Below are 358,892 nucleotides of genomic sequence, written 5' to 3' on the forward strand. Positions count from 1 at the left end.
GGCACGCCTCCGCCGGCGAACGGCCAGCGCGCACGAACGAACGAACCCGTTCCCGAAACTCCTCGGAATATTTCGGCACCAATCAGCCCTCCCTAATCAGTGCCCAAGTTTTCCACCGCACCCCCATTGCACATGACAGAGGTGAATGACGATTTGATTGTCTTTTTTGCTAGCTGGCACACAATCAGATGTCGAGCTCTTCGACGGCGGGTTGCTGCTGAGTCTGGGTGAGTGCGGCAATGAGTTCGCTCGGCATGTGGCCTTTCATGCTGTCCAGATTGGGGAAGACCTGCAGCGAGCGTTCTTTGGAATGCCGCCAGTCGCCTTGCCAGGTTTCCGCATCTTCCCAGCCCGGGCCGGTTCCTTCGGTGTTGGAGAGCGTGCCCCAATCAGGATCGTTGCGCTGATAGATGGCGTATTGGTTCTTCGCGGTGAGATAGACGCGGAACGTCGTAGTACGCAGCCCTGAACGCTCCTCATAACGCAGAATCTTTCTGCCAACGAACCGTTTGACGCTTACCACCGGTCCGTCATTCACCTCGACTTCGATAGTCTGCATCGCCATTTTCCTAGTCTCCCTTTCGCACTGAGCGACATACAGCCGCAATCCGGCCGCAACCGCAGTCGACAGTGCCCCGGCCAGTTCGGCGGCCTTCTCGAACAACGGCAAATCAGCATCGGATACATACACATTCTTTGTAGGCATATACATAAGTATACACATACTATATTCATTGAGAATCGAGAACAAAGAAGAAGATTCGGGCAGCGAGAATAACCGGTGCCTTAACCGCCTGACAGATTATATTTAGCATAATTATGCTAATCTTTTCATGGAGGCGGTTGACATGACTATGCATCAGGGAAAGATCAGGCCGGTTTCGGATCTGCGCAATAATTTCGCGGATATCTCAAAAACGGTTCATGACACGGGCGAGCCGGTGTTTCTGACCAAAAACGGATTTGGTGACATGGTCGTGCTGAGCATGGAAGCCTACGAGAATCTGCAGTTCGACGGTCAGGTGTATTCGCATCTGCTTGAGGCGGAGCGCCAGGCCAAAGTGGACAAGCGCCGGTTCAGCACCAAGGACACATTGAAAATGCTCAAGGATGCTATCGCCGGAGACTCAAGTGTATGACGTCGTCGTGCTTCCCACGGCTTTGGCTGATATGAGCGATGCGGTTCGCTATATCGCGACTGAGCTTGGCGAACCGAGAACTGCCGAGCGTCTCGCGGATGCCTTCATGGCTGCTGCTGACTCCTTGGGTGAGTACCCGTACTCACACCGCGTGTACGCTCCGATTCGCCCGCTTGCGCAGGAGTATCGCAGAGTAGCGGTCGGCAACTATTTGATGTTCTATCGTGTTGACGAACCTTCCCAGACTGTCACAGTGGCGGCGGTGATGTACGCGCGCCGCGACATCGCCAAACATCTTGAAAGCGAACGATAGGACGATAGATATGAGTTCCGCGCCTTTGGGAAGAAAATAGTTGGGTTAGGCGTAATCGCAAACGAAACGATTGTGGGCCTGACGATTCAATGAATCGTCAGGCCCACAATCATGTGCGAAACCTGAGTTATCGCGGCATATTGCCTATCGCAACGCGTTATCTACGGCAATGAAACCGTCAGCATGAACAGGAAAGCTCTGAAACACTGACGATTTCACTGTAATAAACTCCGTAGCGCTACGATCTCACAGATCTTCCGGCTTCACGTAGCCTTTGCGCACGGCGGCTGCGAGCGTCTGCGGCACCTGCACGGTTTCGCCTTCAGGCGTGCGCACGGTAGCGAGCTGCGGAACTTCGGCCTTCCACTGCGAACGACGCGCATGGGTGTTGGCTCGTGATGTCTTATACTTTGGCAGTGCCATCAGCCTTGCCTCGCTTTCCAACGCGGATTTTTCTTATTGATGACGTACAGGTGGCCCCTGCGTCGCACGATGGACGAGCCGTCCTTGTGCGCCAGGGAGCGAATCGACGCTTTGACTTTCATGGGGTGATTCCTTTCGGATTGATATTGCTACATCGACAGGGGGAGCGCAGCCAGCGGCCAGCGCTCAGGCCTGCGACTTGGTGCGCTTGCCGTAGCGGGCGTTGAACTTCTGCACCTGGCCGGCCGTGTCGAGCACGACGTTCTTGCCGGTGTAGAAGGGGTGGCTGTACGAGGAGACCTCCACGTTCACCAGCGGATAGGTGTTGCCGTCCTCCCATTCGATGGTCGGCAGCTGCGAAGCCTTGGCTACCAGCGTCGACTTGGTGAGGAAGGAGCGGTTCGCCGAGCGGTCGTGGAAGACGACGTAGCCGTATGCGGGATGGATATCGGTTTTCATATGATTCCTTATCTGTCAGTGTTGATTGCTGGGCGCGCTTATAAGGCAGCGCCCGAACCGCGAAAAGTCACCAGCTGGACTTGGTGACTCCCGGCAGCTCGCCGCGATGGGCCTTCTCGCGCAGGTTGATGCGGGAGAGGCCGAATTTGCGGTTGAACGCGCGCGGGCGCCCGTCGATGCTGTCGCGGTTGCGCAGCCGCACCGGGCTGGCGTTGCGGGGCAGCGCATGCAGCTTGCGCATGGCCTCCTCGCGCTCCTCGGCACTCAGATGCGGGTTGACGCTGTCGCGCTTGTATTCGGCGCGGCGCTCGGCGTACTTGGCGACGGTTTCTTCCCGCTGCCGTTCTCGATATATCTTGCTGGTTTTAGCCATGCTTGATTCCTTAGGATTGCTTGATGATGTGAGATTGCTGATGCGTTATGCGTTGATACGCTCACGCGCGAACGCACTGCGAGACTCGCGCGAAAGACGCGAATCAGCGCGTTTCGCGGAAGATCACGCGCTTGCGCACGACGGGGTCGAACTTGAGCAGTTCGAGACGGTCCGGCGTGTTCCTGCGGTTCTTCGTGGTGGTGTAGGTCGATCCGGTTCCTGCGGTCGAACGCATGGTGATGATGGGGCGAACCACTGATGCTTTGCTGGCCATGAACAATCCTTTCTGATGCTGTGTGTACGTGCCGTGTGGCGCTTTATGGGCTGAGGCTGCTGATCTGCGATGCAGGCGTATGCCAGTCTCCGCTAGCATCCTGAAACGCTAGAGAAAACCGGCACGCGAAAGCATGACTTCGTCAGTGTTCGCTGTGAGCGAATTAACGAAGGAACTGCCGCTTATCGCGCCTGGTTGAGATCGATGAAGCCCTTGGCCTGCGCCTGGGCGAGTGCTGCCTCGATGCCGACGCGGCTGATGGTCTTGATGCCCTTGGTGCTTACTGTCAGCGTGATGTGGCGCTGCAGCGAAGGCACCCAATAGCGCTTGCTTTGCAGGTTCGGCTTGAAGGTACGACGGGTTTTGCGATGCGAGTGGGATACGTTGTTGCCGGTTGAGACATGCGCGCCCAGAATTTGACATTGTTTGGTCATATCTGCCAATATAACAAACGAGAATCGTTATCACAAGTTGAAGGGATGTCATGTCTGATTCCTTGATATCGCGCCCAGAGGCATCGCGCAACCGCAATGCCGCTCCGGCAACGTCCTTGGACGTCGTGCTGCTCACAGGAGCGGACCGGCTGTCGATGGATTCCGTGGCGTTTTCGCTGATGGACACCTGCGAGGCCGCGTATGGCATCACATACGATGTGCGCGTCAGCGCCGACGCCCTCGACGCGTTCAAAAGCCTCGACCCCGAGCAGCCGGCTGCCGATATGGAAGTGCTGCGCATCGTGAGTATGCCGGGAGCCGACATCGGCCTGCTCAGCTCGGACACGGAAGTGTGCCCGATGAGCGATTGCTGCCTGACCTGCACCGTCAAGCATGATGCGGCCAAAATGCTCGAGCGCTTGAGCGGTCGCACCGGCATCGTGCTCATCTCCCTGCCGCTAGGTGTCGAGGGCACGCCCGTCGCGCAGTATCTCGATGATGTGTTCAGCCTCAACGAGTGGGGCGCAGACATGCGTATCGCCACCATCGCCAATGCCGTTGGCCTTGATGAATTCGAGGAGCGTTTCTTCGACGACGAACCGCTGTGCCTGTCCGGCACCAGCGAAGAGGATGGGGTGTTCGACGCCCGGTCCACCGGTGCTGTGGTCTCGCGTCTGATCTGCGAAGCCGGGCAGGTGCTTGAGCTTCCGGTGGTTGGCGCTGGCTGCCTGGCGCGGCACGTCGACGCCGATGGCGATTGCCGCTGCCGCGACATCATCCGCGCCATCGCCGACCCGAATGCCACAGTCTGCGAGGATGTGCACGAGGTCACGCTGCGCGGCCTGGTCGAGCAGGGACGGAAACAAGAGCAGGAGCAGAAGGAAAAGCAGGAGCTTAGCGTATCTCCGCAGTGAGCTTGGTGATTTCAGTGACCTCAGCGAACAGCCGACTTCAGCGGGCGGCCGTGAGTGCCTGATTGAGATTCTGCGGCGGGTATCGCATGTCATGAATCGTATGCGATAAGCCGCAAGAAATGAGCCGTGCTGGTGGCACGACTGGCTGAAGGCGCGGACAGACGTAGGCTAAGCCGTATGCGCAGTCGTTTCGAACTGTTCGTCCAGATTCCTTGCGGGCTTGAGCTGCATACCGTGACCGCCTTCGGCGGCATCGCCATGAACGCTACCATGAGCGGCACCGGACCGTGCAGCATCGCTGAATCCGGTCTCGCGCAGCACGCCGAGCAATTGGCGCATATCGGCAAGCGCGGAGCGTCCGCGTGAGCCAATATCCTCGAACGCCGAAGCTAGGTCCTGCGGCGAGGGCTGCTCGCCGCGCGATTCGAGGTCATCCAGCATTCGCAGCCCTGCGACCGCCTGATCGATCACGCCGGTCAGCGTGTGCGTGACCTCGGCCTGAATGGACGCGCTGATGCGATCGCGTTCGAGATTGGCTGCAAGAATCTTCTGCTGCTCGCGTTCGGCACGCAATGCCTCTTCGCGCGAGCGCAGCACCAAGGCGTTCGAGCCGCTGGCGCGCACCCAGAGGCCTAGCGCAATGGTTCCCGCGCACAGCATGGCCAAGACGATGGCGAAGCCGCCACCGGAGGCCAGCGCCTCCCATTGCGATCTATCGTAGGTGTAATGGTTGCCATTGCTGGTGCCGAGCATTGCAATGAAAATCGAATCGTAGCCGCTGGGAAGGGCCACTTTCACGCCAAGCAGCACCACATTGACAAGAACCGCAGCCCATACCCATCGGCGGGCGCGAGCGCGGCCGTAGACGATGACCGAGTACAGCGAAAGCAGCGCGAATATATTCGAGGTCAGCATGGGCGAGTAGAACACCAGCTGCAGCGCTGAGAAGATTGCCACGCAGGCGGCGCTGAATTCCGGGGCCTGCCGTCGTAGGGCGAGCGGCAGAAGACTCACGATGCTCAGCATCCAGACGACTATCATGCTTTCGTGGGGATAGCGGAAGAGATCAACGTAATCGATTGCGCAGGAGAACACGATGAGGCACAGCATGATGAGAATATCAATCAGCAAGTAGTGCCGCTCGCTCCATTGCGACAGCCGCTCGACCCAGTTGAAGCGACCCTCGCTTTGGGGCAACGCCTGGTCTAACGGTTTGGCGCGCAGCATCTGCATGATGTCGCTGAGCCTTGTTTTGAGCACAATCGAGAAATCAAGTTCGTGGGATATATCGTCGTGAGGTACGTCGTTATGAGAAAGTTCGTCGTGTGACAACGCCGCATGCGGCGGCTCGTTGCCGGATATGGCGCTGTTTACGCCGCTGGCTTCGGTGTTTGCGTTGAGGCGAGTGCTGCTGGCTGAGCTGTCGATAATGCGCGATGCGGCAGCGCCTGTCTCGTTGCCATTGCCGGTTTCGGCGTTGCACGTTGCCTCGTAGTGTGCGCTTTGGGCTTCGGAGCGTGGAGCGCTGCCGAATTCGGTGTCGTTACTGTCGAAAGCGATGCTTGAAGATTCGTTTGCTTCTGCGGCATCGTATAAGTGCCCTGCATCGTCTCGATTTCGATTATCTGTGTCGCTGTCGTCCACAACGCTCTGAGCCGCAGTCTGGCCGCTATATGGCACGAATGCGTGCACGGCAAAACCGCCGCTGAGCTGAGGCCCTGCGGAAAGCGTGCCACGCGCCGCCTCGATGCGCTCGCGCATGCCAATCAACCCATAGCCGCTCGCGTGCCCGTCGAGCGTGGCTCCCGCGCCGCGTCCGTCATCACTGATAGCCAGTTCCATGCCTGATTCGCCCCATGTCTCGCTGATGAGGACCTTGACCTTAGGCCCGGCGTATTTGCGGATATTCGTCAGCGATTCCTGCACGACATGGTATAGCGCGGCGCTCGCCTTGGCGTCGAGCTGGTCGGGCGCTGGCGTTCCTGCAACCCGACGCGCGAAACGGCAATCTGGCGATGCCGCACTCGCCTGTGCCAGCAGCGTGTCGATGTCGTGGTAATCGGCGTGCGTGGAGCCGCCGAGCGCCCCGAGCACCCGCCGCATGTCATGCAGCGCATGCTCCGATTCATGGCGTATCGTCTCCATGGTCGAGCGCGCAACAGCCGGGTCATGGGTGCCGGCGTAGCGCCCGCCGTCAGATTGCACGATGATGATTGAAAGCGTGTGTGCCACCACGTCGTGCATGTCTCGGGCGATGCGGGCGCGCTCAGCCAGTGCGGCGATGCGTCGTTCTTCGCCCTCCCGCGCTTCGATGGAGGCGTTGCGCTCCTGCAGCAGGCGCACTGTGGCGAGCCGCGCCCGTGTCCAATAGGCGATGATGACGGTCGACGCCAGACATACGCCAATCGCCACGCCGAACGAGCCTGCCGACACGGCGAATTGGCCGAAGCAGCCGCTGAAGCTTCCGAAGATATCTCCATAGCTACCCGTCTTCCCAGCCACGCATTGCGACTTGGGAAACGCTGAGGCGGGGCCGATAACAGATGCCCATGCCATGATGAGCGCGGCCATTGCGCCTACGCAGCAAGCCAGCACGACGAAGCGTCGCGTAAGCGCAGGTTTGCCGTAGACGATCACCGAATACAGCATGACCAAGGCGAGACAGTCAGTGAGCACAATGGACGGTCCTGCGATGAGCTGCACGACCGACAGCATGGCAAAAGCCCCAGCGGCTGGCTCGGGCTTCCAACGTCGCAGTGGCACCGGAAGGGTCAGCGCAATGCTCCACAGCACCTGCGAGTACGCACCGTGATAGGCCAGCAGCCCCTCGGTTTTGGGAACTCCCGTATTGATGGCGAGCAGCAGTAGAATGCCCAAGGCAAGCAGCACGTCAGAAGGGAGGATGCATCTGCGGCACCATGCGATAAACCCTCTCAGTCTGCTCATTCCTCAAGGCTAACGCAATGGAACACCTAGGGCCATCATGCTGCGGGATGATGCACATGTCCGCGCGTATGGGTGATATGGACAGCACTGATGGACGCACAATAACGAACGCGCAATAGCGCAAGACGACAAGAGGCGACGGAAGACGCCGCAAAGTAACGCACAGTACCGCAGAAAGGGCGCGACGCATGACATTGCTGCACGAATACTACATTCCGGGGCTGCATATCGAGGAGCATTCGATTCCGGTGCCGCTCGACTGGTCCGGCAAGGTGCCCGGAGACTATAGCCGGGCGTCCGGCGATTCGCTCAGCCTGTTCTACCGCGTGCTCAGCGCGCCCGAGCATGCGCATGATACCAAGCTTCCGCTGCTGGTGTATCTGCAGGGCGGGCCTGGGGGAGCGGGGCCGCGGCCGATCGATCCGTCAGATGATGGCTGGATAGCCGAGGCGATCAAGCATTTTCGCGTCATCCTGCCCGATCAGCGCGGCACCGGCCGCTCCTCGCATGTCAATGCGCAGATCATGGCCCGTTTCGAGCGGCCCGAAGATCAGGCGGCGCATCTCAAGCATTTCCTGGCTGACTCGATCGTGCGCGACTTCGAGCATCTGCGCCGCACCGAATTCGACGCTGCCCCTTGGGTGACGCTCGGGCAGAGCTATGGCGGATTTCTGACGCTGACCTATCTTTCCCTGTTCCCCCAAGGGCTTGTGGCGAGCTTCACCTGCGGCGGCATCCCGCATGTGCCGGCTGACGCCCGTGAGGTCTACGAGCATACCTTCCCGCGCATGGCCGCCAAGACACGGCAATACTATGCTCGCTATCCGCAGGATCGCGCGCGGGTTGCGGCCGTTGCCGACCGGCTCGAACATGCCGGCGGCGATGACGCAACGTTGCTCACGCAGCCCATGTTGCCAGTGCTGCCCATGCTCCCCAATGGCGACCCGCTGAGCGTCGAGCGTTTGCAGACTCTCGGCGGCAGCTTCGGCATGAAGCCGAGCTTCGAGCGCGTGCATTGGATCTTCGACGGTGCCTTCCTCGACAGCGACGGCGAGCCAAGCAACGAGTCTGCGCCGTCGAGCGAGTTCCTGACTGCTGTCGAATCGGCCACAGCGTCGAACCCGCTGTACTGGCCGCTGCAGGAGTTCATCTATGCCGATGGCGAATTGGAGCAGCCGATTGGCTGGGCCGCGCAGCAGGTGCGCGACGAGCATCCCGAGTTCGGCACCGAGCAACGGCCGTTGCTGTTCACCGGCGAGGCGATGTTCCCGTGGATGTTCGAGCAGGAACGCGCGTTGCGGCCTTTCCGTGCCGCGATGGATGTGCTCATGGCCGACACACATTTCGGCACGATATATGACGCGGCGCAGTTGGCGCGCAACGAAGTGCCGCTGCAGTCGGCGGTGTACTTCGACGATATGTATGTCGACTCCGGCCTGCAGCTCGACACCCTGTCGCGCATCGGGCGTTCGCATTACTGGGTCACCAACGAGTTCGAACATGACGGACTGCATGGTGACACGGTGTTCCGACGGCTCTATGGCGAAGCGCTTGATCGCGGCGACCTGGCCGGCGTGTTTCTGTGATTATCGGTAATTAGCATGTCCCATTACCATGGTCAGATAAGACGCCACAACAACCACAACAATCACACCAACTAGAAAATGGCACCGCACGCAGATGCGGACGAAAGGAATGTTCATGGACAAGCCGGTTATAGGATTCATCGGATACGGCAACATGGCTCAGGCCATCGCTCAAGGCCTGGTCAATGCTGGCGTGGTGCCAGGGGAGCGGATTGTGGCCTGCGCCGGCCATTTCGACAAACTTGAGCGCAACACGGCGACTATCGGCGCACAGGCCAAGCATGATGCCGCCGAAGTCGTGGAAGCCGCCGATATCGTGGTTATCGCCGTCAAGCCCTATCAGATCGAGGGCGTACTCGGCCCAGTGTCCGAAGAACTCAAAAGCGGCAAGCCGGTCATCGTCTCCATTGCCGGTGGCTGGGGCTTGGAGCAGTACCGCGAGCTGCTGGGCGACGGAGCGCATGTGCAGTGCGCGATTCCGAACACGCCCATCGCCGTGGGCAAGGGCATTCTGGTCACCGAAGAGTCGAACGCGCTCAGCGACGAGGAAGCCAAGATTTTCGAGGAGATTTTCTCGCCGATTGCGCAGATCGAGCGCGTCGATAGCGAGCACTTGGGCATCGCCACCGATATCGCAGGCTGCGCTCCGGCGTTCACCGCCATGTACATCGAGGCGCTCGGTGACGCCGGCGTGCAGCACGGACTGCAGCGTGCGACCGCCTACCGCCTGGCCGCTGCGATGGCCGAAGGCGTCGGCGCGCTGTATCTGGCCACCGGAACCCATCCCGGCGCGATGAAGGACGCTGTCTGCTCGCCTGGCGGTTCGACCATCCGCGGCGTCGTGCAATTGGAAAAGGATGGCTTCCGTGGCAGCGTCATTGACGCCATTAATGCCATAGAGGCGTAGTGCGCACATAACGAACATGCGTAGGGGCAACGAAATCATTGATTTCGTTGCCCCTACGCATGTTCACGTCAGCTGGCCAGCCAGCGCAATGTTAGGTTCGTGCGCACTACTCGCAACGCATCATGAGTAGTGCGCACCATCTGCCAGCTTCTAGCCAATAATCACATCCTGCGGCTTGATGTCGCTGGTGAAGGAAGGCGCGAGCTCCTGCTCATAGGTCGTGCGGAAGAAGCCATTGGCGGTGAGCTGCTTGATCCTCGTGTTGACCCAGTTCAGCAGGCTGGCGTTGCCCTTCTTCACGGCAGGCGCAATGGTCGACTCGTCGCCGAGCTTCTTGATGCCCACGGTGTAGCCAGGATTGTCTTTGGCCCAAGCATAGAGATACGTGTTATCGTCCGCCAGAGCGGCTACGCGACCATCCTTGAAGGCTTGGAACTGCTGGGTTTTGGAATCGAACTTCTGCAGGTTCACATCCGGGTACTGCTGGGTGAAGAAGGTTTCTGCCGTCGTGCCTTTGGTCACCGCCAGATCCTTGCCTTTGAGCTGGTCAGGGCTGGTGATCTTGGCCTTGTCGGGGGAGACCACGCCGATGGAGACCTTCATGTATGGTTCGGCAAAATCGACGACCTGCTTGCGTTCATCAGTGACGGTGAAGTTGGCGAGCACCAGATCCACCTTGTCGGATTTGAGCGAATCCACGCGGCCGTCGGCGTTGACCTGCACCCATTTGACCTTGACGCCCAGATCCTTGGCGAGTTGGTTGCCGAGCGCGACATCGTAGCCGGCCCGCGTGCCGTCATTCTTCACGTAGCCGTACGGCGGCAGATCGCCGAAGGTGGCGATGCGAATCGTGCCATCCTTCTTGATCTGCTCGACCGTTCGCCCTTGCTGGGACGAGCCATTGCCTGATGCATTGCCGCCATTGGATCCGTTGCCCGAACCGCATGCGGCCACGGCGAGCAGCATTGCCCCGGCGAGAAGCGCGGCGGATGTTTTTTTGAAGATGGACATCATATTCCCTTCGTTGTGTTGGATACCATCAAATTTTTCTGGCCGGAGGCGGAGCATGCGACCGCGACTAGCATATAAGAGGCGCTGCGGAATCCGTGAGGGATCGCCGTAGCGCCAGCGCATCGTTCCTGCCGTATCATTCCGCGGCCACCGGAGACATGCTTTCCAAAAAGCGCTTCGCCCGATCAGTCTGCGGAGACGAGAAGAAGTCGCCGCCGGGCTGACGTTCGAGAATCACGCCGTCTTCGAGGAACATGACCGTATCGGCTACACGCCGGGCGAATTCCATTTCGTGCGTGACCACGATCATCGTCATGCGGCGTTTGGCGAGCCGAAGCATAAGTTCGAGCACTTCGCGCACCATCTCCGGGTCGAGTGAGGCAGTCACCTCATCGAACAGCATAAGCTCCGGGTTCATCGCCAGCGCCCGCACGATGGCGATGCGCTGCTTCTGACCCCCCGAAAGCTCTCTCGGGTAGGAGTCCTTGTATTGCGAAAGCTGCACATCGGCCAGCAGCCGGTCCATCTGCTCGTCGACTTCGGCTTTGGCCCGCTTCTGCACGGCGGTGGGACCCAGCTCGATGTTCTTGGCGACGCTGAGATTCGGAAACAGGTCGTAGCTTTGGAACACCATGCCGATGCGCGTGCGCAGCTTGCGCCACGCCTTCTCGCTGTTGCGCGACACGGGCCGGCCGTTGAAGCTGATTTCGCCATCCTGGATGTCTTCGAGGCCGTTCAGGCACCGAATCAGCGTGGACTTGCCCGAACCGGAAGGGCCGACGAGCACGACGACCTCGCCCGGCATTACATCGAAGCTGATGTCCTTGAGCACCTCGTGGCTGCCATAGGACTTTCTCAAGTGTCGTACGGAAAGCAGCGGCGCAGCGTCTGTGGCTGCGGCGTCCGCGGTGCCGACAGTTGTGCCGACATGCGCAGTGCCGGCGGTCGTATTGAGAGCTGCGTTGACGTTGACGGTGGAATCACTCATGATTGCGCTCCTTGGCACGACGTTCCAACGCCTTGGCAGCCATCGACAGCGGCCAGCAGACGAGGAAATACAAGAGGAAGATGAAGCCGTAGACCCAGAATGCGGCGTCGGGGTGAGCCGTGCGATTGGCCTCCATGATCTGCTGGCCGACGGTGACCACGTCGATGACGCTGATAAGCAGCAGCAGCGACGTGGTTTTGATCACGCGGGTCGCGAGATTGATGGTGGCAGGAATCATCATGCCGATTGACTGCGGAATGCGTACGAACCACAGAAGCTGCAGCCCGCCCATGCCGAGTGCCTTGCCTGCGTCGACCTGATGATCCGGCACGGAAATCAGTGCGCCGCGCACGATGTCGCTGATTTCCGCAGAAACCCATAGGCCGAAGGCGACCACCGCCACGGTCGTGCCATCGACTTGCACGCCAAGTTCGCGGGGCAGAATGTAATATGCGAGGAACAGAATCACCAGCGTCGGTATGATGCGGAAGAATTCGAGGTAGACGCGCAGTATGGCGCGCAATGCCGGGTTGCGCAGAATGCGCAGCGCCCCGATCAGCACGCCCAGAGGGATGCCGACAAGCAGCGCCAATCCTGCGATGGATGCGGAAGTCCACAGCCCGGACATCAGCCGGGCGAAATTGTCTCCAGTGAACAGCACGCTCGCGCCGCCGCTCAGGCTCAGATTCATGCTTAGTCCCATACTCATGCTCTCAGTTATCGCCGAAAGTGCCACGGCGGACCCTCCTTTCCAGCAAGGTCAGGATGACCGACAGCGGTATGAGGATGATTGCGTAGGCGATGACCAGTTGGAGCAGGTATTCGTCGGTGCGGTAGTACATGCCGATGAGATCTCTGGCGGTATTTGTCAGCTCCGGCACGGCGATGACAGTGAATACGGAGGTTTCCTTGACTATGAAGATCGCGTTCGCGGCGACCGCCGGCACGCTGCGCGTCAGCCCTTGTGGCAGCGTCACATGCCGAATCATCTGCATAGGAGAGAGCCCCAAGGCGCGCGCCGATTCGGTCTGCACGCTGGGAATCGCGTCGAATCCGCCTTGGAACGCGCCCGACATATACGCTGCGCCGAGGATGGACATGCCGATGATCGCGCAGGTTTCAGCGTTCCATTTGATGCCGATGGTCGGGAACGCATAATACAGAAAGAACAGCTGGATGAGCAGGGGAGTGTTGCGAAACAGCTCTTCGATGGTCGCGCTGGCCTGAGAGAACACAGGGACACGGTATTCGCGCACGAGCGCAAGGACGAGACCCAGCAGCGAGGCGAAGACGATGCTGACGGCTGAGAGTCTGAGCGTCAGCAGGAACGCCCGCGCGAACAGCGGCAGGCTCGCCGATATGATGGTCCAGCTCACGCTCTCTCCTTCCCGTGTTCAGCTATGCGTTGCGTCTCTCTGGCAGCTCTTGCAGATGCCGCCGATATTTCGGCCATTTGTTTCGAATATGTTTACAACATGTTTCCGATAGCCAAGCATAACGCTCTCGTAGATGGCCCTGGCGACGGCGATCTTCCATCGGGCATGCGCAAGGAGAGGCTTGTGCGATCATCTTGCCGACTGTTTGCGTTGCGGATTGCGCTATTTACCGTTGCTGATGTCGTTTGCGGCCATTGGGCGGTATGAATTGCTCTTATATCCCGTCATCGAATAGAGCGATGTACAAGTCCGCATAGTGGACATATGGGATGGTATGTGGTGTCTTTCTGGCCATGAGGTATAGCGACTTGAGTAATGCGCACTACTTGCCAAGCGTTTTGCGTAGTGCACGCATAACGAACATGCATATGGGCGCGAGAATAGATGGTCTCGTTGCCATTATGAGGATTCACGTCAGTCGCTCACCCGCATGCATGTTAGGTTCATGCGCACTACTCGCAACGCATCATGAGTAGTGCGCGCTGGTATGTCAGCGTTTCCCCTAGACTGGGGAGCATGTCTTTAACTATCGGAATCGTCGGCCTGCCCAACGTCGGCAAGTCGACTCTTTTTAATGCCTTGACCCGCAACAACGTACTTGCGGAGAATTATCCCTTCGCCACCATCGAGCCGAATACCGGCATCGTGCCGCTGCCCGACAAGCGTCTGCCGGTGCTCGCCAAGCTGGTGCACACCGAGAAGATCATCCCGGCGACCGTGACTTTTGTTGATATCGCAGGCATCGTCAAAGGCGCGTCGCAAGGCGAGGGCTTGGGCAACAAGTTCCTGGCCAACATCCGCGAGGCGGACGCGATCTGCGAGGTCGTGCGCACCTTCGTGGATGACGACATCGTGCATGTCAACGGCAAGGTCGACCCTACGGACGATATTGACACCATCAACACCGAGCTGATCCTTGCCGACCTGCAGACCATCGAGAACGCGCTGCCGAGGCTCGAAAAGGATCTGCGTGGCAAGAAGGTCAGCGGCGAGTACGTCGCCGCCGTCAATGAGGCGAAGACGATTCTCGAAGCCGGCGAAACCATCGATCACGCGGCCGCCGCGGGCAAAATCGATAAGGATACCATCTACGACCTGCATTTGATGACCGCCAAGCCCTTCATCTACGTGTTCAATGTGGACGACAACGAGCTGCAGGATGATGCCGCCAAGCAGAAGCTCGCTGACTCCGTGGCCCCGGCCAAGGCTATCTTCCTCAACGCGCAGTTCGAAGCCGACCTGACCGAATTGGACGAGGGCGACGCCCGCGAGATGCTTGCCGACGCCGGACTGGACGAATCTGGCCTCGATCAGCTCGCCCGCGTCGGCTTCGACGTGCTCGGTCTGCAGACCTTCCTGACCGCAGGCGAAAAGGAAGTCCGCGCTTGGCAGATCCATCAAGGTTGGACCGCTCCGCAAGCCGCCGGTGTCATCCACACCGACTTCGAAAAAGGCTTCATCAAGGCTGAAATCGTCTCCTACGACGACTTCGTAGCCGCTGAAGGCGCCATGACCAAGATCAAGGACGCCGGCAAGCTCCGCCTCGAAGGCCGCGACTACGTCATGCAAGACGGCGACATCGTAGAGTTTAAATTTAACGTTTCGAAGTGAGTAAGTAGTTTTCAATCTATTGCTGAACCATGAACCGACTTTCCAACGGCTTTGAGCCACTTGAAGAAAGTCGGTTCTTGTCGGAGTCTCACTGTAATTTCGAAGCTCATACTCATAGGCGAGTGGGAGAGCAATCGTCAGGTGCGGCGCGAAGTCACGATGTACAACCTGGACATGATTTTAGCGGTCAGGTATCAATCCACTTCTTCTCGTGCTGTTCAGTTTCGGCAGTGGGCAACCAGTGTCCTCTCTGAGTATTAGGACGTTACCGTGCGAATGCAGGCTCAGGGTCGTCCTCGCGGGTCCACGCGATGGCGATGAGTTTGCGGAGCACGGCTAGGTTGATGTCGTTGAGCTTTTTCACGTAGACGCAGCCCGCGCCCTCGGTGTATGTGCCGAGCGTCGGCAGCAGTTCGACTCCGGCGGGCAAATCCTTGAGGTCGTAGAGCGAAAGCTGTGCCTTGCGCGGCGAGAACCCGACTTTGGGCCATATGCCGCGATTGCGAGGATTCGCGGGCGAAACATAGCGGTAGCTTCCGTACCCCACAATCGATGGTCCCCACATCACCGGGTCGACGCCAGTGATCTCACGAAAGATTTCGGCGAGTGCTTTTCCATCTTCCCGGCGACGTGCAGGGGTCGTAGCGTCAAGGAATTCATCGACGTTTGCGTTGGTCGGTTGCGTTTTCTGAGCTGCCATGTGACCAGCTTATAGCATGACTGTGCGAGTGAATCTGCACATAATTGCGAGACCTCCAGATCTCTAGATCTACAGAGTATGAGACGTGTCTTACAACGATTGCTGAGTTATAGCTGACGATTATCGCATGTGACTTTGGGAGGAAAGCCCACCCGCATTCGTTATTCATGAATATTCGCTCGTGACAGGAACGGTCTGTTGCCTGGGCTCTCTGTTCCTGTTTTTGTTCTCATCGGTGAAGGTCTGCCGGTTTGCCATCGCCCTGCGATAAATGATTCGGCCTTGGCGGCATCATCGCGATATGCCTTGCCGAACTCGTCAATGAGCCCGTGGAACTCTTGGAGCTGCGCGGTCGACAATCCTGTGGCGAGCACGACTGGCGCCAATGCCTTATGGAACGCGGGATAGCCGGCAGGGAGCTTGCAGCCAAGAAAAGCGAACAGTCTGCGAGCGTATGCGTCGGCGACGAATGACCGGCGGTCGAATACGTATAGCATCAGCACGTCGGCGGTTTCGCCTCCAATGCCGAACAATCCCAGCAGCTCGTGCCGGAGTTCCTCGTCCGGCACGCCCAGCGCGTTCGTCGGCTCGCAGTCGAATTGTTGCCGATACCATTGAGCCAGTGATTGCAGGGCGCGCGCCTTGTTGCGATAGAATCCAGACGGTCGAATCAGCCCTTGCAGATCGGCGCTACGCATTGTGGCGATTGCGTCCGGCGAGAACGCTTCGGCCTCTTTGAGACAGGCCAGCGAACGCTCTACGTTGGTAAACGCTGTGTTCTGCACGAGCACGGCACCGACCATGATCTCGAATATAGTGTCGGCAGGCCACCAGCCGGTCGGCCCCATCTCGCGCAGCATAAGCCGGAACAGCGATTCAATCTCTGCTGGCGACGGGCTGTTTAGGGCTGCTGGCTGATGTCTTGACAGGGAATTGTCCAAGTGTCTGATTCGATGGGAGAGCCGCTTTGGATCGCTCATGCTAAGGCTTCCATTCCCCTGTTGAACCGCTCGGCCATCACATTGATTGAGTGCGCGTCGAGGCGTCGCAGGGAGGCTCTCGCAAGAGTTTGTGCCAGCCCTGAGCGCAGGGTTGCCAGCCATTGGTCCGCATAGCTTCGGGTCGCTCCGAAGAGTTTAAGGCTGTCAGCTGACAGCAGTTTGCCCGTGGTTATCGCTGCGTCTCCGAACAATGAGAGCTGATGCATATCTGGCGAATCGGCCTCGTAGGGTTCCGGATTCATGTCGAATGCAGGGGCGAGCTGCCATGCACGCCCTATACGCAGGTATCCGTGATTGCGCAGATGATCGTCGAGATTGCCGATGGCCGCACCGAACATGGCTCTGCGCCACAGTTCGACAGTGTCTGCGCCGATCCTGCGGGTGAATTCCGCCAGATCGAGCCAGTCGCCGCCTTCGCCGTCGGTACTATCGAGCGCGGTCATCGCCGACATGTACGGGATTCGTTCCATTTCCTCAATGCTCGGCGCAGATTTGCGGTCAAAGCGTTTGATCAGCAGCACGGTTCGATGCTGTTCATTGGCATCTTTCACAGTGATGGTCCGGTGCTCAGGCACATTGATGCCTATGAGCCGCGCGATTTCGAGAGTTACCGCCTCCCAACCGATAACATCCCACGCGTCGCCATTCGGCTTGGGAAACTTCGCTAGCCACAGCGCGTTGCGGTCGAACACGGAAGCCTTTGGTCGGGCGCCGCCTAGGGATCCGGTCGCACGATAGAGCCGACGCAGCGAAATGTCACTTACATCGCGATTCTGCTCCACCGCGTCTGCGGTGTTCAGCAGCTCTGGCATATTGGCCAGCACCGGCACCCCTTCGTCGCCGGCCACCGGTTTGCCATCGATGATGAAGCGCACGGCACCCTGTCGGGTCAAATCGTTCACACCGAAAAGATATTCCGATTCGCTCACGCGCGTGCGGTTGAGACTGCGTGCGAACACTTTTCGGCCCCACCTATCCGGTGCCGAATCTGAGAACTGGCCTAATCCGGAGAAATAGAACGGTGCCAACGAGCGGGGCATTGAGGGGAACATGTCGAAGGCTTGCGGGTTCGTGACATAATCCGCTGCGTAGCGGAACGACAAATCATTACCAGTGGCATACAGCGTCCCGGCGGGCGCTTCCTTGCCTGAATCCAAGGTGACCAGCACTGTCGCTTCAATGGTTTTCTTAGCCATATCCCTTACCTCCGGACGCGCTTGGGGAGCTGCTCGTTGGCTCGGAGCCGGCCGAGGTCGGTTCGGTAGGGGTCGCTTGCCGTCACGATGGCATCGGCGAGCTGCAGCACGCGTGCGATGGCGAGCATCGAATCCGAACGCACAGCCTTGCCTTGTTCGAGGTTCGCCACTGTGGTCGGGCTTACTCCGGCGCGCTGCGCCACGTCGGCGATAGTCAGCAGCAGCAGTTTGCGCTGCTGCGAAAACCGTTCGCCTATGATACGCAGATCGCGTTTCACCGTAGTGGGCACGTATCGCATTGCATCCTCGCTTATCGTTGGTACTTAATAGCTAAACGCTAATAACCATTAGTATACTAGATATTAAAACTATATATCTTCGATATCAAGTACCTGTCATATTTCTAAAAGATGCAACGAATAAGGCAGGTAGATGCCAACAGACCTTGGAACCTACCACAGATAGGCGCGATGGGTGTATGTGGGATCACATGGATTGCGCGAGGCGGATTTCGAAAGCTGCCCGCGTCACGCCGCCGTGCGTTGCTCCTTGGTGACGGCGGTGACGGTCTTTGCGGCTGATAGGCGTTCGCGGGCCTGGCAATCGGCGCACAGCCCGTGCAGCACGAGGTCGCCAGAATCGACCTGGAATCCCTGATTCGCCGCGGCAGCGACGTCGGCGTCGTTGACCGGGAGAATGTCGAGGTCGAAGATGCGGCCGCATTGGCGGCACACCATATGCGCGTGCGGATAGCGCTGCCCCGTGTCGTAGATCACGGGGCCTTCGGCCAGTGCTATTTTGCGTACGATGCCCAGTTCGGCGAACAGATCCAGCGTGGCGTACACGGTCGGCAGCGAGATGCCGGGCATTGTGTCTTCGAGCCGCTGCTGCACAGCTACGGCGCTCAGATGCTGGGGGGAGGAGGCGACGATGCGGTAGATAAGCTGGCGCTGCGGGGTGTTGCGCAGCCCGCGATCGTGCAGCAGGCTATCGAGATCGCGCGCCCCGCGCCGTTCCTTCAGTTCCGTGTTCATATTGCCTAAGGGTACCAGCGTGTCTCCTTTATTTCCAGTGTTTCTTTTCTTTAATTTGCATCTTATTAAAAAAGACTTAAGATAAAAATGAATAAAGATCGGAGGACCGACATGGTCACGGAAAACGGGATAGCTGTGGGCGCGCTCGAAATGGGCGGCGTCTCGCAGGCGCAAGGCAAGAGAATCAACGGAATGACGAACGATACTGCATCGGCTGCACATGTTGAATCTGATGGTGCGATAAACGCTGCGGACGAAGAGAGCACGGCGGCTTGCGCCGAGAAAAGTTCGGTGTATGGGGCCGAAACGGGAGATGGGCGTGCAGTTTCGCGGAACACACGTTTTCCGCACGGCATAAGCCATGATGCCTTCGTGCTGCAATACGTTCAGCCCGGCTTAGTGGGGCTTATCGATGGCACCGTCAGTTCGTTGGCGCCGATTTTCGCCGCCGCCATCTCGTCCAGCTCGAGAACGGCATTCCTTGTCGGCATGGCCACTGCACTTGGCGCGGGTGTGAGCATGGGCTGGTCCGAGGCGCTTTCCGATACCGGCAAAACCACGGGACGCGGCTCGGCCATCGTGCGCGGCGTCATAACCGGTGGAATGACGACCATCGGCGGCATCTTCCATACCCTGCCGTTCCTCATTCCCAGTCTGCGTCTGTCATTGCTCATCGCGCTCATCGTGGTCGCCATTGAGCTCTTCGTGATTGCCTGGGTCCGCAACCGCTTCCTGCATGTGCCCATGAAGAACTCCCTCCTCGTGGTGACTTTGGGCGGTGCCATCGTGCTCGCCATAGGAATGCTGCTCGGCGTGAGCTGACTCGGCTTCGTATACTTAGGGCGTGCGTTGAGATTACGTAGGGATGCTGTAGCGGCAAACGCCGTAGCCCCCAATGCCGCGACCTTACACGTCACAGCCTTAAATGTCATAGCGGCGACGAAGATGGAGGCATGAGTATTGCAATCAAGCGCATTTATGATGCTGTAGATGACTCTGCTGACAGTGACGACGGCTATCGGGTTCTTGTTGACCGGCTTTGGCCTCGGGGCATATCGAAGGTCAAGGCTGGCCTCGATCTGTGGCTTAAGGAGGCCGGGCCATCGACGGAGCTGCGTAAATGGTTCGGGCACGATCCTGAGCGTTTCGAGGAATTCCGCGCTCGGTATGTTCAGGAATTGGATGACAATCCGGCGGTCGGCGATCTGTTGGACATATGCAGAACGCACGACGTGGTGACCTTGCTGTATGGGGCGAAGGACCCGGAGCATAATCAGGCCGTGGTGCTGCGCGACTATCTTAATGCGGCGCTGGGGCAGACGGAAGGGGAGTAGCGCAATGGTTCCGGATGTATGCAGCTCGGGCAGCAACTACGACGCCGGCAGTCTGGACGCTCGGCCACACGCCGCCCGATTCCGCATAACCGGCGAAGTTGGCACAACTGACGCGACTGATGCCGTTGGCGCAACCGACACCGCTGACGGTACTGCAACAACCGATGTCAAGACTGCACAGAACGCGCGCGAGCAATCGGTCAGGCGGTATTTCGCGATGTGGAAGACCCGCGATTTCAGCGATCTTGACAAGCTGTTCGCACGCGATTGCCGCTATGAGGAGTGCTATGGACCGGTCTATCGGGGATTGGAGCAAATGCATCGATGGATCAGCGATATGCTCGCCAAGCAGATAGTCGATTCGTGGGATATTCATGAGATGAGGCATGGTATGAATCCGTTGGGGCTGCCGATGTTGACGGTGACGTGGACGTTCAGCGGGCGTGAAAAGGAATCGTATATATTCGACGGCGTATCCATCATCGAGTTCAATGACAAAGGATACATGAGCCGAGTACGTGAGTTCGAAGCCCAGCACGACCGGGTGTTCCCTTACGACGACAAGTGACAGATGGCGGGCATTTGCCAATAGGATCATCTGCACAATGCATGTTTTCCAAAACTTGAGTCTTAAGCACTCAAGTTTTGTTCACTCAAGGTAAAACTCGGGAAGATGCTTACTCCTGACTCGGTTGAACACAGTGAAAGGAACACACGGGAGCTCCCCTGAAGGGACTCCGGAAGCGGCGGTGAAGGTGGCCGGCAGCGATGTCGGGCGTTTGACCAGCTGTTTCCCTCGTAATGCAAGGAGTATTGATTATGGCTATGTTTCCGTCACTGATGAATGACTCGATGTTCACGGATCTCTTCGACGATCCCTTCTTCTCGCAATGGCGCGAACTGCCGTCTCGCGTGAGCGGCGCGGCCGCGTCCGGCGACATGATGAAGACCGACGTGCGCGAAAGCGACAAGTCCTATGACGTCGACATCGACATGCCCGGCTTCAACAAGGACGATATCGCAATCGAGCTGCATGAGGGATATCTCACCGTGTCCGCGCACAAGGATGAGAACCACGAGGACAAGGATGAGAAGAGCGGCAAGTGGCTGCGCCGCGAGCGTTATGTCGGCTCGTGCTCGCGCAGCTTCTATGTCGGCGATGCGGTCAAGGAATCCGACATCCATGCCAGTTACAAGGACGGCACGCTGAGCCTCGCGATTGCGAAGGTCGAGCCGAAGCCGCAGGTCGAAGCCAAGCATCAGATCGCCATTGAGAGCTGATGCGTGAGCCGCAGCTTTCGGGCTGCACATGATAAGGCCGTGTTAGCACGGGTTTCCTGTACCGACACGGCCTTCTGTTTGTGTCACGAAAGGGGCACCGTTGAGTGCGGTTATGCCCCTTTCGTGACGCTTATTTGAGCTAAGAGGCGCAAAAGGGGCATAGCTGCCCGGATAATGCCCTTTTCGTGACGCTAAGTTGGGTCTATGCCCAAACGTGGTGGCAGTCCAGGGACTCTGTCTCGTTTACGACATTAACTGGGGCTAGATGTCACGAACGAGACAGAGTCCGCTGAACTATGCCTCGTTTACGACAATTAACTCGGATAAATTTCACAAACGAGACAGAGTGCGGAGGACTGGTAGAATCCGCAGGATACAGACACTACAGACGCTACTTACGCAGCTTCTGGTATTCGGGCACGCCCATGTAGCTGAACGACACGTTCTTGACGTTTTTGCCGGCGGCCGCGTTGACATTCGCGTACCAGAGCGGAATCACCGGCAGATCCTTGAACAGCAGCTCCTGGGCCTGATGGTAGTAGCCGATTGCACCACCCAGCGTGGTCTGCCGGGCGGCCTGGGCGAGCAAGCCATCGAAGGCTGCGCTCTTGTAATCCCCGTTGTTCAGGCCCTTGCCATCTGCTGCCGTGGAAGAATAGGCCTGCACCAAATAGCCTTCGGGATGCGGATAGTCGGATTGCAGGCCTTGCAGGAAGGCTGCGCCGATGGTGCGATTCTGAATCGCGCCGGTCAGCTCCTTCTGCGTGGGGAAGGCGTAGGGCTCGCTCTTGATTCCCAGTGCATTCCCGATGGAATTGGCGATTGCCTCGACCCACGGCTTAGTGCCGCTGTCGGCGCTGTAGGCCAGCCGGAATGTGCCGTCCCACGGGGCTATCGCATCAGCCTGCTTCCAGAGCTCCTTCGCCTTGGCGGCATCGTGATTGAGCACGTCGGCTCCGGCGAGGCTCGTGCTGTGTCCAACGATGGTCGGCGCGGTGAAATCGGTCGCCTGGGTGGCTGTGTTGTGCAGCACCTTCGTGATGATGGTGGCGCGGTCAACGGCCAAGGAGATTGCGGCACGGCGCATACGGCCTTCCTCGCCGGTGAAATGCTTGAGATTCTGGGGGATGGTGAAGGATTTGAATCCGGGGCCGGGCTTGTTGAAGGCCTGCACCGAACCGTCCTTGGCATAGGTGGATAGCGCGGAGTTAGGAATCGTGTCGAGCACGTCGAGGTTGCCGCCCTGCAAATCGGCGTAGGCACTGTCCAAGTCGGTGTAGAGCCGGAAGGTCAGCCCGCCGTTCTGGGCTTTGCGCGGCCCGGTGTAGGTCTTGTTGGGTACGAGCTCGATCTGCCGGTCGTGCGTCCATGACTTGAAACTGTAAGGTCCGTTGCCGATGGGCTTCTGCCCGAAGGCCTTGATGTCGCTGTATGCCTCTGATGGCAGCGGCAGGAACGCCACATCGCCGACCTTGTAGGCGAAGGACGAGTCCGGGGCGGCGAGCGTCACCTTGAGCGTGGAATCATCGAGAGGGTCAAGACCGGAAAGCTGCGCATTCTTGTCGATGCCTTTATTCTGCAGTGCATCGTAGCCTGCGATATCCGACAGGATGGAGGCTCCCATCTGCCCGTTTGCCGCATTAGCCGCGAAGGACCACGATTTGGCGTAGGTCTTCGCAGTGATCGCCTCACCGTTGGAGAATTTCAGCCCCGGGCGCAGCTTGATCGTGTATTGCGAGGCGTCCGCGTTCGGCGTGATGGATTGGGCGTCCGCGTAGATCAGCTTGCCGCTGTTGCTGAAGGTGACCAGCCCTTCGAAAAGCTGGGTGACTACCTTCCATCCGGCCAGATCGTTGGTGTCGCTGGGCACCAGACCTGCTGCAGGCTCGGCATCGTTGACAGTGATGACTGCCGGTCCTGATGAGGCGCTGCCGCCGCCCGAGGCCCCGCAGCCACCGAGCACCAATGCGATGCCGAGCGCTATTGCAAGCGCGGCGAATGTCTTGCCTTTTCGGACTGAAATGGTCATATGATGCTCCTTACGCGGTTGCTCCTATGCTACCTGAGGGGTCTTCCCGTCAGTTGTCTTGCGCTATCGGCGCTGCTTATGACGGGCTGTCTGCGATGGGCTGCCTATGGGAAAATCGCCTATGCGAATTGACCGAGAGCGAGTTCCTGCGCGCCCGAATCTCCATGCTGCCTTTCCGAATGGCCTCTTTGAGTGGCCGAATGCGGGCGGATGACGGTACAGTATGGAGTGGATAATATGAATGAATGGACGGATGGCCGCGGGGCGCGGTTTCAAGGAGGAATAGGGCATGGGTATGCCATTGGATCTGTATGTGATACGACACGGGGAGTCGGAGGCGAATGTCATCGTCAAAGCGGGGGAGGCCGGCGACAATTCCCTGTTCACGCAGGATAACGTCACGGTTCCCGATCGCTCGTGGCGGCTGACTGCCACCGGGCGCAAACAGGCCGACTGCATCGGGCGCTGGCTGGTCTCCAAACAGCAGCTTTTCGATCGCTACTTGGTCTCGCCGTATGTGCGCACGCGCGAGACGGCGGCGACGATGGCGCTGCCGAAGGCCAAATGGGAGGAGACGCGCGTGCTGCGCGAGCGCTCTTGGGGCGAGATCAGCACAGTCACGCAGGACGAGTTTCGCACCAATTACCAGCGCAACTGGATTTTCAAGCGCACCGACCCGCTGTATTGGCGGCCGCCGGCAGGCGAATCCATCGCCGATGTGGCCGAGAACCGTGTGCATAATCTGCTGACTTCGCTCGATCGGCGGGCCGAGGCGCAGTCGGTGGTGGTGGTCAGCCACGGCGATTTCATGCAGGCGCTTATGCTCACGCTCGAAGACCTCTCCGACGAGGAGTTCCTCAAGCGCGCCGACGCGCCCGAATGGCGCATCACGAACTGCACCTGCCTGCATTATTCGCGCCGCGACCCACAGACCGGGCGCACCACGCATCGCGTGCGCTGGGAGCAGACCGCGCGGCCAGTGTTCGACCGGCAGACCGGGCGCTGGGAGGTCGAGGTCGAGCCGTGGCGCGAATTCCAACGCCCGCTGCTTTCCAACGGCGACCTGGTGGATGTGGTGCATTCGGTCGATCCGCATCTCTCCGGCTTGGCGCGCTGAGTGCTTGTTGCCTAGGGTGCCTAGGTATAGCTGCGCCGTGCTTGAGGTGTTTAGGGCTGTTGCCTCGCATTGTTAGGCTGATGCACCCCTCCTTACGAAGCTGCGCTTTGCTGTGCCCTCCCGCATACGCTCGGAAATAAGCCAATTGCGCCTTCATGCAAGCGATTGGAAATATGTCAGAAACGCCGATTGGCTATGGCACGGCTACAATGGCACACGATGCGCGGGCCGATTCGGGGCCTTGCGCGTAATTTCCAAATGAGAGACAGAAGAGAACAAGGAGAGGGATAGCCATGAGCAATATCTTCACATGGAAACTGCATGGGGACGGCAAAACACTGAAACCGGGCGAGGTCATCGCCCCTGACGAGCGTCTGACGTGGGGACGCACGGCGGGCATCGGAGCACAGCACGTGGTCGCCATGTTCGGCGCGACCTTCCTGGTCCCGATTCTCACCCATTTCGACCCCTCGACCACGCTGTTCTTCACGGCGCTGTCGACGGCGTTGTTCCTGCTGATCAATATGAACAAGCTACCCAGTTATTTGGGTAGCTCGTTTGGTTTTATAGCCCCTATCGCGGCGGTAGCCTCGGCGCATAAAGGCATCGCGGTCGCCAGCTTCGGCATCATGATGACCGGCCTGCTGCTGGGACTGGTCGGCCTGCTGGTGCATTTCGCCGGAGCCAAGTGGATTGACATCATCATGCCGCCAGTGGTCAATGGCGCAATCGTCGCGATCATCGGCTTCAATCTGGCGCCGAACGTCTGGACGAACTTCAAGGCGGCACCCGACACGGCCGCAGTCACGCTGGTCGCCGTGCTGCTGGTCGCCGTGCTGTTCCGTGGGCTGCTCGGCCGCCTCAACATTCTGCTCGGCGTGCTGATCGGCTACATCTACGCCTGCGTGCGTGGCCAGGTCGATTTCAAGCCCGTGCAGCAGGCCGCTTGGATTGGCTTGCCGCAGTTCCACCTTCCGCAGGCCGACTTCTCGATTCTGCCGATGTTCCTGCCCGTTGTGCTCGTGCTCGTCGCTGAGAACGTGGGGCATGTCAAATCGGTGGCGCAGATGACCGGCCGCGACTACGACGACCAGATCGGCACCGCGCTGGCGGCCGACGGCCTGGGCACCATGATCGCAGGCTTCGGCGGCGGCTCCGGCACCACGACCTACGGCGAGAACATCGGCGTGATGGCCGCGACCAAGGTCTACTCGACCGCCGCATACTGGTGCGCAGCCGGCTTCGCGCTTATCCTGAGCCTGTGCCCGAAGTTCGGCGCGGTCATCAACACGATTCCCGTCGGCGTGCTCGGTGGCGTCACCACGCTGCTCTACGGCATGATTGGCATGATGGGCGTGCGCATCTGGGTCGACAACCATGTCGACTTCAACAAGCCGCTCAACATCATGACCGCCGCAGTCACCATGATCATCGGCATCGCCAACTTCGCCTTCGCGGTCTCCGGCGTGCAGTTCAACGGCATCGCCATCGCCACCATCGCGGTGCTGGTCATGTATCACGGCCTCAAGGCCATCGGCCATGCGACCGGAGCGGTGCCCAAGGACGAGTAAGCTAATCGGGTGCTCCCGCGCTTCTGCGCTTCTAGGGGAAAGGAGCACCCAATCGAAACTGCGTTTCTAGTAGAAACGTCACGGAAAATGCTCGGTTGTCGTGATGAAAGTCCGAGTAAGTCGGTCTTCTAGTACTTTCGTCACGCTAACTGCTATATTTGCGGGACGAAAGTACTAGAAGACCGAAAAGGTTCGGTTGCGCCGGTGCGTCGCCGCGGATGCCGTGCCTACTGCGCCAGCCCCATGCGGTATTTCAGGGTCATGACACGCGTTGCTGACTGTTTGACCTTCTGCGCGAAGGCCGGGTCGCTGGCGGCCTGCTGGTTCAGCCCGTCGAGAATCGGCTGCATGTATTGGTTTGCACCGATGCAAGCCAAATCGCCTCCGGCTTCGACGAATCTCACTCCGAGCTGGTTGGGCGCGATGCCACTCACCGCAGTTGCAGACAGCGAGTCCGAGGTGACGACGCCTTTGTATCCGTTCTGGGCGCGCAGATGCCCGTCGATTAGCGCGCTGGAAAATGCCGCAGGATTCGCGGGGTCGATCGCCTGATAGGTGGCCAGCGACATCATCACCATGCCCGGATTGGCTTGCAGCGCGGTGGTGAATGCGCCTATTTCATCGCCGTCCAGCGTCGTGGTCGTGTCGAGAATGCCGTTGGCGGTGAAATCCGTATTGCCGCTGACGGCGCCGAGTCCGGGGTAGTGCTTGATTGTCGTTTCGACCCCCGCCTGCCGCATGCCGTTGATGAATGCGGCCGCATGCTGCGCGTTGCCGGGCGCGTCCAGCCCGAAGTCGCGGTCGAGCGCCCCGATGGGCGCGTTGCCAACGCGATTGGTCTGCACCGTATCGGTGACCGGAGCCAAGTCGACGTTGATGCCGGCTGATTTGAGCTGCCTGCCCCATTGAGACGCGGAGCTGACGAGCTGATCCGGGCTCAGCTGGCCTTGCTCGACGCCGGAAGGCATGGCATCGAAACCAGGGCCACGCACATGCTGCACTTGCCCGCCTTCCTGATCGGTCGCCACGATGAGCTGATTGCGCTGGGGCGCGTACGCCTGCAAGGCGTCGGTGGCCTGTCTCACGCCGGAGGTCCCGATATTCCAATTGCCGATGATGAGCACCGAGCCGACATGCTGATTGGCGATGAGATCACGCAGGCTCGATGGGTCACTGCCAGCGGACAGCGGCGTCATCACCAGCTGGCCGACCTGATCCTCGAGCGGCATCGCGTTCACGGTCTTCGCTGCCTTCGCTTCCGGTGTGTCGGTGGCAGCATCGGGACCTGGCGAAGACGGGGTCGCCGACGCCTTCGAGCGGTGCATGGCCGAGGATGTGGATATGGCTGAAGAAGAGTCCGAAGGGGTCGCAGCGCGCTCGCTCGTCCTCCACCACACGCCCGCCACCACAAGCCCTGCGGCGATAAGCGCGACTGCGAGCACGGCGATGATCGCGGCGCGAACGTGGGTGGGGTGCCTTCCGGAATCATGCTGCATGTGTCGTGGGGCCATCCCTCGATTATTCCACTACCGGGATGCCCGTCCAAGCTGATTGGCGATCAGCGATACGCGGGCAGGGCACGACGATGCGTACGCGAGCAATGCGCAGCGATAACCATTCGGCAATGCAATGAGACGCCGACGCGGTACCGACGGTTCCGGCCGCGTGGCAGACGGTCGGTATACGATATGGCGCGCTTATCGAAACATGGGTGAAATCTGAAGGGTTATACGCTGATTTCGCCCGAGAATGATTCATATGATTAATAAGGGGAGTACATGGCTACAGAAGAAGCATCGCGGGAAGCGCTTGCCGTGCCCGAGTCCGCGCCTGAACCTGTCGCGGCAGATGTGAAGGATGCGGCCGATAAGGGGTATGCCCAGGAGCTCAAGCCGCGGCATATCCAGATGATTGCCATCGGCGGGTCCATCGGCACCGGGCTATTTCTGGGAGCAGGCGGCCGCCTGTCGCAGGGCGGGGCCGGACTGACCATAGCCTACGCGATATGCGGCGTGTTCGCGTTCCTTATGGTTCGCGCGTTGGGAGAGCTGGCGATCAGGCGCCCATCATCCGGGGCGTTCGTCTCGTACGCGCGCGAATTCCTCGGCGAGCGCGGCGCCTATGTGACCGGCTGGCTCTTCTTCCTCGACTGGTCTACGACGGTCATGGCCGATATCACCGCAGTCGCCGTCTACTTCCACTATTGGCAGGCCATGCAGTCCATCCCGCAGTGGGTGCTCGCGCTGGGTGCCCTAGCCTTGGTGTTCATCATGAATCTCATGAGCGTCAAGCTCTTCGGCGAGGCTGAGTTCTGGTTCGCCGCCATCAAGGTGACCACCATCGTGGTCTTCATGGTCGTCGCGATATGGTCCATCGTGACCGGCGGCTCTGTTGGACATGATCATGCAGGCTTCGCCAATATCACGCAGCATGGCGGGTTCTTCCCGCAAGGCCTGCCTATCGTGTTCGCTCTGACGCTCGGCGTGGTCTTCGCCTTCGGCGGCACTGAGATGGTCGGGGTCGCAGCAGGCGAGGCGAAGGATGCGAAGACGGTGCTTCCCAAGGCCATCAACTCGATGATCATCCGCATTGCCATCTTCTATGTCGGCTCCGTCGTGCTCATGGCGCTGGTGCTGCCATACAACGCGTATTCCCCGAATGAGTCCCCCTTCGTCACGTTCTTCTCCGGCATCGGCGTGCCGTATGCCGGCGATGTCATCCAGGTCGTCGTGCTGACCGCGGCCTTGTCCTCGCTGAACGCCGGGCTGTATGCTACCGGACGCACGCTTCGTTCCATGGCAATCGCCGGTTCCGCGCCCAAGGTCGCCAAATTCATGAATCGGCAGCACGTGCCTGCCGGCGGTATCGCGATCACTGCGGCCCTCGGCCTTCTCGGCGTGCTGCTCAACATCGTGCTGCCGACGGACGCCTTTGAGATCATCATGAACCTCGCAGGAATCGGCATCGCCGGCACATGGTCCGCCATCCTGCTGACGCATCTCGCCTTCCTCAAGAAGGTTCGGCAGGGCAAGGCGACTAGGCCGGCCTACAGGATGCCTGGAGCGCCGTGGACCAATTACCTGAGTCTGGCGTTCTTCGTCATCGTGGTGGTCTCGAACATCACCAGCGCATCGGGCCGGTGGACGCTGGTGCTGTTCTCGCTCGTAGTCGTGGTGATGGTCGCCGGATGGTTCGCGATACGAGGCCGGGTCAACAGCGGCCTGCTGGAGAAGGTCAACCTGACCGATCCAACCGACGACGCCGCACAAGAGGCTGAAGGCGCGCAGGCATGATGCGCCTCCATGTGACCTACACCGGAGGGACCATCGGCATGGTGGAATCCCCCGACGGACTAGTGCCCGGCGCCGACCTGCGGGGGTGGCTGTTTCAACTGCTCAGGCAGGGCTCCGATCTTGACTCGTCCAAGGTCAGCCTAACCGCGCTGGATCCGCTGATCGATTCGTCGAACGCGACGCCGGGAAGCTGGCAGTCGATCATCGACGATCTATGGCGCTTCCACGACAGCGCCGATGCGTTCATCGTGCTGCATGGCACCGATACGATGAGCTACACGACATCGGCGCTGTCATACGCCTTGACGGATTTCGGCAAGCCCGTGGTCTTCACCGGCTCCCAGCATCCGCTGGGCAAAATTGAATCCGATGCTACGGCCAATGTCACCGGTGCGTTCAATGCTGTCCTAAGCGGCCATGCGCAGGGCGTCGAGCTGTTCTTCGGGCATCACCTGTTCGCGGGCAACCGCGTGACGAAAGCCTCCTCCTGGGCGTTCGAGGGCTTCGCTTCGCCCATCACCGGCCCAGTCGCCCAGTCAGGCACGCCATGGCATTGGAATGACGCTGGCAGCGAAGGATGCGGATGGAGGAATCCCGCGCCATATCGGCAGCATGATATCGCTGTGGTTACCATGGTGCCGGGAATCAGCGCCGACCGGCTTGCGTCGATGCTGGCTCCGCACCCGCAGGCGGTGCTGATCAGGGCGTATGGCGTGGGCAACATGCCGGATGCCGTTCCGGGACTGACTGATGCGATCCGGGCGGTCGCCGACGGCGGCGCGCCGGTGATCGTCGCCTCGCAGTGCCAGCAGGCCGAGGTCATGCTCGGGCGTTACCAAGCGGGCGCTGGTCTGGCCGAGGTGGGGGCGTGCTCAGCCGTTGACATGACATTCGAGGCGGTGTACACCAAAATCATGTTCCTGCTGTCCCAGGGACTGGGTGCCGCAGACTTCACTGACTGGGTAGGCAGACCGATCGCCGGAGAGGTGTCTTCGCCGCAGCAATGAGAGCATATTGTGCCGGCTGAGACCGTCTGCCGCCTGACACCGCATGACGGCCGGTCCGGGCAACAGGCCTTTGCGCGCTGGATGATCAGATAACCTGCACAATATGGGCACAGCATGAGTATGGTACCTTGATTCATTCGGCGATCGTGGTTCGCCTTGGTTTTCCGACGATGATTCCGTGATTGCGACCACACGGCCGACCCCCTCCTGCTCCCGGGTCATAGTAGGGTGGAAGACATGTCATTTTTCGATGTATTCGGCCAGATGTTCGATCCTGACGACAACGGCCCAGACCAGTCAGGCCGCAAGGCGCGCCGCAGCTCCAACGGGGACGATCCTGTGATAATCGATGTGCAGGTCGATGGCGACGATGCGCAAGGCGATGCAAGCTCCCGCGAATCCGCTGGGAATGCTGGCAGCTCCGGAGGCAACGGCACGCGCCCGCCGCGCGGACGCTCGAGCAAGCGCGCCAAGGGCTCCGGGCTGCCGTCCTCGCGTGGCTCGAAGATTCTCATCGGCGCCGTCGTGGCGCTGGCGGTTGTCATCGGCCTGTTCTTCGCGCTGGATCGATTCATCACCGATGTGATGTGGTTTGATCAGCTCGGGTTCCAAAGCGTGGTGTGGACGCAGCTAGGGACCAAGGTGGGTCTGTGGGTGGCCTATGCCGTGCTCATGGCCGCAGTGGGTTTGGCGTCCGCCGTATTGGCTATCAGAGCGCGGCCTGATTCCGCGGATGGCTCCACCATCAGAATCAATGGAGATGTGGTCGAGATTGGCAAAAGCGTCAGCTCCAAAACCGCGCGCCGTGTGGCGGCTGTCGTTTCGCTCGTCGTCGGCATTGTGTTCGGCTCGCAATTCAACGCCAATTGGGCCGATATTCTGCTGATGTTCAACGCGCAGCCATTCGGCACGCGCGATCCGCAGTTCGGCCTCGACAACGGCTTCTATGTCTTCGTGCTTCCCGGTCTGCGATTGATCTTGTCCGCCGTCTCGATGCTGCTGCTCATGGGGCTGATCTTTTCGCTGGTCACGCACGTGCTGATGGCGGGCATCCGCATCACCATGCCTACCAATGGGCGCGGGCTTTTCACTATGACACGGCACGCGCGCATGCAGTTGGCGATATGGCTGGTGCTCAATATGTTTGCATGGTCCGCACGGCAGGTGCTAGGGGTGTTCAGCAGCTTGACCCAGCAGGGCGACCGCTTCACCGGCGCTGATTACACCGCAGTGCACGCCACCATTCCGGTGACTTTTATCATGGCTGCGCTCACGGCCGCATTGGGCGTGCTGCTTGGCGTATGGCTTATGCGCTCCAAGGCGCTCGCCGAGCCAGCTTCAGCGGAAGTGCGCGTGTCGGCTGCCTTGCGCGCGTGGCGTGTGCCGGTGACCGCTATCGCCATCACCGTGATTCTTTCCATGTTGTTGGGCGGTCTATGGCCGATGCTGCTGCAGCAGTTCCAGGTCAACCCGAATGCGCAGGAGGTGGAGTCCACCTACATTCAGCGCAACATCCAGGCCACGCAGCAGGCATACGGCCTCAACGCGTTGAAAACCGAGCAGTACGCCGCCACGACGCAAGGCACAGCTGGCGCCCTTTCCTCGCAGACCGAGACGACCGCGCAGATACGTCTGCTCGACCCGCAGGTGGTGTCGCCCACCTTCCAGCAGTTGCAGCAGTCCAAGCAGTACTATTCCTTCCCGGATACGCTCACCATCGACAAGTACGACATCAACGGTGCCAGCCAGGATACGGTTATCGGGGCGCGCGAGCTCAACCTCGCCGGTCTGGACAGCCAGAACTGGGTGAATGACCACACCGTCTACACGCACGGTTATGGCGTCGTCGCCGCGTACGGCAACAAGGTGACGTCCGACGGCCAGCCTCAGTTCTTCGAATCCGGCATACCGACGCAGGGGGCGCTGACTGACGCCCAGCATTATCAGCCGCGCATATACTTCTCGCCCAACGTCTCCGACTATTCGATTGTCGGCGCTCCGGCAGGCACCCAGCCGTGGGAGTTCGACTACCCGACCGGTTCGTCGGGGGCGACCAATACTTTCAATGGCAACGGTGGCCCGAGCATCGGCAATTTCTTCTCCCGGCTGCTCTATGCGATTCGTTTCGGCTCCTCGCAGATTCTCTTCTCCGACCGCGTGACTTCCGCTTCGCAGATTCTCTATGACCGCAGCCCGGCCGAACGCGTGGCGAAGGTAGCGCCGTATCTGACGCTCGACGGACGCGTGTACCCGGCGGTGGTCAATGGTCGCGTGAAATGGATTGTCGACGGCTACACCACTTCCGACGCCTACCCCTATTCGCAGACGACCAATCTGGGCACCGCTTCAAGCGATTCCTCGACGGCGTCCGGCGCGATGCCTGGTCTGGGGCCGCAGCAGGCGAACTATATGCGCAACTCGGTGAAGGCGACCGTCGACGCCTACGACGGCTCGGTGACCCTGTATGCATGGGATGCCAACGATCCGGTGATCAAGGCGTGGCAGAAGATATTCCCCGGACAATACCATCCGCTTTCCCAGATATCGGGTAGCCTGATGAGCCATCTGCGCTATCCTGAGGATTTGTTCAAGGTCCAGCGCGGGCTGCTGGCGCAATATCATGTGACCAGCGCCGGACAGTTCTTCTCCGGCGAGGATTTCTGGCAGACCCCGGTCGATCCGACGGCTTCGGCCGCAGCCCAGCAGCAGAACCAGCTGCAGCCACCGTATTACCTGACGCTGCAAACCGGCGGTTCGAAGCATCCGGTGTTCTCGCTGACCTCCACCTATATTCCAGCGGGGTCGTCGACGCGCGAGATTCTGACCGGATTCCTGTCGGTGGATTCTGATGCGGGCAATGAAAAGGGTGTGATCGGGCCGAATTACGGCACGCTGCGACTGCAGGAGCTGCCAAAGAACTCGAATGTGCCAGGGCCTGGGCAGGCGCAGAATAACTTCAACGCCGACGCCACGGTCTCCCAGCAGCTCAACCTTCTGCAATCCGGGTCTACGAACGTCAAGCGCGGCAACCTGCTGACATTGCCGTTGGGCGGCGGACTGGTGTATGTGCAGCCGGTGTATGTGCAGTCCAGCGGCGCGACGAGCTTCCCGCTGCTGAAAAAGGTGCTGGTTGCTTTTGGACAGCAGGTCGGCTTCGCCAATACGCTCAATGAGGCGTTGAACCAGGTGTTCGGCGGCAATTCAGGAGCGGCGGCCGGCGACGCTGCGAATGCGTCCGGAAACGGAGAATCAGATGGATCGGCAAATGGTCAATCCGGTCAGTCTGGTCAATCCGGCGGTCAATCCAACGCGCAAGGCGGTTCTGCGCCAGGTGCTTCCAGCTCGGGCAGCTCCGCGGGCATGAGCGCTGCGCTCAAGTCGGCGTTGCAGCAGGCTTCGCAGGCTATGAAGGATAGCGATGCGGCCATGAAATCAGGCGATTGGGGTGCGTATGGCAAGGCTCAGCAGCAGCTCAATGACGCTCTGACCAAGGCATTGGAGCTCGAAAAGTGACGGGTGGGGCAATCATCCGCGACGCCACGGACGACGACCTGCAGGCGATAACCGACATCTACAATCAGGCTGTTCTCGCCGGCGGGTCTACGGCTGACCTTGAGCCGCGCACGCTTGAGCAACGGCGCGAGTGGGTCGCATCGCATACGCCGCGCGCCGACTACCCGGTGGTTGTGCTCGAGGACGAATCGGGCCGCGTGGCCGGCTTCGGCTCGCTCTCGCACTTCCATCCGCGCGAAGCCTACGATGGCGTGGTCGAGCTGAGCTACTACATCGCCACCAGCGCCCAGCATCATGGCTACGGCACCGCTATGGTCGAGTGGCTGCTCGACGCCGCCAAGCAGCGCTCCTGCCGCATGGCCACCGCGCTGATCTTCGCCGACAACGCCGGCTCGGTCGCCCTCATGCGCCGCTTCGGCTTCACCCGCTTCGGCTTCCTGCCAAAGGCCTGCTACGACGGCAGTCGCTACATCGATATGTCGTACTGGTATAAGGAGCTGTGAGTCAGCGGTAGAGCAACGCCACGTTGCTGAAAGCTACGCTAACGTGGCGCTGCCGTACAAAATGCAACGAAATCGCTCCTGAGAACGTTACATTTTGTACGGCAGCATCGAGTTAGCGTGCACAAGGTGCTTGCCCAGCGAGCAGATGGCGTAGCATCATGTCAAGCTGGACGAGGTTCATACTTTCGTCTGCACCGTTAGCCCAAAGACGGATCAACGACGATTCAGCAGCTTCAACGTGAATCCAGAGCTGACTGCTGTCCGCCTGTATGGCAGCCAATGCGGCGGCATCGTGCAGCATAGCGGAGTCACTCCGTGCTGCGGCACCGCCGAGCGGTTCCGGTGCGAACCGGAATTCGTCGATAGCCGATATGACTGGCAGCGAAAAACGCTGGCAGAGCCGGGCGAAGGCAGTAATATTTGCAAGCGCCCTCGCATCGACTAGCATGCGATCGCGCGGGCCATGCGGCGTGATAACGCCGACGGAATGGCCATACACTCGCGCGAATCCCAATGCGATCGAGGCATCGCTTGGACTGCCCAGATACAGCGACGTGTCATCATCGGTGATGGCGTCGAACAGCTCGGCAATGTCAATATGGCGCTGCGCAGAGGTTGTGAGTTCGTGCGCCGGGGCATCGAACACCGGTGCGGCTGTGCCTATCACTGAAGGCAGGAAGGAGAGCAGGAATCGTGCGAAATCTGCAGCATCGTTGAGACTCTGCGCGACATAGCTGAAATCGGACTGTCGGGATTCAGCGGTCGCCTCGCATGTGATACCGGTGGCTTGCAGAATAGTCGTGGGTGAGTTGACGGCAAATGAAGCGTTTAGATCGGCAGCGATGATGAAATCCGAGAGTGCCAGGCAGCTGGCGAGCGGACCGGTCACCGAACCTTGCACAATCGACACAATTGGCGAGCTGTGGGAATACCGTGCCAACGCCATGCGCAACGCATCGCAACGCAGCGTCGCGGAGCGCACATTGTCATCTTCGTCTCCGCCCTCACAACCATTCCAGCAGATGACGAGCGGCAGTCGCATGGACGAGATCATGCCAAGCCGCGGGAACGAGCACGTCTCCTGCTTCGGCAAGCCTTTATCCTGGGAGCATTGGTCTTGTACGCACTGTGCAACATCAATGGTCGCCGCTACGACGTCCCTGCCGAAGATGTGCAGCACCGACCAGGACCAGACCGAGTCGTGCGAAGAGACGGGATAGTGGTCTGTATCAACATCGTCGGCCAGATTTGCGAAAAAATCAGCGGAATGCTGTGTCATATGGGTTTCCTCTCCGAGCGAATCGTCGATCAGAACGCTTGACGTCATTTGATGGTGAGCAACGGTTGCCCTGTGGCGAAGGTGTCGCCGAATTTGACCAGCATCGCCGTGACCGTGCCGGCATGCGGGGCGCGGACGATCTGCTCCATCTTCATGCTTTCGATGACCAGCAGCGAATCACCTTCATGAACGACATCCGAGACATGCACGCTTTCCTTGACGACGGTGCCGCCCATAGGAGCGAGCACATCGCCGGGATTATGCGCCAGCGCCGCAGGCCCGCCGGAATTGTTCGCGCTCTGCTGACGATAACGGGTGGGCGCAGGTGAAGCGGCGCTTGCAACGGTTTGCATGCCGCTGGTGATGGCGTTGTCGAGAAACCCCTCGGGGAAGCGCAGAGATACGCGACGACCGTTCAACTCGATGATCGCAGTGTGCAGTTCAGTCGATTGCTTGGCTGGCTGAGCAAGCTGAACAGTGGCATCGTCGGGGGACTTCAGAGTATTCGCGAAGTCATTCTCAATCCATCGCGTATACACAGAGAAGCCTTGCTCGCTGCCGATGAACGCCGGTTCATTGACGATCGCGCGGTGGAAGGGGAGCACGGTGGTTATGCCATCGATGGTGTACTCGGCCAGCGCGCGTCGCGCTCTGGCAAGCGCCACGGCTCGCGTGGGGCCGGTGACGACCAGCTTCGCCAGCAGCGAGTCGAAGGCCGGAGCGACGCTATCGCCTTCCTCGACTCCGGAATCCACGCGCACGCCCGGCCCTCCGGGTTCGTGATACCGCGTGATCGTCCCAGTCTGGGGCATGAAGTCATGTGCCGGGTCTTCGGCATTGATACGGAACTCGAAGGCATGGCCGTGGGCGGTCGCGTCCGTATCAGGGACATGCCCGCCGGCTGCGATGCGGAACTGCTCGCAGACCAGGTCGATGCCGGTGACCTCCTCGGATACGGTATGTTCCACCTGCAGCCGTGTGTTGACCTCAAGGAACGATATGGTGCCATCCGTGCTGAGCAGAAACTCGCAGGTTCCGGCCCCGACATACCCTGCTTCGTGCAGCAGCGCCTTGGAGGACTCCACCAGCAGGCGATGCTGCTCGTCGCTCAGGAACGGGGCAGGAGCTTCTTCCACGAGTTTCTGATTGCGCCGCTGCAAGGAACAGTCTCTGGTGCTGATGATCGTGACGTCGCCGTACATATCGGCAAGGCATTGCGTTTCGACATGGCGAGGATGGTCAAGATACTTTTCGACGAAGCATTCGCCGCGCCCAAAGGAGGCGATGGCTTCGCGGGTCGCCGATTCAAAGGCCTCGGGTATCTCGTCGAAGCGGTGGGCGATTTTCAGCCCTTTGCCGCCCCCGCCGAATGCGGCTTTGATGGCGATGGGCATTCCCGCCGTGCGGGCGAAGTCTTCGATCTCCTCGACGCTAGTGACCGGGTCGACTGTGCCGGGGGCCAATGGCGCGCCAACGAGCGTAGCGATATGACGTGCGGCGACCTTGTTGCCGAGCGTCGCAATCGCCTGGGGGCTGGGCCCTATCCAGACCAGACCGGCGTCGATGACGCGCTGGGCGAATTCATCGCTTTCGGACAAGAAGCCGTATCCGGGGTGAATCGCCTCGGCGTGGCACTGCTTGGCGATGTCAAGAATGCGGTCGATATTCAGATAGGTGTCTTTGGCACTGGAACCATTGAGGGAGTAGGCCTCATCGGCTAAGGAAACGAACAGGCTGTCGCGGTCCTGCTCGGCATAGATCGCGATGCCAGTCAGATCGGCATCATGCGCGGCCCGCAGCACGCGGACGGCGATTTCGCCGCGATTGGCGACCAGCACCCGGTGGAAGGGTCGTGCGGCTTGGGTTGTGGCCATTGCCATTGCATTGGGTGATTCGGGTGATATTGAATTTTCAGACACTGTGTTTTCAGACATCTATAAGGTCCATTCGTTCTCGGGGACGACGCGCCACGAGGCGTGCAGCAGCGCGTTGACTCGTGTGGCTATATCCGATATTGTGCGCTGCTGCTGGCGTGCGGCTGCCGATGCGCTCGTGATATCGCATAGGCTGAATCGCAGCTGCTGACCCGGCCTTGCCTGTGCGACCCGGCTTTGCCCGCAGGAGCTGACCACGGCAAGCACTGGGTATCCGGCAGTGATGCCGCGTCCGCGTTGCAGGGCCAGCAGGGCATTGTCCGCTGGTACTTCGATGGCGCCGACCGGCACTGCGCGGGAGAGTACTTCGCCGCGGTTCTCGCTTCGTTGAGGAGTTGTGCCGGAAAGCCTGATTCCTACATGATTGCTGCGTGGGTCCACGATGTAGCGTTCCGTGGTCAGAATCTCGCCTGCATCGGTGAATTCGCTCCAGTCTGGCCCTTTGAGCACTGGCACGAGGATATCGTCGTCAAAGCGTGGCGAGGGGACGTGCAGGTTGATATAGGGGATGCCTTCGAACAGGTCGGACAGCGGAGGGGAGGGCAGGAGCGTTTCAATCGTGTCGCCGTCGTGCAGGCGCAATCCGAAGCCGAGCATGGTGTCCGGGGCGCAGCTGCCGAGCAGGCGCGGGGCGGCGAGGCTGCCGCGTATGGCGAGATAGGTGCGCAGCCCGCCGACTGCATTACCAAGCACGACTTGCTGCCCGGCTTTGACGCTGATGGGCGTGTTCATGTCAAGCGGCTCGTCGTCCACGCTCGCGTGATCCATAGGGCTGCCGGTCACTGCGATAAGGACGTCATCGTTGTCAACGGTAAACGTCAGTCCGTCGGCCAAGCATTCCAGCAGCGGGGCATTCGGCGCGTTGCCAACGAGTGCATTGGCTGTCCGAGCCGATGCCTGGTCGAGCGCACCATATACGGACAGTCCGCGCACTGGTCCTTTGCTGCGGCCCAAATCCGTGACGACGGCGTGGCCGGCGTAATTCACCGTTATCGTCATCGTTGCACCTCCATATCGCGCATGGCGCGTCCGTTGTATTGATCCCATTGCGATTCTTCGATGGCGCGGAATCGAATGTGATCGCCGGGCCGATACGGCACCAGATCGGGGTCGTCCAGATCCATCAATTGAATCGGGGTAATGCCGATGGCTCTCCACCCGCTCGGTGCCTTTACCGGCCCGATAACGCCTTGCCGTCCGGCCAGTGAAACCGATTGGGCAGGCACCGAGAGCCGAGGGTCGTCCAAGCGCGGAATGGGTTTGGCGAACTCCGGACCGTCGGTCATGCACGATGCTGCAGGGCCTCCCAAGCATCGCACGATAAGATCCTGTGCGCCATGCAGCCGAATCACCTCAGACTGGGAGAGCTCAAGATAGTCCGCCACAAATGGCAGATCGGGGCCATACTCGCTGCCGTACACTACGGGAACATCGAAGATGCGGGCCTGGGGCAGCGGGGCCGTGAGATCATGTGCTTGCTCAAGCAGTCTCACGAACGCCGTGACGGTGTCCGCATCGGTGAGCACTGGATCGAATTCCAGCAAGGTCGAGTTGTAGGTCGGTACGGCATTATAGAGCCCCGGCAGCTGCGTCATGCCCAGCAGTCGCGACAGATTGTGCACGGTGCGCCAGTCCTCGTCGTCCTCGCTGCTCGTGGATTCCACGCGCAACCCGCACTCGCCGCAGGGCGATATCAGCAATGGGTTCGTCATCAGATGCTCGCAAACCGGTGGATGGTGATGCCGGCCTCTGCAACGCGCTGACGCACGACTTTGGCGATGCCAAGCCCGTTCGCTCCATCGCTGTGTAGCAGAATGGTGTCGACGTGCCGTTGCAGCTCCTTGCCATTGCGACTGACCAGAATGCCGTCCTTGACCAAGCGAATGGTGCGCGCTGCGATTTCCTCGGGGTCGCTGAGTACTGCTCCCGGCAGTCCTCGGGGTGTTAGCGTGCCGTCGTCCTCATAGCTGCGGTCGATGTTGCCGACCATGGCGATCTTGAGGCCGCGCTCGCGTGCGAGGTCCGCCGTCTGCCCCGGCTGCGTGTAGAGCACGATGGACGGGTCGACCGAGTAGATGGCGTCGACCATTGCTTTCGCATAGTCCGGCCTCGTGATGACGCTGTTGCCCAGCTTGCCGTGCGGGCACAGATGCGTGACCTTGGTGCCGTGCGCGGCGGCGAAGGCCTGCAGCGCGCCGAGCTGGTAGATGATGTCCGTGCGCACTTCCGTCTCGCTCAGCTCCATCATGCGCCTGCCGAATCCCACGCGGTCGGGGAAGGAGGGGTGCGCGCCGATGCCGATGCCGCGCTGCGCGCACAGACTCACAATCCTGTCCATGGTCCGCGGGTCCCCGGCGTGGTAGCCGCACGCGATGTTGGCCGAGGTGATGATTTCCAGGAACGCATCATCGTCTCCCATGCGCCACTGGCCATAGCTTTCGCCCATATCGGCGACCAGATCGATCGTCGCTGTTGTGCCACTGCCTTGCATAATGCCACCCTTTCCTTGAAGTCGTTTCCTTGCCGGGTTCGTTACACCCGCACGGGTCTGTGTCCTGTGTGGGCTTTGATATTCACATCATGGGTGTGTCAATGTATCGGCTATGTTTCCTAAGTAGTAATATATGATTTACTTATATATTAAAACTTCTTGAAAGTCTGGAACATTCCCTATCGATTGGGGTACGTATGGAGACTCGTCGGCTGCACCAGTTCATTGTCATCGTCGATTCCGCCTCGATGACCCGCGCCGCGCAGCTGCTGCATGTCGCGCAACCGGCGCTGAGCCAAAGCATTGCGATACTCGAACGCGATATGAACCAGCAGCTGCTCACGCGGCGGCATGTCGGCGTGGTGCCGACGGCTGCGGGGTGGTCGCTGTATCGATATGCCAAAGACATCGTGCGACTCGAGGAAACCGCGCGCCAGCAGGTGCAAGAGGGGTATGAGTCCCCGCAGGAGACCGTGACCTTCGGCGTGGCCCCGTTCAGCATCACGCCTGCGTTCATGGTCCGATTGGTTGCGGAGATCAAGCGGCAGTACCCGCGCATAACCCTGCGCATTGTCGAGGCGCTATCGGTCGTGCACAGCCAGGCGGTGAAGCTGGGGCAGCTGGATGTCGCGCTGATCTACCATCCCGGGCCGGTCAAGGGTGTCAAGCTGCAGACGGTGCTGCATGACCGCTTGTGTTTCGTAGCCCCACGAGATGACGCAGCTTTCATAGGAGCAGCGGGTAGGGAAGCAGACGCTGGCTTGGGCACAACGGCGTTGAATACGACAGGGAACATAACGACGCTGGGTCATAACAGGCAACAAAGCCACAGTCAGAATGCGCCGGCAACCAAACCGCGTGGCGTGCGCTGGGCGGATATCACGGACCGAGACCTCATTCTCCCGCGATCCACGCATACGCTCAGGGCCTTGGTCGAGCAGGCCTACAGCGTGAATATGAGCATACCGCAGGTGTCGTTGGAGCTTGAGCATACCGCGCCGCTGCCCGAGGCGGTGAGCCGGGGGATAGGAGATACGATTCTTCCCTCGCATGTGGCACAGGCCGTATTCGACAGCGAGAAGTTCGCCATCATGCCCTTGCGCGAACCTTCGGTCGAAGTGCGCTTCGCTCTGGCGACATCCGCCGAGGCAACGCATTCGCGCGGCACCGAAGTGGTCACTCAGGTGCTGCGCGACACCATAAGCGACCAGGAAATCAGCGACAACGGCTTCTGAGGCTCTGCACATAGGCGAACCCAGGAATGAATGAGCCGACGCAGCACCGTGCGTCGGCTCAAGAGTCGTCGGATATTCAGCTCAGAAGCCAAAGTCTGGGCCGTCGCGGGCGCTATTGCAGCACGGCGATGGCCTGCTCGATACTGTCGAAGGCATCGCCTAGCACCTGGATGGAGGTGGCGAAGGAGATGCGGAAGTAGGGCGAGAGGCCATAGGCCGTGCCTGGAACCGTACCCACCGAGGCTTGGGACAGGAAGTAGTCGCTTACGGCCGCGTCGTCGCCAAGTACCGTTCCGTCGGGGCAGTGGCGTCCGATCAGTCCGGCGCAGTTCACGTAGATATAGAACGCACCGTCCGGCGACAGGCAGGACAGTCCGTCGATCTGGTTGATCCGTTCGACGGCGAAATCCCTGCGTTCGTGGTAGGCCTGCACCATGTCGCCCACGGCGCTCTGATCTCCGGTCAGCGCTGCGGCGGCCGCAGCCTGGCTAACTGACGAGGCGCAGGATGATATCTGCGAGACGAGCTTGTTCATGGCACCGATCAGTGCCTTTGGTCCGATGCCGAATCCGATGCGCCACCCGGTCATGGCGTAGGTCTTCGACACACCGTTGACCGTCAGAATCCTGTTGGCGAGATCGGGCGCGATGCTGACCAGCCCTTTCGGCTTGGCGTCGGAGAATACGATTTCGTTGTAGATGTCGTCGCACAGCACCAGCACGTCGCTGTGCTTGCGCAGCACATCGGCCAGCGCCTGCAACTCGGATGTGGAATATACCGCGCCGGAAGGATTGCTGGGCGAGTTGAGAATCAGCCAGCGCGTGGAGTCGCTGATAGCCTGCTCAAGCTCATCCGCAGTCATCTTGAAGCCGTCGGCTTCCGTGGTCTCGACGACCACGGGGGTTCCTGAATTCATGATGGCCATATCGGTGTACGACACCCAGTAGGGCGCGGGCACGATCACCTCGTCGCCAGGGCACAGCGTCGCCATCAATGCCAGCGCGATCACCTGCTTGCCGCCCACGCCCACGCATATCTCGTCGTCCTCGCAGGGCCGGCCATACCGGCGCAGGTAGTACTGCCTGATGGCGTTGCGCAGCTCGGGCGTGCCGTTGGCCGAAGTGTAGCGCGTCTCGCCGTGTTTGATGGCCTCAACAGCAGCCTCGCAGATGGATTCGGGCGTGTCGAAGTCCGGCTGGCCCACCGTCAGCGAGAGGATGTTGCGCCCTTGGGCGCGCAGGTCGCGGACATGATCCGCTGCCACGGCGCTCGGCGACTCCTTGATGGATGTGACGCGTTCGCTCAAACGTATGCTGGGCATGATGATCCTTTCGATAAGCATGGATTATAGATATTCGTGGGGAATGTCCCGTCACTGTTCTGGAGTCATCACGACAGCAGGAAGGCGATGACGACGATAACCGGCACCGAAACCAGCGTAGTGATCAGCGTGCCGTCGCGGGCCAGCTCCTTGCCGGTGCCGAAGCGCGTGGCATAGGTGTACACGTTCTGGGCAGCCGGCAGCGCCGCCATCACCACGCAGGCCATCACGTTGGCCGGGGTGAGATCGAACAGCCTGCTGGCGAGGAAGAAGGCGATAACCGGCTGCACGATGTTCTTGAGCACGACGGCGGTTGCCACCGGCCCCGTTGAACCGCTGGAGAGCAGCGTGCGATCGGCGGCGAAGGACATGCCGAAGGTCAGCAGCATGCCAGGCACGGAGATGCCGGACAGCAGCTGAATAGGCTCCATGATGACATTCGGGACATGCCAATGGGTGACCATGACGATCACCCCGGCGAAACTCGCCAGCAAAATCGGATTGGCGAAGGCATGCAGCAGCGACTTGCCGATGTTGGCCTTGCGCTGCGATGTGAGTTCCAGCAGCAGCATGACGACCGGCGTGTAGATGGCGAGCTGGAACAGCAGGATCGGCGCGATCTGAGCCGCATTGCCCAGCACATAGGCGGCCAGCGGTATGCCGAGGTTGCCGGCATTGACGTATGACGACGACATGGAGCCGACGACGGTCTGCGCCCAGGATTGCTTCCATATCAGGATGCTGAACAGCGCGTAGGCGATGACGGCCGCCACCACGCTGATCACCTGCACGGCCATAGCAGGACCGAAGACATCAGCCGGCTTGGATTTGCCGACAGTGGTGAACAGCAGCGCCGGGGAGGCGACGAAGAACACCAGCCGTGTGATGATGAGCTCGGCGTTATTGCCGAGGATGTGATTCCTTTGCAGCAAGTACCCCAGCACGATGATCGAGCCGACGACCAGGAAACTCGAGAGAACAGCGGTCATAGCCGTCGAATCCTTTGCAGATGCGTGGATGAGTTCATAAGCGCTCGCTCGCCCTCAGCCGCGGCGATTGAAGGTCAGCCCGCCCGGCACCTGGAAGGTCGGCATGATTTCCATCAGACCAACGTTCATGCGGCGAGGCGAATCAATGGCGAAGTCGATGGCGTTAACGATATCGTCGGTGGTCAGCGACTCATAGCCGTCGAAATACTCCTTGCGCGCCGCCTCGATGGCTTGTGGCGAACCGCCCACATTGCGCGCGAATATCTCGGTCTCCACGCGGCCGGGGCAGATTTCGGTGACGCGGATGCGCTTGCCGACCGTATCGTTGCGCAGCTGCCGGGAGAGCTGGTGCACAGCGGCCTTCGTCGCATGGTAGCCGGTGTGGCCGAAGAAATTGTAGAGTCCTGCGATGCTGCTGGTATTCACGATATGGCCCAGATCGCGCTCCACCATTCCGGGCAGCAGTATGCGGACAAGCTGCAGAATAGCGCCGAGATTGATATTCACCATGTTCTCGAGGTCCTGCCGGGTGGCGTCGAGAATGTTGCCGGGCCGGCTCACTCCTGCATGGTTGACCAGGATGTCGATTTGCATCCCCGTGAACTCGCGTTCGATGGCGTCCGTGTCGGCCAGATCCAGCACATGGGGGATTGCGCCGGTCTCCTCGGCCAGCTGTCCCAGACGTTTCGCGTCGCGTGCGACCGCGTGGACGGTGAGTCCGCGTTCGGTGAATCTGCGTACGGTGGCGTTGCCCATGCCGCTGGAAGCGCCGGTAACGAGCGCAGTTGTGTAATCGCTGTATGTCATGGATGTCGCCTTACGTAACGTTGGTTGTGACGGATGGGGCACACCATATGCTGGCCGGTATTACCGAGATGTAACACACAGCGGCATTTGCCAGATTTATGCAGTGAGGGTTATACGCTGATGGGGATTGCCAGATTACCCGGCTGAAAATTGTCACAGAAATTGCCATAGGCACGTTTTGTGACACCGGATTGCCATGCGCAACTATGCGCAGCTGCCTTGCGGCAAGAGGAGAGGGGGACCATGACCATCCCGCAGCGGAGGAACGACCGGCGAGTGACGCTCACCGACATCGCCCAGGCATGCCATCTCGCTCCCTCGACCGTGTCCCGGGCGCTGCATGACCCCGGGCGCGTGAACTCGCATACTTACGAGCGGATTGTGCGTGCGGCCCAAGAGCTTGGGTACCACGATGATTTCGGAGCATCATCTACTCCGAGCTTTATTCGAGGGACTGTGGCGCTTGTCGTGCCAAGCCTGACCAATCCTGTCACGCTCGATCTCATCCGCGGCTGCCATGCCCGTGTGCAGTCCCTGGGGTATCTGTTCATGCTGGTGAGCACCGACGAGTCGAGCGAGCAGGAGGCCAGCTGGATCAGCGAGCTTTCGGGAACCGTGGACGGGATGATTCTGGCCTCGCCGCGTCTGAGCGACGAGGAGCTGCGGCACAAGGGAGCCAACACGCCGATAGTCGTGGTGAACCGCGAGCTGGAAGGCATGTCCTCTGTGATCGCCGACACATCCAGCGCCATGAAGCAGGCGCTGCGCTATCTGGCATCGCTGGGCCATCAGGAAATCGCCTACGTCCACGGCCCCTCGGATTCGCGGCTGGACCGCGCCCGGTACCGCGCCGTCATGAACGAGGCGGCCGATCTGCCGGGCGTGTCAGTGAAGGAGCTGGGGCCGTACCGACCTTCGCTCGTTGCGGGGGAGGCGGCGGCGGATGCGCTCGCCATCAGCGGGGTGACCGGCGTGATGTTCTTTGACGATCTGCTCGCCTTGGGTGCCATGCGGCGTTTTGCCCACATCGGCATGCGCGTGCCGGAGGATATCAGCGTGATTGGCTGCGACGATTGCTTCGCCGCGCAGATGGTGCAGCCGCAGCTCACCACGGTGTCTGCTTCTGCCGATGAGCTAGGCCGGTCGGCGGCCCAGATGCTGGTCACGCAGCTCGGTTCTGCGAACATCGAACCTCAGTCGCAGTGCCTGCCAGCTCAGCTGGCCATACGCCATTCGACGGCTGGTGCGGCTACCTGAGCATTTGTATGGGCTAGGGTGGCGAGACGTGCCTGCTGCCTTGTTGCTCCGCTGCCTTACCGCTTGTGCGTCGCCTCGGAAGTCTTGCGGCTTTTCGCGTTGCGCCCGGTTCCTCGCTGCTTGTCGACGGCGTTGCGGATAAGCTCGACCACGACATCCGCCGCACTTGACCTGAATTGCGTGTCGGGCGTGCACAGCGCGAATGAGGCGATGAGAGCGGGCGACTCGATGCGCAGCTTCTGGAATTCGCGCCCGGGGAATATCTCTTCCGCTGAGGATTGGGGCAGGCATGTGCAGCCCAGCCCTTTTTCGACGACCTGACGCAGCACCAGCGGCGATTCGATTTCCGCGCGGATGAAGAGTTCGAGATTGTGCTTGCGGAACGCCGATTCGACGATTTGGCGCAGGATGTTGTCTGATTCCGGGAGGAAAAGCTCAAGGCCTCCCATGGCTTCAAGACCGATGCTGTTCGTCCCCGGCTCCGTGACGCGCAGATCCCTGCGTGCGACCACGTAAAGGTCTTCGGTGCTGATTACCTCGCAGTGAATGCCGGGTATGAAACCGGGATCGTAGATGATGGCGGCATCGAGCACGCCCATCTTGACGGCCTGGCTGAAGGTGGTCGACAGCGCCTCCACGCAGTGGACAGAGATGCCCGGGTAGGTCCTCAGCACGGTTTCCAGCACGGACGAGGCGATGTCGTTGGCGCAGTTGTATGCGCCCAAGCCCAGCGACACCAGCCCGGAAGGCCCGGAGCCTATCCGGCCCATCTGGCGCAGCGTGCCGCGCTCCATGCGCAGGATCATCTGGGAGGAGCGGTACAGCGATTCGCCGGCGGGGGTCAGCGCGATGCCGTGCTGGCTGCGGGTCAGAAGCTGGTGACCGAACTCCTTCTCCAATGAGGCGACGTGCCTGCTGAGAGCCGGCTGGGAGATCTTGAGAATTTCGGCGGTCCGCCCGATGCTGCCGTAATCGGCCAATTGAGTGAAATAAAACAGTTTTTTCGTATCCATGCAAGCCTCCATACCCCGTTGAAACGAATTCCATTGGAGCGTGTCCCGGTTCCGTCTGCATTACTGACGTGTTTCGAAAATGTGAAATGGCGCGGCTCATGGTGCGTCCGCCGCAGTACGGGACTTTACGCTACTTCGTGTCTCGATGCTGCGCGAATAGGCGTTTTCCAAGGCATTTGTCGCTTGAAAATGCGTATGGGTGAGGACATCCGGCCGCAATCCTAGCGAAAACACCCGTGCTATGGGCTGATAACAAAAGCGCATGGCATTTCATCGCCAGAGGAAACAAAGCTCCTTTACGGTGTGGTTAACGCATCCACAATGCCGATGCTTAACCTGCCGCTCGCAACGGCACCTATCGCGTAAGGCATGCGCAAGGGCAATCCAGCAATGGACGGTTCGTTCAGCCAAGCAACACGCTGCGGCACGCAGCGCAACAAACACCAGCCAAAAGCAATGAGCAATGAAAGGTTTGCGCAATGGAGGAGAATATGACACACGCTTCACCGGACGCACCACCGGTTCGCGAAGCCGTAACGGTGCAGGGTATGTCCATTGCCTACGTGAGCGATGATCGCTATAACGCCGTGGTCAACGACGTGAGCTTCAGCCTGCAGCAATCGGATCGCCTCGCCATCGTCGGGGAATCAGGATCGGGCAAGACGACGCTCGCCATGGCGGTCGCTGGTCTGCTGCCGTCGAGAATCGCGAAAATCGACTGCTCAGCGGCTTCGATAGCTGGCAAAAACGTGGATATGAGCGCGAGCGCCGCAGTCATACCCACGCGGCGTCAAGGCGTGTCGATGATCTTTCAGGACGCGATGACCTCCCTCGACCCAGTCGCCTCGATCGGTCACCAGTTCAGGACAGTGCTTGGCTCGCTCACCTCCCAGTCCCGTTCGCAGATTCGCAAGGAGGCTGTGCAGTGGCTCGACAAGGTAGGCATTCATGAGCCGGAGCGCGTGATAAAGCTGCACTCCTATGAGATGTCCGGCGGCATGCGCCAACGCGTGATGATCGCCTTGGCGCTGTGCTCCAAGCCGCTGCTGCTCATTGCAGACGAACCCACGTCGGCGCTGGACGCCTCGGTGAGCAGAAGGGTTATGGACCTCATCCTCGAACTGACCGCAGAGCTGGGGACCGCGCTGATCATCATCACGCATGACATCGATCTGGCGAGGGAGTACACCAACAAGTCGTTGGTGCTCTACCACGGGCATGTGCAGGATTTCTGCGACACCGCGCAGTTCGGCGACGAGAATCGCTCGCCGTACACCCGCTCGCTGCTCGCCTGCGTGCCGCGGCTGAATTCCTACGATCTGGACGCGCTGCCGACGTTGGATCACAACGCGGCCCTGACTAAGGAGGCATGAGCGATGATTGGCAATAGCAATGACGATTTCACGCTATCGGTCAAAGACGTCACGAAACGCTTCGGGCGCGGCAAACAGCAGTTCACCGCCGTCAATAAGATCAGCCTCGAAGCCACTACGGACTCGGCCATAGGAGTCATTGGCGAGTCCGGATCAGGCAAGTCGACGCTGGCGAGAATGATCGTGGGCTTCGAAAAACCCACGGAAGGCACGATCACCATCAACGGGCTGCCCTTGGAGCAATGGATGGCGAATCCCACCGATCTGCTCGAATACCGCCGCATCGTGCAATACGTCGCGCAGGATACCTCCTCGTCTTTTGACCCGAAAAAGAAGATGGGCGAATCGATCGCCGCTCCGATTCGCAAGCTGCTTAAGATCCACGACAAGGACGAGATTGTGCAGCGAACGGAGACGATCGTCAGTGAGCTTGGCTTGGATGTCGCTCTATGTTCGCGCTACCCCCGCCAGCTTTCGGGCGGGCAGCGCCAGCGTTTCGCGCTCGCCAGATCGCTGGTCGTGAGTCCCAAACTGCTCATCTGCGACGAGGTGGTTTCGGCGCTGGATGTCTCTGTGCAAGGCGCGGTGCTCAATCTGATCAAGAAGGAGTCGGCGAAGCGCGGGATAGGACTGGTGTTCATCTCCCACGGCCTGCCCGCCACGGCGTTCATCAGCTCCGATCTGATGGTGATGAAGCAGGGCGATGTGGTCGAGGCCGGCTCGGTGCAGGAGGTCATCGAGCATCCGCGCCACGAGTACACCAGGGCGCTGCTGCACGCCTACTCGTATGGGCAATCATCGTCTGAGCAGGTGTTGTCTGAACAATCACAGGGGAGCAACCCGTCGTCGAAGGAGCTGGGCAATGAATTGGTTTAAGAAAAACATGTGGTGGCTGCGGCGCATCGTCGAACTGCCTATCGACATCGCGGCATTCTCCATCATCGCCTTCTTTCTGGTCCGGCTGCTGCCCGGCGACCCGGTGCAGCTCTCCCTGGCCTCGCGCGGCGAGGGCTACACGCACGCGCAGTATGAGGCGCAGGCTGAATCCATGGGCCTTGGCGGCTCGATATGGCATCAGTTCGCGAATTTTGTCAAAGGGGCGCTCGTCGGCAATCTGGGCACTTCGACGGTCAGCGGCAAGCCAGTGACGCAGGAGGTCCTGAGCAGACTGCCTTCCACGATCGAGCTGGTGACCTTGGGTCTTGGTGCGGCGCTGATATTTGCTCTGCTGCTGGGATTCCTCTACATTCGGTCCTCGAATCGCACGCTGCGCAGCGCCATCCGCACGTATGCATCGTTTGCGACCAGCATTCCCGTATTCGTTGTCGCCGTGTTCAGCATCATGCTGTTCTACGTCATTCTCAAATGGCTGCCGGCCCCGCTCGGCAGAGTTTCCTCCGGCACGCTTCCAGTGGTGACAGGCTTCCCGATCCTCGACGAGATGCTCACCGGCAACTGGGCGCAGCTGGGAGAGACGCTGGTGCTGTACATCCTGCCGGTCGGTTCGATGATGCTCACGTACACGCCGAATTTGCTCACGCAGCTGATTGGTGGTCTCGACCGTGAGCTCGCCGAAACCACCACCCAGTTCCAGGTCGCTGCAGGCGTGGGCAGGAAGTGGATCTACATCAGCATATTCCGCCGCTCGCTTTCCAGCGTCGTCGTGGTGTTCGGCCTGATCTTCGGCGGTCTTATCGGCGGCGCGGTCACGGTGGAAAGTCTGTTCGGCTTCGGCGGCATCGGCGCGCTGGCGGTACGCTCCGTCGCGTCGGTAGACTTCCCCGCACTGCAAGGCTTCCTCATCCTCAGCGTCGCGTTCTGCATGTTCGTGTTCTTCCTCGTGGATCTGGTGAATATGTGGCTTGACCCGCGCAGACGCCCCGGCGTAGCAAATCAGGAGGATTAATCATGGAAATCTCGATGACTCAAGGCTCAGTGGCATTGTCTTCGGCCACGCCGATTCCCGCAAAGCCAACCCATGCTCAGTTGAAACACAATCAGTTGAAACACACGGCGCAGCCCCCAGCGGCGCAACCGGGTGCAACAATCCGCGGCAGCGGCACGGCGCGCAAGATGCTGACGATCATCGGGGCGTTCCTGCCGGTGATCATCATTGTGGCCATCTGCTTGTTCGCTCCTGCACTCTCGCATTTCTCGCCGACGACGACTGTGGGCGCGGCGCGCCTCAGCCCGAATGCCAAATTCTGGTTCGGCACTGACTCCGTGGGCATGGATGTGTATTCGCGCACCTTGTACGGCACTCGCATCGCCATCCAGTTCGCCATTGTGGTCGCCGTGCTCAGCACGGTGCTCGGCGTGCTGATTGGCACGTTCATCGGCCTCACCGAAAGCTCGAAAGGAGTAATCAGCAACGTCGGCCGCGTGCTCAACAAGATCAGCGAGTACATCATCGCGATACCTGGCATCATCTTGGCCATCGTCGTTGTGGGCCTTATGGGCTCCTCCAATTTCGCGCTGATCACCTCGCTGACCTTGGTGCTGGTGCAGGCCCCCATCAAGCTCACCCGCGTCGAGATACTGCAAGTGAAACGGGAGAATTATCTTGAGGCAGCGCAGATGGCCGGCGAATCCTCATTCGAATCCGCGTTCGTCCATGTCATCCCGAACTCCATCGGGCCGGCGTTGCGCAATCTGCCGCTCATCTTCGGCAATTGCGTGATCAATCTGGCAGCCTTGGGATTCATCGGCATCGGCGTGAACGCCCCGACTCCTGAATGGGGATACATGATCTCCAAGGGCATCTCATCCATGATGCTCGGACGCTGGTGGGAGGCGGTATTCCCGTCCCTGTTCCTCTTCGCATCGGTTTTGGGCATCTCCTATTCCTCCAAAGCCATACCAAAAGCCATCCCCCTCATCCGCCAGCTGGCGGGCCGTCGGGGAAACCAATAACCAACAACCACACAACAGAGAAGTAAGGAAACGCATATGCATATGCACAGTAGACTTCGTAGAAAGATATCGGCGGCATTCCTTGCCCTCGCTACTGTCTTCGCGATGGCCGCCTGCTCCAATTCGGTGCCGGACGCGGACGGAAGCTCCGCTTCGGGCGGCTCCTCCTCAAGCAGCTCGCTGACTGCGGCCATTGCGGCGATGCCGACAAGCTACGATCTTGAAGGCACGTGGGCTGCATCCAACGAGAACTACACCATATGGTCGCAGACCATGGTGAACCTTATCCGGTACAAGTATGTCGAGAAGAACGGCGTGCAAGTGCAGGACTTCACCAAGTACGAGGGCGTCCTGGCTGACAAGGACAACCCCTTCACTGTGAGCGACGGCGGCAAAACCTATACCTTCCATCTGCGCAAGGGCGTCAAATCGCAGGCGCGCAATCCCTTCACCGCGCAGGACGTGTACTGGTCACTGCAGCGCAAGCTGAATGTATCCGGCGGCAGGCTGCCGCAGATCGCGAACCTCTTAGACAACATCAATCAGGTTCAGATAGTCGACGACCACACGATCGCCATCCACCTGCATGACGTGGATAAGGGTGAACTGCTCCTGCCCAACCTCACCGGTCAGATGGGAAGGATCTGGGACAAAACCGAGATGCTCAAGCATGTGACGCCGGACGACCCTTGGGCGACGAAGTGGGCGGCTCAGAACACGGGAGCCGGCTACGGTCCCTATACCGTCTCGTCGGTGACCGAGGGTCAGCAGCTGGTGCTGAAAGCGAATCCGAACTACCCGCTGGACAAGCCGAAGTTCACCACGATCGCCATGAAGGTCGTCGCTGATTCCGGCACCCGTGCACAGATGCTGGCAAGCGGCGATGTGGATGTCTCCGAGGCGCTGAGCCCGAGCGATGCTACTTCCATTGCCGACAAAGTGCAGCTTCCGAAGGTCGACAACCCGACGGAGTTCATCGGCCTGACCTTGGTGGAGAACAAGGCCCCATTCAATGATCAGCGTGTGCGTCAGGCGTTCCGCTATGCCGTTCCTTACGATGACATCATCAAGCAAATCTACCAGGGCAAGGCGAAGGCAAGCAGCGGTTGGATCACGCCGGCCATGGGCGTGCCCGGGCTTTCAGCGAAGCCTGCATACACCTATAACCCGTCCAAGGCGAAGGCTCTGCTGAAGGAAGCGGGCAAGACGAGTGTCCCCGTCACGCTGAGTGTGTCGAGCCTTGTGCCCGACATCATCGACTCGGCGGTGATGATCTCCTCGTCCGCCAAGCAGGCCGGCTTCGATGTCACGGTGAAGCAGCTTTCCGCGGCGGACTTCGCCAGCGGTCGCGCCAACAAGACCTTCCAGGCGCTGATGGTGGCGAATCGTTCTCAGGCGCAGGCACCTGCGGGCCTCGACAACTTCTTCTCCACAAAGGGCGACAACAACAGCGCCTTTGCTCCTACCGACGAATACACCGGCCTGCTCGATGCGGCCAAGAACGCCGGCAAATCCACGAGCAAGGAAGCGGCTCCCCATTGGCAGAAGTTCAGCAACTTCCTGAACGATGAGGCAAGCAACCTTCCCATGCTCTACCGCCAGCCGAATCAGGCGTACAGCACCAAGCTGCAGAACATGTCATATCGCTACGACAGCACCGTCGACTACAGCATTCTGGCGCCGAAGTCCTGACATCAGAGTGTGAGCGTTGAAAGCGCTAGCGGCCCCAATATATAGGTCGCTATCGTAAACGATGTACGCAAGGCCGGTTCCCACGCCTGAGGCAATACGCTTCGGGCGTGGGAACCGGCCTTTTGCACGTTGTCTTGCAGTGAATCCGGTCATTATGCCCGTATGGCGAAGGTGACTCCGATGCCAAGTCATGCGATTTGCCTCACGGCATGACGAGGATGGTTTTAGTGCCGGGATCGACGTGGCTGGCATGTTCAAGCGCATCTGCGTAGTCATCGAACGGATATTCGACTGCGCGAGGAGCTGCAAGAGAACCGATTGCGAGGCCTTTGAATATTGAGGCAAGCGCGCTGCGGTAGGCTGCGCGGCGGGCCATGACAATGAGAGGAACCGAGCACACGCGTTCGCTTGGGCGAGAGCATCGGCGCAGACCTGCGGTGAGAAAGCCCGTTGCCGTCGAAAGACGCTGATACCTGGATGTGTCGTCGAAGGCGATGCGGACGATGCGCCCATGGGGAGCTACGGCATGGCGCAAAGAGCGACTTCCGGTGTGATCAATGGCACCGGTGACGCCGCCATGCGTTGCGGCAACAAGCCTGTCCATCCAATCCGGGTCGTGGTAATCAAACACTGTCGCGCCTAGTCGTTCCGCCAATCCACGCGTTCGTTGCGACGCGGTGCCGAATACGCAGTATCCAAGCGCCGTGGCGAATTGCACCGCCCAGCTGCCGACGGCCCCTCCGGCACCTTGAATGAGCAGCGAACCGCCTTCGAATCCCAAGGCGCTGATGGCGAAGCGGGCGGTCACGGCGTCCAACGGTGTCGCGGCTGCGACTGCGGAATCGAGTTCATCGGGAACCGGCACCACAAGCGACGGGGCAACTGCGATATGCGTGGCGTGCGTTCCCATGCGAGGAAGTACGCCTGCCACTCGTTGCCCAACCTGTAGATTGGAATGCTGTGACGAGCCCAGACTCTCGATGACGCCTACGAAATCGTAGCCCGGAGTGAAACCCGGGAACGGCTGTAGCAGATAATCGCCCCGAATCGCCGCGATATCCGTGCTGCCGACCGACGCGTGCGTTATGCGGACTAACGCGCGCCCGTGAGTTGGTCGAACCGTCTGTGAATGGGTATGAACGCCTGCGGAAGGCTCTCCGAAACGTTCCACGCGCATTGCTTGTGTCATGAGCTCTCTCCAGTTGGGTGATTGAGGCCGAAGTTGCCAGTATATCTGCGCTGATTGAGATATCGGAAGCTTATGCAGTCCTATCTCGCTTATGTGTAGTGCTAATCGGGTGCGGCGGAGGTTTATCTACGTTATGTGTAGTGCTATTTCGCAGAGACCCGAGTATCGGGCAGCCCAGAACCGCCATTTTCAGCCAGCGCTACTCGGGGTGTCAGGGTATTAGCGCCTCACGTAACGCAGATAGACCTCCGCAAGGGTGAATTAACGCTACACATAACGTAGATACCTTGTTTTGGATGCTGCGTCGGTTGAGAAAGTCGATGGGATTCGCATTTCCAAGCATGGTGAGCAACCGTGTGGGAACCGAATAACTCAACACACCTCCGATACGCTTTCAGCCGAGGACTTGCGGCTCTCGTCTCTCGCCACCGGTACCATGAATCGGCTGATATGCGCGATTATGACGCGCAATGAATGCGGCCGGTTTGCGGCGCGCGATGGTGACGGTTCATGTAGGTGAACTGTGCGGGTGGAAAGAGAGAATGGTATGGCTTCGGCGTTTTGGCTGGTTGTGGGATTGGGCAATCCCGGGAGCAAATACGAGGGCACGCGCCACAACATGGGCTTCATGACGGCCGATGTGCTCGCTGAGCGCTGGTCACTCTCCCTCTCCGACCATAAGGGACTTGCCAAGTTGGGCAAGGGCGTGATGAATCTCGAAGGGCACTCGGTCAAATTCTTCCTCGCCAAGCCGCTGACCTATATGAACGACTCCGGCAACGCCGTGGCATCCATCAGCGCGTACTACGGCATCGAGGCCGAGCACATCGTGGTCATTCATGATGATATGGATTTGGAATTCGGCCGCATCAAGGTCAAGGCGGGCGGCTCGGCAGGCGGTCACAACGGCATCAAATCCATTGACCGGTCCTTAAGTACGAACCAGTATGCGCGCGTGCGCATGGGGGTGGGCCATGCCCAGCGCGGACCGCGCGCCCACGACAACACTGTGGACTGGGTGCTGGGCGGATTCAATCCTGACCAGCGCAAGCAGCTGCTGGAATTCCTGGCCGACGGCGCCGATGCCACGGAAACGGTGATTTTTGATGGGCTGAACGCTGCGCAGGAGCGCTTTAATGGTAGGTGAAACAGCGGTTATGGATAGGGTAGTGGCGGATAGCACAACGAAGAATGCGGCAGCAAGCGCAGCAGCACCAGCAGGAAGAAGGAACAAGGCTGCTGCAGTTCTTTCCGACCATCAGTCACTGATTGGCGTCCTCGAATCGCTCGAACGCGACCCATCGTTCAAAGCGCTGGTCAACGGCGACATCGAGCAGCCCGAGTCGAAAACCGACCCCAGCATCGTCGTCGGCGCGCCCAGCGGATTGCGCCCGGCGATTGCAGCGGCTGCTGCTGCGCGACATACTGCGGTTGTGCTAGTCGTGGCATCCAGCCGCGAAGCCGAGGAAACCGTGGAATCGCTGCGTTCCTGGTATGAGGGCGACTCCAATGCCATCGCGCAATTTGAAGCTTGGGAAACGCTGCCGCACGAGCGGCTTTCCCCGCGCGCCGACACCGTGGCCAGCCGCATGGCCGTCATGCGCCGGCTGAAGCACCCGCAGCCCGGCAGCGACATGTTCGGGCCGATTCAGATACTCGTGATGCCGGTGCGCTCGCTGATTCAGCCGGTGGTGGCCGGCCTTGGCGACGTGGAGCCGCTGGTCTTCGAGCAGAGCAGGGAACTGCCGCTTGACGAAGCCGCAGGCAGACTGGTCGAAAACGCATACACGCGCGTCGACTTGGTGATGGATCGTGGTGAATTCGCGGTGCGCGGCGGCATCCTCGACGTGTTCCCGCCCACCGCGCCGCACCCGGTGCGCATCGAATTCTTCGGCGACGAAATCGACTCCATCCGCGAGTTCCATGCCTCCGACCAGCGCACTTATGGCGACGATGTGCCGCGCATATGGGCCACGCCCTGCCGCGAGCTACAGCTTAACGACGCGGTGCGCGAACGGGCGAAGTCGCTCATCGGCCGGATTCCCAACGCCGACGACATGCTCGAATCGATCGCCAACGCGATACCGGTAGAAGGTATGGAATCGCTCATGCCCGCGCTGATCGACGATATGGAGCCGGTCGCCGGGCTGCTGCCCGACAATGCGCTTATGCTGCTTTCCGACCCGGAGAAGCTGCGCCGCGCCGCCGAGGATCTGACGAAAACGGCGAACGAATTCCTCGCCGCCAGCTGGCATGTGGCTGCTGCCGGGCATGGTGCGGGTGCGCCGATCAGCTTCGAACAGGCAAGTTTCCTCGACTATGACGAGACCATCAGCGCGCTGGAATTCTCCCGTCATGAAGTCGTTCAGCTTACGTCCTTCGGTGTGGATGCAAGCAGGCCGGGGCATGTGCAGCTCGATGCTCAGGATCCCGCGCAGTTCCGCGGCGACGAAGCCAAGGCCTCGCATGGCATCGAGTCGCTGATTGCCGACGGCTATGCGGTGACGGTCACCTCGCCGGCGCAAGGCACGCTGTCGCGCTTGAAGCGCGTGATCAACGAAACCGGTATCACGAAGTTCGAGTGTGTCCGCTCGCATGCCATCGATGGTTTTGTCGACAACGTCGCCAAAGTCGCGCTGCTCACTGAGCGTGACATCACCGGACGCACGAGCGCGGGAACGCAGGCCAAGACGCCCAAGCGCCGTCGCAAGGCCATCGACTTGGTGGAGCTGAAAACCGGCGACTACATCGTGCACGAGCAGCACGGCATCGGGCGCTTCATCGAGATGAAGCAGCGCACGATTGGTGTCGGTGCGAACAAAACCACGCGCGAATACCTCGTCATCGAGTATGCGCCTTCGAAGCGCAACGCCCCGCCCGACAAGCTGTTCATCCCCACCGACCAGCTCGACCAGGTCAGCAAATACATTGGTGCCGAAGCCCCGAAGCTCAACAAGCTGGGCGGCTCGGACTGGGCGGCGACCAAGGCCAAGGCGCGCAAGCATGTGCATGAGATTGCCGAGGACTTGGTCAAGCTCTATTCGGCGCGGCAGAGCACGGCCGGATTCGCTTTCAGCCCCGATACCCCGTGGCAGAAGGAGCTTGAGGACGCCTTTCCCTATCAGGAGACCGCCGACCAGCTCACGACCATTGACGAGGTCAAGGCCGACATGGAGAAATCCGTGCCGATGGACCGGCTCATCTGCGGCGACGTGGGCTTCGGCAAAACCGAAATCGCGGTGCGGGCGGCTTTCAAGGCGATTCAGGACGGCAAGCAGGTGGCCGTGCTGGTGCCGACAACCCTGCTGGTGCAGCAGCATTACGAGACTTTTACCGAGCGCTACGAGGGCTTCCCGGTCAAGGTGGCGGCGTTGAGCCGTTTCCAAAGCACCAAGGAGATCAACGAGACGCTCAAGGGCCTGGCGGACGGCACGGTTGACCTGGTGATTGGCACGCATAAGCTGCTCAACCCCAAAATCAAGTTCAAGGATCTCGGGCTGCTCGTCATCGACGAGGAGCAGCGCTTCGGCGTCGAGCACAAGGAGACGCTCAAGGCTCTGCGCACCAACGTCGACGTGCTGTCGCTGTCGGCCACGCCTATCCCGCGTACCTTGGAGATGGCCGTCACCGGCATCCGCGAAATGTCGACGCTGGCGACTCCGCCCGAGGACCGTCTTCCGGTGCTCACCTACGTCGGGGCATACGAGGACGCGCAGGTGAAGGCGTCCATCAACCGCGAGCTGCTGCGCGGTGGGCAGGTATTCTACGTGCACAATCGCGTGGAGGATATTGGCCGTGTCTCTGCGAAGATTCACGAGCTGGTGCCCGAAGCGCGCATCGGCGTCGCACACGGCAAGATGGGGGAGAAGCAGCTCGACGGGGTCATCCGCGACTTCTGGCATCGTGACGTCGACGTGCTGCTGTGCACAACCATCATCGAAACCGGCCTCGATATCTCAAACGCCAACACGCTGCTTGTCGACCATGCTGACCGCTTTGGACTCAGCCAGTTGCACCAGCTGCGCGGGCGCGTCGGGCGTGGCCGCGAACGCGCGTATGCGTATTTCCTCTACGATCCGGCCAAGCCCATGACCCAGCAGTCACACGACCGCTTGGAAACCATCGCGCAGAACACTGCGCTGGGTTCGGGCTTCGACGTGGCGATGAAGGATCTGGAGCTGCGTGGCACCGGCAATCTGCTCGGCGGCGAGCAGAGCGGGCATATCGAGGGCGTCGGCTTCGACCTGTACGTGCGCATGGTCTCTGAGGCCGTGGAACAGTACAAGGAGCCGGAGCGCCACGAGCCGGTCGCCGTCACCATCGACCTGCCCATCGAGGCGTCGATTCCGGTGGATTATATTGACTCTGACAAGCTGCGTCTTGAGGCTTACCGCAAGCTGGCTGCCGCACGCAGCGAACAGGATCTCGCCGATCTGCGCGAGGAGCTGGCTGACCGCTATGGCGTGCTGCCGCAGGAGTTCGAGACGCTCTTCGACGTGGCGCGGCTGCGGGCCAAGGCGCGCGAGCTGGGCATCAGCGAAATCGTGACGCAGGGCAGCCGCGTGCGCGTGGGCAAGATCGACCCGCCCGAATCGCTGCAAATGCGCATGTCGCGCATCTACCGCGGCATGCAATACCGCCCCGTCACCCACACCATGCTCATCCCCGCGCCCTTCGCTGGCTCGCTCGGCTCCGCGCCGATGAGCAGCGAGCAGATCATGCACTGGACCGAGCAACTGCTCGAAGATCTGGCGTGGAAGGGGACGCCTCGGGGGTGAATTCGGCTGGATGCGCTCGCGCTTTTTCGAAGCTGCCCGAAAGGTGCGAGCCAATCCATTGAAGAATCACTCATGCACGCGGTGTACTGCGCAATAGCGCATCAATCAGAATATGCAAATTCATCAGTTGAAGTTATGTTAATTCATCAGTAGAGTGTTCAAACCGTGCAAGCAGGCGGAAATTCTCTTATTGCATCACGATTTATTGCATCGCGATTAATTTAATCGTGATGCAATAAGGAAGTGTTTTGTGATACGATATAGGTATGGCATTCATTGGACGCAAAGACGACTTAGCGCAGCTCGAAGACTGCTTCAAGGCGAGAAAAGGCCAGCTAGTGTTCGTTTATGGGCGCAGACGTGTGGGCAAGACCGAGACGCTGACGCAATTCTCCAAAGCTAAGATGACGCTGTTCTTTGCGGCGCAGAACGCGACGAAAGAGGATCAGCTGGCCTCGTTCTCCCGTCTTATGTTTGAGGCCGGCGCGCCGGGGAAGGAGTACCTGCGTCAGTATCCGTCTTGGGAGAGCGCCTTGTCAGAGCTGGTGCGGCTTCCTGAACCGGCTGACGGCGGTCGCAGGCTTATCATCTTCGACGAGTTTCCTTATCTGGTCAAATCCGATCCGTCATTGCCGTCGGTGCTGCAAAACCTATGGGACCACACCTTGCGCAACGCCAATCTTATGATAGTGATTTGCGGCAGCGCCATGAGTTTTATCGAAAAAGAATTGTTGTCCCAGAAGTCGCCGCTATACGGCCGCGCGACGGGCATACTCAAAATGAAGCCACTTCCATACTGGGATGCGGTGAAATTCTTCCCAGACTACAGCGATGAGGACAAGGCGCTGTCTTATGCGATTCTTGGCGGAATTCCACGGTATCTAGAGGAATTCGATCCCGACGAGCCTGTGGAATCCAATATCAGGCGCCACATCCTGAGGAGAATCGCGCCGCTGTACAGCGAAGTGGAATTCCTGCTGCACGAAGAGCTGCGGGAAACCGCCAAATACAATAGCGTGATACGGGCGATAGCGCTCGGCGGCACGTCGCTCAACGAAATCGCCACGCGCACGATGATGCCGAACGCAACGGTGGCATCCTACCTGACGAATCTCATGGAATTGGGCATTGTGGAGCGCGAGTTTCCTGTCACGGCCAAGGTCAAGGAGCAAGCTAAGGGTGCAAGAGGCCTGTACCAGTTGAGCGATAACTTCTTCCGCTTCTGGTATTCCTTCGTATTTCCGTATCGTTCCGAATTGGAAAGAGATGATGTAGGGGATGTGTATGAACGCCACATCAAACCAGCGTTGCATGATTTCGCGGGCAAACCGTTCGAGGAGCTGTGCCGCGAATGGCTGTGGCGGGAGAGCATATCGAGGAATCTCCCGTTCCACGCGCGTCAGATCGGGCGCTGGTGGGACCGGACGCACGAAATAGATGTGATGGCGCTCAACGACGGCGGCAACGAATCCATCGTCGGTGAATGCAAATTCCGCAGCGCGCCGATGGATGTGCCTATGCTCAACCTTCTGCGTGACAGGGCTGCCCATACTGGTATCAGGCAAAAGTCATATTTTCTGTTTTCGCTCGGCGGGTTCACGCGGCCACTGATCGACATTGCGGCTGCTGAGCAATCCGATGTGAGACTTGTCGGTCTGGAAGAGCTGTTCGCGGCTGATGCATCCTAAGGGTCGCCGATGTTTGCCAATACGCTCATCCGCAGTATTCGCCCAACGCAAACGCCATTCTTCCGCCGTCGGATGTGAACGCTCCCAGCGGGCGGTGCCGTCAAGGCGCGCTGTCGTCCAACAAGCACACTATTCTTGACGGTGTCATACAACCAACGCTTGAAGGAGTAGTTGTGGCAGCAATTGAAAGCGTATATGCGCGCGAAATTCTTGATTCCCGTGGCAATCCGACTGTTGAAGTGGTTCTCGACACCGATGATGGTGCGCAGGGCCTCGGCCTCGTCCCCTCCGGTGCTTCCACCGGTGAGGCAGAAGCTTGGGAGCGTCGCGATGGCGACAAGTCCCGTTATCAGGGCAAGGGTGTCCTCGATGCGGTCAAGGCTGTCAACGAGGTCATCGCGCCGAAGGTCATCGGCATGGATGCCGCCGATCAGCGCGCGCTCGACGAAACGATGATCGAACTCGACGGCACCCCGAACAAGGGCAAGCTGGGCGCCAACGCCATCCTCGGCGTTTCCCTGGCCGCGCTCTATTCCTCGGCCGAGTCCGCGGGTCTGCCGCTGTACCGCTACATCGGCGGCACCAACGGTCACATCCTGCCGGTTCCGAACATGAACATCATGAATGGCGGCGCGCATGCTGATTTCGCGACCGACATCCAGGAATACATGATCTCCCCCTACGGCTTCGACACCTACAGGGAAGCTCTGCGCGCAGGCGTCGAGGTCTATCACACCCTCAAGGGCATCCTGAAGAAGGACGGCCACGACACTGGCCTCGGCGACGAGGGCGGTTTCGCGCCGAAGATGAAGTCCAACGAGGACTCTTTGAAGTACATCGTCAAGGCCATCGAAGCTGCCGGCTATGAGCCCGGCAAGCAGATCGGCCTGTGCCTCGATGTGGCGTCCTCCGAGTTCTACAGCAAGGAGAGCAACACCTACCACTTTGACGGTGCTGACCGCGATGCGGCCTACATGCTGGACTACTACAAGGAGCTCGTCTCCAAGTACCCGCTGGTCTCCATCGAGGATCCCTACGCCGAAGAGGATTGGGATGCATGGCAGAAGATCACCGCCGAGCTGGGCGACCAGCTGCAGTTCGTCGGCGACGATCTGCTCGTGACCAACCCGAAGCGTCTGCAGAAGGGCATCGACCTCAAGGCCGCCAACTCGCTGCTCGTCAAGCTCAACCAGATCGGCTCCGTCACCGAGACCCTCGATGCAATCGAGCTGGCCACTGAGAACGGCTTCACCTCGATGGTTTCCCACCGCTCCGGCGAGACCCCGGACACCACGATCTCCGACTTGGCCGTTGCGAAGAACACTCGCCAGATCAAGACCGGCGCCCCGGCCCGTGGCGAGCGTATCGCCAAGTACAACCGCCTGCTTGAGATCGAGGAGGAGCTTGGCTCCACCGCGCTCTACGCTGGCTACAGCGCCTTCAAGGCCTGCAAGCAGTACATCAAGTAAGGTGTGATTCGCCTGGTGCGGTGTGGCGCGTGACGCTGCACCGCACCACGCGGGTTTTCAGTGCCCGTCGCATTCGGCCAAGTCGAATGCGACGGGTATTTTCATGTCTATGAGCAAATCGACCCGTCCTGCAAGACCTTCCTCGCCCAGACGCGGAAGCGGACCGGTCGCGTTTTTCATTGCACTGTTCATCGTTGCTCTAGGGTCGATTCAGCTGGTATCCACATTTCATTCGTATGCGCTGAATCTGGCCGAACTCAACAATCTCAAGCGTCAGGAAGCTTCGCTTGTGGCCCAGAAGCAGGAGCTGGAGAACAATATCGCCCGGTGGAACGACAAGGCTTACATTACCGCACAGGCGCGCGAACGTCTGGGCTTCGTCTTCCCCGGTGAGCAGGCGATTCGCGTCGAACATCCTGAGGCTGTCACGGGCAATTCCAAGGACTCCGAAGCCAACGGGTCTTCCTCGCAGGATGGGCATAAGGCGTTGCCGTGGTACGGCGAGCTGTCCTATGCTTTCAAGCAGGCCGATGCGCCGCTTCCTAAAACCGCCAACGAGCAGGGCGCGAAAAGTCCTGCTGGCGACTCTGGCGGTGCTAGTGGCACAGGTAGCGCTGGCGGCGCGCAAGGGAATGGTGCAGCATCAAATGGCGGCACAGCGGGTAAGTAGCTTCTGCTTGTTCATGGAAAATATCGGCGAATGGCGATAGCAGTGATTATGACAATAACGACGATTATGGCGACCATCACAACATCAACGGCAATGACAATGGAGCGCAGATGACTCAACCCCAGGCCCAGTCTCATACCCAACCGCAGGGCGCAATCGACGCTGATATGCGTGCGCAGGCCGTCGCGCTGGTTGACCGATGCCTCGCCGACCCGGCCAATGAGCACGATATCGCTATGGTGCGCAAGCAGTTGGGGCGTTTTCCTCGGGGCATGGTCGCCGTCGGCGCGCGGTGCGTCTGCGGCCGGCCGCTGGCGGTCGTCACCCGGCCGGAACTGGATGATGGCACCCCATTCCCCACGACTTGCTACCTCACCAGTCCCGAGGCCGTCAAGGCGATCTCGCATTTGGAAGCGAATGGCGTGATGCGCGAATACAACGAGCTGCTCAATACGGATGACGCGGTGCATGAGGCCTATGAACGTGCCCATGCGTTGTATCTGGCATTCCGGCACGAGCTTGCCACGCGTCTTGGGGACAGCGAGGAGCACATCGCGGGCACCAGCGCGGGCGGCATGCCGGCGCGCGTCAAATGCCTGCACGCGCTGCTGGCGCAGACGCTGGTCATGGGGTCTGGGGCTAATCCCATAGGCGACTTGGCTTTGGAGCGGGTTCACGAGGAGTTCAGCCCGACCGTGTGCCGATGCACGACGCAGGTTGAGGACTGAATCGGGCAGCGAGACGGCGCAGCGGCGTATACTCGGGCGAGTTGTTATTGAGGACTGTTGTTGAGGATTGTGTTTGCACGGACAATCGGCACGGACAATCTGCACGAAGAAGGAGCAGCGAGGGCTATGGAAGGTTCACAACGGGATGCAGTGACGGTCGCAGGCATCGATTGCGGCACGAACTCGATTCGTCTCAAAATCGCGCGCGTCGATGCTGATGGCACGCATGACATTGTGCCCCGCATGCTCCGGGTGATTCGGCTCGGGCAGGATGTGGACAAAACCCACCGTTTCGCCGACGAGGCGCTAGAACGCGCCGATGCCGCAGTGCGTGAATTCGCCGATGTGCTGGCCGAGCACCCGGTTGACGGCATCCGTTTCGTAGCCACGTCGGCCACGCGCGACGCCGAGAACCGCGAGGTGTTCGAATCCTCGATGGAGCGCATTCTTGGCGTGCGCCCGGAGGTCATCCCCGGCAGCGAGGAGGCCGCACTGAGCTTTCTTGGCGCCACATGCGTCGCGCCGAGGCATGACCTCGCAGCGCCCTATCTCGTCGTGGACCTTGGCGGGGGCTCGACGGAGCTGGTGCTCGGCGGCGATGGAGTGAGTGCGCCGGACACGCAGGTGCAGGCGGCCTTCTCGATGAACATCGGGTCGGTGCGCATGACCGAGCGGCATCTGCGCTCCGATCCGCCGACGATCGAGGAGATTCGCGAGGCTGCCACGGATATCGACGAGCATATCGACGAGGCATTCCAGCAGGTTCCTGCGGGCAAAACTCGTACCATTATCGGCGTGTCGGGCACCGTGACCACGATGACCGCGCTGGCGCTGGGCTTGAAGGAATACGATCACAAGGCCGTGGACGGCGTGCGCATCCCATTTTCTCAGGCCTTCGACGTTGACAACCAGTTCCTCAACATGACCCGCGCCGAGCGCAGTGAATACAAGACGATTCATCCCGGTCGCATCGATGTGGTCGGCGGGGGAGCGCTGGTCTGGAACCGCGTGCTCGCCAGGGTCTCCGAGGCAGCCGCGCAGGACCATACCGAACCACTGGATTCCTTCGTCGCCAGCGAGCACGGGCTGCTCGACGGCATCGTGCTTGACTACGGCCGTCGGCTGCTAAAAGAGCGCTTTGCGAGGCGAACGGCATAGCCCGTGGCATAATAACTACGGTCGGCCTGCGTGATGCAGGCCAGACTATGCCCCCGTGGCGGAATCGGTAGACGCAACTGACTTAAAATCAGTCGCCTTTGGCTTGTGGGTTCGAGTCCCACCGGGGGTACCGGAAAAAACGGCCGTGAACCGTTGGGAACACTAGGGTCGTAAAAGTCACGCAGCCTCGGCAGGCCGTTTTGAGCACGGAATGAGCGCGGACCTGAGCAGAATCGCGTTCATCGCCTCGCCCACCGCATCGAGATCATCATCGAACAGATCCGCGTAGATGTCCAGGGTCATCGCCGCGCTCTTATGCCCGAGCTGCGCCTGCACCGCCTTCACATTCGCGCCGGACCGCACCATCAGCGATGCGGCAGTATGACGCAGGTCATGCACCGTCATAGGCTTCAGGCCCGCCCTCTTGACAGCGCCAGCATACCATGAGCCATCCTTGGGCTTCGGCTGGCGCATATGCCCGTCCAACGGCCCCGCGAACAGCAGATCATCCGCGCCCCTGCCCTCCCCAAGCCGTCTCAAAGGCTCGTCAAGCGCCTCGGGAAACACAACCGTCCGCGCCTCCCAGCTCTTCGGCAGACCCACCACGATGCCATTGCCGACCTGAGTCGCCGACACGCGCACGCTGATCCGATGACGATCGAAATCAACATCCCGCCACCGCAGGCCGATCGCCTCGCCCCAACGCAAGCCGACCGTGCCCAGCAGCAGCACCAGCACCGACCGCTGGAAATCATCCCCACTATGACGATGCCCCTTCCCATCCACGCACGCCGCAGACAACGCATACAACTCATCAACAGACAGATACGCATGCGCTCGCACGCTCTTGCGAGGCAATGCGAGGCCTCGGGCAGGATTGCGCGCCAGACGCTGGTCACGCACCGCATCATCGAGGATGCCCGCGAGGATCCTGACGGAGCGCAGCACCACGCTGGCACTCCTGCGCTCGCTGAGGTCGGATATCCATTCCTGGATCTCGGAGGGCTTCAGGTCCTTGATCTGCCGTGCCGCCCATGTTGGCCTGACGTGCGTCTTCCATGTGGTTTCGAGGCTGCGCATGTAGCTGGGCTTGCATGAGGTCTTCTGCTTGGCCATCCATGCCGGCTCCAGCCTGCCTATGCTGATGGCTCCCGCCGATTCGGTCACGAACGCGCCGTGGTTCTTGCTTGATTCCTTCTCGACAGCCCACCGGCTGGCGTCCAGCTTGCGCCGGAACCCGCGCTTGGTGGTGGTGCCGCCGTCGGGCTTTCTGTAGCGCACCATGTACCTGATGCCCTTATCGGTCTCGTATGATTTGATGCTGGCCATATGCACGCCTTTCCGATTCACTCGCTCCGGCCGACATTTCCTTGCTCGTTTGCATAAATACAAGCACAGATGAAACGGATTCGAGATCCTATTCATGTTTTTCTTTTTCGAAATAATCCCGTTTGAGATCATCGAATGGCATTATCCTGATTAGATCAGAACGGTTCATTGGAGCAACCACTTCCTGCTCGGCCTGGACATTGCCCCGTGCCGGCACTGAACTGATATCCACTGCATTCCGGGCTTTTATCTCTATGACGAGTCCCCTGAGGGACTTCGACGCATAATACGAATCCATGAAATGCTCCGGGGCTTTGGTGAACGAAACCCAGTGCCCGTCGAATCGGATACTAGAAGGATCCCGCTGCTCCTCCCACCTTTTATGACGTTTATTGAATAGTTCTTTTTGGGATGCTGCATCGTATGCTTCCCAGTCGGGAAAATCGCCGAATTCAGGTTCGGGGTCGCCTCCCTGAAGAATTCTGTACAACAGCCGGCCTTCCGGATAGCGCAATTCCGGATGATTTTCGAATACACACTTCCAAAATAGATCCGTCTTAGCGAGGTTGTCACGTCCCGACGAGCCCAAGGGTATGCTCTGCCATTTGTTGATTTCACTTATTAGTTCTTTATCCATATAAATCCCACTTTTCTTGTAGTCAATGCTATCCGAATCATGTCGTCGAGAAAAGGACCCAGCCGAAGCGGGGCCAATTGACTCGTCATGAGGACGTCGCTTATTCCGTGGCCCGGGGAAACTCCGCCCGCGAGCTCTCCGGAAAGACATCGAACGATCCCTCGCCGTTCTCCATGAACACCGTGATGCTAAGCTCCCGACACAGTTCCAGCATGGCTGGTACCGGCTCTCCGGGAAGCAGTATTCCGGCTGTGACGTCGCCGTAGTCGTCGCTGGTGTTCATGCAGTGCCTGTAGTCCAGGACCTGTCCGATGGCGGTCCTCACGTATTCACGTGCCGTTGAGACTTTCGCCTCCATGACCATGTTCTCGGTCGCGTCGAAAAGATCGGGGGTCAGATGCACGTCTCCATGCCCGAACGTCACGTCATGGACATCATGCCCTGCGTCCTCAAGCCACCGTCCGAACCGATTCTGCAGCGACATCTCACGTCGGTGCAGGCTTCTGCGCTCCTGTCCGGGCTCATACTCACGCGAGTCCTCGGTGTTCTTCTCCTGCCATTTCCGGTCGTAGACGGGCCATCCATGATCGGGCGTCCGGGCGCCCGTCGGACCCGTTGTCCCGGCAGCGGGATCCGTCGACATCTCGCCAAACAGGGATGTGTCGGCCTGGCCTATCGGAATGAGATTGAAGACGATGAATCTTCCCTTGTTCGTGTCGGACCCGTCCGGGACCTGAAACGTATAGGGGACGTCCGCGAGGGCGAACGCGCCGACATACGTCGCCTTGCTCGGTTCGGTGAGGAAAACGCGCAGCGTCGCAGTGTTATCCCGGGAATCGATGATGTGTTTGTTCTGGTAGTTTCCCAGAAGCTTCTCATCATGGTCTTGCCCGCCCATGCCCACATATCTGAACGTCCCGTCTTCGCGCATCCCCTCCAATGAAGCGACGCCCGCGTGCAGGTGCTTCTTGGACGAGAACAGGAGGATATCGTCCCGTTTCTTCAGGGGAACAATGCCGGCCTGTATCCTCCCCTCGCCGAAACGCTTGCCGATGACCTTCCTGCTGGTCAGTTCGCCCGGCTCATACGGCCACGGGTCGCTCTCCAAATACTTTTCGTACCAGCGCAAGGATGTCTCCAGATGAGTAGCGTTTGTTTTTACGGGCCCATTATCCGATGGAGACCTTCTGTAGTTAATTCCCGATCCCCTAAGAAAATCGATTAGCGTCCGTACATCGGCAGGGTCTTTGATCTCGGTAAGTATCTTCTTGTCCAGAAGAGGCTTGATTCCGAAGGCGTTCATTGTTCTGGAGGTCGTTCGGTCAACGAATTCGAGCGACTTCAGGTCCTCGTCCTTGCCTAGGTCGGGGGATCCGCCTGATGTATTCCGGTCGTCCGTAATGAACGCTTCGATGCGGTTTCGTACGGAAACCGCATCATTGCCGACGAACAGCATCGACATGTACTTATTGACGGTATTGTTCTTGAGGTTTTTCTGCAGCCAGTTCCTGAAGCCGTCCGCCGCTGCCTTTTCCTCATCCGAAATAGACATTTCGCAATCTCCCTGTCCCGCATGGTTCGCTGATGCTAGACCGAGACCTCACTTGTCTCGGCGTCAGCTCCAATCATACCTTCGTTGAACAATGAATGTGGTAGGCGCAGGCCGCAGCAAGATAGTAGTGCCTCGGTCAATGGAATACGACGGCAGTAACGAAAGTGGAAGCGCTTTTGTCAGAAGACGGTACGGCGGTCCTAATGGTGTCACTGGGGACGGTTCCGACTCGGAAAGGTTCGAAGGCGAAGCCTCATGTGGCATTGGTTGATGCAGACTACACACTGTTCGAGTTCAGTGCCAGAAGCCAGTCATATGGCTATCTGGCATGTCATGTCGGAATGAAAGCCAGGGCGCTTATCGAAAAACGGACAGGCGACTTCAATGATGGCTTCTACTATTCGGTCGCGTTAGTGTTCTGAACCTGCTCAATACTAGCCTTTGGTAATCCTCGACGACTTGCCTCGTCACATCCAACTCGGAGGCGATCCTAGATGCCTAGAGCCTTTGCTTTCGCCGCAGAGAACTCCTCATCGGTGAGTATTCCCTTGTCATGGAGGGAAGCCAACTGCTCGAGTTCGGACGGGCTCTCCCTACCCGTGCCATTCGGAGCTGAAGTGGTCATATGCTTGGCGGCGTTGTTCACGTTGTTGACAAAAACCATAGCCTTGCCAACCTTCTTGGGGGCAACCTCAACCATCCATGAGAAGTCAGGTCCTTCGACGACTAGGTATTTCTCTCCGCCGATCCTCTTCTTCATACCGAAGGCGAGAACCCCAGTTGCCAGCAGGCGAGTCAAGGTGGTTCTTGATTGTGAGTCCGAACCGTCCTCGAGGCTCGCCTTCACGCCGGACAATGGTTTCCTGTCGTCGTTGTAGATGATCGCACTATCGTCCAACTTCATGATTCCATTGGTTCCGATGAATATGTTCGGACTATGAAGGTCCCGGAGCGTTGGCGTTTTCTTGGGATGTATGGCGTATCGTTCTGGCAGTGGCGATGGAGAAGCGCTGATATCTTTCAATAGCTCTTCGTAGATATCGTGTGCGCCTTTCGACTGATGTCGCATGAAGACCATGGAATAGGGGTCCTCGCCGCCATCCGTCGTTTTGGTTATCTTCTTGCTTGTGCTTCCGTCCGGTAGCATCACCTGCACGGTAAGACAGGGATTCCAAACCATGTTGCCCGGTATCCAGCCTACGGACACGATGGATGCCACCGGGACCGATGCCTCGTCTACGCCGTTTGTAATTCCGCCCAGCCAATTGTGGTGGAAGACAAGTAGCCCGTTGTCGAAATCTATGGATCCGCCGGTTCCTTTTTGATGCAACATCGTTCAGACTTCTTTCTTGATTACTGCCTCTGGGGAAATCATAGTTCCATCGTGGCAGTGCGTCATCAATCACTTCTCGAGTAGACGAGTCTCCAGTAGTCTTCGAGCACCCCGACCGTTACGTTCAGCTCGTTGGCGATCAATGCCGGTTCGCCGTCGTACTCGCTGCCCAGCATGTCGAGGTATTTACCGGGCACGAGCGTCCGTGCGGTCAGCCTCCTCGTGCGAGTTTCGGCTTTCGTTGATGCGAGGCCGACACAGGATGAATCGAAATAGCTCCAGTGGACAAGCTCGTGCACAAGTGTGCACCGTTTCTGGGTATACCGTAGCGATCTATCAATGACGATAGTCTTCGTCTGCTCGTCATATACTCCATTAACACCTGCGGGCAGTCGATCGCTGCATACGGTTACGTCGAGCGTATCTGCATACCGCCGTAGATCACCGTAAGTCATTCTGCGGTCGATTCGGAGGTCACGCTCCGGCATCAGGGTCGGCCTCCCTTTCCGATTCTTTGTTTTCGTCGTGGTAGGCCGCGAGATTCATATCACCCTGGCGGACCTTCTCCATAACGATGCGCTTCTTATCCTCGTCGCTAAGCGCTTCAAGGTTAATTTCGATAGGCGGCCACGGGCCGACTTCATTTATGACATCCTGTTCGGCACGCGCCACGATCGTCTGTATATTCATTCCGACGTGGCCGCATATCTGATACGCGACATCCATCGGTATCTGTCGTTCTCCACTTAACCACTGGGAGAGATTCTTCGGCTGGCGTTTGATCTCCCTAGCCACTTGACGTTGACTGTATCCCTTAGCCGCTATGGCCCCTCTGATCTCCTCGCTTACTCGTTTGGAGAAAAGGACAGCACGGTCTTTCAATAATTGATTCACATGGACATCATACCACTTCTTATGAACTCTAATGTAGTCCATACAGACAGACACGCCGTTTGACGTAGGTCCACAAGAACGGTATTGTAGTTCATATGAACTACACAACTCAGCAAGTCAGGACGGACGCCGCTAAACGCCTTGACGATGCTATCAAAGAAAGCGGTATGAGAATTGACGCCATAGTGAACAAGAGTGGAATGCCTGCTTCCACGCTCAATTCAAAACGGAGAGGCTTCAGCCCCATCAACTTCGATGATGTCGCTCTGCTGGCCCCGATAATCGGGTGTTCCATTGTCAAGCTCCTTCCTCCACAATTCGCTCAGGCGGTGGCGGCATGAAAGGAATTCAGGAAACCACAGCTGCGCGAATGCAGGGGTCGTATAGGAATCCCTGCATTCGGAAGGCTGATTATGTGAGCGATCGGATCATGGCACGATTTAACGCCGGACTTGCCTCAGCTGTGAAGCGATCTCATCGTTCTGTCTATCAATCTCGACGATCGCCCACGCAAGCTGCTTGAGCCTCTCTGCCATTGCCTGCTGTGATGGATCGGTTGTCGATGCCGATGCCTGACCGAAATAGTTGACGGCCCCGCCGGCCCACCCTGATGCATTACCTATAATTCTTCTCCTAACTGTGTCGGTCCACACACTGCCATGTGTGGATGGAATCCACTTTAGGAGGGGCCGCGCCGCTCTCCTAACCGACGCGGCAATTACGTCAATAAACGAAAAATGCCCCCGATGTAACCGGGGGCGGATGTCAGGAGAAAGGGCATTCAGATGACTAGCACCATTCTAGCGCCGCAGCAGGAATTGTGGTCGCCCAAGCGCACGGCCGATTATTTGGGGCTGAGCACGGGCACGCTGGCGAACTGGCGTTACCAGGGCAAATACCTGCGCTACGTGAAGGTCGGCGCTGCGATCCGCTACGAGCCGAATGTGGTCATGCGCTTCAAGCGCGAGGGGATCCGGCATGGGACGGGAGAGGAATCATGAAGCGCGGCGAATTGCTGTGGCTGCTGATTCCGGCGGTCCTCCTGCTGGCGGGCGCATGGTCGGGAATCTGGTGGGTGTACGGCCTGCTGCATGGCGTGTTCTCGTGGCTGCCTTTCGGTCTCGGGATGCTGTGTCTGACGGGGCTGCTGATTATCGGGGACGACTGGTGAGCGCCGAAGCGCCATTATGGCGGCTGGGCTGCCCCTCGTGGCCATTGACCGATGAGGGCAAGGGCATGGACGTGGCGGAGCTTTTCGGCGAACTGACGCGGACGATCAGTGAACTGAACAGCCGTGACGACTACCCGTATGTGATCATGCAGCCGCGATTGCAGGACGTGAGCATGGCGGATGGTCGGCTGACTGCGGTCACGCCGATGGCCGACAAGAAAGATTTAAGGAGATAAGACAGATGGATGCCAATAGCTACACGATCGTGGGGACACTGACGGCGGACCCGGAGCTGCACGACACGAGCGGCGGTTCGGTGTGCTCGTTCACGGTCGCTCGCAACGATCGCAAGTACGACAAGCAGTCCGGGCAGTGGGTGGATGGGGATGCGCTGTTCATGCGCTGCTCGTGCTGGCGCGATCTGGCCGAGCACGTGTCCCAGTCACTGGGCAAGGGGCAAAGGGTCATCGCTACCGGGAGTTTGAAGCAGCGCTCCTATCAGGCGCAGGACGGGCCGAACCGGACGGTGGTGGAAATGCTGGTGGAGGCGATAGGCCCGGACCTGCGGTTCACGACCGCGCAGGTGTTCCGCATACCCAAGGGCACCGGGCGAGGAGGTTTTAACGGACGCAATGCGAGCAGGGAGGCAGGAAATGTGGATGATTCAGGAGCGGCCCCGATACCGGCGGTCGGCAGCGACCCGTTCAGCCAGTCGGCGGCCAGCGATGAGTTCGGGGGCAATGATGGGCAGTGGTGACATCGCGAGCATCGCGTTCGCGCTGACCAGGGCGCAGCTCATCAAGGACAACGGGAGCCGTGGCATCAGCTTCCGCTCCGGCCGGAGCTACCACGACGCCGAGAAGAAGGCGCTCGCGGGCGAGGGGCTGGAATCGTGAGAACGCTGTCCCACGTCCTAGCCGATACGCTGCTCTCGATCTATCGGCGCGAGCAGTATCCGGCCGAGAGCAACAATACCAATTCATTCCAGGGCTTGCAGGAATTAGGTCTCATCCAGCCCGACTACACGGGCGTATGGCAGTTGACCGAGACCGGCCGGCAGACCGCCAGCAGACTACTCAAGAGGTGAGTGAGAATGAGTGCGATATTGTATGGCAAGGCGAAGCGCACGGTGGTGGGCGACAGGAGCGCGAAGCTGATCCTGCTGATCCTGTGCGATTACGCGGATGACAACAATCGCGCGTGGCCGGGCATCGACCGGCTGCGAGCAGAGGGCGAGGCGTCAGCCAGCACGGTTCAGCGCGCCCTGCGCCACCTGGAGGCGATAGGGCTTATCGAGCGGGACATGGAGTACGGGACGCGCTTCCGCGCCGATCAGGCCCCGTGGGTGTACCGGATAACGCTCGATGGGGCGCAGAAGGTGACCTACAGCAGCCGCAAGGCCGAACAGAAAGCCCGAAGGGATGCCAAGCGGGGTAGCGCAGGTGACACCCCGTCAGATGCCAAGCGGGGTAGCGCAGGTGACACCCCGATACGGCATGACGGGGTGTCACCCATGACGCAGCGGGGTGTCATGGGTGACTACAGCGGGGTAGCACCCATGACGCAGCGGGGTGTCATGGGTGCTACCCAATCTCTTAAAGAACCATCATTAGAACCATCAGAGAGAGTCACGCGCGCAAGGAATCCAATCCAAGAGTTCAAGCCCGACGACCAGCATCGTGCGCTCGCCGCCGTGCTGCGTCTGGACGTGGACGACGAGCTGGCCAAGTTCGTCGACTCGTGCCTGGCCAACGGGAAAACGCCACGCGATATCCCGGCGGCATTCCGCAACTGGCTGCGCCGAGGCCACGAGCTGGGCATCACCCGGGCGCAGACCCACGTGGACAGCCCCGAACGGCACGTCACTGCCCCGCATCGGCATTCGCCGGCCTGCGAGCATGTTGAGGCGATCATCCAGCCGTACAAGGGCCTGCTTTCCACCCGCAATGCGGACGGCTTCGGCACCAGCCCCATGCTCAGGGCCAGGCAGGCGTTGGCCGAGAGCCTGAACCATGGGCTGAGCGGGCCGCAGGCGCTCAAGGCGTTGCATCTTCCGGTGGATGATTTGGAGGCGATCGCATGACCCGCATGACCCGCATGACCCATCGGGGAGCTGCGCAGGGCGAGCGGCGCATGGACGAGACTCCCGCGGCCCGGCATATCAGCCGCAGCCACTACCCCGAGGACCTGCTGCAGCTTGCAATGGCCGATTCGGACGTGATCGAGGCGATGCGCGACAACCGGTACGACATCCAGCAGGATGCTCCAGACAGCGATCCGGCGTCACGGTACGGCGGCCGACTGGGATTCGGATATTTCGAGATCCCCACGCCCGAGGATCTCAAGGCGGAGCGTTCGAGGGCCGCGCACTATCGCGAATACCGGCGTCTGTATCGTGCCACGCATCAGGAGCGGTGCCATGAATGGGATCGGCGCGCCCATCAGCGCAGGAAGGCGGAATCATGACGAACGTATCCGAATCAGTGGATTGGGAGCATATGACGCCTTCGAGGCTTGACGGGCACCGATTCGTGGGACAGCTCAAGAGCGGGGCGATGCTGGACAGCCACCTGTGCCAGCGCAAGAACAATCTCCTGTGCGACGAGGACGACATCGTGACGGTCATGTACCGGCGCAGCGATGGGCGCATGAGGCTCAACAGGGGCTTTATGTCAATCAACGTATTGGAGGAGACGAGATGATCACAGCGACCGAGATGGCGGCGCGCGTCTATCCGTATTGTGCTCTGCCGGCCGATATGCAGAGCGCTGATTTCCAGCAGCGCCACTATGAGGCGAACGCGGACAACCTGCGCCGCAGCATGCTGCGCCTGGCGTTCGAGCGGGGAGCCGCATGGCAGGCCGGACAGCCGCCCACAATCGAACCCACAGGCGACGAGATAGGCGCCGCGGCCAAGCTCCTGTACGCCACGAAAGCATGGAGCCGATTGAAAGAGAAGCAAAAGCCATGGGAAAGCACGACGCAGAAGATCCGTGACCGGTATCTGATGAATGCCCGATCCGTGCTGCAGACCGCCCGCAAGGCGGGAATGGAGGAATCATGATAGCAATCGATGAGGCGAGGAAGCTGTATTCCCACCCGGATGCGCGAGCTGTCGCCCATAGCCGCACGTTCGATCTCGACGAGCTGCGCGCATACCAGCGGGCGGCGTACTTCATCGGCCGCACCGCAGCGCCCACGGAAGCCGAGATCGAGGCCGCCGCCATCGAGATGTACCGGCAGGAACTGTGCACGATCCGCGATTGCGAGGCGACCACAGACGAAGCGATCGAAGCGCTGTACGAGATGATCGGCGACAACGCCATCGCCGATGACACGCGCCGGATGGTGCACGAGCGCGCCGCCCTGGTGCTCGAATCCGGAAGAAAGAAAGTGATGGAATAACCATGCAGATCATCAGCATATCCCGGCTCGACGCGATCGACTTCGCCCGCAATCTGCTGAACGCGGCCTTCGACGGGGACAACGACATCGTGGACAGAAAGCACGAGTTCATCTACCACATCACCAGTGAAACGGAGCAATCATGACCGTCAACAAGAACATTTGGGACGTCGACCGCGAGCAATACCACCAACTCAAGGAACAAGCCACAACACCGACACTGGAAGGAATGGAATCATGAGCGCAGTGGAGGATGAATCGGCACGACGCTACCCGGCCAAGTACTGGCCTCGCCATGAGCCTGACGGTGATCACCCCGGCAAGCTCGCGTATCTGGACGGCATCACGACCGACGATCTGCAAGCAGCATTCGAATCAGGTGCGCAATGGCAGGCCACGCAGCCGTTCACGGCAGTGCAAGTCGAAGAAGCGGCCAAGCAGATTTATCTGGCTGTGAGTGCTGCTGTGGATGAGTATGACCATTGGATGGGCACGTTCAAGGCTCTTGCAGTCTGGGATGATCTTGCCGAAGAAGGCAGGAAATTCTACCGAAAGTCCGCTCGGGATGCGCTCGAAGCGGTACGCAAGACGGTGCTGGAATGAGCGACTACGTGCCGGGCATTGCTGATTTCACGACATGTCGATTGCCGAAAATCGGACGACTGGATGGCGGAAAGCTGGCCCGCTGCCCGTATTGCGGGCTGTGGTGGCGCGTGAAGTTCCACGGCTCGCGTGATTGGGATGACTGCTATTCCAGCTGGGAGCATGTCGGCTGGCTCAGACTGCACACGCAATACCGCAACGAATACAAACACTGGAAATCACTAGGAAGGAAGAAATCATGACAGTAATGGAGCTACTGGAACTGCTGAATAATGCGAAGAGAGATGGATACGGGGATTACCCCGTCCATATCACGTTAGGGGCGTTAAGCGCACCGGCGCATACCATCCGCATAACCGTTGGCGACAAGGTAGAAATCATCAGGGAACCCGCCGAATGAGCCGGCCCACACGAAAAACCTGCAACCTCGTGGATGAGCGGGACGGCTGCTGCTGCGTGCGATGTGGCAAAAGTCTCTATAGCACGCTCACCTTCAGCCGCCACCATCGCCGCATGCGCTCGCATTCGTTCCCCGGCCTGCATAATCCCGGCAATGTCATCGACGTGTGCGGATCCGGGGACACGGGATGCCACGGGTATATCCACGCCCACCCGGCCGAATCCTATGAGAAGGGATGGCTGGTGAGAGGCAACACCAATCTGCTTCCTGTCGACGTGCCCATCCTGACTGCCCGCCATGGCTGGGTGCTCCTGGACGACGACGGCCACTGGACGCCAATAGAAGAACCAACTGAATCGGAGGAATCATGAAAGTGCACGAGCTGGCAGAAAAGCTGGAGGAGCTGGAGGTACGGGGCTTCGGGGATTATCCCGTCATATTCAGCACTGAGTACGGGGACGAGCAGATACACAACACCAGCCTCGTGCAGAACCGCTATATCGAGCTCTCATCGGAGGAACTGCAATGAAAACCACCATCACCGTCACTGGGGGCGAGGGAGAGAACGCGAACACGATCATCGTCGTGCACCCCATGCCCGACACGCGCAGCAGGCAGGAGCAGTCCACGCCGCGAGAGGGCACGTACGGCCCCGTCGAGACGAAGAGCGAGACGGACGACGAGATGCTGCAACGACTGCAGTCCAAAGCATGGGAAGAAGGCGCGGGCGCGGTATTGGCCCAGCTCGGATATTCCAAGAGCGCCTATCGATTCATACCACAGGCGAACAACCTGTACCGGGAGCAGAAGCAATGACCGCCACCATGACCAGAACCGACAGCGTGCTGCCCGCATCAGTGCGCGGCGCATTCGCCGAGTCATCGCGATACCTGGAAAATCTCATAGACCGATATAAGAAGGAATTAGGAGACATTATGACTGATACCAAGACCGCCAAGGATTACCTGCTGTGGATGGATGTGGAGACCACTGGGCTGGACCTCGAAGCGAACTCGATTTTGGAGATCGAGCTGCGCCTGACCGATATGTCAGGTAAGCTGCAGAACCGTTTCCATGACATCGTCACGCCTCCTGAAAGCGTCAGATTCGACCGCAGCGCGCTCGAGATGCACGCGTTCAACGACCTCATACTGGCAGCGTGCGGCAAGGGAATGACGATGTGGCATTCGGCGGCGCGACTGCGCGACTGGCTCCGCGACACCATGGACAAGCAGGACGCCATAAAAGATACTTGGCATCCGGCAGGAAGCTCGGTGCATTTCGACATCGCGTGGCTCAAACGCAATGGCGTCGACATCGACTACTACACGCCGATCAGCCACCAGCGTCTCGACCTGACCAGCATTCGGCTCCTGCTCAACGCGATAGACCCCAGCCTATGGCACGACATCACCGAAGACATACCCCAGACCGACCACAGGACCAGCAGCTGCCTCGACCGCGATATCGCAACCTACAAGCAACTGCTCGACCTCGCATACAACCACCCGCTAGGACCCGTCAGAAACAAGGACGCGCAATGAGCCAGGAAACCAAACAGGCACAGGCCGAGGCGCTCGCCGCCAGCGCATGCGCCCTCTGCGGACGGATACAAGACAAGCTCGACCGGATAGCCGCATTGAAAATCGACCAATGGATGATCGAAGGGTTTACGAAGATCAGTATCGCCGATGCCAGTGGATTATCCACAACCCTGCTCGCGCTGCACAAAATCACCAAGGAGATGTCATGAAGACCACCACTATCATCACCGCGAAGATCAAGCCGTATATCTACGACATGATAGTGCACGGACAGAAGCAGTTCGAGGTCAGGAACGAATCATTCTGCGATGCCGCTTTCATCCGCTACGTGGAGCCGGAGAGCGGTCGTGAATTCCCGGATCCCGTTTGCCCATGCACGAGGCGCTCATCGATCTACCGCCTCGGCCCCGAATATGATTTCGATCGCAGCTCGGACGGATTCGTGCAAGCCCTGTCAGGTCTCAGCGAAGCCGCGTTTGCTGAGATGTTCCCCAATCCGGGGCACTTCTTCGCTGCTTACACTGGATCGATAAATACACTCTATGCGGCGCCGATCGGCGCACGGATCAGCACCCTGCCCCAGATATTCGAGGAAGAGCAATGAGGCAGAAAATAATCAAATGCATCAAGGACTCTATGGACGACATTCACGCTGACACTTTTTACGCTATGGAGGCTATCCTCGTCGGCATCCTCTTACCGCTGTCATTGCTCGCTGGCTGCGATGCCGCGCCCAGCGACCAAGGCGGCCAGTTGAGAGCTTACAACGTGGACGTCGGACATAACCGGCGCGTGCTGTGCATCGCCGACGATATATCGAATAGCGCTGCAGTCTCCTGCGATTGGGGGCATGCCGAATGAGCGCACTGCACATCGATATGTCGGACCCGCGCCAGAGCCTGTCGCTCAAGATCGGCGCGGGAATCGCGGCGGCGATCAGCTCGTTTCCCGATGGCGCGAAAGCCGATGCCGAGGAAGTGCTCATGGCCGCCGCTGCGACTGGCTGGGCGCTGGGCCGCTGCTCCGATATGACGATTAAGGAGAAAGCGCACATCGAGGAGATGTGGAACACCGTGAAGCCCTACTACGATGCCGCGCTCTGCAGCGCGCAGGAAGGAATCGTGGAGCGATGAGCCAGGCGAGAATCGACATGATCCGGCACTGGCACGATCTCGGCTATACGGCCGAATACATCGCCACTCTGCTGGGCGAGCCATTGTGGAGCATCCAAGCCATCATCAACAGCCAGTAGCAAAAGAAACGCCCCATCCGGAGACGGGGCATTGGTCGTGAGAAGCCATTAGTCATTCTACCGGATGGAGCGGAACTTGAACACGTGCAATAATTGCGGAAACGAATCAGACCAGCCATTGTGCCAGCCATGCGCCACGAGGCTCGCCAATGACCTGAATACGCTGCGCTCAAATCTTCCAGCATTGCGCGAGGAGGCGTCCAGGCGCAGCACGGTCGTGCGCCGCGAGCACGGCGGAGGCTCCAGAAGCGTCGCCCCCATCCCATTGAACATGGGAGCATTCCAGCTTGTGCATGATATCGATGAGTTCGCCGGCATGCTCGGCCGGGCGTTGAATCTGAATTACAACCGGCACATGCCAAGCGAGTCGCTGCTCAAAGCGGCATCGCAGCGGATCCCCGCATTGGCGTCGCGAAAGGATATCGCGCACCTCATGCACGTGGCCCGACGGTACGCGCACCAGTCGGTCATGACGCTCACGCCTCCCGAGGACCGGCGCATGGTCGGCCTGTGCCCGACATGCGAGCGGGAGCTGTGGTGCACCGACACCGAGATCGCCGGCCAGTGGATCGTGTGCAGATGCGGCGAGACGCTCAAGGTGACGGACGTACAGGAGCAGCACCTGCTCACCTGCGCGCTGGCCGAGAACGAGAACACCCAGGGCACCGCATCCGCCGTTTCCAAGCTCCTGCTCGCCAACGGTATCAAGGTGCGACGGCAGACAATAGCACAGTGGAAGAACCGGGGAATACTCGTGCCATGCGGCTGGGATTCCGGCAAACCGGTCTATCGGGTGTGGGCCGTATGGAAGTGTATAGTGCGGAATTCCTGAACAGTCCGGACGGTCTTGGCGAGATGGCTGAGCACCTTCGCCTGTTGTTAACATAGTCCTTATGGATCAGCTATGGGCGACTGTCATAATTGCCGCGATTACCGGGCTTACAGGCATACTTGCCCCTATTGCCCCCAAACTCGCAGAACGAAGGATGGCAAGAAAGGAGGAGAGTAAAAAAACTTCTTGCCAGTCTTGCTAAAGATTTGGATAATCAGAGTAGACAGATATGGGAAACTAGCTTAAGTCTCTTCATCGCCTATAAGCATGACACCGAATATAGGAATGAACGTGAAAATGAAGGCCCGATGGGAGAAGAAGAATGGTTCGCCGTGGGGGCTCAGAGGGCATCTGAGATTGACGATGACATAGAATCTGCGGAGAAGACAATGAAGGAGCTGATCGCATTGTCCGATGCACGTCTTTTTACGATTAATACAACATTCCCAGATCTTTCACAACCAGCTAAGCAACTGCTGAAAACGTCTCAGCCCTGCCAGATTCAGTATGAGTTCCCCCAGCTGGATGATGAGAGAGCGTTCGTATCAACATACGCCGGTTCATTCGATACTACGGGTTTCACAGGTGATCTCAAAACCCGAAGAGATGCGGCCAGAAAAAGCTTTGAAACCGCAGTCGCGAAAAAACTACAATCGTTGTGAGGTAATGATTGGAGCATACTGTAATCGTTTTTTGCATATTGCCCCTGTAATCGCCATACTTCATATAGTTGGTCTTTTCCATAGATGGGATACCAGCACTGACAGCAAGAGCCCGGCAGACTTCGCCGGGCTCGAACGAAGCCGTGTCAGCCCAGCTGAATGCAGATCTTGCACTTTGGCCAGTTGTTGGTTCCGTAGCGCTTGTCGGATTCCTTTATCTGTTTGCCGTTCGGGCAGTTGTCGTGATCGTGGTAGACATACGGCGGCCGTGGGACGGTCGAATAGTAAGCGGATACCTTCATTGAATATCACCCCCAATCCACATCGATTGAACAGTTACAGCAGTCATGATAGTCCGAAAGCTGGTGGCGTGATGCTAAAGGAAAAATTCTATGAATCAGATGTCGAACACCCCCGCACGGAGTCAGACGAACCGGATCTCGTCGTCCAATGGGGCGAGGAGCCGCCGCGCATATCCGGTACGCTCACACTCAACAGCCGGTCCGGTGTGAACCGGATCATCTGCAGCCTTCGCCGCGCCCGCAATAGGACCTTCGGCAAAGACGAATGAGTAGACACGCTCCGGTGCGCTGGAGCGTTTCGGGTGTTGGTCCGAGCCTATGATTCGGACCGTCAATACTTGCCCGGCTTCTTGGCCGTGTGTACCGGCGTACTTCCCGGGCAACATAAGCCGGACGGCTACCTTTCAACGTCCGGCCCATGCTTCACAAATCAGGAGCGACCGGGTCGTCTTCTGCCGATAAACACTTGCCCGCCCCCACCACAATCCACAAGCCCCCAATCCAGGCGGATGGGAGCGGGCAACCCACGTAACCCGAGAGGGGGATGGCAATGCCGCAGGAATATAATCCCACACTCGTACCCGACGAGCAGGAACCGGCCACCCTGGCGGACGCCGTGCACCAGCTCACCCGCATAGCGGACAACCTCACCCCGGACGGGACCATGGAGGTCACCCGGGAGCGTGTTGCCGCGGCCTGGGAGCAGACGGGCATGCGCATCTACCAAGACCGGTTCATGGATGCGCTCGGCCACCTTGGCGTCACGATCGTCTAATGCCCACGCGACCGAGCGGACGCTGCACGTTCCCCGGGTGCACAAGCAAGGCGACGTATCGCGGACGCTGCGACGAACATCAGGAACTGTGGCAGCGCCAATCCAAGCACACGGCCGTCATCAACCGCGCGCTTTGGGAACGCGTCAGACGGCAGGCGCTGCGACGCGACCACAACACGTGCGTCATCTGTGGCGAACCCGGCAACGAAGTCGACCACATTCGCGAAGTCGCCGACGGCGGCGCGCTTTACGACCTCGCCAACACGCAGACGCTGTGCCATCAATGCCACTTGAAGAAGACCTACGCGATGGCCCGCAAACGCAGACTCGACCGCGAGCGCAGGAACGCCTCTGAGGAGTCTTCCGGCGTGGATGTGATGGATGTGTGGCGGCGTCTGGGGTTCGGTTCCTAGCGGCCATTCTCGATCGTCTCGTGGCACCCCTGGGGTAGGGGGCGTTCGCGAATTGGGATGGCGACCCTCCGTCCGCGCGCGCCGAGGGCTCCTTTTTTGCGTCTCAGGTTTTTAGAAAAAATGGAGTTTTTCGGCCCTCCCGCCCTGGATGGTCGTTTCCACGTCGTTTTCGCCTGTTTTCCGCGTATTTTACGTCGTTTTCGGTCGTTGTAGCTGTTCTGGGGAGGTTTTCATGGGTGCTCGTGGTCCCCAGAAGGCTCCGTTGCGGCTGCGCGTTATCAATGGGCGTGCGGATGGTCGTGATTCGGGCGGCCGGCGGTTGGAGAAGCCGCTTGAGGTGGCCCGTGAGGCTCCGAAGATGCCCTCCTGGCTGCCGCATTACGCGAAATTGGAGTGGAAGCGGGTCGTTCCGCCGCTTGCGGCGAAGGGCCTGCTCAAGGAGGGCGATCTGGGGTCGCTCGCGGCCTACTGTCTGGCGGTCTGGCAGATGAAGGAGGCCATGTCGGAGCTTACGGAGAACGGTTCGCTGACCACGCCGGGCAAGGAGTCGCTGAAGGCGCATCCGGCGGTGGCCGCGTTGCGCAACGCGCAGTCGACGATCCGCTCGTTCGCCCATGAGTTCGGCCTGACCCCGGCTTCGGAGGCGAATGTGGCCGGGAAGGACGATGAGGAGGATGACGGCAACCCGTTCGCAGCGCAGTTTGGATGATGTGGAGCTGCCGTCCGCCTCAGAGCTCGAGCGGCTGAAGCTGAGTCCCGAGGTGGCGGCGTATATGCTGTCGCGGGGCCTGGAGCTGCCGGAGGAGTGGCAGGCGCCGAAGATCAAGGTGCCGGAGCCGCGTGACGTCGAGGGAGCCGTGTTCTCGCCGGACCGCGTCGACCGGGTGCTGGCCGCCTTCCACATGCTCAGGCATACGCAGGGCAAGTGGGCGGGCAAGCCGTTGGATCCGGCCGCATGGCAGGTCGCGTGGATCCTCGCGCCGGCGTTCGGCTGGCTGCATCCCGACGAGGACGGGAACTACGTGCGCATCGTCAACGACCTGTACGTGGATGTGCCCCGCAAGAACGGCAAATCCACCCTGTCCGGCGGCATCGCGGTGTACATGCTGGGCGCGGACGGGGAGCGTGGAGCGCAGGTGGTATGCGCGGCCTCCACCGAGCACCAGGCGGGCTTCGTCTTCCAGCCGGTCAAGCAATTGGTCGAGAAGACGCCGGCGCTCGAGGGCGTCATGAAGGCTCACCAGAAGCGCATCGTGCACCCCGCGTCCGGCTCCTACATGGAGGTCATCAGCTCGGCGGCCGACGCGGCGCACGGCATGAACCTGCACTGCTTCATCTGCGACGAGCTGCACGTGTACAAGTCCGGCGACCTGGTGCACACGCTGCAGACGGGCCGCGGATCACGCACGCAGCCGCTCGGCGTGTACATCACCACCCCGGACGCCGGCAAGACGCACACGATCTACGACGAGACCCGCCGCTACGTGGAGCAGCTCGCCGAGGGAACCATCCACGACGAATCCTGGTACGGGGTCGTGTGGGGCGCGTCCGAGACGGACGACCCATTCGCGGTCGAGACACAGATGAAGGCGAACCCCGGCTATGGAGTCTCACCGGCAGCAGAATACCTCGCCAAACAGGCGTTGCACGCGAAGAACAGCCCATCCAACCTCGCCAGCTACCTCAGACTGCACCTCGGCATCCGCACCAAACAGGAGACCCGCTTCATCACCCTCACGTCATGGGACCGCAACAAGGGCCCGATCGCCGCACAGGACATGACCGAACGGTTCAAGGGACTGCCATGCTTCGGCGGCTGGGACCTCGCGGCCGTATCCGATCTCACGGCGTGGAGCCTCGTGTTCCCCCATGACGACGGCACGTACGACTGCATGCTCCGCTTCTGGACGCCCGAAGGCAACCTGCCGAACCTCGACAAACGCACCAGCGGATCCGCCTCCACATGGGTGTCCGACGGATACCTCACGCTCACGCCCGGCGACGTCACCGACTACGGGTACGTGGAACGCCGCATCCTCGACGACCTGCGCGACTACGACGTGCAGACCATCGGATACGACCCCTGGAACGCCACCCAGGTCGTCAACGACCTCGAGGAGCAGGGCGTCGCGGAATCACGTCTCACCGTCGTCCGCCAGGGCTCCAAAACCCTCTCCCCGGTGCTCAAGGAACTGCAACGACTCCTCCTGACCGGCACCACGGAGCACCCCACGTTCCGCCACGGCGGCAACCCCGTCCTGCGCTGGAACGTCGACAACCTCGCCGTCAAATCCGACGCCAACGGCAACGTACAACCCTCCAAAGCCGACGCCAGGGACAAGATCGACGGCGTCGCCGCCACCCTCAACGCCCTATCCGAAGCCATGACGCGGCCAGTAAGGCCCAGCGCATACGAGGCGCACGGACTCATGACCATCTAACACATACCGACGATTGGAGTGCCCATGTGGTTCCTTCCCGGACGCAGGATCACCGTATCCCTCACCGACGGGAGCGCGCTTTCCGGAGTGACGCGTCTGACATGGCCCGGCCGCGTAAAGCTGGGACAGGTGTCGGTCTCACAGGGCGACGTGCCCGGAACCGTGTTCGTCTACTCGCGCGCCGTGCTCACGATCCAGGTGGTGGGCTGATGGTCGCGTTCTCCGATTCGCATGGACTGATTCTCAAGGGCGCCGGTTCGCCGGAAACCGTCACAGGGCAGGTGCAGGGCACTGCGACGACGCTATACACCGACGTCGAGGACAGCTATGTCGGCACCCTTTCGGCGCAGGAGGTATGGCGCACGCAGCCATCCGTGCGCAAGGTAGTCGGATTCATCGCCCGATCGGTCGCCGCACTGCCATGGAAGGTATATGTGCGCGCCGACGACAACGACCGTCCACGCATCTCCGACAGCCCCGCGGAGCAGCTGCTCCGACAGCCGCAGCCATGGGTCAACGGGTACGAGCTGGTACGCAATCTCGTCATAGACAAGCTCCTGTACGACCGGTTCTGCGCCATCTGGGTGCCCGGCGGCTTCGGTCTGCACCGCATCCCGCCCCGACTCGTGGTCACGCGTTCCGACATGGGCATCGACGAGCCTACCGAGATCCAGATCAACCTCGACGGACGCCTCCTCGACCTGTCTCAGAACCCCGAGGTCGCCGTCGCCATGGGCATCGGGTGGAGCGAGTTCGACGCCATGGGCATCAGCCCGCTCGTCACATTGAGCCAGATACTCCAGGAGCAGCGCCGTTCCGTCGCCTGGAGGTCAGCCCAGTGGGAGCGCACGCCGAAGTTCTCGGGCGTACTCACTCGGCCCATCGACGCCAAATGGTCGAACGATTCTCGCGCCAGATTCAAGGAGGACTGGAAGGAGTTCTCCGCCGGCAAGGCTGGCGCCACCCCGATCCTCGAGGACGGGATGACGTACGCGAAGATCGGCGACACCATCAGCCCCAAGGACGCGCTCGACATCGAGGGCAGACGGCTGTCCGACGTCGAGGTGTGCAGCTTCTTCCACATCGCACCCGAACTGGTCGGGGCCCGTGCCGGCAGCTATGCAAGCGTGGCCGCGTTTCGCGAGATGCTCTACGGCCCCGGCGTCGGTCCGATCATCACCGAACTCGAATCGGCCTTCAACGCCCACATCGTGCCGGCCATGGACCCACGTCCCGGCGTGTACGCATCACTGGACCGCGAGGAGGCCATCAACGGCTCGTTCATCGAGCAGGCGGACTTCCTCCAGACATCCACCGGCGGCCCCTGGATGACGCGAAACGAGGCCCGAGGACGCATGGACATGCCGTCGATGCCGGGCGGAGACGAACTCATCACGCCGCTCAACGTCACCGCCGGAGGCCAGGCGTCACCCACCGACTCCGGATCCCAGAACATCAAACCCGGCGCTCCGGCACACGCGCCGCGCCCTTCGGAGAATTGAGGAAAACACATGGACATGAAGCATCTGACCTTCAAGACCGACTTCAAGACCGCCGACGCCAATGACGACAAAGGCGAGTTCGACGCGCTCGTATCGGTCTTCGGCGTGACGGATTCGCAGAGCGAGGTAGTTGACAAGGGCGCGTTCGACGGCGCGCTCAACCGGCTGCAGGCCAAAGGCGGCGCCATGCCGATCCTCTGGTCGCACCAGTGGAACGACATGAAGAGCGTGCTCGGGTCCGCTCAGGCCGAACAGACCGATACGGGACTGCTCGTGCACGCGACCCTCGACATGACGAACCCGGAATCCGTACGAGCCCTGCACCTCATGAAATCCGGTCTCGTCAACGAGTTCTCGATCGGCGGGATGGTGCCCCGAGGCACCGCTGTGACGAAATCGGAGGGTGGACGGATCGTCCGGCACCTCAAGGAATTCGACCTCGTCGAGGTGTCCCTCGTGCTGAAGGGAGCAAACCCAGCCACCCGGCTCATCGACGTGAAAAGCGCCGCCGATGACGAGGACGCCTCCCACAGCCTGGCCGAGAACCTGAAATCCATCCACCAACAGCTTGGCGACGCCATCGAGGAAGCGGAAGCGCACCCCGCGGGCGGAACCGAAACCCCGCCGCCATCCGACGACGGGAACACAGACGAGGCGACCCGCAAGACGGCCGCCGCAACCATTTCCAGGCGGCGCGCCACTGCGCTCCTGGCGTTACAGGCCGAGCTTGCCCGGCCAGAGGGGAGTCGGGCATGAACCCGGACGAAAAACTCAAGTCGCTCCTGACCGAGGCCACCACCTTGCAGGCCAAGATCAAGGACAACAAGGCCGACGACGCCGACTACACGCGCGTCGACGAGCTCACCGGCGAAATCAAGGACGTGCGCGGCAAGATCGACTCCGCCAATCGCTTCGCCGCCGAATTCAAGGCGGCCGGCGCGCTCCAGGCCGGCAAGGACACCAAAGGGAACCAGGACCCTGCGCCCGACGTCACCCAGGCGGCGACGCTCGGCGAATTCGTCGTCAAGAGCCTTGGTGAGGACGGATTCAAGCGCCTCAAGGGTGGCTCCACAGTCACCGCCCCGGTATTCAAGGCCGCATCCGACGCGCACACCACCCCGCAGGAGCTGGTGTCCGGATTCCTCACCACCTACGACCCGAACATCGTCCACGGATACCGCCGACCGCTCGTCACCAGCCTGCTCGGAACCGGAGCGGTGAGCGGAACCTCGATCACCTACTTCGTGGAATCCGCCACGGTCGAAGGAGGATTCGCCAACGTCAAGGAAGGAGCCCAGAAGCCTCAACTGCACATCGCGGACCCCACACCCGTGACCGACAACGTCCACAAGATCGCCGCATGGTTCGCCGTCTCCGACGAAATGACCACCGACCTGCCCTTCTGGCAGTCCGAAATCGACCAGCGCGGACTCTACCTGCTCGGCCTGTACGAGGAGGACCAGCTACTCAACGGCGACGGCACCGGCGACAACATCCTCGGCCTGCTCAAACGGCCGGGAATCCAGACCGAAGCAGTCGACACCACCAGCGGATCCAAGGATACGCCAGCCGACGCGATCTTCCGCGCAGGAACCGACATCCGCACCGCCCGCGGCCTCGAACCAGACGGACTCATCCTCAACCCGGCCGACTATCAGGCCATCCGCCTCGCCAAGGACGCCAACGGCCAGTACTTCGCCGGCGGACCATGGTCAGGCGCCTACGGCATGGGATCCGTCACCGCACCCCAATCAGCCGCCACCTACCCGTCCACCATCCCCAACTCGCCCAGCCTGTGGGGCATCCCCACCATCGTCAGCCCCGCCGTCGCCAAAGGCACCGCAGTGGTTGGAGCGTTCCGCGTGGCCGCCACCGTATACCGCAAGAACGGCCTGCAGACCAAACTTGACCCCTACACCCTCATGACGGCCAACCAGATCCGCACCGTCATCGAGGAACGTCTCGCCCTCGCCGTACGACTCCCCGCCGCCATCGTGACGGTCGACCTCGGCACCGCCGGAACCACAACCCCCGGCAAGTGAGATGACCAATGACGGGAGATGACCAGACCGAGCAGAAATACGAGGGGATGACGCCTCTGGCCCTTCCCGCCCTACTCGCCCAGAAACTCGACGTCACCGAGGACGACGCGCCGATGCTGCTCGCACTAGACCTCGCCAGCGCCAGATTCCGAGGCCAGACCAACAACCCGATCTCCCTGACCACCGAAACGGTCACGCTCGACGCCCACGGCACACGCACCCTGCTCCTGCCCTTCACACCCCTCGTGGACGTGCAGGCGCTCGCCGTCGGCGGAGTGACGTACGGGCCGGGAGGCTTCGAGTGGAGCGCGGCGGGAATCCTGCGCTTTCCTGATCCCATCGCCGACCGCTGGCGCACTGTCGAACTGACGTGCACGCACGGATACGCGGAGATCCCGCAGGACGTGCAGGAGGCGGTCCTCGACCAGGCGACGGCCATGTACCCGGTGCTTTCGGGCAACGCGTACACGTCGTACACCACCGGCACCGAGTCGCGCTCTTTCAACACGCAGCTGCAGGTCGGCTACTCGGCACAGTGGAGCGCGTGCGTGCAGAAATACCGGGTGACGGGCTCATGGTGACGGACATCCTGCACCGCGAGACGGTCACGTTCACGGTCCCCGGCAGGCCCGTCATGGGCCCCGACGGGGAACCCGTTCCCACTGCGAACACCGTCAGCCTCACCGGATGCAACATCCAGCCGGTTGTGGCGATGGGCGACGACACGTACCTCGGCCAGGTCACGCAAGAGCGCTGGCGGCTCAACTCGCCGAACGGCGTGCATCTGACGGACCTCGGGGTGACTCCCGACAGCATCGTCTCGTGGCGCGGACAGACCCTGTCCATCAGTGGCGTGATCGGCGAGTGGTACCCCGGCGACCGCATGCTCGCGCATTCCGAGATCTATCTGGTCAAAGGCGGTGGATGATGCCCATTCCGTACGTTCCCGACGGTTCCATCATTGAGCAGGCCGCCCAGTCGGACGAGGTGCGCCGCGTATTGTACGAGGAGGCCCAGCGTCTTCTTCCCATAGCCCAGCGCATCGCCTACCAAGAGAACGCCACCCAATTCGGCGACAGCCTGCACATCGAGACCGGCACCCGCCCCGGTATCAAGGCCAAGCAGGGCCTGAAACGTCCCTACGCAAGGGTCATCGCCGACAGCGAGGACGCCGAAGCGCAGGAGTACGGCACCTCGCAGAAACAGAAGACCATGATACTCGGCCGGGCCGTCGCCCAACTGGGGGACTGATGCTCACCTACACTCACCCATTCCCCATCCACGTGCAGCTGGTGCGCCACTGGCTCATGGACCAGCTGCACATGGACGTGTGGACACGCACGCCCAATGACATGACGGCGATTCTGCCGGTCGTCAAGGTCGGCGGCTCCCCATCCGGCTGGGCCGACGGCTACACGCGCTCGGCCAGCATCGACATCGACCTGTTCACAGCTAGTCAGGGCGACATGGACCGGCTCTCGCAGCAGGCCGACATGGCGATGCTGCGCCTCGCCGGCAACGGCAACTCATACGGGTACGTGGACGACGTGACCGGGGGATCATTCGCCGCCGTCGACTACGGCGACCCCGACCTGCTGCGCTATGTCGCCACCTACTCGCTCACCATGCGGCCAACAGCCAACTAGACAACAAACAAACAATCCAATCAAGGAGACACCATGACAGACCCAGCACCCACCTTCGCCCCGGTAAGCAGCCAGCTCGCCGACAATTCCAGCTACGTGCGCAAGCACGGCACATCACTGCTCGCAGTCGCCGACTATTCGACTCCAATGCCCACAAGCTTCTTCGACGCCACTACCGGCAATCCAATCGTACTGCCCACTGGATTCATGAACCTCGGATACGTGAGCACCAAGGGATTCACGCTCAAGAAGGACATGAAGTCCGACGACACGACCATGCTGCAGGACCTCGACCCGGTGCGAAGCGACCTGTCCAGCAGCACGCGCACGCTCGCCGCCGAATTCGGCGAGTCGAGCGCATGGGTCAAAAGCCTCACGGCCGGCATCCCCGTATCCGCATGGCCCGCACAGAATAGCGCCAAGTGGAGCATCGACGAGCAGGGCACGAAGGAATACCCCTACCTGCGGCTCCTGCTCCTGTCCCAGGACGGCGTAAGCGACCAGGCAGTCTATCGCGTCGAAGCCGCATACCGGGCCAAGATCACCGACGTCGCTGACCGCACCATGAACCGCAGCGACCCAGAGGTCGAAGCCGTCACGTTCACCTGCTACAAGGACCCACTGCTCTTAGGCAAGTCCTACCACGAGGAATCCGCGCCGGCAGTCCACGCCTGAGCCGCACAGCAAGCAATCATCTAAGGAGCATCAATGACCGCAATCTCAATGAGCCAGATCATCGGCAAATACAAGGAGACCCACCCCGAGGTCCGCGAATACACGGAGATCCTCGTGGGCGAAGGCAAAAACGCCAAGAAGTTCAAAATCAAGCATCCGGTCTACCGGACGAACGAGGAGAACCGGCGCATCAAACGCTCCGCCGACGCGGGCGGCGACGACCTCGTGAAAGCCATCCTCGGCGACGACGAGTACGAAGCATTCATCGCCGCCGGCGGGCAGGACAACGCGATCCTCATGCTCCTGCAGCTCATGAGCGAAAACGACCTGCCCGCCATGGTCGCCCCGGACTCCGAGGGAAAAGACCAAGACGACTAGCCCTACTCGACATGGCATTCCAGCTGCTCGACAACCACGGCAAGCCCGAGGAGCTGGAAGCACGCCTATGCAAGGAATACGCGCCGCGCGACCCCATCCGCGAATTCTGGGAGGGTCGGCTCACCCTCAGAGGACTGAACGCCCTGATCGGCGGACTGTCCGCATGGTCGGACCGCGAATGGCTCCTATGGAACGTGGAAAGCCGACTGCGCGAGCGCATACTCCAAGCGCACAACGCCATCTACGAGGATCCCATCAGCCAGGACGACATCAACTACCTGCCCAACCCCGATAAGACCGACGACGAGCCGGAGCCGGAAGACACCCAATCCACCATGCTGCTCGACAAGGCGGCCGCAATCATGTTCGGAGGCTAGCCATGGCAGGAAGAGCAGCATGGGTCGACGTCATGCCCAACATGAGCCTGTTCGCCAAGACGCTCATGGCCGGCACCAACCAGGCAGCCACCCAAGCCGGCCAGACGGCCGGCAAGAGCTTCGCCGCCAGCATGAACAGCGCATCCAAAAGCGACCTGCTCAAAACACAGGTCGACGCCATGACCGCCGCCGTCAGCAAAGCCGAACGCGCCACCCTCGACGCTACCCGCAACATCGTCCGAGCCAGAGACCGGCAGAAAGCCGCCGACCAGCAGGTAGCAGCAGCAGAAGCCCGACTCGCCGAACAAACTCAGAAACACGGAACGGCCAGCAGCCAGGCACTCAAAGCCCAAAGCCAGCTCACCCAAGCCCAATCCAAAGCCACCACCGCCGCCAACCAGGTCGCCGACGCCGAAAAACAAGTCAGCGCAGCCCACAAAGCCACCACCCAAGCCACCCAGGCGCTCGCCGGCAAGCAAGCCGAACTCAACGCCGAGGAAGCCAAGACCCCCGGAATCCTCGACAGGTTCGGCGGATCAAGCGAAAAAGCCGGACGAAGCGCCGGCATATTCGGCAAAGCCGTCAGCGGCGCTCGCAGCATGGTCGGCGCATTGGGCGTGACGATGGGCGCTGTCTCACTGGTGTCGTGGGTGTCGTCCGGAGTCAAATCGGCCGAGGATTTCCAGAAGCAGATGAATCTGCTGGTGACCGCCGGCGGCGAGGAGGAGTCCGCGCTGGGCGGCGTGGTCAATGGCATCAAGGGCATCGCGGTGCAGACCGGCATCAGCACCTCGCAGCTCGCCGAGGGCATGTACACGATGGAGAAGGCCCAATTTCGTGGCGCGGATGGCTTGAAGGTCCTGAAGGCTGCGGCGCAGGGCGCGACGGATGAGCAGGTCGATCTGGGCGTCATGACCAATGCCTTGACCAGCATCATGCGCTCCTACAACATCCCCGCCTCGCAGGCGTCGAGCGTCACCAACCAATTGGTGGCCGCGTCCGGCGAGGCGAAGACCACGATGCAGCTTTTCGCCGGCAGCCTGTCCACCGTGCTCCCCGTCGCATCCGCCGCAGGACTCTCATTCGCGCAGGTGGCCGGCGCCATCGCCACGCTCACCAGCCATGGCACGTCGGCCGACGAGGCTACGCAGGAGCTTTCGAACACCATCCGCGCATTGCAGGCGCCGAACAACGTGGCCATCAGGGAGATGCAGCAGTTCGGCATCAATTCGCTGGACGTGGCGAAGAACCTCGGCAAGAACGGGCTGACCGGCACCATCGGCTACCTCACCCAGACGATCCTGAAGAACATGGGGCCATCCGGCGTCATCATGCTCAACACGTTCAACCAGTCCAAGAACGCCGCCAACGACGCAGCCACCATGTTCTCCAAGCTCACGGGCAGCGCCAGGGACCTCGCCAAGGGCGTCATGGACGGGTCGGTGAGCTCCAAATCCTACCGCAAGGACCTGCAGTCGCTCACCCCCACGCAGGCGACCCTCGTCGGCCAGTGGAACACCATGTACCAGAAGTCCAAGGGCTTCAACGACCAGCTGAAATCCGGCTCGCCCACGGCACAGACCTACACGGACGCATTGAAGAAAATCATGGGCGGAGCCACCGGCATGAACACTGCGCTCATGCTCTCCGGCGGCAGCACCAAGACATTCGCCAATAATGTGGCCGGCATCAGCAAATCCGCCAAACAGAACGGCACGGACATCAGCACATGGGCCGAAACCCAGAAGACCGCCCAAGTGCAAACCGCCCGATTCAACCAGGAGCTCAACGTCTCCCGCATCACCATGGCCTCCAAATTCCTGCCCGCCATTACCGGAATCATGCGCGTCACGACCAACGCCGCCACCGGCATCGGAGACTTCGCCAGCAAGCACACGACCCTCATCAAGGCCCTCGCCATCACCACCGCAGCAGTCGGCGGCATGATCATCGGCTACAAGGCGTTGCGCGGAGCCATACTGCTCGGCCAGTTCGCGCAGATAATATTCGCGACAGCAACCGGAGGCGCTGCGCTCGCCCAGGATTCGGCGGCCATCAGCGCCGGAGCGTACGCGACCGCGCAGGGCATCGGCGCGGCGGCATCCACGCTGGCTGCGGGAGCGGCCACCGCGTTCGGTGCGGCGCTCGACTTCGCCACCGGGCCCATCGGACTCGTGATAGGCGCGATAGCGCTGCTCGCCGGAGGATTCATCCTCGCCTACAAGCATTCCACCGCATTCCGCAACATCGTCAACGGCGCATTGGACGGCGTGAAGAATGCGGCCATCGGCGTCGGCCACTTCTTCGCCGGCCCATTCACTGACTTCTTCAAGCGGAGCTGGGGAAAGGTAACCGGATTCTTCTCCGGAGCATTCAACTGGGTGAAAAGCAATTTCAAACTCATATTGGAGACCATCGGCGGACTGCTCATAGGCGGCCCCATAGGCGCGGCGTTCGTGGTGCTGTGGAACAAGAACAAGCAGTTCCGCGACACTATGGCCAATCTGTGGAACGGTTTCGTGAACGTCGTCAAGACCATCGGCAACGGGATAGTGACCACGTTCAAGTTCATCATCACGATGATCGCGACTGTGCTCATCACTCCATGGGTGCTGGCATGGCATCAGATGGAGCAGCCGGTCACATGGCTCTGGCACAACGTCATCGAACCAGCATTCAACGGCATAAAGAATACGATAAGCGCAGCATGGAGCATCGTCAAGACCACGGTCATCGACGCATGGAACAACGAGCTGCGAATATGGGGCGCCGTATTCACATGGCTCAATGCGAGCATCGTGCAGCCGGTCTGGAACGCCATCCGAACCGCGTTCAGCACAAGCTGGAATTGGATACGCGACAATGTCATCACTCCATGGGACAACGCGGTGTCCGTCATGGGCAATGTTCTCAGATGGCTGTGGAACGGCATCGTCGTACCCGCATGGAACGGTATGACGGGAGCGTTCGGCGCGGGCTGGAACTGGATCAGGACCAATGTCGTCAACGCATGGAACAACGCGATGACCGGCATGGGCAACATGTTCAACTGGCTGAACAGCAACGTCATACAGCCTGTCTGGGGATCCATCAGCGGCGCTTTCAGCAATGGCTGGAACTGGATCAGCCAGCACGTCGTCACCCCGATGGAGGGCGGCATCCACGCCATCGGCCAGACTTTCAGCGACACGGCAAGCTGGATCGGCACGTCATGGGACAAGGTCAAGGATGCGGCCGCCAGCCCGGTGCGCTGGGTCGTCAACACCGTGTACACCAACGGCATCGAGCAGGTGTGGAACTCGGTGGCGAAGGCCGTAGGACTCGACCTGAAGCTGCCCGACGCGCCCAAGTTTGCGGAGGGCGGCATCAACCCGGGGTATGCGCCCGGACATGACACCATACTGGCCATGACCTCGCCCGGCGAGGCATGGATGGTGCCCGAATGGACGCGCGCCGTAGGAGCCGGCAACATCCAGCGATGGAACCGTCTCGCCCGGCACAGCGGGCCGGACGCGGTGCGCCGCGACATGCTCGGCTACGCGGGCGGCGGCGTCGTGCCGCGATTCGGCATCGGCGGCGTCGCATCCAAGGCCATCGACTGGACCAAGGACAAGGCTGGATGGGTCAAGGACAAGGCGGTGGGAGCGGCCAGCGCGGTCAGCAACGCCATCAGCGGGGTCGCCGGAACGGTCACCGACTTTATCGCGGATCCCAGCGGCTCGATTCGCAAATGGATCGTAGACCCAGTCAAAAGCATGCTCGGCAATGTGGGCGGCGGAGATTGGGGGCATATGCTCGGCCAGTTCCCGCTCAAGATCGCGAACGGCTTGGTCGACAAGGCCAAGAGCCTCATGTCCAATGTGGGCGGCGGACCGTCGGGTACGAGCGTCAATTTCCAGCCGGGCGCTGGCGTGGCACAATGGTCCAGCCAGGTATTGCAGGCGCTCTCGATGCTCGGACAGCCCGCAAGCTGGCTCAACACCGTAATGCGGCGCATGAACCAGGAGTCCGGCGGCAATCCCGATGCGATCAACAACTGGGATTCCAATGCGGCCGCAGGCATGCCCTCGCAGGGCCTCATGCAGACCATCCCCGGAACGTTCCACGCCTATGCAGGGCCGTTCGCAGGCCGGCCGATCACCGACCCGCTCGCCAACATCTACGCGGGACTCAACTACGCCATCCACCGCTACGGCAGCCTGTCCGCGCTGGACCAGCCGGGAGGATACGCGGAGGGCGGCATCGTGCCGCGCCGCCTCTACGACACCGGCGGAGTGCTCGGCCAGGGCATGACGCTGGTCGAAAACCGGTCCGGCTCGCCCGAACTGGTCCTCAACCAGCGCCAGCAGGATCTTCTCTTCTCCAAACGCGACCAAAACCATGAGCCTACGGCTTCCAGCACCCCCACGGTCAACCAGAAGTTCGAAATCAACGTGCATGCAGCCAATCCGCATTCAGACGGGACGATCTTCGGACGCTCCGCAGCCAGGCATGCGCTCGCATCATTGCAAGGGAGGGGCTAGATGCTCCCATACTATGCGATCTTGTATTACGGGCAGACCCAGATAAGGCTTTCAGGCAGCGTCGAGCAGGGAATTCCGGACGGCCTGGGGATAGCCAAGGCCGGCATCGAGGGCTGGCTTTCCGCGCCTGATCTGAAAGTGGATTTGACGCAGCGTGCGAATGGCGATGGAGCGCATGACATCGCTTCCAGCGACATACAGTACGCGGAGCGCACCGTCACCGTCCACTGGATCGCGATGGGCGACAGCAGGGACGAAACGCTCGCTGCCGCCATGAAGCTATCCGCCGCAGCGCATCAGACTGTCCGTCTTCGCGTGGTCGACTCGCTGAGCGATACATACGTCACCGGGTACGTGCGTCCGGAGATCGATGCGGCATGGCATGACGGCATCATGACCGGCACGCTCACCATCGTGTGCTACCGGCCGGAGCGACTCTCCTGGCAGAACCGCGAGACCCAGCTGTACCCGGTCAGCAGCGTTTCAGGCGGCCTGTCCTATGGGCCTGCAGGCAAGGGACTGGACTACGGACTGAACGGACTCGGGCTGTCATACGGCGTCACGGCAGGAGACCAGCGCAACATCGGGATGCTCCGCAACGAGGGAACGAGCCGCGCATACCCAGTGCTCACCGTCAACGGCGAATTCCCGGATGGTCTGATGCTCATCGTCGACGGGCAGCAGCTCGGATACGACAGCCATATCAATGCCACGCCGCTGGTGATCGACTCGCGGTCCGGCGGCGCATACATGGGAGGCGTCGATGTGGGCCGCTGGATCACAGGAGGGAATTTCCCGATTATCCCGCCGAAGGGGAGCGTGAGCGTCATGCTCGCCTCGTCTGGGTCCGGGTGGGTGACGTGCGATGTGCGCGATACCTACATGTGAGACATCATCGACGGCGCTCAATGCGCGCGAAACTGAAGGAGAACAAACATGACGACGGCGCTTGGAGTGGCGTATGACAGCAACGGCGTGGGGCTGGATCCGCTGACCCACCGGAAGATAATCCAAAGCGAATGGAGCAACACGGGGATAATGTCGGGACTCGTCGTGACAGGCGGGAGCGGATTGCAGTACCCCGTGTCAGCAGGAACGGCAGTATGCTCGATGGGAGACGCGGACGGATACACAGAGGCCTACTGGCCCGGCGGCCTCACCGAGAATGCTGTAGCCGCCGGAGACCTCGTATACGACCGGATCGACATAGTGTGCATGACGGCCAACACCGGGCCGACGGACAATCGCGTCCACATCACCGCAGTACAAGGAACGCCTGCGGCAAGCCCCACGGACCCAACGCTGTCACCAGGAGCTCAGCCGCTTCGCAGGATGCGGATGCCGGCGGGAGCCACGAGCACCGCATCAGCGATACCGGACGACAACATCAATTTCGCGATACGCTCCGGAGCGCAGACCGGACGCCTCGTCCACATGGAGGAGAACTACGAAGGCCCAGCGAATTTCAACGACAAGGGCAAGAACTACATCAGCATGACGAAGCAGTTCTATCTGCCCACCGACCGCCTGTTGGAATTCCGCTTCAGCGCCATCGCCTGCGCCTGCATGCACACCAATATCAAACAACCTACGCAGGATGCGACGCAGATGGCCTGCTGGTACGCAGGCATCCAGCTCGACGGCAATGACCTGCCCGGCGGCGGGCAGCAGTTCCAGGTGAGTCGCGCATGGGAGCCATGCCATCTCAACGCGCTCGCCGTAGTCCCCAGAGGTACCCGCACCGTAGCCCTGCGGAACTTCCGTGTGCAATGGGGCGAAAACGTCTATTTTATCTGCCATTCGGACACGCAGGAAACATATCCGGGCCGCATCCTCGAAGTCTGGGACCGCGGCGCAGCGCAATGACATGGCACCATTACCTCACCGAAGCGCGCACCGGACTCATCACCAAAGAGATCGACATACCATCATTCAGCGGATCCATGACCGTCAGCAGCTTCGGATTCTCCACCACCGAAAAAGGAACAGGAACAGACGGCGAAAACAGTCTCACGCTCCCATTCAGCCAATTCGACCAGCATGACGAATACGGAAACATCATCAGCCGCGCCACGCCCAGCGAAATTAACGCCCTGATCGGCATGGGACGCGCAGGACAAGCCACCACATGGTCATACGACGGCTGCGCCAACCCGCTCGGCATACCAATCCTATGGGGAGCGCTCGCCGACCGCGAGGATCACTGGCTCGACACCACGTTTTCTCTCTCCTGCACCATGGACCTGCTCGACAGCCGCCTGGCAGTGCGCGACGGCGCATACCACGACGGCACCAGCACCGACACGCTCTCATGGCAGGGACTCAGCCTGCGCGGACTGGCAGCGGAACTCGGCAGCCTCGCCACCGAACAGAAGAACTACGGTCAGCTCCCTATCCGATGGAACTACCGAGGCGAACAAGGGAACCACCAGCGCAACAGCTACTCCGCATGGAACATCCAAAACCTCAACATCAAAACACTGCTCACCAACCTCAGCAACACCGAAAACGGCCCAGACATGGGATTCCGCCCAACCTGGGCAGACAACACGCACATCATCAATGACTTCATCGCCGCCAGCGACGGCGACATCTATCTAGCAGCATCCAAAACACCGCCAACATTCACGGTCTCGCCATACGGCGGAACACTGGAAGTCACCAGCCTCTCATGGCTCCCGCCCATACAACGCTGGTACGGCACAGGAGCAGGAACAGACGCAAGCACCATCACCGCGCTCGCCGAGGACATCAGCCAACTATCCAGCAAAAACGACCCGCCGATTCTGTACGAAGCCACCTACAGCGACACCGACATCACCGACCAGCAACTACTCAAAAGCAAGCTCCTAGCGCGCCTCGCCGCACGCAAGCAGCCCATCGCCCAGCTCACCGGCACCGTCAACCTCGATGACCAGATGCCCAACGGGCAGCCCATCCACCCGCTCGGCTCATTCTGGCCCGGAGAACGCATCAACGCCGACATCAACGGATTCCGCACGCTGTCTGACGACAGATACCCACTGCGGCTCATGGAAATCGACTTCAACCAAAGCCATAACGTCACGCTCAAAACCGACGTATTCATGCCAGACATCTAAGGGGGACGCATGGCCTACCACCCAGACATCACCCGCAAAGACGATATCGCGCTCGCGCTCGATGCGGCGAATATGGCGATAGTGGTGGCGAGCCGTCAGCAGACTGGCCCTGCGGGTACGATCACGACGCATAACGCTGACGGCTCGCTCACGGTGTCGGGCCCGGGCGCGGGGTCGGCGGGCGTGGCGAAGTGGGTGGGCAAGACCACTGCCCCGGGCAGGCCGACTGGGGTCACGGCGGAGTCGCATATGGGGTGCGTGTTCGTGTCGTGGGACGGGTCGCTGGAGGATGGCCCGGACCCGTCGCTGGGGTTCGTACGCCTGTCAATCCAATACCTTGGTCCTGTCGGCGACCCGATAACGGTCGACCTGGCTGACCTGCCGTCGGCTGGTAGTACGTCATCCGTGTCGCTGCCCGTGGGCACGACGGTCACCGTCACTGCGGTCTCCTATGACGACGCGCACGACATCAACGGCACCCCAGCGCCGAACAGCTCCATGCCGAGCGACCCGATCACAGTGACCGTGGTGGATGAGAGCGTGGACATGCTCGCCCGGGAGCAGTCGGATATCGCGGCTGTGCAGGGACAGGTCGCGACGATCGACGGGAAGGCGGCTGCGGCGTTCTCGGCGGCGGACGCGGCCAGCGCGAAGGCCGACTTGGTGCGCAGCGATGCGGCGGCGGACACGCAGTCGGTGCGCGATGCCGCCGCGAAGGCCCAGTCGGATGCCACGGCGTTCGGCGCGGTCGCCGACAAGGCCGCCGCCGATATCAACACGGCCAACACGCGGATCACGACGGTCAGCAGCAAGGTCGATGGTCTGAGCACGACCATCAGCAACACGACCGATACGGCGAACAGCGCGCTCACGCTAAGCACGCAGAACGAGCAGGATCTAACAGGCGTCTCGACGACCGCGAGCAGCGCGTATTCGGACGCGCAGCAGTCATTGACGCGGGTCGCTGCAGTGGAGCAGACCGCCGACAGCCTCACGTCGAGCATTAACGGCGTGTCCACGACCGCGAGTTCCGCGTTGTCGAAGGCGACGACGGCGCAGCAGAATCTGGACGGGTTCAAGACCTCGGTCGCGTCCACGTATATCGACAAGCAGACCGCCGCGAACACGTACGCGACCCAATCCGCTTTGTCGCAGACCTCCACGAGCCTCACTTCGAGCATCAATGCGACGACGAGTACGGCGAATAGCGCGTTGTCGAAGGCGAACACGCTGAGCCAGACGGTGGACGCGCTCACGTCCACCGTGAGCGCGCAGGCCACCACGCTGGGCGGCGCCGTCTCGAACATCAGCTCGTTGCAGCAGACCGCGACGAGCCTGTCCAGCTCGATCGGCCAGACCACGAACATGGCCGCGCAGGCATTGGCGAACGCGACGGAACTCGTCATCGACGGCGGGTTCGCCAACGGCCTGGACTCGTGGACGCCGGGCGTAGGCAATCCGCAAATCTACACTGCGGACGCCACATATCCGCATGCCGTGAGAATCGACTTCGTCACCGGCAACGACAACAGCAACCGCTACCTGTCGCAGAGCCTGACGCCTCGCATGGGGCGCGCGGGGACGGACCGCGTGCTGCGCGTCCAATTCGACCTGCGGGTCATCAGCTGGAACACCAACAACGCGGGCGGCATGCAGATCGGGTTCACGTTCCAGACCACGCAGGCAGGCGGGTGGAAGGAATTCACTAACAATTATCTGACCGGTTTGGATGGTGCGTGGCGGCACTGCTCGGCTGATTTCACGCTGCCCGCCAGCGCCGACCGATTGGGAATGGCTATGATGAGCCGGTCGGCGAACGCTAACGTGTCCGCATCGTTCCTCGTCGCGAATGTGAGCGTCAGGGACATCAGCGAGGCCGCAGCCGCCCAGAGCACGGCCGGCACGGCGCTATCGACGGCGGTGACCGCGCAGCAGAATCTGGACGGGTTCAAGGCCACGGTGCAGCAGACGTACGACACGACGGCGGATGCGACCAGCCGCGAAAGCGTGCTCACGCAGAATCTCAACGGCTTCAAGACCACCGTCTCGCAGACCTACTTGGACAAGACGACCGCGACTAACACGTATCCGACGAAAAGCGACGTGAGCAGCCAGGTCAGCCAGACGGCGTCGGATATCACGAGCCAGGTGGCGGCGAAATACCAGACCTTGAGCGCGATGGGCGGCTATCCGACCACGTCCAGCATGACGTCGGCCATCAGCCAGTCGAAGAGCGATATCCTCTCGCAGGTGTCGGGAACGTATCAGACGGTGAGCGCGATGAGCGGCTATCCGACATTGAGCGCCATGAACAGCGCTATCCAGCAGTCCGCGACCGGCGTCAAATCCGACGTGAGCAACATGTACGTCACCACTGCGGCGGCCGACGGCAAGTACGCGACACAAGCGGCGCTGCAAACGACGGACGGCAAGGCGGTCGCGTCGAATGCGGCGGCCCAACTGGCGCTGGCGAACGCGCGCGAGCTGGTGCCGGACGGGAGCTTCGCCAACGGACTCGCGAACTGGACCGCCGTCAAGAGCGCGAACATCAACACGTTCCTGACCACGCTCAACAGCGTCCCGTATCTGGCGCTCGACCCCGCGCCGGCCGCCGGTCAATGGGCGCTGTTGTGCAGCACGCCGATTCCCGATACCGGCGTGTCCTCGACGCCGCGCACGCTGCGCCTGAGCTTCGACGCATACAGCCCGTGGGGAGGCGCGGACACCGTGTTCTACGCGTCATTCCGCAGCGGCATCAACATGATGATTCCGATGAGCGCGTTCGGCGCGAAGAACACTGTGCAGCATTTCAGCCAGGACATGACGCTGCCCGCGAACACGAGACTGGACGCCGCCCTGAGGTTCGGCATCTACACGCCGGGCGACGCGGGAATCGCCATCGGCGCGGTGAGCCTGAGGGACGTGACCGAGATAACCGCGCTGGGCGATTCGATCGCGGCCACGTACGTGTCCAATTCGAGCTTCCAGCAGAAGAGCGATAGTTTGCTTGGCACGGTGAACGGCAAGTACGCGAACAATCAGAGCGTCACCCAGCGGTTCGGCGCGCTGGAGCTGAACGACTCCAGCTTCAGCGTGACGCTCGGCTCGAAGGTCGACAAGAGCACCGCCGACAGCACGTATCTGAGCCAGTCCGCCGCCAGCGGCACGTACCTCAAGCAGACGGACGCCAGCGGCAAGTACGCGACCCAAGCCGCCTTGGCGACCACGAGCACGACCGCCAGCACGGCGTCGTCGAACGCGTCGAACGCGCAGAACCGGGTCGGCGCCCTCGAGACGTGCATGATGATGACCGCGAACGGCGTGCAGGTCGGCAAGATCAGCAACGGCCAGTTCACCGGATACTCCGCGCTCGTCAACGCCAACGGCTCGTTCGACATACTCGACGCGTCCAGCAGTCTCACCGCCCGCGTCGACAGCAACGGCCTAAGCATCTACGATGCTGGCTCGAACAGCATGCGCCCCATCAACAGGTCGGTTTTCAATCATGACCCGATCTTCATGGCCGCGACCGGCTCGTGGAACGGGGGCGTGAACAGCGGCAACAATCACGGGTTCACGGTCAACGATTTCGATTCGGCGTGCGTGCGCATCATGTTCTCCACGAATTGGAGCACGTCGGTTCGCGTGGACATCGGCGCGTACCTCGCGGCCTACGTGGGCACCACGGGCGTGACCAACGGGACCACGAGCCTGGTCATCGGCTACGGATTCCAGGTATGGCGCAGGAACGCGGACGGGTCGAACACGCTCATACAGGACGTGACGCCCCCCAAGTGCGTGAAATGCACGAACGCGGTCTGGGAGGACACCACCCAAAGCACGGTCGGCGGCTCCATGAGCCTGTCCGTGCCCGTGACCAGCCTGCAATCCTACACGACGTACTACATCGAGACCCGGCACGTGCTCATGAGCTCGGTCGCGCAGAACGGCAGCTGGAACCTGAACACGAGCGGCCACTGGGCATGCGTCACACCCCTCGCCTAGCAATATTTGTCCAATAAACCCCCTAACAGAAATGAGGAACAGATAATGAACACCATCGACCTGCGCCCCCAAGCCGGCAGCATCATCTACGAGCTCGCGCGCCTGGGCTTCCAATTCGACCACAGCGACGACGGGACCGCCCAGACATGGGTCAACTACGCGATCCAGGCCCGCGCCGACTTCACCAGCCCCAGCGCCACGGAGATCATGCTGGGCGACATGGCCACCCGCCTGTCCGCCACCATCCAGGCGTCCGAACTGGCCGGCGTGGACCATATCAGCACATGGACGTCCGACAATCCCACCACGCCCGAAACGCCAGCCGAGACCCCGGCCGACGGGACCGGAGAGCCGACCGCGTGAACCCCGTAAGCTGGCTGGCAAGCCTGGACAAGGACGTGACCATAGCCCTCATCGGCCTGCTCGGCGCGCTGGTAGGAGGATTGGCGACCGGATTGTTCAACGCCATCGCCAGCCGCCGGCCCAACTTGGCGCACGCGTACAACGAGCTGGCTGCAGCCCAGTCGGAGATGCAAAGGGAGATCGACGCGCAGGACCGCAAGCTACGCAAGCTGTTCGACGACAACGAGCGTTTGCGCGCCGAGAGCCACGAGTTCGAGGACCGCGACGTGGAACGCACCCGCTACCTGCGCGAACTGTTCCACTGGCTCGACGGATTGTGCGAGTCCGGCGAGGTCGCATGGACGAAAAGCCATCCAAAGCCTCACCTGCCCGAGAGCATGCGCCCCGACTTTCCCAAGCTCCACTAGAAAGGAACCATGACATGAATCGAATGCTAAACCCGTCGAATCCGACGGGTTTGAATCACGCGAGCCGAGGCCGCGCATGGTCATGAACGGCATCGACATATCGAACTACCAGACCGGCATCGATCTCGCTGCCGTGCCGTGCGATTTCGTCATCATCCTCGTGAGCGAGGACGGCGGCGTGGTCAACCCGGACTGGCGACGGCAGTGCGAGCAAGCGCTCTCGCTCGGCAAGCCGACCATGCTCTACCACTATGTCGGAGGGCACGGCGCAGTCATGGAGGCAGACGTATTCGCCAGCGCGACGAAGGACTACCGTGGCCGGGCCGCCTTCGCGGTCGACTGGGAGACCGGCAGCAACGCGGCTTGGGGCAACGAAGGGTACTGCGAGCAGCTCGTGGCCCGGCTCAAGGCCGACATCGGCAGAACCGTCGTACTCTACGGCATGGCGTCCGCCTATCCAAGGGGCGTCGCCAATAGGCAGCAGTGCCCCACATGGGTCGCCCAGTATGCAGACAAGAACCCTACGGGCTATCAGGATTCGCCATGGAATCAGGGAACGTATCAGGCCGATATCCGCCAGTACGCCTCCACCGGCCGCCTCAACGGCTGGGCGGGCAATCTCGACCTGAACAAATCATACGCGACACGAGAGCAATGGGCCCAATGGGCCGGAAACGAGGAAGAAGTGGTGAACCAGAACGACATCAACGCCATCGCCGAAGCGGTGTGGGACTTCAACCAGAACGGAGTGCTCATGCGCGACCGCGTGCAGGGCATCGACCAGGCGGCGAACCATGTGGCCGACAGCGTGTGGAACGCCGACATCAACAAGGTGAAAGCGCGCGACCGGCTCTACGGCATGGACTCGATGCAGCTGCCCGCGCTGCGCGCGCAGGTCGCCGCCCAGGACGCCACCATCCAAGCGCTATCCAAGGCCAACGGCATTGATCCCAAAGCCGTCACTGATACGGTGACCAAGGCCGTGGCCGAGAAGCTCGCAAGCCTGAAAGTGAGCGTGGCATGATGAGCGCAACGGAACAGTACGCGCCCCTGACGCAGCCCGCAGCCACGCCTACGACGCCCAGCCCGAGCGACGATCCGACCGACGACTACCTGACCACGCTCACGCCCGCCGCCGTCCCCACGGGCAACGCCACGGCAATGCCCGCAACCGGCAGCCAGAGCACGGAGCCGTCCACGATCGCGCTCAATGCCACGCCGGTGATCGAGACGACAACCGTGGCCAGTGGCTCGCTGCCCGCGGCGGATGATACGACGACAGGTTACACGCCGACGTTCGGCGCGGCGACACGCACCGTCGTGTACGTCGCGTGCGCGGTCATCGGCCTGTTCGGCCTGCTCGCCGCCATCGCATCCCTCTCCACGGGCGCCCCCGCATGGCTCACCATCGCGTCAAGCGCTCTGAGCTTCACCGCCCCCTACATCGCCAACATGTTCGGCGTGGCCTACAACCCGCTCAAAATGAGCGGCAAACAGTGAAAACATCAACTCTGAGTTGATAGTTCAGAATACAGAATCGCCCTCGTCTCCATGTGGAGGCGAGGGCGATTTTCCGCGTTCTAAGCAATATGTAAGAAAGCATCACGTCAGACAGACCCATCTCGAAGGTTTGTCTATTCGACGTTGGAAGATTGAGGCCTGTCTTTGGTTACATACCCATCTCTAAATGCTTCGACTAGTAGGACCGCTACATAGAACGCCGCTTTTGCCTTCTTCTCATTGATTGGTTCATATCTCCCCTCATCGCCATGCCTACTTGAGTGATTGTTCATCAGCGCGTGCATAAGAGGTCTTAGCATTCCGCCCTGGACCTGAAATCTTGATTCTGTCGGCTCAATAACATAGTGCCAATTCTGATCAAACATATCGTTAGCATCACGGGACAAGGTCTGCCGAGTGCTTCTAGGTCCTATTAACGGATTGGCCAACGCTTCTACCGCTTTGATAAGATCGGCATACCCATTGTCGTAGTCTTTCTCGCGACCAAAAATCTCCGAGTATGCTTTGGCGAGCTGTTTGGACGCGAGATCACGGTGAGATAGTGAGGTTTTTACCATTTTTTGTTGATTCGGGTCCATGCGTTCAATCAATCCCGGACGCTCAGGGTTAATACTGACTCTCCATTTCGAGCTTCCTCTATCAAGGATGTCCTCAAGATCTTGTACACAAATATCCAATCGTTGAAGATAGGTAACAGAAGAGGAAGGCTGGAGAGATTGTGGCTGATGAGGATCCTCATTCACTCTGTATTCGCCCCATTCGCTTACGGATAGAATCCGTATTATCTTCTCGAGAAGAAATGCAACATATTCAACGAGTAAAGGATCCCAATCTTCTTTGTGGTTTAGCAGATAGTTGCAAGTGTCTTCGATACCGCGTAAAGGCGAGAATGGGACAGTCTTCTTTACGGTTTCCTGAAATTCCAGAATCATCTCCTCTTTCTTATGGGTATCGAAGTTTTCAGGAACTAGGAACGCCGTATCCGGATCGATGCAGAGCATCATCTCTGATCGACGAATCCATGTGCACAGCGGTTGGGCAATATACTCGGGGATTTCATCCGTGAGGACGGCGTCGGTGTTAGAATTTCCAGATTTGGCTCTTGATTTCTTCCAAAGCATAAGAGATCTCTTTTCTCTTTAACTTGTCAGACGGCGAGAAGCCGTCTCTCATCAACTATTACCTGTTTATTTCACAAGCCATTATGTTGGTTAACATGTGAAGAGTTGGAACTCTTCAATCTTTGAGGCGAAGAATCGGCATATGCACATGGTCTAAGTGCATCCATGGCGTGCGCGTCTGGAGATTTCTCAACGGGAAGTTCCAATCTCGTATCTCATCGCCTAGGCAAATAGGGGCGAATTCCGCGTTCTCGGATTACGCATGGATTCCATTTCTGTAATACTCAAAGGCAGAATCGAATGATTCGGTGAATAGTAGCTTGATTATTTCCATCGCCCGAACGAATTCGGTTTTGGAGACGCTTCTGGCGGTACTCCAGAACAAAGTTCTGTAAAGAGGAGCTCGTCGTTTCAGGAAGTCTTCCTCGTTCGACGTGTATTCATCGGAGAAGTATTTGGCAAAGGACACCGGGTCGGATTCACTTGAGTTGAATGCCGCCAGCTTAGCTGACAGATCACACAGCTGCTGTGCCCTTGACAAGGCGTTGACCGAGAAGTACTCCGGGGAATGCAACGCCATGCCGAACAGAAGTTTAACCATCCGCTTGCTTATCCTGGTCTTCTGTATCGCCGTTGGCATCTCCGCTATCTGGACGATGCCCTGATCCAGGTTGTTGATGACCTGTATCTGCTCATCAGAGAGGCCATCGGCGTTGGCAACGAAATCGATCACCTTCTGGTCGGCTGAATTGAGTTGGATCTTGTCGAACCACATGCCCAGCACCGAGTAGTAGATCTTCTCCAGTTCGGCTCGTTTGAACGACTGGCAGTTCACGTTCTCAAGGAACTGCTGTGCCGGCAGCCCGGAGAAGTAGACACTCATGGGGTTGTCCGGCAGCGAGTTGATTATCTCACCGGCTCTGAGTTTCTCCTGATTCTGCAATACCTTAAAGTAATCCCGGATCTGTGCAGGATCGGCCGCCTGCATCGTATATACGGGGATGCTGTAGGCGTTGATGTTCATCTGGATACTTGCGGGCAGGTCTTTGTAGGAAAGACGTCGGGCCCTTTCCATCTTCGCGATCCCCGCCGGATCGGAATCGCCGACGATGCCCCTGATGACGTCCTTGGCCTGGTCGGAGATCTTGGAACTGAGTTTGAACCATCGGTCGCTGTCGGCGATATACTGCTCGACATTGCCACACTCGACGAAGCGGAGGATGGTGGTCAGTCGCTGTTTCCCGTCCACGAGCTCTTGCCTGGCGTTCTTCGCGTTCGGTTCGTTGAGGTTGTTGATGACGATATTGCCGATTGGATAGTTGAGGATGATGCTGAAGATCAACTGGTCCTTATACTGATCGGTCCAGATGTACCCACGTTGGTAGTCCGGCGATATGTCCAGACCGTTCGTCCGCGCGTTCTTGATGGATGACAGTATCGACAGCATCGGCAGAGCCGATGGCGTGATGTTGAGGCGGGCGAATACCATGATGACCTTAGATTCTACGAGTTGTGTCCGATTACTTCGCTAACTATACCACAACTTATAGAATATACGGGATTGTTCGAGTATTTCGAGAATATTCGTCTAATTTAGTTAGATTCTAAATATATTTACATAAAGTAGGAAGTCTCTCATATTGCAGAAACGCCTATTCGATTTCTCCCTTCGACCCATTCATATAATAGATTCACCGCCTAGTTTGTATCCATCCATGTGACGTGCCAGCGCAGCGCCAGGGCGCTACAGGGTCTCGCCGATCGACGTGTCTCATCCCATGTATTTCCCGTACCCGCTCGGTCTTGATAAGCCGCGCTGACTCAACGTGCAACGCCATCCATATTTTGCCGTACGTTTCTGGAGTCAGCAGCCCCTCGCGCACCAGTCTCTGCGATCCCTGACGTTTTCAACCCCAAAAGCTATACCGGCGTCCTAATCGTCATCGCGCATCAGCCGTACGATCCGCGAAAGCTGCTCATGTTCCAACGCTCCCTGCGTCCACAGGTCGAGCGCGAACCGCTCCAGGGGCCAACGCGGGTCAGGACGCGGGCCAGCCTCGTCGAATGCGTCACGCAGCAGCTTGTGAATATCCTCGGCCATGGAACCAGCGTATCCGATGGCGTCCGAATCCGGTAATCACTGTAAATAACTGGCAATCATCGTGAGCACATTTTGAGCGCAGGATTAAATTATAAACAGTGATTTTCAGTGATTAGGAGTGATGACGAAAAGAGCAGTAGACCGCCCGAAAGCACAAGCGCGAGTAGGCATATGCCAACTTACGCAACTGTTGTCGACGACGGTCAAAAACACCCACGGTGGGTTCGAGTCCCACCGGGGGTACTTTTCCAATACAATGTCCGCACCTACTGATGCCGCAGGGCGTCAACTGGGTCGAGGCGGGCGGCTCGGCGGGCGGGGTAGTAGCCGAAAAGGACGCCGACGGCGATGCAGATGCCGACTGCGAGCATGACCGACTGCGCGGAAGCCGAGGGGGCAATGGCCATGCCGCCCACCATGCCACCGACTAGGCCGGACAGTGACATCGATAGGCCGTAGCCGAGCACAGTGCCGATGAGGCCGCCCATCACGGTGATGGCGATGGCCTCGGCGAGGAACTGGGCGGTCACGTCATGGCGGGTTGCGCCTAGAGCGCGGCGCAGTCCGATTTCGCGGATGCGTTCAGTCACATTGGTCAGCATCATGTTCATGATGTCGATGCCGCCCACGAGCAGCGAGATACCGGCCACGGCTCCTGCGAGTAGCTGGAAGGCACCCATGAAGCTGCTCATCTGGTCGATCACGGACTGCGCGCTGGACACCGACAGCTCCTGATCGATCTGGTCGGCAGGTATCCGAAGGATTCTCGCGGCGGTGGTCTTGCTCTGCTCAGTGAGCTTCGCAACGTCGACGCCTTACTTGGCCAGCCCGAAAATCTGCTGATAGCCGGTGCCGGAGCTCGCGAACCGCAGCGACACGGCGGAGACAGGCATATAGATGTTCAGACTGCCGTTGCCGCCTCCGCCACCCATCAGCGCCGAGTTTTCGACGACGCCCACTACGGTCGCTTCGGTGCCGTCCAAGGTCACGATCTTGCCCACCGGATTCGCATCCGCGCTGCTGAAAAGCTTCTGTACAGCCTGACTGTCGAGAATCACCGACATCGAGCCCTCGGCGGACTCGCCTTGGGTGAATGCCCGTCCTTGCGCTATTTTCAGGCCTGAGACATCGAAGTAGTGCTCATCGACGCCGGTTATGGACGCTGAAAGCTTCTCGGTCGTGGTCGGCGTCGCGATTTCCTGCGCTGAGCCGTAGTTCGATGGGGAGAGGTACTCGTAGTCGGGCAGCTGCTCACGCATCGCAGCCAGCTGATCATCGCTGACGCCAGCGCCGTTATAGGGATAGATGCTGATTGCGCGCGCCGCATTCATGTCCATTTCGCTCACCAGCGCATCGCGGATTCCGCCGACCAGCGAGGTCATGGTGATGACTGCGGTGATGCCGATGACGATGCCGAGTATCGTCAGGGCGCTTTTGCCCTTGTTGGCTTTGAGCGCGGAGCCGGTCTCCGCTATAAGATCACGAGCCTTCATCGGTACACCCCTTCACGCAGCACGCCGTCACGCATATGCAGGCAGCGGTCGGTGCGGGCGGCGACCTCGGGGCTATGCGTGATGAGCACGATGGTTTTGCCCGCATCGTGCAGCCGTTCGAAGGTGCGCATCACGGCCTCGCCCGTTTTGGAATCGAGGTTGCCAGTCGGCTCGTCGCCCAGAATGAGCGGCGGATTGCGCACCAGCGCCCTGGCGATGGCCACGCGCTGCATCTGGCCGCCGGAGAGTTCATTGGTTTTGCGGTCGAAGAGCATCGGGCTCAACGCCACCGAGCGCAGCGCCTCGATGGCACGCGCCTCGCGCTGGCGCACCGGGCAGTCGGAGTAGGCCAGCGGCAGCATCACATTGCGCAGCACGCTGGTGCGCGGCAGCAGATTGAAGGACTGGAATACGAAGCCGATGAGCCGCCCGCGCAGGTCGGAGCGCTCGTCGTCGCTCAAGTCGTGCACGTCCATGCCGCAGAGCCGGTAGCTGCCCGAGGATGGCTGGTCGAGCAGCCCCAACGTGTTCATCAGCGTGGACTTTCCCGAGCCGCTTGGCCCCATGATTGCCAGAAATTCGCCTTCGCGCACGTTTAGCGACACGCCTTTGAGCACATGCGTGAAGGTCTCTCCGGTTTCGAAGATGCGGTTGATGCTATGGGTCTCGATGATTGCAGCGCTGGTCGATGGGCGCTGCGAGGTGGCAGTCGGGTCGGCACTAACAGGCTCTGTCTTGGCACGGGATCGAATATGAAGCAGTGACATGGCTACCGCACCTTCTCGAGCGGAGCTTCGGACGCGCTGCTTACGGTCGCAGACCCATCAGTACCGGACGAGCCTTCTGCAGCGCTCGCGCTGCCGGACGCGACGACCTTATCGCCTTTCTTGAGGTCGCCATCGACCGCGGCCTTGGTGCTGTTCTTGTCTTTGACCTTGACGTTCACCCGTTTCGACTCGTGGGTGTCGGCATTGGTTTCGAGCATCACGTAGCTTTCACCCTTGCCATCGTCCGTGATGGCGGAAATCGGCACCATTAGCGTGTCGTCAATGCGCTTCGTGGTGATTTTCACGTTGGCGGTCATGCCCGGTTTCAGCCGTGGGTCGGGGGAGGGTATCACCAAGCGCACTGCATACCCGGTGCTGCCCGAGCCTTGGGAGCCTGCGCCCGTCGCCAAATTTGCAGAATCGCCTTGGGAAGCGGAAGTGGTGCTGGCTATGGTGTCGACCGTCGCATCGAGCGTGAGGCCAGGGACGGCGGAGAAAGTGACTTTGGCTGCCTGGTCCTTGGCGATTTTGGTGATGTCAAGCTCGTTGACGTTGACATTGACCTTCATGCGTGACAGGTCGGATATCTGGCATAGCGGCTTGCCGCTTCCCGAGGCCGATGCGGTGCCGGCGGCGGAAACGGCCGTGCCTGGGACCGCGCTCATGGTCAGAATCGTGCCGGCGACAGGAGCCGTCACCGTGCGTTTGCCAAGCTGGGCAGCCGCCTGATCATAGGTGGCCTGCGCCTGCTGCACGGCGATTTGCGCGCTGTTCACTCCGCTCTGTGCGGCGGGCAGCTGCTCGCCGCACAGCCGAAGCCGCAGCATCACCCTGAGCGCCGCCCTGCCGTCGCGCGTTCGCGATGCTGGTGTTGATCTGATTGACCTGAGCTTGTGCACCGTTGAGACTCGATTGTGCGGCGCGCAGCGCGAGGTCGGCTTGGTTCGCATCCTGATCGAGCTTGTCGTTGTTGATGGTGAACAGCACGTCCCCGGCGTTGACATTCGCGCCTTCCTGCACTTTCACCTCGCCGATGGTGCCGTCGACTTCCGGCGCGACGACGGTCGAGGAAATGGGCTCGATGGATCCGGTGGAGTTGACCTGATCGATGAAGAGTCCCTGCTCGACCGCTGCCGTGGGAGCGGCAGATGCTCCGCTTCCTGCTGCTGGCCGCAATGCGTTGTAGACGATGAAGCTGAGCACCAGCGCCGCGATGACGACGGCTATGATGATGCGGCGGATCAGGCGCTTTTTCTTGCGTGCCTTGCGCTCCTGCATGAGCCTGCCGAATTCGGCGCTTTCAGTGCCCTCAAGGTTTTCTGAGGATTCGGACAGCACGCCGGTGACATCGGATTGCGCGCCAGCGTTGCCCGATTCAAGTCCAACCACTGGTTGCATCTGGCGTGTCGTTTCCCCGGGTTCCTGCTCCTGAGCATCCTGCTTCTGAACACCCTGCTCCTGAACAAAATCGATGAGCTGCATCTCTTCCGACTGAACTCTTTGGAATCGTGCGTTTGACGATTGCGCCCCCTGCTGCTGTGCTCCTTGAGATTCCGTCTCCGCCCCCTGCGACTGCGCGGCATCCTCGCCGTCAGCCTGTGGAACCGGCGTCCATTCGTGGTCAGGCCTTGCATCTTGCATTGATATGTTCCTTTCCCTAGCGGGCACGGCGCGGGAGGCATCCTTGGCTTCTCCAAGCGCTCTGCCGTCGTCTGACACTCAACACATCTGTGTGCCAGAAAACCGCAAAACGCCAGAACGCCCCATTGACTGTGCAGGCGCATGCCGAATATCCGTTCACCATTCATTCCAGTACATCGCCCGCTGTCATGGTATCGGGGAACACCCTGAATTTCCCCTGAATGTCCCCATAAGTGGGGACAGCTGCGCATGGGAATGCGCATTTTCATGTGGGCATAGGCTCTGATCAGTGGAAACCGGATCGTGAGCGCTGCCTGAGATGTTACAGTTATGAGAGATGTTTCGTGGATATCACAGCCCGAATCCTGTCGCGATTCGCTTCGCCGCGTTTGCCGAAATACTGTGCGGTCAGTGCATAGAGGCAATCGTTGATTGCTAACTGCGAGGTAAAGGATTCCAAAGCTTCCAAATGTGTTTTTGAATCTTTCGAAATCGAATAAAAGACCACGTCGCCGTATTCAGTCAGGGGTGAATCGGCGAAGCTGGTGATGACGATAATTGGAACACCGTTGTTGCGTAAAGATTCGGCAAGCACCAGCGTATCGGTATCATTCCCTGTGTGCGATATGACGATGGCGCAATCTTGTTTGTCCATCAGCGCGGTTTGCATAAGAGCCATGTGATATTCGATGTCATGAATCACGGTGATGGGCATTCGCATGAATTTGTGGTAAGCGTCTAAGGCGACGATATTCGAGCCGCCCAACCCGTAGAATCCGAGTTTGCGCGCATGCACAATGTAGTCGCGTGCCTGAACCAGATCCTGTTCGTTAATCAGAGCGAAGGTTCCTGTCAGGGTTTCGATGTTAGCCGTGAGCGTTTTTCGCGCTACCGTTTTGGGCGAGTCCGCGATGTCGATATCTTCCACTGATTCGGTTTGCGTGTTGATTTCGCTGGCGAGAGCCCAGCGCAGCTGGGAGAAAGTGGAGTAGCCCAGCGTCCGAGCGAAGCGCGAAAGCGTAGCAGTGGAAACGCCGCATTCCTCGGAAATGTCGGTTATGGTCTTCGATGCGGCGTTGGTGCTGTTGTTGATGATGTAGTCGGCGACTTTGCGACTGCTTGCGCCTAACCGCTGATAGCGAGCCTTGATTCGCTCGATGATGCTCAAATCCATGCGTCTGCCCCCTAATGCTGCCGTAGTATCCCATCCTAAAGGAAGAACCAGTATTTTTGCATGTGATTCGCGCGCTCGCGTGCGGATTCGCGCCGCTACTGCACAGAGTTGCCTTATTTCTTGCAGTGATGTAAAATACAATCATAAAAATTAAATGATCGCTGACGATTATTTACTTCAAGGAGGATGAACTCATGGCTGATGATCCTATGGTGAAGGCGCGTCATGTGCAGCTGCAAATCCATGCTGATGATTGGCAGGACGCACTCGCACAGACAGCTAAGCCTTTGCTTGACGATAGAAGCATTGAATCCCAGTATGTGGCTGATATGATCCAGGCGGTTCATGAGCTTGGGCCGTATATCGTGCTGGCTCCCGGATTTGCCTTAGGACATGCGCGCCCGAGTGATGCGGTGCACCGCCCGTGTCTGGCTATTGCAACTCTCGACGAGCCCGTCGAATTCGGCAGCGAGCAGAACGATCCAGTTGATATCGTCATCGTCGTGGCTTCTACGAGCAACGACGCCCATCTTGCGATGTTGCAAAAAGTAGTCACGTTCCTCAATGAAAAGAACGGTTTTGGCATGCTACGCGAAGCCCGCACCAGTGATGATGCCCAGGCCATCGTGAGCACTATGAATAAAGGAGAATAACATGAAGATATTCGATTTTATCGTATATCAGTTTCTGAGCAATCAGACCATATTCCTCGGCCTGATCGCTTTGGTCGGCTTACTGTTGCAAAAAAAGAAGTTTCCTCAAATCGTTGATGGAGTCGTGAAAACGATCATCGGTCTGACCGTACTTTCGGCCGGTGCAGGCATCCTGATGAATTCGCTGTCGCCAGTGGTCAAATCGTTGAATGATACCCTCAACGTCGAAGGTGTTCTGCCCACCAATGATGCAGTGTTCGGCGTCGTGCTCAAATTTCAGGATGCAGCGAAGAACACTGTGATTATATTCCTGCTGGCGTTCTTCCTGCATCTGCTGCTGGTGCGAATCACTCCGGGCAAGGATTTCAAGAACGTGTATCTGACGGCGCATCTTGCGCTTTATCATTCCGCGTTCATGGCGGTGACACTGCCCGTCGTTTTGCAGACCTCGAATCCGGCCGCAATCATAGTGGTGGGAACAGTGCTGAATGCCTTGTACTACACCTATTCGCCTGCCATCACGCGTAGACTCGCACGTCCTTGGACCCACGACGTATCGACGCTGGGATTCATGGATCAGGTGGGTTCCATAGTTGCGCATTTCGTCGGCAAGTGGTGCGGCAGCTCGGATCCCGAGCAGGATGCCGACAAAATGAAACTGCCCAAGTGGGCTTCGATGTTCCGTGACAATACAGTGGTCATGTTCTTCCTTATGCCGATTATCTTCGTAGGAATTGGGCTTGCTGTTGGTCGTCAGGGCATCGAGGTTCTATCGGGTACAGGAAGCAACGACACTAATTGGATCTTGTGGCTCGTGCTTCAGGGATTCGCCTTCACCGCAGGCATTGTCATCTTGCTGCAGGGAGTGCGCATGTTTGTCGGCTCGATCGTCCCCGCTTTCAAAGGCATATCCGATAAGTTCCTTCCCGGAGCTGTCCCAGCACTTGATGCGCCCACTTTCTTTCCTTATTCGCCGATGGGTGGTATGTTCGGTTTCCTTGGCTCCACGGTCGCTTGCATCCTTGTGACGATAGGCACTATCGTGTTCCGCTCGCCGGTGATTGTGTTCCCCAGCCCAATCATCATGTACTTCGACGGCAACGTCATGGGAGTCTTCGGCAACAAGGCTGGCGGATGGCGAGGTGCCATCGCCGCAGGCTTCGTGACTGGTGCGCTTTCCTCGGTTGCAGTCATCGCGCTGTATCCGTTGACAGGCGCAGTGTACGGGTCGGGACTTACTTGGTCCAACATCGACTATGCCTTGGTTTGGACGCCAATCATGTATCTGCTCAAGCTCGTCAGAGGCCTGTTCATGGGCTTCTGATCAAGGATGTAACCATACATATCAACCAATACAACAACTCACTCAAGGAGAATCATCATGAAGATCGTATGCGTTTGCGGTTTCGGCGTCGGATCGAGCGTTATCGCGAAAATGAACATCGAAAGCATCCTTGCCGATGAAGGCAGAGATGATATTTCAGTCGATACCGTCGACCTAGGCAGTATCCAGGGTGCCCCAGCCGATATTTACATCACCACCACAGAGTTGGCTGATCAATTCCCGGATGACTGTAAAGAAAAGACCATTGTGCTGACCAATTTTGTTGACCGGGACGATATCAAAAAGCATCTCGATGCGCGTATTGAGACGCTTGGAGAGTAAGTAAACGACCGCTTTTACGCCTAAGGCAGTATATGGAAGAAGGTAATAGCATGCCAGCACGCAATATCAGCGAGGTCACTCGGGAAACGTGGATGAATGAGGCGTTCCCAGACTGGGGAACTTGGCTTAACGAAGAGATAGATGGTACCGAGGTGCCGCATGGCAAATTCACCATGTGGTGGCTTGGAAACATGGGCGTGTGGATTAAGACCGACCGTCAGACAAATATCGCCGTTGACTTGTGGTGCGGCACTGGCAAAACCACGCATAACAAGCCGGATATGTCTGCGCGGCACCAGTGGTCGCGGCTGACTGGCGGCCGGAAAATCCAGCCCAATCTGCGCACCACGCCCATGGTAATCGATCCCTTCGCGATTCGGACTCTGGACGCTTTACTGGTCACTCACTTCCATCATGACCATATTGATATGAATGTTGCGGCCGCCATCGTTCACAATGTCGAAAGGCCCATCCCGCTTATCGGGCCTCAGTGCGTGGTTGATCAATGGTTGGCGTGGGGCGTTCCTGCCGAACGATGCCAAGTAGTGCATCCGGGTGATGAAGTTCGAATCAAGGATGTGACGATTCATGTCGTTGAATCCTTCGACCGAACCGTGCTTATCACTGATCCAGTCAAGGTTGAGACAAATTCGGGGTCGACAGACATACCCGATATGGATGAACGTGCCGTCAACTACGTCATCGAGACAACCGCTGGAACTATCTACCATGCGGGCGATTCACACTATTGTACGTATTACGCGGAGCATGGCGCAAGTTTCGACATTGATGTGGCGCTCCTCGCCTATGGTGAGAACCCAGTATCGGTGCAGGACAAGATGACGTCAGTTGACGTGCTGCGTGCCAGCGAGGCGTTGAACACCAACGTGGTGATACCGCTGCATTGGGATGTGTGGAGCAATATGCTTGCTGATCCGCACGAGGTCGAAACGCTATGGAAGATGCGACGCGAGCGATTCGGTTACCGCTTCCATCCGCTGTGCTGGCTTCCGGGCGGGCGTTTCGTCTACCCGGATGACCGGAACAAGTTGGAGTACTACCACGATCGCGGCTTTGACGATAGGTATACGCATCCCATTGATTTGCCTTATACATCCTTCCTGTAAGGCGATTAAGGCGTGGGCACTGGCGCGAAAGGTCATGCATGGATATCCAATGGAATATCCATGCATGGAGACTGTGACATGTAAAGACGTGATATAAGGAGCACATATGGATATTGGAATGATAGGACTTGGACGCATGGGCGGGCACATGGCTCAGCGGCTTCGCGAAAGAGGCCATACGGTTGTTGGCTACGATAGTTCACCGCAGTCATCTCGCGATGTTGACAGCATGGAAGCTCTCGTCAAAGCATTGTCTTCGCCACGCGTGGTGTGGGTGATGGTTCCGGCAGGTGAGCCGACTGATTCGGTAATCGAGACTCTGGCACAGTTGCTCGATACCGAAGATCTCGTCGTCGATGGCGGAAACACACGCTATGCCGACGATACCCGTCACGCGCGGTATCTTGACCAGCGCGGCATCCATTTTATGGATTGCGGGGTATCGGGCGGAGTATGGGGCGCCGAGCGCGGTTATGCCGTGATGGCGGGAGGCTCGCTTGAGGATTTCGAAAGAGTGAAGCCCGTGCTTGATACGCTGAAGCCGAGCGGTCCCGACGGTCTTGTGCTTGCCGGCGGCGTTGGCGCCGGACATTATGCGAAGATGGTGCACAACGGCATCGAATATGGCATGATGCAGGCTCTAGGCGAAGGATTCGCCACTATGGCGAAAAGTCCCTGCATCACCAACCCGGCAGCCGTGATGACATCGTGGAGGTCCGGTTCGGTCGTATCCTCGTGGCTGCTTGATTTGCTCGCCAACGCTTTCGAAGACAATCCGACGCTCAGCGACATGCCTCCGGTCGCCAACGAATCCGGAGAGGCAAAGTGGATGGTTGAATCCGCTTTGGAACTCGGCGTGCCTACGCCGGTCACGGCAGCAGCCCTGCATGTGCGGCAAATGTCTCGCGGGGGCGCCGACGATATTCTGCGCGCGATTTCCACTATGCGCGCGCAGTTTGGAGGTCATGTCACCAAGGCCTAAAGCGCTGCGAATATTAAAGGCAAAATAGCTGCGGCACGGCCCGGTATCCGCGAATCATATAATCTATGTATTCTGCGAATACCGGGCCATGCTTATGCCAGGGAGCAACTGAACGAGCGCAGGTTGTGTGCCTTCTGAAGACTTAGGCATATGGGCATATAGCATGGGGTGAGCAATCAGTACGGCAGCACAGGCAAAGCACACACAGCAAAGGAACGTCATGGCTCGACAATGGACGAATATCACACGCGACGAGGAATCCGGCCTGCCGACCATGCTTGTGCAGGCGATTGCCGCCGCAGGGGTTTTGTGCGTGGGCGAGATCATCTGCGCGCCGATGTTTGCAGGCATGGCGCAGAACCGGTTCGCGCTCGCTCCTTGGGCGGCGGTGGCATGTCTGCTGGCGGTGGCGTTCACCTACACCGTGGGTTTCGCGCTGCTGTGGTGCGTCGAGTCGCTGGGCAATAGGCTGCGGCCTTCCCTGATGCCGGTCGCCTATGGCGTCGCCGGGCTGCTCGGCTTCACGATTTGGGGATGCGCGGTGTTCACGGCGTTCATCAACTCGATGCTCACGCCGCTGGGACTTGCTGAGCTGAGTAATAGCCAGGTAATCCTCATCGGCGTAAACTGCGCCGCATTGGGATTCGCCGCCTTTTTCCTCGGCTCGATTGCGCCCAGAATGTTGTCCCGCCGCAAGGGCGCGGTCATTGCCATCGGCGTGTTGACGCTGGTGCTTACAATATTCGGAGCTTTCGCCCTCGCCAAAGTGTACGGGGCGCTGTACTGAGCACAATACTTTGGCGATTATGTCAAGGCGGCATCGCGCATTTGAATAACACTGTAGCAAGAATTGCGGAAGCTACGTAGTGCCAGTGCGCTGACGGCTTGAGCGGCGTGGCGCGGCTACAGTGTGCCTATATAATGCCATCCGTGGGTTTATGACGCACGCCTCTGTCCGAAACAGATGCGACATATGCAGCCGCACACAAACCGGTGCGAGTAAAAGTCTCGCACGCACAACAGGCACAGCAAGTCGAATGCGCAGACGTAAATAGAGAATGGTCGTGATATGTTCAGTGTCCTTGAGATGTTCACCGTCGGCGTCGGGCCGAGCTCGTCGCACACGGTAGGGCCGATGTGCGCAGCCAACGCCTTCGTCTCTTCGCTGCGCAAGTCCGGCGTGCTGGGCCAGGTGGTTCGGGTGCGCGCGGTGTTGTATGGCTCGTTGTCGATGACCGGTATGGGCCACGGCACCGACCGCGCGGTGGTCGCCGGCTTGGAAGGCAACATGCCGGAGGATGTCGATATCGAGCACCTTTTGAATATTCGGCAGGAGTGCGAGCAGCGGGGGACGCTCACTCTGGGAGGCGAGCAGGAGATTGCGTTCGATTACGCGCATGATGTCGTCTTCGAGATGTGGCAGCGGCTCGCGGCACATCCCAATGGCATGCGCTTTCAGGTATTTGATGCCGTCGGCGACGTGCTCGACGAGCAGGTGTGGTACTCCATCGGCGGCGGGTTCATCCGGCGCGGCGACAAAGACGACCCGATGATCGGCATCCACGAGCGGCCGGCGAAAGGCATGACCTTCGCGGAGCAGGAAACCGGCGGACAGGTGGATTTCGGCCCCGAGGTGCCCTATCACTTCTCGTCCTGCGGCGAGCTTATGGCCCTATGCGAGCGCACGGGTCTGCGTGTGAGCGAAATCGTCTGGGCCAATGAGACCGCGATGCGCCCGGCCGATGAGGTGCGCGAGCGGCTGCTGCACATCTGGCATATGATGCACGGCTGTATTCTCGCGGGGTGCACCAGCACCGAGGAGATTCTGGCTAGTGGCCTTGAAGTCCGCCGTCGCGCGCCGCGCATGTACCAGCGGCTCTCTCCGGGCAGCGATGCGTTGCGGCGCGATCACCACCGTGGCGAGGCGGCGCTGGACGCGTTGGAATCCTCGGACGCCGCATGGGTGAACCTGTTCGCGCTGGCGGTCAGCGAGGAGAACGCTGGGGGAGGGCGCATCGTCACCGCGCCAACGAATGGTGCGGCCGGTATCATCCCGGCGGTGCTGCAATACTATTGGAGCTTCGTCGACGGCGCGGATGAGGACGGCGTGGTGCGCTTCCTGCTTACGGCCGGGGCCATCGGCTACCTGTTCAAGCGCAACGGTTCGATTTCCGGAGCCGAAGTCGGCTGCCAGGGCGAGGTCGGGTCGGCCTGCTCGATGGCGGCCGGCGGACTGTGCGAAGTGATGGGCGGCACGCCGCGGCAGATCGAGAACGCGGCGGAAATCGGCATCGAGCATCATTTGGGCCTCACCTGCGATCCGGTGGGCGGCTTGGTGCAGATTCCGTGCATCGAGCGCAATGCGATGGCGGCGAACACGGCGATCAACGCGGTGCGCATGGCGATGTTCGGCGACGGCTCGCATCTGGTCAGTCTCGATCAGGCGATCAAGACGATGATGGACACCGGCGCGGACATGATGTCGAAATACAAGGAGACCTCCAAGGGCGGTCTCGCGGTCAACGTCGTGGAATGCTAAGTTTCGGAATTGTTTTGCAATTGATGTGCAGTTGAGTTGCAGCTAAGCCACAGCTGAGTTCCAAAATGACGCGCTGCGATATCGCTATCAACTCACAAGTGCTAGTCTGGGTCACATTGTGCGTAAGGAGGCCAATATGACAGCAAGCATGCCGCAAGTCAACGCTGAGTTCGGCGCCGCGCCGGAGATAACATTCCCCGCGCCCGAACCGCCGGCCGGCTTGAAGGTCGAAGAGGTCGTCGAAGGCAACGGTCCGATGGTCCGCCGCGGCGACACCGTCACGGTCAACTACCACGGCGTGGTCTGGGGCGGCGAGACGCCCTTCGATTCGAGCTTCAACCGCCATCAGCCGGCCAGCTTCGGCATCGGCGTCGGGCAGGTCATCAAGGGCTGGGATCAGACGGTGCCGGGCCACAACATCGGCTCGCGTCTCGTGGTCTCGATTCCCCCGGAATACGGCTACGGCTCGCAGGGTATGCCGCAGGCGGGCATCGGCGGCGAGGACACGCTGGTCTTCGTCATCGACATCATCTCGACCCGCTGAGCCGGGCGGGCTTAGAGAACGACACATATAGCGCTGGCGAGGTTCGGTACGCAGACATAGTGCACCGGGCTTGGCCAGCGCAGTCATATATAACAAGGATTAAGGTCAGGAGGAGGCACTATGGCCGAGGAAAAGACGATTCTGCTCACGCAGGAAGCCTACGACAAGCTCAAGCAGGAGCTCACCTATCGCGAAGGCGAATACCGCGACGAGATCACCGAGCGCATCGCGACGGCGCGCGCCGAAGGCGATCTTTCGGAGAACGGCGGCTACCAGGCCGCGCGCGAGGAGCAGGGCAAGAACGAAGGCCGCATCAACGAGCTCATCGTCAAGCTGCGCAATACCAAGATACTTGAGGCCCCCGAGGCCGGCACCGTGGGCAACGGATCCGTGGTGACGCTGGACCTGGCCGGCAACGAGATGGTCTATGTGCTGGGGTCGCGCGACATCGCCGTGGCCACCGAATACGACGTCATCAGCCCGGAATCGCCGATCGGAGCCGCCATTATCGGTGCCAAGAAGGGCGACACCGTCAGCTACAAGACGCCGAACGGTCGCGAGATATCGGTGACGGTCAAGGATTCTCAGCCGCTATCGTGACGCTACGAAGGCGGCGACAGCAAACATTAAACATTGTTCCCCTATGCCAGAGTGCCTGGCATAGGGGAACAATGTTTAATGGCGCAAGACGCGCAAGGAGGCAGATAATAGGCTGCGCGACGCTCACCACAGATTGACGATGACCATGTAGATGGCGACCATGTGGCAGGCGAACCCGGCGACGGTGCCGAGATGGAAGATCTCGTGGAAGCCGAAGATGCGCGGCCATGGATCGGGCTTGCGCAGGGCGTAGACGATGGCTCCGGCGATGTAGCAGGCTCCGCCGGCGGCGATGAGTATCACGACGACTGGGCCGGCGGCGGGGGAGAGCCAGAACAGCCGCATGAACGCGAGGCCCGACACGCCGAACACGATGTAGACGATGACATAGAGCCAGCGCGGCGCGTTGATCCAGATCACATGGATGATCATGGCCACGAAGGTGCAGCTCCACATGCCCACGATGATAGCGGTGCGCCAGAAGGAATCGAGCGCGAAGGAGACTGGCGTGTAGGTGCCAGCGATCAGCAGAAAGATGTTGAGATGGTCGATGCGGCGCAGCACGTCGGTGACGCGCGGCGACCAGTCGCCCAGATGATAGGCCGCCGAGTTAATAAACAGGAACGCCGAGCAGGACATGAAAATCGCGCAGGCCCATTTCAGCCCCGTGCCGTGCGCCAGGCAGATCAGCACGATGCCGGCCGCCAGTGCAAGAGGCGCGGATACCGCATGAATCCAGCCGCGCAGGAGCGGCTTGGGCCGGCCGTGCACGTCGAGGCGCACCCGGCGCGTCGTTACCGGCACGCCTTCGATGCGTGCGGCATGGGCCTCGCCGCGCGCGATGATGGCTGCGGCCCGCCGTTCGGCCATACGACGCACGGAATCGGCTCTGTTGCGGGCCTTTGCCCGCGCCGCTTCGGCCTTGGCATGCGTGGCCTGCTCGCGGGCTGCTATGACGGCGGCGCGCTTGCTCTCATCCTCGGTTTCGAGTTGATTCGGGCTGTTCATAATCCTCCGTTGCCATATGTTACGCAAACGTAACTTACGATACCGTAACCAGTGTCAATGTCAAGCTGGGTGATGCCATCGTACAGCTCCGCGCATGTTTCATGCAGGTCTCGCTTTGCGTGCTGGTCTTGCCTTGCGTGCCCTCGTATGCCACGGCTTGTGGCCTAATTTGCTGGCCCTGAGCGCGTTGCTCTCCCGCTGCGGTTTACGCGTTGCGTATGATAGAGTGCATGGCTGATTTCACTCACATTCTCGCAACGCGCCCTGATTTCGATGACAGCGACCGCGAATGGCTGCATCATCTTGTCGCAGACTGGCAGGTGATCGCCGACCTGAGCTTCGCCGACCTGCTGCTTGTCTTGCAGCGGGGCGATGGGCGTTATGTCGTCGCCGAGCAGTGCCGCCCTTCCACGGTGATGACCCTGCGCATCGACGACGTGGTGGGCAATGAGGTCAAGGACGATCTGATCGGTGAGCTGGATACGACGATGCGCTCGAACGACATCGTCCGCTCCACCGTGCTGCGCGATGTGGAGCGTTCGACGGTGTGCAATGTCTATGCGCCGGTGCGCCACAATGGCAAAACGCTTGGCGTGGTCATCCGCGAGACGAATATGTTGACGCGAGAGTCCAACGGCCGCTACGAATCCGAGAGCATCAACGCCGGCAAGCAGCTCTTCGAGATGATTCCGCGCGAGCAGTTCCCCTACCATGATCCGGTGATGAACCAGCGCCACAACGCCCGCGTCTCCGACGGCTTCATCCTGCTGACCGTGGACGGAGTGGTGCGCTACTCATCGCCCAACGCCATCAGTTGTTTCCGTCGCCTCGGCGCGGTGACCACGATGCAGGGGCAGTATCTGAGCGAAATCGGCACGCAGCTGCTGCACACGAAGGATCCCGTCCCTGAGACCCTGCCTCTGGTGCTCTCGGGCAAGGCCGCCGTGGATTCCGAGCTGAACGCAAACCACTCTGTGGTTTCGATTCGCTCCCTGCCACTGTTTGACGTGAATGGGCGGTCCGGAGCGCTGGTGCTGTGCCGCGATGTGACTGAGCTGCGTCGGCGCGACCAAGAGCTGCAGACGAAGGACGCCACGATTTCGGAGATCCATCATAGGGTCAAGAACAACTTGCAGGCCGTCTCGGCTCTGCTGCGGCTGCAGGCGCGCAAAACCAAGTCCGATGAGGTCAAGAAGGAGCTTGCGGAGGCCCAGCGCCGCGTGCAGACGATAGCCATGGTGCATGAAGGGCTGAGCCAGACCGCCGACGAGATGGTGGATTACGACAAGGTCATCTCGAATCTGCTCAGGATGACCGTGGACCTCGCCACCATGCGCGACCAGCACATCCATATCAGTTACATCGGCTCCTTCGGCATGATGCCAGCTCAGGACGCCACGCCGCTCTCGCTGGTGCTTACCGAGCTGATCACCAACGCCGTCGAGCACGGCTTCGAGGGGCGCAAGGAGGGTCATATCACCATTTCCGTGGGCCGAGGCGGTAACAATCTCAACGTGGTCGTCGAGGATGACGGGTCCGGCCTGGACACTGAGGAGGACAACGGCATGGCGCGGTCCTCGGGCTCAGGGCTGGGTACGCAGATCATCAACACCTTCGTCACAAACGATTTCGGCGGCACCGTCCATTGGGAGCCGCGTCGCGAAGGCGGCACCAAGGTCATCCTCGACATGCGTCTGCGTGCGGCCCAGGACCCGCAGGAGGGCGACAGCGTGGCAGGCCTGTGAAGGGTCCTGGAACGGCCTATGCAAGCGTAGCGTTGGCATGCGTTGAAACCCAATATCTTGCCTGATTCGCCATGCGACAACGCAATTGGGGGCTTCCGGAAGATTCCGGAAGCCCCCAATTATGACCGATTCTTGAACCGGCGGCTATGATAGCCGCTGTACTCAGATCTGCATCTGCATGTTCTGCGAACGGCGGGCGCGCATGGCGCGACGCTTCAGAGCGCGGCGTTCGTCCTCGCTCAGGCCGCCCCACACGCCATAGTCCTGATTGGTGTCCAGCGCGCACTTCAGGCAGGCATCGATCACCTTGCAGGTGCGGCACACGGCCTTGGCCTCTTCGATCTGCTGGTACGCTGCCCCGGTGTTGCCCACGGGGAAGAACAGCTCCGGATCCTTGTCGCGGCATGCCGCCTTCGCGCGCCAGTCAAAAGCACTGCTCATCAAATTTGCCTTCCTGTTGAAACCATGTGTTGAGTTCATGACGCATATGTGCCGTCATGATGTCAACGCTGTAAGTTCCCTACTAGATAACCACGAACGCATCGAATTTTCAAGGGTTTTCGCCCAACTTATCCAACTTATCCGGTTGTTCCTGTATTCGAGGGCCGAGGCACTGGACGAGCGTTGCGGTGCCATCGCGCAGGAGCGCTGCTCGCCCGGGGGTCTGCACGGCCGCAGCGTCGAATGTGGCGAGCAGATTCGCCGGTATGCCGTTCATGAGGTCGACGGCGCGTTCGCCGGTGGGCATGACGACACGGGTCGTGCAGTGCTCGGGGATGCGGATATGCCGCGAGGTGCGCACGGCGAAGATCACAGTGATTGCATCATCGGCCAACGCTGACCTGAGCTTGCTTGCAGCAGGGTCCGCACACAGCGGCTCGAACCATGCGTCGGCGTCGTCGACAAGCCAGATGGCGTGCGGGGAAGGTGTGTGAGCATGGGGGCTGTCCGTAGAACGATCCCCAGCGACTGACTCGGCAGATAGCTCTGCAGCAACGGAGACTTTCCGGGCAGATGCTTCCGCAGCCCCACCGAGCCAAACCGCGTCCAGCCCATCCACGGCGCATACCTGATTGTATATCGTCCGCAGCAGCGTGGTTTTGCCCCGCCCCTGCATGCCGATGACAGCGATATTGCCACGCCCGATGGGCAGCATCGCCGCATCGAGCGCCACGCCGGTATCGCCGAGCGCGAACGGCACGGCTGAGCGCGAGGCCGTGGGGGAGCGGCCCAGATGCTTGGCGATGCTGTGCACCATGCGAGGCAGCGGCGCAGTAAATAACGGAACAGCAATGCGCCCGCCGCAAAACCGGTGAGCCAGTTGCATCGCCCGAACAAGACGCTCGATGCTGTGCGTCTGAGCGCAGCGGATGGCGGTCAGCTCCCCGCCATCGGCACAGTAGGCACCGCCGGGAAGCTCAGGGGGAATCGTGGCCGCCCTCGTATCGCCCAGCAGCTCGCTGGACTGGACCCCGTCGCGCACGCGCAGGCATATGTTCAGGCTCATATTCGCCTTCATAGTGGCGCTGACCTGGCCCAAGGGGTTCTGCGTGCAGGCGATGACGTGCATATCCAGCGAACGCCCCAGCGAGGCGATGCGGGTGAGCCTGTCGACATAATCGGGGAGTTGATTGCTCAGGGCGTGGAATTCGTCAACGACAATCACCATCGCCGCAGGCCGGTCAGGCAGCGCTCGCAGGTCGCCCACTCGCTGCCGAGCAACCAGTCGTTCACGGCGTTCGAGCTCCTGCTCAACGGCGAGCAGCGCGCGCGTGGCATGGTGCAGATCGAGGTCACACACGCTGCCGACCGCATGCGGCAGCGTTTCGAGCCGATTGAACGCGGAACCGCCTTTGAAATCCAGAAAGACGAAATGCAGCCGCTCCGGCGGGTTGGCGAAGGCCATCGACAGGCACCAGCTTTGCAGCAGCACCGATTTGCCCGATCCGGTAGTGCCGGCGACCAGAGCATGCGGTCCTTGGCCGGCGAGGTCGAGCATGTAGACGCCGTCACTCGACACGGCCACGGGTACCCGCAGGCTTCCCGGCTGCAGCCAGCGGCGCACCACGCTGCGCCACATCAGCGGTTCCTCATCCACGCCGAGCAGCGATTCCAGCGTCCGCAGAGCCAACGTGCGCATGTCGTCACGGGGCGTTTGCGTCTCCTGATTCGTGATGCTGGATGGTGACGGCATACCTGCTGGCGACGATGCCGTATCGGTGCGCGCGGCGAGCAGCATTGCTATCAGCGTGGTCACCAGCCCGGGCGCGACCATCAGAGCGAACAGCCAGCGCCGCTCGACAAGCATCAGCACTGCCATCATGATTTGCGTGAGGGCCGGCGCGCCATAGCGCAGCATGAGCATGCTCCGCTCGCGCTTATGCCGCTGATGTTGGCGGACTGTCTTGCGGCTCAGCCGTCGGCTCGGTTCATGCCCCGGTCTGCGGCTCAGCTTGTGACCCGGCTGGTGATGGCGTGCGTTCATGCTTCCAGTGTGAAGGTGGTCGCAGCTGGTCCGCAAGCGATTCCGGGTTATGTGGTCGAAGGCTTGGGATATCGGCGTGTCGCGCGATATTCCGCCAGTTACGCGATGCCGGTATGGGCAATCATGGGCAAGTCACTAAGGAATCAAAAGCGAATCTGGGAGCTGCCGAGCAGCATAGCGATATTCCCAATACAAGCACCAGCGCTGCATACGGTGATAGCTGTGTTGACAGATATGGCACCGATGTCGGGAAGGCCTGCTGCCGAACGGACCTACTGCTGAGCGGCCTCTTCCAGCGTGCCCACGATGCCGGGCGCATGCGTACCCTGGGCGAGTTCGCTGAACAGCGCATGGTTCTTGGCGTCGTCAAGCAGCACCGAGGAACCCACGCCGTCGACGTAGTAGCCCGGGTCAGTCCAGTATAGGGTGCCGTTGATGCCCTTCGCGCCGGTGGCCGCGCGGAAAGCCATCGCCATCTGTGCCAGCGTGTACGGATTGGTGGCCTGATCCACGGTGATGGACTTGAGCGCTGCAGTGGCGACCTTGTTCAGCTTTCCAGGATTGGCGAGGGTAGAGCTTTTCGCTGCTGTGCTGATGATCGCCCCGATGACCTGACGCTGGCGGGCGGCCCGCCCGAAGTCGCTTTGGGGATCCGAGTAGCGCATGCGCGAGAACGCCAAAGCGGTGTCGCCGTTGGCAAGGTGGCAGCCGGCCTGCCATTTCATCCCGGAGTCCACGTCGTCGACCGTATGGTCGTAGCATAGCTGCACCCCGCCCAGAGCATCAACAATCCCTTTGAGACCGCCGAATTGAATCAGCGCCACATGATCGATATGCTGCCCGGTGATATTTTCAACCTGCGCGACAAGCTGCTTCTGGCCATCGGCCTGCGCGACTGCATTGATCTTCATGTACTCGCCGTTGACGTTGACCAGGGAATCCCGGGGGACGGAGATCAGCGAGCTGGGCCCGGAATTGGGCTTGGTGAGCACGAGGATGGTATCGGTGCGGTATCCGGTGGTGCCATCATCGCCGGTGGTGCCATCGCGTTTGTCGGAGCCGAGAATCAGCCAGCTCGTGCCCGCGGTGTCGGCGTGGTTGGTGACCCAGTCGGATTTATTGAGTCGGCCATCGACCCAGTTCCACGTGCCGAACATCGCCAGAATCAGCACAGCGATGATTATTGCCACGGCGATGAGCAGACGACGCAGACCGCGATGCCGAGTGCGGGTCGCGCCAGACTGTGCCGGGCCTACTACTCCGGATTTCCCGGAGCCACGCGGCGCGGCATTGCGCAGCGCAGCATTATTCCGCTGTCCAGCACGATGCTGCTCGGCACGGTAGGGTTCGGCGCTGCGTGATTGCGAGCCGAAGGACGCCGGCTGCACTGCCGATCCGGTCCGGCTCGTCGAACCGGTGGAACGGCGTGCCGGGCGTGCGGCGCGCGGTGCCGAAGCCTGTGGTTCTGCGGCGTGCGAGGAGTGCGTCGGCTGAAAACTGGGCGCTGACGAAGCGGCGTTCGCGGTATGAGCATCATGAGCGGCATACTGTCTCGCCGACGGCTGAGCGGATGCCTGATAAGACGCTTGGGAAGACGACTGATGCGCCGGCGATTGGGAGGAAGAGCGCGGCGACGGCTGGTGCGAGAAGGCTGCGCGGCGTTTGGCCTGGGGAGTGAAGCGGGCAGGCTCACCGTGCGAAGGATCCAAGCCTGCCGATTCCATCGCATCGGCGGCAGGGGTTGCGTCCTGAGGTGAACGGCGTTTGCGCATGCTGGCAGGAACGAAGCTCGGCGGTGTCGCCGGTGTGTTCGTTCCATCCGTTTCCAGGCTCATATACCCTCCAATGCACGAGTCCGTTCCACTTCTACTCGGATGGTTCGTCCGCTCGTGCGGCTCGGCTCACTTCTGCGCAGGAACGGCACATACCGTGGAGTTGAGATAACGGTCTGCGATGCCGATATACTCGCCGGTATTCGGATCGGTTATCGAGCCATCCGCGGGGTTGACGGTGCCGCCGGTGTTCGGGTCGATCAGCGTGCCGTCTGCCTGGGTGATCAGTCCGGTTTTTGGATCAGGGGTCGGCGCAGGGCTTTGCGATGCACCGGTCGGCGCGCTTGGCTGGTCGGCCTGCGGAGTGGGAGATGCAGTGCTGCTCGCGGTGGGGGTTGCATCCGTCAGCGGCTTGTTCGTGCGTAGCTTGGCCCACACTGCGTCCGCGCCGGGGGCCCATACCCTGCGATTGGGGTCGCTTGGGGCTTCAATGACAGGTATGGTCTGGGCGTAGAAATGCGTGGGATTCATATTCTTCAGGCTCACGGCCAGCCCGGTGAGCGTCGGGATACTGGCTAGCCCTTCGCTGATGCTCAGGGAATGCAGCGCGGCCTTGGACAGCTGGTAGAGCTGGCCTGTCTGCGTGAAGAGGTTCTTGCCCAGCGCCTCGCTCATAAGCTGCTTGACCAGATACTGCTGCCGCGTCGTGCGCATGACATCGGTGCCATCGGTTCCGGTGCCGTGCCGCATGCGCGCGTACATCGTGGCGTGCATGCCGTCGAGATGCTGCAAGCCCTTTTTCAAGTCCAGTTCGGTGTAGGTGTCCTGAGTGTCGACAGGTACGCACACGTTGACGCCGCCAACCGCGTCGATCATGTCCTTCAGCCCTTGGAAATCGACGACGACGAACTGCTGCAAGTCCAGCCCGGTAAGCGCGTTGACCGCGTTGAGCGTGCAATTCGCCGCCGACGAGAGGCCGTCGCCTTGATCCCAGGCGGTGGAGAAGATCGAGTTGAACATCACGCCGTACTGGGCCGGAATCGTGCCCTTCGGAGTCTGGCAGCTGGGCACGTCCACCAGCGAATCGCGCGGAATCGAGACCAGATTGATGAAGGAACGGTCGGCGCTTATCTGCACCACCATCGTGGTGTCGGCATTATGGCTGCCCGCGTCGGCTGCGGTGCCGCCGCTCAAGGCCTCATTGCCCGAGCCGTCGCGCGTGTCCTGTCCGAGCAGCAGGAAGGAGATCGGCTTGCCCGCATTCGGGTCAATCGGTTCGGCGGCTTTGCCGTTTCTCGGCCCGAAGACTGGGACTATAGTAGTCGCGTGCATCAGATCGAGGGCCGTAGCGGAGGCGACGGTCGCAAAGAGGACAAGCACCGCTACGAGCACGGAAGCGACCACGGTGCGTGCCGTATGCCGCACACGGTAGCCGGGGCTGTGACGCGGCCGTGTGTCGCGCCAGCCGTGCAGATTGGGGAGCCGGTCATCGCTGCGATGAGAAGTCACGCTGTAGCCTTCCTGCCGTCCGGCGTATGCATTGCGCATGTTCCTGCCGAGTGCCTGATAAGTAGTTGAACCCCTAGATTGTATGCCACCAGCTTGTGAAAAACTGGGAACGCGAGTCTTCAAAGGCCATACGTTTACGAAATCCGCCCCTGGACCCTTGAATTCCCCTCGTGAAAAGGCGGTCTTCGTGCAATATCACAAAGTCTGGGAAAATGCGGCATTGACACGCATGGAATTTGACAAAGACTAAGTGGCACGTGTGTAATTTAGCGTAGCTGGCATGAATCCAAACGTAGGCAGGATACGACATGTGGGGTGTCATTGATGATTCCGAGGAGGGAACACAGGCCGAGGGCGCGCTATGGGGATTGTTCCGCCCGGACGACGATCTGTCATGGCAGCATCAGGCGTTGTGCTCGCAGACCGATCCCGAGGCTTTCTTCCCCGAGAAAGGCGGCTCCACACGGGATGCCAAGCGCGTATGCGCGCAATGCGAGGTGCGCGAGCAATGCCTGCAATGGGCGCTGGAACACGACGAACGGTTCGGCATATGGGGCGGCATGAGCGAGCGGGAGCGTCGGCGCTACAAAAGGGAGCGCAGGGAGCAGGCCTGAGCCTCGATCGAACTCCTGCGTACACTGGACGTATGAATGCAACAGGCAGCGTCGATATCCAGCAGGTATTGGCTCGGATCATAGCGGCTCGTCCCTATTCGCATCGTCAGGATGTGGAATGCGGCGTGGCGGCGGTTATTACGCTCGCAGAGGACATGCGCTTTTTCGAAGCCACGTTGGGGGCGGTGCTGACCCAGAGCGTATTGCCGGAGTTCATCGTGGTCGCCGACTGCGCAGGCCGGGTAGGCCTCCCTGTGCAGTCGCAATTCGAGGTCATTCCCACTCCTGCAGGGCCAGCTAGCCAGGTACCCGAGACGAAGACGGTCAGCGTGCGGCTTGTCGGGATCGAGGACGCCGCCTCCTTCGGCGACGCGGTGTCCAAGGCTTTGGACGCCGTGCATCTTGACAATGGCCTGCGCGGCGTATGGATGCTGCACGACGATTCGCGCCCTGCCGACGAACGCTGCCTTGAGCATCTGCTTGAGACATGGCGCAACGCGCCGACTGCGGCGCTGCTTGGTGCCAAGCAGTTGGATTGGCAGGCCGAAAATCTGCATGACGTGGGCTTCTATGCCGGCAGGCATCGCCTCGAAAGCCTCGTCGTGGACGGCGAGCCGGATCAGGAGCAGTACGACGGCAGACAGGATGTGTTCGCGGTTTCCCTGGCCGGTGCCCTGGTGCCGATGCGGACGCTGCACGCGCTGGATGGCGTGAACCCGTGGTTCGGCACCTATGGCGAAGCCGCCGACTTCTCGCGGCGCGTCTGCCTTGGCGGCGCGCGCGTGGTGGTGGTTCCTGCCGCGCGCATCGCCCATCGGCGCGCCCGCTTCGAGGGAGTCCGCACGCGGGACGGCGAGCCCGTCGACGAGCGCTATCCGCAGGATCCCGCCATGTCGGTGCTGCGTGCCGAGCAGCGCTATCACTACACGGACGTGCATCGGACATGGTGGCCGCTGCTGTGGCTGTGGAGCCTGATTCAGGTGCTGGGGCTCGCCGTGCGTCACTTCTTCGCTAAAAGGCCATACGCGGCGTGGTGCGTGCTGCGGCTGCCCTGGTATGCGCTGGTGGATATGCCGGCAGCCTTCAAGGCGCGGGGCACCGTACGGCGGCAAAGCTCCACGACGCTCAAGAAGCTGCCGACCCTGGTGGCGGATCGCCATCAGCTCGCGCAATGGCGGCAACGGCGCGATGCGCTGGAAAGCCAGCAGCACACGGTGCTGCTCAATCCGTTGGCCAAAGCCCATCTGCGCCGGCGCGCCCTGACAAGATTCGGCGCAGCCGGGGCGATGGCCCTTGCGGCATGCGCTGTGGTCGTCGTGCTGTATTGGGATCTTCTGCGTTCCGCGCTGTCCGGAGGTTCGCTGCTCTCGCCGCGGCTCATACCCACACAGGCCAGCTTCCTCCAGCTTGTTCAGTCCGCTACCACGCCGTGGGTATTCGGCGTCTCGGCCGGGGTGCCGGCACCGCCCGCACCGTGGCTGCTGGTCTGGCTGCTGACCTCGCTGCTCACGCTGGGGCACGCCGCAGCGGCGCTTTCCTTGCTGTTCTTCGCCTCCGCTCCGGTATGCGCCTTGTCGTTCTGGGCCCTGGCCGGCATCTTCACGCGCTCCGATGCGGTCCGCGTAGTTTCTGGACTGCTGTGGTTCGCCGCCGCGCTGGCCTTGGGCTTCTACGGCAGCGCCGACCTTGCCATGCTCACGGTGATGATGTTCCTGCCTGCGGCCTTCGCCTTCGTATTCCGGGCCGTGGGCATCTACCGCACCGAGGACCCAGTGCAGCCGCGCTCCTCGGTGCAGGCTGCCGCATGCTCGGCGCTGTGCTTCATCCCGGTGGTGGCTGCCGAACCGCAGCTGCTGCTGGCGCTGGTGATGGCGTTCCTCGTATTTCTGATGCTGATGCCGAGGCATCGCGCCATGCTGCTGCTCATTCCGCTGCCAGCGGCGTTCATGGTGGCCCCGACGCTGCTCAATGCGATGCGCTACGCCGGGCAGGGCTTCTGGCGTCAGCTATTCGGCGACATCACGATGCCGTCCGTTGCGCTCAATGGGCATCCTCGTGCGATGAGTTTCATGGATATGGCGGCTTCGGCCTTCGGCGTGCCACTGCATGGCGTATCCGTGACCGGCGGAGCCACAGGCGGCTGGGAGTACTGGCTGGGCATCGGCGCGATCATCGTGCTGGCCGTGCTGGTGGCGCTGGCGGTTATCGCACTGTTTCTGCCCTTCGCGCTGCGCGTCTCGCGCATGATGTGGGTTCTCGCCGTGTTCGGCATCGCGCTTGGCTTGGTTTCGACGCGAATCGTGATTGCGGCGGATACTGACGGCCCTGTGGCCGGTTCGGTGGCGCCTGGATTCGTGCTGGCGCTGTTCGCAGTACTGTGCTGCTCATGCCAGGTGGCAGGCGGTGCCGTCAAGCGCTATGAGCCGTTGTCGTCGCCAGCTTCGCCTGCTTTACCACTGTCTTCATCGGCTTCGCCGGCTTTGCCAGCGTCGGTATCAGCGACATCGCCAACGTCGTCGTCAACACCAGCACCTGAGCTTCATCGCACCGCTGGCGGCGTATCTGCCACAGCGCTGCCCATACGCGCAGGCCGGGCCTTGCTTGTCGTCCTGCTCGCCCTTGGCTCAGCGTTGTGGCTCGCGCTGGGCATCACGAGCTCGAACGCACATCAGGTGAGTGTGAGCAATGGGGGGCTTCCTGCGGTCGCCGTCGATTACCTGAGCAACGGTGCCGGGCATCGCATTCTCGCGCTGCGGGTCGATTCCGCAGCCGGCGTGTCGTATGGCGTTCTGCGAACCGGCCGGGGCGATCTGCTCGATTCCTCTGCCGCGCAGCGGGCGCAAGTCGTCTCGGGGGTGAGCAACGCCGATGATGCCACGCTCAGCGAGGCGAGCGCGAGGCTGCTGACCGATATGGACAATGATGCCGTCGCAAGCATCGTGCGGCTCGGCTTCGGCGGCATTTACGTCGCGACCGGGGGAGACACTGTCCAAAGCCGACTCAGTGAGGCGCTTATCACCCATATCACCGCCTCCGACGGCGTGCAGTCCGTCGTTTCCAACGCTTCGGGTACGTATTACCGGCTTACTGCGCTGGGACCGCAAGCCCAGGGCATCAGCATGACCCGGCAGCAGGCGATTGAGGGCAGCGTGTGGAGACGAGCTTGGCTATGGAGCGCCGGGCTGCTGCTGGTGCTGTATGGCCTGGTTGCCATGCCGCGGCCCGGTCGTCGTTTCAGGGAGGAATCATGAGCGAAACACCTCGACGCAAATCGCGTGGCGCAGGCCGGATCTGCCGCATCATACTCGCCGTGATCACTACGGTGCTGCTGGTCGCGCTGTTCGCCGCGCTGAGCGTATTACGGCTTGCGCCGCAGTGGACGGACGCCACTGGCGTGTCCGCATCGGCGCGCGGCTATGACGTGTCGCAACGGCAGGTCACCGCGTACTGCCCTGCGCGCATGGCGCTTTCGGACGACGCATCATATGGCGACAGCCAATACCATGTCTCGCAAGGCAATATTGCCTCGTCGGCGCGGTATGCCGCTTTCGGCTCGGTCTACCAGTCGAGTGTCGGAGCGTTGGACGGCAACGGCACGCAGACGCTGCTCAAAGATGTCGACTCTCAGGACCAGACGGATGTGAAAGTCGCCGCAGGGGACGCCGATCACGGTGCCCGGCTCGTGGACACACGGCTGCTGCAGGCGCAGTCAGGCACTGGCAGCGCAGCGTCGATTGCCGCGTGGGCCACGAGTGGAGATCTCAAGGGCATGTCCGCCGCGTCCTGTGTGCCCACTGGTCTGCAGCAGTCCTTCCTCTTGCCCGATACCTCCACAGGCACTACGCAGCAGCTGGTCGTGGCTAATCCCTCAGCCAAGGCGACTTCGCTGCGCGTTGACGTCTGGGGATCCAAGCAGACCGGCACCATGACGCTGTCGACCGGCAGAACGCTCAACGTCGCGGCCTACGGCGAGTCGACCCTCGATCTGGCTGCTGGAGCGAGCGATCAGGACGCTCTGTTCGTCACGGTGTCGAGTCAGGAGGCACCCATCGCCGCAGTAGTGCGAATCGTGCATATGGATGGGCTGACCTCCAAGGGGTCGGACTTCGCCATGCCGTTGAATTCCTCGACGAAATCGACGACGTTGAACGGCTTCAACAAGGGTGACTCGGTCACTTTGCTTGGCTTCAGCGAGGCGAATGCAGCGGTCGAGACTTCATGGGTGGGCGGCTCGGAAGGCGGCAAGCCGCGCACCGCCCAGCTGACAGGCGGCAAGGTCTCGGCAATCGACTTGGGGCAGGCCCCCAAAGATGCTTCGGCGCTGCGGGTCACCTCGGATTCGGCATTGTATGTTGCAGCGAAGGTCACCGACTCCGGCCATGACGGCATCGAGGACTTCGGATTGGTTGATTCCTCGCCAGCCGTCGCATCCTCGGCCATTGCACTGCCGGACAAGGTGGGGGGCGACGTCATCGTGGGCAATCCCTCCGATGGGATGCGCAAGGCGACGCTCACCGCCTACGACGCCGATGGCCGGCAGGTGAGCGACAATGCGCTGAAAGTCGGTGCGCACGGCGTGTCGCGGCTGAGCTCCAAGGATTTCTCAGACAAGGCCAAGCTGTTTGTGCTCAGCGGCAACGCCGGCCTGCAGTGGGGCATCAGGCTTTCGCAGGATGATGTGAGCAACGCCAATCTGCCCAGCGTGGCCTGGCTGGGCCCGCAGCCGCTTGAACCACGGCACGCGCATGTGCGCGCCGCTGTGAGCCAGCAGATCGCGCACTAGACGGGTTCATGCGAGTTACGAATACCAGTCAGCGAATACTAGTCGGTGCGTGCTGGGATTGCGACTGTAATGCACCTGTCTCCTACATGCCCCAGTCGGGGTCGATCTCCTCAGGGCGACGACCATAAAGTTCGGCGATGCGCGACACCAGCTCGTCGCGAATCGCCCATTGCAGCTCCATGCGGGTCGTCACCTGCATCTGCAACGCCATGCGGTACAGCACGATTCTGGCGGGCACGCCATGCTGGGCGGGGAAGCTGCGCGATGTCGTGCTCGACGTATCCTGCCACACATCGTCCTGTACGGGCGGCACATCCTCGACGGCGAACTGCACGGGCTTGACCAGCTGCGGCCACGCCGAGGACAGCCGTCTGATCTGCGAGGCCACGATATCATCGAAAAGCCCGCTTTTGGTGCGGTACTGGGGTAGGCGAACGCCGAACATAGGGGTGCGAACGCCCCGACCGTGACGGTTTCGGTAGACATGGGTTTGCCAAGGTACGCGCGACATGCCATCCACGATAGGACGAGGCGGGGGCATTGCGATAGGATTATGAACCAGGTAAACGGACAATGGGGAGGAAGACATGGCTGTCAACCGCGTACCGGCATGGACCGAACTCGATATGAATGGGGTGGGGGCCAGGGCCAAAGTCGTCGCCTTCGACCTCGACAACACGCTGGCGCGCTCCAAGCGGCCGATGAGCGAGGAGATGGCCCAGCGCATCAGCGCGCTGACCTGCCTCATACCCGTGGCCATCATCACAGGAGGGCGTTTCGAGCTTGTCGACATCCAGGTGCTTTCCATGCTCGATGCCGACGCATGCAGAGGCAACATGCATCTGATGCCCACCAGCGGCACGCGGTACTACCGCTGGAACGGCAGCGAATGGCATCGCGAATATGCCTATGACCTCAGCACGGACGAGCGGCAGGCCGTGATCGCCGCATTCGAACGGCATGCCCGCGAACTGGGTCTGTGGGCCGAGCACACATGGGGAGAGCGCATCGAGGATCGCGGCAGTCAGATCACCTTCTCCGCGCTTGGGCAGGAGGCGCCCATCGAGGAAAAGGAGGCCTGGGACCCTGACAATGCGAAGAAGAACGCGCTGGCCGCTGCAGTGGGCGCTGAATTCCCTGAGCTCGCCGTGCATTCGGGAGGAGCCACCAGCGTCGATGTATCGCGGCGCGGCGTCGACAAGGCCTATGCCATCGACCGTCTTTCCACGATGCTCGATGTGCCGGTCGACTCCATCGTCTACATCGGTGACCGCATGGACCCGGATGGCAATGACTATCCGGCCGCTGTGGCCGGAACGATCGCGATTCGCGTCACCGGCCCGCACGACACGCTCAAGGTGTGCGACGAGCTGATCGCGCGGCTGTCGTAGGGCTCGCGGCATGGATGAGGGCATCGACGGCGGATTCGCGCGGACAGCAGTTGCGACGAGGCAGCGCATAACGCGCGGCGTGCTTGGCGCGGTGCTCAATGCCGTGCTGCCACGCGGCTGCGCCGGCTGCGACATGCCCGATATGGTGCTATGCCCTTCGTGCGAGGATATCTTCGCTCGGTCTCAGTGCTATGCGCTTGGGGGAGTGGAGATGGGTTTCGGCTACGTTTGCGCAGCATACCGGGGTGCGGCGCGGCAGGCGTTTCTGGCGTGGAAGGACCACGGCGACGAGGAATGCACGCCGGCCTTCGCGCAGGCGCTCGCAGCATTGGCGCTGCGCGTCGACATAGAACAGGCTGCTCACGGCCGGGAAATTCTTATCGTGCCCGCACCTTCTTCGTCGCGTTCCGTGCGGCGTCGCGGGCGATGGCATATGCTTCCGCTCGTGCGAAGGCTGGCGCGGCTATTGCGCGAAGGCGGCGTCAATGCGCGTGTCGCGCCGGTGCTGACGATGCGCGGCGTGGCACGCAAATCGGTGGAGATGCGCGGCTCGTCGCAGCGTGCGGGCAGGATCGGTGGGCATATCGTCATGCGGCGCGGCGCTGATATCGAAGGTTCGCTGGTGATGCTGATTGATGATATCGTCACCACTGGCTCCACGATGCGTCAATGCGTCGGCGTGCTGGGCAGCAGCGGTGCCATTGTCCTCACCGCACTCGCGCTGGCGCAAGCGGGCGAATCGCAGCGCAGCCCTGATCGGCAACGTGCAGTCAGATGAGGCGACGGCCTTCCTGCGGATGAAAGCTGCCTGTGACCACGCCCCAAACCGTCAGGTCTTCAAGAGGCTCCGGCTGAAAATCTGGATAGGCCGGATTCTCGGCGTGCAGCACGGGGCTGCCGCCGTGCAGCCACAGTCGTTTCACGGTGAGCTCGCCATCGAGCATCGCGACGACCACATCGCCGTGACGAGCCTCAAGTGAGCGATCGACCACGAGCAGATCGCCATCCCAGATGCCCGCGCCCTGCATCGAATCGCCCGCCACGGTGACGATATAGGTTGCATTGGGATGTGCGGTCACCTGTTCATCGAAGCTGAAGCCGCCAGCGAAATCGGTCTGGGCAGTCGAAGGGAAACCGGCATGAACCGATTCCAAGGCCATCGGCAGGCGCGTGGGGTAGCAGCGACGCCTATGCGCCTGCACTAGCACCGCCGCGCAGCGGTAAGATTGCTCGGCAGCAGCGGGCCAACGAGGGTGAGTGGATTCAATGCGCGTAGGCCGAGTTGGTACAGACCGAGCTTGTGCAGGCCGGGTATGGGCGACCCGCTTGACATGCACAGATGCTGGCGCGCGGGTGAGAGCTACGGTGCTCATGATCACTCCTTCACAATCGAACGTATGTTCGAATTATTATGAAGGACAGCTTGGACAGCACGCCCATCCGCTATTCCACGGTGTGGTATTTCGGCAGGGTGATTTCGAAGTTGGCGCCGCGCGTGTCGTCCACGACCTTGACGGTGCCGCCGTGCAGCTGTGCGGCCCAGCGTGCGATGGAAAGTCCTAGTCCGGTGCCGCCCGATTCGGTGCCGGGGCCTGTTTTCCCCTTGACGAATCTGCGGAAGATGTCGGAGCGGGCCTCGTAGGGTATCTGCGAGCCGAAATTCACCACATTGGTTACCACAGTGCCCAATTCGTCGTTTTCGTGGGCCTCGATCAACACGGTGGTGTCATCGGCGGAATGCTTGAGCGCATTCGAGATGATGTTGGTGAACAACTGCTGCAGCCGGTCCTGATCGCCTTCGATCATGATGTCGGGCGCGATGCGCACCTCGATGTCGTGCGCGTGCCCCGCGTCCGCGATTTCCAGCGGTTCCACGGTCTCGTCGATGAATTCCGCGAAGTCGAACTGTTCGATCTGCAGGCTTGCCGCGCCCGCCTCCATGCGCGAGAGGTCGAGCAGGAAGGCGATGAGATCGGAAAGCCGATGCGTCTGGTTGAGGATGGCCTCAAGATTTGCCGGCGTCGCCTCGGTTACGCCGTCCGCGAGATTCTCAAGCATCGCCTGCAATGCGGAAACTGGCGTGCGCAGCTCGTGGCTGACGTTGGCGATCATATCGGAGCGCATCTGGTCGGCGTGCTGCAGCTCCTCGGCCATCTCGTTGAAGGAACGCGCCAATTGGCCGATTTCATCGTTGCTGTCCGTACCGATGCTGATGCGTACGGAGTAGTCGCCGTCGGCCATGCCTTCCGCTGCGTCGCGCATCTGGCGCAAGGGGACGATCATGCCGCGCGAGAAGAAATACGTGATGCCCAGCGCCACGGCCAAGGTGATCGGCATGGCGATCCAGCCGCTCAAGCCCACCTTGAGCAGGAACCATGCCATGATGAAGGCGATGGCTGTGGCGATGACGATCAGCGCGCTCAGTTCGAGCTTGAGCGAGGAGAACAGGCCGATGGGCCTGGTCGTCGTTCTGAGCGAGTTTGCGCGCCGGCGCAGCGCTACAGGGTCGAACGATTTGGACTTGGCGTCAAAGGACTTGGAATCGTGCGGTTTACGTGGCATGAATGAGGCGCTCGGCTTATCGTTCGCTGCTGGCTTCGCCATCCTGCGGGGGTTCGAAGGCGTAACCAACGCCATGCGCCGTGCGAATCATGTCGGAGCCGAGCTTGTGGCGCAGCGCCTTGACATGCGAATCGACGGTGCGTGTGCCCGAAGCGTCCGGCCAGTCCCACACCTCTTCGAGCAGCTTCTCACGCTTGAACACCGACTTCGGCTTGCGCGCCAGCGTGGCCAGCAAGTCGAATTCCGTGGGCGTCAGGTGCACCTGCTCTCCGTCCATAGTGACGATGCGCTGCCTCGGGTCGATGACCAGCGACCCGAAGTCGAGCACCTTTTCGTTTTCCAGATTCTTGGCGATGATGGTGGCACGCTCCACGCGGCGCAGCAGCGCCTCGCACCGGGCGATCAGCTCGCGCGGGGAGAAGGGCTTGGTCATATAGTCGTCGGCGCCTGCGCCAAGGCCCATCACCTTGTCGGACTCCGCATCGCGGGCGGTGAGCATGAGCACGGGCACCGGGCGCTCGGCCACGATGCGCTTGGTCGCTTCGACACCATCCATCACTGGCAGCATGATATCCATGATGACCAGATCAGGTTTCAGCTGGCTGGCTGCGCGTACCGCGCTTGCGCCGTCAGAGGCCACGCGCGCGGTCCACCCTTTCGCAGTGATGCGCTGTGCGATGGCCGTAGCCAGATCCGGCTCGTCCTCGACGACCAAAATCGTGCGAGGACTCGTCTGATGTGCCGAAGTGTTGAGCATGCAGGTTCCGCCTTTCTACAGTTCCGGTTCCAAGAATACCGCGCCCAGTGCCGGAATGGTGAGCCTGGTCGACCAGTCGCGTGAATGATACGCTTCCGGCTCCGCCTCGAAGTCGGCGTTGGCGATGCCCGATCCGCCATACTGCTCGGCGTCGGTGTTCAGCGCCTCATGCCAGCGGCCGCCCTTCGGCAGCGCGACCTGGTAGTTCTGCCATGCCTCGCCGGAGAAGTTCACGACGACCACTATCTGCTCGCCCTGCGAGCCGACGCGCACGAAGCTGAGCACGTTGTGGTCGGCGTCGTCGCTGGTGAGCCACTGGAACCCATCGGGGGTGAAATCCTGGCTCCACAGCGCGGGGGAGCGCTTGTACAGCGCGTTCAGGTCGGCGACCAGCCGCTGCACGCCGCGGTGCCCGTCCCAGTCGAGCGAACCCCAATCGAGCGAGCCTTCATGGTCCCATTCGCCGATCTGCGCGATTTCGTTGCCCATGAAGGTCAGGTTCTTGCCCGGATGCGCCCACTGGTAGGCGAACAGGGCGCGCACGCCCGCGTAGCGCTGCCAGTCGTCGCCCGGCATCTTGCCGAAGACCGAGCCTTTGCCGTACACGACCTCGTCATGGCTGATCGGTAGCACGTAGTGCTCCGAATAGGCATAGACCATCGAGAAGGTGATCTCGCCATGATGCCAGCGGCGGTTGATCGGTTCCTCGTGCAGATACTGCAGCGTGTCGTGCATCCAGCCCATATTCCATTTCAGCCCGAAGCCAAGCCCGCCGGCGTCGGTCGGCGCGGTGATGCCCGGATAGGCGGTGGACTCCTCGGCGATCATCATGATGCCGGGGTTGTTCTTGTACGCCGTCGCATTGGCTTCCTTGAGGAAGTCGATGGCTTCGAGGTTCTCGCGCCCGCCGTAGATGTTCGGCCGCCACTGGCCGTCCTTGCGGCTGTAGTCGAGGTAGAGCATCGAGGAGACGGCATCCACGCGCAGGGCGTCGATGTGGTACTCGTCCAGCCAGAAGCAGGCGTTGGCAACCAGGAAGTTGCGCACTTCGCGGCGGCCGAAGTCGAACACGTAGGTGCCCCAGTCGGGGTGCTCGCCGCGCAGCGGGTCCGGATCCTCGTACAGCGGCGCGCCGTCGAAGCGGCCCAGGGCGAAACCGTCCTTGGGGAAGTGCGCCGGCACCCAGTCCATGATGACGCCGATACCGGCCTCATGCAGCCGGTCGACGAGGTATTTGAAGTCGTCGGGGTTGCCCATGCGCGAATCGACCGAGTAGTATCCCGTGACCTGGTAGCCCCAGGAGCCGGCGAAGGGATGCTCGGCCAGCGGCATGAACTCCACATGCGTGAAGCCCTCCTGGCTGACGTAGTCGACCAGCTTGTCGGCCAGTTCGCGGTAGGTCTTCAGCTCGCGGTTCCAGCTCATCGCATGCACTTCGTAGATGCTCACCGGGCCGTCGTGCGGATTGGTCGTGCGGCGATGCTCCATCCACTGCCCGTCGTTCCAGTCATGCGAGGAGTCGACGACGACCGAAGCGGTGCTCGGCGGAATCTCATGCGAGCGCTCCATCGGGTCGGCCTTCATGATCCAGCCGCCGTGGTTGGTGAGAATCTCGTATTTGTACACGTCGCCGGCCTGGATGCCGGGGATGAAGATCTCCCAGACGCCGGAGGAGCCGAGTTCGCGCATGGCGTGGCGGCGGCCGTCCCAGGCGTTGAAGTCGCCTACGACCCGCACTGCGCGGGCATTGGGCGCCCAGACGGTGAACGCGGTGCCGACGAGCGGCTCTCCTGCGGTGCCGTCGGCGGCTCCCATCGGATCGTCGAAGTGGAACACATGCGCGCCCAGCGCTTCCCAGAGCCGCTCATGGCGCCCTTCGCCGAACAGGTAGGTGTCCATTTCGCCGATCATCGGCAGGTAGCGGTACGGGTCGTCTTCGACCAGAGACCGGCCGTCGGCCCACACGGTGCGCACGCGATAGTCCGGCACGGCCAAGTGGCCGTTGACTTCGCTGGCGGGTGCGAGCGCGACGAACACGCCATTATGCTCGTGACTGGCCTCGTATTCGCCGTTTTGCGTGAGGATGGTGACGGATTTCGCCAGCGGGCGCAGCAGCCGGAACGTAACCGTGCCGGCCTTCTGGTCGATATGGGCGCCGAGCACCTCGTGCGGGTTGTAGTACTGCGCATTGCTCACGCTATCGAGTTTGCCCGGGTCGACGGCGAGAGCTGCGGGATCGTCATTGATTATTGGTTCTGTAGCCATGCTAAAAGCATAGACACGGTTTTCACGAAAATGCGGACGTGTCGCATGAAATCGCTTGAAATTGCACAGAGAATTTCAAGTCCCGCCCACATGGCATCATTGTTCAGGTTTATTGCTGTTTTCACGGAGGTTTCATGGGGTATAAGGTCGGCGATATGGTCGTCTATCCGCGTCACGGCGCGGCGAAGGTCGAAGCCATCAGTGAGCGCACGGTCAAGGGCGTGACTCGCGAATACCTGCAGCTGTCCGTGCTGTCGTCCGACGGGCTGGTTATCAACGTCCCGGTCGAGAACGCGAAGAAGGTTGGCGTACGTGACATTGTCGACGCCGATGAGGTCGCGAAGGTGTTTGAGATTCTGCGCACGCCCATCATCGAGAAGGAGATGAACTGGTCACGGCGCTACAAGCTGAATGTCGAGAAGATTGCCACTGGCGACGTGAACAAGATCGCCGAAGTGGTGCGCGATCTCGCCCAGCGTGATGTGGATGAGCACGGGCTGTCGGCTGGCGAGAAGCGCATGCTGACACGTGCGCGCAATATTCTCACTTCTGAGATTGCGCTCTCCGAGGAACTCGAAGAGGAAGAGGCGCAGCGGCTGCTCGATGTGAACCTGGGCTATGCCGATCCGGAGCCGGGCGACAAGAAGCATCACACCGAAGCGCCCAAGGAGCCGGCCTTCCAGACGCTGGCCCGTTTGGAAAGCGAAAGCAAGAAGACGAAGAAGAAGTAGTACAAGTAGCGCAAGGCACGCTGAGCCACTGACGCGGCGCGTGCCTGCTCGTACTTGCTTCTTACTTTCTCACTTTTCCGACGGCGTAGAACTCTGCGAGCCCTGCAGTGAACTGGATGCGGCGGGGGAGGGGCTTAGTCGGAGCCTGGCGACTGTGCTGCCGACGCTGGCGACGACGGTGAAGAGTCTGGGCTATGTGAGTTACCTGTGTTAGCTGGATTACCTGTGCCGTCTTGCGCATTGCCGGATGCATCACCCGCGCACACTGCTGCGATGACGGGCGATGCCAGAGCGCTGACCCAGTCGACAAGCGCCGAAGCACCAGCGGGCATCTGCTCAGGGACATCAACAATGGGAACCTTGCCGGTTTTGGCCGAGGCGAGCAGCGCGGCGGCAGTTTCATCGGGCTTGAGCCCGTTGCCGATCAGCACGTCGACCTGTTTGTCTTCCAGCAGCTTGCGAAAATCCTTGACTCCGCTGGGCGAATCGACGGAAGGCGCAGCATCTGACTGCGGCTGCGTGCCGGCTGCTGCCAGAGCCGATTGCGCATAGCTCTGCGGCGTGCGGTCCTTGAGTCCCAGATCGGCCATGAGATAGAAGGCCGAGGCATCGAGCGAGGCATACGTTGAGTTCTTATGCGCCTTGGCGAATGCGGCGAACTCATCGTCGAGCTTGCCCTCCGCGCCGCGCCATGTCTTGAGGCGGGCGGCGAAGGCCTTCTTCTTCGCGGGGCGGGCCTTGCTGAAGGCCTCGGCCAGCTCCGAAGCCATGCCGGCGCGCGCATCCTTGGAGAACCACAGGTAGGGGTTGTCGCCGTCCATCGCGCCCACGGTTTCCGCGGCGGAGACGATCGCGCCGCCCTTGGACAGATTCTTCGCCGCCCAGTCGTCGTATCCGGCCCCGTTCGCAACGATGATATCGGCGTGCCGCAGCGCATCGATATTTGCCGAGCTCGGCGCGAAGCCTTGTGCAGCGGGCGTGTCGGGCGGCAGGATGGACACGACCTTGACATCCGCGCCGCCGATCTGCCTGGCGAGCGAGGCCCACTGATTCAGCGAGGCGACGACGGCGATGGGGCCTGCGGGTGTGGGCGTCGCAGCCGAATGCCTGGCATCCGGGGAAGCTGCGTCGCAGGCTGCCAGCGACAGCGCCGCAATCGCCGCGAGCGCGAGCATGGCAGCATGTCGCAGCGCCTTCATTCGTAACGTCATGCAAGCCCTCCTTGCACATGTCGTTGCCGCCACAGTCGGTGTAGCGTGGATATCGCACCTGCGTCCGATGCATCGGCGACGAAAAGGAATCGATACCCCTAACGATAATCTACAAGGTGCCGTATGCGCGGTGCCATATGCGCGAGAAGGAATCAACGAAGGCAAGGAGAGCGAATGACGATGCCCGTGAAGCTTGACGGAAAGCAGGTAGCCAGCGAGATCAAAGCCGATCTGGCGCGGCGCGTACGTGCGCTTGCCCAGCGTGGCGTGCAGCCAGGCCTGGGCACGCTGCTGGTCGGGGAGGACCCGGCCTCGGCCAAATACGTATCCGGCAAGCATACGGACTGCGCCGAAGTGGGCATTCGCTCCATCCGTCGCGAGCTGCCCGCCGACGCCGGGCGGGAGGCGATACTCGAAGCCGTGCGTTCGCTCAACGAGGATCCGGACTGCACGGGCTTCATCGTGCAGCTGCCGCTGCCGCAAGGCGTCGATCAGGGCGCGATCATCGATGCGATCGATCCGGCCAGGGACGCCGACGGCATGCACCCATACAACCTCGGCGAGCTGGTGCTGCATGTCGCCGGGGATATCGCCACGCCGCTGCCGTGCACGCCGCGCGGCATCCTGGAACTGCTTGCCCGCTACGACATCGAGCTGGGCGGCAAGAATGTGTGCGTGCTCGGGCGCGGCATCACCATCGGGCGCACGATACCGCTGCTGCTCACGCGCCGCGGCGTCGATGCGACCGTTACGCTGTGCCATACCGGCACCCAGGATGTGCGCAGCTACTTGCGGCGTGCTGATGTGATCGTCTCCGCGACTGGTCATCCGGGCTTTGTGCAGCCTGACGACGTCAAGCCCGGCGCCGTGCTCGTTGATGTGGGCATTGCGCGGGTGTTCGATGAGGAATCGGGCCGGTACCGCATCAAAGGCGACATCGACAAGGTCTGCTACGAAGTGGCCGGGGCCTACACACCGAATCCGGGGGGAGTCGGCCCGATGACGCGTGCGATGCTGCTGACCAATGTCGTGGAGATGGCCGAGCGCCGGGTCTGATGTCATGGTGCGTGACATGCCGTGCGACATAGTGCGTGACATAGCGCTCGACACGCCCGGAATACTCATGATTCTTTGGATATGGCTCCTTGTATTCTGTTATCCGTATGTGCCTGCAAAGGCACGCGATAACTGAAAATCGGTAATATCCACATAACCTAGTAAACAGAAACCACTTAATTAATGGCAGAGAACAATACGGAAGTCACCAAGGTCGCGATCAACGACATCGGCACCGAAGAGGACTTCATCAAGGCAGTCGATTCCACCATCAAGAACTTCGATGATGGCGATCTGGTCGAGGGAACCGTCGTCAAGGTCGATCATGACGAGGTCCTGCTCGACATCGGCTACAAGACCGAGGGCGTCATTCCCTCCCGCGAACTTTCCATCAAGAAAGATGTCAAGCCCGAAGAGGTCGTCGAGGTCGGCGATTCGATCGAGGCTCTCGTCGTCACCAAAGAGGACAAGGAAGGCCGTCTGATCCTGTCCAAGAAGCGTGCGCAGTACGAGCGCGCCTGGGGCGACATCGAGTCCATCAAGGACGCCGACGGCGTTGTTGAAGGCACCGTCATTGAAGCTGTCAAGGGCGGCCTGATCGTCGATATCGGTCTGCGTGGCTTCCTGCCTGCGTCGCTGGTCGAAATGCGCCGCGTACGCGATCTGACGCCGTTCATCGGCCAGAAGATAAAGGCCAAGATCCTTGAGCTCGACAAGAACCGCAACAATGTGGTGCTCTCCCGTCGCCAGTACCTTGAGGAGACTCAGTCCGAGGTGCGCGAGACCTTCCTCTCCCAGCTCAAGAAGGGCCAGATTCGCGAGGGCGTCGTGTCCTCCATCGTCAACTTCGGCGCGTTCGTCGATCTTGGCGGCGTCGACGGCCTGATTCACGTCTCCGAGCTGTCCTGGAAGCACATCGACCACCCGTCGGAAGTCGTCAAGGTCGGTGACAAGGTCACCGTCGAGGTGCTTGACGTCGATCTCGACCGCGAGCGTATTTCCCTGTCGCTCAAGGCGACCCAGGAGGATCCGTGGCAGCGCTTCGCACGCACCCACGTTCCCGGCCAGATCGTCAAGGGCAAGGTCACCAAGATCGTGCAGTTCGGCGTGTTCGTGTCCGTCGAAGACGGCATCGAGGGCCTGGTGCACATCTCTGAGCTGGCCAACCGTCACGTGGACAACCCCGAGACGGTCGTCAAGCCGAACGAAGAGGTATTCGTCAAGGTGATCGACGTCGATCTCGATCGTCGCCGCATCTCCCTGTCCCTCAAGCAGGCCAACGACTCCGTCGACGCGACTTCCGAGGACTTCGATCCCGCGCTCTACGGCATGCCCGCCGAGTACGACGACGAGGGCAACTACAAGTACCCCGAAGGCTTCGACCCGACGACCAACGAGTGGATCGCCGGCTTCGAGCAGCAGCGCGAGGAGTGGGAGTCGCAGTACGCGGCCGCCCACGACCTGTGGGAGCAGCACAAGGAGTTCGTCGCCAAGGAGAACGAGAACGCGGCCGCTTCAGCTGCCGAGGATGGCCAGGGCCAGAACGAGCATCACGAACGCTCTGCCGCTGCCGCCACTGGTTCGTCGGAAGCTTCGAACTACTCCTCTGACGCTTCGAACGAAGGAACCCTCGCCGGTTCCGATCAGCTTGCCGCGCTTCGCGAGCAGCTGCTGAGCGAAAAGAAGTGAGCTTGAGAGGCTAGGCGGTCTTGTGACTCGCTAGCCTCACGAGTTCGTTGCAGCCCGGTACCCGAAAGGGGCCGGGCTGCACTTGTATCCGCCCCCTTCCTGCGCTGTTGGCTTGCTGTTTGATTGGCGGCGGGCGGGGCTGTCTTACATCGCCTTCGATCTTCTTCGCGATACGATGGAAGGCATGATGAGAATCGGACTGACCGGCGGTATTGCGGCCGGCAAGAGCACTGTGGCGCAGCATCTCAACAATCTGGGATTAACCGTCATCGACTATGACGCTTTGGCGCGGCAGGTCGTCGCACCCGGCAGCGAAGGACTGCGCCAGATTGTGCAGGAGTTCGGGAACGGGGCCGTCACAGCCGATGGGCAATTGAATCGGGCGTGGATGGCCGAGCATGTGTTCGGCGAGCATGCGGCACCCGGCGCGCGCGAACGACTTGACGCCATCGAACACCCGCTGATTTACGAGGCTGCTAGGCGCATTGAGCGCTCGATAGTAGGCAACGCCTCGATACCATGCAATGACACGAGCCCGCAACCACCCGCTATCGTCGTGCACGACGTACCGCTGCTCGCCGAAGTGATTGGCTCCATGCCGTTCTCCTTCGCGCATATCGTCTCGGTCGAAGCACCAGCGGAAACGCGTGTTGCGCGAATGATGAGCACACGGGGCATGAGCCGCGAGCAGGCGCTGGCGCGCATCCGGCACCAGTCCAGTGAGGCAGAGCGCAGGGCGCTGGCTGATGAGGTCATCGACGCCACGCAGCCTATCGAACGAATGTTCGAACGTGTTGATACGCTGGTTGCACAATGGCGAAGCGAACTTCGCCACTCGCCGTATCGTTGATGACGCCGTTCGGTGTGCGGCAGGGAGTCGCATGCGGCAGGGAATTGCGTGCAGCAGAGAATACAGACAGACGGCCAAGGATCGGATGGATATGGGATTCAATATCGAGCGTGCGAACAAGCCCTTCGTCGTCAAATCGCCCTACCATCCTTCGGGCGACCAGCCGCAGGCCATTGACGAGCTGGCGGCGCGCATCGAGAACGGCGAGAACGACGTGGTGCTCATGGGCGCGACGGGAACCGGCAAGACGGCGACCACCGCATGGCTTATCGAGAAGCTGCAGCGCCCCACGTTGATTCTGGAGCCGAACAAGACCCTTGCCGCGCAGCTATGCGCCGAATTCCGCGAGCTCATGCCCGACAATGCCGTGAGCTATTTCGTGTCATATTACGACTACTACCAGCCCGAGGCCTACATTCCGCAGACGGATACCTACATCGAGAAGGATTCGAACATCAACGACGATGTGGAGCGGCTGCGCCATGCGGCCACTGCCAACCTGCTCACCCGGCGCGACTGCGTCGTTGTGGCCACGGTTTCCTGCATCTACGGTCTGGGCACGCCCGAGGAGTACGCCGGCCGCATGCTCTTCCTGGAAGAGGGCCAGCAGATAGACCGCGATACGCTGCTGCGCAAATTCGTCGACATGCAGTACAAGCGCAACGATATCGCCTTCACGCGCGGCACTTTCCGCGTGCGCGGCGACACCGTCGAGATCATCCCGGTCTACGAGGAGCTTGCTGTGCGCATCGAGTTCTTCGGCGACGAGATCGACCGCATCTCGACGCTGCATCCGCTCACCGGCGACGTGATCGACCACGAGCAATCCGTCCATATCTTCCCGGCCTCGCACTACGTGGCTGGCCCGGAGCGCATGGAGCGGGCGCTGAAAGACATCAAAGCCGAGCTCGACGTCCGCGTTGCGGAGCTGCGCAAACAGGGCAAGGAGCTGGAAGCCCAACGCCTGACAATGCGCACTACGTATGATTTGGAGATGCTCACGCAGGTGGGCGTGTGCTCCGGCATCGAGAACTACTCGCGGCATTTCGACGGTCGCGACCCCGGTACCGCGCCGCACACGCTGCTTGACTTCTTCCCGGACGACTTCCTGCTGGTCATCGACGAATCGCATGTCACCGTGCCCCAGATCGGCGCGATGTACGAGGGCGACGCCAGCCGCAAGCGCACGCTGGTCGAGCACGGCTTCCGCTTGCCTTCGGCGATGGACAACCGGCCGCTCAAATGGCCGGAATTCCTGCAGCGTGTCGGCCAGACCATCTACCTGTCCGCCACGCCAGGCGACTACGAGATGGGGCTTTCCGACGGCGTGGTGGAGCAGATCATTCGCCCGACCGGCCTGCTTGACCCCCAGATCGAAGTGCGTCCGGTCGAAGGGCAGATCGACGATCTGCTTGCCGAGATCAAGGATCGCGTCGCCAAGCATGAGCGCACCCTGGTGACGACGCTGACCAAGAAGATGGCCGAGGATCTGACGGATTATCTGCTGGAACGCGGCATCAAGGTCGAGTACCTGCATTCCGACGTCGATACGCTCCGTCGCGTGGAGCTGCTGCGTGAGCTGCGCGAGGGCAAAATCGACGTCATCGTGGGCATCAATCTGCTGCGCGAGGGCCTGGACCTGCCCGAAGTGTCGTTGGTGGCAATCCTCGACGCCGACAAGGAGGGCTTCCTGCGTTCCTATCGCTCGCTTATCCAGACGATCGGCCGTGCAGCCCGCAACGTGTCGGGCACTGTGCTCATGTATGCCGATGAGATCACCGACGCGATGCACAAGGCCATCGACGAGACGAATCGCCGCCGCGACAAGCAGATCGCCTACAACACCGAGCACGGCGTTGATCCGCAGCCGCTTATCAAAAAAATCAGCGATGTCAACGATATGCTCGCCAAAGAGGATATCGACACCCAGACCTTGCTTGAAGGCGGCTACCGCAATGCCGGCAAGGCGGGCAACACGCATTTGGGCCTGCCAAACTTCAACCAGGACGAGGCCGACAAGCGCCATGAGGAGATTCTTAAGGCCGGACTGCCCGCGCAGGATCTCGCGGATTTGATTCGTCAGATGAGCGAGCAGATGCACACCGCTGCCGAGCAGCTGCAATTCGAGCTCGCGGCTCGCCTGCGCGACGAGATCCATGACTTGAAGAAGGAGCTGCGTCAAATAACCGAGGCGCAGAAGTAATCGAGTCGCCTGGCAGAAGTCCAGTGGACTCCTGCCAGGCGCGACGAGCGTCTGTTCAAGGCGCGAAGTACAGTGCTGCGGCCCCGTCACCGGCCGTCCGTATGCTTGCTTTCATGTCTGAAACCCCCCTTGCCTTCATGATCGCCACCTTTGTCGTGCTCGCGGTGTTCTTCGCCGTCGATCTGTTCGTCATCGGCCGCAAGCCGCATGTGCCTACGACCAAGGAGAGCCTGCAGCATATCGCGTTCTTCATTGTCATGGCGCTGATTTTCGGCGCGCTGCTCTGGCTCATCGTCGGCGCGAAGCCCGCCGTCGAGTTCTACTCTGGCTGGCTCACCGAATACTCCCTGAGCATCGACAACCTGTTCGTCTTCGTCATCATCATGGCGAATTTCGCAGTGCCGCGCGAGCTGCAGAAATACGTGCTGAGCGTGGGCATCACCGTGGCGCTTGTGTTGCGCGGCGTGTTTATTCTGATTGGTGCCGCGATCATCTCCCGCTTCACCTGGGTGTTCTTCCTCTTCGGCGCTTTTCTGATTGTTACCGCCATAAAGCTGGCAATGGGCGGAGACGACGATGAGGAATATCACGAGAACGCCGTCATCCGGGCCTTGCGCAAGGTGGTGAGCATCACCGACGAGTACGATGGCGAGAAGCTGCGGACCGAAAAGAACGGCGTGCGGCTCTGGACGCCGATGCTCATCGTGTTCCTCACCATCGGCACCACCGACGTGATGTTCGCCTTCGACTCCATACCGGCTATCTTCGGCCTGACCAAGGATCCCTTCATCGTGTTCACCGCCAACGTCTTCGCCCTGCTCGGCCTGCAGCAGCTCTACTTCCTGCTGGGAGCTTTGCTCGACAAGCTCGTGTACCTGCCGGTGGGGCTCTCCGTGGTGCTTGGTTTCATCGGCATCAAGCTCGTCATGGAGGCGCTGAGCGGCAACTCCCTGCCCTTCATCAACGGCGGACACCCTGTCGAGCAAGTGCCCGAAGTGCCTACCTGGCTTTCGCTGGCGGTTATCGTCGTGGCGATCGGCGGCTCCGCGCTGGCCAGCGTGCTCAAGATGCGGCAGGAACCGAGTGCGCAGCAGCAGGGGCAGCAGTAGCTTAAAGGCGTGCAATGCCGCCGAATCGGTGACGATGTGAACGTTCACAACACGCCAAGGCCATCTCATGGACTTCGTCGGGAGCTTACTAGTAGACTTGCTGTAAGTGAGTTGGGTTATACGACGACCCACATGACTGATTGATTGCATTTGACCAACATCACCGTTGACAAATATGGAAGAACAGGTAGGAATTCATGCGTAAAGCCAAGATTGTAGATACCATCGGACCCGCCACCGAATCGTTGGAGAACCTCACGAAGCTCGTTGAAGCGGGCATGGATGTCGCGCGCCTCAACCGCTCGCATGGCACTCCTGAGGACCATCTCAAGGTATACAACAACGTGCGCGAGGCCTCCAAGACGACCGGCCGCAACGTCGCTGCGCTCGTCGACCTGCAAGGCCCGAAGATTCGCTGCGGATGGTTCAAGAAGAACGCCGAGGGCGAGGACAAGGTCCAGCTTGAGACCGGTCAGGAATTCATCATCACGACCGATGACATCGAGGGCGACGAGCACATCACCTCCACCACGTTCAAGGGCCTTCCCGGCGATTGCCACGCAGGCGACCCGATTCTGATCGACGACGGCAAGGTGCGCCTTGAGGTCACCAAGGTCGAGGGCAGCAACGTCTACACCAAGGTCATCGTGGCCGGCCCGGTATCCAGCCATAAGGGCATCAATCTGCCCGGCGTGGCCGTGAGCCTTCCGGCGCTTACCGAGAAGGATGAGTCCGACCTGCGTTGGGCCATTCAGACCGGCGCCGATATCATCGCCATGTCCTTCGTGCGCTTCGCGACCGACATCGACCGCGCCCACGAGATCATGGACGAGGAAGGCCGCCGCATCCCGATCGTCGCCAAGATCGAGAAGCCGCAGGCTGTGGAAAACCTCGAGGAGATCGTCAAGGCCTTCGACGGCATCATGGTCGCCCGTGGTGACATGGCTGTGGAAATGCCCTTCGAAGAGGTCCCGCTGGTCACCAAGCGCTGCATCGAGCTGGCCCGTCAGTACGCCAAGCCGGTTATCGTCGCGACCGAGGTCCTCGGCTCGATGGTCAACTCCCCGGTGCCTTCGCGCGCCGAGGCTTCCGACTGCGCCAACGCGATTCTTGACGGCTCCGATGCCACGATGACGTCGAATGAGACGGCTGTGGGCAACTATCCCACCGAGACGGTGGATACCATGAGCCGCATCTCGAGCTACGCCACCGAGCACGGATACGACCGCATCCCCAAGCTCAAGATCATCGACATGTCGAGCACGGGCGCCGTCTCCTCAGCCGCCGTCGATCTGGCCGACAAGCTCAACGCCAAGGCCATCGTGGCTTACACCCAGACCGGCCACACCGTGCAGCGCGTCTCGCGTGAGCGCCCTGTCGCACCGATCTATGGCCTGACCAACAGCGAGCACACCTATCACTGGCTTGCGCTGAGCTGGGGCACTGAGGCGTTCCTGCTGCCGGGCGACTACCACGACATGAGCCGCAACGATCTCATGGTCTTCACCGACAAGACGCTGCGCGATGCTGGCAAGGTCGTCAACGGCGACAAGATCGTCGTGCTCAGCTCCGCCCAGGGCGTGCACCAGTCGGGCAGCACCGATTCCATCTATGTGCACACCGTCGGCGCCTGCGATTGATTCCATCGCGGCCTGCGGGTCTTGCGCATGATGCTGATGCCGCGCAGCCGATATTCTTCCCAACAGAGGGATATCAGGCTGCGCGGCATCAGTCGTCTTCGCAGCAGGAACCTGTGCCGCTGATTGCGCAGCTCGTTCGCTGACGGCCTAGAGCATGGCTGACGGACGCTGTGAACAACCGGCAAATAGCTGCTGCGCACATGCCGCACATGCAAGTTTGCGACACACGACTTGCGCGGTCTCATGAGTATGGTAAATTGCCATGTGGCAGTGAGACGCGGCAAGCGTCGCGCTCAACGATGCAACGCCCTTGTATCCCAATTGGTAGAGGAAACAGCCTCAAAATCTGTGCAGTGTGGGTTCGAGTCCCACCAAGGGCACGCCAGGCCGGTCGAGCCGTATTCGATGCAGTGAATCATGGACGGATTCCGGGTGACAACGTGATTGTGGAAAGAGGCTTCAGATGACTACAACGAAGAAGGAAACAGAAGTGCCTGATGTCACCGAACCCGTGCTCACCGATGAGGAGCTCAAGGCCGTGGCGCAAGGTGAAGCGGAGACGGTGAGCGAACAGCCCGCCGCAGCCGAGCATAAGCCGCACAAGCCTACTGTCGTAGTGGCCGAAGACGAGTCCGTGAACCGCATGGATCTGGTCGCGATGCTTGAAGATAATGGTTACGATGTGCTGGGCGAGGCTGCGAATGGCGAGGAGGCCATCGAGCTCACCCGCAAGTTCCGTCCCGATGTCGTGTGCATGGATGTCAAGATGCCGCGCGTGGATGGCATCGTCGCGGCGGGCACCATCTGCGATGAGAACATCGCCCCGGTGGTGATGCTGACGGCGTATTCGCAGCCTGATCTCGTCAAGCAGGCGACCGGCGCGGGCGCGATGGCCTATGTCACCAAGCCCTATGAGGAGTCCAAGCTGCTGCCGGCCCTTGAGGTCGCGATGGGGCGCTTCGCGGAGATTAACGATCTGCTCGACAGCGTGGAACGCAGCGAGGGGAAGCTTCAAGAAGCGCAGGACGTGCTCAAGAAGACCGAGGAGAAGCTCAAGAAGGCTGAGGATACCCTCGAAGAGCGCAAGTTCGTCGACCGGGCCAAGGGCCTGTTGATGGACAAGGCTGACTTCTCCGAGCAGGGCGCTTTCCGCTGGATTCAGAAGACCTCGATGGATCAGCGCATTCCGAAGAAGCGTCTGGCCATGGCCATCATCGCCAAATACGGCGACGAGAAGCCTGAAACTACTGAGTGAATGCACTGAGAGGCGGGATGCACTGAGCAGAGTGCACTAAGTAAAAGGCACTGAGTAAAAGGCGCTGAGTACAGTGCATGGTGCAGTGAGCGGTGCAGCGTGAACGGATACAGGGTGTCAATCCTCGCGTGATAGCGTTATACCGTGATAATAGCCAAGAGTCTGGCAGGCAAGCGATAGGCAGGATATGAGCGAAGAACAAGGCCCTGAGGAAACACTGCTGGTTGTCGACGGGCATTCGCTTGCGTTCCGCGCGTATTTCGCGCTGCCGGTCGAGAATTTCTCGACGTCCGCAGGGCAAGCCACCAATGCAGTGTGGGGCTTCGCCACCATGCTCGCTCAGGTGATCGAGGCGGAGAAGCCCAATCACCTGGCCGTCGCCTTCGATGTTGCGGGCGGCACCTTCCGCAACACGATGCTGCCGCAGTACAAGGGCACACGCGATGCGGCTCCTGAGGAGCTGCTCAGCCAGCTTCCGCTCATCCAGGACATGCTTACCGCGCTGGGCGTCACCTATATCGAGATGCCTGGATACGAGGGCGACGATGTGATCGGCACGCTGGCGACGATGGGGGAGGACCGCGGCTACCGCACGCTGGTGCTCTCCGGCGACAGGGATGCCTTCCAGCTGGTCGATGATGCGATCACCGTGCTGTATCCGGGGCATCACTTCAAAGACCTCAAGCATATGACTCCTGACGCGATCGAGGAGAAATACCGTGTCACGCCGCAGCAGTACCCGGATCTGGCGGCATTGCGCGGGGAGACCGCGGACAATATCCCCGGCGTGCCCGGCGTGGGCGACGGGTACGCCGCCAAATGGATCAGCCAGTTCGGCTCCCTCGAAGGCATCATCGATCATGCCGAGGATATCTCCGGCAAGAAGGGCGAGTCGCTGCGCGCCAATCTGGATCAGGTCAGGCTCAACCGCAAGGTCAACGCGCTGGTGCGCGACCTCGATCTTGGCGTGAAGATCGAGGACTGCACCTTCGGCCAGGTCGATGCGCCTCGACTCGACAAACTGTTCACCCAGCTCGAATTCGGCGCACGCACTAAACAGCGCGTATTGAAGACCTTCGGCACTGTTGGCACACTCGATGCCGCAGCTAGCTCTGCGATCGAAGAGGATGCGCCGCAGGCCCTCGTACAACCACAGACGGAGCGCATCGAGCATGCCGAGGCGTTGCAGCTCTGGGTGCAGCAGTACCTTCCGGCAGCTGCCGACGATGCCCAGCAGCACGATGAGGCCGCGGCGCAACAAGAGGCGCAAGATCAGCAGCCGCAGACTCCGACTGGCGCATTGGATAGTGCGGCAAACGCTGCACCGGCTGAATCCGCTGAAGATTTCCAGCATATCGTTGACGGAACCGCGCAGTGCGGTCCGGGCATGGCTGCGACCTGGGTGCTGCACGCCCTGGGGTCGCCGAAGCCAGGCCACGCCTCGCTTGACATGGTGGTATTGCTGGCCGGCGACCATGCGGCGGTATTGCCCGGCGACATGGACGGCGGGCTTCATGACGCTATCCAAACGCTGCTCAATGAGCGTCACGGCTCGCTTGTCGTGCATGGGTACAAGGAGCATAAGCATATTCTGGGCGCGGCCGGCCTGAAACTGGGCGCCCCCTACTTCGATACGAAACTGGCCGGATACCTCGTCCATCCGGATTTCCACGCGGACTCGCTTGAGCAGGCAGCCGAGCATTTCCTCGATATTCGTGTGGAGACCTCCGACGCCGTGACTCAGGGCCAGCTTGACCTGGATGACGATCAGCCGGAGCATGGTGAATTCGACAGCGCGGTAGAGCAGTCGGCCATTGTGCGGCTGCTCGCCGATACGTTGGCGCCGCAGCTGGATGAGCGTCGGCAGTTCGGGCTGCTGCACTCCATCGAAATGCCTGTTTCCGATGTGCTGCACGGCATGGAGCGCACCGGCGCCTATGTGAATGTGCAGCGGCTGGTCGATATGCGCGACCAGTTCTCCGCCGAGGCCAGCCAGGCCCAGGAGATCGCATGGCATGCCGCGGGCACCGAGGTCAACCTGCAAAGCCCCAAGCAGCTGCAGAAGGTGCTTTTTGATGACATGGGGCTCAAGCCCACGCGCCGCACCAAATCCGGCTCCTACACCACCAACGCCTCATCCTTGCAGGATCTGTACGTCAAATCGGTCAATAATGAGCAGGCCAATGCCTTCCTTGGCGCACTGCTGCGTCACCGAGAGACCAACAAGCTCAAGCAGATCGTGCAGACGCTTATCGACGCCTCGAATAAGCGCGATATGCGAGTGCATACGACCTTCGAGCAGACTGTGGCCGCTACAGGGCGACTGAGCTCCGTGGACCCGAATCTGCAGAACATTCCCAACCGCAATGCCGCCGGGCGTGAGATTCGCTCCGCCTTCGTGCCGGGGGAGGGCTACGAATCGCTGCTCAGCTGCGACTACTCGCAGGTCGAGCTGCGCATCATGGCCGACCTGTCCGGCGACGAGGCGCTTATCGAAGCCTTCCGCTCCGGCACGGATTTCCACAAATATGTGGCAAGCCTGGTCTACGACCTGCCCGTGGCTGATATCTCCTCGGACCAGCGCAGCCACGTAAAGGCCATGAGCTACGGTCTGGCCTACGGACTGAGCACCTATGGACTGGCCCACCAGCTCAAGATCAGCCCTGCGGCCGCCGACGTACTCAAGGAGAAGTACTTCGCGACCTTCGGCAAGGTCCATGACTATCTCGAATCGCTGGTTCAGACCGCGAAACGCAAGGGATACACCGAAACCATCTTCGGACGTCGGCGCTACTTCCCGGCGCTCAAATCAACCAGCCGGGTGGCTAGGGATGCCGCTGAACGCGGCGCGCTGAACGCACCGATTCAGGGCTCCGCCGCCGATATCATGAAGCTGGCGATGATACGCGCCGAACGGCTCCTGCGCGAGGCCGGGGCGGCCAGCCGCATCATTCTGCAGATTCATGACGAACTGGTCATCGAAGTCGCGCCGGGCGAGGCCGAACAGGTGAGCGAACTCGTCAGGGACGCCATGGAGCACGCCGTGAACCTCGCCGTGCCGTTGGATGTCTCCATCGGCATCGGCGCGGACTGGCAGCTCGCCGCACACTGATCGCCATGCACTGATTGCTAATTGACACCGGCCAGCCACCACCATCAAGTCTCGAGAAAGGACGTCCCATTGCCTACGCTCAAGCAAGTCGTTGATGTGCTGGAAGAGCTGTACCCGCTGCGGTACGCCGAGGAATGGGACGCTCCTGGGCTGATCGTTGGCGATTTGCACGCGCCGGTGCTCCGCATCGCCTTCGCGGTCGACCCGACGATGGAAGTCGTGCGCGAGGCTCTGGCCATGTCTGCTGATCTACTGATCTGCCATCACCCGTTGTTCTTCCGCCCGGTGCATGCCGTCTCCGGACTTGATTTCCGCGGCGCAATCGTCGGCGAGCTCTATGCCGGCCATTGCGCGCTCTGGGTCGGGCATACCAACGCCGACTGCGCATATCGCGGCGTCGCGCAAGCCGCTGCTGACGCCTTCGGCCTGATCGAGCAGCGCCCCCTGACGCCGATAGCTGATCCCAAAGCTGAGCTTCCGGTAGGACTGGGCCGTGTCGGTCGCTTGGAACGCCCGATGAGTCTGGAAGCATTCGCGCGGCGGGTCGCTGCGGCGCTGCCGCCAACCAGGCTCGGCGTGCAGGTGGGCGGCGAACTGACCTCGCAAATCAGCAGCGTCGCCGTGCTGCCCGGATCCGGCGATTCCATGTTCGACGACGTGCGCGCATGCGCCGCCGACGTGTATGTGACCAGTGATCTGCGCCATCATCCCGCGACTGACGCGCTGCAGCAGATGCGCTACGAGGCCTCCTTGCGCGCCAGCGGGATTGCAGTGGGGCAAGGGAGCGTTTCGGGCCGGCCAGCGCTGATCAACACCGCCCATAGTGCCATCGAGTCGCTGTGGCTGCGTTATGCCATCGAGGATGTGCCGCGGGCTCTCAAACGCAGCGGTGTGCAGGAGCCGGTCGAGATGCGGCGCATCGAGCGCAGCACCGACCCTTGGACGCTGTCGATACAGTACGACAATCAGGCGGGAGCCGATTCCCAGAAGAATGCTGGCGCTCAGGTGGGTTCCGATTCTCAGGAGAGTTCCGGCGTTCAGACGGCTTTCAGCAGTGGGGTGCAGGATGGCATGCGGCTTGCGGCTCTGCGCAGCGGCAACGGACCGGATGATGCAACCGGTGAAACGACCAGCAATGGCGACGCAGCCGGTGAAACGACCAGCGACGGCGACGCAATCAGTGATACAACTGGCAACGGCGGCACAATCAGTGACGCGACTGGTGACGCGACCAGTGACACAACGAATACGAGGCATGGCGCGATGAATCACAGCAGAATGGCGAAGGGACGGCATATGCCCTTGGGGGCCGCTCGGGATGAGGCGGAGATTCAGGGCACGCGCATCGATATGGACAAGTCGTCGCAGATCACCGGCTCGAAGAAGGTCTATCAGGGGTTCGTGTTTTCAGTCGAGGACCGCGGCGTGCTGCTGCCCGCGCATGAAGGCGAGCCGGTGGCCATACGCCGGCAGGTGGTGTGCCGCGCCCCCAGCGTCGTGCTGCTAGTGCATGACACCGTAAATGACCGGTACCTGGCCGAACGCGAGTACCGCGCCGGCTCGAACGGCTTCGCCTACGGCATCCCCGCCGGACTGATCGACCTGGGCGAGGACCCGGAGCAGGCCGCGTTGCGCGAGTTGCGCGAGGAGACCGGCGTGGAGCCCGAGGCAGGTATGATGACGATCGACCGGGTCGGCACCTTCTATTCCTCTGAAGGTATGAGCGACGAGATCGCGCACGTCATGGTGATGCATCTGGACCGCTGGCATGGCGCGGACCGCCATTTCGATGCCGACGAATACGTGGAATCGGCCTGGGTGAGTTGGGGCGAACTGCTGCATCTGCCCATCGTCTCCTCGAACTCGGTCATTGCCGTCCAGCATGAGACGCTGCGCCGCCTGCGCGAGGAATCCTCACGCAAAAGCTGAGCTCATATGGCTGCCAGTGCCGCTCATAGCACACCCAGGCGGCGCGCGCGACCCTTTTCACAGAGCGAAGAGCGCTGCCGCCCTCGTCTGCATCGCCACACGTAATGGCGGAATTCCGGCGATTCTCAGGCAGCCTCAAACGTAGAACACCGGCTTGTGCCATACTAGTGTCTATGCAAATCAGACCAGGTTCCATGTATCCGCTGGGCGCAAGCTTTGACGGTGCCGGCGTAAACTTCGCATTATTCTCTGAGGTGGCCGAGAAGGTCGAGTTGTGTCTCTTCGATGAGAACAACAACGAGACTCGCATTGAGATGACAGAACAGAACTCCTACATCTGGCATAACTATATTCCCAGCATCCAGCCAGGGCAGCGTTATGGCTATCGCGTCTACGGTCCGTACGACCCGGCCAACGGACTGCGCTGCAACCCGCACAAGCTGCTGCTTGACCCGTATGCGAAGGCGATCGAAGGCAATATCGACGGCGACGAAAGCCTGTATTCGTATCGTTTCGACCAATCCGACGACGTGACGACGATGAACACGCTCGATTCGGCCGACCACACGATGAAGGCGGCCGTGATCAACCCGTACTTCGATTGGGGCAGCGACCAGCTGCCGGACATCCCGTATCACGATTCGGTCATCTACGAGGCGCATGTGCGCGGCATGACCAATCTCAACCCCAACGTTCCCCCGGACTTGCGCGGCACCTATGCGGGGATGGCGTATCCCAGCGTCGTCGAATACCTCAAAAAGCTCGGCGTCACGGCCATCGAGCTCATGCCGATCCACCAGTTCATCAACGATCCCTTCCTGCAGCAGAAGGGCCTGAGCAACTACTGGGGCTACAACACCATCGGCTTCTTCGCGCCGCAGAACTCCTATTCCAGCTCCGGACAGCGCGGCGAGCAGGTTAACGAGTTCAAATCAATGGTCAAGGCCTACCATCGCGCCGGCATGGAGGTCATCCTCGACGTGGTCTACAACCACACGGCGGAAGGCAACGACAAAGGCCCTACGCTGAGCTTCAGGGGCATCGACAACGAGTCCTATTACCGCCTGGTCGACCATGACAAGCGGCATTACTTCGATACGACCGGCACCGGCAATTCACTGCTCATGCGCTCGCCGCACGCCCTGCAGCTCATCACGGATTCGCTGCGCTACTGGGTCACCGAAATGCACGTCGACGGTTTCCGCTTCGATCTGGCCGCCACGCTTGCCCGCCAGTTCCAGGAGGTCGACAAGCTTTCCGCATTCTTCGACATCGTGGAGCAGGATCCGGTCATCTCCCGCGTCAAACTGATCGCCGAACCTTGGGACTTGGGCTCCGGCGGCTACCAGATCGGCGGATTCCCTTCCAGCTGGTCCGAATGGAATGGCCGATACCGCGATTGCGTGCGCGATTTCTGGCGCTCGCAGCCCTCCACACTGCCTGAATTCACGAGCAGGCTGATGGGCAGCTCCGACCTCTACCAGGTGAACGGGCGTCGCCCGGTGGCTTCGGTGAACTTCATCACCGCGCACGACGGCTTCACCATGAACGACTTGGTGAGCTACGACTCCAAGCACAACGAGGCCAACGGCGAGGACAACCGCGATGGCGAGAGCAACAACCGCTCGTGGAACTGCGGGGTCGAAGGGCCGACCAACATCAATGATGTCAACGAGCTGCGCCAGCGGCAGATGCGCAATCTGTTCTCCACGCTGCTGGTGAGCCAGGGCATTCCGATGATCAGCGGCGGCGACGAGGTGGCGCGCACCCAGCAGGGCAACAACAACGCCTACTGCCAGGACAACGAGATCTCCTGGACGGACTGGGATCTTGACGAATCTCGGCAGGATCTGTGCAAATTCGTTTCCAAGCTCATTCACCTGCGGCTTGAGCACCCGGTGCTGCACCGGCGTCGCTTCTTCACCGGGCGCGGACCCAACGACGACAGCTCCACGATTCCGCAGGCGGAGTGGTTCGACCACACCGGTTCGATCATGGACATCGACGATTGGTCGAACACGCACGCCTTCTCCGTGATGCTCTTCCTCAACGGGTCGGACATCCCGGAAACCGACTGGTATGGCAACCAGATGGTCGACAACGATTTCATCCTGATCTTCAATGCCCACTACGAGCCGATCATGTTCACGCTGCCTGACGAGCAGTACGGCAGCAAATGGCAGCTCATCGTGGACACGCATAACCCCAATGGGCCGGAGCTAAGCTATGAGGCGGGCTTCTCCATCACCGCGCAGTCGCGCAGCTTCCTGCTGCTCATGAGCGCCAAGAAGCCCAAGCTGCCGCTTAACTTCTGAAGGCTTTCGTAGGAGGTTTTTGACAGGTGCCGAGGGAGGTAGCGTCTGCTGGGCGCTGTTTTTAGCGCTTTAGTGCCTTAGCGTTCCGCCGCGATGCGCGAGTTGAGCTGCTCCGGCGGAACGCTGCTGTCTGCGCTGGCGAGGTCGGTGGTGTCGGTGTTATCAGGATTGTCGGTGTTGTCACTGGCGCTATCGGTGTTGCTGATGCTGTCATTAGCGTTGGTGTCGCTGGTGTCGCCGAATGGGGCAGGCGGGTCGTTTGACGGCAGTATATCGCTGGCTTGGGTGTGCAGCAGCTGCGTCTGGATGCGGTCGGCCTCAATGGCGGCGATCTGACGCGAGAAGACGATGAACCAGCCCAGAAATAGCAGTCCTGCCAGCGCCTCCACATTCGTCAGCGTGTTATCCGCCCGCAGCCATTCGATTGCCGCGCCGGCGCATACGGCGATTGCCAGATCGGAAAGCAGATACATGGCGCGCGACAGCTGTGGCGCAATCCACGGCAGCCCGATGAGCAGCACCGTCATAATGCCCGGGAGACCGCGCGCGAAGACATTGTGGACAATAGGGTACGGCGTATAGCGAAACAGGCCGACTCCTATGAAGTCGATGCCGGAGAGCGTGAGCAGCGCGGCGAGACATGCGACGCGCGTTCTGAAGTGGGGGATGGCGTCGGTATGCCCGGGGGCATGCCCGTCAGACCATAGGCTGCGCATACGATAAGTGGTCACCAGTTCGGAGATCGAGAAGTAGCTGATGATAATGATGCAGATGCCAGCTAGAATCAGCGTGGAGTTGAACATGCGGGCGGCGAAGGTCGTGCGGTCGCCCAGCTGCGAGAAGTTGTTGTTGTACCAGTAAGGGTCGTCGCTGGTCAACCCTGCCGTGCTCACGCCGGACACCACGAAGAAAGGCAGCAGCGAGGCGAGTGTCTTCGCGTCCATCAGCGAAGCCTGCACGAAGGTCACATAGCCCGACACGCCGGCGAATCCGGCGCACAGCGCTGAAATATAGCCGATGAAAGAGCGTCCCATCAGCTCGTTGATGACGCCGAGCACCATGAACGTGACCAGAAACAGCGTGGCGGCGTAGACGACTGATAGTGCCAGGATCTCGATAAGTCTGCGCGTAACGACAAGCCAGCTGCGTCGACCTTTCAACGAGCGTGACTTGCCGGCATACGCTACGATGAACGACACCACGCCGCACGCGGCCACGATGCCCGAGAACACGGTGAAGAGTCTGCGGCTCACTTGCCAGATCGGCGGTGCCAACTGCAAGTACATCATCATGGCGATGCCGCCAATCAAGGCGCAGCACAGGAAGGACATGAGTCCCGCCGATTCCGCATGCTGATGCCGCCCCATAGCCGTTCTTTCCGTGCCCTTCCTACGTTTGCGCTGTTGCTTGCGTGTCGTGGTTACGCCGTGGTCTGTGCTCTGCTCCATATTCTGTCGTCTGCGTTGCAAGGCACACATTGGCGTAATGCGCCGCGCTGCCCGTGCGTCGCGTGCCCATTGTATCCGCCCGGTATGTACGAAGACAGGACGCGATGCCTATGCGTCCGACTCGTCAGGCTAACACGGGGGGTCATGCCCGGTCCAAGGCTACGATACAATAGAGAGCTGTGCCCGTTGGGCATTCGGGATGTAGCGCAGCTTGGTAGCGCGCCTGCTTTGGGAGCAGGATGTCGCAGGTTCAAATCCTGTCATCCCGACAAATCATCCTGTGGATGATTTGTAGCAGTGCGCGATGTACGAGCGCACGTCGCTGAGCACAGCGGCAGCCGCGGGCTGTCTCCATATTTTTTGAAAGCCCAGTGCGTTGTCCGTTATGAGAAGCGTAAGGATCCCATATCAGGATTCGACGTAATCAGATAAAACAAGCCGTTAGATTATTGAAGAATGCCCCGTCCCAATCCGTTTGGTGAGAATACGGCAGCAATACCGCCGGCATCTTGCGTCATCCAGTGCGCGGCGAGCCATAGAGTGCCGCAATCCAGCGCGAGCCACAGCAGTATCCACAGTGTCGCCGGAATGCCGGTATCCTGCGCCAGCATATCGGCGTCGGAATCGCGGGCACCACGCGCTGCCCTCTGACGATACAGCTCGAACAATGGGCGAATTGCCCCGAAACATAGAAACCAGACCAGCGTACAACCTGCATAGCTGCGCAGAATAGCGGCACCCCACCACGATATGACGATGGTCAGCGCCAGCGCGACGATAATGGCAGCGAAGCCGTACCCGTTACGAATACGCACAAGCATGAAGGCCAGCAGTACTACGAGCAGCCATAGCGCCGCAGTCGCGAATCCGTTCGCAACCAGCGCCGCGCAGCCCAATCCCCAGAGCGCAGGGGCGATATAGCCTGCGAAGGTCGTCAGAATCAGGCCGAGACCGCGGTCTCGGCCTGCGCTGACGGTGACGCCTGAGGTGTCGGCGTGCAAACGAATCGATTCGAGCTTGCGGCCGGTTAGTACGGCGATAAGCTCGTGCCCGCCTTCATGCGCGATGGTGATGGCGTTTCTCGTCACGCGCCACGCCGGGCCGATCAACACCGCGGCAAGCGCAATAAGCACGCACAACAGGGTTCCGTGCGCGTCGAGCGGCGGCAATCGAGTCGTTGAGGAGACCCATATCGATTGCAGCGCGCCGCCCAGCTTGGAGCCTTCGTTTTGGAAAAGAGCGAACATCATAGGGCCATTGTGTCATGCGAAATTGGGATTAGCTGTGTGCGACCGCCTGAAAGAGCCTGCCTGCAGATGCGCGCAGCTGGCGGAGAGCGGAATCTCAAGCTCGCCGAGAGTTATGGCCGTTTACTGTCCGTCCGAAACGGTCACAAACTCCCGCAGAATCGTTTCGACGATGGGAAGCTTTGTGTAGCCCTGTTCCCAGTTCAGATGCTTGCCTTCGGGCAGCAGCATGAAGGGCGCGTGCAGGTGGCGAGCGAGCGTTTGCGAGTAGACGAACGGCACCACGTCGTCATCCATGGCGCTGACCACCGCTGCATGGGCGATTTTCGGCAGCACCTTGGCATAATCGATGGGCGTTTTGGTGAAATCGTCGAGGGTCGGAATGGTACTTAGCGGCTCATCGAAGCCCGACACCAGAATAAGGTTGACGTCATGCAAATCATGCTGTTCCACGAATCGCACGGTTTGGATGCATCCGAGGCTGTGACCGACGATGGTGAACCCGGATGCCTGCTGAATCTGTGCGTCACACGCCACATCCCATGCCTGCGGCGTCGGATGGGACGGATCGGGCAGATTCAGCACTTCGACATCAAGTCCCAATGCTGTGCCGACATCCTGCTTGAGCCAAGGGAACCAGTTGGCCTGTGGATTCGATTCGAAGCCGTGAACCACGTAGACGTCCGCCATGCAATGTCGCCTTTCCTTAAGTGGGCATACTCCAACGTATCAGCCTCAAGCATACCGCCATGTTGTTGCTGAATCAGGGAGTGCCTTGACATGTTCGTCTCGCAGCGGATTTAAGTATATCGGCTGTGGGCCGGCTGCGGATCGTCGGCATCGATATCAAGAAGTCCTGGTAATTACGGCTATTTCGCTTGAGTGAGTCCGAAATTCCGAATTTTTCCTCGTGATATAGACAGACGGGCCGTTCGTCTCGGCATATCACCGAGCGGTTGCAGCCGAGCGCAGCACAGCTGGCTTCGGGAATGGCAGTGTCCATGCGGTGGATGGCGCGTCGATGGCACCGTAGTCCTCGGATTTGACCTCGATGGAGCTGGGGGAGGCATTGACGATGCGAACGGGAACCCATTCGCCTGCCTCGGTCAGCATGTCATATGGCTCAAACAGATACGACAGGCCAAGTTCGTCAAGACACCGCTCGGCTTCCATCCAGTCCACGGGCCCGGTTCGGCGCTCGCCCAGCAGATCGATGGCGACGAAGCCATCGCCTTCTGGCACAATCCAGCCCAAGCGTTCATGGTCGCCTTCGCGTCGGTATTCGATCCAATCGGTGCCTATGCCTGCATTCATGCCGATAAGCTATCACATCCATCTGGATCAGAACCATCAATCCTCTTGTGCGCACCATCAATCAAAAAAAGTTTTACCAGTAGACTGATAAAACCTCTCTAATTGGGAAAGTCCTATCAGTAGACTGATAAAACTTTTTGGATTCAAGACCATCGCTATGCTGAATGCCGGAGCTAATGTACAACAATGCTCGAGAAAGGAAGCCGACCATGAACCGCAGCAATATCGTCAGCGTGCTTGCACGCGTGTATGTGGATGACATCGAGAAGGCGCTGCCATTGTATGAGCGATTGTCTGATGGGGAGATTCCGCAGCGTCTCGATTTTGGCGAGGTTCGGCTGGCGAAGGTGGGCGCTTTCCTGCTTGTTCAAGGCGCGTCGGATGAGGTGCGCTCTCATGCGGCCACGGTGAATGTCCGTGATATCCGGCAGGTTGTTGAGGCCATTCGGGCCGCGGGCGGCGAGCTGCTGGAAGGGCCGGCTTCCGGGCCTAATGGCGCACGGCTGATCGCCCGGCATCCTGACGGCACGGTGCTCGAATACATCGAGACCGGGGAACTCTAAAGCATACATATGTTCGGCGTTGTAGCGATGACATGACGCGACACATGTAGCGAATAAGTGCCGCTACACAGACAAAGACGCCTGTGCGCTCGTAATCGCGTTTTTACATTGGGTCTGTATCGTGCGTATTCGTGCAGGTGACTCGTGGGCAGACAAGGCTGCGGACGACCTCATGAAGGAGGTGGACGTGAGCAGTACGATGCGCGATGCGTTGTTCCTGGCGGTGCTGTTTGCTACGAATGTCATCCAGGCGATCACGGGATTCGCGGGAACAGTGCTGGCCATGCCCGCCTCGATGCTGTTGATAGGCACGGGCGAGGCCCGCGTGATACTCAACGCAATGGCGTTCGCGTCCTGCTTGTGGATCGGCATACAGGATCGTCGGCACATCCGGTGGCGTGAGCTCGCTCGCATTGTCGGTTTCATGGCGATTGGTATGGCTGTTGGCATCCTGCTATATGGAGTGCTGCCCCTCGCTCCCATGCAGAAGGCATATGGGATTTTCATCATTCTCGTGGCGGTGCGCGGTCTGTTCTTCTCCGAGCGCGCCAATCCACGCCGGTGGGTTCTTATCGCGATTCTGTTGCTGGCCGGAGTCGTGCATGGGCTGTTCGTATCCGGGGGAGCACTGCTAGTGATGTATGCCGTGGTCGTGCTGCGCGACAAAAACGAATTTCGGGCGACCGTCTCCTGCGTGTGGGTGGTGCTCAACGCTTTCATGGGTGCGCAACAAGTTGTGGCCGGCGAATGGAATGAGCATGCGCTGATGCTGGCGGCCCTGGGGCTGCCATTGCTTGCAGTGTCGATAGTCGTGGGCAATCGGCTGCAGCAGCGCATCAGTCAGCATGCGTTTCTGCTGCTGACCTATGTGCTGCTTATTATCTCCGGCATCTCGATTGTGCTGTGAGCGTCTTGCGCCGGCAAGGTGGCGCCGGACGGAGGGCAGACGAGAGTCTCGAAAAGAGCAGAAAAGGAGCATCTGGCTATGACGGTTCGATTGAAGGAATTGTACGAGCAGGCGCTGGCGCAGGGCCATGACATCGTGCTGGTGACCGGCTCGAAAGGGCTGGAGCGCCCGGTGCGATGGGTGCATATGGTGGAGAACGAGGAGATCGCCGGCTTCCTGGAGGGCCAGGAGATTGCCTTTACCACGGGCATCGGCCTGGAATCGCAGGCGGACCTCAAGGAGCTGGTCGCCAGCGCCTACCACTGCGGGGCCAGCGGCATCGTCATTAACCTCGGCCCGTTCATCCACTCGATCGGCCCCGACGTCATCCAATTCTGCAAGGAGCGCGACTTCCCGCTGTTCCGGGTCCCGTGGAGCGAGCATATGGCGCAGATCATGCACCAGTTCAGCCTCGACATCACCATGAGCGAAAAGCACAGCATCGAGCTCGCCGCGGCTTTGGAGAACGCCATCTTCTGGCCCGCGCGCGAGGAGATGTACATGGAGTACATGGAGCAGGACGGCTTCGGCAAGGACTGGAACTACTGCGTCGCCGTGTTCGATGTATGCTCCGTGGCACGAGGCGTCGCGACCGGGGCCCACGTACCCGATTCGCGGCTCGATGCCTTTGTGCGCCAGATCGAATCCCTGATGACAATGCGGCAATGGCGCTCGGTGGTGCTCACAATCGAGCACCGCATCGTGTTGGTGTTTGCGCGATACGCGATTGACGCTGTCGCCGCGATGGTGCATGAGATACTTGCGCTTTGCGTCGAATCGCTTGCGGAGAACGAGCAGATCTTCGCAGGGGTCGGCAAGGTCACGCATTCCGCGCGGTGCATCGGCAAAAGCTACCATCAGGGGCTTATGCTCGACAGGCTGCAGCGGCACCGTGGTAAGCCACGCGACCCGCTGTTTTATGACGAGGCAGGCGTCGACAGGCTGCTGCTCTCAATCGATGACCAGGAAATCCTCGAGGACTACTACATCAACAGCATCGGCCCGCTCATCGAGTATGACCGGGTGAATGACGGCGACCTGACGCAGGTGCTGAATAACTATCTGAGTTCGAGCGGCAGCATCAAGGAAACCAGCGAACGCATGTTCGTGCATAGGAACACCGTGAACTACAAGATCAGCAAGATACAGGACCTTCTGGGCGTGAACCTCTCCGATTTCTCGGTGCGAATGGAGCTGCTCATCGGGCTGCACGTCAAGGAGCTGCTCGACTGCTGAGAGCAGACACGAACGGCTGAAATGAGCCAAAAAGCCTGAGAGCAAGCTGTAAATGACCGTTGAACAGAGCTGCCGCAAGCCTTCTCGTTCCTTTCTTTCCAGACCCGCACAAACCGCCTTCAGGCCGCAGCCAAAGCCGCAATCAGAGCGGCAGCCATGACCACCGTCAGCACTGCGGCACCATTTGTTTCTTTATGCTGGAGCACAAAGAGTCTCGTGCGCTGGCGCATTGCTGGCTGAGTATCACCTCCATAGACTGCTAGATAAGACCCACGGAGATAAGCAATACAAGCTCCTCACGGTCAGATGACAACCGCTTCGCACGGACTGTATTCGTGCATCAGCAACGTATTCGTTGATGGCGCGGCCCGCTCTCACAAAGGAAGGAACGCAATGGAGGAACTGACAGGAGAACAGGTGGTCCAGATGCACCGCGAGCATGTGATGCAGCCCTGGCATAAGCAGGGAGGCGACGTCACGGCGATTTCCAAGGCCGACGGCATCTACTTCTGGGATTATGCGGGAAAGCGCTACGCCGACATGTCCTCGCTGCTGGTGTGTTCGAATCTGGGCCATGAGCTGCCCGAGATCGTCAATGCCATAAAGACACAGGCCGACCGGATATGCTTCATGTCGCCTGCGTACGCTACCGAGCCGAAATCCCGCCTGGCCGAAAAGCTGGTCGAAGTGGCGGGAGCCGACTTCTACCAGCGCGTGTTCTTCACCAATGGCGGCGCGGACGCGAATGAGAACGCCATCAAAATGGCCCGCATGGTCACCGGCCGTGCGAAGATCCTGAGCTGCTATCGCAGCTACCACGGCGCCACATACGCCGCTTCGAACGCCTCGGGCGACTGGCGCCGCTTCGCCGCCGAAACCGGCGGATCGCTGCCGGGATTCGTGCACTTCATGAACGCGAACATGTACGAGAACGGCTACACGCGCGGCGTTGATGACGCGGCGGTGACCGCCGATTATCTGCAGCGTCTCGACGAGCAGCTGCAGTACGAAGGCCCGACGAGCGTCGCCGCGATCATCCTGGAAAGCGTGGTGGGTGCCAACGGCGTGATTCCGCCGCCGAAGGGATATCTGGAAGGCATCCGCGCGCTGTGCGACAAGTACGGCATCATGATGATCTGCGATGAGGTCATGTCTGGCTTTGCCCGCACGGGCAAGATGTTCGCCTGGCAGAACTTCGACATCAAGCCTGACATGTTCAGCTTCGCCAAAGGCGTGACTTGCGGCTATGTGCCGCTGGGCGGAGTGGTGGTCTCCAAGGCCATCTCCGACTACTTCTGCGACAACGTGCTGCAATGCGGCCTGACCTACTCCGGCCATACGCTGGCCTGCGCCGCCGGCGTCGCCACGATGGACTACTACGCCGAACATGATGTGTGCGCGCATGTCATGGAGATGGAAGCCATCTTGAAGCCCTACCTCGAAAGCATGCAGGCCAAGCACCGCTGCGTAGGCGAGGCGCGCTGCATCGGCCTGTTCGCCGCGCTCACTATCGTGAAGAACAAGGAGACCCGCGAGCTGATGTCGCCGTATCACGACGCGCATTCGGTGATGCCCACCATCATGGGCAAGCTCATGGAGAAGGGATTCGCCACCTTCGGGCGCGAAAGCAACATCAACGTCTGCCCGCCGCTGACCATCACCGAGGAGCAGCTACGCGAGGAGCTTCCCAAGCTCGACGAAGTGCTCACATGGGTCGATGAGAACCTGTGCGACTGACGGCCAATAGCAACGACAACGTTGAGATCTACAACGTTGAAATCACCACAACTAAGGAGGTGAGACGATGAACTGGGACTATGCACAGCCGGTGGCCATCCGCTTCGGCAAAGGCCGCGCCACGGAAGTCAACGACGTGGCCGCCTCGATGGAGCTGCATAATGGTCTGCTGGTGACCACGCCATCCTTCGTGCGCAACGGACAGGCGCAGCGCTTGGTCGATGCCAGCAATGGCATGCTGACCACGGTGTTCTCGCAGTTCTCGCCCAACCCCGATGTCACGGAAGTCGACGCCTGCGCCACGGCGATCAAGGCCAACGGCTGCGAATTCGTGGTCGCCTTGGGCGGCGGCAGCGCGATGGACCTCGCCAAAGCGGCGGCCAGCATCTGCATGGTCGATGAATCCATCGCGCAATACCACGGCACCGACAAGACCTTGCCGGGCGAGCACTTGCCCTTGATTGCCCTGCCTACCACGGCGGGAACGGGAAGCGAAGTCACCTGCGTATCCGTGCTCACCAACCGCGCGCTGGGCAAGAAAGCGCCGATCGTCTCAGACGGGTTCTACCCCAGCGTGGCGATCGTCGACCCCGAGCTCACCTATTCCGTGCCGCCATATGTCACGGCGTGCACCGGCATGGATGTGCTCAGCCAGGCAATCGAAGGATTCTGGAGCAAGGGCCACCAGCCGATATGCGACGCCTGCGCGCTGCATGCGGCCAAACTCGTGTTCCAGTATCTGCTCATCGCCGCCGCTCATCACGACGACGAGGCTACATACATAGAGGCGCGGGAGAAGATGTGCGAGGCCTCGATCATCGCCGGCCTGGCATTCACCCTGCCCAAGACCACCTCTTCGCACGCCTGCTCCTTCCCGCTCACGAACCTCTACGGCATCCCGCACGGCGAGGCATGCGCACTGACGCTAGATTATTTCGCCAGAATTAATCAGGACGCCCAAGGCGGCCGAGTACAGGAATTCGCCCGGGCGCTTGGCTTTGCAAATGCCAGTGCCATGGCGGATGCAATTTACAAGCTCAAAGCGAGTCTGGGCTTGCGCACCGATTTGAGGGACCTGTCCCTTGGCGACGAGCAGATAGCCGAGTTGGTGCGCATCAGCAGACATCCTAACTTGTACAACAATCCGGTTGAAATCAGCGATGACATGCTTGACGCAATGTATCGTAGCTTGGCCGGCATCGGTTAACTCCGATTGCCGGGATAGGAAACAAGCGGCCCGGCGATCTTACAGGAAGCAATCCAATGAGAAAGACGGGAACGATGAAACAGCGAATGCTATCAACAATTGCCAATGGTTCACGTAGACTTCAGTCGATTATCTCGCTGATTCTGCTTATTGTCGTCTGGTGGGCGGTCACTGCCGCCAAGCTGGTCAACCCTCTGTATCTGCCAAGTCCAGGCGCTGTGTGGGGTGCACTAGTCGAATCAAACAACTGCCACCCCATCACGCAGGGGTCAAGCAAAATCGTATGCGGCGAGCAGGAATACTTCCTCTGGCAGCATCTGCTGGCCAGTCTGCAGCGCATCGGCGTTGGCATGGGATTCGCGATTCTCGCCGGCGTGCTGCTGGGATTCGTGCTCGCATCGGTGATTTGGCTCAATCGCATCGTCATGCCTTATGTCAATTTCATTCGCGCGCTGCCGCCACTGGGCTATATCGGCTTGCTTATCGTCTGGTTCGGCATCGGTGACACTTCGAAGATATGGCTGCTGTTCCTCGCAGCATGCCCGCCCATCGTCTTGGCAACGGTGGAGGGAATCTCCGGGGTGAGCACAGATCGCGTCAATTCAGCGAAATCATTGGGTGCCGGCACGCTGCAGACCTTCATTCATGTGGTATTTCCCAGCACGCTGCCGTCGATCATGAGCGGCATCAGGCTGGCCGTCGGATTCACATGGACCACAGTCGTCGCGGCCGAGCTGAACAACGGCATCCCCGGCATCGGCGCACTTGCCTACCTGTCTGGCACGCAGCTCAACACTCCGCTAACCATCGCCTGCATCATCGTCATCGGCGTTGCGGCCTTCGCCCTTGATGGGCTGATCGTACTGCTCACGCGGATGGTCACCCCATGGGTCGGCAGGGAATGAGAGACAAGTCAGCACAGGCCAAATCAGTCAAATCAGCACAACCGGTTATGTATTCATCGATTCAAAAAAGGACATGATTATGAAACGCAAGACAACGGTATTCGTAAATTCACGAAGCGCATGGGCCAAGGGCATCTCGGTCGCGGTGAGCGCCATGCTCGTTAGTACACTTGGAGCATGCGGGGCGATGCAGAAGGCCGACCAGCTTTCCGGCGCATCCGGGGCATCAGCTGAGAAATGCCCCGTTGCAGTCAATAAGGACGTCAAAGGCACCATTCGCATCGCTTGGCAGGCCATCGCGAATGCCGATCTCATCGTCAAGGATCGTAAAATGCTCGAAACCTGCATGCCGAATGCGACCATCCAATGGAATCAGTTCAACTCCGGCGGCGATGTCGTCCAGGCGTTCGGCTCGCGTTCGGTCGATCTGGGACTGGCCGGCTCAAGCCCGGCCGTGAAGTCGGTGTCGGCTCCGTTGAATCTCAATGTCAAGGTCCTGTGGATTCATGACATCATTGGCGAGGCGGAGTCCTTGGTAACTCGCGACTCGTCAGCCAAGTCGATCAAGGATCTCGCCGGCAAGAACATCGCTGTGCCCTTTGGCTCGACTTCGCATTTCAGCCTGCTGTCCGCGCTCAGCCAGGCAGGCATGGACTCGTCAAGCGTCCACCTCATCAACCTCGACCCCGATAAAATGGCTGCGGCTTGGAGCCGTGGCGAGATAGACGCGGCATGGGTGTGGGACCCAGTGCTGTCCAAGCTCAAGGCAGACAAGGGCTCTATGGTGACGTCGAGTGCGGTAACAGCTAAGAACGGTGCCGCGACCTTCGATATGGAACTGGTTTCAGGTGACTTCATCAAGGCCAATCCCAGCGCTGTCAAGACCTGGACCGCAGTCGAAAACTATGCGGTTGGCATGATTGCCAGCAACCCCTCCAGCGCTGCGGACTCGATATCGGCGCAGCTTGGCAATAGCCCTGAGGAAGTCAAAACTCAGTTCAAAGGTTATTCCTACCCGAACGCCTCCGAACAGTCCAAGATATTCTCCGACCAGCTTCCCGGCATCTTCAAGGCAACTGCGCAATTCCTCAAAGGTCAAGGCGACCTTGACGCTGTGAACGACGACTATGCGCCAGCGCTCTACACAACGGCGATTGATGCGGTGGCGAAGCAGTAGCGGCTGCATCGGCACGATACGAAAGGAGCATCACGATGAGTGAACAGACGATGGCTTGGGACGAGCTGACCGAGCGCACTGCGATGAGCAAGCAGGGGATTGCTGCCGATATTCGAGGACTCCAACAGCGATTCACCACACAGGAAGGAGATGAGGTCATTGCGCTGCACGACATCAATCTGCAGATCAAGGAGCATGACTTCATCTGCGTCGTCGGCCGCTCCGGATGCGGCAAAACCACATTGCTCAATGCCTTGGCGGGTTTCGAGAAACCGACTGAGGGAGAAATCATCTTCCGCGGCGCCAAGGTCGAAGGGCCGAGTCCCCGTCGTGGCGTGGTATTCCAGAAGCCGCCGCTCTATCCGTGGCTTACCGTGCGCGACAACGTGGAGTTCGGCATGAAGATGCAGAATGTGAAGAAGGACGAACGGAAGGAGCGGGCCGAACAGTATCTAGAGTTGGTCGGTCTCAAGGATGCCGCCGATCGTCGACCTTACGAGCTCTCCGGAGGTATGCAGCAACGTGCGCAAATCGCCAGAGTACTCGCCACCGACCCGGATCTCATCCTGATGGACGAGCCGTACGGGGCGCTGGATGCCTTGACGCGCGAGCGGCTGCAGAATGAATTGCTGCGCATCTGGGAGGACCATAAGAACACGGTGTTCTTCATCACCCACAGCGTTGACGAGGCGATTTTCCTCGCCACGCGGGTCATCGTCATGACTGCGCACCCTGGAACCATCAAAATGGATATCCCCATCGACATTCCTCGTGATACTGCGAATCCCGAGGATATGGAGAAGGTGCGTTCCGACCCGCGCTTCGTGGAGCTGCGGGAGCGTATCACCGAAGCCATCTACGAACAGGATGACCAGCAGTAGTCAAGATTGGTGTGGATGCTCGTTTCAGATTGTGCCGCGAGCATCACACTAATTGCTCCGAGAGCATTATAGACAGCAGCCCAATCCCCAGCGGTGGCGTACCAACTTTCTGGTGCGTCATCGCGCTGCGTTTCAATGCATTGCCGCTGGTCGTCCATGTAGCGTTCTGCCGATACGATGGCTGACATGACAAGTTCTGCAACGTCTTTTCCTGATCCCTGGCCTGCGCCGCGTGCGCTGCATCCGCTCGACGCCGTTGTCGAGGTGCCGGGCAGCAAATCGCTGTCGAACCGCTATCTGGTGCTGGCGGCGTTGGGGACCCGGCCGGTCACGCTGAAGGGCCTGCTGCGCTCGCGCGATACAGAGTTGATGATGGCGGCTTTGGAGCGGCTCGGAACCAAGTGCGAGTCACTGAACGATGACGGTACGACAGTGCGGGTCACGCCGCCAGTTAGCGGTGCTTTTCATGGCAATGTGACGGTCAATTGCGGGCTGGCTGGCACGGTGATGCGCTTCGTCCCGTGCCTAATACTGTTCGCGGATGGGCCGGTTCGCTTCGACGGTGATGAACAGGCGTACGCACGGCCTATGCAGCCGGTGCTCGACGGGCTTGAGCAGCTGGGCGCTCGCATCGAGTACCACGGCGAGCGTGGATTCCTGCCGTTTACAATCACTCCGCCACTGTGGGACGGCGAAGATTCTGCCAGTAGTGCAGGTGACAGCGAGAGTCGCATGGCGCATATCGCCATTGATTCCTCGGCTTCCTCTCAGTTCATCTCGGGTCTGTTGCTCGTTGCTTCGCGTCTGCCGCATGGTTGCGAACTCGTGCATACTGGCGAAAAACTGCCCAGTATGCCGCATATCCGCATGACCATGGAAGACGTGAACCGTGCCGGAGGGCATATCGAGATGCCGCAACCGGGCCATTGGATTATCGGGCCTGCGGGACTCGCGCTGCCTCATGAAGTCGTCGTGGAGCCCGATCTGTCCAATGCGGCGCCGTTCCTGGGCGCGGCGATGATTGCCGGTGGCTCGGTCAGCGTGCCGCGCTGGCCGAAGGAGACCGCACAGCCGGGCGGACTGCTGCCCGCGCTGCTGCAGCGCATGGGCGCATCCGTGAGCTGGGACGGGAAGCCATGGCCTGCCGGCAGCCTAGTCGATAGCGACAGCAACAGCCCCAACAGCACTGGTTTCGCCGACGACGCTCCGGCTGCCGCACTGCTGCGTGTCACTGGCACTGGTACGATTCATGGACTCGGCCAGTACGACTTGAGCGCGGCGGGGGAGATTGCGCCGAGTATCGCGGCGCTGTGTGCGCTGGCGGATGCGCCGACCGCTCTGGTGGGCATCGGCCATCTGCGCGGTCATGAGACGAACCGGCTGCAGGCGCTCGTCACCGAGATTGAGCGTATAGGCGGCACGGCCCATGAATTGGCTGACGGCATCGAAATCACCCCGGTGGCGAAAAACCAGCTTCAAGGTACGATAATCCAGACCTACGCCGACCATCGCATGGCGACTTTCGCAGCCATGCTCGGACTGGCTATTGACGGCATCGATATCGTGAACATCGCCACCACACGTAAAACTCTGCCCGATTTCACCGGCATGTGGACGAGCATGCTCCAGGCCAGAGGCTAGACGCGCCTTAGCTTTGGGATGCAACGGAGCACGGTGTCACAAACCCCGCACTAAGTCGCACCTACTGCGGTCGCTGCGTCGTGTGAACGCCGTCATACGTCACAATCCCCGCATTACCTTGACTCTTATGCGGGCCTTGTGTCATATAACCGCCGGAATACGTCACAAGGCCCGCACCACATTCGTGATAGTGCGGGCCTTGTGACGTATGATGGGCTCTCCGAGTTATAAGGCTTATAAGCTAACCCGTGCGTATACGTGCATATATGAATGAGGGGCCACACAATGTGAGACCCCTCATTCATCAATCATATATACAGCTCACATGCATGCAGCTCAGCCGAGCTGTATCAGCAAACGTTCACAGTGCGTCAGCGTGTGAACACGTTGCCGTAGGAATCCTTGCCGGCTTGGGCAAGAGCTGCGGACTTGCGTGCGATGGCGAGCTCTTCGTTCGTCGGGATGACGGCGACGATAACCGAGCTGTCAGGCGTTGAGATGATGCGCGGATCCTTGGAGCGGGTGGCGTTCTTCTCAGCGTCGAGCTTGACGCCGAAGGGCGCGAGCTTGTCGCATACGGCAGCGCGGACGATATCATCGTTCTCTCCGACGCCGGCGGTGAAGGTCAGCACGTCGAGGCCGCCCAGTTGCGCGGTGTAGTTGCCGATGTAGCCGACGATACGGTGGATGTAAACGTCGAGCGCCAGCTTGGCGTTCTCGTCGCCCTCGGCAATGAGACGGTGGACTTCACGCAGATCGCCGAAGCCGGTCATGCCCATCATGCCGGAGCGCTTGTTGAACAGCGTGTCCAGCTCGTCGACGTTCATATGGGCGTTGCGAATCAGATGGAAGACCACAGCCGGGTCGATGTCGCCGGTGCGGCCGCCCATGACCAGGCCCTCAAGCGGGGTCAGACCCATTGAGGTGTCGATCGGACGGCCGGAGATCTGCGCAGAGGCAGAAGCACCGTTGCCGACGTGCAGCACGATCTGCTTCAAGCCTTCGGCGGGCTTGCCGACGACTTCGGGAACCACGGAGCCGATGTACTCGTGTGACGTGCCGTGCGCGCCGTAGCGACGGATATGGTATTTGTCGGCAATGTCCTTGTTCAGCGCGTAGGTGCTGGCTTCCTTGGGCAGCTGGAAGAAGAAGGAGGAATCGAAGACGAAGACCTGCGGCACGTCGGGCAGCAGTGCGCGCATGACTTCGGCGCCGATTGCCTCGGGGCCGTTGTGCAGCGGCGCGAGTACGGCGAGGTCCTTGACCTTGCCAATGGTCTTGTCATTGACAAGTGCGGGCTGCGGGAAGACCGAGCCACCCTGGACCACGCGGTGGCCGACGGCGACGATGCCGGCTTCCTCCAGCTTGGGGCCGTACTCGCCGAAGAGATCGAGGACGCGCTTGAGACCCTGCTCGTGATCGTGGATGGGCTCTTCCAGCTCATGCTTTTCGCCATTGAATTCATGCTTGTAGTGACCGTCGATCGGCTCGCCGATCTTTTCGACCAGGCCCGAGGCCAGGCCTTCGCCGGTTTCCAGATCCACCAGCTGATACTTGATCGAGCTGGAACCGGAATTGATGACAAGGACGGTTTTCGCCATTGTGGGCTTCCTCCATGTTGTTGGTATGCTGTGTTGCGTGCGCTCCGTGCGGATGCGCATCTACCGCGCTTGATATTACTCGGCAGCGGCTACAAAATGCTTACAAAGTGGCCGCAAAGCGACTATGCAATAGCTACACATGACGCGGTCCGTCTATTGCTGCGCTTCAACGGCCGTCAGAGCCACGGTGTTGACGATATCCTCGACCAAAGCGCCGCGTGACAGGTCGTTGACCGGCTTGTTCAACCCCTGTAGCACCGGCCCGATGGCGATGGCGCCAGACGTGCGCTGCACGGCCTTGTAGGCGATGTTGCCTGCGGCGAGGGACGGGAAGACGAAGACGTTGACGTGCCCGGCGACTTCGTTGCCTTTGGCTTTCGACGCAGCCACGGTGGGGGACCATGCGGCGTCGAATTGAATCGAGCCGACGACCGGGAGCTCAGGAGCCTTCGCCTTGACGAGGGCCGTGGCCTGCTCGACCAGATCGACGTCCGGGCCTTTGCCTGAGCCGAGCGTCGAATAGCACAGCATACCCACCTTGGGGTCGATGCCGAAGGCTTTGGCGGTTGCGGCGGATTGGATGGCGATGTCGGCCAGTTGGTCGGCGCCCGGGTTGGTGTTGATGGCGCAGTCGGCGAAGAGCGCGACGTGATCCTTGAAGCACATGAGGAACGCGCCGGATACCAGCGAGGTGCCGGGCTTGGTCTTGATGACCTGCAAAGCGGGGCGCACGGTGTTGGCGGTGGAATTGATGGAGCCGGAAACCAGCCCATCGGCCTTGCCGAGCACCACGAGCATCGTGCCGAAGTAGCTCGCATCACGCAGCTGCTCGCGTGCCTGTTCCTCGCACATGCCCTTCTTGGCGCGCAGCTCGCACAGTTTGTCAACCATCGGCTTCAGGACCGTCTCATCGTCCATAGCCTGGTACGCAGCCTTGTCGAGCGATGTAAGGCCAAGTTCCTCGCCTCTGGCAAGGATGGATTCTTTATCGCCCACGATGATGAGATTGACGATATCGCGTTCCAGCAGATAGTCGGCCGCCTTGAGAATGCGGTCTTCGGAGCCTTCGGGCAGCACGATGGTCTTCTTGGCCATCTTGGCTTTGGCGAGCAGTTCGTTCTGGAAGGCGTACGGCGTGGTCGGCGCTGCGAACGGAGCAGCCAATGCGGCCAGAATCTCATCGGCCGGCGCATTGCGTGCGAAAGCCTGCTCGACCTTGGCTGCGGCCTGCGGGTCGTCATCGTCCGGGAAGCTCATTTTCGGCAGCGTCCACACGGGCACAGGGCAATTCACCAGCGCCGCCTTGGCGTCAGCGGCCTTGTCGCCGGTGCAGCCGGTCACGAATACGCCGGCGACCTGTGAGCCGGCCTGTTCCACGGTCTGCGTGCAGGCTTCTATGGTCTGCCTTACCTGCTTGCCATTGCGTGGAATCGTGCAGATCGCCAGAAACACCGGGGACTTCAAGTCGGCTGCGATCTGAGCGTTGAGCACGAAGCCCTCCGGATCGAAGACCTCGGACTTGTCGGATCCGACAACGACCATGGCTTCGGCCTGCGCAGCCTGTGCGGCGCGGCCGTAAGCGGCTACGATATCGCCACGTGCCCCGGCCTTGTCTCGACATGCCTGGCATGGGCATACGCCTCGCACGTCTTCAATGCGTTGTTCGGCATTCGCGCCGTCAAGCAAGGCCTGTGTGAATGTTTCTTTTCTGCATGCTACAGGGCGGAATATGCCAGTGCGGCAATGCGAGGCAAGAGCTCTGACTACGCCGTAGGCCGCGACATTGCGGCCATTGGCCCCCTCGGGGCTGGCGATGGTGATGATGGTGTGGGACACGATGAATACTCCTTGGTGTGCATCGGACGAGGCGCCATGACACATTCGCCGCATTCATTGCAATCATGCGGATGCGTATGTCGCTCGCACCTATTGTAGATGGGGGAGAAGGCATCAGTGTTCCATAGCCGTCGTGTTGGCGTGTCTGCTTGGAAACGCGTGCAACGCAAGGGGTAGCACCACGCCACGAAGGAGACAAGGAAATACAAAAGTGGGGCACCAGGTTTCCCTGATGCCCCACTTACGAATCAGCAATCGCTTGCAATAAGCGTCATGCTGTCATTCGCATTGACTACTCGTTGTCGCCCGCAGTCGCAGCGGTCGCGGTAACCGCGCCCGGCTTCTCGGTCTTGACGCCCGACCACACCCAGTCGGTGTAATCCGGGTGATCGTAGCCCTTGTCGACGGCGAACTGGAAGGCTTCGTCGCGGAAGGCCTCCAGCTTGTCGATGTCGGCAGCGTACTTGTCGGCGTCGACCATGCGCAGCGCCTCGGCGGTGAGCTCATAGCGGTCGATGTCGTTGACGCGCACCATGTCGTACGGCGTGGTGGTCGAGCCCTGCTCCTTGTAGCCGTGAACGTTGAAGCTATCGTGGTTCGGGCGATCGAAGATCAGGCCGCGCACGTCATGCGCATAGGAGTGGTAAGCGAACAGCACAGGCTTGTCAGCGGTGAACAGGTCGGCGAACTCCTCGTCGGAGAGGGCCTCGTTGTTCTCCTTGGCGGACTGCAGCTTGAGCAGATCCACCACGTTGACGATCTTGTACTTGATGCCGAACTCGTTGAGCTTGTCGGCAGCAGCCATGATCTCCTGTGCGGGGACGTCGCCTGCGGAAGCAAGGACGATTTGCGCTTCGTCATTGCTCTTGGCGGTCGAAGCCCAATCCCACTCGGCAGCGCCCTTTTCGAGCTCTGCACGAGCTTCGTCAAGGGACAGCCAGGTTGCGGCTGGCTGCTTGCCGGCGATGATCGCGTTGATCGCGTTGGTCGACTTGTACACGCGCTCGCCCACAGCCAGCAGCATGTTGGAATCGACGGGGAAGTAGATGTTCACAACGTGATCGTTGTTGAACGTCTTGTTCAGCAGCACCGAGGTGACGCCCGGATCCTGATGCGAGAAGCCGTTGTGGTCCTGACGCCAGACGTGCGAGGAGACCAGCAGGTTCATCGAGGAGATCGGCTTGCGCCACGGAATCTCGCGCACGGTGGCCTCAAGCCACTTCGCATGCTGGTTGAGCATGGAATCGATCACGTGCACGAAGGACTCGTAGGAGCTCCAGATGCCGTGGCGACCGGTGAGCAGGTAAGCCTCGAGGAAGCCTTCCATCTGATGCTCGGAAAGCTGCTCGGTGACCTGGCCGGTGACAGCCATATGCTCATCGACCTGGCTCGACAGGTAGCCGGCATCCCACTGCTTGTTGGTCACTTCATAAGCGGCCTGCAGACGGTTCGACGCGGTCTCGTCCGGTCCGAAGATACGGAACGAATCCGGGTTGAGCTTGATGATGTCACGGGTGTAGGTGCCGAGCTTGCGGGTGGCCTCAAGCTGGCCCCAGCCATGGCCGAACTCCTTGACTTCCTTGACTTCGTAGTCTTCGAGCCTGGGCAGAACGAGTTCCTTGCGGATGCGTCCGCCGTTGGCGTTCGGGTTCTCGCCGATGCGCAGTTCGCCTTCGGGCATGAACGCAGTGACGTCATCCTTCAGAGCGCCCTTCTCGTCGAAGAGCTCTTCCGGCTTGTAGGTCTTCAGCCAGTTCTTGAGAACCTCGAAGTGCTCCTCGGTGTCGCGGGCCGAAGCCAGCGGAACCTGGTGAGCGCGCCAGGAACCCTCGGTCTTCTTGCCGTCGATGAACTTCGGGCAGGTCCAGCCCTTGGGAGTGCGGAAAATGATCATCGGGTAGAACGGACGAGTCATATCGTCGGTCTGCGCCGTGGCCTTGATGTCGCAGATCTCGTCGAAGATGGACTCGAACAGATCAGCGAAGCGACGGTGGATCGAGAGATGGTCCTCGTTGTCGAAGCCGGCAACGAACTCGTAGGGCTCGTAGCCCATGCCGTGGAAGAAGTCGTGCAGCTCTTCATCGGAGATGCGCGAGAGGATGGTCGGGTTGGCAATCTTGTAACCGTTGAGGTGCAGGATCGGCAGCACGATGCCGTCGGTGCGCGGGTTGACGAGCTTGTTGGACTGCCAGCCGGTGGCCAGCGGGCCGGTCTCGGCCTCGCCATCACCGACGATGGCAGGCACGAACAGGCTCGGGTTGTTCATCACGGCGCCGTAGGCGTGGCTCAGCGCGTAGCCCAGCTCGCCACCTTCGTGGATCGAGCCCGGGGTCTCAGGCGCGTAGTGGGAGGGGATGCCACCAGGATAGGAGAACTGGCGGAAGAACTTCTGCAGACCTTCCTCATCCTTGGTGATATTCGGGAAGTACTCGGTATAGGTGCCGTCGATGTAGGACTGCGCTGTTCCTGCAGGGCCGCCGTGGCCGGGTCCCATGATGATCACGGTGTTCTGCTGGTGATCAGCGATGAGGCGGTTGATGTGGCCGATGAGGAAGTTCAGACCCGGGGTGGTTCCCCAGTGACCCACCAGGCGGTGCTTCACATCTTCACGAGTGAAGGGCTCCTTCATCAAGGGATTGCTGCGAAGATAAATCTGGCCAATGGACAGATAATTGGCTGCACGCCAATACTTGTCGATGCCTTCGAGGGCGTCCTCGGAAACTGGAGCGTCAAGCTTCTTCCAAGGGGTGCCAATAACAGGACTCGTCATATGTACTCCTGTACTCCTGCACAATGCTGTGCGATTGGTTATTGTTTCAGGAAAGGATTCCGCCAAACCTTGCGATTACAGTGGTTTCCAATCCCAATCGAGTCCTATCGTATGTGATGTGGGCGACTTTTGGACGTTTTTTTGCAGGTATGTTTGAAATTGTTTCCTTTAATTCATCTTTTGTTTATTGCCATCGATTGTTTGTGCATCTCGGGAATCAACAAAGAAAGTTATAGATTGGCTTTATAGCAACGTTGTGAGCGTTTCGCACGAATTTCCCTGCGTTCGTTTCGCTATTGCTTCATCGTTATGGTCGGCGGCGTGTTGTTTCGTTTCTGTTAGCTTTCGTTCGCATAGATTGTTGCGATGTTCAGCGTGTCGTGGAGCGACCGGTGCTAGGTTGCCTGTGCTAAGTCGGCGGCAGGGCACACGGCACCGCATCGCCGCATCCTCGTGGCTTCATCGCATTGGCATTGTCGTCTCGAAACGCCACAATGGAGCCGTTCCCATATAATGAGGTCGTTCATACAACCCGTCTTGACCAATTCATGTATCGATAGGAAGTTTCCATGGCAACAGGTCCTGTGCTCGTCGTTGATTTCGGTGCCCAGTACGCGCAGCTTATCGCTCGGCGCGTGCGCGAGGCTCGCGTGTATTCGGAGCTTGTGCCCCATTCGATGCCGGTCGACGAGATGCTGGCCAAGGATCCCAAGGCCATCATCCTTTCCGGCGGACCGGCCTCGGTCTATGAGCCGGGGGCACCGGGCATCGATGCGAAGATATTCTCCGCAGGCGTTCCCGTGCTCGGCATCTGCTATGGCTTCCAGGTCATGGCCCACGAGCTTGGCGGCACGGTTGACAAGGCCGCGCAGGGCGAATACGGCAAAACCGAGGCGAGCATCGATCGCGCTGATGGCGTGCTTGCCGGCTCTCCGGCCGATCAGAGCACGTGGATGAGCCACGGCGTCGCCGTCGAAAGCGCACCGGAGGGCTTCGAGGTGCTCGCGCATACGCAGGGCGCGCCGGTAGCCGCGATGCAGGACGCTTCGCGCGGGCTGTACGGCGTGCAGTGGCATCCGGAGGTCAAGCACACGCCGCTGGGGCAGAATCTCATCGAAACTTTCCTGCATCGCTGCGCGGGCCTTCCCGACGACTGGGATGCCTCGGGCATCATCGAGGATCAGGTCGCCAAAATCCGCGCCAAGGTGGGCGATGCGCAGGTTATCTGCGGTCTGTCCGGCGGTGTTGATTCCGCAGTGGCTGCGGCGCTGGTGCACAAGGCTATCGGCGAGCAGCTCACCTGCGTGTTCGTGGATCACGGCCTGCTGCGCAAGGGCGAGGTCGAGCAGGTCAAGCATGACTTCGTCGCCGCGACCGGCATCAAGCTCATCGCCGTCGATGCCGCCGACGATTTCCTTGAGGCGCTCAAAGGCGCGAAGGAACCCGAGCGCAAGCGCAAGATCATCGGCGAGAAGTTCATCCGCACCTTCGAGAAGGCGCAGGCCCAGGTCATCGAAGAGGCCGGCGCGCAGGGCAAAGAGGTCAAGTTCCTCGTGCAGGGGACGCTGTATCCGGACGTCGTGGAGTCCGGCGGCGGCGACGGCGCGGCGAACATCAAATCGCACCATAATGTTGGCGGCCTGCCCAAGGACATCACCTTCGAATTGATCGAGCCGCTGCGCACTCTGTTCAAGGACGAGGTGCGGGCCATCGGCACCGAGCTGGGCCTGCCCGATGAGATCGTGTGGCGCCAGCCGTTCCCCGGCCCCGGCTTGGGCATCCGCATCATCGGCGAAATCACCAAGGAACGGCTCGAGCTGCTGCGCGAGGCCGACGCCATCGCTCGCGAAGAGCTTTCCAAGGCCGGTCTCGACCGCGACATCTGGCAGTGCCCGGTCGTGCTGCTCGCCGATGTGCATTCGGTCGGCGTCCAAGGCGACGAGCGCACCTATGGCTCGCCCATCGTCCTGCGCCCGGTCAGCTCCGAAGATGCGATGACGGCCGACTGGTCGCGCGTCCCGTACGATGTGCTGGCCACGATCTCCACGCGCATCACCAACGAATGCCCCGGCATCAACCGCGTGGCGCTCGACTGCACCTCCAAGCCGCCGGCCACCATTGAGTGGGAGTGAGCGCCTAGGCGCACTGTCGCTGTGCTGGATGTCGCTAGTCGCGGCAAGCTGTCAGCGGCGTTGCACGTCAATCCATGCCACGGCCAGCTGGGTGCGGTTGGCCATGCCAAGCTTGTCGAGGATGCCGCTGATGCGGTTGCGCACCGTGCCTTCGCTGAGGAACAGCTGATGGGCAATATCGCGGTTGTCCAAACCCTGCGAAACCAGCTCGGCGATGTCTCGTTCCCGCTCGCTGAGCGCATCAGAGAGCCGCTGTTGGCCGGATTCCGCTTCGTTGCCGGGGAGCTGCAGCGTATCCAGCACTTGCGAGCCCAGCACAACCTGACCGGCCATGACCGCCAGTATCGCCGGGGCCACCGATTTCACGTCCTGCTTGATGAGATAGCCTTTCGCGCCCAAGGAAAGCGCCTGTGCGATGTAGCTTTTGTCGGCAAAGGTCGTGAGAAACAGAATACGGGCTGCTTTGTCCCGCTGCAGAATGCGCCGGGCCGCCTCCAAGCCGTCGGTGCCGGGCATCTGGATATCGAGCAGCAGCACATCGGGGCGGTTCGCCGGGTCCTGTTCGTAAAGGCGCACGGCGTCATCGCCGTTGTCGGCGGTCCAGAGCACTTCAGCGGTGCCGCTCGCCGTTACGATGGTGTACAGCGATGAGCAGACAATGGGGTCGTCGTCGACGATGGCTGTTTTCATGATGATGCATCCTTTGGCGTGATTAGCGTGCTGTGATTATCGTATTGCTCTTACTGCGTTGTGACTGCTGTGGGGGCCGCTAGCGTGGAGATCGCTGCGCTTGCGCGATTCGCAACTCCGTGTTGTATATCGTTGTCAGTTCCTGCGTGGCCGCTACTGTCTGCATCGCCCATGCCTGCGGTTGCGCCGCTACGTTCGTGCTTGGTCCACGGCGCCTTGGGAATCGAGACGAAAACCCGCCAGCCAGTGCCGTAATGGCCGCACAACGAGGTGCCGCCAAGCGTGCGCACCCGCGTCTCGATATCGGCCAGCCCCATGCCGCGCGCATTGCCGGAAATGCCGTCGCCGCTTGGCTGCAGGCTGGAATGGTCGCCGGCGCTGCCGATGCCGCTGGTGCCGATGTCACTGGCGTCGCCGATACCGCTGGTGCGACTGATGCCACCGATGTCAGCGGAGGATGCAGCCGAAGCGCCTGCACCGCGTCCGGTCTCACCTGAATCGAATACCACCAGCTGCCATAGCGCTGGGTAATCCCGCAGCGTCACCGTGGCTGTGCGGGCTGCGCTGTGCCGCACCACATTGGTCAGGGCCTCGCGAATCACGCTGATCAGGCAGCGGGCCACCGGCGCGGGGACCTGTGCGATGCCGTTGTCCACGGTAACAGCGAAGCCGGGAGAGACTTCGTCGAAGGAGCGGATGGTCTCGTCGAGCTGCCTGCCGAAATCGGTTCCATGGTCATCAAGGTCGTGGACTGATTTGCGAATCATCGTCATCGCCTCGTCAAGTGTCGTGCAGATTGCAGCGAGATGCTGCGCGGACTCAGCATCGCCCCGGGCTTCGGCCACGACCGTGGACGCCTGCGCCTGCATGATGCCACGCGTGAGCAGATGACCGACATTGTCATGGATTTCGCGGGCTATGCGCGTGCGTTCATCCAAGGTGGCGGCACGCACCGATCGGCCGCGTTCCTGCTCGCTGTCGGCCATGGTTATGCGCCAGCGACGCCGCATGGCGCGGAATCGGTCTTTTTCGTCTCGGACCACGGACTCCATCATGGCGTTGCGCAGCCCCAGTGCACCTGCTGCGAAGCCTAGAATCGCTAGGGCGATCATGCTGACGGCATGCATCCGATCCATGTCGGAAACGAACAGCAGCGAGCAGGCCAGCGGCACAGTCCATAGCCAACGCTGGGCCTTGCACAGCCGCGTGAACAGGGGCGTGCGAGCCACGGATATGGAGGACTGGCCAGGCGAACGCGCCGCATCGTAGGCGATGATGGGGATGAATAGGGTGAAATGCGGGATGGCGATTGCCAACGCTGAGAAAACCGCAGCGGGCAGTCCTGAGCGCGACGGGCGCACCAGCAGCAGCCACTGCGCCAATGCGGAGCAGGAAATCGCGAGCAGGGCACCGACAAGTCGAGAAACGGGAATGTCATTGGTGACCGGTAGGAATGCGGCGAGCAGGCACACCGCCACAAGCGCTGCCTTGCAGGCAATCTCATGCGTTTTGTGTCCGCTTTCCACACTCTGAGCGTAGCAGCTTAAGCGGCGCAGCGGAAAGGGATGCAACTGGCCGAGTCACGCAAAAAGCCATGAAGAAAGCCATGGAAAAGCCATGGCAATGCGCCCATGACGACAGTCGTGACAAATGTCATCGTCATGGGATGGTTTCGTGACGACACTCATCATGCCCGGTCTCGTGCCGTAGGGGAATATGGAGTCATCAGGCACATATCATCGGGAAAGGAACGTCATGGGTAACACTGTGAACCTCATGGATGGCACTGCTGCCGAGTCCGCCTCGTCGGCGGTGCTCGTGAACGGGCTGGTCAAGCGCTATGGCGATATGGTCGCGTTGGACTACCTCGATCTTGACGTGCACGAGGGCGAGATCTTCGGCCTGCTCGGGCCGAATGGGTCGGGCAAATCCACCGCGATCAACTGCATTCTGGCGCTGCTCACCTACGATGCGGGGTCGGTGCGCGTGCTTGGCGATGCGATGACGCCGACCTCGTACGCGCTCAAGCGCCGCATTGGCGTCGTGCCGCAGAATGTGGCGGTGTTCAACGAACTGAGCGTTGAGCAGAACATCGACTACTTTTGCTCGCTGTATGTCAAGGAGAAGCCTCGCCGCAAGGCGCTCGTCGAAGAGGCGCTGGACTTCGTGGGGCTACGCGAATTCCGCCGATTCCGCCCAGGCAAACTCTCCGGAGGGTTGCTGCGGCGGCTAAACATCGCCTGCGGCATCGCGCACCAGCCCGATCTGATCATCTTCGACGAGCCGACCGTCGCCGTCGACCCGCAGAGCCGCAATGCGATTCTCGAAGGCATCCAACGGCTTAACGCCGCTGGCACCACGGTGATCTACACCAGCCACTACATGGAGGAGGTCGAGCAGATATGCGACCGCATTCTCATCATGGACCACGGCAGGCAGATCGCGCTGGGAACCGCGCAGGAGCTCAAAGACATGATTTCGATCGGCGAGCAAATCAGCGTGGGAACCCTCGATCTTAGCGAACGGGCGCTGGGCGATGTGCGCCAGCTGGCTGCCGTCATCGACGCGCATTACGACGGCAAGGAACTCGTGGTCCGCTGCGGCAGAGGCGAGCACAATCTCATCGATGTGCTGGGACTGCTCGAGCGCGAACATGCCACCATCGGCCATATCGCCTCACGGGCTCCGACACTCAACGACGTCTTTCTCGAAATAACCGGCAAAGGCCTGAGGGATTAGGAGGAGCCATGTGGACGACATTCCTGGTGCAGATCAAAACGCTGGCGCGACAGCGCGGCACCATCTTCTGGGTGATGGTCTTCCCGATACTGCTGGCCGGGCTTCTCTACGGCATGTTCAGTTCGCTGGACAAGGCCTACGTCACCGAGACTCAGTCAGTCGCCGTGGTGCAGGATTCGGCATGGAACACGAATGAGCAGGCGGATGCGCTCGTCGACGCTCTGGCCCGCGGCGGGAAGAACACCGCGCTTATCGCCAGACATGATGTGGAGAGCACCGCGCAGGCGATCGACTTGGTGAACTCCGGCGAGGCTATAGGCTATCTGAGCATCGACAGCGCAGGTGAATTCTCGCTGGCGATTTCGGATAATGCGGCCAACACAAGCGATTACGCCCGCGAGCTGACGATCAGCGTGCTGAACAATGCGATAACGCGCGCCAACGAGTCGCGCTCGCTGAGCTCTTCGATTGGCGAAAGCCGCCCACAGGCTTTTACCAACCCCAAAGTCATCGCCAGTATCGCGTCGAACGACGCATTCACGCGCGAGACGACGCTGACCCACACCAAGCCGGACCCTGCAGCGCGGTACTATTACGCTCTGCTGGGCATGGCATGCCTCATGTCGATGTCGCTCGCCATCACATCCATCGCGAGCTCCCAAGCCAATCTTTCGCCGCTCGGAGCCCGCCGGGCGCTCGCCCCGCTGCCCAAGCACAGGCTTGTGCTCTCAGCGTTCCTCGCAGCATGGCTTATGGCGTTCGCATGCATGTCAATCGCTTTCTTCGTCATCAGAGTCCCGTTCGGCGTGCGCGTGGGAGGGCGCGAAACTGCGGCATTCGCAGGCCTTGCCGTCGCCACATTCATGTCGTCGGCGCTTGGCTCCATGTTCGGCGCCATTCCGCGCATACCGTTAGGACAGAAGCTGAGCATCTGCAGCGCCTTCAGCTCCATAGCCGCCCTGTTCGCCGGGCTGTACGGGGAGCCGGCCATGAAGCTGGGCGACTTCGTGCAGCGCGAGGCGCCTGTGCTTTCCGGCCTCAACCCGGCGAGGCAGGTCTCCCTGCTGTTCTACGACATCCTCTACTACGACAGCTACGCGCCCTACCTGCGCACGGTAGGCATGCTTGCCGCTATGGGGCTGTTCTTCCTTGCCATCGCCATCATCCTGCTCAGGAGGCAACGCTATGAGTACCTTTAACACCGCAATGCGCATCGTCTGGCGGCACAAGTCCTATCTGCTCATCTACTTGGTGGGATTGAGCGTCATGATGGTCGCGATGCTGCTCGGGACTGTCGGCGGCGGTGCCAGAACCGCTGACGGGACGCCCTCATATGCTCCGAGACGAGCACAGGTCGCGGTGGTGGATCGTGACGGCAACCGGGGAGGAGTGGCACAAGGTCTGCGTGAATATCTGTCCGCCAGCGCCGATCTCATCGATGTCGACGATACGACGCAAAGCCTGCAGGATGCGGTGACGACCAATCGCGTGGACTATGTGCTCATCATCCCGAATGGGTACGTGCGCAATTTCGCGGACAAGGCCGCGCAGGGCGAGGCTATTGAACCGCTTGACACCGTGACGAGCTACACCTCGGCCGTGGGAGCAATGGCCAATATGCGGGTGCAGGGCTTCTTCGCCTCATTGCGCACGGCATACCTCGCGCAGATTGCCGGCGCAAATGGCGTTGTTGCCGGTGATATTGCCACAGCCAATGCGCCGGCTGCCGTGACCGACATGGCGAAAGCCGTCGCGCAGGTCGTACGCACTGCCAAAGGGCCGCAGGCACGCACGCAGGTGAAGGTGGTGCAAGCCGAAGGCGAGGCTTCGCGCTATGCCAAGCGGGTATACGCCTCCGGGCTGAAATTCGGGGGATACCCGATTGTGGCCTCCATGATTATGGTGATCTCGCTGGTGGTTGGCATATTCGGGCTTCCCGAGACACGCCGACGGGCAAGCGCCTCGCCGCTAAAGCCCTTGGAAAGCAGCGTGTCGCTGCTTTCCGCCTGCGCTGTCGTCGGAATCGGAACTGCGTTGTACTATCTGGCGCTGTGTTTGGGGCCGGTTGGCTATCTTGGCGGCGACCTTGCCGCGATTGGCGCTGGTCCTGTGCTCATGGGCGCGGGAACGATGCTGGCCTATATCGTCGTTGCCATTTCGATCGGCTTCGTGCTCGGGCAGTTCGGCGTTTCCGAGGGGTCGGCGAACGGCTTCGCGAATATAGTCGGCTTGATCATCGTCTTCACCTCGGGTATCTGGTTCGATCCCTCGATGATGCCTGCCACCTTGATTGCCATAGGCAAGATGCTGCCCGGCTGGTGGTATGCCGATGCCATCGACCGAGCTCTGGGCACCGGCGCGTATCTGGGCGACGCTGCGAATGTCGCGGGCTGGGCGTCATCGACCGCACTGCTGCTGCTTTTCGCCTTCGCGCTGCTGTGCATCGGGCTGGCTGTCGGCGCGGTACGCCGCAGAAGGCCAGGCGCGATGGCTGCCGGCGTCACCGTGCTCTCCAGCGTCGTGTGATAGGCGTTCGACGTGCGTGGCAGAGAAGAGCACGGGTTGTAGCGTCTGTTGCGATGCGACGGGATTGCTGCCACGATGCCGCTGCAGAAGCGCAAAAGCGTTAGCTCCGAACGAGCCTGCGGATGCCGTTAAGCGGGATGGCGATCCAGCTGGGCCGGAACTTCGCTTCGTACTGCAGCTCGTACAAGGCCTTTTCCAATTCGTAGGCGGTGATCATGCGGGCGTCCGCCGCGGATATGGCTCTGCAGCTGCGATATCCTGCCAGGAACGCGGTTCTTGCCGCGTCCAGCCAATCGGCGTCGAAAGCGCCGGACGATTCGGCGGCGTAGTCGAAGGAACGCAGCATGCCTGCGATGTCGCGGGCGGGGGAGTCGGGCTTGCTGCGCTCGGCGATGGGCCGCAGCGGCTCTCCTTCGAAGTCGACGACATTCCAAGCCCCGTTGGAGCCCAGCAACAGTTGGCCCAGATGCAGATCGCCATGGACTCGAATGGCTTTCGCCGGCGAGCTGTCATTGGCATTGCCGTCCGCATCGGTCAGTATGCGAATCGTCGATTCGATAGCCGAAACGTCCTGCTGGGACAGCGCTCCGTCAATTTCGGCTGCGGCCGACAATGACGTGTTCAGGCGCTGTTTCAGATTCTCGTTCGACGGGCCTGCACTGCTGCCGAACGCCTCTTCGAGCCGGTTGTGCATGTGCGCAATCAACGCGCCGATCTGCGTCGAAACAGGAGTCGGATCATCGCCGCGCTTCGCCATAGATTGCAGAGTAACGAAGCCGTCCTGTGCGTCGTTCACGGCATCAGCGATGACAATGGCGCATGCCGAGCCGCCGAGCGCATCATGTTCGAGATAGCTGTAGGCGTTCAGGCGTGGAATGCCTTCCCAGTCGCCAAGAGCCGACGGCAGCTGCACCTCGGGATGCTCTCCGCAATGCAGCACGCGGAACACTTTGGCGATCAGCGGCTGGTCATCGCCAAGCAGCAATACCGAGGTGTTGGATTGCTCGACGCCCATCGGCTTAATCAGGCTCGTGGCGCGGTCAAGCCGTTCGCGCGTCTGCTGCTCGGTTTCGTCGCGAGCGGGAATGAGCGTGGCGGACTTCGCCCATGCACGCCAGAACTCCGGCTCGGCGGTGCCATCGAACAGCGCGAAACCGTTGACAGCGCCAATTGCCTGAATGTCATTCTGGCTGTCATGGTGCATGGTGTCATGTGTTTCGCGATGTTGCGCTCTGGCCAGCAACGGAAGCTGCACGATGAGTTCTGATTCGCTGATCTTCAGCAGCGCTATGGTGACATGGGAATCCGCTGAATCGTGGAGCGGCACCTCGCCAACGACTTCGGCGGGCTGCTTGGGGTCGACGGGCCACCAGCGCTTGCCTTGCGCCCAAGGGAGTATCGCCGCAGACCAATCTTCAATGTTCACAAGAGCCTTCTTTTCCGTTGCGCTTCCGTTGTGTCAGCCGGCAGCATTGCCGAGTCTCTTACAAATTAACATATTGAAGAGTTGTCTGAGTGCAGCGCAAGTCGCCGATTCGCATTCGGGAACGTCATGCTCATGCAGCCGATTGTTGTACTGGAATGGCGACCTTGTGCTCGGGCTTCTCGGGCGTGGTATGTGGAAACACGAACGACATTACCTGCTACTTGCCGGGCGCATTTCCGTATCTGTTGCGTCTGACTTCGACGCGGTAGAGGCGAGGAAGCGCTCCTCGCCGGGCAGCAGCGCGTTCAGGAGCACTGCGACGACGAAGGACAGCGCGATGCAGTTGCTGGCAAAGACGGACTGGAAGAGCGCAGGGAACTGCACGAAGATGCCGGAGACCTGAGTGAACCCGATGCCGACGGTCAGCGACAGCGCGGCGATGGTGATGTTGCGCTGCGTGAACCCGGCTTCGGCGATCATCTGGAAGCCGGAAAGCACGATATTGCCGAACATCATGATCGTGCAGCCGCCGAGCACGGCCTGCGGCAGCGAGTTGAATACGCCGGCGATGGCGGGCACGAAGCTGGCGAGGACGAGGATGAGCCCGCCTGAGAGAATCACCTTGCGGTTGACGACCTTGGTCATGGCGACCAGCCCGATGTTCTGCGCGAACGACGTCAGCGGCAGGCAGCCGAAGGCGCCGGATATGGTCGAAATGAATCCGTCGCCGGCGATGGCCCCGGCCGTCTCGCGCTCGGTGGGAAGCCGGCCGAGACCAACTTTGGACAGCGCCGCCGTGTCGCCGAGCACTTCGACCGAGGAGACGACATAGAGCAAGGCAAAGGAAATGATCGAGCCGGCGTCGAAGGTCGGCGCGAACGGCATCACATGCGGCAGACTGACAACCTGCAGGTGGGAGAAATCGGAGAAATCGACCTTGCCCATGACGATGGCGAGCAGATAGCCGACGACCAGGCCAAACAGCACGGAAAGCTGCTTGGCGGTGCCTTTCATAAGCAGCTGGAAGGCGAGGCACGCGACCAGCGACACCAAGGCCAGCGTGAGGTTCTGCCAGCTGCCGAAATCCTTGGCACCGTTGCCGCCGCCGAATGACGACGCGCCGACCGACAGCAGCGAGAAGCCGATCGAGGTCACGACGATCGCGGAGACGACCGGGGGCACGAAGCGACGCCAGAAGCGCGCCGTCAAACCAAGCAGCAGTTCGAGGAAACCGCCGATGATCACTGCGCCGACGACCGCGCCATAGCCTTTATGCGACACGATTGTCGTGGCTGCGGCTACATAGGTGAAGGAGATGCCGGTCACCATCGGCAGCCGGCTGCCGATGCGCCACAGGGGGTAAAGCTGCAGGCAGGTGCCCAGGCCGGCGACGAGCAGGCCGTTTTGGATGATCAGCGCCGACTGCTGTGCGTTCAGATGGGCGGCGGAAGTCACGAGGAATATGGGTGCCAGATTGGCGACGAACATCGCCATGACATGCTGCAGGCCGAATGGTATGCCGCGCCAGAAGGAAACGGGGCCGTCCAACGAGGACAGCGCCTCCATGCTCACGCCTCGGGATTGCTTCGATTGCTTCGGTTGCTTCGGTTGCTGCTGTGGCGTCCGATCGTCGTGTTGACTCGTGGTCATTGCTTCTTCTCTTCCATTGTTCTTCTCGGCTTCGTGGCTGCTGCGGCCTCACCCAACTGCGGATGAAATCAGGCGAATTCGATGGTGCCGGTCTCCCCGTCCATCGAGCTGACGATAGCCAGCGACTGCACATCGTAGCCTGCTTCGCGCAGCTCCTTGCCGCCGGACTGGAAGCCCTTCTCGACGGCGATGCCGATGCCTTCGATGATGACGCCAGCCTTGCCACACAGCTCGATTAGGCCGTTCATGGCCTTGCCGTTGGCCAGAAAATCATCGATGAGCAGGACATGCTCGCCGGCGCTGAGAAAGCGCTTGGCGACGATGACGGGGAACTCGCGCTGCTTGGTGAAGGAGTAGATCTTGGTGACGTACTGCTCGCCGTCGAGATTGATGGACTGCGTCTTCTTGGCGAACACCACCGGCACATTGCCGAAATGCCGTGCCGCGCAGCAGGCGATGCCGATGCCGGAGGCCTCTATGGTCAGAATCTTGTCGATATGCTTGCCGGCGAACAACTTGGCCCATTCAGCGCCCATATGGTCGAACAGCTCGACGTCGCACTGGTGGTTCAGGAAGGCGTCGACCTTCAGCACATTGCCGGGCTTCACCGTTCCGTCCTGGCGAATCCTGTCCTCAAGTTCCTTCATGGTCATCCTCTCGCATGGTGATTGAATGCTGCGTAATGAATCTGCAATGACGACGCGACCGGCGCGTATGGATGTAGAGCTTAGCGCGAACGGGGGCCAGCGCACTATCGATGCCGGCCAAGCTGCGTCGCCTGACGAGCTGATGTGGTAAACATGGTGTGCGTTGCCCTAGAGTTGCCCTGACAGCGGCGGATGGCGGCGGACGGCAGCAGGATGCGGCAGAACGTGGTGAACGCCAGCAGAACAGCAGGGCAACAGCCGAAACGGCAACGGTAACGGTAACGACAACGGACACATAGGCAAAATCATGGGAAGGGAGCGAAGGGTGCTGACAGACCCCGATTTCATCGCACGCGACGCGCAGGAGCTGATTGCGGATTTGAATCCCGAGCAGGCGCAGGCCGTGCAATACGAAGGGCCGGCGCTGCTCATCGGCGCGGGCGCGGGATCGGGCAAGACGCGCGTGCTCACCCGGCGCATCGCATGGATTCTGACGCGCTTTGGCGCGTGGCCCAGCCAGATTCTTGCCATCACCTTCACCAACAAGGCGGCAGCGGAGATGCGTGAACGCCTTGCAACGCTTATCGGCCCGGTGGCCGGGCGCATGTGGGTCTCCACCTTCCATTCGGCATGCGTGCGCATGCTGCGGCGCGACGGCAAGTCGATCGGCCTGAACTCGGGCTTCTCCATCTATGACACGGCCGACTGCGAGCGGCTCGTCAAGTTGATAGGCGCCGACCTCAACATTGATCTCAAGCGCTACACGCCGCGCACTATCCTCAGCCGCATATCTGATTACAAGAACAATCTGCAAAGCTGGCAGACCCAGCTTAAAACCTATGCCGCCGATTACAAGCCCGGCCAGCGCGGCTACCAGCTCGGGCGCTTCGGCAATGTCGAGGAGCTGTATGCCGTGGTGTACGCCGAGTATCAGCACCGTCTCGCAGCCGCGAATGCTGTGGACTTCGACGATCTGATTGTACGCACCGTCGAGCTGCTGCGCAGCGATCCGATGGTCACGGAATATTACCACCATAAGTTCCGCTATATTCTCGTCGACGAGTATCAGGACACGAACCATGCCCAGTACGAGCTCATTCGCGAGCTTGGCGGCGTGGATGCGGGGGAGCAGAGCGCTTCCAGCGCGGTCGCTGCGGGCAAGCAGGGGCCGGCGTGGGTGACGGTCGTGGGCGATTCGGACCAGTCGATCTACGCCTTCCGCGGCGCCGACATCAGCAATATCAGGGATTTCGAAAAGGATTTCCCGCGCGCGAAGACCATCATGCTTGAGCAGAACTACCGCTCCACGCAGACGATTCTCGACGCTGCCAACGCGGTCATCGCCAACAATGCAGACCGCAAGCCTAAAAAACTCTGGACCGCGCTGGGCAAGGGCGATCCGATCGTGGGCTATGCGGCCGACAACGCGCAGCAGGAGGCCGCATGGATCGCCGAAGAGATCGCACGGCTGTCCAGCGAGGAAGACGTGCAATACAGCGACGTGGCGATCATGTACCGCGCCAACGCGCAGTCGCGCTCGCTTGAGGAGGCGCTTATCAACGCCGGAATCCCGTACCAGCTCGTGGGCGGCACGCGATTCTACGAGCGGCGCGAAATCAAGGACGCCATTGCCTACTTGCAGGCTATCGTGAACCCGACCGACAGTGTGAACATGCGCCGCATCATGAACGTGCCCAAGCGCGGGCTGGGCGCGCGGGCCGAGGCGCTCGTGGCCGGCTACGCCGATGCACATGATACGAGCTTCTGGCAGGGCGTCGAGCATATGGACGAGATCGACGGCATGCCGACGCGCACGGCCAAAATGCTCTCCGGCTTCCGCGACATCATGCGCTCGCTGGCTGCGTTTGCGCAGAGCCACAACGACAAGCCTTCCGAGGTCGTCGCCGAGGTGTTGAGCAAGTCGGGGCTGCTGGCTGAGCTGCAGCGCTCCGAGGACCCGCAGGACGCCTCGCGCGTCGAGAATCTTTCGCAGCTGCAATCCGTGGCCGCCGAATTCGAGCAGAACACGCCCGACGCCACGCTCGGCGCGTTCCTCGAAACTACGGCGCTCGTGGCGGATTCCGACCAGCTGCCTTCCGAAGGCGAGGACAGCGGCAAGGTCACGCTTATGACCCTGCACACCGCCAAGGGCTTGGAATACCCGGTCGTGTTCCTCACCGGCATGGAGCAGGGGACCTTCCCTCATTCGAGGTCGTTGGAGGACAACGACGAGCTGAGTGAGGAGCGCAGGCTCGCATACGTTGGCATCACGCGTGCGCGGCGGCGGCTCTACCTCACTCGTGCGGCCGTGCGTGCGCAATGGGGGCAGGCCAACGAAATGCTGCCCAGCCAGTTCCTCGATGAGATACCCGACACGCTGATCGAATGGAAGCGCCGCGAGGCCAGCGCCGAGCGCATGCGTGCGGGCTGGCGCTCGGATGACGATGACGAATTCGGCGGCTGGGCTGATGGCGACGACTTCTCCGGTGGCGGCTTTGGAGTCACGAGTCATAGCGGCTCATCGTCTCGCGGCGGCGGTTCAAGCTACGGGTCTGGTTACGGTGCGGGTTATGGCACCGGTTACGGCGCTGGAAAGTCGGGGTATGGCTCGCGTTCTGGTTCCGGGTCGTATGGCTCAGGTTCGGGGTACGGCTCCCGTTCCGGTTCCTCGTATGGCTCCCACGGTTCCAGCAGCTCCTATGGCTCCTCGTCGCGGCGCGGAAGCGGTTCGACCTATGGCGGTTCCGGCTCACGCGGCGGTTCTGGTTCACACAGTGGTTCCGGCTCGCACGGCGGCAAGGTGACGACGCGCCGCATCGCGCCGACGGCTGCCTCTAAGGCGTCCCCGGCCTCCTCGATTGCCAAGGACAACAAGCTGGACATCGCCGATTTCAGCATCGGCGACAAGATCTCGCACGATCAGTACGGCCTCGGCACGATTCTCGACACGCAAGACAAAGGCCGCAACTCGGTCATCACCGTCGACTTCGGCTCCGACGGCGTCAAACGACTCATGCTGCGCGTCGCGCCCATAGAGAAGCTGTGAGGGCCGTGTGCTGCCCGTTTCTGCCTGAACCGGATATCTGCAAGGGATTGCGCGAATCTCGTATGCGGTTTTTCCTTAGGAAGTAACGCAGCAGTGTTCGAATAGGGCTGGAAATGGAGCCGGAAAGCATACCAACCATCTCCGAATCCGCCAATCAGCACTGTGCTACAGTGTGGGGCATGCAGGTGGTGAGTTTGACCGATGATGAGGTTCGGGTGCGCGTGTTCAAGGCTTTGGCCGACCCGGCGCGGCTGGGCATCGTGCGCATCCTGTATCTCAATAGCGACGAAATGAATTGCACCCGCATCCGTGTCCTGCTCGGGGGGGATGACGAGATACCCAACTCGACATTTTCCTATCATCTGAAAACACTGAAAGAGGCCGGCCTGACCTCCACGCGCAAGGACGGGCAGAGTCGTTACATCTCGCTGCGCACGGAGTTTCTCGACCGCTATCTTCCGGGTTTTTTGCAGACCTTGCGGTAATTACCAAACTGAATGCTGCGTTCATGCGGCCTGTGTAAACAACGAAACGCCGACTTGCCAGTAAAAAGCTGGCAGTGGTAAGTTCAGCCATGACAGATATTTCTAAATTTCTAGAAATACAAAATAATAAAATAATATTTGGTAAAGAGGTTGTTCATGCGACTTTCGCAAAAAATGACAGTGGCGAGTTTCTTCATAGCGGTGTTCATCGTGGGTCTTGACTCGTTCATCATCTCCGCTTTGCTGCCCACCATCTCGGCAGCCTTCGGCACGAGCGTGTCCGCGGTGGGCCTTGGCGTGACGCTGTATGCCGTGTTCTATGCCGTGGGAGCGCCGATCATCGCCCCGTTCTCCGAGCGGCTGCCACGCAAGCGGATGATCATGATCGGGCTTGCGTTGTTCACGCTGGCCACGTTCCTGTGCGGCCTGGCGAAGAATATCGCCTTCTTCTACGTGGCTAGGTCCTTGGCGGGCTTGGGGGCTGCGATGTTCACCCCGAACGTCTTCGCGTACATCGGCGGCAACTTCTCCAAGGAGAACATCGGCAAGGTCATGGGCATCGTGATGTCCGCCCTGTCGCTGTCCATCGCCATCGGCGTGCCCATCGGCTCGTTCATCGCCGGTGCCCTGAACTGGAACTGGACGTTCTTCTGCTCCTCGATCTTCGCGGCCGTCTCGTTCATCCTGATTCTCGCCTTCGCCCAGCGCGACAGCGTTCCGGACGTCGAAAAGAGAGACAGTCCGTTCTCGCACTACCGCAATGTCTTCACCACGCCGAAGGCCGTGCTCGGCCTGCTCGCGGAGCTGCTGTGGATGTACGGGTTCTATGCGGTCTACACCTTTGTGGGCACGTACGCGAGTTCCACGTTCCATCTGTCGGTCGAGGCGATAGGACTCGTGTTCGTCGCCTACGGCGTGAGCAACTTCGTCACTACGTTCAGCAGCGGTTTGATCAGCAACGCCTGGGGCATGAAGCGCGCCGTGCTCGTCGCTGGCCTGGTCAGCGTCGTGACCTACATCATCCTGGGGCTGCATGGCCTGCCGCTTGTCGCTTTCGTCGTCGTACTCGCGGTTATGGCCTTCGCCCAGGGCATCGGCGTGCCGCAGTTCACCACCTTCAACGCCACCGTGCTGCCCGAAAGCCGCACCACCATGACCTCGCTGAACAGCTCGTTCCTCTATCTGGGGCTCACCATCGGCTCGGCATTGGGCGGCCTGCTCTTCCAGCACATTTCCTTCCTCGCCGTCGGCATCAGCGCGCTCATCTCCACCCTGCTCGCCGTGCTTGTCACCGGAAAGATTATGTAGACCGGCAACCAACGACTACGGGTTTCAATCAATGCATCAGATGGAGAATTGATAATGAAAAATCTCGTATTGCATAACGATGTAGCCATTCCGCAGATTGGCTTGGGTTCATGGCAGGCTATGCCTGGCGGCGAGGCCTACGATGCGGTCGCTACTGCTCTGCGGGCCGGCTACCGGCATATCGACACCGCCGCCATATACGGCAATGAGGAGGACGTCGGCCAGGCGATCCGCGATTCCGGCATCCCGCGCGGGGACATCTTCGTGACCACGAAACTATGGAACACGGATCACGGATACGGCCGGGCCAAGCAGGCGTTTTTGGACAGCCTGCAGCGGCTCGGTCTGGACTATATCGACCTGTACCTCATCCACTTTCCGTTCGGCGGACGCATCTGCGAAACATGGAAGGCAATGGAAGAGCTGTACGGCGAAGGCCGCGTTCGGGCAATCGGGGTGAGCAACTTCACTACGGAGCATCTCGACTACCTCATGCGCGGCGCTGCTATCACGCCTATGGTGGATCAGGTCGAATATCATCCCTATCTGAGTCAGGACCCCTTGCAGCGCTACTGCGACGAGCACCGCATCGTCATCGAGGCATGGTCGCCGCTGGGCTCGGGGCGCTTCGTTGAGGATACTAACGTCAGAGCGATCGCAGTCAAACACCACCGTTCGATTCCCCAGATCATCCTACGCTGGGACATCCAACGGGGCGTGGTAACGCTGCCCAAATCCGTGCACCAGCAGTACATCGAGGAGAACCTTGACATTCTCGACTTCCGACTCGATGCCACCGACATGGCCAGCCTCAACGCATTGAACAGGGACTGGCACACGGGAACCAACCCGGAGCTCATCCCCATCGACCAGGAATAGGCGAGCATTCTGGCCGGCGGAGCTGAAAGGCAATCAATGCGGTACGTCCATACGTGCGGTGTAAACTAATCGATTGTGCCTGCCAGCAGGTGGGCGCTATCTGGAGTCTTAGCCCGTCAGTGGGTCGACGGCGTCATGCGCCGCTCGTGCTTGGCACGACGAAGCACTGGAGAGGCTGACTCAGCGAGGGTTCGCCCGCGCTTCCGTTCAGATAACGACAGAAATATAAAGGAACAAGAATGACTAACGTTCAGCGTTCTCGCCGCCAGGTGCGCCTTTCGCGCGCCCTCGGCATTGCACTGACCCCCAAGGCCCAGCGCATCTTCGAGAAGCGTCCGTATGCTCCTGGCGAGCACGGCCGCACCCGCCGCCGCACCGAGTCCGATTACGCCGTCCGTCTGCGTGAGAAGCAGCGTCTGCGCGCGCAGTACGGCATCTCGGAGAAGCAGCTTCGCGCCGCTTACGAGAAGGGCACCCACACCGCTGGCCAGACCGGCGACGCGATGCTCATCGATCTCGAATCTCGTCTTGACGCCCTCGTGCTGCGCTCCGGCTTCGCCCGCACCACTGCGCAGGCCCGCCAGTTCGTCGTGCACCGTCACATCCTCGTCGACGGCAACGTGGTGGACCGCCCGTCCTACCGCGTCAAGCCCGGCCAGACCATTCAGGTCAAGGCCAAGAGCCAGACGATGGTGCCGTTCCAGATCGCCGCTGAAGGCGTGCACCGCGATGTGCTGCCCGCCGTCCCCGGATACTTGGACGTGAACCTCGCTTCGCTCAAGGCGACACTGACCCGCAAGCCTGAGACCGAGGAGATCCCGGTGCAGGTCAATATCCAGTACGTCGTCGAGTTCTACGCTCGCTGATCTGGATCCTTCCCCAATAGGGACATACATCGAACGGCCCCGTGCATCGCGCACGGGGCCGTTCCTTTTTTCGTGGCGGAATTCATACGCGCGGCACGAGCATGTTCCCTTGCTCAGCTGAAGTTAAGTGGAGAAAAGTGGTGTAAACTACATTTTTAGGTGGATAAAAATGTATTTCACACCACTTTTCCATAGATAAAGGTTGAACGATGCTACGCCGAAACATAATGAATCAGTTAGTCAGCTGGGCTGACTCGCGTGAGCGCAAGCCCTTGCTGCTTTACGGCGCACGGCAAACGGGAAAGACCTTTCTGCTCAACGAGCTAGCGGCAAAGACTTTTCCTGGCGACTCCGTGCGCTTCGATTTGGAACGGGATGCTCGCGCACGGCAGGCCTTTGAGTATGATCTCAACCCAGAGGCGTTGATTCGCCGCCTTTCGCAAGTGGCAGGCTATCGGATTAACCCTGAACGCACGCTGCTGATTCTCGATGAGGTGCAGTCTTCGAACCGTGCTTTGGCCTCGCTGAAGTATTTTTGCGAAGACACGCCACAACTGCATGTAGCCGCTGCGGGCAGTCTGCTGGGCGTTGCCGCTAACCAGCAGGGGTTCAGCATGCCGGTGGGCAAAGTACAGACGATGACGCTTCACCCCATGAGTTTTGACGAATTCCTTGACGCGATGGGGGATGGCGGCATTATTCCCGAAATCCGGGATTGCTACGAGCGCGCGGAGGCGTTTTATCTGCATGATGCGATGCTTGAACGCTTCTGGCAGTATGTGATTGTCGGCGGCATGCCGGAGGCGGTCGCCAGATTCGCTGAGGACGGCAACTATGCTGCTGCCCGCGATGTGCAGTCGACCATAATCGACCTGTACGTGGCCGATATGGCAAAATATGCGACACCAACGGAAACCGCTCGCATTCGCGATACGTGGAACAGCATTCCCGCGCAGCTTGCCAAGGAGAATCACAAGTTCCAATACAAGCTGGTGAAAAGCGGCGGACGCGCTTCGATGTATTCCTCATCGATCGCATGGCTGCTGGCAGCCGGTCTCGTGGAACGATGCGCGCGGGTAACCAGTGGGCAGCTGCCACTGGCCATGCATGAGGATGCCTCGGCGTTCAAAATCTATATGTCCGATACGGGGCTGCTGTCAGCTCGCGCGGAACTGGGCTCCTCCACGGTGCTGGATGCGGATTATCGCAAACAGCTTGATCTCGGCGGAATCGTTGAAAACTACGTTGCACAGGCATTGGCAGCTAACAACGTCGCGTTGCGCTATTGGACAAGTGGCAATCTGGCAGAGGTGGATTTCGTCATGCAGCCACATGATTCGACCAGCGCAATGCCAATTGAGGTCAAATCGTCGGATAATACCAGGTCACGCAGCCTTGCAACGTATCGCAGCAAATACGAGCCAACTACGTCCATGCGACTGTCGACCAAGAACTTCGGCGTCGACAATGGCATCCGCAGCGTGCCACTGTATGCGGCGTTCTGCATCGGCAAGTGAAGCATCCGACGGAACGACTCGATGCCTAATAGTCATCTGAGGCATCTGCGGAAATGTTCAGTTTATACCTTGAAGCAAGGGCCGCAATCGTACTACAGTGCGACGCAGGTTCGACATCATACGTTGCGGTTGTTGCTACTCGCCGGTGATCGATGCGGCGATGCTGGAGACGATGGCTATGATGATCGAGGCGAAGACCGACCACCAGAAGCCGCCGACATCGACGCCTACGCCGAAGATTCCTATGGCCAGCCACGAGGCCAGGCGCATGAACAGCCAGTTGATGATGAGCGCGACCAGCCCTAGGCTGAGAATGCTGAACGGCAGCGCCAGCAGGTGCACGATCGGCTTGATCGAGGCGTTGATCAGCGCCATGAACAGGGCGAACGCGGCGAAGCCGAAGATCGGTGGATCGCCGATTACATGCATGCCGGGCAGGATGAGCACCGTGACCGCCACAGCGATGGTCATCACGAGCCAGCGAATCAGAAAACGTGTCATACCACGATTATGCCAGCAGGGCACCATAACCGCCTAACCGCCATAACTGCAGTAATCCGAACAAGTCCTGTAATCGAAACCGTGACTTATCATGAAGCCATGATTGTGCATTTGCATCTTGTGCGTCACGGACAGACGACATTCAACCGATACAACCGACTGCAGGGCTGGTCCAACGCCCCGCTCACCGACAAGGGGCTCGCCGACGCCGACAAGGCCGGCGACAAACTGCGCGACATCGACTTCGCCGCAGCCTACTGCTCCGACACCACGCGTGCGCAGACCACGGCCCGCCGCATCCTCGACATCAATGAGCAGAACGGACACAAGCGCCCCGAGCTGCATGACGACATGCACTTCCGCGAGCAATACTACGGCTACTTCGAAGGCCAGGACATGAATGTGGCATGGTGGGCGGCGGGTGCCCCACACGACGCGCCGACCTACAATGCGATCATCGAGCAGTACGGGCTTGGTGCCACCAAGGACTTCCTCAAGGAGGCCGATCCCTTCCACGACGCGGAATCGGACGAGGAATACTGGCAGCGGATCGAAGGCGGCTACACGCTCATCGCGAACGACACGACCCTGCATGATGGCGATCATGTGCTGCAGATATCGCATGGCAACACCCTGCTCAGCCTCATGCACCGTTTCGCCCCCGAAGGCTACGACCTGAGCGAGCGACCGGCGAACGGCAGCGTGACCTGCTTCGACTTCGACACCGCCCAGCCGATTGACCGCGCCATGACCGTGGTGTCCTACAACCAGTAGAGGAAACCCTGTACGGTGAAACATGAAAATACAAGGAACCGAGCGATAGAGCGACGGGGCGATAAGGCGATGGCCTGACGCATTATGCGTCAGGCCATATTGCGTCTGGGGCGTTGGCTAGGGTAAATGCATATTATATGCGCATGCCAGAGAGCTTCGGCTGTATTTGGCAGTGCCGATGCAGATGTGATGCAAGAGAAAAGAGGTTCATGATGGGTGTCGGGGACATCGCCGGCCTGGTGGCGGCTATTGCATTCGCCGTGCTTGCCGGATTCCTTATCTACCCGCTGATCCGCTTGGGCAAGCTGCTCGATCAGATCGCTGAAACGGTGAAGCAGACGGGCGACCACGCGATGCCTACGCTCGATGAGAGCGTGACGACCATTCAGCAGGTCAACAAGTCGCTTGAGGACGTCAACAAGATATCATCGGCGGCTTCGACCACCGCGAATAACGTTGGAGCCCTGACTGATTTGTATGGCTCCTTCCTCGGCAAGCCAATCATCAAAATAGCCTCGGCCACCTTTGCGCTGAAGACCACAGCGCAATCCTTCTTCTCGAAGAAGTCCAAGGATCAGCCTGCCGACGCTGAAACCGACAAGGAGCTGTGATGTTCAAGCGAATCGTATGGATCGGCGTAGGCGTCGCCATCGGCGTCATCGCCGTGTCCAAGGCGCAGGCCTATGTCAAGGCGAATACGCCGGACAAGGCCCGCCAGTTTCTGCTTGGCCCCGATCAGGAGAATGTCGCATTCCGCACGCTCGGTGGGCTGATCGACGAATTCAATGCCGCACGGCGCACGCGGGAAGACGAGCTCAACAAGCGCTACATCGAGCGCGCCGGCTGATGGGCCAGAATACAGACATAACCGGGTCCGCATGAAATCGACGACTGCAAACAGCGACTAGATCTCCGCGACTGGTCATTGCCATTGTGCCGGCTGCCCGCATGAATCGCGTGCACTGCGCGGGTCACTGAGCTTTTCATGGCGACATTCGTGCAGTGAGCAGCATCCGCACAGCGCTGGCACATTATTTTCAGTATCATGGTTTGGGCACGTTTTCACACGCCGACATCCAAAAACATCATAAGCAAGAACCGTAAGCAAGAACATTGCAAGAATTCCAAGGAGCTAACGCCCGCATGCGCACCTCGCAAATCGCCAAGCGTTTTATGAATTACTTCGAGCAGCAGGGCCATCTCGTCGTCCCTTCGGCCTCGCTTATTTCACCGAATCCGACCACGCTGTTCACCATCGCCGGCATGGTTCCCTTCATCCCGTACCTGCTGGGCGAGCAGACCCCGCCCGCGAAGCGTATGGCCTCGAACCAGAAGTGCGTGCGCACGCTGGATATCGACGAGGTGGGCAAGACTACGCGTCATGGCACCTTCTTCCAGATGCTGGGCAACTTCTCCTTTGGCGACTACTTCAAGGAAGAGGCGATTCATTACGCCTGGGAGCTGCTGACCACGCCTCAGGACAAGGGCGGCTACGGCATCGATCCGGAGCGGCTGTGGGTCACCACCTACACGGATGACGAGGAGGCGCGCGGGCTGTGGCGCAACGAGGGCTTCGACCCCACGCACATGCAGATCTTCGGCATGGAAGACAACTTCTGGACGACTGGCGGCCCCGGCCCTGGCGGCCCCTGCTCCGAGATCTACGTCGACCGTGGGCCTGAATACGGCAAGGACGGTGGCCCTGCCGCCGACGAATCGCGTTTCATCGAGATCTGGGATCTCGTGTTCGAGAACTACGAGGTCGACAACGTCAAGTCGAAGACCGATCTGCATATCGTCGGCGAGCTTGAGCACAAGAACATCGACACCGGCGCTGGCCTTGAGCGCTTGGCCTACCTGCTGCAAGGCAAGCAGAACATCTACGAGACCGACGAGGTCTACCCGGTCATCGAGGCGGCCGAGCGCCTGAGCGGCAAGACATACGGCGAGGACGAGGAATCCGATGTGCGCTTCCGCGTCGTGGCCGACCATGTGCGCTCCGCCCTGATGATCATGAGCGACGGCGTGCGCCCGAGCAATGTGGGGCGCGGCTATGTGCTGCGTCGGCTGCTGCGCCGCACGGTGCGCTCCATGCGCATGCTGGGCGTGAACGACCCGGTCATGACCGCGCTGTTCCCCGTGTCCAAGGACGCGATGGCTCCCAGCTATCCCGAGTTGGAGACGACCTTCCATGAGGTGTCCGAATCCGCGTACGGCGAGGAGGATGCCTTCCGCCGCACGCTGGAAAAGGGCACGACGATTCTCGATATCGCGGTCTCCAAGGCCAAGGACTCGAAGTCCCCGCTGGTCTCCGGCCAGGACGCCTTCACCCTGCACGACACCTATGGCTTCCCGATCGAGCTGACGCTCGAAATGGCGCAGGAGCAAGGCGTGCAGGTTGACGAGCACAGGTTCCGCGAGCTGATGGACGAGCAGAAGTCGCGCGCCCGCGCCGATGCGCTCAAGAAGCGCCACAACGTCGATGTGAGCGTCTACGACGACTTCAAGAAGCAGCTCGTGCAGCCGATCGAGTTCCTGGGCTACACCGACTATTCGAGCCGTTCGCGCGTGCTGGGCATCATGCAGCCGGGCAAGGGCTCGGTTCCGGCGGTCAGCGCTCCGGCCACGGTCGAGGTGATTCTGGACCGCACGCCGTTCTACGCGCAGTCCGGCGGCCAGCTGGCCGATCAGGGCGAGATCATCTCCGACGAGGGCGCGGCGCTTGAAGTCGACGATGTGCAGAAGCCCATCAAGGACCTGATCGTGCACCAGTGCCGGCTGACCGAAGGCACGCTGGTGGTCGGCTCGCAAGTCAGCGCGAGCATCGACATCGCCCGCCGCGGTGCCATCGCGCGTTCGCATACGGCCACGCATATGGTGCATAAGGCGCTGCGCGAGGAGCTTGGCCCACAGGCCACCCAGCGCGGCTCCGAGGATGCGCCGAACCGCTTGCGCTTCGACTTCCAGTGGTCCAAGGCCCCGAGCAGGGACGCGATCGACACGGTCGAGGCCAGAGTCAACGACCGCTTGCGCGACAATCTGAGCGTTACCACCAAAGAGATGAAGTTCGACGATGCCATTGCTCTGGGCGCGATGCACCTGTTCGGTGAGAAATACGGCGATATCGTGCGCGTCGTCTCGATCGGCGAAGACGGTTGGAGCCGCGAGCTGTGCGGCGGCACCCACGTCGATCAGGTCGGCAAGATCGGCAGCGTGAACATCATGGCCGAAGCCTCCATCGGTTCGGGCGTGCGCCGCGTCGACGCCGTGGTAGGCCAAGGGGCGTACGAATTCAATGCCCGCGAGCACGCGCTCGTCTCCCAGCTTTCGGATACGCTTAACGCCCGCCCCGACGAGCTGGCCGCGAGGATCAACGTGCTGCTGGCCAAGCTCAAGGATTCCGACCGTAGACTCGCGGCGATGTATGAAAGCCAGCTCGCCGCCTCGGTGCCCGGACTGGTGAAACAGGCGCAGGAGTCCAATGCCCCGGTGAAGGTCGCCGCCAGCAATGTCGGCCACTTCGGCTCGTTCGAGACCCTGCGCAAGACGGTGCTCGACGTGCGCGGCAAGCTGGGCGAGGACGTGCCGGCGGTCGTTGCACTGTCCGGAATCAATGAGGACGGCAAGCCCATGGTCGCCGTGGCGACCAATGAGGCCGCCCGCAAGGCCGGTATCAAGGCCGGAGACCTCGTGCGCGGCGCGTCTAAGGTGCTCGGCGGTGGCGGCGGCGGCAAGCCGGACTTCGCTCAAGGCGGCGGCACCGACGCCACGAAGATCGATGCGGCGTTGAACGCGTTGACGCAAGCCGTGGCGCGGGTCTGAGCCGGCATGGCATGGCTTGGCGTCGATCTCGGTGACGCCCGGGTCGGACTCGCATTGTCCGACCCGGAGCTCACCTTCGCCCATCCGATGGAAAACCTCGATGCGCGGGGCGATTCCTTCCGCACGCTTGACGCCGTGGCCGAAATCATCGAAGACTGCGTGGACACCGACCGGGCAATCGACCATATCGTCGTAGGGCTGCCGTTGCAGCTCAACGGCAGCGAAGGCAAAAGCGCGAAAAAGGCCCGTCGCTGGGCTGCGAACCTAGCCAAGCGGCTGACTACGCTCAGCGAGGACGAGTCGTCACCGATTCATGACATACCTTCGATAGCATTGATGGATGAACGATTGACCACGGTCAGCGCGCATCGTCAGTTGCATGAGGCGCATATCGCCGGCAGGCGTCACCGACCGGTGGTCGACCAGCAGTCGGCAGTGGTGATTCTGCAGTCGGCGTTGGACGCCAGGACCAATCAGAGGAGCGATTAGTGCCCGAGGATTTCAACACCTTCTTCGACGATGCCGGACTCGGCCCCGATGCGGCCGACGGCGATGCAGCGAACAACAATGCGTTCAACGACAATGCTTCTGACGGCACTGCGTTCGATGACAATGCATTCAGTAGCGATGCGTTCAACAGCACCGCACAATCGACGCAGCAGGCAGGTACGGCTGCGCCACAGCCGCCGCTCCCGCCCAAATCTCGCAAGGAGATGCGTCGGCAGCGCGAGCACCGGCGCAACACCAGGCTCAGAGCCATCATCATCGTATTCGTCGTGCTCGGCATCGTCGCAGGTGGCGGGTATTTCAGCTACACGAAGATCAAGTCCTGGGCAGCCGCTCGAAACTCGTCGGGCACGCAGATCGCGGACTACCCCGGTCCGGGATCGGGCAGCGTGCGTATCAGCGTCGCCAACGGCGATGATTCGACTCAAGTCGCCAAAAAGCTCAAAGACGTCGACGTGATCAAATCCGAGGCGGCTTTCACCGCCGCAGTGACGGCGAACAGCAGCACGCTCTATCCGGGCATCTATACGCTGAAACTGCATATGGCTGCGATTGATGTCGTCAAGATACTTTCCGACCAAAGCAAGGCGACCGGATTCCTTGAAGTGCGTTCCGGCGAGCGGGCCTCCGACATCATCGCCAATGCGGCAAGCCTGTCCGGCATCAGCAAATCCGATTTCCAAAGCATCGTAGACAAAGGGGGAGTTGGCATTCTGCCTCCTGAGGCAGGCGGCAAGTTCGAAGGCTGGCTTGAACCGGGGTCGTACGATGTCAAGTCGATTGGCTCCGCCGAAGGCATCATGAAGGCGATGGTGAGCAAACGCGTCGCCCAACTCGACGCCATGGGGGCACCCACCGGCGCGCAGCGCGAAAAGCTGCTCACGATCGCCTCGATAGCCGAATCCGAAGTCAACTCGCAGGAGTACTACGGCAAGGTCGTGCGCGTCATCCTCAACCGTTTGGCCAAGAACATGAATCTGGGCATGGATACCACGGTCGCCTACGGGCTGGGTATCAGCGCCGACAAGCTCACCGACGATATGCTGGCCGATGGCTCCAATCCATACAACACGCGCGTGAACGCCGGGCTGCCGCCGACGCCGATCAGCAATCCCAGCGATGATGTGCTCAAGGACGCGATGAACCCGCCGGCGGGCGACTGGCTGTACTTCGTCACGACGAATCTGAACACTGGCGAAACCAAATTCGCCACGACGGAAGATGAATTCTGGAAGATTCGCGACGAGTACAAGCAGACGAATTCCAACGCGAACTAGAAAATCAGCAATCCGGGCAGCAGCACGGCACACACGCCCGAGATGACGATAACCGGCACGAACGGCGCTCGGATCGAAGGCGTGCGGGCTGATGACGTGCCGCGGCCGAATCTGCTACAAATATGCCAGCCTCCAATCCAAAGCAGACCGATGAGCCCCATGAGCAGCCACCAGCTCAGGAAGACCATCAGGCCGAGCCAGCCGACAGCCTGACCGACCAGCGCGGCACAGGTGACATCACCGAATCCCAGGCTTCCCGGGCGCAGCACGGACAGCAGCCATTGCAGCAGCGCGGCGAAGGCCGCATAGCCCAAAGCCACCAGAAAACCCCAAGGTCGACCATGCGACGCGCCGTATATGACGAACACTGCGCACTGCGTGACCATGCCGAAGGCGATCCAGATACGCGGCACGCGTCGGGTCCGCAGGTCTTCTGCGGCCAGCAGCGTCCCGCATAGCAGACTGGGCAGCATGGCAAAGTAGGACATGACAGTAAGATAGTCGAAGTTGATCGTATAAGCGAAGGAGAAGGCATGTTGCGCTGGCAGACTGCGGGTGAATCGCACGGTGAGGCGTTGGTCGCGATGATCGAGGGGCTGCCCGCCGGCATCGAGGTCACCAGCACGGATGTGGTCGATGCGCTGGCGCGTCGGCGGCTGGGGTATGGGCGCGGCTCGCGCATGAAATTCGAGCAGGACAAGGTGCGGCTGCTTACCGGCGTGCGCCACGGCAGGACGCTCGGCTCGCCTATCGCCATTGAAATCGCCAACACCGAATGGCCCAAATGGACGGAAGTGATGAGCGCCGATCCGCTCGATCATGAGCTTGCCGATACCGGCCGCAACGCGCCGCTGAGCCGCCCGAGGCCCGGGCACGCCGACCTGACCGGCATGCGCAAGTACGGCTTCGACGATGCCCGCGAGGTGCTTGAACGCTCCAGTGCCCGCGAGACCGCCTCCCGGGTGGCGCTCGGCTCCGTTGCCGCACGCTTCCTTGAGCAATCCGTGGGCGTGCGCACTGTCGCGCATGTCATTTCGATCGGCGGCGTGGGCGTCGGCGACGACTACGAGCTGCCTACGCCGGACGATGTGGAGGCGCTTGACGCCTCGCCGGTGCGCACCCTGGACACCGATGCTGCGCAGCGCATGATGGCGCGCGTCGACGAGGGCAAGGCGGCGGCCGACACCATCGGCGGCGTCGTCGAGATGCTTGCCTACGGCATGCCCGCCGGCGTGGGCACCTACGTGGAGTCCGACCGGCGCCTGGATGGCGCTCTGGCCGGTGCCATTATGGGTATTCAGGCCATCAAGGGCGTGGAGATCGGCGATGGGTTCCGCGAAGCCGAACGCTTCGGATCGCAGGCGCATGACGAGATGGTGCCTGGCGAGGACGGGCATATCGCGCGGCTGAGCAATCGCGCCGGCGGCATCGAAGGCGGCATGTCGAATGGCGAGATTATTCGCGTGCGGGCCGCCATGAAGCCGATTCCTTCGATTCCGCGCGCGTTGCGTACCATTGACATCCACACGGGCGAGCCTGCGCAGGCCATCAACCAGCGCTCCGACAGCACGGCAGTGCCCGCCGCCTCGGTTGTGTGCGAGGCGATGGTCCGGCTCACGCTTGCGCGCTTCATCCTTGAGAAGTTCGGGGGCGACAGCATCGCCGAAACCCGACGCAACGCCGAGCAGTACCTCGCCTCCTGGCCCGAGCACATGCGCTGAGCGGCGCAGCATCTCAGCATCGTAGTCGTTCAGATTCGCTGGCATCGACAAGGTCAGTATCAACGTTGTTGTCATCACCACTGTTGTTGTCATCACTACTAAGGATTTCCTCATGAGTGCACACCATCCGCTCGCCGTCATCATCGGCATGCCCGGAGCAGGCAAGACCCGTGTCGGGCATCAGGCCGCATCGATGCTCGGCGTGGCATTCATCGATGCCGACCAGCGCGTCGAGGATGAGGCGTGCATGGGCATTCCGCAGTACTTCGAACGTTACGGCGAGAAGGCATTCCGTGATTTGGAATCCTCGCTGATTCGCGAGCTGCTCGATGGCTACGACGGCCTGCTTTCCCTCGGCGGCGGCGCTCCGATGACCCCAGCCACCCGGCAGGCCCTTGCCGACTATGTCCGCGGCGGCGGCCGATTGATTTATCTGCAGGCCGACCCGAAAGAGGCTATGGAACGTGCGCGGCGAGGCGGCAACCGGCCGATGCTCAAAGGCGATCCTGACGCACGCTGGAAGCAGCTGTTCGAGGAACGCGACCCGGTGTTCTCCGAACTGGCGAACATCCATGTGCGCACGCACGGGTCGACGCCGCAAATGGCGGCGAGAAAACTGACGGAGGCGATTATGCAACGAACAATCCATGTCACCGGCTCGTCCATCGAGCCCTACGATGTGCGCGTCGGCGAAAGCGTGATGCAGCAGCTGCCTGAGATCCTGGGGGAGCGTCCCACGAAGATTGCGCTGATTCACACCCAACCGGTGCAGCGCCACAGCGATCATGCGCGCGCGCTGCTGCGCCGGGCGGGCTATAGCGTCTCGGACGTCGTGATACCCGATGCCGAAGCAGGCAAAACCAATCCAGTGGCCAACGACATCTGGGAGCGGCTGGGCAATGAGGGCTTCACCCGTTCCGATGCGGTTGTCGGGCTCGGCGGCGGAGCAGCCACCGATCTGGCCGGATTCGTGGCCGCGACCTGGATGCGCGGCATCCGCTACGTGAACTGCCCGACTTCGCTGCTGGCGATGGTCGACGCCTCGACCGGCGGCAAAACCGGTATCAACACGCCGCAAGGCAAGAATCTGGTCGGCTCCTTCTACACGCCGGCAGGCGTGCTCGCCGATCTCAAAACGCTGGCGACGCTTCCCAACGACATCTTTACCGAAGGGCTTGGCGAGGTCGCCAAATCCGGACTCATCATGGACGAGGGCATTCTCGACCTGCTTGAGGACCATGGCGACGAGCTGCGCGCATTCGACGGCGCGGCGTTCCTCGGCTCGCCGCTCGAAAATGTCGTCTCCGAACTCATCGAGCGCACCGTGCGGGTCAAGGCCTACCATGTCTCCAGCGACCTCAAGGAGGCCGGACTGCGCGAATTCCTCAACTACGGCCACACATTGGCCCATGCCATCGAGACGCTTGAGCATTTCCGCTGGCGACATGGCAATGCGGTCGCGGTCGGATGCGCCTACGCGGCCGAGCTAGCTGGCATCCTCGGCTATCTCGACAAGGACGAGGTCGATTACCACCGTTCGCTGCTCGGGTCCTTGGGGCTCCCCACGTCCTGGCATCATGAGGACTGGGACGAAGTGCTCGCCCTCATGCATCGCGACAAGAAGGCGCGCGGCAATCACCTACGCTTCGTGATTCTGGACGGCATCGGCCACCCGATTCACCTCGAAAACCCGCCGCAGGACGCCGTGCACGAGGCCTTCGTGCGCATTCAGCAGTAGCTTTAGCCATGAGCAGTCTCAGAGGGCGTTGCAGCACCTCCGATGGGCTGATCTCCTGCTTGCTGATGCTGCTGTGCTCCCGCGATGCTCAGCGCCCAGCGTGATTCAGTTATGGTCTTTCTGTAGTTGTCGGCTCCGCTGCCGACGCCACTGGACGATTGCCGATACCAATGACGCTATATTTGCAGCAAGCAGAGCAACGTTGAAGCTGTTGGAAAATGCGCCATGGCCCATATATCTGAGCCAGATTGCGGTGACATAAGCGATATCGACCAGCACGATGGCGCCATACAGCCACACGTATCGCAGCTCCTTATGCGAGGAGCGTGGGAAGCGCTGCGCATACACTTCGGCAGGGCCGAACTCGTCCACCAGTTTCGATTCCGATTGCGCCGCATACTGCCGGGCGTCAGTGCAGATCTGCCTGACACGCCGTGTGGATATGTCACCACGCGACCGCAGCGCTCCTGCAAGGTCTGAAAGCCACGCTTCATCATCGGCAAATAGGTCATCTGCCGACAGGCCGGAAACCTCAGATTCCGGCGGCCATAGCCTTCCGATAATCCACGTCGCGAAGGCATACAGCACCGCCGCAGGCAGCATGATGAGCCACATTGCCACCTGTGCCATCGGAATTTGCTGAATAAGCCACGCATATCCCGCAGTCGCACAAGCGCCGATTGTAACAAGAACGGCGCATGACAGCACTGCCGCCGTCATAGGCCTGGTCCGAATGACACGCTGGTATATGCCCAGGCATCCGACGATTATCCAGGATATCAACAGCGGCATGGCAGCGATGGCTACAGGAAACCTGTCACTCCCTTCGATGCAAGATATCACGGATAACACGCTTGCCGAGGCAAAGCCCCCGAGGACTAAATCACGTACCGGGAGCACCTGTGATTGGAAGGCGTCAATCCCCATTGCCCGCCATTGCCGAACTTGTTCATCCACCCACTCCTGCGGGTCCCCGAACAATTCGGCTATCGCTTCGTCGGATTCAGCCAGAGCCTCCGGAACGCCATCGAAAGCGAGGCGCACATGATGAACGTCAACATGGTCATCAATAAAGGCGAGAACGGCTCTGGCAAACCATTTCCTGTCTTCCGTACGCCCTCGTACGGAAGCGAACCGCTCTTCCATGTCGCTCAATGGTTGATTGCTGCCAGCCATGATGCCTGGTCCTTCCTCGCGGTCTCCGGCGCTTTCTCTGCAGCGGGAGCAGCATGCAGCGCCACAGCCAAAGCGTTCCACTGCTCCCGTTCGCCACGCAGGCGACTTTGCCCTGCATCCGTGAGCGCATATACTTTTCGGCCCGGTCCGGAGCTGGCTTCCTCCCATTGGGAGGTGAGCCAGCCACCTTCGGTCAGCTCATCGAGGATCGGATACAGCGAGCCTCCTTTGGGCCTTCCGAAGCCGTCGGCTTCCAACGCCAATGCGATGCCATAGCCGTGCAGGGGCTCGTGCTCCACGGTTTGCAGAATCGCGGTGCGCATTGCTGCACGAATCCATAATGCGGGCCAGCAAGCGGCATCAGCAGTGCGATGAGCCGACTTATTAGTATCGAACATATACCTAAGTATATCATATATCTAGATAGTTTAATTGTTTTCGGCATTAAATTGCCGTGTCCTTGGCACTAGGGGATTGGGTTTTATATGATAAGTCCGGCAGAGAGCATTCGGCACAACTTTTGGAGAAGGAAGACAGCAGTCATGGAAGCAACGCACAAGGGCACCCGCAACGTCATCGTCGTCAATGGACCGAATCTGGGGCGCTTGGGCGTGCGCGAGCCCGACGTCTACGGCAGTGACGATCTGGCCGCTCTGACCAGGCTGTGCGAAGGCTGGGGCAGCGAGCTCGGCCTGCATGTCGAAGTGCGCCAGAGCGACGACGAAGCCGAGATGATCGGCTGGATGCATCGCGCCGTCGACGAGCAGACGCCGGTGGTGATGAACCCGGCGGCCTTCACTCATTACAGCTATGGCCTGTCCGACGCCGCCCACATGGTCACGGACGCCGGTCTGCCGCTTATGGAGGTCCATATCTCCAACCCCTCGGCGCGCGATTCCTTCCGCAAGTACAGCGTGATTTCACCGGTCGCCACCGGCACCATCACCGGCATGGGCTTCTATGGCTATCGCCTGGCTCTGGAAGCCATTGCCCACCTCCTTGGTGCGTAACGGAGCCTTTGGCTCCGTTCTTCGCAGCCTTAACGGCTGCTCACCTCACCTACAGACAGTCCACTGGACTGTCTGCTTAACGGTTCAGCGCACAAGTCATATGCGAATGATAGATTGAAGTTCCATGGTTAGAAGACAACATGGCAATTCGCAAGAGCACGTCACCAAGCATATTTTCGTCACAGGCGGCGTTGTCTCGTCCCTTGGCAAGGGGCTGACCGCCTCATCGCTGGGCAGGCTGCTGCGCAGCCGCGGCATCCGGGTGCTGCAGCAGAAGCTCGATCCCTACATCAACGTGGATCCGGGCACAATGAACCCGTTCCAGCACGGCGAGGTCTACGTGACTGAGGACGGCGCGGAAACCGATCTCGACATCGGCCACTACGAGCGCTTCCTCGACGTGTTCCTGTCGCAGAAGGCCAATGTGACCACCGGGCAGATCTACCAGTCGGTGATTGACAAGGAGCGCGCGGGGGAGTACCTCGGCCAGTGCGTGCAGGTCATTCCGCACATCACCAACGAAATCAAAAGCCGCATGCGTGCGCAGGCCTCTGATGATGTCGACGTGATCATCACCGAAATCGGCGGCACGGTCGGCGACATCGAATCGCAGCCCTTCATGGAGGCGGCCCGCGAGGTGCGCCGCGATCTGGGCAGCGATAACTGCATGTTCGTCCACGTCTCGCTGGTGCCGTACATCGCCGCTGCACACGAGCTGAAAACCAAGCCCACCCAGCATTCCGTCATGGCGCTGCGTCAGCTGGGCATCGTCCCCGACGCGCTCGTGCTGCGTTCGGACCGCCCGCTCAACCAGTCCATCAAGGACAAGATCTCGCTTATGTGCGATGTGGATCCGCAGGGCGTGGTCAACTGCGTCGACGCGCCGAGCATCTACGATGTGCCCAAGATTCTCTTCGACGAAGGGCTCGACGCCTATGTCGTGCGCGAACTTGAGCTGCCGTTCCATGATGTGGACTGGGCCGAATGGGAGAACCTGCTCGACCGCGTGCACCACCCCAAGCATGAGGTCAACATCGCCATCGTCGGCAAGTACATCGATCTGCCTGACGCCTACCTCTCCGTCACCGAGGCCATCAAGGCCGGCGGCTTCGCCAATTACGCGAAGGCAAACGTCAAGTGGGTGGCCGCTGATCTGTGCGAAACCACCGAAGGCGCGCGCGAACAACTCGCCGACGTTGACGGCATCGTGATCCCCGGCGGCTTCGGCATCCGCGGCATCGAAGGCAAAATCGGCGCGCTCAAATACGTGCGCGAGAACAAGATGCCCGCCCTCGGCCTGTGCCTCGGCTTACAGTCGATGGTCATCGAATACTCGCGGCACGTGCTGGGGCTTGAGGACGCGAACTCCTCGGAGTTCGAAAGCGACTGCGAGAACCCGGTGATCGCCACGATGGAGGAGCAGAAGGACATCGTCGCGGGCAACGGCGATATGGGCCACACCATGCGTCTGGGCTCCTACCCGGCCGAACTCGAAGAAGGCTCGCTGGTTTCGCAGCTGTACGGTACCACGCATGTGACCGAACGTCACCGCCATCGCTACGAGGTGAATGTGGCCTACAAGGATCGCTTGCGCGAGGCCGGCCTCAACATCAGCGGCCAGAGCCCGGACGGCGAGCTCACCGAGTTCGTGGAGCTGCCGCAGGATGTGCATCCGTTCTACGTCGGCACCCAGGCCCATCCCGAGTTCAAGTCCCGCCCAACCAAGCCGCATCCGCTCTTCGCCGGGCTGGTCAAGGCCGCGCTCGATCACCAGACCGCGCGCTGAGAAGCAGGCTACTGGCATGAAAAGGCCGCTGACCACTCGTCAGCGGCCTTTTCATGCCAGTAAGCCGAGGATAACGCTACAAAACGGACGCCAACGAGGCGCATTGCCGAAGAGAGGCGACAGTACCGGCCATTATTGCAACGCGCCCCGAACTGTGCGCAAAATCACGTCCCTGCTTGGCCGACAGGTGAACGATCCCTAGTATTTCGGCTCGACTTCTGTTAGGTTTACCTCTGGTACTTTCCCAAGGAATGGAGGCCGCGTACGGTGGTTGAGAAACAAACACCCAACGCCGCGTCTGACATGGAGATGAGCCAATATGTGGCTGATCGAGAACGTGTCAACGAGGAGAAAATCAAACAGGACGAAGAGATCCTTGATCAATTCGGCGAGTACGGCTACGGCTGGCATGATTCGGATGCCGCCGGCGAAGCCGCGCAGAAGGGCATCGACGAGAGTGTGGTCCGCGCCATATCGGCCGATAAGGGCGAGCCGGAATGGATGCTCGACTATCGCCTGAAAGGCTATCAGGCGTTTCTCGACAAGCCCATGCCCGACTGGGGTGTGGACTTGTCGGAGTTCCATGCCGAGAACTTCAAGTATTACGTGAAGCCGCTTGATAAGCAGGCCAAGAGCTGGGAGGACCTGCCCGACGATATCCGCAACACCTATGACAGGCTCGGCATCCCCGAGGCGGAGAAGAAGCGCCTGGTGTCCGGCGTCGCGGCGCAGTACGAGTCCGAGGTCATCTACAACTCAATACGCGAGGACCTCAAGGAGCAGGGCGTCATCTTCGTCGACACCGATACTGCGGTGCGCGATTACCCTGAACTGGTCAAGAAGTACTTCACGACCGTCATCCCGGCCGACGACAACAAGTTCGCCGCGCTCAACACGGCCGCATGGTCGGGCGGCTCCTTCGTGTACGTGCCCAAGGGCGTCCACGTCGACATCCCGCTGCAGGCCTACTTCCGCATCAACACGCCGAACATGGGCCAGTTCGAGCGCACGCTGATCATCGCCGACGAAGGTGCCTACGTGCACTATGTCGAAGGCTGCACCGCGCCGATCTACGCCACCGACTCGCTGCACGCTGCCAACGTGGAGATCGTCGTGGAGAAGGGCGCGCGCGTGCGCTACACGACCGTGCAGAACTGGTCGACGAACGTCTACAATCTCGTGACCCAGCGCGCCTACGTGCGCGAAGGCGGCACGATGGAGTGGATCGACGGCAACATCGGCTCCAAGGCCACGATGAAGTACCCCTCGTGCATTCTTGCCGAGCCGTATGCCAAGGCGGAGACCATGTCGCTGGGCTTCGCGGGCGAAGGCCAGTATCAGGACACCGGCGCGAAGATGATTCATCTGGCGCCGCACACCAGCTCGACCATCGTCTCCAAGTCGATCTCCCGCTCCGGCGGGCGCGCCGCCTACCGCGGCCTCGTCAAGATCGTCAAGGGCGCTGAGGGCTCAAGCTCCTCCGTGGTATGCGATGCGCTGCTGGTCGATGAGATTTCGCGTTCTGACACTTACCCGCATGTGGATGTGCGCGAGGACGACGTGTCGATGGCCCACGAGGCCACCGTTTCCAAGGTCTCCGAGGACCAGCTCTTCTATCTTATGAGCCGTGGGCTCGAAGAGAAGGAGGCTATGGGCATGATCGTGCGCGGCTTCGTGGAGCCTATCAGCCGCGAGCTGCCGATGGAGTACGCGCTCGAACTCAACAGACTTGTGGAATTGCAGATGGAAGGATCGGTGGGCTGATGCCAGTCAAGGAAGTAAATATGCCAGTTGCGGATCCGAGCAATCCCTATGCCATGCCGGCAGCCATGCCGTCAAGCGCCGACAAGGAGCCTCGCTCCTTCGACCTCGACGTGTTCGCCATGCCGACGCGCAAGCAGGAGGACTGGCGCTTCACGCCGATCGACCGCATGAGCGAGTTCTTCAACGTGTTCAAGCCCAGCGGCCACACGACAGTCGCCGTGTCGAACATCGATGGCTCTGCGCTTGACGAATCGCATGTCACCGTGAGCACGGTGGCCTTGGGCGAAAGCCCCTCAGGCACGGTGCTCAAGCCCAGCGACCGCGCAGCCGTAGTCGAATGGAATGCAGGCACGAAGGCCGTCGTGGTGCGCCTTTCCGGCGAACTCACGCAGCCCGTGCTGGTCAAGGTGCAGGCCCACGACTTCGATATGGACGCCTTCCATCTGGTGATCGTCGCCGACGACAAGTCCCACGGCGATATCGTAGTGGAGCATGCCGGCCCCGCCAGACTCGCCGAAGGCATCGAACTGACCACCGGCAAGGATTCGCATATCTCCGCCACCTTCATCCAGGAATGGGAGAAGGGCTCGAAGCATGTCGGCAACCAGCGCATCCACGTCGGCGCAGGCGCTTCGCTGCGTCATTCCGTGGTGACGCTCGGCGGCGACGTCGTGCGCATCCGCATGGATCAGGACTTCGGCGGCGAAGAGGGCGACCTCAACATGCTCGGCATCTACTTCGTCGACCCCAGCGAGCATATCGAGCATCGCACGATGGTGGTGCACAACCACCCCGAATGCAAGTCGCGCGTAGTCTACAAGGGCGCACTTGATGGCAAGGCTGCGCATTCGACATGGGTCGGTAATGCGCTCATCCTGCCGAGCGCACCCGGCACCGACTCGTATGAGCTCAACCGCAATCTGGTGCTGACGCCCGGTGCCGTGGCCGATTCCGAGCCGAACTTGGAGATCGAGAACGGCAACATCATCGGCGCGGGCCATGCCAGCTCGGTCGGCCGCTTCGATGACGAGGAGCTGTTCTACTTGCAGTCGCGCGGCATCAGCGAAATCGAAGCCCGCAAACTGGTCGTGCGCGGCTTCTTCGGCGAGCTTGTCGAAGAGATCGGCGTGCCCGCGATATCCGACCATCTCATGACCGTGATCGACCGTCGCCTCTCCCGAGGAGAGAGCGGCGCCATGCAGGACGTATTAGAGGAGAAATAACAACCATGTCAACACTCGAAATCAAGGATCTCTACGCTTCCGTGGAAACGAAGGAAGGCCGCAAGCAGATCCTCAAAGGTGCAAGCCTGACCGTCAACTCCGGCGAAACCCATGCGATCATGGGCCCCAACGGCTCGGGCAAGTCGACGCTGGCCTACACGCTGGCCGGCCACCCCAAGTACATTGTTGACTCGGGCCAGGCGCTGCTCGACGGGCAGGACCTGCTCAAGATGACCGCCGACGAGCGCGCGCATGCCGGGCTGTTCCTGGCCATGCAGTACCCGGTCGAAGTGCCCGGCGTGTCGATGACCAACTTCCTGCGCACCGCCAAAACGGAAATCGACGGCAAAGCCCCGGCGATTCGCTCGTGGACCAAGGATCTGAACGAATCCATGAAGCGGCTGCGCATGGACCCGAAGTTCGCCTCACGCTCCGTGAACGAAGGCTTCTCCGGCGGCGAAAAGAAGCGCGCCGAAGTGCTCCAGCTCGAACTCCTGAAGCCGAAGTTCGCAGTGCTTGACGAAACCGATTCCGGCCTCGACGTCGACGCGCTGCGCATCGTGTCCGAAGGCGTCAACCGCGCCAAGGACGACACCGGCCTGGGCATCCTCATGGTGACCCATTACACGCGCATCCTGCGCTATATCAAGCCCGACATCGTGCACGTCTTCGCCAACGGCCGCTTCGTCAAGACCGGCGGGCCTGAGCTGGCGGATGAGCTTGAGGAATCCGGGTACGATCAGTATCTTCCGGAAGGATCGGATTCCGAGTCCGCCTTGGCTTAGTTTTCCGTGTCTTCGTGGATTGGGCGGATATATGTTGTTCTGGACATTCAAGGCCATTCGGCCGAGCTTACGCCAGAACAACACATATCCGCCCAATCCACTAGTGGTAAGGATCTTCCGAGCAGTTTTTTGTTTTTGAGCGGCTGAGATGGTTTGTGGCGCATCGAGCGCCACAAACCATAACGCTATGCGAGTGAAGGGCTTTACATACGGGGGTGGGGTGCCTAGGCTGGCAACAGACGTTTCAGCGGCAAGGAGAAGATGATGGTGGACTTTGGGGTTGTTCGCGGGGAGTTTCCGATTTTGGATCAGCGGGTGCATGGGCATCCGTTGGTGTATTTGGATTCGGCGGCTACGGCGCAGAAGCCGCAGGCGGTGATTGACGTGGAGAGCGAGTTCTATCGCACGATCAATGCGGGCGTGCATCGCGGGGCGCATGAGCTTGCCGCGCTGAGCACCGAGGCGTTCGAGACGGCCCGCGCCAAGGTCGCCAAGCTGGTTGGTGCCGACAGCGAGGAAGGCCACGAAGAGATCGTGGTCACCGCTGGGGCCACCGCAGGGCTCAATCTGCTCGCCACAGCCTTCGGCAACGCGTCGCTGGGACGCGGGGGAGAAGCCGCGCAACGCTTCGCATTGAAGCCGGGCGATGAGATTGTCGTCTCCAAGGCCGAGCATCATTCGGTATTGCTGCCCTTCCAAGAGCTTGCCGCGCGCACCGGTGCCACGCTGCGCTGGTTCGATTTGAGCGAAGACGGGCGTATTCGAGCCGATACGGCCAATGAAGTGATTACGCCGCGCACGAAAGTCGTCGCCATCACGCATGTGTCGAATGTCACCGGCGCAGTGACCGAGCTGGCGCCGATTGTCGCACGGGCGCATGAGGTCGGCGCGGTGTTCGTGCTGGACGCCTGCCAGTCCGTGCCGCATATGCCGATTGATTTTCATGCGCTCGATGTGGATTTCGCCGCGTGGAGCGCCCATAAAATGTATGGCCCGACCGGGGTTGGCTTCCTCTATGGTCGCCGCGAGCTGCTTGAAGCGCTGCCGCCGGCATCCTTCGGCGGATCGATGGTCGAATTGGCGTGGATGGACCAGCCGGCGCAGTATATGGAGCCACCGGCACGCTTCGAGGCCGGCACGCAGCCGGTCGCACAGGTCGTCGCAGCCGGAGTGGCTGCCGACTGGATGCGCGAGATCGGCATGGAGAACATCGCGGCGCATGAGCATGCGATAGCCGGTGAGCTCCTGCATCTCGGCGATATCGAAGGCGTGCGCATCCTCGGGCCTGCCGACGACCACGACCGCATCGGCACCGTGGCTTTCGACGTCTCCGGCGTGCATCCGCATGATGTCGGCCAGTTCATCGACGCGCAGGGCATCGCCATCCGCGTCGGCCACCACTGCGCGCAGCCCGTGCACCGGCATTTCGGGCTGTATGCGTCCAACCGGGCCTCCACCGGCGTCTACACCAGCATCGAGGACGCGCAGGCACTGCTTGAAGCAGTGAAGCATGTCCGCGAATTCTTTGAACGCTGAGCGGCTGCAAGAGTTACTACCAAAGGGTTACTACTATGAGTGATTTCGGCATGAGCGACGACGAGCTTGAGCAGATGTACCAGGAGGTCATCCTCGATGCTGCGCGCAATCCGCACGGCAAGGAAAGTTTTGCGCAGGACCTCTCCAACGAGGCTTCGCAAGCCTTACCGGCTGCTGGCGAGACCACGCTGCGGGCCAGCCACGAATACTGTACGCCGGGCGAATCCCACCAGTTCAACCCGACCTGCGGCGACGAGGTCACCGTGCATGTCGAAGTCGGCGATGAGGATCCGCGCCGCATCGAGCGCTTGGTATGGGACGGTCAGGGCTGCTCCATCTCGCAGGCGAGCCTGTCGGTGATGACCGATCTGGTCAGCGGCAAGACGGTGGACGAAGCCATGCGGCTGTTCACGATCTTCCACACCCTCATGCAGTCGCGCGGAGCCGGGCTGGACAATGATGCGGATGACGAGGCGCTAGGCGATGCCGTGGTGTTCCAGGGCGCGTCGAAATACCCTATGCGCATCAAATGCGCGCTGCTCGGCTGGGAAGGGCTTAAAGACTCCTTAGCTAAGGCGCTGGCAACGCAGTCGCAAGGACTGGAAGCCTGAATAAGCTATCAGATACGGCCTAGTAGCGGAATCGTATTGCAGTGCAGGCTGTTGTAGTGCAAAACTGTGACATAGGTACCAGTGATGCGCAATCATAACGTGCAAAAGCGAACAAAGGATAAGACATGAGCGAGAACAACCTCGTCCCCGAACCGCAGTCGTCGATTTTCGACTCGATCAATCACGCCGTCGGCGACGAGAAAACCGCTCGGCAGGTGTTTGCCAACCCGCAGCTGGCAGGGACTCTGACAGCTGAAAGCAACACGTCGGCAAACGACCAGCATAAAGCCCATCATCATGATGGCGCGGATGGCTGCTGCGGCGGGAACGGCGAATGCGGCTGCGAGCACGACGATGATGAGCAGGCTGACAGCATTCCGCTCACGGCGGTGGATGACATCGGCCGGGCGACGGCTGCCGACATCAAAGAGGCGCTGCATCAGGTCATCGACCCCGAACTGGGCATCGATGTCATCGACTTGGGACTGGTCTACGGCATCGAGGTCGATGAGCAGGGCCGTGCCATCATTCGCATGACGCTGACAACTCCGGCTTGCCCGCTTACGGACCTGATCGAGGACGAATGCGCCAGCACCTTGGCAGGTCTCGTGGAGGAGTTCCGCATCGACTGGACCTGGGATCCGCTGTGGACGATTGACAAGATCACTCCCGAAGGCCGTGACCAGCTCGCTGCCATCGGCTTCAACTTCGCCAACATGCCGAAGTACTGATAGCGAGAAATAATAAGAAATAATAGTAATTTCGCTGGTTATGGTCGTGGGGCCTACGGATTGGTATCCGTAGGCCCCACGACCATAACCAGCTTGTATCAATGGGTGATTGACTAGCTTTCGACCACGGTGCCCTTGGGAACCACGGTGATGCCGTCGGGGGTCACCGTGAAGCCACGGGCCAAGTCACGCTCGGTATCGATGCCGACGGTGGCGTTCTCCGTGAGCACGACGTTCTTGTCGAGAATCGCCTTGTAGACGCGCGCACGGCGATTGATGGTCACGCTGTCGAACAGAATCGAATCGACGACCTGCGCCCACGAGTGGATGCGCACACCGGGGGAGATCACCGAATGATGCACTTCGCCGCCCGAGACGATGACACCATTGGAAACGATCGAATCGGTTGCGTGACCAAGGCGGTCGCGGCCGGCGTGCACGAATTTGGCGGGCGGAAGATTGCCCGACATCGTGTAGATGGGCCAGTCCTGGTTGTACAGGTTGAACTCCGGCGTGTAAGCGATTAGATCCATGTGCGCGTCGTAGAATTGCTTGAGCGTACCCACATCGCGCCAGTAGGCGTGATCGGTTTCCGTGGCCCCTGGCACTTCGTTCGAATTGAAGTCGTAGACGCCGGCCTGGTTGCGCTCAGCGAAGAACGGAGCGATGTCGCCGCCCATGTCGTGCTTGGTGTTGTCGGCCTTCTCGTCCAAAGCAAGTGCTTCGAACAGCGCATCGGTGTTCGCCACGTAGTTGCCCATCGACGCGAGAATCTGTTCGGGTGCATCAGGCAGGCCCGTCGTGGTCTTCGGCTTCTCCTGGAAGCTTTTGATCATATTGGGGTGATCGGGATCTACTTCGATGACGCCGAACTGGTCAGACTGGCTGATTGGCTGGCGGATGCCCGCCACTGTGAACTCGGCGCCGGATTCGATGTGCTGGCGCACCATCTGCTCGAAGTCCATGCGGTAGACGTGATCGGCACCGACGATGACGACGATATCCGGCCGCTCATCCTCGATGATGTTCACGGTCTGGTAGATGGCGTCGGCGGAGCCGAGATACCAATGCTTGCCGAGACGCTGCTGCGCAGGAACCGGGGACACGTACTCGTCCATCAGCGGCGAGAAACGCCAGACGCGCGAGATATGGCGGTCCAGGGAATGCGATTTGTACTGGGTGAGCACAACTGTTTTCGAATATCCGGAATTGACCAGATTGCTCAGTGGAAAATCAATGAGTCTAAAGACTCCGCCGAATGGCACAGCCGGCTTGGCACGATCACGGGTCAAAGGCATAAGGCGCGTCCCCTCACCGCCTGCCAGAACTATCGATAGAATCTTTGGATTCTTCGCCATCTGAACTCCTCTCCTATGAGCGCCTCTACGGCACCGATGCTGACTTGGAAGGTCGCATCTTCGCAAACCTAGGTCACGTTTATTATGTCACATATACCATGACATGCAAGGCAGCCCGGTGGGCGAGTCTCTTAATACGGCGAGCTGCGCGCATGGGCACGCAGCGTCATTCAGCTATTCCTGCGCATTGAGCGTCCGGCGGGTCGCGTAGAAGGCGACGGCGCTGGACGCGGCTACGTTGAGGCTGTCCACATCGTGGCTCATAGGAATCTTGACAGTCAGATCGGCGCTGGAAATCGTGCGATGCGAAAGCCCGTCGCCTTCGGTGCCGAAGATCAGCGCGAGCTTGTCAATATGATTGGTCTCCTGCGGCGAGGACTCCAAACGCCGGGTCAGCTCAGCCAAGCTGATCGAATCGTCCTCAAGCGCCATGGCGACCGTGGTGAAGCCGAGACCGCGCAGCTCGGCCATGCCCTGCACCGGCCAATAATGCGCGTCATCGCCGCCGATGCGGGTCCATGGAATCTGGAAAACAGTGCCCATCGACACCCGTGCGGCGCGTCGGTACAGCGGGTCGCCGCAGGAGGGCGTGACCAGCACGGCATCCACGTCGAGCGCGGCCGCCGAGCGCATCAGGGCACCGACATTGGTGTGGTCCACAATGTTCTCCATGACCGCGATACGGTGCGCGTCCCGGCAGATCTCCGTGGCGGTCGGCAGCGGCCAGCGCCGCATCGCCGCAAGCGCCCCGCGGTGCAGGCGGTAGCCGGTCAGCCGCTTCAACTGGGCAGGCGACGCGACGTACACGGGGATATCCACGCCCCAGCGCTGGTCGATATGGGCGAAAGTATCAGCCATGCCGTCGATCCATGGCTCCTCGACCAGCAGCGATATCGGCTCGCGGCCAGCGGCCAGCGCTCGGTCGATGACCTTGGGGGATTCGGCGATGAACAGGCCCTTTGCCGGTTCCAGGCGATTGCGCAGCTGCAGCTCGGTGAGATTGGTATAGGCAGCGACCTGCTCGTCGTCGACCGAATCAATAACGATGAAGCGCATGGAAGTCTTTCCTTGTAGTATTCAGGTCGTTCGCAAGCAATGCCGCGCAGGACCTTAGGATACGCAAAAACCCTTGGTTTCCCAAGGGTTTCAGCTGTTATATTTGCGGTGTCCGGAACGGGACTTGAACCCGTACGCCTGTATAAATAGGCACTAGCACCTCAAGCTAGCGCGTCTACCATTCCGCCACCCGGACAGGTTGCTGTAGGCAACGTGTAGAACTATATCACTTTTTGCCTAGCTGACTACCGGTGTGTCGCGTAACCTTCTCTCGGCTGCCTGCTGTGTAGCCTTGGACCCATGACCGACCCCTTATTCATACTCGATACCACGCATGACGACACCCCGCTGAACAGCGATGAGCTGCACACCGGATGGAATCTCACGCTGCCCGACGCCGTGCGCAGGCATGCGACGCAGGCCATGAGGCTGGGCGATGGCGACGCGTTGCAGCTGAGCGACGGCAACGGGCTCCGCGTACGTGCGACCTTGCTTGACGCGCGCCAAGGCGTTGCGCAAGTGGTCGAGGTAGGGCGCGAACCGCGCCCGATGACCCGTCTGGCGCTGATTCAGGCGCTGGCGAAAACCGGCCACGACGAGCAGGCCATCGATATGGCCACGCAGATCGGCGTCGATGCGGTGATCCCGTGGCAGGCCGAGCGTTCCATCGCCAAATGGAAGGAAGGGCGCAGCGACAGGAAATGGCACCAGACCCTCGCCTCGGCCACGGAGCAGTCACGGCGGGCATGGATGCCCGAACTTGGCGAGTGCGTCACGAGCAAACAGGTGCTCGCCATATGCCGACGAGCCAGCGTGCATGGCGACCTGGTCATCGTGCTCCATCAGGACGCGACGACGACATGGGGCGGCATAGAAGGCGATATCGCCGCGCTCTCTCAGCGCTGCCTTGACGATGGTCGGGAACGCACGATTTCGGTGGTCGTGGGGCCGGAAGGCGGCATCAGCGACCATGAGATAGCGCAGTTTGCCGGGGCCGGAGCCCGCGTATGCGTACTGGGATCGACCATCATGCGGGCCTCAAGCGCGGGACCGGTGGCGCTTTCGCTGCTCTCGCGGGCGCTGGGGCGGTTTGCATAGCATGGTTGCAGAGCATACGGTCCGTTGCGCCTAAAGCAATCCGAATACCGGTCTGGCCGGGAATTATCCGTGCGGCACAATAGCATGGAGCTGGGCGCATACGATACACGAACGCCTGAAAAGGAGCATGATGAGCGCATCTGACGATTGCCTGTTCTGCGCGATAGCCGCAGGACAGATTCCCAGTGAGACCGTATATGAGGACGAGACCACTTACGCGTTCAAGGACATCAATCCCAAAGCCAAGGTCCATGTGCTGATCATCCCGCGCAAGCATTATGCCAATGTCGCCGAGCTGGCCAAGGACGACCCCGCGCAATTGGTGCATATGGTCGCGGTGGCGCAGGGGATCGCCGACAAGGCCTTCCACGGCGAGTTCCGCTTGGAATTCAATACCGGCCACGATGCCGGGCAATCCGTCTTCCACGTGCATGCGCATGTGCTCACCGGCGAAGTCCTGAGCGAGTAGGGGTTCCGTGGCCACAACGACACGCACCATCACGATTCCGCGCGAACTCGACCCCGTCGCCGTATTCGGACCAGTAGACGAAGTCATCCGAGAGGTCGAGAAAGCCTTTCCCGAGCTGACCTTCGTTGTGCGCGGCGACCGCGTCGCCATTCTTTCGCGCTCCAAGAACACCCAGAGCGATGCCGACAAGGCGCAGAACATCATCGAGACGATTATTCAGGCGGCCTATAGTGCGCCGCTGGACGCCGACTCGGTGCGGCGCATGCTCGAACGCGATGTGCTGCGCAACCATGTGCGCACCCGCGAGACGGTTTTCGCCTCCGACCCGTCGACTCGTCGCGGCGCTGGCAGCAGCGCACGTACGGCAGGCAGCGGTGGCAATACCGCTCGCATAGGAGGCAGAGGAGCGACCGTCGCTTCGCAGCGACGCCATGAGGGCGATGCATCATCGACCGGCAGGCCTCGCGTCCCCGGTGTCATTACCTTCGCTTCCAACGTGCCCATCCGGCCCAAGACGCCAGGGCAGATTCACTATGTGAACGCCATCGAATCGCATGTCATCACCTTCGCGATCGGGCCTGCGGGCACCGGCAAGACCTATCTCGCCGTAGCCAAGGCCGTGCGCGCCTTTCAGGACAAGCGGATACGCCGCATCGTGCTGACGCGGCCTGCGGTCGAGGCGGGGGAGAGCCTGGGCTTTCTGCCCGGCACGCTCAACGAGAAGGTCGACCCGTATCTGCGCCCGCTCTACGATGCGCTGTCCGATATGCTCGGTGCCGAACAGCTCAAGCGCTACATGGATGACGGCACCATCGAGGTCGCCCCGCTGGCCTATATGCGCGGGCGGACGCTCAACGACGCTTTCGTGATCCTCGACGAGGCGCAGAATACGACCGAGCAGCAGATGAAGATGTTCCTCACACGCCTGGGCTTCAACACGACGATGGTGATCACCGGCGATATCACGCAGATCGACCTGACCGTGCCGCGCTCCGGGCTGGCGACGATCGAAGGCATCCTCGGCGGTCTCGATGACATCGCCTTCGTGCATCTCGATGCGCGCGACGTAGTGCGCCACGAGCTGGTGGGGCGCATCGTCGAAGCCTATGACCGCCATGCCAAGGTCGGCAAAGGCGGCAAGAGCGGTAGGAGCAACAATAGTAGAGAGCGCAGCATGACTGAGCAAAGCGTTGATGAGCATAGCGTTGACGAATCCAGCGTTGAGGAACCCAGCACTAAGGAGCAGCGATGAGCGTCGAAGTCACCAACGAAACCGTCTGGCAGCTCGATTCCAAGGTCTTCTCCGAACTGGGCCTGTGGGTCATGGACCAGATGCGCGTGAGCACGCAGTCCGACCTGACGATTCTTTTCGTGGATCCCGACCCGATTGCACACCTGCACGAGCGCTGGATGAACCTTGAAGGGCCGACCGACGTGATGAGCTTCCCCATGGACGAGCTGCGCCCCGGCGACGGCAAGACCACTATGGAAGGTGTGCTGGGCGACATCGTGATCTGTCCGTGGGTGGCGGCGCAACAGGCTGCGGCGGCCGGGCACAGCACCATGCAGGAGATGATGCTGCTCACCATTCACGGCACGCTGCATCTGCTGGGCTACGACCATGTCACCCCGGAGCAGGAGCGGCAGATGTTCGCGCTGCAGCGGCAATTGCTGCTGACCTTCATGGCCGTGCGCGAATCCTCGATAGGCTCCGCTCAGCTTCCTGCAGGCGCGGGCGACGCATTGGCCGTATACGACGCCGAGCATGCCGCGCACGGCGTCGGCAAGTAGGGGAGCTGCGCTCATGTCTCTTCCTGATACGACCATGCTGCTGCTCGTCGCGGCGCTCGCCGTGGTCGCCCTGCTGCTGGTATGGCTTTCGCTGTCCATGGCCGCCGCCGAGGCCGCTGTGGGCCGTGTGACGCGCGCGAGCCTGAACAATCTGATTTTCGAGGTGCAGACCGACACGGAAACCAGCCGTTTTTCGCGGCTGAAGAAGATCGCGAGGATTCATACGGTCCAGCGGCTGATCGCCGACCGTTTCGCTACATCCGGGTCATGCGCTTTCTTCCGCATCGCCTGCAATGTGCTGGATGGCGTGCTGGTGAGCTGCATCGCCGCGCTGTTCGGCGCCGCGCTGTGGGAGCAGCTGCTCATCGGGCTTGTGTTCGCGCTGATTGTGGCCGTCATTTCGATTCTGGTGCGGCCGCGCTCGGCGGGAGCCTCCAAACCGGTCGACATCCTGTTGGGGCGGGCTCGGCTGGTGTCATTCGCCGTGGCGGTCACGCCTTTTGCGCACATCGGCGGTCGGCAGGTCTCCAAGCGCCGTGCGCGCGAGTCGGAGCTTTCCGATGACGAGGAGCTTGAGAAAATCCAGCTTGAGCAAGGTCGTGCGGCCATCGATCGGCTTGTGGAATCCAACGATTTCGACCCCGAGGTCTCCGAGATGTTGCGCAATGTGCTCACGCTTTCGGATACGCTCACGCGCGAGATCATGGTGCCGCGCACCGATATGATCTGCATCGAGCACGACGCTTCGCTTGAGGACCTGCTCAAGTTGTGCACCCGCTCCGGCTTCTCGCGCGTGCCGGTCATCGGCGAGGATGTGGACGATCTGGTGGGCATCGTCTACCTCAAGGACGCGGTGCGGGCCACGGCCTTCAACCCGGCCGCCGGCACGCGCGGCGTCGAGACGATATGCCGCCAGCCGATGCTCGTGCCCGAATCCAAGCCGGTTGACGACCTGTTCCACGAGATGCAGCGCACCCGCCAGCATGTGGCGATGGTGGTCGATGAATACGGCGGCATTGCCGGCCTGGTGACGATTGAGGACACGCTTGAGCAGATCGTGGGCGAGCTGGAAGACGAGCATGACCGCACCCAGCACAGCGAGCCGGAGCGGGTCGGGGAACGCACATGGCGCATGCCTGCGCGCACGCCGATAGCCGACTTGGAGGAGATTTTCGAGGTCGACATCGACGAGGACGACGTCGACACGGTCTACGGGCTGCTGACCAAATTGCTCGGCCGCGTGCCGATCGTGGGCAATAGCGCGGTGACCCGTGGGCTCAAGCTCACCGCCGTCGATTCCGCAGGGCGGCGCAAGAAGGTGTCCACGGTGCTTGTGGAGCCTGCCGGTGAATCGAACGGCGCACCGGCTGACCTGCGTACGCAGGAAGAGTCCAAGGTCTCGTCCTCCTCCGAGTCTTCGGATGCTTCGAGGCATGAGAACCAGGATAACGATGATAGCCGCAGCGACGGCAGCCGCAGCAGCGATAAACGCAACACCAGCAAACACGATAAATACAGTATTGATAGGCACAGCGTCGATAAGCACGGTATTGATAAACACAGTGACGATGCGGCACAGTGACCGTATTGCACGACAACCACAGTAATCACGACATCACAGCAAATCACAGCAAGGAAAAGTATGAACGAACACGACGAGACAACGACACAGGGCGAGTCGGCAACGCAAGGCGAATCGGCGGCCCCAAGTGATACAGCGGCGGTGGCCCCAGGCGAGCCAGTGAGCCATAGCGAGGCCTACCGGTCAGGATTCGTGGCGGTCGTGGGCCGTCCGAATGTCGGCAAATCCACGCTGATCAATGCTCTGCTCGGCACGCAGATCGCCATCGCCTCATCGCGGCCCGAGACCACACGCAAGGCCATCCGTGGCATCCTCACGACCCCGAACGCGCAGCTGGTGCTGGTCGACACGCCAGGTATCCATCGCCCGCGTACCCTGCTGGGCCAGCGCCTCAATGATGTGGTCGACGAGTCGCTGAGCGATGTGGACGAGATTGCCTTTCTGCTGCCCGCCGATCAGGAGATAGGCGCGGGGGACAAGCGGATTCTGAGCCGCCTGCGCAGCCAGTTTGCTATCAGGCGCGACGACGGCACGTTCAAGTGGAAGGTGCCGCTTATCGCGATTGTCACGAAAATCGACATGCTGGGGCGTCAGCAGCTGGTCGCCAAGCTCATCGAGATTGACGAATTCGCCGATTTCACTGCGCTGGTTCCGGTCAGCGCGCTCGACCGCGACAATCTTGACGAGGTCAGAAGCGTGCTGATCGACCATATGGTTGAAGGTCCGCAGATGTACCCGGACGATCAGATCAGCGAGGAAAGCCCCAAGGATACCATCGCCGAACTGGTGCGCGGCGCCTTCCTGGAAGAGCTGAACGATGAGCTGCCGCATTCGCTCGCCGTCGTCGTGGATTCGATAGAATACCCTGACAGCCCGGATGCCGAGCTTGGCGTGGCTGCCGATGGCAAGGCGCATGTCATCGTGTCGATTTATGTCGAACGCAACTCGCAGAAGCCCATCATCATCGGGCATAAGGCCGAGCATCTTGTGCAGGTGCGCAAGCGGCTGCGCACCCCGGTCAACCGCATTGTCGGTCAGAAATCGCGTCTCGATCTGCAGGTCAAGGTCGCCAAGGACTGGCAGTCCGACCCCAAGCAGCTCGAAAAGCTCGGATTCTAGGTTCTCAGCCTCAGTAGCTGTTTTGGCTGGATTACCCTTTAACCTTTGAGACGTACGAATGTGAATGTCATATGCAATGCGACGTTCATACGTCACAACTGCCGCATGATTACAGTGTCTATGCGGGAGTTGTATCGTTTGAACGGGCTGAAACGTCACAAGGCCCGCACTACCTTCATGATAGCGCGGGCCTTGTGACGTATGAACGTGATCATATGTCACAACTCCCGCACAAGGGTCATGTTCATGCAGGAGTTGTGACAATAAAAGCTGATTCATTCAGCCGAAACCAGTCTTCCGGCTGACACAAGCAAAGCCTTACTTGCGCTTGGTGTACATCTGCGTGTTGAGCAGGGTGGCGTAGCGGCGGATGACCTTGGGGCGGATGACCTTCATCGAGGCGGTGAGCAGGCCGTTGTCCTGCGTGAATTCCTCGGGCAGGATGATGAACTTGCGCACGGATTCGGCGCGAGAGACGCCCTCGTTGGCCAAATCCACGAAGTTCTGCACTTCGGCGCGCACCGCGGCATTCTCGGCGGCCTGTTCCAACGGCATATCGCGGTCGAGGCCCTTGGATCCAAGCCACATGCGCAGCGAATCCTCATCCATGGTGATCAGCGCGGAGATGAACGGGCGCTTGTCGCCGAGCACGAGAGCCTGGGAGACGAAGGAGCAGTGCTGGATGACCTCTTCGATGGGGCCGGGGGCCACGTTCTTGCCGCCGGCGGTGATGATGAGATCCTTCTTGCGCCCGGTAATGGTCAGGAAGCCGTCGTCGCTCAGGTGGCCCAGATCGCCGGTGGCATACCATCCGTCGGGGGTGAAGGAGGTTTCGGTGGCCTCGTCGTTCTTGTGGTAGCGCTTGAAGACGCCCGTGCCACGCACCTGAATCTCGCCGTCGCGCGCGATGCGCACCGAGAAGCCGGGGAAGGGGATGCCGACCGAGCCCTCGTGGAAAGGCGTGCCGAGTGGATTGAACGCGCAAGGCGCGGTGGTCTCGGTCAGGCCGTAGCCCTCGTACGCCGGCACGTTGGCGCCACGGAAGAAGGCGAGCAGCTGCGGGTCGAGCGGCGCACCGCCGGCGACTATCCACTTGGAGCGCCCGCCGAGCACGTCGCGCAATGGGCGGTACACGGTCGGATCGAAGGCTGCGCGGCGCATCTTGAGTCCTGTGCTGGCCTTGCCCTTGGCACTGAGCTCCTTCATGTAGTTCTGCGCGGCGACCACAGCCGATGCGAAGGCCATGCCCTTGAGACCGGTTCCGGCCTTCTGCGAGGCGGCGTTGTAGACCTTCTCAAGCACGCGGGGCACCACGATCATGATTGAAGGCTTGGCTACCTGCAGATCGGTGATAAGCGTGGAAATGCCGCGCGCGATATAGATATGCATATCGCTGGCCGCGACGATGTAATTGATGGCGCGCGCGAAGGTATGCGCCTGCGGCAGGAACAGCAGCACAGTGTTGTTCGGGTCGGCAAGCAGCTCGGGCATGTAGCTGCACAGCGCCATTGCGGTCATGCAGTAGTGCTCATGCGTCATCTCCACGCCCTTCGGCGAGGCGGTGGAGCCTGAAGTATAAACGACCGAGCACAGATCGGTTTTTTTGATCGAATCGATGCGCGCGTCCAGCGTCTCGTCGCTGACGCCGGTGCCGTAGGCCTGCAGCTCGTCGAGCCCGCCCGTTTCGATGCAGATGATGTCCTCAAGCGTCGGGCAGTCCTCAATGGCGCCATCGGCCTTGTCGCGCATCTCCGTGGTTTCGACGATGAGCAGCCGTGCATCCGAGTTGTTGACGATGTTGCGAATCTGCTCGGCCGAATCGGTGTCGTAGATCGTGGCCAGCACGCCGCCGCAGGCCAGCACCGCCGCGTCGGTCACATCCCATTCGTACGAGGTGCGGCACATGAAGGCGACGGTATCGCCCTTGTTCAGACCGTAGTGCATAAGCCCTTTTGCTACTTCGCGCACCTGGGCGAGGAACTCGTTGGCGGTTTTGCTGATCCAGGCGTCGCCGGACTGGAAGGTGTAGAGCGGGTCGTCGCCACGGCGTTCGGCGCGTTCAGCATACAGGTCGTAGACGGACATGCCCTCATCGATCGGATCGATGCTGGCGGTGGTCGCGGTCAGCAGCCCGGTGTGCGGGTCGATGAAGGTCGTGGTGGGGAAGCCGGTGCGCCACTCGTCGGCATGCGGCAGGTCCCTGGCCTCGTTCTGCGCGGAGATGTCTTCAGGCCTGACGTAGTCGGGGATGTCAGGCGTGTCGTCGCTCGTGGGATGCGAGAAGCCGGGGCCGAGGCTAAGCGCCTTGCGGGTGAGTTTCAGGGCTTGTTGTTCGATCGAGTTGATAACAGACACGTAATGCTCCTTGGCCGTTGGCCTTCGTCGTCCTGCCGTGCAGCGGTCCTTCGCCATGCGATTCTCATCGCCGATGGCATCCGCTGCTGCGGCTTTCTCCTTGTGATAGTAATCGTTTGTAGCCTGCCCGTCACCTTACGGTAGCGTAGGCGGCTCACGCGCGAATAGATAATGTCGGTGCGCTGATTGCGCCGACGAGTCTGTAGCAGCTACCGCGTCTGCTGAGTGTCCGCTGATCGCTTACTGATCACTGCTGATCGCCTATTGATCAAAAAGTGGCGACACGAATGCATTCACCCGCTTCCAGTACGTCACCGGATCGGTGCTGGCGCTCATGGCGTGCCCGGCCCCCGGAATCAGCAGGCGCTGCTTGCGCGGGCTGGCGCATGCCTGAAACACCTTGTCCAGCGAGGCGGGGGAGACGAAATCATCCGCGCCGCCGTGGATGAACAGCATCGGTATGCGCACGTTGCCCAGCTGATTCACGCAGGATGCCTCGCGGAACCCATAGCCCGCCCGGTGCGCGGCGATCAGGCTCATGCCCTGCACGAGCAGACCCGCCAGCCAACGGGGGAGATGATAGAGCGCCCGCGCATTGAACATGAACTGGTCCCATACGCTCGTGAAGCCGCAGTCCGCAATCGCTGCCACCACATTGGGCGGCAGGCTTTCCTCGCCGCAGGCCATCATCACCGTCGCGGCCCCCATCGAGATGCCATCGAGCAGCATCCGTGCCTGGGCATCCTGCGCCGCAATGAATCTGACCCATTGCAGCAGGTCGCGTCGTTCCAGCCATCCCATGCCGATGTACCGGCCTTCGCTCAGCTCACGGCAGCGGCTCGCCGGCGTGAGCACGGTGAAGCCCATCGTGGCGAAGCGATGCGCGTATTTCGCCATCTGCGCAGGCCCGCCCGAGAACCCGTGGCAGCAGATGACATAGCAGTGCGGATTGGGGCTGGCGCAGTCCGGGTCGAAGGACCATGCGTGCAGGCGCAGACCGTCTTCGTTCGTGATGCTCACCGAATGCTTGGCGTCATCGAACCACTTCTCGGCTTCGCGCTCTTCGTCGGCGTCGCGGTGCGGCGGCTCCGTATATACGCGATGGCCACGGCGGTTGCGCTGGTCGCGAGGATTCCGGCGGCTTCGGCGGCTGGTGTCCTTGGACAGGGAGAGCAGCGAGAAGCGCGAATTGGTGTCCAAGGTAAATCTGAATTGGAAATCGGCAAGCGCATACAGTGCGGCACCGCCCAAAGCTGCGGTTGCGCCCAGATAGGCCGGCAGGTAGCGCATGGCTTTCGTATCGCGCTGCGATTGTCGCTGTTCGCGTGGCAAGCCCTGCTGCATGCGTTGCGTGCGTTGCATACGTTGCGCGCGTTGCGATGCCGCCGATGCCCCATGTGCCCGCTGTATGCCTCGTGTATCCTGTGCGCCCATGTCGCCTCCTCGCAGATGCCGCCTGCTATTGCCTTAAGCCTGTCCTCCATCATATCGGGCTATCGTGTCGAGCGTTCGAGGCGATGAAACGCTGCGCATATGCATCACATGGCATGAATCGTCCGTTTTGGCAACGTGCCGGCGTGTAAAGCGCTGGCTGAAAGGCATTGTTCACCATCATGCTGCCAAAGTCACGTTGTCCAAGGCCACGGTAGACTGGTGGGTGTTGCTGTGACGAGTGTCGGCGCATGCGATGCCTGTGTTCAGTGGTTCATCACGGTTCATGACGGGCGTCGAGGCGAAGGGGCTTGTCGTGCTTTGGCGAGGGAATGCGAATTCCGTAATCGACTGAGCTGATGGCGGTTATCGTAAGGTGCCGCTCGTTGGCGCGCCGATGCGCTGAACGAGGCAGAGAAACCGTACGAATAGGTTATGTATAAGGAGCCATCATGGCAGATACCATCACACTCAAGGGCGAAGTCCGCGGCGAATTCGGCAAGGGCGTTGCCCGCCGCATGCGCGTCGCGCAGCAGATCCCCGCGACCATCTACGCCGGCGGAGTCCAGCCGGTCTTCATCAAGCTGCCGATGCGCGAGACCACGCTGGCGCTGCGTCGCACGAACGCCCTGTTCACAATCGAGTTCGGCAGCGACTCCAAGATGGCCGTCGTCAAGGACGTGCAGCGCAACCCTGTCAAGCGCATCGTCGAGCACATCGACTTCTACGAAGTCAAGGCCGGCGAGAAGATCGAGGTCTCCGTCCCGGTCTTCGTCGAGGGCACCCCGAAGGGCGCAGCTGTCGCGTTCGTCGACATCCAGGAGCTCACCGTGCGCGCCGACGTCTCCAACCTGCCTGAGCGCATCGTGGTGAACGTCGAAGGCATGACCGATGGCACCAAGGTGTTCGCCAAGGACATCGAACTGCCCGAAGGCGCCGAGCTGGACGCCAGCACCAATGGCGAGGAATCCGTCGTCACCGTCGAGGTGCCTGAGGATGCGTCGGAGACCACTGCGACCCCCGAGGCCGCAGCCCCCGCCGAAGCTGATGCCGCTGCGGCCACCACCGATGCCGCTCCTGCGGACGCTGCGTGACGTTCAAGCGACACTCAGTCGTCTTGAGATGGCAGCCGAGACACCGGTCTGAATATAAGGGGCCTGCATTCGCGTGCAGGCTCCTTTTCATAATGTGAACCGCCCATTAACGCGATGTGATTTGTGTGTCTAGAATGTGAGGCAGCGCCACGCCATAAGCGTCGACGTACCTGAACCTGCACCGTGAAGACGATGAAAACAGAAAAAGAAGCCAAGGAATGAGTGAAAACAATCATCATGATCCCGCAGCGCTGAACAAGCTCGCCGAGCCGTTCGAAGTGCTGCCCAACGACAATCCCGCCTCGGATGCCAAGCGCCAGGAGCTGACGGACAAGCCGGCTTTCGGCCAGGTCTTCTCCGACAACATGACTCACATGTCATGGACCAAGGGCGAAGGATGGTCGGATCGCCGCGTTGAGCCGTATGCCCCGCTGAAGCTGGACCCGGGCGCTTCGGTGCTGCACTATGCGCAGGAATGCTTCGAAGGTCTCAAGGCCTACCATCACGACGACGGTTCGGTCTGGCTGTTCCGTCCGGATGCGAACGCCAACCGCTTCCGCAATTCCGCCAAGCGCCTCTACCTGCCCGAACTGCCCGTGGACGACTTCCTGGGCTCGGTCGCCGCGCTCGTCAAGCGCGATGCGGCCTGGGTGCCGACCCGCCGCGAGTACACGCTGTATATGCGCCCCTTCCTGTTCGCCTCCGAGCCCTTCCTCGGCGTGCGCGCGCCCGAAGAGGTCGACTACTGCGTGATCGCCTCGCCGTCCGGCCCGTACTTCCCCGGCGGCGTCAAGCCCGTGAACATCTGGGTTGAGGACACCTGGTTCCGCACCGGCCCTGGCGGCACTGGCTTCGCCAAGTGCGGCGGCAACTACGCGGCTTCCCTGGTCGGCGAATACCGCGGCATCGAGAACGACTGCGAGCAGGTCTGCTTCGTGGATGCTGCGACCAAGACCTACCTCGAAGAGCTCGGCGGCATGAACATGTTCGCCGTGCACAAGGACGGCCATCTCGAAACCCCGTCGCTCACCGGCAACATCCTGCCCGGCGTGACCCGCAACTCCATCATCCAGCTCGCGCAGGATGAGGGCCGCGACGTGGTCGAGACCATGATCAAGCTGCAGGACCTGCTCGACGACATCAAGTCGGGCGAAGTCACCGAGGTGTTCGCCTGCGGCACCGCGGCGATCATCACCCCGATCGGTCACTTCAAGTCCGAGAAGTTCGATGTAACCGTCGGCGACGGCGGCTCGGGCGAGTACACTGTTGCCACCCGCAACCAGCTCCTCGGCATCCAGCTCGGCGAGATCGAAGATCCGCACGACTGGATGTGGAAGGTTTGCTGAGCGGTTTCGTTTGGCTGTGAGCTAGGCCAGTGATTTGATTCACGGATTTAGTTCACGAACCGCGAGCTGTACATAGACGAGGGTCTGTCGGAAATGCGTTAGCGCGTTTCCGACAGACCCTCGTTGCGTTGGCCTGAACGTTGAAATTAGCGCTGATCAAGAGCCACAGAAGGAGCCGGAATTTTAGCTTGGCTGTGGCTGTTTGCGCGTAGCCGCGTTTGTGTCAGCCTGACCCTCTATTCTTCGGTACTGCAATAGGTAAGCATGCGTTGGCAAGTTGCTGAATCGGGTATTGAAGAACGAGCAAACAGGCAGGGGGGCGTGAGCATGGAACCGGTGTTGGAAAGCAATGCGTTTTTCATGGCCATCGAATACCTCGCCATCTTCTGCTGCGGGCTTTCCGGCGGCCTGATGGCTGTGCACAAGAGGTATGACCTGTTCTCCATCCTCATGACGTCCTGGCTCACGGCGGTGGGCGGCGGCATTGTGCGTGACGTGCTGCTCGGCATCTTCCCGCCTGTGGGCATATCGGACAGGGGACTGGTGCTGACCACGCTGGCCTCGGGCCTTGTCGTGGCGGTCATCCACCCGGAAGTCGACAAGCTCAAATGGACCATGCTGGTGGTCGACGCATTGGCATTGGGCTTGTTCGCGGTCAATGGCACTTCGAAGGCCTTGATCTATCACGCTTCCGGCATGACTGCGGTGTTCATCGGCATGTTCACCACGCTGTCCGGCGGGTTGATACGCGATGTGCTGCTCAACGAAGTGCCGGCGGTCATCAAGGACCGGCACTGGTATGCGGTGCCATCGTTCGTCGGCTGCGTGCTCACCGTGCTGCTGGGCAAGGCACTGAGCGCCGGACTGGTCACGTTCAACGCCGAGATGATCGGCGATGTGCTGATAGTAGGCATCGTAGTCGCGATGCGTATCCTCTCGGTGGTGTTCAACATCCAGCTTCCCGGCGCGCTGCGACGCCACGAGGCTCATCTGCCGCCGGTACAGCCCAGTCGGTACTTGCGTCGGCCGGTCATTCACCCGCAGGCTCATGACTCAGGCGCTTCGAGCCATAGCCGGAATCGTGACGATGATGACGCTGGCGGCGATAACGATGAACCGCGCACATCGGGCGGGGCGAAGTAGTGTATGCCGGTCGGTTGGTGACCGAGCGAGGGGTTGCCGCGGCTGTCCGGAGGGAGCGTGCAAGCACATGTCCTAGTACGTTTGTCACGCTAACCGCGTGTTTTGCGTGATGTTGCTACGAGTGGCGGACGGGGTAACGACGTCTCGCCTAGGACCAGGTGACTGTTTCGAGGTTCACGCCGTTGGCGCGGGCGTTTGCCTCGATGATTTCGCGCAGTCATGTCGCAAGACCTGGTTCCTGCCGGTTATAGTGCTCGTAGTACTCCGGGTTGGACTCGTACATGCGTCCCGAGAGGACTTGCATGCTGTAGGTCAGGTGGAAGTAGGAGCTGAAGGCTGCGCGATGCCGTTCGGCAAGCTGATTAGCCTCGTCGCTGCCCGGCTTGACACCGGTGCGCATTCCTGTTGCGAGCGCGGCGTCAACTTCTGCGCTGGTTCGTGCTATGGAGGTCCATTCGGCTGGGGTGCGGTTTGCCGCATGTTCCGCGTATTCGGCCCATTGCGGGGTGTCCTCCCATTGCTTGCGGGCGCGGTTCATCCAGTCAGCCTGCCATTCCGGTCCGAAGATCGCGGCCTGCTGCTGGGCGGTCAGGAGCACTCCGTTCTCGCGGGCATGGATCATATGTTCCAGGCCCCGGAGCATGTCCTGCAAGTGAGCGATCTGCGCGCTCACCTGCTCGTGCTGCCTGCGCAGTTCAGCGACGGAGTCCGCATTATCGCCCTCGAGAAGGGTCTTGATGCTCTTAAGCGGCATTCCGAGTTCTCGGTAGACGATCACCCGCTGCAGACGGGCGACATCGGCGGCGGTGTAGATTCGATACCCGCGGGAGTCTCGCAAAGGCGGCGAGGCGATGCCGGTCGCGTCCCAATGGTGCAGTGTGCGCACGCTCACGCCTAAGCGGGCCGCCGTCTGCCCGACGGTCAGCCCTTGGGATGAATCGGCGCTCATCTGGCTTCTCCTTATGCGCCCGGGGTTTCTTCGGGCCCGACGATTCCGATGCCTGCGAGATTGCGGGCCTCCTGGCTTGCCGGGTCGAAGGGCTTTGCTGCGGTGAAGGTCACGCGCAGGCGCTCCGGGGTCGTGATTTCGAGGTCAACGGTATTCCACGGGGTGGCCCTCGGCCCTTTGGCGCATCCGGGGCGCACCGACTCGCAGGCTGCGGCGATGCTCTCGATTTCGCCCAGCACACATGCGAAGCTCACGCTCGCCGCCGGCGCAGCGTCAATGTCTGTGTCGAAGTCGGTGTCCGTGTCGGCTTGTGTGGCGGCCGGCACGAGAAGGACATCCTGGAACGCCCACCGCCGCAGATGCGTGAGACTTCCCGGGATGGCGAACAGGTTGAAGAAGCCCAGAGCGTCTCGCCAGAACCGTTCCGATGCAGCAAGGTCGCGGGTGGGCACGATGACGAACATCGGCATCCCGTAGATGCCGCGGAACGGCTCAGGCGCAACCGCATCCACGCCGGGCGTAGGGACTGGACTCATTTCAAAGGCGTTGTAGTAATTGCTCATACACCTAAGCTTCCCGCCTGACGCAACGTGAGGGTCAAGTTTCAGGCGTGTCGCAGAACCGTTCCGTTGGCGTCGCTGCGAGCCCCAACGAGCAGACACAGTTCCTAGTATGTTCGTCACGCAAACACGACGATTTGCGTGACATTACTACTAGGAACTTGCGCTTCTAGTACGTTTGTCACGCTAACCGCGTGTTTTGCGTGATGTTGCTACGAGTGGCGGACGATACCCAGACCACGCAAGACCGGACATGCAAAAAGCCCGCAGGCGTGAACCTGCGGGCTTTTTACAAGCGATGGGTCGTCAGACCCGTCACATCACAGCGCGTTAATCGCGACGGCGAGACCGGACTTGCGGTTGGCAGCCTGATTCTTGTGAATCACGCCACGGCCGGCGGCCTTGTCAAGCTTCTGCGCGGCGACCTGGTAGGCAGCCTCAGCAGCTTCCTTGTCACCCGCATCGATGGCCTGACGCGTGGCGCGAATCGAGGTCTTGAGACCCGACTTCACAGCCACGTTGCGCTGGTGCGCCTTCTCATTGGTGAGAACGCGCTTCTTCTGCGACTTAATGTTTGCCACTATCTACTCCAAACAACGTTTTCTATAAGGACATACAAACAAGTATGTTAACACCACATTCGGATAATCCCTATGTGGTGGCATGGGTGTTGCCTTGCGCGCTGTGGTGCATGTTGCTCAAGGCCGTACTGCAATGCCTACAGCAGCCGGTAGACTGGTGTGGTTGTGAAGCAGCGACTGCACTGACATTCGTTGGAGGCACAACCGCAGAAACAGCGCATGGAATGGCACGTTGGCAGCAACAAGCAGCAAGGAGACGCACGTCAAGTGATTGAACCGAAGAACAGGCCCGGGTTTACCGATCAGTCGCTGATTCGCAACTTCTGCATCATCGCGCATATCGACCACGGCAAGTCCACCGTCGCCGACCGCATCCTGCAGCTCTCCGGCATCGTGCCCGAGCGCGAGATGCGCGACCGCTTCCTCGACCGCATGGACATCGAGCAGGAGCGCGGCATCACCATCAAATCGCAGGCCGTGCGCGTGCCGTGGACCGTCGACGGCACCGAATACACGCTCGGCATGATCGACACCCCCGGGCATGTCGACTTCACCTACGAAGTCTCCCGCGCGCTGGCCGCGTGCGAGGGGGCCGTACTGCTGGTCGACGCCACGCAGGGCATCGAGGCGCAGACGCTGTCGAACCTGTACATGGCGATGGAGCATGACCTCACCATCATTCCAGTGCTCAATAAAATCGACCTGCCCAGCGCCGAGCCGGACCGTCACGCTGAGGAGATAGCCGGGCTGATCGGCTGCGAGCCGCAATCCGTGCTGCGCGTGTCAGGTAAGACCGGCGAAGGCGTGCGCGATCTGCTCGATCAGATCGTCATGGACGTGCCCGCGCCTTCGGGCGACTCGCAGGCACCGGCCCGCGCGCTGATCTTCGATTCGGTCTACGACTCCTACCGCGGCATCGTGACCTACATCCGCATGGTCGACGGCCGACTCGAATCGCGCGAGAAGCTGCATATGATGGGCATCGGCATGACGCATGAGCCCATCGAAATCGGCGTGATCAGCCCGGATATGGTGCCGACGAAGGCGCTTGCCGCAGGCGAGGTCGGCTATGTAATCACCGGCGCGAAGGACGTGAGCCAGTCGAAGGTAGGCGACACGGTCACCTCTGCAATCAGGCCGGCGAACGAGCCGCTGCCGGGCTACCGCGACCCCAAGCCTATGGTGTATTCGGGGCTATTTCCGATTGATAACGCCCAGTTCCCCGAGCTGCGCGAGGCGCTCGACAAGCTCAAGCTCAATGACGCTGCGCTCGTCTATGAGCCGGAAACCTCGGTAGCGCTCGGGTTCGGCTTCCGCTGCGGGTTCCTGGGGCTCTTGCATATGGAAATCGTTTCGGAACGGCTCAGCCGAGAATTCGGGCTGGATCTGATCTCTACTGCGCCCAACGTCACCTACGATGTGACCGCCGAGGATGGCACGCTGCATCATGTCACCAATCCGAGCGAGTTCCCCGAAGGCAAGATCAAGAAGATCATCGAGCCGATGGTCGCCGCCGACATCATCACGCCCAAGGAGTTCATCGGCTCGGTGATGGACCTGTGCCAGGAGCATCGCGGCGAAATGGGCACGATGGAATACATCAGCGCCGAGCGCGTCGAGATGCACTATCGCATCCCGCTGGCGGAGATCGTCTTCGACTTCTTCGATCAGCTCAAAAGCCGCACCAAAGGCTACGCATCGCTCGACTACCATGAGGACGGCGAGCAGAGCGCCGACCTGGTCAAGGTCGATATCCTGATTCAGGGCGAGAAGGTCGACGCCTTCAGCGCCATCGTCCACCGCGACAAGGCCTATGCGTATGGCGTGATGATGACGAAGAAGCTGCGCGAGCTCATCCCGCGCCAGCAGTTCGAGATTCCCATTCAGGCCGCCATCGGCTCGCGCATCATCGCGCGTGAAACCATCCGCGCGCTGCGCAAGGATGTGCTCGCCAAATGCTACGGCGGCGACATCACGAGAAAGCGCAAGCTGCTCGAAAAGCAGAAGGCCGGCAAGAAGCGCATGAAGATGCTCGGCCATGTCGAAGTGCCGCAGGAAGCGTTCATTGCCGCGCTGTCCACCGACGACGGCGCGACAGACCGCGACACCAAAGACAAGATCCGCGCCGCGCAGAAGGGCGAGTAGTAGAGGTATGGCGCAGTCATCGTCGGTCTTTAACCGAGGTGAGCAGCCGCTAAGGCTGCGAAGGCAGCGTTGGAAGTGGCATATTATCATGTTTGAGGTTTATGTCCATGTTCCGTTTTGTATTCGATGCCGAGGCGTTAGGCTGAGAGTCCTGTGGACTCTCAGTAGCCGAGGTGAGCAGCCGCTAAGGCTGCGAAGGCAGTGTCGGGAGTTGGTACATTATCATGTTTGAGGTATACATCCATGTCCCTTTCTGCATCCGACGCTGCGGCTACTGCGATTTCAACACGTACACCTCGCCGGATATGGGCGGCGGAGCAAGCCGAAGCAACTACGCCACAATGGCGATTGCGGAGATGCGGCTGGTCAAGCGCTGGCAGTACGAGCATGGCATTGTCGAACCCGCCGCATCGACGGTGTTCTTCGGCGGCGGCACTCCCACGCTTCTGCCCGCCGATGACCTCGCACGCATGCTGCACGCCGTCGAACAGCTCTGGGGGCTGGAACCAGGCGCGGAAATCACCACGGAAGCCAATCCTGACACCGTTGATGAGGACTACGTTGCCGCGCTTGCGGACGCCGGATTCACGCGGATTTCCTTCGGTATGCAGTCAGCGGTGCCGCGCGTGCTCAAGACGCTTGATCGCACGCACACCCCTGCAAATGTCGAAGCGGGGGTTCGGGCCGCCAACAAAGCCGGAATCCGCTCAAGCGTGGATCTGATCTACGGCACGCCGGGAGAGAGCCTAGGGGATTGGCGCTACTCCGTGAAAACGGCGGTCGATCTGGGCGTCAACCACATTTCCGCGTACGCGCTCACGCTGGAACCGACGACGAAAATGGGCCGCATGGTGCGTTCCGGTCGATTGCCGAAGCCCGATGACGACGACGAAGCGACCAAGTACGAAATAGCCGAGGACCTGTTCTCCGCAGCGGGTTTGCAATGGTACGAGGTGTCGAACTGGGCGCGGCCGGGCTATGAGAGCCAGCATAACCTCGGCTATTGGCGCAACGTCGACTGGGCGGGCATCGGACCGGGTGCGCACAGCCACTATAATCGCGCGTCGGTGAGCCGCTTGACTGGACTCGCGCAGCCCGACGACCACGATGCGGCAAAATATGAACTGCATCCGCTGCAGGCAGGGGTCAGGGCGTGGGATATCAAGCATCCACGCGTGTGGGGCGAGTCGATTTCAAGCGGCGCAGTGCCGTGGCAGGGCCAAGAGGCCATCACTGCCAAGGAGAACCTCGAAGAGCTCATCATGCTTGGACTACGCTTGCACGAAGGCCTTGATCTGAACCGAATCGATCGGGCGATGCGCGAGCCTGATGGAGACAATGCTATAGGCAGCGTTCATGCGAATTATTCCAATATGGACGATATTGCTTCGACCGATTCCTTTGCACCCGGCACAGCTAACAATCACAACGATTTCGCCCTGCGGCGCACTCGCATCGCCAAACTGGGCGATGACGGCCTACTCACGATTCACGGCAACCGCATAGTCCCCACTTTGCGCGGCCGCCTGCTCAACGATTACCTCATCGAGCAGTTCTTCGACATGGTTGGCTTGTGATTCACACACGATTCGGCTCACGATTTTCTGCCGATACGTGTGCTGCTGCGTGATTTTCCCGTTGCACGCGGCTATCGGCGTTATGTGAGGCGTTAATCCACCCTTGCGGAGGTCTATCTGCGTTGTGTGAGGCGTTATTTCCTGATGAGCCGAGTATAGGGCAGTCGGAAACCGCCATTTTCGGGCGGCGCTACTTGAGGTCCCATAGATTTAACGCCTCACGTAACGCAGATACACTGATTTGCGGATGCCAACGAGAGATTTTCGGCATGATTGGTCGCCTCGGAAGACTAGAACGCTCGTTCTTGCATGCATAACCATGAGAAACGCGCATAGGGCAAACCAAAAGTATGAGTTGAAATCTTGGTGCACAGCTCAACTATCAGGATTTCAGGCCTTCGACCGGTGGTGAATGGTGGATATGATGGGCGAAACAGTTGTCGGCTCCATCAGTGTGCGAATCACAGAGCTACGAAGAAAGCTGGGCGTCATGCAGGAATTTCTTGTACAGTGCGGCGGGATTGGCGAAGACCACAGGTTTTTCACTGAGTTCACGGGGCGCGGCGACGATATCTCGCCGAGCTTCCATTTGTTGTCGATTCCCGAGGGGACTGAGACGCTGGCGATAGTCCTGAGAGATGAAAGCCATCCGATTTTCGGTTCTATGACGCATTGGCTCATCTGGAATCTGCCAGTCGACCCTGACATTGCTGCGAATATCGCCAAAGGAACTCGCCCGGGAAGAGTGAACGCGCGGCAGGGCATCGCTTATGGCTGGCATCGGTACCGAGGCCCGAAGCCTCCCAGGGGAACGACGCACCGGTATGTTTTCACCGTGTATGCGGTGAACGGAGAGCTTAACCTCGGCGGCATGACAACGTTGAGAAGACTGCGCAAGGCGATGCGTGGGAAGGTTTTAGGCATTGGTTGCGTCGATGGTCTTTTTGAATGAGCCGGAGCCGCGATACAAGGCCGGCCGCGTCGTTGATATCGGTACTGCCAGACGCAACTTTGACGTTTGCTTGCTGCATTTCATAACCCAGCCTGACTACCATGGGCTTGCATGAGCTATGTTGCGACATTCGATGCGGGTACTACGGCGGTCAAGGCGGCGCTGACCGACGACGATGGCGGCATTGTTGCGTCGTGCTCGAGCGATGCGATGCCATTATTCACTGGCGATGGGCATCAGGAGCAGGACCCGCGTGACTGGTGGCGGGCGTTCCTGCAAACGGCTCACGCCATGCTGGCGCAGGCTGCGCGATCTGTGCCAGAGTTCGACCCGGCCAGCATTCTCGGCATTATCATGAGCGGGCAGATGCAGGATGTCATCGCGCTTGATGAACAGCTGAACCCGGTGCGCCGCACGATGCTCTACTCGGACGGTCGGGCAGATCGCGAGGCGCGTGAACTTGCCGAAATCGTAGGCGGCGAGTCCTTCCACAAGCTGACCGGCAATCAGCTCGAAGGCTCGCTGCCGCTGCTCAAACTCATGTGGTTCAAACGCCACGAGCCGCAGAATTTCGCGAAAACACGTCATGTATTGTTCGATGCCAAGGACTATCTCATCGCCAAACTGACAGGGGCATTGGTGGCCGACGTCGTCGCCAGCTCCACGGTCGGGGCGATGGATATTCGCCAGCGCGCATGGAGCAGCAGCCTGATCGATGCGGCAGACATGGATGAGGCCCTGTTCCCGGCGCTGCATAATCCAGAGGACCGCGTGGGCGAGGTCACCAGTCAGGCCGCAGAGCTGACCGGATTCGCGCTTGGCACGCCCGTGTTCGCCGGCATCGGGGATGCGGGAGCCACCACGCTTGCCAGCGGTGTGACCGAACCGGGCGAATACAACATCAACATCGGCACTTCTGGATGGATTGCCACCGTCTCGCCCGAACCAATCACAGACCGGGCTGGCGTCGCGAATCTCGCCCGTACCACGGCGGGAGGCGCGCGCAACGACGTTAGCAGTGGCGTCAGCAGTAGCGTTATCAATGGCGTGCCGTTCCTTAATGCGGGCAATGTGCATCACTGGATTACGTCCGTGTTTGCGGGGAATGGTGGTGACCAAACTCATAGTGACGAAGACCGTGATGGTGAAGGCACCAGCAGCGGCGTCGACTACGACCACATGGGCGAGATGCTGGCTCGTAGTACGCCTGGCAGTAATGGCGTGCTGTGCCTGCCATATCTCTCCGGTGAGCGTTTTCCGGTAATGAACGCCTCCATTCGCGGTGCCTATGTCGGTCTTTCAGCCGATACGACGGCTGCGGATATGGCGCGCGCGGCGCTCGAAGGAGTCGCTTTTTCCATTCGTCAGGGTTTGGAGACCTTCGACGCCGAACCGTCGGAGATCACGCTGATTGGCGGGGGAGCGCGGGAGCATGTCTGGTGCCAGATCATGGCCGATGTCCTTGGCCACTCCATCGAAGTGTTCCGCAACGCGGACGTCATGCCGGCCGCCGCGCTTTCGTTCCTAGTGCATTACGCGCTTGGACGTTTTGCCTCGCTCGATGAGGCCACGGCCCGGCTGCGCGCCTGCCGCGACAGTGTCACCTATGAGCCAGATGGGGAAACCGTGCGCCTGTACGATGCGGTCTACAGCCGTTACCGTGCGCTGTACCCGGCCATTAACGGGCTTGGATGAGCTGAGTTTGGCGCTTATCACACTGACAATGCCCCTTTCGTGACGCTCATTCGTAACTAGCGTCACAAAAGGGGCAGGACTCCTTGGGCAGTGCCCCTTTTCGTGACGCTTACCGGCAGTATCCGTCACGAAAGGGGCATAGCGACCGGGGCTGAGAATACAAGAGCAGGAGAATACCATGATCGATCATATGACGCTGCATGTGCGCGACGTCGAACGCAGCATCGCATTCTATACAGCGGCGCTCGCCCCGCTCGGCTATGTGGTGAAGACGCATCACGAGTCGACGCTCGGGTTCGGCGTCGATGACGGCACGCCGCATTCCGATTTCTACGTTTCGCCGCTTGATGAGGGCGCGGCTAACAGTGTGCCCAACAACGCGGCTAACGACGCAGCTAATGGCACAGCCGAGCAGCCACATGGGCAGTCATCGCAACAACCATACGCGCCAACCCACATCGCCTTCCTCGCGCCAGACCGCGCCGCAGTGCAGGCGCTCTACGATGCGGCGCTCGCCGCCGGCGGACATGACAATGGGACTCCCGGCCCGCGCCCGTACCATGCGGGCTACTACGCGGCATTCGTGCTGGACCCGGACGGCAACAACATCGAGGCCGTGGTCGATTGGAGTCATGACGCTGGTTTCGCAGTTCCGATAAAGACGGCCCAATAAAGACGAGGTAAGGGAAAAGAACGCATAAGCCGGCCGTTACGCCTTTAACCCATCAACCTCCCCAAACCTTCTGCAACTTCCCCATACCTCCCCAAACCTCCACGAAACACCGCAGAACCCATGCAATTAACTCGGTATATGGACTCTCGAAACCCTCTTGACATTGCCGAGCGGTATTCTATCCAAGCACTGGCAAAGAACCGCGGGTAGCACCCCGCCAAAAACGATGAAGGTGGTTTCGGTGACTTTCCACGCTCCGCTTGATCTAACGGTCCATGAGGCACAGGGCATGTATGACCCTTCGCAGGAACACGACGCATGTGGCGTGGGTATGGTCGCCACGTTGAACCGCCGCGCTGAGCGCAGAATCGTCGATAAGGCCATCGAGGTCCTCGTCAACCTCGACCATCGTGGCGCAGTCGGCGCCGAAGAGAACACCGGCGATGGCGCTGGCATTCTCATATCGATGCCGGATGAATTCATGCGCGCCGTCATCGACGTGGAGCTTCCGCTCGAGGGCCATTACGCTGCTGGCATCGCGTTCCTCGACCGCGATATCGCAGGTTCCGGCAGGCAGGAGCAGGCCATCGCGCAGATCGCCAAGGAAGAGGGCCTTGAGGTCCTCGCCTGGCGCGTGGTCCCCACGAACCCTGACGGACTGGGCCTGCAGGCGCTCGCATCCATGCCCTCGTTCAAGACGCTCGTCGTGGCGGACGCGAATGATGCCGCAGGCACAGGCGACTTGGCTCTGGACCGCAAGACCTTCCGACTGCGCAAGCGCGTCGAGCACGAGGTCGGCGTCTACTTCGCCTCGCTCTCCGCGCGCACCATCACCTATAAGGGCATGCTCACCACGATGCAGCTCACCTCCTTCTTCCCCGATCTCACCGACGATCGCATGAAGGCCACCATCGCCATCGTGCATTCGCGCTTCTCGACCAACACCTTCCCGAGTTGGCCGCTGGCACAGCCCTTCCGCCTCATCGCGCACAACGGCGAAATCAACACCATCCAGGGCAACCGCAACTGGCTTTCGGCCCGTGAAGGCCGGCTCAGCTCCGCATTGCTCGGCGAATTCAAGCCGCTGCTGCCCATCGGCACTCCGGGGGCTTCGGATTCGGGCACCTTCGACGAATGCCTTGAGCTGCTGCACCTCTCCGGCCGCAGCATCACGCACGCCATCTCGATGATGCTGCCGCCCGCGTGGGAGAAGGACGAATCGCTCGACCCCGATATCCGCGCGTTCTACGAGTACAACAACACGCTTATCGAGCCGTGGGACGGCCCGGCGAACATCGTCTTCACCGACGGCACGCTGGTCGGCGCACAGCTGGACCGCAACGGCTTCAGGCCGGGGCGCTGGCAGCTCAACGACGACAACACGGTCGTGCTCGCCTCGGAGGCCGGCGTGCTGCCCGAAATCGAGCAGGAGCACATCATATCCAAGGGCCGGCTTGAGCCCGGCAAGATGTTCCTCATCGACACCGAGCAGGGACGGCTGGTGCCCGACGAGGAGATCAAGGCGAATCTGGCCGCGCTGCACCCCTACCGCCAGTGGGTGGAGGGCAACAGCGTCGAGATGAGCCAGCTGCCCGCGCGCGAGCACGTACGGCATTCAGGCCAGTCGGTCCAGCGTCGTCAGCGCGCTTTCGGCTACACGCAAGAAGACCTGAAGATGCTTCTGATTCCGATGGCGAACAGCGGCAAGGAGCCACTGGGAGCGATGGGCAACGACGCGCCGATGGCGGTGCTCTCCGAACGCAGCCGCATGCTCTTCGACTACTTCACGCAGAAGTTCGCCCAGGTCACAAACCCGCCGCTCGACTGGGAGCGCGAGGAGATCGTCACCTGCCTCGAATCAGCCATCGGCCCCGAACCGAACCTGCTTGAGGACTCCGAGCTGCATGCCAAGAAGATCCTCATCCCGCTGCCGATCGTGAATTCCGACGAAATGGCACAGCTCAAGCGCCTCGACAAGGCGAAGATCCTCGGCGACTACTACCGCCCGTACATCGTCAAGGGCCTGTATCAGGTGGCCGGAGGCGGCAAGGCGCTTGAAGAGCGGCTTCAGAAGATCTTCGACGAGATCGACGAGGCCATCGCCGGCGGCAAGAACTTCATCGTGCTTTCCGACCGCGAGTCGAACCACACCTGGGCGCCGATTCCCTCGCTGCTGCTGACCAGCGCCGTGCAGCATCACCTGCTGCGCACGCATACCCGCACGCAGATATCGATGGCCGTCGAGGCCGGCGATGTGCGCGAGATTCACCATGTCGCGCTGCTGATCGCCTACGGCGCAGCCTGCGTGAACCCCTACCTCGCCTTCGAGTCGGTCGAGGATCTAGCCAACACCGGCTACCTGTCCGTCAATGCGGAAACGGCCGTGAGAAATCTCACCAAGGCGCTGTCAACCGGCGTGCTCAAGATCATGAGCAAGATGGGCGTCTCCACGATCATGAGCTATCGCGGCGCGCAGCTGTTCGAGGCCGTGGGCCTGAGCCAGAGCGTGATTGACAAGTACTTCACCGGCACCACCTCGCGCGTCGGCGGAGCCGGCTTGGACGAGATCGCCGAGGAAGTCGCCATCCGGCACCGCGTGGCCTACCCGAATCAGTGGACGGCCACGCCGCACCGCAAGCTGCGCACCGGCGGCGACTACAAGTGGCGTCGCACCGGCGAAGACCATCTCAACGACCCCGAGTCGATCTTCCTGCTGCAGCAGTCGACGCAGCGCGCCGACTACGACATGTTCAAGCAGTATTCGGCGCATATCAACGACACGTCGAACCGGCTCATGACCCTGCGCGGGCTCATGTCCTTCACCGGCGACCGCAAGCCGATCGACATTGATGAGGTTGAGCCAGCCAGCGAAATCGTCAAGCGCTTCTCCACCGGCGCGATGAGCTACGGCTCGATCTCGCAGGAGGCGCATGAGACGCTGGCCATCGCGATGAACTCGATCGGCGCGCGCTCAAACTCCGGCGAAGGCGGCGAATCCGACGACCGCATCGCCGACCCGCGCCGCACCAGCCGCATCAAGCAGATCGCCTCGGCCCGCTTCGGCGTGACCAGCGACTACCTCGTGCATGCCACCGATTTGCAGATCAAGCTCGCCCAGGGTGCCAAGCCCGGCGAGGGCGGCCACCTGCCCGGGGCCAAGGTGCCGCCGTGGATTGCCAAGGTGCGCCATGCGACACCCGGCGTCGAGCTGATTTCCCCGCCGCCGCATCACGACATCTACTCGATCGAAGATCTGAAGCAGCTCATCAACGACGCCAAGATGGCCAATCCCAAGGCACGCATCCATGTGAAGCTGGTCTCCGAATTCGGCGTGGGCACCATCGCGGCCGGCGTGGCTAAATGCCATGCGGACGTGGTGCTCATCTCCGGTTACGACGGCGGCACTGGTGCAGCCCCGCTCAACGCCATCAAGCATGCGGGCACGCCGTGGGAGATTGGCCTGTCCGAGACCCAGCAGACGCTGATTCTCAACGGCCTGCGCTCCCGCATCGTCGTGCAGTGCGACGGCGAGCTGAAAACCGGCCGCGACGTGGTGATCGCCGCGCTGCTGGGCGCCGAGGAGTTCGGCTTCGCCACATCAGCACTGATGGTCGAGGGCTGCGTCATGATGCGCGCATGCCATTTGAACACGTGCCCGCAGGGCATCGCCACGCAGGACCCCGAGCTGCGCGCGCGCTTCACCGGCAAGCCCGAGCATGTCATCAACTTCTTCATGTTCATCGCCCAGGAAGTGCGTGAGCTGCTCGCCCAGCTCGGCTTCCATACGCTCGAAGAGGCAGTGGGCCACGTCGAATGCCTCGATCAGAACGAGGCCGTGACCCGCTGGAAGGCCGACGGCATCGATCTGTCCAATGTGCTCATGCAGCCCGGTCCTACGCCCGGCACGATTCTGCACCGGACCATCGAGCAGAACCACGAGCTTGAGAAGGCCCTCGACAACCGGCTCATCGACATGGCTCGCCCGGCGCTCGAGCGCCGCGAACCGGTGCGCATCGAAATGCCTATCCGCAATGTCAACCGCACGGTGGGCACGATGGTCGGCTACGAGATCACCAACCGGTACGGTGCCGAAGGACTGCCCGACGACACCATCGACATGACCTTGCACGGTTCGGGCGGTCAGTCCATCGGCGCGTTCATCCCGCGCGGCGAAACCCTGCGCGTCTACGGCGAAGTCAACGACTACGCCGGCAAGGGCCTGTCCGGAGGCCGCCTGATTGTGCGCCCCGAGGAAGGCGCGAACTTCGATCCGCATGAGAATGTCATCGCGGGCAACGTCGCCGGATTCGGCGCGACCTCAGGCGAAATGTTTATCGCCGGGCGTGCCGGCGAGCGCTTCGGCGTGCGCAACGGCGGGGCCACCTTCGTGGTCGAAGGCGTGGGTGACCACGGCTGCGAGTACATGACCGGCGGCACCGTGGCAATTCTCGGCCCCACCGGGCGCAATCTCGGCGCCGGCTTCTCCGGCGGCGAGGTCTACGTGCTCGATCTGGACATGGGCAAGGTCAACCCGCAGGCCGTGAAAACCGGTGCGCTGCTCTTCCAGCGGCTGGATGACGCGCAGGAGCGCTTCGTCCACGATCTGGTCAAGCGCCATGCCGAGGAGACCGGATCGCAGTTCGCGGCGGAGCTGCTGGGCGACTGGGAGCACACCGCTACCCGCTTCACCCACGTGGTGCCGAGGCAGTATGTGGCGATGACCGACGCGATGCGCCGGGCCGAGGCACAGCACGTTGATTTCAATGCGCCGGGCGCATGGGAGCATGTGTACGAGCAAGTCATGGAAGGAGCCCACTGATATGAGCGACCCCAGAGGATTCCTCAAAGTCCGCACGCGCCGCGAGATGGCCGAACGGCCCGTCGAAGAGCGCATCAAAGACTGGTTCGACGTGCATGCCGAGCATGGCGCGCAGCCGTGGACCCGCGAGCAGGCTTCGCGCTGCATGGATTGCGGCACCCCGTTCTGCATGACCGGCTGCCCGCTGGGCAACGTCATCCCCGAGTTCAACGACCTGGTCAGCCAGGGCAAGTGGGAGGACGCCTACAACCGTCTCTCCATGACGAACAACTTCCCCGAGGCGACCGGCCGCATATGCCCGGCGCCGTGCGAGCATGCCTGCGTGCTGGCGATTCACCAGCCGGCCACGGCCATCAAGAACGACGAGGTCACAATCATCGATCAGGCCTTCGCGCTCGGCTATGTCAAGCCGATGCCGCCGCAGCGCCTCACCGACATGACCATCGCCATCGTCGGCTCCGGGCCTGCCGGTCTGGCATGCGCCCAGCAGCTGACCCGCGCCGGCCACACCGTCGTCGTGTATGAGCGCGACGACGCCATCGGCGGACTCATGCGCTACGGCATCCCGAACTTCAAGCTCGACAAGCATCTGCTCGATGAACGCATCGCACAGATGGAGGCCGAGGGAACCCGCTTCATGACCAACATGGAAATCGGCAAGAACATCAGCTGGGACGAGCTGCGTTCGCGCTATGACGCCGTCGTGGTGGCCATCGGCTCCGGCGCGCCGCGCGACGTCGCCATCCCCGGGCGCGACTTGGAAGGCATCCACTTCGCGATGGACTTCCTGCCCGACACGACCCGCCGGCTCTACGGCGTGCAGCCGCACGGCGACATCGACGCCAACGGCAAGCATGTCGTCATCATCGGCGGCGGTGACACCGGCTCGGACTGCCTGGGAGCTTCGATTCGCCAGGGCGCGAAGGACGTGACCGTGCTGCAGATCAACCCGCAGGAGCCGCTTGAGCGCACGGAGAGCCATCCGTGGCCGACCTACGCGCGCACCTATCAGAAGACCACATCGATGCAGGAGGGCGGCGAATACCTCTACAACACCGATTCGGTGAGCTTTGAAGGCATCGAGGACGATCTGGATCGCGTTGCCGTCGATGATACTTCGGTGCCCGCCGGATTCGTGGCGGACGAGCAGGGCCATGTCACCGGGGTCAAGATCGTCAGCGTCGAGCTTGACGAAAATGGCAGGCGCGTGCACGTCCCCGGCACGGAGCGCGTGCTCCCCGCCGATCTGGTGCTGATTTCCGTAGGATTCGCGCACCCGGACACGACCACGCTGCTTGATCAGCTGCCCGTCGAGCTGGACGGGCGCGGCAACGTGTCGCGCGACGCCGAATTCTCCACCACGCAGGACGGCGTCTTCGTGTGCGGCGATGCCGGACGCGGCCAGAGCCTGGTCGTGTGGGCCATCTCCGAGGGTCGCAGCTGCGCCGCATCGGTCGACAAGTACCTCACCGGCGTCACCGAACTGCCCTCGCCGATCGCGCCGACCGATCGCCCGATGTCACTGCCGTTGAAGGCATTGGTCCACTAAACTATCGAGTTGCTTTCGGCGTGCGAAAGGGGCGGCAGCGATAGGCTGCCGCCCCTTTCGTGACTTGTTTACCTGTTTGTTTTAGTCAGACACTGTAGGCCTGGGCTTCTAGGTTTCCAGGCTTCCAGCAGGTCAGGTCAGGCCTTTTCACCGCTGCCGGGGCTTGCCTGTCCCTTCGTCACCTCGTAGGATTTCGCGCCGGTGCCGGCCAGCGCGCCGCCTTGCGCGATGATGTACTCGTCGCGAATCGGCTCATCATCGAGGAAGTCCTCGAGGATTTCGCGAGTTCCGGCCGCATACCGCGCCTGCGCCGACAAGGTCGTGCCCGAGATGTGCGGCGTCATGCCTTCGTGCGGCATGGTCCGCCACGGATGATCCTCGGGCGCGGGCTGCGGGTACCACACGTCGCCCGCGTACCCGGCGAGCTGGCCGGAATTGAGCGCGTCGACAATGGCGTCGCGGTCCACAAGCTCGCCGCGGCCGTTGTTGACGATGTAGGAGCCGCGCTTCATCGACGCAATTACCGAGGCATTGAACATGTGGCGGGTTGCGGCGTACAGCGGCGTTTCCAGGACCGCGATGTCAACGACTTTCGCCAGCTCCTTGACGTCGGGGTAATAGGTGGCGCCGAGGCTCTTCTCATAGTCGGCAGGCAACTGGTGACGCTGGGTGTACGCCAGCTTGACGCCGAATGGCTTGAGCCGTTCGAGCACCGCCTTGCCGATGCGCCCTGCGCCCACGACGCCGACGGTCATACCTTCCAAGTCGTACGCGCGTGAAACGCAATCGGCGATATTCCAGCCGCCCTTGCGCGCCCAGTCATGCGACGGCAGGTAGTTGCGCACCAGCGCCAGCACTTGCATGACCGCATGCTCGGCCACGCTGATACTGTTGCAGTAGGTCACTTCGGCCACGGTCACGTTATGCTCGTTGGCCGCGTTCAAGTCCACATGGTCGGAGCCGATGCCAGCGGTTATCGCCAGCTTGAGCTTCTTGGCCTTCGCGAAGCGCTCGGCGGTCAGGTAGGCCGGCCAGAACGGCTGGGAGATGACGACATCGGCGTCGGGCAGCTCCTTCTCGAACTGCGAATCCGGACCTTCCTTGTCGGAGGTGACCACGAATTCGACATTGCGGTTCTTGAGAAACTTCGTCAGTCCGAGCGCGCCCGAAACCGAGCCAAGCAGCTCGCCGGGCTTGAAATCAATCGCCTTGGGGGAGGGCAGCGTCGACCCATCAGGGTACGAGCTGAGCTCTGGAACGGTGTCGCGCGCGTATTTCGGCGGATACCCATCGACGGGGTCCGGATACAGCACACATAATACCTTGGTCATAATCTATGCTCCTTTGCATATATATGCGGCCATAGCGCGCGTTTGCAAGAGACATAGCCAGACACCATGCAGTCCTGCACAGTGTATTAGTTACACGCAGTGCATTCCTACGCGCAGTGCATTCGCAACCGCCACAGCCTGAAACGTCGAATTGCTTCGAGCTTCACTTCGGTTATAGCACTTATCCGTTCACCATAAACTGACTTGGAAGGAGCGCGAGCTTATGGCGTTTATTGGTTCCGGTTTCCATCATCGCGTGCGGCTTCATCTGCGCTCGTTGTGCTCCATGCGACGATGAGTTCAGCGAGCCTCATGCCTGCCTACATGGTTGCGGTACACTGGAGCGCGGAAAACCGTTGTTTCATGGAGGAGAAGCTATGCCGAATCGCGCCGAACGCAGGGCTCAGGACAAGCGCAGCCGCAGGGGAGTGCCTGCGCAATACGACCAGACGCAGGGGCGTGCGCGGTCGGATATGATCGACGAATATGCCTTGCAGGACAAGTCGCGCCGGCTCGAAGAGCATGTCGACGGCGAATGGAAGCCCTCGGCCAGCGTCACCGACACGACCGGCGATAGGCTGGACGACATTGAGATGCGCGATCCTGACATCATCAAGCCGCCGCATTCGGTGCGTCAGGCGTTCCGCATCGTCAGCTGGACGCTTATCGGCCTTTCGGTGATTGCATTCCTCGTCATCATGTGGCTGCCGAGCCATCCGCTGTGGCTGATCGCTACGATCAGCGCGGTGTTCGTCGTCGCCGTGCTGAGCCTGTTCGTCGTGGCGGGAGACCCGAAGCACAACCCCAATCTCGACGCGAACGGCACTGCGGTATAGCGCGATATAGCGCCGCATAATGCTGCATGCCGTAGGGCATGGCTCACCGCGCAACTTCAGGTGAACCGATTCTTTCGTATTTTTCGTCCAAAATTCATGCCGATGGCGGCGCAGCGTCGACTTAAGGCATAGACTTGACGGTGTACGCCCAAGATGTACGCCCAATGAAGCGCGCATAGAAGGAGAAACCATGAAAGTAGACATCCTGACCCGGGAATACCCACCGCATATCTACGGAGGCGCGGGCGTTCACGTCGATGAGCTGGCAAAGGTGCTGGCGGAACGCATCGACGTGACGGTGCGGGCCTTTGACGGGCCGCGTACCCCGGCAGACGTCCCGACGATACCAGGCCAGAATCCGAAAGGCTCGCTGAGCGTCTTCGGCTACGACACGCCGGCCGAGCTGACGCAGGCCAATGCCGCGCTTAAGACCTTCGGCACCGACCTGCAGATCGCCAACGATGTCGACGCCGACCTGGTGCATGTGCATACGTGGTACGCCTGCCTCGCCGGGCGCCTGGCGCAGCAGCTGCACGAGGTGCCGATGGTGATTACCGCGCACAGCCTCGAACCCTTCCGCCCGTGGAAGAAAGAGCAGCTTGGCGGCGGCTACAACCTGAGCTCCTGGGCCGAACGCGACGCCTACGAGCACGCCGAGCGCATCATCGCCGTATCCGCAGGCATGCGCAACGACATCCTGAGCGCCTACCCGAATGTGGACCCGGACAAGGTCGCCGTGGTCCATAACGGCATCACGCTCGCTGATTTCGCCACGCCCGCCGATGATGACGAAGGCTGGAAGGTCTTCGAGCGCTACCACATCGACCGCAGCAAGCCCACGCTGCTGTTCGTCGGCCGCATCACACGCCAGAAGGGGCTGCCGTACCTGCTGCAGGCGCTGCACCTTATCAACAAGGATATTCAGGTCGTGCTGTGCGCTGGTGCCCCCGACACTCCGGAGATCGCCGCCGAGGTGAAGTCGGCCTTCGCTGAGCTCAATGACCAGCGTGGCAACATCATCTGGATTGAGGAGATGCTGCCCAAGCCCGAGCTCAACGCATTGGAGCATGGCAGCACGGCCTTCGTGTGCCCGAGCATCTACGAGCCGCTGGGTATCGTGAACCTTGAGGCGATGGCCTGCGATCTGCCGGTCGTCGCCAGCGCCACGGGCGGCATCCCCGAAGTGGTTGAGGATGGCGTGACGGGCCTGTTGGTGCCGCTTGAGCAGCTTCACGACGGCACGGGTACGCCGACCGACCCGGATACTTTCGTGCACGACATGGCGCACGCCATCGACGAGATCATGGCCGACCCTGAGCGGGCCAAAGCCATGGGTCGCGCCGGCTACGAGCGCGCGCGCGACAAGTTCAGCTGGGAGTCCATCGCCGAGCGCACGATCGACGTGTATCGCGACGCGCTTCGGTAGGGATTCGCTGGAAAGGCCGCATGGCGCGGCAGCTGCCATCACGGTATCGATAGGGTAGTGACGATATCGTAGAGACGCAGTAGACGTAATGGTGCGATGAGTCGTTGCTGGCTCATCGCACCTTTGCATGATGTGAACAGTGCAAGATTCAGGAGGAGGCACGCATATGGGCGACGCGGTCGCATTGCAGCTCAACGGTGTGGAGTTCCGGCGTCGGCGTCGCGTGATTCTCACCGATGTGAATCTGGAATTGAAGGCCGGGGAGAAATGGATTCTGTTCGGCCCCAATGGCATCGGCAAATCCAGCCTCGTGCAGATGATGAGCACGCGCGGCTTCCCATCCGAAGGCACGGTCGACATCCTCGGCAATCGCCTGGGCAAGGTCGACGTGTTCTCCTATCGCCATCGCATTGGCCTGAGCTCGGCGGAGCTGTCGCGCGCCTTCCCGCCGGAGGAAGACCCGCTCGACGCCGTCGTGACCGCGCTGACCGCTACGACCGGACGGTGGCGCGACAACTATTCGCCGGAGCAGTTTGCCCAGGCCCGTGCTTTGATGCACCAGTTCGGCATCGCCTATCTCGAAGGCAAGCAGATGTTCAAGCTCTCCCAGGGCGAGTTGACGCGCGTGCTCATCTGCCGGGCGCTGATGGCCGACCCCGACCTGCTGATACTCGACGAGCCGACCACCGGACTCGATCTGGGCGGCAGGGAGCTGGCGTTGCAGGCGCTCAGCCGCATCGGCGAGCAGGACAGCAACCGAACCGTGTTGCTGGTCACCCACCGGCTTGAGGAGATACCGCGCGGATTCGACCATGTGGCGATTATGGGACGCCGCGCAGGCAACGAGAACGACGCTTATAAAGATAACGTCGCCGGCAACGACCCGCAGCCCGGCACGATTCTGTACACCGGAGACCTTGAGCACGGCTTCACCGCCGAGCGGCTCAGCGCCATCTTCGGGCTGCCGCTGAAAGTCACGCACGAGGACGGGCGTTGGAACGCCTATGCGCAAGGCGCGCAGGCCCTTGGTTATGAAGCGATTGGCTCTGAAAAAAACGGCTCTGCAGCGACGATTGATGCAGAGATGGGTGACACAGCAACCGACAGCAGCGAGGAACCCCATGCCTAAACGAGGAGCGCTGCAAGCCGGCGAAAAGGTCCAGTTCACCGACCGCAAGAGCAAACGCATCACCGCGCAGCTCGTCGCAGGCGGCACGACGCAGACCGAGCACGGGCTGATTCTTCACGATGACGTTATCGGCGGCACGGAAGGCGTTATCGTCACGACCGTGCATGCCAAGCGACAGGCAGAGACGGAGATGGAAGCAGGTTCTGGGCAAGCCGTACAGACTGCACAGTCCTTGCAGTCCGTGCCATCCTCGCGCGACGCCGCCAAGCCGTGGAAGGCCGCGCGCGCGATAGGCGGCTGGCAGTACGCGGTGATGCGGCCGCGGCTGGCCGACTATGTGCTGTCGATGCCGCGCGGCGCCCAGATCATGTATCCCAAGGACATCGCGCAGGTCATCCAGCTCGGCGACATCCGCAAGGGGCTCAACGTACTCGAATCCGGCGCGGGCTCGGGCGCGATGAGCCTGAATCTTCTCGATGCCGTGGGGGAGCAGGGCCAGTTGACGACCATCGAGATGCGCGGCGAATTTGCCAAGATAGCGCAGGCGAACGCCACGCTGTATTTCGGCGGGCGACCCGCTTGGTGGGATTTGAAGGTCGGCGACTTCGATTCGGTGGCAGCCGATCTGCCGGCGCATTCCTTCGATCGCATCGTGCTTGACATGCTCGACCCGTGGAATCGGCTCGATCAGGCCCATCGGGTCATCGCGCCGGGCGGCGTGCTCGTGGCCTACATCACGACCACAACGCAGCTGAGCCGGCTTGCCGAGGCATTGCGCGAGGCCGGCGTGTGGACCGAGCCGGAGATTCAGGAGACTTTGGAGCGCGATTGGAAGGCGCAAGGCCTCGCCGTGCGCCCCGACCATCAGATGATTGGGCACACCGGATTCCTCGTGATCAGCCGTGCGATGGCCGAAGGCTTCGAAGCCTTGCGCAAACGCGATCGCGCCACGAAGGACACGCATACCGACATCGATGCGATGAGCGAGGAGGAGCGTGCCGCGCAGTTGGATGATTTGGAGCTGCGTGACATCTCCGACCGCAAGCTGCGCAAAGTGCTGCGCGATTTGGATGCGCAGGTCGGCGCGCTGGAATCCTGATTCGGGCATAATCAATGGAGAATCACAAACAGGTCTATGCGCGCAGCGGCCGGCCGCCGGCTGATGCCAATGGTGACAGGAGCGATGACATGGGAGTCAATCTGAAGAAACTCGCCAAGAAGGCTCGGCATTACGATCATGTGCTGCTGGTGATGCGCCATGCCAAGCCCGAGGCATCGAATGAGGGCGGCGACTATGCCCGTGAGCTGACGGACAAGGGACGCAAGCAGGCGAAGAAAATGGCTAAGGGCCTGAGCGACATGGATCTGGTGCCGGACAGTATCGCCTGCTCAAGCGCTACGCGCGCCGAGCAGACGCTCGATCGCATGCTCAAGATTTTCGGCGACAAACCCAAGGTGGACTATCGGCAAAGCCTGTACGATGGCGGTCTGCAGGGCATGTTCGACGAGCTTGCGCACGCCAAGGAGAAAACCCGTGTGCTCATGATTCTGGGCCATGAGCCCACGGTTTCGATGGCAAGTCAATGGCTGACGAGCGAGGATTCCGATTCCGACTCCCTCGATCTGCTCAATCTCGGACTGTCTCCTAGCGCAGTGGTCGTTTTCGGCGCAAACAAGCCCTTCAACGCATGGCAGACGCACGATGCCGAGCTTCTCGCCGTACTCAACCCAAAGAACTTCGAGTAATAGATATTTTCCGATTTTCTTTCTGATAGCGCTGTTATAAATCTGATTTATGGCGACACCTTATCGCTGTCTATGCCTCGAATGTCGCGATTGTTGATAGGCTAGGCCAGTTAATACTGTTGCATTGGAGGACGCATGCCTGCTCTTACTTCCGTCTCGGGATTCCCGCGCATCGGGGCGAATCGTGAACTGAAGAAAATTATCGAAGGCTACTGGAAGGGCGCGAATTCGCTTGACGACGTGCGCGCCACGGCCAAGGAGCTTCGCGCCAAGCACTGGAAGCTTCAGGCCGAGGCGGGCATCGAACTGATTCCCAGCAACGACTTCAGCTACTACGATCAGCTGCTCGACACGGCGATTCTGCTCAATGCGGTGCCACAGCGCTACCAGCGCCTCGCCTTCGAGAACGCCGAGGACACACTGTTCGCCATCGGCCGCGGATACCAGGGGGAGCGCGGAGACGTCACCGCGCTGCCGATGAAGAAGTGGTTCACCACGAACTACCACTACATTGTGCCGGAGATCGAGCCGTCGACCGACATCAAGCTCGTGGGCGAGAAGCCCTTCGAGGAGTTCGCCGAGGCGAAGGCGCTTGGCATTCTCACCAAGCCAGTGTTCATTGGTCCGTATACCTTCCTGAAGCTCGCCCGCAATCCGCAGGCCGAAGAGCTGAACTTCGACCGCGGCCTCATCAACGCGACCGCTGCGGCGTATGCCGAGATTCTCACCAAGTTCGCCGCGCTGGGCGCGCAGTGGGTGCAGTTCGACGAGCCGTATCTGGTGCTGGACAAGGAGCCGGGCGATGTCGAGCTGTTCAAGGCGCTGTATGCGAAGATTCTGCCGGCACGCGAGAGCAGCAATGGCAAGGTCAAGCTGCTGCTCAACACCTACTTCGGCCATATCGCCGACATCTACGAGACGGTGAACCTGTTCGGCTTCGATGGCATCGGCCTCGATCTGATCGAAGGCAAGGATGAGAATCTTGCCGCGGTGGAGAAGTTCGGCGTCGCGCAGGATACGACGCTGTTCGCCGGCGTCATCAACGGCCGCAACATCTGGCGCAACGACTACGCGGTGTCGCTTGGCCTGATTGACGCGCTGAAGCAGAAGACGGACAAGGTCGCCGTTTCCACCGCCAGCTCGCTGCTGCATGTGCCGTTCAGCACGGCTGGCGAGAGCGGGCTGAGCGACGAGGTGCGCAAGCATTTCGCGTTCGCAGTCGAAAAGCTCGGCGAACTCAAGGATGTGGCTGAGCTCGCGCAGTTCGATGACGATGCCAAGCGCTCCTCCCAGACGTTGCAGGGCAATCAGGCACTCTTCGATGGCACGCGCGTGGCCGAGGATCCGGCTGTTTCTCAGCGTCTCGCGGCGCTGAGTGATGCCGATTTCGTGCGTCAGCCGGCTCGTACCGAGCGTCAGCAACTGCAGCGCGAGGCGCTGAATCTGCCGCTGCTGCCCACGACCACGATTGGCTCTTTCCCGCAGACCAAGGATGTGCGCGCGGAGCGTGCGAAGCTGCGCAAGGGTGAGATTGATCAGGCCTCGTATGACGAGTTCATTCGCGGCAAGATCGACGAGGTCATCGCCCATCAGGAGCAGATTGGCCTCGATGTGCTCGTGCACGGCGAATTCGAGCGCAACGACATGGTCGAGTACTTCGGCCAGAACCTCAACGGCTTCCTCTTCACCAAGAACGCCTGGGTGCAGTCCTATGGCACGCGCTGCGTCAAGCCTCCCATCGTGTGGGGCGATGTGTCGCGCGCCAACCCGATCACGGTCGAGTGGAGCGCCTATGCGCAGAGCCGCACGAAGCATTGGATGAAGGGCATGCTCACCGGCCCGGTGACGATTCTCAACTGGTCGTGGCCGCGCGAGGACGTGTCCCATGAGCTGCAGACCAAGCAGTTGGCATTGGCTATCCGCGATGAAGTGCTGGACCTCGAAAAGGCCGGCATCCGCATCATCCAGATCGATGAGGCCGCGCTGCGCGAAAAGCTGCCGCTGCGCAAAAGCGATTGGCATGTCAAGTACCTGGACTGGGCGGTTCCCGCCTTCCGCCTCGTGCATTCGGCCGTGCAGCCGACCACGCAGATCCACACGCATATGTGCTATTCGGAGTTCAACGACATCATCCGCGACATCGACGCGATGGACGCCGACGTGATCTCCTTCGAGGCGTCGCGTGGCGACCTCGTGGTGCTCGACGCGATTCACGACGCCAACTTCGAGACCGAAGCCGGCCCCGGCGTCTATGACATCCATTCGCCGCGCATCCCCAGCGAACATGAGCTGGAAGAGCGCATCGACGCGATTCTTGAGAAGATCGACGCCGCCAAGGTGTGGATCAACCCCGACTGCGGCTTGAAGACGCGCGGTAATACCGAGACCTGGCCGAGCCTGACCAATCTGGTCGAGGCGGCGAAGGCCGAGCGCGCGAGGCTGGCGCGCTGATGCACGCCCCCATGTTCTCGCTTGAGGTGTTCCCACCTCGGCACAATGCGCCCGTTGGAGCGATCTACGATACGCTCGACGGGCTGCAGGGTGTCGACCCGGACTTCATCTCGGTGACCTACGGCCACGGCTCGCACAAGGACCACACGGCTACCGCCCGCATCGCCCGTACGATTCATCAGGAGTACCACATTCCCGTCGTGGCGCATCTGACGGCGCTGTATTCCGATGCCGCGATGATTGATAATGCGCTCGACATGTTCGAGCAGGCCGGCGTGAGCGCGGTGCTCGCCCTGCGCGGCGACTACATCGACGGCGAACAGCCTGTCGGTCAGTTCGAGCATGCGAGCGATCTGGTCGCCTACATCCGCGAGCACAAGCCCGATCTGACGGTGTTCGCAGCCTGCTACCCGGAAGGGCATATCCAGGCCGCCTCGCTTGACGAGGATATCGAGCATCTGAAGGTCAAGGTCGAGGCCGGCGCCACGCATCTCATCACTCAGCTGTTCTACGACAACGACGATTTCTACCATTTCGTAGACAAGGCTCGTTCGGCAGGCATTGATGTGCCGATCGAGGCAGGCATCATGCCGATCGGCGGTCCCAAATCGGTGCGCTCATCGGCTGCGCGGAACGGCTCGCGCGTTCCTGAGCGCGTCGAGACGATGCTGAACCGCTGGGGCGACGATGCTGCCACGCTGCGCGAGGCCGGCGTCAACTACGCATCCGAGCAGATCACCGATCTGGTGGCGCACGGCGTCGACGGCATTCATCTGTACACGATGAACCACCCCGGGCGCACACGAGCCATCTGGCGCAACATACAGCCGCTGTTCACCAAGGTCCCTTCGATTGCACCGGTTTCGTCGGTGTCGTCGGCGGCGTAGCGGCATTCAGCGGGCATCGCCGAATTCTGGCGCGACTCCTAAGCCAGCCTTATGAGAATTGCCGAGTGGCCCCCGAATCGTAACAATTCGAGGGCCACTACGGAAAGCTTCCGAACTACTGTAGTTCGGAGGCTTTCATTACTTTCATCAGCAATGGGGATGGATTAGCTGTAATGCTGTTTCGCTATCGCGGATGCTGTCTCTTGTATAGGTCGATTACTAAGACCAGCATTTGGATAGTGGCTGCGGCGATTATGATGAGGCTATGGTCATAGATACCGACTGCGACCATGACGGCCCATGCCAGTATCAGTATGAGGTATCTCATCTGAGGCATCCTTCCCTTGATAATTAATAATCAATAATTGGTAGTTGGTAAGCTACTCGGACAGAGCGCCATCGCCCTGCCGCTGGCGGCCCAGTTGACGTAGCCAATGAAGGTTAAGATCAGTGGGGATACAGGTATCTTCCCTGATCTATTTGCCTTGACAGGTCGCGAAGCTCTCCGGCCATCGCGCGGTCCTCCTCGCTGCCCTGCTGAAGCCTGGCCGCCTTGCGGTCCAGATGGTGACTTACCGCGGCAGAAGAGCCACCGATCAGTGCTAGGACCACCAGTCCGCCGACTACCCAGAACATAGCGGTCACCCCCGTCGGCCGGGGCCGAACCGCTGCCAGCATGCCGCCACTTCCCATGCGGGGGCGTTGGTGCTGGCGATATTGCGGCACGAGCCGACGGTCGGTATCCAGTGGTCGTAGCACTGGCCGTTATCCACAAAATCGCAGCGGTGCAAAACCGATATCTTGGGTGGGGCGATTACTGTCGTAGCAGCTTGGGCGGGAGCGGCGAAGGCAAACGAGCACGAGTCGACGGAAGCCAGTGCCACGGCTTTATTCAGCTTTTTCATGGTCTTCTCGATTCGATTGTCCTGCAGGCCATTCTGCAGAAGCGTTTCAGTTTTCTATTTCACGCGGGCATTAAGAGCTTCCATCCAGCACAAGCCAGATGATAGTTCTTGAACTCGTGATTATGACGTTATTAGAGATCAGTGCGACTGGGCTAGCCTGTGCCGGTCCACGTCCGGCACAGCTTTAATACGGGTGATGTGGAGAAGCACTTCTTCGCATCGGATGATTATTTCATTATCTATTCTTTAAGCTATCGAATATGCCGGGCGTGGACTGGCACGTGCTTGTGAATGAGCGCTCGAAGGCGAGACCATCTAAATATGGCAGACATAATGTTGAAATTCAGCAAGTGTGGGTTTGTCATTTTGAAAGAAGGAATATGAAAAGGCGCTACAAGGGGATATCGATTGCTACAGCGATGCTGATAGTATCTCCTCTAATCTCGGGAACAGCGTTCGCAGAGCCAGTCAACGGGGACACCCCTCAAATCGACTCAGTTCTGAATCAGTACGCTGAGCAGATTCAATCTAGCTACAGCGGTGTCGGAAGCCGGTCTCTCGTCAATTCGAAGCAGGAAGAGCTTGCGCATAAGAACGGCGGAGATCTCTATGATCCGGCGAGGGATGGCTTGAACCTTAGCAAGACCGATGTGTCCACAGAAATTGTCTCCGCCACTCAATTCGGCACCGAGTACAAGGCCAAGGTGCTCATCACTACCAAGCTGCATATGACTCCGAAGCCTGGAACGACCATCACTATTGCTGGTGAGAAAAGAAACTCCTTGGATTCCAGCGGCACATACGAGCATGCCGTGACTCTAGCCCCTGACATCGCAAGTGGAACTCACGGGTACAGCGTAATCGACGATCAAGTTCAGCTACCACATGATGAAATAAATCGAAATCATAAACCTGTCTTCACCACAAGTAGTGCGGCTCAAGCGAAGGCTGATGCGAACTTTTCGTCGCAGTCAGCAGTCGCTACTAGAGACGTGTTCACTAATGGTGTCGGACTAAATTATCTTACCGAGATGCGGTATGCGGAGCTTTGGACAGATGACGCGCACACAGATCACCAAAACTCTCAGCACGACATCATGAATATCCAATTTCCTGTATTCTCAGACAACTGCACAAACTTCGTGTCCCAGGCATTATATGCCGGTGGATTAAAGATGAAGAAGACAAATTTCATCGATCGAGGTCATGATGATGTCTGGGCATATATGGGAATCGGAGAGCTTACGCCAACATACACGTGGGGCGGCGCGGATAACAATCATCGCTACATGCAGAACTATTCGCAAGCCTTCACTGTGGATAACAATCCGCACCATTTGGGCGGAGGCGCTGTGCTTTATGCAGATTGGGAGGGGGACGGAACACTCGATCATGCCGCCATTGTGACGGGCAACATACAAACTGCAACCAATGCCACTCCTGTTATATGCCAGAAAACTCACAATCACCATGATGAACCAATGACTTTCCTCGAAAACTATGCGAAAAGCGTTAACCCGCGGGGAACCACGCAGTGGAGAGGATTACAGTGGAAACCATGATCAAAGAATAGACAAGTATTAGCGATATATTGTGGCGGCTGCTGAACAGCAATGTACATGGGAGCCACCACATCATTTACTGACAGGAGATTAACCAGTGACTTTCAACTTCAAGTTTTGGCGCGTGCTCTTGGGTTGCGTCATAGGGTATCTGGTCCTGTATCTGGCGGCTTTCGTCTGGTTCCGCGCAGAAGTCTATGACTATCAGCGGATGACGGATATTAGCGATAGCTCGATATTCCTGTTGGGAAGCACGGATACATATTTGAGGAGCCTGCCTGCCTCCCAGCTGGCGAAAGTCCATGACAGGCAGGATCCGCGTCAATATGCAAGGCACAAGCTGCCCTCCGGCAGAACTCCGTTCGTTTGGACGCTGGTTTACGACAGTCTGGAAGTTCGTCATGACAGGATGGATTTGTACGAGACGATCGGGAACAACGTCATATATTCGCAGAACGTCCTGAACGATATCACACCGCTGGACGCCAAGCTCCAGCCTCTGCAATAGCATGGTTTCAGCAAGGTGCCTATCGGAGGTGGTGGACATGGCATGTCACTCTGATACCGCGTGCCGGGCTTGCAGGATGGTTGTCGGTCGTACGATGCGATGAAGGGTCGTGAATGCATGGAGCATGAGACAGGCTGTGCCCGGCTCGGCGTGCTGGACAACGATCCGTTCGCACTGGCCATGATTGCGGGGATGTTCAAGGGGCGAAGGGACGTCAGAATCATGTGGACGGCGCGAAACGCCGCTCCTGCTGTGCAGCTATGCATGAACCCTGCGACCCGTCCTGAGACGTTGCTGGTGGATATAGGGCTCGAAGGCATGTCCGGTATCGACGTGTGCGTGCAGATACGTCGCTTCCTGCCCGACATCCGTTTTATCGGCATGACTGCATACTCTCCGGATGTCTACGAGGCCGATGCGAAGGATGCAGGCATGGAATGCGTGCTCCCTAAGGAGGATTTCCCGGCCATCATCGGTGCCGTGCACGGGAACATTCCTATACGCAAGATTCATGTCAATCACAATGAGGACAGAGGCATTGGCCTGTCTCCACGTGAGCTTGAGATTATGCGATGCTTCTCCGAAGGGGCAGCGGCCAAAGAGGTCATGGCGAAGCTGGGTATCTCCAAAGGCACGTTGGGATCATATGAGAGCCGGGCCGTGAGGAAGCTCGGTGCTCGCAATCGCACGGAGGCGGTGGCGCTATGCGTGAGAATGCACCTGTTCGGATGAGAATGCGGTATCTCGCCCGCCGACTCACATCTGTGGATGGGGTGCTACTCATCGCGGCGATTCTGCCTTCCATCATTGAGACAACAACCGCGGCTGCGAACGGTCGGGCTTCTACGATAGCGGCCGGCGTGACGGCCAGTCTCTGCTTGGCTGCTGCGTGCGCGATAGCGAAAACGAATGCCGCATGGCTTTTCGTCCTTGTCTGGACCGTAGCCAATGTACTGCCTGAAGAGGTTTCCGTTTCGGCGACGCTGCCGGTTCTTGTGGCAGTGGCACTGGTCGCGAGGATGTCCCTTCTGCAGGGAGTCGTGGCTGCCGTTATATGCACTTTCGCAGAGAGCAACGTGTTCATCGAAAAAAGCCTGCACGCGCTTTCAACAGGGTCTCTGCTGGCGATCGGAAGCACGTTTCTGATCGCTGCGGTCGTCGGAGCGTTCTGGGGGGCCGCAAACAGAAATGCGGTCTACGAACAGAAGAAGATGGAAGCCGAATGGGAGCGTGAACGCTCCGAGACCGCAGACCATCTGCATAACTCAATCGTCAATGATTTGGTATACATCATCTTCCTCGAACAGCAGGCATCGAAGAAGATCGAGACCGAACCTGCGGCAGCCCTTGTATACCATGACGAATTAGAGCAGATTAGCCGGGCCGCCACTGAAGCGCTCACCGATGCCAGAACGATCATCTCTGCCATGCATGCAACTCACATCGATGTTAACGGTCATGCCACGCCGTCGGCGGGCAAAAGCATGGACATCAATTTCGGGGAACTGAGTAGAACCCACGATGAGCGGCTGGCGAAAACCGGAATCATCGGCACCACCATCATTGGTGCAGTACTGCCGTATCGTCTACCTCGTGAAAGTGGGAGCGTTGTTCTGGCCGCTCTGGATGAGATCTACAGCAATATCATGAAGCACGCCGACCACGAAAAAGGGTACTGCGTGACCATATCCAGCGCCAACATGCAATTGCACATCACCGTGGCTGACACGCCAGCCGCCGAACATGCAGGTGCTCCGCTATCCGCAGGCAGCGGCATCGCCCACTGCGAACGCAGCGTGCGCGCGATAGGCGGGACGGTGGCGCTGCACGAAGGAACGCCGTGGATCATGGAAATCAGCATCCCTCTCACACGGCAGGGGCATGCCTAGCGGTCAGGGCAAATCACCTGATTGGGCACCACGGCCACCACCACAGCGCGGCATGGCACGAAATATAAAGTGTGGAAGCTTTCGACCCGGTGTCGGCAGGAGCCGAAGTAGCCACCGGGGCAGGTGAGACAGCGCCAAACGACGCAAGCGAAACAACCATGATTGCGGAAATTAGACTCTTCATACCACTCCAGTATAGACAATCTGCTAATAAAATATGTACTCTTCATTTGTTTTTGTTCTGGCATGACACGCTCGATGATGCAGAGTTTGCCAAAGAACAGATAATACTGACTGCGGATAGCAGTAATTTGGTGCTAATTGTCGTAGCTGATTATCAACAAGACCGAATTGCGACAGGTCGTTCCGCAACGTCGCGCATCCATGTAGATTAGGGGCTATGGATTCCATATCGCTTCTTCCATCCACCCGCGATCTCATCCGTGCAGGGCTGCAGGATCTCGATACGGCGACGACGCTGTTCGGTGGTCTTGCAACTGACGGATGGGAACCTGCGCAGCTGCGGGTCGTGCTCGATGCGCTGGAACACGCCTGCGACCCTGATATCTCGCTGCGACATTTGGCCGACATTGTCAGTACACAGCATATTGGCGCATTGCGTGAGAACGAGCTGACGCGGTTGGTCAGAGTGCTGGGGGCCTGCGAGGCCATAGGAACTCTGATGCGCTCCCGGCCGGCGCTCGTGCAGGCCGCAGCCGTGGATTCCTGCGAAAGCCACCTGTTCAACCGTGCCCAGCGGCGGGCGCGCATCTTGCGTGCAGTTGGCGTGGAATCGGGCGATTCGGGTACGGCTGCCGTAGTAGCCCCAACCGCCGCCAAACCGCTGGCCGAGGCCACCGAGGCCCTGCGGCTGTCCTATTTCGATCAGCTTGCGGCGATTATGGCGCAGGACCTGATTGCGGCCGATCCGCTGGAAATCCAGCCGCGCATCAGTCAGGAGCTTTCCGATTTGGCCGATGCGGCCCTCGAAGGTGCGCTGGCCATCGCCCGCCATGAGGTAGAGGGGAGCGAAAGCTGCCGGTTCGCGATCATCGGCATGGGCAAGCTTGGCGCGCGCGAGCTGAATTACGTTTCGGATGTGGATCTGATCTACGTCGTGGAACCGGCCGACGAGGACACCGACGCCAGCCAGTTGACCAGAATCGGCAGCAGAATCGCCACTACGCTGCAGCGCGTGTGCCAGTCGGTCGTCCCGGGCGTCGGCGTGCCCGCGCTCTGGCAAATCGATGGCGGGCTGCGGCCCGAGGGCAAGGATGGCCCGCTGGTGCGCCGTCTCGCTTCGCATCGCGGCTACTACGAGCAATGGGCAAGCAACTGGGAATTCCAGGCGCTGCTCAAGGCGCGGCCCGCAGCGGGGGATAGGCAACTCGGGCGCGACTACATGGCCATGACGCGGCCCTTCGTCTGGTCGGCGTCGAAGCGCGACAACTTTGTGCACGACTGCCAGCAGATGCGCAAGCGGGTCGAAGACCTTATCCCCAGCGCCCTCAAGGAGCGCGAGATCAAGCTCGGGCGCGGCGGCCTGCGCGATGTGGAATTCACTGTCCAGATGCTGCAGCTCGTGCACGGCCGCTCGGACGAGTCCCTGCGCGTCACCGCCACGCTCGACGCTTTGCAGGCTTTGTCTCAGGGTGGCTATGTTTCGCGGCGGCAGGCTGCGAAGCTTTCGCAGGATTATCGCTTCGAGCGCGTTCTTGAGCACCGCCAGCAGATGTGGTCGCTTAAGCGCACCCACCTGTTCCCAGATGTAGGCCCGTTACTGGGCGATGCGACGATCGGGCGCAGCGCCAGCATCGAAACCCTGGGGCAGAACGTCGAGCTACGCCGGCTTGCACGCGCGCTGCGCATGCTCCCCGAAGAGCTGGTCGAACGCTATGAGAGCACCCGCCAGGAGGTGCGGCGGATGCATATGGACATTTACTATCGCCCCATGCTGCCGGTCAACGCCCAGCTCGAAGACGATCAAATCGTGCTCAGCAGGCAGGCATCGCGCGACCGTTTCGCTTCCATCGGCTTCGGCGACGCCGATGCCGCAATCCGTCATGTCTCCGCGCTGACCGAAGGCATATCGCGCGCCGCCAAGATCAATCGCTTCATGTTGCCCGCCGTGCTGCAATGGCTCGGCGAAGGCCAGAACCCTGACATGGGGCTGCTCAACTGGCGTCGGCTTGAGGAGAATTTCGGCACGGGCAGCCCCTACCTTGGCTTCCTGCGCGATTCGCCGATGGCCGCGCGCCGCCTGTGCCATGTGCTCGCCAACTCGCGCTTCCTCGGCGATGCGCTCAACAAATCCGTGGAATCGGTCACATGGCTGGGCAACGACGATGCGCTGCGTGCACGCGACAGAGCAAGTCTGGACGTCCAATGCCGCGCGACATTGGAACGCTACGCGGATTCCACTGCGGATTTCGCACACTCGATGCGCGCCATGCACCGTCACGAAATCGAGCGCGTGGGGCTGTCCTGGATGGCGGGCGTCATGGATTCGGATGCTTGCCTGGCCGGCATGACCGACGTGTACGACGCGATACTCGATGCCGCGCTGCAATGGTCAATCCGCTCGCAATGCCGGGTGAAGCGGTACTGCGACCCTCCTGCGGCCTTGTCTGTCATCGGCATGGGGCGCTACGGCGGGCGTGAGATTAATTTCAGCTCCGATGCTGACGCGATTCTGATGTATCGCCCTTGTGATGGGTTTTCGGAAGAGGATGCCGGCATCTTCGCGCAGGCGGTCGTGGAAACGCTGCGCAACGTGGTGCTGGGTCCGGTGACGGTCGAGCCGAAAATCGATCTCGACCTCGATCTGCGCCCTGAAGGCAAGAATGGCCCACTGGTGCGTTCCTACGCCTCCTGCGAGGAATACTATGCGCAGTGGGCCGCCACCTGGGAACACCAGGCGCTTCTCAGGGCCCGGTATGCCGCAGGCGACCGCCAGCTTGCCGAGGATTTTCTGCACAACATCGCCGACCCGCTGCGCTATCCGAGCGGCCAGGTGTCCGATGCGGCCGTGGGCGAGATCAGGAAGCTCAAGGCCCGCATGGAGGCCGAGCGGCTGCCGCGCGGCGTGCCGAGGCACCGACACTTGAAGCTCGGCAAGGGAGGGCTGTCCGACGTGGAATGGACCGTGCAGCTCATGCAACTGCGCCACGCCGGGCAGCACGAAGGCCTGCGGGTGAACTCGACACTGGCCGCCCTCGATGAGCTGGAACGCTTGGGCTACATCGAATCGAAGGATGCTCACGTGCTGTGCCGGGCCTGGTGCATGTGCACCGACGCGCGCAACGGCAACTACCTGTGGACCGGCCGCGCCTCACGCGCCGACATCCTGCCCGAGGACCTCGACTCCCTCGGCGCCATCGCGGTGTATCTGGGCTACGAATCGCACCACGGCCAGCACTTCGAAAACGATCTGCTCGGCACGCTGCGCCAGTGCCGCGAAGTCGTGGAGCGGCTGTTCTACGGGGAGAAGTAAGCGGGGAGAATGAGGGGTCGACCCTTATTCCGCCTAACCTCTTTTTTCGTACATGTGGGCAGGAGGCTACTGACAGAAAAGGGCTGCTGACGCGCTGTCAGTGGCGTATTCCTGCCAGTTACTTGGATGGGATTGCCGACACAAAACGGCCGCTGAGGCGTGGTCAACGGCCGATTCGTTCCAGTAACCGTATTCGGGGGTGTCAGCTCGCGTTATCCCAGCTCGATGGTGTCGTCGCATGCGTTGGCGACCTGGTCGGAGTGGGTGGCGATGATGACGACGCCGTGATCGGCCATGTCGCGCAGCGTGTCGATGACCATGTCGGCGTTGCCGGCGCGTTCGATGCCGACGCCCGCGCGTATGCCGCGTTCCTTGCTAATCCTCGCCCCTGATAGGGGAAGGCTGCTCAGAAGCCTATTGGTGTGGGCAGGTCAGCATAGTGGTCGGCCCGAACCTGATCTGCAAACGCCCCTGGTCTCCGTTCCAACGGAGTGACCAGTCGCCCGCATTGATGGGATTGTATCCGTTTTCAGAATTATCGTTCGACCACCAGTACGACCACCACGAGGTACGAACTCGCTGCAGAACGATCGAGCCAGGGTCCGCAATGAATACATCCCCGGCCGTCCCGGACAGCATCGGCGCCGACGCTGCGACCACCCGGCACCCGCCCGTGCTTTCCGGCGGAAGTATGCGGTATCCGTAGTCCGCCGTCAGCCAGGTGAAGCCAAGCAGAGGAAACATGCAGATAAGCCCAGCGATAGTGGTGATAATCGCCGCCGGTCGTATTCTTCCGGCATCGGCAAGGCGCAGCACGCCGGCGGCGAGCCAGCAGCCTAGACTTACGGCGAGCAGCGCGTACTCCCATAGGGAAGGAGGAACGATCGCGGTGCCAATCAGAAGAGGCGGAATGCTTCTCCATCCGATGCCATAGCCTATCATGGCTGCGGCAAGCAGCGCGGTGAGTCCTCCCCACCACAGCGCCTGATGCCAAAACCTGCTACGTGCGGTAAGCCTGTAACGAGCTTGACCAGATTTCGCGGAGCCTATCAGTATGTTCACTGCCTTCCACCTTCCGATGTCCCACAGCTCATATCCTAGGCAGTGCTCATAACTAATAAGCAGTACCTCTTTCTCATACGTGGGTAGGAGACTAATGACACAAAAGGGTACTGACACGCGGTCAGCGGCGTATTCCTGCCAGCAGTCGAAGCCGCCGAAGCCGATCCAACGCTCAAGTGGAAAAAATCAATCTCAGCAGAATCAAAAGCGCTGCCGAATAATATTGGTGCTTTGCGATATTGCGGATTTGTAAGCCATCCAAGACGTGGCCAGGCAAGCCTCTTTCGAATTCAGCGCAGCATGAAAGCAGCGTCACGTGGTCATTCGGAGATAAACTCAAGGCCATGAAACGAGGCTCGCGCGCAACACAGCTGAGCCAGAAAGTCTTGAGCAAGCTGTGCATCATCGCGTTCGGGTATTTTACGGCGTTGCTGGACTTAAGGTCAGCAACGCTTCCTCTCTACTCAATCTGCTGCGGCAGGGCGTCAGCGTCTTTTCGGGAGGGGGCCTTGGCCTCGTGGTGCGAATGATCCGACACCAGCTCATTCATATAATCGATTACGTGTTTTGGAGCCGTCAGCAGCGGGTTACTCGTTTCGCTGTTGACCGCAGAATCCGGCATTGGAGCGTGTAAAACCGCTATGATGTTGAATTAATCGTTCTATGAATACGTTCTATGGAATAAAGGAGGCTTGCGATGGCTGAGATGTCTTTGGCGGTGCCGGTTGATGCGAAGTTGTATAACCGGGCCGTGCTGAATAGCACTGGCGACGATGGCGACGATGTGCTGGATGGGGTTGCCGCTGCAGTGACCGGGTACTTGCGCAGCGTGTCAGGCGATACGGATGTCGTGTTGCGAACGCATGAGGAATACAACGCTTTTTTTGACAAGATTGAGGCGGAGGTGATGGCTGAACATGGGCAGAATGAACCTCGAAGTGAGAGCGTCGGATGAGTATCTGCTTGATTATCGTCGCCTGGTCCGAAAGCATCGCGACACGGCTCGTGAGATTAGACGCATAGTAGAGGAAGAGCTGTCTGAGACAGGGCATGTTGGAGATGACCTCCATCCTCATGTGTTGGGTAATTCAGGCGGGGTGTATAACGGCTGCATGGAGTTTCATGCTCCTGGGAACGATGATGTTCTCGTGCTGTACAGTCCTGCCAGACCGCATCGCATGGTGAGGTTACGTCGCATTTGCACGCATGCCGAACTGTCCAGCGGCGTGTTCGAGCGTGAATGGCCGGACGATTAAGTCGATTTCACCAACGCCGCTTTTCATATATGGCAGGCAGCCGTCCAACGCCGAATTCTGAGCTCCTGATGCCGCGTATCAGTCGGCCTGCTGCCTATGAATGGGTATGACGGCGAAGAGTATCCAGCTGTCGTCGTCAAGCGCGGTGTTGAGAATGCCGCCGATGGCGGCCAGACGCTGGCGGTGGAACTGCAGGCCCATGCCGGATTCCTTCCACGGCACTGCGGAAGGGTCAGCGCTCACGTCGTTGGTCTCTCTGATTTTCACCAGGGAATCGTCTAGCGTGATGAACACGTTGTAGGTGCCCTGGGCGGAGCAGTGCCGGGCGAGATTGGTGTATATCTCCTGCAGCAGGTCGAGGATGATGCTGCGCGTCTGTGCGTCGTCAAGCACGCAGCTTCCGCGCATGCTTGTGGTGCCGTTGATGCCCAGCCTCGATAGGTTCTTGTCCAATGCTTTGGTTTTTCTGGCTATCGCAGCGGACAGCTGGACTGCGGATGCCCGCTCTGTGGGTTTCCACGCAGCGGACATATGCGCAGCGGCCCTGTACGCATCGAAGCTGTGCAGCCTGGCGCAGCAGGCTTGGCTCCCCGACGGCGTGGCATCATCAGCAGCCGGCGGGGAGTCCTTGTCGAGCAAGGCGATGATCTCATGGATGCCGTCGATCGTCGCGGTGGCCTGCTGATTGACGGCCTCCCAGATTTCGGCTTCCCGCCAATGGTTGTCGCGCGCCATCTCCGCCTCGCGCTGGGCCGTCAAAGCGATGAAGGAAAGGCCTCCGGTGGTGGCGTCATGGAGGGTCATGGCGAGGTGAGCGTCATGTTCAAGTGCGTGAAGCCTGGCCTCGGTAGCCTTGGTATGCGCCTTGACAAGATTCCAGCGCAGGGTCTGGCCGATGAACAGGAACAGCACGGTGGATCCGATGAGCACATATGGTCTGCCGAACAGCCCATCGGAAACGGGGGCTACCTTCCAGGTGCTGACGAATCCGACGAGCAGCACGGAGCCATAGGCCAGCCAGCTGGGGCCGGCGAAGCCCAGGTTCCAGATGGCGAGCCATAGGCCGCACAGCTGCGAAAGGCCCTCATGCGTGGGAAGCAGCTGATTAGCGATGAAAACGAGCACCACGAAAGTGCTTGCATCCCTCGGAAACACGACGATAAGAGCGATGCCAAGGAAATGCAGGATCGTGACAATGAGATGGGGCGTGTCGAGCGAAGGAATCGTCGCCAGCTCGATGATATTGGCGACGAATACGGCGGCGACCGAGGCGATCTGCCCCCAATGCGTTGACACCCAGCCGAATATGTCTGCTGGGACGGATTGCATTTGCTCAAGTCGGTTGCGGATGATCATCACCTCTGTCTATGGCGGCGGAATGTGTTGGGTTCCTAGTTGTTCGCTGGTTAACTGATTTTTGCTGGTTATCTGTAAAATCGCACTGCTCGTGAAATTGCATCGCCTAGCTGCTCATAAGGAAGTGCTGCGCATCCATATGGCGACTGCCTGTGCGCGGTTTTTGGCACCCAGCTTGCGCAGAATATGTTTGACATGTGTTTTCACCGTGGCCTCGGAGATGCACAGCGCATCCATGATCCGCTCCGTCGTCAGCCCGTCAGCGCACAAGGCGAGAATCGTCGCCTCGCGCTCGGTCAGATGGTAGGCGCTGTCGCCGTTCCATTCAAGCCGGCGATGGGCTGCGGTGGACGACTGAAAGATGACCGCAGGATCGGGGGAGTACACTTTCCCGGACGCCACAGTGTCGATGGCGAAGCAGATGCGTTTGATATTCGTCTTGGGGACGATGCTCTGCGCTCCGGCTTCGGCAAGCTGCGAAACATAATGCGAAAGCGCGTAGGAGGTGATGCCGAGGACGGCAGTATGCGATGTTTTCGTCATAATCGCCCGGCATACGGCTACGCCCGAGATGTCTTCCATGCTCAGATCGGTCAGCAGCACTTCAGGCTGGGTGGGCTTGCTCAGGCAGCGCTTCACGGCGTCCATGCCGGTCGTCGCGGTCCACAGGATACGCACTGCGGGGTGAAACACGGTGATGCCTTGCGACAGCGCCGCCAGCGACAAAGCATCGTTGTCGACAATAGCTATTGATATTGCCATGGGTCACCTTTCCTCATTGACAGGTCCTCGACTGCACGGTAATGGAAACTCTACAATCCAACGCCAAAAACATACTGACCGCCATCACCCTTTTGGATGATGGGTATTCGACTGCCTGCGCGCGGTATGGGATTCTTCAATTGTGCCTACAAAAACAAAAAACAAATAGGCGCTCAACTTCAATCAGTTGGAGTTGAATACATAACCCACGGAAACGAAAGGCAATGTCATGAACATCCAAATTCCAGCTCGCATTGTCGAAATCAAGTCCTATGAGACAGGCAGCGGCGTCAAGCTCTCCGCCGTGAGAGACCCCTGGTGCTGCTCGTCCATCATCTGCTGCATCTGAGGAGCCAGCTTCGGCTATTTCTCAATGCAACAGTCCTCAGTAACACGTGTATACACAACATGGGTGAGCAAGCTGCCCGGCATCGGTCGGGCAGCTTGCCCTCTTTCAAGGGAGCATCATGGACAAACTGGCACCGTGGTTCGAAGCATCGCGTAACGACCATATGATCGCTTTCCAGCATGGGCACCGCTTCGTGGTGTACCTGGGCAAGGAAGCGGCTGACACCATCGAGACTGTGCTCGATGTCATTCAGCAATCCGAAGGTTGCGAAGCGGCACTGGGCAATTTCTCCGAAGAATCCCGGCCGGTGGCCAAGGCAATCATGCACAAGCTGCGCAGCTATGGCATACTGCAGGATCTTTCGCAACAGGGCGCCGCGTCTTGGGCGCTCGCAGCCAAGGAGATTGTGGGTGGAGAAATGTCATGCGAAGACATAGAAACGAAGGAAAATCAGGTGAAGCTTATTGTCATCAGCAATGGCACAGTGCCGGATGTGGCGCGGATGCTCGCACAAGAGAACGGATTGCGCAACACCCGATGGGTCGAAAACGTCACAGAGGAGCAGATATTCGACATTTTGGACGGTGAAGACGAGGAAGGCCTGATTGTGTACAGTCCGACTGCGCACAATGATCGCCTTGGCGCAGCCATCAATCGATGGGCGCTTTCGCGCGAGCGGGCATGGATGCAGATACTTCCTTACAACGGCGGGGAAGCCGTCATCGGGCCGTTGTTCATTCCGCGCCAGACCGCCTGCTACGAATGCTTCCGGCTGAGGAGAAGGGCCGCGTCGGCGCATGGCAAGGATCAGCGGGTCATGGACGATGGCGATGCGATCACCTTCGCCAACTCCGGTGCGAGCAGCTGGAACAGCCCTGCCGAGTCGGGCATCGTCTGGTCGATGTTCTTCCAGCTGCTGTCCATAGAGATGCTCGACCTGCATTCTCTTCCCATGACGCCGTTGCGAGGCCAGGCGCATACTGTCTGCTTCGACGAGTGCGGCGTTGCCGTGGAGCATCATCGCGTCTTCACCGTGCCGCGGTGCCCGGCATGTCGCAAGCCCAGTCTTCCGATGCCCCAGCCGTGGACTGCAAGCGACCCTTCGTTTGAGTCGGATGAGAAGCATTGAACGCGGAAGCATTGATTGAAGGCTAAGCATTGAAGGCTTAAAAGCTAAGCATTGAACGGGAGGACATGATGAACATAGACGTAACGAAACCGTGGGTCGACAGGACGAAAAGCGCCGTGTACCTCGAACAGTTCGCGTCGCCGTATCTGGGCGTTGCCCCGGCTGAGTTCGATATCACGTATCAGCCGCAGGAGCTGCCCTCGACCTATGTCAGCATCGAATGCTGCAAGTCGGACGAGCTTATCGGGTACCCTGCCAACCCCTCGAACGGCGGGGGAGGAACGGACAAGCAGGCGTCGCGGTGGGCCGGCATTGCGGAAACAATCGAACGATATTCAGCCGTCTACATTCCCGAAGAGCGCATATCGCATGGTTCCGCAGGCGCGCACGACCTTGTTCTTCCCGGGGGTGGCACGCCGTTTTCCGCGGCGCAGTATCGTTCGGAAGGTTTTCCCTACGCGCCTTTCAGCGATGCACAGGGCATACCGCTGATAGCTGCTTCGGATGTGCTTGCCGGCACCGAAGTCGCCGTGCCGGCGCAGTGGGTCTTTCTGAATCCGAGATTTGCGGATACCGCCACTCAGGTGCCTAGGCAGGCGACGGAGCAGCCCCTCCGACAGCCTCTCCAACCTCACCTCGGGCAGATATGCTACGCCACCAGCAACGGGCTGGCCTGCGGGCCTGACATGGAGGAAGCGTTCCTGTCAGCGTTGCTTGAAGCGGCCGAGCGCGATGCCATCATGATCACATGGAATGCGCAGTGGAGCGCGCCGCTTGTCGACTTGGAGTCAAGTCCGGAGACACGCGACTTCGTGCGGGACTACGCCTCACGCACGAATCTCGAATTCGCGGCTCTCGACCTGACGCAGGTGAACGGAATCCCCGCGTGCCTGGGCACTGTCACGTTCTATGACGGTCAGCGCCGGCGAGTGCTGGGCGTTGGCGGAAAAGCCTCATGGACGCTAGGGAAAGCCGCGGTAGGCGCGTTGACTGAGGCGCTGCTCACGATGGGCTATTCGCGCAGCGTGTGCGAGAAGCGCGGCGTGATTCCCGATGACGCCGACTTTGCGACGACGGTGCTCGATCTCGAAGATCATGTGCGCCTATTCGCTTCCACGAAGCGCGTCAATGAGAGCCGCTGGCTGACGCAATCCGCCGAACGCACGGACATCGGTGCCGCTCAGGCGGTTGCGGGAAGCACTCCCGGGCAGATTGCCATGCATGCGCTGGAAATCCTAAGGAGTAGCGGCATTCGCTGCGCGGGCGTCGACGTGACGGCTCCGGACATCGCCGAGACGCCGTTGCGAGTGGTGAAAGTCGTTTCCGACAAGCTCGTGCCCTTGAGCGTCGGCTGGAAAAACCGATACAACGGTTTCGACCGGCTGTTCTCGGTCCCCTCGCGGCTGCCGGGCTGCCGAGCCGTTGCGCGGGAAGCGGATCTGAACCCGCTGCCGCATCCGTTCCCGTAGATCGGGGAGTGCGGCGGGTGCGACGGGCATGGCGAACGCGGTGAATGAAACGATATCAGCAGTCGAGACGGATAGACGAGACGACGTTGACAAGTAACAACAGCATTGACAGGTAAGGCGGCAGCATTATGGCAATCCCCAATATTGAATCAATTATCAGGGCCCATTCCGATTTTTCCATGGACGACCCAGCGGAGCAGTACATTGAGGCGACGAAAATGCATCGTCTCACCTTTGGCATCGACATGCCGGACACCCACAGTCTGCATGACAAGCCCGAGCTGATCAAAGCCACGTGGAGGGCGACGAAGCAGACGGATGGGCGCGTGATAACGCTTGACGATCCCAACGTGGACGATGACCTGTCGCAGGCGCTCAAAAGCAGGCGAACCGTCCAACGCTTCCCGACGTTCAAGGCGTTTCGTGATGACGACATATCGCAGCTATGCTGGAGCGCGGACGGCGTGAGCGGAAGCCTGGTTGAAGAAAAGGGCCATTGGGGCAGGACCGCGCCCAGCGGCGGCGCGCTGTACCCGCGAGACGTGTATCTTATCTTCCCGAAGGCCGATGCCGCGCACGCAGGCTCCTGGCATTACAACCCATACGAGCAGCGGCTCGAACACGTTGATGACGCGACGCTCGATGAGGTATTCAGCGACTCATGGCAGCAACGCGCCGTGGCGAATGCCTCCGTGTGCTTCGTCGTCGCTGGGGTGTTCTGGCGCAATCGCTTCAAATACAATCTGCGCGGGACGCGCTTCGCGCTGATTGAGTCCGGCATGGTGACGCAGAATCTCCTGCTTGCGGCGCAGCGCCAGCACTGGGCCTCCATGCCGTTCGGCGGCTATTACGATGACGAGCTCTGCCATGCCCTGCATCTCGATGGCCTGAACGAATCCCCGCTTTCGGTCGTGTTCATCGGCGCGCGCGGGCAGTAGACGGGCTAGGCAGATTCATGCCCCTTTCGTGACGCTAAGTCGAAGCAAGCGTCACAAAAAGGGCATTCTCCTGTGAATAAATGCCCCTTTCATGACGGCTGGCCAAGTCGGCAGGTACATTAGGTCGCAAGGGTGTCGGTGAAGCGCGTATTTAGTGTGCATTGTGTACACTATTATCAGTTGTGCTATTGTTTACCATATGAACACTATGACTTCTCAAATCACCACGCGCGAGCTTCGCAGCCGCCTTTCCGATGTGCTTGGCCGTGCGATGTACGGCGGCGAGCGCATCGGTATCACGCGCAATGGCAAGCTCGCTGCCGTGGTCATCAGCGTTGAGGATCTCAACGAGTTGGAGGGGTTTGAGATGGCTCAGGATGTCGCGGAGTACCGCGACGCCAAGGCTGCGGACGATGGCGTTCGGGTCAGCCTAGATGAGCTTCGGGCCAGCTTGGCTCGTTGAGCTGGGTAGGAAAACGGGCATGTGGACACTTCTATGAGCTATCACATTGAATTCACCACGGCTGCAGCGCGGCAAATTCGCAAGCTCCCTCATTCGGTGTCAAATCGGATTCTTGATGCGATTGCAGCTCTTGGTGAAGACCCGCGGCCGCCCGGCTGCAAGAAGCTGGCGGGAGAACAAACTGCTTGGCGTATACGCATCGGTGATTACCGGGTCATTTATGACGTTGTTGATGCGACGCTTACCGTATGCGTCGTTCGAGTCGGGCATCGCCGAGAGATTTACCGTGCGCTGTAGTTTCTAGCGGAATGTAACTTGGCAAATATATGGCATAGATCGTGGCGATTTACTGCGGCGAGTTGCGGTTTACGACTCGGGTTCGGGGAGGGCGAAGAGGTCTTCGACGCTGACGCCTAGTACTTGAGCTAGGCGCAGGGCGAGCGGGGTGGAGGGGATGAAAACGCCGTTTTCGACGGTGTTGACCGTTTTGCGTGAGACGCCGACTTGGCGGGCAAGTTCGGCTTGAGTCAGGCCGCAGCGGGTGCGGTGCTCTTTCAGGTGGACGATCAGTTCAGACATTGGCCCGTATGTCGGTGACGGCGAAGCTGATGCCAGCGGCGACAAGCGCCGCGCTGATCGAAGCTATCGGCCACCAAACCGGGGCGGTCCAGATGCGGAACGCCGAAAGACATTGCACAAACCCGCTGGCGCAGAAGACTCCGAACGCCCAGCGGGTGGCGTTGGCGCGATTCACCTTGGTGAACTCGTCGTTGAGGATGCGGCGCTCGGCGCGCGTCCAGCTCAGATAGCCGGGAGTGCCGTATATATACGTTGAAAGAAGAAGTGCATATACACACCAGAGCAGTCTTCCATCGAAGATATTGGATTCGTTCAGTCCAGAGCCGTGGAGCGTCGCCAAGCATACACTGACTGAGAAGCATGCGAAGGCAAGTGTCGTCAGCAGCACCACCCGGCCGCGACGGGTCGTATACTCCTCAACTGTCTGTCGTTTTCCCATAGTTGTCCTCTTTCATCAAAGTGTAACCTATAGGTGACATTATAACCCTAAGGTGACATTCGACATACTGGAGGGTGTACGTTTATTCCAACTGGCGGTATGACAGCAGCTGTTGGCATTGGACACCGAACAATGGTGACCTTGCATCAATGAGAAGCGACGACCGCTTAGGTTATTAGCAGAGAGCATGAACGATACATTGATGAACACGTTTTATGTCACCAATGCAGAGCGCCCGGTGGCTTATATCGACGAAAGCTATGATACGGACCCGGCTCATACACGCAACTTCTACATCCTCAGCGCTGTCTTGGTAGAAAGCGCCCAGCGAGACGTGCTAAGAAGCGGCTTGGTCAGAAGGGCCGCTTCCAGCTACTGGCATACTAGTGAAGCACTTCGTACTGAAGAGGGACGTGTCCACGTTCACACGCTTCTCACATATCTAGCGGATGATGCAGGAAGCGAGCAATGTGTCATTAGTGTGCTTCAGCACGTCCAGCAGAAGGATGACACCGGCGAATTAGCCGAATAATATAACGAATAATATGAATCCTGCGGCTGCCGTGGCTACACCGCAGGATTCGACGTTGATGAGCAGCCGGCGCTGCCGTGGCTACACGACCGACCAATTCGATCCACCATGTAGAGGATATGAATCTTTGCTCATTTCAAATACTACGGCATGAGTTGCGTCATATCAATCGGCAGATTCCGTCGCATCCTTATTACTCCATTGCTTCGCCAGCGCTCGTTTTTTCTTACTGGACCTATTTCTTGAGTTCGTGTTTCGGTTTCTGGGGCAAGCGCATCTACCGGCGTGGGCTGCGTCCCTAGCCGAATGCATTTTCGCTGCCCAGTGATGGTCTGCCCGCACTGCGCAGGATGTCCTGGCCCATTTCGGCGGCCTTGTCGCCGGTGATGATAACGCCGGATTCGGTCGGAGCGTCGGACTCGGCCCAGGCGGTCAGGTCGTCCAGCTCGTGCTGGTTCAGCTTGCTCATGATTGTCCTCCTCCCATCCGTCGGCGGAATTTTCGCGCAGCGGCATGCAGTGGAATGCCGCATGGCCAATGTATATGGCAATACCATATTATTCGAATGCCACATAGAAACCAGCAATTACCCATGTCCGAAAAACGGCGTATGATTGGCGAGGTCACCGCCGGTGGCCACCTTGCGTGAAAGAAAGGTGTGCCCTTGTCCGTCGAATATGCGTCGCAAGTCGATTCCGTTGCTGAAGATTCCATTGTCGGGGATGGCGCTGGTGGAAGTGATGCCGTTGGCTCTGCAACCGTTCAGTCTGCGCCAGCCAACGCTTCTGGTTATCCCTCGTCGCTTGTCGGCACCAGCGTGGTGACCCTTGACGACATATCGACCTCCCAGATAAGCGAGCTGCTGCACCGGGCGCAATACATCGACGCCCACCGCAAGACTGTGGCCCACACCTGCGACGGCAGGGTGCTGGCCACGTTGTTCTACGAACCGAGCACACGCACGCGGCTGAGCTTCGAAACCGCGATGCTGCGCCTTGGCGGGCAGGTCATCGGTTTCGCGGGCGCGCAGCTCTCCTCGGTGAGCAAGGGCGAATCAATCTCTGACACGCTCAAAACCGTGTCCAACTACGTCGACGTCGTCGCCATCCGCCACCCCAAAGAAGGCGCGGCACTGGTGGCCTCACGCGCGGCTTCAGTGCCGGTCATCAATGCCGGCGACGGCGGGCATATGCACCCCACACAGACTTTGGCCGACCTCGCCACGCTGCAATCGCGCTTCGGACGCATCCAGAATCTGACTGTCGGGCTGTGCGGCGACCTCACCTTCGGCCGCACCGTGCACAGCCTGATAGAGACGCTGTGCCGCTTCGGCAATGTCAACTTCGTGCTGATTAGCCCCGATGAGCTTAAAACACCGCAGTACGTGCTCGACCGCATCAACGCGACCCCGACCTGCTCGTACGTCGAAATGAGCGATCTGGCCGAGGGCATCGGCGACCTCGATGTGCTCTACATGACGCGCGTGCAGAAGGAGCGTTTCTTCAACGAGGACGACTACCTGCGGCTGCGCGACACCTATATTCTCGACGCCGACAAGATGCGCCTGGCGAAGCCGGACATGGCGGTGCTGCACCCGCTGCCGCGCGTCAACGAAATCGCCGTCGAAGTGGATGACGACCCGCGCGCCGCCTACTTCGAGCAGGTGAAGAACGGCATGCTTATGCGCATGGCGCTCGAAAGCGCGGTGATAGGAGACGAGCTGCCCGGCTATGAGCCGCTGCAGCAGAAGGAGATGAGGGTCTGATGGAAGTCACCAGCATACAAAACGGCATCATCATCGACCATGTTCCGGCCGGGCAGGCGCTCAAGGTGCTCGAATATCTCAAAATCAACCCGGCCAAAACGCGGCTGGCGCTGATCATGAACACCACAAGCAACCGCTTCGGCTCGAAGGACATCATCAAGATCGAAACCGAGAGAGACATCAACCTTGAGGTGCTCGGATTCGTGGCCCGCCAGGCGACGGTGGACATCGTGCGCGGCGGAACCATCGTCGACAAGGTCAGACCGACGCTGCCCGAGCATATCGTCAACGTGCTGACCTGCACGAACCCGCGCTGCGTGACCAGCAGCGAGGTGGGCCTCGACCAGATGTTCCATCTCGCGCAACGCGAGCGCGGCGAATACCGCTGCGACTACTGCGACGAAAAGGCTAAGCGGTAGGAAGACACAGCGGTAGAAGATACAGCGGTGAACGACGACGCTGGCGCTGAATCGACAACGCTGCTGCATCGGCGGCATCACATCCGCCATCGTATTGATGGTAATTGATGGTAATTAATAGCAATTGACAGAAGAACGGCATAGGAACGGGGAGCACAATGCTCACACTGCACAACATCCGCGTCTGGGACACCGGCGAGCGCATCGATCTGCGCGTCGAAAGCGACTCGGCGCGCGCATTCGCCGATTCCGACTGCGTAACGTCCGGCGAGCTCGACGGCTCGAATCTTACGCTCGCGCCCGGGCTCGCTGATCCGCATGTCCACTTCCGCGACCCTGGGCAGACGGCCAAGGAGAGCATGATTTCCGGCTGTCGAGCTGCGGCTGCGGGCGGGTACACCGACTTGCTCATCATGCCCAACACCGAGCCGGCCATCGATGGACTACCGGTCGATGCCGGGCAGCCGGGCGCTGCAGAAGTGCTCGATGCCGGCTATGGCACGGTCATCGACTACTTGCAGCATTACGAGCAGGCGCATGACATCCCGTTGCCCTCGCATTACGACCTTTCGGTCTGCGCCTCGAAGGGGCGGGCAGGTATTGAAGCAAGCAATCCGTCCGATTGGGAGCGGTATATCACCGGACACGACGATGACGCGAAGGACGCGGAGCAACTGGCCCATCCCATTGCCGCCATCAGTGACGACGGATCGGCGGTGACCGACGCAGTGCTGGACGCGGCTTTAGCTAATGCCAAGCAGACCGGACTGTGGGTTTTGGAGCACTGCGAGCACCACGATTCCGGCATCATCAACGAGGGGGCGGTCTCCCGCAAGCTCGGCGTGCCGGGTATTCCCTCGGAGACGGAGCTGGCGATCGTCGCCAGAGACATCGACAAGGCCCGCGAAACCGGCGTCCATATTCACTTCCAGCATGTGAGCACGGCCAGCGCCTTCGACGCTGTTCGCAAGGCCAAGGCCGAAGGCCTGCCGATAACCTGCGAGACCGCGCCACACTATCTGGCCCTGTGCGACGAGGATCTGCTCAAGTACGGCGCGCTGGCAAAGATGAATCCGCCGCTGCGCTCGGCGGCTGACAAGCAGGCGACAATCGAAGCCGTCGTCGATGGCACGGTCGATATGATCGCCACCGACCATGCGCCGCATACCATCGAAGAGAAGCAGTCCGGGCTGGAATCAGCGCCGAACGGCATCATCGGCTTGGAGAGCGCGTATGCGGTCTGCCATACTGTGCTGGTCGACGGCGGATACATCGATGATCAGCGCCTTATCGAGCTGATGTCAACTCGTCCGATGAGAGTACTGAAGCGACAGGCTGTGAATATTGATGGTTTGCTGAATAAGTCGGTGGACGGTGCGCCGAACGGCAGTGTTTCTGCTCCCGACACGGAACATGGTGATTCCAAGACTCGTCGGCTTCTCGATCTCGCCGGGGCTACAGCTGCGTCGACGTCTGGACAGCCGGACCAGTCAGGCGTCGACCTTGTCCTTATCGACACCGACGCGAAGTGGACCATCGACCCCGAGCGCTTCCATTCCAAGGCGCGCAACACGCCATTCGGCGGCTGGAAAGTCACCGGCAAGCCTGTGGCCACGATTCTTGACGGACGGCTGGTCTTCAGCAGAATCGCTCAATCCGAGCGCTAAATACAGCTAGATACTTTAGATACGGTTGGCTCGGCACAGGTGTGATACGGCCAGAGCGAGAGAACTTCAGAAGTTCTATAGGAAAGGAACGAAGCCATGGACCGTCTGATCGCGGCAATCAAGGCTATGCAGAATCCAAGCGTTGTCGGACTGGATCCGACCGTGGCACTGGTGCCGCCCCAGGTGTTCGATGCCGTGGGCGACGACTTGGACGCTGCGGGCGATAAGGCTAGTGCCGGGTATGACGCCTCCGAAAGCGGCGCGCAGCGGGCGGCTTCACGTCTTGCCATGGGGTACTTCGAATTCAACCGCGCGGTGATTGATGCCGTCGCCGACATCGTGCCTGCCGTCAAGGTGCAGATCGCGATGTATGAGGCGCTGGGGCCGGCCGGCATCGACGCCTACACAATGACCTGCGAATACGCACAGCAGCAGGGGCTATACGTCATTGGTGACATCAAGCGCGGCGACATCGGCTCCACCGCCGCCGCCTACGCGCAGCATCTGAGCGGTTTGCCGCAGACCGCGAGCCCCTCCGCTGACGCGCCGCACGAGGACGATTCATATGACGACCTCTGGCACGAGGATGCGGTGACGATCAACCCATATCTGGGCGCTGACGGCATCACGCCCTTCGTGGACGCAGCGAAGCAGACCGACAAGGGGATCTTCGTGCTGGTACGCACTTCGAATCCGTCGAGCAAGGATATTCAGGAGCTTGAATTGGCGTCAGGAGAATGCTTCTACGAGCATGTCGCTGACCTGGTGAGCGACTGGGGGAGCGATTCGCTGGGAGCCGAGGGGTATTCGCGCGTGGGTGCCGTCGTAGGCGCGACCCATCCGCAGGAAGGCCAGGCGCTGCGCGAACGCATGCCGCACACGTTCTTCTTGGTTCCGGGTTTTGGCGCGCAAGGCGGCACGGCGCAGGATGTGGCTGGCATGTTCGACGCGGACGGGTCGGGCGCCATCGTCAACTCTTCGCGCGGCATCATCGCGGCGTGGAAGAAATCCGGCGAATACCGCAGCGGCATGTCTGCCGACGAGGCCCTTGACCTCGTGGCCTCCGCAGCGCGGCAGGCAGCGCTCAACATGCGCGACGAGCTGCGCGTGGCCGTCTACCGGTGAGACCCGCGAGCTGGCAGCAATGAGCGACGGCGATAACGCGCCGATACAACTGCAATATATCTAAAGGCAATATATCCAAGAGACCATAGAGAGGCATAGGAAAGAAAAGCACGATGAGCGACAACGACATGAAGAGCACCACAACAGCCACGGACAATACGGGAGTCTCCACCGAATCAGAGCACGGCGAGGCGGCCGATTCCCTAGCCAATCGTTTTACCGCGTTCCTGCTGCAATCGCAGGCGCTGAAATTCGGGGACTTCACCTTGAAATCCGGAAGGCAGTCACCGTACTTCATCAATGCGGGCGCGTTCAACGACGGCCGCAAAATCGCCACGCTTGGCGTTTTCTACGCTGAACGCATCGCCGCGTCCGTATCTGCCGGAACGCTGCCCGGCGATATCGATACCGTGTTCGGGCCGGCATACAAAGGCATCCCGCTGGCCGTTTCCACCGCGATTGCGCTGACCTCGATGCACGATACGCAAATTGGCTACACCTTCGACCGCAAGGAAGTCAAAGACCACGGCGACGGCGGCATGCTCGTCGGCACCCAATTGCGCGACGGCATGAAGGTGCTGCTCGTCGATGACGTCATGACGGCTGGAACCGCCGTGCGCGAGGTCGTGCCCAAGATCAAGGCGACGGCCGACGTCGAAATCGTCGGCCTCATTCTCGCAGTGGATCGCATGGAGAAAACCAAGGATTCCGGCCGTTCCGCGGTCTCCGCTGTGGAGCAAGAATTCGGCTTCCCAGTAATCCCCATCGCCAACGTGCGGGAGATCTTCGCCGCCGCCGAGCAGCTAACTGATGCCAAGGGCCAGCCCTTGCTCAGCGCCGATCTCGCCCAGCGAGCCAAGGACTACCTCGCTCAGTACGGCGCGTGATCAGAGGCGAGCAACTGAGCTTTCCGCAGCCTGTATGCCTCGTCTGACTGGCTGAAACCTGAACATGAAGGTATTGAGTCGTCTGCGTTTTTGTGAGTTGCAGTCTATGTTATTGCTTGCATTCCGCTGCGGCAGAGTCCTATAACAGGTGTTTGCTCTTTCTCACCCTTGACGTCTATGACGACAAGAGATATATTAATCTTGACGTCATGGACGTCAAGTTATATCATAATCTTGACGTCTTAAACGACAAGGCTATCGATTCGTCACGATAAGCAATGCTGCAAACACGCAAGGAGCTGATGATGAGCGAACTGGTGAAGCGCATTATTCTCGACCAGCGAGAAGCCGGCGTGCCTGAGCTGTTCAAACGAGACCTCGCTCTGGGCGATGTCCTTAAGCCGGCCCGCGGCAATCTGGTGAAGACCATTATCGGCATCCGTCGTTCGGGCAAGACCTATCGGCTTTTTCAGGAGATGCAGCGCATCGTTAACCTGGGTTATAGCCCCGATTCGATCCTGTACTTCAATTTCGAGGATGAGCGACTAAAACCGTTTACTCCGCGGCTGCTGTCTGATGTAATCGACAGTTTCTTCGAGCTTTTCCCGCAGACGCGAACCGAAGGCGTGTTTCTGTTTTTCGACGAGATACAGGACGTTCCTGACTGGGGCATGTTCATGCGCAGGATGGTCGACACGCTGAAGGCCACCATATACGTTACTGGTTCTTCCTCGATGATGCTGTCGAGGGAAGTGGCCACTGAATTCCGCGGACGCACGCTGAGCAAAGAGATATTCCCTTTGAGTTTCTCCGAGTATATGCGATATCAAGGTGTCTCAATTGCTGCAAATTCGACGAGTGAACACGGGCAGCGTATTTTCACGTCGCATGAGACGGCGCAACTCAAGCATGGCTGTGAGCGGTATTTGTCGGATGGTGGTTTCATCGCGACGCAGCATCTGGAACGGCCTGACTCGATTCAGTTATTGCAGGAATATGCGACTCGTGCTTTGACTGATGATGTGATTGAGCGCTACAATGTCCGCAACCCGCTGGTGGCCTCGTTGTTCCTCTCGCAATGCTTGGCGTTGTCTGGGCGCGAACTGTCGCTGAACAAAATGCGCAACAGTCTGGTTGGGCGTGGGTTGCCGGTGTCTCGGGAGACTCTTGCTTCACTGCTGCAATACTACGAAGAAGCGTATCTGCTGTTTCCTGTCTACGAGTTCACGCGCGCGCTGGCGGCAAATCCTAGATCAGTGCCGAAGATATACGCGATCGATCCGGGCATGTTCTCGGCCTTCTCCAAAGCCGCAGCTGAGGATCGAGGGCAACGACTCGAAACCGCGGTATTCCTGAAGCTGCGCAGGGAAACCGATAGTATCCGTGAGGGAAGCATATCCCGTTTGCTGATACGAGATGGCGGCACATCGCACGAGGTTGATTTCGTCGTCGGCGATGTCCTGTCGCAGCAGGCATATCGATTGATTCAAGTGTGCTGGAATCTGGACGACCCCAAGACTCGCCACAGGGAAATCAGCGCCCTGCAAGTGGCGATGAGTCGTTTCGGACTTCACCAGGCCACCATCGTCACGCTTGACACTCAGGAGACGGTTGCCGTCGATGAAGGCGAGGTTACCATGGTTCCCGCCTGGCAATGGCTGCTTGATGACAGTATGGCGTAATCGTTTTTTCTCGTACTACTCACCGGATCGTGGCAAACGACGGGATGGGCGTGAGCTGGTACCGGTAAAAAGGAATACGATTTGAGTATGGCAGGTCGGGCATCGCACAAGGCATCACAGAAATCGTCGCATCGAACACGGCACAGAACGTTGAGGCAGAGAGTGGTCATTGTCGTATCGATCGTGTGCGTCGTCGTTGCTGCCTTGGCGATCTCGATTCCCCAGTTGCTGCGATTGAATCTGAACGTCGTGCAGCCCGGGCCGCTTCCGCGCCGATATCAGGACGCCTACTGCACGGCGACGCTGCCGAAGAGCGCAGTGGGCAGCGTACTGTCACCCGAGCAGGCGCAGACTGCGGCTGCGATCGTGCTTATCGCTGTCAGGCGTGGACTTCCCGAGCAGGCGGCGGAGGTTGCTATCACCACCGCCATGCAGGAATCGAAGCTGACGAATCTGCCATATGGCGACCGCGACTCGGTTGGGCTGTTTCAGCAGCGGCCCAGCCAAGGTTGGGGTTCGCGCGAGCAGCTCATGGACGAAACGTATGCGACGAACGCCTTCTATGACGCGCTGCTCGCCGTGCCTGACTGGCAGGCGAGGCCCATCGAAGACGCCGCGCAGCAGGTGCAGCACTCAGGCTATCCGGATCTCTATGCCCGCTGGAATGACACGGCCCGATCATGGTCGGCAGCGTTGATGGGAACCGCTCCCGCAGGAGCCACGTGTCTGTTGGAGCCGGCGGGTTCCACGGGTGCCACGGATGTCAGCGGATTTTCGGCCGCATTCTCGACAGCATTTCCCGAATTCGAGATTGCGCGTGAGAGCGGCACGAATGGTTCAGCTACGGCAAATAGCAATGTAAACGACACGACGGGCAGCGAGGCGAGTAATGAAAACGGCGCTACCAAGCAAACTTTCGAACTGAATCCATCCCACGCCAACGCAACGAGCAACCTCGACCAGTTGTGCTGGCAGGCCGCCACATGGCTCGTCGTGCACGCGCGCCCCTACGGCATCGACTCGATTCGCCTAGGTGACACGGTCTGGACGCGTCAAAGCGGCGAATGGTCACACGGGACGCAACAGCCAAACAATGAAGGCAAGGTCTCGACTATCGTCGTTGGAATCAAATAAACAGTCAGTGCCTGTTGACAAGAGTTTAAGAGATAATGTTTTCTTAATTTCTTACGACCGCAGAATCGATGGTCATACCGGGGATGTTTGCCTAAGCGTTTCATGGGTGCCCATTGGCAGAGGAATCTTTTATCCGTTATCTTCAGCGATTTTGAATGCTCTGCATTGAAGCAGTAAGAACGAGTGTCATTATTTCAAATTACATTTTCAAATAAACTCCACAGAAACAATGACAGTGATTATACGCATCATTTACCGCGCAATAGCGTGATGGATGTAGCTTCGATCTCTCAATAAGGGTTGGCACCACGATTCCTCTATTGAGTAAGTATTTCTAGCTGCAGACAAATCAAACGAAACTAAGGAGCGAACAATGATAAACAAAAGAGTTGTATGGTCAGGGGTTGTTGCATCGGTGCTTTCGGTATGCATGATTGTTCCGACTGCCTCAGCTGCGGAAACCAATGCGAGTACTGCGAACCAGTACCAGTCTGAGGTGTCAGCATCTGTTATCAGTAGGCAATTGGTCTCTCTTACTTCTCAAGATCTTAAAGACATAGCGGGAAATGCACGGGCGCATGGAGATCTTGAGGGGGCTGCCGTTCTTGACTCATATGCTAACCAGCTGAATAATGCTGGATTGCGGACTGGTCGAATTCAGTCGATAAACATTATCACGACAATCGCCAAGAAAGCTATCATCAAGATTTTCCGCTGGGGTGCCACCAAACTTCCAGCCAAACTTCGGCCATATGCGTGGAAGATTGCCGATTTCTTGGAGACTCTGCAAAACTGGGAGGAAGGCCCGATTATCTGGGGTCTTATGCAGCTCGGCATCCCGTATGATGTTGCTCAGCAAGCGGCATGGTGGATTGTAACTTTCCTAGGATGACTGAATAGAAATGGGGGCAGGCGATGAACGACAACGACCAACAATCATCGGATTTGCTGAGCGCGTCGGATTGGGCGGGGCTGATAGGCTTTGTCTCTTCCGTTGTTCTGGGCATGGCGTTTCCGTTCTTCGCTGCGGTTGCCGTCGTGCATCGTCTGTTTTCATTTGGTGACATGTATTCCTGGGTGCGTGGCTGGCAGGCTGTGCTTGGGGTGACGGGCATTTTTCTCGTATGGTTTTTCGCCACGTTCATCACGGATCGCATCGCCAACCGGCTGTTCGCCAAAAGCTTGCACTCAGTGCTCAATGAGCTGGCCGGAGATGCGCTGTGCCTGATACTGCTGGTTGCATTGATGTCCGGCGTATTCGTCGATATAAGGGGTGCATTCGTGAGTTCCGTGATTGCTTTAGTGCTTTCGACGGTGCTGGGGCTGACGATTAACGCTGTTATCGATAGGCAAGAGGGTAAAGGATGATCTGCTTCCATGTATGGGTTTTGCGAGTTTTCTAGCCTCACTATAATTAGTCTTATGAAGACAATATTTTGACAGAGCTATGTAGTACAACGTGACAGCAACTGCAGTTATTTATCGACAGCGAAAAGAGATTGATTTAATGGTATTTCAACTCGCAGTATCCACGTTTGTTGATCTTGCAAGGCAACGAGCTTGCCGCCAAACGATTCGATAGTATGGCGATGCAGTTGCAGCCCTTTGCCTGATGGTTGCAATGGCTGGATATCCATGTTCAAAGCATTCATCTCGACGAGGTTGAACATGTCACGTCTGATTTCCGCATATATGGAATAATCAGTAGGAGGGGAGCAGTGACGTCGTAAATTTGCGAACGCTTCGGTTACGATACCCTCAATTTCGGCACGAACGGCATCATCAACGAGCAATGGCCCATCGTAGCCTCGAATCGTACACGTTCCAACCAGATTTAAATCCTGTAGTCGTTTGTGTTCAGAATCGAAGATTACGGTGATTTCCTGTTTTAATTCGCATAATGATTGCTCAGAATTATCGGTCCGGTTCTCGTCACGTAATATATCGATGATTTCATGAGCTTTGACAAAAGCGTGCTGTGAACGTGCGATGATATCTTCGAGTGGTCGCTTTTCGCTTTCATTGGAGGCATCGATGATGCGTGTCGAAGCGACGGTGACAATGGTCGAAAGGTCGTTGGTCACGGTGTCGTGCAATCTTGTTGCAAGCATCCGTTCCAAAGTAAGCACGTGGATCGTATTTTGTGCAAGCTCGAGTTGCCTATGCTGCTCAATCGAAGATATATGTAGTTTGCAGGCATATCCAGCTAATGATGCACATACTTGGAAGATGACTATGGCGATTACGGCGTTTGTTGGAGTAATGAACAGTAGGGTCACAACAGAAACACATAGCATGCAAAGCGCAATTGAAATATGCAAAAAAGCAAAGGCGATAGCAAGGCATAGCCATGTGCCGACAAGCATGGCATCTATTTCTGATGTTGAAGAGACTGCACTAATTAGGTACCAAGCAAGTGTTACCCCACATATTGTCTTAGGCCAGAATGGGATAGCTGCGCAAAGTGCTAGATATATAGTGAAAACAATGATGTTCTGAAGTGAGTGTTTATCTTCAATCCAAAAATAGTATGAATCTACGATGACTCCAATTCCCGAGCATAAGAGAAGTAGTGGGTGGCTAAGGTGCGACTTAAGCTTACCCAAAGTATTGCTGTTCAATTCGTCTGCTTTCAGTGCCGTGGTCGTTGCGCCTGCATCCATAACATTACTAAGTGGGTGCGGTTTCGCGCCTTAAGTTTTTCACATGCTCTATGCAGGTGCGTATTGACAGTAGCTTCGGATATTTCGAGAATTTTTGCCACTTCCGATGTAGTATTTCCCGTACTGCATAATTCGATAATATCGTTTTCTCTGGGTGAGAGGCTGGCTATACCACTTTTGCCACTATGCGAGAGTCTGAAATATGCGTTACGCGCATCGTCGAAATGTACGCCATCATAGTCCATCATTTTCTCACGTACGATTTGTTTTATGAGAGTCACCATTGCGGAGAGATCGCTTTTCCCCACTATTCCCTGTGCCCCGGCGTCCGCTGTGTCCTGAGCATATTCCTGAATCGGGAAAGAAGTCACCGCCAATAAGACGGTTTTTGCATTGTGCTCTCGTATTTTCCGAATGACATGTGCTCCGTCTATGTCGCCCAACGACATGTCTACAAGCAGAATGTCGGGAGCATCTTGATTAGACCACTGGGCAATTGCCTGCTGAGGGTTGCTGAGCAAACAGACAATTTCAAATTCAGGAGGGAGCGCCTTAGTAAGAAAAGCTGACATCGCACGAAGCGCAAAAGAATCGTTGTCCACGATGCCTAACGTTGTTCTACTGCTCTTCATATGTAGTTTTCCTTCTGCCTATCGGGCGTCCTTTAGCATAGCCCAATATAATGAAGTAGCCAAGGGCAAGAGACACGGAGAGGAGCGATGGTGCGACTTTGCAAGGTCTCATTTGCTGTCACTGTCGCTGCATTCATACTATTGTTGCCGATTGAGGGACATAGCACTAAACTGAGTGCCAGAAAAGCTGGTGCTAAATGCATATTCCGTCTTCCTTCTTCATCTTGTTTCTCGTTGAATGAGATACTGTTGAATATCTTTAGCACAAAGAATAAACGCTTTATCTCGAATCGGTAAAAGGCTGTCATCGATTTTCATTACAGTTTCTTTTCGGAGCCTTGAATTTGAGATAGTAATGCCTGGCGCTGTGCGTATCGCTACAATGATGAAATTGGATGATAGAATCAGGTATTTCGCAGTGTCTATATGGGCTGTCACCACCATATTTCATATAACTTGTGCAACTACATTACGTCAATAAGGCGCTATTATCCAACTTTTGCTATAGATTGGATATTTTCGAAAGAAACTAGTATCTATGTTTATGCGTAGTTACTGTTACTTTCGTTCCAAAGGTAGGTAATTCATGCCCATGCATTACTCAAGAAAAGAATCCATTTCCAATTGGTGCCTTCTTCTAGAAGGCGCATATACGGGTTTGCTGATTTACTGGTTTTCGTATCGTGCAGATTTTGGTGCGCAGTACAGAACTATTTTCATGTGGCTGCATGGCATGCTAGCGCTGGCGGCGCTGGTAGGTATAGCCATCATGTCGCTGCACATTCGCAAGCAGTATCCTCGGCGCTGGATCAAAAGCTTGGCGTATTGCGTGTGTATTGCGCTTGCCTTGTTCATATGGAACACCGATATCATGCGATTAGTCGTGCTCCTTGCTTTCTTCGGGTATACGATAACGGTTGTGCGTTTGGAGCATCAGCGGGAAGCATAAATGGGACTGTTACTTCTGCTTTGTTAGTTGGGCGTCTCAAGAAAGGAAACGTCCAACTGTTGTCTGCATACAATCATTTTGGTGGGCAGGCCGTTCCGCAACGACTAATCTAATTTAAATATGAGAATGTGTCACCCATTTTCAGTACGACATCAAAGAAATGTAATGAGAAAACATGACAATGATTTTGTGTTCCGGTGAGAGCAAAATATCGTCATAACTGTGGCTCTCATCAAAATAAATGGAGACAGTGGAGTATCCATTTATAGAGACCACGCCAAATTTCTAAGATTATTAAGGAGAAACGATGAGTGTTTCAGCTAAAAGATGTCTTATGTGGGCAGTAGCGATGATAACGGTCATAGTCGTATTGTTTTCATCAACGGCTCCTGCATTCGCTTCTGCACCAGCAGCAGAGACTATTTCACAAGGAACTGCAGTATCGAACGAACTTAAGGAAAAAGCGGGCCAGTACATAATTTTGGAAGGAGAATATTATTCATTGAACATTCGGGCAGCTTCATCGGAGCTAACAAATAAAGAAATAAAACAAGTCGAAAAATCAATCTCAACTGTTAATAGGCAGTTGACTATGGTATATGTCCAACAGCAACGTGATCCCCGGAATATTTTCGTGGCCGATGACGAGGGAGTCATAACCACTTCATCACAGCCCCTCAGCGTGACTTCTCGGAGTTATAAAGAAGGTGTGAATAAAGTTGAATGGTACTGGTGGGGTGCACGTATCTATCTCTCGAAGACAACTGTCCGATGGATTGGAGCAGGTGTAACTGTTGGAGGCATCTGGGTCCCTGAACCTGTTGTTTCGAAAATACTTGCGACAATAGGTGCAATCACAGCAGCAACTGTACAAGGAGGTATCGTGTTTGATGCTAATGCTGCGCTGATATCCATGGGCTTTGTTGTTATGAATCCTATGTGGGGAATCAGCAACATTCATTACCAGTAAATCACACAATGTATTAATCCCGTCGGGAGGCACTTTCATTGAATTGCCTATGTGCCTCCCGAGCTTCGGGCGACCAAACCATGAACACAAGAAGAACGATGGTTGCCACATACAGAATTCCTTGCAAGGTGCCTGTCGCATGTATAAAAAACCAATCTACAAACAGAATGACAGTAATCAGTGAGGCGCATAATCTAGTACGCCAGTTGTATCCGTGATGCATCGAAACGCCTTTCATCGGGAATTCGGAAGACCGGTCATTGTCTTGCGAAATATTATGCAGGAACTGTATCTTTCTCTCTTATGCTAATGGCGTTTGCTTAGAATAAGCAAAATACCGTCATTATTTTTATTGACACTGCAGCTTATGCGGCTTCTTACTCATCGAGTATTGCTTCACTATCCCCACGCCGCCGCACAAGCACCTGATAGGCGGCCAGCAGCACGGCGATCCAGATGGGGCCGACGATGACGGCGACTACGTAGCCGGGTGAGAAGCACATGAGCACGACCACGGCGGCGAGGAAGGCGAGCACTGCCCAGGGCGTGACGCTGGCGAATGGCAGTGTGAATTGCAGCTGATCGAGTGCTTTTCGGCCTGTCTTGCCCGCCAGCGTTCCCGGCCCCTTGCCCGCAGCGACGCAGCGGCGGAAATGATGCTCGGTGATCATGATGATCGTCCAGTTGATCATGCCGGCGATGGTGGCGATGCTCATCAGGTAGTTGAAGGCGAACTGCGGCCATAGGAACACCACGACTACGGCCAGCGCGGTGACGGCGGCCGAAGTGAGCACGCCGGCGATCGGCACGCCGTTCCTATTGAGCTTGCCGAGGTATTTGGGCGCATTGCCTTGCCTGGACAGCGAGTAGAGCATGCGTGAATTCGCGTACAGCCCGGAATTGTAGACGCTCATCACGGCGGTGAGGCATACGAAATTGAGGATTCCGGCCGCCGCGTGCACGCCGACGGAGTCGAATATCTGCACGAAGGGGCTGGAAGTGCCGTCGATGGTGTTCCACGGCACCACCGCCATGATGATGCCCAAGGCTGCGATGTAGAACACGAGAATCCGCCAGATGACGCCGTTCGTGGCCTTCGGTATGGTGCGCCGCGGGTCGGCGGTCTCGCCTGCGGTGATGCCGATCAGCTCGGTGCCGCCGAAACTGAACATCACCACGCACAGCGCCATGAGCAGGCCGGTCCACTGGCCGCCAGAATGGCCGCCAGAGACATGCGTCATCAGCCCGTGCGGCAAGAATCCGCCTTTCAGCGAGAACCAGTTCGAGAACGATGCAGGGATGCCGGAGGCAGTCGGCAGATGCATCAGCAGAACCGCCAGCCCGCCCAGAATCATCGCGACGACCGCCACAATCTTGATCAGCGCGAACCAGAACTCAAATTCGCCGAACTTCGCCACGCCGAGCAGGTTCAGCACGGTGATCGCCACGAGAAAGACCGCTGCGGACACCCACTGGGGGATGGCCGGGAACCAGTAGTTGACGAACGATCCGACGACCGAGAGCTCGACCATCGACACCAGCACATAATTGAACCAGTAGTTCCAGCCCGACACGAATCCGGCGCGCTTCGACCAGTATCTCGTCGCGTAGTAGCTGAACGCCCCGGCCTTCGGATCCTCGACCGACATTTCGCTTAAGGCCCTGACGATCATGAAGATGGCGAACCCGCCAGCGAAATAGGCGAGCAGGACGCTCGGGCCGGCGAGCATGATGGACTCGCTGGAACCATAGAACAGGCCGGTGCCGATGGCGCCTCCCAGCGCGATGAGCTGGATATGCCTATTCTTCAATGATGGGCGCAGCGTCGGCGCTGCATTGGAATCCTTGCCATTATTGCCATGATTGCCGTTATTATCGGTATCGGCGGTCATTGACGAGCTGTGATCGGAATTCATCGGTGAATTCTCTTCCATTCCTGCTTTTTCCCCTTATCGTGAGTGAGGTCTGCCGCTTCGTGGGCGCTGCCAAACGCATCGGAACATGTACGCGGTCGAAGTAGCCTCTCGTATCCTATCCGCATGGTGCTCACGTGTCGAGCTGAACTGGATCGAGCGCGTGGCTCGTTGCGAGCCATCGGTGCTGCGATGATGGAATATTGGTGCGGGTGCGATGTTGCCAACGCCGCGACACCGCCAATACTGTGATAATGCTTACACATATTGCTGTTGATAATGAATCATGATAATTCCTTGGAGTGTTACAGTTGCCTTGAGTCACAGCGAATGTGACTCGGCAAAGTAGCACATAGCACACAAGCACATGAATGGAGTGGTTCATATGGCTGATCAAAGAGTTGCAGTTATCACGGGCAGCGGTCGCGGCATCGGCAAGGGCATCGCGGAGCGTCTGGCGAAGGACGGGTACGCCGTGGTCATCGCGGATCTGGACCCGGGCACCTCCGAGGCGACAGCGCAGGAACTCGTCAGCAAGGGCTTCAAGGCGGTCAGCGTCGCAGGCGACGTCTCCAAGAAGGCGGACCACGAGAAGTTCGTGCAAAAGGCGGTCGACGAGTTCGGCCGGCTGGACACCTACATCAACAACGCGGGCATCGCGCAGATCAAGCTGCTGCAGGACGAGACTCCCGAGGACATCGAGAAGATCTTCAGCATCAACGTCTACGGCGACCTCTACGGCATTCAGGCAGCAGCGGAGCAGTTCCGCAAGCAGGATGACGGCGAGCATATCCGCAAGATCATCAACGCTTCCAGCATCGCCGGCCATATCGCCTTCGACCTGCTTGGCGCGTACTCGGCGACCAAGTTCGCCGTGCGCGGTCTGACTCAGGCGGCGGCGAAGGAGCTGGGACGCGACCATATCACGGTCAACGCCTACTGCCCGGGCATCGTCGGCACCGCCATGTGGGATTTGATCGACGACAAGATGGTCGAGCTCAACGGCGGCGAGAAGGGCCAGTACCTCAAGCAGTACGCGCAGTCGATCACTCTGGGCCGCGTGGAGACTCCGGAGGATGTAGCCAACTACGTGTCCTACCTCGCTTCGACCGGCTCCGATTACATGACCGGCCAGGCAGTGCAGATCGACGGCGGCATCCAGTTCATCTGATCATCACCTGATTGCTGCATTTCGCCGTTTTGCGTGTTGTGTTTGCCGCAACGACGCCGCACCAAGGCTTTGCCGATACGACCTCATGCATGCGGTTGGCGGCGTGCGCAGGCAGTGCAATCGGCGGCAGACAGTAGGCAGTAATCGGTAGACAATATAGATAATAATTATGCGAAGGTCTCGTCGTGCTCACGGCGGGGCCTTCGCCGTATTCGGTGCCTCTCCTTGTGCACTTTTGCTCGCGCACCTCATGGATGCGCAGCGCATGCTGACCTATAACGTGCCTATAACGTGTAACTCCCCAATGCAGAGCGTCCATAACTCCTAGCGCAAGGTGAACCTTCGGCGAACCACAGATGAAAACTGCCTAATACTGAGGGATTGCTCAGTGCGATTCAGATAACGTGGAATCGAGAGCAGAAACTGACTGCCAGACAGGACGTATGGCTGACGAGGGGAGTAGGAGCGCATGGACGAGGGGACGGAAGCACAATCGGTGGCGTGGACGGCATTTCACATTCTCGCGGTTATCGGTGTCATCGTCGGTATGATTGCGTGCGCGTTTTTGACCGGCGCTGACATGATTCACGTTGGGATGGGGGTTCTTGTGGCTCTTGCGGTTGGCGGCATACTTGGCGCAATGATACTGCCCGGGCGGATTCCTAGCAGGCGATAGCGCGCTGCGCGAGTGCTGCGGCTGCTGCTGCGGGCTCCGTGACGGACGTTGTGGATTTTATAGGCTTGTAGGCTTTGCGGACTCTGCAGACTTTGCGAAGTCTACAAGACGATCGGAGTATCTCTCAATTCGATCAGAGGCATTTTCGTATGCATTTGGGCTGTAAGGGGAGCCGGAGTCATAGAATGATTGCCGGAACGAATTACGGAACACTTTCCACGGGACACTGCTCACAGAACATTTCCCCCAATGATCGGAGTCGCGCATGCCCTTGCTCTTTGCCGTGCTGATCGGAGCGCTTCTTCCATTGCAGACCGTCATCAACACGCGCCTGCGCTGGCTGCTGCATTCGCCGTTGCGCGCCTCACTGGCGTCCTTCGGCGTCGGCACGGCATACCTGATTATCGCGGTGATAGCAAGTGATGCAGGATGGCCCATATCACGGAGCTTCATTGCGCAGCAGCCGTGGTGGATCTGGCTGGGCGGAGCGTGCGGGGTCGTGTTTCTCACGGGGAACATCGTGCTGTTTCCCAGGCTCGGCAGCGTGCAAACGGTGGTGATGCCGATTCTGGGACAGATTCTCGCTGCCGATGTCATTGATTCCTGCGGCTGGTTCGATGCGCAGGTCCGGCCGTGGTCCTGGTCCCGGGCGACGGGCACGTGCCTGGCCATCGCGGGCATGCTGCTTGTCGTGGCCGGGCCTGACGTGCTGTACCGGCGTATTCACAGCGATCAGCCGGCGACCGATGTCTCTCAGGGGCGCGAACTGCATGGGCGCGCTGGTGCAGGGCGCTGGATATGGCGTCTTGCCGGGCTGGGCATGGGAACGCTCAGTGCGATGCAGACTTCGGTCAACGGTGCCCTTGGTGTTCATATGCATTCCGCGATTGCTGCGTCGCTGGTGTCCTTCCTCGTCGGCCTGGTGATACTCGCGGTGGCGGTGTTGATTGAGACGTTGCAGCGTTCGGTCCGGCGTTCTGCTACAGAAGGCTCGTCTGGCGCAAATGGCACGGTTGACGCGGCTAACGACGGAAAGACAGCACCAAAGCCGCCGGTGAAACAACCGGTGAAATGGTGGCATTGGATAGGCGGCGCACTGGGTGCGACCTTCGTCTACGGCAACGCGATGCTCGCACCGCTACTGGGCACAGGGCTTACCGTCGTCGTGGTTCTGCTGGGGCAGCTCGGCGGCAGTCTGGTCGTGGATCAGTTCGGCGTGCTTGGTGCCGCGCGGCGTCCGGTCAAGGCGATCCAATTATGCGGCGTGGTCGTGCTCATCGCCGGAGCCGCATTGATGCGGCTTGGATGAGGACGCAGAAGGATATGTGGTTCTACGTGCAGAGCCGTTGCTATGCGTCGATCAGCGTGTAGCCGTGCGTGGCGACGACTTCGCGAAGCTTGGCGAGGTAGGTTTCGGCGGCATGGGAGAGTTTGGCGCGTTCGTTGCTGATCCAGCCGAGCAGCATGGTCTCGTCGGATTCGAGCGGCACAGTGACGATCTTCTCATTGTTGAGATCGCCGTTGTCGATGCCGGTGCACACCGTGTAGCCATTGAGACCGATGATAAAGTTGAGAATCGTCGCCCGGTCGGTCACGTTGATCTGCTTGGGGGAGTGCTCCGGCCAGACCGCCTCCTCGGCAAAGTAGAAGCTGCCATCCTCGCCCTGCTCGTACTGGATGAAGGGATAGGGCTTGAGATCGTCCATCGTCAGCTTGCGCTTCGCGGCAAGCGGGTTGCTACGGGCGATGAACACATGCAGCGGCGCACGGAAGAGCGGGTGGAATTCGAGATGCTTTTCGCGCAGCAGCTTGCCAATCACGTCCTTGTTGAAGTCCGAGAGGTATAGTATGCCGATTTCGGAGAGCATGTTCGCAACCTGCGTGATGATGTCCTTCGTGCGAGTCTCGCGAATCGTAAACTCGTATTCGTCAGATTTGGTCGAATTGATCATCTCCACGAAGGCTTCCACGGCGAACATGTAGTGCTGCGTGGAGACGGCGCACAGCTGCTTGCGCGGTTTTGCGTTCTTGTAGCGCTCTTCGAGCAACGCGGCCTGGTCAAGCACCTGCCGGGCATAGGTGAGGAATTCCGCGCCGTCGACAGTCAGCGCGATGCCCTGCGAGGAGCGGGTGAAGATCTCGATATGAAGCTCGTTCTCCAGCTCCTTCACCGAGGAGCTCAGGGCCGGCTGCGACACATAGAGCTCGTGCGAGGCCTCGTTCATGGAGCCGCATTCGACTATCTTGACGATGTACTTGAGTTGGAGCAGAGTCATAAATATCTTGTATAGCATCGAGGGTATACGTAAACGCTACTTATAACGACATGCGACTTTGGGACGGTGCCAAACTGCGTCAATATGACCTGCGCGATATGGCCTGTGGCCGAAGGTTATGTGATGTTGGGACAGATCTTGGCCAGTTTTGACTGTCTTCGGCGACGGGCTAGTTTATTAGATACGTACGCCGAGACGTCGGAGATCGCGCCGGGCCGTATCCGCGTCGGTGAAGGGCAGTCCGTGAATGCCGACTGCGTTGGCCCCATTGACGTTGCGGGCGGTGTCGTCGAAGAAGACGCAATGTGCGGCCTGCAAGCCGAATCGCTGCATCGTCAGTTCGTAGATGTCGGCATTCGGCTTGCGTTTGCGTTCGAAGCCGGAGACGATGGTGCCGCCAAGTGCGGCTTCGAGCTGCGGGAAACGGTCAAAGGCCGTGTGGAAGGTCTCATGAGACCAGTTAGTCAGCCCCCATGCGCCGATGTCTGCGCCGCGCAGATCGGTGAGCAGCTCTTCCATGCCGGGAAGCATGCGGGGCAGCGAATCGGCGTAATGCGCAATGTAATACGTGAAGACTTGAGCCATGTCGTCGCCGAATTCCGCACGATACTGCACGATGAGATCGGCGAACTCCTCGCCCGAATCCATATGATCCTCGTAGCGGTAGAAGCCATACGGGTCGTCGTCGGCGCAGATCTCGTCCACCAGATCATCGGGGAAATGACCTTCGAGGCACGCCCGGCACTGCCAGTCGATGAGCACTCCGCAGAAGTCGAATATCACGTCGGTGATCGCATTGTCGGCCGTAGCGTCAGTCGCTTGGGTTGTGTCGGTCATCGTCTCGCTCCGTTTCTCGTGGTACCGCGCAACGCAATGCGCGCGTGCACCAGCGTAACGCATGGGTACGGCGAGGTCATTCGCGGATATGACTCAGGACAACAGGTCTTCGATGGCTTCGCCGATCGTACGAACGACGTCCGAAGCAACAATCGGGTGTCCAATGCTATCCTCTGCTGCTGCCTGTGGCGCACCGAACACCTGCGGTGGCTGCCAGCCCTGCTGATCACTGTCCGCAGCGATACCGGCTGCCATGCCGTGCAGATAGGCGGCAGAAGCGGCCACTTCAACGCTCAGTGCCGCATCCTGCTGCAACAGCCCATCCTGCTGGGCGAGCAGCGCGCCCATGATGCCCGCCAGCACGTCACCAGCCCCAGCGGTGGCGAGCCAAGCCGGAGCGGAACCGGAAACCAGCGTGTGTGTGCCGCCATCGCCATCGTCGCCGACCACAATGGTGACAGCGCCTTTGAGCAGTACAGTCGCACCGGTGACCTCATGCGCCCGCTGCGCCCAATGCCACGGCTCGGCCTGCACCTGGGCGCGGTCGATGTCCTCACCGAAATCGGCAAGCAGATCGGCCAGCTCGCCCGCATGCGGAGTGATGACCACCTGTGGAGGCACATGGGCGGGCAGCAGATCGAGCGCGCCGGCATCGACGCATATCGCCGGCATATCGTAGGCCTCGATGGCGCTTGGCCCGTCCTGCGGTGCGGCTGCTGCGGCATCGATATCATCCGCGGCATCTATGACGTTCCCAATGTCCCCAGCGTCCCCAGAGGCTGGTGAACCCGGCTCGGCATCGTCGTCGTTCAGCGCGTCACCCGTCGAATAGTGGGCGAGCAGGGCAGCTATCGTGCTGCGCTGCGCGTCGATACCGGTCTCATCCGCATCCGCGCTAGGCACGCCCGACCCGACGACCCATGACTGCACGCGCCCCTTGCCAATCACCGCCTCGGGCACGGCGTTCAGCACCATATCCTGGGCGCGCTGCGGCCCTAGGTAGCGAATCATGCCGGCGTTCGTACGGGCCGCTGCCGCCGTGCCCAGTACTGCCGCGCCCGGGAAGCGCGTGGAGCCGGTGATCAGCCCGACAACGCCACGCGAGTATTTGGCATCATTCAGGTGAGGGAGCCGAATGGCCTGACGCGCCAGCTCGTCATCGATTGCCTCGATTGCAGGCTGCTGTTCGTCGATGTCGAAGTCGAAATCGACCAGCGTGACTGTGCCGCACGCGTAAGCGGCGGGCGGCAGCATCGCGCAGGGCTTCAGCGCGCCGAACATCGCCGTCGCATCTGCCGGGATGTATGGGCCGGGCAGCGAGCCATCGTCCACGCCGATGCCGGATGGCGTATCGATGGCAAGCACCAAGGGCGTATCGCGGTCGTATGCGGTCTGCGGATCGTGAATCGCTGGACTGGCGGGCGGCTCCCCATCAAGGCCCAGCGACTTCGCGAGGGTCGAGGGGATGCCGCGCAACGCACCTTTGATACCGATGCCGGTCATTGCATCAAGCAGCAGGTCGGCCTGCGAGGCCAGCATAATGGCTGTGTGAAGCCGTTCACCCGCTTCGCCCGCACTGAAGCCCGAAGCGCATCCAGGAATGTCGGACTGCGGGTCGAGCACCAGCACCTTGCCGCCTGCCTGCACAAAAGCGGCGAAGGCTTCCTCGTGCAGCGAACGGCCCACGGCTATGGCCGTGACGGCAGCGCCATCGCGGGCCAGCTCGGCGGCAGCATACAAACCATCTCCGCCATTGTCGCCGGCGCCGGCGAGCAGGACCACCTGCGCTTGCGCGATGTCCAAGTCGGCATCAGCGAGCAGCTGCAAAGCCATAGTGGCTGCGGCGCCTGCCGCCATGCGCATCAAGGGCACATCTTGCTCAAGCAGCGGCCGCTCCATCGCCCGGATGGTCGGCACGGCATAGGCGGTGTGCAGCAGGGTGGTCAGGCGTTCCGAATCCTCAGTATTGCGTTCCATATGACCTCCCGATTGCAGCGGTTGCTTACGCCACCAACTGTAGTCCCTGGCCTAGGTCGCCAATCAATAGTTCATGTTGGAAAACGTACGATAACCGCAGCTCAGTGTACGTTTTCCGATACGTACCTCGTCATCATGGCAGGAAACGTACGCTGACGATGGGGCCGGGCCGGGCTGGGCAGAGGCAGAATCGACGCGAAGGCGAGGTGGGAACGAGAGCTAGGACAAGGGCAAGGAACGGCGAGGCTGGCCGACGTAGTCAGCCACGGTCTACTCCTCGGCGACCAAGTCCAGATAGCTGTCGTTCCACAGGTCTTCGTCGCCATCGGGCATGAGCAGCACGCGCTCGGGGTTGAGCGCCTGCACTGCGCCCTCGTCGTGGGTGACCAGGATGATTGCGCCCTCGTATTTGGCGATGGCCTTGAGAATCTCGTCGCGCGAGACGGGGTCGAGATTGTTGGTCGGCTCATCGAGCAGCAGCACGTTGGCCTTCGAAGTCACCAGCGTCGCCAGCGCCAGACGCGTCTTCTCGCCGCCGGAAAGCACGCTTGCCGGCTTCATCGCGTCATCGCCGGAGAACAGGAAGCTGCCCAGAATCGAGCGGGCATGCGTATCGTCAAGCTCCGGAGCCACATGCTGCAGGTTCTCAAGCACTGACGAGTCGAGATCGAGCGTATCGTGCTCCTGCGCGAAGTAGCCGATCTTGCAGCCGTGCCCGTAGATGACCTCGCCGGTATCGGGCTGCTCCTCGCCGGCCAGCAGGCGCAGCGTCGTGGTCTTGCCTGCGCCGTTGTAGCCCAGGATGACCACGCGCGAACCCTTATCGATGGCCAGGTCGATGCCGGCGAAGACGATATTCGAGCCGTAGGCCTTGGAGATCTCCTTGGCGGTAATCGGCGTGCGGCCGCAAGGAGCTGGCTCTGGGAAGCGGATATCCGCCACCTTCTCCTGCGTCTCGGCCTCGCTGGTCTGCGAGAGCAGACGCTCGGCTCGGCGCATCATGTTCTGCGCGGCGACGGCCCTGGTGGCCTTGGCGTGCAGTCTGATGCCCTGCTTCATGAGGCGGTCGGCCTTCTTCTCGGCGACCTCGCGCTCGCGGCGGCGGCGCTCCTCATCGACCACACGCTGATGCAGGTAGGCCTTCCAGCCCAGCGCATACATATCGATCTGCCCCGTTTGCGCGTCGAGATGCCAGACCTTGTTCACGACTTCGTCCAGCAGTTCGGTGGAGTGGGAGATGACGAGGAAGCCGCCCTCGAAACGTTTGAGATAGCTGCGCAGCCACTCGATCGAATCGGCGTCCAAGTGGTTGGTTGGTTCGTCCAGGATCATGGTGTCGGCGTCCGAGAACAGGATGCGCGCCAGTTCGATGCGGCGGCGCTGACCGCCGGAAAGCGTGCCCAGCGGCTGCTCCATGGTCTCCTGCGGCAGCCCCAGGCTGTCGGCCATGGCGATGGCCTCGGATTGCGCCGCATAGCCGCCGGCCTTTTCGAAGTCCTGCATGGCCTTGTCGTAGCGATCCATGGCCTTCGTCATGATATCGGGGTCGGGATTGGTCATATCCTTCTCCGATTTGCGCAGCCGGGTGATGATCGCGGCGATGTCGCGGGCGCTCATCAGCCGATCGAGCGCGGTCTGCTGTGGATCGGCGGCGTGGGTGTCCTGCGGCAGATAGCCCAGCTTGCCGCTGATGCGCACCTTGCCTGCCGCGGGGAGCATGTCGCCGGTGATGACCCTGGTCAACGTCGTCTTGCCGGCGCCGTTGCGGCCGACCAGACCGATCTTGTCGCCTTTGGCCACATGGAAGTCGGTGGGATGGAGCAGCGTGCGCGCGCCGATCTGAATCTCAAGTCCCTGTGCCTCAATCGCCATGGCCTACCTACCGTCTTTCCTCGTGCAGCTTTCGATGAACTGTTCCGCGACTGTCGATGCGGCCGTCAGCCGCAACCTGCTCCATCAGCTGATTGCCTATCAACTGATTCAACCGACTGCCTATCACGTGATTGTCATCCGTATAGTCGTTATCCAACGGAGCATCATCATAGCGAGGGGGTATCGATGTACGGCGTTGCGGATGGTCGGGCGCATGCAAAAGCTAGGCGGATCGGCGTGCTCCGAACTCCGAAATGCGCTGATTCGCCCAGCAATCCGGCGATTTTTCGTCTGCCTAAGCTGCTTAAGCTGCTTGATCTTGCTGTTGCTGAGGCAGCAGACGCCGCCACGGAAGATAGATGACGATTGCGCTCAGCGTAGCGAATACAATCAGCACCACGGCGAAGAACCTCGACGTGTCCATGAGGTGCACACCGATAGCCACCGTCGACCAGATGACGACTACTCCGCACACCCAATCATGCATGCGGGCGTTCATGAACACGGATATGGCGACCAGCAGCACCAGCAGCGCGAGTGTCGAGATGGACTGCACGATTATGTTGCTGCCCTTGGGGTCGAAATAGCGCGAGACGACGTGCATGATATTCGCAATGGTCGCCACGGCGAGCCATGAGCCGTACAGCGACAGCGGCACCCAATCCAACAGGTTATGCTCCTGGCCTCGGCTCATCGCGCACAGCGTCCAGACGGCGATCAGCAGCAGCGCGATCAGGATGATGCTGGCAAGGAGCTGACGGCTATGCCAGACGGCAAGCCATGCGATATTCAGCGCGCAGGTGACGACGAACAGCGCCCCGCGCGTGGTTATCGGCAGCGGGCCGAGGCGTTCGCGGTCCTTGTCGCGACTCAGAATCACCACCCAGAGTGCGAGCGCGATGTAGATCACCACCCAGATCGTGAATGCATATCCCGCCGGCATGAACCAGGTTGTGGCCTCATTGGAGACTTCCTCCGTGGTAACGCCGCCCAGCTTGCCAAGTTCGGCGAAGGCGTTAAAGACCAGCATTGCCGCCCATGACGCCCAGAGAATAATCGCCTCGGTATGCATCCACGGCTGCGCGGCCCCGTCATTGGAGCCGCTGCCGGATGGCTTCGCAGAAACTCCTGCGTTGGCGGGTGTCGTGGTATTGGAATTGTCGGGCGTTGTCATGTGCCCCTCCCTGACGTGTCTGGACCGTTATATGCGGGCCATGCTGTGCTGTGTGCCCGGATTCGGCATATCCGGAAAAACCCATGCCTGCCGGATGCCGTACCCGGACGCAATGCCGAGTTCCGGCGCGCGAAACGGCTGGGCAACCTGCATGTAAGTATATATCGGCCGCATGTATCGGATATGGTGCCGATCCCAGCGCAATGTGCCTAGGATGAAGGACCGCGTGTCGAAAGTCGAACACATGTTCGAAAATAGTCTGAACATGCGGTATTCTTGGGTGGAATCACGAACGGCTTATTGGAGGTATTCGGTGTCTTCTCAAACGGTGGCTTCTCATTCGGCAGCGCACAGCGCCCTGGTGCAGCACGACGCGGCCGCGGAACGCGTTCTGGACAGCGAATCGTTCCTTTCGAGGGAGCTGGCGAAGGCGCGTCTGAAAGGCTCGGATGGTTCGCTGGTAGCGGATATTTCGCATATTCCCAGTGATTTGAAGATCACCATCCAAGGCGCTCGTGAGCATAACCTGCGCAATGTCGATCTGGCGATACCGCGCAACCGCATGGTCGTGTTCACCGGACTGTCCGGCTCGGGCAAGTCCTCGCTGGCCTTTGACACCCTGTTCGCTGAAGGGCAGCGGCGCTACGTCGAGTCGCTCAGCGCCTACGCCCGCCAGTTCCTCGGCCAGATGGACAAGCCCGATGTGGACTTCATCGAGGGGCTGAGCCCTGCCGTCTCCATCGATCAGAAGACCACGAACCGCAACCCGCGCTCCACCGTCGGCACCATCACCGAGATCTACGATTATCTGCGTCTGCTGTTCGCCCGCACGGGCATCCCGCACTGCCCGGTGTGCGGCGAACTCGTCAGCGCCCAGACGCCGCAGCAGATGGTCGATACCTTGCTTACCTATGCCGAGCGCACGCGCTTCCAGATACTTGCGCCGGTCGTGCGCGGGCGCAAAGGCGAATTCGAGGATCTGCTTGAGCTGCTGCGCGGCGACGGCTACTCGCGCGCGCTCATCGACGGCGAGATGCGCCAGCTCTCCGACGACATCAAGCTCACCAAGCAGAAGAAGCACACGATTGAGGTCGTCGTGGACCGCCTGGTCATCAAGGACGGCATACGGCAGCGGCTCACGGATTCCATAGAGACCGCGCTCAAACTGGCCAAAGGCATCGTCATCATCGATTTCGTGGATCTTGACGCCAAGGACCCGAACCGTCGCCGGCCCTTCTCCGAGAAGCGCGCCTGCCCGAACGGCCACCAGCTCGACCTCGACGAGATCGAGCCGCGCACCTTTTCGTTCAACGCGCCGTACGGCGCATGCCCGGAATGCACCGGCATCGGCTTCAACCTCGAAATCGACCCGGAGCTGGTGATTCCAGACCCGGACAAAACCCTGAACGAAGGTGCCATCGAGCCATGGGGCATGACCAAAGGCACCGGCGAATACTACCGCCATGTACTCGAAGGCCTGGGCGAGGAGATGGGCTTCAGCCTCGATACCCCGTGGAAGAAGCTGCCCGAGGACGTGCGCCACTCCATCATGTACGGTCATGATTTCAAAGTCAACGTGTCCTACCGCAACCGGTGGGGCCGCATGCGCGAGTATTCGACCGGCTTCGAAGGCGTGGTGCGCACGCTGATGCGCCGGCATGACGAAACCGACTCGGACCAGATGAAGCAGTACTACGAATCGTATATGCGCGAAGTGCCGTGCCAGGCCTGCCATGGCAAGCGGCTGCGCCCCGAGGTGCTGTCGGTCACGGTCAACGACCAGTCCATCGCGGATGTCTGCGATATGCCCGTGGAGCATGCTCTCGCCTGGGTCAACGAGCTGAAGCTGACTGGTTCTGCCGCGAAGATCGCCGGCGAGGTGCTCAAGGAGATTCGTGCCCGACTGGGCTTCCTCAACGATGTCGGGCTGAACTACCTGACCCTGTCGCGCGCCGCCAAAACGCTGTCCGGCGGCGAAGCACAGCGCATTCGCCTGGCCACGCAGATCGGCTCAGGGCTGGTGGGCGTCATGTATGTGCTTGACGAGCCGTCGATCGGCCTGCACCAGCGCGACAACGAACGACTGATCTCCACGCTGCACCATCTGCGCGACCTGGGCAACACCCTGATTGTGGTCGAGCACGATCAGGAGACCATCGAGAAGGCCGATTGGCTGGTCGATATCGGCCCGGGTGCCGGCGAGCATGGAGGAGAAGTCATCTACTCCGGACCTTCGAAGCACCTCGTCGAGGCCTCGCGCTCGGTGACAGGAGACTATCTGGCCGGCCGACGCAGCATCGTCGTGCCCGCGAAGCGCCGCAAGGTGCGCAAGACCAAGCAGCTCAAGGTCGTGGGCGCGCGCGAGAACAATCTGCGCAACCTGACCGTGAACTTCCCCGTAGGCGTCATGACCTGCGTCACCGGCGTCTCCGGCTCGGGCAAGTCCACGCTGGTCAACTCGATTCTCTACCCGGTGCTGGCCGACAAGCTCAACGGCGCGCGCATCGTGCCGGGCAAGCACACCCGCATCGAAGGCGTGGACCAGTGCGATAAGGTGATTCACGTCGACCAGAACCCCATCGGCAGAACGCCCCGCTCCAACCCGGCAACCTACACCGGCGTGTGGGACAAGATTCGCACGCTCTTCGCCAAGACGCCGGAGGCGCAGGTGCGCGGCTACGGCCCCGGACGATTCTCCTTCAACGTCAAGGGCGGGCGCTGCGAAGCCTGCCATGGCGATGGCACGCTCAAAATCGAGATGAACTTCCTGCCGGACGTCTACGTGGAATGCGAGGAATGCCACGGCAAGCGCTACAACCGCGAGACGCTCGAAGTCACCTACAACGGCAAAACCGTCGCCGACGTGCTCAACATGCCGATCGAGGAGGCCGCGCAGTTCTTCAAGGCCTATCCCTCCATCGCCCGGTATCTCGACACCTTGGTGCAGGTGGGACTGGGCTACATCCGCCTCGGGCAGCCGGCACCGACCCTGTCCGGCGGCGAATCGCAGCGCGTCAAGCTCGCCACCGAGCTGCAGCGCCGCTCGACCGGCAGCACCGTCTATATTCTGGACGAGCCGACCACCGGTCTGCACTTCGAGGACGTGCGCAAGCTGCTGCTCGTGTTGGACGGCCTGGTAGACAAGGGCAACACGGTGATTGTCATCGAGCACAACCTCGATGTCGTCAAATCCGCTGACTGGCTTATCGATCTCGGCCCGGAAGGCGGCGATGGCGGCGGCACCATCGTGGCCGAAGGCACGCCGGAGCAGGTCGCCCAATGCGAGGCAAGCTGGACGGGGCGCTTCCTCAAGCCCATGCTGGCATGACGAAGCCCAACGCTGCATCAGAGGGAAGGCTATGACGGGAATCATCGAGAGGCACAGCCCGGACGAATGGCGCAGAACGGCCAGCACGACCGTTAAGCGGCTGGGCGACTCGCGTGACCTGTTTCGCCCCAAAACCGGCGATATCCCGGCCGAGCCGGGCGTCTACAAATGGCGCGACGGCGAAGGCCGCGTGATCTACGTCGGCAAGGCGAAGAACCTGCGCAACCGATTGACCAACTACTTCCAGCCGCTCAACCAGCTGCACCCGCGCACGCAGACGATGGTGCTCACCGCCAGAAGCCTGGAATGGACCGTGGTCGGCACTGAGCTTGAGGCGCTGACGCTGGAATACACGTGGATCAAGGAATTCGATCCGCGTTTCAACGTGGTGTTCCGCGACGACAAGACCTACCCGTATCTGGCGGTTTCGGTGGGCGAGGACGTGCCCCGCGTCTGGGTGACGCGCAACCGCAAACGCAAGGACACGCGGTATTTCGGCCCGTATGCGAAGGTGTGGGATCTGCGACACTCGCTCGACAAGCTGCTCAAGACCTTCCCGGTGCGCACCTGCTCGCCCGCCGTGTTTCATCGGGCGCAGATGACCGGGCGGCCGTGCCTGCTTGCCTCCATTGGTAAATGCTCCGCGCCCTGCGTGGGCCGGATTGGTCTGGATGAGCATCGGCGCGACTGCGAGCGGCTTGTCGGCGTGCTCACCGGACGTTTCGGCAAGAGCTACATCAGCTCGCTGACCCGCGAGATGAAACAGGCCAGCGCCGACATGGAATTCGAACGGGCCGCGCGGCTGCGCGACCAGATTCAGATGCTGCAGACCGTCGGCGAGCAGAACGCCGTCGTGTTCAGCCAGGATGTCGACGCGGATGTGTTCGGCTTGGAGTCCGACGAACTCGAGGCCTCGGTGCACGCATTCTTCGTGCGTTCCGGCTCGATACGCGGCGAACGCAATTGGAGCGTGGAGCGCGTTGAAGACGTCAGCGATACCGAGCTGATTTCGGACCTCATCGTGCAGGTGTATTCGGATATCGCGACAGCTGACAGCGCTGAAACACAGCATGAAGCACAATACGAATCGGAGCACGAAGCACGGGAAATTTCGATCTTCGATACCAGCGGCGAGGCGGAAGGCAGCAGCACGACGGAAGGTGGCATCGATGCGCCTGATGCGGCGCAACCCAGCCATGCGTCAGTGCATATTCGCGCGAAACGCAACGCGCTTGGCTCCACGCAAACCGTCACCGCCACCGATGCGCTTTCTCGCGCCCAGGCAACACGCGAACGACGAGAGCGCCAAGAGCAGACCGGACGGGCCGATCTGCTGGCGCCAATCGCCCCGATACCACGCGAAATCATCGTGCCGATTGAGCCCGCGCGCCGTGCCGAGCTGGAAACCTGGCTCAGCCAGCTGCGCGGCTCCGCAGTGACGATTCACGTTCCTGCTCGCGGCGAGAAGAAGGCGCTTATGGAGCGCGCCAACGACAACGCCAAGCAGGCGCTGCAGCGCAGCAAGCTCAGCCGCATCAGCGACATGGGCGCCCGCACCCAGGCGATGAATGACGTCGCCAAGGCACTGGGTCTCAAGCAGGCCCCGCTGCGCATCGAAGGCTACGATATCTCCAACACCATAGGCGGCATCTTCCAGGTCGCTTCGATGGTGGTGTTCGAGGATGCCATCGCGAAGAAGTCGGAATACCGACGATTCGCGATACGCGGCGATGACGGCAAAGGCGCGCTTGACGATTTGAGCGCCGTCTACGAGACGCTTACCAGGCGCTTCAAGCATGGCAACATCGCCGGTGACTCCGGCGAAGACCTCGAAAGCGAGCAGCGCATTCGTAAAGCTACGGAGCATGGCTTGGCTGAGGGCGCGGATGCGAAAGAAGAAAACGCCAGCGACTCCAATGTTGCCGAGATTGTAGCTGTATCCGCTGCATTCGCTGTTGACGCACCTGCGAATACAGCCGCAGCCGCAGATGCTGCCACAGCCGACGAGCCAATCGTGCAGCAGAACGCCGAACGTCATCACTTCGCCTATAAACCGAACCTGATTGTCGTCGACGGCGGCAAACCGCAGGTCATGGCGGCGGCCAAGGCGCTGCGAGACTCCGGCGTGGACGATGTGGCCGTATGCGGTCTGGCGAAGCGGCTGGAAGAGGTCTGGGTGCCGGACGACGACTATCCGATCATTCTCAAGCGCCAGTCCGAAGGCATGTACCTGCTGCAGCGTGTGCGCGACGAATCGCACCGTTTCGCCATCACCTACCACCGCCAGACGCGGCGCAAGGGCGCTTTGCGCTCGGCGCTGGACGATATTCCGGGCGTCGGCGAAGCCTACCAGAAGCGGCTGCTCAACGCCTTCGGGTCGGTCAGGGCGATGCGGCAGGCCTCACTCGAGGATCTGATGGCGGTCAAAGGCATCGGCAAGGCGAAGGCCGAGACCATCTACAACGCCTTGCACAAGGATGGCTCATGACTCTCGTCGCCGGGCTTCGGCTAGCATAAGATTTCAGCGAGGGAGGCATTCATGCCAGCGTCGCGTCATCACGAGAGGGGAATCGCATGAACCGTGCAGACCATGCAGACTGTGCAGAGCAGCCTGCGCCGAAGCGTCGCTGCGCGGTGCTGGGCAAGCCCATCGCGCACTCATTGTCGCCGGTGCTGCACAACGCGGCATACCGAGCGCTGAATCTTGACGGCTGGGAGTACAGCCGCGAGGAAGTCGGCGAAAAGGACTTCGAAGGCTTCCTCACGTCGCTGGACAGCACGTGGGCCGGCCTGAGCCTGACCATGCCGCTGAAAAAAACCGTGATGGCCTATGGCACGCCTCAGGACCAGTGGAGCCGGGAACTCGGCCTCGCCAACACGGCGGTGTTCCGCAGTGAATCGGGCGTGCATGACGCATCGCACGTTGTTGCGGACAGCGCGGTTGCGCACAGCATAGCTGCGTCCAGCGTGGCTTCGCACAATGCTGCCGTGCGCGATATCGCGCTGTACAACACCGATGTCGATGGCATCGTGCTTGCCTTCCGCCATGCGTGGGAGACGACGGCCGCTGGTTCGCTGCCAAGCAACGGCAGGTCGGCGAATGTCGTGATTCTGGGCAACGGCAACACCGCGCTGTCCGCGCTTGCCGCATGCGTGGTGATGACCGTAGGCGCGAGGATCGAGGTTGTGGCCCGGCATCCCGATGCGAACCCCGGCATTACGCGGTTCGCCGAGCGTCATGCGGATGCCGTCACCGTGCAACGGCTCGCTATGGAGGATGACGTTTTGGACACAGCCGTCGAACGCATGGGCAATGCCGACATCGTGATCAGCACCTTGCCGGCGCATGCCGCCGACGGCATCGCGCAGTTGGCACACGCAAAGCTTGCATTAGACGCCGGTCATGGCGCTGTTCACGGCACCTTGCTCGATGTTGCCTACGATCCGCGTCCCAGCGCGCTGCAACGCGCGTGGTCGCAGGCCGGAGGCACCGCAATCGGCGGCGAGGAGATGCTGCTGTATCAGGCGATTGTGCAGGTGTGCCTGATGACCGGTCGCGACGCGAGCAGATACCGCGTCGCCGAGCAGGCAACGAGGGCTGCGGGAGGTAGGGACGCCTCGGGGGATTCACCAGCTGGGCAGGACGTAGCAGCCGGTGACATGGACGATGTACGGTTGGAGCAGACGATGAGAGACGCATTACAGGAGGAATGGTGAGCGAGGCAAACGCATCCGAGGAGAACTCATTCGAGGACACGGCATTCGAAGACAGGGCGACTGGCGCAGCTGACGCAGCTGACGTCGTTGACGGCGCTGCATCCGGCGACGCCAACTCGTCAGCGAAATCGCAGCAGGAGCAGGAGTCGGCAGATTCCGCATCAGCGGTCTCGGCAGGCGAGCCAAAGCCTGCGAACGAGTTCGAGGTGCTGCTCATCACCGGCATGAGCGGTGCGGGCCGGTCGCATGCCGCGGACTGCGTCGAGGATATGGGCTGGTATGTGGTCGACAACATGCCGCCGAAGCTGTTGGTGCCGCTGGTCGACATGATGACCGCCTCCGCCTCGAAGGTCCATAAGCTCGCTGCCGTTATCGATGTGCGTTCGCGCAGCTATTTCGACGATCTGTCGGTGGTGCTCGGCCACCTTGACGATCTGGGCGTCAAGACCAGGATCCTGTTCCTCGACGCGAGCGACGAAGTGCTTATCAAGCGCTATGAATCCGTGCGGCGGCCGCACCCGCTGCAGCACGGCAACCGGCTGATCGACGGCATCCACGAGGAGCGCGAGCTGCTGTCCAACCTCAAGGAACGCGCCGACACCGTCATCGATACGTCCAGCTTGAGCATCCATCAGCTTTCCACGAAGCTTTACGAGGCGCTGCTGGGCTCCGGGGCGTCCACGGTTTCCGTGCACATCTTCAGCTTCGGCTTCAAATACGGCATTCCGCTCGATGCGGACTTCGTCGCCGATGTGCGCTTCCTGCCGAACCCCTACTGGGTGCCGAGCCTGCGCGAACTTACCGGCCAGGACCGGCCGGTGAGCGACTACGTGCTGTCCAGCGACGGTGCAGGCGAATTCCTCGATGCTTACGAGAAGGCCGTGATGACCGCCATCGAAGGCTATGCGAAGGAAGACAAGCATTACGTGACCATCGCCGTGGGCTGCACGGGCGGGCAGCACCGTTCGGTGGCGATGAGCGCCGCCTTGGCCCAACGCCTGCGTGCGCACGGTTTGTCCGTGACGGTTTCGGCACGTGAACTGCATCGGCGCCAGCGAAAACTCGGTGAGGCCTAAATGCGCGTATCGTTATGCAAATATCCATATCGTGAGATTTTCCATCTCAAATTTAATGACACAAGGGCGCTTTTGTCCAAGTCGTTAGGTAACACAGATAGCCGTGGCGTTGCGGGAATATCACCCGTTGACATGCCTTATCAGCATCAAGGAACGGGAAGTAGGAGGTCGATTCTTGGCTCTTCTTGACGATGTCAAAGGCGAACTCGCCGCAATAGAAAACGATTCGCCTGCTGCGAAAATGGCGCAGGCCTCTACGATGATGCGCTTTGGCGGCGGCTTGCGCCCGATGAACAATCAGGCCGTGATTCGCGCTCAGTTCGATTCGCTGCAGGCCGCAACCTGGCTGCAGGGCACTATCGCCGCGTACTTCCAGAAGGAGGCGACGGTAAGCCGCATCGCGCGGCAGACGCCAAACGGCACGGTGCAGCGCTACGGCCTGCTTGTGGAACGCGGCGCGACGGCGCTGGCGCTGCAGGCTGGTCTGCTCGATCGTCGCATGCGTCTGGTCAAGGGTCTGTCGGCCGATATCGTGGGCGGCAATATCGCCCAGATCAAGGCGGCATGGCGCGGGGCGTTCCTGGCGCGGGGAGCCATCTCCGACCCGGGCAAGGCCAGTTACTTGGAAATCATCTGCCCATCGCATGAGACGGCGTTGGCGTTGCAGGGCGCCGCACGGCGGCTCGGCATCAGTGCGAAGGCTCGGCAGCTGCGCAGCTCGGAACGCGTCACGCTGCGCGACCCCGATGCGATCGAGCGCATGCTCATCCTCATGGGTGCACCGCATTCCGCCCGCGAATGGACCGGGAAGCGTTCGGACGGCGAGGCGCGGGGCAAGGCGAACCGCCTGGCCAACTTCGATGACGCCAACATGCGTCGCAGCGCGAAGGCCGCAGCCGAAGCCAGCGAGAAGGTGCGTCGCGCCTTCGAGATTCTCGGCGACGACATGCCGGAGAACCTCAAGGTCGCCGGCCGCCTGCGCCTGGATCACGCTGACGCCAGCCTTGAGGAGCTGGGCCGGCTGGCCGAGCCGCCAATCACCAAGGACGCGATAGCAGGCCGTATCCGCCGTCTGCTGCAGCTCGCCGACAAGACCGAGAAGGCGCGCCGGCAGAGCTGACTTGGCTAGGCCGGCAAGGCTTGGCCGAAGCATAGCCAGGTCTAAAGGGCATACAAGGCATACAATGAAAGCGTCGTGTTCGCATTGGGCGAGCACGGCGCTTTGTTTATTGCTGACGGTATCATAAGTGTGGCGTACATCACGTCAGACTCTTCCCGCTTCAGTCGCGTCCAATGCGGGGGCGGCAAGGCGGTTAGGAAAGGATATTCATGAAGACTCTCAAGGATCTTGGAGATCTCAGTGGCAAGCGCGTCCTTGTCCGCGCTGATTTCAACGTCCCGCTCAAGGGCACTACCATCACCGACGACGGCCGTATCCGCGCCGCGCTGCCGACGATCAACGCACTGCGTGGCGAAGGCGCCAAGGTGATTCTCATGGCGCATCTGGGCCGCCCGAAGGGCAAGGTCGTTCCCGAGCTATCGCTGGCTCCTGTAGCGAAGCGACTGGGCGAGCTGCTGGGCACCGATGTCACCCTGGCTTCCGACACCTACGGCGAAGACGCGCAGGCCAAGGTCGCAGCCTTGAAGGACGGCGACGTCGTGCTGCTCGAAAACGTGCGCTTCAACCCGGAGGAGACCAGCAAGGACGCAGCCGAGCGCTCGGCCTATGCCAAGAAGATCGCCGCGCTGGGCGACGTCTTTGTTTCCGATGGCTTCGGCGTCGTGCACCGCGCGCAGGGCTCCAACTACGATGTGGCCACCGATCTGCCGGCTGCAGCCGGCCTGCTGGTCGAGAAGGAAGTCACCGCGCTGTCCAAGGCCACTGACAGCCCCGAGCGCCCGCTGACCGTGATCCTCGGCGGATCCAAGGTCTCCGACAAGCTCGGCGTGATCGAGAACCTGCTGTCCAAGGCCAATCGCCTTATCATCGGCGGCGGCATGGTCTACACCTTCCTGAAGGCCAAGGGCTATGAGGTCGGCGAATCGCTGCTCGAAGAGGACCAGATCGACAAGGTCAAGAGCTACATTGAGACCGCCGAGAAGAACGGCGTCGAGCTCGTGCTGCCGACCGATATCGTCGTCAATGCCGGCTTCCCGGCGGGCGATACGCCGATCAACCCCGAGGTCGTTCCGGCTGACGCCATTCCGGCCGACAAGATGGGATTGGACATCGGCCCGGATTCGGCCAAACTCTTCCACGACAAGGTAGTCGACTCCAAGACGGTCGTGTGGAACGGCCCGATGGGCGTGTTCGAGGTTCCGCAGTTCGCCGAGGGCACCCGCGCCATCGCGCAGGCGCTGGTAGATGCGACCGCGGCCGGTGCCTTCACCATCGTGGGCGGCGGCGACTCGGCTTCCGCAGTGCGCAATCTGAACTTCCCGGAGAGCGGCTTCTCGCACATCTCCACCGGCGGCGGCGCCTCCCTCGAATTCCTTGAGGGCAAGGAACTGCCGGGCCTGAAGGTGCTTGAGTAGTTCTCCTGCGGGGAAACGTATTCGTTGCGGGCATGTCCTTGGTAAGGATATGCCCGCAATGCTATAATCGGCCTCGCGTTTGTCTGTGCGGCGCGATGCGGAGCCGAGCGAATTCACGCGAGGACATTCCGCATGAACGCGAACGCGCACAGGCATGAGAAAGGATGGCGGATGGCGGCGACACGCATTCCTCTGGTGGCGGGCAACTGGAAGATGAACTTCGATCATCTGGAGGCCACCTACTTCGTGCAGAAGCTGGCATGGCTCCTGCGCGACGCGCGATTCGACTACCGTCGTTGCGAAATCGCCTTGATGCCGCCCTTCACCTCACTGCGCAGCGTCCAGGTGCTTGTCGAAGCCGACAAACTTTCCATGCATTACGGGGCGCAATCCGTCTCCGTCACCACGCAGGGAGCCTTCACCGGCGACGTCTCCGCCGATATGCTCGCACGGCTCGGCTGCCGCTATGTGATCGTAGGGCATTCAGAACGGCGCAAATACCACCCCGAGGATGATGCCAACATCGTCGATCAGGTGCGCGCAGTGCTGACCGCAGGCATGCAGCCGATTCTATGCGTGGGGGAGAGCTTCGAGGAGCGCCGTCAGGGCATCCAGCTCGAATTCGCCGTCGGCCAGGTGCACGACGTCACTCGCGATCTCTCTGACGCCGAGGCTGCCAGGCTTATCGTCGCCTACGAGCCGGTGTGGGCCATCGGCACCGGCATGGTCGCCACGCCGCAGACCGCTCAGGACGCCGCCAAGGCCATCCGGGACGATCTGCGTGAGACCTTCGGCGCGCAAGTGGCTGAAGGCGTGCGCATCCTGTACGGCGGGTCGGTCACCTCCGACAACGCCGCAGAGCTTATCGAAGAGGCCGATGTGGATGGCTTCCTTATCGGTGGCGCGTCGCTGGATGTCGAGGAGCTGTCGCGCATCGCCAGGCTCACTGTGAAATCAGTCGGGAAGTCAGTTGGGAAATCAGCGGTGAAGCAACGGTAAAATCGACTCGCTGAACATGCGAACTTGCGTTCGCGACGAGAATACGCCATTTGTTCACCACCTTGCGCTATCCTTAAACAAGCATTCGTATATATGGAGGTTCACCCGTGTCCGCTATGGCCATCGTCAAGCTTGTCTTGGAAATCATTCTTGTCGTTTTCAGCGTTCTGCTCACGCTGCTGATTCTGATGCACAAGGGCAAGGGCGGCGGCCTGTCCGATATGTTCGGCGGCGGGCTGACGCAGAATGCCGGCACCTCGGGCGTGGCGGAGAAGAACCTGAACCGGTGGACCGTCATCATCGCCCTGCTGTGGGTGGCTATTGCAATCGCACTCGGGCTGATGTCGAAGTTCAACCTCGTCTGATGATTGTCGTCTGATACGGACGATGAAGGGCCTCATGATCGCTACGGTTATGAGGCCCTTCGCATCGGTGAAATTTACTGATACGAAATTCACAGCATTGAAATTCGTACTGTTGGCCTTACAGAGTGCTAGATTGACCTATTTCCCATTCCGCCTCAACCGCTAAGGATTCGATATGAGCGTAACCTCCGTGCCACGGTCCACCAGACTGATTGTCGCCGATCTTGACGGCACGCTGCTGCATGACGCGCCGACCTTCGAAGAGCGTTTCCTCTCGCAGCGCTCCGTCGATGCGCTGGTGAAGGCGCACGAGCAGGGGCTGAAATTCGCCATATCGACCGCCCGACCGGTCAGCACGGGGCTGCATTTCGCACAACGGCTGCCGGTTGACGCATGCGTCTATCTCAATGGCGCATTGATCGATACGGATCCCGCACGCTCGGATTTCAGCACGCTTACTTCTGGCGAGGTGCTGAGTGACGGGCATTTGCAGCGTATCGGCTTCTCCTCGCAGCGTGCATGCGAGACGTGCCTCATGCTGCTCGATGCGATGCCTGGACTCCAGCTCGGCATCGTGATGAACGATGTGCGGTACACTAATTTCGATGTCAGCGTGCTGTGGAAGACGCAGGAATACCGGATCACCGACTTCACTGATGTACCCAAGGGTCAAGCCGACAAGATTTTCGTCATGCCGCAGCCTGAGCAATGCGCACAGCTCGCGAGCCTGATACCGCCTGATTTCAAGGTGAGCATATCCGAAGGAACCATGTGGATGCTGATGAATCCGCTGGCCAACAAGGAATCTTCGCTTCGCACTGTGTGTGAGCGGCTGGGCATCGGACTGGGGGAGACGGCCTCCTTCGGCGATGACCTCATCGATATTGACATGCTGAAAAGCTCTGGCACCGGCGTGGCTGTGGCTAATGCGAATCCTCGCGTGCTGGGCATCGCCGACGAGGTATGCCCGGCGAACAACGAGGACGGCGTGGCGCAGTGGGTGGAGCAGCTGATTGCGTGAACATGCACTGTGTTGTTGGCACACTGACAGCGTTGTTGGCACACTGACAGCACAAGGATGATGAAGCCATATGAGCAGCGAACTTCAGCCTGAGCCATTTTCGGTCGTCCGGGGCGAAGGATTCCCGATTGTTTTCGCACACGGCATGGGCATCGATCATCGTTCGATGATGATGCTCGATGATGCGTTCCCCGAAGGCACGAAACGCATCTACATCGATCTGCCGGGCTTCGGGAAGACGCAGGCGCTGCCTGAGCCGGGCGGTTTGCAGGATCTCTCCGATTGGCTGCGCGGCACGGTTGCTGCGCTTGTTGGCGAGCAGGACTATGCGCTGGTCGGCAATTCGATGGGCGGGGCGCTGGTGCGCGACCTGCTCGGCGTCTGCCCGGAGCATCTTACCGGCATGGCACTGATCGCCCCTGTGGTCGACCCGGTGCGGGCTCATCGCAAGGTTGCTGAGCATACGGTCAACAACCCTAACGAGGCGCTGACGGAAGCCTTGCCGGAGTCGCAGTCCTTCGACTTCCTGCAGATGGGCGTCAATCAGTCCTTCGAAGCCTGGCGGCGTTACCAGCGTTTCATATTGCCCGGCACTCGGCTGTGCGACCGCGAGGCGACGATGCGGCTCAATGCCAGCTACCGGCTCGATGCGAACCCTGAGGAGCGAATCGGCGTGTTCGCAGGGCCTGTCGCCATTATTTGCGGCAGGCAGGATCAGATCGTCGGCTATGAGGATCAGCGCGATCTGCTGCCGCATTATCCCAACGCCGTCTACACCGTGGTGGATGACGCCGGCCACAACGTGCATATCGACCAGCCTGACATCGTGCGCGAGGCGCTGCGCAACTGGGCAGGTCTGCTGCCGGTGTGATGTGCGGTGCGTGAAGCGTGGAGTATCGAAGAAGCCCTCCCGATCAGTGTGATCGGGAGGGCTTCTCTGATATTGAGCCGAATCGTGAGATTCAGGCCGCTACTTCATCAGTGCATCAAGTGCACCACATGCGTCAGACGTATCAGGCGTTGACGCGGTCGATGCCGGCCTGGGTGTCGGAAAGCACCGAATCCCAGGAGGCGATGAAGGAGGCGACGCCGTCGGCTTCGAGCTTGTCGGTGACCTGCTTGATGTCGATGCCCAGCTCGGCGAGCTTGTCCATGACGGCCTTGCTCTCCGCGTAGGTGCCCTCAATCGAAGGCGCGCCATCGCCGTGGTCAGCGAGGGCGTTCAGCGTCTTCTCCGGCATGGTGTTGACGATAAGCGGGGCGACCAGCTCATCGACATACTTGCAGTCGGAGTAGGCTGCGTTCTTGGTGCCGGTGGAGGCCCAGAGCGGACGCTGCTTCTTGGCACCCTTGGCTTCGAGGCCAGCCCAGCGCGGATCCGCGGCGAACTTCTTCTCGAAGAGCTCGTAGGCGAGGCGGGCGTTGGCTACAGCAGCCTTGCCTTCCAGAGCCTTGGCCTCATCGGAGCCGTTCTCCTCAAGCAGCTTGTCAACCGCGGTATCGACGCGGGAGACGAAGAAGGAGGCGACGGAGCCGATGTGCTTCAGGTCGTGACCATTGGCCGCAGCCTGCGCGATGCCCTCGATGAAGGCGTCGATGACCTGCTCATAGCGCTCGAGTGAGAAGATCAGGGTGACGTTCACCGAAATGCCCTTGGAGAGCGTGGCGGTGATGGCCGGAAGGCCTTCGAGCGTTGCCGGGATCTTGATCATCGCGTTCGGGCGGTTGACCTTCTCCCACAGCTCGACAGCCTGGGTCTTGGTGTTCTCAGTGTCGTGCGCCAGACGAGGATCGACCTCGATGGACACGCGGCCGTCAACGAAATCGGTCTTCTCGGCGACTTCGCGGAAGATGTCGGTGGCGTTGCGCACATCAGTGGTGGTGAGCTCGCGCACGGCGGTCTCCACGTCGACCTTGCCCAGCTCCTTGAGCTGTGCGTCGTACGGGCCGACCTGGCTCAGGGCCTTCTGGAAGATGGAGGGGTTAGTGGTCACACCGACAACGTTCTTGTTGGCGATGAGATCCTGCAGCGAGCCGGACTCGATGCGGGTGCGGGACAGATCGTCCAGCCAGATCGAGACGCCGGAATCGCTGGTGCGCTGCGTTGCTTCAGTCATATTGTTTATCTCCTTATTCCAAACCAGATGCTGGTATGGGTAAATATTTCAAGGTCGGGGGCCGCCGCCAAACATTTCGGGCGGCGGCCCCCGACTGGTTGCTCAATCAGGCCTTGGCCTCGGCGATGGAAGCCTTGGCGGCTGCTACAACGTGCTCGGCGTCGATGCCCAGATCAATCATGTTCTGAGCGCCATCGCCCTGCAGGCCGAAGGTCTCGATGGAAACGGCCTTGCCGTAAGCGCCGAGGTACTTGTACCACGGCATGGCGATGCCGGCCTCGACCGAGACGCGGGCCTTGACGGCCTTAGGCAGCACGGACTCCTTGTAGTCCTCATCCTGCTCCTCGAACCATTCGGTGGAGGGGACGGAGACGACGCGGGCCTTGGTGCCTTCGTCTGCCAGGGTCTTGGCGGCGGCGACGGCCCACTGAACCTCGGAGCCGGTTGCCAGGATAATGACGTCCGGAGTGCCTTCGGTGTCGACGAGCACATAAGCGCCCTTCTTCACACCTTCCTTGGCCTTCTCGGCGGTCTCGGCAAGCGTCGGGACGCCCTGACGGGTCAGGATCATGGCGGTGGGCAGGGTGTTGTCCTTCTCGAAGAAGGCGCGATAGGCTTCGGTCGTCTCGTACTCATCGGCCGGACGAACGACCTCGACCTGCGGTATGGCGCGGAAGGCGGCCAGATGCTCGATCGGCTGATGGGTCGGGCCGTCCTCACCGAGGGCCACGGAATCGTGGGTCCACACGTAGAGGTTCGGAATCTCCATCAGCGCGGCGAGACGCACCGAAGGACGCTCGTAGTCGGAGAACTGGAAGAAGGTGCCGTTGAACGGACGGGTGTCCGAGCCGAGCAGGATGCCATTGGTGATGGCTCCCATCGCGAACTCGCGCACGCCGAAGTGCAGCTGGCGGCCGTACTCGGAGACCTCAGGCCACGTCTTGGTCGCATCGGCGTCGGGGCCGAAGGACTTGGCGCCCTTGATGTTGGTGTTGTTCGAACCGCCGAGATCGGCAGAGCCGCCCCACAGCTCGGGCATGACCGCCGCGATGGCGTTGAGCACAGCGCCGGAGGCCTTGCGGGTGGCGACCTTGGAACCGGCCTCGAAGGAGGCTTCCAGATCGTCGATGGCCTTGTCGAAGCCTTCGGGCAGCTCGCCGGCCTTGATGCGCTCGTACAGCGCAGCCTTGTCGGGATTGATATGCTTCCAGGCTTCGAGCTTCTCGTCCCACTCCTTGTGAGCCTCAGCGCCACGTTCGCCAACCTTGCGTGCGTGGGCCAGAGCCTCATCATCGATGGGGAAGTCGACCTCAGGGTCGAAGCCGAGAATCTTCTTAAGTCCGGCAATCGGCTCTGCGCCGAGCTTGGATCCGTGGGAGGATTCGTCGTTGGTCTTGCCCGGGGTGGGCCATGCGATCAGGCTGTCGACCTTGATGAACTTCGGGCGATCGGTGACCTGCTCGGCCTTGTCGAGGGCCGCAGCCAGCGCCGCAGTATCCTCCTTGTAGGAGCCGTCAGGCTGGATGAAGCTCACTTCGTCGGTGTACCATCCGTACGCTTCGTAGCGCTTGAGGATGTCCTCGGAGAAGGTGAGCTTGGTGTCGCCCTCGATCTGGATGTGGTTGGCATCGAAGATCACGGTGAGGTTGCCCAGACCTTGGTTGCCCGCGAGCGAGCTGGCCTCGGAGGAGACGCCCTCTTCGACATCGCCTTCGCCGCAGATGACCCACACCTTGTGGTCGAAGGGCGAAGTGCCTGCCGGAGCATCGGGATCGAGCAGACCGCGTTCGAAGCGCTGGCCGTAAGCGAAGCCGACAGCGGAGGCGAGACCCTGGCCCAGCGGGCCGGTGGTCATTTCGATGCCAGGGGTCAGCCCGACCTCAGGATGGCCTGGAGTACGCGTGTCGGCGCCGCCGCGGAAGTACTTGAGGTCGTCGAGGGTCACGCCATAGCCCGAGAAGAAAAGCTGCACATACTGTGTGAGCGAGGCGTGGCCTCCGGAGAGGATGAAACGGTCGCGTCCGGCCCACTGGGGGTCGGCAGGATCGTGCTTGATGTAGTGCTGATAGAGCGTATAGGCCACTGGGGCGAGCGAGATGGGGGAACCGGGATGTCCATGTCCGGCCTTCTCGACTGCGTCGGCGGAGAGGACCTTCGCCATCTTCACAGCGCGCTCGTCCAAGTCAGACCAAGTGAAATCGGTCATAGGTGATCTACTTTCCTTCCAATATTGCGAGCATCACGCATACGGCTTATGCCGCGGCATCTATGCCCTCACATTGCACCTTCATGGTAGCTTTCGCAGACGACTTGGCATCGCCGCTATGGCGTGTTTGATCGGGCTGTGGTTTGTGAACGTTCACGAAATGCGCATATTTCCACCGAAATCATCCCAGAACGAAAGTATTAGCACTCCGGTTAACCGAGTGCTAATACAATAGACAAGGCAATCCGGCCATCGAATCCGTCCAACCGTGCGGATCGAGCGGGACACGCAACGAATACGCAACGGGTATACGGACATAAACGGATACAAGGGAGGGCAGCATGGCGCAGTCACGTCGCATGATCGTTCTGCGCGCCGTGATAGAGGACTACATCCGCTCCCAGGAGCCGGTGGGTTCGTCCTCGCTGACGAAGCACCACGACTTGGGGGTGAGCTCGGCCACCGTGCGCAACGACATGGCCGCGCTGGAGGATGAGGGCTACCTCATCCAGCCGCACACCTCCGCCGGGCGCATCCCCACGGAGCAGGGGTACCGCTATTTCGTGGACCGCCTGTCCACGGTCGTGCCGCTGACGCAAGCCCAGCGCCGGGGAATCGGCCGATTCCTGCAGGGCTCCATCAGTCTGCAGGACACCTTACAGCGCGCGGCGAGACTGCTGGCGAATATCACCGGGCAAGTGGCGGTGGTCTCTTCGCCTGCGCTGTCCAAGACGACGCTGCGACACGTCGAACTCGTGCCCATCGCGATGAGCACAGTGCTTGCCGTGATCATCACCGACACCGGCAGCGTGGCCCAGCACACGCTTGACGTGCCGGCGATGCCCGAACGCGAGACCGTCTCCGCGTTCTCGAACCGCGTCAACGACCAATGCGTGGGGCTTTCCCTCGCCAAGGCCGCCGAGCAGGTGCGTCAGCTGGTTAAGCGCCCGGACATGACCGATGTACAGCGCCTGGCGACCGTGCTGGCGCAGGCCTTCGAAAGCATGGCCGAGGACGAGACCGCAGGCGATCTGTATATGGCGGGCACGTCGCGGCTTGCGCATCGGCGCAGCATCGTCGACCTCGCGCCGCTGTTCGATGCGCTTGAAGAGCAGGTCGTGCTGATGAAGCTCATGAGCTCGCTGAGCGAGGAAAACTCCGGCGTGGGGGTGGCAATCGGCTCGGAGACCCACACCCCGGGGCTGATGCACTCGGCCGTGGTGACCAGCGGGTACGGGCACAGCTCGAATGATCTGCGTGGCGATGTGCAGACGCAAAGGCAGGGCACGGGCACGCAGAATGCCCTGGCTGGCAGCGATCAGCCGGTGGCCTTCGTCGGTTCGATAGGGCCGACGCATATGGACTACTCCACGACCATGGCGGCGGTCCGGGCCGTCGCCCGCTACCTGACCGTGCTGGTCTCCCATGATTCCTACGGCGCATATGATGCCGACGAGCAGGGCGGCGGGAGCTGATACCTGCTGGACTTGGCTGGCTGATACGTGCTGACCCAGCCTTATGGCACAATGACTGCGCGAACTAATGACTGCGCGAATATGAACCTGTGAATACGATTTATGCAGCTATGGCATGCACATACGTAGACTTGCAAACACCAACCCAAGGATTGAACAGTGGCAGATTATTACGAGGTACTGGGCGTCGAGCGCTCGGCGAACGAGGACGAGATCAAGCGCGCATACCGCAAGATGAGCCGGAAGTATCATCCCGATATCGCCGGCCCGGAATTCGAGGACAAGTTCAAGGAGGTCAACAACGCCTATCAGGTGCTGTCCGACCCTGACAAGAAGCGCATGTACGATTCGGGCGTCGACCCTAACGACCCCAATGCGGGCGGCTACGGCGTGGGCGGCTTCGACATGAACGACATGGGTGACATCTTCGGTCAGTTCTTCGGCGGCGCGTTCGGCGGAGCCTCACAGGGACCCGTTCCGCGCACCCAGCCGGGCCGCGACTCGCTGGCACGTGTCTCCATCGATCTGAAGACAGCGGTGTTCGGCGGCACGGCGCATGTCAAGATCAACACCTTCGGCCTGTGCCAGCAGTGCGGCGGATCGGGCTCGGCCAACGGCGAGCAGCCGATGACCTGCCCCGATTGCGGCGGGCGCGGCGTGCGCCAGAAGGTCGTGCGCACCATGCTGGGCCAGATGATGACGACGGCTCCCTGCGAGCGCTGCGAAGGTCACGGCACCATCATCACCAATCCATGCCCGGCCTGCATGGGGCACGGCCGCGTGCGCACCACGCGCGAGGTCGGCGTCACCATCCCCGCCGGCATCGCCGATGACGCCCGGCTGCGCCTTGCCAATCAGGGCGAAGTGGGCGAAGGCGGCGGCGCGGCCGGAGACCTGTACATCGATATCCGCGTCAAGGCCGACAAGCGTTTCACCCGCGATGGCGACGATCTGCACTGCTGGATTCAGATTCCGATGAGCTGGGCGGTGCTGGGCCATGATCTCGACATCGACACCTTCGACGGCGAGGAGACGCTTTCCATTCCCGCCGGCTGCCAGCCTGAGCAGACGGTGATGCTCAAAGGGCTTGGCGTGACCCGCATGCGGCGCGGCGACGAACGCGGCGACCTGGTCGCGCACATCGGCGTGCACATTCCCACCAAGCTCGGTGACGACGAGCGTGATCTCATCGAACGCTTCGCGAACTCGCATGACACGGATTCGCAGCATATCGCGCAAAGCTCGAAGCCTGCCGCAGGTAGTGCCAAGAAGGGCTTCTTCGGGAAATTGAAGGATGCGCTGAGCTAGCTGGATTGTGAGTTTGGCTCACACTTTTTGATCGCGTTGGAAAAAGTGTGAGCCAATTTTATACCTCTTACAGCAACGAGCGGCACATCGCCCGATACTCGCTCACGTAGCCGCCGCCGAAGAAGACGCAGTGGCCTGCGATGGGGTAGAGCTGCCAGAGCGTGACACGGTCCTGGTACCCGGCTTTCAGCGGATGCGCCGACTGATAGCCGTCGAGAATCTCGTGCAGATATGACATGCCGAACAAGTGCAGCATCGCCAAATCCTCCTCGCGATGCCCACCGTGCGCCGCCGGATCGATGAGCACAGCCTCGCTCTGCCCGCGATCGGAAGTCCACATCACATTGCCGCTCCATAGATCGCCATGAATGCGCGCCGGCTTGTCGTCAGCCGCGCGCCCCAGCAATTCCGTGAGCTTATCGACGATGCGCTGGGTGAGCTCGAGATCGCCCTGATTGAGCGTGCCACGCCTGACGCCCAGCTGCACCATGGGCAGCAGCCGGCCTTGCCCGTAATAGGTGGCCGGATCGCTCCATTCGCCGGTATCCATCGGCACCGGGTCCTGCAACGGCCCGAAATAGCACGTGCCGGTATAGCCTTCAGGCGCGGAGCCGAAATACGGCGCGCCCGCATCGTGCATATGCGCCAGCGCCACGCCGAAATCGTGCGCGGCCTTGGGCGTGGGGGAGGAGGAGTTCACCCGCTCGATGTCAAGCCAGTCACGCCCCCAACCAAGCACTTCGACCACGCGCGGGCCGCCTTGCGCCTGCGCCTGACCGAGCCACTGCAATCCGCGGCCTTCGCATTCGAAGAATCCTTCAGGCGCATAGCCTCTGCTTTTACGATACTTGTTCATCGGAACGCCTCCCTGCCTTGTCCTGCTTTCATTGTGTGCATGAGAGACGACAATCGCCCTAAGGCATCTGCGTATAGCAGAGCGCGGATCGGCCTCGCGCATGCGATGCTGCTGCCCTGTCGCTGCGGTGCTGCATGCGATGCATATGGCCGAACTGATTCTTATCGAAATCTTAGGGCATCACCGGTAGTATGGTCGCAGCGGTGAGAAAAACTGAGTAATGAATAGTTACTGAATAGCAATGAATAAAGAGGGATTATGAATTTCTTCCAGGCGATCATCCTAGGACTGGTGCAGGCGTTGACCGAGTATCTGCCGGTCTCCTCAAGCGCCCACATTCGCATCATCGGCGACTTGATGCTCGGGCATGACCCCGGGGCCGCGTTCACCGCCATCATCCAGTTCGGCACCGAATTCGCCGTGCTGCTGTACTTCCGCCACGACATCGCGCGCATCCTGAGCCACTGGTTCGGCTGCCTGTTCGGGCGCAACGGCAAGGACTTCAAGTCCCGCATGGGCTCGGGCGACAAGGACGCTTCGCTGGGCTGGTACATCATCATCGGCACCATCCCGATCGTGCTTGCGGGCGTGCTGTTCAAAAGCACCATCGAGACGACGCTGCGCAATCTGTGGATCACGGTGACCGTGCTCATCGTCTTCGGCGTCCTGCTGTGGATTACCGATGCCCGCTCGCGCCAGGTCAAAACCATTGACGACATGAACACGAAAGAGGCGATTGCGTTCGGCATCGGCCAGATGCTGGCCCTCATCCCCGGCGTCTCGCGCTCCGGCGGCACCATCACCTTCGGGCGCGCCATGGGCTACACCCGTGAGGCGGCTGTGCGCGTCAGCTTCCTGATGGCGATTCCGGCCGTGTTCGGCGCGGGCATCCTCGAAGCGATTTCCGCGGTTTCCGATCTGAGCGATCCGGCCGTGGCAGCGACCTTCCCCGGCTGGACTGCCACGATAGCCGCGACGATTGTCAGCTTCCTCGTGGGATACGTCGTGATCATCGGATTCCTGAAGTTCGTCTCCACCTTCTCGTACCGCGCATTCGCGATCTACCGCATCGTGCTGGCCGTGGTGGTGGCAATTCTGCTGATCACCGGCGCACTGCCTGCCGTAGCAGGAGCGTGACGGGTGTGCGCATGACGGGCTGCTAATCTAGCGGCTCATCGCTGGCACTGGCTACGGCGGGGTACGAGGAATAATCCTCGTACCCCGCCGTTTTTCATGCCCTTTGCTTACCGCTACTCGCCCATGTGCGAGAGAAAATCCTCCGCTTCCTTGACCAGCATCTCGGCCTGCGGCGTTCCTATATCGGCCAGCGCGCGGGCATTCTGCTCGCTGTCATACTCATGCTCAAGGCGCTCGACGTACTCGGCCAGATCATCGTTGCAATGAGTCAGCACGGAGGCCTGCGCCTTCCACGCCTGCGCCTTCTGCGGCAGATCGCCCTGATCGAGCTCGACGCCGAGTCTGCCGGAAAGATGATGAAGCATCTGCAGCGTGGCCTGGGCGCATTCGTCGCTGCCGAGATACTGCGGAATCGAGGCCCAGATCGTGCTGGCATCGAATCCCTCGTTGCAAGCCAGTGCGTCAAGCACGGTGGTGATGCCGACCGGGCCGTTGTATTCCCGGTCCATATCGCAGCGGCAGTCCGTGTCCGACTCGTCAATCGGCAGCGGGCGGGTATGCGGGCAGTCGGCGAACATCGAGCCCAGGGTCACGATATGGTCAACGTCGAATTCCTCGGCGATGTGCATGCTCTGATGGCAGTACTCGACCCAGCGATAGTTGGGTTCGGGGGCGATCTGTGCGAAGACGTGGGTGCCGGGATTGATGGCGATGTCATAGAAGGTGGTCTGCGGCCACAGGATGCGCCGTCTGCCGGCCACCGTGCACGACATCGGCCGCGTCACCTGATAGTCGTAGTAGCCGTCGCATCGGATGTGGCGCACCTCGGTCGCATCATAGCGTGCAATGAGGTGGCGAATGACGTTGGTGGCCGCCTGACAGGCGTCATTCCACCCTTCGAAGGCGCATATCATCGCGGTTTTCGGTGTCTTCGCTGCTGCTGTCATGTGTTCTAATGTAACCGGTACGTGTTTGCTCTCGCAGTCTTATGCCATAGGTGAAGCCCGGCATCATGCCTAGCGTCGGGTGCTGGCAGGTGCTACCGGACGAATTCAGGCGCTCCGAGTCGAGGGAAACGCAGGAATCTGCCCAAGTAATATTCCTGAGCGCTGACACAGAGCGGCTGCGCATCCAAGCTACATGGAACCATGCGAAACTGTTGCAATGAAACGCTTTCTGACTTACGACACGCTGGGCTTGCAAATGCCATGGATGTGGTTATAGTAGTGACTCGTGCTTCGGCAGCGGTTAACTGCTGAGAACGCATGCGGACATAGCTTAGTTGGTAAAGCGCGACCTTGCCAAGGTCGAGAGCGCGGGTTCGAGTCCCGTTGTCCGCTCGAGGTCCGAAGAGTTGACGACCTGTTCGGTGGGTTAGCCAAGCGGTTAGGCAGCGGCCTGCAAAGCCGTATAGACGAGTTCGACTCTCGTACCCACCTCTTGGTGAGTCAGATGTAAGTCTGGCGAGCTAAGGAAGACCCGGGCGGTTGGCGCAGTGGTAGCGCACTTCCCTGACACGGAAGGGGTCACAAGTTCGAATCTTGTATCGCCCACGCAGAACCGAGAAATCGATTCTTCATAATTGAAGATTGGGTGATTGGCGCAGCGGCTAGCGCACTTCCTTCACACGGAAGGGGTCGCAGGTTCGATTCCTGCATCACCCACACATCTTCTTATATTTTCTTATTTCTGAGGCTTCAACGATTTTTACGAGAATCGTTTTTTTTATATTTTCCGTCTGCCTGTCTCTAGCTACGGCTCACAGGCTATCGTTATATGACTGTGCAGAGCAGATACACCAGCGGAATGGTGAGCAGACTCAGCAGTGTCGACAAGCTCATCAGCATGACTCCGGGCTTGGTGTCGTCGCCATTGCGCATGGCGAAGAGCACTACCATCCCGGCTGCAGGGCACGATGCCAGAATGACCGAGGTGGTGAAAGCCGTGCCGGTGACCGCGCAGAGCTTCAGCATCAGTATGGCTATCACCGGGTAGAACAGGTTCCGCAGCAGCAGGGAGACCATGATCGGCAGGTCGAAGGTGACGGATCGCAACGGCATATCGACAAGGCTGCTGCCGATGACGATCATGGAGAGCGGCGTGAACAGATCGCTGACATACGTAAGGAACTGATTCACCTGACCCGGCAGATGAATCGAAAGCACGAACATAGCCAGGCCAATGAGTATCGCCCCTATATTCGGATTCACGATGATGGCTTTCGCCTTCGCCTGCCAACCATTTTTGGAGTGCGGTCCCTGATACAGCGAGGTTCCATGCGTCCATGCGAAGATGTTGAAGGCGGCCAGCGAGATGACGGCGTAGAACACGCCAGCGCTACCGAACAGCGCCTGAGCGAGTGGAATGCCCATGAATCCCGCGTTCGAATACACGCTCCCGAATTTCGCTGCCCGCTGTTTGGAAGGGTCCTTCACGCGCATGAACAGCAGCTTGGACAAGCCGATGCTGATCAGGCAGGAGGCACAGACCGCTGCTGCGGTTTTGCCGAGGATATGGAGGCTGGATGGCGAAAAGGGCTGTTGGAATGCGTGAATGATCACCAGCGGCGAGATGTAATACAGCAGCATATCGGTGAGGTCATTGGCGGTTGTCTGGTGCAGATGGCCGCTTCTGCGGATGATCACCCCGAACAGCATGAGGCAGAAAACCAGGGCGATTTGCGTCGCAAGCTGGGTGAATGACACGATCTTTCTTTCTTCAAGCGGGATGCAGGCAAGCATGGCGGCTGTATATCTGAACGAAACCCATGCTACGCCGGGCAATGGCGATACGGTTTTCTTGGGGGCGCATGCATTCTCCGGCTGCGGTTTGCCTTGTGTGTCAGCCGCGTCTGGATTTGCTAATACAGTAAGGCGTAAGGCATGGAACAGTCATCGAGACCAACGAGAGGACAGTAGATGGCAGCGAAATCGCTGATGAAGGGGTTTGCGGTGGGCGCTGTGCTCGCCGCAGTCATGACGCTGGGGTCATGCTTCGGCACGACGCCGCCGGGGAAGGCTAATCCAGCGCCTTCGCCGAACTTGCAGACGTTCACACCAGCCAATGGTTCATCGAGCGCGACCTTAAGCATCGCCTCCGGCTCGGAGAATGGCGAAGTATCCAATGCTATTCAGAAAGCGTCGGATGAGTCAGGCGTCGCAATCACCATGCATTACATGGGGTCGCTGGATATCATGAACGCGCTCGAACAGGGCGGTTCAAGCTACGACGCGGTATGGCCGGCCAGCAGCATGTGGATTTCCATGGGCGATACCAAGCACATCGTCAAGGATGCGGCGAGCACGTCGACCACGCCCATCGTGTTCGGCGTCGCCCAATCGAAGGCTATGGCATTGGGCTGGGCGAAGCCGGACGGCTCAACACGCCCGGTAAGCACAAGCGAGGTGATGGATGCCGTCAAGGCGAAGCAATTGAAGTTCTCCATGACCTCGGCCACACAGTCGAACTCGGGGGCTTCCGCGTATCTCGCGTTCCTCACGGCCCTCTCCGGCAAGCAGCAGGCGCTGAGCGTCGCAGAACTTAATGACCCTGCACTCCAGGCCTCGGCCAAGACGCTGCTTTCAGGCGTCGACCGCTCCTCCGGCTCCTCGGATTGGCTTAAGGACATGGTGGTGTCCGACCCCGGTCGCGTCGATGCGATGGTCAACTACGAGTCTCTGGTCATCGCCGCCAACCGGCAGCTGACTGGCAACGGGCACGATCCGCTGCTGGCCGTCTACCCCTCGGATGGCATCGCCATCAGCGACTCGCCATTAGGCTATGTGGATCGGGGACAGAAGCTCGACGGCGCGTTCGCCAAGTTCGCCAAGGCGTTGCACTCGAAGGAAAGCCAGAAGCTGTTCGAGCAGGCGGGACGCCGCACGGGCCTGGGCGGCACGCTTGCCAATCCGAACGATGCGGGGGTCAAGAGTGCATTCCGCGCCGACTGGGGCATCAACGCGAAGCCTGACGCTTTGAAAGCCATCGCCATGCCCAGCGCCGACGTGATCTCCAAGGCGCTTGACTTGTACCAGACCGCGCTGCGCAAGCCTTCGTACACCATCTGGGTTGTGGACTACTCCGGCTCGATGGGTGGTAATGGCGGGCGTGACGGGGTAGTCAAGGGGCTGAACGCGGCTCTCGACCCGGCACAGGCGAAGCGCTCCATGATTCAGCCCGCGCCGAATGACGTGAACGTGTTCATCCCGTTCGATTCGTCCCCGCAAAACGACACCGTCGCCAAAGGCACGGACACCGGTGCGATTCTAGACAGGGCGAACGCGCTGGAAGCGGGCGGCGGCACCGACATCTACAGCGCTCTGGACAAGGCGATCAGGGAGCTGCCCGCCGACCTGAGTCAGTACACGACGGCGATAGTCGCCATGACGGACGGGCACTCCGAGACCGGCAGCCGCGATTCGTTCATGAGCCATTATCGGGCGCTCAAGGACAAGCCTCCTATTTTCAGCATCATGTTCGGCGATGCCGACCCATCGCAGCTCGAAGACCTCGCCGGTACCAGCAACGCCAAGGTCTTCGATGGGCGTAATGGGAATCTCGCGAGCGTGTTCCGCACCGTGAAGGGATACAACTGATGTCCGTCGTTCTGAGCTTTATTGCGGGTCTCGTGCTCGGGCTGCTCGCCTTCGTCATCACGGGCGGGGGAGTGCCTGGCCTCATCGTCGGCTTTGTGTGCACTGTGCTCGGCTATGTGGGCGTTTCTCTGCTGCTTGAGCGTCGCCGCAAGCTCGGTGGCGTGGACGCAGACTCGGTGCCGGATGGCACCAAGGCGCTTGCCGCGTTGGATGAAGCCAAGAGCCGCGTCGGTTCCATTGCGACGCTGACCAGGCAGATCAAAGACAAGGGCGTGTCCAAGGAGGCGAACGATTTCATCGCGGCCACGAACGCGCTCATCGCCTACGTCCAGGAGTCCCCGAACGCATGGCGCACCCTGAGCCACTACATCAGCGTGTACGGCGAGCAGACCGAAAGCCTCCTGTCTGGCTATTTGGACGTGGAACGCTCCAACTCCACACCGCAGCTCGGCCCCGCAAAGGCCGACGCGGTACGTGCGCTGGATGCGCTCGAACGCGCGGCGGCGGGCGAGCTGCGGCACGCTGTGGAGACCAAGGCATTGTCCCTGTCCGCCGACAGCGAGGCCATCGTGCGCCTTGCGGGCATGGACGGGTACGACGAAACCGACGCAAAGGACGCGGAGACACCGAACGCTGAAACCAAGGACACCGGTCTTAAGAGCGCTGAGTCTAGAAATCCTGGGTTTAGAAACACAGATGCAAAGGACGAGGCATGAGACTGTCGAAATCAAAGCTGATCGGCTTGGCGGCCCTGCTCGTCGCGTTCGCACTCATCGCGGGCACGCTCGTCTGGCGCAATTCGCGGCCCAAGCCGGTCGAAATCACATCGGTGGATGGCTATTTGGGCGGGGAGAAGATCGGGCTGTTCGACGATCCGCAGTTCAACGCTCTTGCGGCGAAGGACGGGCTGAAGGTCGACTACCGCAAGGCGGGGTCGCTTGATATGATGACCGCTGACCGCAAGGGTCTGGATTATCTCTTCCCCTCCTCTCGTGCGGCAGTGGATTACGGCAAGGCCAAAGGCGTGGACACGTCCACAAGCGATATCGTGTTCAACTCGCCGATCGTCATGTACACGCACAAGGCGGTCGCTGACGCGCTCGTGGGCTCGGGCATCATGAGCCGCGCCAATGGCGTGTACACGATGGACATGAGCAAGGCCGTCGCCGCCATGAGCGCCAACAAGACCTGGGGCGACGTGGGCTGGCCGAGCGGCTACGGGCAGTTCCGCATCGACTCCACCGATCCGATCAAGTCCAACTCAGGCAATGAGTATGCCGCGCTTGTGGCCGCCACGCTCAACGGCGGACAGCCCGCCACCGTCGCCTCGATTCAGCGCGACGCGCCAGCTCTCACGTCCATCTTCGGCAAGAGCGGCTGGATGGAGACGTCATCCGAGGACTCGTTCAACCAGTTTCTGACGCTCGGTGTCGGTTCGAAGCCCATCATGGTCGGCTACGAAAGCCAGATACTCGACCTCGCCGCGAACAATCCGGACGCCTGGAAGCAGGTCAAGGATGATATCGTGATCGCCTACCCCACGCCCACCGTGTGGTCCACGCACGTTCTCATTCCCACCAATGCCAAAGGCCAGAAGCTGCTTGCGCTTCTCAAGAAGCCCGAGACCCAGAAGCTCGCGTGGGAACGGCACGGCTTCCGCAGCGCGAACTTCACCGGCGCATCGAGCATCACACGCTTCGGCGTGCCCGGTACGCTTGACCAGATCACGGCGGTCGCAGAGCTTCCCCGCAATGATGCCATGCAAAGCCTCATCGAAGTGCTCACGAAAGGAACACAACAATGACCAAGGAAATCAGCCTCGCCGATCTTACGGCAGGCGCAACGGACGCGGCGACGCCGACGCTCGACGGCCTCTCAAGCCCATCCACCGCGCTCGTCGCCCCGCCCGCCTCCGCAGGCCTTGATGCGCAGATAGCGGCGCTGCCCGACGCGGACAAGACGCAGATCGCGCAGCTCGCGGACTCGCTTGATCTCACGAAGAACGGCATCGAAAGCTCGTATGCCAAGGATGTGCAGCGCTCTTCCGCAGGCTTCGCTGACGATATCCTCTCCAAGACCCGCAGCAAGGACACCGGCGAGGCCGGGGAGCTGCTGCAGGACCTGCTGACGACGGTGGACAACGAGAAGCTGGGAGCCATCAGCCATGTGCCTATTATCGGCGCCTTGATCGGCGGCGCGGACAAGCTGCGACGCAAATACCAGAAGGTCAGCGACCAGATTGACGACATCGTAAGTCAGCTCGAAACCCAGCAGACTCGGCTCGTTGCCGACATCGCGCTCTACGACACCATGTACGCGAAGAACGCGGAGCTGTACCGGCAGCTCAAGATCTACGTGCTCGCCGGCAAGAAGACCCTTGCGGACTTCAACGCGAGTCAGCTTCCCAAGCTCGAAGCCGAAGCGCAGGCCTCTGGTGATCCCATGAAGGCGCAGATCTTGACCGATTTCAAGGCCAAATTGGACCGTTTCGCCAAGCGGCTTGACGATTTGGACCGCGTATCCGTGGTCAGCCTGCAGACCGCCCCGCAGATCAAGATCGTGCAGAACGCCGACCAGACCATCGTGGACAAGATTGACACCACGATTAGTACCACGATACCGGTCTGGAAGTCGCAGATGGTCATAGCGCTGGGCTTGGAGCACCAGCGTCAGGCCCTCGACCTGCAGAAGAAAGCCGACGACGTGACCAACCGGATGCTCGAAGAGAATGCGAAAGCCCTGCATCAGGGCGCGGTGGACGCCGAGAAAGCCAACCAGCGCAGCGTCATCGACACCGAGACACTGCAGAAGGTCAACAGCGAGCTCATCGCCACCTTGAAGGAAACCGTCGCCATCCAGCAGGACGGCAAGGCCAAGCGCGAGGCGGCCGAAGGCACCATGCGTCAGCTCGAAACCGATCTGAAAAACGCGCTCATCGAAAACGCGCAGGCGATGAACTAGCGCGGTGGCGTTGATATGGTGCTGTATTAGATTCTGTCTCCGTAAATAACAATTGCTCAGCGAAATCAACTCGAATACTTCATGTGATGCGCTAGTCTGTGTAGTGGTCTTTGCACAGATTGCTATGACGTTGTCATATTGATGGATGGAAAAGGTTCCCAAGCCGGATAGATTGTCGGATGGTCGGATGGATTGTCTAATGGATTGCGGGTTCCGGTTTGCAGGTTGCAACGTAACACAATGAAGCATGTTTGATGAAGCATGTTTGAGGAGAGGACGTATATGGAGAAGGATTCAAAGTCATTGCCGATTGCGCAACCAAATGCGCAGTCACCCCAGCAGAAATCTGGGAATAGCGCCGGCCGCAGGCAAATCAATCCGTGGGTTTCGCTGTGGTCGATGATCATCGGGTTCTTCATGATTCTGCTGGATACGACAATCGTGGCCGTGGCGAATCCGAGCATTCAGCAGGGTCTTGGCGTGGACGTCGGAACGGTGCTCTGGGTCACCTCGGCGTACCTGCTGACGCTCACCGTGCCGATGCTTATCGCGGGTAGGTTGGGGGACCGCTTCGGCCAGCGGAACATCTATCTTATCGGTCTGGTGATTTTCACCTTGTCGTCGCTGTGGTGCGGACTGTCGTCCAGCCTGCCGGGCAGCCAGATCGGCAATCTGATCGCTGCACGCTCGGTGCAGGGCTTTGGCGCGGCACTCATCAGCCCGCAGACCATGGCCGTCATCCAGCGCATCTTCCCGCCTACGCGCAGGGGAGGAGCTATGGCCGTGTGGGGGACCGTCGCCGGCGTGGCCACGATGGTAGGGCCTGTGCTGGGCGGGTTCCTGGTCAGCTCCTTCGGCTGGGAGTGGATTTTCTTCATCAACGTGCCGGTCGGCATCGTCGCGCTGGTTCTTGGCTGGGTGAACATTCCGAAGCTCGAAACGCATACGCATTCCTTCGATTGGATTGGCGTGGCGCTTTCCGCCATTGCCGTCTTCTTCCTCGTCTTCGGCATGCAGGAGGGCAACGCGAACCATTGGGATGGCTGGATCATCGCGTCAATCGTCTTCGGTGCCGTCATGTTCGTGGTCTTCTTCCTGTGGCAGGCACGCGCCGAGGGGGAGCCGCTGGTGCCGCTGAGCCTGTTCAGGGACCGCAATTTCTCGGTGTCGTCGGCTGCCATCGTCTTCGTTGGCTTCGCGATTGCCTCCATGTCGGTCCCGCTGTACTACTATTTCCAGGTCGTGCGTGGCCTCGACCCGACGCAGTCGGCGCTGATGACGCTGCCTTCGCCGATTATCGGCATCGTGCTCGCGCCGATTTCTGGCAAGATGATCGACCGCATGCACCCGCGTACGCTGGCCGTTCCTGGGCTGCTGTGCTCCTCGCTGGGGCTGTGGCTCTATGTGTGGATCATGCAGGTTGACGTCTCATGGGCCTGGCTGCTGGTTCCTTCGGCGGTTCTCGGCATCGGCAGCGCGTTCATGTGGGGGCCGCTGGGCGCGGTGTCTACGCGTAATCTGCCGCCGTATATGGCGGGCGCGGCTTCCGGCGTGTACAACACCGCGCGCCAGCTCGGCACCGTCATCGGCTCGGCTGCTATTGCGGCGCTCGTCTCCGCGCGGCTTGAACATTACCTTCCCGCTGCCTCGCAGCATTTCTCCGGAGCATCCGCAGGCGGCGCGCATATGCCGCTGAATGTGGCGATTCGTTTCACCAGCGCGATGAAGGATTCGCTGGTGATGCCGGCGGCGGCACTGCTTATCGGCTCGCTGATTTGCGTTGCATTTGTGGCTCCGCGTGCGTGGTGTCGAGAGGCAAAACCGGAGCAGAGTCGCGAGCAGCCTTCGCAGCGGGACTAGGCAAGTCGGCAATCTCAGAATCAGGAATTCTGGGTGGATGCTCCTAGGAATATCGCAACAATAAGAGGGCACGGAGTAAGAGGGCACGGGGCAATGGCCGTCAAGGTCTACGCCGCCTTGTTCGCGCACAGCGCTTAGCCTCGCCGCATCGCCGAAATTGCTAATCTGGGGTAGGACAGGACAACGACGAAAGGACCTCTTATGACCGTCTACACGCTTCCCGACCTTCCCTACGATTACGCCGCGCTGGAACCGTATATTTCCGGCACGATCATGGAATTGCACCATGACAGGCACCATCAGACCTATGTCAATGGCGCGAACGCCGCCCTCGAGCAGCTTGAAGAGGCTCGCGACAAGAACGACTTCGCCAATATCAGCCGCTTGGAGAAGGACCTCGCCTTCAATCTCGGCGGCCACATCAACCACAGCGTCTTCTGGAAGAACCTTTCTCCCGACGGCGGCGGCAAGCCCGAAGGCGAGCTGGCGGCGGCCATCGACGAGTACTTCGGCTCCTTTGAGAAGTTCCAGGCGCAGTTCAACGCGACTGCGACGACGTTGCAAGGCTCCGGCTGGGCCATCCTCGGCTGGGACACCATCGCCAAGCGTCCGCTGATCTTCCAGCTCTTCGACCAGCAGGCCAATGTGCCGATTTCCATCGTCCCGCTGCTGCAGCTGGATATGTGGGAGCACGCTTACTATCTCGACTATCTCAATGTCAAGGCTGATTATGTGAAGGCTTTCTGGCATATCGCCAACTGGGCCGACGCCGCCGAGCGCTTCGCCAAAGTCAGCACGGACTGAATGACGGATTGATTGTGTAGCTGACTGTTACTGGATGAAGCCGGCAGTGACTGGCTGATTGCTGATTCCCTGAGCCCCGAAATGGAGTTCAGGGAATTTGCGTATCAGGCATACTGCCCCTTTTGTGACGCTTATTCGTGGTAAGAGGCACGAAAGGGGCAGAATTCCCTTGTATATTCTGTACACGCTGTCCTATAGATGACATGGTTCTGGCCAAAACGGGCGGGCAGGGAGTATGGTTGCCTGCGTGCGTAATGAGAATGTGAATGAAAGCAACGGCGACGAACCAACCATGCATGCGGCAGAAGGGACTGCGGCAACTGCATCGGAAGTCGACGGAGGCGAAGCGGCTTCCGGGCTGCAATCCGTGGAGACGCTGGACCGCAGCAACGATATGGAGCGTGGCCTAAAGAACCGGCATGTGCAGTTCATCGCCATCGGCGGCACCATCGGCACGGGGCTGTTCCTGGGGTCGGGCAAGTCCATCAGCCTGACCGGGCCGAGCATCATCGCGGTGTACATCGCCGTGGGCGCGGTCATGTTCCTGCTGATGCGGACGATCGGCGAGATGATGTACCGCGACCCGAGCCAGCACACCTTCATCAATTTCATCGGGCGCTACCTCGGCGACGCCTGGGGGCATTTCGCCGGCTGGTCGTACTGGGTCGTCCTAGTACTGGTCGGCATGACCGAAATCAGCGCGGTCGGCACGTATTTCGTGACCTTCTTCCGCATCTTCGGCATCGACCTACGGCATTGGAACTGGCTGATTCAGATTGGCTTCCTGGCTGTGCTCGCTATGGTCAACCTCATCGCGGTCAAGGTCTTCGGCGAAACCGAATTCTGGTTCTCGATGATCAAGATCACGCTGATTCTGGCGATGATCGCCACCGCTGCGGTCATGGTCATCATCGACTACCATTACCCGGCCGTGCAGATTCACGGCATGGACGGCATTTCGCCGGCCGGTCACGCGGGCTTCGACAATATCACGCGCGGATTCTCTTTCTTGCCTCACGGCTGGATGGCGTTCCTGATGAGCTTCCAGATGGTCTTCTTCGCCTACGAAACCATCGAATTTGTCGGCGTGACGGTCTCCGAGACGCGTAACCCGCGCAAGGTGCTGCCCAAGGCGATCAACCAGCTCATCGCCAGAATCCTGATCTTCTACGTCGGCGCGCTGGTCGCGATTATGCTCATCGTGCCGTGGAGCACTTTCAAGCCGAATCGCGACGGCTCCTTCGCCTCGCCATTCGTCATGGTGTTCCAGTACGCCGGGCTCAACTGGGCTTCGGCGCTGGTGTTCTTCGTGGTCATCACTGCGGCCTCGTCGTCGCTGAATTCCCTGCTGTACTCCGCCGGGCGGCATCTCTATCAGGTGGCCGACGAGTCCGATTCCCCGAGTCTGCGCCATTTTACGACTGTTTCAAAGAGCAAGGTGCCTGCACGCGCGATCATACTTTCGGCCCTGCTGATTCTCGTCTCCCCGCTGGTCAGCGCACTACCCGGCATTTCCAGCGCCTTCGTGCTGTTCTCCTCGGCATCCAGCGCAGTGATCATCTTCATCTACATACTCACCGTGGCCGCACACCGCAAATACCGCCAGTCCGCCGACTTCATCACTGATGGCTTCGTGCTGCCGAGCTACAAGGTCCTCGACATCGTCGCCATGGCATTCTTCGCCTTCATCTATCTCACGCTGTTCCTGGCCGCAGACACGCGCGGCCCGGCCTTGGCCGGCCTGGGCTGGCTGATCGTGTTCGGCGGATACTGCCTGCTGCGCAGTCGACGCAGGAAATCAGCCAGTGCTGTGGGCGATGCGAGTGCTGTATGACGATAGTGCCGAGAACACCGTTATGGAGTGAGCTTTAGGCGGTATCGGTATAGCGGATTATGCGTCTGTGATTGACTATGCAATCAATCACAGACGCATCTTCTTACTGTCTCCAATCCGTCTGTATATCATGTGAAATACAGCGTGAAACACCCTATGCGAGAGGTTCCATACGAGGCTGTACGCTGGTGAGCAACGTGGCGATGAGCGCCGGTAACCACATTTTTTGCGAGGAGTAGTACATGGCATCGAACCAGTTTGATAAGGACCGTCCTGAGGGTTGGTGGAAGTCGGCGGTGGTGTATCAGGTCTATCCGCGTTCGTTCCAGGATTCGAACGGGGACGGCGTGGGCGACATCCCGGGCATCGACTCGAGGCTTGACTACTTGGCTGGCTTGGGCGTGGATGTGATCTGGCTGTCGCCGGTGTATCGCTCGCCGCAGGTGGATAACGGCTACGACATCAGCGACTATCGTGACATCGATCCGCTGTTCGGCACGCTTGACGATATAGACAAGCTCATCCACGATGCGCATGAGCGCGGCATCAAGTTGGTCATGGACTTGGTGGTCAATCACACGTCCGACAAGCATGCGTGGTTCGAGGAGTCGCGCGACCCGGCGTCTCCCAAGCGTGACTGGTACTACTGGCGCAAGGCGCGGGCGGGGAAGGCGCCGGGGGAGCCGGGCGCGGAGCCCAGCGACACCGAGGCGTGCTTCGCACCGTCGGCGTGGACGTATGACGAGCGCAGCGGCGAGTACTATCTGGGTATCTTCAGCCCGGCGCAGCCGGATCTGAACTGGGAGAACGCGGACGTGCGCCATGCGGTGTACGACATGATGCGCTGGTGGGTCGCGCGCGGGGTGGACGGCTTCCGCATGGACGTGATCAACCTGATCTCCAAACCCGAATCGCTCACCAGTGGCGGCCCGATACCGGTTGATCTGTCCGACGACTTCTCCAACGGTCCGCGTCTTGACGAGTTCCTTGCCGAGATGAACCGCGAAGTCGGTTTGGACGAGCATAACCTGTTCACGGTGGGCGAGATGCCCGGCTCGACGGTCGAGACCGCTATTCGCGCGACGGCTGCGACCCGCCGGGAGCTCAAGATGGTGTTCACCTTCGAGCACATGGAGCTGGACCACACGGCTACGGGAACGAAGTGGGATCTGGCCGACCTGCCGCTGCCGGTGCTCAAGAAGAACCTCGCCCACTGGCAGGATGGCTTGGCCGAGGCGGGCTGGAATTCGCTGTACTGGAACAATCACGACCAGCCGCGCGTGGTCTCGCGCTTCGGCGACGACAGGCCCGAGTACCGGGTCGCGTCGGCCAAAGCGCTGGCCACGGTGCTGCATTTGCACAAGGGCACGCCGTACGTCTACCAAGGCGAGGAGTTCGGCATGACCAACCTGCCGCTCCACTCGATCGAGGATTACGAGGACGTCGAGTCGATCAACTACTACCACCAGGCGAAAAAGGCCGGACTGGACGAGGTCACGATTCTCAGGTCCTTGCAGGTCAAGAGCCGCGACAACGCACGCACGCCGGTGCAGTGGGACGACACGGCCAACGCCGGGTTCACCACCGGCACGCCGTGGTACACGCTCAACCCGAATCACACGAGCATCAACGCCAAGGCGGCCGTGGCCGACCCGGACTCCATCTACGCCCACTACCGCAAGCTCATCGCCCTGCGGCACGAGAATGCGGTGGTGCGCGAAGGCCGCTTCGAGCTGCTGCTGGCCGACGACCCGAACATCTGGGCCTTCACCCGCGCCCTGGACGGCACGACGATCCTGACAGTCGCCAACTGTGCCTCCCACGAAAGCGCGCTGCCTGTTGAAGGCCTGCCCGAGCTGTCCGGCGCCAAGCTGCTCATCGGTGAGCGGACGCTGGATGGTGTTACGACGCTCAAACCATGGGAATCGGCGGTGCTTGAGCTCGCCTGAGGGATAGTGGCGGTAAGCGATTCGGATTGAGAAACCCGAACGCTTTGTGTCCGTTTCAACGTCACAGGCCCGGCAGCAATTCGACCATGCTACCGAGCCTGTGACATTTTTGCGATGTTAGATGTCGTAATGCTGACGCTAATCAATTTTGAGTGCGGATATCGTGGCAGACGTTCACTTCGTGGCGTGCGGTGTGACCGGCGGCGTGGTGGTGCCGGCCAGGGGCCTATCTCCGGGTCTGGCGAGGGGGCCGACGAGTTCATGCGCGGTATAAGGCTCTTCGAGATAGTCGATATCGGCCTGGTTGAGGTGAATGTCGAGCGCTGCGGCGGCCTGCTCCACGCGCTCGGGCGACGAGCAGCCCACGATGGGCGCGGAATCGCCGTGCGCCCAATGCCATGCCAGCGCGATGCTGGCCATGCTCGCGCCGTATCTGCCGGCCACCTCGTGCACGCGATCGATGATCGGCTGGTCCTGCTGGTGGGCTGCGTCGTATTTGCTGCGTATGACCGCATCGGTTCTGGCGCGCAACGAATCGAAGTCCCATGCCGCCCGGGCCAAGTGCCCGGAGGCGAGCGGGCTGTAAGGGGTGGGCAGCGCCCCATACTGCCGGGCCACAGGGATGAGCTCGCGTTCGTCCTCGCGGTAAAGCAGGTTGTAGTGGCATTGCAGGCTCGACAGTTTCGTCCAGCCGTTGCTCTCGGCGGCGGTTTGCATGGTGTGGTACTGGTAGCCGTACATCTCGCTGGCACCCAGCGCGCGGACTTTGCCCTCCCGAACCAGCTGGTCCAGAGCCTGCATGGTCTCCTCGATGGGTGTGGAATAGTCGAAGCGGTGCATGATGTACAGATCGAGGTAGTCGGTCTGCAAACGGCGCAGGCTGCCTTCGATCTCCCGACGGATCGCCGCGGGGGAGAGATGGCCTTCGTTGAAGTAGACCTTGCTGGCGATGATCATCTGCTCGCGCGGAATGCCAAGGTTTCTGATGGACCGCCCGATGAATTCTTCGCTGGTGCCCCGGGCGTAGCAGTTCGCCGTGTCGATGGCGTTGAGACCCAGGTCGAAGGCTTTGGCGATGATCGCCTGCGTGCTCTCTTGGCTCGTCGTCCACACATGCTGTTCGGGATCCGGTTCGCCGAAGGACATGCCTCCAATGAACAATGCGGGCACCTCGATGCCTGACACCCCTAGTTTCATATGTCGCATGTTTCGCTCCTTCGGTCTGTTTGCTAAGCGTGCGTGAGCCCGAGCTGTTCGAAGGCCAGCGCGAGGCCGTCATCGTCGATTGGCGCGGTGACCCAGTCGGCGACTTCCTTGGCCTCCGGCGTGCCATTGCCCATCGCTATTCCGGTGCCGGCCGAACGCAGCATCTCGATGTCGTTGGCGGAATCGCCTAGAGCTACGGTGTCATCCGGCGCAAAGCCGAGGCGAGCGGCCATTTTCTTCAAGCCGACGGACTTATCCATGCCTAAGGCAGTCAATTCACCAGTCTCTCCAAGTTCCTGTGGCATCGATCCAGAAACGATGCAAAACCGGCTTCCGAAACGTTCCCGTGCATCTGCCAGTCTTGCGCCCAACCCTGCGGAGAGGAAGAAAGTCACTTTGTTGGCGGTTTTCGGCACCCCAGTTCGTACATAGGGGCCAATTTGCCGCAGATAGGCGGTCCAATCACCTGCTGCCGTTGGCTCGCTGACGCCATCCGAAGGCCGGAACAGGTCGATGAAGTCATGCACAGAGTAGACCGCATCGGGTGTCGTCCAGAAGCACGCGGTCCTGTTCGAGTCGAACCAAGAAGCAAGCTCCGCCACGTCATTTTCCGGCATGCGATCGTCAAAGATCGCAGCTCCGTCCATTTCGCCGTACGCGCCATTGCTGCCGACCAAGCCTCGGAACCCGAGATCCAAAAGCGCGGGATACACTTCCGGCTTGCTGCGTCCGGTGCACAGGACGAGCTGATGGCCTGCGGCGGCAGCGGCGGCGAGTGCCTCTTGCGCCGAGTCCGGCACTTCCTGATTGTGATTGACCAATGTGCCGTCGACGTCGACGAAAACAAGTCGCTGTGCCATGATGTCCTTCCATCGCGAGTGCGGAACGCAGCGATGAGCCCCATGTGCCAGGCAGCCGCGTCTATGAATCACATTACCTATGCTTGCGGATTTATGATGACGCTGATATCCGTGTTGCCTTCGGTGTCGCGGGCGCTAGGTATGGCAGGCGCTAGGAAATATTCAGAAGTCGATAAGGCGTTGTCTGCTGTCGCATACGCTCACTGCGCGAGGCACCGCCCGGTACTTACTGGCTGGTTGCCGACGGACACGCGGCTGAGAACCGGCTGAATCTCGTCGTTGGTCATGGCATAGCCGATGTCTGCGCGTTCCTGCGCTTTGGCGAAGACGATTCCGGTGACCTCGCCGTTCTGGTCGAGCAGCGGGCCGCCTGAATTGCCAGGTTCCACGCGGGCTTGGAGCACGTGGAGGGAGCGGTTGGCAGTGGAGTCCCCGTAGATGTCGGGCACGGCATCGCGCTCGGTGGACAGCACTCGTGCGGGTACACTTTGGAACGGCCCGCCGTACGGATAGCCCTGCACGACGCCCGCGCTGCCGTTCGCAATCGTTGAATCATCCAGTGACAGCGGTTTGGCATTCACATCCGCTGAAACCACTGCGAGGTCATTGACGGGATCAAAATAGATGACGGAGCCGGTGCGGGCGGGCTCGCCCGGAAGTTCTACTAGGGGAGCGGTGACCCCGGCGACGACATGCGCGTTGGTGATTAGCAGATCATCGGCCATCAGGAACCCGGATCCTGAGGACATGGTGCTGCAGGCGGGGGCGATGCCGGAGATGCGGGCGACCGACTGCGACGCCGCCTGAACCTTCGGGTCATTGGCATCTATGGCGGGAGTGGAATTGCCGCCGATAATGCTGTTGCCTTCGTTTACACCGGTATTGCCATCGCCTTCGAACAGTCCTTTCAGCGTGGGTATACCGGCGTTGTCGAAGGCCTGGGCGCGCAGCCGGGCGACGGCATCGCTCACCGGCTGCGGGGCGTATCGGTTGATGCCCTGAATCACCTGCGAGGAGGCGAGGGATTGCGACAGGACGGGGATTCCGGAGGTGATGACGCCTGCGGCGGTCAGCGACAAGGCAACTGCCGTGCATACCAACGCCAGCCCGCCGCCCAGCAGCCGTTCTATGCCGCCGAGACGCAGCCGGTCGGCACCCCGGCGAACGACGTGGCCGATGCTTGACCCGATTCCGGACATCAGCGCAAGAAGACCAATCGCAACGGCGAAAACCGCGATGCCTCGCCATGTGTCGCTGGGAATAGACCGCGCGACACGTGGCAGCACGTATGGCATGGCCACCGCGCCCGCGATGAGACCGACGAAGGTGCCGAGCGTGGAGAAGAATCCCGCGCGGATGCCAGCGGCGAAAACGCTGATCAGGAGGATGGCGAGGACGATGTCAATGGGCAGCAACATGCTCTCTATAGTTTTCCATCTCGCTGAAAACTGCCTGACAACGCTAGTCCAGAAGCGAAATTAACGGGTGCTGGGCTGTCGCTTCACTCTGCTTGCGTGCTGTCCGCTTTCCTGTCGCGGTACAGCCCGAGGATGAGGATTGCGGCGGCGAGGGCGACGATGGAGCCGATGGTCCATGCGGTCTGCTGGGCGCTGATGAAGGCATCGGTCGCCTGGGCGAACAGATTGTGGTCCAGTTCGGCGGGCACATGGGTAGATGACAGATGCGCGGCGACCTGCTGGGTGGCGGTGATGGAGGATGCCACCTGACTGCGGATTCCGGCGGGCAGGAACGTGAGCCTGGGCTCGATAGCGGTGCGGTAGTGGCCGGCGAGGATCGAGCCGAGCACGGCGATGCCCAGGCTACCTCCGACTTGGCGGAAGGTGTTGTTGACGACGCTGCTGGTGCCCGCCTGGCTTTGCGGCAGCGTGGAGACGATGCGCGTGGTCATTGGCGGCATGACCAGCGACATGCCTGCGCCGAAGGCGAACAGCAGGACTTCGAACACCCAGATCGAGGTGTGCTGGCTGATGCGGGAGAGCGCGAACGTGGCGGCGGCGATCACGAGCATTCCGGAGCCGGACGTGACGCGGGCGGAGAAGCGCACGGCCATCTTGCGGGCCTGCGGCGCGAACGCGATCATGGCCAGCGCGAACGGCAGGATGCATACGCCGGTTTTCAGGGCGCTGTAGCCGCGGATGGATTGCAGGTAGAAGGTCATGATGAACACGCCGCCGAACAGCGAGAAGAACAACAGTGCCAAGGCGAGTGCGGCGATAGTGAAGCCCCGGTCGGTGAAGTAGCGCACGTCGAGCATCGGTGTCTTCGCACGCAGCTCCCACAGGGCGAACACGATGATTGCGACCAGTCCGGCTGCGATGGGTGCGATGGTCTTGCCTCCGGTCCAGCTGGCGCTGTCGCCGGCCTGAATGATGCCGTAGATGATGCCGAGCAGGCCTGCCGAGGCGAGCAGCATGCCGGGCAGGTCGAAGCTGGGGCGCGATTCGTCGCGGTATTCGGGCACGAGCAGCGGCACCGCGATGAGCGCGACCAGCACCACCGGCGGGTTGATCAGGAACACCGAGCCCCACCAGAAATGAGTCAGCAGGGCTCCGGCGGCCAGCGGGCCGATGGCTAGCGCCGCGCCGACGACCGCGGACCAGATCCCGATCGCCTTGGCCCTCGCCGCTCCGTCGAACAGATACGTGATGATGGCGAGCGTGGCGGGAATCAGGAACGCGGCGAACAGGCCCATCATCGCGCGCAGGCCGATCAGCCAGCCGGCGGTGGGCGCGAAGGATGAGGCCAGTGAGAACATGCCGAACCCGGCCAGGCCGATGAGCAGCGTCCTGCGATGACCGAAGCGGTTGCCTGCCACGCCGCCGGTGAGCAGCAGCCCGGCGTAGGCGAGGATGTAGGCGTCCGAGAACCATTGCAGTTGGCTTTGCGAAGCACCCAAACCGGTCGGCGGGTTCTGCGCGAGCGTCTTCATCACAATATAGAGAATCGAATTGTCCATCGAGACGACCAGCACCGTCACCATGATGATGGCGAAAGCGATTGTGCGAGCGGCTGATGATTGGGATCTGTTGCCGGATGATTGAGCTTGAGATATGGCGGAATTAGGCATCTGCGAACCCTGAGATATGTTCCGGTTCTGGGCTTCATCGTTCTTGCCTATGGGGACGTGGCGAGTGTTCATTGCACTGCCTTTCTATACTTGAATACAGTATGTTGAATAACTTGACTGACTGTCAGTCATTATAGAAGCAGGGAGGACAATTGATGAGCAGAAGCCTGGACCCACAGCGCCGCGTCGCGCTGCTGCACGCGGGCCAGCAGGTGCTTGCCAGCAAAGGCGCGGGGAAAGCCACCATCGACGACATCACTCAGACCGCCGGCGTGGCGAAAGGGACGTTCTACCTGTATTTCAGCTCGAAAGCGGACCTCATCAAAGCCTTGCGCGCCGATTTCGCCGGGCAAATCGGCAACGCACTGCGCGAGCATATGGAGGGGAATGCACACCGTGATTGGCAGGCCGAGGCACGCAATCTTCTGCGCCTGGCCGTTGACGAGTATCTGCAGATCGCGCCTTCGTATAGCGCCGTGCTTGACTGCGCATCGAGCGAGGCGGACGACACCTCGTGGGAGCGCAGCATCACTGCAGTCATCGCTGATTTTCTGCAGGCGGCAAAGGCACAGCATGCCTGCGCTGTAGAGGATTCGGAGGTTGCGGCGGTGTTCCTGTTCCACGGCATCAACGGGGTCTGCCACCATGCGCTGCATGCTGCTTCTGGTACTTCTGACGATTCCGCAGATGCTTGGGACAGCGAAAGAGTAGCGGCTGCGATAGAGCCATTCGTCGTGGCCCTGTTTCGTGACGAACGGCGGTGATTTCGGGACGGTGCAATCAGTGTTCCATATACGTTGGATGGCCTGGGCAAAGGGAAAGCAACGAACGGTATGACGAGTAACTATACGTTTACGGCGAGTGTCGCGATTGGTGATGCCCAGTATCGGCAAATCATGGAGCTGGAAAAAGCGTGCCGAGAGTACGAGGATGTCGATTCCAAGCTTGAGCTGGATTTCAAGACGAGCGAGGTAGGAAGGAATCAGACCGACCGCTCCGGCATGAACGAGTTCTTCTGCTATGAACGCGACGCGCTGGTCGGGTATTTGGGCGTATGCTCCTTCGACAGCGCGGTATGGGAAGTCAACGGCATGGTTCGGCCAAGTTACAGGAGACAAGGGATTTTCACCGAGCTCTTTCGGCGGATGCTGAGCGAATTCAATGCGAGAAGCCCGCAGGAGCTGCTGTTGCTCAGCGACAAGAAATCGGCATCCGGTTTGCGCTTCATCGAAAGGCTGCACGCGAACTATCATCATGCCGAATACGACATGGTGCTGAATGCGTCGGATTTCGAGCAGCATGGAGAGTTCGTGGAGCATGGTGGAGATTCATCAAGCCTGCTGCGTTCCAAAAGCGCGTTGGACATCCAGGAAACAGATGCCAAGCAGCATACCTTCACCGGCACGATAGACGGCAAAATCATTGGCAGTGTTCGTTTGGAGCTGCTGCCCGATACGGGCGGCATATATGCCTTGGAAGTCGTGCCGGAATATCGCGGGCATGGCTATGGCCGCGCACTGCTCAACTGGTCGATAGCCAAGCTGATATCGATGGGAGCCAAAACGGTAATCCTGCAAGTCGACACAGACAATGCCCGCGCACTGAATCTGTACACGTCGGCAGGGTTCGTTGAGAAATCGGTGATGCTCTACCATTCCTTGCCCAAGGGAAATTGAGAATTTATGGCAACATAACATCGGAGAAGCACCTATCTCGCTTATGTGAGGCGCTATGGGTGTGCTGCGGACGACGCTATAGAAGACGCGTCTTGCATGAGTTGCGGCCAATGTAATGTGTTTCGGTGTGTGTGAGTGGGTTTTCGCAATGTTGTCAGCAGGGGGAAGCAACGTCGACTCGCAGCGATGACAGCATGCTGTAATAATCTGTGATTATGACCGATCATGTGAGCATCGAAGGGCTGCGCTATGCGTGGGCCGCCGCGCAGACGCATTCATTCACCGCAGCGGCCCGCGCCTATGGAGTGACCCAGCCGGCGCTGTCGAATGGCATTGCCAAGCTTGAGCAGCAGCTTGGCGGGAAACTGTTTGAACGCACCACCCAAGGGGCGGCACCCACGGCGTTCGGACGGCAGCTGCTACCCATGATTGAACGTGCGCTCGATGAGCTGGATGCGATAGCCGCCGAAGCGCAGCGTCTTACGCAACCGACTGATTGTTCCATCCGCATGGGCGTCTCTCCGCTCATCGATCCGAAACTCGTCGCGCAGATGTACTCCATGGTCTGCAATCTCCCGGAATCGCACGAGCTGGTACTGCGCGAGGCCGATGTGCAGGAGTTGCGTGACGCGTTGAGCGCCGGCAAACTCGATGTCATCCTCATACCGGCCGTGGCTTCAATGCCCCGATTCGCTCATCGAATCATCAGCAGGGAGCCGGTCGCCATCGTCACGTCCCACGCCGCTCAAGACGATGTGAGCGATAGCGCGGCAGACGGGAGCAAAATAGACGAAGTCAAGTCAGAAGAGAACGCGACGGAGTTCGAGACCGAAGCCGATGCCTCGTTCATCCTGGTCCCCGACACCTGCGGACTGACCACATTCACCAAGCAGCTGTTCGCCAGCCACAAGCATCCGATGAACGCCTATCCGGGCGAGGCCGCAAGCTATCAGGTGCTTGAGCAATGGGCCTCGATGGGACTGGGCGTAGCGATTCTGCCAGTGTCCAAGCTCACGACCCCAAGGCTCAGCACCGCATGCTGCAGGATAATGGCCAGGACGTCATGATCTCGTACGAGGCGGTCTGGAATCCGCAGTCGCCGCTCGCGCGGGACATTGAGCTGCTTGCCAGCCAGATAGTCGTTGCCGAACCTCAGCATGAATCGTTGGCTTTGCCTGCTCAGCCATAACGCCGTAACGTCGTAATGCCATAACGGTTGTGTATGGCTCCATCAGCATTGACCCTCTACCGGGCGCGGCCCATCCACTCTACCGTGGAAGGTAGTCCGGCGATGTGTCGGGCTTGGAACCGATATGAAAACATGAAAGGCAGGCATCATGGCCGCATTTCTGGAAATCACGATCACGGTGGACGAAGCTGACCGCCTGTCGGCGGCAGCCGTCTACACCAAGTACAGGGAGCCGTTCCTCAACACGATTCCCGGAGCCACGAACAAGCAGCTCCTGATTCGCGACGAGGACGTGCAGATTCTCCACGGCTTCACGACCGCTGATGAGGCGAAGGCCTATCTGTCCAGCGACTTGTTCACGAACGACGTCGTCGCCGGGCTCTCGCCGCTGTTCAAGGCCGACCCGGAGATTCGCATCTATCAGGTCGCCTGACAATACGCCGCTTTGGGCGGCCGTCGACGGGAGTGGTCTTCATCCTGATGACGGCCGCTCGGGCGGTCATACTATATATAAGCAATCGCAATAACGCGCAATAACGCAAGGATGAATACATGAGCGACACCACCATCGAATACACCGACGTCAAGAAGTTCACCCAGGATCAGGTCGAACGGCTGTTCCTGTCGGTCGGCTGGGTTTCGGGCAAATATCCCGAACGGCTGCACAAGGCGCTGATGGGGTCGTCGACAGTGCTCACGGCCTGGGACGGCGAGCGCCTCGCGGGCCTGGTGCGCGTGCTGGACGACGGCGAGATGATGGCCTACATGCATTACGTGCTGGTCGACCCCGAATACCAGGGGCATGGCATCGCTGGGCATTTGGTTGAAATGGTCAAGGAGCGCTACGCGAACTACTTCTATATCGAAGTCATGCCCGAGGAAAGCCGCAACGCGTCGTTCTATCAGAAGCATGGGTTTGGAATCATGCCTGACGGCGTCGCCATGCAGATCTGCAACGAATAGGCGATCAGGTTGCGCGTCGATCGGGGCGCAGCCGTCCTCTGTATCAACTCGTGACACGCCCGGATTGGTGCGCACAAGTCGGGCAGTAGCTTTTTTCGCTGGCGGAGTTCCGGGAGTTAAAATCCCTATCACCCGACTTGTGCATAGTATCCCGGGCGTGTCGCCCTCGACATCACATCTGCATCGCATCACGTGTACGGGCATCTGCGCTTAGCTTCTCTTCGTGGCGAGGGATAATGGCGGCATGAGATCGTGTGAACAAGGGGAGCAGGGGAGCGGAAGGCCGATGAGCAAGGCGAAACGCAATGCTCCCAACCGCAATGTCCCCAACTACAGCGCCCCCAACCACAACGCGACTCTAGTCGGCCTGCTTGCCATCGTGCTGTTCAGCGCGATTGTGAGCTTAGTGCGCATCACGGCGCAGAATTTCGGCGCCACCTTGGGCGCGGCGCTGATCTATACGCTCACCGCTGTAGTGATGTGGGTTATCCGCCGCCCGAAGCGGCTGCGCAGCTTGCCGCTTCGATATCTGCTGGTGTGCGGAACGTTGTTCGTGGTCTACGAGGTTTCCGTCGGCTTGGCCGTAGGCCTGGCGCACAATGCGACGCAGGCGCTTGAGGTGAGCGTCGTCAACTATCTGTGGCCGACGCTGATGGTTCTGCTCTCGCTGATCGGGCGTCGTTTCACTGCCAAGACGTGGCTTGTCATACCCGGTGCCTTGCTCGCCTCGCTCGGCACCGCATTCGTGGTCGGCGGCGATGCCGGGCTGAATCCAGCGAGCATAGCCGCCCACATCGCCTCGAACCCAGTGCCGTATGCGCTGGCCTTCGGCGGCGCAGTCACCTGGGCCGTGTACTCCGTCATCACGCCGCGCATCAGCGAAGGACACGACGGCATCACCCTGTTTTTGACGGGGGTCGCCGTGGCCCTGTGGATCGTTCATTTTCTGACGGGTTCGGTCCCGCAACATGCCCATACGGCGGGAATCGGCGCCTATATCGTGCTCGTCGCCGCTGCTCTCGTCATCGGAGCCGGATATGCCTGCTGGGATGCCGGCATCATGCGCGGCAATCTGACGGTGCTGGGGTCTGCCTCATACGCCGCGCCCGTGCTCTCCTCCGCGATAGGAGCGCTTGCACTCGGAGCCAGCCTGACCGTGTCATTCTGGCAGGGCGTCGTGCTTGTGGTCGTAGGCTCGCTCATTGGCTGGTGGGCTACGAAGGATGCCAGCGCAGAACCGAAGAGTTGAACGAAGCCGGCGGACGTGTTGCGGGCGATTTCGCTACTCGCCATGTCTCACGCTCATTCTCGTTGCATGCATCGTATATGCCTCTTTCGGCGGTTTTTCACTGGTTTTCATTGGCCCTTAGGCGTCACGCTCAGCAGTGCCATAGCCTAGGCACCATCAGCATACGCAATCGATACGCACCGAAACTGACAGTCTCTTCCAAAGTACAGTCTCTTCCAAAGCACAGTCGCCCCAAAGTGAACTTTGGCTTAACCGAAAATGACATCTCGCCGACCTTCCGCGAGTTCGCTACTCGGCCACGACACACTGGAACTGCCAACCGTCGATGAAGCTCCTTAGCGGGCGCATCGACATCTTCGACATGAAAGAAATGAGATGCGCGAATGAAAACGGAAACACAACGACATCGAACGCAGCAACATCGAATGCACAAAGTCATGGCGGGCGCTGCGGCGCTGGCTATGCTCCTGAGCGGCGGGGCAGTGGCTCAGGCGGCACAGGCTTCGACGGCATACCCGGCCAATAAGCCAAACATCACGGAGCTGCTTGGCGAGTTCAATAATTGGTGGACCCCGAAGAAGGTCGTCGATAATACGGCCCAAGGTGATGCGTTCCGCGGCAGCGTGACGGATGCCGGGCGCTCGGTGCTCGCATACAGTGACGATACGGTCGTCGCCATCAACAACCATGCGGCCAAGGATACCACGAAGGTGGACGGCACTGACACGCAGGCGCATCGCGCCGCGTTCGACGCAAGCGACAGTCCGGCTAATGCGATTACCTCGTATTCAACTGCCTTGGGTGACACCATCGGCAAGTACCTGCGCGAGGGGCTGAGCAACGGCTCGCTGCCCAAGACGAACGCGCTGGTGTTCGATGCCTCAAGCCCAGTCGCGACCTCCGGTTTCGTTGGTACTGGAAGCGCCAAGAAGGACTTCAACTACCCGCGTCCGTACTTCACCAAGGCGGATCAGGGCGTGGACCGCACCATCGGCGGCGACACCAATCTCAATGGGCTTAAGCCTGAGCTGGGCATCATCCACATTCCGATGTTCACGCAGGACGGCCAGGAATTCGGTGAGGACTACACGGATTACGAGGAGCCTTCGCAGGCTTTCCCCTCCGGACACACCACGAAGGCCTACAATCGCGGCATCGCACTGTCCACGCTGCTGCCCGAACTCGGACCGGAGATCATGGCTCGCGCATCCGAGGCAGGCAACAACCGCGTCGTGCTTGGCGTGCACTATCCGATGGACGTGATGGGCGGGCGTATCGCCGCCACGGCCAGCTCGAGCGCGCTGTGGTCGGATTCGGGATTCCGCACCAATGAACTGCTGCCGGCGCACGATGAGCTTGAGAACTACATCGCCGCCCGATGCAAGGCGGATGGCAACGGCTCCACGGTCGGGGAATGCGTCACCAAGCTCGGCGCGAACGCTGATAAGGGCTATGTCAACACCTTCACCGACGTGGTTTCGACCAAACCGGTTACCGACCGCGCATCGGCAATCGACGCATATACGTCTCGCATGACCTATGGGTTCGCGCAGACCTCCGCTGCCGGCCAGGCACCGAAGGTTCCTGCAGGAGCTGAGGACCTGCTGCTCACTGCGTTCCCGGATCTGAGCGTCGCGCAACGTCGTCAGATTCTCGAAGCCTCCGAAATCGACTCCGGCTATCCGCTGGATGCCTCGTCGCAGGGCTATCAGCGGCTCAATCTCGCCAAGGCCTACAGCGCGAATGTGACGCTGAGCGCGGATGGCAGCACGATTGTGGCCATTAGCTTCGGCAACGCGCAGTCCAAGGTCACCAAGGTCAGCGACTCCGATGCCGTCACCAATCTGCTCAAGGATTTCAACCGCTACTTCGTGGCTGGCGTGGGCGTCACTGATGAAGGCAAGGCCGTGCTGAGCCATGATGACCAGCTCACCGAGTCCATCAACCACGCTGCCTTCAGGGCGGACGGCAAGACCGTTCAGGATCAGCGTGCGCTGTCCGATGCACAGATGAACTCCACCAACACGCTGTACGACGCGCTCGGCCCGGTGCTGGGGGCGTACTTCAAGCAGGCGGCGGACTCCGGCAAGCTGCCCAAGACCGAGCAGTACCTCAAGGATATGAACAAATCCGCCTCTACCGGCAGCGCCAAGGCTTGGTATCAGCATCCGCGTCCGTACGTGGATCGCGTGAACTATGTCGGCACCACGCTGAACATGAACGGCACCGCGCAGACGTTGAACATCCAGAAGGTTCCCGGATATGAGAGCTTCGACTGGGGCAACGGCTCGCCGATCGACAACGAGTACGACAACCTGTACAACTCGGGTTCCTTCCCCTCCGGGCACACCACCTTCGCCTTCACGCAGGGCACTGGTCTGGCGAGCATTCTGCCTGAGTTGGGGCCGCAGATCATGACTCGTGTCTCCGAGGCCGGCAACAACCGCATCGTGCTCGGCGTGCACTATCCGCTCGATATTCTTGGCGGTCACATTGCCGGGCAGTACGGCGTGGCAAACGCACTGAACGACGATACCACGCGCAAGGAAAGCGCCGACGCCCGCGCTGAGCTGGTCGGCTACCTGACCGCGCAGTGCAAGGCCGACGGCCACGGCAACACCCTGCAAACCTGCATCGACGCCACCGGCGCCAACGATGCGAAGGGCTACGCCAACGCCTTCACCGACGAGGTCTCGACCAAGCCGGTCACCGATCTGCAGTCCGCATTGGCCGCCTACCAGGCCCGCATGTCCTACGGATTCGCCACGACCGGCACCGCTGGGCAGACTCCGGTTGTGCCCGATGCTGCTGTCAATCTGCTGAGCAACGTTAGCGCCTTCAGCGTGCTCAGCGCCGACCAGAAGAAGCAAGTGCTCGCCGCGACCGAAGGCGACTCCGGCTACCCGCTGGACGCCACGAGCGAAGGCTGGGCACGTGTGAATCTTGCAGCCGCATACAGCGCCAAAGTGACGCTGAGCGCCGACGGCAAGAACATTACCAAGGTCGAGCCGGGGCAGACGGTCGCTTCGGTGGTTCGCGAGAAGAGCGCGGAACAGATTGACAATGGCGGCAATGGCAACGCTGGCACCAACAACCAGCAGCCGACCAAGCCTGGCAAGAACGGAACCGGCGCGAGCAACAACAAGCCGCAGGCCAACGGTGTGCTGGCTGCCACGGGTGCCGATATTTCGGCGGCCATTGTGGCGGTTGCCGCGCTTGCCCTGATCGGCTCCGCAGTCACGGTCGTGGCTCGCAAGCGTCGGCACTGATTCGCCCAATGCCCACAGGTTGTGATTCCGTCGTCGCCCTTGATTGCAGCGCCATTTCGATGGCGGCACAGTCAGGTGCGGCGGCGGAGTCGTCCATTGTGCGATGTGCAGCTCCGCTTAACGGCTCGACTCGCCGGTGATTTGACTCGGTTCCAGCGCGACGGTTTAATATACCCGGCTGCACAAGCGATGGCAGGAACTGCAAGGTTTATGCCGGATGGAGTGCTAGCCGTGATTCGCTGGATTATTCCGGTGCGTCGTGTGCGGACATAGCTTAGTTGGTAAAGCGCGACCTTGCCAAGGTCGAGAGCGCGGGTTCGAGTCCCGTTGTCCGCTCCATCCGACTCATTCTTTCCATTTTTGAACTCTGTCTTGAAAATGCCACTGAGCGCCGCTAAATGTCATAAACGAGATGGAGTAGACGGGGGGTGCGGACGGAATGTTGGAGATGCTTTTTGTTGCTTGCGTGTGATTATGCCATGAGGCCGTGAGAGCGCCGGTGCTGGTCGGGGCTCTGGTAGCCCAGGCCCTGCCTGATGCGCTCCGCGTTGCGCCAGGCGATGCACTGCCCGGTCCTGGCGATGGCCTGCTCGCAGGTCAGCCGCTCCCAGTGCTCGGGGTAGGTGGCCTCGGTCTTCATCCTGCCGAAGAAGCCCTCCATGGCGCTGCTGTGCGGGCCGCAGCCCTTCGCGCTCATCGAGCGCGCCAGCTTGCGCTCCTGCATGATGGAGATCCACTCGGGCCACCGGCAGTGCCCGCCCCGGTCCGAGTGCACGATGGGCCTGGCGTCCGCGCCCAGCGTGGCGATGGCCCTGCTCAGCGAGCTGTTGGCCAGCTCGGCGTCCGCGCGCCGCCCGGCCGAATAGGCCACGATGCGCCCGTCGAAGCAGTCCAGGACCGGGCTGAGGCATATCCTGCCATCCGCGGCCTTGGTCTTTGTGATGTCCGCGAGCCACCTCTGGCCCGGCTCCCGGGCGTGGAAGTCGCGCCGGAGCAGGTTCTCGGGGGCCGGGGAGCACCCACCGGCATACGAGCTGTAACGCCCGGCCTTCCCGGAGGAGCGGGCCGCAAGGCCCTCCTGGGCCATGACGCGGCGCACGACCTTCTCCGAGACCCGCGTGCCCCCGGCCCTGGGGGCCGCGTGGATGCGCCGCGAGCCGTACCGGCCCTTCGCCTGCCCGAAGATCTCATGGACCAGGGGGCGCAGCCACGCGTGCCTGTCCCGGCCCAGCCGGGCATGGCGGTAGTGGCACGAGCTCAACGCCAGGTTCAGCCTGGAGGCCAAAGAGGCCGGCGAATGCGTCGCCCTCAGCCGGTGCGCGATCAGGGCCTTCTCCCGGTTCGCGAGCCGCCGCGGGTCGGCGGCCGGGTCTTTTCT

The 358,892-nt window shown here is 60.3% G+C and carries 325 protein-coding genes, 9 tRNA genes and 4 pseudogenes; 233 read left to right on the forward strand and 105 right to left on the reverse strand.

What is annotated here, in order from left to right:
* Positions 1-184 precede the first annotated feature (184 nt).
* The gene (locus tag DDF78_RS00005) at positions 185-706 is read right to left on the reverse strand and encodes an EXLDI protein (protein ID WP_152579992.1); all 522 of its coding nucleotides are present in this window, start codon (positions 704-706) and stop codon (positions 185-187) included.
* Positions 707-848: 142 nt separating this feature from the next.
* Between DDF78_RS00005 and DDF78_RS00010 the strand changes: the two genes are divergently transcribed.
* Both DDF78_RS00010 and DDF78_RS00015 read left to right on the forward strand, forming a co-directional pair.
* Positions 849-1,139: a type II toxin-antitoxin system Phd/YefM family antitoxin gene (locus tag DDF78_RS00010; protein WP_237564485.1), complete on the forward strand. Its 291-nt coding sequence runs from the start codon at positions 849-851 to the stop codon at positions 1,137-1,139.
* Positions 1,111-1,452 (forward strand): type II toxin-antitoxin system RelE/ParE family toxin, encoded by a 342-nt coding sequence (locus DDF78_RS00015; protein WP_272869810.1) that lies wholly within the window; start codon positions 1,111-1,113, stop codon positions 1,450-1,452. The genes DDF78_RS00010 and DDF78_RS00015 overlap by 29 nt, the downstream gene beginning before the upstream one ends.
* A gap of 246 nt (positions 1,453-1,698) precedes the next feature.
* Here the strand turns inward: DDF78_RS00015 and rpmF are convergent, their stop codons facing one another.
* The 6 genes from rpmF to rpmB all read right to left on the reverse strand — a co-directional run bounded on the left by rpmF (position 1,699) and on the right by rpmB (position 3,415).
* The gene (gene rpmF, locus DDF78_RS00020; RefSeq protein WP_024462823.1) at positions 1,699-1,875 is read right to left on the reverse strand and encodes a 50S ribosomal protein L32; all 177 of its coding nucleotides are present in this window, start codon (positions 1,873-1,875) and stop codon (positions 1,699-1,701) included.
* Positions 1,875-1,997: a type B 50S ribosomal protein L36 gene (gene ykgO / locus DDF78_RS00025; protein WP_024462824.1), complete on the reverse strand. Its 123-nt coding sequence runs from the start codon at positions 1,995-1,997 to the stop codon at positions 1,875-1,877. Before ykgO ends, rpmF begins: the two co-directional genes overlap by 1 nt.
* A 64-nt stretch (positions 1,998-2,061) precedes the next feature.
* Positions 2,062-2,334, reverse strand: coding sequence for a type B 50S ribosomal protein L31 (locus DDF78_RS00030; RefSeq protein ID WP_152579990.1), 273 nt, complete (start codon positions 2,332-2,334; stop codon positions 2,062-2,064).
* Between the two features lie 67 nt (positions 2,335-2,401).
* On the reverse strand, positions 2,402-2,707 hold the full coding sequence (gene rpsN, locus DDF78_RS00035; protein WP_152579989.1) for a 30S ribosomal protein S14: 306 nt from the start codon (positions 2,705-2,707) through the stop codon (positions 2,402-2,404).
* Positions 2,708-2,810: 103 nt separating this feature from the next.
* Positions 2,811-2,981: a 50S ribosomal protein L33 gene (gene rpmG / locus DDF78_RS00040; RefSeq protein WP_024462827.1), complete on the reverse strand. Its 171-nt coding sequence runs from the start codon at positions 2,979-2,981 to the stop codon at positions 2,811-2,813.
* A gap of 182 nt (positions 2,982-3,163) precedes the next feature.
* Entirely contained in the window at positions 3,164-3,415 is a 252-nt protein-coding gene (gene rpmB, locus DDF78_RS00045) for a 50S ribosomal protein L28 (protein WP_152579988.1), read from the reverse strand.
* A 50-nt stretch (positions 3,416-3,465) separates the two neighbouring features.
* Here rpmB and DDF78_RS00050 point away from each other — a divergent pair, with 50 nt between their 5' ends.
* A complete protein-coding gene (locus tag DDF78_RS00050; protein ID WP_237564486.1) occupies positions 3,466-4,329 on the forward strand; it encodes a hypothetical protein in 864 nt (287 codons plus the stop codon).
* Positions 4,330-4,497: 168 nt separating this feature from the next.
* Here the strand turns inward: DDF78_RS00050 and DDF78_RS00055 are convergent, their stop codons facing one another.
* Positions 4,498-7,275, reverse strand: a complete 2,778-nt coding sequence (locus tag DDF78_RS00055; RefSeq protein WP_152579987.1) for a sensor histidine kinase — start codon at positions 7,273-7,275, stop codon at positions 4,498-4,500.
* Positions 7,276-7,463: 188 nt separating this feature from the next.
* Here DDF78_RS00055 and DDF78_RS00060 point away from each other — a divergent pair, with 188 nt between their 5' ends.
* Both DDF78_RS00060 and proC read left to right on the forward strand, forming a co-directional pair.
* Positions 7,464-8,861, forward strand: coding sequence for an alpha/beta fold hydrolase (locus DDF78_RS00060; protein ID WP_152579986.1), 1,398 nt, complete (start codon positions 7,464-7,466; stop codon positions 8,859-8,861).
* Between the two features lie 115 nt (positions 8,862-8,976).
* The gene (gene proC / locus DDF78_RS00065; protein WP_152579985.1) at positions 8,977-9,768 is read left to right on the forward strand and encodes a pyrroline-5-carboxylate reductase; all 792 of its coding nucleotides are present in this window, start codon (positions 8,977-8,979) and stop codon (positions 9,766-9,768) included.
* A gap of 150 nt (positions 9,769-9,918) precedes the next feature.
* Here proC and DDF78_RS00070 read toward each other — a convergent pair whose 3' ends face one another.
* From DDF78_RS00070 to DDF78_RS00085, 4 genes are all read right to left on the reverse strand, one after another.
* On the reverse strand, positions 9,919-10,779 hold the full coding sequence (locus DDF78_RS00070) for a transporter substrate-binding domain-containing protein (RefSeq protein ID WP_152579984.1): 861 nt from the start codon (positions 10,777-10,779) through the stop codon (positions 9,919-9,921).
* 136 nt (positions 10,780-10,915) lie between these two features.
* Positions 10,916-11,767 carry an amino acid ABC transporter ATP-binding protein gene (locus DDF78_RS00075; protein ID WP_152579983.1) on the reverse strand — a complete coding sequence of 284 codons (852 nt, stop codon included), beginning with the start codon at positions 11,765-11,767 and terminating at the stop codon, positions 10,916-10,918.
* A complete protein-coding gene (locus DDF78_RS00080) occupies positions 11,760-12,476 on the reverse strand; it encodes an amino acid ABC transporter permease (RefSeq protein ID WP_237564487.1) in 717 nt (238 codons plus the stop codon). Before DDF78_RS00080 ends, DDF78_RS00075 begins: the two co-directional genes overlap by 8 nt.
* A gap of 4 nt (positions 12,477-12,480) precedes the next feature.
* Complete coding sequence (locus DDF78_RS00085) at positions 12,481-13,143, reverse strand: amino acid ABC transporter permease (RefSeq protein ID WP_152579982.1); 663 nt, start codon at positions 13,141-13,143, stop codon at positions 12,481-12,483.
* 576 nt (positions 13,144-13,719) lie between these two features.
* On the opposite strand from DDF78_RS00085, the gene ychF reads away from it, so the two are divergent.
* Both ychF and rhuM read left to right on the forward strand, forming a co-directional pair.
* The gene (gene ychF, locus DDF78_RS00090; RefSeq protein ID WP_152579981.1) at positions 13,720-14,814 is read left to right on the forward strand and encodes a redox-regulated ATPase YchF; all 1,095 of its coding nucleotides are present in this window, start codon (positions 13,720-13,722) and stop codon (positions 14,812-14,814) included.
* Positions 14,815-14,874: 60 nt separating this feature from the next.
* The gene (gene rhuM, locus DDF78_RS12240) at positions 14,875-15,075 is read left to right on the forward strand and encodes a RhuM family protein (protein WP_368731811.1); all 201 of its coding nucleotides are present in this window, start codon (positions 14,875-14,877) and stop codon (positions 15,073-15,075) included.
* A 4-nt stretch (positions 15,076-15,079) separates the two neighbouring features.
* On the opposite strand, the gene DDF78_RS00100 is transcribed toward rhuM, so the two are convergent.
* The 5 genes from DDF78_RS00100 to DDF78_RS11790 all read right to left on the reverse strand — a co-directional run bounded on the left by DDF78_RS00100 (position 15,080) and on the right by DDF78_RS11790 (position 18,745).
* On the reverse strand, positions 15,080-15,514 hold the full coding sequence (locus DDF78_RS00100; protein ID WP_152579979.1) for a DUF1801 domain-containing protein: 435 nt from the start codon (positions 15,512-15,514) through the stop codon (positions 15,080-15,082).
* A 161-nt stretch (positions 15,515-15,675) separates the two neighbouring features.
* A complete protein-coding gene (locus DDF78_RS00105) occupies positions 15,676-16,494 on the reverse strand; it encodes an endonuclease III domain-containing protein (RefSeq protein WP_152579978.1) in 819 nt (272 codons plus the stop codon).
* Entirely contained in the window at positions 16,491-17,711 is a 1,221-nt protein-coding gene (locus DDF78_RS00110; RefSeq protein ID WP_152579977.1) for a type II toxin-antitoxin system HipA family toxin, read from the reverse strand. Before DDF78_RS00110 ends, DDF78_RS00105 begins: the two co-directional genes overlap by 4 nt.
* 5 nt (positions 17,712-17,716) lie before the next feature.
* Entirely contained in the window at positions 17,717-18,010 is a 294-nt protein-coding gene (locus DDF78_RS00115; RefSeq protein ID WP_152579976.1) for a helix-turn-helix domain-containing protein, read from the reverse strand.
* Positions 18,011-18,238: 228 nt separating this feature from the next.
* On the reverse strand, positions 18,239-18,745 hold the full coding sequence (locus tag DDF78_RS11790; RefSeq protein ID WP_162000646.1) for a Fur family transcriptional regulator: 507 nt from the start codon (positions 18,743-18,745) through the stop codon (positions 18,239-18,241).
* A gap of 111 nt (positions 18,746-18,856) precedes the next feature.
* Between DDF78_RS11790 and DDF78_RS11795 the strand changes: the two genes are divergently transcribed.
* From DDF78_RS11795 to DDF78_RS00140, 4 genes are all read left to right on the forward strand, one after another.
* Positions 18,857-19,567, forward strand: a complete 711-nt coding sequence (locus DDF78_RS11795; RefSeq protein WP_162000645.1) for a VIT1/CCC1 transporter family protein — start codon at positions 18,857-18,859, stop codon at positions 19,565-19,567.
* Positions 19,568-19,698: 131 nt separating this feature from the next.
* Entirely contained in the window at positions 19,699-20,079 is a 381-nt protein-coding gene (locus DDF78_RS00130) for a DUF488 domain-containing protein (protein ID WP_152579973.1), read from the forward strand.
* 4 nt (positions 20,080-20,083) lie between these two features.
* Positions 20,084-20,647, forward strand: a complete 564-nt coding sequence (locus tag DDF78_RS00135; RefSeq protein ID WP_162000644.1) for a nuclear transport factor 2 family protein — start codon at positions 20,084-20,086, stop codon at positions 20,645-20,647.
* 251 nt (positions 20,648-20,898) lie between these two features.
* Complete coding sequence (locus DDF78_RS00140; RefSeq protein WP_152579971.1) at positions 20,899-21,360, forward strand: Hsp20/alpha crystallin family protein; 462 nt, start codon at positions 20,899-20,901, stop codon at positions 21,358-21,360.
* A 391-nt stretch (positions 21,361-21,751) separates the two neighbouring features.
* Here DDF78_RS00140 and DDF78_RS00145 read toward each other — a convergent pair whose 3' ends face one another.
* Complete coding sequence (locus tag DDF78_RS00145; protein WP_152579970.1) at positions 21,752-23,389, reverse strand: ABC transporter substrate-binding protein; 1,638 nt, start codon at positions 23,387-23,389, stop codon at positions 21,752-21,754.
* Between the two features lie 289 nt (positions 23,390-23,678).
* Between DDF78_RS00145 and DDF78_RS00150 the strand changes: the two genes are divergently transcribed.
* Positions 23,679-24,506: a histidine phosphatase family protein gene (locus DDF78_RS00150; protein WP_152579969.1), complete on the forward strand. Its 828-nt coding sequence runs from the start codon at positions 23,679-23,681 to the stop codon at positions 24,504-24,506.
* Between the two features lie 293 nt (positions 24,507-24,799).
* The gene (locus tag DDF78_RS00155) at positions 24,800-26,077 is read left to right on the forward strand and encodes a uracil-xanthine permease family protein (protein ID WP_152579968.1); all 1,278 of its coding nucleotides are present in this window, start codon (positions 24,800-24,802) and stop codon (positions 26,075-26,077) included.
* Between the two features lie 227 nt (positions 26,078-26,304).
* On the opposite strand, the gene DDF78_RS00160 is transcribed toward DDF78_RS00155, so the two are convergent.
* Entirely contained in the window at positions 26,305-27,588 is a 1,284-nt protein-coding gene (locus DDF78_RS00160) for a glycoside hydrolase family 3 N-terminal domain-containing protein (RefSeq protein ID WP_152579967.1), read from the reverse strand.
* Positions 27,589-27,855: 267 nt separating this feature from the next.
* On the opposite strand from DDF78_RS00160, the gene DDF78_RS00165 reads away from it, so the two are divergent.
* From DDF78_RS00165 to DDF78_RS00180, 4 genes are all read left to right on the forward strand, one after another.
* Entirely contained in the window at positions 27,856-29,370 is a 1,515-nt protein-coding gene (locus DDF78_RS00165) for an amino acid permease (protein ID WP_152579966.1), read from the forward strand.
* Positions 29,370-30,377 (forward strand): asparaginase, encoded by a 1,008-nt coding sequence (locus tag DDF78_RS00170; RefSeq protein ID WP_152580025.1) that lies wholly within the window; start codon positions 29,370-29,372, stop codon positions 30,375-30,377. The genes DDF78_RS00165 and DDF78_RS00170 overlap by 1 nt, the downstream gene beginning before the upstream one ends.
* Positions 30,378-30,614: 237 nt before the next feature.
* Positions 30,615-33,890, forward strand: a complete 3,276-nt coding sequence (locus tag DDF78_RS00175) for a UPF0182 family membrane protein (protein ID WP_152579965.1) — start codon at positions 30,615-30,617, stop codon at positions 33,888-33,890.
* Positions 33,887-34,393 (forward strand): GNAT family N-acetyltransferase, encoded by a 507-nt coding sequence (locus DDF78_RS00180; protein ID WP_152579964.1) that lies wholly within the window; start codon positions 33,887-33,889, stop codon positions 34,391-34,393. The genes DDF78_RS00175 and DDF78_RS00180 overlap by 4 nt, the downstream gene beginning before the upstream one ends.
* A gap of 112 nt (positions 34,394-34,505) precedes the next feature.
* Here the strand turns inward: DDF78_RS00180 and DDF78_RS00185 are convergent, their stop codons facing one another.
* Genes DDF78_RS00185 through DDF78_RS00205 form a run of 5 tightly spaced genes read right to left on the reverse strand, consistent with a single transcriptional unit; the run spans position 34,506 to position 40,097 of the window.
* Positions 34,506-35,672 (reverse strand): carboxyl transferase domain-containing protein, encoded by a 1,167-nt coding sequence (locus DDF78_RS00185; RefSeq protein ID WP_162000643.1) that lies wholly within the window; start codon positions 35,670-35,672, stop codon positions 34,506-34,508.
* 44 nt (positions 35,673-35,716) lie between these two features.
* A complete protein-coding gene (locus DDF78_RS00190) occupies positions 35,717-37,546 on the reverse strand; it encodes an acetyl/propionyl/methylcrotonyl-CoA carboxylase subunit alpha (RefSeq protein WP_152579962.1) in 1,830 nt (609 codons plus the stop codon).
* Positions 37,547-37,606: 60 nt separating this feature from the next.
* The gene (locus DDF78_RS00195; RefSeq protein WP_162000642.1) at positions 37,607-38,605 is read right to left on the reverse strand and encodes a 5-oxoprolinase subunit C family protein; all 999 of its coding nucleotides are present in this window, start codon (positions 38,603-38,605) and stop codon (positions 37,607-37,609) included.
* Entirely contained in the window at positions 38,602-39,318 is a 717-nt protein-coding gene (locus tag DDF78_RS00200; protein WP_152579960.1) for a 5-oxoprolinase subunit B family protein, read from the reverse strand. The genes DDF78_RS00195 and DDF78_RS00200 overlap by 4 nt, the downstream gene beginning before the upstream one ends.
* Positions 39,318-40,097, reverse strand: a complete 780-nt coding sequence (locus DDF78_RS00205) for a LamB/YcsF family protein (RefSeq protein WP_152579959.1) — start codon at positions 40,095-40,097, stop codon at positions 39,318-39,320. Before DDF78_RS00205 ends, DDF78_RS00200 begins: the two co-directional genes overlap by 1 nt.
* A gap of 197 nt (positions 40,098-40,294) precedes the next feature.
* Here DDF78_RS00205 and DDF78_RS00210 point away from each other — a divergent pair, with 197 nt between their 5' ends.
* Entirely contained in the window at positions 40,295-41,332 is a 1,038-nt protein-coding gene (locus DDF78_RS00210) for a LysR substrate-binding domain-containing protein (RefSeq protein WP_152579958.1), read from the forward strand.
* A 112-nt stretch (positions 41,333-41,444) separates the two neighbouring features.
* On the opposite strand, the gene DDF78_RS00215 is transcribed toward DDF78_RS00210, so the two are convergent.
* The 3 genes from DDF78_RS00215 to DDF78_RS00225 all read right to left on the reverse strand — a co-directional run bounded on the left by DDF78_RS00215 (position 41,445) and on the right by DDF78_RS00225 (position 44,449).
* Complete coding sequence (locus tag DDF78_RS00215; protein WP_152579957.1) at positions 41,445-42,653, reverse strand: aminotransferase class I/II-fold pyridoxal phosphate-dependent enzyme; 1,209 nt, start codon at positions 42,651-42,653, stop codon at positions 41,445-41,447.
* A 68-nt stretch (positions 42,654-42,721) separates the two neighbouring features.
* On the reverse strand, positions 42,722-43,642 hold the full coding sequence (locus DDF78_RS00220; RefSeq protein WP_152579956.1) for an AEC family transporter: 921 nt from the start codon (positions 43,640-43,642) through the stop codon (positions 42,722-42,724).
* Between the two features lie 54 nt (positions 43,643-43,696).
* On the reverse strand, positions 43,697-44,449 hold the full coding sequence (locus DDF78_RS00225) for an SDR family oxidoreductase (protein WP_152579955.1): 753 nt from the start codon (positions 44,447-44,449) through the stop codon (positions 43,697-43,699).
* Positions 44,450-44,692: 243 nt separating this feature from the next.
* On the opposite strand from DDF78_RS00225, the gene DDF78_RS00230 reads away from it, so the two are divergent.
* Positions 44,693-45,706: a LacI family DNA-binding transcriptional regulator gene (locus DDF78_RS00230; RefSeq protein WP_152579954.1), complete on the forward strand. Its 1,014-nt coding sequence runs from the start codon at positions 44,693-44,695 to the stop codon at positions 45,704-45,706.
* A gap of 56 nt (positions 45,707-45,762) precedes the next feature.
* Here the strand turns inward: DDF78_RS00230 and DDF78_RS00235 are convergent, their stop codons facing one another.
* Complete coding sequence (locus DDF78_RS00235; RefSeq protein ID WP_162000923.1) at positions 45,763-46,719, reverse strand: LysR substrate-binding domain-containing protein; 957 nt, start codon at positions 46,717-46,719, stop codon at positions 45,763-45,765.
* A gap of 491 nt (positions 46,720-47,210) precedes the next feature.
* On the opposite strand from DDF78_RS00235, the gene DDF78_RS00240 reads away from it, so the two are divergent.
* Genes DDF78_RS00240 through DDF78_RS00260 form a run of 5 tightly spaced genes read left to right on the forward strand, consistent with a single transcriptional unit; the run spans position 47,211 to position 52,697 of the window.
* Complete coding sequence (locus tag DDF78_RS00240) at positions 47,211-48,092, forward strand: ATP-binding cassette domain-containing protein (RefSeq protein ID WP_162000640.1); 882 nt, start codon at positions 47,211-47,213, stop codon at positions 48,090-48,092.
* Positions 48,093-48,095: 3 nt separating this feature from the next.
* The gene (locus DDF78_RS00245) at positions 48,096-48,968 is read left to right on the forward strand and encodes an ABC transporter ATP-binding protein (protein ID WP_152579951.1); all 873 of its coding nucleotides are present in this window, start codon (positions 48,096-48,098) and stop codon (positions 48,966-48,968) included.
* The gene (locus DDF78_RS00250; protein WP_162000639.1) at positions 48,955-49,998 is read left to right on the forward strand and encodes an ABC transporter permease; all 1,044 of its coding nucleotides are present in this window, start codon (positions 48,955-48,957) and stop codon (positions 49,996-49,998) included. Before DDF78_RS00245 ends, DDF78_RS00250 begins: the two co-directional genes overlap by 14 nt.
* 2 nt (positions 49,999-50,000) lie before the next feature.
* Entirely contained in the window at positions 50,001-51,005 is a 1,005-nt protein-coding gene (locus tag DDF78_RS00255) for an ABC transporter permease (protein ID WP_152579949.1), read from the forward strand.
* Between the two features lie 36 nt (positions 51,006-51,041).
* Complete coding sequence (locus DDF78_RS00260) at positions 51,042-52,697, forward strand: ABC transporter substrate-binding protein (protein WP_152579948.1); 1,656 nt, start codon at positions 51,042-51,044, stop codon at positions 52,695-52,697.
* A gap of 202 nt (positions 52,698-52,899) precedes the next feature.
* Here DDF78_RS00260 and DDF78_RS00265 read toward each other — a convergent pair whose 3' ends face one another.
* Positions 52,900-53,886, reverse strand: a complete 987-nt coding sequence (locus DDF78_RS00265) for a quinone oxidoreductase family protein (protein WP_152579947.1) — start codon at positions 53,884-53,886, stop codon at positions 52,900-52,902.
* Between the two features lie 547 nt (positions 53,887-54,433).
* Between DDF78_RS00265 and pth the strand changes: the two genes are divergently transcribed.
* The 8 genes from pth (at position 54,434) to DDF78_RS00305 (ending at position 64,507) form a co-directional block, all read left to right on the forward strand.
* Positions 54,434-55,033 carry an aminoacyl-tRNA hydrolase gene (pth, locus tag DDF78_RS00270; RefSeq protein WP_152579946.1) on the forward strand — a complete coding sequence of 200 codons (600 nt, stop codon included), beginning with the start codon at positions 54,434-54,436 and terminating at the stop codon, positions 55,031-55,033.
* A gap of 10 nt (positions 55,034-55,043) precedes the next feature.
* On the forward strand, positions 55,044-58,664 hold the full coding sequence (gene mfd, locus DDF78_RS00275; RefSeq protein ID WP_152580024.1) for a transcription-repair coupling factor: 3,621 nt from the start codon (positions 55,044-55,046) through the stop codon (positions 58,662-58,664).
* A 266-nt stretch (positions 58,665-58,930) separates the two neighbouring features.
* Positions 58,931-60,352, forward strand: coding sequence for an ATP-binding protein (locus DDF78_RS00280; protein WP_152579945.1), 1,422 nt, complete (start codon positions 58,931-58,933; stop codon positions 60,350-60,352).
* 173 nt (positions 60,353-60,525) lie between these two features.
* Entirely contained in the window at positions 60,526-61,821 is a 1,296-nt protein-coding gene (gene eno, locus DDF78_RS00285; protein ID WP_152579944.1) for a phosphopyruvate hydratase, read from the forward strand.
* A gap of 109 nt (positions 61,822-61,930) precedes the next feature.
* Complete coding sequence (locus DDF78_RS00290) at positions 61,931-62,491, forward strand: FtsB family cell division protein (RefSeq protein WP_152579943.1); 561 nt, start codon at positions 61,931-61,933, stop codon at positions 62,489-62,491.
* 110 nt (positions 62,492-62,601) lie between these two features.
* On the forward strand, positions 62,602-63,219 hold the full coding sequence (locus DDF78_RS00295) for a DUF501 domain-containing protein (protein ID WP_415481291.1): 618 nt from the start codon (positions 62,602-62,604) through the stop codon (positions 63,217-63,219).
* A 126-nt stretch (positions 63,220-63,345) separates the two neighbouring features.
* Positions 63,346-64,377: a Ppx/GppA phosphatase family protein gene (locus tag DDF78_RS00300; protein WP_152587854.1), complete on the forward strand. Its 1,032-nt coding sequence runs from the start codon at positions 63,346-63,348 to the stop codon at positions 64,375-64,377.
* A gap of 49 nt (positions 64,378-64,426) precedes the next feature.
* Positions 64,427-64,507, forward strand: a tRNA-Leu gene (locus DDF78_RS00305).
* A gap of 47 nt (positions 64,508-64,554) precedes the next feature.
* On the opposite strand, the gene DDF78_RS00310 is transcribed toward DDF78_RS00305, so the two are convergent.
* The 3 genes from DDF78_RS00310 to DDF78_RS00320 form a co-directional block, all read right to left on the reverse strand.
* Complete coding sequence (locus DDF78_RS00310; protein WP_152579942.1) at positions 64,555-65,706, reverse strand: tyrosine-type recombinase/integrase; 1,152 nt, start codon at positions 65,704-65,706, stop codon at positions 64,555-64,557.
* A gap of 88 nt (positions 65,707-65,794) precedes the next feature.
* The gene (locus DDF78_RS11890; RefSeq protein ID WP_202613152.1) at positions 65,795-66,343 is read right to left on the reverse strand and encodes a hypothetical protein; all 549 of its coding nucleotides are present in this window, start codon (positions 66,341-66,343) and stop codon (positions 65,795-65,797) included.
* Between the two features lie 100 nt (positions 66,344-66,443).
* Complete coding sequence (locus tag DDF78_RS00320; RefSeq protein WP_152579941.1) at positions 66,444-67,895, reverse strand: hypothetical protein; 1,452 nt, start codon at positions 67,893-67,895, stop codon at positions 66,444-66,446.
* 257 nt (positions 67,896-68,152) lie between these two features.
* Here DDF78_RS00320 and DDF78_RS11635 point away from each other — a divergent pair, with 257 nt between their 5' ends.
* Complete coding sequence (locus DDF78_RS11635; protein WP_154677500.1) at positions 68,153-68,317, forward strand: hypothetical protein; 165 nt, start codon at positions 68,153-68,155, stop codon at positions 68,315-68,317.
* Positions 68,318-68,385: 68 nt separating this feature from the next.
* Here DDF78_RS11635 and DDF78_RS11895 read toward each other — a convergent pair whose 3' ends face one another.
* The 3 genes from DDF78_RS11895 to DDF78_RS00335 form a co-directional block, all read right to left on the reverse strand.
* Entirely contained in the window at positions 68,386-69,228 is an 843-nt protein-coding gene (locus DDF78_RS11895; protein WP_202613153.1) for an SHOCT domain-containing protein, read from the reverse strand.
* Positions 69,229-69,293: 65 nt separating this feature from the next.
* Positions 69,294-69,716: an ImmA/IrrE family metallo-endopeptidase gene (locus DDF78_RS00330; RefSeq protein ID WP_152579940.1), complete on the reverse strand. Its 423-nt coding sequence runs from the start codon at positions 69,714-69,716 to the stop codon at positions 69,294-69,296.
* Positions 69,703-70,164 (reverse strand): helix-turn-helix domain-containing protein, encoded by a 462-nt coding sequence (locus DDF78_RS00335; RefSeq protein WP_152579939.1) that lies wholly within the window; start codon positions 70,162-70,164, stop codon positions 69,703-69,705. Before DDF78_RS00335 ends, DDF78_RS00330 begins: the two co-directional genes overlap by 14 nt.
* Before the next feature lie 53 nt (positions 70,165-70,217).
* Between DDF78_RS00335 and DDF78_RS00340 the strand changes: the two genes are divergently transcribed.
* The 51 genes from DDF78_RS00340 to DDF78_RS00555 all read left to right on the forward strand — a co-directional run bounded on the left by DDF78_RS00340 (position 70,218) and on the right by DDF78_RS00555 (position 104,441).
* The gene (locus tag DDF78_RS00340; protein WP_152579938.1) at positions 70,218-70,463 is read left to right on the forward strand and encodes an XRE family transcriptional regulator; all 246 of its coding nucleotides are present in this window, start codon (positions 70,218-70,220) and stop codon (positions 70,461-70,463) included.
* Positions 70,464-70,907: 444 nt separating this feature from the next.
* On the forward strand, positions 70,908-71,123 hold the full coding sequence (locus DDF78_RS00345; protein ID WP_152579937.1) for a helix-turn-helix domain-containing protein: 216 nt from the start codon (positions 70,908-70,910) through the stop codon (positions 71,121-71,123).
* The gene (locus DDF78_RS11640) at positions 71,120-71,293 is read left to right on the forward strand and encodes a hypothetical protein (protein ID WP_154677499.1); all 174 of its coding nucleotides are present in this window, start codon (positions 71,120-71,122) and stop codon (positions 71,291-71,293) included. The genes DDF78_RS00345 and DDF78_RS11640 overlap by 4 nt, the downstream gene beginning before the upstream one ends.
* Entirely contained in the window at positions 71,290-71,529 is a 240-nt protein-coding gene (locus DDF78_RS00350) for a hypothetical protein (RefSeq protein WP_152579936.1), read from the forward strand. Before DDF78_RS11640 ends, DDF78_RS00350 begins: the two co-directional genes overlap by 4 nt.
* A 5-nt stretch (positions 71,530-71,534) precedes the next feature.
* Entirely contained in the window at positions 71,535-72,050 is a 516-nt protein-coding gene (gene ssb / locus DDF78_RS00355) for a single-stranded DNA-binding protein (protein ID WP_152579935.1), read from the forward strand.
* A complete protein-coding gene (locus DDF78_RS11645) occupies positions 72,034-72,189 on the forward strand; it encodes a hypothetical protein (protein ID WP_154677498.1) in 156 nt (51 codons plus the stop codon). Before ssb ends, DDF78_RS11645 begins: the two co-directional genes overlap by 17 nt.
* On the forward strand, positions 72,186-72,380 hold the full coding sequence (locus tag DDF78_RS00360; RefSeq protein ID WP_152579934.1) for a hypothetical protein: 195 nt from the start codon (positions 72,186-72,188) through the stop codon (positions 72,378-72,380). The genes DDF78_RS11645 and DDF78_RS00360 overlap by 4 nt, the downstream gene beginning before the upstream one ends.
* 6 nt (positions 72,381-72,386) lie before the next feature.
* Positions 72,387-73,376, forward strand: coding sequence for a helix-turn-helix domain-containing protein (locus tag DDF78_RS00365; protein WP_152579933.1), 990 nt, complete (start codon positions 72,387-72,389; stop codon positions 73,374-73,376).
* Positions 73,373-73,759, forward strand: coding sequence for a hypothetical protein (locus DDF78_RS00370; RefSeq protein ID WP_152579932.1), 387 nt, complete (start codon positions 73,373-73,375; stop codon positions 73,757-73,759). The genes DDF78_RS00365 and DDF78_RS00370 overlap by 4 nt, the downstream gene beginning before the upstream one ends.
* The gene (locus DDF78_RS00375; RefSeq protein WP_152579931.1) at positions 73,756-73,995 is read left to right on the forward strand and encodes a hypothetical protein; all 240 of its coding nucleotides are present in this window, start codon (positions 73,756-73,758) and stop codon (positions 73,993-73,995) included. The genes DDF78_RS00370 and DDF78_RS00375 overlap by 4 nt, the downstream gene beginning before the upstream one ends.
* Positions 73,992-74,357 carry a hypothetical protein gene (locus DDF78_RS00380; protein WP_152579930.1) on the forward strand — a complete coding sequence of 122 codons (366 nt, stop codon included), beginning with the start codon at positions 73,992-73,994 and terminating at the stop codon, positions 74,355-74,357. The genes DDF78_RS00375 and DDF78_RS00380 overlap by 4 nt, the downstream gene beginning before the upstream one ends.
* Positions 74,354-74,698 carry a hypothetical protein gene (locus DDF78_RS00385; protein WP_152579929.1) on the forward strand — a complete coding sequence of 115 codons (345 nt, stop codon included), beginning with the start codon at positions 74,354-74,356 and terminating at the stop codon, positions 74,696-74,698. Before DDF78_RS00380 ends, DDF78_RS00385 begins: the two co-directional genes overlap by 4 nt.
* Positions 74,699-74,700: 2 nt before the next feature.
* Positions 74,701-74,844 (forward strand): hypothetical protein, encoded by a 144-nt coding sequence (locus tag DDF78_RS11650; RefSeq protein ID WP_154677497.1) that lies wholly within the window; start codon positions 74,701-74,703, stop codon positions 74,842-74,844.
* A 91-nt stretch (positions 74,845-74,935) separates the two neighbouring features.
* Positions 74,936-75,301, forward strand: a complete 366-nt coding sequence (locus tag DDF78_RS00390) for a hypothetical protein (RefSeq protein ID WP_152579928.1) — start codon at positions 74,936-74,938, stop codon at positions 75,299-75,301.
* Positions 75,298-75,543 carry a hypothetical protein gene (locus DDF78_RS00395; RefSeq protein ID WP_152579927.1) on the forward strand — a complete coding sequence of 82 codons (246 nt, stop codon included), beginning with the start codon at positions 75,298-75,300 and terminating at the stop codon, positions 75,541-75,543. Before DDF78_RS00390 ends, DDF78_RS00395 begins: the two co-directional genes overlap by 4 nt.
* Positions 75,540-75,701: a hypothetical protein gene (locus DDF78_RS11655; RefSeq protein WP_154677496.1), complete on the forward strand. Its 162-nt coding sequence runs from the start codon at positions 75,540-75,542 to the stop codon at positions 75,699-75,701. The genes DDF78_RS00395 and DDF78_RS11655 overlap by 4 nt, the downstream gene beginning before the upstream one ends.
* A 113-nt stretch (positions 75,702-75,814) precedes the next feature.
* Positions 75,815-76,072, forward strand: coding sequence for a RepB family DNA primase (locus tag DDF78_RS00400; protein ID WP_237564490.1), 258 nt, complete (start codon positions 75,815-75,817; stop codon positions 76,070-76,072).
* A complete protein-coding gene (locus DDF78_RS11660; protein WP_154677495.1) occupies positions 76,069-76,230 on the forward strand; it encodes a hypothetical protein in 162 nt (53 codons plus the stop codon). Before DDF78_RS00400 ends, DDF78_RS11660 begins: the two co-directional genes overlap by 4 nt.
* Positions 76,227-76,517 carry a hypothetical protein gene (locus DDF78_RS00405; protein ID WP_152579925.1) on the forward strand — a complete coding sequence of 97 codons (291 nt, stop codon included), beginning with the start codon at positions 76,227-76,229 and terminating at the stop codon, positions 76,515-76,517. The genes DDF78_RS11660 and DDF78_RS00405 overlap by 4 nt, the downstream gene beginning before the upstream one ends.
* A 119-nt stretch (positions 76,518-76,636) precedes the next feature.
* Positions 76,637-77,245, forward strand: a complete 609-nt coding sequence (locus DDF78_RS00410; protein ID WP_152579924.1) for a 3'-5' exonuclease family protein — start codon at positions 76,637-76,639, stop codon at positions 77,243-77,245.
* Positions 77,242-77,454: a hypothetical protein gene (locus DDF78_RS00415; protein ID WP_152579923.1), complete on the forward strand. Its 213-nt coding sequence runs from the start codon at positions 77,242-77,244 to the stop codon at positions 77,452-77,454. Before DDF78_RS00410 ends, DDF78_RS00415 begins: the two co-directional genes overlap by 4 nt.
* The gene (locus DDF78_RS00420; protein ID WP_152579922.1) at positions 77,451-77,849 is read left to right on the forward strand and encodes a hypothetical protein; all 399 of its coding nucleotides are present in this window, start codon (positions 77,451-77,453) and stop codon (positions 77,847-77,849) included. The genes DDF78_RS00415 and DDF78_RS00420 overlap by 4 nt, the downstream gene beginning before the upstream one ends.
* Positions 77,846-78,106, forward strand: a complete 261-nt coding sequence (locus tag DDF78_RS00425) for a hypothetical protein (protein WP_152579921.1) — start codon at positions 77,846-77,848, stop codon at positions 78,104-78,106. The genes DDF78_RS00420 and DDF78_RS00425 overlap by 4 nt, the downstream gene beginning before the upstream one ends.
* Positions 78,103-78,378, forward strand: a complete 276-nt coding sequence (locus DDF78_RS00430; RefSeq protein WP_152579920.1) for a hypothetical protein — start codon at positions 78,103-78,105, stop codon at positions 78,376-78,378. Before DDF78_RS00425 ends, DDF78_RS00430 begins: the two co-directional genes overlap by 4 nt.
* Complete coding sequence (locus DDF78_RS12180; RefSeq protein ID WP_272869809.1) at positions 78,375-78,497, forward strand: hypothetical protein; 123 nt, start codon at positions 78,375-78,377, stop codon at positions 78,495-78,497. Before DDF78_RS00430 ends, DDF78_RS12180 begins: the two co-directional genes overlap by 4 nt.
* 76 nt (positions 78,498-78,573) lie before the next feature.
* Complete coding sequence (locus DDF78_RS00435; protein WP_152579919.1) at positions 78,574-79,329, forward strand: hypothetical protein; 756 nt, start codon at positions 78,574-78,576, stop codon at positions 79,327-79,329.
* Positions 79,330-79,637: 308 nt separating this feature from the next.
* Entirely contained in the window at positions 79,638-79,991 is a 354-nt protein-coding gene (locus DDF78_RS00440; protein WP_152579918.1) for a hypothetical protein, read from the forward strand.
* 852 nt (positions 79,992-80,843) lie between these two features.
* Positions 80,844-81,068 (forward strand): hypothetical protein, encoded by a 225-nt coding sequence (locus tag DDF78_RS00445; RefSeq protein WP_152579917.1) that lies wholly within the window; start codon positions 80,844-80,846, stop codon positions 81,066-81,068.
* Complete coding sequence (locus DDF78_RS00450; RefSeq protein WP_152579916.1) at positions 81,068-81,481, forward strand: HNH endonuclease; 414 nt, start codon at positions 81,068-81,070, stop codon at positions 81,479-81,481. Before DDF78_RS00445 ends, DDF78_RS00450 begins: the two co-directional genes overlap by 1 nt.
* Before the next feature lie 232 nt (positions 81,482-81,713).
* Complete coding sequence (locus DDF78_RS00455) at positions 81,714-82,190, forward strand: phage terminase small subunit P27 family (protein ID WP_162000638.1); 477 nt, start codon at positions 81,714-81,716, stop codon at positions 82,188-82,190.
* Entirely contained in the window at positions 82,156-83,922 is a 1,767-nt protein-coding gene (locus tag DDF78_RS00460) for a terminase large subunit (protein WP_202613154.1), read from the forward strand. Before DDF78_RS00455 ends, DDF78_RS00460 begins: the two co-directional genes overlap by 35 nt.
* A gap of 24 nt (positions 83,923-83,946) precedes the next feature.
* Entirely contained in the window at positions 83,947-84,132 is a 186-nt protein-coding gene (locus tag DDF78_RS11800; RefSeq protein WP_162000637.1) for a hypothetical protein, read from the forward strand.
* Positions 84,132-85,424 carry a phage portal protein gene (locus DDF78_RS00465; RefSeq protein ID WP_162000636.1) on the forward strand — a complete coding sequence of 431 codons (1,293 nt, stop codon included), beginning with the start codon at positions 84,132-84,134 and terminating at the stop codon, positions 85,422-85,424. Before DDF78_RS11800 ends, DDF78_RS00465 begins: the two co-directional genes overlap by 1 nt.
* A gap of 9 nt (positions 85,425-85,433) precedes the next feature.
* Positions 85,434-86,180, forward strand: coding sequence for an HK97 family phage prohead protease (locus DDF78_RS00470; RefSeq protein WP_152579912.1), 747 nt, complete (start codon positions 85,434-85,436; stop codon positions 86,178-86,180).
* On the forward strand, positions 86,177-87,466 hold the full coding sequence (locus DDF78_RS00475; RefSeq protein WP_152579911.1) for a phage major capsid protein: 1,290 nt from the start codon (positions 86,177-86,179) through the stop codon (positions 87,464-87,466). The genes DDF78_RS00470 and DDF78_RS00475 overlap by 4 nt, the downstream gene beginning before the upstream one ends.
* An 8-nt stretch (positions 87,467-87,474) precedes the next feature.
* The gene (locus tag DDF78_RS00480) at positions 87,475-88,047 is read left to right on the forward strand and encodes a head-tail connector protein (RefSeq protein ID WP_152579910.1); all 573 of its coding nucleotides are present in this window, start codon (positions 87,475-87,477) and stop codon (positions 88,045-88,047) included.
* On the forward strand, positions 88,011-88,394 hold the full coding sequence (locus DDF78_RS00485; protein WP_152579909.1) for a hypothetical protein: 384 nt from the start codon (positions 88,011-88,013) through the stop codon (positions 88,392-88,394). The genes DDF78_RS00480 and DDF78_RS00485 overlap by 37 nt, the downstream gene beginning before the upstream one ends.
* On the forward strand, positions 88,391-88,717 hold the full coding sequence (locus DDF78_RS00490; RefSeq protein WP_152579908.1) for a hypothetical protein: 327 nt from the start codon (positions 88,391-88,393) through the stop codon (positions 88,715-88,717). The genes DDF78_RS00485 and DDF78_RS00490 overlap by 4 nt, the downstream gene beginning before the upstream one ends.
* A complete protein-coding gene (locus DDF78_RS00495; protein WP_152579907.1) occupies positions 88,717-89,112 on the forward strand; it encodes a hypothetical protein in 396 nt (131 codons plus the stop codon). Before DDF78_RS00490 ends, DDF78_RS00495 begins: the two co-directional genes overlap by 1 nt.
* Positions 89,113-89,145: 33 nt before the next feature.
* Positions 89,146-89,787, forward strand: a complete 642-nt coding sequence (locus DDF78_RS00500) for a hypothetical protein (RefSeq protein WP_152579906.1) — start codon at positions 89,146-89,148, stop codon at positions 89,785-89,787.
* A gap of 33 nt (positions 89,788-89,820) precedes the next feature.
* A complete protein-coding gene (locus DDF78_RS00505; RefSeq protein ID WP_152579905.1) occupies positions 89,821-90,165 on the forward strand; it encodes a hypothetical protein in 345 nt (114 codons plus the stop codon).
* Positions 90,166-90,176: 11 nt separating this feature from the next.
* Positions 90,177-90,542: a hypothetical protein gene (locus DDF78_RS00510; RefSeq protein WP_152579904.1), complete on the forward strand. Its 366-nt coding sequence runs from the start codon at positions 90,177-90,179 to the stop codon at positions 90,540-90,542.
* Between the two features lie 2 nt (positions 90,543-90,544).
* Entirely contained in the window at positions 90,545-95,065 is a 4,521-nt protein-coding gene (locus tag DDF78_RS00515) for a phage tail tape measure protein (RefSeq protein ID WP_152579903.1), read from the forward strand.
* Positions 95,066-95,953 carry a hypothetical protein gene (locus DDF78_RS00520; protein WP_152579902.1) on the forward strand — a complete coding sequence of 296 codons (888 nt, stop codon included), beginning with the start codon at positions 95,066-95,068 and terminating at the stop codon, positions 95,951-95,953.
* A gap of 48 nt (positions 95,954-96,001) precedes the next feature.
* The gene (locus DDF78_RS00525) at positions 96,002-96,931 is read left to right on the forward strand and encodes a hypothetical protein (protein ID WP_152579901.1); all 930 of its coding nucleotides are present in this window, start codon (positions 96,002-96,004) and stop codon (positions 96,929-96,931) included.
* Positions 96,928-98,166, forward strand: a complete 1,239-nt coding sequence (locus DDF78_RS00530; RefSeq protein ID WP_152579900.1) for a hypothetical protein — start codon at positions 96,928-96,930, stop codon at positions 98,164-98,166. Before DDF78_RS00525 ends, DDF78_RS00530 begins: the two co-directional genes overlap by 4 nt.
* A 9-nt stretch (positions 98,167-98,175) precedes the next feature.
* Positions 98,176-102,171 (forward strand): methyl-accepting chemotaxis protein, encoded by a 3,996-nt coding sequence (locus DDF78_RS00535; protein WP_152579899.1) that lies wholly within the window; start codon positions 98,176-98,178, stop codon positions 102,169-102,171.
* Positions 102,172-102,216: 45 nt separating this feature from the next.
* A complete protein-coding gene (locus DDF78_RS00540) occupies positions 102,217-102,534 on the forward strand; it encodes a hypothetical protein (RefSeq protein WP_162000924.1) in 318 nt (105 codons plus the stop codon).
* Positions 102,531-102,941 (forward strand): hypothetical protein, encoded by a 411-nt coding sequence (locus DDF78_RS00545; RefSeq protein WP_152579897.1) that lies wholly within the window; start codon positions 102,531-102,533, stop codon positions 102,939-102,941. The genes DDF78_RS00540 and DDF78_RS00545 overlap by 4 nt, the downstream gene beginning before the upstream one ends.
* Positions 102,942-103,023: 82 nt before the next feature.
* Complete coding sequence (locus DDF78_RS00550; RefSeq protein WP_162000635.1) at positions 103,024-103,965, forward strand: GH25 family lysozyme; 942 nt, start codon at positions 103,024-103,026, stop codon at positions 103,963-103,965.
* Positions 103,965-104,441 carry a hypothetical protein gene (locus DDF78_RS00555; RefSeq protein ID WP_162000925.1) on the forward strand — a complete coding sequence of 159 codons (477 nt, stop codon included), beginning with the start codon at positions 103,965-103,967 and terminating at the stop codon, positions 104,439-104,441. Before DDF78_RS00550 ends, DDF78_RS00555 begins: the two co-directional genes overlap by 1 nt.
* A 134-nt stretch (positions 104,442-104,575) precedes the next feature.
* On the opposite strand, the gene DDF78_RS00560 is transcribed toward DDF78_RS00555, so the two are convergent.
* From DDF78_RS00560 to DDF78_RS00595, 9 genes are all read right to left on the reverse strand, one after another.
* Positions 104,576-105,583: a hypothetical protein gene (locus DDF78_RS00560; protein ID WP_152579894.1), complete on the reverse strand. Its 1,008-nt coding sequence runs from the start codon at positions 105,581-105,583 to the stop codon at positions 104,576-104,578.
* A 256-nt stretch (positions 105,584-105,839) separates the two neighbouring features.
* The gene (locus DDF78_RS00565; RefSeq protein ID WP_152579893.1) at positions 105,840-107,072 is read right to left on the reverse strand and encodes a DUF262 domain-containing protein; all 1,233 of its coding nucleotides are present in this window, start codon (positions 107,070-107,072) and stop codon (positions 105,840-105,842) included.
* Between the two features lie 444 nt (positions 107,073-107,516).
* Complete coding sequence (locus DDF78_RS11665; protein WP_154677494.1) at positions 107,517-107,684, reverse strand: hypothetical protein; 168 nt, start codon at positions 107,682-107,684, stop codon at positions 107,517-107,519.
* Between the two features lie 266 nt (positions 107,685-107,950).
* Positions 107,951-108,406 (reverse strand): ABC transporter permease, encoded by a 456-nt coding sequence (locus tag DDF78_RS00570; protein WP_152579892.1) that lies wholly within the window; start codon positions 108,404-108,406, stop codon positions 107,951-107,953.
* 93 nt (positions 108,407-108,499) lie between these two features.
* Positions 108,500-109,177, reverse strand: a complete 678-nt coding sequence (locus tag DDF78_RS00575) for an ABC transporter permease (protein WP_152579891.1) — start codon at positions 109,175-109,177, stop codon at positions 108,500-108,502.
* Positions 109,174-109,944, reverse strand: coding sequence for an ABC transporter ATP-binding protein (locus DDF78_RS00580; RefSeq protein WP_152579890.1), 771 nt, complete (start codon positions 109,942-109,944; stop codon positions 109,174-109,176). The genes DDF78_RS00575 and DDF78_RS00580 overlap by 4 nt, the downstream gene beginning before the upstream one ends.
* A gap of 2 nt (positions 109,945-109,946) precedes the next feature.
* Positions 109,947-110,720 (reverse strand): efflux RND transporter periplasmic adaptor subunit, encoded by a 774-nt coding sequence (locus DDF78_RS00585; protein ID WP_162000634.1) that lies wholly within the window; start codon positions 110,718-110,720, stop codon positions 109,947-109,949.
* Entirely contained in the window at positions 110,674-111,585 is a 912-nt protein-coding gene (locus DDF78_RS00590) for an efflux RND transporter periplasmic adaptor subunit (RefSeq protein WP_152579888.1), read from the reverse strand. The genes DDF78_RS00585 and DDF78_RS00590 overlap by 47 nt, the downstream gene beginning before the upstream one ends.
* A gap of 328 nt (positions 111,586-111,913) precedes the next feature.
* Positions 111,914-112,759: a MurR/RpiR family transcriptional regulator gene (locus tag DDF78_RS00595; RefSeq protein WP_152579887.1), complete on the reverse strand. Its 846-nt coding sequence runs from the start codon at positions 112,757-112,759 to the stop codon at positions 111,914-111,916.
* Positions 112,760-112,953: 194 nt separating this feature from the next.
* On the opposite strand from DDF78_RS00595, the gene DDF78_RS00605 reads away from it, so the two are divergent.
* From DDF78_RS00605 to DDF78_RS00645, 9 genes are all read left to right on the forward strand, one after another.
* Positions 112,954-113,412 carry a PTS sugar transporter subunit IIA gene (locus DDF78_RS00605; RefSeq protein WP_152579885.1) on the forward strand — a complete coding sequence of 153 codons (459 nt, stop codon included), beginning with the start codon at positions 112,954-112,956 and terminating at the stop codon, positions 113,410-113,412.
* 1 nt (position 113,413) lies between these two features.
* Positions 113,414-114,736 carry a PTS ascorbate transporter subunit IIC gene (locus DDF78_RS00610; protein WP_152579884.1) on the forward strand — a complete coding sequence of 441 codons (1,323 nt, stop codon included), beginning with the start codon at positions 113,414-113,416 and terminating at the stop codon, positions 114,734-114,736.
* A 57-nt stretch (positions 114,737-114,793) separates the two neighbouring features.
* A complete protein-coding gene (locus DDF78_RS00615; RefSeq protein ID WP_152579883.1) occupies positions 114,794-115,078 on the forward strand; it encodes a PTS sugar transporter subunit IIB in 285 nt (94 codons plus the stop codon).
* A 50-nt stretch (positions 115,079-115,128) separates the two neighbouring features.
* Positions 115,129-116,205, forward strand: coding sequence for an L-ascorbate 6-phosphate lactonase (ulaG, locus tag DDF78_RS00620; RefSeq protein ID WP_152579882.1), 1,077 nt, complete (start codon positions 115,129-115,131; stop codon positions 116,203-116,205).
* 106 nt (positions 116,206-116,311) lie between these two features.
* Positions 116,312-117,187, forward strand: coding sequence for a phosphogluconate dehydrogenase (NAD(+)-dependent, decarboxylating) (gnd, locus tag DDF78_RS00625; RefSeq protein ID WP_152579881.1), 876 nt, complete (start codon positions 116,312-116,314; stop codon positions 117,185-117,187).
* Between the two features lie 220 nt (positions 117,188-117,407).
* A complete protein-coding gene (locus DDF78_RS00630) occupies positions 117,408-117,974 on the forward strand; it encodes a 4-hydroxybenzoate polyprenyltransferase (protein ID WP_152579880.1) in 567 nt (188 codons plus the stop codon).
* A gap of 282 nt (positions 117,975-118,256) precedes the next feature.
* Positions 118,257-119,726: an L-serine ammonia-lyase gene (locus DDF78_RS00635; RefSeq protein ID WP_152579879.1), complete on the forward strand. Its 1,470-nt coding sequence runs from the start codon at positions 118,257-118,259 to the stop codon at positions 119,724-119,726.
* Positions 119,727-119,862: 136 nt separating this feature from the next.
* Entirely contained in the window at positions 119,863-120,270 is a 408-nt protein-coding gene (locus DDF78_RS00640; RefSeq protein ID WP_152579878.1) for an FKBP-type peptidyl-prolyl cis-trans isomerase, read from the forward strand.
* A 120-nt stretch (positions 120,271-120,390) separates the two neighbouring features.
* Positions 120,391-120,870 carry a GreA/GreB family elongation factor gene (locus DDF78_RS00645; protein WP_152579877.1) on the forward strand — a complete coding sequence of 160 codons (480 nt, stop codon included), beginning with the start codon at positions 120,391-120,393 and terminating at the stop codon, positions 120,868-120,870.
* A gap of 123 nt (positions 120,871-120,993) precedes the next feature.
* Here the strand turns inward: DDF78_RS00645 and trhA are convergent, their stop codons facing one another.
* Positions 120,994-121,878 (reverse strand): PAQR family membrane homeostasis protein TrhA, encoded by an 885-nt coding sequence (gene trhA, locus DDF78_RS00650; protein WP_152579876.1) that lies wholly within the window; start codon positions 121,876-121,878, stop codon positions 120,994-120,996.
* Positions 121,879-122,108: 230 nt separating this feature from the next.
* Here trhA and DDF78_RS00655 point away from each other — a divergent pair, with 230 nt between their 5' ends.
* Positions 122,109-123,623, forward strand: coding sequence for a sensor histidine kinase (locus DDF78_RS00655; protein WP_152579875.1), 1,515 nt, complete (start codon positions 122,109-122,111; stop codon positions 123,621-123,623).
* A gap of 162 nt (positions 123,624-123,785) precedes the next feature.
* On the opposite strand, the gene DDF78_RS00660 is transcribed toward DDF78_RS00655, so the two are convergent.
* The 4 genes from DDF78_RS00660 to DDF78_RS00675 all read right to left on the reverse strand — a co-directional run bounded on the left by DDF78_RS00660 (position 123,786) and on the right by DDF78_RS00675 (position 129,389).
* Positions 123,786-124,064 (reverse strand): WhiB family transcriptional regulator, encoded by a 279-nt coding sequence (locus DDF78_RS00660; RefSeq protein WP_024462875.1) that lies wholly within the window; start codon positions 124,062-124,064, stop codon positions 123,786-123,788.
* Between the two features lie 109 nt (positions 124,065-124,173).
* A complete protein-coding gene (locus tag DDF78_RS00665) occupies positions 124,174-126,108 on the reverse strand; it encodes an FtsK/SpoIIIE domain-containing protein (RefSeq protein WP_306452370.1) in 1,935 nt (644 codons plus the stop codon).
* A gap of 272 nt (positions 126,109-126,380) precedes the next feature.
* On the reverse strand, positions 126,381-127,943 hold the full coding sequence (locus DDF78_RS00670; RefSeq protein WP_237564491.1) for an LCP family protein: 1,563 nt from the start codon (positions 127,941-127,943) through the stop codon (positions 126,381-126,383).
* 66 nt (positions 127,944-128,009) lie between these two features.
* Complete coding sequence (locus DDF78_RS00675) at positions 128,010-129,389, reverse strand: LCP family glycopolymer transferase (RefSeq protein WP_237564492.1); 1,380 nt, start codon at positions 129,387-129,389, stop codon at positions 128,010-128,012.
* A gap of 308 nt (positions 129,390-129,697) precedes the next feature.
* On the opposite strand from DDF78_RS00675, the gene DDF78_RS00680 reads away from it, so the two are divergent.
* The 3 genes from DDF78_RS00680 to DDF78_RS00690 are packed head-to-tail and all read left to right on the forward strand — an operon-like array spanning position 129,698 to position 134,786.
* Positions 129,698-130,003: a WhiB family transcriptional regulator gene (locus DDF78_RS00680; protein ID WP_152579873.1), complete on the forward strand. Its 306-nt coding sequence runs from the start codon at positions 129,698-129,700 to the stop codon at positions 130,001-130,003.
* A gap of 32 nt (positions 130,004-130,035) precedes the next feature.
* Positions 130,036-133,254 (forward strand): glycosyltransferase family 2 protein, encoded by a 3,219-nt coding sequence (locus DDF78_RS00685; protein WP_152579872.1) that lies wholly within the window; start codon positions 130,036-130,038, stop codon positions 133,252-133,254.
* Positions 133,251-134,786 (forward strand): DUF5719 family protein, encoded by a 1,536-nt coding sequence (locus DDF78_RS00690; protein ID WP_152579871.1) that lies wholly within the window; start codon positions 133,251-133,253, stop codon positions 134,784-134,786. Before DDF78_RS00685 ends, DDF78_RS00690 begins: the two co-directional genes overlap by 4 nt.
* Positions 134,787-134,868: 82 nt before the next feature.
* Here DDF78_RS00690 and DDF78_RS00695 read toward each other — a convergent pair whose 3' ends face one another.
* Positions 134,869-135,297, reverse strand: coding sequence for a metallopeptidase family protein (locus DDF78_RS00695; RefSeq protein WP_415481322.1), 429 nt, complete (start codon positions 135,295-135,297; stop codon positions 134,869-134,871).
* Positions 135,298-135,373: 76 nt separating this feature from the next.
* On the opposite strand from DDF78_RS00695, the gene DDF78_RS00700 reads away from it, so the two are divergent.
* A complete protein-coding gene (locus tag DDF78_RS00700) occupies positions 135,374-136,177 on the forward strand; it encodes an HAD-IIB family hydrolase (RefSeq protein ID WP_152579869.1) in 804 nt (267 codons plus the stop codon).
* Positions 136,178-136,187: 10 nt separating this feature from the next.
* Positions 136,188-136,955 (forward strand): ComF family protein, encoded by a 768-nt coding sequence (locus DDF78_RS00705; protein WP_237564493.1) that lies wholly within the window; start codon positions 136,188-136,190, stop codon positions 136,953-136,955.
* Here DDF78_RS00705 and DDF78_RS12035 read toward each other — a convergent pair.
* The 4 genes from DDF78_RS12035 to glgB form a co-directional block, all read right to left on the reverse strand.
* Complete coding sequence (locus tag DDF78_RS12035) at positions 136,948-137,550, reverse strand: LexA family protein (RefSeq protein WP_237564494.1); 603 nt, start codon at positions 137,548-137,550, stop codon at positions 136,948-136,950. The genes DDF78_RS00705 and DDF78_RS12035 overlap by 8 nt on opposite strands.
* A gap of 70 nt (positions 137,551-137,620) precedes the next feature.
* Positions 137,621-138,739 carry a sensor histidine kinase gene (locus DDF78_RS00715; RefSeq protein ID WP_152579868.1) on the reverse strand — a complete coding sequence of 373 codons (1,119 nt, stop codon included), beginning with the start codon at positions 138,737-138,739 and terminating at the stop codon, positions 137,621-137,623.
* A gap of 16 nt (positions 138,740-138,755) precedes the next feature.
* The gene (locus DDF78_RS00720; protein WP_024462887.1) at positions 138,756-139,496 is read right to left on the reverse strand and encodes a response regulator transcription factor; all 741 of its coding nucleotides are present in this window, start codon (positions 139,494-139,496) and stop codon (positions 138,756-138,758) included.
* A gap of 15 nt (positions 139,497-139,511) precedes the next feature.
* Entirely contained in the window at positions 139,512-141,761 is a 2,250-nt protein-coding gene (gene glgB, locus DDF78_RS00725; protein WP_152579867.1) for a 1,4-alpha-glucan branching protein GlgB, read from the reverse strand.
* 134 nt (positions 141,762-141,895) lie between these two features.
* Between glgB and DDF78_RS00730 the strand changes: the two genes are divergently transcribed.
* Positions 141,896-142,492, forward strand: coding sequence for a CarD family transcriptional regulator (locus DDF78_RS00730; protein ID WP_152579866.1), 597 nt, complete (start codon positions 141,896-141,898; stop codon positions 142,490-142,492).
* Positions 142,493-142,626: 134 nt separating this feature from the next.
* On the opposite strand, the gene DDF78_RS00735 is transcribed toward DDF78_RS00730, so the two are convergent.
* Positions 142,627-143,703: a metal ABC transporter solute-binding protein, Zn/Mn family gene (locus tag DDF78_RS00735; RefSeq protein WP_152579865.1), complete on the reverse strand. Its 1,077-nt coding sequence runs from the start codon at positions 143,701-143,703 to the stop codon at positions 142,627-142,629.
* 180 nt (positions 143,704-143,883) lie between these two features.
* Here DDF78_RS00735 and DDF78_RS00740 point away from each other — a divergent pair, with 180 nt between their 5' ends.
* The 12 genes and pseudogenes from DDF78_RS00740 (at position 143,884) to glgX (ending at position 160,861) form a co-directional block, all read left to right on the forward strand.
* On the forward strand, positions 143,884-144,759 hold the full coding sequence (locus tag DDF78_RS00740; protein WP_152580018.1) for a bifunctional methylenetetrahydrofolate dehydrogenase/methenyltetrahydrofolate cyclohydrolase: 876 nt from the start codon (positions 143,884-143,886) through the stop codon (positions 144,757-144,759).
* 183 nt (positions 144,760-144,942) lie between these two features.
* On the forward strand, positions 144,943-146,448 hold the full coding sequence (rpsA, locus tag DDF78_RS00745) for a 30S ribosomal protein S1 (protein WP_152579864.1): 1,506 nt from the start codon (positions 144,943-144,945) through the stop codon (positions 146,446-146,448).
* A gap of 175 nt (positions 146,449-146,623) precedes the next feature.
* Positions 146,624-147,298, forward strand: a complete 675-nt coding sequence (gene coaE / locus DDF78_RS00750; protein ID WP_152580017.1) for a dephospho-CoA kinase — start codon at positions 146,624-146,626, stop codon at positions 147,296-147,298.
* Between the two features lie 91 nt (positions 147,299-147,389).
* A complete protein-coding gene (uvrB, locus tag DDF78_RS00755) occupies positions 147,390-149,501 on the forward strand; it encodes an excinuclease ABC subunit UvrB (protein WP_152579863.1) in 2,112 nt (703 codons plus the stop codon).
* A gap of 113 nt (positions 149,502-149,614) precedes the next feature.
* Positions 149,615-150,610 (forward strand): TerC family protein, encoded by a 996-nt coding sequence (locus DDF78_RS00760; protein ID WP_152579862.1) that lies wholly within the window; start codon positions 149,615-149,617, stop codon positions 150,608-150,610.
* Positions 150,611-150,807: 197 nt separating this feature from the next.
* Positions 150,808-152,250 carry a pyruvate kinase gene (pyk, locus tag DDF78_RS00765; protein WP_152579861.1) on the forward strand — a complete coding sequence of 481 codons (1,443 nt, stop codon included), beginning with the start codon at positions 150,808-150,810 and terminating at the stop codon, positions 152,248-152,250.
* 306 nt (positions 152,251-152,556) lie between these two features.
* Positions 152,557-152,630, forward strand: a tRNA-Leu gene (locus DDF78_RS00770).
* Between the two features lie 83 nt (positions 152,631-152,713).
* Entirely contained in the window at positions 152,714-153,505 is a 792-nt protein-coding gene (locus tag DDF78_RS00775) for an ANTAR domain-containing response regulator (protein ID WP_152579860.1), read from the forward strand.
* 187 nt (positions 153,506-153,692) lie between these two features.
* A complete protein-coding gene (gene polA, locus DDF78_RS00780) occupies positions 153,693-156,617 on the forward strand; it encodes a DNA polymerase I (protein WP_152579859.1) in 2,925 nt (974 codons plus the stop codon).
* 69 nt (positions 156,618-156,686) lie between these two features.
* A pseudogene (locus tag DDF78_RS00785) lies at positions 156,687-157,571 on the forward strand (Nif3-like dinuclear metal center hexameric protein); the annotation flags it as partial.
* Positions 157,572-157,967: 396 nt separating this feature from the next.
* Entirely contained in the window at positions 157,968-158,546 is a 579-nt protein-coding gene (locus DDF78_RS00790) for an NUDIX hydrolase (protein WP_237564504.1), read from the forward strand.
* A 194-nt stretch (positions 158,547-158,740) separates the two neighbouring features.
* The gene (glgX, locus tag DDF78_RS00795; protein WP_162000649.1) at positions 158,741-160,861 is read left to right on the forward strand and encodes a glycogen debranching protein GlgX; all 2,121 of its coding nucleotides are present in this window, start codon (positions 158,741-158,743) and stop codon (positions 160,859-160,861) included.
* 77 nt (positions 160,862-160,938) lie between these two features.
* Here glgX and DDF78_RS00800 read toward each other — a convergent pair whose 3' ends face one another.
* Entirely contained in the window at positions 160,939-162,228 is a 1,290-nt protein-coding gene (locus DDF78_RS00800) for an ABC transporter permease (RefSeq protein WP_237564505.1), read from the reverse strand.
* Between the two features lie 276 nt (positions 162,229-162,504).
* On the opposite strand from DDF78_RS00800, the gene DDF78_RS00805 reads away from it, so the two are divergent.
* A tRNA-Pro gene (locus tag DDF78_RS00805) sits at positions 162,505-162,578 on the forward strand.
* 177 nt (positions 162,579-162,755) lie between these two features.
* Here the strand turns inward: DDF78_RS00805 and DDF78_RS00810 are convergent.
* From DDF78_RS00810 to DDF78_RS00820, 3 genes are all read right to left on the reverse strand, one after another.
* Positions 162,756-163,559 carry a M50 family metallopeptidase gene (locus DDF78_RS00810; protein WP_152579856.1) on the reverse strand — a complete coding sequence of 268 codons (804 nt, stop codon included), beginning with the start codon at positions 163,557-163,559 and terminating at the stop codon, positions 162,756-162,758.
* A gap of 120 nt (positions 163,560-163,679) precedes the next feature.
* Positions 163,680-164,246, reverse strand: a complete 567-nt coding sequence (locus DDF78_RS00815; RefSeq protein WP_152579855.1) for an RBBP9/YdeN family alpha/beta hydrolase — start codon at positions 164,244-164,246, stop codon at positions 163,680-163,682.
* A 255-nt stretch (positions 164,247-164,501) separates the two neighbouring features.
* Complete coding sequence (locus DDF78_RS00820; RefSeq protein WP_152579854.1) at positions 164,502-164,870, reverse strand: hypothetical protein; 369 nt, start codon at positions 164,868-164,870, stop codon at positions 164,502-164,504.
* Positions 164,871-165,079: 209 nt separating this feature from the next.
* On the opposite strand from DDF78_RS00820, the gene DDF78_RS00825 reads away from it, so the two are divergent.
* The 9 genes from DDF78_RS00825 (at position 165,080) to aroA (ending at position 175,163) form a co-directional block, all read left to right on the forward strand.
* On the forward strand, positions 165,080-165,433 hold the full coding sequence (locus tag DDF78_RS00825) for a VOC family protein (protein ID WP_152579853.1): 354 nt from the start codon (positions 165,080-165,082) through the stop codon (positions 165,431-165,433).
* 187 nt (positions 165,434-165,620) lie between these two features.
* Positions 165,621-166,340 (forward strand): sulfite exporter TauE/SafE family protein, encoded by a 720-nt coding sequence (locus tag DDF78_RS00830; protein ID WP_162000633.1) that lies wholly within the window; start codon positions 165,621-165,623, stop codon positions 166,338-166,340.
* A 78-nt stretch (positions 166,341-166,418) separates the two neighbouring features.
* Complete coding sequence (locus tag DDF78_RS00835) at positions 166,419-167,615, forward strand: PucR family transcriptional regulator (protein WP_152579851.1); 1,197 nt, start codon at positions 166,419-166,421, stop codon at positions 167,613-167,615.
* 393 nt (positions 167,616-168,008) lie between these two features.
* Positions 168,009-169,352: an aminotransferase class III-fold pyridoxal phosphate-dependent enzyme gene (locus DDF78_RS00840; RefSeq protein ID WP_152579850.1), complete on the forward strand. Its 1,344-nt coding sequence runs from the start codon at positions 168,009-168,011 to the stop codon at positions 169,350-169,352.
* 67 nt (positions 169,353-169,419) lie between these two features.
* The gene (locus DDF78_RS00845) at positions 169,420-170,559 is read left to right on the forward strand and encodes an iron-containing alcohol dehydrogenase family protein (protein WP_152579849.1); all 1,140 of its coding nucleotides are present in this window, start codon (positions 169,420-169,422) and stop codon (positions 170,557-170,559) included.
* Between the two features lie 86 nt (positions 170,560-170,645).
* Positions 170,646-171,464, forward strand: a complete 819-nt coding sequence (locus DDF78_RS00850; RefSeq protein ID WP_202613155.1) for an ABC transporter permease — start codon at positions 170,646-170,648, stop codon at positions 171,462-171,464.
* Between the two features lie 79 nt (positions 171,465-171,543).
* Positions 171,544-172,641, forward strand: a complete 1,098-nt coding sequence (locus DDF78_RS00855) for a taurine ABC transporter substrate-binding protein (protein ID WP_202613156.1) — start codon at positions 171,544-171,546, stop codon at positions 172,639-172,641.
* Between the two features lie 35 nt (positions 172,642-172,676).
* Positions 172,677-173,522, forward strand: a complete 846-nt coding sequence (locus DDF78_RS00860; protein WP_202613157.1) for an ABC transporter ATP-binding protein — start codon at positions 172,677-172,679, stop codon at positions 173,520-173,522.
* A gap of 186 nt (positions 173,523-173,708) precedes the next feature.
* Positions 173,709-175,163 (forward strand): 3-phosphoshikimate 1-carboxyvinyltransferase, encoded by a 1,455-nt coding sequence (gene aroA, locus DDF78_RS00865; RefSeq protein ID WP_202613158.1) that lies wholly within the window; start codon positions 173,709-173,711, stop codon positions 175,161-175,163.
* 371 nt (positions 175,164-175,534) lie between these two features.
* Here aroA and DDF78_RS00870 read toward each other — a convergent pair whose 3' ends face one another.
* The 3 genes from DDF78_RS00870 to DDF78_RS00880 all read right to left on the reverse strand — a co-directional run bounded on the left by DDF78_RS00870 (position 175,535) and on the right by DDF78_RS00880 (position 181,370).
* Positions 175,535-176,764 carry an acetate/propionate family kinase gene (locus tag DDF78_RS00870; RefSeq protein ID WP_152579846.1) on the reverse strand — a complete coding sequence of 410 codons (1,230 nt, stop codon included), beginning with the start codon at positions 176,762-176,764 and terminating at the stop codon, positions 175,535-175,537.
* A gap of 153 nt (positions 176,765-176,917) precedes the next feature.
* The gene (gene pta, locus DDF78_RS00875; protein ID WP_202613159.1) at positions 176,918-178,600 is read right to left on the reverse strand and encodes a phosphate acetyltransferase; all 1,683 of its coding nucleotides are present in this window, start codon (positions 178,598-178,600) and stop codon (positions 176,918-176,920) included.
* A gap of 292 nt (positions 178,601-178,892) precedes the next feature.
* Positions 178,893-181,370, reverse strand: coding sequence for a phosphoketolase (locus tag DDF78_RS00880; RefSeq protein WP_152579844.1), 2,478 nt, complete (start codon positions 181,368-181,370; stop codon positions 178,893-178,895).
* A gap of 569 nt (positions 181,371-181,939) precedes the next feature.
* On the opposite strand from DDF78_RS00880, the gene guaA reads away from it, so the two are divergent.
* Positions 181,940-183,502, forward strand: a complete 1,563-nt coding sequence (gene guaA / locus DDF78_RS00885; RefSeq protein WP_152579843.1) for a glutamine-hydrolyzing GMP synthase — start codon at positions 181,940-181,942, stop codon at positions 183,500-183,502.
* 51 nt (positions 183,503-183,553) lie between these two features.
* On the opposite strand, the gene DDF78_RS00890 is transcribed toward guaA, so the two are convergent.
* Together DDF78_RS00890 and DDF78_RS00895 are read right to left on the reverse strand one after the other, a co-directional pair.
* Complete coding sequence (locus tag DDF78_RS00890) at positions 183,554-184,192, reverse strand: response regulator transcription factor (protein WP_152579842.1); 639 nt, start codon at positions 184,190-184,192, stop codon at positions 183,554-183,556.
* A gap of 50 nt (positions 184,193-184,242) precedes the next feature.
* Positions 184,243-185,718 (reverse strand): sensor histidine kinase, encoded by a 1,476-nt coding sequence (locus tag DDF78_RS00895; protein ID WP_237564495.1) that lies wholly within the window; start codon positions 185,716-185,718, stop codon positions 184,243-184,245.
* Between the two features lie 229 nt (positions 185,719-185,947).
* Here DDF78_RS00895 and DDF78_RS00900 point away from each other — a divergent pair, with 229 nt between their 5' ends.
* From DDF78_RS00900 to DDF78_RS00910, 3 genes are read left to right on the forward strand one after another with little or no spacing between them, the layout of a single operon-like run.
* Positions 185,948-186,931 carry an ABC transporter ATP-binding protein gene (locus DDF78_RS00900; RefSeq protein WP_152579841.1) on the forward strand — a complete coding sequence of 328 codons (984 nt, stop codon included), beginning with the start codon at positions 185,948-185,950 and terminating at the stop codon, positions 186,929-186,931.
* Positions 186,932-186,939: 8 nt separating this feature from the next.
* Positions 186,940-188,130, forward strand: coding sequence for an ABC transporter permease (locus DDF78_RS00905; RefSeq protein ID WP_152579840.1), 1,191 nt, complete (start codon positions 186,940-186,942; stop codon positions 188,128-188,130).
* Positions 188,117-189,457: an ABC transporter permease gene (locus tag DDF78_RS00910; RefSeq protein ID WP_152579839.1), complete on the forward strand. Its 1,341-nt coding sequence runs from the start codon at positions 188,117-188,119 to the stop codon at positions 189,455-189,457. The genes DDF78_RS00905 and DDF78_RS00910 overlap by 14 nt, the downstream gene beginning before the upstream one ends.
* Before the next feature lie 100 nt (positions 189,458-189,557).
* Here DDF78_RS00910 and DDF78_RS00915 read toward each other — a convergent pair whose 3' ends face one another.
* From DDF78_RS00915 to DDF78_RS00925, 3 genes are all read right to left on the reverse strand, one after another.
* Positions 189,558-190,883: a phosphotransferase gene (locus DDF78_RS00915; protein WP_152579838.1), complete on the reverse strand. Its 1,326-nt coding sequence runs from the start codon at positions 190,881-190,883 to the stop codon at positions 189,558-189,560.
* Between the two features lie 210 nt (positions 190,884-191,093).
* Positions 191,094-192,449 (reverse strand): nucleobase:cation symporter-2 family protein, encoded by a 1,356-nt coding sequence (locus DDF78_RS00920; RefSeq protein ID WP_237564506.1) that lies wholly within the window; start codon positions 192,447-192,449, stop codon positions 191,094-191,096.
* A gap of 152 nt (positions 192,450-192,601) precedes the next feature.
* Positions 192,602-193,180, reverse strand: coding sequence for a xanthine phosphoribosyltransferase (locus tag DDF78_RS00925; RefSeq protein WP_152580012.1), 579 nt, complete (start codon positions 193,178-193,180; stop codon positions 192,602-192,604).
* A 307-nt stretch (positions 193,181-193,487) separates the two neighbouring features.
* Here DDF78_RS00925 and DDF78_RS00930 point away from each other — a divergent pair, with 307 nt between their 5' ends.
* The 6 genes from DDF78_RS00930 to DDF78_RS00955 all read left to right on the forward strand — a co-directional run bounded on the left by DDF78_RS00930 (position 193,488) and on the right by DDF78_RS00955 (position 201,281).
* A complete protein-coding gene (locus DDF78_RS00930; protein WP_415481337.1) occupies positions 193,488-196,226 on the forward strand; it encodes an ATP-dependent helicase in 2,739 nt (912 codons plus the stop codon).
* 113 nt (positions 196,227-196,339) lie between these two features.
* Positions 196,340-196,711 carry an ArsR/SmtB family transcription factor gene (locus tag DDF78_RS00935; RefSeq protein WP_202613160.1) on the forward strand — a complete coding sequence of 124 codons (372 nt, stop codon included), beginning with the start codon at positions 196,340-196,342 and terminating at the stop codon, positions 196,709-196,711.
* Between the two features lie 156 nt (positions 196,712-196,867).
* Positions 196,868-198,019: an MFS transporter gene (locus tag DDF78_RS00940; protein WP_152579835.1), complete on the forward strand. Its 1,152-nt coding sequence runs from the start codon at positions 196,868-196,870 to the stop codon at positions 198,017-198,019.
* A 54-nt stretch (positions 198,020-198,073) separates the two neighbouring features.
* Positions 198,074-198,898: an aldo/keto reductase gene (locus tag DDF78_RS00945; RefSeq protein ID WP_152579834.1), complete on the forward strand. Its 825-nt coding sequence runs from the start codon at positions 198,074-198,076 to the stop codon at positions 198,896-198,898.
* Between the two features lie 239 nt (positions 198,899-199,137).
* Positions 199,138-199,764, forward strand: a complete 627-nt coding sequence (rpsD, locus tag DDF78_RS00950) for a 30S ribosomal protein S4 (RefSeq protein WP_152579833.1) — start codon at positions 199,138-199,140, stop codon at positions 199,762-199,764.
* Between the two features lie 227 nt (positions 199,765-199,991).
* Positions 199,992-201,281: an ATP-binding protein gene (locus tag DDF78_RS00955; RefSeq protein WP_162000632.1), complete on the forward strand. Its 1,290-nt coding sequence runs from the start codon at positions 199,992-199,994 to the stop codon at positions 201,279-201,281.
* Between the two features lie 135 nt (positions 201,282-201,416).
* On the opposite strand, the gene DDF78_RS00960 is transcribed toward DDF78_RS00955, so the two are convergent.
* On the reverse strand, positions 201,417-201,782 hold the full coding sequence (locus DDF78_RS00960) for a phage holin family protein (protein ID WP_152579831.1): 366 nt from the start codon (positions 201,780-201,782) through the stop codon (positions 201,417-201,419).
* 99 nt (positions 201,783-201,881) lie between these two features.
* On the opposite strand from DDF78_RS00960, the gene DDF78_RS00965 reads away from it, so the two are divergent.
* The 6 genes from DDF78_RS00965 (at position 201,882) to mltG (ending at position 208,162) form a co-directional block, all read left to right on the forward strand.
* A complete protein-coding gene (locus DDF78_RS00965; RefSeq protein ID WP_152580010.1) occupies positions 201,882-202,556 on the forward strand; it encodes a histidine phosphatase family protein in 675 nt (224 codons plus the stop codon).
* A gap of 212 nt (positions 202,557-202,768) precedes the next feature.
* Positions 202,769-203,167 (forward strand): DUF948 domain-containing protein, encoded by a 399-nt coding sequence (locus DDF78_RS00970; RefSeq protein WP_152580009.1) that lies wholly within the window; start codon positions 202,769-202,771, stop codon positions 203,165-203,167.
* Entirely contained in the window at positions 203,167-203,403 is a 237-nt protein-coding gene (locus DDF78_RS00975; protein ID WP_152579830.1) for a hypothetical protein, read from the forward strand. Before DDF78_RS00970 ends, DDF78_RS00975 begins: the two co-directional genes overlap by 1 nt.
* A gap of 296 nt (positions 203,404-203,699) precedes the next feature.
* Positions 203,700-206,378 carry an alanine--tRNA ligase gene (alaS, locus tag DDF78_RS00980; RefSeq protein WP_152579829.1) on the forward strand — a complete coding sequence of 893 codons (2,679 nt, stop codon included), beginning with the start codon at positions 203,700-203,702 and terminating at the stop codon, positions 206,376-206,378.
* A 6-nt stretch (positions 206,379-206,384) separates the two neighbouring features.
* Positions 206,385-206,867 (forward strand): Holliday junction resolvase RuvX, encoded by a 483-nt coding sequence (gene ruvX / locus DDF78_RS00985; RefSeq protein ID WP_152579828.1) that lies wholly within the window; start codon positions 206,385-206,387, stop codon positions 206,865-206,867.
* Positions 206,867-208,162, forward strand: coding sequence for an endolytic transglycosylase MltG (mltG, locus tag DDF78_RS00990; RefSeq protein WP_237564496.1), 1,296 nt, complete (start codon positions 206,867-206,869; stop codon positions 208,160-208,162). Before ruvX ends, mltG begins: the two co-directional genes overlap by 1 nt.
* Here the strand turns inward: mltG and DDF78_RS00995 are convergent.
* The gene (locus DDF78_RS00995) at positions 208,159-208,650 is read right to left on the reverse strand and encodes a prepilin peptidase (protein WP_152579827.1); all 492 of its coding nucleotides are present in this window, start codon (positions 208,648-208,650) and stop codon (positions 208,159-208,161) included. The two genes, mltG and DDF78_RS00995, sit on opposite strands and share 4 nt — an antisense overlap.
* Positions 208,651-208,695: 45 nt before the next feature.
* Here DDF78_RS00995 and aroC point away from each other — a divergent pair, with 45 nt between their 5' ends.
* Positions 208,696-209,883, forward strand: coding sequence for a chorismate synthase (gene aroC / locus DDF78_RS01000; RefSeq protein WP_152579826.1), 1,188 nt, complete (start codon positions 208,696-208,698; stop codon positions 209,881-209,883).
* A 112-nt stretch (positions 209,884-209,995) separates the two neighbouring features.
* On the forward strand, positions 209,996-211,621 hold the full coding sequence (locus tag DDF78_RS01005; RefSeq protein WP_152579825.1) for a bifunctional shikimate kinase/3-dehydroquinate synthase: 1,626 nt from the start codon (positions 209,996-209,998) through the stop codon (positions 211,619-211,621).
* 105 nt (positions 211,622-211,726) lie between these two features.
* On the opposite strand, the gene DDF78_RS01010 is transcribed toward DDF78_RS01005, so the two are convergent.
* On the reverse strand, positions 211,727-212,797 hold the full coding sequence (locus DDF78_RS01010; RefSeq protein ID WP_152579824.1) for a hypothetical protein: 1,071 nt from the start codon (positions 212,795-212,797) through the stop codon (positions 211,727-211,729).
* Complete coding sequence (locus DDF78_RS01015; protein ID WP_152579823.1) at positions 212,773-213,195, reverse strand: PadR family transcriptional regulator; 423 nt, start codon at positions 213,193-213,195, stop codon at positions 212,773-212,775. The genes DDF78_RS01010 and DDF78_RS01015 overlap by 25 nt, the downstream gene beginning before the upstream one ends.
* Positions 213,196-213,339: 144 nt before the next feature.
* Here DDF78_RS01015 and DDF78_RS01020 point away from each other — a divergent pair, with 144 nt between their 5' ends.
* From DDF78_RS01020 to DDF78_RS01055, 8 genes are all read left to right on the forward strand, one after another.
* Positions 213,340-213,807 (forward strand): type II 3-dehydroquinate dehydratase, encoded by a 468-nt coding sequence (locus tag DDF78_RS01020; RefSeq protein WP_152579822.1) that lies wholly within the window; start codon positions 213,340-213,342, stop codon positions 213,805-213,807.
* Positions 213,808-213,931: 124 nt separating this feature from the next.
* Positions 213,932-215,593: a CTP synthase gene (gene pyrG, locus DDF78_RS01025; RefSeq protein ID WP_152579821.1), complete on the forward strand. Its 1,662-nt coding sequence runs from the start codon at positions 213,932-213,934 to the stop codon at positions 215,591-215,593.
* Positions 215,594-215,896: 303 nt separating this feature from the next.
* Positions 215,897-217,357: a Fe-S cluster assembly protein SufB gene (sufB, locus tag DDF78_RS01030; RefSeq protein WP_152580007.1), complete on the forward strand. Its 1,461-nt coding sequence runs from the start codon at positions 215,897-215,899 to the stop codon at positions 217,355-217,357.
* Positions 217,357-218,580, forward strand: a complete 1,224-nt coding sequence (sufD, locus tag DDF78_RS01035; protein WP_152579820.1) for a Fe-S cluster assembly protein SufD — start codon at positions 217,357-217,359, stop codon at positions 218,578-218,580. Before sufB ends, sufD begins: the two co-directional genes overlap by 1 nt.
* Before the next feature lie 5 nt (positions 218,581-218,585).
* On the forward strand, positions 218,586-219,365 hold the full coding sequence (sufC, locus tag DDF78_RS01040; protein WP_152579819.1) for a Fe-S cluster assembly ATPase SufC: 780 nt from the start codon (positions 218,586-218,588) through the stop codon (positions 219,363-219,365).
* Between the two features lie 264 nt (positions 219,366-219,629).
* Complete coding sequence (locus DDF78_RS01045; RefSeq protein WP_152579818.1) at positions 219,630-220,901, forward strand: SufS family cysteine desulfurase; 1,272 nt, start codon at positions 219,630-219,632, stop codon at positions 220,899-220,901.
* A 35-nt stretch (positions 220,902-220,936) separates the two neighbouring features.
* Positions 220,937-221,512, forward strand: coding sequence for a Fe-S cluster assembly sulfur transfer protein SufU (sufU, locus tag DDF78_RS01050; RefSeq protein ID WP_152579817.1), 576 nt, complete (start codon positions 220,937-220,939; stop codon positions 221,510-221,512).
* Between the two features lie 125 nt (positions 221,513-221,637).
* Complete coding sequence (locus tag DDF78_RS01055) at positions 221,638-222,243, forward strand: metal-sulfur cluster assembly factor (RefSeq protein ID WP_152579816.1); 606 nt, start codon at positions 221,638-221,640, stop codon at positions 222,241-222,243.
* Between the two features lie 113 nt (positions 222,244-222,356).
* On the opposite strand, the gene glgC is transcribed toward DDF78_RS01055, so the two are convergent.
* The 3 genes from glgC to DDF78_RS01070 all read right to left on the reverse strand — a co-directional run bounded on the left by glgC (position 222,357) and on the right by DDF78_RS01070 (position 224,853).
* Positions 222,357-223,601 (reverse strand): glucose-1-phosphate adenylyltransferase, encoded by a 1,245-nt coding sequence (gene glgC / locus DDF78_RS01060; protein WP_152579815.1) that lies wholly within the window; start codon positions 223,599-223,601, stop codon positions 222,357-222,359.
* Positions 223,602-223,775: 174 nt separating this feature from the next.
* Positions 223,776-224,657, reverse strand: a complete 882-nt coding sequence (locus DDF78_RS01065) for a TrmH family RNA methyltransferase (protein ID WP_152579814.1) — start codon at positions 224,655-224,657, stop codon at positions 223,776-223,778.
* Positions 224,658-224,766: 109 nt separating this feature from the next.
* Positions 224,767-224,853 (reverse strand) — tRNA-Leu (locus tag DDF78_RS01070).
* Between the two features lie 104 nt (positions 224,854-224,957).
* Between DDF78_RS01070 and DDF78_RS01075 the strand changes: the two genes are divergently transcribed.
* The 6 genes from DDF78_RS01075 (at position 224,958) to era (ending at position 230,716) form a co-directional block, all read left to right on the forward strand.
* Positions 224,958-225,755, forward strand: a complete 798-nt coding sequence (locus tag DDF78_RS01075; protein WP_152579813.1) for a 16S rRNA (uracil(1498)-N(3))-methyltransferase — start codon at positions 224,958-224,960, stop codon at positions 225,753-225,755.
* Positions 225,756-225,885: 130 nt separating this feature from the next.
* Positions 225,886-226,224, forward strand: coding sequence for a histidine triad nucleotide-binding protein (locus DDF78_RS01080; RefSeq protein WP_152579812.1), 339 nt, complete (start codon positions 225,886-225,888; stop codon positions 226,222-226,224).
* Positions 226,225-226,231: 7 nt separating this feature from the next.
* On the forward strand, positions 226,232-227,476 hold the full coding sequence (locus tag DDF78_RS01085; RefSeq protein WP_152579811.1) for a PhoH family protein: 1,245 nt from the start codon (positions 226,232-226,234) through the stop codon (positions 227,474-227,476).
* Positions 227,473-228,015 carry an rRNA maturation RNase YbeY gene (ybeY, locus tag DDF78_RS01090; RefSeq protein ID WP_152579810.1) on the forward strand — a complete coding sequence of 181 codons (543 nt, stop codon included), beginning with the start codon at positions 227,473-227,475 and terminating at the stop codon, positions 228,013-228,015. The genes DDF78_RS01085 and ybeY overlap by 4 nt, the downstream gene beginning before the upstream one ends.
* A 13-nt stretch (positions 228,016-228,028) precedes the next feature.
* Positions 228,029-229,597 (forward strand): hemolysin family protein, encoded by a 1,569-nt coding sequence (locus DDF78_RS01095; protein WP_152579809.1) that lies wholly within the window; start codon positions 228,029-228,031, stop codon positions 229,595-229,597.
* A 60-nt stretch (positions 229,598-229,657) separates the two neighbouring features.
* On the forward strand, positions 229,658-230,716 hold the full coding sequence (gene era / locus DDF78_RS01100; protein WP_152579808.1) for a GTPase Era: 1,059 nt from the start codon (positions 229,658-229,660) through the stop codon (positions 230,714-230,716).
* Between the two features lie 318 nt (positions 230,717-231,034).
* Here the strand turns inward: era and DDF78_RS01105 are convergent, their stop codons facing one another.
* Positions 231,035-233,071: an AMP-dependent synthetase/ligase gene (locus DDF78_RS01105; protein ID WP_162000631.1), complete on the reverse strand. Its 2,037-nt coding sequence runs from the start codon at positions 233,069-233,071 to the stop codon at positions 231,035-231,037.
* Positions 233,072-233,332: 261 nt separating this feature from the next.
* Positions 233,333-234,361 carry an alpha/beta hydrolase gene (locus DDF78_RS01110; protein ID WP_152580006.1) on the reverse strand — a complete coding sequence of 343 codons (1,029 nt, stop codon included), beginning with the start codon at positions 234,359-234,361 and terminating at the stop codon, positions 233,333-233,335.
* 593 nt (positions 234,362-234,954) lie between these two features.
* On the opposite strand from DDF78_RS01110, the gene DDF78_RS01115 reads away from it, so the two are divergent.
* From DDF78_RS01115 to DDF78_RS01125, 3 genes are all read left to right on the forward strand, one after another.
* Complete coding sequence (locus DDF78_RS01115) at positions 234,955-235,596, forward strand: 50S ribosomal protein L25/general stress protein Ctc (protein ID WP_152579806.1); 642 nt, start codon at positions 234,955-234,957, stop codon at positions 235,594-235,596.
* 218 nt (positions 235,597-235,814) lie between these two features.
* On the forward strand, positions 235,815-236,942 hold the full coding sequence (locus DDF78_RS01120) for a branched-chain amino acid aminotransferase (RefSeq protein WP_152579805.1): 1,128 nt from the start codon (positions 235,815-235,817) through the stop codon (positions 236,940-236,942).
* A 327-nt stretch (positions 236,943-237,269) separates the two neighbouring features.
* Positions 237,270-238,085, forward strand: a complete 816-nt coding sequence (locus DDF78_RS01125; RefSeq protein WP_152580005.1) for a trimeric intracellular cation channel family protein — start codon at positions 237,270-237,272, stop codon at positions 238,083-238,085.
* Positions 238,086-238,302: 217 nt separating this feature from the next.
* Here the strand turns inward: DDF78_RS01125 and DDF78_RS01130 are convergent, their stop codons facing one another.
* The 3 genes from DDF78_RS01130 to rpsT all read right to left on the reverse strand — a co-directional run bounded on the left by DDF78_RS01130 (position 238,303) and on the right by rpsT (position 240,175).
* Positions 238,303-239,034, reverse strand: a complete 732-nt coding sequence (locus DDF78_RS01130) for a MerR family transcriptional regulator (protein ID WP_202613161.1) — start codon at positions 239,032-239,034, stop codon at positions 238,303-238,305.
* 11 nt (positions 239,035-239,045) lie between these two features.
* Positions 239,046-239,597, reverse strand: coding sequence for a VOC family protein (locus DDF78_RS01135; protein ID WP_152579804.1), 552 nt, complete (start codon positions 239,595-239,597; stop codon positions 239,046-239,048).
* 317 nt (positions 239,598-239,914) lie between these two features.
* Entirely contained in the window at positions 239,915-240,175 is a 261-nt protein-coding gene (gene rpsT / locus DDF78_RS01140; RefSeq protein ID WP_152579803.1) for a 30S ribosomal protein S20, read from the reverse strand.
* 267 nt (positions 240,176-240,442) lie between these two features.
* Here rpsT and lepA point away from each other — a divergent pair, with 267 nt between their 5' ends.
* The 7 genes from lepA (at position 240,443) to DDF78_RS01175 (ending at position 253,585) form a co-directional block, all read left to right on the forward strand.
* The gene (lepA, locus tag DDF78_RS01145; RefSeq protein WP_152580004.1) at positions 240,443-242,320 is read left to right on the forward strand and encodes a translation elongation factor 4; all 1,878 of its coding nucleotides are present in this window, start codon (positions 240,443-240,445) and stop codon (positions 242,318-242,320) included.
* A gap of 224 nt (positions 242,321-242,544) precedes the next feature.
* Positions 242,545-243,897: a radical SAM family heme chaperone HemW gene (gene hemW / locus DDF78_RS01150; RefSeq protein ID WP_152579802.1), complete on the forward strand. Its 1,353-nt coding sequence runs from the start codon at positions 242,545-242,547 to the stop codon at positions 243,895-243,897.
* A 421-nt stretch (positions 243,898-244,318) separates the two neighbouring features.
* Complete coding sequence (locus DDF78_RS01155) at positions 244,319-244,849, forward strand: YbhB/YbcL family Raf kinase inhibitor-like protein (RefSeq protein WP_202613162.1); 531 nt, start codon at positions 244,319-244,321, stop codon at positions 244,847-244,849.
* A gap of 111 nt (positions 244,850-244,960) precedes the next feature.
* A complete protein-coding gene (locus DDF78_RS01160) occupies positions 244,961-246,544 on the forward strand; it encodes a xylulokinase (protein WP_152579801.1) in 1,584 nt (527 codons plus the stop codon).
* Positions 246,545-246,722: 178 nt separating this feature from the next.
* Complete coding sequence (locus DDF78_RS01165; RefSeq protein ID WP_152579800.1) at positions 246,723-247,217, forward strand: VOC family protein; 495 nt, start codon at positions 246,723-246,725, stop codon at positions 247,215-247,217.
* Between the two features lie 241 nt (positions 247,218-247,458).
* The gene (gene gltB / locus DDF78_RS01170) at positions 247,459-252,036 is read left to right on the forward strand and encodes a glutamate synthase large subunit (RefSeq protein ID WP_152579799.1); all 4,578 of its coding nucleotides are present in this window, start codon (positions 247,459-247,461) and stop codon (positions 252,034-252,036) included.
* Between the two features lies 1 nt (position 252,037).
* Complete coding sequence (locus DDF78_RS01175) at positions 252,038-253,585, forward strand: glutamate synthase subunit beta (RefSeq protein ID WP_152579798.1); 1,548 nt, start codon at positions 252,038-252,040, stop codon at positions 253,583-253,585.
* Positions 253,586-253,722: 137 nt separating this feature from the next.
* Here DDF78_RS01175 and DDF78_RS01180 read toward each other — a convergent pair whose 3' ends face one another.
* Positions 253,723-254,916: an NAD-dependent formate dehydrogenase gene (locus DDF78_RS01180; RefSeq protein ID WP_152579797.1), complete on the reverse strand. Its 1,194-nt coding sequence runs from the start codon at positions 254,914-254,916 to the stop codon at positions 253,723-253,725.
* A gap of 377 nt (positions 254,917-255,293) precedes the next feature.
* Here DDF78_RS01180 and DDF78_RS01185 point away from each other — a divergent pair, with 377 nt between their 5' ends.
* From DDF78_RS01185 to metF, 8 genes and pseudogenes are all read left to right on the forward strand, one after another.
* Positions 255,294-255,752 carry a tripartite tricarboxylate transporter TctB family protein gene (locus DDF78_RS01185; protein WP_152579796.1) on the forward strand — a complete coding sequence of 153 codons (459 nt, stop codon included), beginning with the start codon at positions 255,294-255,296 and terminating at the stop codon, positions 255,750-255,752.
* 190 nt (positions 255,753-255,942) lie between these two features.
* Positions 255,943-257,178, forward strand: coding sequence for a glycogen synthase (gene glgA, locus DDF78_RS01190; RefSeq protein ID WP_152579795.1), 1,236 nt, complete (start codon positions 255,943-255,945; stop codon positions 257,176-257,178).
* 166 nt (positions 257,179-257,344) lie between these two features.
* On the forward strand, positions 257,345-258,307 hold the full coding sequence (locus DDF78_RS01195; protein ID WP_152579794.1) for an ABC transporter ATP-binding protein: 963 nt from the start codon (positions 257,345-257,347) through the stop codon (positions 258,305-258,307).
* A pseudogene (locus tag DDF78_RS12395) lies at positions 258,300-258,401 on the forward strand (hypothetical protein); the annotation flags it as partial. The gene DDF78_RS01195 and the pseudogene DDF78_RS12395, both read left to right, overlap by 8 nt.
* A gap of 162 nt (positions 258,402-258,563) precedes the next feature.
* Positions 258,564-259,406, forward strand: a pseudogene (locus DDF78_RS01200) (tRNA (adenine-N1)-methyltransferase); the annotation flags it as partial.
* A gap of 89 nt (positions 259,407-259,495) precedes the next feature.
* Positions 259,496-260,053 carry a SixA phosphatase family protein gene (locus DDF78_RS01205; RefSeq protein WP_152580002.1) on the forward strand — a complete coding sequence of 186 codons (558 nt, stop codon included), beginning with the start codon at positions 259,496-259,498 and terminating at the stop codon, positions 260,051-260,053.
* 135 nt (positions 260,054-260,188) lie between these two features.
* Positions 260,189-262,504: a 5-methyltetrahydropteroyltriglutamate--homocysteine S-methyltransferase gene (metE, locus tag DDF78_RS01210; RefSeq protein ID WP_152579792.1), complete on the forward strand. Its 2,316-nt coding sequence runs from the start codon at positions 260,189-260,191 to the stop codon at positions 262,502-262,504.
* Positions 262,504-263,391, forward strand: a complete 888-nt coding sequence (gene metF / locus DDF78_RS01215) for a methylenetetrahydrofolate reductase [NAD(P)H] (protein WP_152579791.1) — start codon at positions 262,504-262,506, stop codon at positions 263,389-263,391. The genes metE and metF overlap by 1 nt, the downstream gene beginning before the upstream one ends.
* A 641-nt stretch (positions 263,392-264,032) precedes the next feature.
* Here the strand turns inward: metF and DDF78_RS01225 are convergent.
* Positions 264,033-264,296, reverse strand: a complete 264-nt coding sequence (locus tag DDF78_RS01225) for a hypothetical protein (RefSeq protein ID WP_152579789.1) — start codon at positions 264,294-264,296, stop codon at positions 264,033-264,035.
* Positions 264,297-264,556: 260 nt separating this feature from the next.
* Between DDF78_RS01225 and DDF78_RS01230 the strand changes: the two genes are divergently transcribed.
* From DDF78_RS01230 to DDF78_RS01255, 6 genes are all read left to right on the forward strand, one after another.
* On the forward strand, positions 264,557-265,858 hold the full coding sequence (locus DDF78_RS01230) for an amidase domain-containing protein (protein ID WP_152579788.1): 1,302 nt from the start codon (positions 264,557-264,559) through the stop codon (positions 265,856-265,858).
* Positions 265,859-265,955: 97 nt separating this feature from the next.
* Positions 265,956-266,366: a hypothetical protein gene (locus tag DDF78_RS01235; protein WP_152579787.1), complete on the forward strand. Its 411-nt coding sequence runs from the start codon at positions 265,956-265,958 to the stop codon at positions 266,364-266,366.
* A 117-nt stretch (positions 266,367-266,483) separates the two neighbouring features.
* On the forward strand, positions 266,484-267,098 hold the full coding sequence (locus tag DDF78_RS01240; protein WP_162000630.1) for a response regulator transcription factor: 615 nt from the start codon (positions 266,484-266,486) through the stop codon (positions 267,096-267,098).
* A complete protein-coding gene (locus tag DDF78_RS01245) occupies positions 267,071-268,255 on the forward strand; it encodes a sensor histidine kinase (protein WP_152579785.1) in 1,185 nt (394 codons plus the stop codon). The genes DDF78_RS01240 and DDF78_RS01245 overlap by 28 nt, the downstream gene beginning before the upstream one ends.
* 71 nt (positions 268,256-268,326) lie before the next feature.
* The gene (locus DDF78_RS01250; protein ID WP_152579784.1) at positions 268,327-268,650 is read left to right on the forward strand and encodes a hypothetical protein; all 324 of its coding nucleotides are present in this window, start codon (positions 268,327-268,329) and stop codon (positions 268,648-268,650) included.
* A gap of 5 nt (positions 268,651-268,655) precedes the next feature.
* Positions 268,656-271,748 (forward strand): bifunctional [glutamine synthetase] adenylyltransferase/[glutamine synthetase]-adenylyl-L-tyrosine phosphorylase, encoded by a 3,093-nt coding sequence (locus DDF78_RS01255; protein WP_152579783.1) that lies wholly within the window; start codon positions 268,656-268,658, stop codon positions 271,746-271,748.
* A gap of 414 nt (positions 271,749-272,162) precedes the next feature.
* On the opposite strand, the gene DDF78_RS01260 is transcribed toward DDF78_RS01255, so the two are convergent.
* Positions 272,163-272,810, reverse strand: a complete 648-nt coding sequence (locus DDF78_RS01260; RefSeq protein WP_152579782.1) for a hypothetical protein — start codon at positions 272,808-272,810, stop codon at positions 272,163-272,165.
* Between the two features lie 697 nt (positions 272,811-273,507).
* On the opposite strand from DDF78_RS01260, the gene DDF78_RS01265 reads away from it, so the two are divergent.
* Together DDF78_RS01265 and DDF78_RS12250 are read left to right on the forward strand one after the other, a co-directional pair.
* Positions 273,508-273,765 (forward strand): hypothetical protein, encoded by a 258-nt coding sequence (locus tag DDF78_RS01265; protein ID WP_152579781.1) that lies wholly within the window; start codon positions 273,508-273,510, stop codon positions 273,763-273,765.
* Positions 273,737-274,066, forward strand: a complete 330-nt coding sequence (locus DDF78_RS12250; protein WP_368731812.1) for a type II toxin-antitoxin system YafQ family toxin — start codon at positions 273,737-273,739, stop codon at positions 274,064-274,066. Before DDF78_RS01265 ends, DDF78_RS12250 begins: the two co-directional genes overlap by 29 nt.
* Positions 274,067-274,144: 78 nt before the next feature.
* On the opposite strand, the gene DDF78_RS01275 is transcribed toward DDF78_RS12250, so the two are convergent.
* Together DDF78_RS01275 and DDF78_RS01280 are read right to left on the reverse strand one after the other, a co-directional pair.
* Positions 274,145-275,362, reverse strand: a complete 1,218-nt coding sequence (locus DDF78_RS01275; RefSeq protein WP_152579779.1) for a sensor histidine kinase — start codon at positions 275,360-275,362, stop codon at positions 274,145-274,147.
* 174 nt (positions 275,363-275,536) lie between these two features.
* Complete coding sequence (locus tag DDF78_RS01280) at positions 275,537-276,184, reverse strand: response regulator transcription factor (protein WP_152579778.1); 648 nt, start codon at positions 276,182-276,184, stop codon at positions 275,537-275,539.
* Positions 276,185-276,651: 467 nt separating this feature from the next.
* Between DDF78_RS01280 and DDF78_RS01285 the strand changes: the two genes are divergently transcribed.
* The 5 genes from DDF78_RS01285 to DDF78_RS01305 all read left to right on the forward strand — a co-directional run bounded on the left by DDF78_RS01285 (position 276,652) and on the right by DDF78_RS01305 (position 280,829).
* The gene (locus DDF78_RS01285) at positions 276,652-277,662 is read left to right on the forward strand and encodes a TOMM precursor leader peptide-binding protein (RefSeq protein WP_152579777.1); all 1,011 of its coding nucleotides are present in this window, start codon (positions 276,652-276,654) and stop codon (positions 277,660-277,662) included.
* Positions 277,663-277,730: 68 nt separating this feature from the next.
* The gene (locus DDF78_RS01290; RefSeq protein WP_162000629.1) at positions 277,731-279,131 is read left to right on the forward strand and encodes a YcaO-like family protein; all 1,401 of its coding nucleotides are present in this window, start codon (positions 277,731-277,733) and stop codon (positions 279,129-279,131) included.
* A 128-nt stretch (positions 279,132-279,259) separates the two neighbouring features.
* On the forward strand, positions 279,260-280,069 hold the full coding sequence (locus DDF78_RS01295; RefSeq protein WP_152579775.1) for a SagB/ThcOx family dehydrogenase: 810 nt from the start codon (positions 279,260-279,262) through the stop codon (positions 280,067-280,069).
* 199 nt (positions 280,070-280,268) lie between these two features.
* The gene (locus DDF78_RS01300) at positions 280,269-280,532 is read left to right on the forward strand and encodes a type II toxin-antitoxin system Phd/YefM family antitoxin (protein ID WP_152579774.1); all 264 of its coding nucleotides are present in this window, start codon (positions 280,269-280,271) and stop codon (positions 280,530-280,532) included.
* Between the two features lie 33 nt (positions 280,533-280,565).
* On the forward strand, positions 280,566-280,829 hold the full coding sequence (locus DDF78_RS01305; RefSeq protein WP_152579773.1) for a type II toxin-antitoxin system RelE family toxin: 264 nt from the start codon (positions 280,566-280,568) through the stop codon (positions 280,827-280,829).
* Between the two features lie 69 nt (positions 280,830-280,898).
* Here the strand turns inward: DDF78_RS01305 and DDF78_RS01310 are convergent, their stop codons facing one another.
* Positions 280,899-281,111 carry a helix-turn-helix transcriptional regulator gene (locus DDF78_RS01310; RefSeq protein ID WP_152579772.1) on the reverse strand — a complete coding sequence of 71 codons (213 nt, stop codon included), beginning with the start codon at positions 281,109-281,111 and terminating at the stop codon, positions 280,899-280,901.
* On the reverse strand, positions 281,104-281,550 hold the full coding sequence (locus DDF78_RS01315) for a hypothetical protein (protein WP_152579771.1): 447 nt from the start codon (positions 281,548-281,550) through the stop codon (positions 281,104-281,106). Before DDF78_RS01315 ends, DDF78_RS01310 begins: the two co-directional genes overlap by 8 nt.
* A gap of 187 nt (positions 281,551-281,737) precedes the next feature.
* On the opposite strand from DDF78_RS01315, the gene DDF78_RS01320 reads away from it, so the two are divergent.
* A complete protein-coding gene (locus DDF78_RS01320) occupies positions 281,738-282,082 on the forward strand; it encodes a hypothetical protein (protein WP_152579770.1) in 345 nt (114 codons plus the stop codon).
* Positions 282,083-282,380: 298 nt separating this feature from the next.
* Here DDF78_RS01320 and DDF78_RS11670 read toward each other — a convergent pair whose 3' ends face one another.
* Positions 282,381-282,551 carry a hypothetical protein gene (locus DDF78_RS11670; RefSeq protein WP_154677493.1) on the reverse strand — a complete coding sequence of 57 codons (171 nt, stop codon included), beginning with the start codon at positions 282,549-282,551 and terminating at the stop codon, positions 282,381-282,383.
* Between the two features lie 348 nt (positions 282,552-282,899).
* On the opposite strand from DDF78_RS11670, the gene pyrB reads away from it, so the two are divergent.
* The 9 genes from pyrB to DDF78_RS01365 all read left to right on the forward strand — a co-directional run bounded on the left by pyrB (position 282,900) and on the right by DDF78_RS01365 (position 292,129).
* The gene (gene pyrB / locus DDF78_RS01325) at positions 282,900-283,847 is read left to right on the forward strand and encodes an aspartate carbamoyltransferase (RefSeq protein WP_237564507.1); all 948 of its coding nucleotides are present in this window, start codon (positions 282,900-282,902) and stop codon (positions 283,845-283,847) included.
* Complete coding sequence (locus DDF78_RS01330) at positions 283,847-284,266, forward strand: aspartate carbamoyltransferase regulatory subunit (RefSeq protein ID WP_152579769.1); 420 nt, start codon at positions 283,847-283,849, stop codon at positions 284,264-284,266. The genes pyrB and DDF78_RS01330 overlap by 1 nt, the downstream gene beginning before the upstream one ends.
* A 158-nt stretch (positions 284,267-284,424) precedes the next feature.
* Positions 284,425-285,933, forward strand: a complete 1,509-nt coding sequence (locus DDF78_RS01335; protein ID WP_152579768.1) for a dihydroorotase — start codon at positions 284,425-284,427, stop codon at positions 285,931-285,933.
* A 126-nt stretch (positions 285,934-286,059) separates the two neighbouring features.
* Positions 286,060-287,058 carry an orotidine-5'-phosphate decarboxylase gene (pyrF, locus tag DDF78_RS01340; protein ID WP_415481396.1) on the forward strand — a complete coding sequence of 333 codons (999 nt, stop codon included), beginning with the start codon at positions 286,060-286,062 and terminating at the stop codon, positions 287,056-287,058.
* 113 nt (positions 287,059-287,171) lie between these two features.
* Positions 287,172-287,945: an orotate phosphoribosyltransferase gene (gene pyrE / locus DDF78_RS01345; protein ID WP_237564498.1), complete on the forward strand. Its 774-nt coding sequence runs from the start codon at positions 287,172-287,174 to the stop codon at positions 287,943-287,945.
* Positions 287,946-288,250: 305 nt separating this feature from the next.
* Positions 288,251-289,627 carry an ATP-binding protein gene (locus DDF78_RS01350; RefSeq protein WP_152579766.1) on the forward strand — a complete coding sequence of 459 codons (1,377 nt, stop codon included), beginning with the start codon at positions 288,251-288,253 and terminating at the stop codon, positions 289,625-289,627.
* A gap of 162 nt (positions 289,628-289,789) precedes the next feature.
* Positions 289,790-290,761, forward strand: coding sequence for a cobalt transporter (locus tag DDF78_RS01355; RefSeq protein ID WP_152579765.1), 972 nt, complete (start codon positions 289,790-289,792; stop codon positions 290,759-290,761).
* Between the two features lie 373 nt (positions 290,762-291,134).
* Positions 291,135-291,653, forward strand: a complete 519-nt coding sequence (locus DDF78_RS11900) for a YqxI family protein (protein ID WP_202613163.1) — start codon at positions 291,135-291,137, stop codon at positions 291,651-291,653.
* A gap of 23 nt (positions 291,654-291,676) precedes the next feature.
* A complete protein-coding gene (locus DDF78_RS01365; protein WP_152579764.1) occupies positions 291,677-292,129 on the forward strand; it encodes a hypothetical protein in 453 nt (150 codons plus the stop codon).
* A gap of 107 nt (positions 292,130-292,236) precedes the next feature.
* Here DDF78_RS01365 and DDF78_RS01370 read toward each other — a convergent pair whose 3' ends face one another.
* Positions 292,237-293,424 (reverse strand): sensor histidine kinase, encoded by a 1,188-nt coding sequence (locus DDF78_RS01370; RefSeq protein WP_152579763.1) that lies wholly within the window; start codon positions 293,422-293,424, stop codon positions 292,237-292,239.
* Entirely contained in the window at positions 293,394-294,056 is a 663-nt protein-coding gene (locus DDF78_RS01375) for a response regulator transcription factor (protein WP_152579762.1), read from the reverse strand. Before DDF78_RS01375 ends, DDF78_RS01370 begins: the two co-directional genes overlap by 31 nt.
* A 586-nt stretch (positions 294,057-294,642) precedes the next feature.
* Between DDF78_RS01375 and DDF78_RS01380 the strand changes: the two genes are divergently transcribed.
* Together DDF78_RS01380 and DDF78_RS01385 are read left to right on the forward strand one after the other, a co-directional pair.
* Positions 294,643-295,005, forward strand: a complete 363-nt coding sequence (locus DDF78_RS01380) for a hypothetical protein (RefSeq protein WP_152579761.1) — start codon at positions 294,643-294,645, stop codon at positions 295,003-295,005.
* A 307-nt stretch (positions 295,006-295,312) separates the two neighbouring features.
* On the forward strand, positions 295,313-295,975 hold the full coding sequence (locus tag DDF78_RS01385) for a hypothetical protein (protein WP_152579760.1): 663 nt from the start codon (positions 295,313-295,315) through the stop codon (positions 295,973-295,975).
* Positions 295,976-296,352: 377 nt separating this feature from the next.
* On the opposite strand, the gene DDF78_RS01390 is transcribed toward DDF78_RS01385, so the two are convergent.
* Entirely contained in the window at positions 296,353-297,909 is a 1,557-nt protein-coding gene (locus DDF78_RS01390; protein WP_237564499.1) for an amino acid permease, read from the reverse strand.
* Between the two features lie 364 nt (positions 297,910-298,273).
* On the opposite strand from DDF78_RS01390, the gene DDF78_RS01395 reads away from it, so the two are divergent.
* Both DDF78_RS01395 and DDF78_RS01400 read left to right on the forward strand, forming a co-directional pair.
* Positions 298,274-299,059 carry an acetoin reductase gene (locus DDF78_RS01395; RefSeq protein ID WP_152579759.1) on the forward strand — a complete coding sequence of 262 codons (786 nt, stop codon included), beginning with the start codon at positions 298,274-298,276 and terminating at the stop codon, positions 299,057-299,059.
* Positions 299,060-300,000: 941 nt separating this feature from the next.
* A complete protein-coding gene (locus DDF78_RS01400) occupies positions 300,001-301,044 on the forward strand; it encodes a DMT family transporter (RefSeq protein WP_152579758.1) in 1,044 nt (347 codons plus the stop codon).
* A 40-nt stretch (positions 301,045-301,084) separates the two neighbouring features.
* Here DDF78_RS01400 and DDF78_RS01405 read toward each other — a convergent pair whose 3' ends face one another.
* From DDF78_RS01405 to DDF78_RS01425, 5 genes are all read right to left on the reverse strand, one after another.
* On the reverse strand, positions 301,085-302,011 hold the full coding sequence (locus DDF78_RS01405; RefSeq protein WP_152579757.1) for a LysR family transcriptional regulator: 927 nt from the start codon (positions 302,009-302,011) through the stop codon (positions 301,085-301,087).
* Positions 302,012-302,188: 177 nt separating this feature from the next.
* Complete coding sequence (locus DDF78_RS01410) at positions 302,189-302,848, reverse strand: HAD family hydrolase (RefSeq protein ID WP_152579756.1); 660 nt, start codon at positions 302,846-302,848, stop codon at positions 302,189-302,191.
* A gap of 93 nt (positions 302,849-302,941) precedes the next feature.
* Positions 302,942-304,825 (reverse strand): bifunctional ADP-dependent NAD(P)H-hydrate dehydratase/NAD(P)H-hydrate epimerase, encoded by a 1,884-nt coding sequence (locus tag DDF78_RS01415; protein ID WP_152579755.1) that lies wholly within the window; start codon positions 304,823-304,825, stop codon positions 302,942-302,944.
* A gap of 270 nt (positions 304,826-305,095) precedes the next feature.
* Positions 305,096-306,697, reverse strand: coding sequence for an ABC-F family ATP-binding cassette domain-containing protein (locus DDF78_RS01420; RefSeq protein ID WP_152579754.1), 1,602 nt, complete (start codon positions 306,695-306,697; stop codon positions 305,096-305,098).
* 304 nt (positions 306,698-307,001) lie between these two features.
* Positions 307,002-307,871: a TspO-related membrane protein gene (locus tag DDF78_RS01425; protein ID WP_152579753.1), complete on the reverse strand. Its 870-nt coding sequence runs from the start codon at positions 307,869-307,871 to the stop codon at positions 307,002-307,004.
* A 361-nt stretch (positions 307,872-308,232) separates the two neighbouring features.
* On the opposite strand from DDF78_RS01425, the gene uvrA reads away from it, so the two are divergent.
* From uvrA to DDF78_RS01475, 10 genes and pseudogenes are all read left to right on the forward strand, one after another.
* Positions 308,233-311,199, forward strand: a complete 2,967-nt coding sequence (gene uvrA, locus DDF78_RS01430; protein ID WP_152579997.1) for an excinuclease ABC subunit UvrA — start codon at positions 308,233-308,235, stop codon at positions 311,197-311,199.
* A 31-nt stretch (positions 311,200-311,230) separates the two neighbouring features.
* Positions 311,231-313,687: an excinuclease ABC subunit UvrC gene (gene uvrC / locus DDF78_RS01435; RefSeq protein WP_152587857.1), complete on the forward strand. Its 2,457-nt coding sequence runs from the start codon at positions 311,231-311,233 to the stop codon at positions 313,685-313,687.
* Between the two features lie 86 nt (positions 313,688-313,773).
* Positions 313,774-314,916, forward strand: a complete 1,143-nt coding sequence (locus DDF78_RS01440) for a shikimate dehydrogenase family protein (RefSeq protein WP_152579751.1) — start codon at positions 313,774-313,776, stop codon at positions 314,914-314,916.
* Positions 314,917-315,104: 188 nt separating this feature from the next.
* Positions 315,105-315,992 (forward strand): annotated as a pseudogene (gene rapZ / locus DDF78_RS01445) (RNase adapter RapZ); the annotation flags it as partial.
* Positions 315,993-316,167: 175 nt separating this feature from the next.
* Positions 316,168-317,112, forward strand: coding sequence for a DNA-binding protein WhiA (gene whiA / locus DDF78_RS01450; RefSeq protein WP_152579749.1), 945 nt, complete (start codon positions 316,168-316,170; stop codon positions 317,110-317,112).
* 209 nt (positions 317,113-317,321) lie between these two features.
* Positions 317,322-318,527 carry a phosphoglycerate kinase gene (locus DDF78_RS01455; RefSeq protein WP_152579748.1) on the forward strand — a complete coding sequence of 402 codons (1,206 nt, stop codon included), beginning with the start codon at positions 317,322-317,324 and terminating at the stop codon, positions 318,525-318,527.
* Between the two features lie 171 nt (positions 318,528-318,698).
* Entirely contained in the window at positions 318,699-319,526 is an 828-nt protein-coding gene (tpiA, locus tag DDF78_RS01460; RefSeq protein ID WP_152579747.1) for a triose-phosphate isomerase, read from the forward strand.
* A gap of 116 nt (positions 319,527-319,642) precedes the next feature.
* Entirely contained in the window at positions 319,643-319,891 is a 249-nt protein-coding gene (gene secG / locus DDF78_RS01465) for a preprotein translocase subunit SecG (protein WP_152579996.1), read from the forward strand.
* Between the two features lie 175 nt (positions 319,892-320,066).
* Entirely contained in the window at positions 320,067-320,912 is an 846-nt protein-coding gene (locus DDF78_RS01470) for an HAD family hydrolase (protein WP_152579746.1), read from the forward strand.
* 70 nt (positions 320,913-320,982) lie between these two features.
* Complete coding sequence (locus tag DDF78_RS01475) at positions 320,983-321,783, forward strand: alpha/beta fold hydrolase (protein WP_152579745.1); 801 nt, start codon at positions 320,983-320,985, stop codon at positions 321,781-321,783.
* Positions 321,784-321,925: 142 nt separating this feature from the next.
* Here DDF78_RS01475 and tal read toward each other — a convergent pair whose 3' ends face one another.
* Together tal and tkt are read right to left on the reverse strand one after the other, a co-directional pair.
* Complete coding sequence (tal, locus tag DDF78_RS01480) at positions 321,926-323,029, reverse strand: transaldolase (RefSeq protein WP_152579744.1); 1,104 nt, start codon at positions 323,027-323,029, stop codon at positions 321,926-321,928.
* Between the two features lie 106 nt (positions 323,030-323,135).
* A complete protein-coding gene (tkt, locus tag DDF78_RS01485; RefSeq protein WP_152579743.1) occupies positions 323,136-325,235 on the reverse strand; it encodes a transketolase in 2,100 nt (699 codons plus the stop codon).
* A 341-nt stretch (positions 325,236-325,576) separates the two neighbouring features.
* On the opposite strand from tkt, the gene hrcA reads away from it, so the two are divergent.
* The gene (gene hrcA / locus DDF78_RS01490; RefSeq protein ID WP_152579742.1) at positions 325,577-326,710 is read left to right on the forward strand and encodes a heat-inducible transcriptional repressor HrcA; all 1,134 of its coding nucleotides are present in this window, start codon (positions 325,577-325,579) and stop codon (positions 326,708-326,710) included.
* A gap of 159 nt (positions 326,711-326,869) precedes the next feature.
* Positions 326,870-328,018, forward strand: a complete 1,149-nt coding sequence (gene dnaJ / locus DDF78_RS01495; protein WP_152579741.1) for a molecular chaperone DnaJ — start codon at positions 326,870-326,872, stop codon at positions 328,016-328,018.
* Between the two features lie 67 nt (positions 328,019-328,085).
* Here the strand turns inward: dnaJ and DDF78_RS01500 are convergent, their stop codons facing one another.
* On the reverse strand, positions 328,086-328,874 hold the full coding sequence (locus tag DDF78_RS01500) for a fructosamine kinase family protein (protein ID WP_152579740.1): 789 nt from the start codon (positions 328,872-328,874) through the stop codon (positions 328,086-328,088).
* A gap of 258 nt (positions 328,875-329,132) precedes the next feature.
* Between DDF78_RS01500 and DDF78_RS01505 the strand changes: the two genes are divergently transcribed.
* Positions 329,133-330,011 carry an undecaprenyl-diphosphate phosphatase gene (locus DDF78_RS01505; protein ID WP_152579739.1) on the forward strand — a complete coding sequence of 293 codons (879 nt, stop codon included), beginning with the start codon at positions 329,133-329,135 and terminating at the stop codon, positions 330,009-330,011.
* A gap of 113 nt (positions 330,012-330,124) precedes the next feature.
* Here DDF78_RS01505 and DDF78_RS01510 read toward each other — a convergent pair whose 3' ends face one another.
* Positions 330,125-330,958 (reverse strand): PAC2 family protein, encoded by an 834-nt coding sequence (locus DDF78_RS01510; RefSeq protein ID WP_415481375.1) that lies wholly within the window; start codon positions 330,956-330,958, stop codon positions 330,125-330,127.
* Between the two features lie 320 nt (positions 330,959-331,278).
* On the opposite strand from DDF78_RS01510, the gene DDF78_RS01515 reads away from it, so the two are divergent.
* The 4 genes from DDF78_RS01515 (at position 331,279) to DDF78_RS01530 (ending at position 331,675) form a co-directional block, all read left to right on the forward strand.
* Positions 331,279-331,351 (forward strand) — tRNA-Gly (locus DDF78_RS01515).
* A 28-nt stretch (positions 331,352-331,379) separates the two neighbouring features.
* A tRNA-Cys gene (locus tag DDF78_RS01520) sits at positions 331,380-331,450 on the forward strand.
* 42 nt (positions 331,451-331,492) lie between these two features.
* Positions 331,493-331,564 (forward strand) — tRNA-Val (locus DDF78_RS01525).
* Positions 331,565-331,602: 38 nt separating this feature from the next.
* A tRNA-Val gene (locus DDF78_RS01530) sits at positions 331,603-331,675 on the forward strand.
* 108 nt (positions 331,676-331,783) lie between these two features.
* Here the strand turns inward: DDF78_RS01530 and DDF78_RS01535 are convergent.
* The gene (locus DDF78_RS01535; protein ID WP_162000627.1) at positions 331,784-332,716 is read right to left on the reverse strand and encodes an AEC family transporter; all 933 of its coding nucleotides are present in this window, start codon (positions 332,714-332,716) and stop codon (positions 331,784-331,786) included.
* Between the two features lie 213 nt (positions 332,717-332,929).
* Between DDF78_RS01535 and DDF78_RS01540 the strand changes: the two genes are divergently transcribed.
* The 8 genes from DDF78_RS01540 (at position 332,930) to DDF78_RS01580 (ending at position 344,014) form a co-directional block, all read left to right on the forward strand.
* On the forward strand, positions 332,930-334,606 hold the full coding sequence (locus DDF78_RS01540) for a VWA domain-containing protein (RefSeq protein ID WP_237564501.1): 1,677 nt from the start codon (positions 332,930-332,932) through the stop codon (positions 334,604-334,606).
* Positions 334,606-335,322 (forward strand): 5-bromo-4-chloroindolyl phosphate hydrolysis family protein, encoded by a 717-nt coding sequence (locus DDF78_RS01545; protein WP_152579737.1) that lies wholly within the window; start codon positions 334,606-334,608, stop codon positions 335,320-335,322. The genes DDF78_RS01540 and DDF78_RS01545 overlap by 1 nt, the downstream gene beginning before the upstream one ends.
* Entirely contained in the window at positions 335,319-336,410 is a 1,092-nt protein-coding gene (locus DDF78_RS12040; protein WP_237564502.1) for a hypothetical protein, read from the forward strand. Before DDF78_RS01545 ends, DDF78_RS12040 begins: the two co-directional genes overlap by 4 nt.
* Positions 336,407-337,567 (forward strand): toxic anion resistance protein, encoded by a 1,161-nt coding sequence (locus DDF78_RS01560; RefSeq protein WP_152579735.1) that lies wholly within the window; start codon positions 336,407-336,409, stop codon positions 337,565-337,567. Before DDF78_RS12040 ends, DDF78_RS01560 begins: the two co-directional genes overlap by 4 nt.
* A 282-nt stretch (positions 337,568-337,849) precedes the next feature.
* Complete coding sequence (locus DDF78_RS01565) at positions 337,850-339,427, forward strand: MFS transporter (RefSeq protein ID WP_152579734.1); 1,578 nt, start codon at positions 337,850-337,852, stop codon at positions 339,425-339,427.
* Positions 339,428-339,628: 201 nt separating this feature from the next.
* Positions 339,629-340,231 carry a superoxide dismutase gene (locus DDF78_RS01570; RefSeq protein WP_152579733.1) on the forward strand — a complete coding sequence of 201 codons (603 nt, stop codon included), beginning with the start codon at positions 339,629-339,631 and terminating at the stop codon, positions 340,229-340,231.
* A gap of 292 nt (positions 340,232-340,523) precedes the next feature.
* Positions 340,524-342,065: an amino acid permease gene (locus tag DDF78_RS01575; protein ID WP_152579993.1), complete on the forward strand. Its 1,542-nt coding sequence runs from the start codon at positions 340,524-340,526 to the stop codon at positions 342,063-342,065.
* Positions 342,066-342,307: 242 nt separating this feature from the next.
* The gene (locus tag DDF78_RS01580) at positions 342,308-344,014 is read left to right on the forward strand and encodes a glycoside hydrolase family 13 protein (protein ID WP_152579732.1); all 1,707 of its coding nucleotides are present in this window, start codon (positions 342,308-342,310) and stop codon (positions 344,012-344,014) included.
* Between the two features lie 174 nt (positions 344,015-344,188).
* On the opposite strand, the gene DDF78_RS01585 is transcribed toward DDF78_RS01580, so the two are convergent.
* From DDF78_RS01585 to DDF78_RS01600, 4 genes are all read right to left on the reverse strand, one after another.
* The gene (locus tag DDF78_RS01585; RefSeq protein WP_152579731.1) at positions 344,189-345,220 is read right to left on the reverse strand and encodes an aldo/keto reductase; all 1,032 of its coding nucleotides are present in this window, start codon (positions 345,218-345,220) and stop codon (positions 344,189-344,191) included.
* A 23-nt stretch (positions 345,221-345,243) separates the two neighbouring features.
* On the reverse strand, positions 345,244-346,080 hold the full coding sequence (locus DDF78_RS01590; RefSeq protein ID WP_152579730.1) for an HAD family hydrolase: 837 nt from the start codon (positions 346,078-346,080) through the stop codon (positions 345,244-345,246).
* Positions 346,081-346,280: 200 nt separating this feature from the next.
* On the reverse strand, positions 346,281-347,498 hold the full coding sequence (locus DDF78_RS01595) for a MarP family serine protease (protein WP_152579729.1): 1,218 nt from the start codon (positions 347,496-347,498) through the stop codon (positions 346,281-346,283).
* Positions 347,499-347,581: 83 nt separating this feature from the next.
* Positions 347,582-349,240 carry an MFS transporter gene (locus DDF78_RS01600; protein WP_152579728.1) on the reverse strand — a complete coding sequence of 553 codons (1,659 nt, stop codon included), beginning with the start codon at positions 349,238-349,240 and terminating at the stop codon, positions 347,582-347,584.
* 83 nt (positions 349,241-349,323) lie between these two features.
* On the opposite strand from DDF78_RS01600, the gene DDF78_RS01605 reads away from it, so the two are divergent.
* The 9 genes from DDF78_RS01605 (at position 349,324) to DDF78_RS01640 (ending at position 357,853) form a co-directional block, all read left to right on the forward strand.
* Positions 349,324-349,932, forward strand: a complete 609-nt coding sequence (locus tag DDF78_RS01605; RefSeq protein WP_152579727.1) for a TetR/AcrR family transcriptional regulator — start codon at positions 349,324-349,326, stop codon at positions 349,930-349,932.
* A 69-nt stretch (positions 349,933-350,001) separates the two neighbouring features.
* The gene (locus DDF78_RS01610) at positions 350,002-350,844 is read left to right on the forward strand and encodes a GNAT family N-acetyltransferase (RefSeq protein ID WP_152579726.1); all 843 of its coding nucleotides are present in this window, start codon (positions 350,002-350,004) and stop codon (positions 350,842-350,844) included.
* Between the two features lie 215 nt (positions 350,845-351,059).
* A complete protein-coding gene (locus DDF78_RS01615; protein WP_152579725.1) occupies positions 351,060-351,911 on the forward strand; it encodes a LysR family transcriptional regulator in 852 nt (283 codons plus the stop codon).
* Complete coding sequence (locus DDF78_RS11675) at positions 351,881-352,033, forward strand: hypothetical protein (RefSeq protein WP_154677492.1); 153 nt, start codon at positions 351,881-351,883, stop codon at positions 352,031-352,033. The genes DDF78_RS01615 and DDF78_RS11675 overlap by 31 nt, the downstream gene beginning before the upstream one ends.
* A 148-nt stretch (positions 352,034-352,181) precedes the next feature.
* The gene (locus DDF78_RS01620) at positions 352,182-352,466 is read left to right on the forward strand and encodes a hypothetical protein (protein WP_152579724.1); all 285 of its coding nucleotides are present in this window, start codon (positions 352,182-352,184) and stop codon (positions 352,464-352,466) included.
* Positions 352,467-352,585: 119 nt separating this feature from the next.
* Positions 352,586-352,996 carry a GNAT family N-acetyltransferase gene (locus DDF78_RS01625; RefSeq protein ID WP_152579723.1) on the forward strand — a complete coding sequence of 137 codons (411 nt, stop codon included), beginning with the start codon at positions 352,586-352,588 and terminating at the stop codon, positions 352,994-352,996.
* Positions 352,997-353,282: 286 nt separating this feature from the next.
* Positions 353,283-354,245, forward strand: coding sequence for an aromatic amino acid DMT transporter YddG (gene yddG, locus DDF78_RS01630; protein ID WP_162000625.1), 963 nt, complete (start codon positions 353,283-353,285; stop codon positions 354,243-354,245).
* Between the two features lie 425 nt (positions 354,246-354,670).
* Positions 354,671-357,514: a phosphatase PAP2 family protein gene (locus DDF78_RS01635; RefSeq protein WP_152579721.1), complete on the forward strand. Its 2,844-nt coding sequence runs from the start codon at positions 354,671-354,673 to the stop codon at positions 357,512-357,514.
* A 263-nt stretch (positions 357,515-357,777) separates the two neighbouring features.
* A tRNA-Gly gene (locus DDF78_RS01640) sits at positions 357,778-357,853 on the forward strand.
* 133 nt (positions 357,854-357,986) lie between these two features.
* Here DDF78_RS01640 and DDF78_RS01645 read toward each other — a convergent pair.
* The coding region (locus DDF78_RS01645; protein WP_152587858.1) for an IS3 family transposase at positions 357,987-358,892 on the reverse strand (906 nt) is incomplete at its 5' end.

The organism is Bifidobacterium tibiigranuli (genome assembly GCF_009371885.1).
Classification (GTDB): Bacteria; Actinomycetota; Actinomycetes; order Actinomycetales; family Bifidobacteriaceae; genus Bifidobacterium; species Bifidobacterium tibiigranuli.

Bases quoted from the DNA above. Each gene is read 5' to 3' on its own strand.
- DDF78_RS00005 (WP_152579992.1), bottom strand. From the start codon at position 706: ATGCCTACAAAGAATGTGTATGTATCCGATGCTGATTTGCCGTTGTTC.
- DDF78_RS00010 (WP_237564485.1), top strand. From the start codon at position 849: ATGACTATGCATCAGGGAAAGATCAGGCCGGTTTCGGATCTGCGCAAT.
- DDF78_RS00015 (WP_272869810.1), top strand. From the start codon at position 1,111: ATGCTATCGCCGGAGACTCAAGTGTATGACGTCGTCGTGCTTCCCACG.
- rpmF (WP_024462823.1), bottom strand. From the start codon at position 1,875: ATGGCACTGCCAAAGTATAAGACATCACGAGCCAACACCCATGCGCGT.
- ykgO (WP_024462824.1), bottom strand. From the start codon at position 1,997: ATGAAAGTCAAAGCGTCGATTCGCTCCCTGGCGCACAAGGACGGCTCG.
- DDF78_RS00030 (WP_152579990.1), bottom strand. From the start codon at position 2,334: ATGAAAACCGATATCCATCCCGCATACGGCTACGTCGTCTTCCACGAC.
- rpsN (WP_152579989.1), bottom strand. From the start codon at position 2,707: ATGGCTAAAACCAGCAAGATATATCGAGAACGGCAGCGGGAAGAAACC.
- rpmG (WP_024462827.1), bottom strand. From the start codon at position 2,981: ATGGCCAGCAAAGCATCAGTGGTTCGCCCCATCATCACCATGCGTTCG.
- rpmB (WP_152579988.1), bottom strand. From the start codon at position 3,415: ATGACCAAACAATGTCAAATTCTGGGCGCGCATGTCTCAACCGGCAAC.
- DDF78_RS00050 (WP_237564486.1), top strand. From the start codon at position 3,466: ATGTCTGATTCCTTGATATCGCGCCCAGAGGCATCGCGCAACCGCAAT.
- DDF78_RS00055 (WP_152579987.1), bottom strand. From the start codon at position 7,275: ATGAGCAGACTGAGAGGGTTTATCGCATGGTGCCGCAGATGCATCCTC.
- DDF78_RS00060 (WP_152579986.1), top strand. From the start codon at position 7,464: ATGACATTGCTGCACGAATACTACATTCCGGGGCTGCATATCGAGGAG.
- proC (WP_152579985.1), top strand. From the start codon at position 8,977: ATGGACAAGCCGGTTATAGGATTCATCGGATACGGCAACATGGCTCAG.
- DDF78_RS00070 (WP_152579984.1), bottom strand. From the start codon at position 10,779: ATGTCCATCTTCAAAAAAACATCCGCCGCGCTTCTCGCCGGGGCAATG.
- DDF78_RS00075 (WP_152579983.1), bottom strand. From the start codon at position 11,767: ATGAGTGATTCCACCGTCAACGTCAACGCAGCTCTCAATACGACCGCC.
- DDF78_RS00080 (WP_237564487.1), bottom strand. From the start codon at position 12,476: ATGAGTATGGGACTAAGCATGAATCTGAGCCTGAGCGGCGGCGCGAGC.
- ychF (WP_152579981.1), top strand. From the start codon at position 13,720: ATGTCTTTAACTATCGGAATCGTCGGCCTGCCCAACGTCGGCAAGTCG.
- DDF78_RS00100 (WP_152579979.1), bottom strand. From the start codon at position 15,514: ATGGCAGCTCAGAAAACGCAACCGACCAACGCAAACGTCGATGAATTC.
- DDF78_RS00105 (WP_152579978.1), bottom strand. From the start codon at position 16,494: ATGAGCGATCCAAAGCGGCTCTCCCATCGAATCAGACACTTGGACAAT.
- DDF78_RS00110 (WP_152579977.1), bottom strand. From the start codon at position 17,711: ATGGCTAAGAAAACCATTGAAGCGACAGTGCTGGTCACCTTGGATTCA.
- DDF78_RS00115 (WP_152579976.1), bottom strand. From the start codon at position 18,010: ATGCGATACGTGCCCACTACGGTGAAACGCGATCTGCGTATCATAGGC.
- DDF78_RS11790 (WP_162000646.1), bottom strand. From the start codon at position 18,745: ATGAACACGGAACTGAAGGAACGGCGCGGGGCGCGCGATCTCGATAGC.
- DDF78_RS11795 (WP_162000645.1), top strand. From the start codon at position 18,857: ATGGTCACGGAAAACGGGATAGCTGTGGGCGCGCTCGAAATGGGCGGC.
- DDF78_RS00130 (WP_152579973.1), top strand. From the start codon at position 19,699: ATGAGTATTGCAATCAAGCGCATTTATGATGCTGTAGATGACTCTGCT.
- DDF78_RS00135 (WP_162000644.1), top strand. From the start codon at position 20,084: ATGGTTCCGGATGTATGCAGCTCGGGCAGCAACTACGACGCCGGCAGT.
- DDF78_RS00140 (WP_152579971.1), top strand. From the start codon at position 20,899: ATGGCTATGTTTCCGTCACTGATGAATGACTCGATGTTCACGGATCTC.
- DDF78_RS00145 (WP_152579970.1), bottom strand. From the start codon at position 23,389: ATGACCATTTCAGTCCGAAAAGGCAAGACATTCGCCGCGCTTGCAATA.
- DDF78_RS00150 (WP_152579969.1), top strand. From the start codon at position 23,679: ATGGGTATGCCATTGGATCTGTATGTGATACGACACGGGGAGTCGGAG.
- DDF78_RS00155 (WP_152579968.1), top strand. From the start codon at position 24,800: ATGAGCAATATCTTCACATGGAAACTGCATGGGGACGGCAAAACACTG.
- DDF78_RS00160 (WP_152579967.1), bottom strand. From the start codon at position 27,588: ATGGCCCCACGACACATGCAGCATGATTCCGGAAGGCACCCCACCCAC.
- DDF78_RS00165 (WP_152579966.1), top strand. From the start codon at position 27,856: ATGGCTACAGAAGAAGCATCGCGGGAAGCGCTTGCCGTGCCCGAGTCC.
- DDF78_RS00170 (WP_152580025.1), top strand. From the start codon at position 29,370: ATGCGCCTCCATGTGACCTACACCGGAGGGACCATCGGCATGGTGGAA.
- DDF78_RS00175 (WP_152579965.1), top strand. From the start codon at position 30,615: ATGTCATTTTTCGATGTATTCGGCCAGATGTTCGATCCTGACGACAAC.
- DDF78_RS00185 (WP_162000643.1), bottom strand. From the start codon at position 35,672: ATGACACAGCATTCCGCTGATTTTTTCGCAAATCTGGCCGACGATGTT.
- DDF78_RS00190 (WP_152579962.1), bottom strand. From the start codon at position 37,546: ATGGCCACAACCCAAGCCGCACGACCCTTCCACCGGGTGCTGGTCGCC.
- DDF78_RS00195 (WP_162000642.1), bottom strand. From the start codon at position 38,605: ATGACGATAACGGTGAATTACGCCGGCCACGCCGTCGTCACGGATTTG.
- DDF78_RS00200 (WP_152579960.1), bottom strand. From the start codon at position 39,318: ATGACGAACCCATTGCTGATATCGCCCTGCGGCGAGTGCGGGTTGCGC.
- DDF78_RS00205 (WP_152579959.1), bottom strand. From the start codon at position 40,097: ATGCAAGGCAGTGGCACAACAGCGACGATCGATCTGGTCGCCGATATG.
- DDF78_RS00210 (WP_152579958.1), top strand. From the start codon at position 40,295: ATGGAGACTCGTCGGCTGCACCAGTTCATTGTCATCGTCGATTCCGCC.
- DDF78_RS00215 (WP_152579957.1), bottom strand. From the start codon at position 42,653: ATGCCCAGCATACGTTTGAGCGAACGCGTCACATCCATCAAGGAGTCG.
- DDF78_RS00220 (WP_152579956.1), bottom strand. From the start codon at position 43,642: ATGACCGCTGTTCTCTCGAGTTTCCTGGTCGTCGGCTCGATCATCGTG.
- DDF78_RS00225 (WP_152579955.1), bottom strand. From the start codon at position 44,449: ATGACATACAGCGATTACACAACTGCGCTCGTTACCGGCGCTTCCAGC.
- DDF78_RS00230 (WP_152579954.1), top strand. From the start codon at position 44,693: ATGACCATCCCGCAGCGGAGGAACGACCGGCGAGTGACGCTCACCGAC.
- DDF78_RS00235 (WP_162000923.1), bottom strand. From the start codon at position 46,719: ATGGATACGAAAAAACTGTTTTATTTCACTCAATTGGCCGATTACGGC.
- DDF78_RS00240 (WP_162000640.1), top strand. From the start codon at position 47,211: ATGACACACGCTTCACCGGACGCACCACCGGTTCGCGAAGCCGTAACG.
- DDF78_RS00245 (WP_152579951.1), top strand. From the start codon at position 48,096: ATGATTGGCAATAGCAATGACGATTTCACGCTATCGGTCAAAGACGTC.
- DDF78_RS00250 (WP_162000639.1), top strand. From the start codon at position 48,955: ATGAATTGGTTTAAGAAAAACATGTGGTGGCTGCGGCGCATCGTCGAA.
- DDF78_RS00255 (WP_152579949.1), top strand. From the start codon at position 50,001: ATGGAAATCTCGATGACTCAAGGCTCAGTGGCATTGTCTTCGGCCACG.
- DDF78_RS00260 (WP_152579948.1), top strand. From the start codon at position 51,042: ATGCATATGCACAGTAGACTTCGTAGAAAGATATCGGCGGCATTCCTT.
- DDF78_RS00265 (WP_152579947.1), bottom strand. From the start codon at position 53,886: ATGACACAAGCAATGCGCGTGGAACGTTTCGGAGAGCCTTCCGCAGGC.
- pth (WP_152579946.1), top strand. From the start codon at position 54,434: ATGGCTTCGGCGTTTTGGCTGGTTGTGGGATTGGGCAATCCCGGGAGC.
- mfd (WP_152580024.1), top strand. From the start codon at position 55,044: ATGGATAGGGTAGTGGCGGATAGCACAACGAAGAATGCGGCAGCAAGC.
- DDF78_RS00280 (WP_152579945.1), top strand. From the start codon at position 58,931: ATGGCATTCATTGGACGCAAAGACGACTTAGCGCAGCTCGAAGACTGC.
- DDF78_RS00290 (WP_152579943.1), top strand. From the start codon at position 61,931: ATGAGCAAATCGACCCGTCCTGCAAGACCTTCCTCGCCCAGACGCGGA.
- DDF78_RS00295 (WP_415481291.1), top strand. From the start codon at position 62,602: ATGACTCAACCCCAGGCCCAGTCTCATACCCAACCGCAGGGCGCAATC.
- DDF78_RS00300 (WP_152587854.1), top strand. From the start codon at position 63,346: ATGGAAGGTTCACAACGGGATGCAGTGACGGTCGCAGGCATCGATTGC.
- DDF78_RS00310 (WP_152579942.1), bottom strand. From the start codon at position 65,706: ATGGCCAGCATCAAATCATACGAGACCGATAAGGGCATCAGGTACATG.
- DDF78_RS11890 (WP_202613152.1), bottom strand. From the start codon at position 66,343: ATGGATAAAGAACTAATAAGTGAAATCAACAAATGGCAGAGCATACCC.
- DDF78_RS00320 (WP_152579941.1), bottom strand. From the start codon at position 67,895: ATGTCTATTTCGGATGAGGAAAAGGCAGCGGCGGACGGCTTCAGGAAC.
- DDF78_RS11895 (WP_202613153.1), bottom strand. From the start codon at position 69,228: ATGTTGCATCAAAAAGGAACCGGCGGATCCATAGATTTCGACAACGGG.
- DDF78_RS00330 (WP_152579940.1), bottom strand. From the start codon at position 69,716: ATGCCGGAGCGTGACCTCCGAATCGACCGCAGAATGACTTACGGTGAT.
- DDF78_RS00335 (WP_152579939.1), bottom strand. From the start codon at position 70,164: ATGGACTACATTAGAGTTCATAAGAAGTGGTATGATGTCCATGTGAAT.
- DDF78_RS00340 (WP_152579938.1), top strand. From the start codon at position 70,218: ATGAACTACACAACTCAGCAAGTCAGGACGGACGCCGCTAAACGCCTT.
- DDF78_RS00345 (WP_152579937.1), top strand. From the start codon at position 70,908: ATGACTAGCACCATTCTAGCGCCGCAGCAGGAATTGTGGTCGCCCAAG.
- DDF78_RS11640 (WP_154677499.1), top strand. From the start codon at position 71,120: ATGAAGCGCGGCGAATTGCTGTGGCTGCTGATTCCGGCGGTCCTCCTG.
- ssb (WP_152579935.1), top strand. From the start codon at position 71,535: ATGGATGCCAATAGCTACACGATCGTGGGGACACTGACGGCGGACCCG.
- DDF78_RS11645 (WP_154677498.1), top strand. From the start codon at position 72,034: ATGATGGGCAGTGGTGACATCGCGAGCATCGCGTTCGCGCTGACCAGG.
- DDF78_RS00365 (WP_152579933.1), top strand. From the start codon at position 72,387: ATGAGTGCGATATTGTATGGCAAGGCGAAGCGCACGGTGGTGGGCGAC.
- DDF78_RS00370 (WP_152579932.1), top strand. From the start codon at position 73,373: ATGACCCGCATGACCCGCATGACCCATCGGGGAGCTGCGCAGGGCGAG.
- DDF78_RS00375 (WP_152579931.1), top strand. From the start codon at position 73,756: ATGACGAACGTATCCGAATCAGTGGATTGGGAGCATATGACGCCTTCG.
- DDF78_RS00380 (WP_152579930.1), top strand. From the start codon at position 73,992: ATGATCACAGCGACCGAGATGGCGGCGCGCGTCTATCCGTATTGTGCT.
- DDF78_RS00385 (WP_152579929.1), top strand. From the start codon at position 74,354: ATGATAGCAATCGATGAGGCGAGGAAGCTGTATTCCCACCCGGATGCG.
- DDF78_RS11650 (WP_154677497.1), top strand. From the start codon at position 74,701: ATGCAGATCATCAGCATATCCCGGCTCGACGCGATCGACTTCGCCCGC.
- DDF78_RS00390 (WP_152579928.1), top strand. From the start codon at position 74,936: ATGAGCGCAGTGGAGGATGAATCGGCACGACGCTACCCGGCCAAGTAC.
- DDF78_RS00395 (WP_152579927.1), top strand. From the start codon at position 75,298: ATGAGCGACTACGTGCCGGGCATTGCTGATTTCACGACATGTCGATTG.
- DDF78_RS11655 (WP_154677496.1), top strand. From the start codon at position 75,540: ATGACAGTAATGGAGCTACTGGAACTGCTGAATAATGCGAAGAGAGAT.
- DDF78_RS00400 (WP_237564490.1), top strand. From the start codon at position 75,815: ATGCGCTCGCATTCGTTCCCCGGCCTGCATAATCCCGGCAATGTCATC.
- DDF78_RS11660 (WP_154677495.1), top strand. From the start codon at position 76,069: ATGAAAGTGCACGAGCTGGCAGAAAAGCTGGAGGAGCTGGAGGTACGG.
- DDF78_RS00405 (WP_152579925.1), top strand. From the start codon at position 76,227: ATGAAAACCACCATCACCGTCACTGGGGGCGAGGGAGAGAACGCGAAC.
- DDF78_RS00410 (WP_152579924.1), top strand. From the start codon at position 76,637: ATGACTGATACCAAGACCGCCAAGGATTACCTGCTGTGGATGGATGTG.
- DDF78_RS00415 (WP_152579923.1), top strand. From the start codon at position 77,242: ATGAGCCAGGAAACCAAACAGGCACAGGCCGAGGCGCTCGCCGCCAGC.
- DDF78_RS00420 (WP_152579922.1), top strand. From the start codon at position 77,451: ATGAAGACCACCACTATCATCACCGCGAAGATCAAGCCGTATATCTAC.
- DDF78_RS00425 (WP_152579921.1), top strand. From the start codon at position 77,846: ATGAGGCAGAAAATAATCAAATGCATCAAGGACTCTATGGACGACATT.
- DDF78_RS00430 (WP_152579920.1), top strand. From the start codon at position 78,103: ATGAGCGCACTGCACATCGATATGTCGGACCCGCGCCAGAGCCTGTCG.
- DDF78_RS12180 (WP_272869809.1), top strand. From the start codon at position 78,375: ATGAGCCAGGCGAGAATCGACATGATCCGGCACTGGCACGATCTCGGC.
- DDF78_RS00440 (WP_152579918.1), top strand. From the start codon at position 79,638: ATGGGAGAAGAAGAATGGTTCGCCGTGGGGGCTCAGAGGGCATCTGAG.
- DDF78_RS00445 (WP_152579917.1), top strand. From the start codon at position 80,844: ATGCCGCAGGAATATAATCCCACACTCGTACCCGACGAGCAGGAACCG.
- DDF78_RS00450 (WP_152579916.1), top strand. From the start codon at position 81,068: ATGCCCACGCGACCGAGCGGACGCTGCACGTTCCCCGGGTGCACAAGC.
- DDF78_RS00455 (WP_162000638.1), top strand. From the start codon at position 81,714: ATGGGTGCTCGTGGTCCCCAGAAGGCTCCGTTGCGGCTGCGCGTTATC.
- DDF78_RS00460 (WP_202613154.1), top strand. From the start codon at position 82,156: ATGACGGCAACCCGTTCGCAGCGCAGTTTGGATGATGTGGAGCTGCCG.
- DDF78_RS11800 (WP_162000637.1), top strand. From the start codon at position 83,947: ATGTGGTTCCTTCCCGGACGCAGGATCACCGTATCCCTCACCGACGGG.
- DDF78_RS00465 (WP_162000636.1), top strand. From the start codon at position 84,132: ATGGTCGCGTTCTCCGATTCGCATGGACTGATTCTCAAGGGCGCCGGT.
- DDF78_RS00470 (WP_152579912.1), top strand. From the start codon at position 85,434: ATGGACATGAAGCATCTGACCTTCAAGACCGACTTCAAGACCGCCGAC.
- DDF78_RS00475 (WP_152579911.1), top strand. From the start codon at position 86,177: ATGAACCCGGACGAAAAACTCAAGTCGCTCCTGACCGAGGCCACCACC.
- DDF78_RS00480 (WP_152579910.1), top strand. From the start codon at position 87,475: ATGACGGGAGATGACCAGACCGAGCAGAAATACGAGGGGATGACGCCT.
- DDF78_RS00490 (WP_152579908.1), top strand. From the start codon at position 88,391: ATGATGCCCATTCCGTACGTTCCCGACGGTTCCATCATTGAGCAGGCC.
- DDF78_RS00495 (WP_152579907.1), top strand. From the start codon at position 88,717: ATGCTCACCTACACTCACCCATTCCCCATCCACGTGCAGCTGGTGCGC.
- DDF78_RS00500 (WP_152579906.1), top strand. From the start codon at position 89,146: ATGACAGACCCAGCACCCACCTTCGCCCCGGTAAGCAGCCAGCTCGCC.
- DDF78_RS00505 (WP_152579905.1), top strand. From the start codon at position 89,821: ATGACCGCAATCTCAATGAGCCAGATCATCGGCAAATACAAGGAGACC.
- DDF78_RS00510 (WP_152579904.1), top strand. From the start codon at position 90,177: ATGGCATTCCAGCTGCTCGACAACCACGGCAAGCCCGAGGAGCTGGAA.
- DDF78_RS00515 (WP_152579903.1), top strand. From the start codon at position 90,545: ATGGCAGGAAGAGCAGCATGGGTCGACGTCATGCCCAACATGAGCCTG.
- DDF78_RS00520 (WP_152579902.1), top strand. From the start codon at position 95,066: ATGCTCCCATACTATGCGATCTTGTATTACGGGCAGACCCAGATAAGG.
- DDF78_RS00525 (WP_152579901.1), top strand. From the start codon at position 96,002: ATGACGACGGCGCTTGGAGTGGCGTATGACAGCAACGGCGTGGGGCTG.
- DDF78_RS00530 (WP_152579900.1), top strand. From the start codon at position 96,928: ATGACATGGCACCATTACCTCACCGAAGCGCGCACCGGACTCATCACC.
- DDF78_RS00535 (WP_152579899.1), top strand. From the start codon at position 98,176: ATGGCCTACCACCCAGACATCACCCGCAAAGACGATATCGCGCTCGCG.
- DDF78_RS00540 (WP_162000924.1), top strand. From the start codon at position 102,217: ATGAACACCATCGACCTGCGCCCCCAAGCCGGCAGCATCATCTACGAG.
- DDF78_RS00550 (WP_162000635.1), top strand. From the start codon at position 103,024: ATGAACGGCATCGACATATCGAACTACCAGACCGGCATCGATCTCGCT.
- DDF78_RS00555 (WP_162000925.1), top strand. From the start codon at position 103,965: ATGAGCGCAACGGAACAGTACGCGCCCCTGACGCAGCCCGCAGCCACG.
- DDF78_RS00560 (WP_152579894.1), bottom strand. From the start codon at position 105,583: ATGCTTTGGAAGAAATCAAGAGCCAAATCTGGAAATTCTAACACCGAC.
- DDF78_RS00565 (WP_152579893.1), bottom strand. From the start codon at position 107,072: ATGGTATTCGCCCGCCTCAACATCACGCCATCGGCTCTGCCGATGCTG.
- DDF78_RS11665 (WP_154677494.1), bottom strand. From the start codon at position 107,684: ATGGCCGAGGATATTCACAAGCTGCTGCGTGACGCATTCGACGAGGCT.
- DDF78_RS00575 (WP_152579891.1), bottom strand. From the start codon at position 109,177: ATGAAGGCTCGTGATCTTATAGCGGAGACCGGCTCCGCGCTCAAAGCC.
- DDF78_RS00580 (WP_152579890.1), bottom strand. From the start codon at position 109,944: ATGTCACTGCTTCATATTCGATCCCGTGCCAAGACAGAGCCTGTTAGT.
- DDF78_RS00590 (WP_152579888.1), bottom strand. From the start codon at position 111,585: ATGCAAGATGCAAGGCCTGACCACGAATGGACGCCGGTTCCACAGGCT.
- DDF78_RS00595 (WP_152579887.1), bottom strand. From the start codon at position 112,759: ATGGATTTGAGCATCATCGAGCGAATCAAGGCTCGCTATCAGCGGTTA.
- DDF78_RS00605 (WP_152579885.1), top strand. From the start codon at position 112,954: ATGGCTGATGATCCTATGGTGAAGGCGCGTCATGTGCAGCTGCAAATC.
- DDF78_RS00610 (WP_152579884.1), top strand. From the start codon at position 113,414: ATGAAGATATTCGATTTTATCGTATATCAGTTTCTGAGCAATCAGACC.
- DDF78_RS00615 (WP_152579883.1), top strand. From the start codon at position 114,794: ATGAAGATCGTATGCGTTTGCGGTTTCGGCGTCGGATCGAGCGTTATC.
- ulaG (WP_152579882.1), top strand. From the start codon at position 115,129: ATGCCAGCACGCAATATCAGCGAGGTCACTCGGGAAACGTGGATGAAT.
- gnd (WP_152579881.1), top strand. From the start codon at position 116,312: ATGGATATTGGAATGATAGGACTTGGACGCATGGGCGGGCACATGGCT.
- DDF78_RS00630 (WP_152579880.1), top strand. From the start codon at position 117,408: ATGGCTCGACAATGGACGAATATCACACGCGACGAGGAATCCGGCCTG.
- DDF78_RS00635 (WP_152579879.1), top strand. From the start codon at position 118,257: ATGTTCAGTGTCCTTGAGATGTTCACCGTCGGCGTCGGGCCGAGCTCG.
- DDF78_RS00640 (WP_152579878.1), top strand. From the start codon at position 119,863: ATGACAGCAAGCATGCCGCAAGTCAACGCTGAGTTCGGCGCCGCGCCG.
- DDF78_RS00645 (WP_152579877.1), top strand. From the start codon at position 120,391: ATGGCCGAGGAAAAGACGATTCTGCTCACGCAGGAAGCCTACGACAAG.
- trhA (WP_152579876.1), bottom strand. From the start codon at position 121,878: ATGAACAGCCCGAATCAACTCGAAACCGAGGATGAGAGCAAGCGCGCC.
- DDF78_RS00655 (WP_152579875.1), top strand. From the start codon at position 122,109: ATGGCTGATTTCACTCACATTCTCGCAACGCGCCCTGATTTCGATGAC.
- DDF78_RS00660 (WP_024462875.1), bottom strand. From the start codon at position 124,064: ATGAGCAGTGCTTTTGACTGGCGCGCGAAGGCGGCATGCCGCGACAAG.
- DDF78_RS00665 (WP_306452370.1), bottom strand. From the start codon at position 126,108: ATGAACGCACGCCATCACCAGCCGGGTCACAAGCTGAGCCGCAGACCG.
- DDF78_RS00670 (WP_237564491.1), bottom strand. From the start codon at position 127,943: ATGAGCCTGGAAACGGATGGAACGAACACACCGGCGACACCGCCGAGC.
- DDF78_RS00680 (WP_152579873.1), top strand. From the start codon at position 129,698: ATGTGGGGTGTCATTGATGATTCCGAGGAGGGAACACAGGCCGAGGGC.
- DDF78_RS00685 (WP_152579872.1), top strand. From the start codon at position 130,036: ATGAATGCAACAGGCAGCGTCGATATCCAGCAGGTATTGGCTCGGATC.
- DDF78_RS00690 (WP_152579871.1), top strand. From the start codon at position 133,251: ATGAGCGAAACACCTCGACGCAAATCGCGTGGCGCAGGCCGGATCTGC.
- DDF78_RS00695 (WP_415481322.1), bottom strand. From the start codon at position 135,297: ATGTCGCGCGTACCTTGGCAAACCCATGTCTACCGAAACCGTCACGGT.
- DDF78_RS00700 (WP_152579869.1), top strand. From the start codon at position 135,374: ATGGCTGTCAACCGCGTACCGGCATGGACCGAACTCGATATGAATGGG.
- DDF78_RS00705 (WP_237564493.1), top strand. From the start codon at position 136,188: ATGGATGAGGGCATCGACGGCGGATTCGCGCGGACAGCAGTTGCGACG.
- DDF78_RS12035 (WP_237564494.1), bottom strand. From the start codon at position 137,550: ATGAGCACCGTAGCTCTCACCCGCGCGCCAGCATCTGTGCATGTCAAG.
- DDF78_RS00715 (WP_152579868.1), bottom strand. From the start codon at position 138,739: ATGCCACGTAAACCGCACGATTCCAAGTCCTTTGACGCCAAGTCCAAA.
- DDF78_RS00720 (WP_024462887.1), bottom strand. From the start codon at position 139,496: ATGCTCAACACTTCGGCACATCAGACGAGTCCTCGCACGATTTTGGTC.
- glgB (WP_152579867.1), bottom strand. From the start codon at position 141,761: ATGGCTACAGAACCAATAATCAATGACGATCCCGCAGCTCTCGCCGTC.
- DDF78_RS00730 (WP_152579866.1), top strand. From the start codon at position 141,896: ATGGGGTATAAGGTCGGCGATATGGTCGTCTATCCGCGTCACGGCGCG.
- DDF78_RS00735 (WP_152579865.1), bottom strand. From the start codon at position 143,703: ATGACGTTACGAATGAAGGCGCTGCGACATGCTGCCATGCTCGCGCTC.
- DDF78_RS00740 (WP_152580018.1), top strand. From the start codon at position 143,884: ATGCCCGTGAAGCTTGACGGAAAGCAGGTAGCCAGCGAGATCAAAGCC.
- rpsA (WP_152579864.1), top strand. From the start codon at position 144,943: ATGGCAGAGAACAATACGGAAGTCACCAAGGTCGCGATCAACGACATC.
- coaE (WP_152580017.1), top strand. From the start codon at position 146,624: ATGGAAGGCATGATGAGAATCGGACTGACCGGCGGTATTGCGGCCGGC.
- uvrB (WP_152579863.1), top strand. From the start codon at position 147,390: ATGGGATTCAATATCGAGCGTGCGAACAAGCCCTTCGTCGTCAAATCG.
- DDF78_RS00760 (WP_152579862.1), top strand. From the start codon at position 149,615: ATGTCTGAAACCCCCCTTGCCTTCATGATCGCCACCTTTGTCGTGCTC.
- pyk (WP_152579861.1), top strand. From the start codon at position 150,808: ATGCGTAAAGCCAAGATTGTAGATACCATCGGACCCGCCACCGAATCG.
- DDF78_RS00775 (WP_152579860.1), top strand. From the start codon at position 152,714: ATGACTACAACGAAGAAGGAAACAGAAGTGCCTGATGTCACCGAACCC.
- polA (WP_152579859.1), top strand. From the start codon at position 153,693: ATGAGCGAAGAACAAGGCCCTGAGGAAACACTGCTGGTTGTCGACGGG.
- DDF78_RS00790 (WP_237564504.1), top strand. From the start codon at position 157,968: ATGGACAAGTCGTCGCAGATCACCGGCTCGAAGAAGGTCTATCAGGGG.
- glgX (WP_162000649.1), top strand. From the start codon at position 158,741: ATGTATCCGCTGGGCGCAAGCTTTGACGGTGCCGGCGTAAACTTCGCA.
- DDF78_RS00800 (WP_237564505.1), bottom strand. From the start codon at position 162,228: ATGGGGCGGCATCAGCATGCGGAATCGGCGGGACTCATGTCCTTCCTG.
- DDF78_RS00810 (WP_152579856.1), bottom strand. From the start codon at position 163,559: ATGATGTTCGCTCTTTTCCAAAACGAAGGCTCCAAGCTGGGCGGCGCG.
- DDF78_RS00815 (WP_152579855.1), bottom strand. From the start codon at position 164,246: ATGGCGGACGTCTACGTGGTTCACGGCTTCGAATCGAATCCACAGGCC.
- DDF78_RS00820 (WP_152579854.1), bottom strand. From the start codon at position 164,870: ATGAATGCAGGCATAGGCACCGATTGGATCGAATACCGACGCGAAGGC.
- DDF78_RS00825 (WP_152579853.1), top strand. From the start codon at position 165,080: ATGAACCGCAGCAATATCGTCAGCGTGCTTGCACGCGTGTATGTGGAT.
- DDF78_RS00835 (WP_152579851.1), top strand. From the start codon at position 166,419: ATGACGGTTCGATTGAAGGAATTGTACGAGCAGGCGCTGGCGCAGGGC.
- DDF78_RS00840 (WP_152579850.1), top strand. From the start codon at position 168,009: ATGGAGGAACTGACAGGAGAACAGGTGGTCCAGATGCACCGCGAGCAT.
- DDF78_RS00845 (WP_152579849.1), top strand. From the start codon at position 169,420: ATGAACTGGGACTATGCACAGCCGGTGGCCATCCGCTTCGGCAAAGGC.
- DDF78_RS00850 (WP_202613155.1), top strand. From the start codon at position 170,646: ATGCTATCAACAATTGCCAATGGTTCACGTAGACTTCAGTCGATTATC.
- DDF78_RS00855 (WP_202613156.1), top strand. From the start codon at position 171,544: ATGAAACGCAAGACAACGGTATTCGTAAATTCACGAAGCGCATGGGCC.
- DDF78_RS00860 (WP_202613157.1), top strand. From the start codon at position 172,677: ATGAGTGAACAGACGATGGCTTGGGACGAGCTGACCGAGCGCACTGCG.
- aroA (WP_202613158.1), top strand. From the start codon at position 173,709: ATGACAAGTTCTGCAACGTCTTTTCCTGATCCCTGGCCTGCGCCGCGT.
- DDF78_RS00870 (WP_152579846.1), bottom strand. From the start codon at position 176,764: ATGGCGAAAACCGTCCTTGTCATCAATTCCGGTTCCAGCTCGATCAAG.
- DDF78_RS00880 (WP_152579844.1), bottom strand. From the start codon at position 181,370: ATGACGAGTCCTGTTATTGGCACCCCTTGGAAGAAGCTTGACGCTCCA.
- guaA (WP_152579843.1), top strand. From the start codon at position 181,940: ATGGCAACAGGTCCTGTGCTCGTCGTTGATTTCGGTGCCCAGTACGCG.
- DDF78_RS00890 (WP_152579842.1), bottom strand. From the start codon at position 184,192: ATGAAAACAGCCATCGTCGACGACGACCCCATTGTCTGCTCATCGCTG.
- DDF78_RS00900 (WP_152579841.1), top strand. From the start codon at position 185,948: ATGGGTAACACTGTGAACCTCATGGATGGCACTGCTGCCGAGTCCGCC.
- DDF78_RS00905 (WP_152579840.1), top strand. From the start codon at position 186,940: ATGTGGACGACATTCCTGGTGCAGATCAAAACGCTGGCGCGACAGCGC.
- DDF78_RS00910 (WP_152579839.1), top strand. From the start codon at position 188,117: ATGAGTACCTTTAACACCGCAATGCGCATCGTCTGGCGGCACAAGTCC.
- DDF78_RS00920 (WP_237564506.1), bottom strand. From the start codon at position 192,449: ATGGAGGCGCTGTCCTCGTTGGACGGCCCCGTTTCCTTCTGGCGCGGC.
- DDF78_RS00925 (WP_152580012.1), bottom strand. From the start codon at position 193,180: ATGAAGGAACTTGAGGACAGGATTCGCCAGGACGGAACGGTGAAGCCC.
- DDF78_RS00930 (WP_415481337.1), top strand. From the start codon at position 193,488: ATGGGAAGGGAGCGAAGGGTGCTGACAGACCCCGATTTCATCGCACGC.
- DDF78_RS00935 (WP_202613160.1), top strand. From the start codon at position 196,340: ATGGAGCCGGAAAGCATACCAACCATCTCCGAATCCGCCAATCAGCAC.
- DDF78_RS00940 (WP_152579835.1), top strand. From the start codon at position 196,868: ATGCGACTTTCGCAAAAAATGACAGTGGCGAGTTTCTTCATAGCGGTG.
- DDF78_RS00945 (WP_152579834.1), top strand. From the start codon at position 198,074: ATGAAAAATCTCGTATTGCATAACGATGTAGCCATTCCGCAGATTGGC.
- rpsD (WP_152579833.1), top strand. From the start codon at position 199,138: ATGACTAACGTTCAGCGTTCTCGCCGCCAGGTGCGCCTTTCGCGCGCC.
- DDF78_RS00955 (WP_162000632.1), top strand. From the start codon at position 199,992: ATGAATCAGTTAGTCAGCTGGGCTGACTCGCGTGAGCGCAAGCCCTTG.
- DDF78_RS00960 (WP_152579831.1), bottom strand. From the start codon at position 201,782: ATGACACGTTTTCTGATTCGCTGGCTCGTGATGACCATCGCTGTGGCG.
- DDF78_RS00965 (WP_152580010.1), top strand. From the start codon at position 201,882: ATGATTGTGCATTTGCATCTTGTGCGTCACGGACAGACGACATTCAAC.
- DDF78_RS00970 (WP_152580009.1), top strand. From the start codon at position 202,769: ATGGGTGTCGGGGACATCGCCGGCCTGGTGGCGGCTATTGCATTCGCC.
- DDF78_RS00975 (WP_152579830.1), top strand. From the start codon at position 203,167: ATGTTCAAGCGAATCGTATGGATCGGCGTAGGCGTCGCCATCGGCGTC.
- alaS (WP_152579829.1), top strand. From the start codon at position 203,700: ATGCGCACCTCGCAAATCGCCAAGCGTTTTATGAATTACTTCGAGCAG.
- ruvX (WP_152579828.1), top strand. From the start codon at position 206,385: ATGGCATGGCTTGGCGTCGATCTCGGTGACGCCCGGGTCGGACTCGCA.
- DDF78_RS00995 (WP_152579827.1), bottom strand. From the start codon at position 208,650: ATGTCCTACTTTGCCATGCTGCCCAGTCTGCTATGCGGGACGCTGCTG.
- aroC (WP_152579826.1), top strand. From the start codon at position 208,696: ATGTTGCGCTGGCAGACTGCGGGTGAATCGCACGGTGAGGCGTTGGTC.
- DDF78_RS01005 (WP_152579825.1), top strand. From the start codon at position 209,996: ATGAGTGCACACCATCCGCTCGCCGTCATCATCGGCATGCCCGGAGCA.
- DDF78_RS01010 (WP_152579824.1), bottom strand. From the start codon at position 212,797: ATGGCTGGCAGCAATCAACCATTGAGCGACATGGAAGAGCGGTTCGCT.
- DDF78_RS01015 (WP_152579823.1), bottom strand. From the start codon at position 213,195: ATGTTCGATACTAATAAGTCGGCTCATCGCACTGCTGATGCCGCTTGC.
- DDF78_RS01020 (WP_152579822.1), top strand. From the start codon at position 213,340: ATGGAAGCAACGCACAAGGGCACCCGCAACGTCATCGTCGTCAATGGA.
- pyrG (WP_152579821.1), top strand. From the start codon at position 213,932: ATGGTTAGAAGACAACATGGCAATTCGCAAGAGCACGTCACCAAGCAT.
- sufB (WP_152580007.1), top strand. From the start codon at position 215,897: ATGGAGATGAGCCAATATGTGGCTGATCGAGAACGTGTCAACGAGGAG.
- sufD (WP_152579820.1), top strand. From the start codon at position 217,357: ATGCCAGTCAAGGAAGTAAATATGCCAGTTGCGGATCCGAGCAATCCC.
- sufC (WP_152579819.1), top strand. From the start codon at position 218,586: ATGTCAACACTCGAAATCAAGGATCTCTACGCTTCCGTGGAAACGAAG.
- DDF78_RS01045 (WP_152579818.1), top strand. From the start codon at position 219,630: ATGGTGGACTTTGGGGTTGTTCGCGGGGAGTTTCCGATTTTGGATCAG.
- sufU (WP_152579817.1), top strand. From the start codon at position 220,937: ATGAGTGATTTCGGCATGAGCGACGACGAGCTTGAGCAGATGTACCAG.
- DDF78_RS01055 (WP_152579816.1), top strand. From the start codon at position 221,638: ATGAGCGAGAACAACCTCGTCCCCGAACCGCAGTCGTCGATTTTCGAC.
- glgC (WP_152579815.1), bottom strand. From the start codon at position 223,601: ATGGCGAAGAATCCAAAGATTCTATCGATAGTTCTGGCAGGCGGTGAG.
- DDF78_RS01065 (WP_152579814.1), bottom strand. From the start codon at position 224,657: ATGCGCTTCATCGTTATTGATTCGGTCGACGACGAGCAGGTCGCTGCC.
- DDF78_RS01075 (WP_152579813.1), top strand. From the start codon at position 224,958: ATGACCGACCCCTTATTCATACTCGATACCACGCATGACGACACCCCG.
- DDF78_RS01080 (WP_152579812.1), top strand. From the start codon at position 225,886: ATGAGCGCATCTGACGATTGCCTGTTCTGCGCGATAGCCGCAGGACAG.
- ybeY (WP_152579810.1), top strand. From the start codon at position 227,473: ATGAGCGTCGAAGTCACCAACGAAACCGTCTGGCAGCTCGATTCCAAG.
- DDF78_RS01095 (WP_152579809.1), top strand. From the start codon at position 228,029: ATGTCTCTTCCTGATACGACCATGCTGCTGCTCGTCGCGGCGCTCGCC.
- era (WP_152579808.1), top strand. From the start codon at position 229,658: ATGAACGAACACGACGAGACAACGACACAGGGCGAGTCGGCAACGCAA.
- DDF78_RS01110 (WP_152580006.1), bottom strand. From the start codon at position 234,361: ATGCGCTACCTGCCGGCCTATCTGGGCGCAACCGCAGCTTTGGGCGGT.
- DDF78_RS01115 (WP_152579806.1), top strand. From the start codon at position 234,955: ATGGCAGATACCATCACACTCAAGGGCGAAGTCCGCGGCGAATTCGGC.
- DDF78_RS01120 (WP_152579805.1), top strand. From the start codon at position 235,815: ATGAGTGAAAACAATCATCATGATCCCGCAGCGCTGAACAAGCTCGCC.
- DDF78_RS01125 (WP_152580005.1), top strand. From the start codon at position 237,270: ATGGAACCGGTGTTGGAAAGCAATGCGTTTTTCATGGCCATCGAATAC.
- DDF78_RS01130 (WP_202613161.1), bottom strand. From the start codon at position 239,034: ATGAGCGCCGATTCATCCCAAGGGCTGACCGTCGGGCAGACGGCGGCC.
- DDF78_RS01135 (WP_152579804.1), bottom strand. From the start codon at position 239,597: ATGAGCAATTACTACAACGCCTTTGAAATGAGTCCAGTCCCTACGCCC.
- hemW (WP_152579802.1), top strand. From the start codon at position 242,545: ATGTTTGAGGTATACATCCATGTCCCTTTCTGCATCCGACGCTGCGGC.
- DDF78_RS01155 (WP_202613162.1), top strand. From the start codon at position 244,319: ATGATGGGCGAAACAGTTGTCGGCTCCATCAGTGTGCGAATCACAGAG.
- DDF78_RS01160 (WP_152579801.1), top strand. From the start codon at position 244,961: ATGAGCTATGTTGCGACATTCGATGCGGGTACTACGGCGGTCAAGGCG.
- DDF78_RS01165 (WP_152579800.1), top strand. From the start codon at position 246,723: ATGATCGATCATATGACGCTGCATGTGCGCGACGTCGAACGCAGCATC.
- DDF78_RS01175 (WP_152579798.1), top strand. From the start codon at position 252,038: ATGAGCGACCCCAGAGGATTCCTCAAAGTCCGCACGCGCCGCGAGATG.
- DDF78_RS01180 (WP_152579797.1), bottom strand. From the start codon at position 254,916: ATGACCAAGGTATTATGTGTGCTGTATCCGGACCCCGTCGATGGGTAT.
- DDF78_RS01185 (WP_152579796.1), top strand. From the start codon at position 255,294: ATGCCGAATCGCGCCGAACGCAGGGCTCAGGACAAGCGCAGCCGCAGG.
- glgA (WP_152579795.1), top strand. From the start codon at position 255,943: ATGAAAGTAGACATCCTGACCCGGGAATACCCACCGCATATCTACGGA.
- DDF78_RS01195 (WP_152579794.1), top strand. From the start codon at position 257,345: ATGGGCGACGCGGTCGCATTGCAGCTCAACGGTGTGGAGTTCCGGCGT.
- DDF78_RS01205 (WP_152580002.1), top strand. From the start codon at position 259,496: ATGGGAGTCAATCTGAAGAAACTCGCCAAGAAGGCTCGGCATTACGAT.
- metE (WP_152579792.1), top strand. From the start codon at position 260,189: ATGCCTGCTCTTACTTCCGTCTCGGGATTCCCGCGCATCGGGGCGAAT.
- metF (WP_152579791.1), top strand. From the start codon at position 262,504: ATGCACGCCCCCATGTTCTCGCTTGAGGTGTTCCCACCTCGGCACAAT.
- DDF78_RS01225 (WP_152579789.1), bottom strand. From the start codon at position 264,296: ATGAAAAAGCTGAATAAAGCCGTGGCACTGGCTTCCGTCGACTCGTGC.
- DDF78_RS01230 (WP_152579788.1), top strand. From the start codon at position 264,557: ATGCCGGGCGTGGACTGGCACGTGCTTGTGAATGAGCGCTCGAAGGCG.
- DDF78_RS01240 (WP_162000630.1), top strand. From the start codon at position 266,484: ATGGAGCATGAGACAGGCTGTGCCCGGCTCGGCGTGCTGGACAACGAT.
- DDF78_RS01245 (WP_152579785.1), top strand. From the start codon at position 267,071: ATGCGTGAGAATGCACCTGTTCGGATGAGAATGCGGTATCTCGCCCGC.
- DDF78_RS01255 (WP_152579783.1), top strand. From the start codon at position 268,656: ATGGATTCCATATCGCTTCTTCCATCCACCCGCGATCTCATCCGTGCA.
- DDF78_RS01265 (WP_152579781.1), top strand. From the start codon at position 273,508: ATGGCTGAGATGTCTTTGGCGGTGCCGGTTGATGCGAAGTTGTATAAC.
- DDF78_RS12250 (WP_368731812.1), top strand. From the start codon at position 273,737: ATGAACCTCGAAGTGAGAGCGTCGGATGAGTATCTGCTTGATTATCGT.
- DDF78_RS01280 (WP_152579778.1), bottom strand. From the start codon at position 276,184: ATGGCAATATCAATAGCTATTGTCGACAACGATGCTTTGTCGCTGGCG.
- DDF78_RS01285 (WP_152579777.1), top strand. From the start codon at position 276,652: ATGGACAAACTGGCACCGTGGTTCGAAGCATCGCGTAACGACCATATG.
- DDF78_RS01290 (WP_162000629.1), top strand. From the start codon at position 277,731: ATGAACATAGACGTAACGAAACCGTGGGTCGACAGGACGAAAAGCGCC.
- DDF78_RS01295 (WP_152579775.1), top strand. From the start codon at position 279,260: ATGGCAATCCCCAATATTGAATCAATTATCAGGGCCCATTCCGATTTT.
- DDF78_RS01300 (WP_152579774.1), top strand. From the start codon at position 280,269: ATGAACACTATGACTTCTCAAATCACCACGCGCGAGCTTCGCAGCCGC.
- DDF78_RS01305 (WP_152579773.1), top strand. From the start codon at position 280,566: ATGAGCTATCACATTGAATTCACCACGGCTGCAGCGCGGCAAATTCGC.
- DDF78_RS01310 (WP_152579772.1), bottom strand. From the start codon at position 281,111: ATGTCTGAACTGATCGTCCACCTGAAAGAGCACCGCACCCGCTGCGGC.
- DDF78_RS01315 (WP_152579771.1), bottom strand. From the start codon at position 281,550: ATGGGAAAACGACAGACAGTTGAGGAGTATACGACCCGTCGCGGCCGG.
- DDF78_RS01320 (WP_152579770.1), top strand. From the start codon at position 281,738: ATGAACGATACATTGATGAACACGTTTTATGTCACCAATGCAGAGCGC.
- DDF78_RS11670 (WP_154677493.1), bottom strand. From the start codon at position 282,551: ATGAGCAAGCTGAACCAGCACGAGCTGGACGACCTGACCGCCTGGGCC.
- DDF78_RS01330 (WP_152579769.1), top strand. From the start codon at position 283,847: ATGGAAGTCACCAGCATACAAAACGGCATCATCATCGACCATGTTCCG.
- DDF78_RS01335 (WP_152579768.1), top strand. From the start codon at position 284,425: ATGCTCACACTGCACAACATCCGCGTCTGGGACACCGGCGAGCGCATC.
- pyrF (WP_415481396.1), top strand. From the start codon at position 286,060: ATGCAGAATCCAAGCGTTGTCGGACTGGATCCGACCGTGGCACTGGTG.
- pyrE (WP_237564498.1), top strand. From the start codon at position 287,172: ATGAGCGACAACGACATGAAGAGCACCACAACAGCCACGGACAATACG.
- DDF78_RS01350 (WP_152579766.1), top strand. From the start codon at position 288,251: ATGAGCGAACTGGTGAAGCGCATTATTCTCGACCAGCGAGAAGCCGGC.
- DDF78_RS11900 (WP_202613163.1), top strand. From the start codon at position 291,135: ATGATAAACAAAAGAGTTGTATGGTCAGGGGTTGTTGCATCGGTGCTT.
- DDF78_RS01365 (WP_152579764.1), top strand. From the start codon at position 291,677: ATGAACGACAACGACCAACAATCATCGGATTTGCTGAGCGCGTCGGAT.
- DDF78_RS01370 (WP_152579763.1), bottom strand. From the start codon at position 293,424: ATGGATGCAGGCGCAACGACCACGGCACTGAAAGCAGACGAATTGAAC.
- DDF78_RS01375 (WP_152579762.1), bottom strand. From the start codon at position 294,056: ATGAAGAGCAGTAGAACAACGTTAGGCATCGTGGACAACGATTCTTTT.
- DDF78_RS01380 (WP_152579761.1), top strand. From the start codon at position 294,643: ATGCCCATGCATTACTCAAGAAAAGAATCCATTTCCAATTGGTGCCTT.
- DDF78_RS01385 (WP_152579760.1), top strand. From the start codon at position 295,313: ATGAGTGTTTCAGCTAAAAGATGTCTTATGTGGGCAGTAGCGATGATA.
- DDF78_RS01390 (WP_237564499.1), bottom strand. From the start codon at position 297,909: ATGGAAGAGAATTCACCGATGAATTCCGATCACAGCTCGTCAATGACC.
- DDF78_RS01395 (WP_152579759.1), top strand. From the start codon at position 298,274: ATGGCTGATCAAAGAGTTGCAGTTATCACGGGCAGCGGTCGCGGCATC.
- DDF78_RS01400 (WP_152579758.1), top strand. From the start codon at position 300,001: ATGCCCTTGCTCTTTGCCGTGCTGATCGGAGCGCTTCTTCCATTGCAG.
- DDF78_RS01405 (WP_152579757.1), bottom strand. From the start codon at position 302,011: ATGACTCTGCTCCAACTCAAGTACATCGTCAAGATAGTCGAATGCGGC.
- DDF78_RS01410 (WP_152579756.1), bottom strand. From the start codon at position 302,848: ATGACCGACACAACCCAAGCGACTGACGCTACGGCCGACAATGCGATC.
- DDF78_RS01415 (WP_152579755.1), bottom strand. From the start codon at position 304,825: ATGGAACGCAATACTGAGGATTCGGAACGCCTGACCACCCTGCTGCAC.
- DDF78_RS01420 (WP_152579754.1), bottom strand. From the start codon at position 306,697: ATGGCGATTGAGGCACAGGGACTTGAGATTCAGATCGGCGCGCGCACG.
- DDF78_RS01425 (WP_152579753.1), bottom strand. From the start codon at position 307,871: ATGACAACGCCCGACAATTCCAATACCACGACACCCGCCAACGCAGGA.
- uvrC (WP_152587857.1), top strand. From the start codon at position 311,231: ATGACGGGAATCATCGAGAGGCACAGCCCGGACGAATGGCGCAGAACG.
- DDF78_RS01440 (WP_152579751.1), top strand. From the start codon at position 313,774: ATGAACCGTGCAGACCATGCAGACTGTGCAGAGCAGCCTGCGCCGAAG.
- DDF78_RS01455 (WP_152579748.1), top strand. From the start codon at position 317,322: ATGAAGACTCTCAAGGATCTTGGAGATCTCAGTGGCAAGCGCGTCCTT.
- tpiA (WP_152579747.1), top strand. From the start codon at position 318,699: ATGGCGGCGACACGCATTCCTCTGGTGGCGGGCAACTGGAAGATGAAC.
- secG (WP_152579996.1), top strand. From the start codon at position 319,643: ATGGCCATCGTCAAGCTTGTCTTGGAAATCATTCTTGTCGTTTTCAGC.
- DDF78_RS01470 (WP_152579746.1), top strand. From the start codon at position 320,067: ATGAGCGTAACCTCCGTGCCACGGTCCACCAGACTGATTGTCGCCGAT.
- DDF78_RS01475 (WP_152579745.1), top strand. From the start codon at position 320,983: ATGAGCAGCGAACTTCAGCCTGAGCCATTTTCGGTCGTCCGGGGCGAA.
- tal (WP_152579744.1), bottom strand. From the start codon at position 323,029: ATGACTGAAGCAACGCAGCGCACCAGCGATTCCGGCGTCTCGATCTGG.
- tkt (WP_152579743.1), bottom strand. From the start codon at position 325,235: ATGACCGATTTCACTTGGTCTGACTTGGACGAGCGCGCTGTGAAGATG.
- hrcA (WP_152579742.1), top strand. From the start codon at position 325,577: ATGGCGCAGTCACGTCGCATGATCGTTCTGCGCGCCGTGATAGAGGAC.
- DDF78_RS01500 (WP_152579740.1), bottom strand. From the start codon at position 328,874: ATGAACAAGTATCGTAAAAGCAGAGGCTATGCGCCTGAAGGATTCTTC.
- DDF78_RS01505 (WP_152579739.1), top strand. From the start codon at position 329,133: ATGAATTTCTTCCAGGCGATCATCCTAGGACTGGTGCAGGCGTTGACC.
- DDF78_RS01510 (WP_415481375.1), bottom strand. From the start codon at position 330,958: ATGACAGCAGCAGCGAAGACACCGAAAACCGCGATGATATGCGCCTTC.
- DDF78_RS01540 (WP_237564501.1), top strand. From the start codon at position 332,930: ATGGCAGCGAAATCGCTGATGAAGGGGTTTGCGGTGGGCGCTGTGCTC.
- DDF78_RS01545 (WP_152579737.1), top strand. From the start codon at position 334,606: ATGTCCGTCGTTCTGAGCTTTATTGCGGGTCTCGTGCTCGGGCTGCTC.
- DDF78_RS12040 (WP_237564502.1), top strand. From the start codon at position 335,319: ATGAGACTGTCGAAATCAAAGCTGATCGGCTTGGCGGCCCTGCTCGTC.
- DDF78_RS01560 (WP_152579735.1), top strand. From the start codon at position 336,407: ATGACCAAGGAAATCAGCCTCGCCGATCTTACGGCAGGCGCAACGGAC.
- DDF78_RS01565 (WP_152579734.1), top strand. From the start codon at position 337,850: ATGGAGAAGGATTCAAAGTCATTGCCGATTGCGCAACCAAATGCGCAG.
- DDF78_RS01570 (WP_152579733.1), top strand. From the start codon at position 339,629: ATGACCGTCTACACGCTTCCCGACCTTCCCTACGATTACGCCGCGCTG.
- DDF78_RS01575 (WP_152579993.1), top strand. From the start codon at position 340,524: ATGCATGCGGCAGAAGGGACTGCGGCAACTGCATCGGAAGTCGACGGA.
- DDF78_RS01580 (WP_152579732.1), top strand. From the start codon at position 342,308: ATGGCATCGAACCAGTTTGATAAGGACCGTCCTGAGGGTTGGTGGAAG.
- DDF78_RS01585 (WP_152579731.1), bottom strand. From the start codon at position 345,220: ATGCGACATATGAAACTAGGGGTGTCAGGCATCGAGGTGCCCGCATTG.
- DDF78_RS01590 (WP_152579730.1), bottom strand. From the start codon at position 346,080: ATGGCACAGCGACTTGTTTTCGTCGACGTCGACGGCACATTGGTCAAT.
- DDF78_RS01595 (WP_152579729.1), bottom strand. From the start codon at position 347,498: ATGTTGCTGCCCATTGACATCGTCCTCGCCATCCTCCTGATCAGCGTT.
- DDF78_RS01600 (WP_152579728.1), bottom strand. From the start codon at position 349,240: ATGAACACTCGCCACGTCCCCATAGGCAAGAACGATGAAGCCCAGAAC.
- DDF78_RS01605 (WP_152579727.1), top strand. From the start codon at position 349,324: ATGAGCAGAAGCCTGGACCCACAGCGCCGCGTCGCGCTGCTGCACGCG.
- DDF78_RS01610 (WP_152579726.1), top strand. From the start codon at position 350,002: ATGACGAGTAACTATACGTTTACGGCGAGTGTCGCGATTGGTGATGCC.
- DDF78_RS01615 (WP_152579725.1), top strand. From the start codon at position 351,060: ATGACCGATCATGTGAGCATCGAAGGGCTGCGCTATGCGTGGGCCGCC.
- DDF78_RS11675 (WP_154677492.1), top strand. From the start codon at position 351,881: ATGCTGCAGGATAATGGCCAGGACGTCATGATCTCGTACGAGGCGGTC.
- DDF78_RS01620 (WP_152579724.1), top strand. From the start codon at position 352,182: ATGGCCGCATTTCTGGAAATCACGATCACGGTGGACGAAGCTGACCGC.
- DDF78_RS01625 (WP_152579723.1), top strand. From the start codon at position 352,586: ATGAGCGACACCACCATCGAATACACCGACGTCAAGAAGTTCACCCAG.
- yddG (WP_162000625.1), top strand. From the start codon at position 353,283: ATGAGCAAGGCGAAACGCAATGCTCCCAACCGCAATGTCCCCAACTAC.
- DDF78_RS01635 (WP_152579721.1), top strand. From the start codon at position 354,671: ATGCACAAAGTCATGGCGGGCGCTGCGGCGCTGGCTATGCTCCTGAGC.